Source organism: Acinetobacter beijerinckii CIP 110307 (assembly GCF_000369005.1).
Classification (GTDB): domain Bacteria; phylum Pseudomonadota; class Gammaproteobacteria; order Pseudomonadales; family Moraxellaceae; genus Acinetobacter; species Acinetobacter beijerinckii.
The window spans coordinates 1-353,420 of record NZ_KB849763.1 but is presented as its reverse complement, the minus strand read 5'-3'; the positions used below and the strand labels follow the sequence as shown (position 1 = coordinate 353,420).

At 38.4% G+C, this 353,420-nt stretch carries 327 protein-coding genes, 8 tRNA genes, 1 rRNA gene, 2 other RNA genes, 3 pseudogenes and 1 riboswitch; of the genes and pseudogenes, 216 read left to right on the top strand and 125 right to left on the bottom strand.

Features of this window, described 5'->3' with window-relative positions; all coding sequences use genetic code 11:
- The first annotated feature begins 49 nt into the window (after window positions 1-49).
- The 9 genes from rrf (at window position 50) to hisC (ending at window position 7,870) form a co-directional block, all read left to right on the top strand.
- Window positions 50-164 (top strand): 5S ribosomal RNA (gene rrf, locus F933_RS01675).
- 139 nt (window positions 165-303) lie between these two features.
- Entirely contained in the window at window positions 304-639 is a 336-nt protein-coding gene (locus F933_RS01670) for a hypothetical protein (RefSeq protein WP_005057793.1), read from the top strand.
- A 244-nt stretch (window positions 640-883) separates the two neighbouring features.
- Window positions 884-2,332 (top strand): RNA polymerase factor sigma-54, encoded by a 1,449-nt coding sequence (locus F933_RS01665; protein ID WP_005057791.1) that lies wholly within the window; start codon window positions 884-886, stop codon window positions 2,330-2,332.
- A 168-nt stretch (window positions 2,333-2,500) separates the two neighbouring features.
- Entirely contained in the window at window positions 2,501-2,842 is a 342-nt protein-coding gene (gene hpf, locus F933_RS01660) for a ribosome hibernation-promoting factor, HPF/YfiA family (protein WP_005057789.1), read from the top strand.
- Between the two features lie 138 nt (window positions 2,843-2,980).
- Entirely contained in the window at window positions 2,981-3,232 is a 252-nt protein-coding gene (gene ibaG / locus F933_RS01655) for a BolA family iron metabolism protein IbaG (RefSeq protein WP_005056857.1), read from the top strand.
- 6 nt (window positions 3,233-3,238) lie between these two features.
- On the top strand, window positions 3,239-4,498 hold the full coding sequence (gene murA / locus F933_RS01650) for a UDP-N-acetylglucosamine 1-carboxyvinyltransferase (protein ID WP_005057787.1): 1,260 nt from the start codon (window positions 3,239-3,241) through the stop codon (window positions 4,496-4,498).
- Complete coding sequence (gene hisG / locus F933_RS01645; protein ID WP_005057785.1) at window positions 4,495-5,184, top strand: ATP phosphoribosyltransferase; 690 nt, start codon at window positions 4,495-4,497, stop codon at window positions 5,182-5,184. The genes murA and hisG overlap by 4 nt, the downstream gene beginning before the upstream one ends.
- Window positions 5,185-5,430: 246 nt before the next feature.
- The gene (gene hisD / locus F933_RS01640) at window positions 5,431-6,720 is read left to right on the top strand and encodes a histidinol dehydrogenase (RefSeq protein ID WP_005057784.1); all 1,290 of its coding nucleotides are present in this window, start codon (window positions 5,431-5,433) and stop codon (window positions 6,718-6,720) included.
- A gap of 64 nt (window positions 6,721-6,784) precedes the next feature.
- Complete coding sequence (gene hisC / locus F933_RS01635) at window positions 6,785-7,870, top strand: histidinol-phosphate transaminase (RefSeq protein WP_005057783.1); 1,086 nt, start codon at window positions 6,785-6,787, stop codon at window positions 7,868-7,870.
- A 17-nt stretch (window positions 7,871-7,887) separates the two neighbouring features.
- Here the strand turns inward: hisC and pabB are convergent, their stop codons facing one another.
- Window positions 7,888-9,240: an aminodeoxychorismate synthase component I gene (gene pabB / locus F933_RS01630; protein ID WP_005057781.1), complete on the bottom strand. Its 1,353-nt coding sequence runs from the start codon at window positions 9,238-9,240 to the stop codon at window positions 7,888-7,890.
- A gap of 509 nt (window positions 9,241-9,749) precedes the next feature.
- Between pabB and filA the strand changes: the two genes are divergently transcribed.
- From filA to filF, 6 genes are all read left to right on the top strand, one after another.
- A complete protein-coding gene (gene filA, locus F933_RS01625) occupies window positions 9,750-10,703 on the top strand; it encodes a putative pilus system protein FilA (RefSeq protein ID WP_005057779.1) in 954 nt (317 codons plus the stop codon).
- A 268-nt stretch (window positions 10,704-10,971) separates the two neighbouring features.
- Window positions 10,972-11,805 (top strand): putative pilus system C39 family peptidase FilB, encoded by an 834-nt coding sequence (gene filB, locus F933_RS01620; protein ID WP_034710282.1) that lies wholly within the window; start codon window positions 10,972-10,974, stop codon window positions 11,803-11,805.
- 43 nt (window positions 11,806-11,848) lie between these two features.
- Window positions 11,849-12,967 carry a putative pilus system protein FilC gene (gene filC, locus F933_RS01615; protein ID WP_005057776.1) on the top strand — a complete coding sequence of 373 codons (1,119 nt, stop codon included), beginning with the start codon at window positions 11,849-11,851 and terminating at the stop codon, window positions 12,965-12,967.
- A 12-nt stretch (window positions 12,968-12,979) separates the two neighbouring features.
- A complete protein-coding gene (gene filD / locus F933_RS01610; protein WP_005057775.1) occupies window positions 12,980-14,644 on the top strand; it encodes a putative pilus system OmpP1/FadL family transporter FilD in 1,665 nt (554 codons plus the stop codon).
- Window positions 14,644-15,819 (top strand): putative pilus assembly protein FilE, encoded by a 1,176-nt coding sequence (gene filE, locus F933_RS01605; RefSeq protein WP_005057773.1) that lies wholly within the window; start codon window positions 14,644-14,646, stop codon window positions 15,817-15,819. The genes filD and filE overlap by 1 nt, the downstream gene beginning before the upstream one ends.
- Window positions 15,820-15,842: 23 nt before the next feature.
- A complete protein-coding gene (gene filF / locus F933_RS01600; protein WP_005057772.1) occupies window positions 15,843-17,810 on the top strand; it encodes a putative pilus system protein FilF in 1,968 nt (655 codons plus the stop codon).
- 39 nt (window positions 17,811-17,849) lie between these two features.
- On the opposite strand, the gene F933_RS01595 is transcribed toward filF, so the two are convergent.
- Complete coding sequence (locus F933_RS01595; RefSeq protein ID WP_005057770.1) at window positions 17,850-18,398, bottom strand: NUDIX hydrolase; 549 nt, start codon at window positions 18,396-18,398, stop codon at window positions 17,850-17,852.
- Between the two features lie 120 nt (window positions 18,399-18,518).
- Between F933_RS01595 and F933_RS01590 the strand changes: the two genes are divergently transcribed.
- The 7 genes from F933_RS01590 (at window position 18,519) to fghA (ending at window position 24,621) form a co-directional block, all read left to right on the top strand.
- Window positions 18,519-19,133: a CoA pyrophosphatase gene (locus tag F933_RS01590; protein ID WP_167539050.1), complete on the top strand. Its 615-nt coding sequence runs from the start codon at window positions 18,519-18,521 to the stop codon at window positions 19,131-19,133.
- A gap of 31 nt (window positions 19,134-19,164) precedes the next feature.
- Window positions 19,165-19,692, top strand: coding sequence for a gamma carbonic anhydrase family protein (locus tag F933_RS01585; protein WP_167539054.1), 528 nt, complete (start codon window positions 19,165-19,167; stop codon window positions 19,690-19,692).
- A 143-nt stretch (window positions 19,693-19,835) separates the two neighbouring features.
- Complete coding sequence (gene tsaB / locus F933_RS01580; RefSeq protein WP_005056824.1) at window positions 19,836-20,519, top strand: tRNA (adenosine(37)-N6)-threonylcarbamoyltransferase complex dimerization subunit type 1 TsaB; 684 nt, start codon at window positions 19,836-19,838, stop codon at window positions 20,517-20,519.
- Between the two features lie 8 nt (window positions 20,520-20,527).
- Window positions 20,528-21,349, top strand: coding sequence for an undecaprenyl-diphosphate phosphatase (locus tag F933_RS01575; protein WP_005057764.1), 822 nt, complete (start codon window positions 20,528-20,530; stop codon window positions 21,347-21,349).
- Window positions 21,349-22,158: a class I SAM-dependent methyltransferase gene (locus tag F933_RS01570; RefSeq protein ID WP_005057761.1), complete on the top strand. Its 810-nt coding sequence runs from the start codon at window positions 21,349-21,351 to the stop codon at window positions 22,156-22,158. Before F933_RS01575 ends, F933_RS01570 begins: the two co-directional genes overlap by 1 nt.
- Before the next feature lie 203 nt (window positions 22,159-22,361).
- Complete coding sequence (locus tag F933_RS01565; protein WP_005057759.1) at window positions 22,362-23,807, top strand: C13 family peptidase; 1,446 nt, start codon at window positions 22,362-22,364, stop codon at window positions 23,805-23,807.
- On the top strand, window positions 23,776-24,621 hold the full coding sequence (gene fghA / locus F933_RS01560) for an S-formylglutathione hydrolase (protein ID WP_005057757.1): 846 nt from the start codon (window positions 23,776-23,778) through the stop codon (window positions 24,619-24,621). Before F933_RS01565 ends, fghA begins: the two co-directional genes overlap by 32 nt.
- A gap of 26 nt (window positions 24,622-24,647) precedes the next feature.
- Here the strand turns inward: fghA and F933_RS01555 are convergent, their stop codons facing one another.
- Window positions 24,648-24,923 (bottom strand): DUF2218 domain-containing protein, encoded by a 276-nt coding sequence (locus F933_RS01555; RefSeq protein ID WP_005057755.1) that lies wholly within the window; start codon window positions 24,921-24,923, stop codon window positions 24,648-24,650.
- 182 nt (window positions 24,924-25,105) lie between these two features.
- On the opposite strand from F933_RS01555, the gene rpe reads away from it, so the two are divergent.
- The 17 genes and pseudogenes from rpe (at window position 25,106) to F933_RS01470 (ending at window position 38,270) form a co-directional block, all read left to right on the top strand.
- Window positions 25,106-25,792 carry a ribulose-phosphate 3-epimerase gene (gene rpe, locus F933_RS01550; protein WP_005057752.1) on the top strand — a complete coding sequence of 229 codons (687 nt, stop codon included), beginning with the start codon at window positions 25,106-25,108 and terminating at the stop codon, window positions 25,790-25,792.
- Between the two features lie 369 nt (window positions 25,793-26,161).
- Window positions 26,162-26,581, top strand: a complete 420-nt coding sequence (locus tag F933_RS01545) for a hypothetical protein (protein WP_005057750.1) — start codon at window positions 26,162-26,164, stop codon at window positions 26,579-26,581.
- A 76-nt stretch (window positions 26,582-26,657) separates the two neighbouring features.
- A complete protein-coding gene (locus tag F933_RS01540) occupies window positions 26,658-28,556 on the top strand; it encodes a copper resistance system multicopper oxidase (protein ID WP_005057749.1) in 1,899 nt (632 codons plus the stop codon).
- A complete protein-coding gene (locus tag F933_RS01535) occupies window positions 28,543-29,445 on the top strand; it encodes a copper resistance protein B (protein ID WP_005057748.1) in 903 nt (300 codons plus the stop codon). The genes F933_RS01540 and F933_RS01535 overlap by 14 nt, the downstream gene beginning before the upstream one ends.
- 82 nt (window positions 29,446-29,527) lie before the next feature.
- Complete coding sequence (locus F933_RS01530; RefSeq protein WP_005057746.1) at window positions 29,528-30,028, top strand: hypothetical protein; 501 nt, start codon at window positions 29,528-29,530, stop codon at window positions 30,026-30,028.
- Window positions 30,029-30,574 (top strand): hypothetical protein, encoded by a 546-nt coding sequence (locus F933_RS01525; protein ID WP_005057744.1) that lies wholly within the window; start codon window positions 30,029-30,031, stop codon window positions 30,572-30,574.
- A gap of 151 nt (window positions 30,575-30,725) precedes the next feature.
- Window positions 30,726-31,043 carry a DMT family transporter gene (locus F933_RS01520; protein WP_005057742.1) on the top strand — a complete coding sequence of 106 codons (318 nt, stop codon included), beginning with the start codon at window positions 30,726-30,728 and terminating at the stop codon, window positions 31,041-31,043.
- A gap of 63 nt (window positions 31,044-31,106) precedes the next feature.
- Window positions 31,107-31,595: pseudogene (locus tag F933_RS01515) on the top strand (methylated-DNA--[protein]-cysteine S-methyltransferase).
- Window positions 31,596-31,957: 362 nt separating this feature from the next.
- Window positions 31,958-33,178 (top strand): bifunctional glutamate N-acetyltransferase/amino-acid acetyltransferase ArgJ, encoded by a 1,221-nt coding sequence (gene argJ, locus F933_RS01510; protein WP_005057736.1) that lies wholly within the window; start codon window positions 31,958-31,960, stop codon window positions 33,176-33,178.
- Window positions 33,179-33,323: 145 nt separating this feature from the next.
- Window positions 33,324-34,388 (top strand): quinolinate synthase NadA, encoded by a 1,065-nt coding sequence (gene nadA / locus F933_RS01505; RefSeq protein WP_005057734.1) that lies wholly within the window; start codon window positions 33,324-33,326, stop codon window positions 34,386-34,388.
- 131 nt (window positions 34,389-34,519) lie between these two features.
- Window positions 34,520-34,596 (top strand) — tRNA-Pro (locus tag F933_RS01500).
- A 70-nt stretch (window positions 34,597-34,666) separates the two neighbouring features.
- Window positions 34,667-34,743 (top strand) — tRNA-Arg (locus F933_RS01495).
- Window positions 34,744-34,781: 38 nt separating this feature from the next.
- Window positions 34,782-34,857, top strand: a tRNA-His gene (locus F933_RS01490).
- 17 nt (window positions 34,858-34,874) lie between these two features.
- Window positions 34,875-34,951, top strand: a tRNA-Pro gene (locus F933_RS01485).
- Window positions 34,952-35,266: 315 nt separating this feature from the next.
- Window positions 35,267-35,734 carry a DMT family transporter gene (locus F933_RS01480; protein WP_005057732.1) on the top strand — a complete coding sequence of 156 codons (468 nt, stop codon included), beginning with the start codon at window positions 35,267-35,269 and terminating at the stop codon, window positions 35,732-35,734.
- A 113-nt stretch (window positions 35,735-35,847) separates the two neighbouring features.
- Entirely contained in the window at window positions 35,848-36,480 is a 633-nt protein-coding gene (locus tag F933_RS01475; protein ID WP_005057730.1) for a nuclease-related domain-containing protein, read from the top strand.
- Window positions 36,481-36,665: 185 nt separating this feature from the next.
- Window positions 36,666-38,270 carry a GMC family oxidoreductase gene (locus F933_RS01470; protein ID WP_005057728.1) on the top strand — a complete coding sequence of 535 codons (1,605 nt, stop codon included), beginning with the start codon at window positions 36,666-36,668 and terminating at the stop codon, window positions 38,268-38,270.
- 22 nt (window positions 38,271-38,292) lie between these two features.
- Here the strand turns inward: F933_RS01470 and ntrR are convergent, their stop codons facing one another.
- The 5 genes from ntrR to F933_RS01445 all read right to left on the bottom strand — a co-directional run bounded on the left by ntrR (window position 38,293) and on the right by F933_RS01445 (window position 43,580).
- Window positions 38,293-39,060, bottom strand: a complete 768-nt coding sequence (gene ntrR / locus F933_RS01465) for an ADPR responsive transcriptional repressor NtrR (RefSeq protein ID WP_005057727.1) — start codon at window positions 39,058-39,060, stop codon at window positions 38,293-38,295.
- 367 nt (window positions 39,061-39,427) lie between these two features.
- The gene (locus F933_RS01460; protein ID WP_005057725.1) at window positions 39,428-40,915 is read right to left on the bottom strand and encodes a nicotinate phosphoribosyltransferase; all 1,488 of its coding nucleotides are present in this window, start codon (window positions 40,913-40,915) and stop codon (window positions 39,428-39,430) included.
- A gap of 24 nt (window positions 40,916-40,939) precedes the next feature.
- Complete coding sequence (locus F933_RS01455; protein ID WP_005057723.1) at window positions 40,940-41,818, bottom strand: phosphoribosyltransferase family protein; 879 nt, start codon at window positions 41,816-41,818, stop codon at window positions 40,940-40,942.
- Between the two features lie 196 nt (window positions 41,819-42,014).
- Window positions 42,015-42,854 carry a hypothetical protein gene (locus F933_RS01450; protein ID WP_005057722.1) on the bottom strand — a complete coding sequence of 280 codons (840 nt, stop codon included), beginning with the start codon at window positions 42,852-42,854 and terminating at the stop codon, window positions 42,015-42,017.
- A 3-nt stretch (window positions 42,855-42,857) separates the two neighbouring features.
- Window positions 42,858-43,580 carry a hypothetical protein gene (locus F933_RS01445; protein WP_005057720.1) on the bottom strand — a complete coding sequence of 241 codons (723 nt, stop codon included), beginning with the start codon at window positions 43,578-43,580 and terminating at the stop codon, window positions 42,858-42,860.
- Between the two features lie 297 nt (window positions 43,581-43,877).
- On the opposite strand from F933_RS01445, the gene F933_RS01440 reads away from it, so the two are divergent.
- On the top strand, window positions 43,878-45,053 hold the full coding sequence (locus F933_RS01440; protein ID WP_005057718.1) for a zinc-binding dehydrogenase: 1,176 nt from the start codon (window positions 43,878-43,880) through the stop codon (window positions 45,051-45,053).
- Window positions 45,054-45,104: 51 nt separating this feature from the next.
- Here the strand turns inward: F933_RS01440 and F933_RS01435 are convergent, their stop codons facing one another.
- The 4 genes from F933_RS01435 to betI form a co-directional block, all read right to left on the bottom strand.
- The gene (locus tag F933_RS01435; RefSeq protein WP_005057716.1) at window positions 45,105-45,896 is read right to left on the bottom strand and encodes a TorF family putative porin; all 792 of its coding nucleotides are present in this window, start codon (window positions 45,894-45,896) and stop codon (window positions 45,105-45,107) included.
- Between the two features lie 59 nt (window positions 45,897-45,955).
- Window positions 45,956-47,656 carry a choline dehydrogenase gene (betA, locus tag F933_RS01430; protein WP_005057713.1) on the bottom strand — a complete coding sequence of 567 codons (1,701 nt, stop codon included), beginning with the start codon at window positions 47,654-47,656 and terminating at the stop codon, window positions 45,956-45,958.
- Between the two features lie 77 nt (window positions 47,657-47,733).
- Window positions 47,734-49,203, bottom strand: a complete 1,470-nt coding sequence (gene betB, locus F933_RS01425) for a betaine-aldehyde dehydrogenase (protein WP_005057712.1) — start codon at window positions 49,201-49,203, stop codon at window positions 47,734-47,736.
- Window positions 49,196-49,822 carry a transcriptional regulator BetI gene (gene betI / locus F933_RS01420; RefSeq protein WP_005057711.1) on the bottom strand — a complete coding sequence of 209 codons (627 nt, stop codon included), beginning with the start codon at window positions 49,820-49,822 and terminating at the stop codon, window positions 49,196-49,198. The genes betB and betI overlap by 8 nt, the downstream gene beginning before the upstream one ends.
- A gap of 412 nt (window positions 49,823-50,234) precedes the next feature.
- Between betI and F933_RS01415 the strand changes: the two genes are divergently transcribed.
- From F933_RS01415 to F933_RS17335, 3 genes are all read left to right on the top strand, one after another.
- Window positions 50,235-52,295, top strand: coding sequence for a choline transporter (locus F933_RS01415; RefSeq protein WP_005057709.1), 2,061 nt, complete (start codon window positions 50,235-50,237; stop codon window positions 52,293-52,295).
- Between the two features lie 117 nt (window positions 52,296-52,412).
- Window positions 52,413-52,667, top strand: coding sequence for a hypothetical protein (locus F933_RS17340; protein WP_005057707.1), 255 nt, complete (start codon window positions 52,413-52,415; stop codon window positions 52,665-52,667).
- A complete protein-coding gene (locus tag F933_RS17335; protein ID WP_005057705.1) occupies window positions 52,668-53,189 on the top strand; it encodes an alpha/beta hydrolase in 522 nt (173 codons plus the stop codon).
- A 238-nt stretch (window positions 53,190-53,427) separates the two neighbouring features.
- Here F933_RS17335 and F933_RS01400 read toward each other — a convergent pair whose 3' ends face one another.
- The 3 genes from F933_RS01400 to mqo form a co-directional block, all read right to left on the bottom strand.
- Window positions 53,428-53,883 (bottom strand): hypothetical protein, encoded by a 456-nt coding sequence (locus tag F933_RS01400; protein WP_005057703.1) that lies wholly within the window; start codon window positions 53,881-53,883, stop codon window positions 53,428-53,430.
- A 39-nt stretch (window positions 53,884-53,922) separates the two neighbouring features.
- The gene (locus tag F933_RS01395) at window positions 53,923-55,164 is read right to left on the bottom strand and encodes an MFS transporter (protein WP_005057701.1); all 1,242 of its coding nucleotides are present in this window, start codon (window positions 55,162-55,164) and stop codon (window positions 53,923-53,925) included.
- Window positions 55,165-55,234: 70 nt separating this feature from the next.
- Window positions 55,235-56,875 (bottom strand): malate dehydrogenase (quinone), encoded by a 1,641-nt coding sequence (gene mqo / locus F933_RS01390; RefSeq protein WP_005057699.1) that lies wholly within the window; start codon window positions 56,873-56,875, stop codon window positions 55,235-55,237.
- Window positions 56,876-57,351: 476 nt separating this feature from the next.
- On the opposite strand from mqo, the gene F933_RS01385 reads away from it, so the two are divergent.
- A complete protein-coding gene (locus F933_RS01385; RefSeq protein WP_005057698.1) occupies window positions 57,352-57,801 on the top strand; it encodes a GNAT family N-acetyltransferase in 450 nt (149 codons plus the stop codon).
- A gap of 58 nt (window positions 57,802-57,859) precedes the next feature.
- On the opposite strand, the gene F933_RS01380 is transcribed toward F933_RS01385, so the two are convergent.
- The 3 genes from F933_RS01380 to F933_RS01375 all read right to left on the bottom strand — a co-directional run bounded on the left by F933_RS01380 (window position 57,860) and on the right by F933_RS01375 (window position 62,326).
- Window positions 57,860-59,143 (bottom strand): ribonucleotide-diphosphate reductase subunit beta, encoded by a 1,284-nt coding sequence (locus tag F933_RS01380; RefSeq protein WP_005057693.1) that lies wholly within the window; start codon window positions 59,141-59,143, stop codon window positions 57,860-57,862.
- Between the two features lie 139 nt (window positions 59,144-59,282).
- The gene (locus tag F933_RS16905) at window positions 59,283-59,417 is read right to left on the bottom strand and encodes a hypothetical protein (RefSeq protein ID WP_005056757.1); all 135 of its coding nucleotides are present in this window, start codon (window positions 59,415-59,417) and stop codon (window positions 59,283-59,285) included.
- Between the two features lie 74 nt (window positions 59,418-59,491).
- The gene (locus F933_RS01375; RefSeq protein ID WP_005057692.1) at window positions 59,492-62,326 is read right to left on the bottom strand and encodes a ribonucleoside-diphosphate reductase subunit alpha; all 2,835 of its coding nucleotides are present in this window, start codon (window positions 62,324-62,326) and stop codon (window positions 59,492-59,494) included.
- Between the two features lie 544 nt (window positions 62,327-62,870).
- Between F933_RS01375 and bfmR the strand changes: the two genes are divergently transcribed.
- Window positions 62,871-63,587: a response regulator transcription factor BfmR gene (gene bfmR, locus F933_RS01370; protein WP_004669852.1), complete on the top strand. Its 717-nt coding sequence runs from the start codon at window positions 62,871-62,873 to the stop codon at window positions 63,585-63,587.
- 40 nt (window positions 63,588-63,627) lie between these two features.
- Complete coding sequence (gene bfmS, locus F933_RS01365) at window positions 63,628-65,268, top strand: sensor histidine kinase BfmS (protein ID WP_005057691.1); 1,641 nt, start codon at window positions 63,628-63,630, stop codon at window positions 65,266-65,268.
- A gap of 96 nt (window positions 65,269-65,364) precedes the next feature.
- Here bfmS and F933_RS01360 read toward each other — a convergent pair whose 3' ends face one another.
- Both F933_RS01360 and F933_RS01355 read right to left on the bottom strand, forming a co-directional pair.
- Window positions 65,365-65,721: a hypothetical protein gene (locus F933_RS01360; RefSeq protein WP_005056748.1), complete on the bottom strand. Its 357-nt coding sequence runs from the start codon at window positions 65,719-65,721 to the stop codon at window positions 65,365-65,367.
- 92 nt (window positions 65,722-65,813) lie between these two features.
- Window positions 65,814-67,232 carry a GGDEF domain-containing protein gene (locus F933_RS01355; protein WP_005057689.1) on the bottom strand — a complete coding sequence of 473 codons (1,419 nt, stop codon included), beginning with the start codon at window positions 67,230-67,232 and terminating at the stop codon, window positions 65,814-65,816.
- A 396-nt stretch (window positions 67,233-67,628) separates the two neighbouring features.
- On the opposite strand from F933_RS01355, the gene ndhC reads away from it, so the two are divergent.
- From ndhC to F933_RS01275, 16 genes are all read left to right on the top strand, one after another.
- Window positions 67,629-68,180: an NADH-quinone oxidoreductase subunit A gene (gene ndhC / locus F933_RS01350; protein ID WP_005056744.1), complete on the top strand. Its 552-nt coding sequence runs from the start codon at window positions 67,629-67,631 to the stop codon at window positions 68,178-68,180.
- Between the two features lie 6 nt (window positions 68,181-68,186).
- A complete protein-coding gene (locus tag F933_RS01345; protein WP_004638049.1) occupies window positions 68,187-68,864 on the top strand; it encodes a NuoB/complex I 20 kDa subunit family protein in 678 nt (225 codons plus the stop codon).
- Between the two features lie 85 nt (window positions 68,865-68,949).
- Window positions 68,950-70,737, top strand: coding sequence for an NADH-quinone oxidoreductase subunit C/D (gene nuoC, locus F933_RS01340; protein WP_004655448.1), 1,788 nt, complete (start codon window positions 68,950-68,952; stop codon window positions 70,735-70,737).
- Between the two features lie 12 nt (window positions 70,738-70,749).
- Complete coding sequence (nuoE, locus tag F933_RS01335) at window positions 70,750-71,259, top strand: NADH-quinone oxidoreductase subunit NuoE (protein ID WP_005057684.1); 510 nt, start codon at window positions 70,750-70,752, stop codon at window positions 71,257-71,259.
- Window positions 71,256-72,581: an NADH-quinone oxidoreductase subunit NuoF gene (nuoF, locus tag F933_RS01330; protein WP_005056741.1), complete on the top strand. Its 1,326-nt coding sequence runs from the start codon at window positions 71,256-71,258 to the stop codon at window positions 72,579-72,581. The genes nuoE and nuoF overlap by 4 nt, the downstream gene beginning before the upstream one ends.
- A gap of 11 nt (window positions 72,582-72,592) precedes the next feature.
- Window positions 72,593-75,277, top strand: a complete 2,685-nt coding sequence (nuoG, locus tag F933_RS01325; RefSeq protein WP_005057682.1) for an NADH-quinone oxidoreductase subunit NuoG — start codon at window positions 72,593-72,595, stop codon at window positions 75,275-75,277.
- Between the two features lie 3 nt (window positions 75,278-75,280).
- The gene (gene nuoH / locus F933_RS01320; protein WP_005057680.1) at window positions 75,281-76,297 is read left to right on the top strand and encodes an NADH-quinone oxidoreductase subunit NuoH; all 1,017 of its coding nucleotides are present in this window, start codon (window positions 75,281-75,283) and stop codon (window positions 76,295-76,297) included.
- An 18-nt stretch (window positions 76,298-76,315) separates the two neighbouring features.
- Window positions 76,316-76,858, top strand: coding sequence for an NADH-quinone oxidoreductase subunit NuoI (gene nuoI, locus F933_RS01315; protein WP_005056734.1), 543 nt, complete (start codon window positions 76,316-76,318; stop codon window positions 76,856-76,858).
- On the top strand, window positions 76,858-77,376 hold the full coding sequence (nuoJ, locus tag F933_RS01310; protein WP_171065922.1) for an NADH-quinone oxidoreductase subunit J: 519 nt from the start codon (window positions 76,858-76,860) through the stop codon (window positions 77,374-77,376). Before nuoI ends, nuoJ begins: the two co-directional genes overlap by 1 nt.
- Window positions 77,376-77,684: an NADH-quinone oxidoreductase subunit NuoK gene (gene nuoK / locus F933_RS01305; RefSeq protein WP_004770776.1), complete on the top strand. Its 309-nt coding sequence runs from the start codon at window positions 77,376-77,378 to the stop codon at window positions 77,682-77,684. Before nuoJ ends, nuoK begins: the two co-directional genes overlap by 1 nt.
- Window positions 77,681-79,576, top strand: coding sequence for an NADH-quinone oxidoreductase subunit L (nuoL, locus tag F933_RS01300; RefSeq protein ID WP_005057675.1), 1,896 nt, complete (start codon window positions 77,681-77,683; stop codon window positions 79,574-79,576). Before nuoK ends, nuoL begins: the two co-directional genes overlap by 4 nt.
- A 1-nt stretch (window position 79,577) precedes the next feature.
- A complete protein-coding gene (gene nuoM, locus F933_RS01295) occupies window positions 79,578-81,176 on the top strand; it encodes an NADH-quinone oxidoreductase subunit M (protein WP_005057674.1) in 1,599 nt (532 codons plus the stop codon).
- Between the two features lie 3 nt (window positions 81,177-81,179).
- The gene (gene nuoN / locus F933_RS01290) at window positions 81,180-82,676 is read left to right on the top strand and encodes an NADH-quinone oxidoreductase subunit NuoN (RefSeq protein ID WP_005056726.1); all 1,497 of its coding nucleotides are present in this window, start codon (window positions 81,180-81,182) and stop codon (window positions 82,674-82,676) included.
- Between the two features lie 106 nt (window positions 82,677-82,782).
- Complete coding sequence (gene upp, locus F933_RS01285; RefSeq protein ID WP_005056724.1) at window positions 82,783-83,418, top strand: uracil phosphoribosyltransferase; 636 nt, start codon at window positions 82,783-82,785, stop codon at window positions 83,416-83,418.
- 118 nt (window positions 83,419-83,536) lie between these two features.
- On the top strand, window positions 83,537-83,830 hold the full coding sequence (locus F933_RS01280) for a cold shock domain-containing protein (protein ID WP_005057670.1): 294 nt from the start codon (window positions 83,537-83,539) through the stop codon (window positions 83,828-83,830).
- Between the two features lie 87 nt (window positions 83,831-83,917).
- Window positions 83,918-84,610, top strand: a complete 693-nt coding sequence (locus F933_RS01275) for a cold shock domain-containing protein (protein ID WP_005057668.1) — start codon at window positions 83,918-83,920, stop codon at window positions 84,608-84,610.
- 14 nt (window positions 84,611-84,624) lie between these two features.
- Here F933_RS01275 and gigC read toward each other — a convergent pair whose 3' ends face one another.
- A complete protein-coding gene (gigC, locus tag F933_RS01270) occupies window positions 84,625-85,509 on the bottom strand; it encodes a LysR family transcriptional regulator GigC (RefSeq protein WP_005057666.1) in 885 nt (294 codons plus the stop codon).
- An 84-nt stretch (window positions 85,510-85,593) separates the two neighbouring features.
- On the opposite strand from gigC, the gene F933_RS01265 reads away from it, so the two are divergent.
- On the top strand, window positions 85,594-86,355 hold the full coding sequence (locus F933_RS01265) for a ferredoxin--NADP reductase (RefSeq protein ID WP_005057664.1): 762 nt from the start codon (window positions 85,594-85,596) through the stop codon (window positions 86,353-86,355).
- An 82-nt stretch (window positions 86,356-86,437) separates the two neighbouring features.
- Here F933_RS01265 and F933_RS01260 read toward each other — a convergent pair whose 3' ends face one another.
- Window positions 86,438-86,860 carry a hypothetical protein gene (locus F933_RS01260; RefSeq protein WP_005056716.1) on the bottom strand — a complete coding sequence of 141 codons (423 nt, stop codon included), beginning with the start codon at window positions 86,858-86,860 and terminating at the stop codon, window positions 86,438-86,440.
- A gap of 209 nt (window positions 86,861-87,069) precedes the next feature.
- Here F933_RS01260 and F933_RS01255 point away from each other — a divergent pair, with 209 nt between their 5' ends.
- From F933_RS01255 to F933_RS01245, 3 genes are all read left to right on the top strand, one after another.
- The gene (locus tag F933_RS01255; RefSeq protein ID WP_005057662.1) at window positions 87,070-87,270 is read left to right on the top strand and encodes a hypothetical protein; all 201 of its coding nucleotides are present in this window, start codon (window positions 87,070-87,072) and stop codon (window positions 87,268-87,270) included.
- Window positions 87,271-87,491: 221 nt separating this feature from the next.
- Window positions 87,492-89,087, top strand: a complete 1,596-nt coding sequence (locus tag F933_RS01250) for a mechanosensitive ion channel (protein ID WP_034710279.1) — start codon at window positions 87,492-87,494, stop codon at window positions 89,085-89,087.
- Between the two features lie 212 nt (window positions 89,088-89,299).
- Entirely contained in the window at window positions 89,300-89,482 is a 183-nt protein-coding gene (locus F933_RS01245; protein ID WP_005057657.1) for a hypothetical protein, read from the top strand.
- A 43-nt stretch (window positions 89,483-89,525) separates the two neighbouring features.
- Here the strand turns inward: F933_RS01245 and F933_RS01240 are convergent, their stop codons facing one another.
- Window positions 89,526-90,722, bottom strand: coding sequence for a BaiN/RdsA family NAD(P)/FAD-dependent oxidoreductase (locus tag F933_RS01240; protein ID WP_005057655.1), 1,197 nt, complete (start codon window positions 90,720-90,722; stop codon window positions 89,526-89,528).
- 139 nt (window positions 90,723-90,861) lie between these two features.
- Here F933_RS01240 and F933_RS01235 point away from each other — a divergent pair, with 139 nt between their 5' ends.
- Window positions 90,862-91,227, top strand: coding sequence for a DUF4870 family protein (locus F933_RS01235; RefSeq protein ID WP_005057653.1), 366 nt, complete (start codon window positions 90,862-90,864; stop codon window positions 91,225-91,227).
- A 42-nt stretch (window positions 91,228-91,269) separates the two neighbouring features.
- On the opposite strand, the gene F933_RS01230 is transcribed toward F933_RS01235, so the two are convergent.
- The 4 genes from F933_RS01230 to F933_RS01215 form a co-directional block, all read right to left on the bottom strand.
- On the bottom strand, window positions 91,270-92,136 hold the full coding sequence (locus F933_RS01230) for a 1-aminocyclopropane-1-carboxylate deaminase/D-cysteine desulfhydrase (protein WP_005057652.1): 867 nt from the start codon (window positions 92,134-92,136) through the stop codon (window positions 91,270-91,272).
- A gap of 66 nt (window positions 92,137-92,202) precedes the next feature.
- Entirely contained in the window at window positions 92,203-93,270 is a 1,068-nt protein-coding gene (locus tag F933_RS01225; protein WP_228127857.1) for an HlyD family secretion protein, read from the bottom strand.
- A 126-nt stretch (window positions 93,271-93,396) separates the two neighbouring features.
- The gene (locus F933_RS01220; protein ID WP_005057648.1) at window positions 93,397-95,043 is read right to left on the bottom strand and encodes an MFS transporter; all 1,647 of its coding nucleotides are present in this window, start codon (window positions 95,041-95,043) and stop codon (window positions 93,397-93,399) included.
- Window positions 95,044-95,056: 13 nt separating this feature from the next.
- A complete protein-coding gene (locus F933_RS01215) occupies window positions 95,057-95,605 on the bottom strand; it encodes a TetR/AcrR family transcriptional regulator (RefSeq protein ID WP_005056701.1) in 549 nt (182 codons plus the stop codon).
- A 183-nt stretch (window positions 95,606-95,788) separates the two neighbouring features.
- Between F933_RS01215 and F933_RS01210 the strand changes: the two genes are divergently transcribed.
- From F933_RS01210 to F933_RS01200, 3 genes are all read left to right on the top strand, one after another.
- Window positions 95,789-96,469, top strand: a complete 681-nt coding sequence (locus F933_RS01210) for a DUF1345 domain-containing protein (RefSeq protein ID WP_005057645.1) — start codon at window positions 95,789-95,791, stop codon at window positions 96,467-96,469.
- 94 nt (window positions 96,470-96,563) lie between these two features.
- Complete coding sequence (locus F933_RS01205) at window positions 96,564-97,322, top strand: class I SAM-dependent methyltransferase (RefSeq protein ID WP_005057643.1); 759 nt, start codon at window positions 96,564-96,566, stop codon at window positions 97,320-97,322.
- Between the two features lie 387 nt (window positions 97,323-97,709).
- The gene (locus F933_RS01200; protein ID WP_005057642.1) at window positions 97,710-98,333 is read left to right on the top strand and encodes a LysE family translocator; all 624 of its coding nucleotides are present in this window, start codon (window positions 97,710-97,712) and stop codon (window positions 98,331-98,333) included.
- A 61-nt stretch (window positions 98,334-98,394) separates the two neighbouring features.
- On the opposite strand, the gene F933_RS01195 is transcribed toward F933_RS01200, so the two are convergent.
- From F933_RS01195 to metG, 3 genes are all read right to left on the bottom strand, one after another.
- Complete coding sequence (locus F933_RS01195) at window positions 98,395-99,366, bottom strand: MBL fold metallo-hydrolase (protein ID WP_005057640.1); 972 nt, start codon at window positions 99,364-99,366, stop codon at window positions 98,395-98,397.
- 196 nt (window positions 99,367-99,562) lie between these two features.
- The gene (locus tag F933_RS01190; RefSeq protein ID WP_005057638.1) at window positions 99,563-100,006 is read right to left on the bottom strand and encodes a hypothetical protein; all 444 of its coding nucleotides are present in this window, start codon (window positions 100,004-100,006) and stop codon (window positions 99,563-99,565) included.
- A 73-nt stretch (window positions 100,007-100,079) separates the two neighbouring features.
- Window positions 100,080-102,137 carry a methionine--tRNA ligase gene (gene metG, locus F933_RS01185; RefSeq protein ID WP_005057637.1) on the bottom strand — a complete coding sequence of 686 codons (2,058 nt, stop codon included), beginning with the start codon at window positions 102,135-102,137 and terminating at the stop codon, window positions 100,080-100,082.
- Window positions 102,138-102,337: 200 nt separating this feature from the next.
- Here metG and F933_RS01180 point away from each other — a divergent pair, with 200 nt between their 5' ends.
- Complete coding sequence (locus F933_RS01180) at window positions 102,338-102,799, top strand: hypothetical protein (RefSeq protein WP_005057636.1); 462 nt, start codon at window positions 102,338-102,340, stop codon at window positions 102,797-102,799.
- A 27-nt stretch (window positions 102,800-102,826) separates the two neighbouring features.
- On the opposite strand, the gene F933_RS01175 is transcribed toward F933_RS01180, so the two are convergent.
- Window positions 102,827-103,324, bottom strand: coding sequence for a hypothetical protein (locus F933_RS01175; protein ID WP_005057635.1), 498 nt, complete (start codon window positions 103,322-103,324; stop codon window positions 102,827-102,829).
- A gap of 107 nt (window positions 103,325-103,431) precedes the next feature.
- Between F933_RS01175 and F933_RS01170 the strand changes: the two genes are divergently transcribed.
- The 4 genes from F933_RS01170 to F933_RS01155 all read left to right on the top strand — a co-directional run bounded on the left by F933_RS01170 (window position 103,432) and on the right by F933_RS01155 (window position 106,989).
- The gene (locus F933_RS01170) at window positions 103,432-103,968 is read left to right on the top strand and encodes a GNAT family N-acetyltransferase (protein WP_005057634.1); all 537 of its coding nucleotides are present in this window, start codon (window positions 103,432-103,434) and stop codon (window positions 103,966-103,968) included.
- A 187-nt stretch (window positions 103,969-104,155) separates the two neighbouring features.
- Window positions 104,156-104,605, top strand: a complete 450-nt coding sequence (locus F933_RS01165; protein WP_005057633.1) for a hypothetical protein — start codon at window positions 104,156-104,158, stop codon at window positions 104,603-104,605.
- A gap of 155 nt (window positions 104,606-104,760) precedes the next feature.
- Window positions 104,761-105,990, top strand: coding sequence for an iron-sulfur cluster carrier protein ApbC (gene apbC / locus F933_RS01160; RefSeq protein WP_005057632.1), 1,230 nt, complete (start codon window positions 104,761-104,763; stop codon window positions 105,988-105,990).
- A gap of 126 nt (window positions 105,991-106,116) precedes the next feature.
- Window positions 106,117-106,989, top strand: a complete 873-nt coding sequence (locus tag F933_RS01155) for a 5'-methylthioadenosine/S-adenosylhomocysteine nucleosidase (RefSeq protein WP_005057630.1) — start codon at window positions 106,117-106,119, stop codon at window positions 106,987-106,989.
- A gap of 24 nt (window positions 106,990-107,013) precedes the next feature.
- On the opposite strand, the gene F933_RS01150 is transcribed toward F933_RS01155, so the two are convergent.
- Window positions 107,014-107,571 carry a DUF2062 domain-containing protein gene (locus F933_RS01150; protein WP_005057627.1) on the bottom strand — a complete coding sequence of 186 codons (558 nt, stop codon included), beginning with the start codon at window positions 107,569-107,571 and terminating at the stop codon, window positions 107,014-107,016.
- Window positions 107,572-107,879: 308 nt separating this feature from the next.
- Between F933_RS01150 and F933_RS01145 the strand changes: the two genes are divergently transcribed.
- The 7 genes from F933_RS01145 (at window position 107,880) to F933_RS01115 (ending at window position 117,904) form a co-directional block, all read left to right on the top strand.
- Window positions 107,880-108,473, top strand: coding sequence for a LysE family translocator (locus tag F933_RS01145; RefSeq protein WP_005056676.1), 594 nt, complete (start codon window positions 107,880-107,882; stop codon window positions 108,471-108,473).
- A 110-nt stretch (window positions 108,474-108,583) separates the two neighbouring features.
- Window positions 108,584-109,153: a dCTP deaminase gene (gene dcd, locus F933_RS01140; protein ID WP_004663684.1), complete on the top strand. Its 570-nt coding sequence runs from the start codon at window positions 108,584-108,586 to the stop codon at window positions 109,151-109,153.
- Window positions 109,154-109,397: 244 nt separating this feature from the next.
- Window positions 109,398-110,762 (top strand): hypothetical protein, encoded by a 1,365-nt coding sequence (locus F933_RS01135; protein ID WP_005057623.1) that lies wholly within the window; start codon window positions 109,398-109,400, stop codon window positions 110,760-110,762.
- Between the two features lie 244 nt (window positions 110,763-111,006).
- On the top strand, window positions 111,007-113,349 hold the full coding sequence (locus F933_RS01130) for a hypothetical protein (protein ID WP_005057620.1): 2,343 nt from the start codon (window positions 111,007-111,009) through the stop codon (window positions 113,347-113,349).
- 1 nt (window position 113,350) lies between these two features.
- On the top strand, window positions 113,351-114,130 hold the full coding sequence (locus F933_RS01125) for a hypothetical protein (RefSeq protein WP_005057619.1): 780 nt from the start codon (window positions 113,351-113,353) through the stop codon (window positions 114,128-114,130).
- Window positions 114,131-114,157: 27 nt separating this feature from the next.
- Entirely contained in the window at window positions 114,158-116,758 is a 2,601-nt protein-coding gene (locus tag F933_RS01120) for a DUF6160 family protein (protein WP_005057617.1), read from the top strand.
- A 96-nt stretch (window positions 116,759-116,854) separates the two neighbouring features.
- A complete protein-coding gene (locus F933_RS01115) occupies window positions 116,855-117,904 on the top strand; it encodes a DUF6160 family protein (RefSeq protein ID WP_005057616.1) in 1,050 nt (349 codons plus the stop codon).
- Between the two features lie 41 nt (window positions 117,905-117,945).
- Here the strand turns inward: F933_RS01115 and F933_RS01110 are convergent, their stop codons facing one another.
- The gene (locus F933_RS01110) at window positions 117,946-118,875 is read right to left on the bottom strand and encodes a tRNA dihydrouridine synthase (RefSeq protein WP_005057614.1); all 930 of its coding nucleotides are present in this window, start codon (window positions 118,873-118,875) and stop codon (window positions 117,946-117,948) included.
- Between the two features lie 79 nt (window positions 118,876-118,954).
- Window positions 118,955-119,764 carry a cytochrome C assembly family protein gene (locus F933_RS01105; protein WP_005057613.1) on the bottom strand — a complete coding sequence of 270 codons (810 nt, stop codon included), beginning with the start codon at window positions 119,762-119,764 and terminating at the stop codon, window positions 118,955-118,957.
- Between the two features lie 147 nt (window positions 119,765-119,911).
- Here F933_RS01105 and ffh point away from each other — a divergent pair, with 147 nt between their 5' ends.
- Both ffh and F933_RS01095 read left to right on the top strand, forming a co-directional pair.
- Window positions 119,912-121,321 carry a signal recognition particle protein gene (gene ffh / locus F933_RS01100; protein WP_005057611.1) on the top strand — a complete coding sequence of 470 codons (1,410 nt, stop codon included), beginning with the start codon at window positions 119,912-119,914 and terminating at the stop codon, window positions 121,319-121,321.
- Window positions 121,322-121,481: 160 nt separating this feature from the next.
- A complete protein-coding gene (locus F933_RS01095) occupies window positions 121,482-122,069 on the top strand; it encodes an RBBP9/YdeN family alpha/beta hydrolase (RefSeq protein WP_034710276.1) in 588 nt (195 codons plus the stop codon).
- On the opposite strand, the gene F933_RS01090 is transcribed toward F933_RS01095, so the two are convergent.
- Entirely contained in the window at window positions 122,039-122,782 is a 744-nt protein-coding gene (locus tag F933_RS01090; RefSeq protein WP_005057608.1) for a pantothenate kinase, read from the bottom strand. The two genes, F933_RS01095 and F933_RS01090, sit on opposite strands and share 31 nt — an antisense overlap.
- A 15-nt stretch (window positions 122,783-122,797) precedes the next feature.
- Window positions 122,798-123,574: a biotin--[acetyl-CoA-carboxylase] ligase gene (locus F933_RS01085; RefSeq protein WP_034710275.1), complete on the bottom strand. Its 777-nt coding sequence runs from the start codon at window positions 123,572-123,574 to the stop codon at window positions 122,798-122,800.
- 6 nt (window positions 123,575-123,580) lie between these two features.
- Here F933_RS01085 and F933_RS01080 point away from each other — a divergent pair, with 6 nt between their 5' ends.
- Window positions 123,581-124,381: a sulfite exporter TauE/SafE family protein gene (locus F933_RS01080; RefSeq protein ID WP_034710289.1), complete on the top strand. Its 801-nt coding sequence runs from the start codon at window positions 123,581-123,583 to the stop codon at window positions 124,379-124,381.
- A gap of 5 nt (window positions 124,382-124,386) precedes the next feature.
- Here F933_RS01080 and F933_RS01075 read toward each other — a convergent pair whose 3' ends face one another.
- Window positions 124,387-124,929 carry a GTP-binding protein gene (locus F933_RS01075; protein ID WP_005057604.1) on the bottom strand — a complete coding sequence of 181 codons (543 nt, stop codon included), beginning with the start codon at window positions 124,927-124,929 and terminating at the stop codon, window positions 124,387-124,389.
- A gap of 19 nt (window positions 124,930-124,948) precedes the next feature.
- Window positions 124,949-125,923 carry a hypothetical protein gene (locus F933_RS01070; RefSeq protein ID WP_005057602.1) on the bottom strand — a complete coding sequence of 325 codons (975 nt, stop codon included), beginning with the start codon at window positions 125,921-125,923 and terminating at the stop codon, window positions 124,949-124,951.
- Window positions 125,924-126,273: 350 nt separating this feature from the next.
- On the opposite strand from F933_RS01070, the gene F933_RS01065 reads away from it, so the two are divergent.
- The 4 genes from F933_RS01065 to ligA all read left to right on the top strand — a co-directional run bounded on the left by F933_RS01065 (window position 126,274) and on the right by ligA (window position 133,519).
- Window positions 126,274-126,969: a GntR family transcriptional regulator gene (locus tag F933_RS01065; protein WP_005056644.1), complete on the top strand. Its 696-nt coding sequence runs from the start codon at window positions 126,274-126,276 to the stop codon at window positions 126,967-126,969.
- A gap of 10 nt (window positions 126,970-126,979) precedes the next feature.
- On the top strand, window positions 126,980-130,429 hold the full coding sequence (gene smc / locus F933_RS01060) for a chromosome segregation protein SMC (RefSeq protein WP_005057600.1): 3,450 nt from the start codon (window positions 126,980-126,982) through the stop codon (window positions 130,427-130,429).
- A 1-nt stretch (window position 130,430) separates the two neighbouring features.
- The gene (locus F933_RS01055) at window positions 130,431-131,420 is read left to right on the top strand and encodes a cell division protein ZipA C-terminal FtsZ-binding domain-containing protein (protein ID WP_005057598.1); all 990 of its coding nucleotides are present in this window, start codon (window positions 130,431-130,433) and stop codon (window positions 131,418-131,420) included.
- Between the two features lie 71 nt (window positions 131,421-131,491).
- Complete coding sequence (gene ligA / locus F933_RS01050) at window positions 131,492-133,519, top strand: NAD-dependent DNA ligase LigA (protein ID WP_005057596.1); 2,028 nt, start codon at window positions 131,492-131,494, stop codon at window positions 133,517-133,519.
- Between the two features lie 33 nt (window positions 133,520-133,552).
- Here the strand turns inward: ligA and F933_RS01045 are convergent, their stop codons facing one another.
- Window positions 133,553-134,083, bottom strand: coding sequence for a TetR/AcrR family transcriptional regulator (locus F933_RS01045; protein WP_005057594.1), 531 nt, complete (start codon window positions 134,081-134,083; stop codon window positions 133,553-133,555).
- Between the two features lie 149 nt (window positions 134,084-134,232).
- Between F933_RS01045 and F933_RS01040 the strand changes: the two genes are divergently transcribed.
- A complete protein-coding gene (locus tag F933_RS01040) occupies window positions 134,233-135,162 on the top strand; it encodes an alpha/beta hydrolase (RefSeq protein WP_005057593.1) in 930 nt (309 codons plus the stop codon).
- 54 nt (window positions 135,163-135,216) lie between these two features.
- Here the strand turns inward: F933_RS01040 and F933_RS01035 are convergent, their stop codons facing one another.
- Entirely contained in the window at window positions 135,217-136,272 is a 1,056-nt protein-coding gene (locus tag F933_RS01035; protein WP_005057591.1) for an SDR family oxidoreductase, read from the bottom strand.
- A gap of 352 nt (window positions 136,273-136,624) precedes the next feature.
- On the opposite strand from F933_RS01035, the gene ftn reads away from it, so the two are divergent.
- Window positions 136,625-137,089 carry a heteropolymeric bacterioferritin subunit Ftn gene (ftn, locus tag F933_RS01030; RefSeq protein ID WP_005057589.1) on the top strand — a complete coding sequence of 155 codons (465 nt, stop codon included), beginning with the start codon at window positions 136,625-136,627 and terminating at the stop codon, window positions 137,087-137,089.
- A 51-nt stretch (window positions 137,090-137,140) separates the two neighbouring features.
- Here ftn and F933_RS01025 read toward each other — a convergent pair whose 3' ends face one another.
- Window positions 137,141-137,719: a peroxiredoxin gene (locus F933_RS01025; RefSeq protein WP_171065921.1), complete on the bottom strand. Its 579-nt coding sequence runs from the start codon at window positions 137,717-137,719 to the stop codon at window positions 137,141-137,143.
- 132 nt (window positions 137,720-137,851) lie between these two features.
- On the opposite strand from F933_RS01025, the gene F933_RS01020 reads away from it, so the two are divergent.
- The 8 genes from F933_RS01020 to F933_RS00985 all read left to right on the top strand — a co-directional run bounded on the left by F933_RS01020 (window position 137,852) and on the right by F933_RS00985 (window position 144,571).
- Window positions 137,852-138,175: a DUF6176 family protein gene (locus tag F933_RS01020; RefSeq protein ID WP_005057585.1), complete on the top strand. Its 324-nt coding sequence runs from the start codon at window positions 137,852-137,854 to the stop codon at window positions 138,173-138,175.
- Between the two features lie 46 nt (window positions 138,176-138,221).
- A complete protein-coding gene (locus tag F933_RS01015) occupies window positions 138,222-138,944 on the top strand; it encodes an alpha/beta hydrolase family protein (protein WP_005057583.1) in 723 nt (240 codons plus the stop codon).
- 335 nt (window positions 138,945-139,279) lie between these two features.
- Window positions 139,280-140,575, top strand: a complete 1,296-nt coding sequence (gene bioA, locus F933_RS01010) for an adenosylmethionine--8-amino-7-oxononanoate transaminase (protein WP_005057581.1) — start codon at window positions 139,280-139,282, stop codon at window positions 140,573-140,575.
- Window positions 140,562-141,716 (top strand): 8-amino-7-oxononanoate synthase, encoded by a 1,155-nt coding sequence (locus tag F933_RS01005; protein ID WP_005057579.1) that lies wholly within the window; start codon window positions 140,562-140,564, stop codon window positions 141,714-141,716. Before bioA ends, F933_RS01005 begins: the two co-directional genes overlap by 14 nt.
- The gene (bioC, locus tag F933_RS01000; RefSeq protein ID WP_034710273.1) at window positions 141,707-142,462 is read left to right on the top strand and encodes a malonyl-ACP O-methyltransferase BioC; all 756 of its coding nucleotides are present in this window, start codon (window positions 141,707-141,709) and stop codon (window positions 142,460-142,462) included. Before F933_RS01005 ends, bioC begins: the two co-directional genes overlap by 10 nt.
- A gap of 22 nt (window positions 142,463-142,484) precedes the next feature.
- Window positions 142,485-142,979 carry a hypothetical protein gene (locus F933_RS00995; RefSeq protein WP_005057574.1) on the top strand — a complete coding sequence of 165 codons (495 nt, stop codon included), beginning with the start codon at window positions 142,485-142,487 and terminating at the stop codon, window positions 142,977-142,979.
- A gap of 21 nt (window positions 142,980-143,000) precedes the next feature.
- Window positions 143,001-143,642 (top strand): dethiobiotin synthase, encoded by a 642-nt coding sequence (gene bioD / locus F933_RS00990; protein WP_005057572.1) that lies wholly within the window; start codon window positions 143,001-143,003, stop codon window positions 143,640-143,642.
- Between the two features lie 263 nt (window positions 143,643-143,905).
- The gene (locus F933_RS00985; protein ID WP_005057570.1) at window positions 143,906-144,571 is read left to right on the top strand and encodes a hypothetical protein; all 666 of its coding nucleotides are present in this window, start codon (window positions 143,906-143,908) and stop codon (window positions 144,569-144,571) included.
- A 75-nt stretch (window positions 144,572-144,646) separates the two neighbouring features.
- Here the strand turns inward: F933_RS00985 and F933_RS00980 are convergent, their stop codons facing one another.
- From F933_RS00980 to F933_RS00960, 5 genes are all read right to left on the bottom strand, one after another.
- The gene (locus tag F933_RS00980; RefSeq protein WP_005057564.1) at window positions 144,647-145,066 is read right to left on the bottom strand and encodes an ExbD/TolR family protein; all 420 of its coding nucleotides are present in this window, start codon (window positions 145,064-145,066) and stop codon (window positions 144,647-144,649) included.
- Between the two features lie 21 nt (window positions 145,067-145,087).
- Entirely contained in the window at window positions 145,088-145,513 is a 426-nt protein-coding gene (locus F933_RS00975; protein WP_004914066.1) for an ExbD/TolR family protein, read from the bottom strand.
- 11 nt (window positions 145,514-145,524) lie between these two features.
- Entirely contained in the window at window positions 145,525-146,400 is an 876-nt protein-coding gene (locus F933_RS00970; protein ID WP_005057562.1) for a MotA/TolQ/ExbB proton channel family protein, read from the bottom strand.
- Between the two features lie 41 nt (window positions 146,401-146,441).
- Entirely contained in the window at window positions 146,442-147,152 is a 711-nt protein-coding gene (locus F933_RS00965) for an energy transducer TonB (protein ID WP_005057560.1), read from the bottom strand.
- 149 nt (window positions 147,153-147,301) lie between these two features.
- Window positions 147,302-149,980 carry a TonB-dependent receptor gene (locus tag F933_RS00960; protein WP_034710271.1) on the bottom strand — a complete coding sequence of 893 codons (2,679 nt, stop codon included), beginning with the start codon at window positions 149,978-149,980 and terminating at the stop codon, window positions 147,302-147,304.
- Window positions 149,981-150,637: 657 nt separating this feature from the next.
- On the opposite strand from F933_RS00960, the gene F933_RS00955 reads away from it, so the two are divergent.
- From F933_RS00955 to F933_RS00930, 6 genes are read left to right on the top strand one after another with little or no spacing between them, the layout of a single operon-like run.
- Complete coding sequence (locus F933_RS00955; protein WP_005057550.1) at window positions 150,638-152,425, top strand: ABC transporter substrate-binding protein; 1,788 nt, start codon at window positions 150,638-150,640, stop codon at window positions 152,423-152,425.
- A 10-nt stretch (window positions 152,426-152,435) separates the two neighbouring features.
- Complete coding sequence (locus F933_RS00950) at window positions 152,436-154,247, top strand: ABC transporter substrate-binding protein (protein ID WP_005057548.1); 1,812 nt, start codon at window positions 152,436-152,438, stop codon at window positions 154,245-154,247.
- Between the two features lie 22 nt (window positions 154,248-154,269).
- Window positions 154,270-156,285 carry a M3 family metallopeptidase gene (locus F933_RS00945; protein WP_005057547.1) on the top strand — a complete coding sequence of 672 codons (2,016 nt, stop codon included), beginning with the start codon at window positions 154,270-154,272 and terminating at the stop codon, window positions 156,283-156,285.
- A gap of 11 nt (window positions 156,286-156,296) precedes the next feature.
- Window positions 156,297-157,235 (top strand): ABC transporter permease, encoded by a 939-nt coding sequence (locus F933_RS00940; RefSeq protein ID WP_005056607.1) that lies wholly within the window; start codon window positions 156,297-156,299, stop codon window positions 157,233-157,235.
- 7 nt (window positions 157,236-157,242) lie between these two features.
- Window positions 157,243-158,385 carry an ABC transporter permease gene (locus tag F933_RS00935; RefSeq protein WP_005057544.1) on the top strand — a complete coding sequence of 381 codons (1,143 nt, stop codon included), beginning with the start codon at window positions 157,243-157,245 and terminating at the stop codon, window positions 158,383-158,385.
- Between the two features lie 12 nt (window positions 158,386-158,397).
- The gene (locus tag F933_RS00930) at window positions 158,398-160,128 is read left to right on the top strand and encodes an ABC transporter ATP-binding protein (RefSeq protein ID WP_005057539.1); all 1,731 of its coding nucleotides are present in this window, start codon (window positions 158,398-158,400) and stop codon (window positions 160,126-160,128) included.
- A gap of 56 nt (window positions 160,129-160,184) precedes the next feature.
- Here F933_RS00930 and rluB read toward each other — a convergent pair whose 3' ends face one another.
- The 3 genes from rluB to F933_RS00915 are packed head-to-tail and all read right to left on the bottom strand — an operon-like array spanning window position 160,185 to window position 162,540.
- A complete protein-coding gene (gene rluB, locus F933_RS00925; protein WP_005056599.1) occupies window positions 160,185-161,108 on the bottom strand; it encodes a 23S rRNA pseudouridine(2605) synthase RluB in 924 nt (307 codons plus the stop codon).
- Between the two features lie 41 nt (window positions 161,109-161,149).
- On the bottom strand, window positions 161,150-161,749 hold the full coding sequence (gene scpB, locus F933_RS00920; protein ID WP_005057538.1) for an SMC-Scp complex subunit ScpB: 600 nt from the start codon (window positions 161,747-161,749) through the stop codon (window positions 161,150-161,152).
- Entirely contained in the window at window positions 161,746-162,540 is a 795-nt protein-coding gene (locus F933_RS00915; RefSeq protein ID WP_005057536.1) for a segregation and condensation protein A, read from the bottom strand. Before F933_RS00915 ends, scpB begins: the two co-directional genes overlap by 4 nt.
- Before the next feature lie 244 nt (window positions 162,541-162,784).
- Here F933_RS00915 and F933_RS00910 point away from each other — a divergent pair, with 244 nt between their 5' ends.
- Window positions 162,785-163,501, top strand: coding sequence for a GNAT family N-acetyltransferase (locus tag F933_RS00910; protein WP_005057534.1), 717 nt, complete (start codon window positions 162,785-162,787; stop codon window positions 163,499-163,501).
- Window positions 163,502-163,771: 270 nt separating this feature from the next.
- On the opposite strand, the gene F933_RS00905 is transcribed toward F933_RS00910, so the two are convergent.
- Together F933_RS00905 and F933_RS00900 are read right to left on the bottom strand one after the other, a co-directional pair.
- Window positions 163,772-164,389, bottom strand: coding sequence for an L-threonylcarbamoyladenylate synthase (locus tag F933_RS00905; RefSeq protein ID WP_005056594.1), 618 nt, complete (start codon window positions 164,387-164,389; stop codon window positions 163,772-163,774).
- Between the two features lie 89 nt (window positions 164,390-164,478).
- Window positions 164,479-165,141: an elongation factor P hydroxylase gene (locus tag F933_RS00900; RefSeq protein WP_005057531.1), complete on the bottom strand. Its 663-nt coding sequence runs from the start codon at window positions 165,139-165,141 to the stop codon at window positions 164,479-164,481.
- A gap of 96 nt (window positions 165,142-165,237) precedes the next feature.
- Here F933_RS00900 and F933_RS00895 point away from each other — a divergent pair, with 96 nt between their 5' ends.
- The 7 genes from F933_RS00895 (at window position 165,238) to lysM (ending at window position 169,396) form a co-directional block, all read left to right on the top strand.
- Entirely contained in the window at window positions 165,238-165,798 is a 561-nt protein-coding gene (locus tag F933_RS00895; RefSeq protein ID WP_005056588.1) for a YceD family protein, read from the top strand.
- 74 nt (window positions 165,799-165,872) lie between these two features.
- Entirely contained in the window at window positions 165,873-166,058 is a 186-nt protein-coding gene (gene rpmF / locus F933_RS00890; RefSeq protein WP_004638135.1) for a 50S ribosomal protein L32, read from the top strand.
- A gap of 197 nt (window positions 166,059-166,255) precedes the next feature.
- Window positions 166,256-167,242: an ACP S-malonyltransferase gene (gene fabD / locus F933_RS00885; protein WP_005057530.1), complete on the top strand. Its 987-nt coding sequence runs from the start codon at window positions 166,256-166,258 to the stop codon at window positions 167,240-167,242.
- A complete protein-coding gene (gene fabG, locus F933_RS00880; RefSeq protein ID WP_005057528.1) occupies window positions 167,239-167,973 on the top strand; it encodes a 3-oxoacyl-ACP reductase FabG in 735 nt (244 codons plus the stop codon). Before fabD ends, fabG begins: the two co-directional genes overlap by 4 nt.
- A gap of 86 nt (window positions 167,974-168,059) precedes the next feature.
- Window positions 168,060-168,296 (top strand): acyl carrier protein, encoded by a 237-nt coding sequence (acpP, locus tag F933_RS00875; RefSeq protein ID WP_004655272.1) that lies wholly within the window; start codon window positions 168,060-168,062, stop codon window positions 168,294-168,296.
- A 185-nt stretch (window positions 168,297-168,481) separates the two neighbouring features.
- Window positions 168,482-168,724 (top strand): acyl carrier protein, encoded by a 243-nt coding sequence (acpP, locus tag F933_RS00870; RefSeq protein WP_005056580.1) that lies wholly within the window; start codon window positions 168,482-168,484, stop codon window positions 168,722-168,724.
- 198 nt (window positions 168,725-168,922) lie between these two features.
- The gene (lysM, locus tag F933_RS00865; RefSeq protein WP_005056579.1) at window positions 168,923-169,396 is read left to right on the top strand and encodes a peptidoglycan-binding protein LysM; all 474 of its coding nucleotides are present in this window, start codon (window positions 168,923-168,925) and stop codon (window positions 169,394-169,396) included.
- 81 nt (window positions 169,397-169,477) lie between these two features.
- Here lysM and F933_RS00860 read toward each other — a convergent pair whose 3' ends face one another.
- Window positions 169,478-170,245 (bottom strand): hydroxymethylpyrimidine/phosphomethylpyrimidine kinase, encoded by a 768-nt coding sequence (locus F933_RS00860; RefSeq protein ID WP_005057527.1) that lies wholly within the window; start codon window positions 170,243-170,245, stop codon window positions 169,478-169,480.
- A 93-nt stretch (window positions 170,246-170,338) separates the two neighbouring features.
- On the opposite strand from F933_RS00860, the gene F933_RS00855 reads away from it, so the two are divergent.
- Window positions 170,339-171,013: an HAD-IA family hydrolase gene (locus F933_RS00855; RefSeq protein ID WP_005057526.1), complete on the top strand. Its 675-nt coding sequence runs from the start codon at window positions 170,339-170,341 to the stop codon at window positions 171,011-171,013.
- Window positions 171,014-171,061: 48 nt separating this feature from the next.
- On the opposite strand, the gene ribB is transcribed toward F933_RS00855, so the two are convergent.
- Window positions 171,062-171,721 carry a 3,4-dihydroxy-2-butanone-4-phosphate synthase gene (gene ribB, locus F933_RS00850; RefSeq protein WP_005057525.1) on the bottom strand — a complete coding sequence of 220 codons (660 nt, stop codon included), beginning with the start codon at window positions 171,719-171,721 and terminating at the stop codon, window positions 171,062-171,064.
- 94 nt (window positions 171,722-171,815) lie between these two features.
- A riboswitch (FMN riboswitch) is annotated at window positions 171,816-171,972 on the bottom strand.
- 181 nt (window positions 171,973-172,153) lie between these two features.
- On the opposite strand from ribB, the gene F933_RS00845 reads away from it, so the two are divergent.
- Window positions 172,154-172,372, top strand: a complete 219-nt coding sequence (locus F933_RS00845; RefSeq protein WP_005057524.1) for a hypothetical protein — start codon at window positions 172,154-172,156, stop codon at window positions 172,370-172,372.
- A gap of 12 nt (window positions 172,373-172,384) precedes the next feature.
- Window positions 172,385-173,566: a hypothetical protein gene (locus F933_RS00840; protein WP_005057523.1), complete on the top strand. Its 1,182-nt coding sequence runs from the start codon at window positions 172,385-172,387 to the stop codon at window positions 173,564-173,566.
- Between the two features lie 7 nt (window positions 173,567-173,573).
- Here the strand turns inward: F933_RS00840 and F933_RS00835 are convergent, their stop codons facing one another.
- The 10 genes from F933_RS00835 to F933_RS00790 form a co-directional block, all read right to left on the bottom strand.
- On the bottom strand, window positions 173,574-175,361 hold the full coding sequence (locus F933_RS00835; protein WP_005057521.1) for a patatin-like phospholipase family protein: 1,788 nt from the start codon (window positions 175,359-175,361) through the stop codon (window positions 173,574-173,576).
- 174 nt (window positions 175,362-175,535) lie between these two features.
- Entirely contained in the window at window positions 175,536-175,916 is a 381-nt protein-coding gene (gene panD / locus F933_RS00830) for an aspartate 1-decarboxylase (RefSeq protein ID WP_004655255.1), read from the bottom strand.
- Between the two features lie 144 nt (window positions 175,917-176,060).
- Window positions 176,061-176,642, bottom strand: coding sequence for an aminoacyl-tRNA hydrolase (gene pth, locus F933_RS00825; RefSeq protein ID WP_005056567.1), 582 nt, complete (start codon window positions 176,640-176,642; stop codon window positions 176,061-176,063).
- 19 nt (window positions 176,643-176,661) lie between these two features.
- Complete coding sequence (gene rplY, locus F933_RS00820) at window positions 176,662-176,958, bottom strand: 50S ribosomal protein L25 (RefSeq protein ID WP_005056566.1); 297 nt, start codon at window positions 176,956-176,958, stop codon at window positions 176,662-176,664.
- Between the two features lie 97 nt (window positions 176,959-177,055).
- On the bottom strand, window positions 177,056-178,009 hold the full coding sequence (locus tag F933_RS00815; protein ID WP_005056564.1) for a ribose-phosphate pyrophosphokinase: 954 nt from the start codon (window positions 178,007-178,009) through the stop codon (window positions 177,056-177,058).
- A gap of 100 nt (window positions 178,010-178,109) precedes the next feature.
- Window positions 178,110-178,184: transfer RNA gene (locus F933_RS00810), tRNA-Gln, on the bottom strand.
- A gap of 85 nt (window positions 178,185-178,269) precedes the next feature.
- Window positions 178,270-178,344, bottom strand: a tRNA-Gln gene (locus F933_RS00805).
- Complete coding sequence (gene ispE, locus F933_RS00800) at window positions 178,343-179,176, bottom strand: 4-(cytidine 5'-diphospho)-2-C-methyl-D-erythritol kinase (protein ID WP_005057517.1); 834 nt, start codon at window positions 179,174-179,176, stop codon at window positions 178,343-178,345. Before ispE ends, F933_RS00805 begins: the two co-directional genes overlap by 2 nt.
- A 14-nt stretch (window positions 179,177-179,190) precedes the next feature.
- Window positions 179,191-179,772 (bottom strand): lipoprotein insertase outer membrane protein LolB, encoded by a 582-nt coding sequence (lolB, locus tag F933_RS00795; protein WP_005057515.1) that lies wholly within the window; start codon window positions 179,770-179,772, stop codon window positions 179,191-179,193.
- Between the two features lie 4 nt (window positions 179,773-179,776).
- Window positions 179,777-181,495: a tetratricopeptide repeat protein gene (locus tag F933_RS00790; RefSeq protein WP_005057514.1), complete on the bottom strand. Its 1,719-nt coding sequence runs from the start codon at window positions 181,493-181,495 to the stop codon at window positions 179,777-179,779.
- 78 nt (window positions 181,496-181,573) lie between these two features.
- Between F933_RS00790 and hemA the strand changes: the two genes are divergently transcribed.
- Window positions 181,574-182,857, top strand: coding sequence for a glutamyl-tRNA reductase (gene hemA, locus F933_RS00785; RefSeq protein WP_005057512.1), 1,284 nt, complete (start codon window positions 181,574-181,576; stop codon window positions 182,855-182,857).
- 5 nt (window positions 182,858-182,862) lie between these two features.
- On the opposite strand, the gene F933_RS00780 is transcribed toward hemA, so the two are convergent.
- Together F933_RS00780 and F933_RS00775 are read right to left on the bottom strand one after the other, a co-directional pair.
- Window positions 182,863-184,743, bottom strand: a complete 1,881-nt coding sequence (locus tag F933_RS00780) for a DNA primase (protein ID WP_005057509.1) — start codon at window positions 184,741-184,743, stop codon at window positions 182,863-182,865.
- A 131-nt stretch (window positions 184,744-184,874) separates the two neighbouring features.
- Window positions 184,875-185,972, bottom strand: coding sequence for an outer membrane protein assembly factor BamD (locus F933_RS00775; RefSeq protein ID WP_005057507.1), 1,098 nt, complete (start codon window positions 185,970-185,972; stop codon window positions 184,875-184,877).
- Window positions 185,973-186,043: 71 nt separating this feature from the next.
- Between F933_RS00775 and rluD the strand changes: the two genes are divergently transcribed.
- The 3 genes from rluD (at window position 186,044) to F933_RS00760 (ending at window position 188,562) form a co-directional block, all read left to right on the top strand.
- Complete coding sequence (gene rluD / locus F933_RS00770; RefSeq protein WP_034710287.1) at window positions 186,044-187,093, top strand: 23S rRNA pseudouridine(1911/1915/1917) synthase RluD; 1,050 nt, start codon at window positions 186,044-186,046, stop codon at window positions 187,091-187,093.
- Between the two features lie 71 nt (window positions 187,094-187,164).
- The gene (gene pgeF / locus F933_RS00765; protein ID WP_005057502.1) at window positions 187,165-187,905 is read left to right on the top strand and encodes a peptidoglycan editing factor PgeF; all 741 of its coding nucleotides are present in this window, start codon (window positions 187,165-187,167) and stop codon (window positions 187,903-187,905) included.
- Between the two features lie 84 nt (window positions 187,906-187,989).
- Window positions 187,990-188,562, top strand: coding sequence for a flavodoxin family protein (locus tag F933_RS00760; protein ID WP_005057499.1), 573 nt, complete (start codon window positions 187,990-187,992; stop codon window positions 188,560-188,562).
- Window positions 188,563-188,604: 42 nt separating this feature from the next.
- Here F933_RS00760 and smpB read toward each other — a convergent pair whose 3' ends face one another.
- Window positions 188,605-189,081: an SsrA-binding protein SmpB gene (gene smpB / locus F933_RS00755; RefSeq protein WP_005056543.1), complete on the bottom strand. Its 477-nt coding sequence runs from the start codon at window positions 189,079-189,081 to the stop codon at window positions 188,605-188,607.
- Window positions 189,082-189,210: 129 nt separating this feature from the next.
- Here smpB and coaD point away from each other — a divergent pair, with 129 nt between their 5' ends.
- From coaD to F933_RS00735, 5 genes are all read left to right on the top strand, one after another.
- Window positions 189,211-189,702, top strand: a complete 492-nt coding sequence (coaD, locus tag F933_RS00750; RefSeq protein WP_005056541.1) for a pantetheine-phosphate adenylyltransferase — start codon at window positions 189,211-189,213, stop codon at window positions 189,700-189,702.
- 1 nt (window position 189,703) lies between these two features.
- Window positions 189,704-189,967, top strand: coding sequence for a YfhL family 4Fe-4S dicluster ferredoxin (locus F933_RS00745; RefSeq protein WP_005056538.1), 264 nt, complete (start codon window positions 189,704-189,706; stop codon window positions 189,965-189,967).
- A gap of 26 nt (window positions 189,968-189,993) precedes the next feature.
- Window positions 189,994-190,349: RNase P RNA component class A (gene rnpB, locus F933_RS16845), an RNA gene on the top strand.
- 61 nt (window positions 190,350-190,410) lie between these two features.
- Window positions 190,411-190,487: transfer RNA gene (locus tag F933_RS00740), tRNA-Met, on the top strand.
- Window positions 190,488-190,748: 261 nt separating this feature from the next.
- Window positions 190,749-190,825 (top strand) — tRNA-Met (locus F933_RS00735).
- A gap of 95 nt (window positions 190,826-190,920) precedes the next feature.
- On the opposite strand, the gene F933_RS00730 is transcribed toward F933_RS00735, so the two are convergent.
- Both F933_RS00730 and F933_RS00725 read right to left on the bottom strand, forming a co-directional pair.
- Window positions 190,921-191,952 carry a hypothetical protein gene (locus F933_RS00730; protein ID WP_005057496.1) on the bottom strand — a complete coding sequence of 344 codons (1,032 nt, stop codon included), beginning with the start codon at window positions 191,950-191,952 and terminating at the stop codon, window positions 190,921-190,923.
- Window positions 191,945-193,570 (bottom strand): NAD+ synthase, encoded by a 1,626-nt coding sequence (locus tag F933_RS00725; protein ID WP_005057494.1) that lies wholly within the window; start codon window positions 193,568-193,570, stop codon window positions 191,945-191,947. Before F933_RS00725 ends, F933_RS00730 begins: the two co-directional genes overlap by 8 nt.
- Before the next feature lie 867 nt (window positions 193,571-194,437).
- Here F933_RS00725 and F933_RS17185 point away from each other — a divergent pair.
- Window positions 194,438-194,599, top strand: a complete 162-nt coding sequence (locus F933_RS17185; RefSeq protein WP_005057490.1) for a hypothetical protein — start codon at window positions 194,438-194,440, stop codon at window positions 194,597-194,599.
- A gap of 37 nt (window positions 194,600-194,636) precedes the next feature.
- Here the strand turns inward: F933_RS17185 and F933_RS00720 are convergent, their stop codons facing one another.
- Genes F933_RS00720 through F933_RS00710 form a run of 3 tightly spaced genes read right to left on the bottom strand, consistent with a single transcriptional unit; the run spans window position 194,637 to window position 196,936 of the window.
- On the bottom strand, window positions 194,637-195,176 hold the full coding sequence (locus tag F933_RS00720) for a hypothetical protein (RefSeq protein ID WP_005057489.1): 540 nt from the start codon (window positions 195,174-195,176) through the stop codon (window positions 194,637-194,639).
- A gap of 59 nt (window positions 195,177-195,235) precedes the next feature.
- Window positions 195,236-195,688: a CopD family protein gene (locus F933_RS00715; RefSeq protein WP_005057487.1), complete on the bottom strand. Its 453-nt coding sequence runs from the start codon at window positions 195,686-195,688 to the stop codon at window positions 195,236-195,238.
- An 18-nt stretch (window positions 195,689-195,706) separates the two neighbouring features.
- Window positions 195,707-196,936: a beta-ketoacyl synthase N-terminal-like domain-containing protein gene (locus F933_RS00710; protein WP_005057485.1), complete on the bottom strand. Its 1,230-nt coding sequence runs from the start codon at window positions 196,934-196,936 to the stop codon at window positions 195,707-195,709.
- A 290-nt stretch (window positions 196,937-197,226) separates the two neighbouring features.
- Here F933_RS00710 and F933_RS00705 point away from each other — a divergent pair, with 290 nt between their 5' ends.
- The 8 genes from F933_RS00705 (at window position 197,227) to rimI (ending at window position 206,091) form a co-directional block, all read left to right on the top strand.
- Complete coding sequence (locus tag F933_RS00705) at window positions 197,227-198,576, top strand: EcsC family protein (RefSeq protein ID WP_005057483.1); 1,350 nt, start codon at window positions 197,227-197,229, stop codon at window positions 198,574-198,576.
- A 169-nt stretch (window positions 198,577-198,745) separates the two neighbouring features.
- The gene (gene rpsL, locus F933_RS00700; protein WP_004638184.1) at window positions 198,746-199,120 is read left to right on the top strand and encodes a 30S ribosomal protein S12; all 375 of its coding nucleotides are present in this window, start codon (window positions 198,746-198,748) and stop codon (window positions 199,118-199,120) included.
- A gap of 159 nt (window positions 199,121-199,279) precedes the next feature.
- Window positions 199,280-199,750 carry a 30S ribosomal protein S7 gene (gene rpsG / locus F933_RS00695; RefSeq protein ID WP_003653285.1) on the top strand — a complete coding sequence of 157 codons (471 nt, stop codon included), beginning with the start codon at window positions 199,280-199,282 and terminating at the stop codon, window positions 199,748-199,750.
- A 177-nt stretch (window positions 199,751-199,927) separates the two neighbouring features.
- The gene (gene fusA / locus F933_RS00690) at window positions 199,928-202,066 is read left to right on the top strand and encodes an elongation factor G (protein WP_005056516.1); all 2,139 of its coding nucleotides are present in this window, start codon (window positions 199,928-199,930) and stop codon (window positions 202,064-202,066) included.
- A 93-nt stretch (window positions 202,067-202,159) separates the two neighbouring features.
- Complete coding sequence (tuf, locus tag F933_RS00685; protein ID WP_005050895.1) at window positions 202,160-203,350, top strand: elongation factor Tu; 1,191 nt, start codon at window positions 202,160-202,162, stop codon at window positions 203,348-203,350.
- Window positions 203,351-203,550: 200 nt separating this feature from the next.
- Window positions 203,551-204,432: a metal-dependent hydrolase gene (locus F933_RS00680; RefSeq protein ID WP_005057481.1), complete on the top strand. Its 882-nt coding sequence runs from the start codon at window positions 203,551-203,553 to the stop codon at window positions 204,430-204,432.
- A gap of 219 nt (window positions 204,433-204,651) precedes the next feature.
- Window positions 204,652-205,536, top strand: coding sequence for a metal-dependent hydrolase (locus F933_RS00675; protein WP_005057479.1), 885 nt, complete (start codon window positions 204,652-204,654; stop codon window positions 205,534-205,536).
- A 93-nt stretch (window positions 205,537-205,629) separates the two neighbouring features.
- Entirely contained in the window at window positions 205,630-206,091 is a 462-nt protein-coding gene (gene rimI, locus F933_RS00670) for a ribosomal protein S18-alanine N-acetyltransferase (RefSeq protein ID WP_212749950.1), read from the top strand.
- Here the strand turns inward: rimI and F933_RS00665 are convergent.
- The 4 genes from F933_RS00665 to trxB form a co-directional block, all read right to left on the bottom strand.
- On the bottom strand, window positions 206,077-206,892 hold the full coding sequence (locus F933_RS00665; protein WP_005057475.1) for an arginyltransferase: 816 nt from the start codon (window positions 206,890-206,892) through the stop codon (window positions 206,077-206,079). The genes rimI and F933_RS00665 overlap by 15 nt on opposite strands.
- Window positions 206,893-206,920: 28 nt before the next feature.
- A complete protein-coding gene (gene aat, locus F933_RS00660; RefSeq protein WP_005057470.1) occupies window positions 206,921-207,652 on the bottom strand; it encodes a leucyl/phenylalanyl-tRNA--protein transferase in 732 nt (243 codons plus the stop codon).
- Between the two features lie 86 nt (window positions 207,653-207,738).
- On the bottom strand, window positions 207,739-209,295 hold the full coding sequence (locus tag F933_RS00655; protein WP_005057468.1) for a methyltransferase regulatory domain-containing protein: 1,557 nt from the start codon (window positions 209,293-209,295) through the stop codon (window positions 207,739-207,741).
- 112 nt (window positions 209,296-209,407) lie between these two features.
- On the bottom strand, window positions 209,408-210,358 hold the full coding sequence (gene trxB / locus F933_RS00650; protein ID WP_005057465.1) for a thioredoxin-disulfide reductase: 951 nt from the start codon (window positions 210,356-210,358) through the stop codon (window positions 209,408-209,410).
- A gap of 281 nt (window positions 210,359-210,639) precedes the next feature.
- On the opposite strand from trxB, the gene F933_RS00645 reads away from it, so the two are divergent.
- Window positions 210,640-213,702 (top strand): DNA translocase FtsK, encoded by a 3,063-nt coding sequence (locus F933_RS00645; protein WP_005057463.1) that lies wholly within the window; start codon window positions 210,640-210,642, stop codon window positions 213,700-213,702.
- Between the two features lie 158 nt (window positions 213,703-213,860).
- Here the strand turns inward: F933_RS00645 and F933_RS00640 are convergent, their stop codons facing one another.
- From F933_RS00640 to F933_RS00615, 6 genes are all read right to left on the bottom strand, one after another.
- Window positions 213,861-214,148 (bottom strand): PA4642 family protein, encoded by a 288-nt coding sequence (locus F933_RS00640; RefSeq protein ID WP_005056496.1) that lies wholly within the window; start codon window positions 214,146-214,148, stop codon window positions 213,861-213,863.
- Between the two features lie 125 nt (window positions 214,149-214,273).
- Window positions 214,274-214,546 (bottom strand): cell division topological specificity factor MinE, encoded by a 273-nt coding sequence (gene minE / locus F933_RS00635; RefSeq protein ID WP_004663449.1) that lies wholly within the window; start codon window positions 214,544-214,546, stop codon window positions 214,274-214,276.
- Window positions 214,547-214,548: 2 nt separating this feature from the next.
- Entirely contained in the window at window positions 214,549-215,361 is an 813-nt protein-coding gene (minD, locus tag F933_RS00630; protein ID WP_005056494.1) for a septum site-determining protein MinD, read from the bottom strand.
- 65 nt (window positions 215,362-215,426) lie between these two features.
- Window positions 215,427-216,146, bottom strand: coding sequence for a septum site-determining protein MinC (gene minC, locus F933_RS00625; RefSeq protein ID WP_005057460.1), 720 nt, complete (start codon window positions 216,144-216,146; stop codon window positions 215,427-215,429).
- A gap of 116 nt (window positions 216,147-216,262) precedes the next feature.
- The gene (locus tag F933_RS00620; RefSeq protein ID WP_005057457.1) at window positions 216,263-217,321 is read right to left on the bottom strand and encodes a hypothetical protein; all 1,059 of its coding nucleotides are present in this window, start codon (window positions 217,319-217,321) and stop codon (window positions 216,263-216,265) included.
- A gap of 22 nt (window positions 217,322-217,343) precedes the next feature.
- On the bottom strand, window positions 217,344-218,261 hold the full coding sequence (locus tag F933_RS00615; protein ID WP_005057454.1) for an acyltransferase: 918 nt from the start codon (window positions 218,259-218,261) through the stop codon (window positions 217,344-217,346).
- A 388-nt stretch (window positions 218,262-218,649) separates the two neighbouring features.
- Between F933_RS00615 and F933_RS00610 the strand changes: the two genes are divergently transcribed.
- The 10 genes from F933_RS00610 to F933_RS00565 all read left to right on the top strand — a co-directional run bounded on the left by F933_RS00610 (window position 218,650) and on the right by F933_RS00565 (window position 228,771).
- Window positions 218,650-219,303: a YiaD family glycine zipper/OmpA-like lipoprotein gene (locus F933_RS00610; RefSeq protein WP_005056486.1), complete on the top strand. Its 654-nt coding sequence runs from the start codon at window positions 218,650-218,652 to the stop codon at window positions 219,301-219,303.
- A gap of 186 nt (window positions 219,304-219,489) precedes the next feature.
- The gene (gene rep / locus F933_RS00605) at window positions 219,490-221,529 is read left to right on the top strand and encodes a DNA helicase Rep (RefSeq protein ID WP_005056484.1); all 2,040 of its coding nucleotides are present in this window, start codon (window positions 219,490-219,492) and stop codon (window positions 221,527-221,529) included.
- Window positions 221,530-221,552: 23 nt separating this feature from the next.
- Window positions 221,553-222,005 (top strand): dUTP diphosphatase, encoded by a 453-nt coding sequence (dut, locus tag F933_RS00600; protein ID WP_005057452.1) that lies wholly within the window; start codon window positions 221,553-221,555, stop codon window positions 222,003-222,005.
- 194 nt (window positions 222,006-222,199) lie between these two features.
- Window positions 222,200-223,618, top strand: coding sequence for a phosphomannomutase/phosphoglucomutase (locus F933_RS00595; protein WP_005057450.1), 1,419 nt, complete (start codon window positions 222,200-222,202; stop codon window positions 223,616-223,618).
- Between the two features lie 13 nt (window positions 223,619-223,631).
- A complete protein-coding gene (gene argB / locus F933_RS00590) occupies window positions 223,632-224,531 on the top strand; it encodes an acetylglutamate kinase (protein ID WP_005056478.1) in 900 nt (299 codons plus the stop codon).
- A gap of 123 nt (window positions 224,532-224,654) precedes the next feature.
- Window positions 224,655-225,434, top strand: coding sequence for a GNAT family N-acetyltransferase (locus tag F933_RS00585; RefSeq protein WP_005057448.1), 780 nt, complete (start codon window positions 224,655-224,657; stop codon window positions 225,432-225,434).
- Window positions 225,435-225,534: 100 nt separating this feature from the next.
- Window positions 225,535-226,383 carry a class II glutamine amidotransferase gene (locus tag F933_RS00580; protein ID WP_034710257.1) on the top strand — a complete coding sequence of 283 codons (849 nt, stop codon included), beginning with the start codon at window positions 225,535-225,537 and terminating at the stop codon, window positions 226,381-226,383.
- 281 nt (window positions 226,384-226,664) lie between these two features.
- Window positions 226,665-227,120: a bacteriohemerythrin gene (locus tag F933_RS00575; RefSeq protein WP_005057444.1), complete on the top strand. Its 456-nt coding sequence runs from the start codon at window positions 226,665-226,667 to the stop codon at window positions 227,118-227,120.
- Window positions 227,121-227,365: 245 nt separating this feature from the next.
- Window positions 227,366-228,448, top strand: a complete 1,083-nt coding sequence (locus F933_RS00570) for a hypothetical protein (RefSeq protein ID WP_005057441.1) — start codon at window positions 227,366-227,368, stop codon at window positions 228,446-228,448.
- Window positions 228,448-228,771: an RnfH family protein gene (locus F933_RS00565; protein ID WP_005057438.1), complete on the top strand. Its 324-nt coding sequence runs from the start codon at window positions 228,448-228,450 to the stop codon at window positions 228,769-228,771. Before F933_RS00570 ends, F933_RS00565 begins: the two co-directional genes overlap by 1 nt.
- Window positions 228,772-228,824: 53 nt before the next feature.
- On the opposite strand, the gene F933_RS00560 is transcribed toward F933_RS00565, so the two are convergent.
- Window positions 228,825-229,223 carry an outer membrane protein assembly factor BamE gene (locus tag F933_RS00560; RefSeq protein ID WP_005056468.1) on the bottom strand — a complete coding sequence of 133 codons (399 nt, stop codon included), beginning with the start codon at window positions 229,221-229,223 and terminating at the stop codon, window positions 228,825-228,827.
- 111 nt (window positions 229,224-229,334) lie between these two features.
- Here F933_RS00560 and fur point away from each other — a divergent pair, with 111 nt between their 5' ends.
- Window positions 229,335-229,772, top strand: a complete 438-nt coding sequence (fur, locus tag F933_RS00555; protein WP_005056466.1) for a ferric iron uptake transcriptional regulator — start codon at window positions 229,335-229,337, stop codon at window positions 229,770-229,772.
- 94 nt (window positions 229,773-229,866) lie between these two features.
- Here fur and F933_RS00550 read toward each other — a convergent pair whose 3' ends face one another.
- On the bottom strand, window positions 229,867-230,985 hold the full coding sequence (locus F933_RS00550; protein WP_005056464.1) for a PilT/PilU family type 4a pilus ATPase: 1,119 nt from the start codon (window positions 230,983-230,985) through the stop codon (window positions 229,867-229,869).
- A 24-nt stretch (window positions 230,986-231,009) separates the two neighbouring features.
- Window positions 231,010-232,047, bottom strand: coding sequence for a type IV pilus twitching motility protein PilT (locus F933_RS00545; RefSeq protein WP_005057427.1), 1,038 nt, complete (start codon window positions 232,045-232,047; stop codon window positions 231,010-231,012).
- A 126-nt stretch (window positions 232,048-232,173) separates the two neighbouring features.
- Between F933_RS00545 and F933_RS00540 the strand changes: the two genes are divergently transcribed.
- A complete protein-coding gene (locus F933_RS00540) occupies window positions 232,174-232,866 on the top strand; it encodes a YggS family pyridoxal phosphate-dependent enzyme (RefSeq protein ID WP_005057424.1) in 693 nt (230 codons plus the stop codon).
- A 6-nt stretch (window positions 232,867-232,872) separates the two neighbouring features.
- Here F933_RS00540 and F933_RS00535 read toward each other — a convergent pair whose 3' ends face one another.
- From F933_RS00535 to F933_RS00520, 4 genes are all read right to left on the bottom strand, one after another.
- A complete protein-coding gene (locus tag F933_RS00535) occupies window positions 232,873-233,544 on the bottom strand; it encodes an HAD family hydrolase (protein WP_034710285.1) in 672 nt (223 codons plus the stop codon).
- A 71-nt stretch (window positions 233,545-233,615) separates the two neighbouring features.
- Complete coding sequence (locus tag F933_RS00530; RefSeq protein ID WP_005057419.1) at window positions 233,616-233,888, bottom strand: hypothetical protein; 273 nt, start codon at window positions 233,886-233,888, stop codon at window positions 233,616-233,618.
- Between the two features lie 29 nt (window positions 233,889-233,917).
- Complete coding sequence (locus tag F933_RS00525; RefSeq protein ID WP_005057417.1) at window positions 233,918-237,514, bottom strand: SbcC/MukB-like Walker B domain-containing protein; 3,597 nt, start codon at window positions 237,512-237,514, stop codon at window positions 233,918-233,920.
- A gap of 9 nt (window positions 237,515-237,523) precedes the next feature.
- Entirely contained in the window at window positions 237,524-238,774 is a 1,251-nt protein-coding gene (locus F933_RS00520; RefSeq protein WP_005057415.1) for an exonuclease SbcCD subunit D, read from the bottom strand.
- A gap of 158 nt (window positions 238,775-238,932) precedes the next feature.
- Between F933_RS00520 and F933_RS00515 the strand changes: the two genes are divergently transcribed.
- On the top strand, window positions 238,933-239,715 hold the full coding sequence (locus F933_RS00515; protein WP_005057412.1) for a crotonase/enoyl-CoA hydratase family protein: 783 nt from the start codon (window positions 238,933-238,935) through the stop codon (window positions 239,713-239,715).
- 121 nt (window positions 239,716-239,836) lie between these two features.
- On the opposite strand, the gene F933_RS00510 is transcribed toward F933_RS00515, so the two are convergent.
- Both F933_RS00510 and F933_RS00505 read right to left on the bottom strand, forming a co-directional pair.
- Complete coding sequence (locus F933_RS00510) at window positions 239,837-240,493, bottom strand: hypothetical protein (RefSeq protein WP_005057410.1); 657 nt, start codon at window positions 240,491-240,493, stop codon at window positions 239,837-239,839.
- Between the two features lie 50 nt (window positions 240,494-240,543).
- The gene (locus F933_RS00505) at window positions 240,544-240,921 is read right to left on the bottom strand and encodes a VOC family protein (protein WP_005057408.1); all 378 of its coding nucleotides are present in this window, start codon (window positions 240,919-240,921) and stop codon (window positions 240,544-240,546) included.
- Window positions 240,922-241,227: 306 nt separating this feature from the next.
- Here F933_RS00505 and F933_RS00500 point away from each other — a divergent pair, with 306 nt between their 5' ends.
- Window positions 241,228-241,674 carry an ABZJ_00895 family protein gene (locus F933_RS00500; protein WP_005056446.1) on the top strand — a complete coding sequence of 149 codons (447 nt, stop codon included), beginning with the start codon at window positions 241,228-241,230 and terminating at the stop codon, window positions 241,672-241,674.
- A 76-nt stretch (window positions 241,675-241,750) separates the two neighbouring features.
- A complete protein-coding gene (locus tag F933_RS00495) occupies window positions 241,751-242,656 on the top strand; it encodes a TIGR01777 family oxidoreductase (protein WP_005057406.1) in 906 nt (301 codons plus the stop codon).
- Here F933_RS00495 and thiO read toward each other — a convergent pair.
- Both thiO and hemB read right to left on the bottom strand, forming a co-directional pair.
- Window positions 242,642-243,763 (bottom strand): glycine oxidase ThiO, encoded by a 1,122-nt coding sequence (thiO, locus tag F933_RS00490; RefSeq protein WP_005057404.1) that lies wholly within the window; start codon window positions 243,761-243,763, stop codon window positions 242,642-242,644. The genes F933_RS00495 and thiO overlap by 15 nt on opposite strands.
- A gap of 72 nt (window positions 243,764-243,835) precedes the next feature.
- Complete coding sequence (hemB, locus tag F933_RS00485; protein ID WP_005057401.1) at window positions 243,836-244,849, bottom strand: porphobilinogen synthase; 1,014 nt, start codon at window positions 244,847-244,849, stop codon at window positions 243,836-243,838.
- A 172-nt stretch (window positions 244,850-245,021) separates the two neighbouring features.
- Here hemB and F933_RS00480 point away from each other — a divergent pair, with 172 nt between their 5' ends.
- From F933_RS00480 to F933_RS00455, 7 genes are all read left to right on the top strand, one after another.
- Window positions 245,022-245,519 (top strand): thioesterase family protein, encoded by a 498-nt coding sequence (locus F933_RS00480; protein WP_005056439.1) that lies wholly within the window; start codon window positions 245,022-245,024, stop codon window positions 245,517-245,519.
- 258 nt (window positions 245,520-245,777) lie between these two features.
- A complete protein-coding gene (locus tag F933_RS00475; protein ID WP_005057395.1) occupies window positions 245,778-246,926 on the top strand; it encodes an HlyD family secretion protein in 1,149 nt (382 codons plus the stop codon).
- 6 nt (window positions 246,927-246,932) lie between these two features.
- A complete protein-coding gene (locus F933_RS00470; RefSeq protein ID WP_005057390.1) occupies window positions 246,933-248,459 on the top strand; it encodes a DHA2 family efflux MFS transporter permease subunit in 1,527 nt (508 codons plus the stop codon).
- Window positions 248,460-248,665: 206 nt separating this feature from the next.
- Window positions 248,666-248,782: a hypothetical protein gene (locus F933_RS17110; RefSeq protein ID WP_005056434.1), complete on the top strand. Its 117-nt coding sequence runs from the start codon at window positions 248,666-248,668 to the stop codon at window positions 248,780-248,782.
- 227 nt (window positions 248,783-249,009) lie between these two features.
- Window positions 249,010-249,471: a hypothetical protein gene (locus F933_RS00465; protein WP_005057388.1), complete on the top strand. Its 462-nt coding sequence runs from the start codon at window positions 249,010-249,012 to the stop codon at window positions 249,469-249,471.
- 719 nt (window positions 249,472-250,190) lie between these two features.
- Window positions 250,191-250,985, top strand: a complete 795-nt coding sequence (locus tag F933_RS00460; RefSeq protein ID WP_005057386.1) for a class I SAM-dependent methyltransferase — start codon at window positions 250,191-250,193, stop codon at window positions 250,983-250,985.
- Window positions 250,986-251,697: 712 nt separating this feature from the next.
- Entirely contained in the window at window positions 251,698-252,084 is a 387-nt protein-coding gene (locus F933_RS00455) for a hypothetical protein (protein WP_005057385.1), read from the top strand.
- Window positions 252,085-252,285: 201 nt separating this feature from the next.
- On the opposite strand, the gene ssrA is transcribed toward F933_RS00455, so the two are convergent.
- Window positions 252,286-252,644, bottom strand: a transfer-messenger RNA (tmRNA) gene (gene ssrA, locus F933_RS16900).
- A 436-nt stretch (window positions 252,645-253,080) separates the two neighbouring features.
- On the opposite strand from ssrA, the gene F933_RS00450 reads away from it, so the two are divergent.
- The 6 genes from F933_RS00450 (at window position 253,081) to F933_RS00425 (ending at window position 257,921) form a co-directional block, all read left to right on the top strand.
- Window positions 253,081-253,944: a metal-dependent hydrolase gene (locus tag F933_RS00450; protein ID WP_005057384.1), complete on the top strand. Its 864-nt coding sequence runs from the start codon at window positions 253,081-253,083 to the stop codon at window positions 253,942-253,944.
- Window positions 253,945-254,083: 139 nt separating this feature from the next.
- Window positions 254,084-254,527, top strand: a complete 444-nt coding sequence (locus F933_RS00445) for a PaaI family thioesterase (RefSeq protein WP_005056426.1) — start codon at window positions 254,084-254,086, stop codon at window positions 254,525-254,527.
- 97 nt (window positions 254,528-254,624) lie between these two features.
- Window positions 254,625-255,773 carry a DUF6670 family protein gene (locus F933_RS00440; RefSeq protein WP_005057382.1) on the top strand — a complete coding sequence of 383 codons (1,149 nt, stop codon included), beginning with the start codon at window positions 254,625-254,627 and terminating at the stop codon, window positions 255,771-255,773.
- Window positions 255,774-255,815: 42 nt separating this feature from the next.
- Window positions 255,816-256,490 carry a glutathione S-transferase family protein gene (locus F933_RS00435; protein WP_005057381.1) on the top strand — a complete coding sequence of 225 codons (675 nt, stop codon included), beginning with the start codon at window positions 255,816-255,818 and terminating at the stop codon, window positions 256,488-256,490.
- Window positions 256,487-257,227 (top strand): SDR family NAD(P)-dependent oxidoreductase, encoded by a 741-nt coding sequence (locus F933_RS00430; protein ID WP_005057379.1) that lies wholly within the window; start codon window positions 256,487-256,489, stop codon window positions 257,225-257,227. The genes F933_RS00435 and F933_RS00430 overlap by 4 nt, the downstream gene beginning before the upstream one ends.
- 1 nt (window position 257,228) lies before the next feature.
- Window positions 257,229-257,921 carry a Rossmann-fold NAD(P)-binding domain-containing protein gene (locus F933_RS00425; protein WP_005057377.1) on the top strand — a complete coding sequence of 231 codons (693 nt, stop codon included), beginning with the start codon at window positions 257,229-257,231 and terminating at the stop codon, window positions 257,919-257,921.
- An 82-nt stretch (window positions 257,922-258,003) separates the two neighbouring features.
- Here the strand turns inward: F933_RS00425 and exaC are convergent, their stop codons facing one another.
- A complete protein-coding gene (gene exaC, locus F933_RS00420) occupies window positions 258,004-259,515 on the bottom strand; it encodes an acetaldehyde dehydrogenase ExaC (protein ID WP_005057376.1) in 1,512 nt (503 codons plus the stop codon).
- A 140-nt stretch (window positions 259,516-259,655) separates the two neighbouring features.
- Between exaC and F933_RS00415 the strand changes: the two genes are divergently transcribed.
- Window positions 259,656-260,837, top strand: coding sequence for a helix-turn-helix domain-containing protein (locus tag F933_RS00415; RefSeq protein WP_005057375.1), 1,182 nt, complete (start codon window positions 259,656-259,658; stop codon window positions 260,835-260,837).
- 201 nt (window positions 260,838-261,038) lie between these two features.
- Here the strand turns inward: F933_RS00415 and mdh are convergent, their stop codons facing one another.
- Window positions 261,039-262,211 carry an iron-dependent methanol dehydrogenase gene (gene mdh, locus F933_RS00410; RefSeq protein ID WP_005057374.1) on the bottom strand — a complete coding sequence of 391 codons (1,173 nt, stop codon included), beginning with the start codon at window positions 262,209-262,211 and terminating at the stop codon, window positions 261,039-261,041.
- 319 nt (window positions 262,212-262,530) lie between these two features.
- Here mdh and F933_RS00405 point away from each other — a divergent pair, with 319 nt between their 5' ends.
- The gene (locus F933_RS00405) at window positions 262,531-263,088 is read left to right on the top strand and encodes a lipocalin family protein (RefSeq protein ID WP_005057373.1); all 558 of its coding nucleotides are present in this window, start codon (window positions 262,531-262,533) and stop codon (window positions 263,086-263,088) included.
- A gap of 1 nt (window position 263,089) precedes the next feature.
- Here F933_RS00405 and F933_RS00400 read toward each other — a convergent pair whose 3' ends face one another.
- From F933_RS00400 to tssH, 8 genes are all read right to left on the bottom strand, one after another.
- Window positions 263,090-263,275, bottom strand: coding sequence for a DUF2256 domain-containing protein (locus F933_RS00400; RefSeq protein ID WP_034710249.1), 186 nt, complete (start codon window positions 263,273-263,275; stop codon window positions 263,090-263,092).
- Between the two features lie 2 nt (window positions 263,276-263,277).
- Complete coding sequence (locus F933_RS00395) at window positions 263,278-264,807, bottom strand: cryptochrome/photolyase family protein (protein ID WP_005057372.1); 1,530 nt, start codon at window positions 264,805-264,807, stop codon at window positions 263,278-263,280.
- 240 nt (window positions 264,808-265,047) lie between these two features.
- Window positions 265,048-266,016 carry a M15 family metallopeptidase gene (locus F933_RS00390; RefSeq protein ID WP_167539048.1) on the bottom strand — a complete coding sequence of 323 codons (969 nt, stop codon included), beginning with the start codon at window positions 266,014-266,016 and terminating at the stop codon, window positions 265,048-265,050.
- Between the two features lie 3 nt (window positions 266,017-266,019).
- Window positions 266,020-266,634: a hypothetical protein gene (locus tag F933_RS00385; RefSeq protein WP_005057370.1), complete on the bottom strand. Its 615-nt coding sequence runs from the start codon at window positions 266,632-266,634 to the stop codon at window positions 266,020-266,022.
- Window positions 266,635-266,644: 10 nt separating this feature from the next.
- Window positions 266,645-267,451, bottom strand: a complete 807-nt coding sequence (icmH, locus tag F933_RS00380; RefSeq protein ID WP_005056398.1) for a type IVB secretion system protein IcmH/DotU — start codon at window positions 267,449-267,451, stop codon at window positions 266,645-266,647.
- A gap of 10 nt (window positions 267,452-267,461) precedes the next feature.
- Window positions 267,462-268,826: a type VI secretion system baseplate subunit TssK gene (gene tssK, locus F933_RS00375; RefSeq protein ID WP_005057369.1), complete on the bottom strand. Its 1,365-nt coding sequence runs from the start codon at window positions 268,824-268,826 to the stop codon at window positions 267,462-267,464.
- A gap of 15 nt (window positions 268,827-268,841) precedes the next feature.
- Window positions 268,842-269,930: a type VI secretion system protein TssA gene (gene tssA / locus F933_RS00370; protein WP_034710246.1), complete on the bottom strand. Its 1,089-nt coding sequence runs from the start codon at window positions 269,928-269,930 to the stop codon at window positions 268,842-268,844.
- 31 nt (window positions 269,931-269,961) lie between these two features.
- Complete coding sequence (gene tssH / locus F933_RS00365) at window positions 269,962-272,628, bottom strand: type VI secretion system ATPase TssH (RefSeq protein ID WP_005057367.1); 2,667 nt, start codon at window positions 272,626-272,628, stop codon at window positions 269,962-269,964.
- Window positions 272,629-273,002: 374 nt separating this feature from the next.
- On the opposite strand from tssH, the gene F933_RS00360 reads away from it, so the two are divergent.
- From F933_RS00360 to F933_RS00280, 17 genes and pseudogenes are all read left to right on the top strand, one after another.
- Complete coding sequence (locus F933_RS00360) at window positions 273,003-273,707, top strand: hypothetical protein (protein ID WP_005057365.1); 705 nt, start codon at window positions 273,003-273,005, stop codon at window positions 273,705-273,707.
- An 18-nt stretch (window positions 273,708-273,725) separates the two neighbouring features.
- Window positions 273,726-274,226 carry a type VI secretion system contractile sheath small subunit gene (gene tssB, locus F933_RS00355; RefSeq protein ID WP_005057362.1) on the top strand — a complete coding sequence of 167 codons (501 nt, stop codon included), beginning with the start codon at window positions 273,726-273,728 and terminating at the stop codon, window positions 274,224-274,226.
- Window positions 274,223-275,704 carry a type VI secretion system contractile sheath large subunit gene (tssC, locus tag F933_RS00350; RefSeq protein ID WP_005057360.1) on the top strand — a complete coding sequence of 494 codons (1,482 nt, stop codon included), beginning with the start codon at window positions 274,223-274,225 and terminating at the stop codon, window positions 275,702-275,704. Before tssB ends, tssC begins: the two co-directional genes overlap by 4 nt.
- Before the next feature lie 51 nt (window positions 275,705-275,755).
- Complete coding sequence (locus F933_RS00345) at window positions 275,756-276,259, top strand: Hcp family type VI secretion system effector (protein WP_005056333.1); 504 nt, start codon at window positions 275,756-275,758, stop codon at window positions 276,257-276,259.
- A 78-nt stretch (window positions 276,260-276,337) separates the two neighbouring features.
- Window positions 276,338-276,814 carry a type VI secretion system baseplate subunit TssE gene (gene tssE, locus F933_RS00340; protein WP_034710244.1) on the top strand — a complete coding sequence of 159 codons (477 nt, stop codon included), beginning with the start codon at window positions 276,338-276,340 and terminating at the stop codon, window positions 276,812-276,814.
- A 12-nt stretch (window positions 276,815-276,826) separates the two neighbouring features.
- The gene (gene tssF, locus F933_RS00335) at window positions 276,827-278,635 is read left to right on the top strand and encodes a type VI secretion system baseplate subunit TssF (RefSeq protein ID WP_005057359.1); all 1,809 of its coding nucleotides are present in this window, start codon (window positions 276,827-276,829) and stop codon (window positions 278,633-278,635) included.
- The gene (gene tssG / locus F933_RS00330) at window positions 278,599-279,594 is read left to right on the top strand and encodes a type VI secretion system baseplate subunit TssG (protein WP_005057356.1); all 996 of its coding nucleotides are present in this window, start codon (window positions 278,599-278,601) and stop codon (window positions 279,592-279,594) included. The genes tssF and tssG overlap by 37 nt, the downstream gene beginning before the upstream one ends.
- Window positions 279,594-281,018, top strand: a complete 1,425-nt coding sequence (locus F933_RS00325; protein WP_005057354.1) for a hypothetical protein — start codon at window positions 279,594-279,596, stop codon at window positions 281,016-281,018. The genes tssG and F933_RS00325 overlap by 1 nt, the downstream gene beginning before the upstream one ends.
- A 28-nt stretch (window positions 281,019-281,046) precedes the next feature.
- Window positions 281,047-284,856, top strand: coding sequence for a type VI secretion system membrane subunit TssM (gene tssM / locus F933_RS00320; protein WP_005057352.1), 3,810 nt, complete (start codon window positions 281,047-281,049; stop codon window positions 284,854-284,856).
- A 37-nt stretch (window positions 284,857-284,893) separates the two neighbouring features.
- On the top strand, window positions 284,894-285,853 hold the full coding sequence (gene tagF / locus F933_RS00315; protein ID WP_005057350.1) for a type VI secretion system-associated protein TagF: 960 nt from the start codon (window positions 284,894-284,896) through the stop codon (window positions 285,851-285,853).
- Window positions 285,850-286,623: an OmpA family protein gene (locus tag F933_RS00310; RefSeq protein WP_005057348.1), complete on the top strand. Its 774-nt coding sequence runs from the start codon at window positions 285,850-285,852 to the stop codon at window positions 286,621-286,623. Before tagF ends, F933_RS00310 begins: the two co-directional genes overlap by 4 nt.
- Window positions 286,624-286,656: 33 nt before the next feature.
- Window positions 286,657-286,920 carry a PAAR domain-containing protein gene (locus tag F933_RS00305; RefSeq protein ID WP_005057346.1) on the top strand — a complete coding sequence of 88 codons (264 nt, stop codon included), beginning with the start codon at window positions 286,657-286,659 and terminating at the stop codon, window positions 286,918-286,920.
- Window positions 286,921-287,072: 152 nt separating this feature from the next.
- Window positions 287,073-287,504, top strand: a complete 432-nt coding sequence (locus F933_RS00300; protein ID WP_005057344.1) for a hypothetical protein — start codon at window positions 287,073-287,075, stop codon at window positions 287,502-287,504.
- 54 nt (window positions 287,505-287,558) lie between these two features.
- Window positions 287,559-287,962, top strand: a pseudogene (locus F933_RS00295) (NF045616 family extracytoplasmic (lipo)protein).
- Between the two features lie 552 nt (window positions 287,963-288,514).
- Window positions 288,515-289,273: a molybdate ABC transporter substrate-binding protein gene (gene modA / locus F933_RS00290; protein WP_005057338.1), complete on the top strand. Its 759-nt coding sequence runs from the start codon at window positions 288,515-288,517 to the stop codon at window positions 289,271-289,273.
- A gap of 4 nt (window positions 289,274-289,277) precedes the next feature.
- Complete coding sequence (gene modB, locus F933_RS00285; protein WP_005057336.1) at window positions 289,278-289,967, top strand: molybdate ABC transporter permease subunit; 690 nt, start codon at window positions 289,278-289,280, stop codon at window positions 289,965-289,967.
- Between the two features lie 2 nt (window positions 289,968-289,969).
- Window positions 289,970-290,587 (top strand): ATP-binding cassette domain-containing protein, encoded by a 618-nt coding sequence (locus F933_RS00280; RefSeq protein ID WP_005057333.1) that lies wholly within the window; start codon window positions 289,970-289,972, stop codon window positions 290,585-290,587.
- Here F933_RS00280 and F933_RS17515 read toward each other — a convergent pair.
- Window positions 290,582-290,704 (bottom strand): annotated as a pseudogene (locus tag F933_RS17515) (metal-sensitive transcriptional regulator); the annotation flags it as partial. The gene F933_RS00280 and the pseudogene F933_RS17515 sit on opposite strands and share 6 nt — an antisense overlap.
- 44 nt (window positions 290,705-290,748) lie before the next feature.
- Complete coding sequence (chrA, locus tag F933_RS00275) at window positions 290,749-292,092, bottom strand: chromate efflux transporter (protein WP_005057330.1); 1,344 nt, start codon at window positions 292,090-292,092, stop codon at window positions 290,749-290,751.
- Window positions 292,093-292,352: 260 nt separating this feature from the next.
- Between chrA and tauA the strand changes: the two genes are divergently transcribed.
- Genes tauA through tauD form a run of 4 tightly spaced genes read left to right on the top strand, consistent with a single transcriptional unit; the run spans window position 292,353 to window position 295,948 of the window.
- A complete protein-coding gene (tauA, locus tag F933_RS00270) occupies window positions 292,353-293,393 on the top strand; it encodes a taurine ABC transporter substrate-binding protein (RefSeq protein ID WP_171065916.1) in 1,041 nt (346 codons plus the stop codon).
- Window positions 293,394-293,402: 9 nt separating this feature from the next.
- Window positions 293,403-294,194, top strand: coding sequence for a taurine ABC transporter ATP-binding protein (locus tag F933_RS00265; protein WP_005057327.1), 792 nt, complete (start codon window positions 293,403-293,405; stop codon window positions 294,192-294,194).
- On the top strand, window positions 294,191-295,072 hold the full coding sequence (tauC, locus tag F933_RS00260) for a taurine ABC transporter permease TauC (protein ID WP_005057325.1): 882 nt from the start codon (window positions 294,191-294,193) through the stop codon (window positions 295,070-295,072). Before F933_RS00265 ends, tauC begins: the two co-directional genes overlap by 4 nt.
- Before the next feature lie 30 nt (window positions 295,073-295,102).
- Window positions 295,103-295,948 carry a taurine dioxygenase gene (gene tauD / locus F933_RS00255; RefSeq protein WP_005057322.1) on the top strand — a complete coding sequence of 282 codons (846 nt, stop codon included), beginning with the start codon at window positions 295,103-295,105 and terminating at the stop codon, window positions 295,946-295,948.
- 443 nt (window positions 295,949-296,391) lie between these two features.
- On the opposite strand, the gene F933_RS00250 is transcribed toward tauD, so the two are convergent.
- The gene (locus F933_RS00250) at window positions 296,392-297,492 is read right to left on the bottom strand and encodes an AraC family transcriptional regulator (RefSeq protein WP_005057319.1); all 1,101 of its coding nucleotides are present in this window, start codon (window positions 297,490-297,492) and stop codon (window positions 296,392-296,394) included.
- Window positions 297,493-297,554: 62 nt separating this feature from the next.
- Between F933_RS00250 and F933_RS00245 the strand changes: the two genes are divergently transcribed.
- From F933_RS00245 to F933_RS00235, 3 genes are all read left to right on the top strand, one after another.
- On the top strand, window positions 297,555-299,303 hold the full coding sequence (locus F933_RS00245) for a neutral/alkaline non-lysosomal ceramidase N-terminal domain-containing protein (protein ID WP_005057316.1): 1,749 nt from the start codon (window positions 297,555-297,557) through the stop codon (window positions 299,301-299,303).
- Window positions 299,300-300,586, top strand: coding sequence for a D-arabinono-1,4-lactone oxidase (locus F933_RS00240; protein ID WP_005057314.1), 1,287 nt, complete (start codon window positions 299,300-299,302; stop codon window positions 300,584-300,586). The genes F933_RS00245 and F933_RS00240 overlap by 4 nt, the downstream gene beginning before the upstream one ends.
- 243 nt (window positions 300,587-300,829) lie before the next feature.
- Complete coding sequence (locus tag F933_RS00235; protein ID WP_005057312.1) at window positions 300,830-301,993, top strand: alanine racemase; 1,164 nt, start codon at window positions 300,830-300,832, stop codon at window positions 301,991-301,993.
- A 48-nt stretch (window positions 301,994-302,041) separates the two neighbouring features.
- Here the strand turns inward: F933_RS00235 and F933_RS00230 are convergent, their stop codons facing one another.
- Entirely contained in the window at window positions 302,042-302,425 is a 384-nt protein-coding gene (locus tag F933_RS00230; RefSeq protein ID WP_005056283.1) for a DUF3144 domain-containing protein, read from the bottom strand.
- 104 nt (window positions 302,426-302,529) lie between these two features.
- On the opposite strand from F933_RS00230, the gene F933_RS00225 reads away from it, so the two are divergent.
- The gene (locus F933_RS00225) at window positions 302,530-303,162 is read left to right on the top strand and encodes a hypothetical protein (protein ID WP_005057310.1); all 633 of its coding nucleotides are present in this window, start codon (window positions 302,530-302,532) and stop codon (window positions 303,160-303,162) included.
- 254 nt (window positions 303,163-303,416) lie between these two features.
- Here the strand turns inward: F933_RS00225 and F933_RS00220 are convergent, their stop codons facing one another.
- On the bottom strand, window positions 303,417-304,871 hold the full coding sequence (locus F933_RS00220; protein ID WP_005057308.1) for a CYTH and CHAD domain-containing protein: 1,455 nt from the start codon (window positions 304,869-304,871) through the stop codon (window positions 303,417-303,419).
- 175 nt (window positions 304,872-305,046) lie between these two features.
- Between F933_RS00220 and F933_RS00215 the strand changes: the two genes are divergently transcribed.
- From F933_RS00215 to rapA, 6 genes are all read left to right on the top strand, one after another.
- Complete coding sequence (locus F933_RS00215; RefSeq protein WP_005057307.1) at window positions 305,047-305,418, top strand: Mpo1-like protein; 372 nt, start codon at window positions 305,047-305,049, stop codon at window positions 305,416-305,418.
- Window positions 305,419-305,571: 153 nt separating this feature from the next.
- A complete protein-coding gene (gene thiE / locus F933_RS00210; protein WP_005057304.1) occupies window positions 305,572-306,183 on the top strand; it encodes a thiamine phosphate synthase in 612 nt (203 codons plus the stop codon).
- A gap of 81 nt (window positions 306,184-306,264) precedes the next feature.
- Entirely contained in the window at window positions 306,265-307,563 is a 1,299-nt protein-coding gene (gene hemL, locus F933_RS00205) for a glutamate-1-semialdehyde 2,1-aminomutase (protein WP_005057302.1), read from the top strand.
- A 330-nt stretch (window positions 307,564-307,893) separates the two neighbouring features.
- Complete coding sequence (locus F933_RS00200; protein WP_005057298.1) at window positions 307,894-308,310, top strand: GlcG/HbpS family heme-binding protein; 417 nt, start codon at window positions 307,894-307,896, stop codon at window positions 308,308-308,310.
- A gap of 142 nt (window positions 308,311-308,452) precedes the next feature.
- Window positions 308,453-309,097 carry an RluA family pseudouridine synthase gene (locus F933_RS00195; RefSeq protein ID WP_171065915.1) on the top strand — a complete coding sequence of 215 codons (645 nt, stop codon included), beginning with the start codon at window positions 308,453-308,455 and terminating at the stop codon, window positions 309,095-309,097.
- Between the two features lie 184 nt (window positions 309,098-309,281).
- Window positions 309,282-312,110: an RNA polymerase-associated protein RapA gene (gene rapA / locus F933_RS00190; RefSeq protein WP_005057293.1), complete on the top strand. Its 2,829-nt coding sequence runs from the start codon at window positions 309,282-309,284 to the stop codon at window positions 312,108-312,110.
- Window positions 312,111-312,167: 57 nt separating this feature from the next.
- Here rapA and dps read toward each other — a convergent pair whose 3' ends face one another.
- From dps to fabR, 3 genes are all read right to left on the bottom strand, one after another.
- Window positions 312,168-312,659 carry a DNA starvation/stationary phase protection protein Dps gene (dps, locus tag F933_RS00185; RefSeq protein WP_005057291.1) on the bottom strand — a complete coding sequence of 164 codons (492 nt, stop codon included), beginning with the start codon at window positions 312,657-312,659 and terminating at the stop codon, window positions 312,168-312,170.
- A 222-nt stretch (window positions 312,660-312,881) separates the two neighbouring features.
- Window positions 312,882-313,898: an AI-2E family transporter gene (locus tag F933_RS00180; RefSeq protein ID WP_005057288.1), complete on the bottom strand. Its 1,017-nt coding sequence runs from the start codon at window positions 313,896-313,898 to the stop codon at window positions 312,882-312,884.
- Window positions 313,899-313,985: 87 nt separating this feature from the next.
- Window positions 313,986-314,681: an HTH-type transcriptional repressor FabR gene (gene fabR, locus F933_RS00175; protein WP_005056264.1), complete on the bottom strand. Its 696-nt coding sequence runs from the start codon at window positions 314,679-314,681 to the stop codon at window positions 313,986-313,988.
- A 138-nt stretch (window positions 314,682-314,819) separates the two neighbouring features.
- Between fabR and F933_RS00170 the strand changes: the two genes are divergently transcribed.
- Entirely contained in the window at window positions 314,820-315,887 is a 1,068-nt protein-coding gene (locus F933_RS00170; protein WP_005057285.1) for a ferredoxin reductase, read from the top strand.
- A gap of 14 nt (window positions 315,888-315,901) precedes the next feature.
- Window positions 315,902-316,996, top strand: coding sequence for a fatty acid desaturase family protein (locus F933_RS00165; protein ID WP_005057283.1), 1,095 nt, complete (start codon window positions 315,902-315,904; stop codon window positions 316,994-316,996).
- Window positions 316,997-317,044: 48 nt separating this feature from the next.
- On the opposite strand, the gene F933_RS00160 is transcribed toward F933_RS00165, so the two are convergent.
- The gene (locus tag F933_RS00160) at window positions 317,045-317,509 is read right to left on the bottom strand and encodes a hotdog fold domain-containing protein (RefSeq protein ID WP_005057282.1); all 465 of its coding nucleotides are present in this window, start codon (window positions 317,507-317,509) and stop codon (window positions 317,045-317,047) included.
- A 111-nt stretch (window positions 317,510-317,620) separates the two neighbouring features.
- On the opposite strand from F933_RS00160, the gene F933_RS00155 reads away from it, so the two are divergent.
- Window positions 317,621-318,265 (top strand): TetR/AcrR family transcriptional regulator, encoded by a 645-nt coding sequence (locus F933_RS00155; RefSeq protein WP_005057280.1) that lies wholly within the window; start codon window positions 317,621-317,623, stop codon window positions 318,263-318,265.
- Between the two features lie 2 nt (window positions 318,266-318,267).
- On the top strand, window positions 318,268-318,723 hold the full coding sequence (locus F933_RS00150; protein ID WP_005057277.1) for a GFA family protein: 456 nt from the start codon (window positions 318,268-318,270) through the stop codon (window positions 318,721-318,723).
- A gap of 47 nt (window positions 318,724-318,770) precedes the next feature.
- Here F933_RS00150 and F933_RS00145 read toward each other — a convergent pair whose 3' ends face one another.
- Window positions 318,771-319,472 (bottom strand): SIMPL domain-containing protein, encoded by a 702-nt coding sequence (locus F933_RS00145; protein ID WP_005056250.1) that lies wholly within the window; start codon window positions 319,470-319,472, stop codon window positions 318,771-318,773.
- A gap of 465 nt (window positions 319,473-319,937) precedes the next feature.
- Between F933_RS00145 and F933_RS00140 the strand changes: the two genes are divergently transcribed.
- Window positions 319,938-321,308, top strand: coding sequence for a diaminobutyrate--2-oxoglutarate transaminase (locus tag F933_RS00140; protein WP_005057275.1), 1,371 nt, complete (start codon window positions 319,938-319,940; stop codon window positions 321,306-321,308).
- Between the two features lie 3 nt (window positions 321,309-321,311).
- The gene (locus tag F933_RS00135; RefSeq protein WP_005057271.1) at window positions 321,312-322,844 is read left to right on the top strand and encodes a pyridoxal phosphate-dependent decarboxylase family protein; all 1,533 of its coding nucleotides are present in this window, start codon (window positions 321,312-321,314) and stop codon (window positions 322,842-322,844) included.
- Between the two features lie 73 nt (window positions 322,845-322,917).
- Here the strand turns inward: F933_RS00135 and F933_RS00130 are convergent, their stop codons facing one another.
- The gene (locus F933_RS00130) at window positions 322,918-323,970 is read right to left on the bottom strand and encodes an aromatic ring-hydroxylating oxygenase subunit alpha (protein WP_005057269.1); all 1,053 of its coding nucleotides are present in this window, start codon (window positions 323,968-323,970) and stop codon (window positions 322,918-322,920) included.
- A gap of 560 nt (window positions 323,971-324,530) precedes the next feature.
- Between F933_RS00130 and F933_RS00125 the strand changes: the two genes are divergently transcribed.
- The 6 genes from F933_RS00125 to blp2 all read left to right on the top strand — a co-directional run bounded on the left by F933_RS00125 (window position 324,531) and on the right by blp2 (window position 332,885).
- Window positions 324,531-325,562: a substrate-binding domain-containing protein gene (locus F933_RS00125; RefSeq protein ID WP_005056243.1), complete on the top strand. Its 1,032-nt coding sequence runs from the start codon at window positions 324,531-324,533 to the stop codon at window positions 325,560-325,562.
- 102 nt (window positions 325,563-325,664) lie between these two features.
- A complete protein-coding gene (gene pstC / locus F933_RS00120) occupies window positions 325,665-327,044 on the top strand; it encodes a phosphate ABC transporter permease subunit PstC (RefSeq protein WP_005057266.1) in 1,380 nt (459 codons plus the stop codon).
- Window positions 327,041-328,435, top strand: coding sequence for a phosphate ABC transporter permease PstA (gene pstA, locus F933_RS00115; protein ID WP_005056239.1), 1,395 nt, complete (start codon window positions 327,041-327,043; stop codon window positions 328,433-328,435). The genes pstC and pstA overlap by 4 nt, the downstream gene beginning before the upstream one ends.
- 14 nt (window positions 328,436-328,449) lie before the next feature.
- Window positions 328,450-329,364, top strand: coding sequence for a phosphate ABC transporter ATP-binding protein PstB (gene pstB / locus F933_RS00110; protein ID WP_005056236.1), 915 nt, complete (start codon window positions 328,450-328,452; stop codon window positions 329,362-329,364).
- A 145-nt stretch (window positions 329,365-329,509) separates the two neighbouring features.
- Window positions 329,510-330,472, top strand: coding sequence for a protease SohB (sohB, locus tag F933_RS00105; protein ID WP_005057264.1), 963 nt, complete (start codon window positions 329,510-329,512; stop codon window positions 330,470-330,472).
- A 241-nt stretch (window positions 330,473-330,713) separates the two neighbouring features.
- Window positions 330,714-332,885, top strand: a complete 2,172-nt coding sequence (blp2, locus tag F933_RS00100) for an Ig-like repeat protein Blp2 (protein ID WP_005057263.1) — start codon at window positions 330,714-330,716, stop codon at window positions 332,883-332,885.
- Between the two features lie 27 nt (window positions 332,886-332,912).
- On the opposite strand, the gene F933_RS00095 is transcribed toward blp2, so the two are convergent.
- Both F933_RS00095 and F933_RS00090 read right to left on the bottom strand, forming a co-directional pair.
- Window positions 332,913-333,551 carry a DUF2238 domain-containing protein gene (locus F933_RS00095; protein ID WP_005057261.1) on the bottom strand — a complete coding sequence of 213 codons (639 nt, stop codon included), beginning with the start codon at window positions 333,549-333,551 and terminating at the stop codon, window positions 332,913-332,915.
- 36 nt (window positions 333,552-333,587) lie between these two features.
- Window positions 333,588-333,938, bottom strand: a complete 351-nt coding sequence (locus F933_RS00090; RefSeq protein WP_005057258.1) for a hypothetical protein — start codon at window positions 333,936-333,938, stop codon at window positions 333,588-333,590.
- A gap of 148 nt (window positions 333,939-334,086) precedes the next feature.
- Between F933_RS00090 and F933_RS00085 the strand changes: the two genes are divergently transcribed.
- Window positions 334,087-334,692, top strand: coding sequence for a GNAT family N-acetyltransferase (locus F933_RS00085; RefSeq protein ID WP_005057257.1), 606 nt, complete (start codon window positions 334,087-334,089; stop codon window positions 334,690-334,692).
- 107 nt (window positions 334,693-334,799) lie between these two features.
- Window positions 334,800-335,192: a hypothetical protein gene (locus F933_RS00080; protein ID WP_039909626.1), complete on the top strand. Its 393-nt coding sequence runs from the start codon at window positions 334,800-334,802 to the stop codon at window positions 335,190-335,192.
- Here F933_RS00080 and rsmD read toward each other — a convergent pair.
- Window positions 335,189-335,737 carry a 16S rRNA (guanine(966)-N(2))-methyltransferase RsmD gene (gene rsmD, locus F933_RS00075; protein ID WP_005057253.1) on the bottom strand — a complete coding sequence of 183 codons (549 nt, stop codon included), beginning with the start codon at window positions 335,735-335,737 and terminating at the stop codon, window positions 335,189-335,191. The two genes, F933_RS00080 and rsmD, sit on opposite strands and share 4 nt — an antisense overlap.
- Entirely contained in the window at window positions 335,737-337,770 is a 2,034-nt protein-coding gene (gene mrdA / locus F933_RS00070; protein ID WP_005057251.1) for a penicillin-binding protein 2, read from the bottom strand. Before mrdA ends, rsmD begins: the two co-directional genes overlap by 1 nt.
- Window positions 337,771-338,008: 238 nt before the next feature.
- Here mrdA and F933_RS00065 point away from each other — a divergent pair, with 238 nt between their 5' ends.
- The 4 genes from F933_RS00065 to F933_RS00050 all read left to right on the top strand — a co-directional run bounded on the left by F933_RS00065 (window position 338,009) and on the right by F933_RS00050 (window position 340,884).
- On the top strand, window positions 338,009-338,527 hold the full coding sequence (locus F933_RS00065) for a hypothetical protein (protein ID WP_005057249.1): 519 nt from the start codon (window positions 338,009-338,011) through the stop codon (window positions 338,525-338,527).
- A 60-nt stretch (window positions 338,528-338,587) separates the two neighbouring features.
- Entirely contained in the window at window positions 338,588-339,901 is a 1,314-nt protein-coding gene (locus tag F933_RS00060; RefSeq protein ID WP_005056210.1) for a DUF445 domain-containing protein, read from the top strand.
- Window positions 339,902-339,984: 83 nt separating this feature from the next.
- Window positions 339,985-340,638 (top strand): adenylate kinase, encoded by a 654-nt coding sequence (gene adk / locus F933_RS00055; RefSeq protein WP_005056208.1) that lies wholly within the window; start codon window positions 339,985-339,987, stop codon window positions 340,636-340,638.
- A gap of 63 nt (window positions 340,639-340,701) precedes the next feature.
- Entirely contained in the window at window positions 340,702-340,884 is a 183-nt protein-coding gene (locus tag F933_RS00050; protein ID WP_005056206.1) for a hypothetical protein, read from the top strand.
- Here F933_RS00050 and nth read toward each other — a convergent pair.
- Both nth and F933_RS00040 read right to left on the bottom strand, forming a co-directional pair.
- Window positions 340,881-341,567, bottom strand: coding sequence for an endonuclease III (gene nth, locus F933_RS00045; protein WP_005057246.1), 687 nt, complete (start codon window positions 341,565-341,567; stop codon window positions 340,881-340,883). The genes F933_RS00050 and nth overlap by 4 nt on opposite strands.
- A complete protein-coding gene (locus F933_RS00040; RefSeq protein ID WP_005057243.1) occupies window positions 341,568-342,455 on the bottom strand; it encodes an RnfABCDGE type electron transport complex subunit B in 888 nt (295 codons plus the stop codon).
- Between the two features lie 297 nt (window positions 342,456-342,752).
- Between F933_RS00040 and gdhA the strand changes: the two genes are divergently transcribed.
- Window positions 342,753-344,099 carry an NADP-specific glutamate dehydrogenase gene (gene gdhA, locus F933_RS00035; RefSeq protein WP_005057240.1) on the top strand — a complete coding sequence of 449 codons (1,347 nt, stop codon included), beginning with the start codon at window positions 342,753-342,755 and terminating at the stop codon, window positions 344,097-344,099.
- An 86-nt stretch (window positions 344,100-344,185) separates the two neighbouring features.
- On the opposite strand, the gene F933_RS00030 is transcribed toward gdhA, so the two are convergent.
- The 5 genes from F933_RS00030 to F933_RS00010 all read right to left on the bottom strand — a co-directional run bounded on the left by F933_RS00030 (window position 344,186) and on the right by F933_RS00010 (window position 350,331).
- Window positions 344,186-345,295 (bottom strand): META and DUF4377 domain-containing protein, encoded by a 1,110-nt coding sequence (locus F933_RS00030; RefSeq protein ID WP_005057237.1) that lies wholly within the window; start codon window positions 345,293-345,295, stop codon window positions 344,186-344,188.
- Between the two features lie 188 nt (window positions 345,296-345,483).
- Window positions 345,484-346,257: a DODA-type extradiol aromatic ring-opening family dioxygenase gene (locus tag F933_RS00025; RefSeq protein ID WP_005057235.1), complete on the bottom strand. Its 774-nt coding sequence runs from the start codon at window positions 346,255-346,257 to the stop codon at window positions 345,484-345,486.
- Between the two features lie 109 nt (window positions 346,258-346,366).
- On the bottom strand, window positions 346,367-346,846 hold the full coding sequence (rlmH, locus tag F933_RS00020) for a 23S rRNA (pseudouridine(1915)-N(3))-methyltransferase RlmH (protein WP_005057233.1): 480 nt from the start codon (window positions 346,844-346,846) through the stop codon (window positions 346,367-346,369).
- Window positions 346,847-347,168: 322 nt separating this feature from the next.
- Window positions 347,169-349,598 carry an endopeptidase La gene (lon, locus tag F933_RS00015; RefSeq protein WP_005057231.1) on the bottom strand — a complete coding sequence of 810 codons (2,430 nt, stop codon included), beginning with the start codon at window positions 349,596-349,598 and terminating at the stop codon, window positions 347,169-347,171.
- 151 nt (window positions 349,599-349,749) lie between these two features.
- Window positions 349,750-350,331 (bottom strand): 5-formyltetrahydrofolate cyclo-ligase, encoded by a 582-nt coding sequence (locus F933_RS00010; RefSeq protein WP_005057229.1) that lies wholly within the window; start codon window positions 350,329-350,331, stop codon window positions 349,750-349,752.
- Window positions 350,332-350,966: 635 nt separating this feature from the next.
- Here F933_RS00010 and F933_RS00005 point away from each other — a divergent pair.
- Window positions 350,967-353,420 (top strand): ESPR-type extended signal peptide-containing protein (locus F933_RS00005; RefSeq protein ID WP_005057226.1); only part of this gene is annotated, 2,454 nt, incomplete at its 3' end.

Sequence of the window (353,420 nt, the reverse complement as noted above, 5' to 3'; positions counted from 1 at the left end):
AACTTAAAATTAAGTTCAAGAGTAAGACCACCGAAAGCCAAAACAGTTTGCTGGCGACAATAGCAAGAGTGAACCACCTGATCCCTTCCCGAACTCAGAAGTGAAACCTCTTCGCGCTGATGGTAGTGTGGCACTTGCCATGTGAGAGTAAGTCATCGCCAGCTTTTAAATTCAAACACCTCTAACCTAACGGTTAGGGGTGTTTTTTATTGCAAAGATGAAAAGAGAAATATTACAAACAATGGTAGTATATTTAATTAATATATAAAAAATAGTATCTTAAGAAATGCTATTAGGAGTGACATGATTCTCTATGAACTTTTATCTGCAATTGGAATTGTCTATTTAGGTTTTTTAGTATGGAAGAGGTTAGAAAAACCTAAGGAAAAATATCAAGCACCTCGAGTTATTCGTGAATGGATATTAGATAATCCTGAAGGAGAACTTTATGTGGCATTTATAACAGCAGATCAAAAGGTCTGTTCTGCTTGTGGACGATATGCAATGTCCTCCGGTTCAACGAGTACAACTTGGTCTGGCTTTTTAGCCGGCGATCTAAATGATCTTGTGCGAAGAACCATGGGGCAGAAAGTATTAGATGAAATGATTGAATGCCTAAAACAACAAAATATAAAGTAGTTGATATTTTCATCATAAAAGATGCTATCTGCTTTAATAAGAGTTTTATTTAAACTGAATAATCATTTTCAGCTAGCTCTGGGCACGAAGCAGACTATTTACTACCATAAATATTTATTCTTTTGCTAGTTTTTGAACAGATAAGTCAGTTGAAAAGTTTTTTCCTTGTATGCGTAAACATTACTTTATGTTATAAATATTTATATCGGCATGTTTTTTGCTTGTTTTATAAAAGGAAGATCGTATGAAGTTATCTGTTGGATTGAAAGTTGCGAACAATCTATCGTTAACTCCTCAATTGCAACAGGCGATTCGTTTATTACAATTATCGAGTTTGGAGTTAGAACAAGAAATACAAATTCAATTAGATAGTAATCCATTGCTAGAAAAAATAGAAGATATCAATACGACTGAAAGTTTATCCACTTTAGAGGTTAAAGAATCAAGTGATTTGACGACGGAGTTAAATGCAGATCATTTACCAAATGATTTGCCTGTTGATACAGAGTGGGATGATATTTATACGCATCAATCAACTGCTTTGGCATCTCCTGAATTTGAAGAAAGAGAAGATAATCGTCAAATTCAATTGAGTTTAAAAGAACATATTTTAGAACAAGTTAATCTTCTGCACTTTTCCAACTTAGATAAGCTAATCGCATATTGCATTGTTGATTCTTTAGATGACAGAGGTTTTTTAGAAACTACATTAGAAGATATTTTATCAGCAGTTGTTGGTTTGCTGCATCAAATGGAAAGCGAAGAAGAAGTTGAAGAGGATGAGGTTGCCGTTGTTCTCAAACATATTCAGCGATTAGATCCTGTTGGGGTGGGTTCAAGAGGTTTAGCTGAATGTTTGAAAATTCAACTGGAAGCGTTAAATGATAAAACGCTTTATTTAAATGAAGCTAAAATTTTACTGAAAAATTATGAGTTATTAATTTCTAATGATTTAAATAAACTATTAAAGCAAACTGGATTGTCAAAAGATCAACTACAAAGTGCTGTTGATTTATTAAAAACACTGAAGCCTTATCCTGGATTGGAATTCGATCAACAAGAATCAGAATATCAGGTTCCAGATGTTGTCGTATTAAAGAAAGATCACCATTGGCAAGTGCAGCTTAATCCTGATGTTATGCCTAAACTAAGAATTAATTCATTTTATTCAAACATGATTCGTCGTGCAGATCAAAGTGATGATAATGTCTATTTGCGTAATCAGATGTTAGAGGCAAAAAACTTTATAAAAAGTATAGATGAACGACACAAGACTTTATTGAAAGTTTCAACATGTATTGTCCAACATCAACGTGCTTTTTTGGAACATGGGCCTGAGGCAATGAAACCTTTAGTTTTACGTGATGTTGCAGAGGAGGTTGAATTGCATGAGTCTACCGTATCGCGTGTCACGACCAATAAATATATGCTGACTCCACGTGGACTTTTTGAGTTGAAATACTTTTTTTCTAGTCATGTTGGAACAACATCAGGTGGCGAAGCATCATCTACTGCTATTCGTGCAATGATTAGAAAACTGGTTTCGAGTGAGAATCCTCGTAAACCATTGTCGGATAATGCGATAGCTGAACTGTTGAAAAATGATGGTATTGAAGTAGCACGAAGAACGGTCGCAAAATATCGTGAATCGTTACATATTCCTTCATCTTCTGAAAGAAAAGTCTTGATCTGAATTTGAAGCTGTGACTATTCTAAGCGTTCATTATTACGGAATAATGAATTTTTTTAATGATCACTAGAGGAATTACGGTAATGATTTAATGGATATTCAACATGTACATGCATTAAATCTATTTAAGTAATTCTCTTGAATCCAGAGAAAAAGGTGAGGGATAGAATTATGCAAATAACAATTCGTGGACACCATTTAACCATTACGCCAGCCATAGAAGAGAATATAAAAGAAAAGTTTAGTCAGATGACGAAACATTTAGATCAAGTAAATAGTATGCAGATTAAGCTGGCTAAAGATCATCAAATTGATAAACGTTCACATAAAGGCAGTGCAAACCATATTGCTGAAGCAATTATTCGTTTGCCTGGCGTGGAATTGTTTGCACAGGCAACAGCCGATGATATGTACACTTCAATTAGAAAATTAACTGATAAATTAAAAAGACAGCTTGCTAAACACAGGAAAATACAGTGCTCATATCAACATGAGCTTGCACTTTTGAATTAATTTATCCTGTGTATAAGAGGCTTGTTATCGAGCCTCTTTTTTTTATTGATAAAAAAAGAAACTGCTTACTGAATTATCTGAAAAAGTTATAGTAAAATGTTTCGTTTTACACCGATGGTTGTATAAGAGGTCTTGTTAATGAATATTGAGCAGCTCACGCAAATTTTAAAAGAAGCTTTCCCTGAAGCAGAAGTAGCAGTGAGCGGTCAGGCTGGAAAATTTGACCTTCGAATTGTCGATGATCAGTTTGAGGGTAAAAGAACCGTCACTCGCCAACAAGCAGTTTATGCACCTTTAAATTCTTATATCGCGAGTGGTGCAGTGCATGCTGTTACGATTCGTGCAATGACAAAAGACGAATGGCGCAAAGCAAGCCTTTTCGGAGCCTAAATATTAATGGATAAATTTTTAATTACGGGCGGTGTTAAGCTCGAGGGTGAAGTACGTATTTCTGGCGCTAAAAATGCTGCTTTGCCTTTACTCGCAGCAATGATTCTTGCTGATTCCCCAACTACGTTAACCAATGTACCCAACCTAAAAGATGTTAACACCTTAGTGAAATTGATCGCGGGTTTAGGTATCACCATGAGTTATGAGGGTGATATTGTTCGAGCTGATGCGTCGACCTTAGACAATCAATTCGCACCTTATGAACTTGTAAAAACCATGCGTGCATCTATTTTGGTATTAGGTCCATTATTAGCACGTTATGGTAATGCCAAAGTTTCACTTCCTGGTGGTTGTGCAATTGGTTCACGTCCTGTCGATCAGCATTTGAAAGCTTTAGAAGCTTTAGGTGCACAAATAGAAGTTGAAAATGGATATGTCCACGCTTCTGTAGATGGCCGCTTAAAAGGTGGCGAAGTCATTTTTGATATGGTCACTGTCGGTGGAACCGAGAATATCTTGATGGCTGCTGCATTGGCAGATGGTGTGACCACGATTCGAAATGCGGCTCGTGAACCTGAAATTACTGATCTTGCGCAAATGTTAATTAAAATGGGTGCGAAGATCGAAGGTTTAGACACTGATACTTTAGTGGTTACTGGTGTCGAAAGTTTACACGGCTGCGAATATGCTGTTGTTGCGGATCGCATTGAAACAGGCTCATATTTAGCCGCAGCTGCAATTACTGGTGGTCGAGTTAAAACGACTCATACTGATCCAGTATTGTTAGAAGCGGTCTTAGATAAATTTGAAGAAATGGGTGCAGAAGTCACACGTGGTGATGACTGGATTGAGCTAGATATGCAGGGTAAACGCCCGAAAGCAGTCAGTTTTAGAACATTACCACATCCAGATTTTCCAACTGACATGCAAGCTCAATTGATGGCAGTCAATGTGATAGGTCGTGGTTTTGCAACGATTTCAGAAACAATTTTTGAAAATCGATTTATGCATGTACCAGAACTTTCACGTATGGGTGCGAATATTCAAGTTGAAGGTCATGATGCTGTTGTTACTGGAGTTGAAACACTTCAAGCAGCGCCTGTTATGGCAACTGATTTACGCGCTTCATTTTCACTTGTACTTGCTGCTTTGGTTGCTGAAGGTGAAACACTGATTGATCGTATCTACCATATTGATCGTGGTTACGAACATGTGGAAGAAAAATTGCAAAGTTTAGGTGCTCAGATTAAGCGAGTAAAAGAATGAATGACTTAAGAAACGATGATCCAAATTTTGATGTAATGGGAAATTTTGATCATGGTTTAACTTTAGCACTCAGTAAAGGTCGTATTTTAAAAGAGACATTGCCCTTACTAGAAAATGCGGGCATTAATTTACTTGAAGATCCAGATAAATCTCGTAAATTGATTTTTCCAACAACCCATAAAAAAGTTCGTATCTTAATTCTACGTGCTTCTGATGTGCCGACTTATGTTGAAAATGGCGCAGCAGATTTCGGTGTTGCAGGTAAAGATGTTTTGATGGAGCATGGCGCTCAGCATGTTTATGAGCTTCTTGACTTAAAAATTGCGAATTGTAAGTTGATGACAGCAGGTAAAGTTGGCATAGAACGTCCAAAAGGGCGTTTAAAAATTGCAACGAAGTATGTCAATTTAACACGTCAGTATTATGCAAGCCTTGGTGAGCAGGTTGATGTAATCAAGCTATACGGATCAATGGAACTCGCACCCTTAGTTGGATTGGGTGATTACATTGTTGATGTGGTGGATACCGGTAATACTTTACGTGCTAATGGATTGGAGCCGTTAGAGGAAATTTGCAAAGTTTCTTCGCGGCTGATTGTCAATAAGGCGAGCTTTAAACGTAAGCAAGCAGTACTTAATCCAATTTTGGTGCAGCTAGAAGAAGCTATTAACGCTAAGCAACAATAAGCTGTGAGATCAAAATAAAAAAGGTTAACTTCGGTTAACCTTTTTTATTTCAGCGTTCTAAGTAGAATAAAACCTAGTCATTCTAAAGTTATCTATAATTCAATAAATGTAAATATGAATAGGTCGAATCTCTAATTATTGAAAAGTCCATTCTTTTTCATCGACTTTTTAGGCAGAGATGTTGCCCACAAATGCGATGAAAAAGAGTAAACTTAGTCTTCTATTTTTTGCCTCGTGGGTAAATTGATGCGACGTTTATCGACTCAGGATCAAAATTTTAAACAGACTTTTGCTGAATTGTTAGCATTTGAAACTGTAAATGATCCTCAACTCATACAAACTGTAGATCAAATTATTGCTGATGTTCGTCAGCATGGTGATGATCATGTGCTTAAATTAACGCAGCAGTTTGATCGACATCCAGCGCATCAATTTTCAGATTTAGAATTGACTCAGGCTCAATTGAAAACAGCATTTGATGGTTTAAATGTTGAAATCCGCGAAGCTTTGGAGCTCGCTGCAAAACGCATTCGTTCTTTTCATCAAGCACAGAAACAAGAAGGTTGGACTTATATAGATGAGTTAGGTAATACACTCGGTCAAAAAGTCACACCGCTAGATCGCGTTGGGATTTATGTGCCTGGTGGATTGGCTTCGTATCCATCTTCGGTATTAATGAATGCATTACCTGCTCATGTGGCGGGCGTTCCAGAAATTATTATGGTCGTTCCTGCACCAAATGGTGAATTGAATCCATTGGTTTTGGCGGCGGCTTATTTAGCTGGGGTAAGTCGAGTTTTTACTATTGGTGGCGCGCAAGCTGTTGCTGCATTGGCATATGGAACTCAAACGATTCCTGCGGTTGATAAAATTACAGGTCCAGGAAATCGTTTCGTTGCTGCTGCAAAACGTGCAGTGTTTGGTCAAGTCGGTATTGATATGATCGCAGGGCCTTCGGAAATTCTAGTTTATGCCGAAGGTGCGAATAATGCTGAATGGTTGGCGATGGATGTATTGTCTCAAGCAGAACATGATACTGTTGCTCAAGCCATTTTTATTACTCCTGATGAAGCACTCCTAAACGCAGTAGATGCAGCAATTGAAAAACATTTAAGTGCGCTGCCGAAAGCAGAAATTGCTCGAACTTCGATTCAAAATCGCGGTGCTTTAGTATTAGTGAAAGACCGTGCGGAAGCAGTGGAACTCATCAATCAGGTCGCGCCAGAGCATCTAGAGTTATGTCTTGATGAGGCTGAATTGATGAGCCAAGAAATTCGACATGCGGGTGCAATTTTTATGGGACGTTTTACACCTGAAGCGATTGGTGATTATTGCGCAGGTCCAAATCATGTTTTACCAACTTCTGGAACAGCACGCTTTTCATCGCCTTTAGGTGTTTATGATTTTCAGAAGCGCTCAAGTTTGATTATGTGCTCGCAAGAGGGTGTTAAAACTTTGGCGAGAACAGCAGATATTCTTGCAGTTGAAGAAAATCTTGATGCTCATGCACGTTCAGCACGTTACCGTTATCAATAACCGATTCGAGAAATAGATAGGGGCTGATAAGCCCCTTTTTTAAAGATATATTGAGAGTAGAACAATGACATTAACAAGCGATAAAATGCGTTTTTGGAGTCCCGAAGTTCGTGAACTAGAGCCTTATGTGCCAGGCGAGCAACCTAAAATTCAGAACTTACTTAAACTCAATACCAATGAGAATCCTTATCCACCATCACCAAAAGTTGTAGCAGCAGTCCAAGCAGTTTTATCGAACAATGCAGACGCTTTACGTCTTTATCCAGACCCAGATGCGACGGTGCTAAAGCAAGCGATTGCTCACCAACAAAATGTCAATATTGACCAAGTTTTTGTTGGTAATGGTTCAGATGAAGTCCTAGCACATATTTTTAAAGCATTTTTTATTCAGAAAGAACCTGTTCTATATGCAGATATAACCTATAGTTTCTATCCTGTTTATAGTCAGTTTTTTGCAACTCAAACAAAGCAAATTCCATTGAATGAAAAATTCGAAATTGATGTGTCTGATTATACTCAGGAAAATGGTGGTATCATCATCACTAATCCAAATGCACCAACTAGTATTGCTTTAGGTTTAGATCAAATTGAACAGGTGCTTAAAGCAAATCCTGATCGAGTGGTTTTAATTGATGAAGCCTATGTCGATTTTGGTGCTGAGTCTGCAGTTGCACTGGTTAACCAGTATGAGAATTTAGTCGTTTGCCAAACCACGTCTAAATCACGATCGTTGGCAGGTTTACGCGTTGGTTTTGCAATTGCTCAAAGCCATTTGATTGCTGCACTTGAAGCGGTAAAAAATAGTTTTAATTCTTATCCAATTGATCGTTTTGCAATTGCTGCTGCTGTAGCATCATTTGAAGATCAGGAATATTTTGAAACGCAATGTCAAAAAGTAATTGAGAGCCGGGAGCACTTGGTAAGTGATCTTACTGCTTTAGGTTTCGAGGTTTTACCATCAAAAGCGAATTTTATCTTTGCGACGCATCCGCAACATGATGCCGCACTGTTAGCTCAGCAACTTCGTGATCAAGGCATTATTGTTCGTTACTTTAATAAACCACGAATCAACCAATATTTACGCATCACTATTGGTACTGATGAACAAAATCAGCGTTTAGTAGATACACTTAAAACGCAGGTTTTATAAATTTATATTGAAAATAATCAGTGTTTGTTTATCTGCCATGTATTGAATAAATCAAGCATGGCAGAAATTTTATCAAAACATTCTTGATATTCAGCTTCTGCATCAGAAGCAATTGTAATCCCGCCACCTGCCCAGATCGATAATTCATCTTGATAATTTTGGATGCTACGAATCAAGATATTCCAACAACCTGTTCCATCAAAATTGAAGTAACCTAAGCTACCGCAATAAGCACCACGTGGTGCACCTTCTAATTCTTCAATAATTTGCATTGCACGAATTTTGGGTGCCCCTGTAATTGAACCACCTGGGAGGGCAGACAATAACATTTGCATTGGATTTACTTGTTCTTTTAAAGTTGCGGTAATTTCACTCACCATATGATGAACTTGGTTAAAGCTTTCTATTTCAAATAATTTTGTGGTGTTTACTGATCCCGTTTCTGCATAAATACTTAAATCATTACGAAGTAAATCGACAATCATGACATTTTCAGCTTGATCTTTCTGAGAGTTTCTAAGCTTTGCTTTCGATATTTGATCTTGTTCAGCATCATCAAAACGAGGCATTGTTCCCTTAATTGGGCGTGTTTTTATTTTTCGATCATTTTGAAATTCAATAAACAACTCAGGTGAACAACTGAGTAATTCAAAATCATTAATTTTTAGATAGCCAGCATAAGGTGCATGGGTTAGCTCCCATAAATCCTGCGCACGGCTTAATACTGAACCTTGAGAACGAGCTGAGAATTCTTGCGTCAGGTTAATTTGATAACAATCACCTGCTTTAATATATTCTTGTACTTGATTAAAACTGTTTAAATACTCTTGCTTAGACCATCTAGGTGAAAATTCCTCAATTAACAACAATCGATCTTGTTCGGCTTTTAAGGGTTGATTAATTAAATCTGATATGTATTGGTAAATACTGTCTGCTTCAAGATCATCACTATAAAAATACCAAGCATTCTTTTCAAACTTTAAAAAAGTAGAATATTCACCCAAGAAAAAACTGGGTTGCTGATGTGAATGCACTTTTATAAATTGATTGGCGCTAAAGTCATAGCTAAAAAAACCAATATAGCCGCCATGAAAGGATAGTGTGGATTTTTTATCATCTGTTGTTAAATTAAATTTTGCGAAATCTAAAATTGATGTTGAATGATTGATTTGTTGATATTGATTTAATCGACTTTGAGTAAATTGTATTGAGCTTGAATTTTGTAAAATTAAAAACTTCTTTGGTAAAAACCCAATAATAGGCGCGCTATTATCTTGTAAAAAAACTAAACCAGTTAGGTCTTTGAGCCGGGAAAGTAGGTCAAATGCTGAAGTAAATTGGCGATCAAGTTTTTGCTGAAAATACGACATAAAATGAAAAATACATTCATCAACATTTGGGGAATAAATTGTACTACAACCAAAAATTAGTATCGATTTTTATCGCATTTGATCATCTTAAATAGGGCTTTTCAAATCATGGATAGACTATTATTTATGAAATAAAGTTATAAAGGTCGCTTGAGGAGCAGGAAATGAATACTTGTTTACATTTGGAAACGTATTAGAGAATAATAAATGGTGAGAATCTATGTCGAAGATTCATGACAAGAAAAATCTAAAATAAAAAAATCTCGAACTATCTTAATGTTGTGAAATAAAGGCTCAAATAAATCTCAAATTAGGTGAACGCCGTTTGTCGGGATATCTACAAAAAAAGCTTAACAGGAGTTGAACATAAAATAACAAACCTGTAATTTAGTACTTGCTAAGCGAACTACTCAAGGATTGGAAGTTCAAGTTGTCATTAAGAAAAAAACGACCGTGGACAGTTTAGAGTAGTGAAAGTCAAAAAATAAATGCTCTTGGGAGAGTGCTCAATGAAAATGTTTACTAAACTTGCTTTAGTTTCTTCAATGGCGATTAGCGCAAATGCAATGGCTATGCAGTCAATGGATGATGCTGCACTAAGCGCTGCAACAGGTCAAGATGGTATCAATCTAGGTATCGGTATTTCAAAAATTGAAATCGAAAAAGTTTTAATCCATGATAATGATGGTTTAGACAGTACTTTAGTTGGCTTGGGTGGTACTGATACTGCTGGTGCGATTGTTATCAAAGGTAATGCAACTCAAACTAATGGTATTGTTATTACCCCAGGTACTACAACATTACCATCTCACAATTTAGCTGATATCACAATTGATACTGATGCTGGTGCTGGTGGTGGTAATACTGCATTCTTAAACGTTGCTGCTCAAGTTTCAGGTTTAAATATTGCAATTGGTGAAATTGGTGTTTCTGCTTCTGGTACAGCAGGTACTACTAATATCCGTCGTGGTAATGATTCTGCAAACTACAACGCTATTTTATCTGGTTTAACTTTAAAAACTGGTGTTACAAGCGCAAATATTCAATTAGGTGCTGCACCACAAGGCGCAATGATTGTATTGAATACTACTATGACTGGTGGTTTAGAAATTACTGATCTTGGTATTTTGGATAACTCTACTGCAAATGCTGCAGCAAGTCGTCCAGCGGGTGAAATTCGTATTGGTAGCATCAAAGTTGCTGACGCTGGTCTTACTGATTTGTCTGTAAATGCTAAAGTAAGTGTATTTGGTGCTTCTGCTACGACAGGTAATGGTTATTTACAAGTAATCACTGGTTCTGGTGCATCAACTCCTAAAACTGATATCTATGTTAGCAGTGTTAAGTTAGGTAGTGCTGCAGCTGGTTCAATCGGTGATGTTGAAGTTCAAGGTATGCAAACTTACTACAACGTAGGTGCTGGTGATGTTGCTGGTACGCGTATCACGATTTCTGGTCACTAATTTGTAATAAAAAAAAGCGCACTTAAGTGCGCTTTTTTTATGTAATCGAAAAACGAAATTAAATTTAAGATGAATATGTAAGTACATTCACGAATTTGTCCTATAAGTTTACCTAATTCGATATTTGGCTACATTTCGTCAAAAAAAACTAAAAAAATGCTGTTTTTTTTTATAAAAAAAGGTATCTTCAACAAACAGGGACATAGTGTCTTAGACACTAAAAATAAAATGAATAAGGCAAGTAGTGCCGCTGTTAAGAAAGAGACTTATGTTAGAGATTGCTCTAGGCTCAGCATTGATGTATTACTTTACAACGCAAGCCTTCGAAATAGAAAAAAAACCAGAGGGGACTGTGTATTACACAGAAACTTTAGATTCTCGTAATACATCCTTTGCTCGGAATCACCATGAAGCAATTACGATTAAACCCGCAATAGAAGACCAGTTCCGAGGAATTGTACGTCAAGCCTATGACTATAGTTGTGGTTCAGCAGCATTAACAACGTTATTGAACGGTTATGGTGGTCTAAAGCTTACTGAGCAACAAACAATGACGGGGTTGCTTCAATATGGGGAATACCAAAGAATCATTGAACGGCGAAGTTTTTCATTATTGGACATGAAGCGTTTCGTGACAGCATTAGGCTTAAATAGTGGTGGTTACCGAGGTGAGTTTTCAGATCTGACCTCTTTAAAGCAGCCAGCTATTGTTCCGATTACTTATGCTGGGTTTAAGCATTTTGTCGTATATAAAGCGTATAAAGATGGAAGAGTTTATGTAGCTGATCCATCATTAGGTAATATAAGCTTTGATGAGTCGCGATTTAAAGAAATTTGGGATAACAATACTTTATTTATTGTAGATATACCGGAGCAATACCGTAAAAATATGTTGGCCTTACAAGATGCTGATATGCGTCATGTGGAGGATGCAACGATCAATAAATATGCCTTAGCAGAAATCCAATTCCCAACACAAAAATTTGAACGTATGGCTGATAAAGCTTCGACAATGCGGCGTGTTTTGGACTCTGACCCAAATTCAGCAAATTATAACAAGCCAGTTACGACTTATATGCGTATGTACTATAAGCGAAAATAAACCAAAATTCAGTAAATTAAATGCATAAGTAGGACGTGTCATAATGAATAATCAATGGATGAATATGAGTGTGTTAGCGTTAAGTTTAAGCGCAATCACATCAACTCTTTATGCTGAAGAACAGCCTCAAATGACTCAGACTGAACAAGTTCAAGCTGAGAGTAGTAGCATAATAGAAACACCTGAAAATGCTGCATCACCAGTAAATAGTGGGGCAGATCAAGCTGCAAATGCCCTACAAAAGCAAGAGGGGGATGCTACTAAAGAGACCAACTTGCAAGAAGTGTTTACTTCAAATGAGCGTCAATATTCATTGATTAAAAAAGGCATTTTCTCTTCTTATTACGATATTGACTATACTTATTATCGTGATACTCGTGTTGATTCATCGTTGGTGAATGGTCAGTTGTATAATCTTCGATTTGAAGAAGATGCAAACCATACTTTGACCAATACTTTTACTGTTCAGTATGGTTTTTTGGATAATGTAACCTTATCTGCATCATTACCATTGGTGGCTAAAAAAGAATTATTAAAAGACACAACCGCTGCAGGTTTAGGTGATATTTCATTTGGTGCACGTTGGGAGCCATTTCCTCTGAAGCAAGGGCGTTTGCCATTGGTTCTTTTTGGTAACCTTTCTACGAAAACAGGTGATAGCCCTTATGAAATTGGAACTGATGAATTGTCTACAGGTAAGGGTTATTACTCTGTAGGTGTGGGGGCAAGTACACGTAAATATATTGACCCTGTGGTTTTGTTCACTTCTGTATCGGCTAACTATGGTCTGAAAGAAAGTGGTTTAAATCAGTTGCGCGGTGGTGCTGAAAATGGTCAGCGAGTTTTAGAAAGTTTTGATCCGGGTTTAAGTGGTGGTTTCTCTTTTGGCTTTGCTTATTCATTTAACTATGATGTTTCTTTAACAATGTCATACCAGCAAAGTTTTAACACTGGTGCGAAATTCTACTTCAAAAATGAAGAAAGCTTTAAATCGGCAGATCAAAGTAGTGCAATGTTATCATTTGCGCTAGGTGTGCGTGTTTCACCAGAAACGATTGTAAACGGTACCGTTGGTATAGGTTTAACAGAAGATGCGCCTGACGTTTCTTTAGGTTTATCTTTCCCGCTCGATATTATAGGTTTTGGTAAGAAGCTACGTTAAGGAGATGTAAAGGTGAAACATCCTAAATTATGTCCTTTAACGATTGCTGTTTTAGTTGCTGGACTATCCAATATTACGCATGCTCAACTTGGACAGGATTTGTCAGTTGATTTGCGTTCTTTAGCATTAGGTAATGCTGTTACAGCTGATCCCCCAGGAATTAGTGCTGTACACTTTAACCCTGCAGCATTGGCAAAACTTGAAGGTTTGCAAACAGATGTGCAAGGCATTCTTGCAAATTTTGCTATCAAAAGGGATTATTCTGCACCTGCTGGTTATAATGTTTTTGGTTACTCAGATGACCCACTTGTTTGTAATGATGGTCCAGAAGTTGATGCTAATATCTGTACTGATTTTAAGGGGACAGTGAGTGGTGATGTTGAATATGCAAGTATTTATGTTCCTATTCTGAAGAAAATTGTAGACCTAGGGCCTAATTCACCTTTAGCAGCTCCTACAGCAGGTATTTCATATAAGCCACCAGGTTCCAAAGTGACTTATGCAACTGCAGTTTATGCGCCATTAGTTGCAGGTTTTGGTGCAGAAGATGGTAATCCTAGTAATTACATGGGACAACAGGTTGCTTTAGAGCGTATTACATATCTTTCACCATCGTTTGGTTATCAAGTTAATGATCATCTATCGGTAGGTGCATCTTTTGGTATGTCTTACCAAGCAATTGCTATGAAGACTGATTTACGTTTTCCAAATGAAATGATCGGCGTATTGCGTATGGTCGATGAAGTCGTGTGTGGTCCATTTAAAGACAACGGCGACATCATTACCGATTTATTATTATTTGGTATGTGTAATGCCAAAGAAGGTATGAATCCATTTAATAAAATGGGTTCATTGGATGTCTCTCTTGAACAGTCATTAAGTCCGAGTTATAACTTGGGGGTCCTGTGGGAACCGACAGACGATTTTAGTTTTGGTATGGTTTATCAAAGTGAAGCTAAAATGCGTTTACGTGGCAAATACCTAATTAATAACGCAGTGGCACCGCAACAATTAGTGGCTGGTCTTAACTCATCTGCTACAGGGCAAATTCTTGCTGCAATCTTAGGTTTACCAGGCTTTGTTCCAAATGTTGAATCAGGTTTGGTTGCTATGGATTTTAAATATCCACAGCATTTCAAAGCTGGGATCAAATATAAAATCTTCCCAGACTTACAAATGAATTTTGATATTGGTTGGACTGACTTCTCAGCATGGGATAAATTTAAATTTGAGTTCGATCGCCAGATATCATTATTAAAAGTCGCAAAACTATTATCAGCTGATGTAACAGATCGTTCGCTAGCATTACCTTTAAAATTCCAGTCTTCATGGCGCTGGGGTATTGGTTTTGAATATTCGGCGACTGATCGTTTAAAACTACGAATGGGTTACGAGCCACGTACTAGTTCTATTCCAGATGATAAACGCAATACGATGGTACCGATTAATAATGCTCAATTATTTGGTTTAGGGATTGGTTATCGTTTTGATCAAGATACTGATTTGGATTTATCTTTGGGCTTTTTACGCAGCCGTGATGATATTCCTGCGAACAGCAGTAGTCTTGCAAATAAAACGGGTGTAGATAATATCTTGCTCAATCCTTATGCTGGTTTGAATATTAAAACCAATACCAAAGTAACCTTGCTTGGTATTAACTATAGAACTAGATGGTAATGGAAAAGAAAACTAATCAACGATCTAAACTTGCTTTGCTAACGTTATGTCTTACATTTGCAAGTGGAACGTATGTGTACGCTGATGGATTCTATACAATCATTGGACCAGATGGTCGTCCAATGATTGTGCCTAAAAGAATTGAAAATAAATCTTTAGATTCTGATAATCGTGTTACCGAAACAGTTAAACGAGAAATACCAGTCCAACAGCAATCACAAGAGAAGCAGCAGATAAATAACCCATTAGTGGTTGATTCAGCTCAATCTAAAAAACAAACGCAACCAAGAGCTGAAAATGGAGTCGAGATAAATAACAAGGCTCACCAAGTTGAATCAGTTAACAAAATAGAACTAAAAGCTAGTCCAAAGAGAGAACAGCAAAAGTCAGTAAAATTAAATGTAGAACAGCCAAAAATTATTTCCTCTACAGCTCCTACTTTAGTTGTTCAAAATTTAGATAAAACTGAGGTTTCGCCGACAGGAAATGAAACTAAACCATTCACTAATATTGACGGAACTGAATACGTAAATAATGAATTTTTGGAGAATCAAGAATTTAATTTAGAAGGCAAAAAAAGATTTTATTCTTTCCCAGACGGCAGTGGTCGTATGGAGACGATTGAACGGAAGAAAGGAGTCAGTCGCTCGGTTCTTGACAAAATATTGGGAAAACAACCAACTAGCTCAACTACAATTGCACTAGCTGAAAACTATGTCAGATTATCTGCTGAAGATTTAGCAATAGCATTTGAAAATGATCGCTGCTTCTTACAAGATTATTCAAAATCTATTAAAACACTAACATCGCAAAAAGAAATTGGGCTTTGGCCGCGTAAGCCACTGAAAGAAAAATTTGAATATGAAGTGGTTAAAATTGATTCCAAAGTTGACTACATTCAAGTTGATTCTTATGCATCTAGTAATCAGAAACCTAGTTATTATTGGCCATTAATTGTATTTCTTGATGATAAAGGATGTATGCAAGAGGGCGTAAGTGGCTTTAAGAATGGATTAACTCCAGCGACATTACTTCAACATTCAGCCATACATGGCGTGGTTAAAATACCTCTGAATACCAAATATCTAATGATGACTCCCTTAGCATCGGCTGTGGATGTCAGTGAGCAAGAACTTTCAAATCAAGGACAGATCAAAATTTCTGTTTTACAGTAATTAGAAATTAGGAATAATTGAGCATGGATAAAAGAATATTATTACCATTTACACTCTCTGCATTAACATTAATTTTGAATGGTTGTGGTGGTGAAAGTACTAAAATTAATGAGGATCCAACACGTGGTAATGGTATTACGACCAGTACAAGTTGTGATGTAACTTCGGCTGATTGTTTGCAGTTTGTTATGGATTATCCAGTTGCAGGGCTAAACTTTGATTGTAGTACGGATAAGGTTAATCATTTCATTACAAAATTAGAAAGTAACGTCGTCACAGGGGCGTGTAAATTTGGCGATAGTGTAACCTTTTACATCCAAGGTGAAAGTGCCAAGAAAATTACGCTTGGTACCGTGAAATTAGATAATGTTGCCAAACTAAAAATGGCGACTCCACCACGTATCCGTTTAATTGATATTGCTATGGGAGCAACAGGCAAAGCTCCAACATCACTGAGTATGAGTGATGATACGATTAAAGTAGCGATGGCATATATCAAAATATTACAAAGCTTAGGTGTTGAACAAAATTCAAATGTAGTTGGTGACATTCAACCTACTGAAATCACCAAAGAAAAAAGAAATGATTTAGATAAAATTGAAAAAAATGTAGAAGTTCAGCAATTAATTTCAGGTGAATATATTGAAATTTTAAAACCTTGGTTGAATTTAGAGCCAGTGACTGATGAAACAGCATTCAAGTTATTAATACAGTTAATTAATCTTTCTAATACTGGTATTTGGCAGGCAGATCTACCTATTGCAAAAGCAGGTGGTGAAGCGGGTGCTATAAATACTACAAATACTCGACCTGATGGTTTTTTTGGTTGTAATAAAGAAGATTATTCAAAATGCACAACCGATAAAACTAATTTGCGACATTCGATGGGTAACTTCTTACTTTTATCTGATCGTCAAGGCTATATTTTAGGTTATGGTCAACAGTGGCGCGGACCAGCAACAATAACCAATGATTTGGTTCTTGCGCCTTATGTTTTAACGACTAAAGTTAAACCGCTTAAAATGCAATTAAATGCTCAAAATGTTTGGCTTAATCAAATCACGCAATCGATTAATCCTGATCAAAAGTTAAATTTTAGTTTAAGTGATAATGCAGCAGAAAACTTATCAATCAAGCAAGGTAAGGTGATTAATGGTAATACCATTGCAGGTACTGCTGGTATATATAGACAACTCATGAAATTAAAAGAGACTGATGCAGTTGATAATTCTCTACTCGGTTTATGGGAGCAAAATATTGATAGTCAACTATATAAAGGTACGATCGATATTGTAAAAGTAAACCCTTCAAGCTATTTGGCAAAAGATATTTTTAAGACCGAAGCAAATGTGAATTCACAACAGCAATATATCTTCCCACTGTATGCAACATTAACTTTTAGATTCCAAGAGACTAGTTTTCAACCAGTCGATCTCGGAATTATGATTGATGAAAATGGTGATATTCGAACAGATATTAAGGCCAATGCGACAGCAACTGATAAATCAGGGGTGTGTGCTACAGTTAAATCTGTGAATTCAGATGGAACAATTACTGACAGCAATGATCAAATTCAATACCGTATTGGAACGACAGGTGCAACATTATTCTCTACCAATGATAAATCAATCTCGGTCAGAATGATTTTGTCCAACCCTAAATTTGGTAATGTTGATGGTGCATTGTTTGGATTGAATTTAAGTGCGGGTACGGGTGCTAAAATTAATATTCACAATTTGCTAGCTGGTCAATCCTCAGGTATTAACCTGACTAACTTTTCAAACAATACGGTTACTTGGTCAAATACTTTTGCAGCTTATCAACTAGTTTATAATGAGCTTTATGATAAATTGACGACTGAAGAGAAAAATAAGTATGTTGCTCCAACCACAGAAGAAAGGGATTTAGCTAAGAGATATTCGGGTACTGTAACAATTAAAATTGCAGACCAAAATATTCCTGCATGTAAAGCAATTAAAACAAAGTCTTAAGCATTAAATAAAAAAGACCGCAAATGCGGTCTTTTTTATTTAACCTGTTTGATCTAAACGAGTACCTAACGTTTCTAGATGAGAAGGGAATAGTCCTTGTTTACGATCTTCAAAATAATGTCGCAGCGTATGTTCAACACTCGGAAAAGCAAGTTCAGTCCATGGAATTTCATGTTCTTCAAATAAACGGCATTCTAGGCTTTCTTCACCAGCACCGAATAAACCTTGTTTTAATTGGGCTTTAAAGAGGACATAGATTTGTCCAATGCGTGGAATATTATACATGCAGTAAAGCTGTTCAATTTCTACTTCGGCTTCAGCCTCTTCTCTTGTTTCGCGTGCGGCCCCTTGCTCCATTGTTTCGAACAATTCCATATAGCCAGCAGGGAGTGTCCATAATCCATAACGAGGTTCTATGGCACGACGACACAGTAAAACTTTGTCATCCCAAATTGCTAATGCTCCACAAATCACTTTTGGATTTTCATAGTGGATGTTGCCACAGTTTGTGCAGACCAGTCTTGTTTTATGATCACCTACTGGGATTTTTGCTTCAGTTTGATGTCCACACGCAACGCAAAAGCTCATAATTATCATCAGCGATAGAGATCACTCAGCATAACCGAATTTTTATCACTTCGCATCATGATCTATGATTGTCATGGAAATTTCAGTTATGATGATTTGTAAGGATCGTAAGAATAAGAGATGAGTCATATGGAAGAGCCATCGTTAATACAACTTTTAGAACAACGGTTGCGTTTTTCCAAACGAATCCAACAAGCAGATGCAGCTGTATTAATTGCGATTACGCAAGAAGCGCAGCCTAAAGTATTGCTCACGCGGCGTTCTATGCAATTGTCTCAACATGCAGGTGAAGTATCATTTCCTGGTGGTAAGCGCGACCCAAGTGATACGAGTAATATTGTTGTTGCTCTACGAGAAGCACAAGAAGAAACCGCATTAAATCCATTTGATGTCAAGCTTTTGGGAGATTTGCCTTTGCAACGTGCTCGCAGTGGTTTATCGGTCAAACCTATTGTTGGTTTGATTCCTGCTGAAGTGGATTTGATTGCCCAACCCACAGAAATTGATCGTATTTTCTTTGCCCCGTTACAACAGTTAATTGATGCGCCGCCTTTACCGTATGAAGTGCGCCTTGCAAGACAGTCAATTTATTTTCCAAGTATGCAAGTTGAGAGTGAAATAGTGTGGGGGCTGACTGCACGCATGTTGGTGTCGTTATTTCAATATGGGCTGGGATATCAAAAGAATTGGCCTTTCCTAGTAAATCCTCCTCATTTCGGTTTATCTAAATTTTAATCATATTTTATTAAGGTGAATTTTTAACATGATGTATAAGTATCAAGGATTGAGTCCAAAAGCATTATATGAACCGTGGGATGGTTGGATTGCTCCAACAGCGACGGTGATTGGTCAAGCAGAATTAGGCCGCCAAGTTAGTATTTGGTTTGGTGCAGTTGTACGAGCCGATAATTCTAAAATTCGTATTGGAAATTTTTCAAATATTCAAGAAAATGCTGTTTTACACACAGATGCAGGAATTGAGCTCAATATTGGGGAGTATGTGACAGTTGGTCATCAGGTAATGTTACATGGCTGCACCATTGGAGATAACTCTTTAATTGGTATAAATGCTGTCGTATTAAATAATGCCGTGATTGGTAAAAATTGCATCATTGGTGCAAATGCCTTGATTCCTGAAGGCAAAGTTATTCCCGATAATTCTGTGGTCATGGGTTCACCTGGAAAAGTAATTAAAACTTTAGATGAACAGGGGGCTGTGAGATTGCGTTTAAGTGCCTTACATTATGCTGAACACTATAAAAACTTCTTAGAATTGGAAGAATTTACATTCTAGTAAAGGGAATTAATATCAATTCATTATTTGCCAAGGATCAACTTGGCTTTTTTGTATCTATCAAAAGCCAATAACTCGCATAGCGCGTTTGGGTGGAGTATGATACTCATCGTTTTTTATCTCTTTCAGACTAAGGTTTTTGCATGAAGTTGCTTGCATTGGAAACTGCAAATGAGCAGTGTTCTGTTTCATTGATTGATGAGGTTCAGGAACTATTTTTCCAATTGGATGCGCGACCTAAAGCACAAACACAAACAATTTTGCCGTTAATTGAACAAGCATTATTGAAAACAGGAATACAATTTTCTGATTTGACTGCAATCGCCTTTAGTCGTGGACCAGGTTCATTTAGTGGTGTTCGTATTAATGCTGCTGTTGCACAGGCATTGGCATGGTCTCAAGATTTACCCGTTATTCCTATATCAAGTTTACAAGCTCTAGCACAAGCAGCATATCGTTTAACTGGTCTAACTCAGGTCAGTGCTGTACTCGATGCGCGTATGAAAGAGGTCTATATTGCTAATTTTAGCTTAGATGATCATGGGATTATGCAGGCTGTAGATGCCGAAAAATTATTAAATTATGAAGATGCCGCAGATTATTCTCAATTTGAAATAATTGGTTCTGGTTCAGAATTGATTAAGCCTGATCTCGTAAAATCAAGTGACGATTCTATGTCAAAAATTATTGCGACTGCACAGGATATCTCAATCATTGCTCGTGTATCTGCCATGCAACAAAAATGGGTAGATGCTGAACAGGCATTACCTGTGTATTTGCGTGATGATGCATGGAAGAAAATTCCAGATCAAGGTAAAGCAAACTAGGGTGAATTATGGGTCTTTTATTGCTATTAAAAGCAGCAATGATGGGGTTGGTCGAGGGCATTACTGAATTTCTACCCATTTCGAGTACAGGACATTTAATTCTAACTGGTCAATTACTTGATTTTTGGAGTATTGAAAAAAGAGATATGTTTGCTGTGGCGGTACAAATAGGTGCAATTGCTGCTGTCATTTATGAATATTGGGGGAAGTTGTGGGGTGCCTTGATCGGTGCACTTACAGGACAAGAACAAGGTCGTCGCCTCAGCCTAAATTTAATTATTGCTTCTATTCCAATCGTAATTATTGGCTTGACCTTTGGTGATGTAGTAAAAGCTTATCTTTTTAATGCAATTACAGTCGCGATTGCTTTAATTATTGGTGGTTTCATTATTTTGTGGGCCGAACGTCGTCAGCATCAAGTGGTTAGTCATGAAGTTGAAGATTTAACTTTTAAACAAGCTACATTAATTGGTCTTATCCAATGTTTTGCACTCATACCAGGAACTTCACGCTCAGGTTCAACCATTATTGGTTCACTGTTTTTAGGTATTTCACGTAAAGCTGCTGCCGAGTTTTCATTTTTCCTAGGTATTCCTGTGCTGATGGGGGCAGGTTTATTAGATATGTATAAAATGCGCCATGAATTACATAGCAATGATATGGTGGTTCTAGGTGTTGGAATTGTTGTCGCTTTTATTTCTGCATTGATTGTGATTCGAGCACTGATTCGATATGTTTCTAAACATGACTTCACCGCATTTGCGTATTATCGTATCGGTTTCGGTGTTTTTATCTTGGCGACTTGGTGGACGGGTTGGGTGCATTGGTAATGCAGATGAAATGTTGGTATCCAGCAGAATGTGAACAGCAATTTCAGCGATTGCAAACACGTTTGGCTGAATTGAATGTACAGCTTACAGGGCAATTGGTTGAAAAGATCAATGCTCGTTTTCTGCGTTTAAATCCAGAAATGGCGTTGGTTTTGGATGAAGATGGATTGAGTCTCTCCGCGAATGGCATGAAAATGCAACCTGATTGGCGTGCTGAAATTCCTCGTTTAAAACGGGCCAGCTTAAAATCGGAAATGCTTGCTAGAGCTTGTCAACTTGGTGAAAAACCAAGCTTGATTGATGCAACAGCTGGACTTGGTCATGACAGTTTACTTATGGCTTATCTCGGAGCAAATGTTCGTTTGATTGAACGACATCCGATTCTATTCGTGTTATTGGAATACACTAAGGCACAAGCTGAACAAGATGCATTTTTACAAGCACATATGTCACGCATTCAACTGATTCATGCCGATTCAAATAGCTATTTAAATGAGTTGGCACAACAAAGTGAATATGTAGATGTTGTGTATTTAGATCCTATGTTTCCGCAGCGTGATCAGAATCATCAAGCCCAGAAAAAACAAGCACAAGTGAAAAAGCAAATGCAGTTATTGCACATGTTACTACCTGAAGATGGAGAAATGGATTTAGGTGATCAGCTGTTGCATTTAGCTCAAAAAATTGCGAAGAGAGTGATAGTTAAACGACCGAGACATGCTGTTTATCTAGCAGAGCAAACACCGGATCATCAATGGTTGGGAGATGCATGTCGTTTTGATGCATATTTTCCAAAAGGTCAAATATAAATAAGAGCAATTTGATTGTTTGGCTTGCGTCAATGCTACGTAAAGATTTGTGATATAGTGCAAAAGCATGATTGCTAAAAAATTCTTGTCGAGCTTAAACTACAGTCACGCATAGCGTCTTTTTAGAAAAGTACGGTTTATTCAATATTTAGAATAGCATGTTTTCAGTTTAGGCTAGAAAAGAGAACCTCCCGAAGAATTTTATGATTGACCTTAAGCCCTCTATTAATATCTGGCATGATTTTAAAAGTAACCAAATTGCTGGAATGTGGTTGTTTCTTGGGTCACGTCGTTCATTACAAGTCGTTCATCCATCGATTACTCAACTTATTATTTGGGGAGTTTTGGGTGGATGTACCAACTCTTTATATAGTTGGTTAGTAGCAGGTCAAATTGGTGATTTTAACCCTCAAGGGCTGATTGGCTATGCACTTTGGCCTTTTATTGCATTGATTGTGGGTATTTTCCTCTCTCAACGCATGAATCAACCTCGCTTGATGTTAGTACCTGCATTATTGTGGCTTGTTCTTGATACCAATATTCTGCTTTTACAATGTATCATTCAGTATTTGGGTTCAAATGGCTATCTAAATTTTATCCCAGATAGTATCTACAATGGTTTCTTGCCTCCATTGTTTGTCGGTTTATTCGTTTGGCAAAGTCTCGCCGTCATTTGGGTCTTTTCTCGTGCTTTAAACTGGCCGTGGTGGGAACGTGGTTTAGTTTTTATTGCCACTATTGCGACGATGGTCGTTTGGCAGCTTTCAGTTAAAGATCAACCCATTTGGAAAGTAGAACAAACACCACCAAGTTTCGCCGAAGATGCATTTTATGCCCAATCTGATTTATTAAATCAGGCGCTTGATCAGATTCAATATGGTGATATCACTAAAAGTCATTGGTATTTTATGGGCGTGGCAGGTGATAGCTATGTGGATGTATTTAAATCTGAAATTGAGCGAATAAGAGAGCAGTTTGATACACGATTTGGCACAGTGGGTCGTTCTATCATGTTAATCAATAATCCAGCGACGCGTTTAGAAGTGCCGATCGCCTCTAAAACCAGTATGGAATTGGCGCTACGCCGTATTGGTCAACAAATGAATCGTGATAGCGATGTGTTATTTTTATATATGACTTCACATGGCGAACGTAATCATTTTGAAATTGAAAATGCGCCTTTAAATTTGGGGCAAGTTGATCCGAAGTGGTTACGTGAAACTTTAGATAAGTCAGGGATTCGCTGGCGAGTCATTGTGATTTCAGCTTGCTATTCGGGTAGTTTTATACCCGCATTACAATCACCTGATACTTTAATTATTACTGCTTCAGCAGCAGATAAAACCTCTTTTGGTTGTAATAATGAAGCTGATTATACTTATTTTGGACGTGCATTTTTCGATTTGGCAATGCGTGAACAATATTCGATGAAAACAGCATTTGAACAAGCTAAGCAAACTGTTACGAAGTGGGAAGTTGCACAAGGTGTTGAACCGTCTGAACCTCAATGGGCAATCGGGCGTAATATGGAATTGATGTTGCCACAATTAGAACCATATTTATTTCCTACACAGAATTTGACAACAACAGATATTACAAAATCACAGGATGATCAACATGCAGCTCATGCAAAAAAATCGTTGTTTTGAGGGTGAACAACGAATTTATCAACTAGAATCTCAACATCTTAAAGGCTTAGCCAAAGTAGGTGTATATTTACCGCCCGCTGCTTTGGAAGGGAAGCCGTGTTCAGCATTATTTTATCTTGCTGGTTTGACTTGTACAGAAGATACATTCGCCATCAAAGCACATGCTCAACGAATGGCGGCACGATTAAGTCTGATTTTGATTATGCCTGATACTTCACCCCGCGGTGAAAATGTGGCAAAAGGGGATCATTGGGATATTGGTCAGGGTGCAGGTTTTTATATCAATGCGACGCAACAGCCTTGGGCTGAACATTACCAAATGGAATCTTATTTGGTCGATGAACTGTATGCGCATGTATTACAAGAGTTTCCAATCATTGAAAGTCAAATTGGTATCTTTGGACATTCGATGGGTGGTCATGGTGCTTTGACTTTGGCATTTAAATATCCTGAACAATTTAAATCAGTTTCTGCTTTTGCTCCGATTTGTGTACCAAGTATTTGTCCTTGGGGTGAAAAAGCATTTAGCCAATATCTTGGTGCTGATCAACAACAATGGTTAGCGCATGACGCTACAGCATTGATTCAACAAAAAGGTCGAATTTTTGATGAAATTCTGATTGATCAAGGTTTGGATGATCAGTTCTATGATCAATTAAATCCTGAAAAGTTTAAGCAAGCTTGCTTAGATGTCGGTCAACATCTGACTTTGCGTTTACATAAAAGTTATGATCACGGTTATTACTTTATTCAAAGTTTTATTGATGATCACTTACAGTTTCATGCCATACAATTAGAAAAAGTTGCAGGTTAAAAAAAGAAGCTCATATGAGCTTCTTTTTAATGATGCTGCCATTCAACAATAAACTCTTGTTGTGCCATTCGATTTAAATGGTCAATCACCACGTGTTCTAAGCGTTGAACATCTTCTTGCTGATTTTCAATCAGTACACCTAGGTGCTGTTCATTTGGCGTAAGAGTAACCGTTGCTGTCGGCATAAAAATTTTTGAATGTAGCTCAGTCTCTGATACTTCAAATTTATGCTTCCAATGATTCACTAAACGTTTACTAATACGTTTGGCTTCAATTGTTTCAATTTGAGTTGTGCTATTCATATGTATAGGTCATCTTTTTATGTCATAAGAAAACATAACAAACATGAAAGCACAAAAAAATAGTATCTCTGCAACGGCATGTTGCATGTTTGCAATGCTCGAATAATATGTTTGTAACAGCCCTAAGCAGAATGAATTTGCTATAATTGATTAATCATTTCTTCCTAGTTGCCAGGTCATCCATGTCCAAGCCTTATTTAATTGCTCCTTCAATTTTATCTGCTGATTTTGCACGTTTAGGTGAAGATGTAGAAAAAGTTCTAGCTGCGGGTGCAGACGTTGTACATTTTGATGTGATGGATAACCACTATGTGCCGAATCTGACTTTTGGTGCGGGTATCTGCAAGACATTAAAAAACTATGGCATTAAAGCACCGATTGATGTGCATCTTATGGTTTCACCTGTAGACCGTATGATTGGTGATTTCTTGGATGCGGGTGCAGACATTATTACGTTCCACCCTGAAGCAACAGATCATATTGATCGTTCTTTGCAGTTGATTAAGTCTGGTGGTGCGAAAGCTGGTTTAGTATTCAATCCTGCAACGCCGTTACATCATCTTGATTATGTTTTAGATAAAGTGGATCAAATTTTGTTGATGAGTGTAAACCCAGGTTTTGGTGGTCAGAAATTTATTCCGATGACTTTGGAAAAACTTCGTCAAGCACGCAAAATTATTGATGCGAGTGGTCGTGATATTCGTTTAGAAGTTGATGGTGGTGTTGGCCCAGCAAATATCCGTGAAATTGCGGAAGCAGGTGCCGATATGTTCGTTGCCGGTTCAGCGATTTTTGGTCAACCTGATTATAAAACTGTCATAGACCAAATGCGTGCAGAGTTGGCAAAAGTTGGTGCAACAGAAGTTTAGTGTTTTTATCCTATTTTTCACACAAGCCTGTGGATAACCTTGTTTATAACTGGGTGGATAACCGTGTTGATAAGCAGGTGGATAAGATGTTGTTAAAATAAACAAAATCATTTCAATTGTTTATATTCACAACAAAACGATGAAAAAAGGACAGGTTTTTGTCCTTTTTTTGTGCATTAACTTATTCATTTTGCTTTCTTTTTGTCCGTCGATGTCAAATTGTCGATTCGTTTGATAAAACAACAATCTGATATAAGCTTTGAATAGATTTATCCAAATTCAAACACTTCGATGATTGTGCATAACTATAAAAGAAATTATGCTAAGCAGACTAAATTAATTTTTGATGATTGAAACAAGGAACATTAAGTGCAACTGCGCAAGCAATACAAACATCTGTGGTTTGTATTCCTGATGATATTTTTCATCGGGGGGAGCAGTGTGGCTGTTGCAGCAGTTCAAACCCTTCAGTCTGATCAAATGATGTCTTCAACGCCCCAAACCATGTCTTGTCATGACCAGCAAATGATGGATCAACATCATCAAATGCCACATGCCCATTCGGGTAATTTCATGAAATGTCATGAAGGAATGATGCAAGATAATGTACATTGTCAGGACTGCAATAGTTCTTCACATTGTCAAACGGTTAATCTTGCTTTGGATCAACAGACACCGAGTCTGTCTTCTTCGCCCTTTTTAGAGTTAAATACGCATATTCATACAGCCTATCAGGCTCGACATCTTGCTGGCTATTGGCAAGAGATTTTGCGCCCTCCTAGAACCTAATCTGTCTTTAAAAGCTGTTTCTCTATATCACAGAGAAATGAGCAATTTGAAAAGTTAACAGATTAGGAAAAATATTATGTCCTCAAAAATATATGCTGGTGTCATTGCTAGCTTAAGTCTATTGTTTGCACCTGATAGTTGGGCTGCAATAAAAGAATATCACCTGAATATTAACCAAGGCGCGGTGAATGTGACTGGAAAACCAGTGAAACGCATCACGGTCAACGGCAAATTTATTGCCCCACTGTTAGAGTTTGAAGAAGGCGATGAAGCAGTCATTCATGTGCATAACCAGTTGAAAGAACAAGACACTTCACTGCATTGGCATGGATTGTTGTTACCTGGTTTGATGGATGGTGTGCCAGGTTTTAATGGTTTTAAAGGCATTAAACCGAACGGTAGTTTTGAGTATCGTTTCAAAGTTCGTCAAAACGGAACTTATTGGTATCATGCGCATAGCAAAGGACAAGAGCAAGATGGCTTGTACGGCGCTTTAGTGATTTATCCGAAAGGAAAACAACCTGTCGCTGCACATGAAAAAACACAGCGTGATTATGTGGTGATGTTGTCAGACTTCCATGAAACGGAAAGTGACAATATTATGGCAAATCTGAAGAAGTCGGCTGAGTATTATCAAAATCAAAGAGAAACGGTCAGCGATGTCTGGAAACAGTTAAAGCAGCAAGGTTTAAAAGCCACATGGCAAGATCGCTCAATGTGGAATCAAATGCGGATGCTGAAAACTGATTTATCGGATGTCACTGGCTATACCTTTCTCGTCAATGGAAAAACACCTCAGCAAAATTGGACAGGTGCGTTCAATGCAGAAGAAAAAGTTCGGTTACGTTTTATCAATGCTTCGGCAATGTCTTTTTTTGATGTACGTATTCCAAACTTAAAAATGACCGTGGTCAGTGCAGATGGTCAGCCGGTCAAACCCATTCCAGTCGATGAGTTTAGAATTGGTGCGGCAGAAACTTATGATGTGATTGTTGAACCAACTCAAGCGCATTATCAAATTCAAGCAGAGTCAATTGATCGCTCAGGTTTTGCAATCGCATCATTGCAAAATGAGATGAATCCAGCACAAAACAGCGTGATGATGCCGCAATCGCGTCCACGTGCTTTATTGACCATGGAAGATATGGGCATGGATCATGGTTCGCATGGTCAAATGGATATGAGCAAAATGAATCATGGCTCAGATCAGCAAATGAAGATGACAGATATGGAACATAGTCAGCATCAGATGCCACAGGACAAAGCTCAGATTGCACTGATGCAACAAACTGCGATGGATCATAGCGCACATGGAAAAATGGACATGTCGAAAATGGATCATAATGCACATGCTCAGATGGATATGTCTGCTCCAGCAACGTCAGATCATAGCGAACATCAGATGGTCGCATCTTCTGAAAAAATAGCTTCAGATACCGTGCAGGGATGGGCGAATGCAGCAACACCCGCAGGTCATAAAGCTTTAAGCTATGCAGATTTGAAATCATTACAACCACAAACTGAAAGCTATAGCCGTCCTGTAGAGCGTGAATTAGTGATTCGTTTGGGTGGAACCATGGAACGTTATATTTGGACGATTGATGGTAAAAAATTCAGTGATAAAGATTTCGAACCATTGAAAGTTCAGTACGGTGAACGTATTCGCTTGAAGTTTGTGAATGAAAGTATGATGGCGCACCCAATGCATTTACACGGCATGTTTATGCAGTTGGAAAATGGTCAGGCTCCACGGGATATGCCAAATAAACATACCGTCATTGTGCCACCTGGCAAGACAGTTACAGCCCTATTGACTGCGGATGAGCTTGGCGAATGGGCAATCCATTGTCATTTGATGTATCACATGAGTGCGGGCATGATGAGTAAGTTGATTGTTGCCAATGTGGATGACAGCAAAGCTCCAAAACAAGCACCAGTTCAATCATCTCAAGGAGCGAGCCATGCACATCACTAAGCGATCTTCGAAGATGAAACGTTATACGCAATTATTGGCGATGGGTAGTGTGGTTACTTCTTTGAGTGCATTTGCTTATGCGCATGAAGGGCACGATCAGATGATGCAAATAGATAGGCTGGCACAGCAGAACATGGCGATAAATGCATCAATTCCGATGGATCATTTGCAACATCAAAGTTCAATGCTTTCCTCACAGACGCAAAATAAAGATGAACATGCTGACCATTACAAAGAGCATGGTGGACAGATCTATCAGGTGATTCAGCTAGATACACAATGGTTGTTGGACGAAGATGGACAAGGCACACTCCAATCCAAATTGAAAACTTGGATTGGAACCGATGAGAACAAGTTATTTATCATCGCGGATTATGCCAAGGTCGAATCGGAAAAATCTGAGCAGAGTCTTGCTGCACTTTATAGCCGTAATATTACTGACTTCTGGGATGTACAAGCAGGGGTAAATTACCGTTATAACCCTGAGCGTGAGTTGGATAAGGAACAATTCGAAGGAGTTGTCGGTTTACATGGTATGGCACCTTATTTCTTTGAAACAGATGCACATGTCTATTTCGGAAAAGATCAACAATGGCGTTTTGTTCTGGAAACCGAAAGAGACTTATTACTCACACAAAAGTTGATCATGCAGCCTTATCTGGAAATGGAATGGGTCATTCGAGATGAATCCAAGTATGCTGCAAAAACCGGCCTAACAAATGCTGAAGTAGGCATCAAAACCCGCTATGAAATCGTCAAGAATCGAGTCATGCCTTTTATCGATGTCGGTTATGGCTACGGCAAAGGGCTTAAAGAAACCAATTGGCAAACGGCCAGTGACTCTAAAACAGGGTGGGTCTATGGCGCAGGGCTAAGCTTAAAGTTCTGATACTTCATCTAAAATGTCACTTTACTGAGATACTGTTGGTTTATACTAACAGTATCTTTTTTGAGTCATTCATGGTGCATAAATGGCTTTTGAACAACAAAACAATGCCTATATTGATAAAACAAATCAATTTGAAACATCTAAACAGAAAAGTCAAAGTTCACCACAATTAGAACTGCTGTCAAATGATGGGACGATGAATGTCAGTTATTATTATATTCCGCATATGAGCAGTATTGTTGAAGCCCAGCGTGTGCGTAAAGCATTGCTTCCTTTTATTGATAACTTAATCGAGCATTGTATTGATTTAGATGCAAGACATCTGACTTTATATCATCACAGTTCAATTGATGATGTAACCTTAGCATTACAAGGTTTAAGTTTGGGTGCCGAACTACAACAAACAATGTCACATTATGAACCTTTAGAAATGATGGTATTTGAAAAACAGAGTTCTAATCATATTGATCAAACACAATCTAAAAATAATGATTCAGTATTTATAGTTCAAAAATTTTTTAAAACTATGCTAGAAAAGTTAAGGCGATGGATTAACGCCTTAAGAAATAAAAAGGATAGATAAATGCCAAGATGGATGTATGGCTTATTGGGGTTGGCTGTTTTATGGTTAATTTGGAATAAAGCGATTAAACCAACACCGAATGTCAGCCAAATCACAACTCAACAGGGCGTAGAGGTGGTGGCATTGCAAAGTTATGAAGGCTCTTTTCGTGTATTAGGTCGAGAGGATTATAACTTGGGGCGTGAAGCTGAGTTTTCGCCTATGGATATTGCAGTTGGTTGGGGAGAAATGGCGAATCCAAAAGTATATAAACAGATTGATATTTCTCAGAGTAATCGTTGGTATTATTGGCGTGTTGATCAGGAACCACCAATTTCTTTAAGAGATATTTCAAGACATAGCGCAAATATGCATTTAGTACCAGCAGATGCTTATGTCGCATCTCAGATAAAAAAAATAAAAAAAGATGATTTAGTCTATTTAAAAGGCTCATTAATTGAAATTCAAACCAAAGATGGATGGCGTTGGAAAAGCTCTTTATCGAGAGAGGATACTGGAAACGGTGCTTGTGAATTAATGAAAGTTGATAGCATTGTTTGGCAATAAAAATTTAATTTTCATGGTCTTAAACTTTTTTAGATATACAACAATTCACATAATTGCAAAATGTACAGTAAACTGCTGAGTGAAGAAGGACGACCTTCTGTAAATAATCACGTTGGGACGACCCGACTATTGATAAAGTAGACTGTTAAAAATGGCTTGGGCAATTTTAATTGTGGCGGGTATTTTTGAAATTATTTGGGCATATTCTATGAAAATGTCTGAAGGTTTTACAAAGTTAACGCCAAGCATCGTGACTATTGTTTTCATGATTTTAAGTGTTGTTTTATTGTCGATTTCAATGCGTTCACTTCCTTTAGGCACAGCATATACGGTGTGGACAGGGATTGGAGCGATTGGCTCTTTCGTGGTTGGGATTTTAGTCTTAAATGAGCCGATGACAGCCATGCGAATGATTGCAGCCGTATTGATTGTTTCTGGTTTAGTTTTAATGAAGCTTTCGTCAAATTAAGAAAAACTCACCTTTTATAAGAAGGGAGAGCAGCGATTAAAGTCGCGTAAAGGAGATATTTTCATGCAACTGGTTTATATGTATATGGACTCTCCTGTAGGTGCATTAAAACTGGTTGCACATGATCAGGCTTTAGTTGCAGTGATGTGGGACAATGAAGATCATAAACGTGTACGATTAGCTGAGTTAATTGAAAGTCCGCAACATCCCATGCTGCATAAAGTGAAGCAACAATTAGAACAATATTTTGCAGGACAACGTTAGCAGTTTGATTTACCAATTGATTTTCAAGGCACTGATTTTCAGCAGCAGGTTTGGCAGGCTTTATTGACCATTCCTTATGGGGAAACGCGTAGTTATAAAGACATTGCTATTCAGTTAGGAAATGAAAAAGCGGTTCGTGCTGTTGGAGCCGCCAATGGTAAAAATCCGATTTCGATTATTGCGCCGTGTCATCGGGTAATTGGGGCGAGTGGGGCTTTGGTTGGTTTTGCTGGTGGTCTAGATAAGAAGCAGATTCTACTCAGTTTAGAGCAAAGTCAAATTCCATAATCTGTATTGTTAATACTCGATTTTCATTGCTTTTTGGAATAAGCTACGGATATAAGCTGTAAGACCCTATCTAAATAATTGATAAATAATTACTAGCACGACGGTGTCTTGTCTCAAGTATATCAATTGTCGGATAAACCTTCGGTTCGACCTACTTTTGTTTTGGCAAAAGTAGGCAAAACCATTGTCATTCACAGAACCTGTCGGATTCTTGCATTCTCTTGATTCTGTCGCAGAAACAATATATTGCAGAGACCACACAGGCTGTGAATGACTTTACCGAGTATCTAATGGTGGAGGTATAGTTTTATGGTGATTATTTTCCCGATCTTTTTCTTATTAAATTGAATGGAAGTTTAAAAATGGCTGTTGGTGACGTAACAATGCCACTTATGCATGTGGTGCAGGGTGTAAAAATTGGCTCAACTGAGGCGTATGTACGTTATCCAAATCGACGAGATCTAGTCATTTTTGAATTTGCAGAAGGCTCGAATGTGGCAGGGGTATTTACCCAAAGTGCCTTTGCTGCTGCGCCTGTTCTACTGAGTAAAAAACACTTAGCTGAGAACACACCACGTTATTTGATTATCAACACAGGTAATGCCAATGCTGCGACGGGCACTGTGGGCTATAAAAATGCAGAAAGTACCTGTGCCAAATTAGCAGAATTAACGGGTGTTCAAGCGAATCAGATTCTACCATTTTCAACAGGTGTAATCGGTGAGCAACTTCCGATTGAACGTTTAGTGCAGGGTATTCAACCTGCATTAAATGATTTAAATGCAGATCGTTGGGCTGAGGCTGCTTCTGGCATTATGACCACAGATACCACACCGAAAGGCGCATCTGAACAGTTTGAACTTGATGGTGTGACTTATACCATGACAGGCATCAGTAAAGGTGCGGGTATGATTCGTCCAAATATGGCAACTATGCTTAGCTTCGTTGCTACTGATGCACCGATTTCAAAAGCCGCAGTTCAGCAACTGTTACAAACGACAGTTGAACACTCATTTAATCGCATCACAATTGATGGTGATACCTCAACCAATGACTCTTGTATTTTTGTAGCGACAGGTTTAGCGGGTGGCGCTGAAATTGATTCAAAAGAGGATGCACGTTACCAGCAAGTGCTTGATGTACTTGCGCGTATTATGAATCGTTTGGCGCAATTGATTGTGCGTGATGGTGAAGGTGCAACTAAATTCATTACTGTTCAGGTTGAAGGCGGAGCTAATACCCAAGAATGTTGTGATGTTGCTTATAGTGTTGCTGAGTCACCACTCATTAAAACAGCTTTATTCGCTTCTGATCCAAACTGGGGGCGTATTGTGATGGCGATTGGTAAGGCAGGTGTTGAAAACTTAGACAGCAGTAAGGTGCAAGTTTGGTTGGGTGATGTACAAATCTGCTTAGATGGTGGTGCAAATCCTGACTATACCGAAGAAGCTGGCGCGGCTGTGATGGCTGAGAAAGAAATCACGATTCGTATTGATCTAGGACGAGGTACCGCGAAAGATACGGTTTATACCTGTGACTTTTCTTACGACTACGTCAAAATTAATGCCGATTATCGCTCGTAAATATGCGTTATAATAAAGCCTCCACAGTGGGGCTTTTTTTATAAGCTGATTTGTGGACAGTGTGATTTACTCCACATCATCGCCAAGATATACCCACGTTATAAGTTTGCAGTGATGCAAGCACGCAGGATAGAGAAGACGCTTTATGAATGATGCGAATTTAATTGCGAACGAAGCCAAAAATATTGTGCAGGCGCATTTAGATCGTTTGGGTGAGCCAAAGGACAATAGCCTCAGCCCAGAAGTGAAACAAGAAAAGTTTGCTCAAATTGCAGCAGAGCTTAAAAAAAGAAATGCTGTGCTGGTAGCGCACTATTATTGTGATCCTGAAGTGCAAGAGCTTGCTGAACTCACGGGTGGTTGTGTTTCTGATTCATTGGAAATGGCTCGTTTTGGGCGTGACCATCCTGCAACGACGCTTGTTGTTGCGGGTGTTAAGTTTATGGGGGAGACTTCTAAAATTCTTTCTCCTGAAAAAACAGTGTTAATGCCAACATTAGAAGCAACCTGTTCACTTGACTTGGGTTGTCCTGTAGATGAGTTCAGTGCATTCTGCGATCAACATCCAGATCATACCGTTGTGGTCTATGCCAATACTTCTGCTGCAGTCAAAGCACGCGCCGATTGGGTGGTGACTTCAAGCTGTGCGGTTGAGATCATTGAACATCTCGATAGTTTAGGTGAAAAAATTATTTGGGCTCCTGATCAACATTTAGGTCGCTATATTCAAAAGAAAACAGGCGCTGAAATGTTGTTGTGGGATGGCGCATGTATCGTACATGAAGAATTCCGTGCCCGCGGTATCGCACAAATGAAAGCGCTTTATCCTGATGCAGCAGTATTGGTACATCCTGAGTCACCTGAATCGGTGGTGGATATCGCTGATGCGGTCGGTAGTACTTCGCAATTGATTAAAGCAGCACAGACCTTGCCGCATAAACAAATGATCGTAGCAACTGATCGTGGCATTTTCTACAAAATGCAGCAAGCAGCGCCAGATAAAGAATTATTCGAAGCGCCAACGGCGGGTGAGGGGGCAACATGCCGCTCATGTGCCCATTGTCCGTGGATGGCTATGAATGAATTGGATGGTATTTTGCATGTGTTACAGTATGGCGATCAAGAAATACACGTTGATCCAGCGTTAGCTCAACGTGCAAAATTACCTTTAGATCGAATGTTGAACTTTAGTGCTTCACTAAAGCGCTAAAGTGCTTGTTAAATATACATTTGATAAGGAAAAACCATTTTTTTTAAAACTAGGTGTTGACGTGATGCAACGTCAAGCCTAGAATGCACACCGTACCGCACGATGTGCGATACAATAAAAGCTGAGAAAATCGGAGCATAGCACAGCCTGGTAGTGCACCTGGTTTGGGACCAGGGGGTCGTAGGTTCGAATCCTACTGCTCCGACCATTTAAAATAATGTTGTAAAACATTGCTTTAAAATCGGCGAAGTATCGCTTGATAATATTATCATCGTTATGCGCCTGTAGCTCAGTTGGATAGAGCATCCGCCTTCTAAGCGGATGGTCACAGGTTCGAATCCTGTCAGGCGCGCCATTTAATTGGTAGCTTGGTATATAGAATCAAACGTTATGGTGGATGTAGCTCAGTTGGTAGAGCCCCGGATTGTGATTCCGGTTGTCGCGGGTTCGAATCCCGTCATTCACCCCACTCTTTTATAGAGTAATCGGAGCATAGCACAGCCTGGTAGTGCACCTGGTTTGGGACCAGGGGGTCGTAGGTTCGAATCCTACTGCTCCGACCATCATCTTAAAGATGAGATAAAATGCCGCTAATTAGCGGTTTTTTTACGTCTGTATTTTTATATCTTATTTAATTAAATAACGAAAACTTATTTACTCTTCTAAAATTATTTCTATATCCGAGCTTTCATTATTTAATCAAAAGTATTTGAGTCACAATTGAACTATAGAATGTTTGATGCAGTATTTGTTTTTATAAGATAGTTTGGAGTAAGAGTTACTCAATCATTATGTTGAAACTTTCCACAAGCATGATCATAAGTTTCTAAATCAAATGAGTTCATAAAAATTAGAAACCTAAAAATGAGAGTCAATGAATGCAAAATATTCATTATGTTTTGATTAGTATACTGGGTGGGCTAGTTGTTCCACTACAATTAGCAGTGATTAATACCTTTCGTCATAGCAGTGGTGCAAGCCAAATACAATCTACCTTTTTTCTTTATATAGGCGGTGCGATTGCTTCGCTTGTTATTGCATTGTGGATGGATGGAACGGTGAAGCCACCACTTTATCAAAATACATCTTGGTGGATGTGGTTATCAGGTTTCTTGGGTTCACTTTATATTCTGTGTATGTTTGTGGCAGCTCCACATATCGGTGCAACCAATACACTATTATGGATATTTTTAGGGCAAATGATTTTTGCTACCTTAATTGATCATAGTGGTTTATTGGGGATGCAAATAAAGAAAATAGATGCTTTCAAATTATTTGGATTACTTTTTATTTTTATTGGTGGGTTGATTATGCTATTTGGAGAATATAGAAGTACGATCAAATAAAATATTACGGATTAGTTCTTAACTCAGTTTTTATAATAATATTTTGATAAATATATTGTATATTTGATGCTGTTGATTTTAATTTCTAAAAAATAAAATATTCATGGGGAAGTATGTTCTTTTACATTATTTTAATTCTTCTTATGCTTGTTTTAGTTACATATCTCAAATCACCGAATTTCAAGGGTAAAGTTGGTGAGTTTATGGTTTCTGAGCATGTTGCTAAGTATTTAAATGCTGAATATATATTAATTAATAATTGTACTCTGCCTGATCAGAAAGACGGGACGACTCAAATTGATCATATTTTAATAAGTCCTTATGGTGTTTTCATCGTTGAAACTAAAAACTACACTGGATGGATTTTTGGAAATGTTCGCCAGAAGCAGTGGACACAAAAAATTTATAAGAAAAGTTATAAATTTCAGAATCCGTTACACCAAAACTATAAGCATATTAAAGTATTGGAAATGGTTTTAAGTGATGTTGTTGATCCGCAGTATTTGCATTCTATTGTTGTATTTACAGCTCGAAGCGAATTTAAAACAGATATGCCTGAGAATGTCTTTCGTGGTAAAGCATGGATTGAATACGTAAAGCGTTTTGATCAACAGGTGATTAGTCCCATGAAGTTAAAAAGAATTAAATATCGAATCGAAAAAGAAGTATTAGAGCCTTCTTGGAAGACAAATCTTTTACACGTTGAGCATTTAAAGCAAAAAATAGAAAAGAAATCCACTGTATAAGTGACTGTAGAAATTGATGATTTAACTCAATCGTATTGCCAGATTTGGCTATTGTACTTTGCCACATATCCAGTTACTTTTTATGAGGAATAATCAAGTCTGTTAGACAAGTAAACGAATATTTAGATGTGCATTTGAGCATAATCTTTTCGCATTTTGAAAGAATGAAAATAACAGGGATAGCAATGACACAAACAGCATTTGACTTTGTAGTAATAGGTGGTGGTTCGGCGGGTAGTGTGCTTGCAGGTAGACTCTCGGAGAATCCAAATATTTCAGTATGTTTATTGGAAGCGGGTGGGGACGGCAATAGCTGGTTGGTGAATACACCAGCGGCTGCTGTGATTAGCATTCCAACGAAACTGAATAACTGGGCGATAGAAACCATACCACAAAAAGGTTTAAATGGACGTAAAGGATATCAACCTCGTGGCAAATGCTTAGGTGGTAGTTCAGCGATCAATGCAATGGTGTATATTCGCGGGCATCGGGATGATTATGATCATTGGGCAGCTTTAGGAAATACTGGTTGGTCCTATGATGAAGTATTGCCATATTTTAAAAAATCAGAACATAACGAAAGAATTAAAAATGAGTATCATGGACAGCATGGACCTTTAAACGTTGGTGAGCTACGTTCAGATAATCCATACCAAAAAACCTTTATTGAAGCAGCAAAACAAGTGGGCTATCCACTGAATGATGACTTTAATGGCGCAGAGCAAGAAGGTGTAGGTGTCTATCAAGTTACCCAGAAAAATGGTGAACGTTGGAGCGCTGCACGTGGATATTTATTGCCTTATATCGGTAAGCGTCCAAATTTACATGTGATCACACAAGCGATGGTATCGCGGATTGTGATCGAAAATGGCCGAGCTGTAGGTGTGGAGTTTAAACATAAAGGGCAAACTACCGTTGTTCGTACAAATAAAGAAGTTTTACTCTCTGCAGGGGCTTTCCAGTCACCACAAGTGTTGATGCTTTCGGGGATTGGTCCTCGTCAAGAATTAGAAAAACACGGTATTCCTGTGGTTAAAGATTTAGCTGGAGTTGGTGAAAATCTACATGACCATCCTGACTTTATTTTTGCTTATAAAACTAAACAAATAGATGGAACTTTCGGTGTTTCTGTTGGTGGTAGTTTAGATTTAATCAAACAAATTGGGCGTTATCGTAAGGAGCGTCGAGGCTTAATTACGACCAATTATGCAGAGTGTGGTGGTTTCTTAAAGAGCCGTCCTGAGTTAGATAAACCGAATTTACAACTGCATTTTGTGATTGCTGTAGTAGATAACCATGCTCGAACCATGCATACAGGACATGGTATTTCTTGTCATGTCTGTTTGCTCAATCCTCGTGCGCGTGGTTCGGTCAAACTCAGTGGTAAAAACGTGGATGATCCGCTATTAATTGATTTTAAATTCCTTGAGGATGAGCAAGACCTTCAAGATATGGTTGATGGATTTAAAGTCACGCAAAAGTTAATGCAAGCACCAGCTTTGAGTGAAAAAATTAAAGAAGATATGTTTACTGCCAATGTGCAATCTGATGATGAGATTCGTGAGATTTTACGCCAACGTGTAGACACGGTGTATCATCCAGTTGGTAGTTGCAAAATGGGTGTAGATGAGATGGCTGTGGTTGATCCTGAGCTGAAAGTATATGGTATTCAAGGCTTGCGTGTGATTGATGCGTCGATTATGCCAACAGTGGTAAATGGTAATACCAACGCACCTGCGATCATGATTGCTGAAAAAGCAGTGGATATGATCCGAGAAACTTGGAAGTGATATTTTGAGCTAAGGTTTTGCCTTAGCTCACTTCTTTATTGTCTGAGTTACGTGGTGTTTCCAACATACGCGGAAAGGTGAAATTAAAATCATCTAGTGCATAACGAAATAATTGAGCAGGGCGTTTACCGACAATTTTTTGTTGCCCTGTTTCCTCAACTGCTCCCGCTTCCTGCATGCGCCGTCTAAATGATTTTTTTTCTAAGGTTTGGCCTAAAATAATTTCATAGATTGTTTGTAATTCGGTCAGGGTAAATAATTCAGGCATGAGACTAGCTGGGAGTGCGGTATAGCGGGTTTTACTGCACAAGCGATCAAATGCTAATTTTAGTAATCTCTGATGGTCAAAAGCTAATTCTAGTTGCAAGGCTTCTTCTATAGAAATCCATTTACTCATTTCAGTTGTTGAAGTCTTTTGAATTTTAAATTTACTAAAATCAATCAGTGCAAAATACAGTGATGTAATCGACCAACCGCGCGGATCACGATGCTGATTGCCGATGGTTTCAACTTGTTCTAGATAAGGGGAGTGAATCCCTGTTTTTTCAAGCAGTTTACGGTGAGCTGTTGCCATTAAATCTGGATCAGTTTTTAAATCAATAAAACCACCTGGAAGCGCCCATTTTTCTTTTTCGGGAAAGTTAGAGCGTTGAATCATTAAAACCTGTAATTGACCTTTTGCCACAGAAAAAATTGCCATATCAACCGTAAACAGTGGGGTGTCATAGTCTGTTTTTTGATAGTGGGCAAGGTATTCCTGTTCGGACTTATGGATAGTTTCCTTACTCATAGAAATATTAAGAAATCGGAATAAAGTAACATCATAGCGAAGTCTTATTGGGTTCTCATCATATTTTAGGATAAGCCACTACGTCTTGCACTTCACTAAAGCTTTAATCACTTTAGTTTGTTCAGGCTCGACCTGAGAAGTGTTTAAAGCTTCGCAAGTGTTTTGGCAAAAGTAGGCAAAACGAGGTACGGCAAAGATTGATAATCTTTGCCGTACCGTAAGGCGAAAGCTTTGCTTAAGTGCTTAACTATTCATTTCATTTATCTTGCACTAAGCCAAAGCTTTAGTCGCTTTGGCTTGTTCAGGTTGCGGATGACTTTTCCGAGTATCTAATCACTGGATGTGTTTTAATCATAGAGAATTTTGCTTAGACCAATCTCTCCCGAATTTGATCAAGTGAGCATTCTCTTAACAATTGACCATTTTCAAATACTGTCTGTAGTGCGCCCATCTTCTCCTGTTCAAAGTTTTGTTGATCAAATAACTCAAAACCATTTTCAGTTTGTTCAACCCGTAATAAGCCTTTGGCTGACTTTTTAACCCCTGAATCCGTTACAGGGTCTTTAAACAGTTCACGACCGACTCCGTTAACCTGACCCCAAGTGGCTTTGACTGCAAAACCAAAGGTATCACGAGTCAAATAGTTATAAGTATAGCTGCCAATTCCAAAGACCAGATTATTTGAAGCAAAGCCTTTGGCCTCCAAACCTTTTAAGATATTTTGGGCACGTTCTAGGGTAATCGAATCACCGTAGATCAAACCAACACGTTCATTCAATACTTTATAGCCTTGAGCTGTTTCTGTACCGCCAAAAATTTCCCATAAACATTGCACTGCACCCTTATAAGCTGGACTATCTAGCTCTGCATCAGGATCACCACAGATAATTTTCACAGGATCACCAGAGTCAGGGCGAAACACCACTTTGGCGAGTCCGAGGGCATTCGGTTGGCGTTTTAAAATCTCCGCTTTTAATTCCATACTAAACTCAGTAATCACACGCCAGAAATCCCAAGTATCTGAAACGATACTGACCACGCCACTTGGATAGAGTTCACAGATCAGACGTCTAAAGGTCTCGATTTCACTTTCTTCACTACCCATACACATCACACTGTGTTCTGTTGCAGGCACTGAAACGCCCACGACACCTGCTGCATTGTAGTACTCTTCGGCATAGTCAATCGAAGCGACTGAATCTGTCCCAATAAAGCTAGTTAAGTGTCCGACGCCTGATTGGGCAGCATCATAGATGCCACTCATACCACGACTACTAAAATCATGACCCTGAACAGGAACAAAGTCTAAAGGTGCACCTGTTTTTTCTGCATATTGAGTTAACAAGCGTTTGTATTCATAAGCAATTGTTGCAGTGGTGCAACTTTTCCATAATTCGGCACTGAGTACAGTTTCAATATAGTTGGTTAACCAAAAGAAATTCGGATCAGTATTGATAATGGTCAATACAGGCACTTTGATATTGACTCGACTACCTTCTTCTAGTGCTTTAATCTTTAAAGGTAAATAGCCAAGATCGTGCAGGGCTTCGATGTGTTCAACGGGAACAGCACCTTCACCTAGAGAATTGTCCATGCGACGTTTATAGGCTGCGACTACTTTGGATTTAGGTTGATTAAAGAAGCCCTCGTTCCAAGTTTCAAACAAAAAATGTTTGATAAAACCTTGTAAACCGAAGAACACAATCTTGTCATCAAAATCAGGCAGCATTTTGGCTAAACGTGATGAGCGCGGGGTAAAGTTAGCATAGACGTATTCTGTTCCTAGTGGGTACTGACGACGGTGATCGGCTTTGTAGAAATCAATTGCATTGAGTGGATTTATTTTAATACTCATTTTATAGGCCTCTTGCTTAAGAGCTTAATTTTGAAAATTGATGATGTTGAGTTTGCTTGCTTCTGCTTGTGGCAGGCTATTACTGGTAAACACCTGATCGACCAAGCCATCAAATACCGCGAGACCTTTGCTAAAAATACCATGCGTGACATATAAAATAATGTTTTGGCAGTTTAGGCTGCGCAATTGTTTGGCAATACCAATAAAGGTTGCACCACCATCGCAAATATCATCGGTGATCACGGCTATTTTTCCTGTCAAATCAGGGCTATCCACTGCTGTTGTTCTAATTTTGCCAGTGCTTGGATCACGTTGTTTTTCACAGTGAATGATGTCTATCGCCTGTTGGCGTTGCGAATTGATGCCGTTGGCAATCGCCAGAGTGCGTTGTGTTGCGCCTGCATCAGGACAGATCAACACAGTATTATCTGTGCTTAAGATCTGCATCAATGTTGGACTTTGCTGGATAATCTCAATCGGTTCGATATTGATTACCTCTTGGAAGTTAGTATTTTTGCGTAACAGCTCTAGGGTCTTTGGACTATGACAATCCCACACCACAATTTTCTGACGTTGCCCTGCAAATTTTTCACTATTGCTATTTAATAACTTGGTCATTAAATCCAGTGAGAAAGCCTGACCTTGTGCACAGATACGATCTTGACGTGCGTAAGGAAAATAAGGGATTTCCACCGAAGGGCGCGAGCCTTGTTCCAACAACACATTTTCCAATAACAGATAATCCATCACATCTGTACTGTTATTCAGTGAGGCTTTGACCTGAGTGTAGGCTGTTAATTGGTTCAATAACTCAGGTTGTAGTTGAATATGACGTTCGCCACCAGAAAACTGCAAAAACTCGATGGGAACATTCGCTTGAGCTGTTATAAGTTGGATCGTCATTTTTAATTTCTCTTTTATAGTGGCTTAAAGCCAGTAAATATATATTGGCATAATGACACCAATAAAAGCAAGCACTAACTTTGCCTTTAAATAAAAGAAGTGAAGGAGAAATCTTAAATATATAATGTTTAAAAAAAGACAGCACGAGGGCTGTCTAAATTGAGATATTATGAAAATCAATTGCTTATTACGTATTTTACTTTGTGTTAGCCGTATTAAGTACAAAAGTGCGTTTAGGTTTTAAAATATAAATATTCTTATTTTGGTCGAGCAGCCATAGCCAGTCTTGCTGTTGTTTAATGATATAACCTCGTATTTTCTCATCATGAATCGTTGTCGCGATAACAAAGTCTGTTTGAGGTACTTGATTTGCATCTACGTTTGAAAATACTTCAGTCAGTAAGGTTGCACTGTCCAGAAATGTATTTTTCAGCTGTGATTCATCCACATCCTCCCAAGTGATTTGTTTTTCGGGATGTACTGCTTCTTGGGCAAGATTATGGAAAATGTACACTTGAGCTTTGGTTATTTCATTTTTTGTATTTTCTTTCGATGTTTTTAATTGATACTTAAAAATCATTTTGATTGTATTGAGTGCCGAACTCAAATGATATTCAGGGTCAATTTCGAGTTGATAGGAACGCCCATCTGACCATTTTGGTTGTTTGATGAGCTCAGTGGATAGTTGGTTCTTTAATAAAATATGTGGATTGATTGATTCAGAAAGTTTTAATAATCGCGGGATTCTTTTCTTTTGTTCAGCCTGCTCCGAAGTAGAACTAATTTTATCCGCAACAATATAGCCAACGATCACACCCGTAAGAGCAATAATCGGATCTACACCTTGAACGTTTTGGATAGGAACAGGAACAGCGGATGCATTGTTACTATCAATACTAAATTCCGTTTGATTTGATTTTAAAGTCAGTTGTATGGATGGTTGAGCTAAGGTCTGAAACTCATCTGCATATACAGATGAGATTAGAGTGGGCAAAACAGCAACCACAAAACTAAATAGTTTGTTTAATTGCTTCATAAATTAATTAACAACAGCAGGGGCTGAAATTGCTTTATTGAAAAACTGTTTTTTATATTCTTGTTTCGAAGCTTCTACAGCCAAATCAACTGCTTGAGAAACATTTGGATAAGATGGTGGTTGGTCCCATTTACCACTTACAGGTTTAACCACATTCACTGGTTTCCACCATTTAATTTCATTTGTTTTTACATCTACAAGATGTGCGATTCCACCATATAAGCCTTGAGGGGCTGAAGTTGGAACAAACCCATAATAAGAACGAGTAGTACCAACTTGATTACTAGTAATGATGAAAACAAGATCTTTATCTTTTAAATCAGGTACAGCTGCAAGATTCATTTGGAATAACGCAGGATTTTTCTTCTGTTCAGCAGTTTTTTCTAAGGCAGGAATGTTCTTTGGATCTAGCTTTACAACAGTTGCATCGAAACCACGTTGATCAAATTCTTTTTCAATGTCTTCTGCTAATGCGCTATATGGTTCGAACTGTAAACTTTCAATAAAATTATCAAATTTATTTGAAATAGCATTGTTAATCGCAACGTCTAGTAGACCTTGATTACCTGCTTTGTACGCAGCTGATTTAGGTAATTCATGTACAACAACTGCAACCTTTTTATTCGATTGTTGCCAAAAATCAGGTTGTAATTCCATCGGTTTAAGCGTGGCGCAGCCAGTAAACATGAGTGTGGTTAATAGAGGGGCTATTAATAAAAAGCGCATTAAATGATCCTTAAAAATGGATTAGTTGTAGATATTTTTTAATGTTTAGTAAATTAATGTTAATTGTAAATGATTATATTCTCATTACAATTCCTTAAATTTTGTTTGAATAATTTTTAACCCATCTCATTGGGTGATTTATAAAGCTGACCTGATTTGATAAACATATTGATATTTAGGTCATGGATTCTGACAATGTGTTTTGTCAAAATTAAAATGAAATGAGTTAGCTTAACTGTGCGAATATAAAACTCAGATCAGCTAACAAATGCAATAAAACAATAAGGAATGCATCCTATGAAATCACTGGTTTGTCAAAATGCTGAGTTGAAGCTGGAAAACAGTCTTCAATTGCTGCCTGCAAAAGGACAGGTACTCCTTGAAGTGGTACGTTGCGGTATCTGCGGTTCAGATTTACATATGCAACACCACTGTGATCATATGCATGATTTGGCAGCACGTGTGGGTTTTAATGGGGTAGCAAAATCCACTGATAAGCTAGTTTTCGGTCATGAGTTCTGCGGTAAAGTGTTAGATTATGGTCCAAAAACACGCCGTAAATTAAAAGCCGATACTTTGGTTTGTGCCATGCCTTTATTGAATGTTGATTCTGTAGGTTATGCTCCGACTGGACTTTCACCAAGTGCTTCGGGTGGTTATGCTGAGCAAGTCTTGGTTCAGTCGAGCTTAATGTTTGAGGTGCCGAATGGTTTAGATGCAGACAGCGCAGCGTTGACTGAGCCGATGGCTGTTGCTTTACATGCAGTACGTCGTAGTCGTATTAAGAAAAATGAACCAGCGATTGTAATTGGCTGTGGTCCTGTTGGTTTAGGCGTAATTATTATGCTCAAAGCCGCGGGAGTTAAAACGGTAGTTGCTAGTGATTTTTCACCAAATCGTCGTAGACTCGCTGAACTGTGCGGTGCAGATGTCTTGATTGATCCTAAACAACAATCTCCATTTAGTAGTTGGAAAGAGCTTGGTCTACTCGGCAATGTTTCTGAAGCAATCAATATGGGGATGGGTATTTTTGACAAAGTTCAGACTTTCTCTTTGCCATGGGTTAATGCTATGCGCGTGGGGGATAAGCTTGGTCTATTACCGAAACGTCCTGTGATTTTTGAATGCGTGGGTGTTGCTGGCATCATGCAGCAAATCTTGGAAGGTGCACCATTGTTCTCACGTATTGTGGGCGTAGGTGTCTGCATGCAAAGTGATAAGATCGAACCTGCATTGGCGATCAATAAAGAATTGGAAATCCAATATGTATTGGGTTATACACCACTTGAGTTCCGTGACACCCTGCATATGATTGCTGAAGGTAAAATTGATGTCTCACCGTTGATTACGGGTGTGGTTGGTTTAGAGGGTGTGGAGAATGCCTTTGATGCTTTACGTGATCCAGAGCAACATGCAAAAATCCTGATAGATCCAAAACGAGCAGGATCAGATATTCAGTTGATCAATGCTTAAATTGTATTGAATAAAAAAGCTGCATTGATTGCAGCTTTTTTATTGTGCGAATTAAAAACTTTTTGTCAGTGAGACAGCCACAGTGGAATCAATTGGATTGGAGACTTTGGCATTTGGATTACCATTGCTATATTGCTTGTAGTAATCATCTTTATCCCATGCTTTGCTATAACTTAAACTTCCCAAAAGGTTGTAGGGGAGTTCTTTATTAACGGCAAAGCTGATGTCTTGAAAGTTTGCATCAGAGAAGTTTTTGATTCGCTGATTACCATAGTGTGCATCTGCCGACCAGCCTTGCCCTAAAGGTTGATGCCAACTGACATCAAGATAACCTGAACCACGAGAATGTTTATTAGTACCAATCCCTAAAGTATCCGAGTTATTCCCGAAGTAATCTTGGGTGTAGGTAATCGAATATTTAACACTTAATGGGCCATAGCTGATTTCTGGGATAATTTCACCGTAATCAAAGCGAGTATTTCCTGTTTCTGCTGTAGTTTTGGCGCCAGGATAATAGTAGTAAGCCACTTTAGTGCCTAGAGTTAAATCTCCAAAACTACGGCTGTAACCTGTATACACATCCCACTCTACTGATGCATCACGAATAAAATGATCACTCACTGTCGATGCCCAAGTTCCAGCATAAAAACCATTATCATGGTTATAGTCTATTCCACCTTGAATTGCAGGTTTGCCCCAAGTTTGTTGAAAACCACGTGATACATACTGGCTTGCGAGTGTTAGGTTAGCGCTATAAGGTGATGCTATTTCTGTACTTGCTTCGGTGGCATGTGCAGTGTGCAAGTAGAAACCGAAAGGGAGTATAAATAAAATTCTTTTCATTTGAATTTTCCTAATGGTTGGCAGCACCTTAATGTCATAAGGTGCTGAACATAACTGGACTAGGTTATGCCAAATGGACGTAAAGGTGTTTGACGAACAGGGTTTGATCCTGCTTTGAAGTAAGGTGCTTGCGAAGGTGGTAATTTTTGTCCGCGAATTTGATCAGCAATTTTTTCAGCTATCATAATCGTGGTGGCATTTAAGTTACCTGTGATAATGATTGGCATAATAGAGGCATCAATTACACGTAACCCTTGTACGCCGTGAACACGACCTTGACCATCGACAACAGCCATTTCGTCTTCACCCATTTTGCAGCTACATGATGGATGGTAGGCAGTCTCGGCATGTTCTCGGACAAAAGAGTCTAGTTCAGCATCGGTTTTTAACTGCATACTTGGGCTAATTTCTTCGCCACGATAAGGGTCAAGTGCAGGTTGATGCATGATTTCACGCGTGATACGAATCCCATCTCGGAATTCGCGCCAGTCTTGTTCGGTGGACATATAATTGAACAAGATACTTGGATGCTCAAATGGATCTTTAGATTTGAGTTTGATACGACCACGAGAAGGTGAACGCATTGAACCAACATGGGCTTGAAAGCCATGCTCATTCACTGCATTACTACCATTGTAGTTAATCGCAACGGGCAAGAAGTGATACTGAATATTTGGCCATTCAAATTCATCAGATGAGCGAATAAAACCACCAGCTTCGAATTGGTTACTTGCACCGATACCTTTGCCGAGGAATAACCACTCTGCACCAATCGCAGGTTGGTTGTACCATTTCAACGCTGGGTAAAGTGAAACTGGTTTTTTGCATTTGTATTGTAAATACATTTCCAAATGATCTTGCAGGTTTTCACCCACGCCAGGTAAGTCTTGAATGACTTCAATATCCATCGATTTGAGGAAAGTGCTCTGTCCAACACCTGAGCGCTGTAAAATTTGCGGTGATGCAATTGCACCTGCACATAACAAGACTTCACGTTTGGCATGTGCTTGTTTCATGTTGGCTTGATCTGCACCAATAATGTATTCGACACCAATTGCTTGTTTATGACTAAATAAGATTTTATTGGTCATGGCGTGGGTGACAATCGTCAAATTGGGACGACCTTTTGCCATATCTAAATAACCGCGAGCCGTACTCGAACGACGACCTTGTGGTGTCACCGTTCGATCCATCGGACCGAAGCCTTCTTGCTGATAACCGTTTAAATCATCTGTACGTGGATAACCTGCCTGTACACCTGCTTCGATCATGGCATGAAACAGTTCATTATTGCCTTGTTTTGGGGTGGTGACTGAAACAGGACCTTCTCCGCCGTGATAATCGTTAGCACCAATGTCGCGTGTTTCTGATTTTCGATAATATGGTAAACAATCCGCATAGCTCCAATCTTCAAGCCCTTGATGCGTTGACCATTGGTCTAAATCCATCGCATTACCACGGATATAGCACATACCATTAATGAGTGATGAGCCACCTAAACCTTTACCACGACCACATTCCATACGGCGATTATTCATATGTGGTTCAGGGTCGGTCAAATATGCCCAATTGTAACGACGGCCTTGTAGTGGAAACGCCAAAGCGGCTGGCATTTGCGTGCGGAAATCAAGACGATAATCTGGACCACCAGCTTCTAATAATAATACTGAGATATCTGCATCTTCAGTTAAACGTGCAGCGAGGACATTACCCGCAGAACCTGCACCAATAATAATATAATCGTATTCTTGCTTATTCATAATCTGCCTTTATTTGTTGCAAGATCAACTGAATACATGTCACTCAGTTGATCAAGATAAGATAAAGCGCAATGCTTTTAGAAAATGCTTTGGTAATCACCAAGCTCAACTTGAACGGATTTAATACGTGTGTAGTGAGAGAGGGTAGAGATCCCATTTTCACGACCTACACCTGATTGTTTATAACCGCCGACTGGCATCTCAGCAGGGGATTCGCCCCAAGTATTGATCCAACAAATACCAGCTTCGATTTGATGAATAATACGATGTGCTTTGTTGATGTCTGGTGTCACCACACCAGCAGCTAAACCAAAAGTCGTGTTATTGGCACGACGAATCACTTCATTTTCAGTTTGATAACTTAGGATACTCATGACAGGGCCAAAGATTTCGTCCTGCACTATTCGCATATCATCAGTACAGTCTGTAAATACTGTTGGTAATACATATGCACCGTCAGCCAATTCACCATCTGCTCGATCACCACCGATCAGCAATTTGGCACCTTGTTGTTTGCCTGCATTGATGTAGGAAAGAACTTTTTCCATATGCGGGAAACTGGTCAATGGACCAAAATTGGTATCTGTGTTCATTGGGTCGCCGATACGGATACGTTGCACACGTTCTAAAACCGCAGTTTCAAATTCTGCTTTTAATGATGTTGGAATAAAGACGCGCGTACCATTGGTACAGACTTGACCTGAACTAAAAAAGTTTGCCATTACCGCAATATCAGCGGCTTTATTCATATCTGCATCTTCACAGATGATCAGTGGTGATTTACCACCAAGTTCCATCGTCACTTCTTTTAAGCTTGAAGCAGCAGCGCTTGCCATCACTTTTTTGCCAGTTTCAACGCCACCCGTAAACGAAATTTTTTCAATGACTGGATGTTCTGTAAGCCATTGACCGATATCACGACCAGCACCTTGTACAATGTTGAATACGCCGTTTGGTACGCCTGCTTCGGTATAAATTTCAGCAAGTTTAAATGCAGTGAGTGGAGTGATTTCACTTGGCTTGAAAATCATGGCATTGCCCGCAGCTAGTGCAGGAGCGGATTTCCATAAAGCAATTTGAATCGGATAGTTCCAAGCACCGATGCCTGCAACGACACCTAAAGGTTCACGGCGAGTATAGAAAAAACTACTTTCGCGTAATGGAACTTGTTCACCTTGAATGGCTGTCGCTAAACCTGCGTAATATTCAAGAACATCTGCACCTGTCACAATATCAACAGTCGATGTTTCACTATAAGCTTTACCTGTATCTAGCGTTTCAAGTTTCGCTAGTTCGTCATTGCGTTCACGTAAAATATCTACAGCTCGACGTAAAATACGAGAACGCTCAACCGCTGTCATAGCTGCCCAAACTTTTTGACCTTGTTGAGCACTTTGAACAGCTTTTTCGATATCTTGTTGAGAGGCTTGTTGGATGGTGGCAATTACTTTGCCATCGGCGGGATTGATGCTGTCAAAGCTCACACCACTTGTGGCATTGACATATTGACCGTGGATATACAATGGATGAGTTTGCACATCATTCATTTTGTCTCTCCTCAAATAATGGTTGTGCGAGTTGGAGCTGCATATTTAAATAATCATAAGCAATATGCCGTGCAGCTTGCCGATCAAATTCATTGTGACCAATTAATCCGCCACGTAACCAAAGACCATCAATTAATGCAGCAAGTCCACTTGCTGCAATACTTGCTCTGTCGTTTGGCATCAACTGTAAAAAGTGATGCTTTAAATTTGAATACAAACGTCGATCATTGATCCGTTGTAAACGTGCAAGCTCAGGACTGTGCATACTGGCAGACCAAAAATCTAACCAAACTCGCATTGCTGTTTTATTGACCTGACTAATATCAAAGTTAGAATCAATGATTGCCTTAATTTGGCTCTGTGGCTGCATGTCTATTGTTGCGGCTTTGTATTGCAATGTGACTTGATGCAATCGCTTTAACATTTCACGCATACAGTTGATCATTAATCCTTGTTTATCTCCAAAATGGTGACTCACAATACCTGTAGAGACTTGGGCTTTTTTTGCAATTTGGGCGATGGTGGTTTGTGATAAACCCACTTCATAAATGACTTCAAAAGCAGCATTTACAATTTCTTCGCGGCGCTCTTGCTCTGGTTTAACTCTGCGTTTAGTCATGGGTTGTTGCCATAATTGCCTAAATAATAAGGCTTTAAGAAAACTTAGGATGCAGATAATTATAACATAACATGATGATACTTTTAATTGATTGAACGATCAATCAATTAAAAGTATCATATTTGCAACAGCTCTGTTTTACATAACTCTTAACAGTTTTATTAGATACAGCTGTTAAAGTGTCCGAATTGTAAAAAAATGAATCATTTATTTAGATTAAGTTTTGGCTTAAAAAAGAATAAGTGATCATTGCTTACAGTAGGGTAATTACAAAAAATCAGTGTGAATTAAATGTGATGAGAACTTTCGAAATCATCATGTTGCACTGTCTTCTCGTTGTTTTCGTCAATAAATCGTGGTTGAGTTATTGAGAAAAACAACTTTTAAAATTTAAATTTTCCTTGAGGATTGTATGGTGACAGATAATCCAAGAGCAGTTGATGATTCATCTATTCAAACAAAAGATCAGTTAAATCGTGTGGTCTTTTATGTTTCAGCGCTCATAATTTTAATATTTTCACTGACGACGATTTTATTTAATGATTTTTCTAATCATTTACTCAATGTCGTACTTGCATGGGTGAGTGATAAATTCAGTTGGTATTACTTACTTGCCGCAACACTTTATCTCATCTTTGTGATCTTTATCGCCTGTTCTCGTTATGGCGATATTAAGCTTGGTCCTAAGCATTCCAAACCTGAGTTTAGCTTACTGAGTTGGTCTGCGATGCTTTTCGCCGCAGGTATCGGTACAGATTTGATGTTCTTCTCTGTTGCTGAACCACTATCACATTATATGAATCCACCAGTGGGAGAGGGGCAAACCTATGAAGCCGCTCGCCAAGGTATGGTGTGGACCTTATTCCATTATGGTTTAACAGGCTGGGGTATGTATGCCTTAGTCGGCATGGCTTTAGGGTATTTTAGTTATCGTTATAACTTACCTCTAACCATTCGTTCGGCACTTTATCCAATTTTTGGAAAAAAAATTGATGGCCCGATTGGTCATACCGTCGATACGGCAGCCGTGATTGGAACGATTTTCGGTATCGCAACGACTTGTGGTATTGCTGTTGTACAAATCAATTATGGCTTGCATGTTTTATTTGGTTGGCCTGAAGGTCTATGGGTTCAATCAGGACTGATTTTAGTAGCCGTCATTGTGACGATTATTTCAGTAACAGCAGGTGTCAATAAAGGCATTAAAGTACTTTCTGAAATCAATATTTATGCCGCTATAGGCTTAATGCTATTTGTGCTGTTTTTAGGAAATACTGAGTTCTTATTAAATGCCTTAGTGCAAAACTTTGGTGACTATATCAGCCGCTTTCCAAGTTTGGCTCTGGAAAGCTTTGCATTTGAACAACCAAAAGAGTGGATGAACAGTTGGACATTATTCTTTTGGGCGTGGTGGGTAGCTTGGTCACCATTTGTAGGTCTATTTTTGGCGCGTATTTCACGTGGTCGTACCATTCGTGAGTTTGTCTGTGGAACTTTGATTATTCCATTACTATTTACGATTACATGGTTATCAATTTTTGGTAACAGTGCTTTATATAACGTTATTTTTGATGGTAATACCGCGTTAGCCCAGACGGTATTAACCGATCCTGCACATGGGTTTTATGATTTACTGGCTCAATATCCTTGGTTTGCATTTATTGCAGGCGTGGCGACCATTACTGGACTTTTATTCTATGTGACTTCTGCCGACTCAGGTGCTTTGGTGTTGGGTAACTTCACTACCAAGTTTTCTAATGTCGATAATGATGCTCCACGTTGGTTAAGAGTATTTTGGGCAATCGCAATTGGATTGCTGACTTTAGCAATGTTGATGGCGAATGGTATTACCGCTTTGCAAAGTGCAACGGTCATCATGGGCTTACCATTTAGTTTTGTGATGCTTTTGGTGATGGCAGGCTTATATAAATCTTTGCGTCTGGAAGATTATCGGAAAGCCAGCAGTAGTTTAAATGCCGCACCTGTGGTCGGTAATGTTGATATTCTAAACTGGAAAAAACGTTTATCCCGTGTGATGCACCATCCTGGTAGTCATGAAACACAACGCATGCTTGATACGGTCTGTAAACCTGCGGTACAAACTGTAGCGGATGAATTGATTAAACGTGGTATGAGTGTCGAAGTGACACAGGGTGAAATAGAAGATAGTGACGTACTTTATCATCTTGATTTAACGATTAATATTGAAGAAGAGCACAACTTCGTCTATCAAATTTGGCCTGTACGTTATATCGCACCGACCTTTAGTGAACGTGGAAAAAGAGGTAAACAACATTATTATCGTTTAGAAACATTCTTGTATGAAGGTTCTCAAGATAATGACTTAGTTGGATATACCAAAGAGCAAGTGATTAATGACATTTTAGATAAGTATGAACGTCATATGAACTTCTTACATATCAATCGCATTAGTCCTGGAAACCGACCACTTTATCCAGATTCACAAGATTGATTAACTAAAAACCTCACTGAATGTGGGGTTTTTTATGAGCTCAACAAACTCAACTCATTGTTAATAATGATGATTAGAGATGCTAAAATTAATTCTCAATTAGGGAAAAGCATAGCTATGAAAAAAATAATAATTTTAGTTTTATTGAGCTTTGCTTCTATAGTTGGTCTTTTTGCTTTTAGTCCATTGCCGACATTGTGGTTATTACAACATACCTTGTTTAGTGTTCCAAAAGATGACCGCCCAAAACAATATCTTGATCAACAGGTTATGGTGTTTAAAGACTTAGTCTATCCTTCTAAATTGCCAAACAATAGCTTTGACTTTTACAAGGCAAATCCGTCGGTTGATAAACAAGCACTGGTCATTTAGATGCATGGTGGCGGTTTTGTCGGTGGAGATAAGTTGGAAGTAAAAAATTATGCAACTCGCTTAGCTTCTAAAGGATATGCTGTGATTGTATTGAATTATCAGCTTGTACCTGCTGCAAAATATCCAGAACCAGTTATGCAGGTCGCAGAAGCAGTAACTTATATTAAAAAGAATTTTGCACCAAAAAATCATTTGAATATGTCGAATGTATTTTTTGCTGGAGACTCCGCAGGTGCGCAGATAGCTTTACAATTTTTGCTGACGCAATCCAACCCTGAATATTCAGCATTACTTAAAATACCGAACCTGATAGATATTTCTGATATTCGTGGCGCTTTACTTTATTGTGGACCTTACGATTTGAAAAATATGGTACTTCAAGCAAACTCTACAATTTCTCGATTCGCTTTTCATCGTATTGGATGGGCATATCTCAAAGATAAAGATTGGCTAAGCAATAACGAAAATAGGGGACTTATTGTTTCTGAATACCTAAATACTCAACTCCCTCCGATCTACTGATGGGAATACCGCTTCGTTTGAGCAACAAGCTCGGTTACTGCACAAGCAATTAACGCATATTGGCATCCCTACAAGCACTCGATTTTTTGATCAGGCAAGTTATCTGACAGCTCATGAATATCAATTTGAGTTAGTAACAGAAGTTGCCAAATTAACCTTACAAGACACGTTGCTATTTTTAGAAAGGAACAGACTACAAAAAAAGACTAATTAGTAAAATGATTTAGAACATGGCTTCTTATAAAGCACCATACTTTTGCCATGTTTCACCCGTCTCATAAGCAGCATATTGATGTTTTAATTCTTTTAGAGATTGGGCTTGATAAAGAGCAAATACGATCATGATCAGAAAAAGCCCTATCAATTTAATCAGACGTTTAAAGCGATAATCACCTGAGTATAAATAAAAAATACAATAAAAAGCTAGAATCAAATAGGTGCAAAACAACGAGTGAAAAACTAAATAAAGCAACAATACAGCGGTAATCATCAATGCAATTTTATTTTTGAATTGACTTGAACGTAGACTTAATAAATTAAGCACGAATAAGCCTAATGATGTCCAAAAAAGATAGACATCTCCACCAATAATCACCAGATAGGTAGATTGTAGCCACAACACTGCCAACCATACAAAAATAGAGACAATAATAAATTTCGACGACGTTGAGGATGCTGGCAAAGTATGTTTCATATGACTAAGCTTATAAAAGAGCCATTAAAAGCGTGGATACTAGAAACGAAAATTAAATAAAGCTTTTGTTTTAATTCTCGCAACAATTACACAGATTAAAGACAGTGAACCACCAATCAGCATTGCAGGAATGACACTAAAGAATCGGGTCATTACACTTGATTGTAATGCTCCAAGCTCATTGCTAGAGGTCACGAAAATCCCATTAATTGCAGCAATACGGCCAAGCATGTCTTTAGGCGGAATTAATTGCAGAAGCGTTTGGCGAATAACGATGTTGATGCTATCACATACTCCCATGATAATGAGAACTAAGACAGAAAAAAAGAGTTGTCGAGTAACAGCCAATAAAAGTGTGCAACATGCAAAACCTGTTAAAGCAATTAACATGATTCGCCAAGGATGATTACGTGGTGGAAAGCGGACTAAAATTAACAAGGTCATGAAGCCGCCAAATGCTGGAGCAGCTCTCAATATTCCAAAACCATCAGCACCGACATGCAGAATATCTTGAGCAAAAATTGGCAATAGAGCGATGATGCCACCAAAAAACACAGAACTTAAATCTAGAAACATTGCCCAAAATATAATTTTAGTTTTAAAAATAAAATGTACTGCTTCTTTTATACTGTGAGAGATTGATTCGGTGTGAAGCTGAGGAAATTGTCGTGGCTGTAAACGCCATAAAGCGATGCTGCCAAGCGTAAATAACACCACAATGCTAGTGAAAGTTATCTCTAAACTAAAATGAGCAAGTAAAAAACCACCGATTACAGGTGCAAGCATACCGCTCGCTTGCCAACACATACTGGTCCATGTTGCTGCATTTGCATAATGCTCTTCAAGCACGACAAAAGGGCGTAGGGAGTTAAAGCAAGGACTGTAAATGCCTCGGATACATCCAAATAAAAATAAAAGACCAAAGCTTGAAATAACTAAACAATTTGAATCAATTTGTTTGGTTTGAAAAAGGTTAAAGCTAACCCATAAAGCAATCGATAATGGGATAGCCAAACTAAAACTGATTTGTAAAATTCGCTGACGATTAAAACGATCTGCAATATATCCGCCCCACAGTGATAAAGCCAAAAAGGGCAGCAAGTCCATCAGCCCAATCAACCCAAGAAGAAGAGGATTTTTTGTAATTTGATACAGGTGAAAAGCGATTAAAACTTCTTGAATAAGCACTGCAAAGGTTAGACAGCACTGATTAATCGTCAATAACTTAAAGTCACGACTTGCAAAGGCTGCAAAAGCAGATTGGGAAATATCAGCAGACATAATTTATAGACGATAAAATAAAAAAGGGAAGAGTCGAAACTCATCCCTTTTTAAATGGATTTAACGAAATTTATTGAGCAACAGCTTCGGCTTTTACCACTTTTTTAGCAGGCGCTAAATTTGCTGGAGTTGTATAGTTCAAGCCTAAAGTTGAACTGGTGTAATGACGCACTTGGTCTAATAGCTCAGGATTTTCTGAAAGATCTTGACCATATGAGCGAACAATTTCATGAAGCTGTTCATTCCATGCACCTTTGGTTTGCTCTGGGAATGCTGTTTCAAGCAAGTTGAGCATAATGTAAGGTGATGTAGATGCACCTGGAGAAGCACCGAGTAATGCTGTTACAGATTTATCTTTAGAAGCAAAGATTTCTGTACCAAATTGCAATTTAGCAGGTTTACCCGGTTCTTTTTTGATGATCTGAACACGTTGACCACCTTGACGTAAATGCCAGTCTTTTGGATCTGCTTCAGGGTAGTATTTTTTCAACTCATTGAAACGATCTTCATCTGACATTAATACTTGGCTAACCAAATACTGGACAAGATCCGCATTTTGTAAGCCAATGGCTGCCATTGGCAATACGTTGTTTTTGTTCGTTGATGCTAACAAATCAAGCTGAGAACCTTGTTTTAGGAACTTGTTTGAATACGTTGCAAATGGTCCAAATAATACATATTTCTTACCGTCAATATAACGTGTATCGATATGTGGAACAGACATCGGCGGCGCACCAAGATCAGCACGACCATATACTTTCGCAGTATGTTGCGCAGTGATCAATGGATTATCAGTCACTAAGAACTCACCACCCACAGGGAAGCCTGCGTACTGTTGCGCTTCTGGTAAACCAGTCATTTGCAATAATTTAATTGCAGCACCACCAGCACCAATAAACACAAAACGAGTTTTTACATGACTCACTTCACCAGATTTCAAATCTTTAAAAGCAACTGACCATGTGTTGTCATCATTTTTGCTGATGCCTGTCACTTCAGTTGATGTTCTTAATTTGAAGTTTGGACTTTTCTCAAGATGGTTTACCAGTTGAGTAGTAATAGCACCGTAGTTAACATCTGAACCAACGTCCATACGGGTTGCAGCAATTTTTTGTTGCGGATCACGACCATTCATCACCAATGGAGCCCATTGCTTAATTTCAGCAGGATCTTCACTGATTTTCATGCCCGCAAATAATGGATCTTGAATCATCGCTGTATAGCGATTTTCCATGAATTTAACATTATCGCCCCATACAAATGCAATGTGTGGAACAGGGTTAATGAATGTATTAGGCGTATCTAATACACCTTGTTTAACTTGATGCGCCCAAAATTGTTTTGCAATTTCGAACTGACCAGCCACTTTAACTGCTTTAGAAATGTCCATTTTACCGTCTTTTTCTTCGGTATAATTCATTTCCATAAAGCCAGAATGACCCGTACCTGCATTGTTGAAACCATTTGAACTTTCTTGTGCGACTGCATCAAGACGTTCATACATGCGAATGTTCCAATCAGGTTGTAATTCATTAAGATAAGTACCTAATGTGGCACTCATGATTCCACCGCCGATGAGTACAACATCGACAACAGGTTCGTCACTTTTAGTTTTAATTGCCTTAGACGTAATCGGTCTAAAAAGAAAGGCAATAGCGATAATAATTAGTACTACAAGTAGGACTAATAAATATTTCCAAAATTTTTTCATTCAATTTACCTTAAAAATTAAATGACGCTCTATATAAATAGCTTTATATAGAGAGAAAAGATTTAAATGATGAGTGGCGCAAAATAAAGATACATCAGCTCAGGGATCGCCTGAATTGAGGTCAAAAGAGTTTAGTAAGTGAATTTTACTTTAATAAAGACAGTGTTTTAGTATGCAAAATGTTTCAAAATGTAATAATCAAGTCTCATTTGGATGCAGAATAGCAGGCTTATTGTTATTTTTCCTGTGAAATCTTAATGTTATGAACTCAGCATGAATGTTGTTAAATAAATACGATTTTAAAAATATGGATTTATTTGGCAAAAATTGAATCCATTATTTGATATATATTTCTTCTAAAATATGTTTCTGTTCAAATATGAAATGGCTCTAATCAAAAGATGAGATTGGTTCTACTTTTTTAATAATTTAAGCCCATCATTCAAACATAGAGAAATTAAAATGGGAATTTAGAAATGAATTTAAGAACATTGCATCAGGATAATTATGAAAATTGGTTTCTAATGTGGAAAGCGTATCAGTCATTTTATCAGGTTGAAATTGACCAACAAATAACAATGAATACCTTTGCTCGTTTACTTAATCCACAAGAAGATATGTATTGCTTTGTTATCGAAGATGATAGTGATCAGCTCATCGGTTTTGTGCATTTTATTTTTCATAGAAGCACGTGGACAATAGGTGATTATTGTTATTTACAGGATTTATTTGTTGATCCAAATGTTCGGGCAAGTGGTTTGGGTCGCAAGTTAATTGAAGCAGTATATGAAAATGCTGCTGCTCGAAATTGTTCCAGAGTCTACTGGCTTACTCATGAAAGCAATGACCAAGCAAGAATGTTATACGACAAAGTTGCAATTAATGCTGGATTTATCCAATATAGAAAAAATCTAGAGAATTTTTAAATTGAAAATAAAAAACCACCTTATGGAAGGTGGTTTCTTTAAGAGTATTGCCTGATAATTACCAGCTCAACGCTCCTCCAGTTTGGTAATCCGTGACACGCGTTTCAAAAAAGTTCTTCTCTTTACGCAAGTCCATCATCTCAGACATCCATGCAAATGGATTGGTTACACCAGCAAACTGCTCAGGCAAACCAAGTTGAGATAAACGGCGGTTACAGATGAATTTCAAATACTCTTCCATCATTGCTGCATTCATACCCAATACACCACGTGGCATTGTGTCACGTGCATATTCGATTTCAAGCATCGTGCCTTCAAGAATCATTTGAATAACTTCTTCTTGGAACTCAGCAGTCCAAAGGTGAGGGTTTTCAATCTTGATTTGGTTGATCATGTCGATACCAAAGTTCAAGTGCATTGATTCATCACGTAAAATGTATTGGAATTGCTCAGCAACACCATTCATTTTATTACGACGACCCATACTCAAAATTTGAGTAAAACCACAGTAGAAGAAAATACCTTCAAGAACACAATAGAATGCAATCAAGTTACGCAGTAAACGTTGATCGTTTTCAGGTGTACCTGTATGGAAATTAGGATCGGTTAACGATTGAGTGTACTTCAAACCCCATGATGCTTTACGTGCAACACTTGGAATCTCACGGTACATGTTGAAGACTTCGCCTTCATCCATTCCTAAAGATTCGATACAGTATTGATAAGCATGCGTATGAATCGCTTCTTCAAATGCCTGACGCAAAATGTATTGGCGGCATTCTGGGTTGGTAATATGACGATAGATCGCCAATACCAAGTTGTTTGCAACCAATGAATCTGCGGTAGAGAAGAAACCTAAAGAACGCATTACAATGGTACGCTCATCTTCAGTTAAACCATTTTCAGACTTCCAAAGTGCGATGTCATGGTTCATGTTGACTTCTTGTGGCATCCAATGGTTTGCACATCCATCAAGATATTTTTGCCAAGCCCATTCATATTTAAATGGAACAAGTTGGTTCAAATCCGCACGACAGTTGATCATCGCTTTATCATCAACTTGTACACGCTGAGCACCCATTTCAAGCTCTTCTAAGCCTGGTGCAACATCTAAATGTTCTAAGGCTGCAGATGCTCGAGCCAACGAATCGGTTGGATTTGTTGATCGGTTGGTATTGGTTCGAGCGGGTTGTGCAACTGCCACGCTCTCCGATGATGGCTCTGTAGAAGATACCACCGGCGTATTAACCGTTTTCTGCGATTCGAGGGACGCAGACTTGTGTTCAGGTGAAGTCGGTTTTTGCGAATCATCTTCAAAATCGTCCCAACTTAGGATAGACATTTTTCGTTCTCTCTTCGTTGTATATAGCTTTTATCGATATCTCAACAAAGACATCTTAAATATACGCTTATATTGTGTAAGCAAAATTAAGTTTTATTGATTGATATTTAGAAGTTTGACTTATCTAATTGAACAATCCCTAAGACTTATTTTGCTTACGCTGTTGTTTGCGAATGGCTAAGAATGCATAGACCATCGGCACATAAAAGAAAATAAAGGCGAAGATGAGAACTGCAAGTCCCAACATATAGTTATGACTGATATGGAACATCATCTTTGCCTCTATAAATTTAAATCTTTATAACCCTTGCTTTAATATCGATAAACCAAGGGTTAATTCGATTTTAATTACTGACAAGCTTCACAGTCTGGATTGTCGATTGAACAAGCCATTGGTACTGGAGCAGCAGTAGTGAACCCATCTTCTTCAACCTGAGTATCAGGTTTTTTCTCTTCAACCACTGGCGCAGCAACTACAGGTGCTTCAACCGATGCTGGTTTAACCGCATTGAGCGTACCCGTATTGATTGTTGATTTCTCTGCAGAAGTCGCACCTAAAGCTCGGAGGTAATAAGTCGTTTTAAGACCACGTAACCATGCCATCTTATAGGTAATATCAAGTTTCTTACCGTTCGCACCAGCGATGTAAAGGTTAAGAGATTGTGCTTGATCAATCCATTTTTGACGACGTGAAGCAGCATCTACGATCCAGCGAGTATCAACTTCAAACGCTGTTGCGAAGATTGCTTTTAACTCTTCAGGAATACGTGCAATCTTTTGAACCGAACCTTCAAAGTGTTTCAGGTCATTTACCATTACGGTATCCCATAAACCACGTTCTTTTAATGCACGAACAAGGTAAGGGTTGATAACAGTAAATTCACCAGAAAGGTTAGATTTTACATATAAGTTCTGGAATGTAGGTTCAATCGATTGAGACACACCACAAATGTTTGAAATGGTTGCTGTTGGAGCAATCGCCATCACATTTGAGTTACGCATACCGTCTTTTTGAACTTTGGCACGTAAAGTGTCCCAGTCTAAACGTTGTGTACGATCAACTTCGAACATACGCTCTGGACGAGACTTCGCAACAATTTCTAAAGAGTCGATTGGTAGAATACCTTGATCCCACAATGAACCTTTAAATGTTGAATACGCACCACGTTCAACCGCTAAGTTACTTGATGTCTCAATTGCGTAATAGCTGATGACTTCCATTGATTCGTCAGCAAAATCGACTGCTGCATCTGAACCATAAGCGATACCCATTTCATAAAGTGCATCTTGGAAGCCCATGATACCCATACCCACAGGGCGGTGTTTCATGTTTGAGTTTTTCGCTTGTGGTACAGCATAGTAGTTAATGTCGATCACGTTATCGAGCATACGAACTGCTGTTTTAATGGTACGAGCAAGCTTTTCACGATCTAACACACCACCTTGAACGTGTTGTACAAGGTTAATTGAACCTAAGTTACAAACTGCGATTTCGTCTTGGTTTGTATTTAAGGTGATTTCTGTACACAAGTTCGATGAGTGAACCACGCCTACGTGCTGTTGTGGTGAACGTAAGTTACATACGTCTTTGAATGTGATCCACGGGTGACCTGTTTCGAACAACATCGAAAGCATTTTGCGCCATAAGTCTTTTGCACGTACTTTTTTATGGAGCATGTTTTCTTGTTTTGCTACCGCTTCGTAGTGTGCATAGCGCTCAGCAAATTCAGCACCTGTTAAGTCATGCAGGTCTGGTGTTTCAGAAGGGGTGAACAGTGTCCATTCCGCATCTTCAAATACACGTTGCATGAATAGATCAGGAACCCAGTTTGCAGTGTTCATGTCATGGGTACGACGACGGTCATCACCTGTGTTTTTACGTAGCTCTAGGAATTCTTCAACATCTAAGTGCCAAGTTTCTAAGTAGGCACAGACCGCACCTTTACGCTTACCACCTTGGTTAACTGCTACAGCGGTATCATTTGCAACTTTTAGGAAAGGTACAACACCTTGAGACTTACCATTAGTGCCTTTGATATATGAGTTCAATGCACGAACAGGTGTCCAGTCATTACCTAAGCCGCCAGCCCATTTTGACAACATTGCGTTATCGCGCATTGCGCCATAAATGTCATACAAGTCATCACCAATCGTGGTGAGGTAACAGCTTGATAATTGTGGGCGCAATGTACCTGAGTTAAACAGGGTAGGCGTAGACGCCATGTAGTCGAAACTAGACAATAAGTTATAGAACTCAATTGCGCGGTCTTCTTTATTTTCTTCATTGAGTGCAAGACCCATTGAAACACGCATAAAGAATAATTGTGGTAATTCGAAACGTACGCCATTTGAGTGAATGAAGTAGCGATCAAATAAAGTTTGTAGACCTAAATACGTAAATTGGTTTGAGCGTTCTGGTTGAATCGCTGCTGCCAATTTTGCAAGATCATAATTAAGAAGATCTGCTGAAAGTAGATCAAGCTCGATCCCTTTCTTTAAGAACGTTTCTAAGGCATCACTTTCTGGCGTATCAGTTGATAAACCTAAGAACTCTAAGCCAGTTTTAACAAGTTCATTACATAACAAACGAGCAGTAACATAAGTATAGTTAGGTTCTTGTTCAATACGAGTACGTGTTGCCATCGTCATTGTGGTGGCAATGTCGCTTTCTTTTACGCCGTTATATAAATTCTTAACGGTTTCATCAACAATCGCTTGAACATCAATACCCTCAAGACCTTCACTTGCAGTTTGAATAGTTGCTGTAAGTGCATCTAGGTCTAACGGTTGGAGCTGACCATTATTATCAGTGATTTGAAGCGTAGGATGATGATTTGCACCAGTTTGCTGACGAGCAGTCGCACGTTGGTCACGGTAAATCACATAGGCACGAGCGACTTTTTGTTCGCCAGTACGCATTAGAGCCAATTCCACTTGGTCTTGGATCTCTTCGATATGAATCGTACCACCAGAAGGTAAGCGACGATTAAATGTATTGAGTACCATCTCTGTAAGTTGAGTAATACGATCATGAATACGGCTTGAATCCGCACCCTGTTGACCTTCAACTGCTAAAAATGCTTTCCCAATCGCAACAGAAATTTTCTCGGCATTAAATGTCGCGATTTCACCGGTGCGCTTAATAACCTGAATTTGACCAGGAGTAGAAGTGATGATGCTCATGTCAGCATAGCTCCATTATCATCTTTTTTATGTTCATAGACCGTTTGAATCGAGCAAAAAGTATGCCACGATGTTTGAGGGATAAACACAATACTTAGTGGTTAAAGTTTATTTTCAACACAAGATACGGTATTTTTAACAGCAGATCAATATTGACATTTTACTAAAGTTTTTTTCATGTTTTAACTGCTGATTTCACAGTCACATAGCATAACAAAGCCCTTAGAAAACACGTATAGATAACTCTGTGGATAAGTCAAAAAACAAACACTTAAATTCTTTTTAGCAATTGACGAAACAAATTGTTTAATACTGGTACAAAACTTATACTAAATATTCATCCTGCTTGAAAAAAGCATAGAAAGCTGAAAAATATATTAAAATTCATAATTTTAATAAAAATATAACAAAACTATATTGGCGTGTATCAGTTTGGTGAACGCCTACTTGTTTACAATGTAAACGTGTGTATATTGCAAATCATAAACCAATGTATCTGTCAGATTTTAAAGATAGATTCTCGCTAAATTGTAGGGGCAAATAAATGAGCCAAGAAGAAAAGTTACCGAAAATTTTGATCGTTGAAGATGACGAACGTCTAGCGCGATTAACACAAGAGTATTTGATTCGTAACGGTTTAGAAGTCGGTGTTGAAACCGATGGTAATCGTGCAATTCGTCGAATTATCAGTGAACAACCTGATTTAGTTGTTCTTGATGTGATGTTGCCGGGTGCAGATGGTTTAACCGTTTGTCGAGAAGTTCGTCCGCATTACCATCAACCTATTTTGATGTTGACTGCACGTACTGAAGATATGGACCAAGTTCTTGGTTTAGAAATGGGCGCAGATGACTATGTCGCTAAACCTGTTCAACCACGTGTGTTATTAGCACGTATCCGTGCTTTATTACGTCGCACCGATAAAACAGTTGAAGACGAAGTCGCTCAACGTATCGAATTTGATGATCTTGTCATTGATAATGGCGGTCGCTCAGTGACTCTGAATGGTGAGTTGGTTGACTTTACAAGTGCTGAATATGACTTGTTATGGTTGTTAGCATCAAATGCAGGTCGTATCTTATCGCGTGAAGACATCTTTGAGCGTCTACGTGGTATCGAATATGACGGTCAAGATCGTTCAATCGATGTACGTATTTCACGTATTCGACCAAAAATTGGTGATGATCCAGAAAATCCAAAACGTATTAAGACTGTACGTAGTAAAGGTTATCTATTCGTTAAAGAAACTAACGGGATGTAATGTCCATCTTGCTTAAAATTAGCTTGGAATTATCTCCCTTATGCTAAGTCGAGTACTTAAAAACAGTATTTTCTTGCGTATCTACGCTGGTTTAGTTGTTTTAGTTGTTGTTGTTGCTGCATTTTGTTATTTACTGGTGCAAGTCATTAACTATCAACGTGCGCAAGAATATCGTGAATCTCTCACTGATGGTATTTCCTATGTCATTAGTGAGGGGGTATCTCGTCAGCCAGAAAAACAACAGAAATTAGATTGGATTTCCGATGCGTCAGATTTGTTGGAATTGCCAATCTATTATGTTGATGCAAATCGAGTAGAGCTTTCTCGAACTGAAAAGAAACGTATTGCTGAGCAAAAGTCAGTGGTGCGTTATGATGCGAATAATGGTGTAGGTTATATCATTATTGGCTTAAAAGACGATCCTAAGCATTTCCTCTATATCAAAGTAGATAAGCTTGGTGAGCGTCAAATGAAGGCGCTACCGATTTTTGTATTGGATTATTTGATTTTTTATCCAGGACAAGAGCAAGAATATTTAGAAAGAATTAAAAAGCACTTTTATTATCCAATTGAAATCGCAAATATTAAAGACATCAATTTGGATTCAGAACAGGTCGGTCGATTACGTCAAGATCAAAGTGTTTTGTTGTATAAAGACAGTGCCACTATTCGTGGTACAACCATTTCAATTGTATCTCCGATGCCGAATCATCCTGCTCAGGTATTGGTATTGGGTCCTGTACCTATGTTCAATTGGATGCCTTTTCAGCTTTCAGCAGGGATCACATTATTTAGTTTGTTCTTATTAAGTTTGGGTGTTTATGGTCTCATTTTACCTTTAGAGCGTAAAATTCGGCAGGTACGTCTGGCTTTAAATAAAATGAAATCAGGCGATTTGTCATTACGTGTACCGAGCGAAGGTACAGATGAAATGGCAAACTTGGCATCTAGCTATAACAGCATGTCCGATCATATCCAACGTCTGATTGAAGCTCAGCGTGAATTAATGCGTGCAGTATCGCATGAGTTGAGAACACCTGTCGCACGTATACGCTTTGGCATGGAAATGTTAGCTGAAGAAGATGATTATAATTATCGAATTCAGCAAGTAGACATGATTGATAAAGACATTGAAGCTTTAAACACCTTGATTGATGAAATCATGACTTATGCAAAACTAGAGCAGGGTACGCCATCATTAGATATCGAAGATATTGTGTTGGTCGAAGTGCTTGACCAAGTTGCCATGGAAACAGAGGCGCTAAAAACTCAGAAAGAAATCGAGTTAATTGCACCGCCATTGTCGCTTCGTGTCGATGCTGAACGTCGTTATTTACATCGTGTTGTACAAAATTTAGTGGGTAATGCGGTACGGTATTGTGATAATAAAGTTCGTATTAGTGGTGGTATTCGTGCTGATGGCAAAGCCTATGTCTGTGTTGAAGATGATGGTCCTGGGATTCCTGAACAAGAGCGCTCACGTATCTTTGAAGCCTTCGCTCGTTTAGATGATAGTCGTACCCGTGCCTCAGGTGGTTATGGTTTAGGGTTATCGATTGTGAGTCGAATTGCGTATTGGTTTGGTGGTGAAATCCAAGTCGATCAAAGTCCAAATTTGGGTGGCGCACGTTTTACTATGACCTGGCCAGCTAAACGATATAAACAACCCGTTAAAAAATAAATTTTTGATTAAGACATTTTGAAATGAAAAAAAGCCAAAGTTTGAAACTCTGGCTTTTTATAATGACTTAAGAATCAGTCTTTAACCATTAATACATTACTCGTGAATAGATGAATCTGGTTCAATAAGCGGATGACCTGATCGAAGATTGTTCAAGGCATCGCTATTAAAATCAAGCAGGAGTGAGTTGTTTTTCACATCAATTTTATAGCTTTTGATTAACGCTTGATCTCCATTTAATGTTTCAACTTTATAGCTATCAGCGATATTTAAAATACTTTCAAGGTTTGTTGTTGTTGCGGCAAAATCCTCTCTAAACACTTCGTATATATCTCTCAAATCAAAAATTGCATTATCAGCATCTGGGTGTTTTCGAATATAACTTTCAATATGACGCATCAGGAGCTGCGAAAAAAAGAAATAATCAGAGTCGTGTGTATATTCTAGATGCATATTTTTCTCCTTGTTATCTTGTTTTAGAATAACCATCTATTTGCTAAACAGTGTATAAAGTTAATTAAAGCATGTAGCTGAATTGCAACATATTATGTCGAAATAACAACTTGATTCCGACCCAGTCGTTTCGCTTGATAAAGTGCATCGTCGGCTTGTTTAAATAATTGCTCAATGGTTTGCTGGTTTTCAGGAGCACAAATACAAATTCCAATACTAACTTGGATGAAAAAATGCTTTTGATTGTCGAGTTGAATTGGACTTTGACTAATCTTTTCACGAATTTTCTCGGCGTATTGATATGCCGTATCTTCTGTTGTATCAGTCATAAAAACCGCAAACTCTTCTCCACCTAAACGTCCAAGTAAATCTTGTGATCGTAAAATAGTGTGAATGATTTGAACACAGGTTTGTAAAGCGCGATCACCCATTTGATGACCATAACTATCATTGACTTGTTTGAAGTGATCAAGGTCTAGCATTAAGAATGCGGTTGTTTGATGAATCGTATTGGCTTGTTGTTGTAGTAGCTGTACCGATTGCAGAAATTGACGTCTAGTCAAACTCGATGTGAGTTCATCGTGTGCAATCGTGTGTTGTAATTCTTGAATGAGTTTTGATCTCACCATATTGATATTTGAGACTGTGAGTGGCGCAATCGTCATCATGATCAACCCAAGACGAATTGAAATGGTGTTGTTTAAATATTGATCGTGATAAAGCAGTAAGTAGTTTTGCGATACATGGTAGATAATAAATGCGCAACTTATTGAAGTGATGATCGTGACTGAAAAGTGGCGATAGCGTAGAGCACACCAAATTAATGGAGCAATCGGATAGAGTAGGGAGCCCGGTCCAGCATCGTAGTAGCTGACGATAATTGAGAAAATTACACTCAATAACGGCAAACTTTCTTGTGCGGTTTGCGTTTTAAATTCTTTCAGTTGTTGTTTAAATAAATTTAAAGTTGGAGCACTAAGAATCATTGGTAACAGCAACAAAGCATTTTGGATTTCTGCTGTAAACCAATAGCCAAAATCGATCCAAAAAGAACCAAGTGCAAATTTAGTATTAAAGTACGGCAATGTAAATGCCGCGAATAGAGAGCTTGATAATCCACCTACACAGCAGAAAGTAAACAGAAATAGGTAGAAATAGCCATGATGCATCGAACGGATAAATGCATTAAATTTGATGTAAAGTAATAAGGTAGTCATGACATAAAGCAAATTTGCAGAGGTCATACACACATTTAATAAGAACGGAGTGTCTTGAAGAGTATCCGCAAGTAAATAACCTACAATCGCCCCAATGAAACTAATAGGGTGGCGTGTTTGTGGAAATCGAATAAGTAAACCCAGTAAAACTGAATTTGCAGGCCAAAACGATGCAAGGAAAGAGAACTGTCGCGTAGCGATACCAAGGAAACAGCAAAAAAGAATAATACCCGTGAATATTAAAAACAGTTGGAAAAGCGATAGAGGCTTTAATGCTACTTTAGATTGAGGCATTCTGACGCTTTACCTTGCAAATTTGAGTCGCGCTATTATATAAATTTTGTTTAAATTTTCATCATAAATTTGTATCAATGCAATGATTTAGTTCGGGCTGCAGCATTTGGGTGCACAGCATGAAAATTATGGTTTTATATGTTCCATAAATAAAGAAAAAAATGATCAATATGCTCTGTTTGATTAGATTATTCGATTTCTAAGGGTGAATTGATAGTGATCTAGTACATATCCATAAATTTAAGGACAAAATCATCCGAAAGACTAAGGCGCTTCAACTAGCATGAGAAATTAGAAATCAGGTACAATTGGCGGGATTAATTTTGTGTTTGGTGTATTTGAAGGCCAATACATACATTCTTTGTTAAAAATAGGCCTGCCAGGAGTTATCCCCGCATGAGTGCCATTACTCCATACGATTGGGCGATTATCGCCTTCGTGATCGGCGTTACATTTCTTTGCGTTTTTATGCTGACTGTTCCTTTACTCCTAGGGGGTAAAGCATGGGGACGTGCGAAGCAAGAACAGTTTGAGTCAGGTGTAGTAGGTGCGGGCGGTGCTCGTATCCGCTTATCAGCCAAGTTCTATTTAGTTGCAATCTTCTTTGTGGTTTTCGATTTGGAAGCCCTTTATCTTTATGCTTGGGCGACTTCTGTACGTGAAGTTGGTTGGGTAGGTTTTGCGACTGCTGCAGTCTTTATTTTAGTTTTATTAATTGGTTTGATTTACGAACTTTCAACAGGTGCATTGAACTGGGCACCTTCGGATCGTCGTAAAGCGGCTGGTGTGAAAACGAATATTGGCTCACCAAATATGAATATTGCTGATATTACTCGATTCAATAACATTGAAGAGTTGGTTGTCGATCCGACTGGACATATTCCAGCACAGTCTTCTGGTCGTGTTAAATCTAAAACACCGACTACATCATCATTTAAAAAGGAGTAAGTCGGGATGAAATATACTTTAACCCGTGCGAATCCAGATGCCGATCAATATCCATTACAAGATCGTCAAATCGTAACTGATCCACTTGAGGAAGAAGTTAATAAAAGTGTGATGATGACACGTCTTGAAGATGTGTTGCATACAGCCGTGAACTGGGGGCGTAAAAACTCGTTGTGGCCATTTAACTTTGGTACATCGTGCTGTTACGTTGAATATGCAACGACTTTAACAGGTGTGCATGACTTATCACGTTTTGGTGCAGAGGTTATTCGTGCTTCACCGCGCCAAGCAGACTTGATGATTGTTGCGGGTACCTGCTTTGTCAAAATGGCGCCTGTAATTCAACGTTTGTATGAACAAATGCTTGAACCGAAATGGGTGATCTCAATGGGTGCGTGTGCAAACTCAGGTGGTATGTACGACATCTATTCTGTGGTTCAAGGTGTAGATAAAATTATTCCTGTTGATGTGTACATCCCAGGTTGTCCACCTCGTCCAGAAGCATTAATCCAAGCATTAATGTTGCTTCAAGACCAAATTCAACTTGAGCGCCGTCCACTTTCAGCGGTTATTGGTGATGATCTTCAGCCTGTGTATAAGCCAAAGATGATGCCAGAACGTGACCGTAAAAATGCTGAACGTATAGCAGTGAAAAACTTGCGCTCTATGGATGAAATTAAATAATTTTTAAGATGAGTTTTTGACATATCGGAAGGATATGGTCATCGAGAAAATTGCCAAAATTTGTATTAAATAGGAAGCCAAGCCAATGGCTGAAACTGACATTGCTATGCCAGAGTCAACGCCAGTTGATTCACGCCCAGCATTTGCAATCGTAGAAGAGCTCAAAACCAAGTTTGGTGAGAATTTCTACGTGCAGGCGACTTTTGAAGAGTTTCCAACAGTCTGGGTTGAGCGCGCACGCGTGCAAGAAGTCCTTATGTTCTTACGTAAAGTAGAGCGCCCTTATGTGATGTTGTTTGACTTGTCTGCGGTTGATGAGCGTTTACGTGTTCACCGCGATGGTCTACCAGCATCTGACTTCACTGTGTTCTATCATTTATTATCGCTTGAGCGTAATAGTGATATTCGTATCAAAGTTGCGTTGAATGAAAATGATTTAAGCATTCCAACTGCAACCAATATTTGGCCAAATGCCAACTGGTACGAGCGTGAAGCTTACGATATGTTCGGTATCGATTTCGCAGGGCATCCAATGCTCCGTCGTATCTTGTTGCCAACCTATTGGGAAGGTCACCCATTACGTAAAGAATATTCTGCGCGTGCGACAGAATATACGCCGTATATGCAAGACCAAGCAAAGCAAGATTTCGAACAAGAACATTTACGCTTTGTACCAGAAGACTGGGGTCTAAAACGTGGTAATGACGACGAAGACTTCATGTTCTTGAACTTGGGTCCTAACCATCCATCTGCGCACGGTGCATTCCGTGTGGTATTACAGTTGGACGGTGAAGAAGTCAAAGACTGTGTGCCTGATATCGGTTATCACCACCGTGGTGTGGAAAAGATGGCTGAACGTCAAACTTGGCATTCATTCATTCCGTATACCGATCGTGTTGACTACTTAGGTGGTTGTGCGCAAAACATGCCATATGTAATGGCAGTTGAGCAGCTTGCTGGTATTAAAGTACCTGAGCGTGCACAAGTGATTCGTGTGATGTTGAACGAATTATTCCGTATCAATAACCACTTATTATTCTGTGGTACAGCGATTCAGGATGCTGGCGGTATGACCCCAGTATTCTATATGTTTGCAGACCGTCAAAAAGTCTATGACATTGTTGAAGCGATTACGGGTTATCGAATGCATCCTGCATGGTTCCGTATCGGCGGTACGGCACATGATCTTCCAAATAACTGGCAAAAGCTGGTGAAAGAGTTATTGGAATGGATGCCGAAACGTTTGAACGAGTACTACACTGCTGCACTTAAAAACTCAGTATTTATTGGTCGTACCCGCAATGTTGCGCAATACGATGCTAAATCTGCGTTGGCTTGGGGCGTAACGGGTACTGGTTTACGTGCGACGGGTATTGATTTTGACGTTCGTAAATATCGTCCATACAGTGGTTATGAAAACTTCGACTTTGATATTCCAGTGGAATATGAAGGCGATGCATATGCGCGTGTCTTGGTTCACTTCCGTGAAATTACTGAGTCGTTGAAAATTATTCAACAGTGCTTGGACAACATGCCATCTGGTCCATATAAAGCGGATCATCCATTGGCTGTTCCACCACCGAAAGATAAGACATTACAAGATATTGAAACCTTGATTACGCACTTCTTAAGCGTGTCTTGGGGTCCAGTAATGCCTGCGGGCGAGTCATCATTTATGACGGAAGTTGTGAAAGGTGCGAGCACTTATTATTTGACTTCAGACAAGTCAACCATGAGCTACCGTACTCGTATTCGTACACCGACTTTCACGCATTTACAGCAAATGCCTTCTGTGATTAATGGCAGTTTGGTTTCTGACTTGATCATTTATTTGGCGACCATTGACGTGGTTATGGCTGACGTGGATCGCTAGGGGTAAACGATTATGATGATTTTGACTGATAAAAAACCTCGTGTGAATGTTGAAGGGATTTTGACTGCTGAAGAAATCCATGACATTGAACATCACATTGATCACTATCCATATCCACGTGCGGCATCATTAGATGCATTAAAATGCGTACAACGTCGTAATGGCTGGATAGATGATGCTCAAATGAATGCAATTGCACAATTGCTGACGATTAGTGTGGCGGACTTAGAGGGTGTAGCAACGTTCTATAACCGTATCTATCGCCAACCTGTAGGTCGTCATGTGATTTTATTATGTGATTCAATTGCATGCTTCTTGATGGGTGCAGAAACTTTAGCAGAAGCATTTCAGCGAGAGTTAGGCATCCAGTACGGACAAACCACAGCAGATGGTCGTTTCACCTTGCTCCCAATTTGCTGTTTAGGCAACTGTGATAAAGGTCCAACTTTAATGATTGATGAAGATACTCACGGTTTAGTGGATGTGTCATCAGTTAAACAGTTATTGGAGAAGTATGTATGAATACTGAACCAAAACCAATTTATGGCGACGGTAATCCAGAAACGCATCCACTTACTTGGCGTTTGAGCAAGCAAGAACACGTTCGTGCTGCTGATGATTATGAAGCGCTTGAAGGTTATGCGGGCTTTAAAAAAGCACTCGGTATGCCGCCAAAAGATGTACTCGACGTCATTAAAGCTGCGACGGTTAAAGGTCGTGGTGGTGCAGGTTTCCCAGCGGGTATCAAATGGTCATTGATGGCACCGAATGATGGTGGTCCACGTTATTTGATCTGTAATGCTGATGAAATGGAACCAGGTACTTTTAAAGACCGTTTGTTGATGGAAAAACTTCCACATCAATTGATCGAAGGAATGTTGATTGCGGGTTATACCCTTGAAGCAACGCATGGTTATATCTTCATTCGTGGTGAATACATCGAAGCAGCTCAATACTTAAATGAAGCATTAGAGCAAGTTCGTGCCAAAGGTTACTTGGGTGAAAACATCCTTGATACGGGCTGGAACTTTGAGATGTATGTTCACACGGGCGCAGGACGTTATATCTGTGGTGAAGAAACTGCATTGATTAACTCGCTTGAAGGTCGTCGTGCCAATCCTCGTACGAAACCACCGTTCCCACAAGTTGCGGGTGCATGGGGGCGTCCGACGATTGTCAATAACGTTGAAACCTACAACAACTTACCCGCAATTATGTTGCGTGGACCAGAATGGTATATCAATCTTTCTGCACATAAGTCGAAAGATCCAGGTACTAAGATCTATGGCGCATCAGGTAAGGTGAAATTCCCAGGACTTTGGGAATTGCCATTTGGTACAACTGCGCGTGAAGTGATTGAAGATCATGCGGGCGGTATGCGTGATGGTTTAACGCTTAAAGCATGGTTGCCGGGTGGAGCATCAACAGACTTTTTGGCTGCTGAGCATATTGATTTACCAATGGATGCGGAAAGCATCATGAAAGCAGGCTCACGTTTAGGTACGTGTTTGCTTATGGTAGTTGATGAAACTCAATGTATGGTGTCTGCAACGCGTAACTTAGAAGAATTCTTTGCACGTGAATCATGTGGTTTCTGTACACCTTGTCGTGATGGTTTACCTTGGGCTGTGAAAGCTTTGAAAGCGCTTGAAACAGGTGCTGGTAAGAAGGAGGATATCGATCATTTACAAGAACTCACTCGTAAATTATGGATCGGTAAGACTTTCTGTGCTCACGCACCGGGTGCGATGGAGCCACTTATGGGCGCATTAAAATATTTCCGCCATGAGTTTGAGGCAAAGGTTAAAACCCATGCCCCTGCTCTTGACGTAGAACAAGCTTAAGGAATTCGACTATGGCTACAATTCATGTCGATGGAAAATCGTATGAAGTCAATGGCTCAGAAAACTTGCTACAAGCATGTTTAAGCCTTGGTATCGATATCCCGTATTTTTGTTGGCACCCATCATTAGGTTCAGTTGGTTCTTGTCGTCAATGTGCGGTTACTCAGTACGCGAATGCTGAAGATACTCGTGGACGCTTAGTGATGTCATGTATGACACCAGCTACCGATAATACGTTTATCTCAATTGAAGACAAAGAAGCAACAGATTTCCGTGCGTCGATTGTTGAATTCTTGATGACCAATCACCCACATGACTGTCCAGTCTGTGAAGAAGGTGGTCACTGTCATTTACAAGATATGACCGTCATGACTCAACATGACCGTCGTCGCTATCGCTTTACTAAACGTACCCATCATAATCAAGAGTTGGGTTCGTTCATTGCGCATGAGATGAACCGTTGTATCGCTTGCTATCGTTGTGTGCGTTACTACAAAGATTACGCAGGTGGTACGGACTTTGGTGTTTTTGCCAATGCGTCACGTGTGTATTTTGGTCGTCCAGAATCAGGTACTTTAGAGTCTGAATTCTCTGGCAACTTGACTGAGGTCTGCCCAACAGGTGTATTCACCGATAAGACACATTCGGCTCGTTATAACCGTAAGTGGGACATGCAGTATGCGCCAAGCGTATGTCATGGCTGTTCTTCAGGTTGTAACATTTCTCCAGGCGAACGCTATGGGGAAATCCGTCGTGTTGAAAACCGTTTCAATGGTTCAGTGAATCAATACTTCCTTTGTGACAAAGGTCGTTTTGGTACGGGCTATGTGAACCGTGAAGATCGTCCGCGTCAACCTCAATTCCGCAATGCTGAAACGATTGCGACTGTGAGTGTTGATCAGGCGCTTGATCAGGTGATTGCTCAACTAAAAGGCAAGAAAGTATTAGGTATTGGTTCACCACGTGCAAGTTTGGAATCAAACTATGCACTGCGTGAATTAGTTGGACAAGACAACTACTCAACAGGGATGTCTCAAAAAGAGCAAAACTTGGTTGAGTTAGCTGCATCAATCATGCAAACACAGGGTATCTATAACCCGAACATGCGTGAAATTGAAAGCTATGATGCGGTGTTGATCTTGGGTGAAGACTTAACTCAAACTGCACCACGTATGGCATTGTCTGTTCGCCAAGCTGCGAAAAATAAAGCCAAAGAAATGGCTGCTGCAACTCGTACACCTGATTGGTTGGCAGAACCTGTACAACGTATCGGTCAAGATGCAAAATCACCAATCTATATCCTTGCTGCAACTCAAACGCGTTTAGCGGATGTTGCGACAGGTGAAGTGGTTGCATCGCCAAATGATATCGCACGTTTAGGTTTTGCGGTTGCTGCTGCTGTTAAAGGTGACGCATTGACAGGTTTGGCTGACGATGCAAAAGCATTTGCGCAAACCATAGCTGATACTTTGAAAGCTGCGAAAAAGCCATTGATTATCTCTGGTACCAGCTTACAAGATCCTGCGATTATGGAAGCTGCGGCTCAAGTTGCTTTGAATCTTGGCGAAAATGCAGGGCTGTCTTTGACTGTTCCTGAAGTAAACTCAATGGGCTTGGCACTATTTGGTGGTTTAAGTTTAGAGCAAGCGTTTGCACAAGATTATCAAGCAGTGGTCGTGGTTGAAAATGATTTAACTCGCCGTTTACCTGTTGCACAAGTAAAGGCTGCGTTTGATCAGGCTGAAACTGTGATCGTACTCGATCATAGTGAAACTGAAACTTTGAAACTTGCAGATATCGTCCTTTCAGCAGCAAGCTTTGCCGAGGGTGATGGTACTGTTGTGAGCCAAGAAGGTCGTGCACAACGTTTCTATCAAGTGTATGACCCAAGTTACTACAAGCCTGAATATGCGATCAAGGAATCTTGGCGCTGGTTACATGCCATTGAAACAGGTCTCAAAGGCAAAGTAGTTGATTGGACACTACTTGATGATGTAATCGATGACATCGTGAAGAATGTTCCTGTGCTTGCTGCAATTGAAGATGTTGCGCCAGATGCAGGCTATCGTATCCACGGTTTGAAAATTGCACGTGAACCACGTCGTTACTCGGGTCGTACAGCAATTCGTGCGCCGTTATCGATTCACGAACCTAAGCAACCGACTGACATCGATTCAGCCTTAACCTTCTCAATGGAAGGTTATGTAGGGAATCAGACTCCATCTTCATTGGTACCTTTCGCATGGTCTGCGGGTTGGAACTCACCGCAAGCTTGGAACAAATACCAAGATGAAGTGGGTGGTCACTTAAAAGGTGGTGATTCGGGTGTACGTTTATTCGATCGTTTAGCAAAACGTCCTGCGCGTAGCTATGTGGCACCATCGGTTGTGGTTGTGAATCCTGAAAGCTTCCGCCTTGTACCAATGCACCATATTTTTGGTTCTGGTGAATTCACGGTTAAAACACCAGCGATGGAATCTCGTATTCCTGAAGCCATGTTTGCTGTGGGTGAACATGATGCGACACGCTTAAATGTTCAAGATGGTCAACGTATTACAGTGAAAGCAGGTGAAACCAGTATTAGCTTACCAGTACAAGTGATTGAATATTTACCAACAGGTTATATTGGTTACCCAATTGGTTTAGCACCAACTGTTTCATTGGCAGAGCCTGTTTCTGTGGCGGTAGGAGTGTAATTCATGAATCAAGAAATTATACGTCAAACGCCACTTTGGGCTGAGAACTGGCCAATCGCTTATTCAGTGATTCAGGCGATTGTGATCTTGCTAGTGGTGGTTTTGGTTGCTGCATTAATGTCATTTATTGAGCGTCGTCTCTTGGCATTATGGCAAGATCGTTACGGTCCAAACCGTGTTGGTCCAGGTGGTATGTTCCAGATCGTTGCCGACATGCTCAAAATCATGTTTAAAGAAGATTGGACACCAAAGTTTGCTGATAAGCTGACTTTCCGTTTAGCACCAGCAGTTGCGATGGCAACTGCGGTACTTTCATTTATGGTCATCCCAGTGAGTCCATCACTGGGCGTTGCTGATATGAGTATCGGTCTATTGTTCTTTATGGCAATGGCGGGTATTGCAGTCTATGCAGTGCTATTTGGTGGTTGGGCATCGAATAACAAATACTCATTACTTGGCGGTCTTCGTTCTGCTGCTCAAACCATTTCTTATGAAGTGTTCTTGGGTATCTCGTTGATGGGTGTGGTTGCGATTGCAGGTTCATTCAACCTTCGTGAAATCGTAGAAGCGCAACGCGATATGTGGTTCATCATTCCTCAGTTTTTAGGTTTCTTGATCTTTGTGGTTGCGGGTGTTGCGGTAACGCATCGTCATCCATTTGACCAACCGGAAGCCGAGCAAGAATTGGCGGAAGGTTACCACGTTGAATATGGTGGTATGAAATGGGGGATGTTCTTCGTTGCGGAATACGTCAACGTCGTTTTGATCTCAGCATTAATCGTCACTTTATTCTTCGGTGGATGGCTTGCACCATTTAACTTAGAAATTCCATTTGTTCCGCCAGTATTCTGGTTCGTTATCAAAACAGCGTTCTTTGTAATGATGTTTGTCTTGGCTCGTGGTTCGTTAATGCGTCCTCGTTATGACCAAGTGATGAATTTTGGTTGGAAAGTTTGTTTGCCATTGGCGTTGGTCAACTTGTTAGTGACTGGTGCTGTGATTCTGATGAATCAGGCCTAGGACAGCAGGGAGTACAAAATGTATAAAATTCTAGCTGGGTTCGGATCGATTGTACGTTCGTTGTGGATGGTGTTCAGCCATGTTACACGTAAACGTGACACGATTTTATATCCAGAAGTTCCGGCTGAACAAATTGTACCTCCACGCTTTCGTGGTCGTATTGTGTTAACGCGCGATCCAGATGGTGAAGAGCGTTGTGTAGCATGTAACTTATGCGCAGTAGCTTGTCCAGTTGGTTGTATTTCATTACAAAAAGCGGAAAAAGAAGATGGACGTTGGTATCCTGAATTTTTCCGTATCAACTTTTCACGTTGTATTTTCTGCGGTATGTGTGAAGAGGCTTGTCCAACGACAGCCATTCAAATGACACCTGATTTCGAACTTGCCGAATACGTACGTCAAGACTTAGTTTACGAAAAAGAAAACTTATTGATTTCTGGAACAGGTAAATATCCTGACTATAACTTCTACCGTGTTACAGGTATGGCAGTAAATGGGAAGGAAAAAGGTCAAGCACAAAAAGAAAGTGCACCAGTTGATGTACGGAGCTTATTACCATGATGTGGCCATTTTATTTGATGGCACTTGTGGCCATTGTTTCGACAGTGCGTGTTGTGACTAACACCAATCCTGTACATGCATTATTAAGTTTGATTGTTTCTCTACTTGCTGTTGCAGGCATTTTCATGATCGTGGGTGCGCCGTTTGCGGCTGCCCTTGAGATCATCGTTTATGCAGGTGCGATCATGGTCTTGTTTGTCTTTGTCGTGATGATGTTGAATCTCGGAGAAGACACAATTGAGCAAGAAAGCAAATGGTTGACCTCGGATGCTTGGGCTTTCCCAGCACTAATGAGCTTTTTACTAGGCTTAATTTTAGTGTGGATGCTCGGCGGCGAATACACCACGATTTCTGCCCCAATGGGAACAGAAGTTGTTGGTCCAAAAGCAGTCGGTCAAGTGTTGTTTACTCACTATCTATTATTGGTAGAAGTTGCCGCGATGTTATTGCTTGCAGCATTGGTTGCAGCATTTCACTTAGGCAAACGTGAACCAAGTGCAGAAGAGGATAAAGAATAATGGGACACATCCCTTTAGAACATGGTTTGATTGTTGCAACCATCCTTTTTGCACTTGGTTTTTACGGTGTAATGGTGCGACGCAATCTATTATTTATGCTTATGAGCCTTGAAATTATGATGAATGCTGCTGCGTTGGCATTCGTTTTAGCAGGTAGTGTTTGGGCTCAGCCAGATGGACAAGTCATGTTTATCTTGATTTTGACCCTCGCTGCTGCAGAGGCATGTATCGGTCTTGCGATCGTCCTTCAGTTCTATCATCGCTTCCATCACTTGGATGTAGATGCTGCTAGTGAGATGCGCGGATGAGTACCTTATATTTAACCATTTTATTTCCGCTCATTGGTTTTATCCTATTAGCGGCAGGACGTAATAAACTTTCTGAAAACGTTGCAGCGATTATCGGTGTTGGTTCAGTCGGTTTATCTGCGTTATTTGCTTTAATTGCTGGTCTTGCGTTTACCAGCAGTGGTCAAACTGTATTTGTTCAACATTTATGGACGTGGTTCAGTGTTGGCGGTTTTGAGCCAGGTATCAGCTTACATTTAGATGGTTTGTCATTATTGATGACAGGTATGGTTACTGGTGTAGGCTTCCTGATTCATATCTTTGCATCATGGTATATGCGTGGTGAAGAAGATTACGCGCGTTTCTTCTCTTATTTCAACCTATTCGTTGCCAGCATGTTGTTGTTGGTACTGGGCGATAACTTAGCGTTATTGTTCTTAGGTTGGGAAGGCGTAGGTCTGTGTTCATACCTATTGATTGGTTTCTACTACTCAAACCCTGCAAATGGTTGGGCAGCAATCAAAGCATTTACAGTAACACGTGTCGGTGATGTCTTCTTACTCATCGCATTGTTCTTACTTTATCAACAGTTTGGTACTTTGAATACTCAGTACATCGTTGAAAATGCAACAACTGTCATGACGCAAAGCTCATCATTGTCAATTTGGACAGCATTGATGTTGTTCTTGGGTGCAGCAGGTAAATCAGCGCAAATCCCATTACAAACATGGTTAGCTGATGCGATGGCTGGTCCTACACCAGTATCTGCATTGATCCACGCTGCAACGATGGTGACAGCGGGTGTGTACTTATGCTGCCGTATGTTCTCTGTGATGGAAATGGCACCAGAAGTGATGCAGTTCATCTCGATTACAGGTGCTGTGACATTGCTTGTGGCTGGTTTTGCAGCGCTAGTTCAAACCGACATCAAACGTATCTTGGCTTACTCAACTATGAGTCAGCTCGGTTATATGTTTATGGCTGTGGGTGCAGAAGCGTACCAAGCAGGTTTGTTCCACATGTTGGCACACGCATTTTTTAAAGCATTATTGTTCCTTTCTTCAGGTGCAGTGATTCTTGCATGTCATCATGAACAAAACATTTTCAAAATGGGTGGATTACGTAAAAAAATTCCATTCGTATTCTGGTGTTTCGTGATAGGTGGTGGCGCGTTGGCAGCACTTCCAATCGTAACTGTTGGCTTCTTCTCTAAAGATGCGATCTTGGGTGCGGTTTATGCACAGTCTACAATTGCAAATCTTCCGCTTTACAATACTTTGTACTGGGTCGGTGTTGCAGGTGCATTCTTAACGTCTATTTATACTTTCCGTTTAATTTGGGTGGTGTTCTTTGGCGAAGAAAAAACGCATGCGCATGCGATTCATGGCGTAACGTACTGGGGACCACTTGCGATTCTCGCTACGTTATCAACAGGTATTGGTTATTTCCTTCAAGCGCCTGTTGCAAAATTATTGACTGCTGCAAGTATTCCAAGTTTTGTTGTACCTGAAACTTTAGAAGCTGCTGTTGTGCATGCTGAACATTTAGCGAGTGGTGTTGCAATTGCTGGTTTAGCGGTGGGTATCTTCTTATTTGCTTTTGCTTATGGTGCAGTAAAATCTTTTGCTCAAACATCTTTGGGTGCAGGTTTAACACATATTTGCCGTACCGCATTTGGTTTTGATGCTTTGTATGACATCGTATTTGTAAAACCTTATTTATTGATTGCGAAAATTTTAGGTCGTGATCCTGTTGATGGTTTATGGTTAGTGCTTCCTGCAATTGTGAAGGGTGGTAATAGCTTTACAAGTTCGCGTCAAACAGGTTCATTACGTGAATACGCATCAAGCATGTCACTCGGTGTAGTGGTGTTATTGATGATATTGATCGTGATTCAGGTTGTGGGGAAATAAAATGGAAAACAATTTAATTTTACCCGCACTGATTTTAGTTCCTTTCATTGCTGGTTTTATTTGTTGGTTAGTCGATAAATTTGACCAACATTTGCCACGCTGGATAGCCTTGATTGGTATGCTCATTACCTTTGGTTTGGGCATTGCACTGTGGCAAAGTGGTACATTTAGTTATGAGATTGGCGGTAAAGTACCGACTTGGGCCGCTGAATTCCATCTTCCATGGATTCAATCACTAGGTATTAGCATTCACTTAGCTGTGGATGGTTTATCTTTACTCATGGTATTACTGACCGCATTACTAGGTGTACTTGCAGTCGGTTGTTCATGGGGTGAGATTCAAAAGAATGTAGGTTTCTTCCACTTAAATCTCCTGTGGAGTTTAGGTGGGGTAATCGGTGTATTCTTGGCGATTGACTTATTCTTGTTCTTCTTCTTCTGGGAGATGATGCTTGTACCAATCTATTTCTTGATTGCGTTATGGGGTCATTCAGGCTCGAATGGTCGTTCGCGTGTTTATGCAGCAACCAAATTCTTCCTATATACTCAAATCGCTGGTTTGATCATGTTGATTGGTATCTTAGGCCTTGTGGTCTATGGATACATGATGACAGGTATGATCGGTTTCGATTACAACTATCTATTGGCGGTTGCGAACCACTTACCACCTGAAGTTGCTTATGCATTCATGCTGTGTTTCTTCATCGGTTTTGCGGTGAAATTACCAGTATTCCCATTACACGGTTGGTTGCCTGATGCGCATGCACAAGCTCCAACAGCGGGTTCTGTGGATTTGGCTGGTATTTTGATTAAGACAGCGGCCTATGGTTTGCTTCGTTTTGTGATTCCATTCTTCCCAGCAGCTTCAGCACAATTTGCTGATATCGCCATTATTCTTGGTTTGATTGGTATTTTCTACGGCGCATTCTTAGCGTATCAACAAACAGATATGAAACGCTTACTTGCGTACACGTCTATTTCGCACATGGGTTTCATCTTACTTGCAATTTATGCAGGTAACATTTTGACCTTCCAAGGTTTAATGATCATGATGTTAGCGCATGGCTTGTCATCTGCTGCATTGTTCATTATGTCTGGTCAAGTTTATGAACGTTTACATACACGTGATTTACGCTTAATGGGCGGTCTACGTGGTCAACTTCAATACTTACCATTCTTCTTGATGTTCTTTGTCGCGGCGCTTGTTGGTGTACCAGGTTTAGGTAACTTTATTGGTGAATTCCTGATCTTGATGGGTTCATTCAAGGCTTACCCAACTTTCACAATTATTGCGGCAGTGAGCTTGGTATTTGCTGGTCTTTACGGTCTGATTCTGATTCACAAAGCATTATTTGGTGAGCCAAATCCTGAACAAAAGCAGCATTATACAAGCCCACTTAAAGATTTATCTGCTCGTGAAGTCAGTATTTTGATGATTTGTGCGATCGGTTTACTTTGGTTAGGACTTTACCCACAAACGTTCTTGGATATGTCTCATTCAAGCATGCAGTGGTTAGTAAATAGTTATATGCCAGTACAAGAAGTTGTTGAAACTGTTCAACAGGCTGCAACTCAACTTGAACATGTGGAGATGCAATAAATCATGAACTTCACAATTTCTTTTTCTGAGTTAATGCCACTTGCTCCAGTGATGATTGTGGCATTAACTGCAATCGTGGTGATGTTATTAACTGCGATTAAACGTAATCACAATCTGATTGCGACAACCTCGGTTGTAGGTTTAAACCTTGCTGCAATTTTTATTGCTTACACCATGTTTAGTGGTAAGTTTGCGCCAGTGAATGTGATGGGCATGTTTATGGTTGATCCATTTACCATGCTTTATCAATTCCTAATTCTGATTGCTGCATTGGCATGTTGTACTTTATCTCATGCTTATATCGAGAGTTATAAAGACAATCGTGAAGAACTCTATATCTTGCTACTGTCATCAGTAACAGGTGCAATGCTATTGGTTGCAAGTTCTCACTACGCGGCTTTCTTCATTAGCTTAGAATTAATGTCAATCCCAGTTTACGGCATGTTGGCTTATACCTATCAACGTAGTCAGTCTTTGGAAGCGGGGATTAAATACCTTGTACTTTCTGCGACTGCATCTGCAATGTTGCTTATGGGTATGGCTTATATTTATGCCTACACGGGTTCATTATCATTCTATGATTCTGTTCAGGCATTGATGACTGCAATCAAACAGCCGATGGTACTTTTGGGCTTAGGTTTAGTTGTATTTGCTGTTGCATTCAAACTTTCGCTTGCGCCATTTCATAAATGGACGCCAGATGTATATGCAGGTGCACCAGCACCTATGGCAACCTTTTTGGCAACGGCTGCGAAAGTTGCAACGATTGGTTTATTTGTCCGTTATTTATTGACTTCTGGCGCAATCTTAGTTGAATCGTTAGTAACAGTATTAACTGTGATTGCTGTGTTATCTATTTTAGTTGGTAACTTACTCGCAGTACGTCAAGTTAACTTAAAACGTATCCTTGGTTATTCATCGATTGCACATTTTGGTTATTTGTTGATTGCTTTAATCAGCATGACTTATGCAAGCCTTGGTAGCGTTACGGTGTATGTGATTACTTATGTTCTCACCACAATCGGTGCATTCGGTGCGGTTGCATTGATGTCGAGTCCATATAACAACGTTGATGAAGCTCAAAGTCTTGCTGACTATCGTGGTTTATTCTGGCGCCGTCCAGTGTTGACTGCAACCTTAACTGTGATGATGTTGTCGTTAGCGGGTATTCCATTAACTGCGGGCTTTATTGGTAAATTCCTTGTGGTAATGGCTGCTGTAACAACGCAACATTGGTTCTTGGCGGCAATGATCGTGGTGGGTAGTGGTATTGGTTTATATTACTATTTACGTGTGATGGTTGTGATGTATATGACACCACCAGATGTACCTCGTATTGATGCTGATGCACATTGGGGAAGCAAGGTTGGTGGGATTATGGTGTTAGGTGCTGCTTTACTTGTATTGTTGCTCGGTATCTATCCAGATCCAATGATCAATTTGGCATTGAAGTCTGAGATTCTTTCTCCATTGCACTTTATGTTGTCACAACAACAGTAATCGTCTGATTTGTACAAAAAAGCCTCCAAAAATGGGGGCTTTTTTATTGATGAGTAAAAAAACACTTTATAATAGACAAAGATTTATATTAGCTAGGTACTCAATCGTGTCGATTCAAGAAATTCGTCATCCGCTTATTCGCCATAAACTTGGTTTGTTGCGCCGTTCAGACATTAGTACCAAGAATTTCCGTGAATTGGCACAAGAAGTTACGATGTTGCTCACTTATGAAGCAACCAAAGATTTAACTGTCGTAGATCATGAAATTGATGGTTGGACAGGCAAAGTCATAACACAGCGAATTGCAGGTAAGAAAATCACTATTGTTCCGATATTACGTGCAGGTATTGGGATGCTTGAGGGTGTTCTTAATTTGATTCCGAGTGCAAAAGTCAGTGTACTTGGTTTAGAACGTGATGAAGCGACTTTAGAAGTTCGTACTTATTATAAAAAACTAGTACCAGATGTTGCCAACCGCCTAGCTATGATTATCGATCCAATGCTGGCAACAGGAAATTCATTAATTGCTGCAATTGATGTTTTAAAAGCCAGTGGTTGTAAAGATATTCGTGTAATGATCTTAGTCGCTGCGCCAGAAGGTATTGCTAAAGTTGAGGCAATCCATCCAGATGTACGTATTTATACGGCTTCTATTGATCAAGGTTTAAATGAAGAAGGTTATATTGTTCCAGGTCTTGGCGATGCGGGCGATAAAATTTTTGGTAGCGTGCAAAAAGATTGATGACTTAGGAGATAAATAAAGAGACTGGATCTATTCATAACATTTAATGATGGTTTATCAGTCTCTTTTTTATTCTATATACTATGCTTAGAATCTTTTTAAATGAGGGGCAAACGTTATGAAACAAGAGTTTTATCACGGAAAAGTTAAACAATATAATCCTGAAAAAGGTTTCGGTTTTATTGCAACTGCTGAAGGAGAAATTTTTTTTCATATTTCAGATTATCCTGCAACGGATGGTGAGCCGAAAAGAAATGAAAAAGTGAAGTTCTTAGTACAGGAAAATGAGGGTAAGTTCAAAGCAATTAAAATTGAACGAGTAGACCCGAATCCTGCAAAAACCAAGAAAAATAAAATATTGGCTCATAATGAATCAATAACATCTGAATTACTGTCAAATTTTCGCCGTTAAATTTTTTTGAAATTTTAAGGTGGAGGAGGGTAACGTTAAGTTTAGCCTCCTTTGTTTTTATGAGAAGAAAAGAGAAAGGTATACATCATGTTTCTTGAGGGAAAAATAAAAAAATATAATTCAGATCGTGGTTTTGGTTTTATCGAATTGAATAATGGACAAGCCGATGTGTTCTTCCACATCAAAGATTTTCCTAAGTTAGGTGGTGAACCTAAAGTGGGTGAAACAATCAAATTCTTAATGGTTGAAGATCACGGAAAATTTAGAGCTGCCAATATTGTACGTTTAGATTTAAAACCTGAACATCAAAACCTAGGTGCTGTCCAACAACAATTTGAACCAAACAATTCCAACGCTTATTCGAAAACAAAAGATAAAAAAGGGATAACATTCACAGTGGTTGGCTTAATTGTTATCGCAATTTTGTTAGCACTTATTTTTCAAAAATATCAGTCTTATCAGCAAGCTCAGCAGCTAAAGACCATTCGGTTGATTGAAGAACAAAAACAAATAATAGCGCATCAACGTGAAGCAATTGGTGATTTGCCTGAAGTTAAACGATCAGAAAAGACTACAGATGCGATCAAAACTAATACTGGTTCATCTGCATCATCACAACAACCGATTGCCGCCAAAGCTCAGTTCAGTTGTGACGGTCGAATTCATTGCTCACAAATGCGTTCTTATGATGAGGCTCTGTTCTTTTTGAGAAATTGCCCAAATACCCAAATGGATGGAAATAATGATGGGGAGCCTTGTGAGCAACAATTTGGTCGATAAAAAAAAGATCAGGCTTAAATCTGATCTTCACAAAACTGTAAAAATGCTTTTAAACCGGGTCCTTGATATTTTTGACGATGAACAAGCATGTAGAGTGGTCGTGTTAATTGCCAATACGGTGTATCCAAAATTACCAATTGACCTTTTTCTTGCAAAGGTTCAATTGCAAGTCTAGACACACATGACATCCCTAAGCCACCTGCCACAATTTTTAAAATTGCTTCGTTATGACCCAAAGTTAAGCGAATATTTGCATCGGGTAAGTCTTGTAAAATGGCATTATCAAAGACTTCACGAGTACCTGAGCCTTCTTCACGTAAAATCCACTCTACATGATGAAAATCACTTGGTGTGATAGGGCGGTCTAATTGCGCTAAAGGATGACTCGGGGCACAGCAAACAGCGAGTTCATCATCACGCCAATGGATACATTGTAATTGCGGTAAGTGACATGAACCTTCGATTAAGGCTAAATCGAGTTGAAACTGATTGACTGCCTCAATCATTTGGCGAGTATTGCCGACTTGAAGTTGTAAATGTGCTTGAGGATGATGTTGTAAAAATTCCGCCATTAAATCAGGCATCAAATAGTCACTAATCGTTAGTGTTGCACCTAAGCGCAAATCAATACTTTGTAATTCACCTTTTGCAGCTTGTTCAAATGAGTCACAGCGTCCTAAAATTTCTAAAGCTTGAGGAAGCAGGAAACGTCCTAAATCATTTAATTGTAGGCGTTTGCCTAAACGGTCAAATAATGGAGCGCCAAGACCATCTTCTAAATCAGCTAAAGCCATACTTGCCGCACTTTGTGTGAGTCGGACAGCATCACTCGCCTTGGTTACAGTTCCCTCTTGAGCAACCGCCACGAAAACAGCCAATTGGCGTAATGTCATGCGCATGGTAAAAGCCTTAACGTTTAAAAGTATTCATGAATTATCTGATCATGCTAACATGAGCTTACTGTTTCGTGCCACGTTCAAATCATGTCAATTGAAAAATTTAGCGTAGAAAAAGTTTTATCTGTACACCGTTGGACACATAATCTCTTTAGTTTCACCATGACTCGTCCAGCTCACTTTAAATTCACTGCTGGGCAATTTGCACGTATTGGTTTAATGGTTGATGGTGAACTAGTGATACGTGCCTATTCGGTTGTTTCCTCGCCATTTGATGAAACACTGGAGTTTTTTTCAATTGTAGTTCCAGATGGCGCATTTACCTCAAATTTACAGCATTTAAAAGTGGGCGATGAACTCTATCTAGAGAAAATCTCTTATGGTTATTTAACCTTAGCCCGTTATCAGCAGCCTTTACCGCAGGATTTATGGTTGTTAGCAACTGGAACAGGTTTAGCACCTTTCTTATCTATGCTACAAGATTTTGAAACATGGACTAAATATCAACATATTCATCTAGTTTACAGCGTGCGGACTGCATCAGAACTTGCTTATGTAGATCGAATCCAAGAAATTGCGGATATTTTTGGTGCCGAGCATTCTGGATTTAAGTTTATCCCTATTATTACTCGTGATCCAAATGCAAAGTTGCATGATCGATTGCCAATTTTAATTGAGAATGGTGAGCTAGAAAAAGTTGCAGATTTAGCATTTAATCCAGCGAGTAGCCACATCATGCTTTGTGGTAATCCTCAAATGGTTGAAGATACCAAAGAAGCGTTAAAGGGGCGTGGGTTGGTGATGAATCGTCGAGGCGAAGGTAATATTGCGGTCGAAAATTATTGGTAATGAGCAGTGATTGTCGTTTCGTAGATGTTACTAAAACAGTAAAAGTGAAAATGTAGAACTGGTATGTCGGGGAGGATATGTTTTAGTGAACAAACATATCCACAAATTCGCGAATTTCTTGAATCGCTGTATCCACATCGGTGCTTAACCAAGTCGGTTCAAATATACCAATATAATGTTCTAATCGATCTTGAGGAACAACCAATCTGACAGGGCAATCTTCTTCAAGTAAACGCCAAGGAAGAATCGGTACTTCGTTGTCTAAGAAAGGTTGAACATTACGAATATCTACAATCATCGCATTAATACAATCTGGCAATGGCATGACTGAAAACTCTTCAGTGCGACGACGGAAATACTCTAAGTCTCCCCATTTTAAGATGTAGCTCGGCTTATTGAACTCAATAATTCCAATTAAATGTTCGTCACGTGTGTGATGTAAAAAACATTGATGTGTAACATCAGTGTCTAATTCAAGAGAAACACTTTTTTGGCTGTAGGACATAAAGCGGGACAATTTAGAAGCGAGGGCGCATATTATAGCTTATTTTTACCACATTCTAAAATCGCCTATATAATAAACAAAAAATCTAAAGATAAATAGTAGAGTTCTGCAACCAAAACAACGATAGTCCGAAGCTTCTTCACACAAAGCAACACAGTGTATTGTTAAGATAAAAGCCTAAGAAAATAAAAGGATGAGGGCAAGCTACGATGCATGATTTCAGTAAGCCACAACCTCACGTGGCAAGTAAGGAAGAAGTTGCACGCAAAAGGAAACTTCCAGTTTATATGTTAATTATCGTTGGGATATTTCTCGTTGCGTTACTTGTATACATGGTGGCTGATCATTCAGCTAATCCTGCTGCTCAAGCAGTTATGCTTAATTTGCAGTCGGTACTTTTGGATGCATAGACACCTTTTAAGACCAATATTCGTTTTTAAAAGCCCATTGGTGTGAACTGGTGGGCTTTTTTGCAAAATTATGAGTAATTTTTGTTGTATTAGTGATGCCATTTATTGATTGAAAAAAATACAGAAATTAAGGTTGGAGCACCTATAAATTAATTTTTATTTATAGATAAATCATAAGTGGTTTTATCAAGAGTTAAAAACACAATATAAGGATAACAATGATGAATGAGTTTTTTAGTGATCCCTCCCAAAGAGGAGGGTTTGACGCGATGTATTATTGGGATCAGTTTCAGCCAATTCTTGCTGCAATTGTCATCCTTTTATTAGGTTGGATTATTGCTTTAATTGTGGCTGCTGGAGTAAAAAAATTACTGCAAAAACTTGATACCAACCATAGATTATCTTCTGCAACAGGTCGAACACCCAATATTGAAAATCTAGTCTCGAAGCTGGTTTTTTGGTTTGTAATGATTCTTGCTGTTGTTGGCGCATTAAACGTTTTAAATATCAGTGGTGTGAGTGATCCATTTAGTAATATGGTCGGTCGTGTACTGGCTTATATTCCGAACTTATTAGCCGCAGTTGCTGTTGGATTCATCGGTTGGATTATTGCGCGTTTAGTTCGAGCGGGCTTGACCAATGTTTTAGCAAGAACTGAGTTAGATGAAAAGCTGAGCAATGAAGTTGGCGTTAGTTCTGTTAGCTCTAATATTGCCGAGATTATTTATTGGTTAGTTCTATTACTTTTCTTGCCAATCGTTTTATCAATTCTAGGCTTAACTGGACTATTAATTCCTGTACAGAATATGGTGAATGAAGCGATTGCTTATTTACCAAATCTATTCATCACCGGTGTGATCATTTTTGTGGGCTATATTCTTGCAAAAATTGTTCGCGGTATTGTTGAAGGTTTAAGTAATAGTTTAGGTTTACAAGCTCAAGCAGAAAAAGTGGGTTTATTCAAAAATTCAAATGTTTCTAAATTCTTAGGTTCATTTGTGTTTGCGATTATCATCATTACCACTTTGATCGTGGCATTCGAAGCACTTGGTATTGATGCAATTTCACAACCAGCTACGGCAATGCTTAATGAAATCATGCACGCTATTCCACAAATTATCGCTGCTGGTTTAATCCTGATTGTTGCTTATATTGTCTCACGATTTGTTGGACGTTTGGTGGCTGAGTTAATTTCAGGTGCAGGCGTAGACGAAGTACCAATGAAGCTTGATCTGCAACGCTTCCTTGGTCAAACGCGCGTTTCTGACATTATCGGTTACTTGATCGTATTCTTTACAATGCTCTTTGCGGTTTCCGAAGCAGCGAATCGACTTGGTTTGGAACAAGTCAGCGTATTGATTGCGATGTTTATTCAATTCGGTGCAGACATCCTGTTAGGTGCTGTAATCTTAGTAATCGGCTTCTGGCTGGCTAATGTGGTTGCCAATGTAGTTCAGCGTGGTGAATATAACAGTTCACGCTGGTTAGGTAATCTCGTTCGTATTTTAATTATGGGTTTAGTGATTGCGATGGGTCTCAAAGCAATGGGTATTGCGGACTCGATTGTTAATCTTGCATTTGGTTTAACTCTGGGTTCTGTAGCCGTCGCATTTGCGTTGGCATTTGGTCTAGGCGGACGTCAGCCTGCTGAACGTTTACTTACAGATTTGTTAGATAAAGCAAAAACTGAAGCTAAACAACCAAATCCATTACATAAAACTGAAACGACCACTTCGGCTCCTATCAATCCAACATCACCAACCCCAACCAATACAGTTAATCCGACGCCACCATCTCCACCGTATTCGGATGAATAGTCAAAATAATCTTTGATTTTTTTGAGCAATTCGACCACTCTAAGTAGAGTGGTCGTTTTGTTTGTATCAATACTATTGTCATTAATTGTGGGACTGTAGTGCGCATTTTTAAGCCAAGCTCAATGCTTTTACTGAAAAAATGACCTCAAAAGCAATTCATTTATATCTAAATTATCAATAGTCTCTAAATAAAAAGTCGATAGGAGAATGAAATGAAGAGGCCAAATCGAGTATTCGCACCTATTATTATTGCAGGTATAACTGTTGGGTTCTTAGCGAGTGCTTATAAATTTGTCGTTGCTAAATCGAACTCTTCCAAAGAGGAGCCTCTTAAAAGTACTCAAAAAATATCCGATACAGAGGCGGCGAACTCTTCAGAAATCAAACACAAATAAAAGTTGTTGCATAGATTTCAACGGATATTGAGTTTAAATCATCTCAGACAAATTGAGCTGCGGCTTGAGCTGATGCCCATGCCCATTGAAAGTTATATCCGCCAAGATGCCCTGTGACATCGAGTACTTCTCCAATAAAGTACAAGCCTTTTTGCTTTTTACTTTCCATTGTTTTGGAGGAGACTTCACTGGTATCTACACCACCGAGGGTGACTTCAGCAGTTCGATAACCTTCTGTTCCTGATGGTTTGACAGTATAAGCATGTAATTGCGCCGCAATATGCTCTAGTTGAGCATCGCTAATATTGCCAATAGCAGTTTCACTGTGATCTGCCCAAATCAATTGCTGTAATTCAATAACAATACTTTTGGCAGTAAATTCACTAAGCAAAGTTCTAAGTAGAACTTTAGGTTGTGATTTTTTTTTCTCTTTAAAAAATTGCTCAAAATCTTGGCTTGGGAAGAAGTTGATTTTAAAACTTTCACCGACATGCCAGTAATTAGATAGTTGTAAGGAACTTGGACCACTTAAACCGCGGTGGGTAAATAAAAGTGCTTCAGTAAATTGATGTCGATCGTTGACCAAAGTTGCATCTAATGCATTACCACTTAAACGAGTGGTCACCTCTTTAAATTGATCTGAAAAAGTAAAAGGTACAAGACCAGCGCGGGTTGGGAATACATGATGTCCAAACTGTTTCGCCAGTTCATAGCCAAAACCTGAACCACCTAATGTTGGAATCGATAAACCACCTGTAGCAACCACTAATGATTCACAGTGATACGTGCCTTGGTTGGTTTCAATAATAAAACCTGAATCTGCTTTATTTTTTACGTGTTCAACTTCGCAGTGTGTTTGAATTTCAACGTGCTTTGATTTGCTACATTCTGAAAGTAATAATTCCAGAATTTCTTTGGAGCCTTTCACGGTGAACAGCTGACCGTGTTTACGTTCTTCGTATTCGATGCCATATTCACAGACTAAACCAATAAAGTCCCAATTGGTATAACGAGTTAAGGCTGAAATCACAAAATGAGAATTTTCTGAAAGATAGTTGGAAGGCTCCACCTCTAAATTAGTGAAGTTGCATTTACCACCACCTGACATCAGAATTTTTTTACCGACTTTATTGGCTTTTTCAAGTATGACGACTGAACGTCCACGTTTGCCTGCCTCAGCAGCCAACATCAAGCCCGATGCACCTGCACCTAAAACAACCACATCAACTTGATGAACCATGAGCATTACTCGATAGAATACGAAAAGCGGGCAATTATAGAAGATTTAAAGCCTTTTGAGTACGTCGATTGTTTGATTAAAAAATATGCCTTTAAAATCAAGGCATGCTATAAAGTTGAGTTCTATAGAGGGGAAAATAATGAACGATAATACATTCTCAAAAGAAATTCAGCCCAACAACCAAGACCAAATGAGACAATATACGCTAATTGCATATGGTTTATATGCAGCCAGTATTTTTGTAGGTTTGACCAGTATTGCGGCTGTCATCATGAATTACATGAAACGTAATGAAGTACAAGGTACGTGGTTGGCGAGTCATTTTGAATGGCAAATCAAAACCTTTTGGTTCACGCTAATCGGTGCTGTGATTGGTTTCATCTTGTCATTTGTCCTCATCGGCATTCCAATCTTGTTTGCAGTGTCGATTTGGTTTATTTATCGCATCGTAAAAGGTCTTGTGGTGTTTATGGACAATAAACCAATCGGTGATGGATGGTTTTAAGTAGCGAGAATCAATAGATCAAAAGTCACTTCAGGGTGACTTTTATTTTATGCGTCCTTGTAGCCCACCTGTATGAATCGCTAAGATTCTCGCGTTCACAGGGAAGTGCCCTTGTTGAATTAAATCAAATAGTCCCATCATCATCTTAGCTGTATAGATTTGCTCTAGTGGAACAGCATATTGTTGTTCGAAATGCTGCATAAATTGCAACAGTTTAGAATTCGTTTTGGCATAACCACCACAACAATAGGCATCGGTTAAAGACCAGTTGGTTTTATTGGTCCACTTTTGAATATCCTGTTTAAGAAAATCACCTTTAAGTGCCGAAAAACCTAAAATATGTTGCTGGTCTGAACTACTTTCGATGATCCCTGCAATCGTGCCACCTGTGCCTACAGCACAACAAATCACATCATAATTTTCTTGATCATCAGCAGACAGAATCTCTTTTGTCCCTTGTATTGCAAGTTCATTAGTTCCGCCTTCTGGAATAGTCAAAGTATTTGGATAACGCTGTTTTAATTGTTGTAAATACTCAAGTTCGTAGCGAAGTCGATATTCAGCTCGACTAACAAAATGCAGTTGCATATCAAAATCTTGTGCGGTTTTCAGGGTTGGATTGAATGCTTGTTTAGCTAACTCTTCACCCCGAATAATGCCAATACTTTGGAAGCCAAAATAATGTGCTGCATATGCTGTTGCAGCGATGTGATTAGAGTAAGCCCCGCCAAAAGTCAGTACTTGATTTAAATTTTGTTGCTTAGCTTCGAGTAGATTGTATTTCAGTTTAAAAAATTTATTCCCTGAAATCTGAGGGTGAATGAGATCAAGACGTTTCACCGTCAATTGCACAGGAAAGGGAATTTCTAATGTTTGATAAGGTGTTGGAAAAGCGATGTGATCAAACATTTGAATAAACTGGAATTGGATTTGATCACATTGTAAATGTATTTGATTGAGAATGTCAGTACTGCATTAAGAGTCGGTATCTACAGAGCTAATCACGGACATACCCGGACGTAAATTTTCGATGCCTTTTTGGTTTGGATCTATCGCAATCCGTACTGCTATCCGTTGCACCACTTTAGTAAAGTTACCTGTGGCATTATCAGGTTTTAGTACACTAAATTCGGAACCTGCTGCAGGGGAAATTTGCTCAACATGCCCTGTGAATTTCTGATGATTCATGGCATCCACAGTAAAATACGCTTTTTGCCCAATTTTCATATTGGCAATTTGCGTTTCTTTAAAGTTTGCAATCACCCATGTTTGTTTCGGGATTAAATACAATAATTGTGTTCCTGCCGCCACGTATTGACCTACTCGTGGATTGACCTCACCCAGTTGTCCATCTAACGGTGCAACAATCGTGCTGTAATCCTTTGTGGTATTGGCTTGATCTAATTGCGCTTGTGCGCTATTCACTTGTGCTTTTAGTCCAGCTTGCGCGACTTGTGCCGTTTTTAATGCTTCTTGCGCCACGAGGATATTCGCCTGCGCTTGTTTAAGCAAAGCTAGATTATTTTGCGCATCCGCAGTAGCCTTGTCCTGTTCAGATTTTGAGGCGGCGCCACTATCTCCAAGTTGCTGATAGCGTTTGAGTTGTGCGACTGATAAATCATATTGTGCTTTGACTTGATCAATTTTGGCTTGTGCAGCGACAACATCTGCTTGACGCTGAGCAATCGCTTGAGTTTGATTGGCTAGACTATTTTCTGCTTGATCGACGCCTGAAACTGCCTGCGTGACTTTTTGATCATAGGTAGTCGCGTCAATATGCATCAAGGCTTGGCCTTGTTTGACCTGATCAAAGTCTTTGACTAAAACATCTTTGATATAGCCGTTAATCTGTGAGGAAAGAATAGTAGTTTTTCCTTTCACGTAACTATTGTCAGTTTGTTCAATCGCCGTATGAAACGGACCAATCCGCCACGCCCATAAAATAATCGTAACGCCCACGATTAGAACTAAAAGCATCCACCATAAGGTTGAGCGTTTGGTTTTAATCAATTTGCTGGTTGTAGGTGGGGGCGGTGGTGGCATTTTCGGCACAGATTCGGGCGCTTTTTCAGTCTGAGCATTGATATTCTGCTCAGTCTTTTCAGCTTTATTCTTTTCAGAATTTTCTTGTTCAGACATAATCTCTTTCTCAATCAAATACGATGAAAGTTAACTTGCTGTTTGCAGGTTTTTTCGCGTTTTATACTGATTACGCGCATATTTAAATAGGCCCCATAACAGTAAAACAACGGCAAAGATGCCATTGAGTACAATCACATCGTTATAGGCACGCACTTGGGCTTCACGCATCACCACTTTATTCAAATTCTGTAAGGCTTGATTGTTTTGTAAAACAGGATCATTGCTACTGAGCATTGCACTTCGTTGATAGGCTTGCAAACGCTGTGCAACCAACGGATCTGTAGGGTTGAGATGACTATTAATCTCAACTTTATAATCATAAGTTTGGCGTTGTTGGTAGGTATTAAAAAATGATGAACCGACTAAACCACCAAAGTTTTGTGTGGCTGAGAACAATACAATAAAGGTCACAACATATTGAGGACCACGTTGTAAGGTACGCATAAAACCCATCAATAACAGTGGACCAATAAATACGCCACCTGCAAAACTCACCAAGAATTGACTACGATAAAAATTGGCAGGTCGTACATCACTGCTTAAGTGATAATCCAAAGCACAGGCGATCAGAATTAAAATTTCTGCAAGAAATAAATTTAAAATCAATCGTTCACGATGAAAGGTTAAAGCACTGAATACACAACCTGAAATCGTTCCACAGAAAATAACCACATACAATGGAACAAATTGATCAGGACCCATACCGACTGTTTTTAAAAAATTGACAGCAGCATAACTTTGTTCTGACATTAATAGTCTCAGAGCAAAAGCGCTCACTACAAAGCTGAGTAAGTCACCTGCGGCGAGCCAACGAGTCATAATCAGGGGATTGGTTCGGTAATGTTCATAGGTTAAACCCAATACAATTAAACAAAAGCCGATAATTAAGGTATAAGCCAGCCAAGGGCTATCAAACCACCAATGAATAGGACCTTGTGTTAACACGATACATAGACAGGCGAAACCCGGAGCGAGTAGCGCAAAAGTAAAAAAGTCTTGTTTCTCAAAAACAGCGAGACGCATACTTCGAGGCAGTTTTAATGCCACCACCATTGCAAAACAACAAATTGCCAAACCTAGTTCAAATGTATAAATCACATCCCATTGATTCGCGCTCAGTAGAAATGGTGAGATAATCCAAGCCAAAGGCAAACCGAGTTGCTGAAAACCGAATGCTAGATAAATCCCTTTTGCCATATCTGCTTTACCAAAAGCTTGCATGGTGTAATACATACCTAACGAGCTGAGAGGCGCGGCGGCTAAACCTGCAATAAAACGCACAAATAAAGCCATTTCATAGGTTTTGACAAAGATGTGTAAGATCAATACAGCAATGAAAACTAATAAGCCAATTTCTGAAAATAGACGTAAGCCATATTGCTGTCGAGCTTTAAACAGAATTAAATTTGAACTGACATTTGCCATCACATAGGCGGCGGGTAACCAAGCAGCTTGTGATGGTGTAAGTCCATATTCACCTTGGAAAATCGGTAAATTAGCGATGATAAAACCATTGCTTAAACTTGCAGCAATACATATAAACAGCCCAATAGTAAAATAAGCAATACGTTTTGGCTTTGCATGAGCAATTGCTGCTGGTGAACCGGGAAGCGTAGGACGTTCATCGGCTGACCAATCGGGTGGAGTTTCAAGATAGCGAGGGCTGTTATCCATATTATTCCTCGAACTAAATTTTAATGCCGTTTAATAATAATTCTATTGCACGTTTTGCGAGTCGAACTTGATCAGAAGCATGGTGTCCTTGAAATGAAGAGCCTAAAATTGCAGTAATCATGCCAAAATCTTGTGGTGTCAGATCAGCGCGACACAATTGATGTTCTATCGCTTTATCAATTAAAGGTTGTAATGCTTTATCTCGTCGCTCATAAATGTTTAGCATGATTGGGTCTTCGCGATCAATGATACGCCAGTAATCAATCAGTACGACCAAATGGGGGAGTTGTTCGATATGTCCTTCAATTAAGCGAATAAAACCATCATTAAATTCAAGTAAAGCCTCAGCCCTTTGCTCTAAACGGGTGATCGCTCTTTCGAGTAATGCAGCAATTAAAGCCTTCCGATCTGCGAAGTTACGGTAAAAGGTTGCTCGCCCCACACCTGCATGATCAATAATGGCTTGTAAAGGTACATGAACGCCTTGCTTGCGAAAGATTTCTTCCGCTGCATTGAGTAATTCATCACGATTATGTGCTGCCAATTGCTGACGTTTGATCATAGATGCAAAGGATTAAGGAACTTAAATGATATTTAACGGACATTTTTGTCCGAAGTAAATAACATGAGACATATTGTTTTGTTTAATTAAGGTAAAATATAACTTAGAAAGCTGATGTATAAAAATAGAGTTGCTTCAAAACAACACTCTCTTGGAAAATAAAATGACCAAACAAGGTATGAAATGCAGCAATTTTTAAATCGATTCACTTTGGGGATTCGACATCGCCCATACTTATCTGCAACTTTTAGTCTGGGGTTGGTGATTTATGCTGCGCTGCATTTTTTTACGGATTGGCAATGGGCGACTTGTTTGCAGATCGGCTGGAATATCGCCATTTGGTTATATTTATTTCTGACCTTAAAAATGATGTGGCATTTAGACGCAACTCATATTTTGCAAAGAGCCAAACAACAAGATGAAGGTAAATGGGCAATACTATGTGTAGTGCTTATTGCGATTGTGATCTGTTTTATTTCGATAGTTGTACAACTGAGCCACGTACCAAAAGATCAAGCCACTTTGAAAGGCATACTTATTTTGTTGACCATTGGCACGATCTTCTCAACATGGTTATTGCTGCATACCTTATTCGCCATTCATTATGCACATGATTTTTATCTAGCAAAAAGCCGTCATGCAGATGGTGGTCTAGATTTTCCAAAGACGGAACAACCTGATTATCTCGATTTTATCTATTTCAGTTATATCATTGGTACTTCTGCCCAAACCGCCGATGTTTCTATTACCAGTTCTCAACTCAGACATCTGAATATTTTTCACTGTGTGTTAGCTTTTATTTTTAATACCATGATTTTGGCGGTTGCGATCAATGTTGCAGCCAGTTTGATTGGTTTTAATTAATAACTTATTTTTATTAATTTTATCAAAATTGATCATTTTTTATTTTGGTTAGGGTCGGCTATTTTAAATGAGTCAACGACTACAAGGATAAGAAATGAATACGCAACATCAAGTGAATCAACAGCAGTATCAAGATAAATCTCAGGTTTATTTAACCAGTGCGGTGCATGCACAAGGCATTGAATTTCAGAAAATGCAGCAATTGATTCAGTCCCATGAAATTAAAACAGTTTTGGATTTGGGCTGTGGAGGTGGGCATGTCAGTTACCATATTGCTCCTTTGGTGGACGAAGTTATTGCTTATGACTTAACACCGTCTATGGTGAAAATCGTTGCTGAACAAGCTAAGCATAAAGGTTTGGACAATGTGATTGCCCAGCAAGGTGCAGCGGAGGCTTTACCATTTGATGATCAACGTTTTGACTGCGTGATCACACGCTATTCAGCTCATCATTGGCAAAACGTGGCACAGGTGATGGCGGAAATTCACCGTGTATTGTCACCACAAGGCAAGGTGATTATTGTTGATATTTTAGGAAACTCAAATCCTGTTCTTGATATCTTCTTTCAAACCATTGAAACGATTCGTGATCCGAGTCATGTACGTAATTATAGTTTAGAAGAATGGATGCATTTTGCTGAATATGCTGGATTTACAATTGAAACAGTTGAAAAACAGCGCTTAAATTTAGACTTCCAAAGTTGGACTGAACGTATGCAAACACCCGTACATGCAGTTGAAACGATCAGATATTTACAACGTAAAGCTTCTGATCATGTACAACAGTATTATCAGATTCAATCGGATGGTTCATTTAGTAGTGATGTGATTTATTTAGTGCTTAAAAAATAAAGTTCTTGGACTCTAATGATTTATAGCGATAAGCAGGGTGTTGTTTTTATAGTTATTGGAAATAACGCCCTATTAGAATAGACCTTTTGAGATTTTTTATAGGTGAAATTTAATTAAATAAGTGGAGTAAGTTTATAAATAATGGGCATGTTTGAATGATGTGTTTTAGCTGATGGTGTTGACCCAACTAGTAAATAAATCATGCAAATTTCAAATTTGAGTTGAAATTTTGAATCGATATTTTTCTGTATATTTGTTTAATATTTTTGATTTTAAACAAAATAGTTGTGTTTTGAATATTTGATACTGACTAAAAAAACAGTATCTTCTTTGACTGCTTTTCGCATAAAATATTTATGGAAAATTATTCTAATTTTGAGGTTTATCTTGGAATCAATATTGATTTTAGGCTCGATTACATTGGCACTGATGTTAGGTGCGATTAGCCCCGGTCCTACATTTATTTATGTGGCAAAAAACTCGATTGCGATTTCACGTAAACATGGTTTATTTACTGCGCTTGGCACAGGTACGGGTGCAGCGTTGTTTGGCTTTCTCGCTGTGATGGGTTTACAAGCTATCTTGCTCGCAGTGCCTTCAGCTTATTTGGCTTTAAAAATCTTTGGTGGTTTGTACTTACTTTGGCTCGCTTATAAAATTATTAAACATGCCAAAGAGCCGATGGAGTCTACAGAAGGCAGCGTCAATAATATGAGCTATGCACAAGCTTTCCGTTTAGGTCTCATTACGCAGTTGAGTAATCCTAAAATTGCGATTGTGCTTGCGAGTATTTTCACTGCGTTATTGCCAAAAGAAATACCGACTTATTTTTATGTGGTTTTACCGATGCTATGTTTCTTTATTGACGCAGGTTGGTATTCTCTGGTTGCGGTGGCACTGTCTGCGGAAAAACCACGCCGTGTATATTTAAAGTTTAAGAAAGTATTTGATCGTGTTGCAGGTGGGGTAATGACCTTGCTTGGGTTGAAGTTGATCTTTGGGATGAAGTGATACCGTAAAAAAGCGACCAAGAAGGTCGCTTTTTTGATGGGTTAATCCTAAGTAAATATATTTAATCTTTGAAATGAGTTGGAATCCATTGATAGCTTTTTCCATCCGCAGAATAAATATGTCCAATCCCCGGAAATGGCAAATGAGGCGCAGCAATGGTTTGACCATTTTTAGCGAAATTAGTAAATTGCTTTAAACGTGTTTGAACCGCTTTTTTCGGGTCTATATCGTATTCAATTGCCGTTTCAGGTTTGTCAAATTGCACGGTATGTGAATGGACAATATCACCGATAAAGACTACAGATTCACCTTTGGTTTTTAGTTCATAACTAAAATGTCCTGGTGTATGTCCCGCCGTGTTAATGACTTTAAAGCCCTGAATTTCATCACCGAGTTTATACGTTTTAAAACGTTGTTTGGTTTGGTACGGGGCAATGGCTTCCTTAATCTTTTCGACTGTCCCTGAGTAATTGGCTTGTTTCTCTTTTGGTAATTTTGCCGCTTGTTTTGGATCTAACCAATATTTTGCTTCATCATCTGATACATAGACTGTCGCATTAGGGAAATTGGCAACGCCATCTTTACTGATACCACAGACATGGTCTGGATGTAGATGTGTGAGTAAAATCGTATCAACTTGTTCAGGTTGATAGCCTGATGCTTTTAGATTGCTTAAAACTGAACCTAAATGAGCACCGAAACAACTGGCTGCACCACTATCCACTAATACCAGAGATTTTCCTGTATTAACGAGGAAGGCATTGATAGATGTTTGCACGCCTTTATCTTGATCGGCATAGTATTTCTTCAAAATTTGTTGCACTTGTTGCGGTGAAATATCTTTAAACAAGCTTGGCGACATAAAGTTTGTACCATCGAGCAGGGCTGTGATTTGTATGTCACCTGCTTGATATTGATAGTAACCAGCGACTTGCTTTTGTTGTTCAATGATTGGTAAAGTTTTGGTTGTTTCTGCATGGCTCAGTAAAGGGAAGCACGAGCTTAATAAAGCCAAAGCAACTATTCTTTTCATTTATAAATATTCTCGAATTTAATTGAATTGTCTACTTTTTAGCACGGATACCTATTCTTTAAAAGCAAATAATCAAGCTAAAAGAAATCATATAATCTTCGATTGTGTTCTTGGATAAGAGGTTTCGCCTGTACATAAGGAAAAATATATTTTGTATCTAGTTTTAGGGAATCTATTCGATTCAAAATATTAGCCCTTATTTCAATTGTCTCCATTCAATAACAGCACAAATAACAGTAATTGGCAGAATGAAAACAAATTGTAGATATAAGAAAATGGGCAACCATTCGTGAGAAAATTGTGAGATTAGTAATGAAACAGGTGTCCATAAAAAACCAGTACAACAACCATAAGTGATAACTCGGTATAAATTGGCATCCGCTAACTTATTCTTGAATAGATGTAAAAATAATTCACCTGTGATATAGGCTGGAATGTAGCCAATAATATAGCCAACTACAATCGCAATCAGCATTAAAACAAACATTGGCATAACCACGCTTGGAGTGATTAGACCTTGTAAAAAACGAGCTGGGTGGTCTGAATAAATCAAGATATGGAAACTGATCACAATGATGAACGTTCCAATGATTGGACCATAACGAGTAAATGCTGTAGTTGAGAATTTATTCTTATTCATTTATGAAATTTAGTTTGATTTATTTCAAAATAACACAAAAGGGCTTCCGAAGAAGCCCTTTATACTTTATATCTTAAGACACTTTATCACCAGCTTTAGCGCCAGATTCCGGTGAGATCACCCAAACACCTTCGCCATTACCTGCGGCAAGTACCATACCGTTAGAAATACCAAAACGCATCTTACGTGACGCAAGGTTAGCCACCATCACTACTAATTTGCCTTTTAAATCTTCTGGCTGATAGAACTCACGAATACCACTAAATACATTACGTGGTTCAGCTTCACCTACATTTAAAGTTAATTGAAGTAATTTATCAGAACCCTCAACGGTTGCTGCTTCTAAAACTTCTGCTACACGGAGGTCAACTTTCATAAAGTCTTCAATACCAATAATCTCAGCTTCACCCACTTTAGGTTCAGGCTTTTTCTCGGCTTTCTTCTCTTTTTTCTTTTCCACTTTTGGCGCTTCTGCCGCAGCAGCTAAAGAGTCTTTAGATGCATCAACCATGGCTGCAACTGCTTTAGGATCAACACGCTGCATAAGCGGTTGGAATTGAGCAATTTCGTGTGCAACGAGGATTTGCTGACGTGATGCAAAGTCAAAGCTTTCAAGTTGTAAGAAAGACTGAACTTGAGCCGCAAGTGTTGGAAGTACTGGAGCTAAGTAAATTGCAAGCTGACGGAATAAGTTGATACCAACTGAGCAAACATCATGAACTTGTTGTTCTTGACCTTCTTGCTTCGCAAGCGCCCACGGTTTTTTCTCATCAATATATTGATTCGCTTTGTCCGCAAGAGCCATGATTTCACGAATAGCAGCAGAGAATTCACGTGCTTCATAGGCTTGAGCAATTGAATCACCCGCATCAATAAAGCTTTGAACCAGTTCAGGTTCAGCGCAAGTGCTTGAAAGCGTATTATTGAAATTGCTGTTAATGAATTTTGCACAACGGCTGGCAATATTCACTACTTTACCTACAAGGTCTGAATTCACTTTTTGTACGAAGTCATCTAAATTCAAATCTGAATCTTCAACTTTGTCAGAAAGCTTAGAAGCAAAATAATAACGTAAATATTCAGGATTCAAGTGCTGTAAATAAGTTTCAGCTTTAATGAATGTTCCGCGAGATTTTGACATCTTCTGACCGTTCACCGTTAAGAAACCATTTACGAATAAACCAGATGGCGTGCGGTAGTTCGCACCTTCAAGCATTGCAGGCCAGAACAGTGCATGGAAGTAAACAATGTCTTTTCCAATGAAGTGATAAACTTCTTTGTCGCTGTCTTTTTTCCAAAAATCATCAAAACTTAAGTCAGGACGTTTGGTTTTGATGTAGTTTTCAAAACTCGACATATAACCAATTGGTGCGTCTACCCAAACATAGAAATATTTGTTTGGCGCATCTGGAATTTCAAAACCGAAATAAGGTGCATCACGAGAAATATCCCAATCCGATAAACCTGCTTCAAACCATTCATCTAGTTTGTTGGCAATCGAAACAGGAAGACGACCTTGGTCACGTGTCCATTTTTGTAAGTATTCTGAGAAATTCGGCAATTTAAAGAAATAGTGGTCTGATGATTTCTCGACAGGAGTCGCACCACTTAACGTTGAGCGTGGATTCAATAATTCGGTGGCATTGTACGTTGTACCGCACACTTCGCACGCATCGCCGTATTGATCTTCCGATTTACATTTTGGGCACGTGCCTTTAATGAAACGATCAGACAGGAACATACCTTTTTCAGGATCAAAAAGCTGATTTACAGGTCGAATTGCGATATTGCCTGCTTCACGGTTCTTAATATAAATTTCTTCTGAACGAGCCTTGTTCTCATCACTGTTAGTTGAATCATAGTGATCGAAATGCACACCAAAACCATCAAAATCACGAATGTGTTCTTTTTGAACATTGGCAATTTGCGCTTCAGGGCTGATGCCATTGGCTTCAGCACGTAACATGATCGCTGTACCATGAGCATCATCCGCACATACGTAAGTCACGTCATGACCCATTGCACGCATCGCACGAACCCAAATATCTGCTTGGATATAACCGAGTAAGTGACCCATATGGATAGGACCATTGGCATAAGGAAGGGCATTGGTGACTAAAATTTTACGCACGGATATTGTTCTCTCATTCGTATTTGCAAGGTGGATGATTTTACATGACTTAAGAGCGACTTGCACAAAGGAATCGGTGAAATCTTTAGCCTAATGAGAAATCATTATTTTTAAACTTCATGCAAGTTTCACTTTGGCTTCAATCAAAGTACATCTGTTTGATCGAGAATAATCACAATATCAAAGAGAGGAAAATAAAAATGAGGTCTTGGTCATTAGTTTTTTCATCAGTCTCAGCAAGTATAGTTTCTGTTTTAAGTTTTGTGATTCCATTTTGTTTGTTCTTAAATTATCGACAGAACCATCTTATTCATGTGGTGAGCGATGGCATGGAAGTCATGATGTATCTGACCCCAATCCTTCTCATTTTGGCTTTTATCTTTTATTTGATTGTTCTAGCAATATTGAAATTACCCACTCAGATTTTTGATTTATTGCAGTTTTTAAAAATAAGTTTTGTGATCTTCATTGCTTGGGCTTTACTGGTCTTAACGATTCTGTTCGAAGATCAAGTGAACCCCATTGATTTCTCAACTTTAAAGATCGGCATTATGTTGTATTTCATGATGCTGCCGATTTTGGCTTTAGGATGTATGAGTGCGAACAGTTGTTATTTTTTGATGGATAAAGTAAATCAAAAGAAGAACATGATCCTATTTTGATTTAAAAAAAGTATGCATCCCAAAGGATTACATACTTTGCATCTGCTTAATGGTTACACTTTGCTTAGCGTTCTTTCTTAAAGAGATGATTTTCCCTTTAGACAAGAAGTGGATGTGGTAGCTTTTTAAACTATTAGTTTTTGGATCAACCGTGATTTCAGCAAAGAGTGGCGTTTGCCAAAGTTCATCACTTCCTAGAGTACCTAGCCAAGCTTGAGCTTTAATTACAGCGGTAAATTCATCTTTAACTTGTAAGTCGCTAATGCTCATTTCGCTGCACCAATGAACGGTCTTTGGAAATTCAACTTTTGAAAATTTCCAACAGATCGAAAGTGCTAAGCTTGTTGCAATTCCAGCATAATCATTGCTCTCATTATGAATGACGAGAAGTAATTGTTCTGCTAAATCACCCTCAAAAGAATCAATCATGTTTTGAATTCTTTTTTTACTCGACAGGATATAGTTCAGTCGTTTTTCTTGAGCTTGAAGTTCATGTTGAATTTCTAAAAGTTCATTTTCATTCATAGATAAAGCTTTATCAATAAAGTTAGGATTACGATAGTGCAAAAGTATATCTGATCTAATTGTTTATATTGTGAATAGTTTTTAATTGAAATTTGATGGTTGTAAAAATGATCGAAACACCAAGACTGATTTTGCGCCAATGGTTAGAAACAGATTATTCACGTTTTGCAGAGATGAGCGCTGACCCGCAGGTAATGGAGCATTTTCCGAAAATACTTAATCGATCAGAAAGTGATGCTTATATTGATAAATTAAAAGCAATCATTCAAAAACAAGGTTGGGGTTTTTGGGCAGTGGAATTAAAAGAAACTCAACAATTTATTGGTTTTGTGGGTTTACATGATCAACCCACACAATTTTCCTTTTCACCTTGTGTTGAAATTGGTTGGCGCTTAGATCAAGCTTTTTGGGGAAAAGGTTATGCGTCAGAAGCGGCAAATGCAGCCTTAGCTTTTGCTTTTGATCAGTTGAAACTAGAAAAAGTTGTATCTTTTACCACCCTAGATAATAAAAAATCTCAAAAGGTGATGGAGAAGATAAAAATGAGAAAGATCACAGAATTTCAACATCCTGCTTTAGATCTCAATCATCCATTAAGCTGGCACGTACTGTATGAATTATCTAAACATGAGTTTAAAGGGTAAAACTGCTGTTATTCTTTTATATGATTTTTATATCTAAAAATTCAAAAGGTTATCGAACAGAAATGATTTGAATCTTCCTGTATCCCAATTGTTTCAATTTGCAGCAATCACTTAAAAACTTATCTAAACGCGGTATAACTAAGACTGCTCCAAACAATATATATTTACCTATAAGTGAGGAAATAAGATGACAAATGAAAAAATTGACGAGTTAAAAACTCAAGCTGCTGACTTAGGTAATGATTTAAAACACAAAGCAAAAGAAGCGCAACTTCAAGGTGAAAAAGCAGTTGATGATTTAAAACATTCTGCTGAAGAGTTGAAGTTAAAAGGTGAAAAAGCGATTGATGATTTAAAAAGAGATGCTTCGGAACATAGTTCTGAAAATAAAGAAGCTTTTTCAAATAAAGTGGACGAAATTAAGTCTAAACTTGAAGATACTCAACATGCGGTTCAAGACAAATTCGACCATTTGAAAGAAGAAGCGAGTCACAAACTAGATGATGCAAAAGCAAAAGCTGCTGAATTAAAAGATGAAGCTGCTGCAAAATTTGATGATTTAAAAGCTCAGGCGAGCACTAAAATTGATGACTTAAAAAAAGCAGCATCGGATACCATCAATAAATTCAAAGGTTAAATCGGTTAATCTTTAAATGAATGACGCTCATATCGAGAGAAGAAATTAAGCTATAAAAATGAGCAATTATCTTCCCAGATATGAGCGTCAATTCTTCAATACTGCTAAACTAGCCAAACTCAGTGATATGTTGATCTGTTTTTGGAGTAAACAAAATGTCGTGGCTTTCTTCGCTAAAATCTGTTTTTTCACCCGCACAAGAGGTGAAGGAAGATGAAATTCAGACAGTTCTCCAAAGTTATATTCTGCCAAATTCTGAAAACGCACTCAAAGAGCGTATCACTCAAGTTAATGTTCAAGGGCGTATTTTACAGCTCACTATAAATACATTCCCTGAAGAAAAAGATCATTTGCAACAAATCCATGATGAACTTGCAGATGCCTTAGAAAAGTGTGGCATTCAAGAGCTGAATCTTCATATTATTCAGCAGAAAAATCCTGCACATGGTGAGGCTGGGCATAGTTGTTCATCTAAACCCAAAGCTGAAAATGCGAATTTACCTCCTGTGAGGGATGCTTCACCAAAAGCTGAAGTTGATCCAAATAATCCACCAATACAAAAAGCTGCTCCGCAACAAAGAGATGTTGCTGCACATCCACGCATTCAAAATGTGATTTTGGTATCTTCAGGTAAAGGTGGTGTCGGAAAATCTACGACAACTGTGAATCTTGCTTTAGCACTACAGCAACTTGGTTTAAAAGTTGGTGTTTTGGATGCTGATATTTATGGTCCAAGTATCCCTACCATGTTAGGCAATGCTGGACGCACACCACAAATCGAGAATGAACATTTTGTTCCTTTAGATGCTTATGGTATGGCTGTGATTTCGATTGGTCATTTAATTGGTGCGAACAATACACCTGTTGCTTGGCGTGGGCCTAAAGCCACTGGCGCATTGATGCAATTATTTAACCAAACTTTATGGCCAGACTTAGATGTGTTGGTGATTGACATGCCACCAGGTACAGGCGATATCCAATTAACGTTGGCACAACGTATCCCTGTGACAGGGGCAGTCATTGTCACAACACCGCAAAATGTTGCCTTGATGGATGCAGTAAAAGGGATTGAATTATTCAATAAAGTAAACATTCCTGTACTGGGTGTCATTGAAAATATGTCGACTCATATTTGTTCAAATTGCGGACATGAAGAACAAATTTTTGGTACAGGTGGCGGTGATCAGCTTTCTGAACAATATGACATACCTTTATTAGGACGTTTACCCTTAGATGTAAAAATCCGTGAGAATGCAGATCAAGGTAAACCAAGTGTGATTGCAAAAGATGTCGCATCTGAAAGCTATTTAAATATTGCACAAGCAGTTTTACAACAAATGCAAAAATTACCGCAGCGTCAGCGAGATGATAAACGTATCTTCTAAGTGATTGCATGACTAAAAGCCCAACGAAACGTTGGGCTTTTCTTTATCTGTAATGTTGAAAATATAACGATTAGTAAAATTTGGCACATGAATTGCTTCATCACTATTTTATTTTCGAGTGATGGTATGAAGTCAATTAAAAGAGCTGTAGGTTTTTTAGGATTGTGCAGTGCACTTTTACTGAGTGCTTGTAATGGTGATGATTCCCCAAAACAGACTGAGCAATCACAAGTTAAATTACAACCTATTGTGATCCAAGGTGCATTACCTGTCGAATCTGAACGTATGGCATCAAAATTAGATAACGTCAGTGTTGAAATGATAGGAGAGTGGAAATTTTGGAAAGGCACTTATAAAGGTTATCCAATGATCATTTCTAAAACAAGAATGGGAATGAGTAATTCAGCCGCTGCAACAGCATTAGCTATTCAACGCTATCAACCGATTGCGATTATCAATCAGGGAACATCAGGCGGGCATGATCCAGCTTTGAATGTATTTGATATTGTTTTAGGTAAATTCACTACCAATATAGGGGCATTTAAAACGCCAAAAAAACCGATTGGTGATGGTTCAAATGCATTGGAATGGAACGAAGCTTTTGATGTACTTCCTGATGATGAGGCTGACCCAGAGCCCATTGCGATACGAAAATTTGAAGCAGATCCAGAGTTATTAATTGCGGCTTACAAAGCTAAACCGAATTACAGCAAAGGGAAAGTGGTAGAAGGAACCATTGGTTCTGCGGATGTTTGGAATAATGAACTAGATCGAATTGATTTGTTGCGTAAAACTTATGGAACATCCGTTGAAGAAATGGAGGCTGCATCTGTCGCTCAGGTTGCACATCAATTTAATGTCCCATTCATTGGTATTCGTATTTTATCAAATAATATTACAAACAATGGAGCCTATAACCCCGCGACTGGTGAAGCGTGTCAAGATTACGTGCTGGATGTCGCAGAACAATTTATGAAAGCTAAAAGTGAAATAAAGTAGTTTAAACGTAAAGAAAGAAGAATGTTAAATCACTTCTTCTTTCTGAAGTTTAGAGCGGGCTTTCCAGTTTTTAATCACGACCCAACGCCACAATAAATGAGTCGCAAAATAAAAAATAATGGCAAATAAAATAGCTTCAATCACTAATCCTGAAACCAATATTTTTGCAAGACTAAAATCAATATGGCCATGACCAAAATTTTTTAACCAATTGATAATTTGATGAAGGACACCCAGTAGCATATCTTTATTAATCATATGAACGTGATAGATCTTACTACCAAACCAAAAACCGAGGTAAAGAATAGGAACTACGGTAAAGGGGTTCGTCAACCATGCCATACATAAGCCAATCGGTAAATTCACCTCAAACCAAAGTACGGTTAAGATAATAAAAATACTGTGAAAAGGGACAGGTAAAATACCCCAAAAAGTACCAATAAACATGGCTTTAGCAATAGAGTGTCGATTTACATACCATAGCAGCGGATTTAAGGTGCGTTCGCCAAATATCCTCATAAACTTAAGACGAGCGACTTTTTCCGATGAAGGAAGCCACTTCTGAAAGAATTGCTTAGGCATAAAGTTAAAAATAGATCTTAAAGAATCAATATATGGCGATAAAATAACACTATTTACTTATTAGAAGCTTAAAAATGTACTGATACGTGAAATTGTGTGCTGAAAGTGATTATCAATATTCAAGATAATTTGTATTCAAAATATACAATCTAAATCACATGACTCAGCAGTAGAGTGGGCTTGTAATTGATAAAAGCTAAATAAAATAAAAGCTTGCATAACTCATAGTCATAAGTGCTTACAGTTATTTTTTTGCTATAGATTTGTAATTGGATTAGTCTGAAACTAACTCTTAGTGAGGTCATTCAATGATTTCATGGTTTTTTATTGGTTTAGTTATAACCATTCTCCTAACACCAGGTCCTACCAATACTTTACTTGCATCTTCAGGGATACAAGTCGGTTTGCGTAAGTCTTTATTATTGATTCCTGCCGAAGCATTGGGCTATATCATTGCAATAAGCACATGGGGTTTTTTGATTGGTAAAGTTTCGACTACCTTGCCTTTATTACCTACTTTTCTAAAATTATTGAGTGCTTGCTATATTTTATTCCTCGCATTGAAATTATGGCGTACAGCAGACCAAGAAGTTGTATTAAATCAGCCAACCATCCGTCCAAGAGAACTTCTCTGCGCGACCTTACTTAATCCTAAAGCACTTTTATTTGCTTCTGCCATTTTTCCAGCAGCCGTTTGGAAAAGCCAAGAACTTTACATTGCTCACATGAGTACATTTGTCGGGTTGATTTTGCCAATTGCAATGTTCTGGATTTGTGTTGGTGCAATTTTAGCGACCAATAAAGTGACGTGGCTATCGCAAGCAAAACTTCAAAGAACTGCATCTATTGTACTAATCAGTTTCGCTATTCCTATCAGTTATTCTGCCCTTAGTAATTTATAGAATAAATAAATACCCTGACGTTGACATATCAATAGGGGGTATTGTTTTCATTAAAGTCATTTTAAGTTAAAGTAACCGCCAATCATTAACTTAGATTTTGGATAAAAGTCATGGCAATAAAATCTGATCGTTGGATTCGCGAAATGAGCGAAAAACACGGCATGATTGAACCTTATGCAGAAAATCAAGTTCGTTTCGATGAAAACGGAGAAAAGCTGATTTCTTATGGGGTATCTAGCTATGGCTATGATGTCCGTTGCGCGCGTGAATTTAAAGTATTTACGAATGTTCATTCCGCAATTGTTGATCCCAAAAACTTTGACGATAGAAGTTTTATTGATATTGAATCTGATGTTTGTATTATTCCGCCAAACTCATTTGCTTTAGCGCGTACAATTGAATATTTCCGTATCCCGCGTAATGTATTAACCGTTTGTTTGGGTAAGTCAACCTATGCGCGTTGCGGCATTATTGTAAACGTAACGCCTTTAGAGCCTGAATGGGAAGGTCACGTTACACTTGAGTTTTCAAATACAACAAACCTTCCTGCACGAATTTACGCAGGTGAAGGGGTGGCGCAAATGTTGTTCTTTGAAAGTGATGAAGTCTGTGAAACTTCATATAAAGACCGTGGTGGTAAATACCAAGGTCAAACAGGTGTGACTTTACCTAAGACTTAAAGAAAACCCATCATTTGTAAATGATGGGTTTTTTAATACAATGATTTTAAAACGCTTCCTTCATCACAATAATTGTTCAGACGAATGAAGCTAGTAATTAATAAAAAATAAGATACAATCAATACAGTTTGATTTGTTTTTGTACAAGATCACTGAAGTTGCTATTGCCTTATTTAGGTAAGTATTTGATCAGGCAGAAATGAGTAATAAAAAGAACATATGGATGTTTTACATGGAGGTCGTTATGCGACGGTTTAAGTCTCTATATTTTGCAATGTTGGTGTTGAGTAGTAGTGTATGCCTTAATTCTGCTTATGCGTCCTCCGAAGGTTTGCAACGTTTGAGCGATAGTGAAATGTCTGCAACAACAGGGCAGGCATTAATGAGTTTAACTTATATATCACCGAAAGATACTCTCAATTTAGAATCGCAAAGAACAGGAGTTTCTAATCCCAGCAATGGTGGCGTTGGATTTTACAAGCTAGGCTTAGAAGCGACATTAGAATTAAATGCAAATATAAAAAAATTGCAATTAGGTTGTGGTGGTGTAAATGGTTCCGGTGCGTGTGATATTGATTTTGATAATGTAAGTTTAAGTGGTGTAGCAGATACTCGAGAAGGGCGAGTACAAAGTGATGCAAAAATCACGAATCCTTTTTTTGAATTTGCAATTAAAAATCCAAATTCAGCATCTACTCGTGAGATATCTGGTATTCGTTTTAGTGCTGAATCAACTCAAGGCTTACTAACTATTGGGACGGAAAATTCGGCTACACCAAATGGTATCAATAGTTTAAGTGGTTATATGGTAGTAGCTCCTCAGACTGGTTTAGCAACAGTTAATTCTTCTCGTGTAACACAAACAGGTCCAGCGTGTACGGTCAATGCAACTAATGGTTGTGGTCTTAATCAGGCAATTACAGGTAAGGCTCGAGGCACAATTCTTTTTGGGGCTGGTTTTAATCTTGATTTCACAACTAAATCTTATGATATAACACTGACCCCTACGCAAAAAGCACAGTTAGTCTTACCACAACAAGTGATAACAGGTTCTAGAATGACAACGGCAAATTTGATGGCTTCTGCTGTGGTGAGTGGTATTAATTTATCAGGTACGTTGGCTGCTGATGTTGATATTCTAGGTGGCATTACTTTAAATGGAGATCTTACTGGAACTATTAATAATTTACCTGTAACAGTACCATTATCAGAGAATCTAGGGTATATCCATAAAATCAATTTAAGTGGTAGTCCAATGTCACTCTCATTGCAGGCACGAGATATAATATGGCCTGGGACGGTTTCAACAGCTAGATCTGGTTGGTGGTTAGAGCTATCTAATCCAATAGATATTGGCTCAATTGATCCAACAGATACTGTGACAATTAAAGCGGACACTGTCAGAGATGCATTGACTTCTGTGAGTCAAGAATTAACGACTAACCCATTGAATTGTGGATTTCTAGCTACAGCTTGTCTAGGTGGAAATTTTAATGTTGGAACAAGAGATTTATCTGGTGCAAGGCCAGCAGAATTGCAGTTGAGTAATCTGCAATTGGTTAATCAAACATTTGCCCCGAACTGTTATGGTTCTTTAAAATTTTGTTAATTTTACATTTATATTAAAGTCGCTTAAGCGACTTTTTTAATTTTCGCTTATCGGAAAAATGTAACATTTAGCCAGTTTGTTTTGCATTTGTGTAAATGTTAGGCATAATGTAATTTGAAAGAATGTAGGTGAAACCTACAAATTTAAGTGATGCTTGGAAGCATTTCTTCAATTTTGGAGATGTAAGTCACTTATTGGGATAAAAATAAAGTTGGTGCGGAGCATCGTTAACAGGAAGGTCAAGATGACTACACTTTACACGGTATCATTTCAAAAAACTGTTTTAGCGAGTTTGATTGGGTTATGCATAAGCCAATCTGCTTTTGCATTGCAAGAGCTTTCGGATGATGGTCTAAGTCAAACCACTGGTGAAGGGATTGCATTATTACCGCAAGATGCCTATTTTGTTTTTCGTGGTGCAGGACCAAATGAGACTCAGGCTGATATCTTAGATGCGACTAAACGTGTAAATGATACGGGTTATATTCATTATGTTCCAGTAGGGGGCTTAACCTCAACTGTGCAAGATACGAATAAAGATGGCAATGTTAACTCTTTAGATCATTCGGTCGGTAAAGCAGATTTATATTTATATGGTTTGGCAATTTCTAAAAATGCCAATAATGATACCAATAGTCGTTTAGATACTGGTATGAATGGTCTTATTGCTAATGCTGCAATAAAAAGCTGGGGTACAGCAACTAACCCTTGGATATTTAAGGCAACGACAGCAAAAAATGTTCCTAATTTCAGTTCCAGTGCATGTACGGGTGGAACAGATGTATCATGCCAAGTCACTTATTTAAACTTAGAAGCGCCCCTATACGAGACAACTATACCGACCTCAGCTGCGAATGGTGCAGACGCTTATAATCTAAAATTGGGTTTATGGGCTGATGCATTCGTGCGTGATCAAAGTAAAGCTGAAGGTAATGCAGATCAATTTAAATTAGGTGAACAATTTAGTACAACACATACGTCAAGACCTGAAGAAGCTGAACGAGCTAATCGACTAAGACTACAGGGAATATGGAATGGTTTCAGTGTTAATGGTAGTAATTTGCAAGTATTCCAAACACTTAAAGGGGCAACTGATAGTGGCGGGTTAAGTTATTTTTATAATAATACTCTAGGTTTGGCTGGTACTCTTCGTTTTAACAGTGGTGATGGAGCCGGGTTAAAGGCAGGAATAACAAGACCTACCATTAACCGTTCTGAATCAACAACATTGCGTTATTCTACTCAAGATCTAAATTATGTAAATTCCGGAGCTGAACCAACAGATGCGTCTTTTAATAGTCGCATTTATCAATTAAGAACTCAAAATACAACGGATAGTGTTAGCGCATGGAGTTTTAACATGCCGTCTGTTAAAAGTGTTCTTAGATTTAGTACGCAAGAATGTGGGGCTGGTAATTTAAATGGTTGTACTACGGGTTCGGCTCAGGGTTTATTAGCAAGTCCGGGTGTAAGCGGAAGTGGTGTTACAACGGCTCCGAACTTTTCGCCAAATGAAGGTCTATTTATTTATAACCCTAATATAAATTTGGTATTAGGTTCTTTATACCAACCTGTTATTTTAGGGTCTGATGGTAAGAACTTTAGCTTGGAAGTCACAAGAATTCCGAATAAAGAAGAAATATATAAGAAAATTTATACAGATTATACTGGTACAGATGCAAGTTATTTGGGTTCAACATGTAATGTATATCAGTGTGGAACAAGTGAAATTTCAGGTTATCAAGGTGGTTCTCCTCGTGATGACTATTCTGCAAGTAGTTTAACCAATAAAAAACTTGCAACGCATAGCAGTATCAGTATCGGTACTGTTGAATCTTTGGATGGTGGTAAAACACTACAAGCATTTAAAGGTACTGCAACACAGGATGCAATTGGTATTTCTTTTGGCTTGATCCCGACTGGAACAACTAATATTGCAGCAAGTACCAGTAATTATTACCAATTAGAAGCAAGAATCAGATCGTATTACACACCAAATGGTTGTGTCGCGACAGGCACCGGTAGTCCTGCATGTACTGCTAATACAACCAGCACCACAGCTAACCAGCAAAATAGATGGACATATGTAACTGGTCTGAATAGTGCAGGTCAGACTGCTAACCCGTATGGGGTGAATATAAATTCAAGCAGTTGGAGAAACTTTGCATCTTTCCGTAATTATTTCAATTGGAATACTGATGGAGGTAGGTGTAATAACAGTACAGGAACTACAAATACATGTTTTGATTTTGCAATGACGGGTGGTGCTGCGAACGGAAGTGGAAGTGGTGGTTGGGTTAAAGTAAGTAGTTTTGATGTTCCTGAAATTGTTGCTGGATATAATCCAACAATTGCACATACAACTTATACTGCAGGAAGCAACAATACAAGACAAATCACGATTCCTGCTTGGGCAGCACTACCGACTTGGAATGCGAATATGGGTACTGGCGCTAATTTCAGTGGTTCAAAATGGACATCTAACCCAGCCCCTAGTTCTGCAAATGTAGGACTGAATAATATGGGGTCAGCTGTTATTGATGGGCTACTCATTCAACATATGAAAATAACGACGGCAGGGCTATAAAATGATGAAAAAAGCTTCTATTGTTTTATTGCTTGCTACGAGTTTTGCTCATGCAGAACTCAAGGTATTAGATAACCAAGAGCTACAGGCAGTTCAAGCGCAGGCTGGAGCTGACTTATCTCTTAAGTTATCGCTAAACCATAACGTGATGTCTAATGCTGATCTTCAAGACGCGACTAAAACTCCGACTTTTAATTGTACAGATTTGGCTTATTGTCGTTTAGCGATTTCATTTAATAAACGATTTGTACAACAGAATAGTGGTGATACTGTTGATTTGTGGACTAAAGCTGCAAGTGATCCAACCAGTGCTGCAAAAGCTCGAAAATTATGGCTAGTTATGAAAGGAATTCAAGGAACCGTTAATATTCAAAAACTAGGTTTAGATGGAGTCGATTTAGTTTATAAAAATGACAGCGGATTAGACAAAATTAAACCTTCAATGCAACTCAGTTTTGATGCATCCAAGCCGATTCAAATTCGTAATTTTGGTTTTACTGCTTTATCAATTGAGCAGGATAAAGTGCTTTCTTATTATGATACCAGCGGTAACTTAATTGAAGAAACAAGCACTAATCCTGCTGATTATGGATATCTAAAAGCTTCTACATATGCAGCAAAAGCTCAGGCTACTGGTACAGTCGCAAGTGGAGCAACAACAGCAAATAATTATGATACTGGTCGAGAAACTGGTTTTGTGGGAATGCAAATGAACGGTAATCTTGCTATGCAAGGACGAATTATGATGTTTAGTTGTGACAGCGGTCATCCGCGTTGCTAATCACATAACTTCACAAGGATTATAGTGATGAAAAAAAATAAGCAAAACCACAGATTAACATGTTTCACAATGACTACTTTAGCTGCAAGTTTAATGCTAGTAAGTCATTCAACTTTTGCGTTACAAAGTCTTGATGACAGTGCATTACGTAATATAAATGGTCAAGATGGTGTGCATATCGCGACAAGTTATGATGCTGTTGATGTTCAACAGTTTTATTGGGAAGATGATGCTGGGCGAGGTAGTGCTGGAGCAACCAATACAAAACTGAGAGCGATAGCAGAAGGTTTTAAAATTAGACAAAGTAATGCTTCACCACTTGGTTTGGGAACAGATTATAAGATTAATATTGGTAGTCAAACTGGCAAAGCTGGGCTTGATTTAGAGCTTTCAACCAATCCGTCCTTAATTACTGTAGATGCTTTTAAAGTATGTGATACAGAATCTTCTATGCGTTGTAGTGATCCTGTAGGAACATTAGGTATTCAAACAAGCTCAGCAATTGGATTAAGCTTTCAGACTAGAGACGGTTTATTTAGTAAAACTAGCCAATCAAGTTTAGTCTTAGGTCTAAAGAATGCGAATATCTACTTAGGGCAAGTAGATGTAAATAATCAACTCAATCAACTTATTTTGAAAAATTTCAATTTTAATTTTTTAGGTAAAGGTGTGATGTATGTTGATGACAAAGAAGGTATTCGTATTCAAACAAATGCTGTTGGAACACCTAACGCATTGACAAGTAATAGACCAAGTTCAACACTTGGCTATGTCGATTTTACACGTGTAGAAGACAGTGGTAGTTCTGCGATCACAGCGCGAACATATAAAAATGGTTCAAATAATGCAACAAATGCAGGTTTGAATTTAGAATTCATGACGAATAAAAATGTCACAAATACTGATAATAATACTCGCTATGCAGTGACTAATGATACGAAAACACCTGCGGGTGCAGTAGGTCTGATTCGTGTAGGTGCTAGTGGGCGAATGGTCAATGGCTCATTACAAATTCGTGGAGTTGATTCGACTGGACTAGCAAATCCTGTAATTACTACAGGGCAGTATGGTAATCCAAACAGTACCAATATTTTAGGTACAGCGAATAATGGACTTGGTGCAGGTGCCTTAGGTGGTAACATTGTGGGTGGAACAGGCATCGGTTTCCGCATGAAAGCCGACTTCACTACAGATACAGACATGATGTTAGATACTAATATGGATGGAACTGTAAGTGCTGCCGAAAAATCAAATGCAACCACTTTGGAAATAGGTGGTGCAGGATTAAATACTTATGGGTTTGAATTCGGTAATCTGACAGGGCTTCAAACTGGAACTCGTGGCTCATTTGATAGTGGGAATGTCTATATAAACCTAGTTGATACTAAGTCGGTTGCTTTACCCGCAAACTATGTCTTTCAAACTAGTCGTTTTGGTAGTGGCCAGTTCTTAACAAGTGCCGCAGATTACACCCAAAATCTTCATACGGGTACGGGAAATACAAATCCATATAGTATGTTAGTTGCCGTTCGAGGAGCAGAGTTCCAAGCAATTTCAAGACGAGGACGTTTTACCAATAGTGCAACCTATAATCCTGCTTCTGGTTATCAGCCTATTATTGAACATGATGGTTCAAATACAGGCGCCAATAAATTAAATACATGGGGATTGGCATTACCTTTCTATAATTTGAATGCCAATATGGCTATTTTTGGAACAAAGGCTGATGCAGGCTCCGTTTATACATATGATCTCAATGGTAATAAATCTACGGTAGGTACAGGACAAACTCCTCGTTTAGGTTTCTCTTTAGCAATGAGTACTGATGGGATCGACCGTAATGGTAGCTTTGTTGCACAAGGGAATAAAACAACATCTATATTGGTGATTGATGGTGGTGATAACGATAACAACAGTGCTAACGGTATCCAACCAACAAACTATTATATGGGATTGAGAAATATAGATATGCTTCTCAAAGGCGCCGGAACAATTGGTGTTGAAAGAGGTAGCTTTAACGTTAGTCTAAAAGATATGCTCATCGTAATGTCTGCTGAACTTGCAGCGGGTTATCTACCTGGTTCTATATATAAAACTTGTGCTGCAAATGGCAGTGCTGTGGGCTGTTCTAATGGAAGTGCTGCACCAGTAAACAACTTTGCTTTAAAAGATGATGTATTACTTGGCCTTAAATTACGTTTAGGCGGTAACATGGATTTTTCACTTATTCCGAATAATGAATATAAGAGTGATGGAACTGGTAATAGTTTAAGTATTGTGGGTGATTTTGAATTAACAGGGAACAACAATACGATTCAGATTAGTGATCCAATTGATGGTTCTACTCTAGGCCTAGATAATTTGCAGGGTAAATTGGCTTTTAATAATGCGATTGTTGTTGGTCGAGATAGTACTGGTGAAGGTATGGTTGGATTCAATACTGCTTTGACATTTAACCCTGCTGGTACCAATGGTACTGGAACAGCAGCAGACAAAATTGCAGGTGTATTTAGAGCACGTGATATCAATCTTTATCCTCCTGCGACGGGTGCAGGTGCTCGCTTAGGTGAAATGGTACTCACAGGTGGTCGTTTAAGTAGCCAATTGGGCATTATTCCAAGAAACTGAGTCTCTTAGATCATCCGATGATTGAAGTATTCTGTATCGTGATAATGTGTTAAAGTTGTGTACATAATTTAAACGTTTGTCTTAAGGATTAGGACAATGAAGAAAAAAAATATTCTAGGATGTCTGCTCATATTAAGTCCATGTACTATGGCAATGCAGCCTATGGATGACAAAAGTCTATCTAGTACGACTGGACAAGATGGTATTAATATTTCGGTTAATAATTCAAAAGTTGAATTTAATCAAATTGCTGTCATTGATACAGATGGTTTGTCATACGGTGGCTATACAGCACCAAATTATACTAATCGTGCTGGTTTAATTATTGCCGGGATTGCTGGTCAAACGCCGACAACTGCAGGAAAGCCTAATCCGGTTGCTATAGTCGGTATAGACTCTAGTAATGCTGACACCTCACTGCCGACTATAAATGCAGTGATTGATACAGATAAAGGCACGGGTACAAATGGCGCGTTTGCTAATATTGCCTTGTCTTTTAGTGGAAATTATACAGGTTTTCGTATAAAACCATTTTCCATTTATACTGCTGATGCCAATAATATTTCCACAATTGTGGGTTCCAATTACACTCGGAAATCGATTTTTGATATTGCTTCAACTATCAAGCTTCAATCGGGTGTAAAAGAATTATTACGAATCAAAGATAATGTTGATATAAAATTTATTGCCTCTAATAAACCGACAATGAACATTCAACTCGGTGCTGCACCACAAGGGAAAATGATCAAATTTGGTGGAGCAATTGATTCGATTTGTGGTACAGGGACAGGTTGTAATTTCATGTTGGTTTCTGATTATTCAACATCAGGTGATCCAACGACTGCACCGATTGGTGCAAGTTTTGATTTACAGTTCAAAGCAACAAATGCAACTACAGGCTTTCGCCTTAATAGTTTTTACGCAGGTATTGAAGGGCAATCTAGTACAGAACAAGCTGGTTTGGTTTTTGGAAATACTGGCAAAACTGACGACTTTAATTTGAGTTTAAATAATATAAAACTTGGGAATACGATTGGAACACTTGACCCTACCGTTTTTAATGGTCTTCAGAATAATTCAATAGGTAATGTTGGAATGATTGGTGGTTCAGTCACTAATCTGAAAATGAAAATTAGCGGTATGTAATTAATTCTGATGTTAGATTTTAAAATAGGGAGTGTAACTCCCTATTTTTGATTTAAGTATTCAAGAATTTTATCAAGCTGCTTTTCCCGCTTTACCAGACTCCATAATTCTTGAGCTTCTGGATACGCTTTAGTCATCATGCCTAACCATTGTTTATAACGACCTATCATTCCAATTTCAGTTTTAAATTGTCCACTCAGAAAACGCTGTTGAAGCTCAACCAAGTTTTGCCAATATAGGACTGGAGTGTTTTTATTTTCTCGGATACATAAGGTTAAATCAGGTGTAGTCACAGCCCCCCGACCAATCATAATATCTTTACAGTGTGATTGTTCTATACAAGCTTTTGCATCGGTAGTACTCCAGATTTCACCATTCGCAATCACATTTATTTTGAGTGCTTCGGTAATCGGTTGAATCTTTTCCCAATAAGCGGGTGGGGTATAGCCATCTGCTTTCGTTCTAGCGTGAACGGTTAGCCAACTTGCACCTGCATCTTCAATAGCATACGCATTATCCAAGGTGTGGTTTTCATCTAAATAACCGAGACGCATTTTTGCAGAAACAGGGATATGTGCTGGAACTGCATCACGAACGGCTTTGACTAAGAGATGGACGGTTTCAGGTTCGTCTAACAATACAGAGCCACCGCGATGGCGATTGACTGTTTTAGCAGGGCAACCGAAATTAAGATCAATCGCAGGCGCACCTAACTCAACAACTTTTGCGGCATTTGCAGCTAACATCTCTGGGTTATTACCCAAAAACTGTACATGAACAGGTGTACCCGCTGCTGTTTTACCGTCATTTTTAAGTTCAGGGCAGAAGCTATAATAAATATGATCTGGAAGGATACTATCAGTTATACGAATGAATTCTGTCACGCACCAGTCGAAACTGCCAACATGTGTGAGCACATCACGCATAATTGGATCAGTTAGACCTTCCATTGGAGCGAGTACAAGTTTCACGGAGCATTACCTAGTCAAGCAAAAAAGGGTTTATACGCATTTTAAGATAAGCTGTCTAGTGTTTATTAAAATGTAAAAATTAACGTCCTAAAATCATCTCTAAAACAAACTTACTGCCAATAAATCCAATGGCGAGCAGTACAAAGCCTGTGATGGTGAAGCGAATCGCTTTGCGTCCACGCCAGCCAAATTTGTAATGACCAATCAGTAGTGCACCGTACAAGAACCAAGAAATAATACTAAAAGCTGTTTTATGTGCGAGATGTTGAGCAAAGAAATTATCAATTGTGAAAAAGCCAAATAATAGAGCTGCAGTAAGTAAACCAAAACCTGTAATGATTAAATCAAATAATACAGATTCCATGATTTGAAAAGGGGGAAGTAGATTGACCCAAATACGTTTTTTTTGTTTCTTTTTAAGTTCTCGATCCTGAAACCAAAGCAAGACAGCATGAATAGTTGCCATCAAAAGAACTGCATAAGCAGATAAAGATAAGATGATATGTAAATCTAAACCAAAACTATGTTGTTCAATAATTTGATTAGGCTGACCTAGCGCAAATCCTAAGATTAAACCAAAAGCTGCAACTGGCGTACCGATCAAGTTCAATGGCAAAATAGGGCGAATCAAACTCAGTATTAAGCTCAGTAATAACATCAACCCTGAAGTAAATGACATCAGGTTAAAGACATCGTAATTCACTCCTAAAGGAGTCAACATGTCTTGGTATAGTACTGTACCATGTAGTATCAGCCCTAGACCCACCATAAGACCATAACACCATAGATTCGGACTACGTTTTGACATCAAATGTATAAACAAATACCAAAAGGAACTGGTATACGCTATAAGGGCCAAAACGGTATAAACCAAGGGAAGACTGATCATGTCAAACCTTTTTCAGGAGTATGAATAATATTCGCCATATAAGATATAAATTCGCTTCGAACTACAGTATCCTATAGCATCTTACGCATAAATTTTCTATTTTAAGAAAGATTTTTTTGCAACTAGCCATTTTAAGCGGATTTCGCAATGTTTGATACCTTAACAGAACGACTCACACAGAGTTTAAGAAATGTTACTGGCTCAGGGCAGCTGACCGAAGACAATATTAAAGATACCCTACGTGAAGTACGTATGGCACTTCTTGAAGCCGATGTGGCGTTACCTGTAACTCGTGAGTTCATCGCGAAGGTTAAGGAAGAAGCACTTGGTCAAGAAGTAATGACTCAGCTTTCTCCTGGTCAGGCATTTGTAAAAATTGTCTATGATGAACTCACCAAGATGATGGGTGAGGCGAATGAGACTTTAGATTTAAGTGCAAAACCGCCTGTTGTTGTACTTCTTGCAGGTTTGCAAGGTGCGGGTAAAACGACAACGGCTGCAAAATTAGCGCGTTTTCTCAAAGAGCGTCAAAAGAAAAAAGTTATGACTGTTTCTGCCGACGTGTATCGTCCAGCAGCGATCAAACAGTTAGAAACTGTATCGAATGAAGTCGGTGTTGGTTTCATTCCTTCTGAAGCATCTGAAAAGCCAATTGATATTGTCAATCGCGCCATTGAGCAAGCAAAAATCCAGTTCGCAGATGTCTTGATTGTCGATACAGCAGGACGTCTACATGTCGATGAAGACATGATGGACGAGATTAAACAATTACATGCTGCGGTGAAGCCGACCGAGACTTTGTTTGTTGTTGATGCGATGACAGGTCAGGATGCTGCGAATACAGCAAAAGCATTTAATGATGCCTTAGCTTTAACAGGTGTGATTCTTACTAAGACCGATGGTGATGCGCGTGGTGGTGCAGCACTTTCTGTTCGTGCGATTACTGGCAAACCAATCAAGTTCTTGGGTATCGGTGAAAAACTAGATGCGCTTGAGCCATTCCATCCAGATCGTGTTGCGCAACGTATCTTAGGTATGGGTGACGTACTTTCTTTGGTCGAAGAAGTTGAACGTAAAATCGACAAAGAAAAAGCCGAAAAAATGGCGAAAAAATTGCAAAAGGGCGGAACCTTCAATTTTGAAGATATGCTGATGCAGTTTGAACAAATGAGCAAGATGGGCGGCATGATGGGCTTCTTAGATAAGTTGCCTGGTATGAGCAATTCTGGCATTCAAGATGCGATTGAAAAGGCCAACCCAGAAAAGCAAGTTAAACGTATGGAAGCCATCATTCAATCAATGACGATCAAAGAGCGTCGTAATCCTGATTTGATGAATCCTAGTCGTAAAAAGCGTATTGCAGCTGGCTGTGGTATGGATGTTGCTGAAGTGAATAAGTTAATTAAGCAACAAACACAAATGGCGAAAATGATGAAAAAATTTGCCAACCCATCAGGTATGAGCAAAATGCTGAAATCATTAGGCAATATGCAAAAGCAATTTGGTGGTGGCGGAAATATGGGTCCTTTATTTGGTAATAATGAACCAAAAAAATAAAGTTCATGAGTTATTAAGAAAGGCGCGTTATGCGCCTTTTTTATTTATATAATCGAGTGATGGGTTGTTTAAATTTAATACAAAAAATCTATATCTAATTTTTGATTAAAAGATAATACTTTTTATTAAGTCTATGTTTATATTAAAATTAGTGTTAATTATGTCACATAATTTGAAGAATAAAGTATTTATTTTACATAGTGAAAATGCTGATCCTGAACAGCATTGGTACATTTGGCTTGAACGACAACTCAAGAGTGAAAATGTTGAGGTTGAACGTGTTTTTTTAGCAGATGCATATCATCCTGAAGCTGAGATTTGGCAAACTTGCTTAGAAGCTCAACTCAAAGGAATAAATGAACAAAGTATCGTGGTGGCACATGGACTTTCATGTGTTGCTGCCTGTCAATTTTTAGCAAAAAAACTCAAACAAAATATCGTGATAAAAGCTGGTTTATTTATTGGCGCATTTAATGAACCCATCGCAAAACATGCCGAATATGATTCATTTATTCATCATCACTTTGAAAGTAATATTTTGAGAAGCAATATTCTCAGACGATTGGTATTCTTTTCGAGTAATGATCCGATTGTGCCAGTGCCACTCAGCTTCAAGTTTTCGAATTTATTAAATGCTCAACTCATCGAGGTCGCAGAAGCAGGGCATTTCCGTGCTGAAGATGGCTATACTGAGTTTTCACAATTATTAAATATACTTCAAACTTTAATCAAAGCCGAGTTGAGTTGAACATAGTGTTGTAAGCCTTTAAGCAATAAATCTGATTCGACTTGAGGTTGATGATGATTTAGAAATTTGGCAAATAAAGCAGCATCACCACCAGTTAAAATTAGTTTTTTGGGTGATTGATGCATAATTTGATCAATGGTGCTGATGAGACCCAATAGAATGCCATGATGAACTGCATCAACCGTATTATGGCCGGGGTTTAAGTTGTCAAAAGCTGAATCTGGAATCTTAATTCCTTTAGTATTTTGAATTAGTGAGTCTCTTTGCAGATACAAGTTTGGCAGAATATAACCACCTAAATGTTGTAAACCTTCGATCAAATCAATAGTCAACGCAGTACCACAACCAATCACACAAAAGTTTTGATTCGTTTTTGCCATCGCCAAAACTTGAAGCCAACGGTCGATTCCAAGTTGACTTGGTATATCGTAACCGCATTGCAAGCCAGCATATTGTGCATGAACTTTGGCAAAGATAATTGGAATATCCAAAATGTCGAGAATCATTTGAATACGTTGGTTATTTTCTGAATCAAGAACGGAAGAAATGCCCACACGACTTAAATTCTGATGTCGAAAGTGTTGTATTAATCCAAGTAATAAATCAGCAGGCGATTGAAGATGTAATTCTGCTGCATGTTCAATGACATTGTTATGTTCGGTAATCCAATATTTTAAGCGGGTATTTCCAATGTCTAGCCATAAACTTTTCATAAGATGGTTATTTCCTTAAGTCGAAGCCAGACGCATACGCCCTTGATAAAATGATTGAGTTTTATCGGTTTTGATTATAACAGCACCATCATTTGAGATCCCAAGAAATATGCCTTGAATCTTAGCTTGTGTATGTTCAAATTCTACCTTTTGATTTAACCAAATCGCATGGTGATTAAAACGTTCTGCTAAATTATAACTACCATGATCGAACCATTGAGCAGCTTGTTGAACCGCTGTGTAGAGCTCGGCAATTATCGTTAAACGATCAATATGATGTAATCCTAGCATGGCTAAAGAAGTAATAGGTTGATCTGCATTCTCAACGGCTGGAGTATTTAAATTAATTCCAACACCAATAATTGCTTGGTTGGTCGAGAGTGGCTCTACCAAAATTCCGCCCCATTTGCCTTGTGGACTATATAAGTCATTTGGCCATTTGACCTGTAAATTCAAACCTTGCAGGCTTGGCATTTGTAGAATATTTAATGCAGTTTCAAGAGCAAGACGCCCATCTAGCACATTTTGAGTTTGAATGAGAGCACTAAAATAAATATTCCCATCAGGTGAAGTCCATTCTCGCTGATGCTGCCCCCGACCTTGTGTTTGTTGTGCGCTACATACGAGTGCAGTTGTGATACCCTTCTGAGCAATTTCACGCAAGTCATCATTTGTTGATGTTGTGGTTGTTTTCAACAACACCACTTCAGGAAATTGGTTTTTTGCGTGTAATTGTTGCTGTAGCTGACGTGTAGCGAAATCATCCATCATTTTTACAAGTAGAGTGGTCAAGTGTTTATGGAGTTAATCATATATTTGCTCATAGGTGCAATTGCTGGATTCACTGCCGGATTATTTGGTGTAGGTGGTGGTTTAATTATTGTACCAATTCTTTATATTGTTTTTACTCAGATGCATTATGACCCAAATGTGATTATGCATATTGCAGTTGGAACATCGTTAGCAACCATTATTGTGACCTCGATTAGTTCAGTAATGGCACATCATAAAAGAGGTGCAGTGTTATGGCATGTTTTTCGTAATTTAGCGCCTGGACTCGTGCTTGGTTCATTTTTAGGTGCAGGTGTTGCATATATGATGTCAGGACAGCATTTACAATTAGTCATAGGGGTATTTGCTGTTTGGATGGCGTATAAGATGTTTAGTGGTGCAAATGCGCTGGTTGATCCGAATCGACATTTACCATCAGCGTCTTTACAGTTTGCAGCAGGTGGTGGCATTGGTGTTGCTTCGGCAATTTTTGGTATTGGTGGCGGCAGTCTAACAGTTCCATTTCTTAATCGTCATGGAGTGATCATGCAAAAAGCTGTTGCGACATCAGCTGCATGCGGTTTACCGATTGCAGTGGCTGGTGCATTAGGCTTTATGTGGTTTGGAGCTAAAGAAAAAGTTGATGTGCCAAATACGATTGGTTATGTGCATATTTATGCTTTTCTCGGAATTAGTGTCATGAGTTTTATCACGGCAAAAGTTGGAGCAAAAGTTGCACATCGATTATCAGCAGCGATGTTAAAGAAATGTTTTGCCGCTTTGCTTGTGGTGGTTGGCTGCTATTTTATTTATAAGGGGCTATTTTAAAAAATTTAAGTAATCAACCCATAATGCACTTCAATGGTTGCAATCAATGTTTCAACTAAGAGAAGAACATCATCTTGTTGTCTAGCATCTACAAAAAATAAAGGATAATTCAATTTCCGATTAGCGAGCCATTCTCTATAGATTGAAAGCGTACGTTCAGGTTTGCGATCAATATGGGTAATGGCAATCACAATGTTATTACCAAAAGGTTGGAATGCTTGAATATATTGGTCTAAATCGAGCAGTGGGTTTTCTGCTGCATGGTCAATCATAATAATTGTTCCGATTGCACCTTTGCAGATGACTGCCCAAATAAAATCGAAACGATCTTGACCTGGTGTACCATATAATCCAACTTTGATACCATCGTCCAAGGTTAGTTCACCATAATCAATACCGACTGTCGTGAGTAACTTATCGTGAGAAGCAAGGTCTGTGTTGAGTGCTTCAGTACTTACCACCTCCACTTCAGATAAGGTTTTGATCGCAGTTGATTTACCTGATCCCATCGTCCCACCAAAGACGATTTTGTATTGATGTAAAATCATATATATCCTTGGTTTGAAGTTAAAAACCTAAACGATGACGAAGACGACCAAACAGTTTCTTCATAAAGTGTTGTTCAGTTTCGGTTTGACTATTTTGAAGCTGGTATTTAGCTTGCTGATCTTTAATTAAATGTCCGAAATTGGTTACTAAGCACGCAGCAATAAAGTGTCGAACTTTTTGCTCAGAAAGATTTAATTGTTTTGCAACAATTGAAATTTGAGCACCTTGGGCAAAACAAGCTGACATGCGAAGAATATCTTGACGATCCATTTTAATCATTGGTTGTGGCCAAACATCAAGATAAAAACTAGAAGCTGATTGAGGACAAAGTTCTTCGAAGTCCATAGATGACCAAAGCAGATTCCACAGCCATTGTTTTAGATCTTGTTGACCACAATCGGTAATCCATTGTTGATCATTTTGAGTTGCATACGTGTAATTTAGGGAAGGGTCTGTCTGAAATGAGTTAAAGTCAGGATGTTGCCAAAGCCATTCGCTACGAGGGTCAGCAATTGCCAATAAACCATTATTATCGAATATTTGGATTTTTCCATTTTTAGGATTCTGGATTTCCTGCAAAACCTCTTTGATTTGTTTGCGGTGAAATGTATTACTTGGGTTTTGATTAACGCTTGCTGATTCAGAAGATTGAATTGAGGGTTCATTCAGGTGATCGCTGAGCCAATGATGTAGTGAGTGAAGATGATTCAGAGGAAGATACAAGGTTCCATTTTCAATAGAACTATTTTTATCCACATCATTTGCAATTTGTAGCACATTGATACTACTGTTTTTGATTAGACTTTTAATGTTTGGTGAATCAAAAAAGATATGATTAATCATTAATATATCAAGTTGTGGTTCAGCAATATTGCTCCAATTTACTTGCACATGACTCGGCACCACTGTTTGTATTTGTTCTTTTAAAGTATTCAATGTTCTGAGACTTAGCCCAAAAATTGCAATATTGACAGCTTGGTGGTGGACGCCCATGCGCTTTCTCAAAATATGATTGCTGATCTAGCAACAGATGATTGGTAAATGTGTTTATTTTAATAAAAATATTATTTTATGTGATTTATATCAACAAAAAATAGATGAATAAATAAATCTTTCAGATATTCGGTTAGCAGTATTAAAATCTTTTAAGTAGTTGATCTTAAAGTGTTGAAACACTATTTTTTAGTATAAATAATGCTCAAATTATAATTTTTAGGGTGGATTGGCTTAAAAAGCAATAAAATTGTCTGACAATGATATAGAATTTATCAGGCGAGATCAGTTAAAACAAAAAAGCGCAAACAGCATTGGACAATGCGTATAACAACGATAGCGAGGGGCTCATGAATCTCGAAGAGGCTGATAGTCTTTCTGAACAGATTGCAAAATATATTAGTGAACAAATTATTAGTGGTGAGCTGGTTGAAGGCGAACGCATTCAAGAGTTGCGTATTGCGAAAGAATTGGATGTGAGTCGTGGTTCTGTCCGTGAAGCATTGTTATTACTAGAACGTACTTATTTAATTGAAATTTTTCCACGTCGTGGTGCGATTGTTTCTGAAATGTCGGCGCAACAGGTAAAGGCTTTGTTTGACACCAATGTGATGGTGCTTGGACATATTGTGCAGCGGATCAGTGAAACTTGGCGAGTAAATGAAGCCGAACAGTTGCAAGCCTTATTAGATCAATTGGTTGAATTCGTTAGGACTGGAGATATTGAAAAATTCTACGATGCAATTTTCAAATATTTAGCAGATCAACATGATATGGTGGCAAATCCATACATGATGCAATTTTATAAAGAACTATTGCCATCACTACGTCGTAGCTATTTTTTAACCTTGAATACTTCGCGCAGAGAGCTACAAGAGTCCTTTACTCTGTTTAAACTGGTGATTGATGCTATTTTGATCCGAAAATCACAACAAGCTGCTTTATTTATGGAAGATTTTTGTCGACACTTGCGCAACCTTGTGTTGGAATCTCTGACACGTATGAAACAGATTGAATTGGCTTGGGCTAGACGCTCACGCCGCTAGTTAGGGCAGTATGCGTTTAAGCAGTTTAAAACTTTCAGGCTTTAAATCTTTTGCCGATAGTACAACATTACATTTTAAAGCCAACCGCACCGCTGTCGTTGGCCCAAACGGTTGTGGGAAATCGAATGTTATTGATGCGATTCGCTGGGTTATGGGCGAATCTAGTGCGCGTCAATTGCGTGGCGGTAGCATGCAGGATGTTATCTTTACGGGGACAGCCAAACGTAAACCCGTTGGTGTCGCTAGTGTAGAGCTTCGTTTTGACAATACCTATGGCAAGCTCGGTGGTGCTTATAATGCCTACAATGAGTTTGCTGTTCGTCGTCAAGTCACGCGTGAAGGTAAATCTGAATATTTTCTCAATGGTACTCGCTGTCGCCGTCGTGATATTACCGACATTTTCTTGGGTACAGGTCTAGGACCACGTTCTTATGCGGTGATTGAACAGGGCATGATTAACCGCCTAGTCGATGCCAAGCCAGAAGAAATGCGTATTTTTATTGAAGAGGCGGCTGGCGTTTCTCGTTATCAAGCACGTCGCCGTGAGACTTTACAGCATTTAGAACATACAGAACAAAATTTAGCGCGTTTGGACGATATTGCGGCTGAACTAAAATCACAACTCAGAACATTAAAACGCCAGTCTGAAGCCGCGATTCAATACAAGACTTTAGAAGGGCAGATCCGTACATTAAAAATTGAGATTCTTTCGTTTCAAGCCAATCAAAGTCAAAAGCTACAACAAGAATATACGGTTGAAATGACGGCGCTGGGTGAAAACTTTAAGTTGGTTCGTTCTGAGTCACAGACCATTGAACACGATCTTGAAGCAACCAGTGCTTTATTCCAACGCCTAATACAGCAATCTTCACCTTTGCAGCATGAATGGCAACAGGCCGAGAAAAAGCTGTCTGAATTAAAAATGACGTTGGAACAAAAACAGAGTTTATTCCAGCAAAATAGCAGTAGTTTGGTTCAACTTGAACAGCAAAAATTACAAACCAAGGAACGGTTACAATTATCAGAGTTACAGGTCGAAACTTTAACGACTCAATTTGATGAGCAAAACGAAACCTTACTTGCCTTAGAGCAGCAAACACAAACGGCTGAGCAAAATTTTAGTGACGTTCAAGCGCAACAGAAGCAAGCACATCAGCAATTTGAACAACTGAAAACTCAAGTCGATCAGCAACAACAAAAAAAGTTGCAGATGGCCGCGCAAATTGAACAGCTCGGTAAGAACGTGCTGCGGATTGAGCAGCAAAAGCAGACCTTACAAACGCAAACCACTCAGATTCGTGCTCAGGTTCAGGATGATGAACAGGCGCAATTAGAACAATTGCAGCAGCAACTGCAACAAGAAATTATTGCGTTAGAAACTGCGATTGAACAATTACAGCAGGATGTTCAGACTAAGCAAGATCAACAACAGTCGAACAAAACGGATCTGCAACGCCTGAAAACAGAAATTCAGGTTCTATTGGCTGAACAAAAGAACTTAAATCAGCTGGTCGCAAAGCAAAGCCCGAAGCAGGATCAACATGCAGTTCGATTGATGCAAAGCCTACGTTTAAGTGCTCAAGCTAAAGCACACGCAAGCATTATTGAGAAGTTCTTAGCCAAATGGTTGCAAGCGCAGTTGATTGAGAATGGGCAAGTCTTCCAAGAGGGTATCTCACGACAGTTAAAATCATCACAACAGCAGCCTGTTCAAATTGCAGAGCTGACCTGTTTGAGTGAATGGATCGAGGCACCACAATCTTCTTTATGGGCCAATGTCGCCGTTGCAGAAGATTTAACCACAGCTTTGCGATATCAAGCGGATCTCCAGCAAGGACAATCGATTTTGACGCTTGATGGTTATCATGTCGGTGCTGATTGGATGATTGGTCTGCATTATGATGAAGATAGCCAAACTGCGCAGGGCATACTCAGCCATCAAGTGCGTTTAGAGGAAATTGAACAGCAACTGGTACAGAAGCAACCGAAACTTTTTGATTTCGAACATCAGGTTTCGCAACAGCAGCAGGCCATGCAACAGCAGCAACAGCACTTGCAGCAGCAACAACAAAATCTGAAACAAAAGCAAAAAGAGCTGCAACAGCTAGATGTGCAAATTGTCAAACTACAAAGTACGGCACAGGCCTTTGTATTGCAGCAACAGCAATTGGCAGATCAACTAAAACAGCTTGATCTACAGCTTGAAGAAGATGCTATGCAGCGTGATGATCTGGAGATTGATCTACATGCGCTTGCATTGAAATTAGAAGCAGTGTTGCCGAACTATAAGACGCTACAGTTTCAGGTGGAAAACTTGAATGAGCAGTTGGATGAGCAACAGCAGCAGTTGACTCAACAGCAACAACAACGCGAAGCTTTACGTCGCCAGACTTCGCAAGCCAATCAGCAAATTGAGTTGTTAGAGAAAGATATCTCATTCCTAAAAACACAATATCGTCAAATCATCGAACAAATCGAGCAGGCGAAGAAGTTTGTTGATCCGATTCAACTTGAATTGCCGAATTTAGAGTCACAATTCCAACAGCAATTCCAGCAAACGGAAAAGTTACAGAAAACATGGAATGAATGGCAGCTAGAACTGAATCAAGTGCAAGAGAAGCAGCAGCAACTCACAGAACAACGTCATCAAGCTCAACAGAAAGATGAGCAGGTGCGTGAGCAGTTGGAACAAAAGCGTTTAGCATGGCAGGCAGCAAAATCAGATCGTGAACATTATACGGAACAGCTCAAAGAATTAAATACAGAAGCTGTATCTGATGTTTCGATTGAAATTAAAGATCATCAACAGAAACTGGAAAAAGCGCAGCAGCAATTTGAAAAAATTGGTGCGGTGAATTTAGCGGCTTCACAAGAATATGAGGAAGTGGCACAGCGGTTCGATGAGCTGAGCCATCAAATGCAAGATCTACAAAATACTGTTGATCAATTGAAAGATGCCATGAAAAGCATTGATCAAGAAACACGAAAGCTATTTATGACTACTTTTGATCAGGTGAATCAGGAATTACAGTTGTTGTTTCCTAAGGTTTTTAATGGTGGTGAAGCAACGTTAAGCTTGGAAGATGATTGGCAGTCTGGAGTGAAATTGATGGCAAGACCGCCAGGAAAGCGTAATAGTTCTTTGGCACTATTGTCTGGTGGTGAAAAAACCCTAACTGCATTGGCTTTGGTTTTTGCCATATTTCGATTAAATCCTGCACCATTCTGTGTTTTAGATGAGGTTGACGCGCCACTTGATGATGCCAACGTACAGCGGTATTGTAATTTGGTAAAAGAGCTTTCTGAACAAGTGCAATTCATTTACATTACACATAATAAACTGGCGATGACCATGGCAACGGATTTACTCGGCGTGACCATGCCAGAACCAGGTACATCAAAATTAGTGACTGTCGATTTAGAACAGGCAAAAGAATACGGGTTAGTTGCGGAGTCATAGTATGGAAATGAATACAATAATAGGCATTGTTGTCGCCGTTGTGATTATGCTCGTTGGTTTAATAATGATTTTAAGAAAACCTAAACCAGTCGAGCCGTCGTTAGAAGCGGAGTTATATATTAATCCCGAAAGTCAGCAACCCGTTATTCCACGTCATGTACGTGATCAACTTTTACAAAATGAAGTGGTCACTACAACCGAACGTGTGGAACCAAGTTTTAAAACTGAACCGTTAGAAACGAAACCGTCAGTAGAAATGCCGACTACAGAAAAGATCCCAGAAGAAAAGGCTACAGAATCGATAATCGCAGATGAATCAGTTGCTGAATCAAATTTAAGTGTAAATAAGCAAGAAACAATCTCTGAATCCCAAACTCAAGACGAAGTTGAAACTCTTTTAGAAACTGTAGCGAAAACTGAACATACTGATGCAGAATCAGAACTTAGCTTGAATCCAAATATAGAAACAGTTGCTATTGAAGAGTTTGATGGTGAAAGTAATATTTTGGATGTGCATTTGCATGAGCAACAACGCTACGATGATGAAAGTGCATTGGCAACAGCAGAGCAGATTATTGCCCTGAATGTCTATCCAAATCCGCGTCGTGCATTGTCAGGGGATAAAGCTCTAAAAGTACTATTAAAATACGGCTTACGTTTCGGTGAAATGTCATGCTTCCATCGTTATGAAAATACTGATGAGCCAAGCCCATTAATGTTTTCTGTGCTGCGTATGACCGACAATGGCCCAGCAGGGTTTGATTTAGAAACTCTATCAGGTGAGCAAGTGCAAGGTCTTGCATTCTTCTTGGCATTACCTAATAGCAAAGCGATCACAGGTTATGACATGATGACCAGTATTGCGGGTTTAATTGCGCGTGAAGTAGATGGTAAAGTCTATGATGAAAATAATTTAGAGTTTACGCCGCAGTTGAAAGAACATTGGCGTCATCATGTGATTGATTATCGTCCAAATCAAGCAACAGTCTAATGAATCTTTTATAATAAATTCAGTAAAAATTATAGGGCGGTTTTTCCGCCCTTTTATATGGTGAAATTTAAATGGAACAGAACTCAGTTATTGAGCAAATGCGTCAGTTGATTCAATTGATTGCAAAACATAACCATGCTTACTATGTGATGGATCAACCTGCCATTTCTGATAGTGAATATGACCATTTATTTCATCAGCTCAAAGCTTTAGAACAACAATATCCAGAATGTATTCAGGCAGATACACCGACCAATAAAGTCGGTGGTAAAGCCTTGTCAAAATTTGAAAGTGTGACCCATGCTGTTCCCATGCTGTCATTGGGAAATGTCTTTAATCAGGAAGATTTATTTGCTTTTGCACGTCGTATCGATGAACGTTTGCCGAATCAAAAAGTGCAATATGATGTTGAATTGAAACTGGATGGTTTAGCGATTTCACTGTGGTATGAAAATGGCATTTTAGTCCGTGGTGTCACTCGTGGCGATGGCGAGACAGGTGAAGACATTACTCAAAATGTAAAAACCATTCGTAATCTACCGAAGGTATTATCAAGTCAGCATCAAGCCATTCCAGATTTCTTAGAAGTTCGTGGTGAAGTACTGATGCCGAAGCAAGGCTTTGAAAAGCTTAATGCAGATCAGGAAGCGAAAGGCGATAAGACTTTTGCTAATCCACGTAATGCAGCAGCAGGTAGTTTAAGACAGCTTGATCCAAATATCGCAGCTTCTCGTCCATTGGCATTCTATGCTTATGGTATTGCGCAGTGTCAGCCCAACCATGGTCTTGAGACCATGCATGACAGTTTGCACTGGTTAACCAAATTTGGTTTTGAAATTGCTGAGCGTCAATTCTTATGTGCTTCGATTGAAGAAGTGCAACAACGTTATGAACAAATCCAACAAGAACGTCCAAATCTCAAAGTTGAAATTGATGGTATGGTGATTAAGGTGGATAGTCTTAAGCAACAACAACAATTGGGCTTCTTGAGTCGTGAGCCACGTTGGGCAACGGCTTATAAATTTCCAGCACAGGCTGCGCTCACTAAAGTAGAAAATATTGATTGGCAAGTGGGACGTACTGGAACATTAACGCCTGTTGCACGTTTAGCGCCCGTATTTGTCGGCGGCGTAACGGTATCCAATGTGACCTTACACAATATTGGTGAAATTCATCGTTTAGATGTGCGTGTTGGAGATACCGTCAGTGTGTATCGCACGGGTGATGTGATTCCAAAAGTTGAGAAAGTGTGGGCGGAGTTTCGACCTGCTGATGCAGAGAGTGTTCATCTCCCTACCAATTGTCCTGTATGTGAATCGCCTGTTGTTATGCCTGAGGGTGAGGCATTAGCACGTTGTTCGGGTGGTTTATACTGTGCAGCACAACGTATTGAGGCGATTCGTCACTTTGTTTCGCGTAAAGCATTGGATATTGAAGGCTTAGGGGATCGTTGGGTGGAGTCACTTCTGCATCTCAACTTACTCAAAGATGTGGCTGATATTTATCATTTGCATGTGCATCGTGACACACTATTAACTATCGAGAAAATGGGTGAGAAATCGGTTCAAAATCTGATTGATGCAATTGAAGCAAGCAAGAAAACCACTTTAGCGCGTTTTATCTATGCCTTGGGTATTCGTGGAGTAGGTGAAACTACTGCACGTATGCTTGCCAATACCTTTCAAACATTAGACGCTTTAAAAGCCGCCGATATTGAAGCACTTAAGAAAACACCAGATGTGGGGGATATTACTGCGGAGTGGATCGCTGACTTTTTCCAAGCACCACATAACATTGAAGTACTCGATCGTTTATTGGCAGCAGGAATTCATTGGGATGCGCCGACTGCACCAACACGTCAACCATTGAATGGTGAAAGCTGGGTGGTAACAGGCACACTGGAAACTATGGGGCGTGATGAGGCGACACAGAAGTTACAAGCTTTGGGTGCGCGTGTCAGTGGTAGTGTTTCTAGTAAAACCAAATGTGTCGTTGCTGGTGAAAAAGCGGGAAGCAAATTGGATAAAGCACAAAAATTAGAAATTCGAGTGATGAATGAACAAGAGTTTTTAGACTTTTTGGCGCAATATCCAGTGTGATGAAATCAATAGTGTGGACTTCTGGATGAATTTTTACATCAGAAGTTCACAGATTTGATATTTAGCTTCATCCGTTAGCTGATGGGACAAAATACCTTCTATAGTAAAAACAATAATTTGAGTGGTTGCATCTATTTTTGCTGCGGATAAGCCCATTTTTTGTAATTCTATACACAATAGACTTTCGACAATTCTATGAAAGTTTTCATGTAATACGCTAATTTCCTTAGAATAATTCAAACGATTATGTACCGTCGTAATCAGGTGTTTGACACTTTCCAGTTGATGAATGACCCACAATAAGCGCTGAGTATGGTTAGCAAAAGATTGATTATGATATTCATTTAGGCGTTCAATAAGCTCTGAGCTGAGAACTTGTGTTAACACTTCATCTTTATCTTTAAAGTACCAATAAATCGTGTTGGGAGTAATCTTTGCTGTTGTTGCTAACTTGGACATCGATGTTGCATCGTAGCCGATCTCAAGAAATAACATCCGTGCAGCGGCAATAATTTCTGCTTTCTTTTCATCCGTGTTTTGAATAATACGTTTATTGCGCGCCATTGTGTGAACTCAAAATATTTCAAAACTGATTTTACAGCGATTCGATCATTTTTAAAAATTTGCAGATAATTTTATTCTTATCTTGAATGGTATTTAAGAATTGCGTATATTTCTTGAATGTTATTTAAGATAAATTGGAAAATAAGATAATGGAAACATTTCAACATGTGCTTGATCAAAGTGTAGAGGCAAGCTTTTATTCACCTAATGGCAATAAATGTGCTGCAAAAATATATTATCCAAATATCGAGATTGCGAGAAAACATCCAGTCATTTTGATGGTGCATGGTTGGGGTGGAACACAAGATTTGTTGACTTTGCCTTTTGTTCAAGCATTTATGCAAATCGGTTATGCCGTAATGACTTTTGATTACTCGACTTGGGGTAAAAGTGAGGGGATGCCTCGAAATCAAATTTCACCGTGGTTACGTGTCCGTGAAGCTGAGCAAGCGATTCAATATTTACAGAATTTAGAAAAGATTGATGCAGATAAAATCGTGGTTTGGGGGACTTCTTTTGGTGGTGGGCATGCGATTGATCTCGCAGCAAAATATCCTCATCTCTTAGGATCGATTGCCCATGTTCCAATGCTAGATGGGGTGCAAGCCGTTCTTGCCAATCCTGTTAAAGATATGTTGAAAATTGGCTTAAAAGTGGTTCAGGATTATTTACCATCACCGTCAAGGACTTATATCCCTGTGATCGCACCTGAAGATCAATTTGCCACGATGAATCGTGATCAAGCTTATGACTTTTTTATGAAAAGTTATAATGAAGCAGGAAAGTCTATTGATGATTATGATAATCGTGTCACTGCACGTTCAGTGCTGACAATTGGCATGTATCGACCGATTCGACATTTAAAAACCATTAAGATACCGACTTTATTGATTGGTGCGACTCAAGATTCTGTTGCACCTTTTGATCCTGAAAAAATCAAAAAAATAAATAATCCACATATTGAATATCAGCTATTGGATGCGAATCATTTTGAGCCATATTTTGAACCAATTTTTCAACAAAATATCCAGTATCAACTTGAGTTCTTAAAGAAATTAATTACTATTAAACATCACTGATCGTGAAGAGTATAAGAGACCGTTCAAGCAATTAAACTTGAACGTTTCTTGGTTTTAAGCACGTTTTTTAACAATGCCATCATCAAGTAATTGTTGAAAATGTTCGCAGACACTCTCGCGGATATTACGATATTGGAGACCTAACTCATTCACACTACGTTGTGAGTTAAAATAAATTGGATATCCCATATTGAGTTTTACAAATTGGCGAGAATGACCAAATACAGGTGCAACTAAAGAGAAAGCTATTTTAGGTACAGTAAAGTGTGGGAATGGATATTTATAACCAAATTTTTGTGTAAGTGCTTTGCCCATCTCTAGCAAGCTTAATGTGCCACCACAAATGATATAACGACCTTGTGCTTGTGGATTTAATGCCGCAGCGACATGGGCATCGGCAACATCACGGACATCGACAATCCCGTTCCACATTGGTGGTACACCAAACAGGGTCGTACCATTACCAAATTGCTGTAATACTTCGATACTGCCTGATTGACTTGCATCAGTGAGTGATGGTCCCATCACTAACGCTGGGTTAATACAGACTAAACTCCAGCGATTTTGTTGCTCAGCCATTTCCCATGCTTTGCGTTCAGCAGCAACTTTTGAATAAGGATAGGGTTGATGGGTTTCACTACTGGTATTATTCCAATGGCTCTCATCAAATTCATTATTTGCTGTGTTTTGAATTTCAACTGCATCGCCATAAGTTGATGCAATACTTGAGGTTAAAACCACACGTTTCACTGATTCTGTGCGATTTACACTATTTAATACATTTTCTGTACCTTTGACTGCAGGTTCAATAATGTCTTTAACCGCATCTTTATAGTTAGTAACAACAAAAGGTGATGCAGTATGAATAACAACTTCACACCCTTGCATCGCTTCATCAAAAGAATGTGGTTCCAATAGATCTGCTTGGTAAAACTGGATTTGACCAGAAGATTGATCTGCTAGATCATACAAATGTTGGATTTTATTTTTCTTCGATGGGTCGCGCACTGTGGCATGAACCGTATAACCCTGATTCAACAGACGTTCAATAATCCAGCCTGCAATATAACCCGTTGCACCAGTCACCAAAATTGGTTTACTTTTATCCATTTTATTTCCACATTATGTTTTTGTGATTGCTGTTATTTACCGAATTTTGTTTAAATAAACAACAGTTGAATAGTCATTTTTTATGATTTTTTGATCAAAAAGCTGGTGGAATAAGAAGCATTGCTAATCGTTACAAAAAATCAAACAAATGATTTTCAATAGAATTATGTCTTTTAAAAAGTAGAAATGATATGCAAAGGCTTATTTTATTTAAATAAATTAGGCTAATTAAAACTGTAAATGCGTATGTTTCTCATTTTAATTTTATAAAAATCATAAACTTACACACTTTTAATTTTGCAATTTTACATTAACTTGACCATACTATTGTTATTCGATAGGAGTAAGTATTATGCGTGGCAATCCAGAAGTCATCGACTATTTAAATATGCTCATTGGCGGTGAATTGGCTGCTCGTGATCAATATTTAATTCATTCAAGAATGTATGAAGATTGGGGCTTAAGTAAAATCTATGAGCGTATTGATCATGAAATGCAAGAAGAAGCTTCTCATGCAGACTCGATCATTCGTCGTGTTTTATTCTTAGGTGCTCAGCCAAATATGAACCGCGAAGACATCAATGTGGGTACGGATGTTGTTAGTTGTTTAAAAGCTGATTTAGCCCTCGAATATCATGTTCGTGAGAAACTTGCGGCAGGTATTAAATTGTGTGAAGAAAAAGGCGATTATATTAGCCGTGATATGTTGCGCCAGCAGTTATCTGATACAGAAGAAGATCATACTTATTGGTTAGAAAAACAACTACGTTTGATCGAGTTGATTGGCTTACAGAATTATATTCAATCGCAAATTTAAGTTTTGTGAATTAGAAAAACTCAGCATATGCTGAGTTTTTTTGTATAAGCACTATTTTTTAATTTGAGCATCTTTTAAATCTTTAAGTACCTGATCAGCATGCGTTTGCGTATTCACACTGGTGTAGTGATACATAATTGCACCTTGAGGATTAATCAAGAAACTTTCACGTTTTGCAATTTTGGTAATCCCAAGGTTTCTAACAATGCCAAATTTTCCAGCAAGTTCACTTTTTTCATCTGCCAAAATTGGGAAAGGTAAACCGAGCTTTTGCGAAAACTTTTGGTGCGATGCAACATCATCTAAGCTAACACCCAGCACGACTGCATTCGATTTTAAGAATTGAGGATAAAGTGATTTAAATTGATTCGCTTCTTGAGTGCATCCCGCAGTATCATCTTTAGGATAGAAATAAAGCACAATCCATTTGCCTTTATATTGGCTTAAAGTATGCCATTTCCCACTTTGATCTTGAAGTTTGAAATCAGGGGCAGACTGTCCAACCCATTCTTTTTGAGCAGTATTTTTCTTAGAAAATAAGGTGTTTTGTGCGCTACTTAAACTTGGTGCGCTAAGTAAAATAAGAGAACTACATAGAATAAGAACTTTGGATTTTATCGTAGCCATTATCTTGATCTCAAAGTGTGGTAGACACTTACTTTAGCAAATTTAAAAATTTGATGTGTGAGTAAATTCTTTACAGGGCTTTTGATTGTTTTATATAGTTGAATTTAAATGAAGTATAACTAAAAGGAAAATAGAGTGGATGTCGGTGCAGTGTTAATTAAATTGAAGCAAGACACGCTAGCAAATGTCGATGCTTGGAAAATAGAAATTGAACAACGAAAAGATGAAGCCATTCAAACACTCCAAGCCGAAGGTGTGAAAATAGAATCTTGGTTCCATCTTGAACTTGATGGAAATAATTATCTACTTGCCTATATGCGTGCAAATGATATTGCACATGCTCAACAAGTCGCACGCAACAGTCCTTTCGAAATTGATAAAGTTCATAAACAGTTTAAACAAAATTGGCAACGTGTCATTCCTGCGACATTATTGGTGGATTTGGAAAATAATGATTAGAAAAAACAGGTTATAATTTTGAAAGTTTGCATAATTGGGTCATAAGGTGAAGCACAAGATTTTGCTCATTACTGGATGGGGCGGTGGCGTTGAATTATTAAAACCTTTATATGATGCTTTAGCGCAACAAGGCCATCAGGTTGAACGAATCAATATTTTTAATGCTTTTGATGCTGGTGTCTTAGGACAGCATGCTGAACTTGCACGAAAATATGATGTGATTGTGGGATGGTCACTGGGTGGTCAACTGGCAACAATATTAGTTAATCAAATTCATCAGCAATATGATGAACAGAAGCTGTTAATCACTTTGGGATCGAATCCATGTTTTGTCGCGCAAGCTGACTGGATGACAGCCATGCCAGTCGAAACTTTTATGCAGTTTAAACAATCATTTGAACAGGATGCGATTACCACGCTAAAACGTTTTGGTTTGTTAGTCTGTCAAGGTACAAGTTCTGCAAAAAAAGATTTTTTGGATATGCAGAAATTGATTCGACCTCAACCGATTGCATTATTAAAGCAAGGTTTAGAATTATTGGAACAATTAAATTTGGTTGATTTGTACAAAAACTATCAAGGCAGACAGTTACTTGTGTTTGCTGAGCATGATGCTTTAGTTCCTTACCAAATTGTTCAAAATATCCAGAATTTAGCTGCAAAAAATCTATTTGTTATTTCTATTGAAGGTGCTTCTCATGGTTTTCCATGTTTTATGGTGGAGCAGACTGTACAAGTAATTGAAGATTTTATTCAATTGACGGTTTAATCTTGCTTGAATTGAAAGTTCTCGCAATATATTTTAGATTTTGACAGGTTTAAGATGTTCGCAAATAGTTTTTCCCAAAAATTGATACTCGATAGTGTCATCCATAACCTGCGTGGTTATAGTAAAAGTGATGAATATGGATGAGTAGATACACTTGAATGGGCACAAAAAGTGGACAGATTTTGTGGATCTTACGTTGCTATGACCGCAACTCAGGTTTTGCCTACTTTTTCCGAAAGAAAAGTAGGTCGAGCCGAAGGCTTATATCAGAATGAATGAGCACAAGGTCGCTCTCCCTTATAAGCAATATTTATCTAACCAATGAGGAAGTATGGATGACCGATTTATTTGATTTAGAACATATATGGCATCCCTATACCTCGATGTTAAATCCACTGCCAACTTTTAAAGTGAAACGTGCCTATGCTGCAACCATTGAACTAGAGGATGGTCGAACTTTGGTTGATGGCATGTCGTCATGGTGGTGTGCGATTCACGGTTATAACCACCCTGAACTCAATAAAGCCATTACTGATCAATTGCAAAACATGGCGCATATCATGTTTGGTGGTTTGACGCATGAACCTGCAATTGAATTGGGTAAACTCTTATTAAAAATTACGCCTCCGAGTTTAGATAAAATTTTCTATGCTGACTCAGGTTCAGTTTCAGTTGAAGTGGCTTTAAAAATAGCAGTGCAATATTGGGCTGCGTTGAATCAACCTGAGAAAACCAATTTTATTACTACACGTTCTGGCTATCATGGTGATACTTGGAATGCGATGTCTGTCTGTGATCCTGTTACGGGGATGCATCAGATTTTTGGCTCAAGTTTACCGAATCGAATCTTTGTACCCGCGCCACAATGTCGCTTTGATGGTGAGTGGAATCCACATGATATTCAAGAACTCAAACAACAGATTGAACAGTATCATCATAGTATTGCTGCGCTGATTATTGAGCCAATTGTACAAGGTGCAGGTGGGATGCGTTTTTATCATCCTGAGTATTTACGCCAAGCTAAAGAATTATGTGAGCAGTACAATTTATTGTTGATCTTTGATGAGATCGCAACAGGCTTTGGGCGCACAGGTAAAATATTTGCTTGGGAACATGCGCAAGTTGAGCCAGACATCATGTGTATTGGTAAGGGCTTAACAGGTGGTTATATGACTTTGTCTGCAACATTAACGACTAAACAAGTGGCTGAAACCATTAGTCGTGGCGAGGCAGGTGTGTTCATGCATGGTCCAACCTTTATGGCGAATCCTCTGGCTTGTGCTGTTGCTCTAAGAAGTACTCAATTATTAGTTGAACAAGATTGGCAGAGCAATATTCAACGTATTGAAAAGATCCTTATTGAGCAATTAAGTGATTTAGCAGAACTTGATCACGTTGCGGATGTACGCATATTAGGTGCGATTGGTGTGGTTGAATTAACGACTAATGTAGACATGAAAACCTTACAGCAGCAGTTTGTTGAACGTGGTATTTGGGTGCGACCATTTGGAAAATTGGTCTACGTGATGCCGCCGTATGTGATTACTGATGACGAGCTAAATTACTTATTAACACAGATGAGTGAAGTGGTGAAAAATATGCAAGGAGCACATGCTAATGTCCTTGCTTGATCATTATGCTGAGCAGCTTGACCAACTCAAACAGCAAGGTAATTTCCGCCAATTTACTTCAAATCAACAGCAGGGGCGATGGATCACCATTCAAAATCGAACCATGTTGAATTTGTCATCCAATGATTATTTAGGTTTAGCCGCTGATTTAAGTTTAAGAGAAGAATTTCTCGATACGCTTAAAATAGAACGGGCGTTATTTAGTTCTTCTTCTTCGCGTTTGTTGACTGGTAATTTTGCAGAAAATGAACAATTTGAAAATAGCCTAAGCAAAGCTTTTGGTCGTGCTGCCTTGCTTTTCAATAGTGGCTATCACATGAATATCGGTATTTTGCCTGCATTAGCTGATAGTAAAACCGTAATTTTGGCGGATAAACTAGTTCATGCCAGTATGATTGATGGTATTCGTCTATCGAATGCTCAATATGTGCGTTATCGTCATAACGATTTGCAGCATTTGGAACAGTTATTGCAAAAGTATCAACAAGATGAGCAAGTTGAACGCATTATTGTGGTGACTGAAAGTATTTTTAGTATGGATGGTAATGAAACGGATTTAGCGGCACTGGCGCAGTTAAAGCAACGTTTTGTCAAAACCATGTTGTATGTTGATGAAGCTCATGCCTTAGGTGTGAGAGGTGAGCAAGGGCTAGGTTGTGCTGAGCAATATGGCGTATTGCATCAGATTGATTTCCTTGTTGGCACTTTTGGTAAAACGATTGCCTCAATTGGCGGTTATATTATTTGTGATTCTATCATTCGTGATTATCTGATTAATAAAATGCGCCCTTTGATTTTCAGCACAGCGTTACCACCAATCTCGATGGCATGGTCTGACTTTATCTTTAATAAAGTTTTAAATATGCAGCAGCAGCGTCAGCACTTGGCTGAGATCAGTCATTTTTTACAGCAGGCGGTGATTGCAAAAGGTTTTTCAAGTCCATCGAGTAGCCATATTATTCCAATTATTGTCGGCGAAAGTAACGCAGCAATTGAAAAGGCACGTTATGTTCAGCAACAAGGTTTTTATGCCATGCCTGTGCGACCTCCAACAGTACCGCAAAATAGTTCACGTTTACGTATCTCATTAACGTCTATGGTTCAAAAAGCAGAATTAGAAAAATTGGTGGAATGTTTGTGAGTGTCGATAAAGCTTTAGTCGCTCAACGTTTTGCCAAGGCAGGGCAAAGTTACGTTGAGCATGCTGTAGTGCAAAAGCAGATCAGTGCACAGTTATTTGAATATCTGAAAGCGTATTGTCCAAAGACTTTTGATTCTGTATTTGAGATCGGTTGTGGGTCGGGTAATTTAACGCATTTATTTCGGACTCATTTTCAGTTTGATCAATTATTTTTAAATGATCTTTATGAGGATGTAGATCAGCATTTTTCAACGATTAAAAATATAGCTTGGTTGATCGGAGATATTGAGCAACTTGAATTACCATCAGAATTGGATGCGGTGATTTCAAGTTCAGCTTTGCAATGGATGACTGATCTACCTGCGTTATTAAAACGAATTCATAATGCTTTAAAACCGAAAAGCTATTTGGGTTTCTCTACATTTGGTGAAAATAATTTAATTGAAATCAAAAAGCTGACTGGGCAAGGTTTAAATTATTATTCTAGTGAAATATTGAAACAGAAACTTGAAGAAAATGGCTTTGAGATTGTGTTTATACAAGAAGAACAAAAACATCTATATTTTGATGATCCTAAATTAGTGCTGCATCATCTAAAAGCGACAGGGGTGACTGCAACAGCAAAGTCTCATCGTTGGACCAAGCAATCTTTACAGCAGTTTTATTCTGATTATCAACAGTTTAATGATGAGCAAGGTTTTCGCCTAACTTATCATCCGATTTATGTGATTGTAAGAAAAAAATAAATATAAGAGGTACATATTAAAAGTGCTTGAAGAAGAATTAACGTCAGAAAATATGATCAAGTATGCTAGTTATTCAATTATAGTTAGCTTATTTTTGCTTATATTTTATGAGTTTGAATTTGGGATAATGGTATTGGCAACTGGTATTTCATTAGGCATATTTGGTTTTTCTACAAAAAAGCATAGTAATAAGTTATTTATTTTTTTATTAAAAATTATATTGATGATTTTTATTGGTTGTTCTATATATTTTTCATTTGAGATTTCATCATATATGCGACTAAAAGCACCAATTCAAAAAATATGTGGTTCTGTTAAAAATATAAATATTTCAAAAAATAGGCATACACCAAATACATTTGAGTTGGTAAATAAGCGAAAAGTAGTCACTTTTTTATATTACCAAGAGGATAAAGAGCTGTTTTCATCACCAAATATTTGTATTGAATATGCTTTTGATGATCGTTGGGAAAGTTATCCTCGTGTTTTTAAAATTGAATCTGAATCAATCCATTAAATGTAAAGTGAAGGAAATGAGATGAAAGGTATTTATTTTGTCAGTGGCATTGATACTGAAATTGGTAAAACTTATGCCACAGGTTATCTCGCCAAACTTTGGACTGAACAAGGGCAGCGTGTTATCACCCAGAAGTTGGTGCAAACAGGGAATATCGATGTATCTGAAGACATCGAAAAACACCGTGAAATTATGGGGAGTGGTTGGTTTCAGGAAGATCATGAAAAGTTGACCATGCCTGAAATTTTTAGCTATCCTGCGTCGCCACATTTAGCTACACGTTTAGATGGGCGTGAGTTAGATTTTGCCAAGATCGAAGCTGCAACTAAAGAGCTTGCTCAGCGTTTTGAGGTGGTGCTGTTAGAGGGGGCGGGCGGTTTAATGGTGCCTTTAACCACAGAGTTATTGACCATTGATTATATTGCTCAACATCAATTTCCTGTGATTTTGGTGACTTCTGGACGTTTGGGAAGTATTAACCACACATTGTTGAGTTTAGAAGCTTTAAAACATCGTGGTTTGAGTTTGCATGCTTTGGTATATAACTTAAAAGATGAATCGAAAGATCCACTTATTTCTAAAGATACAGCGGATTATTTAAAAGCTTATTTGGGAAAGCATTTTCCTGATGCTCAATGGATTGAGTTGGAAAAATTTAACTAACTTTAGGTATTTATTGTCTAGTAAATATCTGTGATCGTGGAGGGCGGCAAGGATGCCGCCAAGTTAGACTGACTTGCGCTGCTTTCAAAGCCTTGCTTTGAAATTGCTCAGGACGTACCTTCAGTCTGACAAAAGATTTTTGTTACTTTTCATATTTGAAAAGTAAGAAGATTTGCTATGAGTGGGGGGACTTGGGAAGACTAAGTCACAATAGCTAATGGGTCTTATAAGCGATTTAATTCATAAACTTAAGGTGAATAACAATGAATAAGAAGAATTTTGTTTTTATAACACTATGCTTTTCAGGTTTGATCTCGACTACTCACGCTGCTGTACCAACAGATAAAACCATCATTAGTTGGATCACTAATTTACAAGATTCAAATGCGAATCCTCAGCAAGCTATTCAGATTGATCACACGGAAAAAGTAAAATTAATTTCAGGCGAAGAAGCTTATTTATCTGGTGTTAGTTTTGAAAATGCAGGGCGTAACTTTTGGGCAGGTTATGTGCTGACCCGTCCAAATCTAAAACAAGCAAAAATTTTAAAAGAGTTTGGTGGTCAATCGAATACATTTAAAGTTCATCCAACGATGTATAAAGGTAAATCAATTGAACTGGTTGAAATCGAAAGTGCTGGGTCGGGACAAGGAACTGTTGAAGCCACTAAAAGTTTAGTTTATTTGAGCCAATGGAATGCTAAGTTGATTGCTGAAGTTCAGGAGTCTTCTAATGCTGGTCGCTATGACGAAAAACTTGATGCAGAAGATTGTCGTACAGGATCAGATAACACGGGTTATTTAAATGTGATGCCGTATTCGCCTTACGTTGTGAAAACGACGGTGACAGGAAATGCTTGTAATAACAAGCCTAAGGGATACAAGGTAAATAGTTTGGTTCTCCCAATCGTCATTAGCGAAATTAAATAAAAAAAGCTAACAAGCGGACTTGTTAGCACAGGAGGAACTTAGAATTGTGAAGCCTAATAGTTAGTGTTTATTTTTCTAGTTATTACTCACGATTCCTATTTTAGTGACTTTGCTTTGTTGAGCTAATGCCATCACCATAGCAATATTTTTATATTCGGCTTGAGGATCAGGTTTAAACTTGATCTGATCTTGATCAGCTTTTTGCGCAACAGATTCAAACAAAACCTTCAATGCTTGGCGATCAGCAACAGCTTGATCGTTCCAGAAAATATGACCTTGAGCATCGACTCTTAGGTTAATGATCTCAGGTGGTTTCTGATCAGTTGGTGGCGGCGGTGCACCATTAGGTAAATTGATATTAATGGCGTTGTTTGGGATTGGAATCGTAATGATGAACATGATCAATAACACCAACATGACATCAATTAAAGGTGTCATATTGACATCGAGCATCACATCATCTCCGCCATTTTTTGGTCCGACATTCATACCCATGACTAACTCCTTATCGTTTGATTAAGGTGAACTAGGCGGGGTAGTGACAAATGCGATTTTGCCAATACCTGCTTGTTGGGTGGTGCTAATTACCTGATCAATTGCAGCGTAGTGCGTCAATTGATCACCACGAATATGAACTTCAGGTTGTGGGCGCTTTTGTGCCTCAACTTGTAAACGAGCAAGTAAAGTTTCTTTATTTGCAACATATTGTTCATTCCAAAAAATATCGCCAGTTTTGTTGACTGAAAGTTGAATATTTTGAGGGGTGGTGGCGTAAGGCGTATTCTTTTCTTCAGGTAGCTTTACAGGAACCGTATGTGTGACCACTGGAACAGTGATTAAGAAGATAATCAAAAGCACCAGCATGATGTCCACAAGCGGAGTGGTATTGATCGTTCCGATCACATCATCATCACTTTGATCTGAATTTATCATCATGCCCATAATGGTGTTCCTTATTTAGAATCACGGTTTGAGTGATTACTGTTTAAGTCACCGCTGAGTAATACGGCATGCAGGTCTGAACCAAATGAACGGACATTATCCATGACTGCTTTATTGCGGCGAGTTAGCCAGTTATAACCAAGTACCGCGGGTACAGCGACAGCTAAACCAATTGCGGTCATGATTAATGCTTCACCCACAGGTCCAGCAACTTTATCAATTGATGCTTGTCCTGAAATGCCGATTGCAGTCAGTGCGTGATAAATTCCCCAAACTGTTCCAAATAAACCAACGAAAGGTGCAGTTGAACCTACTGTTGCGAGAAATGCCAAACCATTACCTAAATGGCTTTGTACTTTATCAATCGCACGTTGAATTGAAATCGTTACCCATGTGTTGAAATCAATACGTTCTAATAAAGTGCCATCATGATGTTTGGTAGAGTGAATACCTTTTTCAGCAATGTAACGGTAGGTACTACTCGGATTTAAGCTGTCTTTTGCAGTATTTAATGTATCTGCTTCCCAAAAGTTACGTTCAGCTTCAGTACCGTGGCGTTTGATTTTACTTTGTTGAAATAGTTTAGAAAGAATGATGTACCACGTACCAATCGACATTAAAACAAGAATAAATAAGGTTGTTTTTGCAACGAGATCACCTTCACGCCATAAAGCTTCTAAACCATAAGGGTTATGCGCTTTCTCCTCAGTTGCAGGAAGAGGTGGTGGCGTTGGTGATGATTGTTTTGTTGTATCAGTTGCAATCGTAGTTACGGCTGTGGGTTGTGATGTTTCTTCAGCCCAAACAGAACTCATTGGAAACAGGGTGCTGGTTGAGATAAGACCAATCGCAGCAAATCGAGAGATTTTTTTTACAGTTTTATTCATTTAAATTCTCCAAAAAATTGTTTAATTCACTTCTATATTCATTAAGAAATCTTGAATGTGTATTCGATTTCATACCAATCTTGTTGAGGTACACCATCTTTCATCGCTGGTGTGAAGCTACATAAGCTATAAGCTTTGGTTGCTGCTTTATCTAACTCACGAACACCACTCGATTTTTTGACTTTTGCATCGATCACTTTGCCCGAGCCATCCACAAGCAAACGCATACGCACAGTACCTTCTTCACCAGCCATTTCCTGTTCACGTGGATAACCAGGTTCTTTACAACCTGCTTCACCTTCGGAAACGCCTCGTGAAATACCTGCTGGTTTTGCTGGTGCTGGGGGAGCAGCATTTGCAACTGGTGCTGCAACAGGGCTAGGACTTGGAGAAGCCGCTGTGACAGGTGCAGGCGTTGTCACTGAAGTTTTAGTCGGTAGTGTAGGTGTTGGTTTTGCGACAGGCGTTACTTTTTCAACTTGCTTAGGTGGATCAGGCATTTTTGCCACTTTCTCAACCATTTTTGGTAGTTCAGGTGGTTTTTCCTCATGTTTGGGTGGAGGAGGTGGCGGTGGGGGTTCAATATCTTGAATAATCTGAAGTTCTACAGGCTTCTCGACTGGCTTAGTAAACTCAGTTGTTAAACTTGTTACTAAAATATAGGCGATCACAAGATGTAAAAATAAAACTAGACCGAGGCCGACGAGGCGTTTGGCAGATTGATTTTCATTTTCAGCAAAGGGTATGCCCATAATTGCTCCTGAAAATGTAATCGTTGAGTTATATAAAATATTTTGGCTCGATTAAAATCTTGGTCGAAATTATTTATCTTATATAGACATCAGGATTACGTTGAGTCACTACAAAATGCAAAGGAGATATTCTGTAGTGACAGAATGTCCTAGAATTTATAAGTGCCTCTTAGAAAATATGCACGTCCAGTTACGTCGCTATAGCGAGGGTCATAACCGTATTGGTTATTGTCTATCACGTTTGAAGCAGATGGTTCAGCATCAAATAGGTTCTTGATACCAGCAGTCAACTCTAGATTTTTAAAGCCTTTATACGTCCCTGAAATGTTGTAAAGAGTGTAGTCACTTACGTTGTGGTTATCATATTTCTCATCACCAATTTGGTTTTGATCTTTATAACCACGGTAGAACTCTTGCTCGAAGACCATTTTCCAGTTTTCGTAGCTCCAGTTAAGATTGGCAACATGTTTCCAACGTAAGATTGCTGGATCATCGTATTTACCAACATAACCCTCCCATGACTCACCTTTTTTCTCTTGTTCGTCATAGCGAATAACATATGTACCATCTATTCCGAAGCCAAAGCGGCCAGTAGAAGTCATTGGTGAAAGATAATTTAGGGCTAAATCAATACCTTCAGTTTTTACACTAGCCATATTAGCTAACGAGGTATTTATATATTCTAGTCGACCATCAGCTCCACGGATGAAACGATCAGCATATTTTTCAGGATTCTCAAAAATATCTGCTTCACCAATCAAACCAATTAGACCGTCGATTTTAATTTTGTAGTAATCCGCTGAGAATACTAAATTTTTGATTGGTTCAAAAACAAAACCTGCGGTGTATGAAGTGGATTCTTCAGGTTGTAAGCCATCAGTACCTCCTTGAGTTTTATTAAACTGTGTATTACATTCCGTTTTATATTCAGGGTTAGTAGCTGTACCGTTTGGACATAAGAGTGGGTCATTGTATTTAGCTGATGTAAAAGTTTTGCTACGGGGCGCATTTATGTCATATAAGCTTGGTGCGCGAAAACCAGTACTGTATGAGGTACGGAACATTAATTGTTTAATTGGCTCCCAACGAAATGCGATTTTAGGATTAAATGTATCACCGAAATCACTATAGTCATCATAACGAGCGGCGAGTTGTGCTTCTAAGGTTTTGGTAATTGGAACATGTAATTCTGTAAAAGCTGCGGTAATATCTCTTTTTCCCTTGCTTTTAGGTTTGTCAGGATCAATACCACTACCAGGTACTTGTCTTACAAGTTCTGAGTTCACATTGGCTTTCCAGTCTTGCTTACTAAAACTGCCTCCAAATGCAAAGCCCACGTCTCCTGCGGGTAAAGTGTAAATTGGACGACTAATAGTAAAGTCAAATGTAGTGGCTGTAAGTGTTCCTGTATTGGTATCGCCTTTTACTTCAAAGGACTTCCAAAGCTCTTGATTCTCACTAGGGCCAAAAGGATTAATGGTTCCATTGTTTAAAGCATCTTGAAGTTTACTTTTATTTAAGTATCCTCCAGCAAAACCATCTGTCGCTTCGCTACGTGCATAAGATAAACCTGTATTGATATCCCAGCCGTAAGCTTCACCTTCTAAAGCGATTAATGCCCGATGTGATTCATTCACAGGATTAGACTTACGGTTTCCAGCTTGGGAACGTAAAGATAATTCAAGCGGTTCGCCACTTAATCCTGAGACATCGGGAGTTATGCCTTTACCAGGATAATATTGACTTGTAGAGGGCAGGGTAACAGAACGAGTATAAACATCAGGTGCAATTGAAGTAGTCACTTCATTACGTGAATAAATATATTCACCAATTGCATTGAAATTATCATTGATTTTAAAGGTTCCACGACCTAAAGCGGAGATTGTCTCTGTTTTGGGAACGATACCGATTAAGGCACGAGTATTAAAATAGCAAAGCCCGCCATCGGCGATAGTATTTGGAGCATTGTTACAGTTTTGGTCACCATAAGGGTTACCTAATATCTTTGAGCCTGGGTCTCTAAAGTTTGCAGGAAATCCATTTCCAGAAGTACCATCTAAACCAAGTTCAGGAATTAAATCTCCACGTCGGCTAACTTTACGATCTTTCGCCATAATGTCATTTGAGCGACGATAGTCAATAACCCCCATAAGATTAAAGCCTTGTTCATCAAGATCGCCATAACCCCCAAAAATTGAAATGTCCTGTTTATCACCACCACTTTGTTCTGGTTGAATAAAACCAGCACTAATATTTAAACCTTCAAAAGATTTCTTGGTGATAAAGTTGATTACCCCAGCAATTGCATCCGCACCATAAATTGCCGAAGCACCATCACGTAAAATCTCAATCCGATCAACCATTGCCATTGGAATAATATTTAGGTTTGTGGTTGAGGTGCTAAAAGGGCTGTAAGCTAAACGTCGGCCATTTAATAAGATTAATGTTTTATCCGTACCTAAAGCCCGAAGATTCGCAGAAGAACCCTCAGTATAAGATGAACCTACGTTTTGAGCTGTAGAAAATCCTGCTTGATTGGCACTAACCTTGGTTAAAGCTTCCTCAACAGTGGTCACACCTTGTTTTGCGAGATCATCTGCTCTGATCACTGTGATTGGAGACGCACTCTGTGATGCAACACCTTTGATAGATGAACCAGTGACTGCAACTTTGACAACTTTAGTTGGTTTTTCTTCAGGTGCTGACTCTGTTTCTGCGGCGTGGGTCATGGTTAAACACAACATACTGAGGCTCAGGGTGCTGAGTTTGAGTATGGTTTTGCTCGCTTTTGGCATAGCATCAGATTGAACGAAATTGGTTTTTTTCATCAAATTTATAACCCCTTAATGATTTGTCACTCTTCAGAATGAACAAAAGCGTTTTAGCAAGACGTGTGCCAAATGCATTTTTTGAATTGAATTAATCTAAGTTAAATTGTTTAAAAGCGTTGTAGTTTTAATGGATAAGCTTTTCATATTTTTACTAATTATTAAAAAATTATGAATTTATAAAAAATATTTTTATTGGCATTTTTTTACATAATTTAAGTTTTTTTAAGACGCATTAAAATGAATCAACAAGTTTTTCAGTTGCATGTGTTTGGTGCAAAACCATAATTAATCTTTTATTTTTATACACTTGTACTATTTTATTTTATTGGGGTGAAATGAATATGAAAAATTATTATTTTGCATAATATTACTTTTGAATAAGATGAATAACGCAATGTTTTTATATCAATTATTAAAATTTATCATATTTAATCAAAATTTTTATTTGAAAAGTGGCATGAAATTAGCACTGTGATTTGAGTGGTAAGCTGCATTTTACACTTTCTTTTATTTTTACGATTGGTAAAAAATATTCAATTTGCTGATTTTTAAAAATAAGATCTTTGATTGATGTAAAGCGTGCAAAGTGGTTATGCGGTTGAATGCTATTCAAAAGTCTAGTATTTATTGAAAAACGATAATGTGAGCATTGAATTGAAGTCTAAATTTTTTACTGTCGCTTTGTTCTCAAGCGTTATTGTAATCGCCCCTTTTGGGAACTCGAAAACTCCAGCTCAAGCAGAAAAAGTGCTTCGAATTGCATTTGAAGCCCCAGATGATGGTTTTGACATGGTCAAAACTTATAATTTTTATAGTGGTAATGTGGCGGATGTAATTTTTGAAAGGTTGCTGCAATATGATTATTTAGCCAATCCAGTCAAACTTGTTCCATCAACAGCGCAAAGTATGCCGATCATTAAAGAAAATGGAAAAGTTTATATATTCAAAATACAACCAGGGATTTATTTTACAGATGACGTTGCTTTTAAAGGCAAGCGTCGTGAACTGATTGCTGAAGATTATGTTTATTCAATTAAACGAATTTTAGACCCTAAAAATCGGTCTTCATCATATTCTTTTATTGATAATAAAATTGTTGGTACGAATGCTTTAGTTGAGCAAGCCAAAAAATCTGGGAAATTTGATTATGATGCCAAGATTGAGGGCGTGAAAGCACTTGATCGTTACACTATTCAATTTACACTCACGCAAGCAGATTATAATTTTCCTTATATTTTAGCCTATAGTACGTTTGGGGCAACGGCACGAGAAGTTGTTGAATATTATAAAGATCGCTTGGGTATGCATCCTGTAGGCACAGGACCTTACATGTTGAGTAAGTATGTACCACGCAGCAAAATTGAATTGGTTGCAAACCCAGATTATCGAGGTTTTGTTTGGAATTTTAAATCAACAGGGACGGCGTGGGATAATCAGTTAGTCAAAGAAATGAGTGGTAAGAAAATGCCACAAATTGGCAAAGTGAATATCAGTATTATTGAGGAAGAGCAATCCCGATGGTTGGCATTTCAATCAAAACAGCTTGATTTTGATAAATTGACATCGAGTGCGATTCCTAAAGTATTAGATCAAAATAATCAATTAAAACCAGAAATAAAAAAACAGGGTATTCGTTTATATGCCAATAAAGAAGCCGAGATTACCTATAGCATGATTAATATGCTTGACCCAATTATAGGGGGTAATAGTTTAGATAAAGTTGCTTTACGTCGTGCAATTGCGATGTCATTTAACGTCAATGAATCTATTCGTATTTTAAGAAAAGGACAGGCGGTTAAGGCAGAAATGTTAGTCCCCGCAGGTGTGAATGGGCACAATCCAAATTATCGTAGCAGTGTGGGTTATAACCCAACTTTAGCCAATAAACTTTTAGACCATTTTGGCTATAAAAAAGGTGCAGATGGTCATCGAAATTTCCCTGATGGAAAACCGCTAATTTTAAAAATAAATACCGAAAGCGGAACATCCTCAGTGATGTATTCTGAACTTTGGAAGAAAAATTTAGATGCAATTGGAATAAAAGCTGATTTTAAAGTGAGTAACTTTGCCGACAATTTAAAAGCGGCTAGCCAATGTCAGTACATGATGTGGAGTGGTGCATGGCACGCTGATTATCCTGAAGGAGAAAATTTCACTCAGTTACTTTATGGTCCGAATGTCGGACGTGGTAATCAGTCATGTTATAAATCGGATGCTTATGATCGATTATATGAACAGGCAATGAAATTATCGCCTGATCAACGTATGCCTTTTTATGAAAAAATGAGTCGGCAAGTTGAAGCTGACAGTCCTTTTATTTTGCAAGATACCCGTATAAGAAACTGGATGGTTCAACCTCAAGTACAAGGTTTTAAAGCGCATCCAATTATGAACACCAATTGGCAATTTCTAGACATTGTTTCGCCAAATCAAAATAAGTGATGATTTCCAAATGAAGCAAAATTTTAAACTTGCATTGAAACGATTTGGCTTTGTGGCTTGTGTAGGACTAACAACGAGTGTAGCAAGCACATTGGTTGTTGCTCAAAGTTCAGCTGATCCTAATAAAGTATTACGTTATGTTTTCCCTGTTGCAGAAACAGGTTTTGACCCTGCGGGTGTTCATGATCTGTATTCGGCGCATGTGAATGGGTCGATTTTTGAGACCTTATTTACTTATGATTATTTGGCTTCACCTGCAAAATTAGTACCTCGCACGGCTGTAGCATTACCAGAAGTAAGCGCAGATGGTTTGACTTATACCATTCGCTTGCAAAAAGGAATTTATTTTGCAACTGATCCTGTATTTAAGGGCAAAAAACGTGAACTAACTGCTGCTGATTATGTTTATACCTTTAAGCGCTTACTTGATCCTAATTTACACTCACCCAATAGTTGGTTGTTAGATGGGCGTATTTCAGGAATGGATGCAGCTATCAAACAAACTCAAAAAACGGGTAAGTTTGATTACAATCAGCCAATTGCAGGTTTACAAGCACCTGATCGATATACTTTAGTGATTCGGCTTACTCGTCCAGATCAAAACTTTCCAATGCTACTCGCACATCAACCCGCTGGGGCTGTTGCACGCGAAGTGATCGAAAAGTATCGCAACAAATCTGGTTTCGCTATGGCACATCCTATCGGAACAGGTCCTTATATGTTGTCGCGTTGGACACCCGGATCAAGGATTATTTTAAAAGCGAATCCTGATTTTCGTAGTTTTGTATGGAATTTTAAAGCCAGCTCTCCAGAAGACCAAAAAATTGTGAGTGCCATGCAAGGCAAGCAAATGCCACAAATTGGAGTGATCGATATTCAGGTCATGGAAGAAGGGCAATCACGCTGGTTGTCGTTTAGTAAAGACGAAATCGATTTATTTCAATTAGACGGTGAACTCACCGTTCAAGCCTTGCAAAATGGAAAGCTAAAACCTGAACTGGTTAAAAAAGGCGTTCAGCTTTCCCGCATTATTGATCCATCGATTGATTATCATTATTGGAATATGCAAAACCCAGTGGTGGGTGGCTTTAGTAAAGAAAAAATCGCATTACGCCGTGCCATGGCGATGGCTTTTTCGGCTGATAATTACATTAAAATTTTGCAAAAAGGTGATGCAAAAAGATTACAAGCGCCGATTCCAGAGGGAGTCGTTGGTTATGACCCAACCTATAAAAGTAGTATTCCTTATTCAGTCAAAGCTGCGAATTTATTGCTAGATCGTTATCACTATAAAGTTGGTGCCAATGATTGGCGGACATTACCTGATGGAAAGCCGCTGGTGATTGAAATGACAGTATCTGGAAGTAATTTACGAAGTCAGCAGCAAGCAGAATTTTGGAAAAAAATATTAGATAGTCTCAAAATTCAAATGACAACGAAATCCATGCCTTTTGCTGAAGCGTTAAAGCTTGAGAAACAGTGCAAAACTATGTTTAAAGCCTCAGCATGGATTGCAGACTATCCTGATGCTGATAGTTTTATGCAGTTGTTTTATGGAAAAAATATTCATGTAACCAACAATGGTTGTATAAAAATTCCTGAGTTTGATCGTCTATATGAACAAACTCAGAAAATGCCACCAAGTCCTGAGCGTGATGCTTTATATCAAAAAATGTCACGTGTACTTGAAGTCTATACCCCAGTGCAAATCATTGGTGCACGCTATCGAAATATCTTAGCTCAACCGCGTGTGATTGGATTTAAGAAGCATCCTATTCTTCCATCAGAATGGATGTATATCGACATTGATACAAAAAAATAGAAATTTAGGAATTGGAGCAATAATGAAACATCAAAATTTTAAACTTACCACCCTGTGCTTACTTGCAGTAGGGGTAAATCAAATATCATTTGCCGATACAACCAATCGCCAAACCCTTCCTCTATTTCAAGCTAAAGATATTTCAACATTATGTGATGCGAAGATTGAGGATGTAAAAAAACAGTTAAAAACATTTGAAGCGAAACCGATTACTCAAAGTACAGCCGCTGGATCTGTTTTAGCCGAATGGGATGCTATTTTTGCTTCATTTGAGGATTTTTATGGCCCTGTCGGTTTATATAGTAATGTTTATCCTGATGAAGCTGTTCGTAAAGCGGCAGATGATTGTGAAATTAAAATTAGCCATTTTCAAACTGATATTTTACAAAATCCAAAATTATATCAACAGTTTAAAAAGATCAATCCAACTGATGCAGTCGATATAAAATTTAAACAAGATATCCTGAATGATTTTGAAAAGAAAGGAATTCAACTGCCCGTCAGCAAGCAAAAAAAGGTTAAAGCTATATTAGATGAGCTGGCAAAAATTGAACAAGAATATTCCAGAAATGTCCGTGAGAATAAGACCAAACTAGAATTTACGGCAGCAGAACTAAAGGGTTTACCAGCAAATTATATTGAAAATTTGAAAAAAAATGACAAAGGAAACTATTTACTCAGTTTTGAATATCCTGAGTATGGACCCTTTATGAAATTAGCTGAGAGTGATGAAGCGCGTAAGCGTTATCAAATTGCATTCACTCGTCGTGGTGGTGAAAAGAATTTGCTATTACTCAAACAAGCGATTGATTTGAGATATGAGCTAGCACGCTTAATGGGCAAATCAAGTTATGCAGATTGGGTCTTAGAAAATCGCATGGGAGAAAATGCAGAGAAAGTGAATCAATTTCTCGCTGAAGTCTACGCAACCGTATCACCACTCGAAAAAAAGGAAGTCGAAACTTTAGCTGAGTTCAAAGCAAAAACACTGAATATTCCTGTAGATCAAGCAAAAATAGAGCGATGGAGTGAAGGCTATTGGAGTGAAAAATTACGTAAAGAGAGATACCAAATCGATCAAGAAAAGTTACGTGAATACTTTCCAACCCAAGCAGCTCAAGATTGGTTATTCGCCATCTCATCTCATCTATATGGCATTCAATTTAAACCAATAAAAGTCGAAACTTGGCAAAATGAAGTTGAATATTACGATGTTACCGATAGCAAAACTGGAAAATTACTTGGTGGGCTTTATATCGATAAATTTCCACGCGAAGGAAAATATGGTCATGCTGCAGTTTGGAGTGTTTATGGACGTAGTCGTCTAACTGATCGTAAACCTATTTCGGCTTTAGTAACTAACTTTGATCGTAAAGGTTTAAATAGCGATGAGTTAGAAACCTTCGTTCACGAGTTTGGGCATGCTTTACATGGTCTTTTATCAGACACCCGTTATAGCTCACAAGCAGGCACTACAGTCGAACGAGATTTTGTAGAAGCTCCATCACAAATGTATGAAGAGTGGGCAAGACGTAAAGAAACCCTTTCTAAAGTTGCTGATTATTGTAAACCTGCTTGTCCACGAGTTGACGATGCTTTGATCGAAAAGTTAAAAGCAGTAAATGGCTATGGTCGAGGATTGCATTATGCCCGCCAAACTTTATATGCGCAGTACGATATGGCATTACATAGTACAACTGCTTTAAAAGCACAACCACTTGAACTCTGGAAGAAAATGGAAGGTGCAACGGCATTAGGTTATGTACCCACTACAGAATTTCCAGGGCAATTTAATCACATCATGTCTGGTTATCAAAGTAGCTATTATGGCTATATGTGGTCGGAAGTGATTGCTTTAGATATGTTGTCAGCTTTTGGAAATGATTTAAATAATACTGAAGTTGGGCAGCGTTATCGTCAAACGATCCTATCTCAAGGTAGTCAAAAACCTGCTGAAAAATTAGTCGAAGAATTTTTAGGTCGAAAACCCGACAACAAAGCATTCTTTGAAGAAATCACAGGTCAACGCGTTAAATAAGGGGCATCTTTATGCTGGCATATATCATACGTCGCATATGGCAGATGATCCCAACAATGCTTGGTGTTGTCCTGCTGATCTTTTTCCTATTCAACTGGGTTGGGGGAGATCCTGCATATATTTTGGCAGGAAAAATGTCGAATCCTGAACAGATTGAAAATATCCGCCAACAGTTAGGTGTGGATCAGCCCTACTATGTGCAGCTGTGGATTTTTATTAAGCAAATTTTAACCTTTGATTATGGTGTGAGTTGGAGTACGGGTGAGTCTGTTTCGCAGATTATCAGTACACGTTTAGGGCCATCCTTAACATTATTAATTCCACTTACACTGCTGCAAACGGTGATTTCAATTATCTTGGCTTTAGCAGTTGCATCTGTGCGCGGTAGCCTGACTGATCGTATGGTGATGATGCTGTGTACCATCGGAATGTCGATTAGTATCTTGGTTTATATCATTGTTTTTCAATATTTCTTTGCTTATCAACTGAGTTGGTTTCCAGTACAAGGCTGGAGTGATAGCTTCAGTGAAAACCTCTTTAAATATGCACTACTGCCTATTCTGATTATGTTGGTTGTGAGTATTGCTCCAACACTCAGACTGTACCGTAGTTTTATTTTAGATGAGGTCAATCAGGACTATGTGCGTACAGCACGTGCCAAAGGTGTAACTGAAAGCCGAGTGTTTGGGGTACATGTGTTAAGAAATGCATCGATTCCAATCGTGACCGATGTCATGGCAAGTCTGCCAGCACTTTTAATTGGTGCATTTTTAATTGAGCGTTTTTTTGGCATACCGGGGATTGGTCGGGAAGTGATTATTGCAGTAGAACGTAGTGACTTTCCTGTGATCAAAGCAATCACGGTTTATGTTGCTGCTGCAACCATGGTTTTTAACCTGATTGCCGATCTGATTTATAAATTAATTGATCCACGCGTACAGTTGAAGTAGGTGAATTATGCTGAGTGTATTATTCAAAAGAAAAGCACTAACTCAGTCTGACACAGCTTCTTCTGGGCTATGGCAGCTAGCAGTTCGTCGTTTAAAAGCAGATCGTATCGCCATGATGTCTCTGTTTGTTGTGCTATGTTACTTTGTGATTTTAATCCTATCTCTCACAGGTCTGATCGCATCGAATTGGAATAAAGAAGTTGCTGTCAGTTATGCGCCACCTACATTTTTAGGTGCTGAATTGAGTCAAGATTTTGCAGATAAAAAAATTGAAGCAGTCCAAGCCTTGCCTGAAAATCCCGTTGACCCTTTAAAAGATATTATTCAGAAATTAAATACTGAAATTGCCACTGAGCAAGTGACAGGAACACCGATTGATTATTATGGTGTAACAGATCCATTGGCTGATGATATAAAAGCCATTGATCTGCAACTTGGTGGTCATTTACTAGATCAAGAACAACAGTTGAAAACCACCTTAGCATTCGGCGCGGATAAATGGGGACAAGACATTTTACTGAAAACCATTAAAGGCGCTGAAACATCTATATTAGTCGGATTACTTTCTGCTTTGCTGGCAGTTGTTATCGGTACTTTCTTAGGTGCGATTTCAGGATACTTTGGTGGTTGGGTCGACGATGTTCTGAACTGGTTTTATAATATTTTCACCTCGATTCCTTATTTGTTATTGGTACTCGCTGTTGCTGCTGTTTTACAGCAAAAAGGTATTTTATCGATTGTATTGATCTTAGGTTTAACGGGTTGGACGGGAGTGTTTCGTTTGATCCGTGCGGAATACATGAAACATAAATCTCGTGAATATGTGCTTGCTGCCAAAGCGATTGGTGTGAGTCATTTCCGTCGTATGTTTGTGCATATCTTTCCTAATGTCAGTCACATTGCTTTAGTCCAAATCTCGATTCTTGTCGTCGCATTTATCAAATCTGAAGTGATTTTAAGCTTCCTCGGCTTTGGTGTCCCAGTCGGCGTGGTGTCATGGGGAAGTATGTTGAATGAAGCGCAAACAGAACTCATTTTAGGGAAATGGTGGCAATTGGCTGCCGCATCTATTGCGATGGCTGTATTAGTCACCGCATTTTCAATGTTTACTGATGCATTGCGTGATGCATTAGATCCTAAACTGAAGTAGCGGAGAATTGATATGCAACGTAATCATGAAACAACGCTATTAAAAGTAGAAAATCTTAGTGTTAGCTTTAAAGCTGATAATAAACAATGGCTTGAAACAGTAAAAGCGATTTCATTTACTATTCCCAAGAATAAAACAGTCGCTTTAGTCGGTGAGTCGGGTAGTGGGAAATCAGTCACTTCATTGGCAGTAATGGGATTATTACCGAAAGGGCAAAGTCAAATTTCAGAACAAAGTCGAATCTTATTTGAGGGTAAAGACTTACTAGAATTATCATCAAAGGAAATTCGAAATATTTGTGGCAAAGAAATTGCCATGATTTTCCAAGAACCGATGTCATCATTGAACCCAGTGTTTACTATTGGCGATCAAATTGCTGAGGTTTTACGTATTCACTTAGGGATGGGACGAAAACAATCCAGAGAAAGGGTCTTAGAGTTATTAAAAGAAGTGGGGATTCCATCACCAGAAACAAAAATTGATGCCTACCCAAGTCAGCTCTCTGGTGGACAACAACAACGTGTGATGATTGCCATGGCAATTGCTTGTGAACCGAAGCTCCTGATTGCCGATGAACCAACTACAGCATTAGATGTGACGATCCAAAAACAAATTATCGATTTGTTAGAATCTTTACGTCAACGTCGTGAAATGTCGATGTTGTTTATTACCCATGATTTGGCATTGGTGGGTGAAATTTCAGATGAAGTGATTGTGATGCGTCATGGAGAAATTCGAGAAAATGGTTTAGTTGAACAGGTACTGGAACAGCCTACTGATGTATATACCCGTGCGTTGTTACATTGCCGTCCACAATTATCGACTCGACCTTATCGTTTACCTGTGACCAGTGATTTTATGAAAATAGAAAATGGTCAATTGATTGAACAGACGAATTTATCAGATCTCAATCTCAAACAACGGAGTCGAGGATTGGTTGGAGATGAGCAGATTGTTTTGGAGGTCAAAGACCTAAAAAAATCGTTTTATAGTCGCAAAGGTTTATGGGGACGTGATGAATTCCAAGCGGTTAAAGGTGTTTCGTTTAAGCTGGCAAAAGGTAAAACCTTAGGGCTAGTGGGGGAGTCTGGTTCAGGTAAAACCACGATTGGTTTATTACTGATGCGTTTACATGAAGCAACAGGCGGACAAGCTTTAATAGATGGTCAAGATATTCTATCGATGTCCGAAAAAGAGTTCGCAAAATACCAACGTAAAATTCAAATTATTTTCCAAAATCCGTATGCCTCGCTTAATCCGCGATTCACGATTGGACAGATTTTACTTGAGCCAATGCGAATTCATGGGATTGGTCAAAATGATATTGAAAGAAAAAAAATTGCATTAGAGTTGTTAGAGCGAGTGAGTTTACCCGCTCAAGCTTATGATCGTTATCCACATGAATTTTCAGGTGGGCAACGTCAACGAATTGCCATTGCTCGTTGCTTGACCTTAAAACCTGAAATTTTGATTTGTGATGAATCCGTCTCTGCTTTAGATGTCTCTGTGCAAGCTCAGGTGTTAAATTTACTTCAGGATTTACAAGATGAGTTTGGTTTGAGTTATATCTTTATCTCTCATGACTTATCTGTGGTGAAATATATTTCTGATCAGGTCATGGTGATGAATCATGGTGAAGTGGTTGAAATTGCAAATTCTGATGAGTTGTATTTGCATCCGCAACATGAATATACAAAGAAGCTGCTGAATGCAATTCCACAATCTAGCGTACAGCATATTTAAATCTAAGCAGCAAAAAACGCTCTATATAGAGCGTTTTTTTAGGCATTACATCTGGTTTAAGGTTTTTTAAAACCCACAGTTTTACGTTGATAACCATTACCGCTTGGGCGTTGTTGCGGTTGTTCTTGCTCATCATCACGGCGTTGTTGACGTAGATAGCCACCACGACGTGCAGCTAATGGTTTTTCAGCCATTTTTTCAGTACGGCGTTTAGCCATACCAAATAAGCCTGTACCTTGACGTGGTTTTAATTCTACAGATTTCGCTAAGTTATCGATATCTGTCTTATCAAGTTCCATCCAACGACCTGTACGTAGCTCACGTGGTAAAATCACACTGCCATAGCGTGTACGTAACAAACGGCTAACTTTTAGGCTTTGTGATTCGAAGATACGACGAACCTCACGGTTACGACCTTCTTTAACCACAACTTGATACCAGCGGTTAATACCTTCGCCACCAATTTCAGAGAATGACTCAAATTTCGCTGGACCATCTTCAAGTTCAACACCTTTAAGCATGTTGTTACGGATTTGAGGAGTGACTTCACCCATAACACGAACGGCATATTCACGTTCAACTTCGTTTGAAGGATGCATCAAACGGTTGGCAAGTTCACCATCATTGGTAAATAACAATAAACCAGTACTGTTAATATCAAGACGACCCACCATCACCCAACGATCATTGGCGATTTGTGGCAAATGATCAAATACGGTTGGACGTTTCTCAGGATCATTGCGTGAGCAAATTTCACCTTCTGGTTTATAGTAAATGAGAACGCGGCGGCGAATTTCATCTTCAACTTGAAACTGAACTTTACGACCATCGATACGTAGTTCATCAGTAGGCTCAATACGTTCACCCACTTGAGCAATTTTTCCATTGATACTGACGCGACCAGCAGCAATGACTTCCTCCATATAGCGACGTGAGCCAAGCCCCACTCTCGCTAATACCTTTTGTAATTTCTCACTCATGACAGCACAACCTTAGACATAATGATCAACAGTTCACCTTCTCAAGACTTCGGCGCATGTGCGTCGAGTGTCATGAATGCTTCCTTGGCGTTCTGTAGGGGAGGCAATTGACCTAGCGATGCTAAACCAAATGCATTTAAAAATTGAGGCGTTGTAACTAACAACGCAGGTCTTCCAGGCAAATCTCTAAAACCAGATTCTTTAATCCAGTTCCAGTCAAATAAGTTTCTTAAAATTTGACTATTGTTGGATACACCACGAATTTGTTCAATATCAGCACGAGTAACAGGCTGATGATATGCAATTACTGCGACGGTTTCGAGTAATGAGGGCGACAGTTTCGTTGGTCGTTCAGGCCAAACTTGCGCAATAATATTTCGATACTTTGCTCTGACTTGGAAACGAAAGCCTTGGGCTGTTTCAATCAACTCAATAGAACGACCATGTTGTAACACAGCAAGCTGTTGCAGAAACTGACGTAACTGTTGTTTATTATATTGGTTTTGAAAGGCTTCTTTCAGCCTTGCAAGTGAAACTGGTGAGTCACTGGCGAATAAAATGGCTTCCATTTGCAGTAACACATCATGGTGAATATCTTCGAGAGACATACCTTCATTGCTATCCAAGTGCTCTAAACTCATGCTGCATTCCCTTGAATGGTCAAAGGAGAATCAATACCTGTATGAATGATTTGAATTTTTTGTTGGCGTGTAAGTTCAAGAACCGCCATAAAAGTGACAACCATGCCCATACGACCTTGTTGCGGATTTAGTAATTGAACAAAACTCAAGACTTCACCAGACGCAAGTTGGCTTTCAATAAATGCAATTCGTTCTTCAAGTAAAACAAGTTCTTGAGTAACAACATGGGTAATCGGCTCTGGACGATTAAATACGCAAAATAATGCGTCACGTAACGCATCTGCATCATAACCTTCATAGACAGGTGCAATATGCCCGATACTGATATTTGCACTAAATGTATCGCGTTCAAAAATCGGCATTTGCCCAAGTCTTTCAGCCGCTTGTTTGATGCGTAAATAGGTTTCTAAGCGATCAATGAGTTCTTGTTTTGGATCTTTTTCAAATTGATCGACAACTTTAGGTTTAGGAAGTAGCAATCTAGATTTTAAATCAGCTAGAAGTGCTGCCATCACCATATAGTCAGCGGTTAGCTCAATATTGAGCGATTTCATGCTATCCATATAGGAAAGATACTGAGTGGCAATCGGTGAAATATCTAACTGAAGAAGATCAAAACCATTTTTTTGAATAAGGTAGATCAGAAAATCTAAAGGACCTTCAAATTGTTCAAGTAATATTTCAAACGCAGCGGGTGGGATATATAAATCTTCAGGTATGACTTCTTGCCACTCGTCAAGCACGCGAATGGAAGGAGTTAACTCCAACGAAGAAGAAAGAATTTGATTCATTACCGTTATAAGCCACGCGAATTTTCAAAAGCATGAAAGATCATTGTTGTGTTCAAGGGATGACACACGCTACCTAGAGCAACGCCATTCTAATCGAAATTGTAAATTTAATAAATTACTCACTTACAAAAACCTTAAAGTTCTCAGGGTATTTTCTTTATTTATGTACGATTAGATAGGTCATAGAAAATAATTATGATTAAATTAACAGCCAATTCCAAATTCGTTTAAATAATAAACCAATATGAAAAACTATTTAAAAACTCAACAAAATCAGCTTGGACAAAAAGTTGGTATAGAAATCGACCTCGAAAGAACGAGTCAAACTATTCAAGAAAACTTGCTCGGTCAGTACGTTAAATTAATATATATCGATCAGGCGATTTCTGATCAAGCATCAGCTCAGATTTGGAATAATGTATCTACTGAACCGTCGGATGCCTGTTGGACTTATTTGCCTTATTCAGCGCCACAGGATCAAAAAACATTAAAAGATGACTTACAGCAGTTATTTAATTTTGCTGGCTCTAGTCATTTCCTGATTGAGGTGAATGGTGAAGCTCAGGGGTGGATTGCTTTACTAAATCCTAGACTTGAACATAAGTCGATTGAAATTGGTAATGTTTATTTTTCCCATAAGATGAAAAAATCAAAAGCTTCAACGGAAACGATTTTCTTACTTTTGAAACAATGCTTTAAATATGGATTTAGACGAGTTGAATGGAAATGTGATGATTTTAATGAACCGTCTAAAGCGGCGGCATTACGTTTCGGTTTTCAGCACGAAGGTCTGTTTCGCCAGGATCGGATTACTAAAGGGCATAACCGTAATACGGCATGGTTTTCAATCATTGATGAAGAATGGCCTGATTTAGAACAAATCTATCAACAATGGCTCAGTCCTGATAATTTTGATGTGCAAGGTTTTCAGAAGCAGCGATTGTCTGATTTTATAAAATAAGTTTTAAGTATTTTGGATCGCATACTCGATGATTTTAGAGATTAACTATAGATATAGAGATTTTGATCATCGAGTTTTCTAATATTTCTTTTACAATAAAGATTTCTAAAAAATATTTAAAATTTAATTCGTTACTTTTCTGGAGAAGTCCTTGAGTTGACTTTTAAAACCTGAGTTTCTGATTTCAAGCTTCAACAACATAAATGGTTTCATCATCTTATAAAACATTCATGTTGAGTAAAACTTGAATTAATTCCATTTTGTATAAAACTACTCAAAAGCACTGACATCACCAACACCACGACGCACGACTTCAGGATTTTCTCCAGATAAATCCACGATACTGGTGGTGGATAACGTACCGAAGCCACTATCAATAAACACATCAATGCGTTTACCTAATTGATTTTCAATATCATAAGGATCATCCAACGGATCTTTTTGATCTGGCAAGATTAAAGTACTGGTTAATAGAGGTTCACCTAGTTCTTTTAATAAGGCTTGAGCAACTGGATTACTTGGAATACGTAGACCAATGGTTTTTTTCTTTGGATGCATCAAGCGTTTTGGTACTTCGCTGGTTGCTGGCAAAATAAAAGTGGTTACAGCAGGCGTGTTATTTTTAAGCAAACGATACATCGCATTATCAACTTTGGCGTAAGTTGCAATATCTGATAAATCACAGCACATAATCGCATATTGATGTTTAGGACCTAAACCACGAATTTGTGCAATTCGCTCCATCGCACTTTTATTTCCGATTTGGCAACCGATTGCATAGGCTGCGTCAGTTGGGTAAACCACAACATCTCCGGCGCGAATACGTTCGACTGCTTGAGTGATAAGACGAGCCTGTGGATTTTCAGGATGAATGTGTAAATGCAACATTATTATTAACTCCCTGATCTATGTGGCTGAATTTAGTATGAAACTTGTTCTAGGGGCGATGCAAGTCTTTGATGTGTTAATTTTGTCAATTAATCGAGTGATTCGCGTTTAAATTCATTTAGTTGTAATGCTGCTCCATTCCTTGTGCATAGACAAATGTAATGAATGAAACGTGCTGCATCATGCGGTAATTTAGCTTGACCTGAAAAATAGCGCTGTACTTGATCAAAAACATTATTCTTGAATAACTCTCCATTTCCGCCATCGCCCGTTAAATTATCTAAAGAGACACGGAACTTTCGACCAAATGCAGTCGCATATAACCACTCAATTGCTTGAGGTTTGATTTCAACTTGTTCAAATAAGGCTTGTTGTTCAGCACTTCGACCATCAGGTGCATACCAATAACCAAGGTCAGCTAATAGCCTACGTTGCTCACCAGAAATACTCCAATGACTAATTTCATGTAGGGCGCTATTAAAGAAACCGTGGGCAAATTGAATCTTTGCAGGTTGCTCAGATGTCGCTGGGAAATACTCAGGTTCAAAATCACCTTTCACTAAAGTGACATTATGGTGGGAAAACCAGTGATTAAAGTGTAAAATAAGCCAATCGACCTGTTCTGGTTCTGATGTTAACTTTTGCCAAGATGAACGTTGCACTTGATTTGGCGCTAACACAGGAACAGTGGTTGAATGGGTGCTTACAAGTAATGAAGATGTTACTTCAAGTTGCGGCTGCAACAGGTGCATTGCTTAATTTACCCCGAGTTCTGTCTAAAGAAGTGCAAAATTGTATCTTAATCTTTGACAGAGTACCGATGAATTTGTAGAATTGCCGCCTTAATTATGTCAGCAAATACTTTTCCAAGCCAAATCGAGCCATTTAAATGGGCTGAACAGGGCTTTACATGGTCAGGAACACTGCCATTGTCTCGCTTTGCTCGTATAGCTCGAGAAGCTGTTGGTTCAATTGATGATCAATTGATCAACATAGACTGTAAGCTATCAATGGATATCTATCATCGTATTGTATGGTTAGATGGACATATTGAAACGAAAGTTCCAATGGAATGCCAACGTTGTTTGGGACCTGTTGAAATTGAATTGGTTTCAGATTTTCATTTAGCGCTGATCGATGATGAGTCACTGATAGAGCGATTGGATGAGGATGCTGATTTCATCGTTTTAGGTGAAAGTGAATCTTCGAAAAAAGGTGATTTTGATACACCTGCTTCCATTGATTTACTCGCATTACTAGAAGATGAACTGTTACTGTTGATGCCATTGTCTCCTAAGCATGATGCTTGTGAGCATAAACATCAACCTACCATTCAGGACGTTGTCGAAGAAAAGCGGGATAATCCGTTTGATGTTTTGGCAGGTTTGAAGGGTAAACTTAACTCATAATTTGTGTTATAATGTTGAGTTAAGACAACTGAATTTGTTCTGATCCATTTTTTCGATCTTTGTAAGGAGCCATCATGGCCGTTCAGCAAAACCGTAAAAGTCGCTCTCGCCGTGACATGCGCCGTTCACATGACGCTTTAACCGAGAATGCATTATCTGTAGACCAAACTACTGGTGAAACTCATCGTCGTCACCACGTGACTAAAGACGGTATTTACCGTGGTCGTCAATTATTCGCTAAAGCAGCTGATGCTGAATAATTGAATCATATGCATTAAGCGTTAGCTTAAAGTATAGAAAAAATGGGAGCGAAAGCTCCCTTTTTTGTTGTTTTTCGCAATTATAAAAATATTTAATCAGTGTTAAATTGCCGCATCGCTAAAGAGTCTATTGTCATTGTCATGTAGAATCATGAGTGTTGATGAAATTGGCGATAGACTAATTTAAGGATTTTTATATGTCGACTAAACGACTTGAGCAGGCTGCTCAAGCAACAAAAACAGCATTTGTTTTTCCGGGTCAAGGCTCTCAAAAAGCAGGTATGCTTGCTGAACTTGCAGAGCAGTTTGGTATTGTTCAAGAGACCTTTGCTGAAGCATCAGAAGCTATTGGTTTCGATCTTTGGCACATCGCTCAAAGTGGTGAAGGCTTAGACCAAACTGAAAACACTCAGCCAGTATTGCTGACAGCCAGTATTGCACTTTGGAGAGTTTGGTTAGCGTTAGGTGGTATTGCACCTAAATACTTAGCTGGACATTCTTTAGGTGAATACAGCGCACTTGTTGCAGCAGAAGCAATGACATTGGCGGATGCGGTCAAATTAGTTCATTTACGCGGTAAATTTATGCAAAGTGCTGTTCCTCAAGGTGAGGGAGCAATGGCTGCAATACTTGGGCTATCAGATGATCAAGTGATCGAGCTTTGTAAAAAAGTATCTGACTCAGGTCAGGGTTCAGTCGATGCAGCAAATTATAATGCGCAAGGTCAAGTTGTGATTGCAGGAACGACAGCACTTGTACAACAAGTGATGGCTGAAGCGAAAGAACAATCAGGTAAGGCAATTGCGTTACCAGTTTCTGTGCCTTCGCATTGCACACTGATGAAACCAGCGGCTGAAAAGTTTGCTGAAGCTTTGGAACAAACTGCCATTGAGCTACCATGCCTTCCTGTAATACAAAATGTCAACGCGGAAATCGCGACGGATGTTGCTCAATTACGTCAGGCACTCACTGCCCAATTGTACCAATCAGTACAATGGACACGTACCATGCAATATCTACAAGATCAGGGTATTCAGTACGTGGTTGAATGTGGGCCAGGCACTGTACTCAGTAATCTTGCGAAACGATTACCAAATATAGAAAAAGCATTTGCCATTGATAACAAAGCACGTATGGAAGATGCCCTAAACGCAGTGTTAGTGGCAGAAGGAAAAATTGCATGACACAACAACGAAAAGTTGCGTTAGTGACAGGAGCAAGCCGTGGTATTGGCGCAGCAATTGCACAGCAACTCATTCAAGACGGTTTTTTTGTAGTCGGTACAGCGACCTCTGAATCAGGTGCGCAAAAACTGACAGAAAGCTTTGCTGAGAACGGAACAGGTGTTGTCCTTGATGTTCGTGATGGCGCGGCGATTGATGCACTTGTCTCGGACATTGAACAAAAATACGGTTCAGTGCTGATATTAGTAAACAATGCTGGCATTACCAAAGATAACTTGTTATTGCGCATGTCTGAAGATGATTGGGATGATATTCTCAACATTCATCTTAAAGCCGTTTACCGCTTATCAAAGCGTGTATTAAAAGGCATGACTAAAGCACGTTTTGGACGGATTATTAATATAAGTTCAGTGGTTGCGCATTTTGCCAATCCTGGACAAGCGAACTACTCAGCAGCAAAAGCAGGGATTGAAGCATTCAGTCGTAGCTTAGCGAAAGAGATGGGTAGTCGTCAGATTACGGTAAACAGCGTTGCACCTGGTTTTATTGCAACTGAAATGACTGATCAGTTGAGCGAAGAGATTCGCAAAAAAATGACTGATCAAGTAGCTTTAAATCGTCTAGGTGAGCCTCAAGATATTGCGAATGCAGTGAGTTTCCTTGCTAGCGATAAAGCTAGTTACATTACTGGTACAGTTTTACACGTAAATGGTGGTCTATACATGGCCTAACTGGCGATGTATAAACTTTTAAAAATTTTTATATTCAATTAAACTAGTGGCAAATCAAAACGCCACAAGCAATGAGGAGAATTCCTGTGAGCGATATCGAACAACGCATCAAACAAGCAGTAGCTGAACAACTAGGTATGCGTGCTGAAGAGATCAAAAACGAAGCATCTTTTATGGATGATTTAGGTGCTGATTCTTTAGATTTGGTTGAACTTGTAATGTCTTTTGAAAATGATTTCGACATCACGATTCCTGATGAAGATTCAAATGAAATCACTACAGTTCAATCTGCAATTGATTATGTAACCAAAAAACTTGGTTAATCATTTTGCATGATTGAAAAGCCACCGTAAGGTGGCTTTTTTATATGTTTAATTTTAATTGAGTTGATTTATACATATTTTTACAAGAAAAATTAAACTCTGAATATGAAAATATTTTATTTAGGCGTATAAAATCTGTGCTATTTAAAATAATTTATTAAATCATAAAAACGAAAGGAAACGTGATGAATATAGCAAAACGTGTTCAGGAAATTATTGTTGAGCAACTTGGTGTAGATGAAAAAGAGGTTAAGCCTCATGCAACTTTTACAGATGATTTAGGTGCTGATTCATTGGGTGTTGTTGAGCTTATTATGGCTTTAGAAAGAGAGTTTAGCATTCAAATCCCATATGAAGAGGCAGAGAAAATTATCACTGTTCAATCTGCAATTGATTATATGGCGAATATTGTGCGAGAAGATGCGTAAAATTGCATAGTATTTGAATTAATTGAAACCGCGATGAATTAGCTTTTTGTAGTTCTTTATAAAGAATTAACTTAAAAATATACATAGATTTACAAGACATATTTAAATTGAAACCAGAGAGAGCAAATCTTTCTGTATAACTATTTAAGTAGGTCTACTACGACTAAGCATTATTAAATAACTATAGAGGAAATAACGATGGGTCTTTTTGATTTTGTTAAAGGTATTGGTAAGAAAAATACTGCTCCAGCAGAACCACAAGCTGCACCAGCAACGCCAGCTGAACCATCTGCTCAAGAGATTGCAAATAAATTACTAGGTTTGATTAAAAGTTTAGGTCTCGGTGTCGATGGATTATCTGTGACTTATAATGGTAATACTGATACCGCAACGGTGAAAGGGCAAGTCAAAAGCCAAGCAGATAAAGAAAAGATTGTACTTGCGGTAGGTAATGTTGATCATGTTGCGCAAGTGGATGATCAAATGACCGTAGAAGTACCAGAGCCTGAAAGTAAATTCTACACAGTAAAATCAGGCGATAATTTATCGAAAATTTCAAAAGAGTATTACGGTGATCCAAACCAATACAATAAAATTTTCGAAGCGAATAAACCTTTGTTAAAAAATGCAGATGACATTTTCCCAGGTCAGGTGTTGCGTATCCCACAATAATTCGTTGAGAATAAAAAAAAGGCGCTAAATGCGCCTTTTTTTTATTTACTACTTTTAAAATTTATTTTATTAAGATGTGTTTTAAAAACGTTTTGGAATTTTTTGCCCATTGGGTATAGGGGTTTCAGCCTGTTTTAATACACCAAATAACCATGTTTCAGCATGTTGAACAGCAATTTTCAAAGAGTCGCCTAGTGCAAGTCTTCCAGCGATGAAACTTGCTAAAGAACAGCCAGAACCATGATATTGCCCATCTAAACGTGGACAGCGACTTTCTGCAATCATTTCACCATCTGCATACAGAGCATTTCGGATGTATTCAGGTGTGTCTTCATGTCCACCTTTGACCAACACCGCTTTTGCTCCCATCTCAAATAGCTTTTGAGTGGCTTGTTCAATATCATCGATACCTGTTAAAGCTCTTAATTCAACTGTATTCGGCGTGATTAGGGTCGCTAAAGGAATTAGTTCAACAAAGGCTTTAACCAAAGTCGCTTGATCACCCAATGAACCACCGCTATTTGCAACGAGAACAGGATCGAGTACGTATTGATAATCGAGATGTTCACGTAAAAACATTGCCAATGCTGCAATATTATCCGTTGTGCCTAACATGCCAGATTTAACGCATTTAATCGGTAAGTCACCGACCACGGCGTTGGCTTGTGCAAGCAATAATTCCCTTGAAGTGGCTTCAAAACCAAACACTTGTTGTGAATTCTGAATGGTTAAAGCGGTACAGGCAATGGCTGCATGAGCACCACTTTGACCAATCGCTTCAATATCTGCTTGTAGACCTGCACCGCCTGATGGATCTAAACCTGAAAAACAAAGTACGGTCGGACGCACTGCAATTTCCTTTTATGTTTTCATTTACGTTAGTATAGGGAAGTTTTGAGAAACACTCGACTATGTTGTGTAAGGCTTTAAGAGATTGGATGAATGACGATCAAAAATATTCTGATAGATTTAGACGGTACTTTAACTGACCCTAAGACAGGGATTCATGGTTCAATTCGCTTTGCTTTAGAGAAGTTAAATCAACCTTTGGCAGATGATATTAATTTAGATTGGACTATCGGTCCTCCGCTGAAAGCTTCATTGGCAAAACTATTAAATACGCAAAATGATGTTTTGGCTGAACAAGCATTGACAGCTTATCGTGAACGTTTTTCGGTGACGGGTTTATTTGAAAATGAAGTATATCCAACAGTAGCGGAAACCTTAAAACAATTACAAGTTCAAGGATATAGCTTATTTTTAGCGACAGCTAAACCGACTATTTATGCAAAACGTATTCTTGCTCATTTCAAATTAGATCAATATTTTACTGAAATGTATGGCAGTGAATTAACGGGTGAACGTACCAACAAGACTGACTTAATTGCCTATATTTTAGAAAAAGAGCAGTTAGATGCTCAGCAATGTATTATGGTGGGAGATCGTCAGTATGATGTGATTGGTGCACGTGCTCACAGTATTGAAACGATTGCTGTAAATTATGGTTATGGAACAACGGAAGAATTAGCTCAGGTACAACCTGTTGCATATATTTCTGAATTTAGTCAATTGATTGAAGTAGTTGATCAATTAAATGCTGAACGAAAGGTTTCATAATATATTGATAAAAAAGCCTCGAATGATCGAGGCTTTTTTATTTTTTAATTAAATATTATGTTTTAGGCGGTATTGAACTAATTCTTCAATACTAATCACCGTCAGATCATGCGTTTGAGCATAGGCCAAAACTTGAATACCAGATGCCATCGAACCATCTGGATTGGTTAATTCACACAGAACCCCAGATGGTTTTAATCCAGCTAAACGCGCTAAATCAATCGTTCCTTCGGTATGTCCACGACGAGTGAGCACGCCACCATTACGTGCACGCAATGGAAATACATGACCTGGTCGACTTAAGTCACTTGCAATAGCACCATCTTGAGTAGCAGCCAAAATAGTCGTTACGCGATCTTTTGCAGAGACACCTGTTGTAACACCCTGTGCGGCTTCGATCGTCACGGTAAATGCTGTTTTGAATTGGCTAGAATTATCCACGACCATAGGAGGAAGTTCTAAATGATTTGCAAGTTCCTCTGTGAGGCATAAGCACACAATACCTGATCCATCACGGATCATTTGTGCCATGACTTCAATCGTTAATGTTTCAGCAGCAATAATCAAGTCGGCTTCATTTTCACGATCAAAATCATCCATTACCAACACAGGTTTGCCTTGGCGGATATCTTCTAAAGCTTGTTGAATACGACTCTCAGCAGGGGAAAGGGCTGAAAAGAAAAGTTCGGGTTGAATTAAACTAGACATAATGAAACGCTCTCGTAAATAGAATACGGTTGAACATTTCAGGACTGATGTAAAAATAAGCGCGCACCAAAAAACCAAACAGTAATTTCGGTGGTTTCGTCTTCTTTCATCCGGACTATACCGTCGGCTTTGGCATCTCACCAAATCTGCGAGCATATAAAATTATACACAAGCTCGTGGGCTGGTTAGATCATTTCAAACAAAGTCTAACTTACCACCGGTGGGGAATTTCACCCCGCCCTGAAGCGATGTGCTTTGATTATAGCTATATTTTGTGTGAAAAATATAATTTCTATAGAATGTATCGTTCTATAAAAATCAAAAAATGATATGAATGCTACTTGATTGGACTCGGTATTTCGCTTTACTGGTAATGGATTTAAATTGAGCATAAACTGAAAGGATAGAACAAAAAAAGAGCACTTAATAAAAATGGAAAGAGTAGATCAAACTGAGTTAGAGCAACTCGCCCAGCAGCTTCATCGACCAGTGATGAGTCTCAAGGATTTTTCTCATTTATCTCAGCAAGATTTAAATTGGCTCAATCAACAATTACAACAAACAGTTGAAATGGAAAATCAAAAAATGAATAAAAGCCTATTTCAGATGCCATTCTTTTTGCGATTCCTTTTTAAAACAAAAAAGATCTGATAGGAGTGTCTGATGACTCGACTCGCTGTCCATGCCGAAATTATAAAAATTGCTCGGATTTTGAATGTTCAGGAGCAGCAACTCACTTTTTTACTGACTTTAGCACCAGAAAGCCTAAGACAATTTCGTTTTGCAATGATTGAGTTACTGCAAAATCAACAAAAAACAAGATTTCGTAACTTGGCAGCTTGGGTCAACTGGCTGCCGAATTGGTTAACAGCAATGATGGTCAAACGTTTTTTTGACCCATTTATTGTGGCTCAAATTGCTGTGCATCTATCAACAGAACATCTTTATCGTATTGCAAAGCATTTGTCCGCAGATACTTTGGCTGCGATTTCTGTGTATTTAGATCCTCGGTTGGCAAGAGAGTTATTAGGATATTTGACGACTCATCAAATTATAGATATTGCACAAGTGCTTTTAGAACAACGAAATTTTGTCACTATGGGAAGATTCGTTGGGATGTTATCTGATGAAGTGGTACAGGACGTTGCTCAGATTATCGATAAAGAAAGTGATTTACTTGAAATCGCATTTTATATTGAATCAAGAGAACGAATTGATCATTTAGTACATGTATTACCCAAAGATCGGATTAGAAAGGCATTATTGATTATTAGTGATCCTACTCAACGTTTAGTGTGGCCTAAATTATTGGCTTTAATGAGTCATATTGGATATGAATTAAAACAGGAACTCGGTGACTTAGCAGTGCAGCAGGGCGAGTTAGTGATTAATGCGATTATTCATGCAGCGCAAGAAGACCAACTTTGGGAAGATATGTTGCCAGTTGTTGCTTGTCTTTCTGCTCAAGCGCAATGTTACGTCGCAAATTTACCTACTTTAAGACAGGTTGAAATTATTCAGAGTATTGTGGAGGCCGCTGATCGATGTGATTTATGGACGGATATGTTGGTGGTGGTGAATTATATGCAGGATGATGCTAGAGAAGCTGTAGCAACAGCAATTGCTCAAATTAATGAGGAGGTATTACATCATATCGCTTATGCATCGTTGTTACGTTCGCAATGGGAGGTAACATTGGATATTGTGAGGCGCATGCCATCAGAAAAAAAACAACAATGTAAAGAAATCCTCAATATCTATATGCAGCAACTCGATCAAGAAACTTATCAATATTTAGATGATTTACTGAATCGTTATCAAATTAATACGCCTATATCTTCATGATTTTAAATTAAGCGTTGGGAAGTGTATCTCTAATTGGAAGTAGGGTGGCAAGCGCATGTTCATAGCCACGATCTACCAACTCATCTAATCGGTGCCAATCAAACATCCCAATACCATTAATTGGCATTCGAATATGTAAATTTGCTCGTTCAATGGCAGCGGTTTGAATCATGGTATCGCTGGCAAGTGTCGCAGTACGCATGAGAATTTCGGCAAGGCGTGGTGCATGTAGCAGTTTGTCTTTAATCAATTTATTCCAGTTGAGTAGAGCACTTTGATCCGGTTCATCTAAACCAATCCCAGGAACTCGTATATCATCATGTAAACTGACATTACTGGCGATAATTGTACCTCGCTCTAAGTTTTGCATCACATCTGTGGGTAAATTATTGATCACACCACCATCGCACAGTAAATTTTCATGCCAAGCTACTGGTGGTGCAACGCCAGGGACACTCATACTGGTTCCAACCCAAGTGGCTAATTGTCCTTGATCATGTATTACAGCCTGTCCTGTGGAAAGATTAGTCGAAATACAATAATAAGTTCGTTTTAACTCTTCTATTCTTCGATGACCAAAAATTGCTTGTAAACGAGAATGGAAGCGCTGTCCTCTGATTAAGGACACCCTAGGCATGGTGTAATCATTTAAATAATTACGTGCTACAAAGGTTTCATAAGCAATATGTGTCATTTCGACACTATCAAAACCACATGCCACTAGAGCTGCAACAAAAGCGCCCATACTGGTTCCACCAACAATATCAATTGGAATATGCAATTGCTCCAGTGCACGAATTAAGCCTATGTGTGCGAAGCCGCGTGCACCACCGCCACCAAGAACCAAGCCAACACCTTGACTAGAAATTTGTCGGGCAATTGCACAGATATCAGCTTGTGCCCAAGGATGAATAAAGTAATGTGCTCGCGCATGATAAAGTTGTTTCAACACCAATGTATAAGGAGATGGATCACCTTCAGAACGTAATAACACTAACTCAATCTGACTTTGCCAATTATATTTATTTAAGTGCTCAACTAATGGGCTTGGAAGAGGTGTTTGATTTGCTTCAGCAAGTATCAAAATACGATCTGATTGATGTAAGCAACGTTTTGACCATTCATCATCATGTCGATGTGCTGCATAAAGTACATAACAGTGTTTTTCCTCAAGACTAGCCAACCATTGCCTGAGTTGTAAATCATTTGAAGAATAATCAAGAGCAGTTTGGCTAAATCCAATACCAAATAATGCATCTACATGTGCAGCTGTGACTAAGCGTACATGGGGCCAACGCAGTAAGTGTTCTGTTAGTTTTTCTGCGAGTTGTATCGAGGGAATTTGGGCTGAAACAGGAACAATCGCTAAGGTTCGACTTTGACTCATGGGATGTGTGTGCTGTAAGTCAGGTTGTGATCGAGCAATAATTAATTGAGATAATGCAAATAAGGTTTGAGGTTGTTGATAAAGAAAATTAATAAATGTGTGTTGGGGAATTTCCAATAAAGCAGTATCTCTTATTGCTATAGCTTCACCGTGATGAGGTTGTTTTGAGATAACTCCCATCTCACCTAAAATTTCATAGCGACTTAAATAGGTGATTAAATTAGAGGTGGTGAGTTTAATTCTTCCGTAAATAATAACGTAAACGTAATCAGCAGGATCATTGATGCTATAAAGTTGCTGTCCAACTGGTAAATATTTGATTGCACAATTTTGAGCTAAAGACCTTAGATTGTTTTCGTCTAAGTCAGAAAAAACAGTAACTTTACTCAGCGTTTTAATAATATCCATATCTATTTAATTATCTTTATTTTCTATTTATTAAATAAACTATAGTGCTGACGTACAAGTATGATTAAGTAAAATAAAAGCAGATTGTTCAGTTTTTTTGTATGCTATTTTCTAGAAATAAGAAGCAATAAAAAAACCAGTTCATATTGACTGGTTTTTTTTGATCTCTTTGCTTTATGCGATTTGTACAGGAATACAGTTTGCTGTGTGATTTACTGTATTGTCTGGATTTGCATAAACTAAACGTGGTTTGTGAAGATTTGCTTCAACTTCAGTAAAGTCACCAAATGTTGCAATGATTACTAAATCACCAACATCAGCTTGGTGCGCTGCGCCACCATTGACTGAAATAATGCCTGAATCATCTTCACCACGAATTGCATAAGTTGTGAAGCGTTTGCCGTTGGTTACGTTCCATACGTGGATTTCTTCGTATTCACGAATCCCTGCTAAATCCATCAAAACACCATCAATTGCACAAGAACCTTCATAATGAAGTTCTGCATGAGTGACAACTGCACGGTGAATTTTACATTTTAATAAACGAGATAGCATGGCTAGCGTCTCCTGAGTAAGACCTAAGATGAATATCTTATGGTTGACTTGTCACGTTTCCCGCGGCGATAGGCGGTTTGATGCGCATTTTGCGCTTAAAAACACAATATGGCAAGCGTGATTGATCAACAATTCAGTTTAAATTTAAGCAGGTTTATAAGCATTAATTTGATTCATAGCCTGTGAAACTTGTCCATCAACAAGCATTTTCACTTTTGATAGGGCATGATCAATTGCTGAATCCATTAAATTTTGTTCACTGCTAGGAGCTTTGCCGAGCACATGACCAGAAACACGTTCTTTGGAGCCGGGATGCCCAATTCCAATACGTAAGCGATGAAAGTTTGGTCCGATATGTGGGACGATATCACGTAGACCATTATGTCCGCCGTGTCCACCACCTGTTTTTAATCGGATGATGCCTGGGTCCATATCGAGTTCATCATGAGCAATTAAAATTGCTTCTGGTGCAACTTGATAGAATTTGGCAAAAGGTACAACACTTTGACCAGAACGGTTCATAAATGTTGTTGGTAATAGCAAGCGTACGTCATGACCTTCAATTTGACCACGACCGCTAAACCCATGAAATTTAGGTTCTGCTTTTAATGAAATACCATAACGGTCTGCAAGCTGTTCAACAAACCAAAAGCCTGCATTATGGCGGGTTTGGGCATATTCCTTTCCAGGATTACCCAAACCAACAATTAGCGAAATATTTGACACTAATTTACGCCTTTAACACTTACGCGCGTTTAAAGTCAGCGTGCATAGGTGTGTTTTTAGCTGGGTGACGTTGTAACGCTTGGATTTTAACGCTTTCAACTTTATCACCGATTTTGATTTCGATTACTTCTTCAAAGAAAGCATTGTTTTCTAATGCTTTAACGATTTCACGAAGTTCTAAAGTGATTGTTACAGGCTCAGCGCTACCACCATAGATGATTGCTGGAATTTGTGAAGCGTGACGAAGGCGGCGGCTCGCACCTTTCCCTTGTAGTGCTGCTTCACGTGCTTGAGCTGTTAATACGAAGTTTGCCATGGGCATATCCTCATTGAGATTAAGAAACTAAACTTGCGACCAGTTTAGTGATAGAAAAACCCTAGCTAAGCTAGGGTTTAAGAAAAAAGCTGGGCTATTATAGATAACTATCGAACATCGCGCTAATAGATTCTTCGTTGTTAATACGACGAATTGTTTCAGCAACCATGCTAGCAACAGAAACTTGGCGAATTTTACCTAAGTTCAATGCTTCATCAGAAAGAGGAATTGTGTCAGTTACAACCAATTCATCAATAACAGAATTACGAAGATTATCAAGCGCTTTGCCAGATAAAACAGGGTGAGTTGCATAAGCAATTACACGACGAGCACCAAATTGTTTTAGTGCATCAGCGGCTTTGCAAAGCGTACCTGCTGTATCTACCATGTCATCAACGATGACACAGTCACGATCTTTAACATCACCAATCAAATGCATCACTTGTGATTCATTTGCTTTTTGACGACGTTTATCGATGATAGCTAAATCAATATCACCCAATTGTTTTGCAACAGCACGTGCACGAACAACACCACCAACGTCAGGTGAAACCACCATAAGGTTGTCATGTTGTTGTTGACGTAGGTCAGCCAATAGCGCTGGCGTACCATAGATGTTGTCAACTGGAATATCGAAGAAACCTTGAATTTGGTCTGCGTGCAAGTCGATCATTACCACACGGTCAATACCAACAGTTGTAAGCATATCCGCTACAACTTTTGCTGTAATTGGTACACGAGCAGAACGTGGACGACGATCTTGACGTGCATAACCGAAATACGGAATGACAGCTGTGATACGACCAGCACTTGCGCGACGTAAAGCATCAGCCATAACCAAGATTTCCATCAGGTTATCATTGGTTGGCGCGCAAGTAGATTGAACGATAAAAACGTCTTTACCACGAACATTTTCAGTAATTTCAACTGAAATCTCCCCATCAGAGAACTTGCTTACAGAAGCAGCACCGAGTGGGATATGTAAATGGCTTACGACTTTTTGGGCGAACTGTGGATGAGCACTTCCACTGAAAACGACAAGATTGGGCATGAAGCACCTGAGCGAGGGTTAAGCGAAGCATTGCTTCGACCGAGCGCAAGGGAAAAATGTTAAGTTTTTCCAACGGGTAATTTAGAAACAATCTATTATATGGCAGGGGCGGCTGGATTCGAACCAACGGATGCCGAGATCAAAACCCGGTGCCTTACCACTTGGCGACGCCCCTAATGCGGCAGAACTTTAATATTTTTATATGATATTGTCAATATATTTGAACAGATATCTATATAAAACCATTCTGTCTAAAGATATGGCAGGGGCGGCTGGATTCGAACCAACGGATGCCGAGATCAAAACCCGGTGCCTTACCACTTGGCGACGCCCCTAACATGTAACTGAAAAACTTCTTAAAGGAGATTCTGCTAGACTGTTTACCAAGTAAGATTTACAAGGCGCGTTTTGCAAAATTTTCTTTATGTCCATTTCACTGGTTACTTCAATAAAAACACAAGCACCTGTACCTGTAAGCTTTGCTAGACCAAACTGATCTAAATATTGCATTGCTTCTTCAACTTCAGGGTATAACTGTCGAGCCAATGGTTCAAAGTTATTTCCAAAGCTAGAAGGTTCTAACTGATAGGCGCAAAATTTAGTGATCTTAGAGTCTCTTGTCAATGTTTTTTGTGAAAAAAGCTGTTGAGTGCTGATAAAACAGTCAGGTTTCAAAATAATGAATTGTTTTTGAGCTAAGTCTATGAATGATAAATGTTCACCTATACCTTCAGCCCATGCATTTCGACCAAAAATAAAGATCGGAACATCTGCGCCGAGTTGCACACCATATGCTGCCAATTGTTGTTCATTTAATCCACATTGCCACAGTTGATTGAGCACAATAAGCGTGGTTGCAGCATTCGAGGAGCCACCCCCCAGTCCAGCACCCATAGGAATATTTTTTTCAATACGAATATTCAATCCACATAATTTTTGCGCATGTGGACGTAATAATTGTGCAGCTCTGTAGATTAAATTTTGTTCGAGTTTGACTTCTGTTAATCCTTCGATGTGAATAACATGATCTGTGGTCTGTTCAAAACTCATCCAATCATATAGATCAATCAATTGAAAAATAGTTTGCAATTCATGATAACCATTTTCACGTCGACCTGTGATATGAAGAAATAAATTCAATTTGGCAGGGGATGGCACTTTAATCATAAATAGAATCTAAACTATCGGTTTTGAATCACCATTGTAATACGATTTTCTTTATCATCAGCAAGGGCTTGCTTTAATAAAAGCTTGTTTGGCAAAGGTTGAGCATCGTTATAACTAAAATCAACGGTCCAACCATCTTCAATCAGTTGTTTTAAGCGATTATTTTCATCTTTGCTGATCTGGGCATTTTGAGTTGCAGGTTTAGCTTGTACCCAATAGGCTAAATGCATGATTGGTGCTTGCCAACCTGTGGCTTTTTCTAATAATTCTTCTGGAGTTGCTGCTGTTATAAGCCCAGTTTTAGCGCTATTTAAAGTGACTTGACCTGGTTTGCCTTCAATTTGAGTTTTACCAACGCCTAAAATTCCTGTTAGTTCAATGTCAAATTGATCTTGTTGTTGTGCCCATGTAAAAAAAGCGCTGCCAGATTGTTGTGGTGTGCGTACACCAATTTTACCTTGTAGATTAAAATTATTTTCATCTTGGATTTGTGGCGTTGCTATGTTTTTATTGGGTTGAGTGAAGCTTTGACAACCTGCCATCATTAGCATACTGCTGCTGCAAATAGCTAAGCAAAATTTTGAAAACATACGCATGCGTTTAACTCTTTTTTACGGTTATGGGTAAGATTAAGCTATCAAGTTGTTGTAATTGTGGGGCATTTGCATGTTTTTGTTTCAATTGCTGTAACACATCGCTAAATTCAGTCAATGAACCTTGCATGTATAAAGCTTTTGCATAGCGAACTCCAATATTAATATTTTGACTAAGTCCATAAGCTTGTCCTAAAACATCAACAGCGGTATCAAAATCATTTTGTAAAAAAGCAATATAACCTAACGTATCTAAAATAGAGGCTTGTTCTGGAGCGTAATTTAGCGCTAACTCAGCATATTTTCTTGCTTCTTTTAAACGTCGATTTTGCAGTGCAAGCGTGTAGGCATAAGCATTTAAGTAAGTCGGGCTATTAGGTTCAATGATTAAAAGTTGCTTTAAGGTTTTATCCAACTTATCGCGATCCGTAAATGGATCCAGCAATAAAACTTCTGCATAAATGAGTTCAGGATCATCAGGTAAATTCTTAATTGCTTCATCGAGTAAAGCCAAGGCTGCCTTTTTATTATTGGTTTTCTTGAGAATATCCGCTTGGGCTTGGTATAAGAAACTGGCATGTTGCGGATAATTCACACGTTCTTGGGTTAAAAACCTTAAAGCATCATTTAATTGTTCTTGTTTCTCGAAAATAGCAATCATATTACGTCGAGATACAATATATAGGCTGCCATCAACAAGACGATAATAAGCTTTGGCTGTTTCATAATGCTGTTTGCGTTGAGCATTAATTGCAAGATAGTAGTAGGCTTCATTTTGGTATTTTGCAGATGAACGTAACTCAACCAAATATTGTTCTGCTTTTTCATATTGTTTTAGATCAATACTGGTTAAACCTGCAATGAATAAAGCTTCTTCAGCATGGGGGTGATCTTTGATAATATCTTCCAGCTTTTCAAAAGCTTCTTGTTGTTGATTAATTTGAATATAATAGCGTGCTTCAGCGAGTCTGATATCTAAATTATTTTTATTTTTTCGACTGGCTTTTGCATACCATTTTGTTGTCTCTTCCTCATCTCTTAAAGCAATCAGTAAGTTCGCTTTCATTAAGATAAAGCTGGTTGATTTAGAACGTTTACGCAAAGCACGATTAATATTGTTAAGTGCTTGTTCATACAAACCATCTTGTGCTTCTAAACCTGCGATCAAGGCTAGAATTGAGGGATTATCTCGTTCCTCACTTGTGCGTAAGGCATTCAGCAAAATCTCACGATCTCGAGCTTCTTCAGGTGCAATACCTGCCAAAATTTGTTCAAGATCAGCAGTAGAGTCGATATTTAAAATTTTATCGAGTGTTTTTGCTGCCAACTCATATTCATGTGTTTTGAGCGCAATATGTGATAAGTAAAATAAAGCAGGGACATCCGTTGGCTCTTGTTCGACCCAATGTGTTGCAATATCAAGAGCTGCTTGTAAGTCATTGTATTCTAATGCAACATCTAGGGCGCGTTGTTTAATCGTGGTGGAATTACTACGTATTGCCAGTACCGTGTAATTATGCAGTGCTGTCGGAATATCATCATAAGCAAGAGAAAATTCTGCGACCATACTTTGTTGAAGAGCATGCTCAAAGCTTTGATCAGCATACATGTCGTGTATTGCTTGTGCAGAGACATAAGAGCTCATGCTACCTAGCAACAAGATTGTGGTAGAATACCGTCTAATCGTCTTGCCGCTAAAATGGTTACGGCGATATAGCTGACGCAATTTTTATTGATCCAAGTAATGCTTTTTATGACACCGATGTTGCACAATAACATAAATTTAGCGAAATGATGATCTGATATGTCTTTCTTTGCATTGGGTGTCAACCATCAAACAGCTTCTGTCGAACTGCGCGAACAAATCGCTTTTAATGCAGAGCGATTAGCTGCGCTATTGCTTGAACAACAGCAAAATCCTTCTTTAAAAGATATGGTGGTTGTTTCTACATGCAATCGTACTGAGGTTTATGCCATGACTGAAGATGCGGATAGCATCCTCAATTGGTTAGCCCAAGTGAATAATATTGATGCAAAACAGTTAATTCATCATGTTTATCGTTACGAAAATGCCCAAGCAGTTACACATCTAATGCGCGTCGCTAGCGGTTTAGACTCGTTGATGTTGGGTGAACCACAAATTTTAGGGCAAGTTAAAAGTGCTTTAGCGTTATCGAAAAATGCTGATGCAGTTTCACCTGAGCTGAATAGTGTATTTGAATACGCTTTTTATGCGGCTAAGCGGGTGCGATCAGAAACTTCTGTTGGTAGTCATGCCGTTTCAATGGGTTATTCTGTTGCTCAATTGGCATTACAAGTATTCAGTCGACCTGAAAAATTAACGGTCATGGTTGTTGCCGCTGGTGAAATGAATAGTTTAGTGGCTAAACATTTAGCTGAGATGGGTGTTGCCAAAATCATTATTTGTAATCGTAGCCTTGAACGTGCGGATTCACTTGGTCAAGAAATTGCACATCAAGTTGATGTTGAAATTATTCCTTTTGCAGAACTTGCACAAAACTTACATCGTGCAGATGTTATTTCGAGTTGTACTGGTAGTTTACATCAAGTCATTAGTTATTCTGATGTCAAAGCTGCATTAAAAAAGCGACGTTATCAACAAATGCTAATGGTGGATTTGGCTGTTCCTCGTGATATTGATCCTAAAGTTGAATCATTAGATAACGTTTATTTATATGGTGTGGATGATTTACAAAGTGTCATTGAAGAAAACTTAGCACAACGTCGTCAAGCTGCGGTTGAAGCAGAGGTTATGGTCAATCAACTTGCAACACAATTGATGACTCAACAAAAAGTAAAAGAGGCGAGTGGCACGATTCAAGCTTATCGTCAGCACAGTGAAGAAATGAGTCAAATTGAACTACAGCATGCATTAGATTCATTAGAGCATGGGCATGCACCAGAACAAGTGCTGCAAGAGTTCGCACATCGTTTGACCCAAAAGCTTTTACACCCAACTTCAATTTTACTTAGAGAAGCAGCAAAAGCGGAAAATCCAGATTACTTTGAATGGTTGCAGCAGCATTTACAAGATGTGTTTGAGCACGAACGTAAGCCGAAGCAGTGATTGTATTAAGATAATAATTTTAAACTAATTTGTTTCGTTAATTCATTGAGTTGTTGGCGTAAATTACGTGATTCAATTAATGAAATCGGTGATCTAAGCTTTAATTTTAAATATTTCTCTTGTAAATTTAATGAGAAATCTTTAGCCAATTTATCCGCAATTTCAGGTGCTTGAGTGAGTGATTGAATATTAGTGCGCTGCATAATATCGGCAATCTCATGACTATAGTTGCTACATGCACCCAGAACGTAATAGGTTGCGAGTTCCTGATCATCAGGTAAATCATCAAATACAATATTGAGTACGGCTAAAATTTTAGCCAATAACTCTGTTTGATCAATCACCGCAAGTAATTCTTCAAAATGAATATAAAGGAATGGATGGTGCATTAAAATCGCAATTGCAAAATCTTCATCCTTGGTTTGAATATTAAAAGATAAAGAAGCATCGTGGCTAATTTGTGGGGTAAAGCGTTTGCCGAGACCCAGTTTTTCACGGAAAGATTGAGATAATAAGTATCGAAATGAACCATGTTTAGGTAATAAATCGGTCAACTCGCGTAATTCACCCATAACCAAGCTTTTACCCTCAGGTGAACTAATATCATGTTGTCCAGTTAAATGAGCGAAAACGAAGTCAGATAATAATGGCGCTTGTTGTAATAACTTTTGAAAGTTTTCTAATCCTTCACGACGAATTAAAGAATCAGGATCATGCTCATTAGGCAATACAAAGAATTTTAACTCACGACCATCATTGAGCAGCGGAAGTGCAATTTCTAAAGTACGTCGAGCAGCTTTTTGTCCAGCTGCATCACCATCGAAAGCAATAGTGATCCGAGAGTTTTGTTTAAATAGCGTGTTTAAATGCTCTTCGTTACTGGCTGTGCCAAGCGTTGCAACAGCACCATTGATACCATATTGCTGTAAAGCGATGACATCCATGTAACCTTCGACCATGAGCCAATCATTAGCTTTAAGTTTGCGACCTTCATACAAACCATAGAGCAACTGATTTTTATGAAAAACCTCTGAGTCAGGTGAGTTAATATATTTGGGTTTAATCTCATCATTTAAGGCACGACCGCCAAAACCAACCACGCGACCTTTATGATCACGAATCGGAAAAATGACTCGCTCTCTTAATAAATCAAAATCTCGCCCACTATCACTTGAGCGAATTAAACCAATTTTTTTTAAACCTTCAATATCTTGTGGAAATGCTTTTTCTAAATGCTGCCAATCTTCAGGCGCATAGCCTAAACGCCAAAATTGAATAGTTTGAGCTGACAAACCACGCTGCTTAAAATAATTTTGTGCTTTCAGGCTGTTCGGCAATTGTCGCTCGTAATACTGTGCAACGTTCTCTAAAAGATCGTATAGATTGCCTTCTTGAACGTGTTCATCAATATTAAAAGCAGGATCGAATTGTGCAAAAGGGTCATCCATATAACGATCCATATCAATGAAATGACCATCGAAAACTGGATCGTTTACTGGTGTATCTGCGTTTGGCTGTTCTTTTATTTGTGTTGGTTGTGGTGCAACGACTTGGGGACTGCGCTTATAGGCGAGTTTTTTATTATCCTGATTATCTTTAGGTAATTCGATGCCAGTCTGACTTGATAAGTCTTTCATGACATCAACAAAGTTGCGACTATCAATGTCCATCAAGAAGCGAATTGCATTGCCATTTGCCTGACAACCAAAGCAATGATAATACTGCTTATCACGATATACATGGAATGAAGGTGTTTTTTCTTGATGGAATGGGCAACAACCAGAGTATGTTCTACCAGTTTTTTTTAACTTCACACGATGACCGATCAAATCGACAATATCGGTTCGATCTAATATTTGATCAATCGTATGTTGTGGAATTGCCATAATAAGTGCTTAACCGTATTAAACTGAGAGTAGAACATTTTCAACAAGTAAGAATGCTATGAATTATTGTTGCATAAAATGAAAAACAGGCAAGAGAGACTTGCCTGTTTTATGAATCAGAAGATTACAAATTAATTTGCTGCATCTTCTTCTACATTATCTTTTGTTTCTAGTTTGTCTAATAGACCAAAGCTCAGACGATTTGTCCAACTTGGTTTGTCCGATGTTGCAGGAGCTACAGGAGTCGCAGTAGGTGTAGGCTCAGCAGTTTTTTCTGTTTCAGGTTTATCAAATAAGCCAAAACTTAAACGGTTGGTTAAACTACGTTGTTCCGTTTCGCTGCTTGTTTCATCCTTCGTTTGTACTGTCTTAGATTCACGACCCAATAAACCTAAAGTTGCACGGTTGACCCAACTGCCTTCTTTACGGGCTGCACGTAAATTAACTTCACCATTCGATTTAACTAAATTTGGATAGTTTAGTTTTAGGATCTCAACATATTGTTGTGAAGTCGCTTGATCCCCGAGTTTTTGATAGCTATAAGCTAAAGTTGCTAAAGCTTCAGGTGTTTGCGGTGTTTGCGGATAATGTTCAATCACCCATTGTGCACGTTCAGCAGCAGCAAGCCATGCTTTACGTTGAATATTGAAGCGTGCTGCATTCATTTCACTTTCAGCAAGCTCTTGACCAATAAACTTCATGCGTTGCGCTGCATCAACTGAATACTGGCTACTTGGGAAGCGACGAATCAACTCAACAAAATTTTGATACGCGACCTTCACATAGCTCACATCACGGTGCGATTGCTGTAAAGAGGTATAACGAATCAAGCTGTCGTAATTCATTTCCATGTTGGCTACGCCACGAACATAGTAAGCATAATCGACATTTGGATGCTGCGGATTTAAACGAATGAAACGATCTGCAAGGGCTATTGTGCCTTCATAATCTTTTTGTTTGAATTTTGCATAAAGAAGTTCAAGTTGCGCTTGTTGCGTATATTGACCCGTTGGATAATAAGTGTCTAAAGCTTCAAGTGACTTCACTGCATCGCTGTATTGATTGCGATCTAGTGATTTTTGTGCTTTATCAAAATAGACTTGCTCACTTGATTGTGGTCCTTTATCAACCACATCTTTTTTACTCGGATTGCTGCTACAGCCCACAAATGCAGACGCTACACCTAAAGAAAGTGCAAGCACCGTAATTTTATAACGTGGTAGCGACATAAAAACTCCTCTGTTATTCTGGGCAATGAGCTACAATGGTGCTATTAAACCATTTTTGTACCGATCATCAAATGACTTCAGCACAATCTTCCAATTCAAACTTCTCTGAAACAGATTTCTTACTCGAAGATTCTGTGGATGCAGATAATCATAATTCTGACTCAACTGCAACACGTTTATCGTTGCAAATTCAACTCGATGAAAACTATTTAGGTCAACGTATTGATCAAGTTGCAGCATTGGTCTGGAGCGATTTTTCTCGTGAAAAACTCAAGCAATGGATGAAAGAAGGTCATCTGTTGGTAAATGGTAACATCGTAAAACCGAAGTATCGTTGCGAAGGCAATGAACTTTTAACGTTAAACGTTGAGTTAGAAGCACAGACGACGAGTCAAGCCGAAAATATTCCTCTCAATATTATTTATGAAGACGAAGATATTATCGTTATTAATAAAGAGGTCGGTATGGTCGTGCATCCAGGCGCGGGTAACCCTTCTGGAACATTGGTGAATGCATTGCTTTACCATGCACCAAAATTAGCAGAGTTATCTCGTGCTGGTTTAGTTCATCGTATCGATAAAGACACTAGCGGACTGCTTGTTGTTGCGAAAAATTTAGAAGCCCAATTTTCATTAAGTAAACAACTAGCAAAGAAAACGGTTTATCGTGTTTACGATCTTGTGACTTATGGCAATATCATTGCTGGTGGCACCATCGATGAGCCAATCAAACGTCATCCAGTCGATCGCGTTAAAATGGCAATCTTACCCGGTGGGCGTGATGCTGTAACGCACTACAATGTTAAAGAGCGTTTCCGTGACTTTACTCGTATTCAGGCACAACTTGAAACAGGTCGCACTCACCAAATTCGTGTGCACTTTAGCTATCTTGGGCATGGTTTAGTGGGTGACCCTGTGTATGTGAATCGGGTACGTTTTCCCGCAGGCGCTTCAGAGGCATTGACGGATAAGTTACGTGGGTTTAAACGTCAAGCACTGCATGCTGCCAAGTTGGGTCTTGTTCATCCACGAACAGGCGAAGAGATGATGTTTGAAGCGCCATGGCCAGAAGACTTCACTCAATTAGTGGAAGTGCTTCGCACTGAGAACAAAGCATATTAAGTAATGATCCCTAATCATAAAGGGGATTTGTTCAACTCATCCCTTGAAACAAGGGTGTTGGGAAGGATTTTATGGAATTTGTGCAGGGTTTGCCAAAAGGCATCTATGTTGGACAAACGCGGATTGAACATCCTCAAAGCATTGCAACAGCAAATGAAAACTTATCAGGTTTTAATTTGGCTTTGCATGTCAATGATGAGGCGCAACGAGTTCAACAGCATCGTATGATCTTGCTGAATCAGTTGTCTGCTTTTGGGGTTAATAAGCTCACATGGATGACACAAACCCATAGCACAATTTGCCATACAGTAAACGAGCAAGCTTCATTTGTTGCGCTTGAAGGCGATGGTTTAGTTACCCAACGTAAAGGTCATGCCTTAATGATGATGACAGCAGACTGTCTGCCTGTGGTATTGGGTAATCATGAGGTAGCTGAAGTCGCTAATCTACATGCAGGTTGGCGTGGCTTGGCCAATGGAATCATTGAAAATACAGTTGCTGAAATGAAATCTAAACCGACTTGGGCATGGTTAGGTGCTGCAATTAGTCAACCTTGTTTTGAAATAGGTGCAGAAGTCAAAGCCATATTCTGTGAAAAATATCCTGAGTTAGAAAATGCTTTTACTACTGGTCAAGTGATGGGTAAATATCATGCTGATCTTTATGCAATTGCTCGCTTTATTCTAAAACGTTTGGGGGTTGAAACTGTTTTAGGTGGAGATCAATGTTCTTATCAACAAGGCAAAGATTATTTCTCTTATCGCCGTGATGCAAAGACGGGACGAATGGCAACATTTGTGTTTATGCAATAAATTGCATCTTGTCTGCTGTGGATTCGCCTTGTCTTTGTTAAAAATGTTAAACTTGATTCAATTCATTGGTTTTTAAAATTTTCCATGACTGTTATTGAGCAAGTTACTTCTCCTATTAAAGTTTGTGTGGTTTATCATAGTCCTTATGGTCACACGGCTAAAGTTGCACAATATATCGCTCAAGGTGCAGAGCAGGCGGGTGCTGATGTGCATTTGATTTCTGTTGCTGCGCCACAATGGGATTTACTTGATCAAGCTGATGTATTGGTGATGGGGTGCCCAACCTATATGGGAAGCCTTACCTCTGCGCTCAAACAATTTATGGAAGATTCGTCTAAGCGTTGGCTTGCAAGGGCTTGGCAAGGTAAGTTGGCCGCAGGATTCACAAATGGTGGTGGATTGAGTGGTGATAAGCTTGCGGTATTGCAGCAAATCAATTTATTTGCAATGCAGCATGGCATGTTATGGGCAGGTTTGCCGTTTATGCCGACAGGAAGAAGTCCATTGGATATTAATCGAATGTCGAGTTTTTTAGGTTTAATGACACAATCTGACAATGCAAGTGTTGAAATTACACCTCCAGAAGGCGATTTGGAAACAGCACGTAAATTTGGAAAATATTTGGCAGAGTTTAGAGTCAAATATTCGGTCGTATAAAGATTCAATAATAAAAAACCTCCATTAATTGGAGGTTTTTTATTATTTATGCAACATACGTGATTTATCTCGTTGCCAGTCACGATCTTTTTCAGTTGCACGTTTATCGTGTAACTGTTTACCTTTAACCATGGCAATTTCTAGTTTAACCAAAGGACCTTTCCAATAACATGCCAGAGGAACACATGAATAACCTTTCTGATTCACTGCGCCCATTAGTCTATCTATCTCACGGCGAGAAAGTAGTAACTTACGTGTACGAGTTGCCTCAGGAACCACATGACTTGATGCTGATAATAAAGGCTGAATTTGTGAACCCAGTAAAAATGCTTCACCATTTTTAAAAATGACATAGCTTTCAGTCAGCGTCATACGACCGGCACGAAGTGACTTCACTTCCCAGCCTTGTAAAGACATACCAGCTTCAATTTTTTCTTCAATAAAGTAATCGTGACGCGCTCTTTTGTTTTGAGCAATCGTTCCACCATTATTTTTTTTAACTACAGTTGCTTTCGCCATAATTCAAACTTCCACAATTATGCCTATTGTGCCGTAAAACGTAATCTTTTTCCATCATTTAGGAATTTCGCGTTTAGACATATTTTTTGTTAAAATACGTACCTTATCTCATTCATTAGAGTACAACGCATGTCTAAAACACGTGTGATTTATCCGGGGACTTTCGATCCAATTACCAATGGACATGTCGATTTGGTTGCTAGAGCATCAAAAATGTTTGATGAAGTTGTGGTAGCCATTGCGATTGGTCATCATAAAAATCCAGTGTTTAGTTTAGAAGAACGTGTGCAATTAGCTAAAGCATCATTAAGCCATTTAACCAATGTTGAGTTCGTTGGTTTTGACGGTCTTTTGGTTAATTTTTTTCGTGAACAGCGTGCAACAGCAGTACTTCGTGGTTTAAGAGCAATTTCAGATTTTGAATATGAATTTCAGTTGGCAAATATGAACCGTCAACTTGATCCACATTTTGAATCGGTCTTTTTAACACCTTCTGAGCAATATTCATTTATCTCATCAACATTGGTGAGAGAAATTGCTCGACTAAAAGGTGATGTAACTAAGTTCGTGCCTGCAATTGTCGTTGAGGCATTTGAACGTAAACATCAACAAGGTTGGTAGTGTGTCTTTATATATAACGGATGAGTGCATTAACTGCGATGTCTGTGAACCTGTGTGCCCTAATGAAGCAATTTATATGGGAGAACTGATCTATGAGATTAATCCATCACTTTGTACAGAATGCATTGGACATCATGATCAGCCACAGTGTCAGTTATTTTGTCCAGTTGATTGTATTCCGCTCGATCCCCAACATGTTGAATCCCATGATCAACTGATGGATAAATTCAAAAAATTAACTGCTCAAAAAAATACGAGCAATTAACGGCGAACTTTGGTAATATTCGCGGCGAAGTGGGCTGGACGGTCGCTGCTGTGGAGGTCTCCGTGACTGAAACAGGGGAGGAAAGTCCGGGCTTCATAGGGCAGGGTGCCAGGTAACGCCTGGGCGGCGAAAGCCGACGGCAAGTGCAGCAGAGAGTAGACCGCCTCATTCGTGAGGTAAGGGTGAAAGGGTGCGGTAAGAGCGCACCGCGTGTCTGGTAACAGTTCACGGCAAGGTAAACCCCACCAGAAGCAAGACCAAATAGGAATCCTGAGGCACGGCCCGTGCTGGATTCGGGTAGGTCGCTTGAGCGTATGAGTGATTGTACGCCTAGAGGAATGATCGTCCTCGACAGAACCCGGCTTACAGGCCCACTTCTCAAATTTTTTAAAATTGTGCTTGACGTGTGTATTGAAAGTTAAGATAATGCGCCCACAGTTTTCGGCTATGTAGCTCAGTTGGTTAGAGCACCGCACTCATAATGCGGGGGTCACAAGTTCAAGTCTCGTCATAGCCACCATTTTATAGACCACGCTCCTGCGTGGTCTCTTTTTGTCTGTAGTTTTTATACTATTCAAAAAATAATATTCTGAAGAGATCTTTCTTGTTTTTGTTGCTCTGTAAGAATTATCAACATCAAATTTTGTTGTGAGTAAATAGATTTGATGAAAAGTGATCAATTGATGATTAATAGCATAAAAACTGTTCATATGTTCTATATTTTCAAAGTCATAGACTTGACCAGAAATGTGGAAAACTAGATAATGCGCACACAGTTTACGGCTATGTAGCTCAGTTGGTTAGAGCACCGCACTCATAATGCGGGGGTCACAAGTTCAAGTCTCGTCATAGCCACCATTTTAAAAACCACGCTCCTGCGTGGTTTCTTTTTATCTAAGTAATACAAAAAAGTTTTACACCCCACCAAAAATTAACTTATTTGGTGGGGTTCTTTATAGATGCTTTTCGATTGTTTCTAAAGTTCGAGTGCTTTCATAGAATGGTTTGAGGATCAGCGTAATAATGGGTTCTAGTACGCCATGTTCATCAAGTGCTACTACAACTTTAGGGTAGAAACGGACAGCTTCATTTTGCAGATCAGACTCTTCAATGCCAATAGCAGCAAACACATCTTCTAAACTTTCATCTTCATAAAAGTCATAAAAAACTTTCACGCCATATAAAATCAGATCTTGAATAAATGAAGATTGACGCAGTTCTTTCCAGTATTCATAAATCATCACAAAAAACTCTTCGACATCAAGAGGAGTTACTTGTTTGGTATATTCTGATAATGGTTTTGCTTTGTTGTCATCCCAAATGTTGCGTGCAAGACTTTCTAAGTCCTTATCTGAAAGCAAGCTGAGATCAACTAGCTGTTCTTGGATGAATCGACCAATGCTTTCTTCAAGCTTTTGTTCGATACGCTGCTGTTGGCGATGCGAAAAGCTTTTTAGTTTTTGTTGCCACTCATATTTACTCTCAGAAATACGCTCTTCATCTGACTGAGCAAATAATTTTGGTAATTTATTCTGCAATGTTGTGGTTGCAATATATTGACATAATTGCTGAATAGAAGGGCTTTCTTTTAAAAAATGATTGAGATAATGACGGATATTCTCTAGTTCAAGAAACTTTGATAACCACATTTCAAACTGGTGATCAGAAAATACATCTTGTAGTTGCGCAGAGGATTGAATTGAAAACACATGAAGTCTTTGTGCAATTTCACCAATAAATTCTAATAAACCCGCACCAAGTTGCATTTCAAAAGCATAGCGCTTAACAACTGCTTGTATCTGCTCAAGTTCAATCACTTCTTTGAGTTTGATATTCGGTGCATGCTGTAAAAAGAGCTGTATGAATTGTTGGAAAAAATCAGCAGAAAGTTGAGTAGTCAGCTGATTTTTATAAAAAGAAACTTGCTCAAGCATAAGTGCTTGAGCAAGTAATTGTGACTTTTCAGAAACAATTTTTTCAGTCATTCGCGGTCCATCCATTGACGATAGGGTAGCGACGTTCGCGACTGAATGCACGTGAACTAATACGTGGTCCAATTGCTCCCTGACGGCGCTTGTATTCATTACGATCAACTAATTTGATCACTTTCTCAACCACGGCAGACTCGTAACCTTTTGCAATGATATCAGCTTGACTAAGATCTTCTTCAATATAGGCATACAAAATTGCATCGAGTACATCATAAGCAGGTAAAGAATCTTGATCTTTTTGATCTGGGCGTAATTCTGCTGAAGGCGGGCGAGTGATAACACGTTCAGGAATCACAGGTGTTTCACTCAGCGTATTTCGATATTTAGCTAACTCAAATACAATCGTTTTATAAACGTCTTTAAGTACTGAGAAACCACCAACCATGTCACCATAAAGTGTGCAATAGCCTACAGAGATTTCAGATTTATTTCCTGTTGAAAGAACAAGGTTACCAAACTTATTAGATAAACCCATTAACAACGTACCGCGAGTACGGGCTTGTAAGTTTTCTTCTGTTGCATCGGCAGGTGAGTTGCCAAAGAACGGGAATAGTGTTTGCATAAAGCTATTCACGATTGGGTGAATCTCTGCAATACCAAAGGTCACACCCATACGACGTGCTTGTTCTGTGGCGTCTTCTACACTCATTTGTGAAGTGTATGTATAAGGCATCATCACGGCTTGTACTTTATCTGCGCCGATTGCATCTACAGCAATTGCGAGTGTTAAAGCTGAATCAATACCACCAGATAAACCTAAAATCACACCAGGAAAGCCTGAGCGTTGCACGTAATCACGCGTTGCCATAACCAGTGCTTGGTAGATCTCAGCAAATGTTTCCAATGCAGGCGCAGTTTCAGACTTTTTGAATTGCTTTTGTTCTGCATCGTATTCAGCAATATAAATAGATTCTTGGAAGCTTGGTGCTTGGAGTGCAACTTCTCCATTGTTATTGCTAACAAAACTTGAACCATCAAAAATTAAGTCGTCTTGACCACCAACTTGATTCACATACACAATGTTTAAATGAAGTTGTTTTGCTAACTCATTTAGGGTTTGGATACGATGCTGTGGTTTACCAACTTCATATGGCGAAGCATTTAAAACTAATGCGGTCTCAACATTGAGCTGACTCAATTGTTTAACAGTATTCAGTGACCATACATCTTCACAAATAAGTACGCCAAATTTATGACCTAAATACTCAAAAACTAAGTGTTGATGCCCATCTTGAAAATAGCGCTTTTCATCAAAAACACCGTAGTTTGGTAAGTTCTGTTTATTGTAAATACCTAAAATCTGCCCATCTTTCATAACGGCAGCAGAATTATAACGGTTACCATCTTCGGTCTGATGGACAAAACCGAATACCATCACAATATCTTTAACTTCACTTAATTGAGCAAACGCTTTTTGAGTTCGCTTTTGTAGATTTGGTCGGAGTAATAAGTCTTCTGCTGGGTAACCTAACGTCGAAAGTTCAGGGAAGATGATTAAATCAGCCTGTTGTTGTTTCGCTAGATTTGCTTGCTCAACCATCTTTTGAGTATTTGCGTCAATATTGCCAATATGCGGAGAAAACTGAGCAAGGGCAATTTTAAAATTTTTCATTCAAACCTAATCCTGAGTCTTAATAAGTTCTGATATACAAGGTTTTGATTTATATAGGTATAGTTTTAAAAACGCATGTATATCATAGTGCTAAACAATCTGTGTCTTAAAGAAAAATGACAAGCCTAATAATATATACTAAATGCACATTTTTCTGCGTAAAAATAACAAGTTTTTCTGTATAAAATACTAAGATTTAGTGAGGAATCTTAGACTTTTTCATTTTTTATGTAGTTATGCTGCATATAGACGATTAAATTTAAGATGACTATATAAAGTTTTTTTCAGCTTATTATTTCACTCTAAAATGACACGTCTATTACAGTCTCTAAAAAAACATATTTTGCAATAAAAATGACGTTTTTTTATAAGTTTATTTTTTCCAAAATTATAAATGATTGTTTGTATTGAATAATAAATTATGCAAATTTACGCTTTTAGAGGTTGAGTGTTTTTTATACCGTTCGTCGGGAATCCATTTGCTACACTTGAGTGTACGTTTGTGCACTGCTATTATCCTAATTAATGTGAACGTCTGTACACTGTAATTCAAATAAATTATTTAAGCAGTTAGTAAAGAGAGGTAACAAATATGTCAGTATTATTTTTTCTAATCATCGCATCTATTTTGGCTATTGTTGTTGGCCGTGTAGGTACAGTCCTGCTACAAAATCAAGAAGCTTAACTACTCAATTTAAGAAGATTCTAAATTTTGGATTTATGAGGTGACAATATGTCAGTTTTATTATTCCCTGTTGTAGCTTTTGGTTTTGCAGTCGTTGTTGGGCGCATTGGTACAGTTATGTTCCGAGAAAAAGACAATAACGCTGAGTCAATCAATTAAGTTTGTTTAAAGAGGTAAAGATTATGTTTCCAGCTATTTTATTTCCTGTGATTGCCTTAGGTTTGGCAGTTGGAGTAGGGCGAGTAGGTACGATTGTTATGGATGCAATGCGTGTAGATTTCACAACAGATATGGATGTTGACCATGAACTCAAAACTGAACAAAGCAAAGGAACCGCTGCTTAACAGCAATTCTGAATTTTCAACTTAAAAGCCCTGTAATTTAACCTACAGGGCTTTTATTTTTATCTATGATATTTGGAATTTTCTTTAAAAAAATATCTTTTGCGATATCACCTTGCTGTTCGATATTGTATGTATCGTAGGGTTTATCTTCAATAAGTTCATAATGATAGGGGTTATATTTCTTTAAACTTAAATAATATCCAGTTTGAAGTATTGCACCTTTAAGTATGACGTTGATGCCTTGCTGAAACTGTAGAATATGAGCTAACTCATGAATAAATATACTTTTTAAGGAAAGTGAAGCTTTCGAGTAGTCTGAACAGAAATATTTTTGATGGACAAACAAGTTACCATTTGGAGCCATAAAAATATCAACGGGTTGCCATGGTAAGTAAGCAATATTAAAGATTTTCACCTCATCATAATTAATGAGATTACCAAAGACTTGTTTTGCCATCACAATTTCATCGACTGTGAGTCTGCGATATTGAAATTCATGCATTTTTAGATGAACAATCAGCTTGGAAAACAACCAAAAATTTAAATTCTCAATGTATCTATAGAATGAATGAATCATATGATGTCTGAAGTTATTCTATTAATATCTTTCATTTATTCTAGAATAAAAAACCTCAGTTAGAACTGAGGTTTTACAACAACTAAAATAATAATTGCAAATAATAATAAGGTGGGCATTTCATTGAAGAAACGCCAAAACCTATGCGACTTATAGTGTGCATTGCCAATCAGTTTTTTACGGTAGTAACCACAAACAAAATGATAAATGACTAATAAGCCAACTAAGCCAACTTTCATATAAAACCATAATGCTTCATGGTAGTGTCGAGTTGCATCACCCCAATCTACAAGAAAATGGGCTGTGAGGAGTGTGGCGATCATAGAGGGCCACATGATTCCGCGATACAACTTGCGTTCCATCACTTCAAAGCGTTGATGACTAATCGCATCCTCGCTCATTGCGTGATAAACATATAATCGTGGTAAGTAGAATAAAGCAGCAAACCAACAAACCACGGCAATAATATGTAATGCTTTTACCCATAAAAAAGCATCAGAAGGTGCATCCATTGATAATCCTATGCGGGATTATGCATCCCACTTCTTGAAAATGAGGCAAGCGTTTACACCGCCAAAGCCAAAACTGTTACTCATTACAGTATTCAGTTTTGCATCACGTTTTTCAAGTACAAGATCAAAACCTTGTGCGCCTTCATCTAATTCTGTCACATTAATGTTTGGTGCAATAAAACCATTTTGCATCATTAATACTGAATAAATTGCTTCCTGAACGCCTGCTGCACCCAAACTATGACCCGTCATAGATTTCGTTGAGCTAAATGCAGGAACTTGACCTTCGCCAAATGCTCGCTCCATTGCTTTAAGTTCAGTGATATCGCCTGCTGGCGTAGATGTACCATGAGTGTTTACATAATCTACTGTTTCAACACCATGTTGTTTTGCTTCGTCTAAGGCCATTAGGATACAGCGCGTTGCACCTTCACCAGATGGGGCAACCATATCAGCACCATCACTGTTAGCTGCATAAGCAACGACTTCTGCAAGAATATTTGCACCACGTGCTTGAGCGTGTTCAAGTGATTCAAGTACAACGAAGCCACCACCGCCAGCAATCACAAAGCCATCACGGTCAGCAGAGTAAGGGCGAGATGCAGTTTCAGGAGAATCATTGTATTTTGAACATAACGCGCCCATTGCATCAAATAATAAGCTTTGAGACCAGTGATCTTCTTCACCACCACCCGCAAGCATTAGGTCTTGTTTACCCAATTGAATCAGGTTGTAGGCATAGCCTATTGCATCAGCAGAAGTTGCACATGCACTGGTAATTGAGTGCGCAACGCCTTGTAGTTTCAATGCTACACCGACATTCGCTGTAATTGTATTGCTCATATTGCGGGGTACGAAGAATGGGCCAATTTTACGAGCACCTTTTTCTTCTAGTAATTTCACCATTTCTGTCACAGAAGCAGTTGAGTTACCACCACTTCCGCCAGCAATACCATAACGAGGGTTATTCGCTAGATCTTCTTGTTTCAGACCTGCATGCTCTACAGCTGCAATCGCTGTGTTGTATGCATACATGGCACATACGCCCATAAAGCGCTTTAATTTACGATCGATATTATCAAATTCTTGAACTGCGGCTGCGCTCACATGGCTTTTGAAATTGAGTTCAGCATAAGTTGGGTTAAAACGTGTTCCCGAGATTCCATTTTTTAAAGAATGAGTGACCTCTTCTAAAGAGTTACCGATACATGAGTTAATGCCCATACCAGTGATTACAACACGTTTCATTTACAGATCCCTTTTATGGTAATACTAAGCCTTGTGCATCATCGTTATGTTTAAAAATTAGGAGAATATAACGATTGAAATGACTTATGAGTGAATGACACCATGATAACAGAAAGGATTTTCATTTCTTATGGCATATTTTATGTCTATTTCTGATTGAGTCGATATGGGTGCTTATGAGTGATGTTGTGACGAAACGTAATGAAAGTACACAGATAAAAGTTGAGATAAATCTATATTCAACCTAGTATTTAGCTAGAAATTCGCAAATGACAGAACAGAGGTACTTGATGACAAATTCTAAAAACAAGCAATCTTCAGGTTTATTGGCACAAGCCTTTGGAGTGGCTAAAAAGCTCAGTTCGGAATTGCAAAAATTTCAAGTTGCTCCTACAACTTCAAGTGCTGAACATGCTCAATCAGCCAATGTTATTGAAGGAAGTGCTCGATTTAAAAGTCCTTTTGAAGTGGAAAAATATGAAAATCCACAACATATGCTACGCCAACAATTTCCAAAACTATCTCATCAACTATTGGGTAGACATTATAGTAAAGTAAATAATATTGCGACTTTTGTGTCTCCAGATTTAGGTGAAAAAGTTTCTGATTATTTGTTTCAATGGTTAAATGAATTTAGTTCAAATAGTTCTCTGACCGAAAAAATTCTTGAAGAGGCTGGTGTAAATGACATCATTGAATTAACAAAAGATACAGGTCGCTCACAACGATTGAGTCAAGCCCTGATTGAGCAAAATAAACTATTGGCATTAGCACAAGGTGCAGTGACAGGTGCAACAGGCGTTTGGGGTGCGGCGATTGATATTCCAGCATCAATTGTTTTGGCGTTAAGAACTATTTATCAAACTGGTCGTTCGCACGGTTTTGATCTTACTGATGAAAATGATCAAGAGATTGTTGCTTTTATTTTTAAAGAAATTGACCTGAGTTTGGTTGCAGAAAAACAGACTTTGTTAGTCGCATTAAAAGCTTTGAAATCAATGCTTGAAACGCACGATTTGCAGCAATTCCAAAAACTATTAGGTTCCAATAATGATATTAAACTGGTTAAAAAATGGTTGGTTGATGATGCGGGACAATTTAAGTGGGCATGGTTAAATCAAATTCCACAAGTGTCTATGATTGGCAAATTGACTCCAATTGCGGGTGCGGCTTTAGGTGGTTTTTATAGTTGGAGACTGCTTGAAGATGTTGGGCAAAAATCTCAATCGGTTTTTGGTGCAGCACGTTTTTATTTAAACGAATATCCAACAGAAAACATTTCGGCATTAGATGCTTATTATAAGGCGGAAGCTTTATTGAGAAAGCAACCCACACGGTTATTAGACACTGAAGAAGTTAGTTCTAGTCAAGCTTTAGAGGCTGACGAACAAAAAAATGATGTCATTACCAGTGTTTCGATTCAAACAAAAGATGAATCTATCTCTAAACCACCTGTAGAAAGACAAGTCGAAGAGGGTATTCAACAACTTGCTGAACAACATGTGGTTGAACATGCTCATACAGAGCAACAGCCTGCATTAAAAGTAGAGCAAGATGAATTACTTGTTGATGAAGAATCTGAAATATCAAATGAAAAAAAGTCAATTGATATAGAGCCAGCATCAACAAAACATAGTTAATTTTTCACTCCAGTTTAGGGAGTAGAAAAAACTACAAAAAACCTTGAAATGGTCAATAGTTGCTTTGTTTTGCGATGTTGACCATTTTTAGTTCTTGGCTTACAATTATGTGCCCTTAAAAAGAGGTGTTTTTCTTTTTAAGGTTGTTTAATAACGGGAGAATTGCCAAATGGCAACAACAAATCAGTTGATCCGTAAGGGTCGTACAACTTTGATTGAAAAATCAAAAGTTCCTGCGTTGAAGGCTTGTCCACAACGTCGTGGTGTATGTACACGTGTTTACACGACTACACCTAAAAAACCTAACTCAGCAATGCGTAAGGTTTGCCGTGTTCGCTTAACTTCAGGTTTTGAAGTATCAAGCTATATCGGTGGTGAAGGTCATAACTTACAAGAGCACAGTGTTGTTCTTATCCGTGGTGGTCGTGTTAAAGACTTACCAGGTGTACGTTACCATACCGTTCGTGGTTCTTTAGACTGTGCTGGTGTGAAAGATCGTAACCAGTCACGTTCTAAATACGGTGCTAAACGTCCTAAGAAGTAATTCTGGGAAATTTAGCCAAGCAACCTTTTAGCGTTTCGCTTGTTTGAATTCTTCATAGATTTGTAATTCAAGCGACGTATAGTAAGGCCAGCGTAGCGTACATGACACTTGTACAAACTGCTGGATTATCCTGAAGTGTCATATTTTTAGGTGTATAAAATGCCAAGACGTCGCGTAGTCGCTGCTCGTGAGATCCTTCCAGATCCAAAATTTAGCAGCCAAACAATCGCTAAATTCATGAACCACGTAATGCAAGATGGTAAAAAGTCTGTTGCTGAAGGTATCGTTTACGGTGCTTTAGAACGTGTTCAAGAAAAAAACAAAGTTGACCCAGTTGAATTTTTCGAGACTACTCTTGAAAAAGTTCGTCCTATGGTTGAAGTAAAAGCACGCCGTGTTGGTGGTGCTACTTATCAAGTACCTATGGAAGTACGCCCATCCCGTCGTACTGCCTTAGCTATGCGTTGGTTAGTAGATGCTGCTGCTAAGCGTTCTGAAAAAACGATGGCTTTACGTCTTGCTGGTGAGTTGCTTGATGCAGCTGAAGGTAAAGGTTCTGCGATCAAAAAACGTGAAGACGTGCATCGTATGGCTGAAGCCAACAAAGCCTTCTCTCACTACCGTTTCTAAGCGGATAAAACAGTCCCTAATCAGGAGAATATTCATGCGTACAGCAGCTCGATTCAACATTGCTCTTTATCAAAGTGGGAGCTTTGCGGGTATTTAAGTTGCCTGCTTGGATATTTGTGCGCATCAATTTAATTGATGCGTCCTGTTTTAAATATAACATTTAGGAATGTAGACATCATGGCTCGCCAAACCCCTATTAGTAATTACCGTAATATTGGTATTTCTGCGCATATTGACGCAGGTAAAACAACTACAACAGAACGTATTTTGTTCTACACAGGTGTATCTCACAAAATTGGTGAAGTACACGATGGTGCAGCAACAATGGACTGGATGGAACAAGAGCAAGAGCGTGGTATTACAATTACCTCTGCTGCAACAACTTGTTTCTGGTCAGGTATGAGTAGCCAATTTGCACAACACCGTATCAACGTAATTGATACACCGGGACACGTTGACTTCACAATCGAAGTTGAACGTTCTATGCGTGTTCTTGATGGTGCGTGCATGGTTTACTGTGCAGTTGGTGGTGTACAACCTCAGTCTGAAACTGTATGGCGTCAAGCAAACAAATATAAAGTGCCTCGTTTAGCATTCGTGAACAAGATGGACCGTACTGGTGCAAACTTCTTCCGTGCTGTAGAGCAAGTTAAAACTCGTTTAGGTGGTAACCCTGTACCTATCGTTGTGCCAATTGGTGCAGAAGATACGTTTGCGGGTGTTGTTGATCTTATCGAAATGAAAGCGATTATCTGGGATGAAGCATCTCAAGGTATGAAGTTTGAATACGGTGATATCCCTGCTGATCTAGTAGATACTGCTAACGAATGGCGTACTAAGATGGTTGAAGCTGCGGCTGAAGCATCTGAAGAGTTAATGGACAAGTACTTAGAAGAAGGTGATCTTTCTAAAGAAGAAATCATCGCTGGTCTTCGTACTCGTACTTTAGCATCTGAAATTCAAGTAATGCTTTGTGGTTCAGCGTTCAAGAACAAAGGTGTTCAACGTATGTTGGATGCTGTAATTCAATTCTTACCTTCTCCAACAGAAGTTAAAGCGATTGAAGGTATCCTTGACGACAAAGATGAAACTAAAGCATCTCGTGAAGCATCTGACGAAGCTCCGTTCTCTGCACTTGCGTTCAAAATCATGAACGATAAGTTCGTAGGTAACTTAACATTCGTACGTGTTTATTCTGGTGTTCTTAAACAAGGTGATCCGGTTTATAACCCAGTTAAATCTAAGCGTGAGCGTATTGGTCGTATCGTGCAAATGCATGCGAACGAACGTCAAGATCTTGATGAAATTCGTGCAGGTGATATCGCAGCGTGTGTAGGTCTTAAAGACGTTACTACGGGTGATACATTATGTGATGAGAAAAACATCATTACACTTGAGCGTATGGAATTCCCAGAGCCAGTAATTTCATTGGCTGTTGAACCAAAAACTAAAGCTGACCAAGAAAAAATGTCAATTGCTTTAGGTCGTTTGGCTAAAGAAGATCCATCGTTCCGCGTTCGTACAGATGAAGAATCTGGTCAAACGATTATTGCTGGTATGGGTGAGCTTCACCTTGACATCATCGTTGACCGTATGAAGCGTGAATTCGGTGTTGAAGCGAACATTGGTAAACCAATGGTTGCTTACCGCGAAACAATCAAAAAGACTGTTGAGCAAGAAGGTAAGTTTGTTCGTCAAACAGGTGGTAAAGGTAAATTCGGTCATGTATATGTTCGTTTAGAGCCTATGGATGTTGAAGAAGCTGGTAAAGAATACCAATTCGCTGAAGAAGTTGTCGGCGGTACAGTACCTAAAGAATTCTTTGGTGCGGTTGACAAAGGTATTCAAGAACGTATGAAGAATGGTGTATTAGCTGGTTACCCTGTTGTGGGTATCAAAGCGACATTATTTGATGGTTCTTACCACGATGTCGATTCTGATGAATTGTCGTTCAAAATGGCTGGTTCTTATGCATTCCGTGACGGTTTCATGAAAGCAGATCCTATCCTTCTTGAACCAATCATGAAAGTTGAAGTAGAAACTCCAGAAGACTACATGGGCGATATCATGGGTGACTTAAACCGTCGTCGTGGTATGGTTCAAGGTATGGACGATCTTCCTGGTGGAACAAAAGCAATTAAAGCAGAAGTTCCATTAGCTGAGATGTTTGGTTACGCAACTCAAATGCGTTCTATGTCTCAAGGTCGTGCGACTTATTCTATGGAATTCGCTAAATACGCAGAGACGCCACGTAACGTTGCTGAAGGCATCATCGCTAAGTTCCAGACTGGCGGTAAAAAAGGTGACGACGAGTAATCTTTCGATTACTATATTAGCCAACTAAAATTTAGTTAAAAAACCAAGTGCTCATGGGTGACCCTCATGAGCAGTTTATAAAGGAAGATCATCATGGCTAAAGCCAAGTTTGAACGTAATAAACCACACGTAAACGTGGGTACAATTGGTCACGTTGACCATGGTAAAACAACTTTAACTGCTGCGATTGCAACTATTTGTGCAAAAACTTACGGCGGTGAAGCGAAAGATTACTCGCAAATCGACTCAGCTCCTGAAGAAAAAGCACGTGGTATTACAATTAATACTTCACACGTAGAATACGATTCTCCAATCCGTCACTACGCTCACGTAGACTGCCCGGGCCACGCCGATTATGTTAAAAACATGATTACTGGTGCTGCTCAGATGGATGGCGCGATCCTTGTATGTGCTGCGACTGATGGTCCAATGCCACAAACTCGTGAACACATCCTTCTTTCACGTCAGGTTGGTGTACCTTACATCATCGTATTCTTAAACAAGTGTGACCTTGTTGATGATGAAGAATTACTTGAATTAGTAGAAATGGAAGTTCGTGAACTTCTTTCTACTTATGACTTCCCAGGTGATGACACTCCAATCATCCGTGGTTCAGCGCTTCAAGCATTAAATGGTAACGATGGTCCTTATGGCGAACAAGCTGTAATCGACTTAGTTGCTGCACTTGACTCTTACATTCCAGAGCCAGAGCGTGCAATCGACAAAGCATTCTTAATGCCAATCGAAGATGTATTCTCTATTTCAGGCCGTGGTACAGTTGTAACTGGTCGTGTTGAATCTGGTATCGTTAAAGTTGGCGAATCAGTTGAAATCGTTGGTATTCGTGACACAGTAGTAACAACTGTAACTGGCGTGGAAATGTTCCGTAAACTTCTTGACGAAGGTCGTGCGGGCGAGAACTGTGGTGTTCTTCTTCGTGGTACTAAGCGTGAAGACGTACAACGTGGTCAAGTACTTGCTAAGCCGGGTACAATCAAGCCGCACACTAAATTCGATGCAGAAGTATACGTACTTTCTAAAGAAGAAGGTGGTCGTCATACTCCATTCCTTAACGGTTACCGTCCACAGTTCTACTTCCGTACAACTGACGTAACTGGCGCGATCAAATTACAAGATGGCGTTGAAATGGTTATGCCTGGTGACAACGTAGAAATGTCAGTAGAATTAATTCACCCGATCGCAATGGACCCAGGTCTACGTTTTGCGATCCGTGAAGGTGGTCGTACTGTAGGTGCTGGTGTTGTTGCTAAAGTAACTGCATAAGCCCTTAAAGTAATAAAAAAGCACTCCTTTAGGGGTGCTTTTTTATATCTATTGTTTGACAATATTTTGTAAGAGTGTCCTTAACTGATACCTTGCTGTCCTAAACTGCACTTAATTGATCAGCATAAAACCGTAATATAAAACTCAAGAAAACGAACAAAAGTGCTCAGTGAAAAAATCACTGAAAAGGAGTAGGCGGCATGAATGCTAAAGTAAATATTTCAAATCGTGCAGGTGCAAGTTTCCCTGTACGTCGTATGAGTTTTGATTTTGATCAAGTACCTGAATATTGGATGAATGGTTCAGCAGGTCTTACACATTTTATGACTGCTTTATCAGCGCTGTTTCCGGATGGTGAAAAATTATTTATCGATGCGGTACGTGCCGTCCGTTATCATCCGACAATTAAAGATAATGCTGAATTACAGAAAGAAATTAGTGCTTTTATTGGTCAAGAAGCAATGCATACTCAGGAGCACGTGAATTTTAATGCTTCTGCACAAAAATATGGTCATGATGTTCGATCGCTAGAACAAATCACTGGACGTTATATTCAATTTGCACTTAATAATTTTTCAAAGATTGTAAAGCCCTTTGGTATGACAAAAGAGATGGTCGATTTAACAGCTACGACCGCTCTAGAACACTTTACTGCAACGATTGCTTCAGAACTATTACGTAATAAACATATCCAAGATTTGATGACAGATGACACAATGTCATATATGTGGTTTTGGCATGCTGTCGAAGAAAATGAACACAAAGCTGTTGCGTATGATGTTTATGAGTCAGTGTTTGGTAAGGGGCTGAAAGCCTATAGCTTACGTACCTCAGCACTTGTATTTGCAATGACATTGATCTTTATTTTGCAATCCTATTTTACTTTACGTTTGCTTCAGCAAGATAAGAAATTAAATCTAAAAGAATTGGGTATGATTTATAAATATGGTTATAGCCCTTCTAAAGGTATAATTTCAGGGATGGCGGGTGAAATGCTGGCTTATTTCAAACCGAAATTTCATCCAAATGATTTAGATACAGTGCAATTATTGAAAGATTGGAAAGCAAAACTAGGTTTGTAATATTTCCAATAAAAATTAAAAGTGAAATTTAAAAGGACAATTTATTGTCCTTTTTCTTTTATTATTACTTTTTTACTCTTTAAACGTATTTTTGTGAAATGTCCTAAGATGATGCTTTTGTGACCTTATCTGCACTTATTTATAGCATCAAAAACAGCGTATAACTAAAGAATAATAATGAATTAATAAATATATCTGCAATATATAGGAGAGCGTTATATGAATGCTAAAGTCAATATTTCAAACCGAGCTGGCGCTAGCTTTCCTGTACGCCGAATGGACTTTGAGTTTGGTGAAGTGCCACGCTACTGGGCAAGTGGTGATGCAGCTTTAACACATTTTATGACCGCACTCTCAGCCCTATTTCCAGAAGGCGAGCAATTCTTTGTCAATAGTACGCGTGCAGTAAGAAACGATCCTAAGTTAGCAGATCCTGCATTACAGAAAGAAATAAGTGCTTTTATTGGTCAAGAAGCGATGCATTCTAAAGAACATCTTGCATTTAATGCTTCAGCTCAAGCATATGGATATGATGTTCGTAAATTAGAAGCACAGACTGGTAAAGTGATTGATACGGCAGCAAGTGTTATTTCAACTGTAATGAAACCATTTGGTTTTACCAAAGAAATGATCGGTTTAACAGGGACATGTGCCTTGGAGCATTTTACCTCGACCATTGCGGAAGAGTTGTTGAGTAACCCTGATATTCAATCCATGTTTATGGATGAGACGATGTACCATTTATGGATGTGGCATGCCGTTGAGGAAAATGAGCATAAAGCCGTGGCATTCGATGTTTATGAAGCCATGTATGGTCAAGGGCTTAAAGCGTATTTTATGCGTTCTCTAGCTTTGGTTATTGCCATGGGGCTAATCTTTATCACGCAATCTTATTTCACAGCAACATTGCTTAAAACAGATGGCAAGCTGACATGGCGTGACACAAAATACATGCTTAAGTTCATGTATGGCTATAAAGGCTTTATGACGCGTCAAATACCAGCTTTATTGTCATTTTTAAGACCAAAATTTCATCCTAATGATGATGATACAACTACGCTATTAAATAAATGGCGTGCTGAGTTAGGCTTTAATCCGAATTAAAATGATGGGCAATTCAGATTGCCCAATTTTTTATTTATATTTTTACTTAAATTGTCGATAATCTGCCAAATTAGATTTTTGGAAGATATTCGAGTGATCAGATTAATGCAAGAAAATGACTTGGATCCTGTAACAGCAATTGAGCGTTTACTGCAAACTCATCCTTGGTCGAAGCAACAATTCCGAGAGTCTCTAGCTTCTTATCAATGTACCATATATGAAGAGGCTGATCAGGTTGTGGGATTCTGTATTCTACAACCTGTTTTGGATGAAGCTAATTTATTGTTGATGGCGATCCATCCAAGTCAGCAGGGTAAAGGTCTTGGATACGAATTGTTAGATTATTCTATTAAACAATTAAAAAATGACCCGATTCAGATTTTTTTAGAAGTGCGTGAAAGTAATGCAGCGGCAATTCGTTTGTATGAAAAAGCAGATTTTCATCAAATTGATTTGCGTAAAAACTATTATCCAAATTTAGATGGCTCAAGAGAGCATGCTGTGATTATGGTCAAAACATGCACGGATGATTTTGCGGCATTATTTAATAATTAAATTATTCCATTCAGAAGGCAGCGTACTCATTAATGAATTACCCAGTTGATGAATTTCATTTTCAGAAAGTGGACGGTTGAGTCGGCGCCATTGTCCATCGAGTAATAATTCAAGTGGTGTGTATTGTGATTTATAGTTCATCTTGGATGAATGTGGCACCCAATAACCTAAATAAAGATAATCGAGATTAAGCATTTTGACATATTCAATTTGCTTGAGAATAGCGAATACCCCTAAAGAGCGGCGTTGTTCATCTGGATCAAAAAATGTATAAACGGCTGACAGTCCGTCATCCATCAAATCGCAAGTTGAAATAGCAATCAGTTTTTTATCTTCCCAAAGTTCTATGAAGAAGCTTTCTGTGCAGCTATGCACTAGAAATTTCTCAAATTGATCTAAACTTGCAGGATACATATCGCCATCTGAGTGGCGTTCATTAATATATCTTTCATATAAATCATAATGTTGTTGAGTGGCTTGCGAGGTCGGTAAGATACTCATTTGTAAATCTTGGTTGCGTTTCCATGCCTTTTTTTGGCTGCTATTCATTTTAAATTCTTGAATAGGAACGCGGCAGGATAAGCATTGCCGACATAAATGACATTCAGGGCGATAGACAAAATCACCACTGCGACGAAAGCCGACACGAGAAAGTTCTGACAACGTCACCACATCAATGCGATGAATTGGGTCTAAGAACACCATCCGAGCTGATTTGTTATCTAGATAACTACAGTCATGTGGAGGCGTGATGTAATACTGTAAGTCATTTAAAAGGGACTTGGGTTGGTATGATTTCATTAATCTGTCCCTCCAAGGTGTTAATCCATTAACCGTCTAATTTTGCAAAAACTGCTATTGTTTTACTTGAAAATACACGTTCTTGATAACTTTTCCAATTGATAGAGGGGGTGATAATTACATCTTGTAACGATTTTAAATATATTTGGCGAGAAAGTGTACTCGCGCCTAAGCTTGAAAGATGTTCATTCACCAATTGGCAATCAATCCAAGGTAATTTATTTTCTTGACCAATTAGCATTAATGTATAAAAAGCCATTTTTGATACGTCTGTTTTTATACTAAACATAGATTCACCAAAACAACCTGTACCTATGGTCACACCATATAATCCACCAACGAGTTTTTCTTGCTCCCATACTTCAACACTGTATGCATAACCCGCTTCAAATAGGGCACAATAACCTTGAATGATATCTTCACTAATCCATGTTTCATTGGCATAGTTCCGTGGCAACGAGCATGAGCGGATGACATTCTCAAAAGCGTGATTTACCGTGATTTGATAGTCGTGTTTCTTCATGTTGCGTATTAAAGACTTACTTGGTTTGTAAGCTTGAGGCTCAATAATGCAGCGTGGTTCAGGACTCCACCAACAAATGGGTTCATCTTCATTGAACCAAGGGAACAAACCGTGAGTATAGGCTTCAAATAGAGTAGAAGGGGAAAGATCTGCACCAATACAAATGAATCCATGACCTTCTGGATCGGCTTCGATCGGATTGGGAAAAATATATTGGGATGGAGGAAGTTGTTGCATAGCCAATAAAGTAAATAAGAATAATTCTAAACTAACGTAACTGAAATTGAATGGCAATCATTGAAGATTGCCATTCAAGTAACAGATTAGTTAAATAATCGAAGTTGTTTAGCGATTTGTATTTTTTTACTGTCAATAAACAATTGTGCTTTGGCTTGAATAATTTCAAGGCTTTTGGTTTGATCTGAGACAGTAGTTCCATCTTTGTCTAAAACCAGCCATCCAAGCTGACTAATCACCTCTTGAACATAATGTGCAAAATCACTCGCAGCCTCTAAGCCATCAATAAAATGTGCTCGATAAAATAATTGATGAAAATGTTCTGTAGCAATACCAATTCCAGTAATTGGACTGATTAATACACTATAGTTTTGGTGAAAACTGGCTTGTTTTAAAATGTAATGATTTAAATTTTGGCAATGCAAAATTGTTTTTCCGCTTGGTTGAAGGTTCTGACAAGGTTGAGCCAAGCCCAAATGACACAGAATTACTAAAGCATTTAGAATTTTTGCATAATTTAATTCTGGAAAACTAGATTCCAGCTCTGCAATCGTAAGTGGCTGGTAATCACTTTCAGCAAAGCGATTACCTATAGGTTGATAAATTTCTTCAATTAAATTGAATGTGCCTAATAGTCCATTAATACTCGTTGGCAGTTGCTCTTTAGCTGTAAGCAGCACGAAAGCAGTGTTACGTAATTTTTCTTGGACTTGTAGCGGTGTTAAATTATTTTTTCCGCGAATAAATAGGTCACGTCTAAATTGCGTGTTTGCGAAATAGTCTCGACATTGTTCTTTGAAGATTGGATGCTCAATCGCATTTAAAAATTGCTGATGTTCATCAGAGAAATTAATATTGTCTAAATGAGTACCAAGATCAGTAGAACCAGCGTAAGACAATTTGATTTCATCAAGTATACGAACGATTTGTTGAAATGAAAAACATTGCCAATCTTGATTTAAATACTCATGAATTAAGTAATTTGGATTCTGTTGTTTTAAATCCGCAACCTTTTGTAAAGCATTTGGATTGCGTTGAGCAAAAACTGGATTTTTTTTCAGTAATTCATCACTAAAATTGAGTGCTTCACTCACTTTTTGAATTGGATTGGTGCTTTTGCTATTAAACTTAAAATGACTATGAAATAGTTCACGAATTGGCATATTTGCAGCCCAACCCGTTACACAGTTATAACTGATATACACAATACCATTTGGTTTCAAAAATTTGCGAATGAACTTTAGAATAATATGTTGATTTTCATAACTAATCCAACTCCAAATGCCATGTAAGCTGATCGAGTCAAACATCGGTAAATCTTGACGATTTAGCAACTCTTCAAAACTATCATCATAAAAAAAATGTTCAACATGGCTTTGTTCTGCTAATTGATTGGCATGGGCAGCATGAGCAGGATTAAAGTCCGTACCATAAAATTTTGCTTCATTAGATGTCGCATGGATATTTATGCTGACACCTTGTCCAAAACCGAGTTCGCAATGATTATGGGTGTCTTGAAAATCAGGACTTTCAATTCCATTCAGTAGCAAACAAAATTTTTGAAAATTTGGACTCAAATCTCGATAGTAACCATAGGTGTAATTTACTTCAGTTTGATAGCCGTTGGTCCATGTTGTTGTCATTTATATAATCCACTCATCAATTTTTGTTTAAAATATCTTCATGTTTTTGATTGTATGAATGATTTATAAAAAAAACCACCAAAAAATTGGTGGTTTTTTCTTAAATTGTAACTTAGTTCAAGTTGTCTAAATATTTCTCTGCATCTAATGCTGCCATACAGCCTGAACCCGCAGAAGTGATTGCTTGGCGATAGATACTATCTGCCACGTCACCAGCAGCAAAAACACCTTCAACTGAAGCCGCTGTTGCATTACCTGCCGTGCCACTATGGACTTGAATGTATCCATCTCTCAAGTTAAGTTGACCTTCAAACATACCTGTATTTGGCTTATGTCCAATCGCAACAAATAAACCCTGAACAGGGATGACTTGAGTGCTTGAATCTTGAGTCGATTTGATACGAACTGATGTTACACCAGTTTTATCACCGAGAACTTCATCAACTTGATGATTCCAAATGATACTGATTTTGCCTTCTTTTTCTTTAGCAAAAAGATGATCTTGCAAAATCTTCTCAGAACGCAAGCTATCACGACGGTGAACTAATGTTACATGCGCTGCAATGTTTGATAGGTAAAGTGCTTCTTCAACCGCAGTATTACCACCACCCACCACCATGACATTTTGGTTCTTATAGAAGAAACCATCACATGTTGCACAAGCGCTCACGCCTTGACCCATAAAGGCAGCTTCTGATTCAAGCCCTAAATATTGTGCTGTCGCACCTGTTGCAATAATAAGCGCATCACATGTGTACTCTTCCATATCGCCTTTTAAAACGAATGGACGAGTTTTAATATCGACTTCATTGATATGATCGTAGACAATTTCTGTACCGAAACGTTCAGCATGTGCTTGCATACGTTCCATGAGTACAGGACCAGTTAATCCTTCTGGGTCACCCGGCCAGTTATCAACTTCTGTGGTTGTTGTCAGTTGACCACCAAGTTGTAAACCAGCAATGAGTGTTGGTTTGAGGTTAGCTCGTGCCGCATACACTGCTGCGCTATAACCTGCAGGACCAGAACCCAGAATAATTAACCGTGAGTGACGAGCGCTCATTAAAGAACATCCTTTTTATATTGAAATTGCTGAAATTATACGTGAATCTACATCCGATTGGAGTAGATAATATTGATAAAGCTAATCGAATTGAGCTATATCATAAATAGGTTTACTGATATTTCATCAGTCTTTGCAATAGCTCTTTGATGTTAACAACAACAGTAAACAATCGTGCATCTTTTTTGTAAGAACGAGTGCATAATATAAAACTTATTGATTAAGGTCAGTTTAGCCTTAAAAAATACTAACGAATAACGAATTGGGTTACAGGACTGTATATGACTGCGGTGTCAAGTGTTTATGCACAACGCTTTTTAATGACATTATTTTTAATTTCTTTTGGCATTTATCTATTCCTTGCCACCGTCACCTATACGCCATTTGATCCTGGTTGGATGCATATTTCGAGTGATACGCAACAGGTTTCAAATGCAAGTGGCGTAGCAGGGGCATGGATCGCTGATTTATTATTCGGCTTTCTTGGTTGGGCGAGTCTGCTGATTCCGTTATTTCTATTTCTAGAGGCGATTCAAGTTTGGTGGCCTCGAAGCTTTCTTAATCGTCCATTTCGTTATGCGGCACAATTTTTCTTAATCTTATGTATCTCTAGCTTGTTTTATTTACACTGGAATACACCTGCTGATACGTTGGAAAATGCTGCTGGTGGTATTATTGGCTTTGAGTTAGGGCAGAGTTTATCCCAAATTTTGACCATCTATGGTGCTACTTTATTTCTACTTGCATTTAGTATTCTATTATTCACTCTTGCATTTGGTATTCAATGGAATAAAACTTGGGAAACATTGAAACGTACACCTGCTTATTTACAAGATTTATTTTATAAAAATATTCCTCAACATGAATCAGCTTATGATTTAACAGAACAGTTAACCGCAGATCAAGTCCCAGCAATTAATAATAAAACACAACCCAAACAAGTGCTTGATACTAATATTCAAGCTGAAAAAAATCTTGAGGTTGCAGGAGTGAATAGCCAAACATTTAAACATGATGATTTGCATCATCAAGTCATGGCCGAAAAATTATTTGCTGATGTAGTGGCTAAAGAACAGAAAATAGTTCAGTCGCAAGAACAAGTTGCATTTGAAGATTTTGAAGAAACTTTAGAAAAAGCGCATCAGATGGAGCAAGAGAGCCAACGCCTTGTTCAAACGGGTGAAGTATGGCGTGCGTTACAAAGAGATGATGCGAGCCACAAACAAGAAATTGATGCGCTATTAAGAGCAGCAGATGAGAACACTAATTCATCTAACCAGTATGCCTATAGCTCTCATACGGATTTAGGTACAAAACATTCAGATCGTAGTCAATTAGATTGGAATGATGATCAAATTTTTGATGAGTTGCTTGCCGCTGTTCCAAATAGCAAAACAGCTACCGATTTACACACACCATTTACCCAAGAATCAGTTGAAGCAAAATCTCCTCCTGATCATACCGTTCTTGAAGCTGAAATAGAATCATTGGTAGCAAGTGATACGCACACTACCTATTCAGCAATGCCTGTATCAAGTCAAAATAAGTCGCAAGAAGAATTGAATAAAACACAAAGTAATCAATTTGATGATTTTAATGATCTTTTAATTGAAGATGAACCTGAAAATACGGTAGCAAAAACGACGAGTTATGCTCAATCTTCTGCATTTGTGAAAGCACCAATAGAGATTGATACAGCTAAAGAAAAATTATCGAAAGAAGCATTTATTGAAGCATGGCAGGAAACTGCGGGTAAATCAGAGTTAGATATTGAAGATGATTTTGATTTAGACGCGCCATTATCAGATAAATTTGGTCGTCCAATGTCACGTTCGATGCAAGTTGCTGAAAAACGACGTGATCTACCAACCTTACCAGGTTTGGAGTTATTGGATAAAGTTGATCCGAATAAAAAGGTTAATTTTACTGCTGAGCAGTTAGCTCGACTTTCAGAGTTATTAGAAATTAAATTACAAGAATTTAATGTCAAGGCTCAAGTTGTAGAAGCTCAACCCGGACCTGTGGTTACTCGTTTTGAACTTGATCTAGCACCAGGTGTGAAAGCATCTAAGGTAACTAATATTTCGCGTGATTTGGCGCGTTCAATGTCGATGGCTTCGGTTCGTGTGGTGGAGGTTATTCCAGGCAAACCTTATATTGGCATTGAGGTACCAAACAGCACGCGTGAAATGGTGCGTTTGATTGAATTATTGATGATTCCTGCTTTTACCGATCCAAATAGCATTCTTTCTATGGCGATGGGTAAGGATATTTCAGGTAATCCAGTTATTGCTGATTTGGGTAAAGCACCACACATGTTGGTTGCGGGAACCACCGGTTCAGGTAAATCTGTTGCTGTAAACTCGATGATTTTATCGATGTTATTGAAATATACACCTGATCAATTACGTCTTATTTTAATCGATCCAAAACAGCTAGAATTAGCCAACTATAATGATATTCCACATTTATTAACGCCTGTCGTGACTGACATGAAAGATGCTGTAAGTGCATTAAATTGGTGTGTAAATGAAATGGAACGTCGTTATAAGTTGATGTCTTTTCTGAAAATTCGTAAATTGAGCGACTATAATCGTAAAGTTGAAGAAGCAATCGCGAATGGCGAAGACTTAATTGATCCAACATGGAAAGCCAGTGATTCAGTTGTTGGTGAGCGTGCACCACGTTTAACACCCTTGCCTTCAATTGTGATTGTTGCAGATGAGTTTGCTGACATGATCATGCAGGTTGGTAAGAAAGCTGAAGAAATGATTACGCGTCTCGCGCAAAAATCACGTGCAGCGGGTATTCATTTATTACTTGCAACCCAACGCCCTTCGGTTGATGTGATTACAGGTCTGATTAAGGCCAATATTCCAACCCGTGTGGCTTTACGTGTAAACAGCAAAATTGATTCACGAACCATTTTGGATGCAGGTGGAGCAGAGGACTTGCTCGGACATGGTGATATGTTATTCCTTGGACCAGGTAAAATTGAGCCTGAGCGTGTACATGGCGCGTTTATTAGTGATGATGAAGTAAACCGTATTTGTGATGCTTGGCGTGAGCGCGGTGAACCTGATTATGTTGATGAAATTTTAACTCCGTTTGATGAAGAACCAACATCACGTGGTTTTGAAGATGGTGACGGTGATCCGAACCGAGATGCCTTGTATGATCAATGTGTTTCATTTGTTTTAGAAACACGTAAGGCTTCGACCTCATCGCTACAACGTAAGTTTAGCTTGGGTTATAACCGTGCTGCTCGTATCATCGATCAGATGGAAGAGAATGGGATTGTAAGTGCCATGGGCGCAAATGGTAAGCGAGAGATTCTAGTTTAATCTAATCCATTAAAAATATAGCCTCTACGAAAGAGGCTTTATTTTTTGGGATGCTTTTTTATTTAACTAAGGTAAGCATCGGATTGGAATGCTAGTTGTGAAGATCATTTTTAATGATCTTTTATCTATATAAAAGTCTACATTGTGCAGGCTTTTTATTAAGCAAATTTTGCTAAGACTTCTAAGAAACCATCTTTTTGACGAGGAAATTGAGCAATCACATCGTGAATACGTTGTCCTTCTGGATTCGTTGCGTTCAGGTTACGACCATCCGCTACAAACTTAGTCAGAAGGCGTTCATAGTCGAAAGGACGCATATGTTTGAATGCATGATAGAGTACATGAAAGTCAGCATTCACGTCTGCTGGTGGAAGTTGGTTGAGGTAGGCAAAAACACGCTCATCTGACCATTCTTCATTGAAAGTTGCTGGCTGTGATAATGCCATGACAATCTCCTCAGTCTTAAAATAATAAAGGCAAAATACGAGACTGAATAATTAACAAAGCATCGCTTTGTTCAGTCGCAAGGTATTTTGCCTTTATTTACGAAAAATCGCTAATAGAAAAACTTCTATCGATCTTCAGGTAAATTGATATTCATTTCTAACATTTCGATGTTAGCTTCTGAACGAACCTGCATTTGGATGTGCTGTTCATCTACACCACGAACATAACGACTCACCACTTGCATGATCTCTTTTTTCATTTGATCAATTTTATCTTGGCTTAAACGACGACCAAGACCCTGTTCAGATGCAACAATAACTTTTAAGCGATCTTTGGCAGTTTGTGCACTTGATGGTTTCTCATCACTGCTAAAAAGTTTACTCCAGAATCCTGCCATAATTACGCTCCAAATAGTCTAGCTAACCAACCTTTTGGCTGTACTGCAATGTGTCGATAAGGACGATCTTCGCCAAGGAAACGAGCAACTAAGTCATCATAAGCTTGACCTGCTTTTGTTTCTTCATAAAGAATAACAGGCTTACCTTCGTTTGACGCTTGTAAAACACTTGGGCACTCAGGAATTACGCCTAATGTCGGCACACGTAAAATATCTTTTGAAATATCATCAATCGTCAACATTTCTTGCTTATCAGCACGTTCAGGATTGAAGCGTGTGATACATAAATGTTTACGGATACGACCTTCATTCTGCTCAACTTTTTTAGTCTTACTATCAAGCATACCAATAATACGGTCTGAGTCACGTACTGAAGAAATCTCTGGGTTTGTCACAATGATTGCTTCATCTGCATGATACATTGCTAAGATCGCGCCACGCTCAATACCAGCGGGTGAATCACAAATGATGTAATCGAACTCTTGTGCAAGCTCATCGATCACACGCGCAACACCTTCATCACTCAATGCATCTTTATCACGCGTTTGAGATGCAGGTAAGATGTATAAGTTTTCGATTTCTTTATCGCGGATGAGCGCTTGTTGTAGGCGAGCTTCGTTATTGATGACATTTACAAAGTCATAAACTACACGGCGTTCACAGCCCATGATCAAATCAAGATTACGTAAACCTACATCGAAATCAATCACAACAGTTTTATGACCACGCAGGGCTAAGCCTGTTGCAAAAGATGCGCTTGTTGTAGTTTTACCTACACCACCTTTGCCTGACGTTACGACAACAATTTTGGCCACCGAATCCACTCCTATTTATGGTCATACGCCCCTAAAAGGGCTTTTTTGGTGTTTAATGAGCTAAATTAAAACTGCAAGGCTTCAAATTCAAGTTCTTGCTTGTTATTTAAATAAATATGTACAGGTTTTTTGATCATATCTTTAGGAATATCATCTGCTACACAATATGTCCCTGCAATAGAGACTAGCTCTGCTTCTAATGAGTTACAAAAAATTCGTGCTGAACTATGTCCACCCGCACCAGCAATGACTCTACCACGAGCATTGCCATAGATGTGAATATTTCCTGATGCAATCACTTCAGATCCACTATTCATGCCAGCATTTAAAATAATGTCGCCTTGATCTTGCACTAAACATTGTCCAGTTCGCAAAATTTCATCATGATAAGAGGTGATATGCTTGGTAGATGTATTTTTTTGTGGTGTTTCTATTGCAGGATCAGTCGCTGCTTTTTCTACAGGATGCTCTACAACTTGCTCTTTCGATGCTTTAATTCTTTGTAATGGCTGGTCAGCAGGAAGAACTGGAAATTGAATTGCTCGTGCCTCATCACCCAAAAGACCATCAATTACAGCCATAGGTTGTAAGCCAAGGTCTATTAATAATTGAATTAATGCAATCAGTTCTTGTTCAACGGTACTATCTAAAATGACCAGAGTTCCTAAATAAGAACCCTCATTGAGTGTATTAGTCAGTTGCTGTCGGATTGCATTATGGTCATTTGTGTCGAATGTGAGTCGACTAAAATTAACCATTCTGCCCGTAATCCGTATATCAGCCATAATTTATCCTTCAGGGCTTTTTAAGCGCTCTATTGTGTAAAGCATGATGTAAATAAAAGCAAATGCTAGAACAAATTACAGGAATTCTCTAGCTCGATTGTTAAATTTTCTTGTAATCATTCTGCTTTTTTATCCAATTGATCATATTCTTGCAACGTTTGCTGCCATTGTTTTACTTTTACTTGTTTTCGGATCGCTTCAAGGCTTTCAAATACCACAGATTCAACCAGTTCTTCCAAATATTTATTATCAATATTAATCTCACTGACTTTTTCAGCAATCAATTGATAGTTCTGATTTGGAGCATTTGGTGAACCTTCTGTAAATGGTTCAATTAAACCTGCACTAATATTTTCACCTAAGCGTTGGCCAATACTTTGAATTTGTTGTTCGATTCGTCCGCCCACAATCGGAATCAGACGCAGTAATTGGGTCAGTTCAGGGGTGTCTTCAATCGCTTGATTAACAATCACGCCTACTTTTTGCGTAATGAAAGGCTGTTGTTGTTGTAATGTTCGTGCTAAAGATTCTTGCAATAAAGATGAAAGCGTAACAGTAAATAATTGACGATGATGATCAACTAAATCATGAATAATTTTTTTATGACTTGAGCTGGTTTCTAGCTCTTGTCGAACGCCATCAATCACACTAATTACAACACGATCCGATAGTTCTTCCATGACTACGCGATAATAAAACAGGGCTTTCAGTCGAATATTATCGGGTACTACTTTATAACCCAACTCATAAAGTCGATAGGCAATCACACCTGCACGGAATAAACGTAAGAAACGTAAATGAGGAATAATCGCGAGTATTTCATACCAATGAATAAATGGGAAAAACCACCAGCGTGTATGGTGTTTATTCGCGATAGAGATGCCCCAACGCACAAAAAGCTCAACAATCAAAAAAATAATAAACCAAGCTTCAGTAATAATGACCCACGGATGTAAATGAGTACGGTAGAATTCGAGCACCATTGGAAGTTGAATGGTGTCGAAAAACCACTGACCGATATTACTCATCAGAAAAAAGTTCATGCCTAAGCAGAACAAATTGAAAACAATAATAAACACCATGAAAATATCGTAAATGAGGAACAGCTTGAAGAACTTACTGTTCGGATCCATTTGATGATGTTTAGCGTGTTGTTCAGAGTCCTGCTGAGTCATTTTTACTCAATCCCTTATGAGATTATTGATTATATTTAGATTTCATTTGCGTAATCAATTGGTCTTTTTCAGTCCAAATCTGATCGACCCATTTTTGAAAGCGCTCACGATAAATTGGGTCGTCTTCATACTCACCACCGAGTACCCAGTCTGGAATATCAATTTTACGCAAATCGACTGCAATTTGTGAAACGTCACCTAACCAGAAGTCCCCATAGTCAGGAGCACCCTCAGGATAAACAATAGTCATATCCACTAGAGCATCAATTTTATCGCCTAGAATATTTAAAGCTAGGGCTAGACCCCCAGCTTTAGGCTTCAAAAGGTTTTTATAAGGTGATTGTTGTTGAGCATGTTTTTCTGGAGTAAACCGAGTACCTTCTAAATAATTTAATAAGGTAAAAGGTTGACTGAGTAATTGCTCACAAGATTTTCGAGCTTCGAGCATATCTCGTGACTTTAACTCTGGATTTTTAGCAATTTGTTCTTTGGTATGGCGTTTCATCATTGGAAAACCCAAAATTTTAAACGCCTGACCTACAAATGGTATAAAAATTAGTTCCCACTTGGTAAAGAAACGGGTAAGTGGCATGCGGGTTAAACCAAAATACTGATTAACAGTTGTATCCACCCAGCTTTGATGATTACACATCATCAAATAGCGACCTTGTAAATTTAGATCAAGTTGTTCATCAATGCTGATATCCCATTTTAGATTAGGAAGCACTTTTTCTATCAGTTGATTATTGATGCCAATCCAGCTATTCGCCAATTGAATATTGGTTTCATCTACTTTTTTTGATTTTTTAAAAAATTTGGTAAATCCCAGTGCAAGTACTGGTGGACCATGGAAAAAAGTACTTCCAGTAATGACAGAACCAACGGTGAGACCTTTACTGACTTTTTGCAATAAGGATGCTTTTTTATTTGCGGTAGACATATATCGAACCTTGGATGCAGATATTAGAAAAAAGTATCCCAACTATAAACAACAGATATTGAAATACAACTGTATAATTAAGGATGTTCACATTATTTATATATATCAGCAATTTTAGATACATTTTTTAGAGTTTTGCTGATTTTTCATCCAAAGCATAGAAATTAAAAAATATAAAAATAAAATGTGATAAATTTCAGTTTATATTTATAAAGTGCAAAGAATATCAACAATGAAGAAAATGTGATGATTCATACAAGTAAAATGCATCAAAATATTACAAAAAGATAAATAAACTGTTTATTATTAACAAAAAATCAATGGTCTAGCTTAATTTTCTCATTCATTATTTGTGCAGACAACAAAATACATAGACAGGAGCTACGCAATGCGTGCATTAGTAATTTCAACACTCGTAGGGGCAGGATTAGTACTTTCAGGTTGCCAAACTACAGGTAATAATATCGGCGGCGTGGAATACGACAAATCTGCTTTAGGCGCATTAATTGGTGCTGCGGCAGGTTACGGTATCTCTAAAGGTAATGCTAACTCATCTTCACAAAATAACCGTGCAGCTGCAATTGGTGCGATTTTAGGTGCTGGTGGTGGTTTGTACCTTGACAATAAAGAGAAAAAATTACGCGCACAAATGGCTGGTACAGGTGTAGAAGTTGGTCGTAATCCAGATGGTTCGGTTCAATTAATCATGCCAGGTAGCATCACATTTGATACGAACAAATCAAATATTAAACCTAATTTCTACGGTACTTTGAATAAAGTAGCTCAGACATTAGCGGAAGATAATAAGAGTGCGATTTTAGTTACTGGTTATACTGATAACACAGGTAATGACACGATCAACCTTCCGTTATCTCAAGCGCGTGCACAATCAGTTAAAAACTACTTGGCTAGCCAAGGTGTTTCTGGCAACCGTATTGATGCACAAGGTTTAGGTTCTTCAAACCCAATCGCTTCAAATGCAACTGCGGCTGGTAAAGAACAAAACCGTCGTGTTGAAATCAGCATTTATGCTAAACAGTAATTATTACTGATTTCTAAAAAACCACCTTCGGGTGGTTTTTTTATTGCATGTAAATTGTTGCGACAAGCTATGGCGTACAATTTAAATTAAGACATCATAATTTATACATATCCTAAGATTTACTATTGGGATTATGAAACTGAGATGTCTATAATCATGCTCGGAAACGTGAGAGGTATTACGACGATGTCATCTGCCAGTCAACTTAATGACAAGCAACAAGAAGCCATGAAGTATGTTCAAGGACCATTGTTGGTGCTTGCAGGTGCAGGTTCAGGTAAAACTTCAGTGATTACACGCAAGGTTGCTTTTTTAGTTCAGCAATGTGGAATCCCAGCTCATCGTATTACTGCAATGACGTTTACCAATAAAGCAGCACGTGAGATGAAAGAACGTGTAGGTAAATTATTGTCTCGTGAAGAAGCTAAAGGTCTTTCTGTTTCGACGTTCCATACCTTTGGTCTGAATTTATTACGTTTAGAATTAAAAAATCTTCCGCTAAAAGCCAACTTTTCAATTTTAGATGCCGATGATTGCAAACGCATCCTGATGGATTTAATGCAACGTGATAATTTATCAGGTGCTGAGAGTAAAGAACTTATCGCAAAAGCGATGAAGAAAATTTCTGATTGGAAAAATGATCTCGTTTTACCTGAGCAAGCACATTCGACTTGTGAAACGGTTGATGATGTTCAATTGGCTCATTTATATCAACTCTATGAACGTAATTTACGCGCTTATAATGCCGTTGATTTCGATGATTTGATTGTAATGCCGACTCGCTTACTTCAAGAAAATGCTGAAGTCCGAGATAAATGGCAAAATCGTGTCCGTTATTTATTGGTAGATGAATATCAAGATACCAATACTGCCCAATATACGCTCGTTAAACTCCTCGTGGGAGTGATGGGGCAGTTCACCGCAGTAGGTGATGATGACCAATCGATTTATGCGTGGCGTGGTGCAAAACCTGAGAATATGGCTTTGCTTAAAGAGGACTTTCATAATTTAAAAGTGATTAAGCTTGAACAGAACTATCGTTCAACCAGTCGTATTCTAAAAGCAGCAAATGCTGTGATTGAAAACAATCCGCATATTTTTGATAAAAAATTGTGGAGTGATAAAGGGCATGGCGAAAATATCCGTGTGATCACATGTTTGAATGATGATGATGAAGCGGAACGTGTGGTTAAAGATCTGATCACGCATAAATTGATGAATGGTAAAAATTGGAAAGACTATGCGATTTTGTATCGTGGTAATTTCCAAGCACGGGTATTAGAAACACAACTGCGTCAAATGCAAATCCCATATAAATTATCAGGTGGGCAATCGTTCTTTGCGAGATCTGAGATTAAAGATGTAATGAGCTATTTACGCCTCATTATTAACCCAGAAGATGACAGTGCTTTCTTACGTATTATCAATACACCAAAACGTGCGATTGGACCTGTGACATTAGAAAAACTGGGTTTATTTGCACAAGAAAATACCTTGTCATTACTTACAGCTTCTTCAGATCAACGCTTATCGATGGTATTACCTAAGAAAGCTGCGACGCAATTACATGAGTTTGCTGACTTTATTGCAACATTTACCCGTGAATTGTTAGATGATGATGAGCCTGTACCTAAAGTCCGCCAAATGATCAATGAGGCAGGCTATATAGATTATGTTCGTGAACAAGCTGCAACACCTGCACAAGAAAAAACCAAAATCGATAATATTGAAAGTCTGTACACAAGTATTCAAAACTTGATTAATCGTACAGATGATGTCGATGAAAAAAATATTGAAAGTGTAATTCGTAAACTGGTTTTGCTAGATATGTTGGAGCAACAGCAAGAAGAAGAAGATACCGATAAAGTCAATCTATTAACGCTACATGCGGCAAAGGGCTTGGAATTTCCTTATGTGTATATGATTGGCTTAGAAGAAGAGCTATTACCACATAAGAACTCGATTGCCTCAGAAACCATCGAAGAAGAACGCCGTTTGATGTATGTAGGCATTACGCGTGCTCGCCAAGGTTTAACCTTGACGCTTGCTGAGCAACGTAAGAATGGCGGTCAAATGCGTCAAATGACACCAAGTCGCTTTTTAGATGAATTACCGCAAGATGATTTAGAGTGGCATGGTCGTAAAAAGAAACTGGCACCAAATGTTGATCCTAAAGAACAGGCTCAACAGTATCTTGCAAATTTAAAAGCATTATTGAAACGTTAAGAAATAGTAAGTAGGAAGTTGTAATGAAAGTCCAAGTAAAAGTATTAGATGCACGTTTAGGTCAGGAGTGGGATTTGCCTACTTATGCGACCACTGGCTCGGCAGGTTTAGATTTACGTGCATGTTTAGATGAGGCAATTGAAATTGCAGCGGGTGAGACTGTATTAGTCAAAACTGGTTTAGCGATCTATATCGAAGATCCAAATTTTGCAGGTTTAATTTTACCGCGTTCTGGTTTAGGTCATAAACACGGTATTGTATTAGGCAACTTGGTTGGATTAATCGATTCAGATTACCAAGGTGAGTTAATGGTGTCCGTATGGAACCGTGGACAGAATACATTCCGCTTGGAACCAGGCGAGCGTTTAGCGCAATATGTACTAGTACCTGTTGTACAAGCACAGTTTGAACAAGTGAACGAATTTGTTGCCACTGAGCGTGGAGCTGGTGGTTTTGGTCATACTGGTCAACAATAATTTGCTGTAGTTATCACTTTAAATGCAATGTTTTGCTGAAAAGCATTGCATTTTTCATATTGATTGTTTCATTAATTTATATTAAAAAGCAGCAGATGAATTATTTTAATTTTTCTGAACAAGGGTTACTTAATTTCTTAATAGTATTTTATTTTTTGGATTAGCATTTCAATTATAAAAAATAGGGGCTAGCTGTGAATATAAAGCATACATTTCCTCTGAATATTTTTCGTGCTTATGATATCCGTGGACAACTGAGCAATTTAACACCAGATGTGATTCATTCAATCGCGTACGCTTTAGTTGCGCAATATAAAGATGCTCAGCAGAATCGCATTATTATGGGTTATGATGCTCGTTTAACCAGCCCTTATTATGCAGCAATTATTCAACATATATTTCAACAACAGGGTTTTGAAGTAACCAATATTGGCTGTTGTTCTTCGCCAATGATGTATTACATTGCGCGTGATTTTGACGGCAATGGCATTATGATAACAGCAAGCCATAATCCTAAATCTGATAATGGTATTAAGTGGATTTTAAATGGAGAGCCTCCAAGTCCCGAAGTGATACAAAAGATTGGATTATTAGCTGAAAGTTCTATCGGGCATATTCTACCTAATTTTAATTTAGAGCAGTCACATAAAATAGTTCCTCAATATTGCTTGCAGTATCAACAATCGATAATCAGTGATATTCGATTATCTAGACCATTAAAAGTTGTGTTAGATGGATTACATGGTTCGGCTGGACGTTGTGCGAAATTGGTCCTTGAGAAGCTAGGTTGTGAAGTGATCGCTATTCGCTGTGAAGCAAATGGACATTTTCCTGATCATGCTCCAGATCCGTCTCATGCTGAGCATTTAACACAATTACAAGCTTCAATCATTTCTGAACGAGCGGATCTAGGCATTGCTTTAGATGGTGATGGTGATCGAGTGGTACTTATTGATGAACATGCACATATCATTAGCCCAGATCGCTTAATTTCATTATTTGCTGAAATATGTTTAAAGCAACATCCTCATAAGCAAATCGTTTTTGATGTGAAATGCTCAAAAATGGTCGAAGATACTGTTCAGCATTTGAATGGTCAAGCCAAGATGATTCGTACGGGCAGCAGTTTTTTACGGGCTTATTTATCACAGTCGCATGGTGAAGCTGTGTTTGGTGGTGAATATGCTGGTCATTATGTATTTAATGATGGTCGTGGATTTGGATATGACGACGGTTTGTATGCCGCATTACGTGTGATGGAATATTTAACTCAATCAAACGTAAAATGTTTATCCCAATTATTAGAAATTTATCCTGAACGATATTGTACAGAAGACACTTATATTAGTACGCATACTGTCAACCCGAAACAGGTTTTGCTTGATATTGAAATCTTGAGCCAACATTTAGGTGCTCGTATTAGTAAAATAGATGGTGTAAGACTTGATTTTGATGATGGTTTTGGCATTATTCGAGCATCCAATACGGGTGAATACTTCACATTTCGTTTTGATGCGGATAACCTCAATCGTTTAGATGAAATTCGCCAAAATTTTGTTTCTATGTTGCAGGATCAATATCCTAAAATTGCATTAGAACTCGCACAAGCTTAGTAAGGAGAAGCATATGCCACATGAGCATATCGGCATTGATAAAGCAAAAATTTTGATTGAAGCTTTGCCGTATATCCAACGTTTTGCAGGTAAGACGTTGGTTGTAAAATATGGTGGTAATGCAATGACTGATCCTGAGTTAGAAAGTTCATTTGCTCGAGACATCGTTTTATTAAAAACTGTGGGATTAAATCCAATTGTAGTGCATGGCGGTGGGCCACAAGTTGATTCATTACTAAAACGCCTAGGACAAGAATCAGATCGTATTGATGGCATGCGAGTCACTGATCAAGCAACCATGGAAGTGGTTGAAATGGTTTTAGGTGGTAGTGTAAATAAATCGATTGTAAATCTAATCAATCAACATGGTGGTCGTGCGATTGGTTTAACAGGGAAGGATGGTAATTTATTGCGTGCGCGTAAATTACTCATGGAAAAACAGGAAGCTGATGGCTCAATTTCTCAAATTGATTTGGGTATGGTCGGTGAAGTCACTGGCGTTAAAACAGACGTTCTAGAAATGTTTACGCAAGGTGATTTTATTCCAGTGATTGCGCCTTTAGGTGTTGATGAAGAAGGCAATACTTATAATATCAATGCAGATCTCGTTGCTGGTAAAGTCGCTGAAGCATTGGGTGCTGAGAAGCTCATCTTATTGACGAATATTACAGGCGTATTAGACGAAAATAAAAATTTACTGACTGGATTAAGTACGCAAGAAGTTGATCGCTTGATTGAAACAGGTGTGATTTATGGTGGCATGATTCCTAAAGTGGGTTGTGCGTTGGATGCAGTCAAAGGTGGTGTGATCAGTGCGCATATCGTCGATGGTCGCGTACCACATGCAACTTTATTGGAAATTTTCACCGATCATGGTGTAGGTACTTTAATTACCAATCGCGCTAAGCATTAAAATTCTAAGATTTAAAAAAGACCTCATGTAGGTCTTTTTTTTCGTCATGATCTGTTCATGTTACAGTCATTTCAATGTCATTTAATCGATTTAAGGTAACTCTAGACATAAGGAGCTTTCATTATGCTAGAAAAATTAAATCATTATCGTCACACATTGTTGACGTCACCTTTACGTACAAAGCCTACGCAAAATCAATTTCGTTTTGAATGGGTAGACAATTTAAAAGAATTACAAGAAGTACAAAGATTTAGAGCAAATCAATTTTCTCATCAATTTGGCATGACGTTTGAAGATGGGCTTGATCAAGATCTCTATGATTTTGGTTGTGAACATGCAGTTTTACGTGAGAAATGGACGGGTGAAATCGTTGCCTATACACGATTAAAGTTATTTCAAGGTCATGAAATTGGACAAAGTTATAGCGCTAAAGAGTTTGAAGTTGTTCCAAGCCTGTCACATTTGCCAAGTATTTTAGAAATAGGCCGTACTTGTGTACATCCAAAATTCCGCTCTGGTAAAGCTTTATCGATGTTATGGTTAAATCTAGCGCCAAAGGTACTTTGGTCAATGCGCGCTAAATATTTGATGGGCTGTGTCAGTATTCATTTAGAAGATAACTTGGCGCGTACATATTATACACACCGTCAAATACAACAATTATCAGATCAACACACTATCGATATTCGCTCTAAACGTGCTTTTGAACCTGAACGTCCTGATTATAGTTTTCCTCAAGATGAGCGCATGCCAAAGCTTTTCAAAACCTATCTAGGTATGCAGTCTAAGTTATCAAAACAAGCATTTTATGATGAAGAATTTAAATGTTTAGATTATTTTGTTTTCTTGGAAGTGAATAAAATTGCGACATCTTTTGTTTTCAATAAAATGGCACAAAGGTAGTGATTTATCATTCTTAATCCAATAGTGAGCACATATTCAGATTTACAAGCAGTCTGAACCTCATGCACAATAGGCAAAGATGTCAGCAAGTTAAAAAGATATGTGCCAACTATTAGGAATGAATTGCGCTACACCAACAGATATTACTTTTTCGTTTCGTGGTTTTTCCCAACGAGCTGGTGTTACGTCTGATCATTGTGATGGCTTTGGCATCGCATTCTTTGAAGACAAAGCTTGTCGTTTATTTGTTGATAATCAATCCGCAGTAGAATCTCCAATTGCCGATTTAGTTCGAAATTATCCAATTAAATCTCGAAATGTAATTGCGCATATTCGTAAAGCAACTCAGGGTAAAATTACTCTCGAAAATTCACATCCATTTTTACGAGAATTATGGGGTAGACATTGGATATTTGCCCACAATGGTGATTTGCATAATTTTAATCCGAGGTTGAGTGGGCGATTTGAACCTGTGGGTAATACGGATAGTGAACGTGCTTTTTGTTATTTGCTCGATCAAATGGTTGAAGAATTTGGCTATACCGAGCCGTGTATTGAAAAGGTTTTTTCACTTTTAGAGAAGATTTCTCCTGAAATTGCCGAGCATGGTACTTTTAATTTCTGTTTATCAAACGGGAAAGCACTTTTTAGCTACGCGACCACTAAATTACATTGGTTAGTACGGGAATATCCTTTTCAGAATGCACACCTAATTGATTTAGATGTAGAAGTTGATTTTAGTGAGGTTACAACGCCAGAAGATCGTGTGGCGGTGATCACAACTGAACCATTGACTCACAATGAAAATTGGGCGGCTTATCAAGCTGGTGAAATGATTTTATTCCAAGATGGGCGACCTATTAAGCATGCATTAACTCGAGTTGAACGACTTATTCGAGAAAAAGAAAATCCTGAATTAAAACGGATTACGAAAGCTGATCAATATTAATGAATCTTTAATTTAAATATTATTAAATCTGTACTTGATTGTAATGTTTAAGTTAACTATTTTTTCTATATTTCAATAAAATTAAAGAGATATTTTTTCTCACTGGTTAAAAAATACTTGAGTATTTTGATTGGTTAAATTATTAAAATAAATATAAAACAAGCGTTTATTCTATTTTTATTAAAAAAATTAAAATCTGACAAAAATGCTGTGTTTTTATTTGTTTGTTTTGTCGATATTATGTGTTTATTCAATAAATCAAGTTCGGTTTGGGGTTCGATATGAGTATGAAATGGTCTGTCGAATATAATACAGGAATAGAGGTTATCGATGATCAGCATCGACGTATTCTAGATTATATTAATGAAATCGCTGATTTAAAGCATGTCAATGATCGTGTGAAAATGAAAGATGTTTTAGATAATATTATTGATTATACACAGTCACATTTTACTTTTGAGGAAAGCTTACAAGAAGAAGCGAACTATAAATATCGAGTTCCTCATAAGCGAGTACATGACTTATTTATCAAAAAGATAGAGACATATCGGGAACGATTTGAACTGGGTCATGAAATAGATAAAGAGTTACATGAAGCACTGTCAAAATGGTTGATCAACCATATTCGTCATGATGATGCTGATTATGTGGGTGCTGTGAAAGAAAATATGATTGGTATTATTAAGGAAAATGAAAAGAAAAAAGGGAAAAATTGGTTTTCTAGATTTTTCTCATAATATCAAGATAATAAAAAAAGCCCTCTTATTTAATAAAAATAATAAGGTAAATATGAGTGAAAATAAGAGGGCTACTTAATAATATAACAACGAGTGCGCAGCAAATCATCTAAAGATGGTTTGCTTTTTTTCTTTCCGTATCTTTTGTTTTGATTTTCAAGCCTGAGAAGGGCAAAATAGATTGAATATTTCATTGCAAACACCATAAAGCGCAATGAGTTCAAAGATTTTTCAAGGAATGCATTATGCAGGACACAACACTATCACGCTGGCTGGCTCCAGTGATGGCGTTTTGCTTATCTTTTGTCATGATTACCACATTGGCACCGACCGTTGGAATTCAAATTGATCGTCAATTCGATTTTTGGCTACTGTGGCTAGGAACAATGCTTTTATTAGCATTACCGATTGCTTATCTTGAAATTGCGCTTGCTAAACGCTCTCAGACTACACCATTGCAGGCACTTTCTTCATTAACTCGCGATGCTGATGCTTCATCAAAATGGCGTGCTGTAGGATGGTTAGCAGTTGTTTTTGTGCCATTCTTTGCAGGGAGCGTGTTAGCTACAGCTACTGGTGTTCTCGAAGAGCAACTTAGATTAGAGATTTCTCAGCAAGTTTTATTCGCTATATGTGCTGTTATTGCATTAGGTTTGTCTTTTATTCCTCGTACATTCTTAATTGCTTTAACAACTTTAGGTGTGGTTGCTGCGTTCATTTTCGCGAATGTAATGGGAACTCAATTACAATCTTGGCACTGGACAGGCATTGAGTTTAAAGAGTGGGGCAATGCGACTGTTCTTGCTTTAGTGGCAAGTGGTCTAGGCTTAGGTCTATATTGGCAGAGCAGTTTAGCTACGATTAAAACTCAAAATTCAGCAACTGCGACTGCTTTACCGATTTGGATTGCGCAATTACTTGCAGTCATTGCTTTTGGATTCTTTTCTATTCAAGCACAGCTTCCAGCGTTTGCTTGGATTTTTGCAGCAATCATGTCGGCTGCACTATTAATTCAGTTTGCTAAAGAACAATTGGCGCAACGACAGCTTGCAGTTGTCATTCAATGGTTAATTTTATTTGCTGCTGTTGCTGTATGGATTGTGCCGCAAGTTGAACAAATCTTTAATACCTTACTAATGGTGTGGGGACTCGTGATTTGCCTAATTTATGCATTGTTTGCTGGTTGGATTATGAAAATTAGCCACCTTCGTAAAGCGATGGGTTTTAGTAATGAGCTATTTTATAATCTATGGCGTATTGCTGTACGCTTAGTACTGCCTTTGTCTATTATAGTCGCCATTATTGCTGTGATTGGGCAAGTGTTGTAATGGAACAGGCTCAACAGGTTTGGGTGGCTTATGCATCACCTGAGCAGCAATTTCATATCGCGGTTCGCTTTAATGAAGGTATGACAGCGCAACAAGCCATTGATGCCAGTGGCTTAGCTGATCAGGTCAGTTTGCCAGAGGTTTTACATATAGGTGTATTTGGCACCAAAATTGAAGCTGATACACCGATAGAAGTAGGCGATCGTGTTGAAATTTATCGCGCACTCACGATTAATCCCAAGGATATTCGTCGTAAACGAGCTGCGAAAAATCCTGTTGGTCGATTTGTAAAAGGTAATCGGTTTAGGTCATCAAGTTCATAAATAAAACCCCTCACGATTGATTCGATGAGGGGTTTCTTTTTATTTTAAACTGACTATAGTGGTGGCGCAGTTAAAATCGCTTCTTTTGATGCTGGTAAACCTGGCTGAGAGTCTGGAATAGTTTCTAAACCTTCAACTCGCTCCACGATACCATTTGCATCAAAATAAACTTTTAAATGCTGCCCATGTGCCGCTGGAATTTTTGCTTTTTTAGCATAAGTACCAGGAATATAGTTGTAGATGTAGTCCCAACGTTGTGGATTTAGTGGATCTGTTACTGTTGGACTACCCAGCAAGAAACGGACTTGTTGAAAGCTCATGCCTACTTGTACTTGAGATGCTTGTGCTTTTGTTAATGGTGTTCCCTGTGGAATATCGACTTTATAAACACCAAAGACTGAACAACCGCTTAGTACTGAAGTGACGAATAACGCCAGCATGATTTTTTGCATTTTGCTACACTATCCTGATAAATGATGATGCATTTGGTTCAAGGATAGATCATACTGCATCTAAACTCTATTGCCTATTCCAACTTAAGATTTGTTGAGAGACCTTTTTTCATGCCTATTTCCAATCAAGACTTACGCAAAGCTGGACTTAAAGTAACCCTTCCTCGTATTAAGATTTTGGAATTATTAGAAAATTCAAAACAACATCATTTAAGTGCTGAAGATATTTATAAAACTTTGCTTGAGCAAGGTGAAGATGTTGGCTTAGCGACAGTTTACCGTGTATTAACACAATTTGAAGCTGCTGGTATTATTCAACGTCATCATTTTGAGAATAATCATTCAGTTTTTGAGATCATGCAAGAAGATCATCATGATCATTTGGTATGTTTGAACTGTAATAAAGTTATTGAATTTACTAACGATACTATCGAGAAAGAACAGCATACTGTTGCTGAACAGCATGGTTTTACTTTAACGGGGCACTCTTTAAATTTATATGGTTATTGCAATAACCCAGAATGTAAAGAAACTTATCGTAAGAAATAAATGTCATTTTAGTTGATGTTTAAAGTTCACTAAAACTGAACAAATAAAAAAGGAAGGTTACAAAAAACCTTCCTTTTTTATAGGCTTAATTTAACTATTGACCATCAAAGGTAATATTTTTGCTGGCATTCAATAATTGATCAGACCCTTCTTCTGAAAGTTTGATCGTGAGACGAAGGTCATTTGGCGAGTCAGCATGCTTCAACGCATCTTTATATGTAATTTCGCCTGCTTTATATAAATCAAATAAAGCTTGGTCAAAGGTCTGCATTCCTAATTCACGAGAACGCTTCATCAGATCTTTAATTTCATGTACTTCACCTTTACGGATGTAATCAGCCAATAAAGGTGTATTAATTAGAATTTCAATCGCCGCACGGCGTGAATTGCCATCTGGGGTAGGGATAAGCTGTTGGGCGACCATTGCTCTTAAATTTAATGATAAATCCATGTAGAGCTGACTATGGCGGTCGGCTTCAAAGAAATGAATAATACGATCAAGTGCTTGGTTTGCGTTATTTGCATGCAGTGTAGCTAAAACCAAGTGACCAGTTTCTGCGAATGCAATGGCATAGTCCATGGTTTCACGTGAACGAATCTCACCAATCAAGATTACGTCAGGCGCTTGACGTAATGTATTTTTTAACGCAATTTCGAATGAGTCAGTATCAATCCCGACTTCACGCTGAGTAACGATACAACCTGCATGTTGATGTACAAATTCAATTGGGTCTTCAATCGTAATGATATGACCTTTCGAGTTATGGTTACGGAAACCGATCATTGAAGCCAATGACGTTGATTTACCGGTACCCGTAGCACCTACGAAAATAATAATTCCGCGCTTAGTCATTGCAAGTTCTTTCAGAACTTCGGGTAACTTAAGATCATCCATCGTCGGAATATGCGTTTCAATTTTACGCAAGATCATGCCTGGCATATCACGTTGTTGAAAAGCGCTGACACGGAATCGAGCTGTTTTTTCACGGTTGGTAATTGCAAAGTTACATTCACGAGTGTCAGCAAACTCTTTACGCTGCTTGTCACTCATAATTGAATTGACTAATTGACCAACAATTTCACCTGATAATTTGGTTTTAGCAACGGGCACAATCTGCCCGTTTATTTTCATTGATGGTTCTACATCGGCAGTCACAAATAAGTCCGATGCATTTTGTTGAATCATCAAATTGAGTAAATCATTAAAGTCCATGAGGTTTCTCTAATCCATTTATTTTTATAGGAATGATTCGGGTTGTTTCGCAACGGTACGCGCTGTTTGAGGACTAATCATACCTTTTGACACTAAAGCCTTGAGACTTTGATCTAATGTAGTCATACCGTAGTTAGCACCCGTTTGAATAGCAGAGTACATTTGTGCGACTTTGTTTTCACGAACAAGGTTACGAATCGCAGGGATACCGATCATGATTTCATGTGCTGCTACACGTCCGCCCCCATTTTTCTTCAACAGTGTTTGTGAAATAACCGCTTGTAGAGATTCAGATAACATGGCACGTACCATATCTTTTTCTTCAGCAGGAAATACGTCAATCACACGGTCAATGGTTTTTGCAGCAGAGGTGGTGTGCAGCGTACCAAAAACCAAGTGTCCTGTTTCCGCAGCAGTTAAGGCAAGACGAATGGTCTCTAAGTCACGCATCTCACCGACCAAAATAATATCTGGATCTTCACGCAATGCTGAACGTAATGCAGCATTAAAGCCATGCGTATCACGATGTACTTCACGTTGGTTGATCAAACACTTTTTAGATTGGTGTACAAATTCGATTGGATCTTCGACTGTTAAAATATGGTCATAACGATTTTCATTAATATAGTCGATCATTGCAGCCAAGGTGGTTGATTTACCAGAACCAGTAGGACCTGTGACCAGTACGATGCCACGAGGATAGTCACAAATTTCTTTAAAAATTGATCCTAATCCTAAATCTTCCATCGTTAAAACTTTCGATGGAATGGTACGGAATACTGCACCAGCACCACGGTTTTGGTTGAATGCATTCACACGGAAACGGGCAATGTTTGGAACTTCAAATGAAAAGTCTGTTTCAAGGTCTTCTTCGAAATCACGACGTTGCTTGTCATTCATAATGTCGTACACTAAACGGTGTACATCTTTATGTTCTAATGCTGGTAAGTTAATGCGACGAACTTCACCATCGACACGAATCATCGGTGGCATACCTGCTGAAAGGTGTAAATCTGAAGCACCGTTTTTCACTGAAAAGGCGAGTAATTCTGTAATATCCATAATTTCCCCGAAACAAATTAAAATGTCTCATTATTTTGTAGAATAATATACGGCTTTCATTCAGGCTTACCAACACCTTATAGAATGTGTAAGCAAAAAAAGATTTCATAAGTGAGAACTGTGTCAATGAATCAATCGCAACAAGCTCATCAACACGTTTTAAGTCTAATAGAGCAAGCATGTCAGCATGTTCATCGTGATCCTAAATCTGTGCAGTTATTGGCTGTATCAAAGACACATCCGAGTCAAAGTTTGCGAGAGATGTATCAGATTGGACAGCGCAGTTTTGGTGAAAATTATTTGCAAGAAGCCTTAGAAAAAATTGAAGAATTACAAGATTTACAGATCGAATGGCACTTTATTGGTCATGTTCAACGCAATAAAACCAAGCATTTGGCTGAAAAATTTGATTGGGTGCATGGCGTAGATCGCCTAATTATTGCTGAGCGTTTATCGAATCAACGCCTAGATAGCCATAAACCATTAAACATATGTCTACAAATCAATATTGACGGACAAGACTCTAAAGATGGTTGTCAGCCAGAAGAGGTTGCTGAATTGGTAAAACAAATTAGCCAACTGCCAAATTTACGTTTACGTGGTTTGATGGTTATTCCAGCACCTGATAATATTACTGCGTTTTCTGATGCTAAAACTTTATTTGATCAAGTGAAATCATTACATGCACAACCTCAAGATTGGGATACTTTGAGTATGGGGATGTCTGCCGATTTGGATGCTGCCATTGCTGCGGGTTCAACTATGGTTAGGGTAGGTACAGCACTGTTTGGGGTAAGGGATTATTCAAGTAAGAGTTGAGTGTAATCAAAATTTTAAATGATTTAAAATCTCACTGAAATTTTCGTAATCATGTAGGTTAGTATCAGAAATTATGGATTCAACTTCTGAATTAGGATGAAAGAAAATTGTTTTCATGCCAACGTCTTTTGCGCCTTGTATGTCTGCCAGTTCATTGTCTCCAACAAAGATACAATCATATGGATGAACACCTAGCTGCTTGCAAGATAATAGAAAAATTTTAGGATCAGGTTTTCGAAGACCTACAGCCTCAGAAACGATGATACTTGAAAAGAATTCAGATAAGCCTAAAGCATAGAAATTATGTTCTTGAAAGGGTGTCTTTCCGTTAGAGACTAATCCAATTAAATAACCTTTTTGCTTAAGATCAAGAATGGTTTCTTCAACATTTCTGAAACAACATGAAAATTTGTTGAAATCATTGATATAACTTTCTAAGAGTTGCTCTTTAGAAATATGTTTGATCATAAACTCTTGAGTTAATTTCTCATAAACCACATCTTTCCAAACTTTACCATTTTCGTCTATATCAAGAAAGCGTTGGATAAATTGTTGTTTGATTTGATTGGGAACTAATCGAAAGTAATTCGTTTGCCAAGTTAAAAAATTGATCAAAGATGTTGTTCTATCGAGTAAAGTTTGATCAAGGTCGAAAATAACAGCTTTATTGATATTCATTAGGTTTGTTTTGCAGGATAATTCAACCATCATAAAATTAGTTAACTCATAATTTTACTCAGAAATTGTAACTAGCTAAATTCTAAATCATGTTGATCAATCGCTTGTTTAATTGAAGAAAACCACTTACAACGGGTAAGAGGAGATTCTTCAAGTAATAATTCTATTGTCAATTTTTTGAAATAAGTATGATCTTCATTAGAGGAGGACGGATTAAAAAAATTTGCGCATAGTACAGCATATAATTCCATTTCTAAGTTATGTAAACAAACATATTCAGTAAGCTCTTGATCAGACATACGTTTATAGATAGATATTAATTTGAATAAGTCATCTTGTTGCATTTCTTTAATTTCCATTAAAGTTATTATTTTTATCCAACCACTTCGATCTGACTCGAACCTGAACCCATCGGCTGTACCTGAATCTGCACAGGAATGCGTTCATGCATTTCCTGAATGTGTGAAATTAAAATGACTTTACGCCCTTGGCTCTGTAACTGATCCAGCGCATTCATCACCATATGCAGAGAAGATGCATCTAGAGTCCCAAAGCCTTCATCAATAAATAAAGATTCGATTTTCATAGAACCTGATGCCATATTGGCAATCGCCAATGAAATGGCGAGGGCAGTGAGGAAAGATTCCCCACCAGACAGTGAAGCCACTGAACGGGTTTCACCATCCATATCATGATCAATAATCGCAAGACTCAGCGAATTGTCTAAACGTTTTAAGGTATAGCGTTGAGACAACATCGCCAATTGTTGATTGGCATATTCAAGTAAAATGTCGAGATTGTACTGTTGGGCTAAATCACGAAAATCTTTTCCTTTGGCGTCACCAATCAGACTAGAAATTTTATTCCAGCGGTGTTCTTGTTGTTGGATCTGTTGAATCTGATCCGTAAATTGCTTTTGTTTGGCTAAATTTTGCTGATGAACTTCCAGTTGAAGTTTAAGTTGATCACGTTGATCTGTTGTCTGTTGTAAAGTTTCTTGATTGGCTCTCATCAATTCAGACAGTTGTTCAACCTGAATATTGGGTTCTGATTGAAGAAGCGTATTTAACTGTTCTTGAATAGTTTTCAGTGCAGAATTTGCTTCACTGATCGCCCGATCTGCATGTTGTATTGCATTTCGAATCTGCTGTTCTTGAGTTGATGAAATCGCAAGTAATTCGCTGAGTTGATCTTCTGCAAGAAGTTGATGCTGAGCTAACCAATTGATGATTTCTGTTTTACATAGTTCAAGAGAATCATGATTTTGTTGTTGCTGTGCTTTGAGTTGTTCGAGCACATTTTTCTGTTGCTCATAATTCTGACGAGCTTGTTCAAAACTTTGCTTCACTTGCTGATATTTACTCTGCAATTGCTGACGTTGTTGATCATGCTGTTGTAACCATTCGTTGGCTTTGAGTTCATTGGAGCCTGTCATGGTGATAATTAGCTGGTTAGCAGCATCCGTATTCTGTTTGCCTTTAATTTCGATGTCTTTTAATTGTTGCGCGCACTCTGTTTGTTGCGTAGTGAGCCCCGCCAAAGTGGTCTTTAATACATTCAACTGCTGATCAATTTGTTCTTTCTGTTTAATGAGTGATTCTGCATGCTCTAGGTGTTGGCTACGTTGTTGCAATGCGTGTAATACGTGTTGTGAGAATGACGCGCCTTGTTTTGACCAAGCAATTTTATCGTCTGCATTGAGACAATCCACGATATGTTGAATCTGTTGTTGTAAGTGTTCTACGGTTTCTAGTTGATGACGTGTATTTTGAATGTTTTGATGAAGCACATGCTGATCTTTATTGGCTTGATTCAGTTGTAATAATTCTTTTTCAAGCTGCTGTTGAATTTGTGATGCTTCTAAAACTAATGTTTGCATCTTAGTTGTGATGTCATACTCAGTGAGACTGAAATCGAGTTGAATATTCGTCTGTAATACATGCTGTTGTAGCACCTGATCATGTGCTTTTACTTTTTCATTCAATTGCTGCAACTGCTTTTGCAATTGATTATGTTCAGTATGGCTTTGGGTGAATTGTTGTTGAGCTTTTTGCCAAAGCTGGAAATACTGTTGTTCCTGCTGAATCGCTTGCTGTTCTTGTTGTTGCTGCAAGACATATAACGCTTTAGAGATTTGGCTCTCGTCATCACGATAAGGATGTTCAGTACTGCCACAGACTAGACAGGCTTCGCCGTGTTTGAGTTCAGCACGTAGATGTTCAATATTTTCAGCATGCAATAGACGTTGTTGTTGCAAAACCTGTTGTAGTTTCTCACGTTCAGTTTTGGCAGTATGATATTCCTGCTCAGTTTTTTTGCTGCGTTGTTCTAGCTCTTGAGCTTGCTTTTGTACAGCTTCAAATTTGTTTTGCGAGGTAAGCACCTCATTTTTTAATTCAAAATAATGCTGAAGTTTTTGTTGAATTGTATCTAATTGATTGATGCGAATTTGTTGGGTTTCTTTTAGTTTCGACTGTTGCTCAATACGCTGTTCAATTTGTTGGGTCGTGCCAAATTGCATGATTAAACTGTTGAATGTGTTTTGATCTTGTTTAAGTTTGGTCTGTGCTTGTTGAATAGAGCCTAATGTGTTTTCTACTTTTTGATATTGCTGAATAAATTGCTTGAGTTGTTGAATATGGGCATTTAAGCCTTTATCCAAAGGAGCGTATTGAGCACTGTGTTTTAACTGTTCTAAGCAAGCCGTATGTTGTGCACTCAAGTTTTGAATGCTTTGTTGAAGCTGTTGTTGTTGCGCGATGAGTGGTTGCTGCTGACTTTCCAGTTGAGTCAGTCGAATCTTGGTTTTGTTATAGTCGTCTTTAATATGTTCGCGTTTTTGCAAATATGTTCTTAAATCGGCAAGTTCTTTGTGATGCTTTTGCTCGAAATCTTGAAATTGATTGAGTGTTGTTTCTGCTTGTGTATAAAGCGTTTTTTGTTGCTCAAATTGAGTGGTTAAGGTACTAAATTCATTGCCCTTTTGTTGAATTTGTGGCGCGAGTTGTTGCAAAGTTTTTTGCAACTGTTGTTGTTGAAATACAATAGGACGTATCTCAGCAAATGTTTCTAATTGACCCAGTAAGTGCCGATCTTTGGCGATGTTTTCTTGGGCTTTAAGTTGCAGATCAAACTGTTGCTGTTTTAATCCAATTTCATGATTAATTTTATCGCGTTGTTCAAACCACTGTTGTTGTTGCTTGAATTGATTTTTTTCACTTTCAAGTTTTTGTACTTGTTGCTGTAGCTGTTTGAATTGCTGTTGTAACTCAGCGATTTCTTCATCAGAACGAATTTCAATGTGTCCTAAAACACTTTCTAATTTTTCTCGTTGTAAGCGAACTTCTTTGGTTTTTTCAAAAGCCAACTGTCCAATCTTGGCAAAAATACTGGAGTTGGTCAGATATTCCAATAATTCACCACGTTCATTATCACGTGCTTTTAAAAAAGCGGTTACTTCGGATTGTGCCAGTAACACAGCACGCGTGAATTGTTCAAAACTAAGCTGTGTAATGTGTTGAATATGCGTTTCGACGGCTTTGGTTTTATCTGCGACAACCACGCCATCGGTGAGGCATTTCAATGAGCGTTGTACACTTTGTAATTTACCATTGGCATTTTCACGGGCACGTTTAATTTCCCAACGCGCTAAATAATGTTTTTGATCCTGTGCGACAAAACACAGCTCAGCAAATCCATGACCAGTACCACGACGTAATACGGTGAGGGGAGAATTAGTAAGTAATTCTGAACCATCCACATCTAACAATTTGCCATCACTGTCTTTGAGTCTTGGAATTTTATTAAATAGGGCAAGACACATCGCATCTAAAATGGTGGATTTACCTGCACCCGTTTTTCCTATAATCGCAATCAATCCAGCATGTGCTAAAGGCTCACTTTCAAAATCAATAAAATGCTCACCTGCAAGAGATGCCAGATTTTTTAGTCGAATGGATAAAATTTTCATGGCAAATCCTTAAACTATTTGATCATCTTCAAGTTTTTTTTGTGCTTCAGCAACTAAGCTTAAAAAGTCTTTGCTGACCCCATCATCAATGCTGTAGCCTTTTTTCTCCCAAATTTGTTGAAACAGTTTTTCGGGTGTTGGTGGTTCTAAATTAACTTTTGATTCAGTTTCTGCATTGGTTTCATTGGATAAATATTGTCGTGAAATCCGCACTAAACGGTAACGATCTTTAGGCAGGGCATCTTCAAATTGTTGTCTAAGATTCGGCTGGGGAGGCGTTGCCGTGTGATATTCAATATCAACATATTCACGATGATCTATACATTCAATGACACCCTGTGGCAGATTTTTGAGTCGCTGCATGACGTCATTGAGTTCACCTTTTATTTTGTGTAATTGAATTGCTCGCGGAATGGCAATTGCTTCGAATTCAACTTGATTTTCAGTTTTCGTTGGATTGATCGTGACTTCAAGCACTTGGTGTTTATAGTGAATCTCACTAAATGACAAAGGAATTGGAGAGCCACTATAACGAATATGATCTTGCCCAACTTTCTGTGGTTTATGCAGATGTCCTAAAGCCACATAGTCAATCTCATCATCAAACAGCGTGGTTGAAAGCGCCTCTTCATTACCAATAATAATTGGACGTTCAGAATCTGAAGCTTCGCCACCTTGCATATGTGCATGTGACATCAGAATTAAAGCTTGATCATCGGTTTTACGGCGTTTTGCTTCAGCGATTAAATGTTGATGTAAATAAGCAATCGCATTTTGACTGTTAGTGGTATTTTCATTGAAACCTGTAATTTCAGCTGAACGTAAGAAAGGTAGGGCAATACACCATGCGACAATTTGTTTTTGCTCATCATAAATCGGCAAAATTAAACGATCTAAATCTAAGCTTTTATCTTCATTCCAGCGAATCACTCCGACTGTTTTGGCATTGTATTTTTCAAGTAAGGGTTCAACTTGTTCAATGCGATAGCCTGAATCATGATTTCCCGCAATCATCAATGTTTGCATCTGTGGTGCAAGATCATGAGCATCGGCAAGGAATTGATAAAGCTGCTTTTGTGCTTGAGAACTCGGATTGATCACATCAAAAATATCGCCTGCAATGAGTAAGGCATGCGGTTGTTTAATTTTGATTTGCTCAAGTAACCATGCAAGAAATTGTTCATGTTCGTAGTGGCGGGAATGGTTGTAAAAAAACTGTCCCAGATGCCAGTCAGACGTATGAAAAAAACGCACGGTCATAAGTGAATCTAATAATGAAATGAATGCGAATAAGGTAGCACGTATTCTAGAAAAAAGTAGAGCTTAGCCAAGCAGAAAGTAGCTACAAGATATCGCTTGATCATTTTAAAACGATCAACTAGTTTGGTAACGAAAAACTAAATAATAGGAAATAGAAAATGAGCTTAGGAAAAGTAAGCCGTGAAATGATTGATCATATTATGTTGATCGGTTTAGATCGTGTGGCAAAACGCAATGCGTTTGATAGCCATATGATTGAGGATTTATCTTTAGCATTAACAGAATATGAAAATAATCCTGAATTACGTTGTGCTGTCATTTTTGCGCATGGTGATCATTTTACCGCTGGTCTAGACCTAGTGGAATTACAACCGAAAATTCCGCATGGGATTTTTAATTTTGCAGATGCTCAAATTAATCCTTGGGGCGTTGCAGGAAGACAAAGAACTAAACCTGTTGTGGTTGCAGTGCAGGGTATTTGTTATACCGCTGGAGTGGAACTCATGCTCAATGCAGATGTGGTAATAGCCAGCGAAGATACTGTGTTTGGGCAACTCGAAGTACTACGGGGGATTATGCCTTTTGGCGGTGCAACGGTTCGTTTTGTACAGGCAGCAGGTTGGCAAAAAGCGATGCCTTATTTGCTTACAGGTAAAACCTTTGACACTCAAAAAGCCAATGAGTTGAATCTTGTTTCTGAGGTTGTAGAAAAAGGTAAGCAACTTGAGCGTGCGATCGAAGTTGCTAAAGAGATTTGTATTGCTGCACCACTTGCAGTGCAGGCTCTATTAGCTTCTGCAACCGATGGAGTGACTTTAGGACAGACAGTTGCGTTTGAGAAAATGGATAACTACCTTAAACCATTATTTGAATCTGAGGATGCTCAAGAGGGTGTTCGAGCCATGCTTGCAAGGCGTTTGCCACAGTTTCAGGGTAAATAATTCCAAATTTTTATTTGAATCATCAAACACTGATGCGATAAGTTGATTTAGCGTTTTAAGATAGGCTATACCAATCCTTTAAAATCTAAATCAACGGGTTGAATTTCATTGGTGCAATGAATTATCTTCTTTCAGGTTTATACTGCATTTGTATTCGTTTTAATGCATGAAATAGATAATGTTGACGTTCTGGAGATAAGCCCAAACCAAAGCGAATGGGTTGCGCGGCATCTATAAATATTTGTCCTTGTTGTTTGTTGGAAGCATTTTGAATATGATTTTCTCTGATTCGACTCACTTCATTCCAAATAAAAGGTTTTGATTTACCGAGTTTCCCAATACCTGTAAAGACCTTTCCACCTTGACGATCAATGGTTAACTCTACTTTTCCGAACATCATTAAAAGCGTAAAAAAACCAAAAATGAATGTACCGATGATAAAGGGAATACCAAATAAACTTTGTAAGATACTAAATTCTTGATTCGCTATTTGGGTACCATAAATCCCACCCAATGAACCGCCTGACCAAATCAGCATAAATGGAATAAGTAAGAAAGCCACTGGACTTCTTAGGGTTGCACCAAGTCTGATTTCTTGAATATCGTTTTTATACCAAGCACCTTTGGGTGGTTGATTAATATCAAAAGCGAATTGGGGTGATGAATCAAAATTTTCAGATACTCTGAATATATGATTGCAATTTTGACATTTCCCCATATCCGTTTGGATATTGATATTTTCATTCACAACTTCGCTTTGACAGTTTGGACATTTCATTTTTATTTGAATTAACTATCTTAATTTTATGAAAATTTAGTATAACACTGTCATTTTGCATTCTCATCTATTTCGCATATACCAAAGACATTATTATCTAGGTCGAGAAAATAGCCTTGCCAACAACGATCAAGAATCGCAAATTTCTCCATCGCTATAAGACCGCCCAAGCTTAAAATTTTAGCTGCAGTTTTGTCAAAACTGTCTACTTCAATCGTGCAGGTAAACGCATTGATACCACACCCAGTCGAGGGAAAGGCGACTGGGCGTTGAAGTAATCCACCATGAATCCCTTCTGTTTCGATACGATAATATTCTATCGGTAGACCGTCTATATGCTCGAAATGCCAACCAAAGACATTTTGATAAAATTGAGTATCGCGTTTAGGATTGGAGGATTGAATTTCAAAATAGATAATCGAGTTCATGGCTAATCCTATGTTTTTATTTTTGTATCATTAGAAAAATAAAAACCGACGATTCGAGTGATGATAAATCGTCGGTCAAAATCTTTATCAAAAGTTTTGGCTGCTAACAAAACAATTTCTAAAGATGGAGAGTCATAATGAAAGGTCACCGAAAAAATTGCGGATGCCGTGCAATCAAACTTCGGTTGCTGCGACCTTGTACCCTATATAACGGCACAAGTTGAGGAATGGTTGACATAAAAATGAAAAAAAAGTGAAAAAAATTTATAATTAATTTATGAAACCACTCAAATTAGGTTTAACTACATGATTTCACTTCGTTTATACTATTTATGGTTTTTTATAATTTGTTTGCTCTTGTCATTAGTTGCAGGCGTATTTGCTGCTATTTTACCAAATAGCATTGCTGGTGTGCTCACAGCGATACCTTATTTGATCGCAATGATTTATGTTTTATTCAAATTTTTAAAGCAACAACGCCGTGCGCCTAGTCCGCAAGAAAAAATACGTTTCAGTTTGGGATTTAGTTTAATATTTTGGGGCTATAATGCTTTGGGTTTGCTATCAGGTCTTTTTATTTTTGCGCGTAAAGATCCTGAAATTTGGCAAAATTTTTTACTCTATTTAAAGCAACCTCAGTTTTTATTCGTAGTGATTGCAATGTGGTTAATGGTAGCCATACCGCTATATCTAATTACATTTTGGTTCTATGGCGCACAAGCACAACGAATGGCGAACAAGATGTTTAATTAGTTTAATAAAGTTCACTTGTAATTCACTTTGATTTTGCTAAGACTGTTTATTAGATTCATTTTTGATAGGTAGACCCATGAAAAAAATGACGGTATTAGTGACTGGAGCAAGTGGATTTATTGGCTCTTATCTTTTACCTTATTTATTGGAAAATGACTTTCAAGTTATCGCACTTACGCGACAAAAAAATAAAGCTTCCCATCATTCAGATTTAATATGGATCAATCATTTTGATCAAATTGCATCAACTGATATTGATTACGTGATTAATTTAGCGGGTGAAAATATCGGTCAAAAACGTTGGAGTGATACCAGAAAACATCAGCTTATTCAAAGCCGTGTTGAAATGACTCAAAAGCTCTATGAGTGGTTAGAGCGAAAAAGTATTTTCCCTAAATCTATTATTTCAGGTTCGGCAATTGGTTATTATGGCATTGATCCTCAAGAACATTGGGTGGATGTTTGTGATGAAAACACACCTCCGCAAGCAATTTTTATGTCGGAACTTTGCCAAGCTTGGGAGCAAACTGCATTAAAATTTAATCAACAAAATACCAAAATTATCCGTTTAGGTGTTGTGTTTGGGAATGGTGGTATTTTGCCGCAGATGTTATTACCCATCAAATTAAATGTTGTTGCCAAAATTGGATCAGGTCAGCAACCTATTGTTTGGATTCATATTCAAGATGTTCTATCTGCTATTCTTTTTTTGATGCAACTTGAGGCTTCGCAAAAAGTATATAATTTAGTCGCACCTGAAAAAATAAATCAGCACGCTTTTGTTAAAGTTGCCGCGAAGATTCTCAAACGTAAGCCTCTACTGTCGATGCCTAAATGTGTCTTTGAAATGGCTTTAGGTGAGCAATCTCAATTGATTCTCAATGGTCAATATGTAGAACCTCAGGCTTTGCTAGATCATGGCTTTCAATTTAAGTTTCCAACTCTAGATGCAGCACTCAAAGACATATTATTGGAAAACTAAATTATCTTGTTTCAAGCGTTCAGGTGAGTAGGCAGCAGCTTGGACAATCGTTTCTTGTCCTAATATTAATTGTCTGAGCAATTTTGCTGAACCTGCACCCATACATAATCCGTTGCGGAAATGTCCAAAATTCGCCCATAGATTTTTCACGTTAGGCATTTCACCGATGTAGGGAATCCCTTGTGGAGAACTTGGACGCAAACCAGCCCAACGTTTTACAATCGGAAATTTTTCTAATTCAGGCACCATGCTCAGACACGCAGCGAAAATATTATGTTGAGTTTGCATATCGACTGAAGTATTGAATCCACACTCAGCCATGCTTGAACCACACACGATATGACCATCCTGACGTGGAATCAAATACATGACCTGATTCATGCACATGGTCGGTAGCCAGTTTTCAGGTGTTTTAAATAACAGCATTTGACCTTGTACAGGTTGCACTGGAATATTGCGTTGTAATTGCTTAGACCATTGTTTACTCCAAGCACCTGAACTTAGCACAACATGATCAGCAAAAAATTGTCGTCCATCATCTAACTGTAAGCCATGCACCTTTTTATTTTTAATGATGAGTTTTTCAATCGAGCAATGTTCAAAAAAACGAACCTTAGAATGTTGTTTTAAATAACTGATCAGAGATTGTAGTAGACGCGGATTACGAACATTGGAAAGCTGCGAAAAATAAATTGCTTGCTCAAATTGTTCTGAAATATGTGGATTTACCGCTTCAAGTTGTTTGCGATTTAATAGGTCACATTGTTGCATTGGCTCATGATGAGTTGATGCATAGTTGAGTCCAACTTCAAAATCGTCCTGATCGAAAATTAGCATGCCTGTATCGTGAATCTGAAAATCAATCCCTGTGATTGGGTAGAGTTTTTCATTCCACATTTGATAGAGCGGTTTTCCAAACTGAGCTAATTGGTTAACTTCGGGTGCATATCGCCAAGGATACATAGGCGATAAAATACCACCACCAGCCCAAGATGCAGCTTGACCTGCTTGCTGTTGATCAAAAATATCGACAGAACAGCCTTGTTCAGCAAGCTCAAGTGCTGTCATTAAGCCGCTAATCCCTGCACCAATGATGGCAATATGCATAATAAAGTTAAACCAATTTAAAGATTCCTTCCCCCCTATTAAAGAGGTGAGGAGTGTTGTAGCTTCGGAGAGTTATTTCATCTCTTTCAGTTTGCGCGCTGCTTCTTCAGCAAAATAAGTCCAGATACCATCTGCACCTGCACGACGACAACACATCAATGATTCTAAAATCACACTATCAGATAACCAGCCATTTTGAATCGCACCTGCAAGCATGGCATATTCACCGCTGACTTGATAAATAAAAGTTGGCACGCCGAAGGTATCTTTCACTTCGCGTACAATATCGAGATATGGCATTCCTGGTTTGACAATCACCATATCTGCGCCTTCTTGGATGTCTAAAGCAATTTCATGTAATGCTTCAGCACGGTTACCTACATCCATTTGGTAGTTAAACTTATTACCACCTTTTAAATTACTTGCTGAACCAACTGCATCGCGAAATGGACCATAGAAACTTGATGCGTATTTTGCTGAATAAGCCATGATATTGGTATAAATAAAACCGTTTTGTTCAAGTGCTTGACGGATTGCACCAATACGACCATCCATCATGTCACTTGGGGCAACAACATCTGCACCTGCGGCTGCATGGCTCAATGCTTGTTTGATTAAGCATTCAACCGTTTCATCATTGAGCACATAGCCCGTCTCATCAATAATGCCGTCTTGACCATGAGTGGTATAAGGATCAAGTGCACCATCAGTGATGAGTACCATCTCAGGTAATTCTTTTTTGAGTAGTCTACATGTTGTTTGGACTAATCCATCTTCATGCCATGCTGCTTCAGCCGTTAAACTTTTGTCTTCTTGTGGTGTCACGGGAAATAATGCAAGTTTTGAAACGCCTAGTTCGAGTAAACTTTCCGCTTTTTTGAGTAATAAATCAGCAGATAAACGTTGAACATTTGGCATGCTCGGAATGTCTTGAACTTGCTGTTGTCCTGGAAGCACAAAAACTGGATAAATCAAATGATTAGCTGTCAGTTGTGTTTCGCTGACCATCGCTCGTAATTGGTCATTTTTACGGATACGGCGCATGCGAGTCGCTGGAAATGCAGGGCGATTGAACGTATAAGTCATAACAATCTCGATGTTCAGTATTACACTATAGGAATAATTGAATCATTTAAGTGATGCTAGGGGAGAACTCAGCGGCTTAGGTCAATTAAATATCCTCGCTATTGTAGCCCCATAATTTTAGATTTGTACAAAATAATGGGATGTTTATCGTTCCTTTGGATTTAGACAGCGTATGAATGATGTAAAGAAAAACTGGACAGGTAATATTCAGTTAGGTGCTAAAGCCGATCATGGCGTGGTATTGAAACAGCTGTGTAAAGCATTTAATTCTTCACCATTTTTTAAGCACTGTGGCATGGTCATGCGAGTGGTTGACGATCAAATTGAGGGCTACATTGATATGCAATCAGAGCTGATTGGTAATGTAGCTTTCCAAATCTTACATGGTGGTGTTGCTGCAACGATGCTGGATAGTATTGGTGGTGTAGTGGCAATGGAACAACTTTACCGCCGTGCAACACCAGAAGATTTAACGGATACGATTAAAAAAGTTTCACGTTTGGCTACCGTAGATATGCGTGTCGATTATCTTGCACCTGGACGTGGTAAATACTTTATTGCACGTGCAGAAACCTTACGTTTAGGGCGAAAAGGTTGCACTATGCGTATGACGATGGTGAATGATGAAGATAAGCCAATCGCCACTGCTATTGCGTCTTATGCTTATTAAATGATGTATTGAAAATGAAAGCGCCTTGAGGCGCTTTTTTTATTTAAAAGTAATTGGAAAAATTATCTAAATATAAGAATTGAACGCTACAGTTATTTTTTTTATTCTCGCAATATGATTTTTTATGGATAAAATTGCCATTCCAATAATGACTCATATTTTGATTGGATTTTTTAACATTCAGTTAAGTTTCAAAAACTAGACTGGACGGCTGATTAAACCAAAAGTTAAAAATATCTTTAATTTCAGGAATAACGTATGACTGACGCTCAAGCAAACCAACAGAATGCTGCTTCAGATTTGGCATCTGATGATGCAATGAAAGCAAAACGTAAAAAGTTTTTAGGATTTTTCGCGCTTATTCTCATTATCGCTGCAATTCTGTATGGTTTTTGGGCGTTGTTCTTTCATCATTCTGTCAGCACTGATAATGCCTACGTGGGTGCAGAAACAGCTCAAATCACCTCAATGGTGAGTGGGCAGGTTGCTGAAGTTCTAGTTAAAGATACCCAGCAAGTAAAAAAGGGTGATGTTTTAGTAAAAATTGATGAGCGTGATGCAAAAATTCAATTGGCTCAAGCACAAGCTGAGCTTACTAAAGCACAACGTCAATACAAACAAAGCGAAGCAAATAGCAGTTCTTTGAACTCTCAAGTTGTCGTCCGTAACGATGAAATTAATAGTGCACAAGCTCAAGTTACTAAAGCTCAAGCAGATTATGATCGAGCTAACTTGGAATTACAGCGCCGTAATGAATTGGCAGCAACAGGTGCGATTTCAAAAGAAGAATTGAGTAAAGCTCAAAGTACTGTTTCTACGGCTAAAGCAAGTTTAGATTTAGCTCAGGCAGGTTTAGCTCAAGCCACATCTAGTCGTAAAGCTGCTGAAAGTACGCTTGCTGCAAACGATGCACTGATCAAAGGCGCAAATGAAACCTCTACACCAGACGTTCTTGTGGCAAAAGCACATCTAGATCAAGCCATGCTCGATTTGGAGCGTACAGTGATTCGTGCGCCTGTAGATGGAATTGTTACACGTAAAAATATTCAAATAGGGCAGCGTGTAGCTCCTGGAACAGCGATGATGTCTGTTGTTCCAGTTACAGCACTTTATGTCGATGCAAACTATAAAGAAAGCCAACTTGCCAAAGTAAAAGCAGGGCAAAAAGTCACATTAACTTCTGATCTGTATGGTGATGATGTTGTTTATCACGGTGTTGTTCAGGGTTTTTCGGGTGGAACAGGAGCTGCTTTTGCTCTGATTCCCGCACAAAATGCGACAGGAAATTGGATTAAAGTGGTTCAGCGTTTACCAGTACGTATTACGCTTGATCCAAAAGAACTTGCAGAACATCCATTACGTGTTGGGTTGTCGATGCAAGCGGATATTGATCTCGCATCGAAGTAATCAGCTATGAAAACGCAGAATCCTTTTGCAGAACTCAGTGGCGGTCGATTACTGCTCGCCGCATTTGTCATTGCGCTTTCCAACTTTATGGTGGTACTTGATACCACGATTGCCAATGTTTCAGTCCCACATATTACTGGTAACTTGGCCGTTTCCAGCTCTCAAGGGACTTGGGTAATTACCTCTTATGCCGTTGCCGAAGCAATCTGTGTTCCACTCACAGGTTGGTTAGCAGGACGTTTTGGCACAGTCAGAGTGTTTGTGTTCGGTTTAATTGGTTTCACCATTTTTTCTTTTCTTTGCGGTTTAGCCACATCATTGGAAATGTTGGTATTTTTCCGTATTGGACAAGGTTTGTGTGGTGGTCCACTCATGCCGTTAAGCCAAACGCTGTTAATGCGAATTTTTCCACCAGAAAAGCATGCACAAGCGATGGGGCTTTGGGCAATGACCACTGTCATTGGACCTATTCTTGGGCCAATTTTGGGTGGTTTCATCAGTGATAATCTGTCTTGGCACTGGATTTTCTTTATCAATATTCCTGTCGGTATTTTCTGTGTATTAGCCACACTCCGTTTACTGAAAGTAGCAGAGACTAAAACTGAAAAATTACGTATCGATGCAATTGGTCTTGGTTTGTTGGTGCTGTGGATTGGTGCTTTACAATTGATGCTGGATTTAGGTCATGAGCGAGATTGGTTTAATAGCAGTAGCATTATCATTTTAGCGCTGACGGCAGTGATTGGTTTTATTGTCTTTATGATTTGGGAGTTAACTGAAAAGCATCCTGTTGTAAATCTATACGTTTTCCGACATCGAGGCTTTGCAGTTTCAGTGTCCGCTTTAGCATTTGGATTTGGTGCTTTTTTTGGAAGTATTGTTTTAATTCCACAATGGCTGCAAATCAATTTAGGTTATACCGCAACTTGGGCAGGATATTTAACAGCAACGATGGGATTTGGCAGTTTAACAATGTCACCGATAGTTGCTAAACTTTCAACCAAATACGATCCAAGAGCCTTAGCAAGTTTTGGTTTGGCTTTGTTGGGCGTTGTAACATTGATGCGCGCATTTTGGGTGACTGATGCTGATTTCATGGCTCTAGCTTGGCCACAAATTTTACAAGGCTTCGCAGTTCCATTTTTCTTTATTCCACTTTCAAATATTGCAATGGGTTCGGTACTGCCTAAAGAAATGGCTTCTGCCGCAGGCTTAATGAATTTTTTGAGAACAATGGCGGGCGCAATCGGTGCTTCAATTGCGGTAACAATTTGGGATGATCATACTAAGTATGCTCGTAGCGAAATGGTCAATAATTTACATCCAGAAGAAGTACAAAATACATTAATGCAAAATGGTTTTTCATCTGATGCGACCTTAGCGACGATTGCAAATTTAGTCGACAAAGAAGCAATCACGATATCAGCCAATCATGTTTTCATGATTTTGGCGCTTGTATTTATTTTCGCGAGTATTTTGATTTGGATGAGTCCTAAACCTAAAGCAATTAAGGGTGGACCTGCACCGCATTAATAGTTTTGAAGTGATCTATGTCAGAGATATAAAGCAAACTTCTTTTATTATTTATAGCTCTGTCTGATCACTGATAAATGCTTAATATTTGCAGTAGAAGAACCTAGAAGGACAGCCGCTGTTATATTTTTTTTGTCTAAAACTGTGTCTACTGTTCATGGCTTAACTGGTTAAAATATAGTTTTAATGAATGCTAGGATATCGATATGAGTTTTCTAAGAAAGAAAAACAAAGCCAGTTTTGTCTTCTTTATTATTACGCTTTATTCATTCCTAGGTTTTGGAATTGGTTTCATTATTTGGGAATATTTTCTAGATAAGTAAAGCTTTGGTCTGTCGTTATGTCATTAAAAAACTAAAAAAAGAGTGTCGCAGATTTTAGACACTCTATTGTGAAGCTCATCAAAGAGTTATTGTATGCGTTGAAGCAAACGTTATGAGGACTTCATTTGTACCAAAATCATATAGTTGATTTTTCATCAGTTTGAAATAATTGTGTAGAAATAATAAAATATTCATTAAATTGATTTATTTTATGTTGAGTATACTTAGTGAAAAAAATATTAATTCTTCTTATAAGTACGGTAATTTGTGGCGCGGCGTATAGTGCTGATGATATTTTCAAAAAAAATAAATCTATTTTGATGCTAAAAAATAATGAATCGCTAAGTGCTCAAAGCAGCAGTGAGCAAGTTGATTTTTTTGAGTCATATAGACAACAAGAAAATGATCGCATAAACCAAAGTAATTATGATTTGGAGAAGCAACAGCAAATTCAATCGAATACTTCAAATATGAGTCCTCATGATAAATCTCAATATTATCTTGAACATAGACATTTTGATGCTTTGAATGCTCAGCGGCAAGAGCAGCAGTTCAACTCGATTGAAAAAGCGAAAAATAGGGGCTTAATTTCAGACAAAGAATATAATCAAAAAATGGTTAAACCAATCACAATGTCAACAGATCAGAGCAGTAATCAACTTAAGTTTTCCATCCCTGTTGGGGAGTGAGACGGCTGAGTAAAATCAGAACTGTACGTTCTTGCTATTTAATAACTAAGAATTAATGGATTGATTATTGATCTTAATTGTTAATTAAAATTAATTAATTCGAATAAAATTATATTCGAAAAATTTATGATTTTGATGCAGTACTTTAACAAAGTTGCTGCGTCTCAGAATTGAGCGAAATTCACTAAAGCCTACACTCGGTTTATCTAGGTTTTTCAAGTATGTAAAAAAGGAAAACTTGTTAATAAATAAACTACTAGGTGTTTCGCGACTTTAAGTTGCATCAATATTTGCTTGTGTTTAAACCATGCTATTAAAATTCAAACTACTCATAAAACCTACCATAATGCAGTAGTCGACTTGGTTGTTAGACTTAGACAACAAACAAGATACTCAAATCTACAGTGATGATTATTCAACTGAACGAATTAAGAAATCGCAACAATGAACTCTGGAACGGCTTATTTTAAGATATTGATGCTGATAGGAACAATTCAAGTATTTAGCATAAAGCGTATTATCATGATGTTAGAAAATCCTAATTGTATGGCTAAAATGAATGGATTTTTCAGATTCATAGATTTAAATATTCAATCTTGAAAAATGCTGGATTTCATCTATAACGCAAAAAAGCAACTTTCTTAAAATAAACAATGTAGTAAAAAGGGCTATATGATTGAAATAAACATAGCAAAAAATTTTGAAACTAAGGATCAAAGATGAGTGACTATATAAGTATCAATAAGAATGCTTGGAATTTAAAAACAAATACGCATATTAAGAGCGAGTTTTATGACAATATTTCCTTTTTAAAAGGAAGAAACACGCTAAATCCAATAGAATTGGGTATTTTAGGGAATATTTCAGGCAAATCCATCCTACACTTACAATGTCATTTTGGGCAAGATTCTATGTCTTTGGCTCAGCTTGGTGCTCATGTTACAGCGGTAGATTTTTCAGAAGAAGCCATTAAAAAAGCAAAAGAATTTAACGATGAACTGGGTCTAAATGTAGACTTTATTTGCGCCAATATTTACGAACTACCCAGTGTTTTAGACAAAAAATACGATTACGTTTTTACAAGTTATGGGGTTATAGGATGGTTGGAAAATTTAGATTTATGGGCGAGCGTGATATCCAATTTTTTAAAAATTGGCGGTAAGTTTTTAATTGTTGAGTTTCATCCAGTAATATGGATGTTTGATGATGAATTTAAAAATATAACATACAGCTACTTCAACGATGATCCTATAAATGAAACATCTACTGGCTCTTATGCTGATACATCAGCAGAAATAAACTATCAAACAATCACTTGGAATCATAGCCTGAGTGAAATATTTACAAGTTTAATTAATCATGGAATAAATATTCTCGAATTCAAAGAATATGATTACTCATCATATAACTGTTTTAGCAATATGATTAAAGAAAATGAAAAATACAGGATTGAGCATTGTGGTAAAAATTTACCATTGATGTTTTCTATATTGGGTGAAAAGAATCAAAAATAGATAAATTTTTTAAATATTAGTATATTATGCTTGAAAGCTATTTAATTATCTTGAAGATGTTTTATTCTCACGTGTAATGGTTGTTTTCATGCACTACTTGATACAACTAAAAATATCGCTAATGCTCAAACGAATACAAAAGTATTTAATGCTGGGGTTATGTCCTAACAGGTAATAAGTTCCCTGATAATGTGGAGGTTGATGAAGCTCTTTATTTTGATAGAGCTTTAACTATAACGAAGTTAGCAAACTTATATGTCATACTTTGATATGAACTTAATTTGAATATAACAGATTAATTTTTTTGTAGCTCTGCCAAAACTAGCAAGTATGTCAAAATCTTGTCAATATAAAGCCGCTTTTTGTAAGTTATTGAATATATTGATAATTAAATAACTGCTAATAACTAGGGATACAAACTACTTGTTACTAAGGGGGCTTTTTGAGATTTATTGATGTAATAAGTAAAATTAATTTATTCGCTGTAAAAGTCAAATAAAACTAATTATGGTTAGTGATTATTATTTTTAGCTAATTAAAATCCCTTTGCGTAATGTGCAAAAGCATCCCATATTTCAGACTTTAGTGTATATCACTAGACCTACTTCATTTTGAGGTAGGTTTTTTAGTTCGTAAAAATAAACTGATTAGTATATATTCTTTGTGCTTATTTATAATCTAAGAATTAATGAACTATTAGAAAGGCACATATATGAAAAAAACATTAGGTTTGTTACTGGCTATGACAGCATCAACTTCTATATTTGCACATGAGAATCCTGATCGAAAAGGGAAATGTATTGAAGTGAATGGGAAAAATATTCCAACTAAATGTGTTATTTCTTCTGGTGGAGGTGCTGGAGGTATGTATAAAGCATTAAAAATAGGTGATAAGGAATATTTAATTGAAGAAAATACAATGAACCCTGATGCTGAAGAAAGATCCATTTCGTTAGGTCGTAACGCAGATACTTTGCAAGATGCAAAAGAATATTATCGTGAAGCAAAAACAAAGCAAGTGATTAAGACTTATAAAGATGGGGCTTGGTTCTGTACTAAACAGATCAAAGGAAAGTTAGACGTTTGTTATAGTTACTGATACGTATTCAATAATTGGCCCTCTTCGGAGGGTTTTTTAATGGGTGAAATTCATGGTCTGTACACGTAGGGATACACGGTGAGCAATACTATATAAAGTTAAGATCAGTTATGTATAGGCAAGAAAAAAGGCTTAAACCATTACAGTTTAAGCCTTTTCGTCTTATATATCGCTAAATGAAGTGATATAAATTTATGTATTTGGTGGAGGTGGCGGGAGTTGAACCCGCGTCCGCCAGCACTACGCTCGAGAATACTACATGCTTAGATATCGTCTATTGTTTTAACTCTTTGTGACCCGACGAACAGGGTACAAATCGCGATCCTCTAAGTTTAGTACAAAGCCCCGAGGCTTGGCTTTATACGGACTTGTGTGCGTGCGCTTCAGTCGGACTCTCTAACCACAAGTATTCGGAGAGGCGGACAAGCTGCCCTTAGGCAGCTAGAGCGTATGATTCGTCGTTTGCGACTAAAAAATGCAAATTTGATTTACGAGAGAAAATGCGCTCTCGACATGCATCTATGAGTTTCATCACCAGCGTCGAAGCCAGAAACACCCCCAATTGATCTAGCATGATAACACAACTATTAAAAAAATAAATCTTAATTTATAACCAATTAGAAAGTGTAAGGTGATGATATTAGGAAAGAGGCCCATTGAGTTTTTATCGAGTACTCAACAAAGTTATCAATATTTACTTCAGAACGACTTAATGAAATAGCAGTTCATAAAGACAAGTTTCAATTTTTAAAATCAATAATTTTTTATTTAAGTATTTGTTTTAAAGTTATTTTTTAATTATAAGTTATAAATATAAATATAAATTTATAAAAATAGTTGGATTTGTCTTTTAAGGAAGATGACAGTCATTTTAGGACAACTTTTAAGGAATGATGGTAACAAGATTGACAAGAAATCTATCTATCTCTATTTTGATTTAACAAGTACTTTTTTAGAACTTGTTAATTTGAGCTAAAACTCTTGAGGTGAACAATAATGTCGTCAGTGTTGAAAGAAAAATCAAAGCAAAAAACACCTGCATCATTTCCAGTACGTCGAATGGACTATGAATTTCAGGATATGCCTAAATATTGGTGTAATAATGAGCCAACTTTTACTCATTATTTCACTGGTTTGTCTACCTTATTTCCAGAAGGTGAGTCTTATTTCGTCCGTTCGGTTCGGGCTTTAAGAGCTCAGGTTAAAAATAATGAGCAGCTTGATCGTGATATTGGAGCTTTCATTGGTCAGGAGGCGATGCATTCTAAAGAACATCATGCATTCCATCAGTGCGCGCAGCAGTATGGTTTAGACCCAGAGTCATTAGAAAAAATGACAGGTATTGTTCTAAAAGCGATTGAACGTACTTTTCCTAAAAAGTGGAATTTGTTGGTTACAGTTGGTCTTGAACACTACACCGCAGTTTTAGTTGTGGAAATGATGAAAGACGTGAACGAATTAATGACAGATGAAACCATACGCAATTTATGGTTATGGCATAGTGTAGAAGAAACTGAACATAAAGCCGTTGCCTATGATATGTATCAATATTTATATGGTAAAGGACTAGCTGCTTATATTCCTCGTATTGCTATTTTCACCTTTAGTTTAGCCATGATTACGGTTCTGTCGACGCTATATCAGGTGGTACTTTTGAAACGTGATCGTCAATTATTCAATTTAAATTCTTGGCGTAAATTTATGCATCATGGTAGAGAAAAATATAAAGTTTTTATTCCAAAATTTTTAGATTATTACCGTTTTGATTTTCATCCGAATGATACAGATGAAACTGATATTGTGGCTCAAACTAAATTAAAACTAGGCTTAAATGAAACATCACATCATTTAGTATCCTAATTGAATGATCTACTCTAGCTGCTATCACGATCAAAATTTATTTAAATGGATGAAAGGCAGCTTAGCTCATTTATTTATGTTTAATAGCGTTCTATCTGTAAATATTGTTTTTATAAAGACCTAAAAAGAGAGTAAATCAATGAAGAGTCCAAATCAAATGACTGGTTTAGAAATCATGCAAGCATTTCAACAAGGTCTAGTACCCGCACCTGGTATTGCAAAAACTATGGGGATGGACGTTGTTGGAGAGGTTGAGTTTGGTCGTATCGTTTTTATGGCGACGGCAGATGAGCGTCATACCAATCCACTAGGGGGGGTGCATGGTGGTTTTGCTGCGACAGTACTCGATTCTGTCACAGGATGCGCGTGCCATACCGTATTGGCAGCGGGTGAAGGATACGGCACGACTGATTTAGCAATCAAAATGTGTCGTCCAATGCCGTTTAATAAGAAACTCATCGCTGAAGGAAAAGTGATCAATGTTGGACGTAACTTAGTCATTTCAGAGGGCTATCTTCGAGATGAAGAAGGCAAATTGTATGCCCATGCAACAGCGACTAATATGATTATTCGTCAAAAATAATTAATCAAAAAAGAAGGTGTAAAAACCTTCTTTTTTCAATTTAGTAAGGCAATTGTTAAAAGATAAATAAAGCGTTTTTGATGAATTGAGAATAAAAATGATGTCTAAACAAATTCAATCAGATATTCCAGTTACGATAACAGGGCGAATGCTGCCGAATAGTCGTAAAACTAATCGTGGACTTAAAGATCATGTCATTGGTTTATTGACCAAGGCTGCGAGTCGTATCATGGGAGTTGCACGTCCGAATCAAAATATTCCGTATCCGAGCCCAGATTTTTATCAAGCCATTAATAATCCTTTTCCATTTAAAGGCACTCATTTTGGCATCATGATTGCTGATTTGCCTGCACCACATTATTTTCTAAGTTTTGCTTCAATTCTTGGCATGCTAGGATTAAAAGTGGTAGATGCTGATGCTTTCGTTAACCCCAAAGATGGGCCACTTAATACAGCAGTTTTGGTTCATGGTACTGCTTTGGCAAATAAAAATGCATTTTCGAGCTATTCCATCCAGCACGATATTCAATTCGATCCACAACATAATTTAATCAAATTTGGTGAGAATGCAGAAATATCAGGACAGTATCCACATTTTCGATTGATAAGTCGTAGGGAGGATTTTGCTGTTGATTTAAAGCTTACAGCCACGGGTGCAAATTCTTGGTTTGCTCACAGTGCGATTTACCAGCACATGAGTCTGTTGATGAATTATGAGGGTGAAATTACCTATCAGGATCAGACGCAACAGGTATCAGGTTTAGCTACGTGGGAACATTGGAAAGCACCTTCATTGGTTTATCCATTGAATAAAACCATCCCAAAATGGTTGAAGATCCCAGCGGATTTCTTTACCTATCAAGTTTTGACGATTGATGCAACCACACAGCTCTTGTTGGGTTATGTCACTATTTTAGACCATTCAGTTGCAGCATTTGCGATGTTAAGACAAGCAGATGGAACAGCAGTTCATTTAGATGCAAACGTACATTTTGAAGTCTTGAGTTTACAAGCCGAAGTCGCGCAGGGACAAGATGGCAGTTTAATGAGTTTGCCTGAAACATTTAGATGGCAAGTCATAGATAAGCATAAAAACTTACTTTTCGATATTCATGCTACTGTCGATACGCCAATGCTTTTTGGTCTAGCGACTGGCTATGTTGGTGGATACCACTGGCATGGTAGTAGATCAGGAGTGGCTACGCAGGGACGTGGTTATATTGAGTATATTGATCGGCGTGACTAATCTGATTGTGATTAAAACATCAACCCAAAGGAAAGAAAAATAATGGTTACTTTACATCAGTGGGAAATTTCACCTTTTTGTCAAAAAGTAGCAAGAATGTTGAAATTTAAAGGGATTGAATTTGAAACCATCAATTATAATGGTGTGTTGGGGGCTAAGGTTCCAATGTTGAGTAAGGTCGGGAAAGTACCTGTACTGGATATTAATGGACAGCGGATTCAAGACAGCACCCGCATCGCACGTTATTTGGATGAAACTTATCCTGACTTACTACGTCTTTATCCGCTAGATCCGATACAAAAAGCTTATGCTGAGTTGTGGGAAGACTGGGCAGATGAATTATTGTATTTCTATGAGATCCACTTTCGAGTGAGTGATGCCGAGGCTTTAGATCATGCTGTAGCGATTAGTGCGCAAGGTCGCCCAAAGCATGAAGTGATTTTGATGAAACCTTTATTGAAGTCGGCACTCAGTTTTCAACTGAAAATGCAAGGTACAGGACGTATGGCAAAAGCCGATATTGAAGCAGAGTTTATTCGTCATTTAGAACGTATAGAACTGATGCTGAGTGCTACTGGTTGGTTAGTTGGGGAACAAAAAACAATAGCCGATATTGCAGTTACTTCACAGCTTTTAGAGATTGTCCGAACCAGTAAAGTGTGGGGTGCAAAAATTAACAGCTATTCAAATATTTCTGCTTGGATCAAACAGATATGAGTACGCGAGTCGCTGTTGTCGTTGGAGTCGGGGCAGAACAAGGGATTGGGGCTGCTGTATCACGGCGCTTTGCTCAATCTGGGTTAAAGGTTTATGTTGTAGGACGAACGCTCAATAAATTACAAGCAGTGACTCAAACGATTGCTGAGCAAGGTGGGAGTGCTGTCGCTTATTGTTTAGATGCAGAAAATGATCAACAGATTCAATCTTTATTCGACATGATCATTGCAAATAATGAACTGCTAGAAGTTGTTGCTCATAATGTTGGTGGCAATATTCCATCCTTGTTTTTAAAAACGCAGTTGTCTTTTTTCTCAAAAATGTGGCGTTCAACTTTTTTGTCTGCTTATTTGGTTTCGCAGTCTTGTTTGAAGATTTTTGAACAACAACAAAAAGGAACTCTGATTTTCACAGGTGCGAGTGCATCAATGCGTGGTAAACCATTTTTTGCTGCATTTACCATGGGTAAATCAGCATTACGTGCTTATGCACATAATTTAGCAAGTCTGTATAAGTCTAAAAATATACATATTGCACATGTTGTAGTTGATGGCATGGTCGATGGGGATCGGGTTAATAAAGCCTTATTTGGACTTGGGCGTTTAGCAAGATTAACGCGTGGTACAGGAGGTTTAAATATTGAGGCAATTGCTGATAATTATTTAATGTTATATCAGCAAAGCAATGATTTATGGACACATGAATTAGATTTACGTCCGTATCAGGAGCGCTTTTAAAATGATGAATAAGCTAGGACGATTATTAAAATCATCAAAAAATGCTCAACGCTGTATGGTGGTCTTTGGTGGAAATATTGACTTGTTGAGTCAAGCCTTTATCAATCTTGATTCAGACCATCCATTACATATTTTTCAAGTAACTCATGATCCATCTCAGCAAGATTTAAAAATTATCAGTTCTGAAAATCAAAGCACTATTATTCGATTGAATGTTTTGCTGAATGGCTCATTAAAAAGTCTAGTCAAATATATTCAACAACAGAGCTATAAGATTGAATTATGTATTATCCAGCCGAAGTTTGGGTGTGCTGATCATATCAATACTGTATCTCCTGAATTGATTGAACAATATTGGCAAGTTACAGGTTTAAATGCAGTCAGTGTTTCGCAAGCTATGATTGCAAATATGCTTAAACAGCAACGTGGATCACTGATTTTCCTTGGTGTAAGATCAGAGGGTGCAGAAAAGCAAGCTGATTTATTGACGATGAGTATGTTTGCCAGTATTCGAGCCTTATCACAGTCATTGGCAAGAGAGTTTCATCCTAAAGGAATTCATGTGGCTTACTGCACACTAGAAAAATGGGATGATCAGAATCAAAAGTTGATACAATCGATTGCTCAAGTGTGTTGGCATCTACATCAACAACCGAAATCGACTTGGTCACAGGAACTCAGTTTGACCAGTTAATTGGTGGCGAAAATTATAATTGACCTATGAAAAGAGCAAATGTGAAATAACATTTGCTCTTTTTAATGAGTGAGATGGCTTGTTAGAAGAATCCAGCAGGTTTGGTTGAGTAGCTCACCAGAAGATTTTTGGTTTGTTGATAATGATCTAACATCATGCGGTGGTTTTCACGACCAATGCCTGACTTTTTATATCCACCGAATGCCGCATGTGCAGGATAAATATGATAGCAGTTGGTCCATACACGACCTGCCTCTACCGCACGACCTGCACGATATGAGGTATGTGCAGAACGCGCCCACACACCTGCACCCAGACCATAGATGGTTTCATTTGCGATTTTAATGGCTTCATCAAAGTCTTTAAATGTGGTTACTGACAGCACAGGACCAAAAATTTCTTCTTGGAAAATTTGCATGCTGTTATGACCTTTAAACACCGTTGGTTCGATATAGAAACCTTCACCAACTTCTTGTCTAGCACTACCGCCTGTCAACAATTCAGCACCTTCTTCACGACCTGTACTAATGCAGCGTAAAATTTTCTCTTGTTGTTCTAGCGAAGCTTGAGCGCCAATCATGGTTTCAGTATCTAAAGGATGTCCCACTTTGATTCGCTTAACGCGCTCAATGGCTTTTTCTAAAAATGCATCAGCAATGCTTTCTTGAACCAAGGCACGAGATGGGCAGGTACATACTTCGCCTTGGTTTAGGGCAAACATGGCAAAGCCTTCAAGCGCTTTATCCAAGAAATCATCTTCTTTATCCATAATATCTTCAAAGAAAATATTCGGAGACTTACCACCCAGTTCGAGTGTCACGGGAATAATGTTTTCTGTCGCATATTGCATAATTAACTGTCCAACTTGAGTTGAACCTGTAAATGCAATTTTAGCAATACGTGGGCTGGTTGCGAGAGGGCGACCGACCTCAGCACCATAGCCATTGATGACGTTCAACACACCTGCTGGTAAAATATCTTGAATGAGTTCGAGAACCAATAAAATTCCAACTGGAGTTTGTTCCGCAGGTTTTAAAACCACGCAATTTCCTGCTGCAAGTGCAGGAGCAAGTTTCCAAGCGGCCATCAAAATCGGGAAGTTCCATGGGATAATTTGACCGACGACACCTAATGGTTCATGGAAATGATAGGCAATGGTATCTTCATCAATTTCTGAAATGCCACCTTCTTGTGCACGGATACAACCTGCAAAGTAACGGAAATGATCAATTGCCAATGGAATGTCCGCTGCTAGTGTTTCACGAACAGGTTTACCATTGTCCCAAGTCTCTGCCACTGCAAGCATTTCAAGGTTTGCTTCCATACGGTCAGCAATTTTAAGTAAGATATTTGAGCGGAATGTTGGAGAGCTTTTATTCCATTCAGCTTTTGCTTTGTGTGCTGCATCAAGTGCAAGTTCAACATCTTCAACAGAAGAACGCGGTATCTTTGTAAACACTTTGCCATCGACAGGCGAAACGTTATCGAAGTATTCTCCTCTGACGGGAGCGACCCATTGACCACCAATAAAGTTTTCATATTGTGGTTTAAATTGGACTTTTGAATCTGCTTGATTCGGATCGATGTAACGCATATATATATTCCTTTGCTTATAATTGATCTTAAGCATCTACAGCTTTGGTATAAGGTACTTTTGTACGCTATTTCACTAGGATATAAGGGGGAAGGTTGGAGAAAGGTAGGAAACCATGATCACGCGTGAGGGATACACACATGTTTACAAAACAAGAGCTGATACAACAAAGGCAGTCTATTGATCAATTAAAGCAACAAAATAGCTTGTCTCCCCAAAGTGCTGAGAAACTAGAGCAGAGTATTGCGAGTTCTTGGCAGCGATCCGTATCGTCTTCAATTCCCAAAGAACGTCTTGCAGCTCCCTTACTAAATCAAAATAAGAAAAATTCAAGCAGTTTAGATAAAGCCTTAAATACCTGTTCAAATGAACTGAGCCATATCGCTGCACAGTCATCCATGGTGATCGCTGTAGGTGATGTAGGTAGTACCATTATATGGACAGCCTCAAGTACGCAAATGCAAAGTGCTGCTGAAAAGGTGCATTTTATCGCGGGTGGGCAGTGGGCTGAAGAGGTGGTTGGAACAAATGCTTTGGCGCTATCGCTTAAAACTCAACAATCCAGTTGTGTCTTTTCAAACGAACACTATATGGAGTCGATTCATGATTGGGTCTGTTATGCGGCTCCGATTATTGATCCATATTCAAAACAAGTACTAGGTGTAGTGGATTTATCTACCACATGGAAAAAGCATAATAGCTTAGGGGTTTTAGCAGCAGAACGTTGTGCATCAATTATTCAAACTGCACTGATACAACAACAACGTCAACAGTTATATATTCGGGCTTTTTCGACACCGCAGATTCTCTATAATGGAAAATCATTGGTTCTTACACCACGCCAAATTGAGATTTTGGCAATATTGGTATTGTGTCCAAATGGCTTAAATCTAGAAAAATTGCATCAAGCTTTATACGGTGAACGTAAAGTGAGTATCGGCACTTTAAAAGCTGAAATGTCGCAATTGAGAGACATTTTAGGGGGAATGCTAGGATCAAGACCATACCGTTTATTGGCAGATGTAGAAGCAGATTTTCTTTTGGCTGAACAAGCACTTGATTCTGGTTATGTGGCTTCTGCATTACAGTTGTATAAAGGTGTTTTTCTCGCTAAAACTGAAAGCCCATTTTTATGTGCATGGCGAGATTGTTTAGAGTCACGCTTGAGTGATGCGATTTTTAAAACCACAGAAACAGATCTATTATTGAAACACGTGGCACATTTCCCTGAAGCAATCGATGCAGTTGAACGTTTGATGGAATTATTACCTGTTGATCATCCTGCACATCTATCTTTGAATAAGTTTAAAGATATGTTTTAAGGCATTTTTTATAGATATTAGAAATAATCATGTTGATTGATTTATATTTTAGAGAATTATTTAAAAATTAATAAAAATCAATATATTGTAATTTAATTTAAAAAATTTAGCACCAAAAAAAGTGGGAATATCACCAGCTTGCTATTCCCACAAAAAAAGTAAGCCTGTTGTCGGAGGCTTGGCTTACTTTTAAGAGAAAATTTAAAGTGCAGTTTTGAAAATTTCAACCACTTGAGCATGCGTTGCTTTACGAGGGTTGGTCAGCATACACGCATCTTTTTGAGCATTTTCAGACATGATTGCAAGATCTTCAGTTTTTACACCAAGTTCAGTTAAACCAGATGGAATACCAATTGAAGATGATAATTCTCTAATTGCATCAATTGCGGCAAATGCGGCTTCTGTTTCGGTAAAACCGTCTGTATTGATCCCCATTAATTCTGCAATTTTTGCATAACGATCTTGGCAAGCAATCAAGTTGAATTCACAAACATGGGGTAAAAGCACTGCATTACATACGCCGTGTGGCAGATTATAGAAACCACCTAGTTGATGTGCCATTGCATGAACATAACCAAGAGAAGCATTGTTAAATGCCATACCCGCTAAATATTGTGCATAACTCATCGCGTCACGTGCTTCAATATTTTCACCATTGGCAACAGCAGGGCGTAACCATTGGCTAATCATGGTAATTGCTTTTTCTGCACAAGCATCGGTAATCGGATTTGCAGCAGTAGAAACATAAGCTTCGACGGCATGTGTTAAAGCATCCATTCCTGTTGCCGCCGTTAAACCAGCAGGTTTAGCAACCATCAGTTTAGGATCATCAATAGCGATCAGCGGTGTACAACGCCAATCAACAATTGCCATTTTGACATGGGTGTCGGTATTGGTAATGATACAGAAACGAGTCATTTCAGATGCCGTTCCCGCCGTTGTATTGATTGCAATGAGTGGTGTCATCGGCACGGTACTTTTATCAATACCTTCATAATCACGAATATGCCCGCCACCGGCGGTAACTAAGCCAATTCCTTTAGCGCAGTCATGTGAAGAACCACCACCAAGGGAAACAATAAAATCACAAGCATTATCATTATAGGCTTGTACACCATTGTGAACATTGATATCAGTTGGATTGGGTTCAGCACCAGCAAAGATATGACTCTCCACACCCGCATCTTTTAAATATTCTGAAATGGTATTTGCTACACCAAATTTAAATAAACCTTCGTCGGTGACGATCAATGCTTTTTTAGCGCCAAGGTTTTGGGCTTTGATTCCAATTTCTTTGGCACAACCAGGTCCAAAAAGAGAGACGCAAGGGATGTAAAAACCGTTGGTTTGATCTGCAATATTCTTAAAAGCCATGGAGCGATTCCTTCTTCCATAATCCATTGTTTGTTATTCAGTGATCACATCACTGTAGGCTTAGTATGCAAGGGTTGAAATTTTTTCCTACCTACCAAAAACCTACCAACAAATGAGTCATGGAGTTTTTAAAAGCGCAAATTTCGGTTCTTTATCGAAGATCAAACAGAGGTGATTTAGTAATTCATGTTTAAACTTAATTATGAGTTAAATTGTTAAACTATTGTTTTTAAATGTAATGTAAAGTTAATCTCACATTTTATTCACAGCTTTATATTTAAAGTGAACCAAATATTTTTGAAAATATGAAGGGGATAAAATGAAAGCTAAAACTGTATTCGGCATGGCTATATTGTCTGTTTCTCTGGCTGCTACTGTAATACCAGTACAAGCAAATGCTCAACAACCCTCTGCGGTGGATAAAATTGATGTCAATCAATATGCTGGAAAATGGTATGAAATTGCTCATTTACCCATGTATTTTCAACGTCAATGTCTAAGTGACACGACTGCAACTTATACTATCAATCCAGACAAAACCATTGGCGTATTAAATAGCTGCCGTACAAAATCAGGTGAGATGGATAGTTCAGAAGGTATTGCTTATGCAGCAAATGCAGGGAACAGTAAACTAAAAGTAAGTTTCTTACCGAAAGGCTTACGTTGGTTGCCATTTACCAAAGGCGATTATTGGGTATTACGAGTAGATCCTGAGTATAAGATCGCTTTGGTGGGTGGACCATCAACTAAATATTTATGGCTTCTTTCTAAAACACCAACCATTGATGAGGCCACTTATAACTCTTATCTTGAAACGGCAAAACAACAAGGTTATGACTTATCTAAGTTGATCAAAACACCACATCGAGCACCATAATTCATTTAAAAAACTCATCAGGCATCTGCGTGTTAGATGTCTGATTTGTAATATGCTTTGTTTGTGATTTGCATTTTTTAGAGCAATATTTAACGTCATCCCAGCATCGTTCCCATTTCTTTCGCCATGAGAAAGGACGTAAACAATAAGCACAAATTTTTTCAGGTAAATGAACTTTCTTATGCATGATTAGAGTTCTTCAATACGTTTTTGTAGATCATCCACATGTGTCAAAATGGTGTTTTGATCATCTAGGCTAAGCTTATCCCATTGTTTATACATCATTGACATTCTGGGATTGGAGCTAAAGAAAATGCGATGTTTGGCTAAGAAATTCCAATATAAGCTATTGAAAGGGCAGCTATCCTGTTCAGTTTTGGTTTTGACATTGTAGTGACAGTTTTGACAGTAGTTGGACATCTTATGAATATAATTACCAGATGCTGCATAAGGTTTACTTGCAACAAGACCACCATCAGCAAATAAAACCATGCCATGTGTGTTCGGTAATTGCACCCATTCAAAAGCATCTGCATATACACTCAAATACCAATCATTTACTTGTTTTGGCGAGATACCATTTAATAAAGTGAAGTTTCCAATCACCATTAATCGTTGTATATGGTGTGCATAAGCATTTTCTAAAGAATTTCTTATACATTCACGCATACATTCCATTTTAGTGTTTGCTGTCCAAAAATATGCAGGAAGTTCTCGATCTGCCTGTAGTTCATTTAACTCAGAATAACTTGGCATTTTTAACCAATATATGCCTCGAATAAATTCGCGCCATCCCAAGATTTGACGGATAAAGCCCTCAGCAGTATTTAGCGGTACACGATCTTCAAAATATGCCTGTTGTGCTGCATCGCAAACCTCTTTGGGAGAGAGTAATCCACAATTTAAATAGGGAGCAAGTAGGCTATGAAACATATAATCTTGATTGTGGACCAGTGCATCTTGATATTGACCAAAATGGATTAATTGATGCTGGATAAAATAATCGAGTGCTTGCAGCGCTTGTTGACGTGTTGTTGCCCAGTTGAAATGGTTGATTTGACCAATATGATCTTGAAATTCTGCTTTCACCAATTCAATCACATCTAAATCGATTTGATCTCGATCAAATTCTAATGCTAGAGGTATTGAATCCTGAGCATTCCAAGCTTGTCTATTCTCGATGTCATAGTTCCATTTACCACCGACTGGTTTATTGCCATCCATTAAATAGCCAGTTTTATGCCTGAGCTTTCGGTAGAAAAATTCCATGCGTAATATTCTAGAAGAAGAACCCCATTGCTTAAATTCATTTTTAGAACAAAAGAAACGATCATCTCTTAGAATATGTATTGGAATTTGAAGTTGACTAGACCATGTAGTTTCAATCGCCTGCTGTAAACGAAACTCTCCACTTTCAGTAATCACTAAAGCATCAGCTGAGTTTTTTTCTAATTGCGCTTGGACAAAATCAACAAATCCTTGAGCTGCTTGTGTACGATCAAAAGCTTGGTAACGAATCTTCCAGCCTTGTGCTTTTAAGGATTTTGCAAAATGACGCATTGCACTGAAAATCAGTGCAATTTTCTGAGGATGGTGTTTTACATAGGTCGCTTCTTCAACTAGCTCTGCCATCAAAATTATGTCTTGGTCTTTATCAAGTGCTTTGAGTGTGGCAATTTGCTCTGAAAGCTGATCACCTAAAATTAAACCGTAGCGCATGATCTTTATGCTTAAAAATTTGAATATAGTTCGATTGTTGTCAAATTCTTGTGAATATCTTCATTATCCTAAAATGCGTTTATTTAAAAGTTATTTGATCGGGGAAGGCAAGGTGAGGCTTTGTTTTAGGCAACTCATTTCGAATTAATATTAAATTAAGTTTAGAACTTTATTCTAAAAATACAGTATGACTGTTCAAGCACAGCTACACCTTTTGCCACATCTCCTGATGTGGTTTTTTTACGATACGTTATTATTTGCGACGATTTGTCCTTCGGCAATCAGTTGATCTGCCATTTCTTTGGTTTTCCTTAGACCTGGCATTCGATACTCTGTATGCCCATAGTCTTTGATTGATTTCCATCGTCCGCCCCACGTTAAACCTACGGATTCGGCAACTTGCCCATATAATTCATAGCCTCGCATAGCCCATGGATCACGTTCAGTAATTACAACTTTTCCATTCCTTTTAAAGGCAACATCTGCGGCTAAGCCAAATTGGTGATAACTTTGATAGCCCTTAGCTCTGGTCGTATTTGGATTACCTGCTAACATATTTTGACGAGATGGACTTCGATAGCCTTCTAATAATACAAGTTCATAACCATGCTGTTCTTTCATGATTTTGAATACCATGAGTAGGCGTTGTTTATAACGAGGATTGATTTTATCCCATTTACGATCAACTAAAGATGAGTCCAAACTGCCATGTGAATGTGTAATTGGAATTTCAATTTGAGATGCATCAATACTCGGATCTGTAGGGTGCTGTGCTTGATATGCTTGTTCTAGACGAGTTGCTTCTATAATTGCATCTTGGATCAGGGTATTGTCAACATCGGGTGGTGGACTGAGGATTTCACCATTGAGCAAACTATAAATCTGTGTGTCGGTCTCTTTTAAATACTCAGCTTCAATTCGTGTGGAATTGATCGGGCGTGTAAACGCAAAAATTAGAATACTGGCAAATAAAAAGAAGCCTGCTATTAAAACCCACCATTGTTGTAGATGCCAATGAGATTGTAGTTTTTCTGGCGAAGCTGCTTGATGCATGTTCTCTGCGAACTGCATAGCGTTGACGATTTTCTTTTTCCCGCTTGGAAGCAGTGATTGCAATAATTGTTTGGATTTATGACGTAACTCGTAAGACATGAACAACGTCAATCCAATCGCAACTGCAACGAAGCAGAAGAAGATAAACCAAATCATTTTTTATTTGAGTTCATTAACAGCAAATGGTTTTTGAGTCACTTTAATTTGTACAGTTGCTTCAGGTGCTTCTACTTCAGCTTCAGGCTCTTTTATTGGAGCGGCTTTGGCTGGTTGAGGGGTTACTGGCTTCACGGTTTTATTTGTCACCACTGGCACGGTTTCATTTTTCTCTTGCGGTGATTTTACGGGTACTACCTTTTGTTGTGGTTTGGCATTTGGCTCATTGGCAAAAGGGGAAGTTTGCTGCGCACTCGGAGCAGGCGCTGCTGCTGCTGGTGTGCGTTGGAAGAATTTGCTTAAATCATTACTGCCTGGTTGAGCAATATTATTCTCTTCAACGGGTTCTGTTGTTTCGTGCTGAATAGTCGCAATCTCATCTTTATTTTGAGTTGGCGTTTTTGAATTCGGCAGAACGGTTGGATTTTCTTCTATTGCTTGTTCTTGCTGTGGCATTGCTGTATCGGTAGAATTTGAACCCATAGCAAAAACAAAGAAAATCAGCGAAGTAAAAATTATCCCTGAAATAAATCCAATCATTATATAAATTACAGGCGATAAAGTTTTTTTCTTATTGGTCTGTAATATGCGCAAAGAAGTTGTTCTTTCCTGAGTCATAGGTTATCAACTAAGGCAAATGGATCGTAATATGTGCTTCTTCTGCTGGTGCAGAAATCACATTTTGATAAGGCATTAAAGCAGTTTCATTTTGTGTAGAAAGCAAGTATTTCAATCCCGCAAAAGTCAATAATGCAAATAACAATAAAAAGATCAGTATCCAGAAAAAGGGAAGCTCATGATGGATAATATGTTTAATTTGATCTGGTATGGCTGCAAAAGGTGAGAAAGCAGCTTTTTTTCCTTTAAGGTAATCAATTTCATCGCCAACGCGTGCAACGAGATGATTTAAACTCTCAATTGACTCTAATCGATATTTACCTTGAAATCCTAAAAGTAAGCAATAATGAAAAACTTCAAGAGATGCTAAACGTTCCTTACCTTTGCTTCTTATTTGTTCCAATATTTCAAAGAAACGATAACCAGCGAGTTGAGATCCAAATAGGCTCAACTGTAATGGACTAATTAACCAACTATTTTGTAAATTGAAATATGCTGCATCTTGTTGGGTTGCGATTGTTTCATCAATTAATGCACAAAAAGCATATTTTGCATCGTGAATATCATCAGCAGTAAATTGAAGTCTTTTGGCTTGTTGTTCAAAACGATTTAATAGCTCTAAGATTTTTTCACGGAATTCAGTTGGATTAGATGGAATATAACGGTTACGAATTAAGAAAACTAAATAGAATCCATCATGTAATAAATCAATCAAGTTCGTCACTTGCAATTTATTTTGTTGCTCAGATTTTGGCAAACCAGAACCAATTTTTCCATCATCAAATAAAGAAGGAATACCTGTCGGATGTTGAGTCATTTTTCTTCTCTTAAGTATTCATTACAGCAATAAGTTCAATACTAATATCTTGAAATCCAGCAGGAACATAAATACAGATCGACTCAGACTCAAGCATACGTTGATAAAGCTCATGATGCGGTTCTATTTCAAAATAACTCACACCGGAACGTACAGGAATTGCGGTTGGAACTTGCATTAAATGGTGTAGGGGAACAGCAGGGAGAGCTGCAATGACGCGTTGTTCAACATCTATTGTGCTACCTACTTTAAATCGTACAGGTACAATCTGAATGAGTTCATGTGTTTGCATCATACTGCTTGAAACAGCAACGTATAAACGAGTATCACGTGTAATTTTGTCGGATTCAAGACTACCAACCCAATAAGAAGGTCGAGTTTCCTTTAAGCTAATACTAAAATAACGACTTGAAATAATCGTATCGAGTAAGTCCCTTAGAATGAGATCAAGCTGCTGAAAACTGTCTTGTAACTGATGATGTTTATACTGTGGTAAATGATCAACATCATAGGCGGTAGAGAACGTCAGCAAAGAACCGGTTAAACGTAACAATTCTGAGAATAAACGTTCAGGGTGGATTAGTGGATATTGTAGAAGGTGATTTAATCCAGCATAGGCAGTATTTAAAGCATTGATCAACCAGAACGAAACAATATCACCAGAGCGAAATTCAATCAGTTTTTGCTCATTTTCACGATTGTTACTTTGGATGGTTTTAATTTTGGCTTTAATAACGTTAAGCGTGCGTTTTAAGTTATTAATTAACGTTTCTGAAGCAGAAATATGTAAAATTGGGGGAATAAATTTATGATCTAATTCAAAATTACTAGAACTATGACGTTTTAATTTACCTATAGCTAAATATATAAAACCATCGAGATCTTGGGTGGGTTGGATATGTGGTTGAAGTAATTTAAATTCAGCGCGGCGACGTAAAAAATTCAGTTCAGCTGGACTAGCATCTGTAAATAAATCATGTGTTTCATTTAAATAGTTATGATATCGACTCGAAAGCATTCGAGTATCATCTGCAATATTCTTCTTGTTGGCTTGTAAAATAGGAAGTGCAAGATAAACAATCATTTCACTGTGTAAATTCAAATCATCAAGCAATAAAGGTTCTGGTAAAAGATCCTGTGCAGGGGCATGATAAATTTCACCATCTTGCCAAATGATTTCCACTGTCTCTAAAGCCAATATATGGGTGGATAGTTGAATCTCATCAAATTTAAGCTTTTGTATTCCATATGCGTAAGGAACTAAAGCTCGTACTGTATGATTCAAACGTTGTTCATGATAAGTATCTTGAACTTGGAAGTGTTGTGGTCTTAGAAATAAGCCTTCACCCCAAAGAATTTTTTCTGCTTTAAACATATGCTTTACCAACAATTATTCGTATTCATTCTTTGGTTGAACGCCGAGAGTATCATGTAACATTTGGAGTGGATGTTCATCTTTAATGACTTGAGTCAACCATTCATGTAAAGGCATTTGGCTCCACTTGATGGTTTTTTGCAGCATATAGCTGACAGGACTATGTGGCTCATTCTTTTGAAAATAAGTCGCGATTTCTTGTAGAACTTGCATAGCCTGTTCTCTATTTTCAACATGTGATTGAAATTGAGGCTGAAAAGAGAGTTGATTTTGACGTGCAGAGGATTGTGTCATTACTTGCTGTACCATCGGTGATGATGTGTTGGTCTCTGCAATCACTGCTTGAGTTGTTTGCTCAAACAGATCGGTTTTATAAATCTTTTTTAGAGTGTTATGAATGGTATCTAAACTAGAGTCGATTGAAGCAAAACTTGGCGAATCTAGACCAAGTAAGTCATCTAAAACTTGCTTCAATGTCGTCCATTGTTGCAAGATTTCGGTGAAATGTTGATAGTTTTCACGCTGAAAATTTTTATCAGTATTCGATAATGCTTGTTCAAACTGTTCTAATTCAGTTGGATTAGTTGAGGCATCATAATCATCACTTTGTTTACGGCGAATATTTTCATGATAAAGAAAATTGTCATAATCAAGTAAATGGTAAAAAGGTGCATGATTATTTAAAGAAACTTTTTTGATGAGTAAAGGCAACTGATTAATTAAACCTTGTAATAAACCAATACGTTGGTCTAAATCATCGTCTTCAACTTCTGGGTGTAAGGTTAACCAATATTGTTCTAGAAGGTGGTGACTAAGTTCAATGCTTTTGCTAATTCCTTTAAAACCATATAAATTTGCCCAAGCTTCAGTAAGCCATGTAAGTAAACGGATATCTTTACTTTTAGATTGTAATAAATTAATTGACGTGGTTGCGACAAAATCCCAATCAGCTTGTTTAGGTTCAGTTACCCAATCCCCTTGATCAAGTAATACATCATCTTGGGTCCTTGCTTTTTTGATAGCGTGAAACTCATTGGAAAATGAGTAATCCTCACCACAAGGTGACTGCTCATTAATTGGCGTTAATAAAGATAAAATATCCATATGTTTCACACATTCAGCTCAATCTTAAATTTTAAACTTCTGCTTTAATCTTTTTAGTCGATCGTGTTTTAGTCGCCTTTTTCACAGGATCTAATTGATAAGTGATTTCATCATCTTGGGTATCGATAACAATTAACTTTGGCAATTTATGCTCAGCTAAAGCAATTAAAATTTTAGTAGCTAAAGCTGGCAGGACCGTGGAGTTAAGTATGTTATCGATATTCCTTGCACCGCTATCGACCTCAGTGCAACGGTTTAACAGTAAGTCTATTAAATCTTCTGAATATTGAACTTTGGTTGCATATTGTTTTTCAATACGATCAACAATTTTTCCAAGTTTATGTTTGATGATGCGAACTAGAAGTTCATCATGCAACGGGAAATAAGGCACAATACGCATACGACCAATAAATGCTGGCTTAAATTGCTTATACAAACTTGGTTTTAAATGCTCAATCAAATCTTCGGCATGAGGCCATTTTTCCACAGGTTGATTTAAACAGGCCTGCATGATGGCACTGGAACCCGTATTTGAAGTTAATAGAATGGTCGTGTTTTTAAAGTCAATCACACGACCCTCACCATCTTCAAGCATACCTTTATCGAAGACTTGATAGAACAATTCTTGTACGTCGCTATGTGCCTTTTCAATTTCATCTAACAGCACAACGCTGTACGGGTTGCGACGAACGGCTTCAGTGAGAACACCACCTTGGCCATAACCGACATAGCCAGGAGGTGCTCCTTTTAATGATGAGACCGTATGCGCTTCTTGGTATTCAGACATATTAATCGTAATAAGATGCTGCTCACCGCCATAAAGTTCATTAGCTAAGGCAAGTGCCGTTTCAGTTTTACCCACACCACTCGGACCAATTAGAATGAATACGCCTTGTGGTTTATTTGGATCTTCTAACTTGGCTTTTGAGGTTTTAATGCCCTGAACCAATTGAGCAAGTGCATAATCTTGCCCCATGACGCGCTCGCCGAGTTTATCTTCAAGCGTTAGGATCTGTTTGATTTCATCTTTGACCATCTTTCCAATCGGAATACCTGTCCAATCTGAAATGATCTCTGTAATAATCTGCGCATTGACACGCTCGAAAACCAAAGGACTTTGTCCTTGTAATTGTGTCAATTCGGCTCTTAATGAATCAATCAGTACGGTATTATCAGTTTCAGTTTGCGTATTAAGCTGCTGGATTTGTTTGATCAACTCAAGCTCTTGTTGCCACTTAATTTCAGTTTTCTGAATTTCTGTTTCTAAGCCTGAGAGTTTTTGATTAAGGTCATCTAGGCGTAGCTGATGAATAGGGAACTGTTGGTGTTCAAGCGTTATAATTTGATGTTCTAATTTTAAATTATGTTGTTGTGCTTTGAGCTGATCTAAAATAACAGGTTGTGCATTTTGAGTCAGCGCAACACGTGCAGCAGCAGTATCCAATACGCTTACGGCTTTATCTGGAAGTTGACGACCGCTAATGTAACGATGTGAAGCTTGAACGGCTGTAATAATTGCTTGATCGTCAATTTTTAAATTGAAATGATTTTGCATGACTGGAATCATGGCTCGTAACATATCAATGGCAACATCTTCTGTTGGTTCATCAACTTTTACCACTTGAAAGCGGCGACTTAAAGCTGCATCTTTTTCAAAATATTGTTTATATTCAGCCCAAGTCGTTGCTGCAATTGTTCTTAACTCTCCACGTGCTAAAGCAGGTTTTAACAGGTTTGCTGCATCATTTTGTCCAGCTTGTCCTCCTGCACCAATTAAGGTATGTGCTTCATCAATGAATAGAATAATTGGATGAGTAGAAGCTTGAACTTCATGAATGACTTGCTTTAAGCGATTTTCGAATTCACCTTTTACACTTGCACCAGCCTGCAATAAACCCATATCTAATACGTGTAGATGAACATTTTTTAGTGCTTCAGGAACTAGTCCTTGTGCAATTTTTAAAGCTAAACCCTCAACAACAGCTGTTTTACCAACACCAGGCTCGCCCGTTAGAATAGGATTATTTTGGCGACGTCGCATCAGAATATCGAGCATCAGTCTAATTTCAAACTCACGTCCTATTACTGGATCAATTTGTCCTTTTTTTGCTTTTTCAGTCAAATTGATGGTGTATTGATCAAGGGCGGGTGATTTAACAGGAGATGGATTTGATATATCAGTTCCATGTTGCGAAACGGATGTTGTTTGAGTCTCTAATGCTGATTGTTCATTACTATTTTTACAAATATCTAGAAATTTATGTTTGATTGTATCTATAGGAATTAATTCAAATAAACTTGAAGCTCTAAAAGCCATTTGCTGTAAATCAGGAGCTGTTAAAAGAGCAATTAATAAATGGCTACTTCGAATTACTGGATTATTGTCAGCTGAAGCTAATAACCAAGATTGTTCGAGTAATCTAATAATTGATTTTGAAAAAATAGGCGTTCTATTATTACCTTTAGGTAACTGAGATATACTTTCTTTTAAATCATCAATTAACTCATCGGATAAGATGTTATTATTTTTTAATAAAATATGTAAGTCATTTTTTTCTTCTTGATTTATTAACTCAACCAATATGTGTTCAATTTCAATTTCATAATTTAATTGATTAATGCAATAGTTTGCTGATTTTTCCAATGCAATGCGAGTAGCTGGCGAAAGTTTTTTAATTAAAACCTTAAGATTACTCATTTGTAGCTCACAATAATTTTGAATATCAAGCGCGCTTGGCTAAGTTTTAACTTGATATAACTGTTATTTGTAGAATTTATTTTTTGAATAAAATCAAAAACTTAGACGATATTGTTCGACTATACAGATTATTCTACAACAAAAATTGTCACTTTTAAACAAAAAATGCGATATTTTTTTGTATCTCATGAAAACTTTCAATATTACAAAAAAATTAATAATGTTAATAAACGTAATTTGTGTTGACTTTAACTATGTTTTTTTTGTTAAATTCGCCGAAATGATATAAATGCACAAAAATTGACGAGTAATAGGGTTTTTAAACAATAATTGTCAGTTCTTTGGTTGTAAGTTAAATAATGATGAGGCATATTTTGAAAAAAGGTGTTGGAATATCAATTCTCTGTATTGCATCAAGTTTGATGAGTGTTTTTATTTATGCTGATGATCAACAAATAAAACCAATTAAACTAAAAAATAAATGTATTAAGCAGAATCCATTGGTTTCTGGTCAAACAGATTATGAACTATTAAATATATATCAGCAGATTTGTGATAAAGATAACTCTTCTCGTGTAAATGATTTATTAGCGCAGGCAGCAATGCGGATGTATGAGTTAAAACAACCCATGAATGCCTTAAAACTCGCAACTCAATTGCAACAACAAAATATACGTGGTGCTAGCTTAACGGATGTTGTTTTTTTATCGAGTGTGGCGATAGCAGATGAAAGTTTGCAACAAATGCGTTCAAATGAAATGCGATATTTAAGTAATGAACTCACATATCCACCAGCAAAACAATTGAGTGAAAATATTCGTCTTTCTCTGCCTGCTCCTGATACTTCTACGAGTAAAGCAATTACAGATGAAACTCTAAAAAAAGAAGTCAAAAATATTTCTAATGTCAATAATCGACGTTCAGTTAATAAAAAAGTACGTACAACACAATCTACACGCAATAGCGTAAATCAAGCGGTTGCACCTGTTAAACGTCAAACAGCTGTAACTCCAACTGTAACTAAACAATCAAATACTGTTCAGAAAACAGGTTCGAATCCTTTCGATTCGTTGAAATAATAATCAAGGGTATAAGTTATGGCTAAAAGAGAAAGTGTACAGAAAAAACTGCAACGTATACGTCCTCCACGTGTTCAGCTCACATATGATGTTGAAGTTGGTGATGGAAAAGAATCCAAAGAATTACCTTTTGTTGTTGGGGTAATGGGTGATTTTTCTGCTGCGTCTGAATTAGAAAAAACCAAGTTAAAAGATAAAAAATTTATCAATGTTGATTTAGATAATATTGATGAAGTGATGGAATCATTGGCACCACGTGCAGCTTTTCAAGTTGATAATACGTTGACTGAAGAAGGTGGGCGTATGTCTATCGATCTTACTTTTAAATCAATGGAAGATTTTAGACCAGAACAGATCGTACAGCAGGTTGATCCCTTACGTAAGTTAGTAGCAGCGCGTGAGCGCTTAACAGATTTACGCAATAAGATTTCAAATAGTGAACGTTTGGAAGATCTGTTGGATGAAGTATTGAAAAATACGGATCAGGTTCGCCAATTGAGCGCGGAGGTTGAAAAATGAATAATTTACAAGCCTTAGCAACCAGTACACATGAATCTGAGTCTACGAATTTACTTGATTCAATTGTAGAGCAAAGCCGTATTGCTCGAAATGATGATGAGCATGTTCGTGCTAAAAGTTTGATTGGCGAGCTTGCTAAAGAAGTCATGGCAGGAACGATTACCGTTTCTGAAAACATGACCTTATCAATTGATAAGCGTATTGCAGAAATTGATGCACTTATTTCTCAACAACTGAGTCAAATTATACATCACGAACAATTCCAAAAAATTGAGTCTACTTGGCGTGGTCTCTATTATTTTTGCCAAGAAACTCCTTCTAATCCAATGATTAAAATTCGTATGTTGAATACGACAAAAAAAGAATTGGTGAAAGATTTTCAAGGAGCAACAGATTTCGATCAAAGTACTTTATTCAAAAAGATCTATGAAGAAGAGTATGGCTCATTTGGTGGTGCGCCGTATGCTGCTTTAATTGGTGATTTTGAATTTGATCGAACACCATCAGATATGTATTTATTAGAACAAATTTCTCATGTTGCAGCTGCTGCGCATGCACCTTTTGTATCTGCTGCAAGTCCTAATATTTTAGGCTTAGAATCATTTACAGATATTGATCGTCCGCGTGATGTGTCAAAAATCTTTGAAACTGCTGAATATGTACAATGGCGTTCTTTCCGAGATAGTGAAGATGCTCGTTATGTTGCCTTAACCATGCCGCATGTTTTAGGTCGTTTACCTTATCATCCTAAGGAAGGCACTGCGACTGAAGGTTTTAACTTCATTGAAGATGTATCTGGTGAAAACCACGATGATTATTTATGGATGAATGCAGCATATGCGTTTGGAACACGTTTAACCAATGCATTTGATATGCACGGTTGGTGTGCTGCGATTCGAGGTGTTGAAGGCGGTGGTTTGGTTGAAGGTTTACCAGTACACACTTTTAAAACTTCAGATGGTGAAGTTGTATTTAAGTGCCCAACTGAAATTGCAATTACAGATCGTCGTGAAAAAGAGTTGAGTGATCTCGGTTTTATTCCACTGGTTCACTGTAAGAATACAGATTATGCAGCTTTCTTTGGTGCGCAATCTGCACAAAAACCGAAGAAATATGACAGTGATACGGCAAATGCCAACTCCGCACTTTCAAGCCAAATCCAATACATCATGGCGGTATCGCGTATTGCACATTATTTAAAAGCAATGATGCGTGACAAAGTGGGAAGTTTTGCATCTGCAGGCAATGTTGAAGCCTTTTTAAATGAATGGCTTTCTCAATATGTCTTGCTAGACGATGGTGCGTCTCAAGAAGCAAAAGCACAATATCCGCTTCGTGAGGCATCTGTAAAGGTTGTAGAGGATCCTGCTCAACCAGGTCACTACAAATCCGTGGTTTTCTTAAGACCACATTTCCAGCTGGATGAGTTGTCCGTTTCATTACGACTCGTGACTGAACTACCACAGTCCTCAAATTAAAAAATGAGATCAGCTAGATAATAACTTTAAATAAATAGAGGTAAGTTTTAAATGAAAGATATATATGTTGAGTTTCGTGGCAAGTATAAGGTAGACGGAGAATCACGTGATTCTGAACACAAAGGTTGGCTTGAAGTTAACTCTTGGTCTCATAATATTCGCCAACCAAAATCTGCAACATCAAGTAGTGTCGGTGGGCATACGGCTGAACGTGTTGAACACGCTGACATGATTTTTGTTAAAGATTTGGATGCAACCAGTCCAAAACTTTGGGAAGCTTGTTCTGCGGGTTATACATTTGATGAAGTACAAATTGATTATTACCGTGCAAATGGTGACAAACGTATCAAGTACTTACAAATCAAATTGAAACACGTACTTGTATCTAGCGTTACACCAATTGTAAATGAAGAAGGTGTACCAACAGAAACATTTGGTTTGAAATACGCTGCTGTTGAGTGGACTTATAACCAACAAGACATTAATGGTACTGCGAAAGGTGCTGTTACTAAGAAATGGTCACTTTCTAATAACACAGCTTCTTACGCTGCGTAATTGGTATTGTGATTTTCTAATAGAGGTTAATAGTTGCCTATTAGCCTCTATTTTTTCCAAATTTTTGTTCTTATAAAAATGAATTTAGATCATTTATATCCATACGGATTCAGATCAACATTATTTGATCGTTTAGTACCAGAGCAAGAAGATTTTTTAAGAGGGATGTCGATTCAGCAATTACGAGAGTCCGTTGCTCGTGATTTGGAAGACTTGCTGAATAGTCGAATTGCACAGTTTGACCGAAATATGGATGAATTCCCACTGGCAAAAAAATCGATTTTGCAGTTTGGGATCATTGACTTTGTTGGCTTGTCTACCGCCAACCCACTCGATCGAGACAAGATTTGTCAGTCGATCGAACAGTCTATTGCAGCGCATGAACCAAGATTGCGACAGATCAAAGTTGAGATGCTCTTGGACGGTCATAATATGGGATCACTGTGTTTAAGTATTCAGGCTTACTTAAATATTCACCCACTCTATGAACCTGTTTTTTTTGACGCTTTACTCAAACCCACAACACAACAATATGTTATTTCTGCCAGAACTTAGTGTGAGCGAACTGTGATAGAGCAACTTTTACCGTATTATGAAAAACAACTACAAGAATTCGGTCAACAATCCAGAGAGTTTGCGCAGAAATATCCGAAGATTGCGCAACGCCTCTCTTTAAATCAAGAACAAATTGATGACCCGCATATTGAACGGTTAATTCAAGCATTTTCACTGATTGCTGCACGTATCGATAAAAAATTAGCAGATAGTTATGATCAGTTTACTCATTCTCTCTTTGAGGTGATGTTTCCTCAATACTCACGTCATTTCCCAGCGTGTACTGTGGTGAGTTTTGAAGATATTAATAAGCTCAAACAACTTAGCACTGCGCATATCATTCCGCAAAAAACGGCATTGAAATCGCGTAGTTTTAAAGGTGTGCAATGTGAGTTTAATACCAGTAATGAAGTCCGATTATTGCCGATTACATTAAGTAATCTAGAGTTTCAAACTTCACCAAGTACACATATGCATTTGAATCAGAATGCGACCTTGAGTCTGAAATTTGAAATCTTTAATGATGCTCAACCATGGGTTTTGGATGAGAAATTGCCAATTTATCTAGATGCAATTTCAAATTTCCCATTGCAAGTTTTGGACAGTATTTTCCGTAAAGAAACTGGCTTTTCGATTCGTGTCGGACAACGCGTGGTTGAAATTGCCAATCCATTTGCCGTGATGGGATTTAGTGAACATGAAAGTCTATTACCGATTGATCAGCATACTCATCATGCTTACCGCTTGTTGATGGAATACTTTTGTTTTCCTGAAAAATTCAACTATTTGAACTTTGACTTAAGTGTTCTAAAAGGGTTATTGCAACAGCAGAATAGTTTTGAAGTCTTGATTCATCTCAAACTAAATTTGAATGACCAAGCCATTGTGCGTAATTATTCAGAGCTGAATATTGCCAACTTTAAATTATTTACTACGCCTGCAATTAATCTGTTTGAAAAGCAGGCCGAACCACAAAAGATTTCACATACGCAACTGCAATATCCATTGGTTACGGATGCACATCATCCTGAGTTGTATCAAGTTTATTCAATTATTGAAATGAACATGGTCCGTGAAAAAACCAATCAGGAACAAACTCATCTTGCTGTTTTGCCTTTTTTTGCGATGAGTCATTATCACAATGATAAGGTTCAATTTTTCTATTCTTTAAATTATTTGCCGACACAAACCAAAACCATGCAGATGGGGTATTCAATTGTTTCTAAGCATTTGAAGCCGTATGAAATCAAGTCTGATTTTATAAGTACCAGATTACTTTGTTCAAATGGTGATTTGCCGCATGAGGCATTAAGCCAGAGCAATAATATTCTTAATTTAAATGATAGTAGTCTAGCGAGACGTGCTTTGATTCTAAAACGCCCGACTTCTCCTTATCATTTTGATAAAAACAGCAACGAGCAGTGGCGCATTATTTCTCATCTTTCGCTCAATACCTTGGCACTGATGAAAGGGGATGCATTGAGCCATGTAAAGGAACTGTTGGCTTTATATAATTTACCGCACTCTAAAGAAAATATTTTATTGATTGATGCTTTGAAGCAGTTGAATTTTTCAACCACCAACAAGCTGATGAATGCGAAGCCTTTTCCCATGTTTATTCGTGGTGTTAAAGCGGAATTGACGGTCAGTAAGAGTGTATTTAGAGGGCACAGTTTATATATTTTTAGTCAGTTATTAAGTCACATTTTTAATCTGAAAGTTCAAATTAACAGTTTTGTTGATGTGCTCGTAAAAGACAATCTTAACCAGCAGGAGATATACCAATGCGTGCAGAACGTTGGTGGCAAGACTCTTCTGTAGTCGATCAAGTCTTTAAAAAATCTGGATCGTTTGAGTTTGTTCAATCGACGCGTTTGTTGCGCCATCATTCAGAGGTAGTACAACAACAGGATTGGTCTGACAATTTTAAATTTGGCACATCTTTTAGTTTAAGTTTCCCCGCGACAGAAATTGAAGAGCTGAGCTATCAAGATCAGCGGATTCATTTGACCAATTTAGTGGTCGGCTTAACCGGTACACAAGGTGCACTTCCTTATACCTATACCAATAAATTAAAACAAAGTACGCGTCAGCAACGACTTGAGATTAAAGAGTTTCTAGGTCTATTTAACCATAAGCTCACAGCCAAATATGTCGATGCCAGTTTGACTTATAATCTGGCAGTTCGATATGAAATCGAACAAGATAATCATTATCTAGATATTTTGCATGCGTTAAATGGTTATGTTCGTGCTCAGCATGAACAACATGATTTAGATGAATATTTTGCAGAATTTTCTGGTTTGATGCAGGGTCAGAACAACACTGCACATGCTCTAAAAACGGTTTTTTCTTGTGTGTTCAATGAGCAAGTGCAAATACAAGAATTTGTAAAAGAAAAGTTTAAGCTGGGTGATGAACAAAAGACCAGTTTGGGTGGAAATAATCCAAGCTTACTTGGAGTGAATACCTTTTGCGGTGATACCGTTCAGCAAATTGATGGAAAAATCGAAATTCAAATCGGGCCGTTGTGTCGTGAGCAGTATTTAGCCTTTTTACCTGATCAGCCTTTAAATAAAAAGTTAAAGCATTTAATCCAAACCTGGTGCAGTCCAACGCTATTTATTGATGTATGTTTGATTTTAGATAAGAGTGAAGTTACTCCAATTCGCTTGGACTCAAGATATGAAATCGGTTTGGGACAGGGTGCATTTTTAATGCCATCGGCACAACGACAACATAATAGCGAAACTCGTTATGCACTTTTAGGAGCAGCATAATGATAAAGAAAATTCTAGCGACCTTAATCAGCTGTTTTGTTTTGGTTGGGTTGATTGTTATCTATTATTGGCGAGATATTCAATATCAGCCTGAGTCTACTGATCTGATTAATTATTTCCTGATCTTACCTGTTGTGATTACGTTCATTTTGCTTTCACCTTGGTTGATTTATAAAGGCTACCAAAAATATAAAGAGAAAAAGCAACAAGCTTTGGCCGCTGAGCAAAATAACAATACAGTAGAAGATGAGCAAGCACCTGTCGCACAAGAAAGTAAGTGGTTGAATGTTAATTTATATTCCGCTGCGGCTTATAGTGCATTGGGTGAAAATGATGCCATCCTGACAGGGATTAAAGAATTTGCCAGTCCACAGCTCGATCCACATTTATTGAGCTTTCAGGGATTACCGATTTTATCCTATCGTATTGAAGAGCTGGATCAGCAAGTCAGTCAGGATGAAGAGGATGAATCGCAGTTTTTATCTATTCGACAGCAACGCATCATGGCATTGATTCAACATCAACTGGAACAGCATACCGAACTTTTAGTGTCGATTTCAGACCACTTAAAGCGGTCTAGTTTGTTTTATGAAAGTCAAAATCTACATCAATACCGTATGCACCCTGCATGGATTGATCCAGGCTTTTCGGACGATGAAGCGCATGAACCCATTCAGGTAGAGCAGGTCTATCGATTAGATAAGCTGAACCTACATATTCTGTTATCTGAAGATGTGGTGCACACATGGAATGATGTAAATAGTAATGAAACGATCCAAAGCATTTTTTATGATTTAGGCATCATCCCGAAAAAATTTCATATTGAATATCAATATCTTAGTTCTGCATCAACAGAGCAGCATTTGGTTGAGTTATTTGAGCGGATTCAGAATCAACCGCATGAAATTTCATTGATCATTACAGCAGACTCGGAAATTGATCAGGAAATCGTAGATGAAAAGGTATGGGGCTTGAGTGCCTATACGCCTGCTGAATTTGTCGGTAGTAGTTGTGTGGCGCATCCAGATGTACAGCTGCTACAGCAACAGCCTTTAAAAACGTTAAAGCTGGTCTCTCATCAAAATAATTTAGACCAAATATTCAAAGAGCTAGAAATACATGATTTACCACAATACCAAGATGAAGAACCTTTTGTACTGGTGGTCGAGGACGGCACCGATATCAAGGTGGTCAAAAAGCTGGATCAGTTTTTTGCACAAAGCCCAGTAGAGCAGCATCATTATTTATATTGTAAACCTGCTGCTGGGAATACCCAAAACGTGGCAAAAGTTTTTGGATTGATGTTGGGGGCACATCTTCCAGATCAACAGGTTGCCTTTGTTTATGGACAAAATTTAAAAGCATTTATTCAAACTTTCTCAGAGATCTCACCAGATCAGGAAAGTGTAGCAATTGCTGATTGATTAACTTTATTAAGAATTTGAGAACTCAATGTATACCATTTTAGGTTATCTGTGGCAGTACATCACTAATCCTAAGGCAATCATTGCTTTGTCCTTATTTGTGGCGCTTATTTCTTCATATTCGTCGATTCCGCGTCATATCTTCTGGGCGCTGGCGGCGACTTATGCTTTGGGCCTGATTGTGTATGGGATTTACTGGTTAATCCAGAGAAAACGCCATGCGGAACAAGGTGAGGAACTTGCCAATGCGATTGAGCAGGACAGCAAGGCTGAGTACGGACAACAAAAAGATAAAGCCGAACTACAGCTAATCCAGCAGCAGATGAAAGAATCGATCCAGTTGATTCGCAAATCTAAACTGGGCGATAAAAAGGGCAATGCCGCTTTATACGAATTGCCTTGGTATATGGTGATTGGTAACCCAGCCGCAGGTAAGAGTTCGGCAATTTATAATTCTGGATTAAAGTTCCCGTTTGAAGAAACCCATCAAAAGATGGTGTCTGCTGGTTTGAGCGGTACACGTAACTGTGACTGGTTCTTCTCAACAGAAGGGATCTTGCTCGATACCGCAGGCCGTTATTCGGTGTACTCGGAAGATCATTCTGAATGGTTGGGTTTCTTAAATATCTTGAAGAAGAACCGTTCTAAGGCACCTGTGAATGGTCTGATCGTGATTGTCAGTATTGCTGAATTGATCAGCCAAAGTCCGGAAAACTCATTGAAACTGGCCAAGAATTTACGTGCCCGTATTCAGGATCTAACCGAGCGACTTGAAGTTGTTGTTCCGGTTTATCTAGTGTTCTCTAAAATGGACTTGATTGCAGGTTTTACCGAGTTCTTCGACTGTTATGAATCACAGGAATACAATCAGGCTTGGGGCGCAACGCTGCCGTATGAGCAAAACTCATCTCAGAATGCCGTTGAATTATTCGAAAAACATTACAGCATTCTTTACGATGGTCTAAAAAGTGTTAGTACTACACATTTAAGTCGTCGTCATTCGCAAAATATTTCTCCAAGTGTGATGACATTCCCGCTGGAATTTAAAACCTTAAAACCTGTATTAAAAAGCTTTATCGGCACTTTGTTTGAAGATAACCCGTATCAGTTCCAACCTGTATTCCGTGGTTTTTATTTCACCAGTGCTTTGCAGGAAGGCATTATTGAAAGTCCAATGACGGAAAATATTGCACAAGAGTTCCAGCTTCAGCAGATTCAGGCCAATGGTCAGGAGGGTGTGAGTCCATCACTTGCACCAAATCATGGCTATTTCTTACAAGGTCTATTCTCCAATGTTATTTTGCGAGATAAAGACTTGGTCAAACAGCATATTAATCCTGCGAAAAAGCGTCAGCGCTATATTGGATTTATTGCAGCGTTGGTGGGTGTTTCACTGGTCTTGGGCGTATGGGTGTGGTCATATCGCAATAACCAGCAATTGATTGCAGATGTGCAGGCTGATTTAGATAAAGTGGTGCATTTGGAAAAAGCCTCAGGACAACAGCTTTCAACTCAGCTTGAAGCTTTACTGATCTTGCAGGAACGCTTGCAACAGCTGGATGAGTTCAACGATCATCGTCCACTCAAATTCAGCTTTGGTTTGTACCAAGGCAATCAGTTACGTGAGAGCTTAAAAGCTGAGTATCTCAAAGGGATAAAGCAAATCGTCCTGACCCCGACACAGCAGAATATTGCGCAATATTTGCAACGTGTGAAAAATAATGAAGCGACCTTGAAAGCCAATCATGTCAATGTCGAAACCCAGCAAGTCGCGAAGACACAACAATATTTAGAACCTTCAGACAGCAATCCGCAAGATGCCTATAACGCATTAAAAGCCTATTTAATGATGAGTAATCCTGAATATATGGATACCAGTCATTTAAGTGATCAGGTTTCACGTTTCTGGCGTTCTTGGTTGGATGCCAATCGCGGACAAATGCCTCGTGGTGAAATGATTCAGGATGCAGAAAAGATCCTGTCTTATGCCATGACTTTGGCGAATCAGGAGGGTTTCCCTGTATTGGAAACCGATGCACAAGTGGTCGATCAAACCCGCCAAGTTTTATTGTCTGTGATTCGTGGTATGCCTGCGCGTGATCGTGTTTATAACGAAATCAAAATGCGTGCTGCCGTACGTTTCCCAGCGGTAACGGTAGGACAGATTGTGGGTGAACACAATCGTGCCATTGTGTTAGGGAGTTATGCTTTACCTGGTGTGTTTACCCAAAAAGCATGGGATGAGTATGTTGAAAAAGCGATTGATGAAGCTGCGAATAAACCAACAGACAGTAAAGACTGGGTGTTAAACAGTCATCAATCAGATGATTTAACTTTCTCGGGTAGCCCAGAGCAAATCCGTAAACAACTGGTGGCATTGTATAAACAAGAATATGTCATGGAATGGAAAAAATTCCTGAACAGTATTTATTATGCCAAAAACGATCAATTCGCTCAGCAAGTCAAGATGATTGATATTTTAGGTGAGCCACAAAATTCACCAATTCGTATCTTATTACAACGCATTGCGATTGAGACCAACTGGGATAACCCAATTGTACAAGCTGAATTGGCTGTGCCAGAAAAGGGCTTTGTGGCATGGTTCAAACGTAAAGTCTTGAATAATTCAGATGATAAAGCTGCAGCTCAGGCGGTGAACAAAGCACAAGGTGCAATTTCACAAGAATATCAAATGTTCTATCAGTTGGTACGTAAGCGTGATGATTTACAGGATAAATCATTATTTGATGAGTACATGAGCAACCTTGCGCAAGTGCGTAGTAAGTTTAATGATCTTAAAACAGCAGGCGAGATTGGTCCAAGTGCGATGGCTTTGGTGAAGCAAACCATTAACGATCAAACTTCAGTCTTTAATACCACACAGAAATATGTAGATGAGAAGATGATGGTGGGTCTAAAAGACACCGATCAACAGGTATTACAAAAATTGTTGATGACACCATTAACCCAATCTTTTGCAAGCTTGATTGTACCAACCCAAGATGAGTTGAATAAGTTGTGGGGAATCCAAGCTTATCAACCATTTAAAACTAATTTAAGTCAAAAATATCCATTTAATTCGAGTGTAAGTTTACAAGCAACCAGTAGTGAAATTGGTCAAATCTTTGGTGAAACAGGTAGCATTGCACGCTTTGTGAAAGAAGCCTTGGACCCATTTGTCATTCGTCGTGGTTATGTCCTGACGTCGAAAACATGGAAAGATTTGGGTATTAGCTTGAGCCCTCAGTTTGTGATGGCATTCCAGCAATATGTTGCACCTATTAATGGTATGGCGACAGGAAGTTTAGATCAGTCTGCGGCTGCACCTGTATCCAATCAATCGAACTTCCAGTTCTATCCATTACCGAATCCACAGTACTTGTCATACACCATTGATATTGATGGTCAACGTATGGTGTTTGAAAATGGCATTCAGCAATGGGTGAACTTCGTATGGCCGAACCAAGGGGCTATTCCGGGCGCGCGTATTACCGCCGTGGATTTGGAAGGTAAAACCCATACGATTTTTGAAGAACCTGGTGAATATGGTATTAACCGTTTGATCGATGCGGCACAGCGTAAAGAGCAAAATGGTAGCTTTGAAATGACTTGGACCAGTAAAACTGAGCCATCGTTAAACTTAAAAGTGAACTTTCGTCTGATTAGCGGTAATAGCTCAGGTAATATCGGCTCAAGCCGTGGTTATGCTGGCCTGCAACTGGTAGATAAAGTGGTGACAGAGAAAGCGGTACGTGTGGTTTCTGCGCAGGCAACACCTCTGGGTGCTGCACCTAAACCACAACCAGCTACACCTGCTCAGCCTGGGGTAACACCGTAATGTTAGGGATAATCATGGCACAGCAGGAGAGGCTTGGATGCAGCAAGTAAAAACCACACCTTTATATTATGGCAAGACACCCGCACGTGGTGACTTTCTAAAATCCAAAGGGCAGTATGCATTGATTCAGGTACTTGATCAGTGGATTACAGAAGCGCTTGAGCATGCCATGCGTGCACCAGATTTTAAGCAGCGTTATGAATCTTTACCTGCATTGGATTTCTTTATTGCCAATCCTGCTGAGCCGATGTTTTTGGCAGCAAACTTGATTGCCAGTCAAGACAGCTCAGGCAGAGCATTTCCAATGGTACTCAGTCAATTACTTGAAGTGGAGCAGCCGTATCAAAATCTGTTATTGGCGCCTTATTACTACAAGTCTGTTTTGGTTGATTTATTCCAACGTAATCGGGTACTTCGTAGTATTAGAGATACCAATATCATGTTGGAAAAGTTGAATAACCTGCCGAATGTTGCGCAAGTCTTCACTGCAACAGAGTGTAATGGTTTCTATGAAAATCATACCATGCACTCATTTGCACAATTGATGAAAATCAATGTCTATGAACTTGCACAAAGTATGATTGGTCTAGGACTATTACTACAGCCGATCTTAAAAAATGGCACCAGCCGTTTAAATAAAGTGTTGATCCTACCCATCAATAATCACATGTATTGCTATGAAATAGCGGCTTTCTGGGTTGGTATGATCGGGCAATTCTTAGGGATTAACAATACTGAAATTCTGATTGGTATTTTACATCGTGATGAGCCAATTCTATTCATTGGCTTTCAAGGTGCTGACATCATGGCACTCAGCGATATCTTTACCCAAAGCATGCAGAGTGAGCATTGGGTATCATTGATCCAAGCACAATGGATTGATGCTTATCTTGAACAGAATGCAGGTCTTGCAACATTAGAACAATCACTTTGTCAGCGTCAGTTAAGCCTCAATCAAGGTTTAAAACTGTTTAGACAAACTTTTTTAGATGAATGAATATGAAAAATAATCCGAAATCTATATGGGCGAGTTTATTGTTTGGCTTATGTGTTTTAGGTCAAAGTCATCTTGCTAGTGCAGCACCAATCGTGGTGGAAGGTGTTGTTCCAAATGATGCGAGTAAGCAAGCAATCTTGGCTAAGATGCAGTCTGTCTATGGTGCAGATCAAGTGGTCGATAAAATTCAGGTTCGTCCAGTTTCAGCTCCGAATGGCTGGAGTGATTCTGTGACTCGTGTCATTACCCCAGATCTGAAAAAGATTTCACAAGGTCAGTTGCGTGTTAAAGGAACTCAGGTTGATTTAACTGGGAAAATGACTGATCCAAGTCAAATCCAACCGACTACAACTAGTTTTCAATCTTTGGTGCAGCAGCCTTATCGCTTTAATGCACAGCTCTCAGTAAATCAGGCTGAGCAAAAAATCATTGATGATGCACTAAAAAATCGAATCATTGAATTTGAATCAGGTAGTGCCATTCTGACTGCGGCAGGACAAAAGATTTTGGATGAAATGGCGGTGGCTTTAAATAAAGTTGGTGGCAAGAAAGTCAAAATTATTGGGCATACCGATAGTTCAGGTGATGCCAATAAAAACACGGTGTTAAGTCAGCAACGTGCTGCAGCGGTACAAAATTACTTAGTCAGTAAAAGTATTACGGCTGATCGCCTAAGTACCGAAGGTAAAGGCTCCAGTCAACCTGTTGCAGACAATGCAACTGCAGATGGACGTAAGAAAAATCGTCGAATTGAGTTTGAAGTGCTTTAATGATTTAGGCGCTTTTAGCGGAGAGTTAGGATTATGGCGACACCTTATATTGTGATTGGTTGTCCTACAACAGGTGGTGGGCAGGTGATTACTGGAAACAGTAGCTTTCTCATTGAAGGAATTCCGATTGCCTGTGTGGGAGATAAGGCAACGTGCCCTAAGCATCAAACGGTTGCTACCATTATTGCTGGCGATCCAAATATGCAGGTGATGGGTAAAGCTGCGGCAAGAGTGAGTGATGCATTGTCGTGTGGTTGCAAGCTGTTGCCAAAGCAGAATTTAGCGGTAAGAGGTTAAAGACTTTGAAAGCTCTTTGATTCAGTAAAGGGCTTCATTTTTTTATTACTGATTTCGAAAATTGCTCAAAGGAACAGATTTTTGATCAAATAACAGATAGAGCATGAATAGATCGAAGGAGGTTCCACATTCAATTTCGGGATGAGCTTCGGGTGGTGTTAAAACAAATTTCTATCATCTTATTGTTTGTTTTTCTTTTAGGTTGTAAAGAGAATCAGGTTGAAGATTTTAAATATGAGTTTTATGGTAGTAAGCTTTGTGCTCTAAAAACAAGTGATATGATAGCAGCTCATGAGTTTGGGCTATTAGATATCTCATTTAAGCATAAGGAAAGTATTTTTGATGAGAAATTATCGATTGATATGTATGAAGAAAGCTTAAAAAATTTATCTAATAAACAGAGTAAGTCTATTTTCTGTTTTGAACCATTGAAAGTAAAATATAGTAGTTTAGAGACGCAAATTAGACTAGAGATTAAAAAAGGTAAATATTTGAGACAATACGAATTTATAAATTATTCATACTTGTCCGGACGTGATTCTAAGTTGAATCTATCAAAAAATGAAATCATTGAATGTAAATAAAGTGGGAAGGGCTATGAGTGGTAGTCAATATTGATTGTCTTTTAGATTTTAAATATGAATAAATATACTTTATCTGTTTTTATTATTCTTGCATACTTAACTGGTTGTAATCCTCAAGGTAAGGATCTTGAGGTAAAAATCAAACACAATCAACTATGTGTATTTACAAATAATTCTAAAATTTATTATGGTCTTAATAATACTTTTCTTATTTATTTAGGAAATATTGATTACAACAAAGATTTTAAAAGTACTTATGAAAAGCTATACACTAATACCCCTCTACCTATAGATGAAAAAAATGTGTTGCAATACCATTAAAAGAAATTGAACGTAATATTGCTTACGAAATTATTTTAGATACAAATAAAAGCTTTCATAGAAGTATTTGTGTTATGGATAAAGATAATAAACTAGAAGTTAGATATGTTGAGCCAGGAAAATCAACTTGTGACTGATTCAGTTTCTATCCTTAGATATTAGAATAGGTTGAAATGATTTAATGAAATGTTTGTGATGCTACTATATTGATAAAAAAGATTTATCCTTATAGATCTGATGTTAATAAGCATGAAGCAGAAAATGGCACAACTTTTGCTAAAACAAAAATAGGATAGCTTTTCTCGCTATTATTTAGAAATAGACAAAGGCGTCTATTCCGCATCATTCGGTTGATGTTTGGATAGGCGTTTTTTTTTATTTCAGAAGGAAAATTGCTGTTTATCGTTATATTTTTCGGTAAATAACGATTGATTGAGAGAAAAGTTGATCTTGATTAGGCTAAGTTTTGCTCATATCACAAGGTATGCAGTGCTGCACTAAAGTGGTTTGAGATTAATTTTTTGCACCAAATGATGATCTTGATTCCTATCGTTAGATCATTGAGCTTTAAAAACAGATGACTATGAAGAAGAACAAGGCTAGCGAATTTTTGTTTTTAGTGTATCTTTATTAAGCGATATGTTTTCAAGAATATATCGAATTCTGAGGATGAGGTCGTTCCATTGGTGATGATACAAAAATACCGATATGCATTGGCTATATGCGTTGGCTTATTTAGCTGTAGACAAACATTTGCGGTAGATAGAGTTACAGTATATGCAGCTGCAAGTTTAACCAATGCGATCAATGAATTAGATATGATCTATGAGCAGAAAAATAAAGTTCAAATCAAAACATCATATGCAGGTTCATCAACTTTAGCCAAGCAAATTGAAGCAGGTGCGCCAGCTGATATTTTTATATCAGCAGATGTTCAATGGATGGATTATTTGCAGAATAAACAGTTGGTATCTACAAATGATCGCGTGAATTTATTGGGTAATCGTTTGGTAGTGATTGCTCCCAAAGCTCGCCCAATCAAATTAAAAATAGGTAAAAGTTTTGATTTCACTAGGGTTGCTCAAGGTAAATGGTGTACAGGTGATACTAAGAGCGTACCTGTTGGGAAATATGCAAAGCAGGCTTTGACCTCGATCGGTTGGTGGGATAAGGTTTCAACTCGTTTAGTGGAAACCGAAGATGTACGTGCTGCTTTAAACTTTGTGGCACGTGGTGAATGTCAGTTGGGGATTGTTTACGCTACTGATGCAGCGATCAGCAAAAATGTCGTCATCGTTGGAACATTTCCAGAAAATACCTATCAATCTATTATTTATCCAATAGGTTTAGTAAACAAGAATACAGAGTCAATGAAATTCTATAAATTTTTACAAAGCAGTCAGGCAACAAAAGTATTTAAAAAATATGGTTTTAGCGTACTTAAGTAATTAAATGATGATTCTGACTCCCGAGGAACTTGAAGTATTGCTACTGTCATCTAAAGTGGCAGCAACATGTCTGATTGTGAGTTTAATTCCAGCAATTTTGATTGCTTGGATTTTAGCTAGGAAAGAGTTCTGGGGTAAATCACTATTTGAAACACTGGTTTTCTTACCTTTAGTGTTACCACCAGTTGTACCTGGTTATTTGTTACTTCAAATTTTTGGCAATCGAGGCATCATAGGACAATATCTAGCACCACTTGGATTGGAGTTTGCGTTTAATTGGAAAGGGGCGGTATTGGCATCTGCGGTAATGGGCTTTCCTTTACTCGTACAATCAATTCGACTGGCGATTGAACTGGTGGATCAGCGTTTAGAAATGGCGGCAAAAACTTTAGGTGCTTCTGCATTCGGCACGTTTATGCAGGTAACTTTGCCACTTGCAAGCAGCGGAATTTTGGTGGGAAGTATTTTATGTTTTTGCCGCAGTTTAGGGGAGTTTGGCGCAACCATTACCTTCGTTGGGAATATTGCCAGTGAAACACGGACTTTGCCTTTAGCCATGTATAGTTTGATGCAGCAACCTGATACTGAAGCAGCAGTTTGGCGTTTAATTATCTTATCCTTATCCGTAGCTTTCTTTGCACTATGGTTTGCGCAATGGTTCAATCGTTATCAGAAAAATAAACGTGGTTGTTAAGCATGATTGATTGTCATATCCAACTTACCCAAGGACAATTTTCTCTAGACCAACGCTTTCAATCTGATCAGTCTGTGATTGGTTTATTTGGAGCTTCAGGTTCAGGAAAAACCACGATTTTGCATAGTATTGCTGGGTTGATTAAACCCCAATCAGGTTGGATTAAAATACAGAATCAAACATGGTTTGATCGGGCTCAGAAAATTAACCTGAGTACACAACAGCGTCGGATTGGTTTGGTATTTCAGGATGCACAGTTATTTCCTCATAAAAATGTAATGCAGAATCTACTGTTTGGCTTCAAACATATTCGCCCAGCGCAACGTCAGTTTGAACTCGACTATATTGTTGAATTGCTTAAATTGGAGCATTTAACTGAAAGGATGCCGATTAAGCTCTCAGGAGGTGAAAAACAACGTGTTGCTCTTGGGCGTGCCTTGCTGTACTCACCACAATTATTATTATTAGATGAACCACTTTCTGCGCTTGATTCCGCACACAAAAAAGAGATTATTCCTTTCTTTCAAAAAATCAAAACAGAACTCAAAATTCCGATGCTGTATGTGAGTCATGATAAATCTGAAATCAAACAACTCACTCACGAGATTTGGTATCTATAAATAACGTTGTAATAAAGCAAGAAACTTTTGTATTTCTTCTTCATTAATATGTTCAGCATCCTTTAGTACGTGTTCTTTTAAGTGTTATTCAATTAATTGATTCATTAAACCATTTACAACAGTACCTTTTGAGTCGGATAACTCAACTCAAGCTCAATAGTTTAAACAAAGAGATACAGGATCAAACCAGAAAGTGCTGAAGCAAAGATCACGTAAAGAACATTCATCTGAAATTTAAAGAGTGCGATCATCGCTGCAACGGTAATGATTGCCGCTTCGTAGTTAAATGCATGATCAAAACCATTTGGCCACAGCACGTGATAGCTAAAGAATAGAGCAAGATTAAGAATTACACCTACAACAGCAGCGGTGATCGCAGTGAGTGGTGCGGTAAACTTAAGCTCGTTATGTGTAGATTCAATCAGTGGTGCGCCAGCGAAAATAAAAACGAAGGAAAAGAGAAAGGTAAACCAAGTAACAATCACTGCAGCTACTGCACCTGCAAGAAACAGATGCTCAGTTCCAAGTAAAGCTTGATTAAAGCCACCCAAGAAGCCTACAAACGCTACAACCATAATTAAAGGGCCAGGTGTACTTTCTCCGAGAGCCAATCCATCAATCATTTGAGTGGGATTTAACCATCCGTAGTAATTCACTGCACCTTGGTAAACATAAGGCAACACAGCATATGCTCCGCCAAAAGTAAGCAAGGCTGCTTTAGTAAAGAACCATGCCATCTGAGTATAAGCGTGTTGCCAGCCTAGGCTGAAGGTCAATAGTAAGATCGGAATACACCATAAAAATGCTGTGATAAGTACAATTTTAGCGAGATTCGCCCAGCGAAAAATAGCATGGGCAGGTGGTGGTGTATTGTCATCAATCAGTGCTGCACCATAATTTTTTTGATTACTTTGATGAGATGCTTGCTGACTAAATAAATGTGGCTGCTTTTTACTGAGTAAATATCCAAGTATTGCGGCACAGAATACAATCAATGGAAATGGGATATTAAAGAAAAATATCGCGATAAAAGCAGCCGCTGCAATGAGCCATAAGAATTTGTTCTTGAGTGTGCGACTACCTATGCGATAAGTTGCATGAAAGACAATTGCCGTGACCGCTGGTTTAATCCCATAAAATAAACCTGCGATAATTGGGACATCTCCAAACTGTGCATAAATCCATGACAAGACAATCAGGATAAACAACGAGGGCAGCACAAATAGAATGCCTGCTACTAAACCACCTATAGTACGGTGCATTAACCAGCCGATGTAGATGGCAAGTTGCTGAGCTTCAGGTCCAGGCAACAAGATACAATAGTTGAGTGCATGTAAAAATCGTTTTTCAGAGATCCAACGCTTTTGTTCAACTAGCTCCTGATGCATCACTGCAATTTGACCTGCGGGTCCACCAAAACTAATAAATCCAAGTTTTAGCCAAAATAACAAGGCTTGCCAAAAAGGGATGTGGTCAGGTGCTGTGGTTGCATCAGATTGCTGCATAATCATTCTCAAATAGAGCGTTTATTTTTTTGAATATCGTGACTTTATTGCACATCATATGAAGGTGATGATTCTATATGAATCCAATTTATTTCTTTATATATTTTATTGCTTTGATAATTCAAATTGATGACTTTTCATAAGTTTATTTCACGTCTAAAGATTAAAGAATCCAGCTTATATATCTTTAAATTGCATAAACAACGCATTTTTTCTTATTTTTAATCATAAAGTGTGACGCATACCATAAGCCTATATTATTGAAAGATCATCTAATTATGGGCATCAAGAACTCCAAGCCGCTAATTGTTACTGCGATCGTCCTAGTGGCGATTGTTGCTTTTATTGTTTATCAAAATCAAAAGGATGCTGCACCAACTCAATCTAAAAATAATAAAGCGGTGGTGATTGCCTATCAAACAGGTATTGATCCGACCAAGGTTGCACAGGCAAATGGAGAATATGAGCGTGATACTAATCAAGCAATTCAATGGCGTAAATTTGATGCAGGTTCAGATGTAGTTAATGCATTGGCTTCGGGTGATGTAGTGATCGGCAATATCGGTTCTAGCCCTCTGGCTGCTGCTGCAAGTCGTGATTTACCGATTGAAGTCTTTCTGGTGACGGCTAAATTAGGTGGTTCTGAGGCATTGGTGGTGAGCAACAAATCAGGCATTAAAAACCCGCAAGATTTGATTGGTAAAACCATTGCTGTACCATTCGTTTCAACCACGCATTACAGCCTATTGTCAGCACTCAAACATTGGAATATTACGGATAACCAAGTCAAGATTATTAACTTACGTCCACCAGAAATCACAGCAGCTTGGGAGCGTGGTGATATTGATGCGACCTATGTTTGGGAACCTGCCTTAAGCAAAGTCAAAGCGACTGGTCATGTCTTAACAGACTCGAAACAAGTCGGTGAATGGGGCGCACCAACCTATGATTTATGGGTGGTTCGTAAAGATTTCGCTGAGAAAAATCCTGAGTTCTTAAAAGCCTTCGTGAGAACCAGCTTAAAGCAGATTGAAAGCTATAACCAAGATCCTAAAGCATTTGAGCAAAATGCAGACAATATCCAGAAAATTGCCCAACTGACAGGTTCTGATGCCAAAGATATTCCATTGCTTCTTGCAGGAAATATATACCTTGACCGTCAGCAGCAACAAGCTACTTTATCACGTGAATTTGCAAAGAATATTTTCGATACAGCCACTTTCTTAAAAAGCCAAGGCAAGGTGGATCAAGTAAATCCTGATTATCAAGGTAATGTCACCACCCAATTCTTACAGCCATAGGAGATCTAAATGAGCGTATTAGCTGCGGAGCATTTTCATTTAACCTTTCCAAACCAGAAGATGCCTGTATTGAAAGATATCAATCTGAAGATTGAAGAAGGCACTCTGACTGTAATTTTGGGTGAGTCTGGTTGTGGTAAAACTACATTACTGAATATTTTGGCAGGTTTTCAAAAACCAAGTTCAGGACAGATCAAACTTGATGATGAAGTATTAATGACGCCTGATGCTCGCCGTGCAGTGGTGTTCCAAGATCATGCGTTGTTACCGTGGTTAAATGTCTCTGAAAATATCGGTTTTGCTTTACAGCTCAAAGGTTTAAAAGAGCAAGAAATTCAACAGCAAGTCGATGCAATTCTTGAAATTGTCGGCTTGAGTCATGTGGCTAAAGCCAATATTTGGGAATTGTCAGGTGGCATGAAACAACGGGTTGGTATTGCACGTGCTTTGATTAGCCATGCAGCCTTTATTTTATTAGATGAACCTTTTGCTGCGCTTGATGCATTTACCCGTGAAACTATGCAGCAATTGGTGTTGGATTTATGGATACAACAAAATAAATCTTTTTTCCTCATTACCCATGACATTGAAGAAGCGTTATTGCTCAGCAATCAACTGGTATTGATGACAGCTCGTCCAGGAAAGATCGTTGAAACTTTAAAACTAGATTTTGCAGAGCGCTATAAGCAAGGCGAATCGATTCGTACGATTAAATCCGATACAAAATTTATTCAGTTACGTGAGCAATTGTTTGAACGCCTACGTGTACAGAAACAAGCAGGGTATGAGGAGACTGTATGACGGGAGAAGCAAAAAATACAGCCTATGAGCTAAGTAACACCGCAGAGTTTGCACAAATTGAGCCGAAACAATCAGCTTCAAGACGAAATGCTGTAGCTGATTTTCTCGCTCGTCATCGTAGTTTGGTGCTTAGTTTATCGAGTGTTATCAGTGTGCTGGTGATCTGGTATTTGATCACTGCTTTAAAAATTGTTCCAAGTTTGTTTTTGCCAAGCCCACAAGCGGTATGGCAGAAGTTTCTCGAAGTCAGTCAACAAGGCTTTATGAAAGCGACTTTATGGCAACATTTAGCCGCCAGTATTTCTCGTGTCTTATTGGCTCTGGTCGCCGCGATTGCGATTGGTGTGCCTTTAGGTTTATGGATGGGCTTGAACAAATGGGTGCGCGCGGTACTTGATCCTTTGGTTGAGCTGTTACGTCCGATACCACCTCTAGCCTATTTGCCATTATTGGTGATTTGGTTCGGGATTGGTGAAACCACTAAAGTACTTTTGATTTTCTTTTCCATCCTTGCACCTGTGATTATCAGCAGTACCCATGGCGTAATCAGTCATCAGCTTAATCGTGAGCGTGCAGCCTTATCTTTGGGTGCAAGCCAATCGCAAGTGTTTTGGCATGTAATTCTGCCGACAGCTTTACCGCATATCTTAACGGGTATTCGCATTGGTCTAGGTGTTGGCTGGTCAACTTTAGTGGCTTCTGAATTAGTCGCAGCAGATCGAGGTATTGGTTTTATGGTGCAGTCTGCAGCACAGTTCCTAATCACCGATACAGTAGTTCTCGGCATTATTGTTATTGCGATTGTCGCAGTCAGTTTTGAATTGTTTTTGCGTTGGTTACAGAAGCAATTATCTCCTTGGTATGGCCAACAGTTATAAGTGCAAATTGTAGAGAATAGAGCGTTAGAAATGACTTTAAACATTGAAATCATTAAATCAACCATTGGTGCCATTATTCACGATGTTGATTTAAATATGGTTGATGAAAATACAACACAACAGATTCAACAGGCTTTGCTAGATCATCATGTGATTTTCTTTCGTAATCAACAATTGGCACCACAAGCACAAGCTGAACTTGCTAGTGGTTTTGGTTCTTTACATATTCACCCTATTTTCCCAACAGTAGAAAATGTGCCTGAAATTATCGTACTGGACAGCTGGAAACAAGACTTACGTGATAATGAGCTTTGGCACACCGATGTGACTTTCAGTCAGAAACCGCCGTTGGGCTGTGTATTACAAGCCATCAAGATTCCACCTGTCGGTGGTGACACACTTTGGTCGAGTGGCGCAGCGGCTTTTGCTGCCTTGGATCAAGGTTTACAGCAAAAGTTAAAAGGGTTAACCGCAACGCATGATATTCGTCAGTCTTTCCCGATTGAACGTTTTGCGCATAATGATGTTGAGCGTAAAAAACTGGAAGAAACGTTTAAGCGTAATCCACCTGTTGTTCATCCTGTGGTGAGAACGCATCCTGTAACTGGTCAGCCGATTTTGTTCGTGAGTGAAGGTTTTACTACGCGTATTAATGAGCTTCATGAAACTGAAAGCGCTGAATTGCTACAGTATTTATTTGCGCATGCCACCAATGAACAGTTTCATTTGCGTTGGCAGTGGCAGGCAGGTGATGTGGCGATTTGGGATAATCGTTGTACACAGCATAAGGCTTTATTTGATTATGGTAATGCGCATCGGATTATGCACCGTGCCACGATTAATGGTGATGTACCGTTTTATCAAGCGGCAAGTTAAGGCTTTATTTAGCTTAGAAAGCTTGGGTAAATCCTGAGGTTTTTGATTATTGGGGCTGAGATTATTTCCAGTATTTGATACTCGGTAATCTCATCCACAACCTGCGTGGTTTTTATAAAGTTTAGTTTCTGCGAAAGATTTAAAAAGATTACAAGAAGTGGACAGGTTTTGTGGATGAGGATGCTTTTGGTTACTTTGGGCGAAACCAAAGTAACTCCAGCTGAAGGCTTATCCTTAAATTGAATGAGAGCACGGCACGATTCCGTTAACGTCCATCTTTCAATAAATTAACTCAATATTTAAAGCAGAAATTAGTGGTTGAATTCATCCATGCCGCCGAGCGCGGTAGTGAATTTTTGCGAGAATTTAAAATTACAAGAAAAAGCATTTACGGTCCGGTTTTATCTGCATCTGCGCTTGGAAATTTCTAGACCGTTTGATTCTTAGGCATTAAGTAAAATGATCTCATGTTTATAAACCGAAGGCGCTTGCCCAGTCCAGCGTTTAAAGGCACGTCGGAATTCGCGGAGCTCGCTAAAGCCCAGTTGTAGACTGATCTCACTCATGGATAGGTTTTGTTCAAGGAGTTGCTTTGCTTTACGTTCCAGTACATTTTGTCGAATTTGTTGAAAACTCAGACCTTCCAATAATAATTGCCGTCTTAGATGGCGTTCACTAATACGCAAATGCTCAGCAGCTTGCTGCATCTTGAAACGTTCAGGTAATTGCTGTTCAATTAAATGATCGAGTAAATGCACATAGCCCACCTGATTGAGCTGATCAATTTCTTTTAGGGCCTGTTCACAGATTTGGATGGCAGTTGCATAGTTGGCTGGGCTGTAATTCTTTAAGCCACGTTGCAACATACTGGTATTAAAGCGGATGATATTTTTAGGACTGTTAAATTGAATCGGGCAGCCAAAGATAGTTTTATATTGTTCTTGGTATTGGTTGGGGAAATAGCTGAGTTCAAGACTGATCACATCATCATGATCGCCCAGCATCGCGTTTAGACAAGTGATGATGCTGCTAAATAATTCATCATAAAAGAAGGCTTTCAAATCAGCACATGGATGAGACTCAGTCACTTCCACCTCACACATATCTGTTTGGAGACTAAAGTTGATATTGAGCACGCTGCCAGAAATACGATGGTAACGCAGCGCAATGTCTAAAGCATCAGCCACGGTCTTGCACGATTGCATGGCAAAACCCAAAATTCCCATTGAAATCAAACCTTCACTACTGCCAAGTTTTAAGCCGAGGTCGGGGTGTTGATAAGCTGTCATGGCTTGACGAATAACATCACAAAGCTGGGTAAAACGAACCACCCCTTGGGTTTGCCGTATTTGTGCAATGTCTAAACCTGAATTCTCAAACCATGCAGCATAATCCCACTGTTGCTGCTCTGCATAATGGATCAGGCTCGCCAGAATGGTGGGTGGAATAAATTGCTGTTGATCATTTTTATCGCTGGTACGTATAGGCATAAGTCCGTTTTGCCCCCCACAGAAAAGTGTCTTTAACCCTGTTGGGTATCGCATAATTTTGATTAACTTTCAACGTGCTTTAACACAGTTAGAAAAAGAATTGAAAGGAAGTCGTGATGTATCAGGTGGGTTGGGACAAGCAGCAAATCAAAATTACACCGAAAGGCTATGCCATGTTTGGTTATGGGCAATGGTCACATCGGGCCTATGAGCAGCGCACAGCTTTATTTGCACGTAGCGTGAGTATTGTCGATCAACAACATAACCGATTACTCATCTGTTGTCTGGACGTAGGCTGTATTACCCATGCGATACGTAGTCAAACCGTAGCGCGACTCACACAAATTCTAGATTCACCATTTGATGAAAATCAATTGGTCCTCATGGCAACCCATACTCACTCAGGACCTGGTGGTTGTCGCTATGAAGCTTTATACAATATGCCAACGCCTGGTTTTGTACCTGAACATTTAACTGTCATTGTTGAGGCGATTGTACTGAGTATTCAAAATGCGATTGCATCTGAACAAGACACCGAGATTTTTTTAAGTACGCAGCATTTTCCAGAACAGACACCTGTCGCATGGAATCGTTCGATCAAAGCCTACAATCGTAATCTAGAAGTTCAGCCACGTAACGAAGCTGAAACGCATTTAGCTTTGAACCGAGAAATGCAGCTGATCGGTTTCTATCGTGGACAAAAACTACAGTCCTTTATTTCCTTATTTGGGGTACATGCAACCTGTTTGGGAAATTCTTTAAACGCCTATGATGGTGATAATAAAGGCTACGCAGCCGCATTCTCTGAGCAGGCTTTAATTGAGCAAGGAATCCAAAATCCAGTCACAATTTTTGCACAAGCAACCGCAGGGGACGTATCACCGCATTTTCATGGCAAAGATCAGCTCAAGATCCGTAATAAGATTAAAGGCGAGCAGGAATATCAATACGCGCAACAAAATGGGCGCTACCAAAGTGAATTGGCTTTGACAGCTCTACAATCAAATATTCCTAAAAATTTGCAAAAAGTCGCAGGCAAGATCGATGCTGTTTTGTCCTATGTAGACCTGAGCAATATTGAAATTCCAGATCAGTTCGCAGCGGGTCAAAAGCATGCAAAGACCAGTCAGCCTTGTCATGGCACCGCATTTTTTGCAGGTACACCTGTTGATGGTCTAGGTGCACCCAAACCCTTAATTATGGGGATGCAATTTTTAGCGGATCAATTTCGTAAACAAAAAATGAAGAATCCAAAAGCAGCAGACTTTGAGGTGTATCAGCAGCTTTATGCCTCTCAAGGACCAAAACAGATACTACTGGAAGCGGATGCCAAAAAGATTTTAGGTCAGCCGATTGGTTTTCCGCCGAGTATTCTTGATCCGCTGATTGCTGAGATGAACCGACAAGTCAAAGCCGGTGCAATTCAGTACAGTCCTTTAGTCCCAAGTATTATTCCATTACAGATTGTGCGATTAGGTCAGTTAGCACTGGTCTGTTGTCCGGGAGAATTTACCACCATCGCAGGGCAGTGTGTGGTCGACACCTCTAAACAGACACTTGCCGTACAGGCTTCAATTGAACGAGTGTGGTTGGCATCCTACTGCAATGATTATATGGGTTATGTCACCACCTATGAAGAATACCAAGTGCAAGCCTATGAAGGGGGACATACCTTATTTGGTCAATGGACACTGGCTGCCTGTCAGAGCAAGTTCCAAGGCTTAGCAGAACAGTTATTATTAGAAAAAGATAAGCGTCATTACGATGAAATGACACGACCACCGCATATTCCTGTGCAGGAACTCGCAAAACGCACTAATCATGGCAATTTAAAAACTGCCGTTAGCCAAGGAGAGGCAGTATGAGTGATTTAACACAAGGTATTTGGTCAAACTGGTCTGGTTTTCAAAAATCTATGCCGCAACAGATTTTGCAACCTGCCAATATTCAAGAACTACAGTCCATTGTTCAGGCGCAGCAAAAAATACGGGTAGTCGGTGCTGGGCATTCCTTTACGCCGTTGGTGTGTACCGATGCAACCTTATTGTCTTTGGACCATATTGCGGGAATTGCATCGACTGATCTTGACCGATGTCAGAGCAGTATTTATGCAGGCACACGCTTATATGACCTAGACCAACATTTACAACTGCAATCCATCAATCAGGCTTTAATGAATCAAGGAGATATTGATCAGCAAAGTCTGGCGGGTGCAGTCTCTACAGGCACACATGGTACAGGTGCAGATTTACATTGTATTTCAGCCTATGTTGAAGCTTTTGAGCTATTGACGGCATCAGGTGAAATCCTGAAATGTAGTCGCACAGAGCATCCTGAAATCTTTGCCGCAGGGCGAGTCTCTTTGGGTAGCTTGGGTATCCTGACTCAGATCACCATGCAGAATCGCCCTCGCTATAAACTCAAAGAACATATTGAACTTTGTCCAGTCGAGGACATTATGCAACACATTCAGCAATGGAAGCATCAGCATCGACATATCGAGTGCTTTGTGTTTTCCCATGAAAAGCAGTTGATGCTGAAAACATTGGATGAGACAGATGAAGCGGTTTTGCCCCGTAAGGAAAATTTCCCATCGGATGATACTTTATTGACCTTATGCTCCGAGCTGACCAAAAAATTTCCTTCGCTGAATCCTTATTTACAGAAGCTACTCGGCATTTTTGTTAAACCAACCACCTATGTTGATTGGTCGAGCAAAATATTTCCAACACCGCGTAATACCAAGTTCAATGAAATGGAGTATCAGATTCCTGTTGATCGTGGAATTGAGTGTTTGGATGAAGTCTTGAATGCTTTAAGAAAGTATAAAGTTGCTACCTTTTTCCCGCTCGAATTTCGCTTTGTGAAGGGGGATGATATTTGGCTCAGTCCATTTTATCAGCAGGATTCCATTTCGATCTCGGTTCATCAATATCATAAGCAAGACCCGCGTTTGATTTTTGATGTGGTTGAGCCAATCTTGCAAAAATATAAGGGGCGTCCGCATTGGGGTAAAATGCATCAAATGAACAAGACACAGCTTCGGGCTTTATATCCAAAGTGGGATGATTTTATGGCTTTGCGTCAGCAGCTTGACCCAGAAGCTAAGTTTTTAAATCCCTATCTGGAAAAGCTGTTTTTAGGTTAAATCGAATTTTTATGAGTTGGAAGTACTTATCAGAATCATATCGAATTGCCATCCAATTAAGGGTGAAGCTTTCGGTTAGATTTACTTTGGTTTCGTCTTGAGAAGCATTTCAAGCTTTGCAAGATGTATTTAAACTCTTGCGTTTTGCCAAAGCTTTAGTCGCTTTGGCTTGCTCAGGTTGTAGATGACATTCCCTCGTATAAGATAGTTTTTAGGATCACGATTAAATAAAAAGGTATAGCCATGTTGGGTCATTATTTTAAACAACTCAATCTCGACCTGAAAAAACAGGGGATTGCCACTCCGCAACTCATTATCGATGAAGCAGCGTTAAAACAAAATATCCAGCATGTTCAGATTCGACTTGCTCATGCCAAACATTTAAAGGCACGCTTGGTGGTGAAGTCATTAGCGAGCCTAGATTTACTCAAATTGTTATCTGAACAACTGAATACGCAAAGTTTTATGGTGTTCCACCAACCACATATCATTTCAATCTTAGAAAATTTTGCTGAAGCCGATATCCTGTTAGGCAAACCGATGCCTGCCCAAGCGGTTCGTCAATTTTTTGAACAGCATGCAGAATGGGCGAATGCTAAAATTCAGTGGCTGATTGATAGCAAGCAACGCTTACAGCAATATTTGGAGATTGCACAGCTCTATTCGCTATGTTTGGATGTGAATATTGAAATTGATGTGGGTTTACATCGTGGTGGCGTGCAATCGGCAGCTCAAATGGTCGAAATATTAAAGTTGATTCAACAGTATCCACAGTATTTAAAGCTTTCTGGTTTGATGGGCTATGATGCACATGTCAGTAAAATTCCAGCCATCATCAAAAAGCCTGAATTGGCTTATCAAAGCTCGCAGCAGACCTATGCCGATTACCAAAAGCTAATTAAACAGCAGTTCCCAACGCTGTGGAGGGATGAGCTTTGCTTTAATGGTGGTGGTAGTCCAACCTTTAGTCATCATACAACTAAAAGTGTATGTAATGATTTGTCCTTTGGTTCAATACTCTTGAAACCAAGTGATTTTGACAGTGAATTTTTAAGGGCATTGCAACCTGCGTTATGGATTGCTGCGCCTGTATTAAAAATACTGCCATTTACTCAACTTCCTTCTATGGCTTTATTGGATAAATTGCCACATAAATGTAAGGCACTGTTTATTTACGGTGGCTATTGGTTAGCAAATTATGTTTATCCTCATCAAGCGCATACTCATGTATTGTATGGACGCAGCAGTAATCAGGAATTGGTCAATGTACCGAAGGATTGCGATATTCAAGTCGATGATTTTGTGTTTTTAAGACCGACGCAAAGCGAAGCGATTATTCCTCAGTTTTCTGAGTTAAAGCTTTATCGCAAACATGCATTTGAAACATGGGAAACGTTTAGAGAATAATGAATTAGAGCTATTGTTATTTAAATAATAGCTCTAATTGTGATTGGTTTAGTGATCGTGTTTATGGGTATGAAAATCTTCATTTTTACGGAAGCGTAAATAATTCTCAAATTGTTCACAATATTCGTCAAAATTATCTTCTAACATCATTTGAAACTGTTGAAGCAAATAAGACATGACTTGCTCTTTAGCATCACGCATTTCATTACCATCTTTAAAATTATTTGCAGCAACCCATGTATTAAAACGAGCTGTTGCAAATAACATTGCGGCACTGACTTGGGCACGCAACTCTTCAGGCTTGGCTTGTTTACCTTTTGGTGGACGACAAAACTCATTGGCTTGTTTGATAAATTCATCAGCACGCTCAAAAAATACGGCATTTAACGCTTCTTCTTCCGTCACATCGGTGGCGTTGATTTTTTGAGACATGATCATTTTCCAACAAAAATAAGACGTCTTATTATAGTCAAAGCCTTGTCGAAACTAAACCTTTGCCTTAATCTAAAATAGCCTAAGCAATTCGAATAATTATCATGCAAGATGCAATCGCGATTCAAAGCTTAAAAACAGATATCGCTTTACTTCGTCAACATATTTATCCACCTCAATATTTGGAACATGTTGAAGATTTACCGATTTATTATGGTCTAAAGGATCAGGTTGATGAATATTATCGTCAATGGGAGCCATTAATTGAAAGGGCACAGCAGTTATGTCAACCCTTTATGGAAGATGAGCCTGTAGATGCAATTCATCTTCCGAGTCATTTGAATCTGCCATTGTTTTTCTTTCACGTCGATCGTATTCGAATCAATAAAACCCGTGCCAAAGAATCTAAAACTTTTTGTGGAGTTGCTGCGCTGGTCGAAAAGTGTGGGCAATTTGATACAGATCAGATTTTTGCGATGCAAGAATGGTTAGGGAGTGATGACACTGCTGCTTTGGTGGCTCATCGTGAGTTTATTGATTTACGCACTTACGTGTTTCAGCATGGACAAAGTGAATATACGCGTACCCGTTTTTATATGAATGCCGTCATTTTAAGTGTTGAGCCACATTTTAAATTGGTGGATGCACGTGATAAACCACGTAAGCAGCGTAATGACAGTTATAGTGATCCGATTGCGGATAATGGAACATGGAAGATTTTTGGGAAGTATCGGTAAATGATTTAAGCAAAATATGAAGATATTATCTGCCTGCTAAAGAATTCATTTTCATTTTTCGTTAAGGTGAGCAAGACCTCAAAAATTATGAATAACCGAATACCTTTTGTATAGGTGGTGCCTTACTTTTGACTGGGCAAAAGTAAAAAAACCTTCTGTTAAGCTGATGGCACATCCTTGATGCCACAGCTTAACGGCGGCATTCATGCCGCCAGAACGATAACAGAGTGAGGTAATTTTCCCTTGCGGAGCAATCAATCCTTATCCCAAAAAGCGTCCTGAGCAGATAGGGTCTGAAGCTTTTTATTCGCTTTCTTAGCAACGTGTGGCTGTTGTGCCTTAACCCAACCTAAAGCAAATAAAAATTGAGGTTGTTTTTCTGACTGCTGTTCAAAAATCTGTTCAGCGACAAATAAATCATTATAAAAACCTAAATATTCCTGAATTGGCTGCAATTTATTTAAGAATTGTTGAACCTCTTTTTCAGGATAAAGATCAGAAATAAAGTCGATGCAATAACGCAATTGTTTTACTCTTTTACGAGTACGATGTTGTTCTTCTAAAGCAAGTGATGAAAAATGTTCTGCATCCTTGAGGATTTTTTGATAGAGCTTGGTTAAGCTTTTCGCGGCTTGTTTAGTGACTTTAGACTTTGATTCAGATTCACTATAGCTAAAGTTGAGTAATGATAAAAATAGCTCAGTGGTTTGAGTACGACTGAAAATCTGGGCAATGTTAGTTTCATCTGACGTTGGAAGCTTGAATACAAAATCACAAACTTTCTGAATTAAAGGAATGACTGAATCTTGAATTGCATCATTGTCACGCGAATCGCCCAAAGCTCTAAAAATTTCAGCTAAATGACTTTCCCAAGACTCATCAACTTGGGTTGACCAGTTTGAAAAATGTTTTAATGCTGAGCGCAAACGTCTTATTCCCACCCGTGCTTGATGAATATGATCTGCTTCTGCAACACCATCAGCAATCGCTGCTGCATTAGGTAAAATATGATTTAACGTATTTTCGACAATTTGTTTGATTGCTTGATCAGCACGAATATCCGATTCTAATTTGAGCGTTTTTGCTTTAGTGGCTGGAGAGACACGTTTAGCTACTGCAAGCAAATTACCACGTTCAGCCTTACTGCGAACATCTAGCCATAATTGGTATTTCTTCACCCATGTATTTGCAAATGTAATTAGGTCTTGGGGTGAACCTTGTTTTAGTTCAAATTCAACTTCACATATTTTGGCTTGATCAGTAGGGGTGCGAATTTCACCATCATCTAAACAGACTTCGATTTGCGAACTCCCAAATTCAAACACATGAAATGTACGTTGCACATCTGTTTGGAATTGAAGCAGTAGTTCAGCAGATGAATCACCTAACACATCACGTAGTACACGTTGAACGGTTTGATTATTCTTATAAAGTGATAAGTCCAATACAGGCTCTTGTTCGCATTTACCTAAATAAATATCTTCTTCAATGCGTTGCAAATGATTTTTACTGGCTGCCTTAAAGGTTTGTACCCAATGATCACCTTCTTGACGCAGACGAATGGCCACATAATTTTTTGCTAATAGACGATCAGCAGTATCATAGTATTTTGCTTGTAAACGAATTTTTTGAGCTGATTGTTTATTTAAAAATTGTAGAACACTTTTTTTCTTAGATTCAGGTAGCTGAAATTTAAGCTCTATTTCCATGATGTTATAACTCCTGACCGTATAAGGTAAATATTCTAAAATGAGTATAACGTGTTGATCTCAGAAATTATTGTAAAGATCTTTTAAGTCTCGTTAAGGATGGCTCACAATGACTTTATTTTGAGCAAAAAATACTTTAAGTTGTGGATAGTTTTAAAAGATTAGGATGATCCACATGAATGTACCAGCTAAGATCGATAAGCCAGTAGAATTCACATTGCGAATTAAAGACTATAATGATTTTTACCGCTTTTATTTAACCGAACATCGTAGTATTGCGAGCCGACGTTTGCATGTAGCAGGCAGTACACTAGGTTTGTATTTTTGGAGTAAAGCGATTCGTCAGCGCAAAGCAAAATATTTGGCTTATGGCTTATTGTCTGGTTATGCATGTGCATGGGTTGGACACTTTTTCTTTGAACACAATAAGCCTGCAAGTTTTAAACAACCACTTTATAGTTTTATTTCAGATTGGCGTATGTTTTCTGATGTGGTTCGTGGTCGTCTAAGTTTGATTGATCGTAAGTTCGATAAGATTGAATCGTAAGTTTTATATTAAAATTAGATATTTAAAAAAGCTGCCATATGGTGGCTTTTTTGTTCTAATGTCTCGCTATTTATCATGTAAATACATTCTCTGTCTTTAATTTCTAATTAAGAAAATATACCCTGAACCTATTATATTTTTAGCGAAATTTTCATGCGCGGTTTATACCTGATTACCAATGACGATCCAATCCAATTATTATTAGAAAAATTAGAAGTTGCTTTGGCAACAGGACAGATTGCGATTCTGCAATATCGCCGTAAGAAAGTGGCTAAATCAGATCAGCCAAATGAAGTAGAGCAGATCAAAGCACTCTCTGAAAAGTATCAAACTCCATTAGTGATTAATGATGATTTGGCTTTAGCAGAACAATTTGGTTTAGGTGTCCATCTAGGGCAGTCTGATGGTGAAATTACGGAAGCCATTGCATGCTTGCCTCAAGGAGTAATTATCGGACGTACCTGCTTAAATTCATTAGAATTGGCAGAAAAGGCAATTTCTGAAGGTGCAACTTATGTGGCCTTTGGTGCTGTCTATGCAACTTCAACTAAACCTGAGGCGGGTAATGTTGGGATCGATGTGATCAAACAGGCGAAACAAAAGTTTGTTTTGCCGATTTGTGCCATTGGTGGTTTAACTGTAGAAAATTCTCAAGTCGTGATTGAGGCTGGGGCAAGCCTTTGTGCGGTCATTAGTGATATATTAGGAAAATCAACAGCCGAAATTCCTGCTCGTGTAGAAGCATGGGCACAGTTATTTGCGTAAATTTTTATTCGTCTTGTGGAATTGTAAGCATTTTTTCAAATGTTTGTAATTCCTCATTTTAGATTCTAGGTTGAACATTTTATGAGTTTATCTCCAAAGCAAGAACAGTTATTTAAACAAGCAAATAAACATATACCAGGTGGCGTGAACTCACCTGTACGTGCATTTAACGGCGTTGGCGGTACACCAGTCTTTATTGAAAAGGCGAAAGGTGCATATTTATGGGATGTTGACGGTAAGCGATATGTGGATTACGTAGGTTCATGGGGACCTATGATTTTAGGTCATGCACATCCAGATATTATCCAAGCAGTACAAACTGCGGCGGAAGATGGTTTAAGTTTTGGTGCGCCAACGGTATATGAAACCACTTTAGCAGACACAATTTGCGAGATCATGCCTTCAATTGAAATGGTTCGTATGACCAGTTCAGGTACTGAGGCGACCATGACTGCCATTCGTTTAGCGCGTGGTTATACAGGTCGTGACAAGATCGTTAAATTTGAAGGCTGTTACCACGGTCATTCAGATTCATTATTAGTGAAAGCAGGGTCGGGTTTATTGACGCTTGGTGAAGGTGAGCCAACATCTAAAGGTGTACCTGCTGATTTTGCCAAACACACTTTAACGCTACCGTATAATAATATCGAAGCGCTGAAAGAATGTTTTAGCAAGTTCGGGAATGAGATTGCTGGGGTAATCATTGAGCCTGTAGCAGGTAATATGAACTTAGTGACACCAATTGACGGTTTCTTACAAGCGATTCGTGATGTTTGTGATGAATATAAAGCAGTCTTTATTATTGATGAAGTGATGACGGGTTTCCGTGTTGCTTTAGGTGGCGCACAATCAGTCTATAACGTAAAACCAGATTTAACTACCTTAGGTAAAATTATTGGTGCGGGTTTACCAGTCGGTGCTTTTGGCGGTAAACGTGAAATCATGGAATGCATCGCGCCTTTAGGTGGAGTTTATCAAGCAGGTACATTGTCAGGGAATCCATTGGCAATGCGTGCAGGTATTGCGATGTTCAAGCATCTGCGCGAACCAGAGTTTTATGACAAGCTGGCTGCACAGCTCGCAAAATTACTTGCTGGATTACAAGCTGCGGCAGACGAAGCGGGTATTCCATTTAAAACTCAGCAAGTCGGTGGCATGTTTGGTTTGTATTTCACAGATCAAGAGGACATTACCAGCTTTGATTCAATGTTGGCTTGTGATGTTGAAGCCTTTAAGAAATTCTTCCACGGCATGTTAAAGCGTGGCGTGTATTTGGCACCTTCTGCATTTGAAGCTGGATTTATTTCGTCTATGCATTCAGATCAAGATATTGCAGAGACCATTCAGGCAGCAAAAGAAACTTTTGCAGAAATGAAATAACCCTGTAATGTATATAAAAGCCCGATTTATTCGGGCTTTTTTTATGGACGCATTTTACTTGAGCTGAATAGAGAACTTAACAGGTTTAACAATAGCGCTTCAGCGTAACGGAATCTTACGAAGTTTCTATCTATTTATATAATAAATCTTAGCTATGAATAGCACTAAAGATAAACAATCTTTACTGTACCGCAAGGTAAAATAATGATTGAATAGTAAACTATATTTGCGTTGGTCTTAGGCTGTGCTTTGGACTTGCGTAGGCTGTAGATTGCAGTTGTATCATATCTAAAAGCTTTCTATAAGAAACCCATAGGAATGGAGTAAAACATGAAAACTAAACATTATTTAACATCTGCTGATGTGGAAATTCTAGTTGACGCAGCCTTGCAATATGCAACAGTGCATAGCTTTAATGTCAGCATTGCAGTTGTCGATGACGGTGGAACGTTATTAATGATGAAGCGTATGGATGGCGCATCAGTATTATCGACTGAGATTTGCCAAGAAAAAGCATATTCTGCTGCGGTCAGCCGAAGAGCAACTAAGGCATCGGAAGATATGATTCGAGATGGTAAGATCGGCTTTTTAACGATAAATGCAGCAAAAGGTATGTTGGAAGGTGGTGAGCCCATTGTCTATCAAGGGCAGGTTGTCGGAGCTGTTGGTGTTTCAGGTGTGCAATCTTTTCAAGATGCAGAAATTGCCCAGCATGCGATTCAACAATTTCTAGAGCAACAGACCTAAATCATCGTTTAAATTCGCTTCTGGATGAAATATCGAGAGAAACACGAAAAAAATTAGTAAAAATACGTGTCATGCATTGTAATTCAGCGCTAAGCTTTTTATGATTGCCCGCTTGTTTTCATCCAGTCGTTGGAAGGCTACCTTGAATGATTTTCTAAGTGAACATTTGATTCATCGTGATGAAGATTTTATGGTCATCCATAAACCAGCAGGCTTACTCACTGTACCGGGCAAAACACCTGATTTACAAGATTGCTTGATCAATCGTTTATTAAAATTAGAACCTAAAACATTACTCATTCATCGTTTAGATCGTGATACTTCGGGTATTTTGGTCTTTGGCTTATCCAAATTTGGACAGAGCAATATTTCACGTCAATTTCAAGATCGTCAAACATCAAAAATTTATCAAGCTTTGGTTGCAGGACATTTAGAAGGTCAGGGAGTTATCGATATTCCTGTGATATATGATCCAAGCCGTCCACCACTTCATATCGTTGATGCATCGCATCACAAGCCTGCATTAACAGAATGGCACGCAACTGAACATTTAGAAATTCAAGGACAAGCGGTTACGCGCGTTAAATTGATTCCGATTACTGGTCGTTCTCATCAGCTTCGTGTGCATATGCAACATTTAGGTTGTCCGATTTTGGGGGATACTTTATATGCAACCCAAGAACAACAGCAGCTTTATGATCGTTTGTGTTTACACGCTACTCAACTTAGCTTCACTCATCCTAAAACGGGCGTACAACTATCATTTGATTGTGCTGTCCCTTTTTAATCGTATTTTTTTATTTAAGAGATATAAAGCACGCTATTTCAGTCAGCTTTATGTCAAAATATTAGGGTTGTTTACGAGACTAATTGCTTGTGAATACCAAATTTAAAACTACATAAAGTAGCTTAAACTTTCGTCAGTTTAAAGCATACAATATGTGGGCTAACATGAGAAAAGGTGGAATAAATTGCAGCCGTTTGCTATTGGTCAACGTTGGTTATCAGATACAGAAACTGAACTCGGTTTAGGTGTTCTTATTGATGTAGATGAACGTTCTATCAGTATTTTATTCCCTAAAAGTGATGAAACTCGTGTCTACGCACGTAACAATGCACCTCTATCTCGTATCATCTTTAATGTGAAAGATGAAGTACAGGATCAAGAGGGTACGAAATGGATCGTTGAAGCGATTGAAGATCGTCATGGCGTACTGCGTTACGATGTTTTTCGTACACTAGAAAATGGTGAAGAAGAGCGTAAGTCTCTCAATGAAACTCGTATTGGTGCACAAATTCAGCTGTCAAAACCTTTAGAGCGTCTGTTGGCTAGCCAAGTCGATTATAAAGAGTGGTATGACCTACGTATTGAAGCGATGTTATTACAAGCGCAAATGCATACCAGTCCTTTACGTGGTTTCCTTGGCGCGCGTGTTGGTTTGATTCCACATCAGCTTTATATCGCACATGAAGTCGGTAAACGCTTTGCACCACGTGTTTTATTGGCTGATGAAGTTGGTTTAGGTAAAACCATTGAAGCTGGTTTGATTATTCATCAACAACTTAAAACAGGTCGTTCAGAACGTATTCTGATTTTAGTACCTGATTCACTGCAATATCAGTGGATGATTGAAATGCGTCGCCGTTTCAATTTGCAATTTTCTCTATTCGATTTAACCCGTACTGCTTCGATCAAAGAGCATGATCCTGATCTCAATCCATTCTTAACTGAGCAATGTATTATTGCCAGTGTCGATTTGATGGTTGACCATGAAGATTTACGTGAGCAAGCTGTCGAAGCAGGTTTTGATTTACTGGTTGTCGATGAAGCACATCACTTAATGTGGAGTGAAGAAGAAGGCGGTAATGATCGTTATGATCTTGTCGAAGAATTAGCTGAACAAACTGCGGGTGTGTTGCTTCTTACTGCAACACCTGAACAATTGGGTGTTGAAAGTCATTTTGCTCGTCTTCGTTTGCTCGATCCGCAACGTTTCAGCAGCCTTGACCGTTTCCTTGATGAAGAAGAACAATATCAACAGACTGCAAAAATTGCAGAAGTGTTGATGTCTGATGATGCATTAACAGAAGAACATTTAGCAGCACTTGAAGGCTTATTGGGTCATCGAATTGATGATCAGCCTGAACATCGTATGCGTGCGATTCATGAATTATTAGACCGTCATGGTACAGGTCGTATATTATTCCGTAATACGCGTGAAGCAATCCAAGGTTTCCCTGGTCGTGATTGCCAGCCAGCACCTTTACCAGCACCAGAAAGCTGGTCATTTGATGGCAAAATGCGTGAGCAAATGTGGCCAGAAGAAGGTCAACTTGATGGCGCATGGATGGAAAATGATCCGCGTGTACCTTGGTTGATGGAAGTTCTACGCAAAGATTTAAAACACAAAAAAGTGTTATTGATTGCGCGTAGTGGTCCAGTGGTCGAAGCATTGGAAAATGTCTTACGTTTACATGCTGGCATTCGTACAGCCATGTTCCATGAAGGGATGAGCTTATTAGAGCGTGACCAAGCAGCAGCTTATTTTGCTGAAGACAGTTATGGTGCTCAAATTCTTCTTTGTTCTGAAATTGGTTCGGAAGGGCGTAACTTCCAGTTTGCCAGTGATTTGATTTTATTCGATCTACCTGCTAACCCTGACGTATTAGAACAACGTATTGGTCGTTTAGATCGTATTGGTCAAGAAAACCGTATTCAAATTCATGTACCTTACTTAATGGGTACAGCACAAGAACGTATGTTCCGTTGGTACAACGAAGCACTCAATATTTTCAGCAGTATTTCTCCTACGGCGCAAACGCTACAAGAGAATTTTATTGTTGAACTGAAAGATTGCTTGTTGGCAGATCAAGGTCAGACCTTTGAAGATTTACTTGAAGAAGTGAATGTTCAGCGTCAAGCTTTGGAAGCTGAACTCCAAGCAGGGCGTGATCGCCTACTTGAGTACAACTCTTGCCGTCCTGTTGTGGCTCAGGGTATTGTACAAGCGCTTGAAGATTATGATGACAACACCACCTTGCCAATGTTTGTAAAACGTTTTATGTCATCAACCAATATTGATTTTGATGAGCAAAGCAATGGTACGGTGATTATCAAACCAACTGATCAAATGCAAGTTCAAGGCATTACCTTAGATGAAGAGGGAATGACAGCGACTTTCTATCGTGATCAGGCACAAATCCGTGAAGATGCTCAATATTTGACCTTGGAACATCCATTTATTGAAAGTGTAATGGAAATGATCCGCACCCAATCATTCGGTAGTACCAACGTGGCATTGTTGAAATCAAATGCGTTGAAACAAGGTTCGGTGTTACTCGAAGTGTGGTTTAAAGTTGATGTAGTTGCACCGAAAGCATTGAACCTACCTTCAAGCTTACCAAAGCAATTGATTCGCGTATTACTCAGTGAAAATGGTCAGGACTTGTCAGCTAAGATCGATCCAAGCATTTTACGTCCATATTTGCATCACTTAGATGGTAATAGCTGCCGTCAAGTGGTGAAAGCGCGTCGTGATGTGATTGAGACACGTTATGCACAAGCTTTGGATATTGCCAAGACTTCTTTGCCAGAATTGATGCAACAAGCCAAAGAGCATTACAGTGGCAAATGGCAGTATGAAATTGACCGTTTAAGCTATCTCAAACAATTTAACCCAAGTATTCGTCAAGATGAAATCGAACGTCTACAGAAGTTCCAGAAAGAAGGTTTAGGTCTATTGGATGGCTTGTCGGTAACACCAGAAGCCATTCAAGTATTGGTTGTGGTTAAACCCTAATTAAAACAGCAATAAAAAGAGGACTTAATAGTCCTCTTTTTATTGGGTGATTTCTGATTAATTTTGGTCAATATTGGCTTCTAGGAACCATAAATATTGATCTAAATCTTCTAAAGCGGCATGAATAATATCTTCAGAAATTGGATCTTTGATCTCATCAATCGTGTCACGTAAATGATTGGCAACAATACCGTAACGATCAGCTAGTTCTTTTAAATGATCTTGAACTGCATGGATTGCAACAGGGTAGGCTTTCAAATGTGAACTTTCTGCAACAGTTTGGGTTGTCCCTAGCGCTGTACCACCGATTTGAACTGCTCGTTCCGCCACATTATCCAAGTGGGTAATAATCGAGGTACGGAACATATCTAACATTTCATGAACCGCAATGAAGTTACTGCCACGCATGTTCCAATGTGCTTGTTTGGTGAGTAGTGATAGATCAATCAGATTGGCAAGAATTTGATTTAGTATTTTTACAGTGGCTTCTTTGATAGATTCATCTAAATTATTACGTGTATAAACTTTTAAAGCTGCTGAAGAATTCATAGTTACCTCATTCAATTATATAGTGTTTTAGATATGGTGAACAAAAACCACTTGTATGAATTAAAGTCTATGCCTAGATTTAGATGTTGAGTGTTTTAATTCTCTAGGCTTTTGTAAGTTTAGTTATCTTTATTTATCATGGTTTGTTTTTAAGTTGCTAAAGTATATTTTTATTTATCAATATGTTGAGTGTGAACCTCAATAAACTCGTGGAATTTAAACTTAAATCAAACCTGCATCTTTGCATTCGAGTTTGATGTAAGCATAAAAGACGGGAGCAACGATTAATCCGCTTAATCCAAAAATAGACTCAAAAACTAGCATTGCCAAAAGCACTTCCCACGCATTTGCATTAATTTTTGTACCAATAATTTTGGCATTAATAAAATATTCTAATTTATGAATAATCACCAAATAAGCCAACGCGATCGCGGCAACTGAAAGAGAAATGGTTAAACCTGACATGATAATTAAGGTGTTAGAAATCAGATTACCAATAATAGGCAGCAAGCCAAAAATAAAGGTCAGAATGGTCAGTGTCTTGGCAAAAGGTAGATGAATATTGAAAATGGGTAAAACGATAAAGACAAAGATCATAAACAACACTGTATTAATCAGTGAAATCTTCACTTGAGCAAATACGACATTTTTAAAAGAGACTGCAAGTTTTTTAATGCGATGCATTAAAGCTGCTTTAAATATGGGTTGTGGTGCAGCTTGTTTAAAATTCTGAATGGAAACCAAAATACCGATAATTAAACCAATCAGCATAGTGGCAAGGTTATGCAGAATATCGGTCCCTGTATTTTTTACAATCGAGATATTATTTTTGATAAAAGAGAAAATTTGATTTTTGATATCTGCAACGCTATGAGGTAAATATCCGGGTAAATACTTACTCATTTCAGACTGAAATTTGATCAGCGTTTGATCTATTTTAAAGTTAAAAGAATTCAGTCCCGTGCCTTTCAAATCATAGACAACAAAACTGATTAAACTGGTAATGAAGAAACCAATTAAAACAGTCGTTGCTACACCCAAAATGATACTGATAAAGATACGTGCTCGTTGACCATCAATATGTTTTTCAACAACTGTACTTAAACTATTAATAATTTCAAATATTAGAAACCCTGCAAAAAAACTAGGTAAAAGATGCAGGGGAATGATCATCATAAGGAACAAGAACATCAGGATAAAACTGGCAATGATGCTTTGGCGGTCATTCAAAATATTCATTATTCTTAAACCTAATCTAGATGATTATGATCAAATAGTTGAAACTAAATTTGATGATGAATCATATTTCAATGACTGAAATAAGGATTAATCAATTTCGATTTCATCTAAATGACGAGCGCCTTCTAAAATCATTCTAATCATTGTCATAGTTTGTTCTGCAACTTCAGTTCGATGTTCAGATGGAAGCTCAAGAACTCTTGCACCCATGTTAAATACCAATTGTGTAATTGCTTTTGCTGCAATATCAGCATGACTGATTTTGCTATTATTCATTTGCTCTAAACGGATTAAATCTTCTTGTAACTCTTGCTGGAAAAAATTGAGCTGGCGATCAACTGCCGCTTTATAAGACGTTGAGCCAGTATAGCCTTCACGTAATAAGAGACTCAAATTTCCTTCGTCTGCATCTAACTGCTGAATAAACACTTCGACAGAGCTGCGAATAATGCTTTGTTGTAGCGATGCTTGAAGACGTGCTTCGCGAATAATTCGACGCAAAACTAAACCTGAACGATCAATTAATGCAATTGCAAGCTCATCGATATCTTTAAAATGTCGGTAGAAACTATTGGGAGCAATACCTGCTTCACGTGCAATTTCTCTGAGACTCAAAGATGCAATGCTCTTTTGCGGACCAATCAAATTAAGCGTTGCTTGAAACAACTCTTCTTTTGTTATTGTCGCTTTTCTACCTACCGAGCGTACTGGAGCTTTCATAGCAATGACATCTTGTTCATTTATTGTGTCGAGACCGTGGGGTAAAAAAGAAGATTGAACCATTGTTTTCAATATATAAGTAAGCTACTCGGGATTATAGCGATTGTCGATGAACTTGGGAAATGTAAATTTTTATACGAGTGTATATACAAATATATATACATATGTATAATAATTAAAAAATGATCAGAGTTATCGCTCATGCAAGCAGTCGAAAAGAGATTTTCTCTATTCAATTCATTAGCCCAAAGCGTAATTAGCAGCCACGACACCAATTTTTGGTTGCAAAAAATTAATCCACTATGGTCTGTAAATCAGCCCCTAGCCAAAATTGTAAAAAAACAAATTGTGGCAAAAGATACCGTTAGTCTTATTTTAGAATGCAATCGACATGTGCAGCGCGGTGTTGCTGGTCAGCATCATCCAGTTACGGTTGAAATCGCGGGTCGGCACTACGAGCGAACTTATAGTTTGATGCAATTAGATTCAGCACATCTTTGTTTAACGGTTAAAAAAGTTGAACAGGGCTTAGTAAGTTCATGGTTAGTCGATCGAGCAAATGTAGGTGATATTTTCCGATTAGGGCAACCTTATGGAGATATGCAACAACACATCCAAACGCCAAATTTATTGTTACTTGCAGCAGGAAGTGGAATTACACCAATGCTCAGTTTGATTGAGAGTTTTAGTCAAACTAAACAGTTGATTAAAACACCAGTCCAACTCATGTATTGGGTAAAGACCCATGCAGATGTCGCATATATTGATTATTTAAAAGAAGTTGCTGAGAATTTTCCAAATTTTGGTTATCAAATTTTTTATACCCAAGAACAAGATGAGCGTTTAAACCAAAGTCATGTAGAACAATTGGCTCGTTTAGATGAAACAACAGTCTATGCATGTGGTCCATCGGGCTTTGCTACAACAGCAGAGTCATTATTTAAGCATGCTGCAAATGTTCAATCTGAAGCATTTAGCTTAAGCCAATTTGACCTTGATTCAAATGAAACTGGTTTTATCAACGTGACCTTAACTCAATCCAATAAAACCATTGCGATTCCGAAAGGTCAATCTATCTTGAGCAGTTTAGAGCATCAAGGTATTAAGCCAAATCATGGTTGTCGTATGGGTATTTGTAATAAATGTGCTTGTAACAAAGCCCAAGGTTCAACAAAAAATTTATTAAATGGTTCAGCCAATCATGAACCGACTCAGTTATTAAAGATTTGCGTAAATTCAGCTCAATCTGATCTTGTGATTGATCTATAAAAGAGAAATTGATTATGAATATGCCTGTTAAACTTGAATATTTTAAAAACCCAAAGAACCGTGATTTAACTGCTGCCGAATTAGACGCTTTTGCTCATGAACTTGATCAAATTAAACAAGACGTTTTAAATGATTTAGGTGAAAAAGATGCCAAATATATTCGTCGTGTGTATTCTTCGATTCGTTACACGAGCGTATTAGGTCGTGCCTTGTTATTTGTTGGATGGTTTCCGCCTGCATGGTTGTTAGGTACAGGATTACTTGGTTTTGCCAAAATCATGGAAAACATGGAATTAGGTCATAATGTCATGCATGGACAATATGATTGGATGAATGATCCAAAATTTAATGGTCAAACATACGAGTGGGATACCGTCGGTACTTCTGATAACTGGCGTCAAACCCATAACTATAAGCATCATACCTATACCAATGTAAAAGGCATGGATGATGATGTCGGTTATGGCGTATTTCGTCTTTTCCCTGAACAACGTTGGTCGAAATTTACCTTAATACAACCCTTATATATCGTGCCATTTAGTCTATTGTTTCAATGGGGTGTTGCAATTCAAAATCTTGAATTAGGTAAAGTCGTTTATAAGCGTAAAACGATTGAACAATTTAAGCGTGAATGGCGTCCTGCACAGAAGAAAATCATGAAGCAAATGTTTAAGGATTATGTATTCTTTCCATTGATAGCAGGTCCTTCTGCAATTCCTGTATTTGCAGGTAATTTAGTGGCGAATGGAATTCGTAATGTTTGGACTTTTAGTATTATTTTCTGTGGTCACTTTACTAAAGATGTTGAGGTTTTCCCGAAAGCAGTTTTACAAAATGAGAGCCGTGGACATTGGTACATGCGACAAATTCGTGGTTCATCAAATTTGACTGGCTCGGAAGCATTTCATATTTTGACGGGACATTTGAGCCATCAAATTGAACATCATTTATTTCCTGATATTCCAGCGCGCCGTTATCGTCAGATTGCACCGAAAGTTGAAGCTGTTTGTAAAAAATATGGCTTAAATTACAACAACGCAAGTTTCGTAAAACAATTTGGTGAAGTCGTGGGACGTATTTTTAAATATGCATTGCCATTTAAGAAATAAACTTTCAATCAATACAAAGCCCTGAATGAAATATCCGGGGCTTTTTTATTACTTTTTCTTAGAAATCCACATCGTAATGGTTGCATGAAATACTTTTTGGTTTTGTTTATCGAGTACATCAACATTCACTAAATATTCACCCGCTTTTTCCCAGTCGTAATTTTGTTCAACAGGCGAGGCGATTGCAATTAAATCGCTTTCTGCTTTTTTTAAATATTCAACAGTCATTCCTTTGGGAATCCAACGATGCGTTGCAGGCACAGTGACTTCTGTCATTGTGCCACCAGCAAGCTCAGCCATGTTACACATCGCGATCGCATGAACTGTACCAATATGATTTAGTACGCTGCGTTTTTTCTTGATGCTGATTTTGCAGGAGTTAGGTTTAAGCTCTTCAAATAGTGGTGAAATACTACTGAAATAGGGTGCTTTAAGACAAAGCATACGTGTGAATGTCCATTTTCCTGCAGGTAAGGCAGACGCTTTATTCCATAAATCTAATGTTGAAGCCATTTCATGATCCTCATTAACAGAATTAAATTCTTAAACGGAATATAATTCTGTTTACAAGTCGTGGTCAAGTCGTACACAATTGTTCCGACGATTGGTAAATTTAATTGAACTATGCAGAATGCCCAGCAATTATTAGAACGCGTATATCCACAGCGCAGGTCACTCTTAAAAAGACAAATTCTGTTAGATGCCTTGTCTTGCTTTCTTGAACATGGTTTAGATGCAACCAGTATTGAAATGATTCGAGATAAATCCGAAAGTAGCGTCGGTGCGATTTATCATCATTTTAAAAATAAAGAAGGTGTTATTGCTGCGTTGGTTTTTACTGCTTTAGATGATCAAGCATTGTTAAGAGATCAATATTTAGAAAATGCTCAATCATTACAAGAGTTAGTGCGTGCATTAATTTATAGCTATATCGACTGGGTGTCTGATCAGCCTCAATTTGCTAAATTTTTAGTATTTGCTCATTTTTCAGTAACGCAAGGTGAGCATCGCTCGTTATTAAATGAAAAAAATAAAATGAGAAATAAAAATATCAGTCATCATATTTCACAGCTTCAGCATGCTGAATTACTCAATGCAGTACCCGCTGAGTTGATGATGTCATTGGTGATTGGAGCAACTGAAAATTATTGTCGTGCTTGGTTATCTGGAAAAGTTGTGAGTAACCCCCGTATTTATCGAGAAGCTTTGGCTCAAAGTGCTTGGGATTCATTACAGAATTTAAAAAATGAGATTGAAAATGAGGATTGATGATGACTAAACAAAAGCGTGAGTTTAATGGTTTTTGCTTATGCGGGGCTGTCGTATTTAAAATTAGAATAGATGAAATCAATACAATTTACCGCTGCTTTTGTAGCCTATGCCGAAAACAAAGTGGAGCAGTATCAAATACAGCGACTTTAATAAAAACCAATTTATTTAACTGGGAAAAAGGTCAGCAATTGATTCAGACTTATAAAAAGGAGACTGGTTTTACGAGCTCTTTTTGTAAATTATGTGGTTCTCCAGTGCCAAATAAATTAAGCAGTGATCCAAATGTAATGTGGATTCCCTTGGGATTATTACAAGAGAATTTTATCCCTACACACGAATTAAATTTTTGTATAAATTCTAAACAGGATTGGTCTACAATTCATAATCAACCACTTTGTTTTGATGAGTTACCTGATCGCAGCGATTTTAATAATTACTTTCAACTCAATGAGTAAAAAGCAGAAAACAAATTGTTTTCTGCTTTTAGAATCATCAGCTATATTTATTTAAATTGAATCGAACCATTTGCATTAACGATAATTTTAGATTCTCCAGCTGCCATATCTTGAGCAGGAGCAGCTTCTGCCATCGCAAATTTAGCCATACCTCCACGCATGACTGGCTGTGGGAAATAGTTACTGGTATTCAAGTTCAAACTAACAAGATTATATTGAGTTTTATTCCATGCTTGAGTAATTGCTAAAGCACGTTGTTGGAAGTTTTTCGATGCTTCAATCATCAACTCATTTTCAACTTTTTTACGTTGCTCATCTGACACAGTGAAATTGATAGATTGGGTTTGGAAGCTTTGCTGTAATTCACTAATAAGTTGGCTTGCCGCTTTAAAATCCTTACTTTCGAGTTGAATTTCAGCTCGAGCACGCCACTCCTTAAGTTTCTGATTATCATTGTCGTAGACAGGATAAGTACTTTGAGTACCTGTTTCGACTTTCACTTGTGAGTATTTACGAGCAATCGCTTGAGCCTGATTCATCAATTGATTGATTTGATTAGATAGCTCAGCAGGTTGTTTATTGCTTTTCTCAATATAGAGTACGGCACGCATTTCATCATTTGCGACTTGGCGTGAAGCATCTGCTTGGATATTGACGATATTATAATTTAAGCTTTCTGTTTCTTGAGCAAAAAGGGACGGGCTGAGTGCTGCGCCGATCATCATAGTCGCAAGTGCTAAAGTACGCATAAAATATTCCTTAAAATTTAGTATAGAAAATTTATTTTTTACAAGATTGATATTAAAAAGAACTCATGGTGAACTTCGGCATATTTTGTGGTGTCTTTGTAATAGATTAGCAGTGTTTTGCAACAGAAAAATAATTTAAAAGTTTTTAAAAAATAATGAATTAAGTCGATTGTTTTGACCATTCATCTAAAAAAAATAATGCAGTTAAAAAAAGCTTACTTTCTTTCGCTTGTCACATAGTATGATGATAATCCATCATAGTTATTGGAAAGAAACATTTTTTCAATAAGATTAGATAAATGTAAGGCATAAAAGTATTTATTTTCTTTCAAAATTAGGTATCATCTCGCTCCTAGTTGAAAGATATAAATAAGTGTCTGCACTAGTTTCTAAAAAGCACCGAGTCAAACGACCGCAAGTCACCAGACTTATTTCTTTTACCCATATCAGAGATGGTAATTCGATATGAGCGTTACTTCCGTAAACCCTGCCGCTAATGCAACCAACGAATACTATCTGACTCGCCAAAGCCAGATGGAATCGAATGTTCGTAGTTATCCACGTAAATTACCGTTAGCGATAGCGAAAGCACAGGGCTGCTGGGTTACTGATGTTGAGGGTACACAATACCTCGACTGTTTAGCTGGGGCAGGAACATTGGCTTTAGGTCATAATCATCCTGCGGTGATTCAAAGTATTCAAGATACATTGGCAAGTGGCTTGCCATTGCATACTTTAGACTTAACGACTCCTTTAAAAGATGCGTTTACTGAAGCGCTTTTGGCTCATTTGCCTGGCGGTAAAGAAGAATATTGCTTACAGTTCTGTGGTCCTTCTGGTGCAGATGCGACTGAAGCAGCCATTAAGCTAGCAAAAACTTATACTGGTCGCAGTTCAGTGATCAGCTTCTCTGGTGGATACCATGGGATGACTCACGGCTCACTTGCAATGACAGGTAACTTGTCTGCAAAAAATGCTGTGAATGGTTTAATGCCAGGCGTTCAATTTATGCCGTATCCGCATGAATACCGTTGCCCACTTGGTTTAGGTGGTGAAGCGGGTGTTGATGCGTTGACTTACTTCTTTGAAAATTTCATTGAAGATGTTGAAAGCGGTGTAACCAAACCTGCTGCTGTAATTCTTGAAGCGATTCAAGGTGAAGGTGGTGTGGTGACTGCGCCTGTGAAGTGGTTACAAAAAATTCGTGAAGTGACTGAAAAGCACAACATCGTTTTAATTTTGGACGAAGTTCAAGCTGGTTTTGCACGTTCAGGTAAAATGTTTGCCTTTGAACATGCAGGTATCGAGCCTGATGTTGTGGTGATGTCAAAAGCTGTAGGTGGTGGTTTACCACTTGCTGTACTGGGTATTAAACGTAAGTTTGATGCTTGGCAACCAGCAGGTCATACGGGTACTTTCCGCGGTAACCAGTTAGCTATGGGTACAGGTTTAATGGTTTTAAAAACCATTTCTGAACAAAATTTAGCTCAAAATGCGCAAGAGCGTGGTGATTTCTTACAAGCAGAGTTCAAAAAGCTTGCTCAAGAATTCCCATGTATCGGTAATGTGCGTGGTCGTGGTTTGATGCTCGGCGTTGAAATCGTTGATGAGCGTAAACCTGCAGACCATATGGGTTCACTTCCTGCTGATGCTCAATTAGCTGCGGCGATTCAAACTGCATGTTTCAACAATAAGTTATTACTTGAGAAAGGTGGTCGTAACGGTACGGTAATTCGTTTACTTTGCCCTTTGATTATCAATCAGGACGAATGTGTTGAAGTTGTAGCTCGCTTCAAAAAAGCGATTGCTGAAGCATTAAAAGCAGTACGAGGCTAATCCATGGTTGATTTTGCAGAACATCGTAAGGCGTTACTCTGCAATGATGCTCAATCTATTGCTGACTATGAGTCAGCAATGGGCGAGGCGGTTCAAGCCGTTTCAGCATGGTTGCAAAACGATAAAATGTACACTGGTGGAAGCATTAAAGATTTGCGTGCAGCAATCTCTTTTGCACCTTCAAAAGAGGGTCTAGGTGTACAACAATCTTTACAACGCATGATTGAGCTTTTCCTTAATAAAAGCTTAAAAGTACATCATCCACATTCACTTGCACACTTACACTGTCCAACCATGGTGATGAGCCAAATTGCGGAAGTGTTAATCAATGCAACCAACCAATCTATGGATTCATGGGATCAAAGCCCAGCGGGTTCATTAATGGAAGTTCAGCTTATTGATTGGTTACGCCAAAAAGTGGGCTATGGTGCAGGTCAAGCAGGTGTATTCACTTCGGGTGGAACACAGTCTAACTTGATGGGTGTCTTGCTTGCGCGTGACTGGTGCATTTCGAAAAACTGGAAAGACGAACATGGCAAGCCATGGTCTGTTCAGCGTGATGGTATCCCGGCAGATGCAATGAAAAGCGTCAAAGTCATCTGTTCTGAAAATGCACACTTCTCTGTGCAAAAGAACATGGCAATGATGGGCATGGGCTTCCAATCAGTTGTAACTGTTCCTGTGAATGAAAATGCACAGATGGATGTTGATGCACTAGAAAAAACTATGGCGCATCTTCAATCTGAAGGCAAAATCGTAGCCTGTGTTGTTGCAACAGCGGGTACGACAGATGCTGGTGCAATTGATCCACTCAAGAAAATCCGTGAAATTACCAATAAATTTGGTTCTTGGATGCATATTGATGCCGCTTGGGGTGGTGCACTGATTCTTTCAAATGATCATCGTGCAATGCTAGATGGTATTGAATTATCAGACTCAATCACACTGGATTTCCATAAGCATTATTTCCAAAGCATTAGCTGTGGCGCTTTCTTATTGAAAGACGAAGCAAACTATCGCTTTATGCATTATGAAGCAGAATATTTAAACTCTGCTTATGACGAAGAACACGGTGTACCTAACCTCGTGTCTAAATCATTACAAACGACACGTCGTTTTGATGCATTGAAATTATGGATGACAGTCGAAGCATTAGGCGAAGAGCTTTATGGTTCAATGATTGATCATGGTGTGAAATTAACACGTGAAGTTGCTGATTATATTAAAGCAACTGCTGGTCTTGAATTGTTGATTGAACCTCAGTTTGCCTCAGTTTTATTCCGCGTGGCACCAGAAGGTTATCCAACTGAATTTATCGATAGTTTGAACCAAAACGTAGCAGACGAATTGTTTGCTCGTGGTGAAGCAAATATTGGTGTGACTAAAGTGGGTCAGGTTCAATCATTGAAAATGACCACTTTAAGTCCTGTTGCAACGCTTGAAAACGTACAGAACCTGCTTGCACTTGTGCTTGCAGAAACTGATCGTATTAAAGATGCGATTGTTGCAGGAACTTATGTTCCAGCCATTGATTAATTGCAATTTAATTTATTAAAAAAGAGGTCTTTAATAGACCTCTTTTTTATTTATAAATTTATATAAAGTAATATTAAGCTGCAAAAATTGGACTGAATCCCATTTTTCGCAATAGTTTTCGATACATGCTTGAACTGCGATCGGATGGAAAATGAGCTTCCATAGAGAGGTCTAATGGGAGATATTCAGGCTTTTGAGTTTCGACAATTAGTCGGTCTTCTTCAAATATCGCTAAGTTGAATTTATAAGCATCTTCTACAGGTAAATCTTTGTCATAATTTCGACAGATTGGTGCGAATAAGCGTGTTTCGCGGGCTGACATTGGACTCGCTGCATTCATAATGACTTGCTTGCTAGCATTGGGGAAATGGATCGTGAGTGTTGCTGTGAAGGGGAGAGTGATCTCAAAATGTCTTAACCATTGGAAATCTTCTTGTCCGCGCTGATCCATTCCGATTGGATAACGGCCAACACTGCTCACGTAATCTGCATCAAAACCATAGCTTGTCTCAGTGGTCGTATAATCGGGTACCTCAACATTATCGGGATCGCCAAAAGTATCAGGATGTACCCATGCAAAATGAGCGACATCAATAAAGCCTTCAAGCTGTCTTCCTGCAAAACAATAGAGTTCTACCGACGGACAGACCAATTGTTGGAAATCTGAATCCTCCCAATATGGCATTTGTGGAATGGTGGGTAACGCATCTTTGTTTACCGTGAGATTGCACCAGATCAACCCATATTTCTCGATAGCAGCATATGTCTTTAAATGAAAGCGTTCAGATATTTTATGCTGTGGGTGCGCTGGAATCCGATTACATTTTCCATTTCCACCAAAACGTAAACCATGATAGCGACAGACTACTCCAAGACCATCATTAAGTCCTAAACTCAGAGGAACGCCACGGTGTGGACATGCATCTTTGGCGACAACCAAGTCATCAGCCATTTTATAAATGACCAATGGCATATCAAGTAACTTGGTCGCTGTTGGTTGTTCAGTGATGTCTCTAGCTAAAGCTATCGGATACCAGTGCTGAGCAAGTAAGTACCAATCTTGCTCTGAAAATGTCATGTGAATGGGTAAATCTGGATTAAATGTCGTGATGGCTTTGCTATTCATGATCTTATCTTTCTACTCATTTAAACTGAATATAGATCAATAAACTGTTCTAAGAAATTTCAATAAACTGAATGAAGTGTCGATATTTTTAGAACATGATTTAATTATTAGATAATGAGTTTGAGAAAAGAAAAACTTTTATATCTAATTTTTTAAGTACATTCAGATAAGAATCGAGTCTTTGCTTGGGAGATAATGGTTTTCCTAAAAATGTCATATAACATAAGTAAGTAAATAATCTCCGAATATTCCATACCGTATAATTTTTAACAATGGAGAGTAAATTTTTTTCTCTCAAGTGAAATCTACTATGTAATAATTCAATCAAGCACTGTAATTAAGGATGTAAGTGTAATATTTTGAATTGTATTTTATCTATCTTTAGTTGTTGATATTTAAAAGCATTTAATTAAAAATTAGACTCTAAAATAATTATCATCAAAGCGTCACAAAGTTGTAACTTATTTGTCATATTATCTGATCAAAATGCAGTTAACCAAAGTACAACACTTGAATTTAAAAGAGTTGTAAATCAAATTGTATAAATGAGAGAAAACCGAATGCGCTTAAATCCACGTTATATCGCAATTGCATTAGCTGTATCTGGGGCAACAGTAGCGGGAACTGCAAATGCAGCTCGTGATACGATTCAAATTGCAGGTTCTTCAACTGTATTACCTTATGCGAGTATTGTTGCAGAAGAGTTTGGTAATACTTTCCCACAATTCAAAGCACCAGTTGTTGGTTCAGGCGGTTCTTCAGGTGGTTTGAAACAATTCTGTCAAGGCGTTGGTGACAACACGATTGATATTGCTAACTCTTCACGTGCTATTAAAGATACTGAAATTGCTGCATGTAAAAAAGCTGGCGTAAACCAAATCCAAGAAATTAAAATTGGTTATGACGGTATTGTATTCGCGTCAAACGTAAAAAAAGCAGCATATAAATTAAAACCATATCACGTATTTACAGCGCTTTCTGCTCAATTACCTTCAAACGGTAAGCTAGTTCCAAACCCATATACAACTTGGAATCAAATTGATAAAGCATTACCAAATGAGCCGATTACACTGGTAATTCCTGCATCTAACCACGGTACTCGTGAAGTATTCCAAGAAAAAATGGTTGAAGCAGGTTGTGAAGCTTACGATTACTTCAAAAACTTAGACAAAGAAGAACAGAAAAAAGCATGTTCAACTTTCCGTAAAGATGGACGTGTAATTGAAATTGCAGGTGACTACACTGAGACACTTGCTCGCTTAAAAACTTCACCAAGTGCGGTGGGTGTATTTGGTCTTGGTTTCTATGACTTAAACCGTGACAAACTACGTGTTGCAACAGTAAACAATGTTGTACCTTCTGAGAAAACGATTTTAAGTGGTCAATATCCAGTTTCTCGTCCATTATTCTTCTATGTGAAAGGCGAGCACTTAAAATCAATTAAAGGTTTACCACAGTACGTAGAATACTTCTTAAACAAAAAAGTATCTGGTAAAGGTTCTAAATTAGAAAAATCTGGTTTGATCGCATTGAATGATAAAGAACGTGCAAAAATTCTTGCTGACTTCAAAGCTGGTAAATCAGTTAAATAAATTGACTTAATAATGGAGGCTGGTGAGACAACTTGTTCATCGGCCTTTTTGTCTAGCTAAGTTTTTTCAAATCATGAAAATTGAGAAAACAGTGGAGATTACATGAATCTGCTACTTATCGGTGTGTTACTAGCCCTTGTGGCAATTGCATACCAAATCGGGCTGAGTAAAAGCCGTAACCTAGCAGGTAAGGGAAATAACTCAGTAGCACTACATTCTCGTCCTGTTTATTACGGGGCTTTGGTTGCCTTGTGGTGTGGTATTCCTGCTTTTTTGATTTTGATCATTTGGAACTTGGTTGAGCCAAGTGTATTACAACATATTATTTTTAATAACATCCCAGCATCTGTCAGTGCCACTCTAGATGAAGCAGGACGTGATGTTTTAATTGATCGTGTTCAAGCGATTGCTTCTGGTTTTGGGGTTACAGATCAAGCAGCTGCATATGAAGTGGCAGCAGCTCAACAGCTAGCAAAATTTCAAACCATTGGCACTTTTGCCAAGCTAGCTGTCGTGATTAGTGCTGCTTTGGCTGGTTTAGTTTGGGCTAAAAAACGAATTAGCCAACAATACCGTGCACGTAATCAAGTAGAAAAAGCAATTAATACAGCTTTGATTTTATGTTCTGGTGTTGCCATTCTCACTACCATCGGTATTGTACTTTCAATGCTGACTGAAGCTTTACACTTCTTTAAGTTTGTTAGCCCTGTTGATTTCTTCTTCGGTACTGAGTGGAATCCTGGTTTTAGCACTTCAGGAAATGCAGAAGGTAGTTACGGTATTCTCCCATTAATTTGGGGTACTTTGATGGTCAGCGGTATCGCACTATTAGTAGCGGTGCCTGTTGGTTTGATGATTGCAATTTATTTAGCAGAATATGCTTCTCCTCAACTACGCTCTTGGGCAAAACCGACCATTGAAGTCCTCGCTGGTATTCCAACGATTGTTTATGGTGTATTTGCACTGATGGTGATTGGACCATTCTTTAAAATGGTTGGTGAAAGCGTCGGAATCAACATTAATGCAACAAGTGCATTAACCGCTGGTTTTGTTATGGGCATCATGATTATTCCGTTCGTATCTTCGTTATCTGATGACATTATTACGCAAGTTCCACGTTCGCTACGTGATGGTTCTTTAGGTTTAGGTGCAACAAAATCTGAAACGATTCGTCAAGTTGTTCTACCTGCTGCTTTACCAGGTATTACGGGTGCATTCTTACTTGCGGTATCTCGTGCAGTTGGCGAAACCATGATTGTGGTTCTTGCTGCAGGTAATAGCCCATTACTACATGCCAACCCATTAGAAGCTGTTTCTACGGTTACTGTGACTATTGTTAAGCAATTAACAGGTGATACAGATTTCGCAAGTCCACAAGCTTTGGTTGCATTTGCTCTAGGTTTGACTTTGTTTGTCATTACTTTGGGTTTAAACATTATTGCACTGTATATCGTGCGCAAATATCGTGAGCAATACGAATGAGTTCATCAAAGACATCTCCTTTGGATCAAAATGCATTTGATCCTCAAGTAGCTGCTGAACAACGTGAACAGCGCAAAAATAGAATCCAAAGTTCTCTGGCTAAACGTCATCGCAAAGAAAAAGCTTTCCGTTATGCAGGTTTTTCGGCTGTGGTGATTGGTCTTGCTTTTGTGGCATTGTTATTCGGTAGTATTTTATCAAGAGGTTTACCTGCTTTTTGGCAAAGCAGTCTCACTGTTCCAGTTTATTTTGATCCTACCATTATTAATGTGGGTCCTAAGCCGAAACAAACAGCTGGTGAGTCTCCAGCGCATTATGAAGAGCGCTTTGTCGCTTGGCAAACTGAGATGGGAATGGTCGATTGGGATGGTCTCATCGTAAATGGGATTATTGCTAAAGATCCGTCACTCGAATCTCAGCGCGATTATTTATCAAGTATGTATACTAGTTCAGAAGCTTATCGTTTGCGTGATATGGTTTTTGCAAATCCATCTTTGATTGGTACCAAAGAAAATATTAAGTTTTTGGCTGATGCCAATATCGATGTTTGGTTATCTGGAAATATTGACCGCTCATTACCTGATGATCAGCAGCAACTTGACCCAGAAGTACGTCAACTTGCGGATCAATTGGAAGCGAAAGGCATTATAGGCAGTACCTTTAATACCAATTTATTTGTTAGCCCTGATTCTCGTAGTTCACCTGCAACAAGTGGTTTGGCAGGTGCATTTATGGGTTCATTATTCATGATGCTCATCGTCATTATTATCTCAATTCCGATCGGTGTTGCGAGTGCGATTTATCTTGAAGAATTTGCTCCTAAAAATTTCATGACAGATATTATCGAAGTTAATATTAATAACTTGGCAGCCGTTCCTTCGATTGTCTTTGGTTTGCTTGGTGCTGCAATTTTCATTGGTTGGATGCAACTTCCACTTTCAGCTCCATTGGTTGGTGGTTTGGTATTAAGCTTAATGACCTTGCCGACAGTTATCATTACTACACGTGCATCATTAAAAGCAGTTCCACCTTCGATTCGTCAAGCAGCTCTTGGTTTAGGCGCATCAAAAGTTCAAACCGTTTTTCATCATGTATTGCCATTAGCTTTACCAGGCATCATGACAGGTTCAATTATTGGTGTAGCGCATGCTTTAGGTGAAACCGCTCCACTATTATTGATTGGTATGAGTGCTTTCGTAGCAAGTGTTCCTGCAACACCGTTAGATCAAGCAACAGCATTGCCAGTTCAAGTATATTTATGGCAAGGCAATGAGTTGCGTAACTTCTTTGAAGGACGAACGGCAGCAGCGATTATTGTGTTATTAGCATTAATGATCGGTTTAAACAGCCTTGCAATTTGGCTTCGTAAGAAATTTGAAGTGCGTTGGTAGTTGAGGAGAGTACAATGAATACGATTGATATTATGAACGCCGTAGAAAAGGATAAATCAGTGAATCCACAGCAAAAAGAATTTACCTCATCTGAAGCTCAAGTTAAGCAATCTGATACTGCATTTGTTTCTCAGTTTGAAACGGCTTCATCGAATAAAAAGCCAAAAACGAGCGAAGTTAAAATCAGTACCAAAGATGTGCATGTTTACTATGGTGAAGCAGAAGCAATTAAAGGTATTGATTTAGATGTTTATAAAAATGAAGTTATTGCATTCATTGGACCATCAGGTTGCGGTAAGTCGACTTTCTTACGTACCTTAAACCGCATGAATGATACGATTGATAGCTGTCGCGTTACAGGTAAGGTGACATTAGATAATCAAGATATCTATGATCCAAATCTTGACGTTGTATTACTTCGTGCTCAAGTCGGTATGGTTTTCCAAAAGCCAAATCCATTTCCGAAGTCAATTTTTGATAATGTTGCCTATGGTCCTAAATTACATGGACTAGCACGTGACAAGTATGACTTAGAAGAAATTGTTGAGAACAGTCTACGTAAAGCTGGTCTTTGGGATGAAGTCAAAGATCGTTTAAGTCAACCAGGTACAGGTTTATCTGGTGGTCAGCAACAACGTTTGTGTATTGCACGTACCATTGCCGTCAGCCCTGAAGTAATTTTGATGGATGAACCGTGTTCAGCATTAGATCCAATCGCAACAGCTAAGATCGAGGAGCTTATTTCAGAGCTTTCAGAGCAATTTACTATTGCGATTGTAACGCATTCGATGCAACAAGCAGCTCGTGTTTCTGACCGCACGGCTTATTTCCACTTAGGTGATTTAATTGAAGTAAATTCAACGGAAAAAGTCTTTACTCAACCAGATCATCAATTAACTGAAGCATATATTACGGGTCGTTTCGGCTAATAAAAAGTGAATTAGAAAAGAGCCTTCGGGCTCTTTTTTTGTTATATAGATGAAAATGAATCTATTTTGCAAAAACGCTATTGAATTTTAATTGCACAGACCGCATGTTAGTCCAATAAAGACGAACTCAAAGAGCACATATTTTATGTTATTCCATTTACCTAAATTTCCTGCTGAAATTCGTATTAGTCATTTAAATGCACGTGTGAATGAACAAAGAAAAAGAATCGCACAAACAACTGCATCTCGTTTGGAATTATTACAACTTATGCAACAGCTCGCTAAAGAAGCGAAAGTGCGTAAGAAAAATGATAAAAAAATATATGTACTCGATTTTAAAGGTGATATACAGGCATCAGCTGTAGATACAATTCGTGAAGAAATCACGTTGATTTTAGCAACTGCAAAAGCAGGGCATGATCGTGTTGTAGTTCGTTTAGAAAGTCCAGGTGGAATGGTACATGGCTATGGGTTAGCGGCTGCTCAATTGGTTCGCTTACGTGATGCAGGTTTTAATGTCACTATTTGCGTAGATAAAGTTGCTGCAAGTGGTGGCTACATGATGGCATGTATTGCGAATGAAATTGTATCTGCGCCTTTTGCTGTGGTTGGTTCAATCGGTGTGGTTGCGCAAGTACCAAATTTTAATCGTTTATTGAAACAGCATAATGTTGATTTTGAGCTATATACAGCTGGTCAATACAAGCGTACCGTAACGATGTTTGGCGAAAACACAGCTGAAGGTAAAGCGAAATTTGAAGAAGAGCTACAACAAACACACGTATTATTTAAGCATTTCATTGAAAAATATCGTCCACAGCTCGACGTTGAAAAGGTCGCAACAGGCGAGCATTGGTATGGTGAAGATGCTCTTACGCTAAACTTAGTTGATAAATTAAAAACTTCAGATGAATATTTATTAGGTTTATTGTCTCAGCATGATGTTTATGTGATTAATACCCGTAAACGCCCAACATTTGGCGAAAAGCTTGGTTTACAAGCTGCGCAAATGGCTGAAACTTTAATCCCTACTGTTTTAGGAAAAGTTGCTGATACACTTTCGAAAGCCAATAGTACATTAGTACAAATGCGAGATCCAAAGTTTTAAGCTTCTATTTTGTATTTTCAAAACCAGTCTAAAGTGACTGGTTTTTATTTTTGGAACTGTATATTTTAATTCAGTATGTTTGTTATTTGAACATATGGTCAGTTAAACAAACTTGACAAAATTTTTAGAGGAATCGATTGTTGTTACTTCGATCATTTGATATTTTAACTGACAGATTAATTACTTAATGATTCATTAATCCATAATTTTTAAAAAATAAAATTGATCAGTGAGCATAATAATGACAAGAGTTGTTGTTTCTTCAAAGCAAAACTTGAATATTTTACAAGATGGACAAATCAAAAGCGTGGTTTTAAACCAAGCCTCTATTATTCAAGTGAGTGTCAATCAACAAGACATTAAATCAATTGTTAAACAAGGCAATGACCTCATTATTACACTTAAAAATGGTGAAAAAATTGTAGTTAATGATTTTTTTAATGATGTAAATATTAGTGAACATACTCTAGCCTTACAGCAAACCGATGGAACGTATGCCGTTGCTCAATTTGATGATGCTGGCAAATTCATGCGCTATTCTCCTGCGACTCAATTATCTCAATTTGCTTATACAGAGGCACCTACACAGGTTGCTGTTACTCAGAATGATAATGCAGATATGGGTATTAGTAAGGCACAATTAATTAAAGTGGGTTTAGTTGCTTTAGCTGCTGAAGGTGTATATTTATGGGCAGTGAAAGACGATGATAAAAATGAGAGTAATAGTAATAAGCCTACCGATATTTTACCTCCAACTACACCTACAGCTTCTTTAAGTTCGGATACCCAAACTATAACAGGGAAAACCGAAGCAAAAGCAAAAATAGAAATTCGAGACTCAACAGGAAAAATTATTGCAACTGGACACGCTGATAATGAAGGTAGTTACACCATTAAGCTTGAACAACCTTTGGTGAATGGTGCTAAGGTGAGTGTAACGGCGGTAGACAGCTCTGGAAATGCATCTAAAGCGACTGTGGTTACAGGAACAAAAGATACGATAGCGCCCGATAGCCCTAGTGCACAATTAAATGCAGATGGAACGATTGTCACAGGCAAAGCAGAAGCAAATGCAAAAGTTTCTTTGTTTGATGCAGATGGTAATTTACTGGGTACAGTAATAGCAAATAAAGAAGGAATGTACTCCATCAAAGTTTCTCCTGCTTTAACCAGTGATAAAGGCGGAATCGTGATTGCGGAAGATGCTTTTGAAAATAAATCAGACCCATCAAAAGTGTTTGCTGGTAAAGATACATTAGCTCCAGACCAACCTTTAATTGAAGTGAGTAAAGAGGGGAATTCTATCCACGGACGTGCAGAAGCAAATGCAAAAGTGAATATTAAAGATGCCGATGGAAAAATTATTGGAACAGGTGTTACTGATGCACAAGGTAAATTTGAAATTACCATTTCTCCTGCATTAACAACAGGTCAGAAAGGCTCGATTATTATTGAGGATGCCGCAGGAAATCAGTCTAAGCCTTTGGAAATTACCGCAGGAAAAGATACCATTGCACCAGATAAAGCAACTGCACAATTAAATGCCGCAGGTGATTCAGTTACAGGGATAGCGGAAGCAAATGCAAAAATAGAAATTAAAAGTATTGATGGTAAAACAACATATGGAACAGGTACAGCAGGCGCCGATGGTAAATATACAATCATCTTATCACCTGCTTTAACAGATAAAAATATTGGTAAAGTTTATGTCGTAGATGCTGTTGGTAATCGTTCTGACGCAACTGATGTATTAGGGACAAAAGATACCATAGCCCCTAATAAACCACTATTACAAACAGCGACTGATGATGTTGGAGCAGTTAAAGGGACAATCTCGGCAGGTGGGAGTACTGATGATTCTAAGCCAAGTTTGTCTGGGTCTGGTGAGGCTAAAGCTATTCTGACAATTTATGACAATGGAATTGCAATTGGCACGGTGATTGTCGCAGATAATGGTAAATGGAGTTTTAATATTGTTCATGATTTGAGTTTAGGGCCTCATAAAATTACTTTGACTCAAACGGATGCTGCTGGAAATACCAGTGAATTGAGCGATCCTTTTATATTTACTGTAGTTGCACCAACAGTTTCTAACATGTCGAATGTTGATGAGACATCATCAAATGCAATAGAAATGCTGTTAAGTGATCATGTCGGATTGAATGGAATTGAATTAAATATCGAAGTTGATCCACAGCCAACAGTGCTTGAAAATATTTCTATACATGATCTTTTGTCATCTTCAAATGATTCATTAAATGAAATAGATACATTGCTCAGTCAATTTAACTCAAATAATTCGATACAATCTGAAGGTAGTGTAAAATCAAATTCTTCAGCTTTTGATGGCTCACTCAGTGTAAAATCAGATTTAATCGAACAAATGGATATATTGCAGCACGCAATCGTTTAGACTTATTATGTCGCTAAATTAAAACTCTTATTTTGTAATAAGAGTTTTTTCTTTGTATAGTTGAAATATCCCGATTAGGATCGCGCCAATAGTAGCAAGGAACATATCTTTATGGGCATCCCAGACATCACCTTGTTGACCATTATAGTTTTCTGCATCTTCTGGTGATAATCCCATTGCAATCCACCATTCAATTAACTCATAGAACATACTTGATGCCATAACAAATTGGATCACTAGCAGAAATATAGTTAAAGGTTTTGCATTTGGTAACCACACCTGAAAACAACGATGAAAAAATGGATAGAGTAATAGACCATATGCAAAATGAACGAGTCGATCATACATATTGCGAGACCAACCTAGATATTCATTAAGATTAAAATTAAATAAACTGATCAACCACTCGTTATAAGGGACATAGGAGTATAAATAGTGCGCACCAATGATATGAATCAATAAAAACAAAAGATATAGACAAAAACTAGAAAAAGAGATGCCAATTTGCCACATCGTTATAACCAGTACAGCCAACATAAAAACCGTACCGACTTGATGTAACAGATAAGCTTCGAACTCAAGAGGATGAATGCTGGCTAAAATTATGGCAAATAACAGAACTAACAGGGTAAGGTAATGCTTTAAGGTTAGTTTTTTTTCTATCATGCTAAGTCCATAAGCAATCAAGCAAGTTAAGCGTATTTATTCTCCAGCCTCAATTTCAATAGATTGATTGCGAGGTGAAATACCACCTAAAGCCTGACAAGCTTGTATATATAATTGATACTTTTGTTGTACAACTTCATCTAATGGCATGTCAAAGAGATCTTCGCCATTTTTGTATTGTTCTACATAATGAGATGCTTTTTCTTTGTTCGCTGCAAGTGTTTGTTGATAAAAAATAGATATCGACGAGGCACCTAATTGGCTCGTTTCGATATTTTTACATTCAAAGTCTTTTAGCAATTTTTCTGCACGTTTAACTTCGCTAGACTTACCAAAAATGCAGCCCGTTAAACTTATAAAAATAATAAATAGCAGGAAAAACTTCATAATATTTTAAGAAAAATTTTAAAGATCCTATTATTGTATATAAGATTAATTTTATAAATGCGCTATTTATGTCTAACATGATAAAAAAATTAAATATTTAACTCCATTAAACCATTCGCACAAATAATAAACACAAAAAGGAAAAGTTATGAACATTCGAAAAGCAGAGCAAAGAGATGTGAACGAATGTGTTCCATTGATTTACAGCGCGGCAGTGCCATTGTTTGATCATATTTATAAATATAATCACATCAGCGCAGAAGATTTTATCCGTAAAGAGTTTTTATCTGAGCGAGGCTACACTAGTTATAAATTGCATTGGGTGGTCGAACATAAAAATAAAGTAATTGCTGTAGTTGCATGTTATGGAAAGAATGATCTGATGCATATGGATCAGGGAAGTTTGAAAAATATCTGGATAACTTACAGGTTTGGATTTGCTCGGGTTTTGTCTAGAGCTTTGCAAGCAGGCTCTGTTGTAACTAAGCCAAGTGAGTCATGTTTGCATATCGCTAATTTTGGTGTTCATCCAAGTTATCAAAGTCAGGGGATTGGCTCCTTATTGCTACAGCATTTGAAAGTATTCGCTCAGCAACAAGGTCATATTGCATTGTCTCTAAATGTATCACAACAAAATATGAGAGGGCAGAAACTCTATGAGCGAATTGGTTTTAAGGTCGTCAAGCAAACCATGTTTAAGGGTACAAATAACGATACCATTCCTAATGGTCGACGCATGGAATGGTTATTTTAAAAACGCTAATTTGTAATTACAGTATATAATGGTATTCAATCAATTGATAAAAAATGATTTTTAGCTGTTATGCTATGGTAATGAATTATCTAAATTTTAAGCACAAGATGCGATGCTTTGTATTCGGACTATTAATGAGTTTTGCTTTAGATGTAAATGCAGAAAACTACAATTTTTTTGAAGAGATAGCCAATGATGATGAGATGTTCGATGCTGCTTATCCGCAAATGAAAACTGATTACTCTGTGTTGCATAATCAGTTTTTTCAAGATGAGCGTTGGAAAGTCTATAATTATACTGCCTATCAAACCAATCAGTTTAATCAAAAAATGTTAACTGGTGAGACCAACAATCTATCTCTAGATGATTTTTCGATTTCGCTTGGTTATGGCATTGTTTATCAATTAAATAGCGCCAATCGGATTGGCTATGAATATCTTTCAAGTTTTCCTTTTGATCGCGGGCAGCTCATCCGATTTTTTTGGTTACGTGTTTTCTAAATTATTTTTTGATAAAGACCTGCTCGCACGACACCTGCTTTTGTTTCTTTGATTTTTTTCCATGAATTTGGCAGTTGGAGCTGGGTGAGTTCTCGATCAGCTTCGACATAGATATATGCTTTATCAACGATCAAAGGATCAGCTAATTCTGCCAACTCTTGCCAGAGATCAAGACTATACGGTGGGTCAAGAAAAACGACGTCATACGTACCGCTTAACTTTTTTAAAGCTTGCTGTGCAGTTGATACGATAAGCTGACAGTTCTCATTTTTGAATAGTTGAATATTTTGCTTTAAGAATCGTGCTTGTGTCGTATCAGGTTCAATCATTGTGACTTGGCAAGCACCGCGTGATAATGCCTCGAATGCGAGAGCACCAGAACCAGTGCATAAATCTAACACATGTGCATTTTGTATGTCCCACATGAGCCAGTTAAACAAAGTTTCCCGAACACGATCTGGGGTTGGACGTAAACCATCAATCTCTGCGAAAGCTAAAGTACGTCGCTTGAATTCACCACCAATGATTCTGAGTTGATTTTTCATTATTCAGAGTCTCCATTAGTTGGTGTTGCTGGTGTTGTTTGAACAGCGGCTGTAGAACTCACAGGACTGGATGCTGGCGAAGTAATACTATTGTTGCTTGAAGCTAAATTAGCATTATTACTATTTGATAGTTCACCAGGTTTAATACCAGCAGTCATTAGACCACCACTTACTTGGTGATTTGTTGGGCGAATCGGATTCTTCTTGCGAGTCACTAACCAATAATCAAAAATAGGACGAGCAATTTGTGCGGCTGAGCCACCATGTTTACCATTTTCCCAAACCACTGCAATTGCGATCTCAGGATTATCGGCAGGAGCAAAGCCAACAAATAAGCCATGATCCCATTGTCTTGAAGAAAGAGCTGCCTCGTTATAACGTTTGCCTTGAGCAATACTTTTGACTTGCGCAGTTCCTGTTTTACCAGCTATTGAATATTGCAGTCCACCTTTAATACCTCGTCCCGTACCTGATTGAATAACATCAATCATTGCTTCATGCATATTGGTCCAGTCTTGCTCTGTTCCGTTGAATTGGATTTTGCCATCTGGTGCATTATGTACGGTGAATTTTTTTGAGCCTTTAGTATCACGAAGCACGTGAGGTGTAACATGTGAACCTTTATTTGCTGTGATCGCTGTCGCCATCGCAAGCTGTAAAGGGGTTGCTGTAAATGCGCCCTGACCAATACTGACTGAAATGGTTTCGCCTTTTAACCATTTCGAATTTCGTGTTCTCATCTTCCATTCAGGGCTTGGATATAAACCTGAACTTTCACTTGGTAAATCAACACCAGTTTTTTCTCCAAAACCGAATTGACGCATCCAATCATTCATTTTTTCTATACCCATCCGATAAGACAAGATATAGAAATAAGTATCACAAGACACGACCTGAGCTTTGTGTAAGTTCACAGCCCCGTGACCACTCTTTTTATGGTCACGAAAGCGATGGCTATCACCTGGCAGTGAAAAATAACCCGGGTCAGAAATTGCAGTGCCCCAATCGACTAAACCATAATGAATCCCACCAAGACCAAACATTGGTTTAATCGTTGAACCTGGAGGATAAGCACCTTGAACTGCACGGTTATAAAGCGGTTGATCTAGATTGTCACGTAAACCACTATAATCTTTTGTGCTGATGCCTGTAACAAATAGATTGGGGTTAAAGCTCGGACTTGAAACCAAAGCTAAAATTTCACCAGTACGAGGGTCCATCGCAACAATGGCGCCTCGACGATCAACTAATTGTTGAGCTGCAATAGTTTGCAAACCAAAATCAATGGATAAATATAAGTCATTGCCACGAACAGGGGATTGCTTACCTAAATTACGCAGTACATTTCCATGTGCATCAGCCTCAACCGATTCGAAACCTGGTATGCCGTGCAATAACTCCTCATAACTCTTTTCTGCACCAATTTTTCCAATCAGATTAGTACCTGCGTATAAATCTTTATCAATTGATTTAAGTTCTTTGTCATTAATTCGCCCGACATATCCAATCACATGCGCAAATAGCTCACCATGTGGATAGTAACGTGTCATTTGAGTTTCAATTTTTACGCCCGGAAATGCATATTTAACTTCACTAAACTTGGCAATATCTGCTTCAGTTAAGTTGAGTTTGATTGCAATCCGTTCCGTTTTTCGGGCAGTTTTAACACGACTTTTGAAACGTTCTACATCTTCTTGAGATAAATTTAAAATAGGAGTTAAACGAGAAATTGTTCCATCAATATCGCTGACATCTGCGCGGCTTAGAGTGGCTGTGAAAACAGGATAGTTATCAGCAAGTAAAACCCCATTACGATCATAGATATAGCCACGAGCTGGAGGTAGAGGTTGCAGTCGAATACGGTTCTTATCAGAAGCTGTTGTAAAATCGTCATAGTGCACAATTTGCAAATATGCATAGCGACAGATAAGTAAAAGCAAGAAAATTACAACAACAAAAATAGCAAATAGAATTCGACCCTTATAAATGCGCTTTTCTTGCTGCATGTTTTTTAAAGGAAAGTGCTGTTTCATAAGGCGTCGACTTAATTACAAGATAGAGGAAATAATGCCGAGCATTTTAACGTAAGTTGCACGTTCATACTGTAGAATTTTCAACTGTTCATAAAAATGATACTGCGACAGCTTTTGACTTTGCAGACATTAAAATAGTACGGTCTTGTATATTAGAAGCAAAATAATTCTGTTAAAGTCACAAACTGTTTGAAATAGGATTGTCCAATATACACTCTTAGGGAAAATGGAGAAAATAATGAGAAAATTTCAAGTTTTACTGGCGGTTTTAGCTCTCACTGGTTTTGCTCATGCTGAAGAAAATGCATATATGCCTGAAGCAAAATTAACTGGAGCAAATGTTTCAACATGGAATATTGGTGCAGGTTTTACTAAAAAATTACTACATGCAAATCTTGAATGGGTGAATCCATATGGAATTGCTTATGCAAAAGCTGGTGCATTTCTAAATGATGAAAATCCAGCAGGTGGTCAAGTTGGATTCCGTTATCCATATCATTTAACAGGCACGGATAAAAATGGTTATTACATTGGTGCTTATGCTGGACATATTGAAAGTAAACAAATTGATGGTGAAGAAAAAGCACGTTTAGGTGCAGGTGTTGATCTTGCCTATGTTTGGTTGAATTCAGAACGTATTAGTACTTTTAGTGTGGGAATTGGTGCTGGCGAACGCATGAAAAATGCAAATGGAGATCTTATTGAAAAGACCGAGCCAACAATTCAGTTCTCTTATACCTTAAGTTTTGGTTTATAGCAGGTGAACTACTTATTCACTTAGTAAGCTGAAATCTATTAATAACTTTGAGAGTCATGCATGTTTGATTACGTCAATGAATTGTGGCAGATTTTCTTAGCGCGTCCAGATTTTTGGGCAGTTCTCAGTATTATACCTGTGACTGCTTTTGTGACTTGGGCACACGTGTGGATGGCCTTGAAAATGGTTTTTTACCCAATTAAATTTTGGGGATTCCATTTAGGGCCATTACCTGTAGGTTGGCAAGGAATTGTACCTCGTAAAGCAGGGCGTATTTCAGGCATTATTACTGATAATACATTATCAAAATTAGGTTCATTGCGTGAATTTTTAGAAGCAATGGATCCTGAAGATATGGCAATGATCATTGGTGAGCAAGTTGGTTTTGAGCTTGAACACCTAATTGATGAGGTCATGATTGATCGTAATGCCGTTTTGTGGGAAAACTTACCATTTTCAATCAAACGCCGTATTTATGCTCAAGCACAAAAACAGTTGCCAAATACTTTAAGGGAACTTGTGACTGAGTTGACCATGAACGTAGAGTCACTTGTTGACATGCGTGAAATGGTAGTGAGTCAAATGGAAGGTGATCGACGTTTAATGGTACGTATGTTCCTTAAAGTTGGTCAAAAAGAAATCAATTTTATTTGGCACATTAGTGCATTGATCGGGATGTTCTTCGGTATTTTCCAAATGATTGTTTGGTTTGTTGTGCCGTGGCATTGGACAGTTCCATTTTGGGCAGCGATTTGGGGATTCTTAACCAACTGGATTGCAATTTGGATGGTATTCAATCCGATAGAACCGCACTATATACGTTATCCTCAGCTCTTTCGTTTGACTAAAGATCATAAATTTCCTTGGATTGTACCTGTACTAAAAATTGGTACATACAACGTTCAAGGTGCGTTTATGAAGCGCCAAGAAGAAGTTTCAGATGTCTTTGCCAGTGTGGTGACAGAAGACTTAATTACTTTGAAATCGATTATGACGGAAATGATGTATGGCAGTAAAAAAGATAAAACACGTCGTATTGTCAAGCGTCATATCAACGAAATTATGGAAACCCCATTAGTCAGAACCTCATTACAGCTTTCATTAGGTCCAAGAGAATATGCTAGACTCAAGACCGACTTGATTGATCGCTCAATTGAAATTACTATGGGACCAGTATGTGACCCAGCTCTGAATGCAAGTCGTGCGCAGAAAATCTTTCAAATGTTTAGAGACCGCATCCGTGAACTAACGCCGAAAGAGTTCCAAAATTTATTGCGGCCTGCGTTCCAAGAAGATGAGTGGATTTTGATTGTTTTGGGTGGAGTAACTGGCTTTTTTGCAGGTTTGATTCATCTATTTGTTGCTTTCTTATAATTAATTTGATGTTGGTTGAGCAATAAGTCTGTATTATATTGCTCAATTTAAGATTTATTGTTTTTAAATGAGGATGTTCTTTTATGCGCATTATTTTACTCGGACCACCTGGGGCAGGTAAAGGTACTCAAGCTCAGTTGATCTGTAAGCGCTACAATATCCCACAAATTTCAACCGGTGATATGCTCCGTGCTGCGATTCGTGAAGGAACTGAACTAGGTCTTAAAGCGAAAAGTGTAATGGAGTCTGGTGGTTTGGTATCAGACGAACTCATTATTGGTTTGGTACAAGAGCGTATTGCTCAACCTGATTGTGTAAATGGTTGTATTTTTGATGGTTTCCCACGTACGATTCCACAAGCTGAAGCTTTAGAAACAGCGGGTATTTCAATTGATCATGTGATTGAAATTGAAGTTCCAGATGAAGAGATTGTTCAACGTCTTTCAGGTCGTCGTCAGCATCCAGCTTCTGGTCGTGTTTATCATTTGGTTTATAATCCACCTAAAGTGGAAGGTAAAGATGATGAAACGGGTGAAGATTTAGTTCAGCGTCCAGATGATCAAGAAGAAACAATCCGTAAGCGTTTAGGATCATATCACAGTGAAACTGAGCAATTAGTTGGTTTCTATCAAGGTCGTGCAGCTTCTGGTGAGAATGCACCGACTTATAATAAATTGAATGGCTTACGTGCAATTGAAGAAGTTCAAAACGAATTATTTGCGATTTTGGATAAATAATCTGAATTGTTAATATAAAAAGGGGCTCTTCTTATAGAGCTCTTTTTTTATTTGGAGCTGATCATGCTAAAATTTGTGCTTATTATCGTGGTGATATTGAGTGTCATTTTACTGTTGTTTTTATTATATCAAAGCCAAAAAATGCTTCGTCATGTGCAAAAGCAACAAGCATTGGAAAATAAGCAAAATGGTAGACCGCGTCAGCTACATCCAAAATTACAACAAAATAAAAAACCTCAGGACTAACTGAGGTTTTTTATTGCAATTGATTTGACAGCACCAAATTCAAAGCGATCAGGCCAATTACAAACATCGGATACAATACACTCTCCACATTTAGGCTTACGTGCTATACAACAATAACGACCATGTAAAATTAACCAATGATGTGAGTCAATAATAAATTCTTTAGGAATCACTTTAATTAAACGATGCTCAACCTCGAGAACATTTTTACCTACTGCCAAACCAGTTCTGTTACCGACACGAAAAATATGCGTATCAACTGCCATGGTCGGTTGTCCAAAAGCAGTATTGAGTACCACATTCGCTGTTTTGCGTCCTACACCGGGTAAAGCTTCTAGTTGCTCACGTGTTTCTGGGATTTGACCTTGATATTGGTCTACAAGAATTTGGCAGGTTTTGATCACATTTTCGGCTTTGGAGTTATATAAGCCAATGGTTTTGATATATTCTTTTAACCCATCAATTCCAAGATTCAAAATAGCTTGAGCGGTATTAGCAACAGGATAGAGTTTATCTGTCGCTTTATTTACACTGACATCCGTGGCTTGTGCAGAGAGTAAGACGGCAATCAGTAACTCAAAAGGTGAGGAGTAATTCAGTTCAGTCTGTGGATGAGGTCTTTGTTCACGTAAACGTTCAAAAAAAGTCTGAATTTGCTTTTTAGTCATATTCTTTACGGGCATTTAGATGTCCTGCAATTCATTTAAACGTTGTTGTAAAGCAAGCAATTGAACTTGTTTTGATTCATCGGCGCGAACACTCAGCTGCTTTTCAAGCTTCTTGATCTGTGTGCGTAATTTCGCTAGTTCAATTGTCGTTTTTGCATCCAGTACTGGGCTATCTTTAGGTTTATCGACCAAAGTAATGACTGGTAGATTGTTTTGTGACTGAGAGAATTGAGCAAAAAGCTCAACATCAATTTCAGCACGTACAATTGGTCCTTTGCGATTTAAGCGTTGTTTTTCTTCGCGTTGGATGTGTGCGTAATAGCGATGTCTTAAATCATCCTGTTCAGCTAAACGTTGTTCAGTTGTTGGGATAGGTTTAGGGTCAGGAATCAAGTCGATACAATCCACAGGACAAGGTGGAATACATAATTCACAGCCTGTGCATAGATCAGTCAAAATACTATGCATTAATTTACCACTACCAATAATGGCATCGACAGGACATGCACTAATACATTTGGTACAGCCGATACATTCATCTTCTCGAATCACCGCTTTGATTCGTTGTGGTCGACCATCAAGTTGAATATCCCAAACACTGGATTCTGCCGTTAACTGTGGGCGGTCTAATAATGCTGCCAATGCATCAGCAACAGGTTGTCCACCAGGAACACATTTATTTGCTTCTTCTCCCTCAGCAATTGATTTTGCATAAGGTAGGCAGCCATCGCGATGCCCACATAAACCACACTGTGTTTGCGGTAAAAGTTGATCGATTTGGACAATAAGCGCATGTTGAGCAGTAGGTGACATGTATTGGAGATGACTGGTGCTAAACTGGGTGCTCAGTATAGCAAATAATGCTTTAACACGGCGGAAGCAATCTAAATATATGCGATGCATATGGATACACTTATTGCCTAAAAATGGTGCTAATGATGTGTTTATTTAGTGCGTATTTGTATGTTTATCGATCTTGATAGCAGGATATCAATCATTTTTTCTAATTTGTGGAGTATTTTATAGATATTTATTATATAAATAACGAATATTTCACAATATAAGAATTTGATTTTTAAAAATAATAATGGATTAGTGTAAAAATTATATTGTGATGAAATCGCAATCTGTATTTAATGGGTACAAAATCCTATTTTGGTGCATTTTTAGCACCAATATAAAACACTTACTCGGGGGTGGATGTTGAAATACAGTAGCTTAAATGACTTTCTCAATTATGTTAAAGCTAGAGATCCTGATCAACCTGAATTTTTGCAAGCTGTTGAAGAAGTAATGGCCAGTTTATGGCCATTTATTCAGAAGAATCCAAAATATGCTCAATATGCTTTATTAGAGCGTTTAGTAGAACCTGAGCGAGCCATTCAATTTCGAGTATCTTGGATGGATGATCAAGGTCAAACGCATGTGAATCGAGCTTTTCGTGTTCAATACAACTCTGCTATTGGTCCATTTAAAGGTGGAATGCGTTTTCATCCTTCAGTAAATTTATCCATTTTAAAGTTTTTAGGCTTTGAGCAAACTTTAAAAAATGCCTTAACTACACTGCCAATGGGTGGCGGTAAAGGTGGTTCTGACTTTGATCCTAAAGGTAAATCTGAAGCAGAAATTATGCGTTTCTGCCAAGCATTGATGCTCGAGTTGTATCGTCATTTAGGTGCAAATACGGATATTCCTGCTGGTGATATTGGTGTTGGTGGTCGCGAAGTGGGGTACATGGCAGGTATGATGAAAAAGCTAAGCAATGACACGGCTTGCGTTTTCACTGGGAAAGGTATTTCTTTTGGCGGTAGTTTGATGCGTCCAGAGGCAACAGGCTATGGAGCAGTCTATTTTGCTGAAGAGATGCTAAAAACACGTGGTCAAAGTTTTAATGGCAAAACGGTTTCTATTTCGGGTTCTGGAAATGTCGCACAGTTTGCGGCAGAAAAAGCCATGTTCTTGGGTGCAAAAGTTGTTAGCTTGTCGGATTCGAATGGTACTGTCTATTTAAAAAATGGTTTTACTGATGAATTACTTGCAGAAATTATGACCTTAAAAAATGTCAAGCGGGGACGTGTTTCTGAATTTGCTTCAAAACATGGATTTGAGTATTTCGAAGGTAAAACACCATGGCATATTCCTGTGGATATTGCATTACCTTGTGCTACACAGAATGAGCTGCTAGCTGAGGATGCAGAGCTACTCATACAAAATGGGGTAATCTGCGTTGCAGAAGGTGCCAATATGCCCTCTACACTCAATGCAGTTGAAAAGTTCATTGCTGCTAAAATTCTTTATGCTCCAGGTAAAGCATCGAATGCAGGTGGTGTAGCGACTTCTGGATTAGAAATGTCTCAGAATGCCTTACGTCTTGGCTGGAGTCATGGCGAAGTAGATGAGCGTTTGCATGCAATTATGAAAGATATTCATGCGAATTGTTTAAAATATGGCACGCAAGAGGATGGTACGGTAAATTATGTTGACGGCGCCAATATTGCTGGATTTGTAAAAGTTGCAGATGCCATTCTCGCGCAGGGTATTTATTAAAAATCTCCCAAAATCCCGCTTTAATAAAGAGGGGCTTTGCATAAAAAATCCGATGCAATTGCATCGGATTTTTTGAAAGCAATTAATTAAGGTTTTTTAACAATTTCTTGTTCAACAACCATATCTAACACATCAGCGAGACTCGATTGGTCAGCAGCAGGATTTTTAATTTCAAAGCGCTTAACTCGTACAATCACACGTTGATTTGGATTGTGTTCAAAGCCTTCGATTTGACCATAGTAAAGTGACCAGTCTTTATCTGCATAAGTTTTGATGCCTTTGTCATCATACTTAATCTCACGAACTTGCATACAAGTTTGTGGTGCAACACCAACACAAGATTTAGTTTCAGGCGCAATTTCTAGGAAAACTGTTTTACCTTCAGACTGATACTTCGCTTCAGCTGTCATTTTTCCGACAAATGTGTATTTTTGACCATTCGCATCATTGATGGTTAAAGTTGGTTGATCTAAGTTCGTTGCGTTCACTTCAAATGGAATTTGACGTTTTTGTAAAAGAGTTCCTGCGAATTGCTCTTGTTTCATAAGTGCTGGATCACATGCCATCATTGTTGATGCACCATCACCTGTCGCGATCAAACCATTTTCAATTTTCCATGATGTATTTAAGCGATTACAACCTGTATCTACAGATAAGCGATCGTTGGCTAAGAAGCTTAATACGATTGGACGTTTGGTATCAGCAGGTTGATATGACCAAGTGTAGTTGGTTAACACGTTGCTATTCGTCACTTTTGCACCTGTAAATACGTGTTTTTGCCCTTTGCTATCAGTTACAGTCAAGATTGCTTGACCATTCGTCGTACTGATTTGAAATGGAACTTTTTTATCACTGAAAATATCAGCAGATAAACGTTCTTGTTGCATTAAATCATCTGCACAAGCCATTTTTGTTGACATAAGTGCCGAAGTTACAATGTTATTGCCTTCGACTTTCCAAGTACCACCTTGACCATTACAACCTGTTTGAATAGCAAGTCTTTGATTATCATTAAAAGATAAAACTAAGGGTTTTGAAGCTTTGGAACCTTGATAAGTCCAGTTATATTCAGCTAAAGTTTTTGCACTCGATGTTGTATTTATTTGAGAAATTACACCGTCAGTTACATTTTGTACGCTTTGACACGCCATTAAAGAAAGGGGAAGTAAGGCAAGAACTAAATATTTAATTTTCATATTTAAAACAACAGTAAATAAATAACAGTAATAAGCTTAAAGTATTCTTAAAAAAAGAAAATGTAATCCGTTTAGTGGTTAAGTGTGTTAAATGTATCTAATTGTAAAATTTAAAAAGTATAACAATTTAATAGACTTATTTAAAGAAGATAAATAAGCCTATCATTTATTCTCTTTAAGCATGAGAATTAATCAAAACGATAAATATCCATGCCAAGTGAGCCCATTGAGAAACTACTATGAACAATATTAAATCGGTGACCCGTACCCATTGCAAAAAAAAGTGGGGCCAAATGTTCAATAGTCGGATGATTGTGTTGAATAAAAGGAAGTGATGGCCAATCTAACACGCCATCATAGTCTTGATGGCTAAGCTTACTAACAACTGTATTTCTAAACGTACTTGCCCAATTTGGTACATCTGCATCAGCTTGCCATGAAAGCTCAGCAAGATTATGGGTAATACTACCAGATCCAATCAACAAAATTTGTTGCTCACGTAAAGGGGAGAGAACCTTTCCAATTTTATAAATATCATCAGCATTCATGTTCATGGGCAATGAAATTTCGATTACAGGAATATCTGCTTCAGGATACATGTGCAGCAAAGGCATCCACACGCCATGATCACGTGGGCGAGTACTATTTGCATGTGCTGAAAGACCAGCATTTTCAAATAAACTGAGTATTTTTTCTGCAAGTTGAGGTTCACCAGCGGCTGGGTAATGAATTTCGTAAAGTTCAGGTGGAAAGCCACGAAAATCATGCCAAGTTCTTGGTCGAGTTGATGTACTCACCTCTAATGCTTGGCTTTCCCAATGGGCAGACATCACAATAATCGCTTGAGGTTTAGGGAGATTGGTACTCAAACGATATAATGCTGGTCCAACTTGCTCAGGATCAAGTGCAAGCATCGGTGAACCATGAGAAATAAATAATCCTGGTAAAGTTTGCACGTTCATAATTCAACACCTGATTTGAAATACAGCTTTATCGTGACAAATTCATGTCAATATTGACAGCCCTTAAATCTCAACAGATTGTTCTATAATCAGAACAAATCATAATGATCTAAGCGCGATGATATGGATGATTATGATTAATACTCATCGCTCGATATAACTGTTCAATGAGTAGAATACGAACCATTGGATGCGGCATGGTTAATTTTGAAAGTGACCAATGCCATGCCGCTGCTTTACGTACGGCATCTGAATGCCCATCCGGACCACCAATCGCGAGCGCAATATCATGACCTTCAAGCATCCACTGCTTCATGGTATCCGCTAATTTCTCTGTACTCAGTTCTCGACCGCCCACTTCCAATGCGATTAAAATTTCATTGGATTTGAGCGTATTTAAAATACTGTCGCCTTCAATTTGACAGTATTTCAAAATATCAGCTTCAGAATCATTTTTGCCACGTTTCGCCATGGGCAATTCAATAACTTGAGTTTGTACAAACGGCTGAATACGTTTGAAATAGTCCTCAAATCCAGTTAAGACCCATGCTGGCATTTTTTGACCAATGGTCAGAATACGAATTTTCATAAAATAGATAGGGTAAAAAATTATTCAGATTATAAACCCTAGCGATAGGTCGTGCGCTTAGTTCACGCTTTAAGTTGTCATAAAAAATACAAAGAGCGTATTCAGACTAAGAATAAAAAACGCAGCTCAAAAGAAGATGAGCTGCGATCAAAGAGTCATCTGTCTGGAGTTCAGATGGCTCTAGAAAAATGAGTTCACAAGTCAAATTAATCTTTATTTTTATCGACTCTATTTCATTATGCAATATATTGGTTGTTTTTCAATCAAATTGTGTAACAAAAAAAGAGAGCCGAAGCTCTCTTAATTTTATTGAGTAGAAGACTTAATGGCGTGCAGCCTTTGGCTCTTCTACTTGTTTTACAATTGGAGTCTTAGGTAATGGCTTAGGGGTATCCGTTAATGCTAAAGGTAGGATTTCATCAATACTCTTCACAGCTTTGATTTCTAAACCTTCTTTCACATTTTCTGGAATTTCAGCTAAGTCACGTACGTTGTCTTGTGGAATAAATACCAGTTTTACTCCACCGCGGTGAGCTGCAAGAAGTTTCTCTTTCAAGCCACCGATACGCATCGCACGACCACCTAAACTTGTTTCACCAGTCATCGCAATATCTGGACGAATTGGAATGCCTGTAAATGCTGAGACAAGCGCCGTTGTTAGTGCCAAACCAGCAGATGGTCCATCTTTTGGTGTTGCACCTTCAGGTAAATGAACATGGATATCGGTTTCTTCAAAACGAGTAGCTTCGATTCCAAGGTCATCCGCGCGAGTTCTTACAACAGTCATTGCAGCAGTAATCGACTCTTTCATGACATCACCGAGCGAACCCGTCGTAATGAATTTACCTTTACCTTTTACAGCAGCGACTTCAATTGTTAATAACTCACCACCCACTGATGTCCACGCCAAGCCATTTACACGACCCACTTGTGCTTCATCTTCTGCAATACCAAAGTCAAACTTATGTGGACCTAAGTATTCTGGAAGATTCGCAGAGGTAACATCAATTTGTAAGTTTTTAGACTTCTTACTTACAGCTTCTTTCACGACTTTACGAGCAATTTTAGACACTTCACGTTCTAAGCTACGTACACCTGCTTCACGTGTATAACGTTGCACGATGTCACGGATCGCTTCTTCGTGGACGCTTAACTCTTTTGCACGTAAACCATTGTTCTTGATTGCTTTCGGAACAAGGTAGCGTTCAGCAATATTCACTTTTTCATCTTCGGTATAACCCGGAAGACGAATCACTTCCATACGATCTAACAACGCTTCAGGAATATTCATACTGTTTGCAGTACAGATGAACATCACTTCAGAAAGATCAAGATCAAGATCTAAATAATGATCGTTGAACTTATTGTTCTGTGATGGATCAAGCACTTCAAGTAGGGCAGAAGCTGGATCACCACGGTAGTCTTGTGCCATCTTGTCGATTTCGTCGAGTAAGAACAATGGGTTCTTCACACCAACTTTCGTTAAAGACTGTACAATTTTACCTGGCATCGCACCGATATAAGTACGACGGTGACCACGGATTTCAGCTTCATCACGTACACCACCAAGTGCCATACGAACAAACTCACGACCTGTTGCTTTTGCTACAGATTCACCAAGTGAAGTTTTACCAACACCCGGAGGACCCACTAAACACAAAATTGGACCTTTGAGTTTTTTCACACGTGATTGAACTGCAAGATATTCAACGATACGATCTTTCACGTCATCTAAGCCGTAATGATCTGTATCTAAAATTTCCTGTGCTTTCGCAAGGTTAATGCTAACTTTGCTCGCCTTATTCCAAGGCGTATCTAAAATCACTTCTAGATAGTTACGAACCACAGCCGCTTCGCTTGAAGCTGGTTGCATTGCTTTCAGTTTACGAAACTCAGCTTCTGCTTTTTTGCGTACATGCTCAGGTAAATCTGCTTCAGCAAGACGTTTCTCAATTTCAGCAACATCATCTTCAGCGCCGCCATTCATATCGGAAAGCTCACGTTGAATGACTTTCATTTTTTCATTTAGAAAGTATTCACGTTGGTTCTTTTCCATTTGACGTTTTACACTGTCGTGCAAGGTTTGTTCAATTTGCTGTTCAGCAGATTGATTCATCAAATAGCTCATGAGCTCTTGCAAATGAGCTTCAAACTCATCGTGTTCTAAAAACTTTTGTTTCACTTCAATGTTTAAAGGTACACGAGTTGCTACGAAGAACATAAGTTGTAATAAGTCTTCGATTTTATTGGCTGCTGCAACAAGTTCACGTGCATTACGTAGTTTCGCCTCTGCATATTGAGCGAATAAAGTGCGTAATTCATTTAAACGAGTTTCTTGAGCTTCTTGATCCAATGGTAATGTAATTGGACTGAGGCTGTGCTCAGCAGTTAAGTATTCTTCACCATCAATAATGCGCTCTAATTTAGAACGATGTAGACCTTCAATCAGTACTTTGATGCAGTTTTCATCATTCTCATGATTCACCACTTGTACGATTTTAGCCACAGTTCCATATTGATAGAGATTATCGTGATCAATTTCTTCTGTAAGCGAATCTTTTTGCGCAACTACAAATACTAGATTGTCACCGTTACGAGCTACATCCACTGCATTGATCGATTTTTCACGACCCACAAATAGCGCAATTTGCATGTGCGGATAAACCACAACATCACGTAATGCTAATAGTGGTAATATACTTGGAACCTGTGGCTCTAAGTTAGTTTCGTTATTTAAAATATATTCAGACATGAGCACTCCTAATGAGTGACAACGGTGTTGCCATGTTTTTTATAGTGATGTGCATTTAAAAAATTACAAGGGTTTTTGCTAAGAAATTATTAAAAAAAGACTAAATTGCTCGGAATTTTTATAAAAACTCTTAAAATTTATGCAAATTATCTTAGAAATCATAACGTTTTTCTGACGTTAACAAACTATCTAGTGGCTGATCCCATTTTTGTCTAATTATGGGCTGATCAATATATTGAAATGAGTGTGCAATGCCTAGACGAAATGGTCGATGAGGTGCTGTTGCTAAAGTACGATCATAGTAACCGCCTCCCATGCCAATTCTTGTCCCTGCATGATCGCATGCGACTAAAGGCATAATCAGTAAATCTAGTTTTGATACATGATAACCACGACTTGCCATTGGTTCTTTCATCCCTAATGGATGATGTGAAAAACGCTTACTGAAATATTGATGAGAGCTAATTTCGACCCATACAAGTGTTTGATTCATATTACAAATCATAGGCAGATAAACTTGTTTTTTATGTCTAAAACACAATTCAATGATTTTTTTAGTATGAACCTCACCAAATGCATGTAAATACAAGCCAATTTTTTGGGCAGATTTAAAATGAATGAAATATCTGAGTTGATTTAGTATGGCTTGTTCGATGTTTGCATGCTCAAAACGGTTTAAGCATTTTCTTTTTAATCGAATATGTTTTCTAAGCGTTTTTAAATGACTGTTCATGATGTTTCAAAATTTAAAGCTTGTTAAGAATAATACTTGATTTACAAGCTGACTTCTCCTTGCTTATCCATATCTATTTTTGAGTTTACAAAGATTATTTGGAATCAAAGTTTGCCCAACTGCAACGGAAATTCACAGATAGATCAATCTAATTTTTATATAAAAAATGAATTTTTGGCGTCATAGTCAAAAAATTATTATTTAAAGTTAAATATATTTGTAAGAAAAATTTAACAAAAGCTGCTTTATCCTAATTAAATCAATACTTTTTTTGATAAAAATAATTTTTGATACAAATATTTTTAGATAATAAAAGTACAAAAATGTCAATTATTGTCATGTATGGCGTCTTTTTTTAAATCACAGTCTACAATTTAGTTGATAAGTGTTATTTGTTTTTGCTCTTAGATAAATATTAATAACTGTTTTTGATTAAGTTTTATTAAAAAATAATAAACATTATATGAAAGTGTAGTGTGTGTTTTTAAACACGGTATAAAAATAATATTGTGATTTACTTGGCATTTAAAAAACGTTATTTTATCGAACAATAAATTACATTTTTTTACTTAATAGACAGACATGTATACATAGGGAAACATGTTTTAACGTTTAATGTGAGTCTGGGAAAAATTATGAACAAAGTATATAAGGTTGTTTGGAATGCCTCTTTGGGTGTTTGGGTTGCGGTTTCAGAATTAGCAAAAAGCAAAACTAAAAACAGTCAAGGGGTTGTTGGTGATCTAGCAACTCAAGATAATGAAGATAGTTTTGCCGTATCTAAGTTTTTTAATTACAAGGCATTATCATTAGCTGTATTTGCCGTATTTACAACAAATTTTGCATTTGCTGGCTATGAGGCGGGTGGAGCAACGACTCGTGCAAACTGTACTAGAACAGCGAATGGTAGTGGAGCAGAAGCTGCTTCAATCGCTATAGCCAATGAAAATAGTATTGCTTGTGCTTCGGCTGTTGAATCTATTGCAATAGGTGCAAATATCGCTGCTCAAGGTGAACAGTCCACTGTTATAGGTAATGATGTCATTGCCAGTTCAACAGCAATTCAATCAGTTGTTATTGGTTCAAACTTTAATGCAAACCCCACTACATCGAATGGTAAAGGTGGTGTTGCAATAGGTAGTGGTTTATCTGGTAGCCATAAAAGTCCAATCGCTGACGGACAAGGATCTTTGGCGTTAGGTTCGAGTGGCGATGGTACAGCTATAAATGGTACAACATACAATCAGCAAGGTCCGGATGCGAAAGCAGCTTATAGTGCTGCTTTAATGGCAGGATCACAAACTGCTACAGGTGCGGACCGATCGATTGCATTTGGTGTAGATGCTAAAATCGCTGCGAATTCAAAAGATAGTATTGCTTTAGGTACAAGTAGCAATACGGCTGCGAATAATAGTATCTCCATAGGTAAAGGATCATTAGTTTCATCAGGTTCGAACGACTCAACTGCAATTGGTGCAGGTAGTGAGGTCAGAGCTATTAGAAGTATTGCGTTAGGTGATGCTGCGAAGGTGCTTGCAACAGCTACTCAAGGTGTAGCAATCGGTTCTGCAACTGAAGCACGAGGTGATCAATCAACTGCAATTGGTAACAATACAATTTCTCAAGGTGATTCGTCTGTTGCAATTGGTGGTGATGACATTGATAAAGTTGCTACAGCTCACGGAACGCTTTATAACCAAATTACTGGCGCTACGATTACTACTGGTACATATACTGCAACTGAATCTACCGGAGCAGGCAGTACTGCAATTGGTGTGCAAGCGAAATCTGGTGGTGTTTTTTCTACCGCATTAGGTATGACTTCTGCTGCTACTGGTGATGCTTCAGTTGCCTTAGGTGTTAAATCAACAGCTACAGGACAAGGTGCATTAGCGATTGGTGCTGTGTCAAATGCTGTAGATAAAGGTACAATTGCTGTAGGTATTAACTCAAAATCGGCTGGTGAAAACTCTGTTGCAATTGGTTCAGGTAGCACAAGTACAACAGGTGCAAACACTACGGGTGCTAATGCAACAGCGATTGGTAGTAATACAAGTGCTGCTGCTAATGGAACTGCGATTGGTTCGGGAGCTAAAGCGACTGTTAGTGGTGGTGTCGCGATCGGTTCAAATTCGGTTGCAAATGTTGCTGCGGGTGTTACCGGTTTTGATCCAGGAACGGGTACTACTTCTACTCAAACAACGAATGTTTGGAAGTCAACTCAAGGAGCAATTGCTCTAGGCGATGCTTCAAATAATATTACTCGTCAGTTAACTGGTTTAGCAGCTGGAACAAACGATTCTGATGCTGTAAACGTTGCGCAATTAAAAACTGTAACTAATCAAACATTTAAATTACAAGCGAATGGCGATACAGCATCTGCTGTTAAAACAAGTGATACCGTCCAATTTATAGATGGTAAAAATATAAATATCACTCGTTCAGGTAATAATATTACGGTTAAAACTGTTGATAATCCAACATTTACAACTGTTACGACAGGTAATAGTAAACTTGATAATAGTGGCTTAACAATCACTGGTGGACCAAGTGTTACAAGTACTGGTATTAATGCTGGTAGTAAAGTAATCACTAATGTTGCCGATGGTAGTGTTGCATCAGGCTCAAAAGATGCAGTGAATGGTGGACAATTGTTCACGACTAACAGTAACGTAACAACAGCGCAAAACACTGCAAATACTGCTTTAACCAATGCAAACAATGCACAGACTTCTGCAAATACAGCGCAAAGTACAGCTAATACAGCTTTAACTGAAGCTCAAAAAGGTTTGAATTTTAGAGCAAATGCAGGTGCTACAGATAAAGTCGGTTTAGGTGAAACCATTACTTTAGCAAATGGTACCAATACAACTGTAACTTATGATGCAACAACAAATACTTATAAATATAGTGTTGTTGATGCACCAACTTTCGCAGGTACTGTGACTGCTGCTAACCTTGCAACTGGTGGAACATTAAGTGTTACTGGTGTAAGTAATCTTAATGGCGGTGCAAATTTAAATAACCAAAAAATTACCAATGTAGCGGATGGTAGTGTTGCATCAGGCTCAAAAGAAGCAGTGAATGGT

Bases quoted from the DNA above. Each gene is read 5' to 3' on its own strand.
- F933_RS01670 (WP_005057793.1), top strand. From the start codon at position 304: ATGATTCTCTATGAACTTTTATCTGCAATTGGAATTGTCTATTTAGGT.
- F933_RS01665 (WP_005057791.1), top strand. From the start codon at position 884: ATGAAGTTATCTGTTGGATTGAAAGTTGCGAACAATCTATCGTTAACT.
- hpf (WP_005057789.1), top strand. From the start codon at position 2,501: ATGCAAATAACAATTCGTGGACACCATTTAACCATTACGCCAGCCATA.
- ibaG (WP_005056857.1), top strand. From the start codon at position 2,981: ATGAATATTGAGCAGCTCACGCAAATTTTAAAAGAAGCTTTCCCTGAA.
- murA (WP_005057787.1), top strand. From the start codon at position 3,239: ATGGATAAATTTTTAATTACGGGCGGTGTTAAGCTCGAGGGTGAAGTA.
- hisG (WP_005057785.1), top strand. From the start codon at position 4,495: ATGAATGACTTAAGAAACGATGATCCAAATTTTGATGTAATGGGAAAT.
- hisD (WP_005057784.1), top strand. From the start codon at position 5,431: ATGCGACGTTTATCGACTCAGGATCAAAATTTTAAACAGACTTTTGCT.
- hisC (WP_005057783.1), top strand. From the start codon at position 6,785: ATGACATTAACAAGCGATAAAATGCGTTTTTGGAGTCCCGAAGTTCGT.
- pabB (WP_005057781.1), bottom strand. From the start codon at position 9,240: ATGTCGTATTTTCAGCAAAAACTTGATCGCCAATTTACTTCAGCATTT.
- filA (WP_005057779.1), top strand. From the start codon at position 9,750: ATGAAAATGTTTACTAAACTTGCTTTAGTTTCTTCAATGGCGATTAGC.
- filB (WP_034710282.1), top strand. From the start codon at position 10,972: ATGTTAGAGATTGCTCTAGGCTCAGCATTGATGTATTACTTTACAACG.
- filC (WP_005057776.1), top strand. From the start codon at position 11,849: ATGAATAATCAATGGATGAATATGAGTGTGTTAGCGTTAAGTTTAAGC.
- filE (WP_005057773.1), top strand. From the start codon at position 14,644: ATGGAAAAGAAAACTAATCAACGATCTAAACTTGCTTTGCTAACGTTA.
- filF (WP_005057772.1), top strand. From the start codon at position 15,843: ATGGATAAAAGAATATTATTACCATTTACACTCTCTGCATTAACATTA.
- F933_RS01595 (WP_005057770.1), bottom strand. From the start codon at position 18,398: ATGAGCTTTTGCGTTGCGTGTGGACATCAAACTGAAGCAAAAATCCCA.
- F933_RS01590 (WP_167539050.1), top strand. From the start codon at position 18,519: ATGAGTCATATGGAAGAGCCATCGTTAATACAACTTTTAGAACAACGG.
- F933_RS01585 (WP_167539054.1), top strand. From the start codon at position 19,165: ATGTATAAGTATCAAGGATTGAGTCCAAAAGCATTATATGAACCGTGG.
- tsaB (WP_005056824.1), top strand. From the start codon at position 19,836: ATGAAGTTGCTTGCATTGGAAACTGCAAATGAGCAGTGTTCTGTTTCA.
- F933_RS01575 (WP_005057764.1), top strand. From the start codon at position 20,528: ATGGGTCTTTTATTGCTATTAAAAGCAGCAATGATGGGGTTGGTCGAG.
- F933_RS01570 (WP_005057761.1), top strand. From the start codon at position 21,349: ATGCAGATGAAATGTTGGTATCCAGCAGAATGTGAACAGCAATTTCAG.
- F933_RS01565 (WP_005057759.1), top strand. From the start codon at position 22,362: ATGATTGACCTTAAGCCCTCTATTAATATCTGGCATGATTTTAAAAGT.
- fghA (WP_005057757.1), top strand. From the start codon at position 23,776: ATGCAGCTCATGCAAAAAAATCGTTGTTTTGAGGGTGAACAACGAATT.
- F933_RS01555 (WP_005057755.1), bottom strand. From the start codon at position 24,923: ATGAATAGCACAACTCAAATTGAAACAATTGAAGCCAAACGTATTAGT.
- rpe (WP_005057752.1), top strand. From the start codon at position 25,106: ATGTCCAAGCCTTATTTAATTGCTCCTTCAATTTTATCTGCTGATTTT.
- F933_RS01540 (WP_005057749.1), top strand. From the start codon at position 26,658: ATGTCCTCAAAAATATATGCTGGTGTCATTGCTAGCTTAAGTCTATTG.
- F933_RS01535 (WP_005057748.1), top strand. From the start codon at position 28,543: ATGCACATCACTAAGCGATCTTCGAAGATGAAACGTTATACGCAATTA.
- F933_RS01530 (WP_005057746.1), top strand. From the start codon at position 29,528: ATGGCTTTTGAACAACAAAACAATGCCTATATTGATAAAACAAATCAA.
- F933_RS01525 (WP_005057744.1), top strand. From the start codon at position 30,029: ATGCCAAGATGGATGTATGGCTTATTGGGGTTGGCTGTTTTATGGTTA.
- F933_RS01520 (WP_005057742.1), top strand. From the start codon at position 30,726: ATGGCTTGGGCAATTTTAATTGTGGCGGGTATTTTTGAAATTATTTGG.
- argJ (WP_005057736.1), top strand. From the start codon at position 31,958: ATGGCTGTTGGTGACGTAACAATGCCACTTATGCATGTGGTGCAGGGT.
- nadA (WP_005057734.1), top strand. From the start codon at position 33,324: ATGAATGATGCGAATTTAATTGCGAACGAAGCCAAAAATATTGTGCAG.
- F933_RS01480 (WP_005057732.1), top strand. From the start codon at position 35,267: ATGCAAAATATTCATTATGTTTTGATTAGTATACTGGGTGGGCTAGTT.
- F933_RS01475 (WP_005057730.1), top strand. From the start codon at position 35,848: ATGTTCTTTTACATTATTTTAATTCTTCTTATGCTTGTTTTAGTTACA.
- F933_RS01470 (WP_005057728.1), top strand. From the start codon at position 36,666: ATGACACAAACAGCATTTGACTTTGTAGTAATAGGTGGTGGTTCGGCG.
- ntrR (WP_005057727.1), bottom strand. From the start codon at position 39,060: ATGAGTAAGGAAACTATCCATAAGTCCGAACAGGAATACCTTGCCCAC.
- F933_RS01460 (WP_005057725.1), bottom strand. From the start codon at position 40,915: ATGAGTATTAAAATAAATCCACTCAATGCAATTGATTTCTACAAAGCC.
- F933_RS01455 (WP_005057723.1), bottom strand. From the start codon at position 41,818: ATGACGATCCAACTTATAACAGCTCAAGCGAATGTTCCCATCGAGTTT.
- F933_RS01450 (WP_005057722.1), bottom strand. From the start codon at position 42,854: ATGAAGCAATTAAACAAACTATTTAGTTTTGTGGTTGCTGTTTTGCCC.
- F933_RS01445 (WP_005057720.1), bottom strand. From the start codon at position 43,580: ATGCGCTTTTTATTAATAGCCCCTCTATTAACCACACTCATGTTTACT.
- F933_RS01440 (WP_005057718.1), top strand. From the start codon at position 43,878: ATGAAATCACTGGTTTGTCAAAATGCTGAGTTGAAGCTGGAAAACAGT.
- F933_RS01435 (WP_005057716.1), bottom strand. From the start codon at position 45,896: ATGAAAAGAATTTTATTTATACTCCCTTTCGGTTTCTACTTGCACACT.
- betA (WP_005057713.1), bottom strand. From the start codon at position 47,656: ATGAATAAGCAAGAATACGATTATATTATTATTGGTGCAGGTTCTGCG.
- betB (WP_005057712.1), bottom strand. From the start codon at position 49,203: ATGAATGATGTGCAAACTCATCCATTGTATATCCACGGTCAATATGTC.
- betI (WP_005057711.1), bottom strand. From the start codon at position 49,822: ATGACTAAACGCAGAGTTAAACCAGAGCAAGAGCGCCGCGAAGAAATT.
- F933_RS01415 (WP_005057709.1), top strand. From the start codon at position 50,235: ATGGTGACAGATAATCCAAGAGCAGTTGATGATTCATCTATTCAAACA.
- F933_RS17340 (WP_005057707.1), top strand. From the start codon at position 52,413: ATGAAAAAAATAATAATTTTAGTTTTATTGAGCTTTGCTTCTATAGTT.
- F933_RS17335 (WP_005057705.1), top strand. From the start codon at position 52,668: ATGCATGGTGGCGGTTTTGTCGGTGGAGATAAGTTGGAAGTAAAAAAT.
- F933_RS01400 (WP_005057703.1), bottom strand. From the start codon at position 53,883: ATGAAACATACTTTGCCAGCATCCTCAACGTCGTCGAAATTTATTATT.
- F933_RS01395 (WP_005057701.1), bottom strand. From the start codon at position 55,164: ATGTCTGCTGATATTTCCCAATCTGCTTTTGCAGCCTTTGCAAGTCGT.
- mqo (WP_005057699.1), bottom strand. From the start codon at position 56,875: ATGAAAAAATTTTGGAAATATTTATTAGTCCTACTTGTAGTACTAATT.
- F933_RS01385 (WP_005057698.1), top strand. From the start codon at position 57,352: ATGAATTTAAGAACATTGCATCAGGATAATTATGAAAATTGGTTTCTA.
- F933_RS01380 (WP_005057693.1), bottom strand. From the start codon at position 59,143: ATGTCTATCCTAAGTTGGGACGATTTTGAAGATGATTCGCAAAAACCG.
- F933_RS16905 (WP_005056757.1), bottom strand. From the start codon at position 59,417: ATGATGTTCCATATCAGTCATAACTATATGTTGGGACTTGCAGTTCTC.
- F933_RS01375 (WP_005057692.1), bottom strand. From the start codon at position 62,326: ATGAGCATCATCACTTCTACTCCTGGTCAAATTCAGGTTATTAAGCGC.
- bfmR (WP_004669852.1), top strand. From the start codon at position 62,871: ATGAGCCAAGAAGAAAAGTTACCGAAAATTTTGATCGTTGAAGATGAC.
- bfmS (WP_005057691.1), top strand. From the start codon at position 63,628: ATGCTAAGTCGAGTACTTAAAAACAGTATTTTCTTGCGTATCTACGCT.
- F933_RS01360 (WP_005056748.1), bottom strand. From the start codon at position 65,721: ATGCATCTAGAATATACACACGACTCTGATTATTTCTTTTTTTCGCAG.
- F933_RS01355 (WP_005057689.1), bottom strand. From the start codon at position 67,232: ATGCCTCAATCTAAAGTAGCATTAAAGCCTCTATCGCTTTTCCAACTG.
- ndhC (WP_005056744.1), top strand. From the start codon at position 67,629: ATGAGTGCCATTACTCCATACGATTGGGCGATTATCGCCTTCGTGATC.
- F933_RS01345 (WP_004638049.1), top strand. From the start codon at position 68,187: ATGAAATATACTTTAACCCGTGCGAATCCAGATGCCGATCAATATCCA.
- nuoC (WP_004655448.1), top strand. From the start codon at position 68,950: ATGGCTGAAACTGACATTGCTATGCCAGAGTCAACGCCAGTTGATTCA.
- nuoE (WP_005057684.1), top strand. From the start codon at position 70,750: ATGATGATTTTGACTGATAAAAAACCTCGTGTGAATGTTGAAGGGATT.
- nuoF (WP_005056741.1), top strand. From the start codon at position 71,256: ATGAATACTGAACCAAAACCAATTTATGGCGACGGTAATCCAGAAACG.
- nuoG (WP_005057682.1), top strand. From the start codon at position 72,593: ATGGCTACAATTCATGTCGATGGAAAATCGTATGAAGTCAATGGCTCA.
- nuoH (WP_005057680.1), top strand. From the start codon at position 75,281: ATGAATCAAGAAATTATACGTCAAACGCCACTTTGGGCTGAGAACTGG.
- nuoI (WP_005056734.1), top strand. From the start codon at position 76,316: ATGTATAAAATTCTAGCTGGGTTCGGATCGATTGTACGTTCGTTGTGG.
- nuoJ (WP_171065922.1), top strand. From the start codon at position 76,858: ATGTGGCCATTTTATTTGATGGCACTTGTGGCCATTGTTTCGACAGTG.
- nuoK (WP_004770776.1), top strand. From the start codon at position 77,376: ATGGGACACATCCCTTTAGAACATGGTTTGATTGTTGCAACCATCCTT.
- nuoL (WP_005057675.1), top strand. From the start codon at position 77,681: ATGAGTACCTTATATTTAACCATTTTATTTCCGCTCATTGGTTTTATC.
- nuoM (WP_005057674.1), top strand. From the start codon at position 79,578: ATGGAAAACAATTTAATTTTACCCGCACTGATTTTAGTTCCTTTCATT.
- nuoN (WP_005056726.1), top strand. From the start codon at position 81,180: ATGAACTTCACAATTTCTTTTTCTGAGTTAATGCCACTTGCTCCAGTG.
- F933_RS01280 (WP_005057670.1), top strand. From the start codon at position 83,537: ATGAAACAAGAGTTTTATCACGGAAAAGTTAAACAATATAATCCTGAA.
- F933_RS01275 (WP_005057668.1), top strand. From the start codon at position 83,918: ATGTTTCTTGAGGGAAAAATAAAAAAATATAATTCAGATCGTGGTTTT.
- gigC (WP_005057666.1), bottom strand. From the start codon at position 85,509: ATGCGCATGACATTACGCCAATTGGCTGTTTTCGTGGCGGTTGCTCAA.
- F933_RS01265 (WP_005057664.1), top strand. From the start codon at position 85,594: ATGTCAATTGAAAAATTTAGCGTAGAAAAAGTTTTATCTGTACACCGT.
- F933_RS01260 (WP_005056716.1), bottom strand. From the start codon at position 86,860: ATGTCCTACAGCCAAAAAAGTGTTTCTCTTGAATTAGACACTGATGTT.
- F933_RS01255 (WP_005057662.1), top strand. From the start codon at position 87,070: ATGCATGATTTCAGTAAGCCACAACCTCACGTGGCAAGTAAGGAAGAA.
- F933_RS01250 (WP_034710279.1), top strand. From the start codon at position 87,492: ATGAATGAGTTTTTTAGTGATCCCTCCCAAAGAGGAGGGTTTGACGCG.
- F933_RS01245 (WP_005057657.1), top strand. From the start codon at position 89,300: ATGAAGAGGCCAAATCGAGTATTCGCACCTATTATTATTGCAGGTATA.
- F933_RS01240 (WP_005057655.1), bottom strand. From the start codon at position 90,722: ATGGTTCATCAAGTTGATGTGGTTGTTTTAGGTGCAGGTGCATCGGGC.
- F933_RS01235 (WP_005057653.1), top strand. From the start codon at position 90,862: ATGAACGATAATACATTCTCAAAAGAAATTCAGCCCAACAACCAAGAC.
- F933_RS01230 (WP_005057652.1), bottom strand. From the start codon at position 92,136: ATGTTTGATCACATCGCTTTTCCAACACCTTATCAAACATTAGAAATT.
- F933_RS01225 (WP_228127857.1), bottom strand. From the start codon at position 93,270: ATGCCACCACCGCCCCCACCTACAACCAGCAAATTGATTAAAACCAAA.
- F933_RS01220 (WP_005057648.1), bottom strand. From the start codon at position 95,043: ATGGATAACAGCCCTCGCTATCTTGAAACTCCACCCGATTGGTCAGCC.
- F933_RS01215 (WP_005056701.1), bottom strand. From the start codon at position 95,605: ATGATCAAACGTCAGCAATTGGCAGCACATAATCGTGATGAATTACTC.
- F933_RS01210 (WP_005057645.1), top strand. From the start codon at position 95,789: ATGCAGCAATTTTTAAATCGATTCACTTTGGGGATTCGACATCGCCCA.
- F933_RS01205 (WP_005057643.1), top strand. From the start codon at position 96,564: ATGAATACGCAACATCAAGTGAATCAACAGCAGTATCAAGATAAATCT.
- F933_RS01195 (WP_005057640.1), bottom strand. From the start codon at position 99,366: ATGAAAAGAATAGTTGCTTTGGCTTTATTAAGCTCGTGCTTCCCTTTA.
- F933_RS01190 (WP_005057638.1), bottom strand. From the start codon at position 100,006: ATGAATAAGAATAAATTCTCAACTACAGCATTTACTCGTTATGGTCCA.
- F933_RS01180 (WP_005057636.1), top strand. From the start codon at position 102,338: ATGAGGTCTTGGTCATTAGTTTTTTCATCAGTCTCAGCAAGTATAGTT.
- F933_RS01175 (WP_005057635.1), bottom strand. From the start codon at position 103,324: ATGAATGAAAATGAACTTTTAGAAATTCAACATGAACTTCAAGCTCAA.
- F933_RS01170 (WP_005057634.1), top strand. From the start codon at position 103,432: ATGATCGAAACACCAAGACTGATTTTGCGCCAATGGTTAGAAACAGAT.
- F933_RS01165 (WP_005057633.1), top strand. From the start codon at position 104,156: ATGACAAATGAAAAAATTGACGAGTTAAAAACTCAAGCTGCTGACTTA.
- apbC (WP_005057632.1), top strand. From the start codon at position 104,761: ATGTCGTGGCTTTCTTCGCTAAAATCTGTTTTTTCACCCGCACAAGAG.
- F933_RS01155 (WP_005057630.1), top strand. From the start codon at position 106,117: ATGAAGTCAATTAAAAGAGCTGTAGGTTTTTTAGGATTGTGCAGTGCA.
- F933_RS01150 (WP_005057627.1), bottom strand. From the start codon at position 107,571: ATGCCTAAGCAATTCTTTCAGAAGTGGCTTCCTTCATCGGAAAAAGTC.
- F933_RS01145 (WP_005056676.1), top strand. From the start codon at position 107,880: ATGATTTCATGGTTTTTTATTGGTTTAGTTATAACCATTCTCCTAACA.
- dcd (WP_004663684.1), top strand. From the start codon at position 108,584: ATGGCAATAAAATCTGATCGTTGGATTCGCGAAATGAGCGAAAAACAC.
- F933_RS01135 (WP_005057623.1), top strand. From the start codon at position 109,398: ATGCGACGGTTTAAGTCTCTATATTTTGCAATGTTGGTGTTGAGTAGT.
- F933_RS01130 (WP_005057620.1), top strand. From the start codon at position 111,007: ATGACTACACTTTACACGGTATCATTTCAAAAAACTGTTTTAGCGAGT.
- F933_RS01125 (WP_005057619.1), top strand. From the start codon at position 113,351: ATGATGAAAAAAGCTTCTATTGTTTTATTGCTTGCTACGAGTTTTGCT.
- F933_RS01120 (WP_005057617.1), top strand. From the start codon at position 114,158: ATGAAAAAAAATAAGCAAAACCACAGATTAACATGTTTCACAATGACT.
- F933_RS01115 (WP_005057616.1), top strand. From the start codon at position 116,855: ATGAAGAAAAAAAATATTCTAGGATGTCTGCTCATATTAAGTCCATGT.
- F933_RS01105 (WP_005057613.1), bottom strand. From the start codon at position 119,764: ATGATCAGTCTTCCCTTGGTTTATACCGTTTTGGCCCTTATAGCGTAT.
- ffh (WP_005057611.1), top strand. From the start codon at position 119,912: ATGTTTGATACCTTAACAGAACGACTCACACAGAGTTTAAGAAATGTT.
- F933_RS01095 (WP_034710276.1), top strand. From the start codon at position 121,482: ATGTCACATAATTTGAAGAATAAAGTATTTATTTTACATAGTGAAAAT.
- F933_RS01090 (WP_005057608.1), bottom strand. From the start codon at position 122,782: ATGAAAAGTTTATGGCTAGACATTGGAAATACCCGCTTAAAATATTGG.
- F933_RS01080 (WP_034710289.1), top strand. From the start codon at position 123,581: ATGGAGTTAATCATATATTTGCTCATAGGTGCAATTGCTGGATTCACT.
- F933_RS01075 (WP_005057604.1), bottom strand. From the start codon at position 124,929: ATGATTTTACATCAATACAAAATCGTCTTTGGTGGGACGATGGGATCA.
- F933_RS01070 (WP_005057602.1), bottom strand. From the start codon at position 125,923: ATGGGCGTCCACCACCAAGCTGTCAATATTGCAATTTTTGGGCTAAGT.
- F933_RS01065 (WP_005056644.1), top strand. From the start codon at position 126,274: ATGAATCTCGAAGAGGCTGATAGTCTTTCTGAACAGATTGCAAAATAT.
- smc (WP_005057600.1), top strand. From the start codon at position 126,980: ATGCGTTTAAGCAGTTTAAAACTTTCAGGCTTTAAATCTTTTGCCGAT.
- F933_RS01055 (WP_005057598.1), top strand. From the start codon at position 130,431: ATGGAAATGAATACAATAATAGGCATTGTTGTCGCCGTTGTGATTATG.
- ligA (WP_005057596.1), top strand. From the start codon at position 131,492: ATGGAACAGAACTCAGTTATTGAGCAAATGCGTCAGTTGATTCAATTG.
- F933_RS01045 (WP_005057594.1), bottom strand. From the start codon at position 134,083: ATGGCGCGCAATAAACGTATTATTCAAAACACGGATGAAAAGAAAGCA.
- F933_RS01040 (WP_005057593.1), top strand. From the start codon at position 134,233: ATGGAAACATTTCAACATGTGCTTGATCAAAGTGTAGAGGCAAGCTTT.
- F933_RS01035 (WP_005057591.1), bottom strand. From the start codon at position 136,272: ATGGATAAAAGTAAACCAATTTTGGTGACTGGTGCAACGGGTTATATT.
- ftn (WP_005057589.1), top strand. From the start codon at position 136,625: ATGCGTGGCAATCCAGAAGTCATCGACTATTTAAATATGCTCATTGGC.
- bioA (WP_005057581.1), top strand. From the start codon at position 139,280: ATGACCGATTTATTTGATTTAGAACATATATGGCATCCCTATACCTCG.
- F933_RS01005 (WP_005057579.1), top strand. From the start codon at position 140,562: ATGTCCTTGCTTGATCATTATGCTGAGCAGCTTGACCAACTCAAACAG.
- bioC (WP_034710273.1), top strand. From the start codon at position 141,707: ATGTTTGTGAGTGTCGATAAAGCTTTAGTCGCTCAACGTTTTGCCAAG.
- bioD (WP_005057572.1), top strand. From the start codon at position 143,001: ATGAAAGGTATTTATTTTGTCAGTGGCATTGATACTGAAATTGGTAAA.
- F933_RS00985 (WP_005057570.1), top strand. From the start codon at position 143,906: ATGAATAAGAAGAATTTTGTTTTTATAACACTATGCTTTTCAGGTTTG.
- F933_RS00980 (WP_005057564.1), bottom strand. From the start codon at position 145,066: ATGGGTATGAATGTCGGACCAAAAAATGGCGGAGATGATGTGATGCTC.
- F933_RS00975 (WP_004914066.1), bottom strand. From the start codon at position 145,513: ATGGGCATGATGATAAATTCAGATCAAAGTGATGATGATGTGATCGGA.
- F933_RS00970 (WP_005057562.1), bottom strand. From the start codon at position 146,400: ATGAATAAAACTGTAAAAAAAATCTCTCGATTTGCTGCGATTGGTCTT.
- F933_RS00965 (WP_005057560.1), bottom strand. From the start codon at position 147,152: ATGGGCATACCCTTTGCTGAAAATGAAAATCAATCTGCCAAACGCCTC.
- F933_RS00960 (WP_034710271.1), bottom strand. From the start codon at position 149,980: ATGAAAAAAACCAATTTCGTTCAATCTGATGCTATGCCAAAAGCGAGC.
- F933_RS00950 (WP_005057548.1), top strand. From the start codon at position 152,436: ATGAAGCAAAATTTTAAACTTGCATTGAAACGATTTGGCTTTGTGGCT.
- F933_RS00945 (WP_005057547.1), top strand. From the start codon at position 154,270: ATGAAACATCAAAATTTTAAACTTACCACCCTGTGCTTACTTGCAGTA.
- F933_RS00940 (WP_005056607.1), top strand. From the start codon at position 156,297: ATGCTGGCATATATCATACGTCGCATATGGCAGATGATCCCAACAATG.
- F933_RS00935 (WP_005057544.1), top strand. From the start codon at position 157,243: ATGCTGAGTGTATTATTCAAAAGAAAAGCACTAACTCAGTCTGACACA.
- F933_RS00930 (WP_005057539.1), top strand. From the start codon at position 158,398: ATGCAACGTAATCATGAAACAACGCTATTAAAAGTAGAAAATCTTAGT.
- rluB (WP_005056599.1), bottom strand. From the start codon at position 161,108: ATGAGTGAGAAATTACAAAAGGTATTAGCGAGAGTGGGGCTTGGCTCA.
- scpB (WP_005057538.1), bottom strand. From the start codon at position 161,749: ATGAGTTTAGAGCACTTGGATAGCAATGAAGGTATGTCTCTCGAAGAT.
- F933_RS00915 (WP_005057536.1), bottom strand. From the start codon at position 162,540: ATGAATCAAATTCTTTCTTCTTCGTTGGAGTTAACTCCTTCCATTCGC.
- F933_RS00910 (WP_005057534.1), top strand. From the start codon at position 162,785: ATGAAAAACTATTTAAAAACTCAACAAAATCAGCTTGGACAAAAAGTT.
- F933_RS00905 (WP_005056594.1), bottom strand. From the start codon at position 164,389: ATGTTGCATTTACACATTCATCCTGAAAATCCACAGGCTCGTCTTATC.
- F933_RS00900 (WP_005057531.1), bottom strand. From the start codon at position 165,141: ATGCACCTGTTGCAGCCGCAACTTGAAGTAACATCTTCATTACTTGTA.
- F933_RS00895 (WP_005056588.1), top strand. From the start codon at position 165,238: ATGTCAGCAAATACTTTTCCAAGCCAAATCGAGCCATTTAAATGGGCT.
- rpmF (WP_004638135.1), top strand. From the start codon at position 165,873: ATGGCCGTTCAGCAAAACCGTAAAAGTCGCTCTCGCCGTGACATGCGC.
- fabD (WP_005057530.1), top strand. From the start codon at position 166,256: ATGTCGACTAAACGACTTGAGCAGGCTGCTCAAGCAACAAAAACAGCA.
- fabG (WP_005057528.1), top strand. From the start codon at position 167,239: ATGACACAACAACGAAAAGTTGCGTTAGTGACAGGAGCAAGCCGTGGT.
- acpP (WP_005056580.1), top strand. From the start codon at position 168,482: ATGAATATAGCAAAACGTGTTCAGGAAATTATTGTTGAGCAACTTGGT.
- lysM (WP_005056579.1), top strand. From the start codon at position 168,923: ATGGGTCTTTTTGATTTTGTTAAAGGTATTGGTAAGAAAAATACTGCT.
- F933_RS00855 (WP_005057526.1), top strand. From the start codon at position 170,339: ATGACGATCAAAAATATTCTGATAGATTTAGACGGTACTTTAACTGAC.
- ribB (WP_005057525.1), bottom strand. From the start codon at position 171,721: ATGTCTAGTTTAATTCAACCCGAACTTTTCTTTTCAGCCCTTTCCCCT.
- F933_RS00845 (WP_005057524.1), top strand. From the start codon at position 172,154: ATGGAAAGAGTAGATCAAACTGAGTTAGAGCAACTCGCCCAGCAGCTT.
- F933_RS00840 (WP_005057523.1), top strand. From the start codon at position 172,385: ATGACTCGACTCGCTGTCCATGCCGAAATTATAAAAATTGCTCGGATT.
- F933_RS00835 (WP_005057521.1), bottom strand. From the start codon at position 175,361: ATGGATATTATTAAAACGCTGAGTAAAGTTACTGTTTTTTCTGACTTA.
- panD (WP_004655255.1), bottom strand. From the start codon at position 175,916: ATGCTATCTCGTTTATTAAAATGTAAAATTCACCGTGCAGTTGTCACT.
- rplY (WP_005056566.1), bottom strand. From the start codon at position 176,958: ATGGCAAACTTCGTATTAACAGCTCAAGCACGTGAAGCAGCACTACAA.
- F933_RS00815 (WP_005056564.1), bottom strand. From the start codon at position 178,009: ATGCCCAATCTTGTCGTTTTCAGTGGAAGTGCTCATCCACAGTTCGCC.
- ispE (WP_005057517.1), bottom strand. From the start codon at position 179,176: ATGATTAAAGTGCCATCCCCTGCCAAATTGAATTTATTTCTTCATATC.
- lolB (WP_005057515.1), bottom strand. From the start codon at position 179,772: ATGCGTATGTTTTCAAAATTTTGCTTAGCTATTTGCAGCAGCAGTATG.
- hemA (WP_005057512.1), top strand. From the start codon at position 181,574: ATGTCTTTCTTTGCATTGGGTGTCAACCATCAAACAGCTTCTGTCGAA.
- F933_RS00780 (WP_005057509.1), bottom strand. From the start codon at position 184,743: ATGGCAATTCCACAACATACGATTGATCAAATATTAGATCGAACCGAT.
- F933_RS00775 (WP_005057507.1), bottom strand. From the start codon at position 185,972: ATGTCGCTACCACGTTATAAAATTACGGTGCTTGCACTTTCTTTAGGT.
- rluD (WP_034710287.1), top strand. From the start codon at position 186,044: ATGACTTCAGCACAATCTTCCAATTCAAACTTCTCTGAAACAGATTTC.
- pgeF (WP_005057502.1), top strand. From the start codon at position 187,165: ATGGAATTTGTGCAGGGTTTGCCAAAAGGCATCTATGTTGGACAAACG.
- F933_RS00760 (WP_005057499.1), top strand. From the start codon at position 187,990: ATGACTGTTATTGAGCAAGTTACTTCTCCTATTAAAGTTTGTGTGGTT.
- smpB (WP_005056543.1), bottom strand. From the start codon at position 189,081: ATGGCGAAAGCAACTGTAGTTAAAAAAAATAATGGTGGAACGATTGCT.
- coaD (WP_005056541.1), top strand. From the start codon at position 189,211: ATGTCTAAAACACGTGTGATTTATCCGGGGACTTTCGATCCAATTACC.
- F933_RS00730 (WP_005057496.1), bottom strand. From the start codon at position 191,952: ATGACTGAAAAAATTGTTTCTGAAAAGTCACAATTACTTGCTCAAGCA.
- F933_RS00725 (WP_005057494.1), bottom strand. From the start codon at position 193,570: ATGAAAAATTTTAAAATTGCCCTTGCTCAGTTTTCTCCGCATATTGGC.
- F933_RS17185 (WP_005057490.1), top strand. From the start codon at position 194,438: ATGTTTCCAGCTATTTTATTTCCTGTGATTGCCTTAGGTTTGGCAGTT.
- F933_RS00720 (WP_005057489.1), bottom strand. From the start codon at position 195,176: ATGATTCATTCATTCTATAGATACATTGAGAATTTAAATTTTTGGTTG.
- F933_RS00715 (WP_005057487.1), bottom strand. From the start codon at position 195,688: ATGGATGCACCTTCTGATGCTTTTTTATGGGTAAAAGCATTACATATT.
- F933_RS00710 (WP_005057485.1), bottom strand. From the start codon at position 196,936: ATGAAACGTGTTGTAATCACTGGTATGGGCATTAACTCATGTATCGGT.
- F933_RS00705 (WP_005057483.1), top strand. From the start codon at position 197,227: ATGACAAATTCTAAAAACAAGCAATCTTCAGGTTTATTGGCACAAGCC.
- rpsL (WP_004638184.1), top strand. From the start codon at position 198,746: ATGGCAACAACAAATCAGTTGATCCGTAAGGGTCGTACAACTTTGATT.
- rpsG (WP_003653285.1), top strand. From the start codon at position 199,280: ATGCCAAGACGTCGCGTAGTCGCTGCTCGTGAGATCCTTCCAGATCCA.
- fusA (WP_005056516.1), top strand. From the start codon at position 199,928: ATGGCTCGCCAAACCCCTATTAGTAATTACCGTAATATTGGTATTTCT.
- tuf (WP_005050895.1), top strand. From the start codon at position 202,160: ATGGCTAAAGCCAAGTTTGAACGTAATAAACCACACGTAAACGTGGGT.
- F933_RS00680 (WP_005057481.1), top strand. From the start codon at position 203,551: ATGAATGCTAAAGTAAATATTTCAAATCGTGCAGGTGCAAGTTTCCCT.
- F933_RS00675 (WP_005057479.1), top strand. From the start codon at position 204,652: ATGAATGCTAAAGTCAATATTTCAAACCGAGCTGGCGCTAGCTTTCCT.
- F933_RS00665 (WP_005057475.1), bottom strand. From the start codon at position 206,892: ATGAAATCATACCAACCCAAGTCCCTTTTAAATGACTTACAGTATTAC.
- aat (WP_005057470.1), bottom strand. From the start codon at position 207,652: ATGCAACAACTTCCTCCATCCCAATATATTTTTCCCAATCCGATCGAA.
- F933_RS00655 (WP_005057468.1), bottom strand. From the start codon at position 209,295: ATGACAACAACATGGACCAACGGCTATCAAACTGAAGTAAATTACACC.
- trxB (WP_005057465.1), bottom strand. From the start codon at position 210,358: ATGAGCGCTCGTCACTCACGGTTAATTATTCTGGGTTCTGGTCCTGCA.
- F933_RS00645 (WP_005057463.1), top strand. From the start codon at position 210,640: ATGACTGCGGTGTCAAGTGTTTATGCACAACGCTTTTTAATGACATTA.
- F933_RS00640 (WP_005056496.1), bottom strand. From the start codon at position 214,148: ATGGCATTATCACAGCCAGCAACTTTCAATGAAGAATGGTCAGATGAG.
- minE (WP_004663449.1), bottom strand. From the start codon at position 214,546: ATGGCAGGATTCTGGAGTAAACTTTTTAGCAGTGATGAGAAACCATCA.
- minC (WP_005057460.1), bottom strand. From the start codon at position 216,146: ATGGCTGATATACGGATTACGGGCAGAATGGTTAATTTTAGTCGACTC.
- F933_RS00620 (WP_005057457.1), bottom strand. From the start codon at position 217,321: ATGACTCAGCAGGACTCTGAACAACACGCTAAACATCATCAAATGGAT.
- F933_RS00615 (WP_005057454.1), bottom strand. From the start codon at position 218,261: ATGTCTACCGCAAATAAAAAAGCATCCTTATTGCAAAAAGTCAGTAAA.
- F933_RS00610 (WP_005056486.1), top strand. From the start codon at position 218,650: ATGCGTGCATTAGTAATTTCAACACTCGTAGGGGCAGGATTAGTACTT.
- rep (WP_005056484.1), top strand. From the start codon at position 219,490: ATGTCATCTGCCAGTCAACTTAATGACAAGCAACAAGAAGCCATGAAG.
- dut (WP_005057452.1), top strand. From the start codon at position 221,553: ATGAAAGTCCAAGTAAAAGTATTAGATGCACGTTTAGGTCAGGAGTGG.
- argB (WP_005056478.1), top strand. From the start codon at position 223,632: ATGCCACATGAGCATATCGGCATTGATAAAGCAAAAATTTTGATTGAA.
- F933_RS00585 (WP_005057448.1), top strand. From the start codon at position 224,655: ATGCTAGAAAAATTAAATCATTATCGTCACACATTGTTGACGTCACCT.
- F933_RS00580 (WP_034710257.1), top strand. From the start codon at position 225,535: ATGTGCCAACTATTAGGAATGAATTGCGCTACACCAACAGATATTACT.
- F933_RS00575 (WP_005057444.1), top strand. From the start codon at position 226,665: ATGAGTATGAAATGGTCTGTCGAATATAATACAGGAATAGAGGTTATC.
- F933_RS00570 (WP_005057441.1), top strand. From the start codon at position 227,366: ATGCAGGACACAACACTATCACGCTGGCTGGCTCCAGTGATGGCGTTT.
- F933_RS00565 (WP_005057438.1), top strand. From the start codon at position 228,448: ATGGAACAGGCTCAACAGGTTTGGGTGGCTTATGCATCACCTGAGCAG.
- F933_RS00560 (WP_005056468.1), bottom strand. From the start codon at position 229,223: ATGCAAAAAATCATGCTGGCGTTATTCGTCACTTCAGTACTAAGCGGT.
- fur (WP_005056466.1), top strand. From the start codon at position 229,335: ATGCCTATTTCCAATCAAGACTTACGCAAAGCTGGACTTAAAGTAACC.
- F933_RS00550 (WP_005056464.1), bottom strand. From the start codon at position 230,985: ATGGACTTTAATGATTTACTCAATTTGATGATTCAACAAAATGCATCG.
- F933_RS00545 (WP_005057427.1), bottom strand. From the start codon at position 232,047: ATGGATATTACAGAATTACTCGCCTTTTCAGTGAAAAACGGTGCTTCA.
- F933_RS00540 (WP_005057424.1), top strand. From the start codon at position 232,174: ATGAATCAATCGCAACAAGCTCATCAACACGTTTTAAGTCTAATAGAG.
- F933_RS00535 (WP_034710285.1), bottom strand. From the start codon at position 233,544: ATGAATATCAATAAAGCTGTTATTTTCGACCTTGATCAAACTTTACTC.
- F933_RS00530 (WP_005057419.1), bottom strand. From the start codon at position 233,888: ATGCAACAAGATGACTTATTCAAATTAATATCTATCTATAAACGTATG.
- F933_RS00525 (WP_005057417.1), bottom strand. From the start codon at position 237,514: ATGAAAATTTTATCCATTCGACTAAAAAATCTGGCATCTCTTGCAGGT.
- F933_RS00520 (WP_005057415.1), bottom strand. From the start codon at position 238,774: ATGACCGTGCGTTTTTTTCATACGTCTGACTGGCATCTGGGACAGTTT.
- F933_RS00515 (WP_005057412.1), top strand. From the start codon at position 238,933: ATGAGCTTAGGAAAAGTAAGCCGTGAAATGATTGATCATATTATGTTG.
- F933_RS00510 (WP_005057410.1), bottom strand. From the start codon at position 240,493: ATGAAATGTCCAAACTGTCAAAGCGAAGTTGTGAATGAAAATATCAAT.
- F933_RS00505 (WP_005057408.1), bottom strand. From the start codon at position 240,921: ATGAACTCGATTATCTATTTTGAAATTCAATCCTCCAATCCTAAACGC.
- F933_RS00500 (WP_005056446.1), top strand. From the start codon at position 241,228: ATGATTTCACTTCGTTTATACTATTTATGGTTTTTTATAATTTGTTTG.
- F933_RS00495 (WP_005057406.1), top strand. From the start codon at position 241,751: ATGAAAAAAATGACGGTATTAGTGACTGGAGCAAGTGGATTTATTGGC.
- thiO (WP_005057404.1), bottom strand. From the start codon at position 243,763: ATGCATATTGCCATCATTGGTGCAGGGATTAGCGGCTTAATGACAGCA.
- hemB (WP_005057401.1), bottom strand. From the start codon at position 244,849: ATGACTTATACGTTCAATCGCCCTGCATTTCCAGCGACTCGCATGCGC.
- F933_RS00480 (WP_005056439.1), top strand. From the start codon at position 245,022: ATGAATGATGTAAAGAAAAACTGGACAGGTAATATTCAGTTAGGTGCT.
- F933_RS00475 (WP_005057395.1), top strand. From the start codon at position 245,778: ATGACTGACGCTCAAGCAAACCAACAGAATGCTGCTTCAGATTTGGCA.
- F933_RS00470 (WP_005057390.1), top strand. From the start codon at position 246,933: ATGAAAACGCAGAATCCTTTTGCAGAACTCAGTGGCGGTCGATTACTG.
- F933_RS17110 (WP_005056434.1), top strand. From the start codon at position 248,666: ATGAGTTTTCTAAGAAAGAAAAACAAAGCCAGTTTTGTCTTCTTTATT.
- F933_RS00460 (WP_005057386.1), top strand. From the start codon at position 250,191: ATGAGTGACTATATAAGTATCAATAAGAATGCTTGGAATTTAAAAACA.
- F933_RS00455 (WP_005057385.1), top strand. From the start codon at position 251,698: ATGAAAAAAACATTAGGTTTGTTACTGGCTATGACAGCATCAACTTCT.
- F933_RS00450 (WP_005057384.1), top strand. From the start codon at position 253,081: ATGTCGTCAGTGTTGAAAGAAAAATCAAAGCAAAAAACACCTGCATCA.
- F933_RS00445 (WP_005056426.1), top strand. From the start codon at position 254,084: ATGAAGAGTCCAAATCAAATGACTGGTTTAGAAATCATGCAAGCATTT.
- F933_RS00440 (WP_005057382.1), top strand. From the start codon at position 254,625: ATGATGTCTAAACAAATTCAATCAGATATTCCAGTTACGATAACAGGG.
- F933_RS00435 (WP_005057381.1), top strand. From the start codon at position 255,816: ATGGTTACTTTACATCAGTGGGAAATTTCACCTTTTTGTCAAAAAGTA.
- F933_RS00430 (WP_005057379.1), top strand. From the start codon at position 256,487: ATGAGTACGCGAGTCGCTGTTGTCGTTGGAGTCGGGGCAGAACAAGGG.
- F933_RS00425 (WP_005057377.1), top strand. From the start codon at position 257,229: ATGATGAATAAGCTAGGACGATTATTAAAATCATCAAAAAATGCTCAA.
- exaC (WP_005057376.1), bottom strand. From the start codon at position 259,515: ATGCGTTACATCGATCCGAATCAAGCAGATTCAAAAGTCCAATTTAAA.
- F933_RS00415 (WP_005057375.1), top strand. From the start codon at position 259,656: ATGTTTACAAAACAAGAGCTGATACAACAAAGGCAGTCTATTGATCAA.
- mdh (WP_005057374.1), bottom strand. From the start codon at position 262,211: ATGGCTTTTAAGAATATTGCAGATCAAACCAACGGTTTTTACATCCCT.
- F933_RS00405 (WP_005057373.1), top strand. From the start codon at position 262,531: ATGAAAGCTAAAACTGTATTCGGCATGGCTATATTGTCTGTTTCTCTG.
- F933_RS00400 (WP_034710249.1), bottom strand. From the start codon at position 263,275: ATGCATAAGAAAGTTCATTTACCTGAAAAAATTTGTGCTTATTGTTTA.
- F933_RS00395 (WP_005057372.1), bottom strand. From the start codon at position 264,807: ATGCGCTACGGTTTAATTTTAGGTGATCAGCTTTCAGAGCAAATTGCC.
- F933_RS00390 (WP_167539048.1), bottom strand. From the start codon at position 266,016: ATGATTTGGTTTATCTTCTTCTGCTTCGTTGCAGTTGCGATTGGATTG.
- F933_RS00385 (WP_005057370.1), bottom strand. From the start codon at position 266,634: ATGACTCAGGAAAGAACAACTTCTTTGCGCATATTACAGACCAATAAG.
- icmH (WP_005056398.1), bottom strand. From the start codon at position 267,451: ATGACTCAACATCCGACAGGTATTCCTTCTTTATTTGATGATGGAAAA.
- tssK (WP_005057369.1), bottom strand. From the start codon at position 268,826: ATGTTTAAAGCAGAAAAAATTCTTTGGGGTGAAGGCTTATTTCTAAGA.
- tssA (WP_034710246.1), bottom strand. From the start codon at position 269,930: ATGGATATTTTATCTTTATTAACGCCAATTAATGAGCAGTCACCTTGT.
- tssH (WP_005057367.1), bottom strand. From the start codon at position 272,628: ATGAGTAATCTTAAGGTTTTAATTAAAAAACTTTCGCCAGCTACTCGC.
- tssB (WP_005057362.1), top strand. From the start codon at position 273,726: ATGGCTAAAAGAGAAAGTGTACAGAAAAAACTGCAACGTATACGTCCT.
- tssC (WP_005057360.1), top strand. From the start codon at position 274,223: ATGAATAATTTACAAGCCTTAGCAACCAGTACACATGAATCTGAGTCT.
- F933_RS00345 (WP_005056333.1), top strand. From the start codon at position 275,756: ATGAAAGATATATATGTTGAGTTTCGTGGCAAGTATAAGGTAGACGGA.
- tssE (WP_034710244.1), top strand. From the start codon at position 276,338: ATGAATTTAGATCATTTATATCCATACGGATTCAGATCAACATTATTT.
- tssG (WP_005057356.1), top strand. From the start codon at position 278,599: ATGCGTGCAGAACGTTGGTGGCAAGACTCTTCTGTAGTCGATCAAGTC.
- F933_RS00325 (WP_005057354.1), top strand. From the start codon at position 279,594: ATGATAAAGAAAATTCTAGCGACCTTAATCAGCTGTTTTGTTTTGGTT.
- tssM (WP_005057352.1), top strand. From the start codon at position 281,047: ATGTATACCATTTTAGGTTATCTGTGGCAGTACATCACTAATCCTAAG.
- tagF (WP_005057350.1), top strand. From the start codon at position 284,894: ATGCAGCAAGTAAAAACCACACCTTTATATTATGGCAAGACACCCGCA.
- F933_RS00310 (WP_005057348.1), top strand. From the start codon at position 285,850: ATGAATATGAAAAATAATCCGAAATCTATATGGGCGAGTTTATTGTTT.
- F933_RS00305 (WP_005057346.1), top strand. From the start codon at position 286,657: ATGGCGACACCTTATATTGTGATTGGTTGTCCTACAACAGGTGGTGGG.
- modA (WP_005057338.1), top strand. From the start codon at position 288,515: ATGATACAAAAATACCGATATGCATTGGCTATATGCGTTGGCTTATTT.
- modB (WP_005057336.1), top strand. From the start codon at position 289,278: ATGATGATTCTGACTCCCGAGGAACTTGAAGTATTGCTACTGTCATCT.
- F933_RS00280 (WP_005057333.1), top strand. From the start codon at position 289,970: ATGATTGATTGTCATATCCAACTTACCCAAGGACAATTTTCTCTAGAC.
- chrA (WP_005057330.1), bottom strand. From the start codon at position 292,092: ATGCAGCAATCTGATGCAACCACAGCACCTGACCACATCCCTTTTTGG.
- F933_RS00265 (WP_005057327.1), top strand. From the start codon at position 293,403: ATGAGCGTATTAGCTGCGGAGCATTTTCATTTAACCTTTCCAAACCAG.
- tauC (WP_005057325.1), top strand. From the start codon at position 294,191: ATGACGGGAGAAGCAAAAAATACAGCCTATGAGCTAAGTAACACCGCA.
- tauD (WP_005057322.1), top strand. From the start codon at position 295,103: ATGACTTTAAACATTGAAATCATTAAATCAACCATTGGTGCCATTATT.
- F933_RS00250 (WP_005057319.1), bottom strand. From the start codon at position 297,492: ATGCGATACCCAACAGGGTTAAAGACACTTTTCTGTGGGGGGCAAAAC.
- F933_RS00245 (WP_005057316.1), top strand. From the start codon at position 297,555: ATGTATCAGGTGGGTTGGGACAAGCAGCAAATCAAAATTACACCGAAA.
- F933_RS00240 (WP_005057314.1), top strand. From the start codon at position 299,300: ATGAGTGATTTAACACAAGGTATTTGGTCAAACTGGTCTGGTTTTCAA.
- F933_RS00235 (WP_005057312.1), top strand. From the start codon at position 300,830: ATGTTGGGTCATTATTTTAAACAACTCAATCTCGACCTGAAAAAACAG.
- F933_RS00230 (WP_005056283.1), bottom strand. From the start codon at position 302,425: ATGTCTCAAAAAATCAACGCCACCGATGTGACGGAAGAAGAAGCGTTA.
- F933_RS00225 (WP_005057310.1), top strand. From the start codon at position 302,530: ATGCAAGATGCAATCGCGATTCAAAGCTTAAAAACAGATATCGCTTTA.
- F933_RS00220 (WP_005057308.1), bottom strand. From the start codon at position 304,871: ATGGAAATAGAGCTTAAATTTCAGCTACCTGAATCTAAGAAAAAAAGT.
- F933_RS00215 (WP_005057307.1), top strand. From the start codon at position 305,047: ATGAATGTACCAGCTAAGATCGATAAGCCAGTAGAATTCACATTGCGA.
- thiE (WP_005057304.1), top strand. From the start codon at position 305,572: ATGCGCGGTTTATACCTGATTACCAATGACGATCCAATCCAATTATTA.
- hemL (WP_005057302.1), top strand. From the start codon at position 306,265: ATGAGTTTATCTCCAAAGCAAGAACAGTTATTTAAACAAGCAAATAAA.
- F933_RS00200 (WP_005057298.1), top strand. From the start codon at position 307,894: ATGAAAACTAAACATTATTTAACATCTGCTGATGTGGAAATTCTAGTT.
- dps (WP_005057291.1), bottom strand. From the start codon at position 312,659: ATGAATTCTTCAGCAGCTTTAAAAGTTTATACACGTAATAATTTAGAT.
- F933_RS00180 (WP_005057288.1), bottom strand. From the start codon at position 313,898: ATGAATATTTTGAATGACCGCCAAAGCATCATTGCCAGTTTTATCCTG.
- fabR (WP_005056264.1), bottom strand. From the start codon at position 314,681: ATGGTTCAATCTTCTTTTTTACCCCACGGTCTCGACACAATAAATGAA.
- F933_RS00170 (WP_005057285.1), top strand. From the start codon at position 314,820: ATGCAAGCAGTCGAAAAGAGATTTTCTCTATTCAATTCATTAGCCCAA.
- F933_RS00165 (WP_005057283.1), top strand. From the start codon at position 315,902: ATGAATATGCCTGTTAAACTTGAATATTTTAAAAACCCAAAGAACCGT.
- F933_RS00160 (WP_005057282.1), bottom strand. From the start codon at position 317,509: ATGGCTTCAACATTAGATTTATGGAATAAAGCGTCTGCCTTACCTGCA.
- F933_RS00155 (WP_005057280.1), top strand. From the start codon at position 317,621: ATGCAGAATGCCCAGCAATTATTAGAACGCGTATATCCACAGCGCAGG.
- F933_RS00150 (WP_005057277.1), top strand. From the start codon at position 318,268: ATGACTAAACAAAAGCGTGAGTTTAATGGTTTTTGCTTATGCGGGGCT.
- F933_RS00145 (WP_005056250.1), bottom strand. From the start codon at position 319,472: ATGCGTACTTTAGCACTTGCGACTATGATGATCGGCGCAGCACTCAGC.
- F933_RS00140 (WP_005057275.1), top strand. From the start codon at position 319,938: ATGAGCGTTACTTCCGTAAACCCTGCCGCTAATGCAACCAACGAATAC.
- F933_RS00135 (WP_005057271.1), top strand. From the start codon at position 321,312: ATGGTTGATTTTGCAGAACATCGTAAGGCGTTACTCTGCAATGATGCT.
- F933_RS00130 (WP_005057269.1), bottom strand. From the start codon at position 323,970: ATGAATAGCAAAGCCATCACGACATTTAATCCAGATTTACCCATTCAC.
- F933_RS00125 (WP_005056243.1), top strand. From the start codon at position 324,531: ATGCGCTTAAATCCACGTTATATCGCAATTGCATTAGCTGTATCTGGG.
- pstC (WP_005057266.1), top strand. From the start codon at position 325,665: ATGAATCTGCTACTTATCGGTGTGTTACTAGCCCTTGTGGCAATTGCA.
- pstA (WP_005056239.1), top strand. From the start codon at position 327,041: ATGAGTTCATCAAAGACATCTCCTTTGGATCAAAATGCATTTGATCCT.
- pstB (WP_005056236.1), top strand. From the start codon at position 328,450: ATGAATACGATTGATATTATGAACGCCGTAGAAAAGGATAAATCAGTG.
- sohB (WP_005057264.1), top strand. From the start codon at position 329,510: ATGTTATTCCATTTACCTAAATTTCCTGCTGAAATTCGTATTAGTCAT.
- blp2 (WP_005057263.1), top strand. From the start codon at position 330,714: ATGACAAGAGTTGTTGTTTCTTCAAAGCAAAACTTGAATATTTTACAA.
- F933_RS00095 (WP_005057261.1), bottom strand. From the start codon at position 333,551: ATGATAGAAAAAAAACTAACCTTAAAGCATTACCTTACCCTGTTAGTT.
- F933_RS00090 (WP_005057258.1), bottom strand. From the start codon at position 333,938: ATGAAGTTTTTCCTGCTATTTATTATTTTTATAAGTTTAACGGGCTGC.
- F933_RS00085 (WP_005057257.1), top strand. From the start codon at position 334,087: ATGAACATTCGAAAAGCAGAGCAAAGAGATGTGAACGAATGTGTTCCA.
- F933_RS00080 (WP_039909626.1), top strand. From the start codon at position 334,800: ATGCGATGCTTTGTATTCGGACTATTAATGAGTTTTGCTTTAGATGTA.
- rsmD (WP_005057253.1), bottom strand. From the start codon at position 335,737: ATGAAAAATCAACTCAGAATCATTGGTGGTGAATTCAAGCGACGTACT.
- mrdA (WP_005057251.1), bottom strand. From the start codon at position 337,770: ATGAAACAGCACTTTCCTTTAAAAAACATGCAGCAAGAAAAGCGCATT.
- F933_RS00065 (WP_005057249.1), top strand. From the start codon at position 338,009: ATGAGAAAATTTCAAGTTTTACTGGCGGTTTTAGCTCTCACTGGTTTT.
- F933_RS00060 (WP_005056210.1), top strand. From the start codon at position 338,588: ATGTTTGATTACGTCAATGAATTGTGGCAGATTTTCTTAGCGCGTCCA.
- adk (WP_005056208.1), top strand. From the start codon at position 339,985: ATGCGCATTATTTTACTCGGACCACCTGGGGCAGGTAAAGGTACTCAA.
- F933_RS00050 (WP_005056206.1), top strand. From the start codon at position 340,702: ATGCTAAAATTTGTGCTTATTATCGTGGTGATATTGAGTGTCATTTTA.
- nth (WP_005057246.1), bottom strand. From the start codon at position 341,567: ATGCCCGTAAAGAATATGACTAAAAAGCAAATTCAGACTTTTTTTGAA.
- F933_RS00040 (WP_005057243.1), bottom strand. From the start codon at position 342,455: ATGCATCGCATATATTTAGATTGCTTCCGCCGTGTTAAAGCATTATTT.
- gdhA (WP_005057240.1), top strand. From the start codon at position 342,753: ATGTTGAAATACAGTAGCTTAAATGACTTTCTCAATTATGTTAAAGCT.
- F933_RS00030 (WP_005057237.1), bottom strand. From the start codon at position 345,295: ATGAAAATTAAATATTTAGTTCTTGCCTTACTTCCCCTTTCTTTAATG.
- F933_RS00025 (WP_005057235.1), bottom strand. From the start codon at position 346,257: ATGAACGTGCAAACTTTACCAGGATTATTTATTTCTCATGGTTCACCG.
- rlmH (WP_005057233.1), bottom strand. From the start codon at position 346,846: ATGAAAATTCGTATTCTGACCATTGGTCAAAAAATGCCAGCATGGGTC.
- lon (WP_005057231.1), bottom strand. From the start codon at position 349,598: ATGTCTGAATATATTTTAAATAACGAAACTAACTTAGAGCCACAGGTT.
- F933_RS00010 (WP_005057229.1), bottom strand. From the start codon at position 350,331: ATGAACAGTCATTTAAAAACGCTTAGAAAACATATTCGATTAAAAAGA.